Source organism: Shewanella sp. Isolate11 (assembly GCF_022398315.1).
Classification (GTDB): Bacteria; Pseudomonadota; Gammaproteobacteria; order Enterobacterales; family Shewanellaceae; genus Shewanella.
In genome coordinates this window covers 230,687-692,059 of the sequence record NZ_JAKEVF010000001.1, presented here as the reverse complement: position 1 = coordinate 692,059, position 461,373 = coordinate 230,687, and the positions used below count along the sequence as shown (strand labels likewise).

Annotated in this window: 386 protein-coding genes, 3 tRNA genes and 1 pseudogene (1 of these 390 running past the window's edge); 205 read left to right on the top strand and 185 right to left on the bottom strand. The window is 45.6% G+C overall.

What is annotated here, in order from left to right; genetic code table 11:
• The 3 genes from oxyR to L1D21_RS02995 all read right to left on the bottom strand — a co-directional run.
• Positions 1-238 carry the beginning of a hydrogen peroxide-inducible genes transcriptional activator OxyR gene (gene oxyR, locus L1D21_RS03005; RefSeq protein ID WP_239843742.1) on the bottom strand. It extends 674 nt beyond the left edge of the window, so 238 of the gene's 912 nt are visible here — the first part of the coding sequence; the start codon lies at positions 236-238; the stop codon falls past the left edge of the window.
• 308 nt (positions 239-546) lie between these two features.
• A complete protein-coding gene (locus L1D21_RS03000; protein ID WP_239843741.1) occupies positions 547-912 on the bottom strand; it encodes an Hpt domain-containing protein in 366 nt (121 codons plus the stop codon).
• A gap of 191 nt (positions 913-1,103) precedes the next feature.
• Positions 1,104-2,024, bottom strand: a complete 921-nt coding sequence (locus L1D21_RS02995) for a TIGR01212 family radical SAM protein (RefSeq protein WP_239843740.1) — start codon at positions 2,022-2,024, stop codon at positions 1,104-1,106.
• Between the two features lie 475 nt (positions 2,025-2,499).
• Between L1D21_RS02995 and gltB the strand changes: the two genes are divergently transcribed.
• From gltB to L1D21_RS02975, 4 genes are all read left to right on the top strand, one after another.
• Complete coding sequence (gene gltB, locus L1D21_RS02990) at positions 2,500-6,948, top strand: glutamate synthase large subunit (RefSeq protein ID WP_239843739.1); 4,449 nt, start codon at positions 2,500-2,502, stop codon at positions 6,946-6,948.
• Positions 6,949-6,954: 6 nt separating this feature from the next.
• Positions 6,955-8,364, top strand: a complete 1,410-nt coding sequence (locus L1D21_RS02985) for an FAD-dependent oxidoreductase (protein ID WP_239843738.1) — start codon at positions 6,955-6,957, stop codon at positions 8,362-8,364.
• Positions 8,365-8,602: 238 nt separating this feature from the next.
• A complete protein-coding gene (locus tag L1D21_RS02980) occupies positions 8,603-9,535 on the top strand; it encodes an alpha/beta fold hydrolase (RefSeq protein ID WP_239843737.1) in 933 nt (310 codons plus the stop codon).
• A gap of 19 nt (positions 9,536-9,554) precedes the next feature.
• Complete coding sequence (locus tag L1D21_RS02975) at positions 9,555-10,307, top strand: platelet-activating factor acetylhydrolase IB subunit (protein WP_239843736.1); 753 nt, start codon at positions 9,555-9,557, stop codon at positions 10,305-10,307.
• Positions 10,308-10,369: 62 nt separating this feature from the next.
• Here the strand turns inward: L1D21_RS02975 and L1D21_RS02970 are convergent, their stop codons facing one another.
• The 3 genes from L1D21_RS02970 to L1D21_RS02960 form a co-directional block, all read right to left on the bottom strand.
• Positions 10,370-10,618, bottom strand: coding sequence for a hypothetical protein (locus L1D21_RS02970; protein WP_239843735.1), 249 nt, complete (start codon positions 10,616-10,618; stop codon positions 10,370-10,372).
• 236 nt (positions 10,619-10,854) lie between these two features.
• Positions 10,855-12,552, bottom strand: a complete 1,698-nt coding sequence (locus L1D21_RS02965) for a tyrosine-protein phosphatase (RefSeq protein ID WP_239843734.1) — start codon at positions 12,550-12,552, stop codon at positions 10,855-10,857.
• 292 nt (positions 12,553-12,844) lie between these two features.
• Positions 12,845-13,138, bottom strand: a complete 294-nt coding sequence (locus L1D21_RS02960; protein WP_239843733.1) for a hypothetical protein — start codon at positions 13,136-13,138, stop codon at positions 12,845-12,847.
• A 44-nt stretch (positions 13,139-13,182) separates the two neighbouring features.
• Here L1D21_RS02960 and mtnN point away from each other — a divergent pair, with 44 nt between their 5' ends.
• The 5 genes from mtnN (at position 13,183) to L1D21_RS02935 (ending at position 16,526) form a co-directional block, all read left to right on the top strand.
• Entirely contained in the window at positions 13,183-13,875 is a 693-nt protein-coding gene (gene mtnN, locus L1D21_RS02955) for a 5'-methylthioadenosine/S-adenosylhomocysteine nucleosidase (protein ID WP_239843732.1), read from the top strand.
• Positions 13,876-13,902: 27 nt separating this feature from the next.
• Positions 13,903-14,907, top strand: a complete 1,005-nt coding sequence (locus L1D21_RS02950) for a cobalamin biosynthesis protein (protein WP_239843731.1) — start codon at positions 13,903-13,905, stop codon at positions 14,905-14,907.
• A 130-nt stretch (positions 14,908-15,037) separates the two neighbouring features.
• On the top strand, positions 15,038-15,427 hold the full coding sequence (locus L1D21_RS02945) for a DUF2721 domain-containing protein (RefSeq protein ID WP_239843730.1): 390 nt from the start codon (positions 15,038-15,040) through the stop codon (positions 15,425-15,427).
• The gene (locus L1D21_RS02940) at positions 15,424-16,044 is read left to right on the top strand and encodes a trimeric intracellular cation channel family protein (protein WP_239843729.1); all 621 of its coding nucleotides are present in this window, start codon (positions 15,424-15,426) and stop codon (positions 16,042-16,044) included. The genes L1D21_RS02945 and L1D21_RS02940 overlap by 4 nt, the downstream gene beginning before the upstream one ends.
• 2 nt (positions 16,045-16,046) lie before the next feature.
• The gene (locus L1D21_RS02935; RefSeq protein WP_239843728.1) at positions 16,047-16,526 is read left to right on the top strand and encodes a nuclear transport factor 2 family protein; all 480 of its coding nucleotides are present in this window, start codon (positions 16,047-16,049) and stop codon (positions 16,524-16,526) included.
• An 82-nt stretch (positions 16,527-16,608) separates the two neighbouring features.
• Here L1D21_RS02935 and tyrS read toward each other — a convergent pair whose 3' ends face one another.
• Positions 16,609-17,805 (bottom strand): tyrosine--tRNA ligase, encoded by a 1,197-nt coding sequence (tyrS, locus tag L1D21_RS02930; RefSeq protein ID WP_239843727.1) that lies wholly within the window; start codon positions 17,803-17,805, stop codon positions 16,609-16,611.
• A gap of 126 nt (positions 17,806-17,931) precedes the next feature.
• On the opposite strand from tyrS, the gene L1D21_RS02925 reads away from it, so the two are divergent.
• The 5 genes from L1D21_RS02925 (at position 17,932) to L1D21_RS02905 (ending at position 22,349) form a co-directional block, all read left to right on the top strand.
• A complete protein-coding gene (locus L1D21_RS02925) occupies positions 17,932-19,350 on the top strand; it encodes a peptidoglycan DD-metalloendopeptidase family protein (protein ID WP_239843726.1) in 1,419 nt (472 codons plus the stop codon).
• 9 nt (positions 19,351-19,359) lie between these two features.
• The gene (locus L1D21_RS02920) at positions 19,360-20,469 is read left to right on the top strand and encodes an anhydro-N-acetylmuramic acid kinase (protein WP_239843725.1); all 1,110 of its coding nucleotides are present in this window, start codon (positions 19,360-19,362) and stop codon (positions 20,467-20,469) included.
• A 185-nt stretch (positions 20,470-20,654) separates the two neighbouring features.
• Complete coding sequence (gene aqpZ / locus L1D21_RS02915; protein ID WP_239843724.1) at positions 20,655-21,350, top strand: aquaporin Z; 696 nt, start codon at positions 20,655-20,657, stop codon at positions 21,348-21,350.
• A gap of 145 nt (positions 21,351-21,495) precedes the next feature.
• A complete protein-coding gene (locus L1D21_RS02910) occupies positions 21,496-21,867 on the top strand; it encodes a DUF2750 domain-containing protein (protein ID WP_239843723.1) in 372 nt (123 codons plus the stop codon).
• A 32-nt stretch (positions 21,868-21,899) separates the two neighbouring features.
• Positions 21,900-22,349, top strand: coding sequence for a hypothetical protein (locus L1D21_RS02905; protein ID WP_239843722.1), 450 nt, complete (start codon positions 21,900-21,902; stop codon positions 22,347-22,349).
• 146 nt (positions 22,350-22,495) lie between these two features.
• Here the strand turns inward: L1D21_RS02905 and erpA are convergent, their stop codons facing one another.
• Positions 22,496-22,846 carry an iron-sulfur cluster insertion protein ErpA gene (gene erpA / locus L1D21_RS02900; RefSeq protein WP_220068873.1) on the bottom strand — a complete coding sequence of 117 codons (351 nt, stop codon included), beginning with the start codon at positions 22,844-22,846 and terminating at the stop codon, positions 22,496-22,498.
• Positions 22,839-23,720: a DUF6776 family protein gene (locus L1D21_RS02895; RefSeq protein ID WP_239843721.1), complete on the bottom strand. Its 882-nt coding sequence runs from the start codon at positions 23,718-23,720 to the stop codon at positions 22,839-22,841. The genes erpA and L1D21_RS02895 overlap by 8 nt, the downstream gene beginning before the upstream one ends.
• Positions 23,721-23,794: 74 nt before the next feature.
• Here L1D21_RS02895 and L1D21_RS02890 point away from each other — a divergent pair, with 74 nt between their 5' ends.
• The 4 genes from L1D21_RS02890 (at position 23,795) to nhaD (ending at position 29,731) form a co-directional block, all read left to right on the top strand.
• Positions 23,795-25,504 (top strand): chloride channel protein, encoded by a 1,710-nt coding sequence (locus L1D21_RS02890; RefSeq protein WP_239843720.1) that lies wholly within the window; start codon positions 23,795-23,797, stop codon positions 25,502-25,504.
• Between the two features lie 198 nt (positions 25,505-25,702).
• Positions 25,703-26,722 (top strand): aspartate carbamoyltransferase, encoded by a 1,020-nt coding sequence (locus L1D21_RS02885; RefSeq protein ID WP_239843719.1) that lies wholly within the window; start codon positions 25,703-25,705, stop codon positions 26,720-26,722.
• Positions 26,723-26,749: 27 nt separating this feature from the next.
• A complete protein-coding gene (gene hemL, locus L1D21_RS02880; protein WP_239843718.1) occupies positions 26,750-28,036 on the top strand; it encodes a glutamate-1-semialdehyde 2,1-aminomutase in 1,287 nt (428 codons plus the stop codon).
• A gap of 447 nt (positions 28,037-28,483) precedes the next feature.
• A complete protein-coding gene (gene nhaD / locus L1D21_RS02875) occupies positions 28,484-29,731 on the top strand; it encodes a sodium:proton antiporter NhaD (protein WP_239843717.1) in 1,248 nt (415 codons plus the stop codon).
• Between the two features lie 121 nt (positions 29,732-29,852).
• Here nhaD and L1D21_RS02870 read toward each other — a convergent pair whose 3' ends face one another.
• Positions 29,853-30,866: a general secretion pathway protein GspB gene (locus tag L1D21_RS02870; protein ID WP_239843716.1), complete on the bottom strand. Its 1,014-nt coding sequence runs from the start codon at positions 30,864-30,866 to the stop codon at positions 29,853-29,855.
• A complete protein-coding gene (locus L1D21_RS02865) occupies positions 30,866-32,497 on the bottom strand; it encodes an ExeA family protein (RefSeq protein ID WP_239844177.1) in 1,632 nt (543 codons plus the stop codon). Before L1D21_RS02865 ends, L1D21_RS02870 begins: the two co-directional genes overlap by 1 nt.
• A gap of 175 nt (positions 32,498-32,672) precedes the next feature.
• Between L1D21_RS02865 and L1D21_RS02860 the strand changes: the two genes are divergently transcribed.
• Together L1D21_RS02860 and L1D21_RS02855 are read left to right on the top strand one after the other, a co-directional pair.
• Positions 32,673-33,899: a multifunctional CCA addition/repair protein gene (locus L1D21_RS02860; protein ID WP_239843715.1), complete on the top strand. Its 1,227-nt coding sequence runs from the start codon at positions 32,673-32,675 to the stop codon at positions 33,897-33,899.
• A gap of 218 nt (positions 33,900-34,117) precedes the next feature.
• The gene (locus tag L1D21_RS02855; RefSeq protein WP_239843714.1) at positions 34,118-34,384 is read left to right on the top strand and encodes an Lpp/OprI family alanine-zipper lipoprotein; all 267 of its coding nucleotides are present in this window, start codon (positions 34,118-34,120) and stop codon (positions 34,382-34,384) included.
• A 320-nt stretch (positions 34,385-34,704) separates the two neighbouring features.
• Here the strand turns inward: L1D21_RS02855 and L1D21_RS02850 are convergent, their stop codons facing one another.
• From L1D21_RS02850 to folB, 5 genes are all read right to left on the bottom strand, one after another.
• The gene (locus L1D21_RS02850) at positions 34,705-35,646 is read right to left on the bottom strand and encodes a L,D-transpeptidase family protein (protein ID WP_239843713.1); all 942 of its coding nucleotides are present in this window, start codon (positions 35,644-35,646) and stop codon (positions 34,705-34,707) included.
• Between the two features lie 76 nt (positions 35,647-35,722).
• A complete protein-coding gene (locus L1D21_RS02845; RefSeq protein ID WP_239843712.1) occupies positions 35,723-36,580 on the bottom strand; it encodes a methyltransferase domain-containing protein in 858 nt (285 codons plus the stop codon).
• A 52-nt stretch (positions 36,581-36,632) separates the two neighbouring features.
• On the bottom strand, positions 36,633-37,433 hold the full coding sequence (locus L1D21_RS02840; protein WP_239843711.1) for an undecaprenyl-diphosphate phosphatase: 801 nt from the start codon (positions 37,431-37,433) through the stop codon (positions 36,633-36,635).
• A gap of 22 nt (positions 37,434-37,455) precedes the next feature.
• Positions 37,456-37,947 carry a 2-amino-4-hydroxy-6-hydroxymethyldihydropteridine diphosphokinase gene (gene folK, locus L1D21_RS02835; RefSeq protein ID WP_239844176.1) on the bottom strand — a complete coding sequence of 164 codons (492 nt, stop codon included), beginning with the start codon at positions 37,945-37,947 and terminating at the stop codon, positions 37,456-37,458.
• 4 nt (positions 37,948-37,951) lie between these two features.
• Positions 37,952-38,305: a dihydroneopterin aldolase gene (folB, locus tag L1D21_RS02830; protein ID WP_239843710.1), complete on the bottom strand. Its 354-nt coding sequence runs from the start codon at positions 38,303-38,305 to the stop codon at positions 37,952-37,954.
• Positions 38,306-38,603: 298 nt separating this feature from the next.
• Here folB and plsY point away from each other — a divergent pair, with 298 nt between their 5' ends.
• The gene (gene plsY / locus L1D21_RS02825; RefSeq protein ID WP_275658882.1) at positions 38,604-39,212 is read left to right on the top strand and encodes a glycerol-3-phosphate 1-O-acyltransferase PlsY; all 609 of its coding nucleotides are present in this window, start codon (positions 38,604-38,606) and stop codon (positions 39,210-39,212) included.
• A 56-nt stretch (positions 39,213-39,268) separates the two neighbouring features.
• On the opposite strand, the gene tsaD is transcribed toward plsY, so the two are convergent.
• Positions 39,269-40,282, bottom strand: a complete 1,014-nt coding sequence (gene tsaD / locus L1D21_RS02820) for a tRNA (adenosine(37)-N6)-threonylcarbamoyltransferase complex transferase subunit TsaD (RefSeq protein WP_239843709.1) — start codon at positions 40,280-40,282, stop codon at positions 39,269-39,271.
• Between the two features lie 314 nt (positions 40,283-40,596).
• Here tsaD and rpsU point away from each other — a divergent pair, with 314 nt between their 5' ends.
• The 7 genes from rpsU to L1D21_RS02785 all read left to right on the top strand — a co-directional run bounded on the left by rpsU (position 40,597) and on the right by L1D21_RS02785 (position 48,207).
• Entirely contained in the window at positions 40,597-40,812 is a 216-nt protein-coding gene (gene rpsU, locus L1D21_RS02815) for a 30S ribosomal protein S21 (protein ID WP_006080725.1), read from the top strand.
• Between the two features lie 6 nt (positions 40,813-40,818).
• On the top strand, positions 40,819-41,262 hold the full coding sequence (locus L1D21_RS02810) for a GatB/YqeY domain-containing protein (protein WP_239843708.1): 444 nt from the start codon (positions 40,819-40,821) through the stop codon (positions 41,260-41,262).
• A 97-nt stretch (positions 41,263-41,359) separates the two neighbouring features.
• Complete coding sequence (gene dnaG / locus L1D21_RS02805; protein WP_239843707.1) at positions 41,360-43,087, top strand: DNA primase; 1,728 nt, start codon at positions 41,360-41,362, stop codon at positions 43,085-43,087.
• Positions 43,088-43,213: 126 nt separating this feature from the next.
• Positions 43,214-45,052 (top strand): RNA polymerase sigma factor RpoD, encoded by a 1,839-nt coding sequence (rpoD, locus tag L1D21_RS02800; RefSeq protein WP_239843706.1) that lies wholly within the window; start codon positions 43,214-43,216, stop codon positions 45,050-45,052.
• 192 nt (positions 45,053-45,244) lie between these two features.
• Positions 45,245-45,321 (top strand) — tRNA-Ile (locus L1D21_RS02795).
• Between the two features lie 1,108 nt (positions 45,322-46,429).
• On the top strand, positions 46,430-46,993 hold the full coding sequence (locus L1D21_RS02790) for a hypothetical protein (protein WP_239843705.1): 564 nt from the start codon (positions 46,430-46,432) through the stop codon (positions 46,991-46,993).
• Positions 46,994-47,004: 11 nt separating this feature from the next.
• Positions 47,005-48,207 (top strand): S8 family peptidase, encoded by a 1,203-nt coding sequence (locus tag L1D21_RS02785; RefSeq protein WP_239843704.1) that lies wholly within the window; start codon positions 47,005-47,007, stop codon positions 48,205-48,207.
• Positions 48,208-48,276: 69 nt separating this feature from the next.
• Here the strand turns inward: L1D21_RS02785 and L1D21_RS02780 are convergent, their stop codons facing one another.
• The 10 genes from L1D21_RS02780 to L1D21_RS02735 all read right to left on the bottom strand — a co-directional run bounded on the left by L1D21_RS02780 (position 48,277) and on the right by L1D21_RS02735 (position 61,575).
• Positions 48,277-48,894, bottom strand: coding sequence for a response regulator transcription factor (locus L1D21_RS02780; RefSeq protein WP_239843703.1), 618 nt, complete (start codon positions 48,892-48,894; stop codon positions 48,277-48,279).
• A complete protein-coding gene (locus tag L1D21_RS02775; protein WP_239843702.1) occupies positions 48,891-52,424 on the bottom strand; it encodes an ATP-binding protein in 3,534 nt (1,177 codons plus the stop codon). Before L1D21_RS02775 ends, L1D21_RS02780 begins: the two co-directional genes overlap by 4 nt.
• Before the next feature lie 186 nt (positions 52,425-52,610).
• The gene (locus L1D21_RS02770) at positions 52,611-53,897 is read right to left on the bottom strand and encodes an FAD-binding oxidoreductase (protein ID WP_239843701.1); all 1,287 of its coding nucleotides are present in this window, start codon (positions 53,895-53,897) and stop codon (positions 52,611-52,613) included.
• A 99-nt stretch (positions 53,898-53,996) separates the two neighbouring features.
• Positions 53,997-54,824, bottom strand: coding sequence for an ABC transporter permease subunit (locus L1D21_RS02765; protein WP_239843700.1), 828 nt, complete (start codon positions 54,822-54,824; stop codon positions 53,997-53,999).
• Positions 54,821-55,729, bottom strand: a complete 909-nt coding sequence (locus L1D21_RS02760; RefSeq protein WP_239843699.1) for an ABC transporter permease subunit — start codon at positions 55,727-55,729, stop codon at positions 54,821-54,823. The genes L1D21_RS02765 and L1D21_RS02760 overlap by 4 nt, the downstream gene beginning before the upstream one ends.
• An 11-nt stretch (positions 55,730-55,740) precedes the next feature.
• The gene (potA, locus tag L1D21_RS02755) at positions 55,741-56,877 is read right to left on the bottom strand and encodes a polyamine ABC transporter ATP-binding protein (protein ID WP_239843698.1); all 1,137 of its coding nucleotides are present in this window, start codon (positions 56,875-56,877) and stop codon (positions 55,741-55,743) included.
• A gap of 99 nt (positions 56,878-56,976) precedes the next feature.
• Positions 56,977-58,077 carry a polyamine ABC transporter substrate-binding protein gene (locus tag L1D21_RS02750; protein ID WP_275658881.1) on the bottom strand — a complete coding sequence of 367 codons (1,101 nt, stop codon included), beginning with the start codon at positions 58,075-58,077 and terminating at the stop codon, positions 56,977-56,979.
• A gap of 415 nt (positions 58,078-58,492) precedes the next feature.
• Positions 58,493-59,842 (bottom strand): glutamine synthetase family protein, encoded by a 1,350-nt coding sequence (locus L1D21_RS02745; protein ID WP_239843697.1) that lies wholly within the window; start codon positions 59,840-59,842, stop codon positions 58,493-58,495.
• 5 nt (positions 59,843-59,847) lie between these two features.
• The gene (locus L1D21_RS02740) at positions 59,848-60,609 is read right to left on the bottom strand and encodes a gamma-glutamyl-gamma-aminobutyrate hydrolase family protein (protein WP_239843696.1); all 762 of its coding nucleotides are present in this window, start codon (positions 60,607-60,609) and stop codon (positions 59,848-59,850) included.
• Positions 60,610-61,026: 417 nt separating this feature from the next.
• Entirely contained in the window at positions 61,027-61,575 is a 549-nt protein-coding gene (locus L1D21_RS02735; protein ID WP_239843695.1) for a cupin domain-containing protein, read from the bottom strand.
• A 179-nt stretch (positions 61,576-61,754) separates the two neighbouring features.
• On the opposite strand from L1D21_RS02735, the gene L1D21_RS02730 reads away from it, so the two are divergent.
• Complete coding sequence (locus tag L1D21_RS02730; protein ID WP_239843694.1) at positions 61,755-63,062, top strand: FAD-binding oxidoreductase; 1,308 nt, start codon at positions 61,755-61,757, stop codon at positions 63,060-63,062.
• A 61-nt stretch (positions 63,063-63,123) separates the two neighbouring features.
• Here the strand turns inward: L1D21_RS02730 and L1D21_RS02725 are convergent, their stop codons facing one another.
• On the bottom strand, positions 63,124-63,966 hold the full coding sequence (locus L1D21_RS02725; protein ID WP_239843693.1) for a sulfurtransferase: 843 nt from the start codon (positions 63,964-63,966) through the stop codon (positions 63,124-63,126).
• A 350-nt stretch (positions 63,967-64,316) separates the two neighbouring features.
• On the bottom strand, positions 64,317-65,813 hold the full coding sequence (locus L1D21_RS02720; RefSeq protein ID WP_239843692.1) for an aldehyde dehydrogenase: 1,497 nt from the start codon (positions 65,811-65,813) through the stop codon (positions 64,317-64,319).
• 269 nt (positions 65,814-66,082) lie between these two features.
• Here L1D21_RS02720 and L1D21_RS02715 point away from each other — a divergent pair, with 269 nt between their 5' ends.
• From L1D21_RS02715 to L1D21_RS02695, 5 genes are all read left to right on the top strand, one after another.
• Entirely contained in the window at positions 66,083-67,417 is a 1,335-nt protein-coding gene (locus L1D21_RS02715; RefSeq protein ID WP_239843691.1) for an aspartate aminotransferase family protein, read from the top strand.
• 56 nt (positions 67,418-67,473) lie between these two features.
• The gene (locus tag L1D21_RS02710) at positions 67,474-68,964 is read left to right on the top strand and encodes a CoA-acylating methylmalonate-semialdehyde dehydrogenase (protein ID WP_239843690.1); all 1,491 of its coding nucleotides are present in this window, start codon (positions 67,474-67,476) and stop codon (positions 68,962-68,964) included.
• A gap of 12 nt (positions 68,965-68,976) precedes the next feature.
• Complete coding sequence (locus L1D21_RS02705) at positions 68,977-69,342, top strand: cupin domain-containing protein (RefSeq protein WP_239843689.1); 366 nt, start codon at positions 68,977-68,979, stop codon at positions 69,340-69,342.
• A gap of 133 nt (positions 69,343-69,475) precedes the next feature.
• A complete protein-coding gene (locus L1D21_RS02700) occupies positions 69,476-70,195 on the top strand; it encodes a TorF family putative porin (RefSeq protein ID WP_239843688.1) in 720 nt (239 codons plus the stop codon).
• 157 nt (positions 70,196-70,352) lie between these two features.
• A complete protein-coding gene (locus tag L1D21_RS02695) occupies positions 70,353-70,697 on the top strand; it encodes a DUF3634 family protein (protein ID WP_239843687.1) in 345 nt (114 codons plus the stop codon).
• Between the two features lie 20 nt (positions 70,698-70,717).
• On the opposite strand, the gene L1D21_RS02690 is transcribed toward L1D21_RS02695, so the two are convergent.
• Together L1D21_RS02690 and L1D21_RS02685 are read right to left on the bottom strand one after the other, a co-directional pair.
• A complete protein-coding gene (locus tag L1D21_RS02690; protein WP_239843686.1) occupies positions 70,718-70,897 on the bottom strand; it encodes a hypothetical protein in 180 nt (59 codons plus the stop codon).
• A complete protein-coding gene (locus tag L1D21_RS02685) occupies positions 70,890-71,816 on the bottom strand; it encodes a DUF368 domain-containing protein (protein ID WP_239843685.1) in 927 nt (308 codons plus the stop codon). Before L1D21_RS02685 ends, L1D21_RS02690 begins: the two co-directional genes overlap by 8 nt.
• A gap of 314 nt (positions 71,817-72,130) precedes the next feature.
• Here L1D21_RS02685 and L1D21_RS02680 point away from each other — a divergent pair, with 314 nt between their 5' ends.
• From L1D21_RS02680 to L1D21_RS02655, 6 genes are all read left to right on the top strand, one after another.
• On the top strand, positions 72,131-72,610 hold the full coding sequence (locus tag L1D21_RS02680; RefSeq protein WP_239843684.1) for a hotdog fold domain-containing protein: 480 nt from the start codon (positions 72,131-72,133) through the stop codon (positions 72,608-72,610).
• 114 nt (positions 72,611-72,724) lie between these two features.
• Positions 72,725-73,138: a DUF1294 domain-containing protein gene (locus tag L1D21_RS02675; RefSeq protein WP_239843683.1), complete on the top strand. Its 414-nt coding sequence runs from the start codon at positions 72,725-72,727 to the stop codon at positions 73,136-73,138.
• Positions 73,139-73,295: 157 nt separating this feature from the next.
• Complete coding sequence (locus L1D21_RS02670; RefSeq protein ID WP_239843682.1) at positions 73,296-73,769, top strand: FKBP-type peptidyl-prolyl cis-trans isomerase; 474 nt, start codon at positions 73,296-73,298, stop codon at positions 73,767-73,769.
• A gap of 305 nt (positions 73,770-74,074) precedes the next feature.
• Positions 74,075-75,862 carry an aminopeptidase P family protein gene (locus L1D21_RS02665; RefSeq protein ID WP_239843681.1) on the top strand — a complete coding sequence of 596 codons (1,788 nt, stop codon included), beginning with the start codon at positions 74,075-74,077 and terminating at the stop codon, positions 75,860-75,862.
• Positions 75,863-76,160: 298 nt separating this feature from the next.
• Positions 76,161-77,459, top strand: coding sequence for a DEAD/DEAH box helicase (locus L1D21_RS02660; RefSeq protein ID WP_239843680.1), 1,299 nt, complete (start codon positions 76,161-76,163; stop codon positions 77,457-77,459).
• Between the two features lie 39 nt (positions 77,460-77,498).
• Positions 77,499-78,146: a DUF2913 family protein gene (locus L1D21_RS02655; protein WP_239843679.1), complete on the top strand. Its 648-nt coding sequence runs from the start codon at positions 77,499-77,501 to the stop codon at positions 78,144-78,146.
• 294 nt (positions 78,147-78,440) lie between these two features.
• Here the strand turns inward: L1D21_RS02655 and L1D21_RS02650 are convergent, their stop codons facing one another.
• Together L1D21_RS02650 and L1D21_RS02645 are read right to left on the bottom strand one after the other, a co-directional pair.
• Complete coding sequence (locus L1D21_RS02650; RefSeq protein WP_239843678.1) at positions 78,441-81,416, bottom strand: ImpA family metalloprotease; 2,976 nt, start codon at positions 81,414-81,416, stop codon at positions 78,441-78,443.
• 61 nt (positions 81,417-81,477) lie between these two features.
• The gene (locus L1D21_RS02645; RefSeq protein WP_239844173.1) at positions 81,478-82,035 is read right to left on the bottom strand and encodes a DsrE family protein; all 558 of its coding nucleotides are present in this window, start codon (positions 82,033-82,035) and stop codon (positions 81,478-81,480) included.
• Between the two features lie 291 nt (positions 82,036-82,326).
• Here L1D21_RS02645 and L1D21_RS02640 point away from each other — a divergent pair, with 291 nt between their 5' ends.
• The 4 genes from L1D21_RS02640 to L1D21_RS02625 all read left to right on the top strand — a co-directional run bounded on the left by L1D21_RS02640 (position 82,327) and on the right by L1D21_RS02625 (position 85,233).
• Positions 82,327-83,814, top strand: coding sequence for a carboxypeptidase M32 (locus tag L1D21_RS02640; RefSeq protein ID WP_239843677.1), 1,488 nt, complete (start codon positions 82,327-82,329; stop codon positions 83,812-83,814).
• Between the two features lie 80 nt (positions 83,815-83,894).
• On the top strand, positions 83,895-84,380 hold the full coding sequence (locus L1D21_RS02635) for a GNAT family N-acetyltransferase (protein WP_239843676.1): 486 nt from the start codon (positions 83,895-83,897) through the stop codon (positions 84,378-84,380).
• A gap of 35 nt (positions 84,381-84,415) precedes the next feature.
• Positions 84,416-84,664, top strand: a complete 249-nt coding sequence (locus L1D21_RS02630) for a DUF2960 domain-containing protein (RefSeq protein WP_239843675.1) — start codon at positions 84,416-84,418, stop codon at positions 84,662-84,664.
• A gap of 59 nt (positions 84,665-84,723) precedes the next feature.
• Positions 84,724-85,233, top strand: a complete 510-nt coding sequence (locus L1D21_RS02625; protein WP_239843674.1) for an RDD family protein — start codon at positions 84,724-84,726, stop codon at positions 85,231-85,233.
• A gap of 89 nt (positions 85,234-85,322) precedes the next feature.
• Here the strand turns inward: L1D21_RS02625 and lptG are convergent, their stop codons facing one another.
• Positions 85,323-86,381, bottom strand: a complete 1,059-nt coding sequence (gene lptG, locus L1D21_RS02620; RefSeq protein WP_239843673.1) for an LPS export ABC transporter permease LptG — start codon at positions 86,379-86,381, stop codon at positions 85,323-85,325.
• The gene (lptF, locus tag L1D21_RS02615; RefSeq protein WP_239843672.1) at positions 86,378-87,490 is read right to left on the bottom strand and encodes an LPS export ABC transporter permease LptF; all 1,113 of its coding nucleotides are present in this window, start codon (positions 87,488-87,490) and stop codon (positions 86,378-86,380) included. Before lptF ends, lptG begins: the two co-directional genes overlap by 4 nt.
• Before the next feature lie 223 nt (positions 87,491-87,713).
• Between lptF and pepA the strand changes: the two genes are divergently transcribed.
• Both pepA and L1D21_RS02605 read left to right on the top strand, forming a co-directional pair.
• Positions 87,714-89,222, top strand: coding sequence for a leucyl aminopeptidase (gene pepA, locus L1D21_RS02610; RefSeq protein WP_239843671.1), 1,509 nt, complete (start codon positions 87,714-87,716; stop codon positions 89,220-89,222).
• Positions 89,223-89,436: 214 nt separating this feature from the next.
• Positions 89,437-90,345, top strand: coding sequence for a tetratricopeptide repeat protein (locus tag L1D21_RS02605; RefSeq protein ID WP_239843670.1), 909 nt, complete (start codon positions 89,437-89,439; stop codon positions 90,343-90,345).
• Positions 90,346-91,107: 762 nt separating this feature from the next.
• Here L1D21_RS02605 and L1D21_RS02600 read toward each other — a convergent pair.
• Positions 91,108-91,413 (bottom strand): hypothetical protein, encoded by a 306-nt coding sequence (locus tag L1D21_RS02600; RefSeq protein WP_239843669.1) that lies wholly within the window; start codon positions 91,411-91,413, stop codon positions 91,108-91,110.
• 202 nt (positions 91,414-91,615) lie between these two features.
• Between L1D21_RS02600 and L1D21_RS02595 the strand changes: the two genes are divergently transcribed.
• From L1D21_RS02595 to L1D21_RS02575, 5 genes are all read left to right on the top strand, one after another.
• Complete coding sequence (locus tag L1D21_RS02595; RefSeq protein WP_239843668.1) at positions 91,616-92,314, top strand: LapA family protein; 699 nt, start codon at positions 91,616-91,618, stop codon at positions 92,312-92,314.
• A gap of 533 nt (positions 92,315-92,847) precedes the next feature.
• Complete coding sequence (locus L1D21_RS02590; protein WP_239843667.1) at positions 92,848-93,306, top strand: DNA polymerase III subunit chi; 459 nt, start codon at positions 92,848-92,850, stop codon at positions 93,304-93,306.
• A 37-nt stretch (positions 93,307-93,343) separates the two neighbouring features.
• Positions 93,344-96,238 (top strand): valine--tRNA ligase, encoded by a 2,895-nt coding sequence (locus L1D21_RS02585; protein ID WP_239843666.1) that lies wholly within the window; start codon positions 93,344-93,346, stop codon positions 96,236-96,238.
• A gap of 265 nt (positions 96,239-96,503) precedes the next feature.
• On the top strand, positions 96,504-96,842 hold the full coding sequence (locus tag L1D21_RS02580; protein ID WP_239843665.1) for a PBPRA1643 family SWIM/SEC-C metal-binding motif protein: 339 nt from the start codon (positions 96,504-96,506) through the stop codon (positions 96,840-96,842).
• 160 nt (positions 96,843-97,002) lie between these two features.
• Positions 97,003-98,541, top strand: a complete 1,539-nt coding sequence (locus L1D21_RS02575) for an MFS transporter (protein WP_239843664.1) — start codon at positions 97,003-97,005, stop codon at positions 98,539-98,541.
• A gap of 474 nt (positions 98,542-99,015) precedes the next feature.
• Here the strand turns inward: L1D21_RS02575 and L1D21_RS02570 are convergent, their stop codons facing one another.
• From L1D21_RS02570 to L1D21_RS02555, 4 genes are all read right to left on the bottom strand, one after another.
• Positions 99,016-101,271 carry an OmcA/MtrC family decaheme c-type cytochrome gene (locus L1D21_RS02570; protein ID WP_239843663.1) on the bottom strand — a complete coding sequence of 752 codons (2,256 nt, stop codon included), beginning with the start codon at positions 101,269-101,271 and terminating at the stop codon, positions 99,016-99,018.
• A 157-nt stretch (positions 101,272-101,428) separates the two neighbouring features.
• Positions 101,429-102,343 carry a LysR family transcriptional regulator gene (locus tag L1D21_RS02565; RefSeq protein WP_239843662.1) on the bottom strand — a complete coding sequence of 305 codons (915 nt, stop codon included), beginning with the start codon at positions 102,341-102,343 and terminating at the stop codon, positions 101,429-101,431.
• 214 nt (positions 102,344-102,557) lie between these two features.
• A complete protein-coding gene (locus L1D21_RS02560) occupies positions 102,558-103,259 on the bottom strand; it encodes a 16S rRNA pseudouridine(516) synthase (protein ID WP_239843661.1) in 702 nt (233 codons plus the stop codon).
• An 8-nt stretch (positions 103,260-103,267) separates the two neighbouring features.
• Complete coding sequence (locus tag L1D21_RS02555; protein WP_239843660.1) at positions 103,268-103,888, bottom strand: HTH domain-containing protein; 621 nt, start codon at positions 103,886-103,888, stop codon at positions 103,268-103,270.
• Between the two features lie 158 nt (positions 103,889-104,046).
• Between L1D21_RS02555 and L1D21_RS02550 the strand changes: the two genes are divergently transcribed.
• The 8 genes from L1D21_RS02550 (at position 104,047) to L1D21_RS02515 (ending at position 109,950) form a co-directional block, all read left to right on the top strand.
• Positions 104,047-104,652 carry an NAD(P)H-dependent oxidoreductase gene (locus L1D21_RS02550; RefSeq protein ID WP_239843659.1) on the top strand — a complete coding sequence of 202 codons (606 nt, stop codon included), beginning with the start codon at positions 104,047-104,049 and terminating at the stop codon, positions 104,650-104,652.
• A gap of 28 nt (positions 104,653-104,680) precedes the next feature.
• Complete coding sequence (locus tag L1D21_RS02545) at positions 104,681-105,106, top strand: VOC family protein (protein ID WP_239843658.1); 426 nt, start codon at positions 104,681-104,683, stop codon at positions 105,104-105,106.
• Positions 105,107-105,286: 180 nt separating this feature from the next.
• Positions 105,287-105,775 carry a YcxB family protein gene (locus L1D21_RS02540; RefSeq protein ID WP_345773501.1) on the top strand — a complete coding sequence of 163 codons (489 nt, stop codon included), beginning with the start codon at positions 105,287-105,289 and terminating at the stop codon, positions 105,773-105,775.
• A gap of 191 nt (positions 105,776-105,966) precedes the next feature.
• Positions 105,967-106,638 (top strand): OmpA family protein, encoded by a 672-nt coding sequence (locus L1D21_RS02535; RefSeq protein WP_239843657.1) that lies wholly within the window; start codon positions 105,967-105,969, stop codon positions 106,636-106,638.
• 404 nt (positions 106,639-107,042) lie between these two features.
• Positions 107,043-107,408, top strand: coding sequence for a hypothetical protein (locus L1D21_RS02530; protein ID WP_239843656.1), 366 nt, complete (start codon positions 107,043-107,045; stop codon positions 107,406-107,408).
• Positions 107,409-107,524: 116 nt separating this feature from the next.
• A complete protein-coding gene (locus L1D21_RS02525; RefSeq protein WP_345773500.1) occupies positions 107,525-107,941 on the top strand; it encodes a DUF3019 domain-containing protein in 417 nt (138 codons plus the stop codon).
• The gene (locus L1D21_RS02520) at positions 107,941-108,654 is read left to right on the top strand and encodes a winged helix-turn-helix domain-containing protein (protein WP_239843654.1); all 714 of its coding nucleotides are present in this window, start codon (positions 107,941-107,943) and stop codon (positions 108,652-108,654) included. The genes L1D21_RS02525 and L1D21_RS02520 overlap by 1 nt, the downstream gene beginning before the upstream one ends.
• 9 nt (positions 108,655-108,663) lie before the next feature.
• On the top strand, positions 108,664-109,950 hold the full coding sequence (locus L1D21_RS02515) for an ATP-binding protein (protein WP_239843653.1): 1,287 nt from the start codon (positions 108,664-108,666) through the stop codon (positions 109,948-109,950).
• Here the strand turns inward: L1D21_RS02515 and L1D21_RS02510 are convergent.
• On the bottom strand, positions 109,947-110,216 hold the full coding sequence (locus L1D21_RS02510) for a DUF1289 domain-containing protein (protein ID WP_239844171.1): 270 nt from the start codon (positions 110,214-110,216) through the stop codon (positions 109,947-109,949). The two genes, L1D21_RS02515 and L1D21_RS02510, sit on opposite strands and share 4 nt — an antisense overlap.
• A 225-nt stretch (positions 110,217-110,441) precedes the next feature.
• Here L1D21_RS02510 and L1D21_RS02505 point away from each other — a divergent pair, with 225 nt between their 5' ends.
• A complete protein-coding gene (locus L1D21_RS02505; protein WP_239843652.1) occupies positions 110,442-110,978 on the top strand; it encodes a DUF4136 domain-containing protein in 537 nt (178 codons plus the stop codon).
• A gap of 95 nt (positions 110,979-111,073) precedes the next feature.
• Here L1D21_RS02505 and L1D21_RS02500 read toward each other — a convergent pair whose 3' ends face one another.
• A complete protein-coding gene (locus L1D21_RS02500) occupies positions 111,074-112,210 on the bottom strand; it encodes an HlyD family secretion protein (RefSeq protein WP_239843651.1) in 1,137 nt (378 codons plus the stop codon).
• A 206-nt stretch (positions 112,211-112,416) separates the two neighbouring features.
• Positions 112,417-112,704 (bottom strand): annotated as a pseudogene (locus tag L1D21_RS02495) (DUF3302 domain-containing protein); the annotation flags it as partial.
• 284 nt (positions 112,705-112,988) lie between these two features.
• Between L1D21_RS02495 and purT the strand changes: the two are divergent.
• Positions 112,989-114,164: a formate-dependent phosphoribosylglycinamide formyltransferase gene (gene purT / locus L1D21_RS02490; RefSeq protein ID WP_239843650.1), complete on the top strand. Its 1,176-nt coding sequence runs from the start codon at positions 112,989-112,991 to the stop codon at positions 114,162-114,164.
• A 101-nt stretch (positions 114,165-114,265) separates the two neighbouring features.
• Here the strand turns inward: purT and L1D21_RS02485 are convergent, their stop codons facing one another.
• From L1D21_RS02485 to L1D21_RS02465, 5 genes are all read right to left on the bottom strand, one after another.
• Complete coding sequence (locus L1D21_RS02485) at positions 114,266-115,219, bottom strand: D-2-hydroxyacid dehydrogenase (RefSeq protein WP_239843649.1); 954 nt, start codon at positions 115,217-115,219, stop codon at positions 114,266-114,268.
• 10 nt (positions 115,220-115,229) lie between these two features.
• Positions 115,230-115,856, bottom strand: a complete 627-nt coding sequence (locus L1D21_RS02480) for an outer membrane beta-barrel protein (protein ID WP_239843648.1) — start codon at positions 115,854-115,856, stop codon at positions 115,230-115,232.
• Positions 115,857-115,949: 93 nt separating this feature from the next.
• Complete coding sequence (djlA, locus tag L1D21_RS02475; protein WP_239843647.1) at positions 115,950-116,729, bottom strand: co-chaperone DjlA; 780 nt, start codon at positions 116,727-116,729, stop codon at positions 115,950-115,952.
• Positions 116,730-116,781: 52 nt separating this feature from the next.
• Positions 116,782-117,495 (bottom strand): N-acetylmuramate alpha-1-phosphate uridylyltransferase MurU, encoded by a 714-nt coding sequence (murU, locus tag L1D21_RS02470; protein WP_239843646.1) that lies wholly within the window; start codon positions 117,493-117,495, stop codon positions 116,782-116,784.
• Positions 117,492-118,508: a phosphotransferase gene (locus L1D21_RS02465; protein WP_239843645.1), complete on the bottom strand. Its 1,017-nt coding sequence runs from the start codon at positions 118,506-118,508 to the stop codon at positions 117,492-117,494. Before L1D21_RS02465 ends, murU begins: the two co-directional genes overlap by 4 nt.
• Positions 118,509-118,664: 156 nt before the next feature.
• On the opposite strand from L1D21_RS02465, the gene lptD reads away from it, so the two are divergent.
• The 7 genes from lptD (at position 118,665) to L1D21_RS02430 (ending at position 127,660) form a co-directional block, all read left to right on the top strand.
• Positions 118,665-120,992, top strand: coding sequence for an LPS assembly protein LptD (lptD, locus tag L1D21_RS02460; RefSeq protein ID WP_239843644.1), 2,328 nt, complete (start codon positions 118,665-118,667; stop codon positions 120,990-120,992).
• A gap of 142 nt (positions 120,993-121,134) precedes the next feature.
• A complete protein-coding gene (surA, locus tag L1D21_RS02455; protein WP_239843643.1) occupies positions 121,135-122,436 on the top strand; it encodes a peptidylprolyl isomerase SurA in 1,302 nt (433 codons plus the stop codon).
• 5 nt (positions 122,437-122,441) lie between these two features.
• Positions 122,442-123,452 carry a 4-hydroxythreonine-4-phosphate dehydrogenase PdxA gene (pdxA, locus tag L1D21_RS02450; RefSeq protein ID WP_239843642.1) on the top strand — a complete coding sequence of 337 codons (1,011 nt, stop codon included), beginning with the start codon at positions 122,442-122,444 and terminating at the stop codon, positions 123,450-123,452.
• Positions 123,442-124,251, top strand: coding sequence for a 16S rRNA (adenine(1518)-N(6)/adenine(1519)-N(6))-dimethyltransferase RsmA (gene rsmA, locus L1D21_RS02445; RefSeq protein ID WP_239843641.1), 810 nt, complete (start codon positions 123,442-123,444; stop codon positions 124,249-124,251). Before pdxA ends, rsmA begins: the two co-directional genes overlap by 11 nt.
• Before the next feature lie 47 nt (positions 124,252-124,298).
• On the top strand, positions 124,299-124,679 hold the full coding sequence (apaG, locus tag L1D21_RS02440) for a Co2+/Mg2+ efflux protein ApaG (RefSeq protein WP_239843640.1): 381 nt from the start codon (positions 124,299-124,301) through the stop codon (positions 124,677-124,679).
• Positions 124,680-124,719: 40 nt separating this feature from the next.
• Positions 124,720-125,544, top strand: a complete 825-nt coding sequence (locus tag L1D21_RS02435) for a symmetrical bis(5'-nucleosyl)-tetraphosphatase (protein ID WP_239843639.1) — start codon at positions 124,720-124,722, stop codon at positions 125,542-125,544.
• Positions 125,545-125,635: 91 nt separating this feature from the next.
• Positions 125,636-127,660 (top strand): methyl-accepting chemotaxis protein, encoded by a 2,025-nt coding sequence (locus L1D21_RS02430; protein ID WP_239843638.1) that lies wholly within the window; start codon positions 125,636-125,638, stop codon positions 127,658-127,660.
• A 491-nt stretch (positions 127,661-128,151) separates the two neighbouring features.
• Here the strand turns inward: L1D21_RS02430 and L1D21_RS02425 are convergent, their stop codons facing one another.
• From L1D21_RS02425 to rplU, 7 genes are all read right to left on the bottom strand, one after another.
• A complete protein-coding gene (locus L1D21_RS02425) occupies positions 128,152-128,535 on the bottom strand; it encodes a DUF3718 domain-containing protein (RefSeq protein ID WP_239843637.1) in 384 nt (127 codons plus the stop codon).
• 85 nt (positions 128,536-128,620) lie between these two features.
• Entirely contained in the window at positions 128,621-129,103 is a 483-nt protein-coding gene (folA, locus tag L1D21_RS02420; protein ID WP_239843636.1) for a type 3 dihydrofolate reductase, read from the bottom strand.
• 37 nt (positions 129,104-129,140) lie between these two features.
• Entirely contained in the window at positions 129,141-129,611 is a 471-nt protein-coding gene (locus L1D21_RS02415; protein WP_239843635.1) for a threonine/serine exporter family protein, read from the bottom strand.
• Positions 129,608-130,369 (bottom strand): threonine/serine exporter family protein, encoded by a 762-nt coding sequence (locus L1D21_RS02410; RefSeq protein WP_239843634.1) that lies wholly within the window; start codon positions 130,367-130,369, stop codon positions 129,608-129,610. The genes L1D21_RS02415 and L1D21_RS02410 overlap by 4 nt, the downstream gene beginning before the upstream one ends.
• 36 nt (positions 130,370-130,405) lie before the next feature.
• Positions 130,406-131,569, bottom strand: a complete 1,164-nt coding sequence (gene cgtA, locus L1D21_RS02405) for an Obg family GTPase CgtA (RefSeq protein WP_239843633.1) — start codon at positions 131,567-131,569, stop codon at positions 130,406-130,408.
• Positions 131,570-131,788: 219 nt separating this feature from the next.
• Positions 131,789-132,043, bottom strand: coding sequence for a 50S ribosomal protein L27 (gene rpmA / locus L1D21_RS02400; protein ID WP_007650346.1), 255 nt, complete (start codon positions 132,041-132,043; stop codon positions 131,789-131,791).
• A 15-nt stretch (positions 132,044-132,058) separates the two neighbouring features.
• Positions 132,059-132,370 (bottom strand): 50S ribosomal protein L21, encoded by a 312-nt coding sequence (gene rplU, locus L1D21_RS02395; RefSeq protein WP_239843632.1) that lies wholly within the window; start codon positions 132,368-132,370, stop codon positions 132,059-132,061.
• 285 nt (positions 132,371-132,655) lie between these two features.
• On the opposite strand from rplU, the gene ispB reads away from it, so the two are divergent.
• A complete protein-coding gene (gene ispB, locus L1D21_RS02390) occupies positions 132,656-133,627 on the top strand; it encodes an octaprenyl diphosphate synthase (RefSeq protein WP_239843631.1) in 972 nt (323 codons plus the stop codon).
• Between the two features lie 68 nt (positions 133,628-133,695).
• Here the strand turns inward: ispB and mdh are convergent, their stop codons facing one another.
• On the bottom strand, positions 133,696-134,631 hold the full coding sequence (gene mdh / locus L1D21_RS02385) for a malate dehydrogenase (protein WP_239843630.1): 936 nt from the start codon (positions 134,629-134,631) through the stop codon (positions 133,696-133,698).
• Between the two features lie 310 nt (positions 134,632-134,941).
• On the opposite strand from mdh, the gene argR reads away from it, so the two are divergent.
• Entirely contained in the window at positions 134,942-135,412 is a 471-nt protein-coding gene (gene argR, locus L1D21_RS02380; RefSeq protein WP_239843629.1) for a transcriptional regulator ArgR, read from the top strand.
• A gap of 64 nt (positions 135,413-135,476) precedes the next feature.
• Here argR and L1D21_RS02375 read toward each other — a convergent pair whose 3' ends face one another.
• The 4 genes from L1D21_RS02375 to L1D21_RS02360 form a co-directional block, all read right to left on the bottom strand.
• Complete coding sequence (locus L1D21_RS02375; RefSeq protein WP_239843628.1) at positions 135,477-136,412, bottom strand: Dyp-type peroxidase; 936 nt, start codon at positions 136,410-136,412, stop codon at positions 135,477-135,479.
• 166 nt (positions 136,413-136,578) lie between these two features.
• Positions 136,579-137,613: an ABC transporter ATP-binding protein gene (locus tag L1D21_RS02370; protein ID WP_239843627.1), complete on the bottom strand. Its 1,035-nt coding sequence runs from the start codon at positions 137,611-137,613 to the stop codon at positions 136,579-136,581.
• Complete coding sequence (locus L1D21_RS02365) at positions 137,614-139,245, bottom strand: iron ABC transporter permease (protein ID WP_239843626.1); 1,632 nt, start codon at positions 139,243-139,245, stop codon at positions 137,614-137,616.
• A gap of 174 nt (positions 139,246-139,419) precedes the next feature.
• Entirely contained in the window at positions 139,420-140,427 is a 1,008-nt protein-coding gene (locus L1D21_RS02360; RefSeq protein WP_239843625.1) for an extracellular solute-binding protein, read from the bottom strand.
• A 166-nt stretch (positions 140,428-140,593) separates the two neighbouring features.
• On the opposite strand from L1D21_RS02360, the gene L1D21_RS02355 reads away from it, so the two are divergent.
• Positions 140,594-141,052: a hypothetical protein gene (locus L1D21_RS02355; RefSeq protein ID WP_239843624.1), complete on the top strand. Its 459-nt coding sequence runs from the start codon at positions 140,594-140,596 to the stop codon at positions 141,050-141,052.
• Positions 141,053-141,091: 39 nt separating this feature from the next.
• Here the strand turns inward: L1D21_RS02355 and L1D21_RS02350 are convergent, their stop codons facing one another.
• The gene (locus L1D21_RS02350) at positions 141,092-141,832 is read right to left on the bottom strand and encodes a ferredoxin--NADP reductase (protein WP_239843623.1); all 741 of its coding nucleotides are present in this window, start codon (positions 141,830-141,832) and stop codon (positions 141,092-141,094) included.
• A gap of 200 nt (positions 141,833-142,032) precedes the next feature.
• Between L1D21_RS02350 and L1D21_RS02345 the strand changes: the two genes are divergently transcribed.
• Complete coding sequence (locus tag L1D21_RS02345; protein ID WP_239843622.1) at positions 142,033-142,584, top strand: phosphoglycerate mutase family protein; 552 nt, start codon at positions 142,033-142,035, stop codon at positions 142,582-142,584.
• 107 nt (positions 142,585-142,691) lie between these two features.
• Complete coding sequence (locus tag L1D21_RS02340; protein ID WP_239843621.1) at positions 142,692-142,901, top strand: hypothetical protein; 210 nt, start codon at positions 142,692-142,694, stop codon at positions 142,899-142,901.
• Between the two features lie 107 nt (positions 142,902-143,008).
• On the opposite strand, the gene L1D21_RS02335 is transcribed toward L1D21_RS02340, so the two are convergent.
• Positions 143,009-144,784 carry an ABC transporter ATP-binding protein/permease gene (locus L1D21_RS02335; RefSeq protein WP_239843620.1) on the bottom strand — a complete coding sequence of 592 codons (1,776 nt, stop codon included), beginning with the start codon at positions 144,782-144,784 and terminating at the stop codon, positions 143,009-143,011.
• A gap of 389 nt (positions 144,785-145,173) precedes the next feature.
• Between L1D21_RS02335 and L1D21_RS02330 the strand changes: the two genes are divergently transcribed.
• On the top strand, positions 145,174-145,359 hold the full coding sequence (locus L1D21_RS02330) for a hypothetical protein (RefSeq protein WP_239843619.1): 186 nt from the start codon (positions 145,174-145,176) through the stop codon (positions 145,357-145,359).
• A 44-nt stretch (positions 145,360-145,403) separates the two neighbouring features.
• On the opposite strand, the gene aroG is transcribed toward L1D21_RS02330, so the two are convergent.
• From aroG to L1D21_RS02305, 5 genes are all read right to left on the bottom strand, one after another.
• On the bottom strand, positions 145,404-146,459 hold the full coding sequence (gene aroG / locus L1D21_RS02325) for a 3-deoxy-7-phosphoheptulonate synthase AroG (RefSeq protein WP_239843618.1): 1,056 nt from the start codon (positions 146,457-146,459) through the stop codon (positions 145,404-145,406).
• A gap of 301 nt (positions 146,460-146,760) precedes the next feature.
• Positions 146,761-147,915, bottom strand: coding sequence for a hypothetical protein (locus L1D21_RS02320; RefSeq protein WP_239843617.1), 1,155 nt, complete (start codon positions 147,913-147,915; stop codon positions 146,761-146,763).
• Between the two features lie 85 nt (positions 147,916-148,000).
• Positions 148,001-148,327: a hypothetical protein gene (locus tag L1D21_RS02315; RefSeq protein ID WP_239843616.1), complete on the bottom strand. Its 327-nt coding sequence runs from the start codon at positions 148,325-148,327 to the stop codon at positions 148,001-148,003.
• 127 nt (positions 148,328-148,454) lie between these two features.
• Positions 148,455-149,705, bottom strand: coding sequence for an ammonium transporter (locus L1D21_RS02310; RefSeq protein WP_239843615.1), 1,251 nt, complete (start codon positions 149,703-149,705; stop codon positions 148,455-148,457).
• 12 nt (positions 149,706-149,717) lie between these two features.
• On the bottom strand, positions 149,718-150,056 hold the full coding sequence (locus tag L1D21_RS02305) for a P-II family nitrogen regulator (protein ID WP_239843614.1): 339 nt from the start codon (positions 150,054-150,056) through the stop codon (positions 149,718-149,720).
• Between the two features lie 248 nt (positions 150,057-150,304).
• Between L1D21_RS02305 and L1D21_RS02300 the strand changes: the two genes are divergently transcribed.
• Positions 150,305-150,847: a hydrolase gene (locus tag L1D21_RS02300; protein WP_239843613.1), complete on the top strand. Its 543-nt coding sequence runs from the start codon at positions 150,305-150,307 to the stop codon at positions 150,845-150,847.
• A gap of 120 nt (positions 150,848-150,967) precedes the next feature.
• Here L1D21_RS02300 and nrfA read toward each other — a convergent pair whose 3' ends face one another.
• Positions 150,968-152,368 carry an ammonia-forming nitrite reductase cytochrome c552 subunit gene (nrfA, locus tag L1D21_RS02295; protein WP_239843612.1) on the bottom strand — a complete coding sequence of 467 codons (1,401 nt, stop codon included), beginning with the start codon at positions 152,366-152,368 and terminating at the stop codon, positions 150,968-150,970.
• 246 nt (positions 152,369-152,614) lie between these two features.
• Between nrfA and narQ the strand changes: the two genes are divergently transcribed.
• Together narQ and L1D21_RS02285 are read left to right on the top strand one after the other, a co-directional pair.
• Entirely contained in the window at positions 152,615-154,318 is a 1,704-nt protein-coding gene (narQ, locus tag L1D21_RS02290; protein ID WP_239843611.1) for a nitrate/nitrite two-component system sensor histidine kinase NarQ, read from the top strand.
• Positions 154,319-154,366: 48 nt separating this feature from the next.
• Positions 154,367-154,996 (top strand): response regulator, encoded by a 630-nt coding sequence (locus L1D21_RS02285; protein WP_239843610.1) that lies wholly within the window; start codon positions 154,367-154,369, stop codon positions 154,994-154,996.
• A gap of 42 nt (positions 154,997-155,038) precedes the next feature.
• Here L1D21_RS02285 and L1D21_RS02280 read toward each other — a convergent pair whose 3' ends face one another.
• Together L1D21_RS02280 and fkpA are read right to left on the bottom strand one after the other, a co-directional pair.
• On the bottom strand, positions 155,039-155,413 hold the full coding sequence (locus tag L1D21_RS02280; RefSeq protein ID WP_239843609.1) for a YacL family protein: 375 nt from the start codon (positions 155,411-155,413) through the stop codon (positions 155,039-155,041).
• A 324-nt stretch (positions 155,414-155,737) separates the two neighbouring features.
• The gene (gene fkpA, locus L1D21_RS02275; protein WP_239843608.1) at positions 155,738-156,502 is read right to left on the bottom strand and encodes an FKBP-type peptidyl-prolyl cis-trans isomerase; all 765 of its coding nucleotides are present in this window, start codon (positions 156,500-156,502) and stop codon (positions 155,738-155,740) included.
• 381 nt (positions 156,503-156,883) lie between these two features.
• Here fkpA and L1D21_RS02270 point away from each other — a divergent pair, with 381 nt between their 5' ends.
• From L1D21_RS02270 to pepN, 4 genes are all read left to right on the top strand, one after another.
• On the top strand, positions 156,884-157,096 hold the full coding sequence (locus L1D21_RS02270; RefSeq protein WP_239843607.1) for a SlyX family protein: 213 nt from the start codon (positions 156,884-156,886) through the stop codon (positions 157,094-157,096).
• Between the two features lie 104 nt (positions 157,097-157,200).
• Positions 157,201-158,571, top strand: a complete 1,371-nt coding sequence (locus L1D21_RS02265) for a hypothetical protein (protein WP_239843606.1) — start codon at positions 157,201-157,203, stop codon at positions 158,569-158,571.
• Between the two features lie 25 nt (positions 158,572-158,596).
• Positions 158,597-159,190, top strand: a complete 594-nt coding sequence (lpoB, locus tag L1D21_RS02260; RefSeq protein WP_239843605.1) for a penicillin-binding protein activator LpoB — start codon at positions 158,597-158,599, stop codon at positions 159,188-159,190.
• A 95-nt stretch (positions 159,191-159,285) separates the two neighbouring features.
• Positions 159,286-161,895 (top strand): aminopeptidase N, encoded by a 2,610-nt coding sequence (pepN, locus tag L1D21_RS02255; RefSeq protein ID WP_239843604.1) that lies wholly within the window; start codon positions 159,286-159,288, stop codon positions 161,893-161,895.
• A 76-nt stretch (positions 161,896-161,971) separates the two neighbouring features.
• Here the strand turns inward: pepN and L1D21_RS02250 are convergent, their stop codons facing one another.
• The 3 genes from L1D21_RS02250 to L1D21_RS02240 all read right to left on the bottom strand — a co-directional run bounded on the left by L1D21_RS02250 (position 161,972) and on the right by L1D21_RS02240 (position 163,931).
• Positions 161,972-162,532, bottom strand: a complete 561-nt coding sequence (locus L1D21_RS02250) for a phosphoribosyltransferase family protein (RefSeq protein ID WP_239843603.1) — start codon at positions 162,530-162,532, stop codon at positions 161,972-161,974.
• Positions 162,533-162,775: 243 nt separating this feature from the next.
• The gene (locus L1D21_RS02245; RefSeq protein ID WP_239843602.1) at positions 162,776-163,492 is read right to left on the bottom strand and encodes an LrgB family protein; all 717 of its coding nucleotides are present in this window, start codon (positions 163,490-163,492) and stop codon (positions 162,776-162,778) included.
• A 1-nt stretch (position 163,493) separates the two neighbouring features.
• Positions 163,494-163,931, bottom strand: coding sequence for a CidA/LrgA family protein (locus L1D21_RS02240; RefSeq protein ID WP_239843601.1), 438 nt, complete (start codon positions 163,929-163,931; stop codon positions 163,494-163,496).
• Positions 163,932-164,051: 120 nt separating this feature from the next.
• Here L1D21_RS02240 and L1D21_RS02235 point away from each other — a divergent pair, with 120 nt between their 5' ends.
• Positions 164,052-164,945, top strand: a complete 894-nt coding sequence (locus L1D21_RS02235) for a LysR substrate-binding domain-containing protein (protein ID WP_239843600.1) — start codon at positions 164,052-164,054, stop codon at positions 164,943-164,945.
• Positions 164,946-164,961: 16 nt separating this feature from the next.
• Here L1D21_RS02235 and L1D21_RS02230 read toward each other — a convergent pair whose 3' ends face one another.
• Complete coding sequence (locus tag L1D21_RS02230; RefSeq protein ID WP_239843599.1) at positions 164,962-165,891, bottom strand: DUF808 domain-containing protein; 930 nt, start codon at positions 165,889-165,891, stop codon at positions 164,962-164,964.
• A gap of 187 nt (positions 165,892-166,078) precedes the next feature.
• Here L1D21_RS02230 and rpiA point away from each other — a divergent pair, with 187 nt between their 5' ends.
• Positions 166,079-166,735 (top strand): ribose-5-phosphate isomerase RpiA, encoded by a 657-nt coding sequence (rpiA, locus tag L1D21_RS02225; RefSeq protein ID WP_239843598.1) that lies wholly within the window; start codon positions 166,079-166,081, stop codon positions 166,733-166,735.
• A 179-nt stretch (positions 166,736-166,914) separates the two neighbouring features.
• Here the strand turns inward: rpiA and L1D21_RS02220 are convergent, their stop codons facing one another.
• The 4 genes from L1D21_RS02220 to L1D21_RS02205 form a co-directional block, all read right to left on the bottom strand.
• Positions 166,915-168,843 carry a U32 family peptidase gene (locus L1D21_RS02220; RefSeq protein ID WP_239843597.1) on the bottom strand — a complete coding sequence of 643 codons (1,929 nt, stop codon included), beginning with the start codon at positions 168,841-168,843 and terminating at the stop codon, positions 166,915-166,917.
• 211 nt (positions 168,844-169,054) lie between these two features.
• Positions 169,055-169,591, bottom strand: coding sequence for an SRPBCC family protein (locus L1D21_RS02215; RefSeq protein WP_239843596.1), 537 nt, complete (start codon positions 169,589-169,591; stop codon positions 169,055-169,057).
• 221 nt (positions 169,592-169,812) lie between these two features.
• On the bottom strand, positions 169,813-170,604 hold the full coding sequence (gene nagB / locus L1D21_RS02210; RefSeq protein WP_239843595.1) for a glucosamine-6-phosphate deaminase: 792 nt from the start codon (positions 170,602-170,604) through the stop codon (positions 169,813-169,815).
• A 295-nt stretch (positions 170,605-170,899) separates the two neighbouring features.
• Positions 170,900-171,514 (bottom strand): LysE family translocator, encoded by a 615-nt coding sequence (locus L1D21_RS02205; RefSeq protein WP_239843594.1) that lies wholly within the window; start codon positions 171,512-171,514, stop codon positions 170,900-170,902.
• A 493-nt stretch (positions 171,515-172,007) separates the two neighbouring features.
• Between L1D21_RS02205 and L1D21_RS02200 the strand changes: the two genes are divergently transcribed.
• On the top strand, positions 172,008-173,606 hold the full coding sequence (locus tag L1D21_RS02200; RefSeq protein WP_239843593.1) for an AMP-binding protein: 1,599 nt from the start codon (positions 172,008-172,010) through the stop codon (positions 173,604-173,606).
• 7 nt (positions 173,607-173,613) lie between these two features.
• On the opposite strand, the gene L1D21_RS02195 is transcribed toward L1D21_RS02200, so the two are convergent.
• On the bottom strand, positions 173,614-175,506 hold the full coding sequence (locus L1D21_RS02195; RefSeq protein ID WP_239843592.1) for an ABC transporter transmembrane domain-containing protein: 1,893 nt from the start codon (positions 175,504-175,506) through the stop codon (positions 173,614-173,616).
• 155 nt (positions 175,507-175,661) lie between these two features.
• Between L1D21_RS02195 and L1D21_RS02190 the strand changes: the two genes are divergently transcribed.
• From L1D21_RS02190 to L1D21_RS02180, 3 genes are all read left to right on the top strand, one after another.
• Positions 175,662-175,985 (top strand): DUF2956 domain-containing protein, encoded by a 324-nt coding sequence (locus L1D21_RS02190; protein WP_239843591.1) that lies wholly within the window; start codon positions 175,662-175,664, stop codon positions 175,983-175,985.
• A gap of 47 nt (positions 175,986-176,032) precedes the next feature.
• A complete protein-coding gene (locus L1D21_RS02185) occupies positions 176,033-176,227 on the top strand; it encodes a hypothetical protein (protein ID WP_239843590.1) in 195 nt (64 codons plus the stop codon).
• Positions 176,228-176,351: 124 nt separating this feature from the next.
• Positions 176,352-176,672, top strand: a complete 321-nt coding sequence (locus L1D21_RS02180; RefSeq protein WP_239843589.1) for a helix-hairpin-helix domain-containing protein — start codon at positions 176,352-176,354, stop codon at positions 176,670-176,672.
• Positions 176,673-177,140: 468 nt separating this feature from the next.
• Here L1D21_RS02180 and L1D21_RS02175 read toward each other — a convergent pair whose 3' ends face one another.
• Together L1D21_RS02175 and L1D21_RS02170 are read right to left on the bottom strand one after the other, a co-directional pair.
• Positions 177,141-178,070 carry an NAD-dependent epimerase/dehydratase family protein gene (locus L1D21_RS02175; protein WP_239843588.1) on the bottom strand — a complete coding sequence of 310 codons (930 nt, stop codon included), beginning with the start codon at positions 178,068-178,070 and terminating at the stop codon, positions 177,141-177,143.
• Between the two features lie 186 nt (positions 178,071-178,256).
• Positions 178,257-178,697, bottom strand: a complete 441-nt coding sequence (locus tag L1D21_RS02170; protein WP_239843587.1) for a MerR family transcriptional regulator — start codon at positions 178,695-178,697, stop codon at positions 178,257-178,259.
• A gap of 554 nt (positions 178,698-179,251) precedes the next feature.
• Between L1D21_RS02170 and L1D21_RS02165 the strand changes: the two genes are divergently transcribed.
• Positions 179,252-179,962 carry a hypothetical protein gene (locus L1D21_RS02165; protein ID WP_239843586.1) on the top strand — a complete coding sequence of 237 codons (711 nt, stop codon included), beginning with the start codon at positions 179,252-179,254 and terminating at the stop codon, positions 179,960-179,962.
• 178 nt (positions 179,963-180,140) lie between these two features.
• Here L1D21_RS02165 and L1D21_RS02160 read toward each other — a convergent pair whose 3' ends face one another.
• A complete protein-coding gene (locus tag L1D21_RS02160) occupies positions 180,141-181,565 on the bottom strand; it encodes an FAD-dependent oxidoreductase (protein WP_239843585.1) in 1,425 nt (474 codons plus the stop codon).
• Complete coding sequence (locus tag L1D21_RS02155; RefSeq protein ID WP_239843584.1) at positions 181,562-181,858, bottom strand: winged helix-turn-helix domain-containing protein; 297 nt, start codon at positions 181,856-181,858, stop codon at positions 181,562-181,564. The genes L1D21_RS02160 and L1D21_RS02155 overlap by 4 nt, the downstream gene beginning before the upstream one ends.
• Before the next feature lie 151 nt (positions 181,859-182,009).
• Between L1D21_RS02155 and L1D21_RS02150 the strand changes: the two genes are divergently transcribed.
• From L1D21_RS02150 to L1D21_RS02135, 4 genes are read left to right on the top strand one after another with little or no spacing between them, the layout of a single operon-like run.
• Positions 182,010-182,600, top strand: coding sequence for a PH domain-containing protein (locus L1D21_RS02150; protein ID WP_239843583.1), 591 nt, complete (start codon positions 182,010-182,012; stop codon positions 182,598-182,600).
• Positions 182,593-184,149 (top strand): PH domain-containing protein, encoded by a 1,557-nt coding sequence (locus L1D21_RS02145; RefSeq protein ID WP_239843582.1) that lies wholly within the window; start codon positions 182,593-182,595, stop codon positions 184,147-184,149. Before L1D21_RS02150 ends, L1D21_RS02145 begins: the two co-directional genes overlap by 8 nt.
• A gap of 9 nt (positions 184,150-184,158) precedes the next feature.
• Positions 184,159-184,713 carry a DUF924 family protein gene (locus tag L1D21_RS02140; protein ID WP_239843581.1) on the top strand — a complete coding sequence of 185 codons (555 nt, stop codon included), beginning with the start codon at positions 184,159-184,161 and terminating at the stop codon, positions 184,711-184,713.
• A gap of 23 nt (positions 184,714-184,736) precedes the next feature.
• Complete coding sequence (locus tag L1D21_RS02135; protein ID WP_239843580.1) at positions 184,737-185,495, top strand: sulfite exporter TauE/SafE family protein; 759 nt, start codon at positions 184,737-184,739, stop codon at positions 185,493-185,495.
• Positions 185,496-185,587: 92 nt separating this feature from the next.
• Here the strand turns inward: L1D21_RS02135 and L1D21_RS02130 are convergent, their stop codons facing one another.
• On the bottom strand, positions 185,588-186,628 hold the full coding sequence (locus L1D21_RS02130; protein ID WP_239843579.1) for an alkene reductase: 1,041 nt from the start codon (positions 186,626-186,628) through the stop codon (positions 185,588-185,590).
• Positions 186,629-186,812: 184 nt separating this feature from the next.
• Between L1D21_RS02130 and L1D21_RS02125 the strand changes: the two genes are divergently transcribed.
• Positions 186,813-187,403, top strand: a complete 591-nt coding sequence (locus L1D21_RS02125; protein WP_239843578.1) for a TetR/AcrR family transcriptional regulator — start codon at positions 186,813-186,815, stop codon at positions 187,401-187,403.
• Between the two features lie 75 nt (positions 187,404-187,478).
• Here the strand turns inward: L1D21_RS02125 and L1D21_RS02120 are convergent, their stop codons facing one another.
• The 3 genes from L1D21_RS02120 to L1D21_RS02110 all read right to left on the bottom strand — a co-directional run bounded on the left by L1D21_RS02120 (position 187,479) and on the right by L1D21_RS02110 (position 188,956).
• On the bottom strand, positions 187,479-187,922 hold the full coding sequence (locus L1D21_RS02120; protein ID WP_239843577.1) for a universal stress protein: 444 nt from the start codon (positions 187,920-187,922) through the stop codon (positions 187,479-187,481).
• Between the two features lie 92 nt (positions 187,923-188,014).
• Positions 188,015-188,446: a universal stress protein gene (locus L1D21_RS02115; RefSeq protein WP_239843576.1), complete on the bottom strand. Its 432-nt coding sequence runs from the start codon at positions 188,444-188,446 to the stop codon at positions 188,015-188,017.
• A gap of 132 nt (positions 188,447-188,578) precedes the next feature.
• A complete protein-coding gene (locus tag L1D21_RS02110) occupies positions 188,579-188,956 on the bottom strand; it encodes an STAS/SEC14 domain-containing protein (protein WP_239843575.1) in 378 nt (125 codons plus the stop codon).
• Between the two features lie 246 nt (positions 188,957-189,202).
• On the opposite strand from L1D21_RS02110, the gene L1D21_RS02105 reads away from it, so the two are divergent.
• From L1D21_RS02105 to L1D21_RS02095, 3 genes are read left to right on the top strand one after another with little or no spacing between them, the layout of a single operon-like run.
• Positions 189,203-190,621 carry a coniferyl aldehyde dehydrogenase gene (locus tag L1D21_RS02105; protein WP_239843574.1) on the top strand — a complete coding sequence of 473 codons (1,419 nt, stop codon included), beginning with the start codon at positions 189,203-189,205 and terminating at the stop codon, positions 190,619-190,621.
• Positions 190,622-190,634: 13 nt separating this feature from the next.
• A complete protein-coding gene (locus tag L1D21_RS02100; RefSeq protein WP_239843573.1) occupies positions 190,635-191,207 on the top strand; it encodes a TetR/AcrR family transcriptional regulator in 573 nt (190 codons plus the stop codon).
• 44 nt (positions 191,208-191,251) lie between these two features.
• Positions 191,252-192,406 (top strand): membrane dipeptidase, encoded by a 1,155-nt coding sequence (locus L1D21_RS02095; protein WP_239843572.1) that lies wholly within the window; start codon positions 191,252-191,254, stop codon positions 192,404-192,406.
• A 120-nt stretch (positions 192,407-192,526) separates the two neighbouring features.
• Here the strand turns inward: L1D21_RS02095 and L1D21_RS02090 are convergent, their stop codons facing one another.
• The 7 genes from L1D21_RS02090 to brnQ all read right to left on the bottom strand — a co-directional run bounded on the left by L1D21_RS02090 (position 192,527) and on the right by brnQ (position 199,877).
• Positions 192,527-192,709, bottom strand: a complete 183-nt coding sequence (locus L1D21_RS02090; RefSeq protein WP_239843571.1) for a hypothetical protein — start codon at positions 192,707-192,709, stop codon at positions 192,527-192,529.
• 237 nt (positions 192,710-192,946) lie between these two features.
• Positions 192,947-193,540 carry a hypothetical protein gene (locus L1D21_RS02085; RefSeq protein ID WP_239843570.1) on the bottom strand — a complete coding sequence of 198 codons (594 nt, stop codon included), beginning with the start codon at positions 193,538-193,540 and terminating at the stop codon, positions 192,947-192,949.
• A gap of 182 nt (positions 193,541-193,722) precedes the next feature.
• Positions 193,723-194,205, bottom strand: coding sequence for a hypothetical protein (locus tag L1D21_RS02080; RefSeq protein WP_239843569.1), 483 nt, complete (start codon positions 194,203-194,205; stop codon positions 193,723-193,725).
• 531 nt (positions 194,206-194,736) lie between these two features.
• Complete coding sequence (recJ, locus tag L1D21_RS02075) at positions 194,737-196,461, bottom strand: single-stranded-DNA-specific exonuclease RecJ (RefSeq protein ID WP_239843568.1); 1,725 nt, start codon at positions 196,459-196,461, stop codon at positions 194,737-194,739.
• Between the two features lie 216 nt (positions 196,462-196,677).
• Positions 196,678-197,409, bottom strand: coding sequence for a bifunctional protein-disulfide isomerase/oxidoreductase DsbC (gene dsbC / locus L1D21_RS02070; protein WP_239843567.1), 732 nt, complete (start codon positions 197,407-197,409; stop codon positions 196,678-196,680).
• Positions 197,410-197,579: 170 nt separating this feature from the next.
• Positions 197,580-198,503 carry a site-specific tyrosine recombinase XerD gene (xerD, locus tag L1D21_RS02065; protein ID WP_239843566.1) on the bottom strand — a complete coding sequence of 308 codons (924 nt, stop codon included), beginning with the start codon at positions 198,501-198,503 and terminating at the stop codon, positions 197,580-197,582.
• 57 nt (positions 198,504-198,560) lie between these two features.
• Positions 198,561-199,877 (bottom strand): branched-chain amino acid transport system II carrier protein, encoded by a 1,317-nt coding sequence (gene brnQ / locus L1D21_RS02060; RefSeq protein ID WP_239843565.1) that lies wholly within the window; start codon positions 199,875-199,877, stop codon positions 198,561-198,563.
• A gap of 466 nt (positions 199,878-200,343) precedes the next feature.
• Between brnQ and L1D21_RS02055 the strand changes: the two genes are divergently transcribed.
• From L1D21_RS02055 to L1D21_RS02030, 6 genes are all read left to right on the top strand, one after another.
• On the top strand, positions 200,344-201,069 hold the full coding sequence (locus tag L1D21_RS02055) for a methyltransferase (RefSeq protein ID WP_239844170.1): 726 nt from the start codon (positions 200,344-200,346) through the stop codon (positions 201,067-201,069).
• 94 nt (positions 201,070-201,163) lie between these two features.
• Positions 201,164-202,393 carry an ATP-dependent RNA helicase SrmB gene (srmB, locus tag L1D21_RS02050; RefSeq protein ID WP_239843564.1) on the top strand — a complete coding sequence of 410 codons (1,230 nt, stop codon included), beginning with the start codon at positions 201,164-201,166 and terminating at the stop codon, positions 202,391-202,393.
• A gap of 227 nt (positions 202,394-202,620) precedes the next feature.
• The gene (locus L1D21_RS02045) at positions 202,621-203,835 is read left to right on the top strand and encodes an efflux RND transporter periplasmic adaptor subunit (RefSeq protein ID WP_239843563.1); all 1,215 of its coding nucleotides are present in this window, start codon (positions 202,621-202,623) and stop codon (positions 203,833-203,835) included.
• Positions 203,835-206,969, top strand: coding sequence for an efflux RND transporter permease subunit (locus tag L1D21_RS02040; RefSeq protein WP_239843562.1), 3,135 nt, complete (start codon positions 203,835-203,837; stop codon positions 206,967-206,969). Before L1D21_RS02045 ends, L1D21_RS02040 begins: the two co-directional genes overlap by 1 nt.
• Before the next feature lie 151 nt (positions 206,970-207,120).
• On the top strand, positions 207,121-207,723 hold the full coding sequence (locus L1D21_RS02035) for a TatD family nuclease-associated radical SAM protein (protein WP_239843561.1): 603 nt from the start codon (positions 207,121-207,123) through the stop codon (positions 207,721-207,723).
• Between the two features lie 95 nt (positions 207,724-207,818).
• Entirely contained in the window at positions 207,819-210,035 is a 2,217-nt protein-coding gene (locus tag L1D21_RS02030) for a PAS domain-containing protein (protein ID WP_239843560.1), read from the top strand.
• 136 nt (positions 210,036-210,171) lie between these two features.
• Here L1D21_RS02030 and L1D21_RS02025 read toward each other — a convergent pair whose 3' ends face one another.
• From L1D21_RS02025 to L1D21_RS02015, 3 genes are read right to left on the bottom strand one after another with little or no spacing between them, the layout of a single operon-like run.
• Complete coding sequence (locus L1D21_RS02025) at positions 210,172-211,581, bottom strand: hypothetical protein (RefSeq protein WP_239843559.1); 1,410 nt, start codon at positions 211,579-211,581, stop codon at positions 210,172-210,174.
• 56 nt (positions 211,582-211,637) lie between these two features.
• Complete coding sequence (locus L1D21_RS02020) at positions 211,638-212,159, bottom strand: hypothetical protein (RefSeq protein WP_239843558.1); 522 nt, start codon at positions 212,157-212,159, stop codon at positions 211,638-211,640.
• Entirely contained in the window at positions 212,152-212,952 is an 801-nt protein-coding gene (locus L1D21_RS02015) for a helix-turn-helix domain-containing protein (RefSeq protein ID WP_239843557.1), read from the bottom strand. Before L1D21_RS02015 ends, L1D21_RS02020 begins: the two co-directional genes overlap by 8 nt.
• A 458-nt stretch (positions 212,953-213,410) precedes the next feature.
• On the opposite strand from L1D21_RS02015, the gene L1D21_RS02010 reads away from it, so the two are divergent.
• Together L1D21_RS02010 and L1D21_RS02005 are read left to right on the top strand one after the other, a co-directional pair.
• A complete protein-coding gene (locus L1D21_RS02010) occupies positions 213,411-214,232 on the top strand; it encodes a cytochrome c3 family protein (RefSeq protein WP_239843556.1) in 822 nt (273 codons plus the stop codon).
• Between the two features lie 9 nt (positions 214,233-214,241).
• On the top strand, positions 214,242-214,763 hold the full coding sequence (locus L1D21_RS02005) for a hypothetical protein (protein ID WP_239843555.1): 522 nt from the start codon (positions 214,242-214,244) through the stop codon (positions 214,761-214,763).
• 210 nt (positions 214,764-214,973) lie between these two features.
• Here the strand turns inward: L1D21_RS02005 and L1D21_RS02000 are convergent, their stop codons facing one another.
• From L1D21_RS02000 to tkt, 7 genes are all read right to left on the bottom strand, one after another.
• Positions 214,974-215,489, bottom strand: a complete 516-nt coding sequence (locus L1D21_RS02000; RefSeq protein ID WP_239843554.1) for a hypothetical protein — start codon at positions 215,487-215,489, stop codon at positions 214,974-214,976.
• Positions 215,489-216,226, bottom strand: coding sequence for a helix-turn-helix domain-containing protein (locus tag L1D21_RS01995; protein WP_239843553.1), 738 nt, complete (start codon positions 216,224-216,226; stop codon positions 215,489-215,491). Before L1D21_RS01995 ends, L1D21_RS02000 begins: the two co-directional genes overlap by 1 nt.
• Before the next feature lie 250 nt (positions 216,227-216,476).
• Positions 216,477-217,217, bottom strand: a complete 741-nt coding sequence (locus tag L1D21_RS01990; protein WP_239843552.1) for a DUF481 domain-containing protein — start codon at positions 217,215-217,217, stop codon at positions 216,477-216,479.
• A gap of 202 nt (positions 217,218-217,419) precedes the next feature.
• Positions 217,420-218,484 (bottom strand): class II fructose-bisphosphate aldolase, encoded by a 1,065-nt coding sequence (fba, locus tag L1D21_RS01985; RefSeq protein WP_239843551.1) that lies wholly within the window; start codon positions 218,482-218,484, stop codon positions 217,420-217,422.
• Positions 218,485-218,649: 165 nt separating this feature from the next.
• A complete protein-coding gene (locus L1D21_RS01980; RefSeq protein WP_239843550.1) occupies positions 218,650-219,825 on the bottom strand; it encodes a phosphoglycerate kinase in 1,176 nt (391 codons plus the stop codon).
• A gap of 119 nt (positions 219,826-219,944) precedes the next feature.
• A complete protein-coding gene (gene epd / locus L1D21_RS01975; RefSeq protein ID WP_239843549.1) occupies positions 219,945-220,964 on the bottom strand; it encodes an erythrose-4-phosphate dehydrogenase in 1,020 nt (339 codons plus the stop codon).
• 140 nt (positions 220,965-221,104) lie between these two features.
• On the bottom strand, positions 221,105-223,099 hold the full coding sequence (gene tkt, locus L1D21_RS01970) for a transketolase (RefSeq protein WP_239843548.1): 1,995 nt from the start codon (positions 223,097-223,099) through the stop codon (positions 221,105-221,107).
• 853 nt (positions 223,100-223,952) lie between these two features.
• Here tkt and metK point away from each other — a divergent pair.
• Positions 223,953-225,107 (top strand): methionine adenosyltransferase, encoded by a 1,155-nt coding sequence (gene metK / locus L1D21_RS01965; protein ID WP_239843547.1) that lies wholly within the window; start codon positions 223,953-223,955, stop codon positions 225,105-225,107.
• A gap of 128 nt (positions 225,108-225,235) precedes the next feature.
• On the opposite strand, the gene L1D21_RS01960 is transcribed toward metK, so the two are convergent.
• On the bottom strand, positions 225,236-225,583 hold the full coding sequence (locus tag L1D21_RS01960) for a hypothetical protein (RefSeq protein ID WP_239843546.1): 348 nt from the start codon (positions 225,581-225,583) through the stop codon (positions 225,236-225,238).
• 10 nt (positions 225,584-225,593) lie between these two features.
• Positions 225,594-226,118, bottom strand: coding sequence for a GNAT family N-acetyltransferase (locus tag L1D21_RS01955; protein ID WP_239844169.1), 525 nt, complete (start codon positions 226,116-226,118; stop codon positions 225,594-225,596).
• Between the two features lie 136 nt (positions 226,119-226,254).
• Between L1D21_RS01955 and L1D21_RS01950 the strand changes: the two genes are divergently transcribed.
• Complete coding sequence (locus tag L1D21_RS01950; protein ID WP_239843545.1) at positions 226,255-227,226, top strand: GGDEF domain-containing protein; 972 nt, start codon at positions 226,255-226,257, stop codon at positions 227,224-227,226.
• Between the two features lie 198 nt (positions 227,227-227,424).
• The gene (locus tag L1D21_RS01945; RefSeq protein WP_239843544.1) at positions 227,425-228,363 is read left to right on the top strand and encodes a GGDEF domain-containing protein; all 939 of its coding nucleotides are present in this window, start codon (positions 227,425-227,427) and stop codon (positions 228,361-228,363) included.
• A 64-nt stretch (positions 228,364-228,427) separates the two neighbouring features.
• On the opposite strand, the gene L1D21_RS01940 is transcribed toward L1D21_RS01945, so the two are convergent.
• Positions 228,428-228,649: a hypothetical protein gene (locus L1D21_RS01940; RefSeq protein ID WP_239843543.1), complete on the bottom strand. Its 222-nt coding sequence runs from the start codon at positions 228,647-228,649 to the stop codon at positions 228,428-228,430.
• Positions 228,650-228,813: 164 nt separating this feature from the next.
• Between L1D21_RS01940 and L1D21_RS01935 the strand changes: the two genes are divergently transcribed.
• Entirely contained in the window at positions 228,814-229,221 is a 408-nt protein-coding gene (locus L1D21_RS01935) for an META domain-containing protein (protein WP_239843542.1), read from the top strand.
• An 81-nt stretch (positions 229,222-229,302) separates the two neighbouring features.
• Here L1D21_RS01935 and L1D21_RS01930 read toward each other — a convergent pair whose 3' ends face one another.
• A complete protein-coding gene (locus L1D21_RS01930) occupies positions 229,303-230,604 on the bottom strand; it encodes a dicarboxylate/amino acid:cation symporter (RefSeq protein ID WP_239843541.1) in 1,302 nt (433 codons plus the stop codon).
• A gap of 217 nt (positions 230,605-230,821) precedes the next feature.
• Positions 230,822-231,160 carry a hypothetical protein gene (locus L1D21_RS01925; RefSeq protein ID WP_239843540.1) on the bottom strand — a complete coding sequence of 113 codons (339 nt, stop codon included), beginning with the start codon at positions 231,158-231,160 and terminating at the stop codon, positions 230,822-230,824.
• 142 nt (positions 231,161-231,302) lie between these two features.
• Between L1D21_RS01925 and L1D21_RS01920 the strand changes: the two genes are divergently transcribed.
• From L1D21_RS01920 to L1D21_RS01890, 7 genes are all read left to right on the top strand, one after another.
• A complete protein-coding gene (locus L1D21_RS01920; protein WP_239843539.1) occupies positions 231,303-231,746 on the top strand; it encodes a GNAT family N-acetyltransferase in 444 nt (147 codons plus the stop codon).
• Positions 231,747-231,750: 4 nt separating this feature from the next.
• Positions 231,751-232,323 carry an inosine/xanthosine triphosphatase gene (gene yjjX, locus L1D21_RS01915; protein ID WP_239843538.1) on the top strand — a complete coding sequence of 191 codons (573 nt, stop codon included), beginning with the start codon at positions 231,751-231,753 and terminating at the stop codon, positions 232,321-232,323.
• Between the two features lie 147 nt (positions 232,324-232,470).
• Positions 232,471-233,439: a bifunctional helix-turn-helix transcriptional regulator/GNAT family N-acetyltransferase gene (locus L1D21_RS01910; protein WP_239843537.1), complete on the top strand. Its 969-nt coding sequence runs from the start codon at positions 232,471-232,473 to the stop codon at positions 233,437-233,439.
• Positions 233,440-233,561: 122 nt separating this feature from the next.
• Positions 233,562-234,602, top strand: coding sequence for an NADP(H)-dependent aldo-keto reductase (locus tag L1D21_RS01905; protein ID WP_239843536.1), 1,041 nt, complete (start codon positions 233,562-233,564; stop codon positions 234,600-234,602).
• Between the two features lie 127 nt (positions 234,603-234,729).
• The gene (locus tag L1D21_RS01900; protein ID WP_239843535.1) at positions 234,730-235,941 is read left to right on the top strand and encodes a cysteine desulfurase; all 1,212 of its coding nucleotides are present in this window, start codon (positions 234,730-234,732) and stop codon (positions 235,939-235,941) included.
• Positions 235,942-235,982: 41 nt separating this feature from the next.
• Positions 235,983-236,432 carry a SufE family protein gene (locus tag L1D21_RS01895; protein WP_239843534.1) on the top strand — a complete coding sequence of 150 codons (450 nt, stop codon included), beginning with the start codon at positions 235,983-235,985 and terminating at the stop codon, positions 236,430-236,432.
• A gap of 184 nt (positions 236,433-236,616) precedes the next feature.
• Positions 236,617-237,378, top strand: coding sequence for a phosphatase PAP2 family protein (locus L1D21_RS01890; protein ID WP_239843533.1), 762 nt, complete (start codon positions 236,617-236,619; stop codon positions 237,376-237,378).
• Between the two features lie 119 nt (positions 237,379-237,497).
• Here the strand turns inward: L1D21_RS01890 and L1D21_RS01885 are convergent, their stop codons facing one another.
• From L1D21_RS01885 to L1D21_RS01875, 3 genes are read right to left on the bottom strand one after another with little or no spacing between them, the layout of a single operon-like run.
• A complete protein-coding gene (locus tag L1D21_RS01885; RefSeq protein ID WP_239843532.1) occupies positions 237,498-237,971 on the bottom strand; it encodes a DUF6691 family protein in 474 nt (157 codons plus the stop codon).
• A 9-nt stretch (positions 237,972-237,980) separates the two neighbouring features.
• Positions 237,981-238,421: a YeeE/YedE family protein gene (locus tag L1D21_RS01880; protein WP_239843531.1), complete on the bottom strand. Its 441-nt coding sequence runs from the start codon at positions 238,419-238,421 to the stop codon at positions 237,981-237,983.
• A 45-nt stretch (positions 238,422-238,466) separates the two neighbouring features.
• Entirely contained in the window at positions 238,467-240,119 is a 1,653-nt protein-coding gene (locus tag L1D21_RS01875; RefSeq protein WP_239843530.1) for an FAD-dependent oxidoreductase, read from the bottom strand.
• Between the two features lie 269 nt (positions 240,120-240,388).
• On the opposite strand from L1D21_RS01875, the gene pyrC reads away from it, so the two are divergent.
• Complete coding sequence (pyrC, locus tag L1D21_RS01870; RefSeq protein ID WP_239843529.1) at positions 240,389-241,417, top strand: dihydroorotase; 1,029 nt, start codon at positions 240,389-240,391, stop codon at positions 241,415-241,417.
• Positions 241,418-241,471: 54 nt separating this feature from the next.
• Here the strand turns inward: pyrC and L1D21_RS01865 are convergent, their stop codons facing one another.
• From L1D21_RS01865 to hrpB, 10 genes are all read right to left on the bottom strand, one after another.
• Complete coding sequence (locus tag L1D21_RS01865; protein ID WP_239843528.1) at positions 241,472-242,824, bottom strand: ATP-binding protein; 1,353 nt, start codon at positions 242,822-242,824, stop codon at positions 241,472-241,474.
• Positions 242,821-244,227 carry a sigma-54 dependent transcriptional regulator gene (locus L1D21_RS01860; protein WP_239843527.1) on the bottom strand — a complete coding sequence of 469 codons (1,407 nt, stop codon included), beginning with the start codon at positions 244,225-244,227 and terminating at the stop codon, positions 242,821-242,823. The genes L1D21_RS01865 and L1D21_RS01860 overlap by 4 nt, the downstream gene beginning before the upstream one ends.
• Positions 244,228-244,314: 87 nt before the next feature.
• Positions 244,315-245,514, bottom strand: coding sequence for an FtsX-like permease family protein (locus tag L1D21_RS01855; RefSeq protein ID WP_239843526.1), 1,200 nt, complete (start codon positions 245,512-245,514; stop codon positions 244,315-244,317).
• An 11-nt stretch (positions 245,515-245,525) separates the two neighbouring features.
• Positions 245,526-246,836, bottom strand: a complete 1,311-nt coding sequence (locus L1D21_RS01850; RefSeq protein WP_239843525.1) for an ABC transporter permease — start codon at positions 246,834-246,836, stop codon at positions 245,526-245,528.
• Positions 246,837-246,847: 11 nt separating this feature from the next.
• Entirely contained in the window at positions 246,848-247,570 is a 723-nt protein-coding gene (locus L1D21_RS01845; protein ID WP_239843524.1) for an ABC transporter ATP-binding protein, read from the bottom strand.
• Positions 247,571-247,606: 36 nt separating this feature from the next.
• Entirely contained in the window at positions 247,607-247,864 is a 258-nt protein-coding gene (locus tag L1D21_RS01840) for a hypothetical protein (protein WP_239843523.1), read from the bottom strand.
• A gap of 9 nt (positions 247,865-247,873) precedes the next feature.
• The gene (locus tag L1D21_RS01835) at positions 247,874-249,136 is read right to left on the bottom strand and encodes an HlyD family efflux transporter periplasmic adaptor subunit (protein WP_239843522.1); all 1,263 of its coding nucleotides are present in this window, start codon (positions 249,134-249,136) and stop codon (positions 247,874-247,876) included.
• A gap of 411 nt (positions 249,137-249,547) precedes the next feature.
• Positions 249,548-250,258, bottom strand: a complete 711-nt coding sequence (locus L1D21_RS01830) for a DUF3581 domain-containing protein (RefSeq protein WP_239843521.1) — start codon at positions 250,256-250,258, stop codon at positions 249,548-249,550.
• A gap of 81 nt (positions 250,259-250,339) precedes the next feature.
• Positions 250,340-252,658, bottom strand: a complete 2,319-nt coding sequence (gene mrcB / locus L1D21_RS01825; protein ID WP_239843520.1) for a penicillin-binding protein 1B — start codon at positions 252,656-252,658, stop codon at positions 250,340-250,342.
• 27 nt (positions 252,659-252,685) lie between these two features.
• Positions 252,686-255,169: an ATP-dependent helicase HrpB gene (gene hrpB, locus L1D21_RS01820; protein ID WP_239843519.1), complete on the bottom strand. Its 2,484-nt coding sequence runs from the start codon at positions 255,167-255,169 to the stop codon at positions 252,686-252,688.
• Positions 255,170-255,423: 254 nt separating this feature from the next.
• Between hrpB and L1D21_RS01815 the strand changes: the two genes are divergently transcribed.
• Positions 255,424-256,020, top strand: a complete 597-nt coding sequence (locus L1D21_RS01815) for a 2'-5' RNA ligase family protein (protein WP_239843518.1) — start codon at positions 255,424-255,426, stop codon at positions 256,018-256,020.
• Positions 256,021-256,117: 97 nt separating this feature from the next.
• On the opposite strand, the gene pepB is transcribed toward L1D21_RS01815, so the two are convergent.
• Entirely contained in the window at positions 256,118-257,395 is a 1,278-nt protein-coding gene (gene pepB, locus L1D21_RS01810) for an aminopeptidase PepB (RefSeq protein WP_239843517.1), read from the bottom strand.
• Between the two features lie 169 nt (positions 257,396-257,564).
• Here pepB and sfsA point away from each other — a divergent pair, with 169 nt between their 5' ends.
• The 12 genes from sfsA to L1D21_RS01750 all read left to right on the top strand — a co-directional run bounded on the left by sfsA (position 257,565) and on the right by L1D21_RS01750 (position 270,873).
• Positions 257,565-258,269, top strand: coding sequence for a DNA/RNA nuclease SfsA (gene sfsA / locus L1D21_RS01805; RefSeq protein ID WP_239843516.1), 705 nt, complete (start codon positions 257,565-257,567; stop codon positions 258,267-258,269).
• Between the two features lie 158 nt (positions 258,270-258,427).
• Entirely contained in the window at positions 258,428-258,871 is a 444-nt protein-coding gene (gene dksA / locus L1D21_RS01800) for an RNA polymerase-binding protein DksA (protein WP_239843515.1), read from the top strand.
• 82 nt (positions 258,872-258,953) lie between these two features.
• Positions 258,954-259,820, top strand: a complete 867-nt coding sequence (gluQRS, locus tag L1D21_RS01795) for a tRNA glutamyl-Q(34) synthetase GluQRS (protein WP_239843514.1) — start codon at positions 258,954-258,956, stop codon at positions 259,818-259,820.
• Positions 259,821-260,064: 244 nt separating this feature from the next.
• Positions 260,065-261,495 carry a polynucleotide adenylyltransferase PcnB gene (pcnB, locus tag L1D21_RS01790; protein WP_239844168.1) on the top strand — a complete coding sequence of 477 codons (1,431 nt, stop codon included), beginning with the start codon at positions 260,065-260,067 and terminating at the stop codon, positions 261,493-261,495.
• On the top strand, positions 261,495-261,983 hold the full coding sequence (gene folK, locus L1D21_RS01785) for a 2-amino-4-hydroxy-6-hydroxymethyldihydropteridine diphosphokinase (protein ID WP_239843513.1): 489 nt from the start codon (positions 261,495-261,497) through the stop codon (positions 261,981-261,983). The genes pcnB and folK (L1D21_RS01785) overlap by 1 nt, the downstream gene beginning before the upstream one ends.
• 76 nt (positions 261,984-262,059) lie before the next feature.
• Positions 262,060-262,854 (top strand): 3-methyl-2-oxobutanoate hydroxymethyltransferase, encoded by a 795-nt coding sequence (gene panB / locus L1D21_RS01780; RefSeq protein WP_239843512.1) that lies wholly within the window; start codon positions 262,060-262,062, stop codon positions 262,852-262,854.
• A 60-nt stretch (positions 262,855-262,914) separates the two neighbouring features.
• Complete coding sequence (gene panC / locus L1D21_RS01775) at positions 262,915-263,760, top strand: pantoate--beta-alanine ligase (protein WP_239843511.1); 846 nt, start codon at positions 262,915-262,917, stop codon at positions 263,758-263,760.
• A 766-nt stretch (positions 263,761-264,526) separates the two neighbouring features.
• Positions 264,527-266,170 (top strand): L-lactate permease, encoded by a 1,644-nt coding sequence (locus tag L1D21_RS01770; RefSeq protein WP_239843510.1) that lies wholly within the window; start codon positions 264,527-264,529, stop codon positions 266,168-266,170.
• A 73-nt stretch (positions 266,171-266,243) separates the two neighbouring features.
• Positions 266,244-269,048 carry an FAD-binding and (Fe-S)-binding domain-containing protein gene (locus L1D21_RS01765; protein ID WP_239843509.1) on the top strand — a complete coding sequence of 935 codons (2,805 nt, stop codon included), beginning with the start codon at positions 266,244-266,246 and terminating at the stop codon, positions 269,046-269,048.
• A gap of 531 nt (positions 269,049-269,579) precedes the next feature.
• Complete coding sequence (locus tag L1D21_RS01760) at positions 269,580-270,113, top strand: DUF4124 domain-containing protein (RefSeq protein ID WP_239843508.1); 534 nt, start codon at positions 269,580-269,582, stop codon at positions 270,111-270,113.
• A 32-nt stretch (positions 270,114-270,145) separates the two neighbouring features.
• Positions 270,146-270,565 carry a hypothetical protein gene (locus tag L1D21_RS01755; protein WP_239843507.1) on the top strand — a complete coding sequence of 140 codons (420 nt, stop codon included), beginning with the start codon at positions 270,146-270,148 and terminating at the stop codon, positions 270,563-270,565.
• Positions 270,565-270,873 carry a DUF4144 domain-containing protein gene (locus L1D21_RS01750; protein ID WP_239843506.1) on the top strand — a complete coding sequence of 103 codons (309 nt, stop codon included), beginning with the start codon at positions 270,565-270,567 and terminating at the stop codon, positions 270,871-270,873. The genes L1D21_RS01755 and L1D21_RS01750 overlap by 1 nt, the downstream gene beginning before the upstream one ends.
• 106 nt (positions 270,874-270,979) lie before the next feature.
• Here L1D21_RS01750 and L1D21_RS01745 read toward each other — a convergent pair whose 3' ends face one another.
• The 5 genes from L1D21_RS01745 to mpl form a co-directional block, all read right to left on the bottom strand.
• Positions 270,980-271,750, bottom strand: a complete 771-nt coding sequence (locus L1D21_RS01745) for an ABC transporter permease (RefSeq protein WP_239844167.1) — start codon at positions 271,748-271,750, stop codon at positions 270,980-270,982.
• Between the two features lie 8 nt (positions 271,751-271,758).
• Entirely contained in the window at positions 271,759-272,697 is a 939-nt protein-coding gene (locus L1D21_RS01740; protein WP_239843505.1) for an ABC transporter ATP-binding protein, read from the bottom strand.
• An 80-nt stretch (positions 272,698-272,777) separates the two neighbouring features.
• Positions 272,778-273,308, bottom strand: a complete 531-nt coding sequence (hpt, locus tag L1D21_RS01735) for a hypoxanthine phosphoribosyltransferase (protein ID WP_239843504.1) — start codon at positions 273,306-273,308, stop codon at positions 272,778-272,780.
• Positions 273,309-273,393: 85 nt separating this feature from the next.
• The gene (locus tag L1D21_RS01730; RefSeq protein ID WP_239843503.1) at positions 273,394-274,029 is read right to left on the bottom strand and encodes a flavin prenyltransferase UbiX; all 636 of its coding nucleotides are present in this window, start codon (positions 274,027-274,029) and stop codon (positions 273,394-273,396) included.
• A gap of 59 nt (positions 274,030-274,088) precedes the next feature.
• Positions 274,089-275,459 carry a UDP-N-acetylmuramate:L-alanyl-gamma-D-glutamyl-meso-diaminopimelate ligase gene (mpl, locus tag L1D21_RS01725; RefSeq protein ID WP_239843502.1) on the bottom strand — a complete coding sequence of 457 codons (1,371 nt, stop codon included), beginning with the start codon at positions 275,457-275,459 and terminating at the stop codon, positions 274,089-274,091.
• A gap of 425 nt (positions 275,460-275,884) precedes the next feature.
• Between mpl and L1D21_RS01720 the strand changes: the two genes are divergently transcribed.
• A complete protein-coding gene (locus L1D21_RS01720; RefSeq protein ID WP_239843501.1) occupies positions 275,885-276,841 on the top strand; it encodes a murein transglycosylase domain-containing protein in 957 nt (318 codons plus the stop codon).
• Between the two features lie 98 nt (positions 276,842-276,939).
• On the opposite strand, the gene L1D21_RS01715 is transcribed toward L1D21_RS01720, so the two are convergent.
• Complete coding sequence (locus L1D21_RS01715) at positions 276,940-281,907, bottom strand: S8 family serine peptidase (RefSeq protein WP_239843500.1); 4,968 nt, start codon at positions 281,905-281,907, stop codon at positions 276,940-276,942.
• A 386-nt stretch (positions 281,908-282,293) separates the two neighbouring features.
• Here L1D21_RS01715 and L1D21_RS01710 point away from each other — a divergent pair, with 386 nt between their 5' ends.
• The gene (locus L1D21_RS01710; protein ID WP_239843499.1) at positions 282,294-283,304 is read left to right on the top strand and encodes a LysR family transcriptional regulator; all 1,011 of its coding nucleotides are present in this window, start codon (positions 282,294-282,296) and stop codon (positions 283,302-283,304) included.
• Here L1D21_RS01710 and L1D21_RS01705 read toward each other — a convergent pair.
• Positions 283,252-284,250 (bottom strand): LysR family transcriptional regulator, encoded by a 999-nt coding sequence (locus L1D21_RS01705; protein ID WP_239843498.1) that lies wholly within the window; start codon positions 284,248-284,250, stop codon positions 283,252-283,254. The two genes, L1D21_RS01710 and L1D21_RS01705, sit on opposite strands and share 53 nt — an antisense overlap.
• A 363-nt stretch (positions 284,251-284,613) precedes the next feature.
• Here L1D21_RS01705 and L1D21_RS01700 point away from each other — a divergent pair, with 363 nt between their 5' ends.
• The 8 genes from L1D21_RS01700 (at position 284,614) to L1D21_RS01665 (ending at position 291,514) form a co-directional block, all read left to right on the top strand.
• On the top strand, positions 284,614-285,123 hold the full coding sequence (locus L1D21_RS01700) for a DUF2726 domain-containing protein (protein ID WP_239843497.1): 510 nt from the start codon (positions 284,614-284,616) through the stop codon (positions 285,121-285,123).
• Between the two features lie 84 nt (positions 285,124-285,207).
• Positions 285,208-285,690, top strand: a complete 483-nt coding sequence (locus tag L1D21_RS01695; RefSeq protein WP_239843496.1) for a cytochrome c3 family protein — start codon at positions 285,208-285,210, stop codon at positions 285,688-285,690.
• Between the two features lie 10 nt (positions 285,691-285,700).
• Complete coding sequence (locus tag L1D21_RS01690) at positions 285,701-286,399, top strand: 4Fe-4S dicluster domain-containing protein (protein WP_239843495.1); 699 nt, start codon at positions 285,701-285,703, stop codon at positions 286,397-286,399.
• Positions 286,396-287,337: a cytochrome c nitrite reductase subunit NrfD gene (gene nrfD, locus L1D21_RS01685; RefSeq protein WP_239843494.1), complete on the top strand. Its 942-nt coding sequence runs from the start codon at positions 286,396-286,398 to the stop codon at positions 287,335-287,337. Before L1D21_RS01690 ends, nrfD begins: the two co-directional genes overlap by 4 nt.
• 169 nt (positions 287,338-287,506) lie before the next feature.
• Entirely contained in the window at positions 287,507-288,517 is a 1,011-nt protein-coding gene (locus L1D21_RS01680) for a sensor domain-containing diguanylate cyclase (protein ID WP_239843493.1), read from the top strand.
• Positions 288,518-288,651: 134 nt separating this feature from the next.
• Entirely contained in the window at positions 288,652-289,557 is a 906-nt protein-coding gene (rluF, locus tag L1D21_RS01675) for a 23S rRNA pseudouridine(2604) synthase RluF (protein ID WP_239843492.1), read from the top strand.
• Positions 289,558-290,135: 578 nt separating this feature from the next.
• A complete protein-coding gene (locus L1D21_RS01670; RefSeq protein WP_239843491.1) occupies positions 290,136-290,366 on the top strand; it encodes a transposase in 231 nt (76 codons plus the stop codon).
• A 383-nt stretch (positions 290,367-290,749) separates the two neighbouring features.
• The gene (locus L1D21_RS01665) at positions 290,750-291,514 is read left to right on the top strand and encodes an oxidative stress defense protein (RefSeq protein ID WP_239843490.1); all 765 of its coding nucleotides are present in this window, start codon (positions 290,750-290,752) and stop codon (positions 291,512-291,514) included.
• 176 nt (positions 291,515-291,690) lie between these two features.
• On the opposite strand, the gene lgt is transcribed toward L1D21_RS01665, so the two are convergent.
• The 3 genes from lgt to L1D21_RS01650 form a co-directional block, all read right to left on the bottom strand.
• Positions 291,691-292,470, bottom strand: coding sequence for a prolipoprotein diacylglyceryl transferase (gene lgt / locus L1D21_RS01660; RefSeq protein ID WP_239843489.1), 780 nt, complete (start codon positions 292,468-292,470; stop codon positions 291,691-291,693).
• Positions 292,471-292,688: 218 nt separating this feature from the next.
• Positions 292,689-293,972 carry a 4-aminobutyrate--2-oxoglutarate transaminase gene (gene gabT, locus L1D21_RS01655; protein WP_239843488.1) on the bottom strand — a complete coding sequence of 428 codons (1,284 nt, stop codon included), beginning with the start codon at positions 293,970-293,972 and terminating at the stop codon, positions 292,689-292,691.
• 25 nt (positions 293,973-293,997) lie between these two features.
• Positions 293,998-295,455, bottom strand: a complete 1,458-nt coding sequence (locus L1D21_RS01650) for an NAD-dependent succinate-semialdehyde dehydrogenase (RefSeq protein WP_239843487.1) — start codon at positions 295,453-295,455, stop codon at positions 293,998-294,000.
• Between the two features lie 116 nt (positions 295,456-295,571).
• Between L1D21_RS01650 and L1D21_RS01645 the strand changes: the two genes are divergently transcribed.
• Positions 295,572-296,501 (top strand): LysR family transcriptional regulator, encoded by a 930-nt coding sequence (locus L1D21_RS01645; protein WP_239843486.1) that lies wholly within the window; start codon positions 295,572-295,574, stop codon positions 296,499-296,501.
• Between the two features lie 90 nt (positions 296,502-296,591).
• On the opposite strand, the gene L1D21_RS01640 is transcribed toward L1D21_RS01645, so the two are convergent.
• The gene (locus L1D21_RS01640) at positions 296,592-297,836 is read right to left on the bottom strand and encodes an OprD family outer membrane porin (RefSeq protein ID WP_239843485.1); all 1,245 of its coding nucleotides are present in this window, start codon (positions 297,834-297,836) and stop codon (positions 296,592-296,594) included.
• A 416-nt stretch (positions 297,837-298,252) separates the two neighbouring features.
• Between L1D21_RS01640 and L1D21_RS01635 the strand changes: the two genes are divergently transcribed.
• A complete protein-coding gene (locus L1D21_RS01635) occupies positions 298,253-298,975 on the top strand; it encodes a FadR/GntR family transcriptional regulator (RefSeq protein WP_239843484.1) in 723 nt (240 codons plus the stop codon).
• Between the two features lie 12 nt (positions 298,976-298,987).
• Here L1D21_RS01635 and L1D21_RS01630 read toward each other — a convergent pair whose 3' ends face one another.
• Positions 298,988-299,512: a DUF3087 family protein gene (locus L1D21_RS01630; protein ID WP_239843483.1), complete on the bottom strand. Its 525-nt coding sequence runs from the start codon at positions 299,510-299,512 to the stop codon at positions 298,988-298,990.
• A 379-nt stretch (positions 299,513-299,891) separates the two neighbouring features.
• Here L1D21_RS01630 and L1D21_RS01625 point away from each other — a divergent pair, with 379 nt between their 5' ends.
• The 5 genes from L1D21_RS01625 (at position 299,892) to L1D21_RS01605 (ending at position 305,562) form a co-directional block, all read left to right on the top strand.
• The gene (locus L1D21_RS01625; RefSeq protein WP_239843482.1) at positions 299,892-301,235 is read left to right on the top strand and encodes a Na+/H+ antiporter NhaC family protein; all 1,344 of its coding nucleotides are present in this window, start codon (positions 299,892-299,894) and stop codon (positions 301,233-301,235) included.
• A 263-nt stretch (positions 301,236-301,498) separates the two neighbouring features.
• Entirely contained in the window at positions 301,499-302,200 is a 702-nt protein-coding gene (locus L1D21_RS01620; RefSeq protein ID WP_239843481.1) for a DUF998 domain-containing protein, read from the top strand.
• Positions 302,201-302,203: 3 nt separating this feature from the next.
• Complete coding sequence (locus L1D21_RS01615; RefSeq protein ID WP_239843480.1) at positions 302,204-302,932, top strand: pseudouridine synthase; 729 nt, start codon at positions 302,204-302,206, stop codon at positions 302,930-302,932.
• A gap of 535 nt (positions 302,933-303,467) precedes the next feature.
• Positions 303,468-305,135, top strand: coding sequence for an FAD-binding protein (locus L1D21_RS01610; RefSeq protein ID WP_239843479.1), 1,668 nt, complete (start codon positions 303,468-303,470; stop codon positions 305,133-305,135).
• Positions 305,136-305,211: 76 nt separating this feature from the next.
• The gene (locus tag L1D21_RS01605) at positions 305,212-305,562 is read left to right on the top strand and encodes a cytochrome c3 family protein (RefSeq protein ID WP_239843478.1); all 351 of its coding nucleotides are present in this window, start codon (positions 305,212-305,214) and stop codon (positions 305,560-305,562) included.
• 295 nt (positions 305,563-305,857) lie between these two features.
• Here L1D21_RS01605 and L1D21_RS01600 read toward each other — a convergent pair whose 3' ends face one another.
• Positions 305,858-308,014, bottom strand: coding sequence for a S46 family peptidase (locus L1D21_RS01600; RefSeq protein WP_239843477.1), 2,157 nt, complete (start codon positions 308,012-308,014; stop codon positions 305,858-305,860).
• Between the two features lie 290 nt (positions 308,015-308,304).
• Positions 308,305-309,504 carry an aromatic amino acid transport family protein gene (locus L1D21_RS01595; protein ID WP_239843476.1) on the bottom strand — a complete coding sequence of 400 codons (1,200 nt, stop codon included), beginning with the start codon at positions 309,502-309,504 and terminating at the stop codon, positions 308,305-308,307.
• A gap of 570 nt (positions 309,505-310,074) precedes the next feature.
• On the opposite strand from L1D21_RS01595, the gene L1D21_RS01590 reads away from it, so the two are divergent.
• Positions 310,075-310,629, top strand: coding sequence for a TMEM165/GDT1 family protein (locus L1D21_RS01590; RefSeq protein ID WP_239843475.1), 555 nt, complete (start codon positions 310,075-310,077; stop codon positions 310,627-310,629).
• A gap of 288 nt (positions 310,630-310,917) precedes the next feature.
• Here the strand turns inward: L1D21_RS01590 and katB are convergent, their stop codons facing one another.
• From katB to L1D21_RS01575, 3 genes are all read right to left on the bottom strand, one after another.
• On the bottom strand, positions 310,918-312,387 hold the full coding sequence (gene katB, locus L1D21_RS01585) for a catalase KatB (protein ID WP_239843474.1): 1,470 nt from the start codon (positions 312,385-312,387) through the stop codon (positions 310,918-310,920).
• Between the two features lie 313 nt (positions 312,388-312,700).
• Positions 312,701-314,536, bottom strand: coding sequence for a phytase (locus tag L1D21_RS01580; RefSeq protein WP_239843473.1), 1,836 nt, complete (start codon positions 314,534-314,536; stop codon positions 312,701-312,703).
• Positions 314,537-314,547: 11 nt separating this feature from the next.
• Positions 314,548-317,244, bottom strand: a complete 2,697-nt coding sequence (locus L1D21_RS01575) for a TonB-dependent receptor (protein WP_239843472.1) — start codon at positions 317,242-317,244, stop codon at positions 314,548-314,550.
• A 420-nt stretch (positions 317,245-317,664) separates the two neighbouring features.
• Here L1D21_RS01575 and L1D21_RS01570 point away from each other — a divergent pair, with 420 nt between their 5' ends.
• Together L1D21_RS01570 and L1D21_RS01565 are read left to right on the top strand one after the other, a co-directional pair.
• Positions 317,665-318,543, top strand: a complete 879-nt coding sequence (locus L1D21_RS01570) for a GGDEF domain-containing protein (protein WP_239843471.1) — start codon at positions 317,665-317,667, stop codon at positions 318,541-318,543.
• A gap of 2 nt (positions 318,544-318,545) precedes the next feature.
• Positions 318,546-319,571 carry an AraC family transcriptional regulator gene (locus L1D21_RS01565; protein ID WP_239843470.1) on the top strand — a complete coding sequence of 342 codons (1,026 nt, stop codon included), beginning with the start codon at positions 318,546-318,548 and terminating at the stop codon, positions 319,569-319,571.
• Positions 319,572-319,620: 49 nt separating this feature from the next.
• Here L1D21_RS01565 and L1D21_RS01560 read toward each other — a convergent pair whose 3' ends face one another.
• From L1D21_RS01560 to L1D21_RS01545, 4 genes are all read right to left on the bottom strand, one after another.
• Positions 319,621-319,866: a hypothetical protein gene (locus tag L1D21_RS01560; RefSeq protein ID WP_239843469.1), complete on the bottom strand. Its 246-nt coding sequence runs from the start codon at positions 319,864-319,866 to the stop codon at positions 319,621-319,623.
• 223 nt (positions 319,867-320,089) lie between these two features.
• Positions 320,090-320,527, bottom strand: a complete 438-nt coding sequence (locus L1D21_RS01555) for a PaaI family thioesterase (RefSeq protein WP_239843468.1) — start codon at positions 320,525-320,527, stop codon at positions 320,090-320,092.
• 243 nt (positions 320,528-320,770) lie between these two features.
• Positions 320,771-321,424, bottom strand: a complete 654-nt coding sequence (locus L1D21_RS01550) for a response regulator transcription factor (protein ID WP_239843467.1) — start codon at positions 321,422-321,424, stop codon at positions 320,771-320,773.
• Between the two features lie 224 nt (positions 321,425-321,648).
• Positions 321,649-322,269, bottom strand: coding sequence for a DUF2238 domain-containing protein (locus L1D21_RS01545; protein ID WP_239843466.1), 621 nt, complete (start codon positions 322,267-322,269; stop codon positions 321,649-321,651).
• A 166-nt stretch (positions 322,270-322,435) separates the two neighbouring features.
• Here L1D21_RS01545 and serA point away from each other — a divergent pair, with 166 nt between their 5' ends.
• The 3 genes from serA (at position 322,436) to ygfZ (ending at position 325,454) form a co-directional block, all read left to right on the top strand.
• Complete coding sequence (serA, locus tag L1D21_RS01540) at positions 322,436-323,665, top strand: phosphoglycerate dehydrogenase (protein ID WP_239844166.1); 1,230 nt, start codon at positions 322,436-322,438, stop codon at positions 323,663-323,665.
• Between the two features lie 340 nt (positions 323,666-324,005).
• Positions 324,006-324,377, top strand: coding sequence for a DUF3224 domain-containing protein (locus tag L1D21_RS01535; protein ID WP_239843465.1), 372 nt, complete (start codon positions 324,006-324,008; stop codon positions 324,375-324,377).
• A gap of 105 nt (positions 324,378-324,482) precedes the next feature.
• A complete protein-coding gene (ygfZ, locus tag L1D21_RS01530; protein ID WP_239843464.1) occupies positions 324,483-325,454 on the top strand; it encodes a tRNA-modifying protein YgfZ in 972 nt (323 codons plus the stop codon).
• 131 nt (positions 325,455-325,585) lie between these two features.
• On the opposite strand, the gene L1D21_RS01525 is transcribed toward ygfZ, so the two are convergent.
• Entirely contained in the window at positions 325,586-326,605 is a 1,020-nt protein-coding gene (locus L1D21_RS01525) for an HD domain-containing phosphohydrolase (protein ID WP_239843463.1), read from the bottom strand.
• Positions 326,606-326,699: 94 nt separating this feature from the next.
• Positions 326,700-331,988 (bottom strand): PAS domain S-box protein, encoded by a 5,289-nt coding sequence (locus L1D21_RS01520; RefSeq protein WP_239843462.1) that lies wholly within the window; start codon positions 331,986-331,988, stop codon positions 326,700-326,702.
• A gap of 318 nt (positions 331,989-332,306) precedes the next feature.
• Here L1D21_RS01520 and L1D21_RS01515 point away from each other — a divergent pair, with 318 nt between their 5' ends.
• From L1D21_RS01515 to L1D21_RS01490, 6 genes are all read left to right on the top strand, one after another.
• On the top strand, positions 332,307-332,975 hold the full coding sequence (locus L1D21_RS01515; protein WP_239843461.1) for an ABC transporter ATP-binding protein: 669 nt from the start codon (positions 332,307-332,309) through the stop codon (positions 332,973-332,975).
• Positions 332,968-335,550 (top strand): ABC transporter permease, encoded by a 2,583-nt coding sequence (locus L1D21_RS01510; protein WP_239843460.1) that lies wholly within the window; start codon positions 332,968-332,970, stop codon positions 335,548-335,550. Before L1D21_RS01515 ends, L1D21_RS01510 begins: the two co-directional genes overlap by 8 nt.
• An 83-nt stretch (positions 335,551-335,633) precedes the next feature.
• On the top strand, positions 335,634-336,659 hold the full coding sequence (locus tag L1D21_RS01505; RefSeq protein WP_345773499.1) for a lipocalin-like domain-containing protein: 1,026 nt from the start codon (positions 335,634-335,636) through the stop codon (positions 336,657-336,659).
• Between the two features lie 234 nt (positions 336,660-336,893).
• Positions 336,894-337,163: a chaperone NapD gene (locus L1D21_RS01500; protein ID WP_239843458.1), complete on the top strand. Its 270-nt coding sequence runs from the start codon at positions 336,894-336,896 to the stop codon at positions 337,161-337,163.
• Positions 337,160-339,643, top strand: a complete 2,484-nt coding sequence (napA, locus tag L1D21_RS01495) for a nitrate reductase catalytic subunit NapA (RefSeq protein WP_239843457.1) — start codon at positions 337,160-337,162, stop codon at positions 339,641-339,643. The genes L1D21_RS01500 and napA overlap by 4 nt, the downstream gene beginning before the upstream one ends.
• A gap of 30 nt (positions 339,644-339,673) precedes the next feature.
• Positions 339,674-340,093 carry a nitrate reductase cytochrome c-type subunit gene (locus L1D21_RS01490; protein WP_239843456.1) on the top strand — a complete coding sequence of 140 codons (420 nt, stop codon included), beginning with the start codon at positions 339,674-339,676 and terminating at the stop codon, positions 340,091-340,093.
• A 93-nt stretch (positions 340,094-340,186) separates the two neighbouring features.
• On the opposite strand, the gene L1D21_RS01485 is transcribed toward L1D21_RS01490, so the two are convergent.
• Entirely contained in the window at positions 340,187-340,594 is a 408-nt protein-coding gene (locus tag L1D21_RS01485; protein WP_239843455.1) for a VOC family protein, read from the bottom strand.
• Between the two features lie 306 nt (positions 340,595-340,900).
• Between L1D21_RS01485 and L1D21_RS01480 the strand changes: the two genes are divergently transcribed.
• Positions 340,901-341,161, top strand: a complete 261-nt coding sequence (locus tag L1D21_RS01480; protein WP_239843454.1) for a DUF5062 family protein — start codon at positions 340,901-340,903, stop codon at positions 341,159-341,161.
• Between the two features lie 127 nt (positions 341,162-341,288).
• On the opposite strand, the gene L1D21_RS01475 is transcribed toward L1D21_RS01480, so the two are convergent.
• Positions 341,289-345,839: a biotin carboxylase N-terminal domain-containing protein gene (locus tag L1D21_RS01475; protein WP_239843453.1), complete on the bottom strand. Its 4,551-nt coding sequence runs from the start codon at positions 345,837-345,839 to the stop codon at positions 341,289-341,291.
• A gap of 122 nt (positions 345,840-345,961) precedes the next feature.
• Here L1D21_RS01475 and L1D21_RS01470 point away from each other — a divergent pair, with 122 nt between their 5' ends.
• The 7 genes from L1D21_RS01470 (at position 345,962) to L1D21_RS01440 (ending at position 353,137) form a co-directional block, all read left to right on the top strand.
• Positions 345,962-346,873, top strand: coding sequence for a LysR family transcriptional regulator (locus tag L1D21_RS01470; protein ID WP_239843452.1), 912 nt, complete (start codon positions 345,962-345,964; stop codon positions 346,871-346,873).
• Between the two features lie 261 nt (positions 346,874-347,134).
• The gene (locus L1D21_RS01465; RefSeq protein ID WP_239843451.1) at positions 347,135-348,286 is read left to right on the top strand and encodes a hypothetical protein; all 1,152 of its coding nucleotides are present in this window, start codon (positions 347,135-347,137) and stop codon (positions 348,284-348,286) included.
• Between the two features lie 86 nt (positions 348,287-348,372).
• Positions 348,373-348,954, top strand: coding sequence for a SprT family zinc-dependent metalloprotease (locus tag L1D21_RS01460; protein WP_239843450.1), 582 nt, complete (start codon positions 348,373-348,375; stop codon positions 348,952-348,954).
• Between the two features lie 204 nt (positions 348,955-349,158).
• Positions 349,159-349,860 (top strand): endonuclease, encoded by a 702-nt coding sequence (locus L1D21_RS01455; protein WP_239844165.1) that lies wholly within the window; start codon positions 349,159-349,161, stop codon positions 349,858-349,860.
• A 3-nt stretch (positions 349,861-349,863) separates the two neighbouring features.
• A complete protein-coding gene (rsmE, locus tag L1D21_RS01450) occupies positions 349,864-350,595 on the top strand; it encodes a 16S rRNA (uracil(1498)-N(3))-methyltransferase (protein WP_239843449.1) in 732 nt (243 codons plus the stop codon).
• Positions 350,596-350,638: 43 nt separating this feature from the next.
• On the top strand, positions 350,639-351,586 hold the full coding sequence (gshB, locus tag L1D21_RS01445) for a glutathione synthase (RefSeq protein ID WP_239843448.1): 948 nt from the start codon (positions 350,639-350,641) through the stop codon (positions 351,584-351,586).
• Between the two features lie 93 nt (positions 351,587-351,679).
• Complete coding sequence (locus L1D21_RS01440; protein WP_239844164.1) at positions 351,680-353,137, top strand: alkaline phosphatase; 1,458 nt, start codon at positions 351,680-351,682, stop codon at positions 353,135-353,137.
• A gap of 32 nt (positions 353,138-353,169) precedes the next feature.
• Here L1D21_RS01440 and L1D21_RS01435 read toward each other — a convergent pair whose 3' ends face one another.
• Both L1D21_RS01435 and L1D21_RS01430 read right to left on the bottom strand, forming a co-directional pair.
• Positions 353,170-354,825 (bottom strand): GGDEF domain-containing protein, encoded by a 1,656-nt coding sequence (locus L1D21_RS01435; RefSeq protein ID WP_239843447.1) that lies wholly within the window; start codon positions 354,823-354,825, stop codon positions 353,170-353,172.
• A 4-nt stretch (positions 354,826-354,829) separates the two neighbouring features.
• Positions 354,830-355,252, bottom strand: a complete 423-nt coding sequence (locus tag L1D21_RS01430) for a hypothetical protein (protein ID WP_239843446.1) — start codon at positions 355,250-355,252, stop codon at positions 354,830-354,832.
• 184 nt (positions 355,253-355,436) lie between these two features.
• On the opposite strand from L1D21_RS01430, the gene L1D21_RS01425 reads away from it, so the two are divergent.
• From L1D21_RS01425 to L1D21_RS01415, 3 genes are all read left to right on the top strand, one after another.
• Positions 355,437-356,459: a methyltransferase gene (locus tag L1D21_RS01425; protein WP_239843445.1), complete on the top strand. Its 1,023-nt coding sequence runs from the start codon at positions 355,437-355,439 to the stop codon at positions 356,457-356,459.
• A gap of 195 nt (positions 356,460-356,654) precedes the next feature.
• The gene (locus L1D21_RS01420; RefSeq protein WP_239843444.1) at positions 356,655-358,325 is read left to right on the top strand and encodes a FapA family protein; all 1,671 of its coding nucleotides are present in this window, start codon (positions 356,655-356,657) and stop codon (positions 358,323-358,325) included.
• A gap of 196 nt (positions 358,326-358,521) precedes the next feature.
• A complete protein-coding gene (locus L1D21_RS01415) occupies positions 358,522-359,640 on the top strand; it encodes a site-2 protease family protein (RefSeq protein WP_239843443.1) in 1,119 nt (372 codons plus the stop codon).
• A 194-nt stretch (positions 359,641-359,834) separates the two neighbouring features.
• Here L1D21_RS01415 and L1D21_RS01410 read toward each other — a convergent pair.
• A tRNA-Leu gene (locus L1D21_RS01410) sits at positions 359,835-359,921 on the bottom strand.
• Between the two features lie 72 nt (positions 359,922-359,993).
• A tRNA-Leu gene (locus L1D21_RS01405) sits at positions 359,994-360,078 on the bottom strand.
• Positions 360,079-360,385: 307 nt separating this feature from the next.
• Between L1D21_RS01405 and L1D21_RS01400 the strand changes: the two genes are divergently transcribed.
• Positions 360,386-360,514: a DUF3149 domain-containing protein gene (locus L1D21_RS01400; RefSeq protein WP_239843442.1), complete on the top strand. Its 129-nt coding sequence runs from the start codon at positions 360,386-360,388 to the stop codon at positions 360,512-360,514.
• A 90-nt stretch (positions 360,515-360,604) separates the two neighbouring features.
• Here the strand turns inward: L1D21_RS01400 and L1D21_RS01395 are convergent, their stop codons facing one another.
• Both L1D21_RS01395 and tcdA read right to left on the bottom strand, forming a co-directional pair.
• Complete coding sequence (locus L1D21_RS01395) at positions 360,605-361,216, bottom strand: superinfection exclusion B family protein (protein ID WP_239843441.1); 612 nt, start codon at positions 361,214-361,216, stop codon at positions 360,605-360,607.
• A gap of 390 nt (positions 361,217-361,606) precedes the next feature.
• Positions 361,607-362,419 (bottom strand): tRNA cyclic N6-threonylcarbamoyladenosine(37) synthase TcdA, encoded by an 813-nt coding sequence (tcdA, locus tag L1D21_RS01390; protein ID WP_239843440.1) that lies wholly within the window; start codon positions 362,417-362,419, stop codon positions 361,607-361,609.
• Between the two features lie 1,091 nt (positions 362,420-363,510).
• Between tcdA and L1D21_RS01385 the strand changes: the two genes are divergently transcribed.
• Complete coding sequence (locus L1D21_RS01385; RefSeq protein ID WP_239843439.1) at positions 363,511-364,527, top strand: porin; 1,017 nt, start codon at positions 363,511-363,513, stop codon at positions 364,525-364,527.
• 178 nt (positions 364,528-364,705) lie between these two features.
• Here the strand turns inward: L1D21_RS01385 and L1D21_RS01380 are convergent, their stop codons facing one another.
• Together L1D21_RS01380 and L1D21_RS01375 are read right to left on the bottom strand one after the other, a co-directional pair.
• Positions 364,706-365,365 (bottom strand): thiopurine S-methyltransferase, encoded by a 660-nt coding sequence (locus L1D21_RS01380; protein WP_239843438.1) that lies wholly within the window; start codon positions 365,363-365,365, stop codon positions 364,706-364,708.
• 93 nt (positions 365,366-365,458) lie between these two features.
• The gene (locus tag L1D21_RS01375; RefSeq protein WP_239843437.1) at positions 365,459-365,803 is read right to left on the bottom strand and encodes a hypothetical protein; all 345 of its coding nucleotides are present in this window, start codon (positions 365,801-365,803) and stop codon (positions 365,459-365,461) included.
• A gap of 199 nt (positions 365,804-366,002) precedes the next feature.
• On the opposite strand from L1D21_RS01375, the gene L1D21_RS01370 reads away from it, so the two are divergent.
• Entirely contained in the window at positions 366,003-367,832 is a 1,830-nt protein-coding gene (locus tag L1D21_RS01370; protein WP_239843436.1) for a protein kinase, read from the top strand.
• Between the two features lie 15 nt (positions 367,833-367,847).
• On the opposite strand, the gene L1D21_RS01365 is transcribed toward L1D21_RS01370, so the two are convergent.
• Complete coding sequence (locus L1D21_RS01365) at positions 367,848-368,390, bottom strand: FxsA family protein (protein WP_239843435.1); 543 nt, start codon at positions 368,388-368,390, stop codon at positions 367,848-367,850.
• A 306-nt stretch (positions 368,391-368,696) separates the two neighbouring features.
• Between L1D21_RS01365 and cutA the strand changes: the two genes are divergently transcribed.
• From cutA to galK, 4 genes are all read left to right on the top strand, one after another.
• Positions 368,697-369,038 carry a divalent-cation tolerance protein CutA gene (cutA, locus tag L1D21_RS01360; protein WP_239843434.1) on the top strand — a complete coding sequence of 114 codons (342 nt, stop codon included), beginning with the start codon at positions 368,697-368,699 and terminating at the stop codon, positions 369,036-369,038.
• Positions 369,035-370,843: a protein-disulfide reductase DsbD gene (locus tag L1D21_RS01355; protein WP_239843433.1), complete on the top strand. Its 1,809-nt coding sequence runs from the start codon at positions 369,035-369,037 to the stop codon at positions 370,841-370,843. The genes cutA and L1D21_RS01355 overlap by 4 nt, the downstream gene beginning before the upstream one ends.
• Before the next feature lie 182 nt (positions 370,844-371,025).
• Positions 371,026-372,654, top strand: a complete 1,629-nt coding sequence (locus L1D21_RS01350) for a cation:proton antiporter family protein (protein WP_239843432.1) — start codon at positions 371,026-371,028, stop codon at positions 372,652-372,654.
• 280 nt (positions 372,655-372,934) lie between these two features.
• Positions 372,935-374,110: a galactokinase gene (gene galK, locus L1D21_RS01345; RefSeq protein WP_239843431.1), complete on the top strand. Its 1,176-nt coding sequence runs from the start codon at positions 372,935-372,937 to the stop codon at positions 374,108-374,110.
• A 132-nt stretch (positions 374,111-374,242) separates the two neighbouring features.
• Here the strand turns inward: galK and L1D21_RS01340 are convergent, their stop codons facing one another.
• Positions 374,243-374,668 (bottom strand): hypothetical protein, encoded by a 426-nt coding sequence (locus tag L1D21_RS01340; RefSeq protein ID WP_239843430.1) that lies wholly within the window; start codon positions 374,666-374,668, stop codon positions 374,243-374,245.
• 288 nt (positions 374,669-374,956) lie between these two features.
• The gene (locus L1D21_RS01335; protein ID WP_239843429.1) at positions 374,957-375,964 is read right to left on the bottom strand and encodes an NAD(P)H-quinone oxidoreductase; all 1,008 of its coding nucleotides are present in this window, start codon (positions 375,962-375,964) and stop codon (positions 374,957-374,959) included.
• A 252-nt stretch (positions 375,965-376,216) separates the two neighbouring features.
• Between L1D21_RS01335 and L1D21_RS01330 the strand changes: the two genes are divergently transcribed.
• Entirely contained in the window at positions 376,217-376,984 is a 768-nt protein-coding gene (locus L1D21_RS01330; RefSeq protein WP_239843428.1) for a CPBP family glutamic-type intramembrane protease, read from the top strand.
• A gap of 79 nt (positions 376,985-377,063) precedes the next feature.
• On the opposite strand, the gene L1D21_RS01325 is transcribed toward L1D21_RS01330, so the two are convergent.
• Positions 377,064-377,711 (bottom strand): single-stranded DNA-binding protein, encoded by a 648-nt coding sequence (locus L1D21_RS01325; RefSeq protein ID WP_239843427.1) that lies wholly within the window; start codon positions 377,709-377,711, stop codon positions 377,064-377,066.
• Positions 377,712-377,790: 79 nt separating this feature from the next.
• Positions 377,791-379,158, bottom strand: coding sequence for an MFS transporter (locus tag L1D21_RS01320; protein WP_239843426.1), 1,368 nt, complete (start codon positions 379,156-379,158; stop codon positions 377,791-377,793).
• Positions 379,159-379,387: 229 nt separating this feature from the next.
• Between L1D21_RS01320 and uvrA the strand changes: the two genes are divergently transcribed.
• The 3 genes from uvrA to L1D21_RS01305 all read left to right on the top strand — a co-directional run bounded on the left by uvrA (position 379,388) and on the right by L1D21_RS01305 (position 385,418).
• Entirely contained in the window at positions 379,388-382,207 is a 2,820-nt protein-coding gene (uvrA, locus tag L1D21_RS01315; RefSeq protein WP_239843425.1) for an excinuclease ABC subunit UvrA, read from the top strand.
• 150 nt (positions 382,208-382,357) lie between these two features.
• The gene (locus L1D21_RS01310) at positions 382,358-383,350 is read left to right on the top strand and encodes a M28 family peptidase (RefSeq protein ID WP_239843424.1); all 993 of its coding nucleotides are present in this window, start codon (positions 382,358-382,360) and stop codon (positions 383,348-383,350) included.
• Between the two features lie 244 nt (positions 383,351-383,594).
• Positions 383,595-385,418 (top strand): DEAD/DEAH box helicase, encoded by a 1,824-nt coding sequence (locus L1D21_RS01305; protein WP_239843423.1) that lies wholly within the window; start codon positions 383,595-383,597, stop codon positions 385,416-385,418.
• A 167-nt stretch (positions 385,419-385,585) separates the two neighbouring features.
• Here the strand turns inward: L1D21_RS01305 and katG are convergent, their stop codons facing one another.
• The gene (gene katG / locus L1D21_RS01300) at positions 385,586-387,799 is read right to left on the bottom strand and encodes a catalase/peroxidase HPI (RefSeq protein ID WP_239843422.1); all 2,214 of its coding nucleotides are present in this window, start codon (positions 387,797-387,799) and stop codon (positions 385,586-385,588) included.
• Between the two features lie 296 nt (positions 387,800-388,095).
• Here katG and L1D21_RS01295 point away from each other — a divergent pair, with 296 nt between their 5' ends.
• Positions 388,096-389,004 (top strand): hydrogen peroxide-inducible genes activator, encoded by a 909-nt coding sequence (locus tag L1D21_RS01295; protein ID WP_239843421.1) that lies wholly within the window; start codon positions 388,096-388,098, stop codon positions 389,002-389,004.
• 197 nt (positions 389,005-389,201) lie between these two features.
• Entirely contained in the window at positions 389,202-390,023 is an 822-nt protein-coding gene (locus L1D21_RS01290; protein ID WP_239843420.1) for a tetratricopeptide repeat protein, read from the top strand.
• An 83-nt stretch (positions 390,024-390,106) separates the two neighbouring features.
• Here the strand turns inward: L1D21_RS01290 and L1D21_RS01285 are convergent, their stop codons facing one another.
• From L1D21_RS01285 to metB, 7 genes are all read right to left on the bottom strand, one after another.
• Positions 390,107-390,499: a hypothetical protein gene (locus L1D21_RS01285; RefSeq protein WP_239843419.1), complete on the bottom strand. Its 393-nt coding sequence runs from the start codon at positions 390,497-390,499 to the stop codon at positions 390,107-390,109.
• A 19-nt stretch (positions 390,500-390,518) separates the two neighbouring features.
• Positions 390,519-390,737, bottom strand: coding sequence for a cysteine-rich CWC family protein (locus L1D21_RS01280; RefSeq protein ID WP_239843418.1), 219 nt, complete (start codon positions 390,735-390,737; stop codon positions 390,519-390,521).
• 73 nt (positions 390,738-390,810) lie between these two features.
• Positions 390,811-391,896, bottom strand: coding sequence for a c-type cytochrome (locus L1D21_RS01275; RefSeq protein WP_239843417.1), 1,086 nt, complete (start codon positions 391,894-391,896; stop codon positions 390,811-390,813).
• A gap of 12 nt (positions 391,897-391,908) precedes the next feature.
• Positions 391,909-392,460: a c-type cytochrome gene (locus L1D21_RS01270; protein ID WP_239844163.1), complete on the bottom strand. Its 552-nt coding sequence runs from the start codon at positions 392,458-392,460 to the stop codon at positions 391,909-391,911.
• 462 nt (positions 392,461-392,922) lie between these two features.
• On the bottom strand, positions 392,923-393,813 hold the full coding sequence (gene metF, locus L1D21_RS01265; protein WP_239843416.1) for a methylenetetrahydrofolate reductase: 891 nt from the start codon (positions 393,811-393,813) through the stop codon (positions 392,923-392,925).
• 251 nt (positions 393,814-394,064) lie between these two features.
• On the bottom strand, positions 394,065-396,458 hold the full coding sequence (locus L1D21_RS01260) for a bifunctional aspartate kinase/homoserine dehydrogenase II (protein WP_239843415.1): 2,394 nt from the start codon (positions 396,456-396,458) through the stop codon (positions 394,065-394,067).
• Positions 396,459-396,477: 19 nt separating this feature from the next.
• Positions 396,478-397,644 (bottom strand): cystathionine gamma-synthase, encoded by a 1,167-nt coding sequence (metB, locus tag L1D21_RS01255; RefSeq protein ID WP_239843414.1) that lies wholly within the window; start codon positions 397,642-397,644, stop codon positions 396,478-396,480.
• A gap of 225 nt (positions 397,645-397,869) precedes the next feature.
• Between metB and metJ the strand changes: the two genes are divergently transcribed.
• The gene (metJ, locus tag L1D21_RS01250) at positions 397,870-398,184 is read left to right on the top strand and encodes a met regulon transcriptional regulator MetJ (protein WP_220062133.1); all 315 of its coding nucleotides are present in this window, start codon (positions 397,870-397,872) and stop codon (positions 398,182-398,184) included.
• Between the two features lie 104 nt (positions 398,185-398,288).
• On the top strand, positions 398,289-399,032 hold the full coding sequence (locus tag L1D21_RS01245) for a sulfite exporter TauE/SafE family protein (RefSeq protein WP_239843413.1): 744 nt from the start codon (positions 398,289-398,291) through the stop codon (positions 399,030-399,032).
• A gap of 33 nt (positions 399,033-399,065) precedes the next feature.
• Here L1D21_RS01245 and traF read toward each other — a convergent pair whose 3' ends face one another.
• Entirely contained in the window at positions 399,066-400,265 is a 1,200-nt protein-coding gene (gene traF / locus L1D21_RS01240) for a conjugal transfer protein TraF (protein WP_239843412.1), read from the bottom strand.
• A 472-nt stretch (positions 400,266-400,737) separates the two neighbouring features.
• Here traF and L1D21_RS01235 point away from each other — a divergent pair, with 472 nt between their 5' ends.
• The 12 genes from L1D21_RS01235 (at position 400,738) to L1D21_RS01180 (ending at position 430,136) form a co-directional block, all read left to right on the top strand.
• A complete protein-coding gene (locus L1D21_RS01235) occupies positions 400,738-401,067 on the top strand; it encodes a cytochrome c (RefSeq protein WP_239843411.1) in 330 nt (109 codons plus the stop codon).
• Between the two features lie 47 nt (positions 401,068-401,114).
• Entirely contained in the window at positions 401,115-402,827 is a 1,713-nt protein-coding gene (locus tag L1D21_RS01230) for a DUF3373 family protein (RefSeq protein ID WP_239843410.1), read from the top strand.
• A 69-nt stretch (positions 402,828-402,896) separates the two neighbouring features.
• Positions 402,897-404,276 (top strand): tetrathionate reductase family octaheme c-type cytochrome, encoded by a 1,380-nt coding sequence (locus L1D21_RS01225; RefSeq protein ID WP_239844162.1) that lies wholly within the window; start codon positions 402,897-402,899, stop codon positions 404,274-404,276.
• Between the two features lie 619 nt (positions 404,277-404,895).
• Positions 404,896-406,554 carry an ABC transporter transmembrane domain-containing protein gene (locus L1D21_RS01220; RefSeq protein WP_239843409.1) on the top strand — a complete coding sequence of 553 codons (1,659 nt, stop codon included), beginning with the start codon at positions 404,896-404,898 and terminating at the stop codon, positions 406,552-406,554.
• The gene (locus L1D21_RS01215; RefSeq protein ID WP_239843408.1) at positions 406,547-408,637 is read left to right on the top strand and encodes an ATP-binding cassette domain-containing protein; all 2,091 of its coding nucleotides are present in this window, start codon (positions 406,547-406,549) and stop codon (positions 408,635-408,637) included. The genes L1D21_RS01220 and L1D21_RS01215 overlap by 8 nt, the downstream gene beginning before the upstream one ends.
• The gene (locus tag L1D21_RS01210) at positions 408,634-409,959 is read left to right on the top strand and encodes an HlyD family type I secretion periplasmic adaptor subunit (RefSeq protein WP_239843407.1); all 1,326 of its coding nucleotides are present in this window, start codon (positions 408,634-408,636) and stop codon (positions 409,957-409,959) included. The genes L1D21_RS01215 and L1D21_RS01210 overlap by 4 nt, the downstream gene beginning before the upstream one ends.
• Positions 409,960-409,970: 11 nt before the next feature.
• The gene (locus tag L1D21_RS01205) at positions 409,971-412,199 is read left to right on the top strand and encodes a VCBS domain-containing protein (RefSeq protein ID WP_239843406.1); all 2,229 of its coding nucleotides are present in this window, start codon (positions 409,971-409,973) and stop codon (positions 412,197-412,199) included.
• On the top strand, positions 412,144-414,519 hold the full coding sequence (locus L1D21_RS01200) for a VCBS domain-containing protein (protein ID WP_345773504.1): 2,376 nt from the start codon (positions 412,144-412,146) through the stop codon (positions 414,517-414,519). Before L1D21_RS01205 ends, L1D21_RS01200 begins: the two co-directional genes overlap by 56 nt.
• Positions 414,444-425,474: a VCBS domain-containing protein gene (locus tag L1D21_RS16555; RefSeq protein WP_239843405.1), complete on the top strand. Its 11,031-nt coding sequence runs from the start codon at positions 414,444-414,446 to the stop codon at positions 425,472-425,474. The genes L1D21_RS01200 and L1D21_RS16555 overlap by 76 nt, the downstream gene beginning before the upstream one ends.
• Before the next feature lie 200 nt (positions 425,475-425,674).
• The gene (locus L1D21_RS01190; RefSeq protein ID WP_239843404.1) at positions 425,675-426,832 is read left to right on the top strand and encodes a putative sulfate/molybdate transporter; all 1,158 of its coding nucleotides are present in this window, start codon (positions 425,675-425,677) and stop codon (positions 426,830-426,832) included.
• A gap of 266 nt (positions 426,833-427,098) precedes the next feature.
• On the top strand, positions 427,099-428,685 hold the full coding sequence (locus L1D21_RS01185; protein ID WP_239843403.1) for an arylsulfatase: 1,587 nt from the start codon (positions 427,099-427,101) through the stop codon (positions 428,683-428,685).
• A 137-nt stretch (positions 428,686-428,822) separates the two neighbouring features.
• Positions 428,823-430,136 (top strand): anaerobic sulfatase maturase, encoded by a 1,314-nt coding sequence (locus tag L1D21_RS01180; RefSeq protein ID WP_239843402.1) that lies wholly within the window; start codon positions 428,823-428,825, stop codon positions 430,134-430,136.
• Positions 430,137-430,234: 98 nt separating this feature from the next.
• Here L1D21_RS01180 and L1D21_RS01175 read toward each other — a convergent pair whose 3' ends face one another.
• Entirely contained in the window at positions 430,235-431,125 is an 891-nt protein-coding gene (locus L1D21_RS01175) for a glucosaminidase domain-containing protein (RefSeq protein ID WP_239843401.1), read from the bottom strand.
• Positions 431,126-431,449: 324 nt separating this feature from the next.
• On the opposite strand from L1D21_RS01175, the gene L1D21_RS01170 reads away from it, so the two are divergent.
• Positions 431,450-432,079, top strand: a complete 630-nt coding sequence (locus L1D21_RS01170; RefSeq protein ID WP_239843400.1) for a flavin reductase family protein — start codon at positions 431,450-431,452, stop codon at positions 432,077-432,079.
• A 93-nt stretch (positions 432,080-432,172) separates the two neighbouring features.
• On the opposite strand, the gene L1D21_RS01165 is transcribed toward L1D21_RS01170, so the two are convergent.
• From L1D21_RS01165 to L1D21_RS01150, 4 genes are all read right to left on the bottom strand, one after another.
• Positions 432,173-433,486, bottom strand: a complete 1,314-nt coding sequence (locus L1D21_RS01165; RefSeq protein WP_239844160.1) for an ammonia-forming cytochrome c nitrite reductase subunit c552 — start codon at positions 433,484-433,486, stop codon at positions 432,173-432,175.
• Positions 433,487-433,592: 106 nt separating this feature from the next.
• Positions 433,593-434,804 carry an NnrS family protein gene (locus L1D21_RS01160; RefSeq protein WP_239844159.1) on the bottom strand — a complete coding sequence of 404 codons (1,212 nt, stop codon included), beginning with the start codon at positions 434,802-434,804 and terminating at the stop codon, positions 433,593-433,595.
• 249 nt (positions 434,805-435,053) lie between these two features.
• Positions 435,054-436,388, bottom strand: a complete 1,335-nt coding sequence (locus tag L1D21_RS01155; RefSeq protein ID WP_239843399.1) for a M24 family metallopeptidase — start codon at positions 436,386-436,388, stop codon at positions 435,054-435,056.
• A gap of 204 nt (positions 436,389-436,592) precedes the next feature.
• Positions 436,593-438,062, bottom strand: coding sequence for a carbon starvation CstA family protein (locus tag L1D21_RS01150; protein ID WP_239843398.1), 1,470 nt, complete (start codon positions 438,060-438,062; stop codon positions 436,593-436,595).
• A 359-nt stretch (positions 438,063-438,421) separates the two neighbouring features.
• Here L1D21_RS01150 and L1D21_RS01145 point away from each other — a divergent pair, with 359 nt between their 5' ends.
• Entirely contained in the window at positions 438,422-439,162 is a 741-nt protein-coding gene (locus tag L1D21_RS01145; RefSeq protein ID WP_239843397.1) for a sulfite exporter TauE/SafE family protein, read from the top strand.
• On the opposite strand, the gene L1D21_RS01140 is transcribed toward L1D21_RS01145, so the two are convergent.
• Complete coding sequence (locus L1D21_RS01140) at positions 439,159-440,397, bottom strand: MFS transporter (RefSeq protein WP_239843396.1); 1,239 nt, start codon at positions 440,395-440,397, stop codon at positions 439,159-439,161. The genes L1D21_RS01145 and L1D21_RS01140 overlap by 4 nt on opposite strands.
• Before the next feature lie 254 nt (positions 440,398-440,651).
• Here L1D21_RS01140 and L1D21_RS01135 point away from each other — a divergent pair, with 254 nt between their 5' ends.
• Positions 440,652-440,903 carry a DUF2999 family protein gene (locus tag L1D21_RS01135; protein ID WP_239843395.1) on the top strand — a complete coding sequence of 84 codons (252 nt, stop codon included), beginning with the start codon at positions 440,652-440,654 and terminating at the stop codon, positions 440,901-440,903.
• 145 nt (positions 440,904-441,048) lie between these two features.
• Here L1D21_RS01135 and L1D21_RS01130 read toward each other — a convergent pair whose 3' ends face one another.
• Positions 441,049-441,432: a hypothetical protein gene (locus L1D21_RS01130; protein WP_239843394.1), complete on the bottom strand. Its 384-nt coding sequence runs from the start codon at positions 441,430-441,432 to the stop codon at positions 441,049-441,051.
• A gap of 589 nt (positions 441,433-442,021) precedes the next feature.
• Here L1D21_RS01130 and L1D21_RS01125 point away from each other — a divergent pair.
• Positions 442,022-444,328 (top strand): hypothetical protein, encoded by a 2,307-nt coding sequence (locus tag L1D21_RS01125; RefSeq protein ID WP_239843393.1) that lies wholly within the window; start codon positions 442,022-442,024, stop codon positions 444,326-444,328.
• Positions 444,329-444,574: 246 nt separating this feature from the next.
• Here the strand turns inward: L1D21_RS01125 and L1D21_RS01120 are convergent, their stop codons facing one another.
• Positions 444,575-444,979, bottom strand: a complete 405-nt coding sequence (locus L1D21_RS01120; RefSeq protein WP_239843392.1) for a hypothetical protein — start codon at positions 444,977-444,979, stop codon at positions 444,575-444,577.
• Positions 444,980-445,205: 226 nt separating this feature from the next.
• Between L1D21_RS01120 and L1D21_RS01115 the strand changes: the two genes are divergently transcribed.
• A complete protein-coding gene (locus tag L1D21_RS01115; RefSeq protein WP_239843391.1) occupies positions 445,206-446,210 on the top strand; it encodes a nuclease-related domain-containing protein in 1,005 nt (334 codons plus the stop codon).
• A gap of 19 nt (positions 446,211-446,229) precedes the next feature.
• Positions 446,230-446,796, top strand: a complete 567-nt coding sequence (locus L1D21_RS01110) for an excalibur calcium-binding domain-containing protein (RefSeq protein WP_239844158.1) — start codon at positions 446,230-446,232, stop codon at positions 446,794-446,796.
• A gap of 150 nt (positions 446,797-446,946) precedes the next feature.
• Here L1D21_RS01110 and L1D21_RS01105 read toward each other — a convergent pair whose 3' ends face one another.
• The 3 genes from L1D21_RS01105 to L1D21_RS01095 all read right to left on the bottom strand — a co-directional run bounded on the left by L1D21_RS01105 (position 446,947) and on the right by L1D21_RS01095 (position 449,795).
• A complete protein-coding gene (locus L1D21_RS01105; RefSeq protein WP_239843390.1) occupies positions 446,947-447,459 on the bottom strand; it encodes an Sbal_3080 family lipoprotein in 513 nt (170 codons plus the stop codon).
• Between the two features lie 342 nt (positions 447,460-447,801).
• Entirely contained in the window at positions 447,802-449,451 is a 1,650-nt protein-coding gene (groL, locus tag L1D21_RS01100; RefSeq protein ID WP_239843389.1) for a chaperonin GroEL, read from the bottom strand.
• Positions 449,452-449,504: 53 nt separating this feature from the next.
• Positions 449,505-449,795, bottom strand: coding sequence for a co-chaperone GroES (locus L1D21_RS01095; RefSeq protein WP_239843388.1), 291 nt, complete (start codon positions 449,793-449,795; stop codon positions 449,505-449,507).
• Between the two features lie 223 nt (positions 449,796-450,018).
• On the opposite strand from L1D21_RS01095, the gene L1D21_RS01090 reads away from it, so the two are divergent.
• The 3 genes from L1D21_RS01090 (at position 450,019) to L1D21_RS01080 (ending at position 452,499) form a co-directional block, all read left to right on the top strand.
• Positions 450,019-451,386 (top strand): MATE family efflux transporter, encoded by a 1,368-nt coding sequence (locus L1D21_RS01090; protein ID WP_239843387.1) that lies wholly within the window; start codon positions 450,019-450,021, stop codon positions 451,384-451,386.
• Positions 451,383-452,042 carry a Qnr family pentapeptide repeat protein gene (locus L1D21_RS01085; RefSeq protein WP_239843386.1) on the top strand — a complete coding sequence of 220 codons (660 nt, stop codon included), beginning with the start codon at positions 451,383-451,385 and terminating at the stop codon, positions 452,040-452,042. Before L1D21_RS01090 ends, L1D21_RS01085 begins: the two co-directional genes overlap by 4 nt.
• Before the next feature lie 112 nt (positions 452,043-452,154).
• Positions 452,155-452,499, top strand: coding sequence for a hypothetical protein (locus L1D21_RS01080; RefSeq protein ID WP_239843385.1), 345 nt, complete (start codon positions 452,155-452,157; stop codon positions 452,497-452,499).
• A 334-nt stretch (positions 452,500-452,833) separates the two neighbouring features.
• On the opposite strand, the gene L1D21_RS01075 is transcribed toward L1D21_RS01080, so the two are convergent.
• The 4 genes from L1D21_RS01075 to L1D21_RS01060 all read right to left on the bottom strand — a co-directional run bounded on the left by L1D21_RS01075 (position 452,834) and on the right by L1D21_RS01060 (position 461,320).
• The gene (locus L1D21_RS01075; RefSeq protein WP_239843384.1) at positions 452,834-453,139 is read right to left on the bottom strand and encodes a hypothetical protein; all 306 of its coding nucleotides are present in this window, start codon (positions 453,137-453,139) and stop codon (positions 452,834-452,836) included.
• A 303-nt stretch (positions 453,140-453,442) separates the two neighbouring features.
• Entirely contained in the window at positions 453,443-455,845 is a 2,403-nt protein-coding gene (locus tag L1D21_RS01070) for a zinc-dependent metalloprotease (RefSeq protein WP_239843383.1), read from the bottom strand.
• 160 nt (positions 455,846-456,005) lie between these two features.
• Complete coding sequence (locus tag L1D21_RS01065) at positions 456,006-459,701, bottom strand: response regulator (RefSeq protein WP_239843382.1); 3,696 nt, start codon at positions 459,699-459,701, stop codon at positions 456,006-456,008.
• A gap of 224 nt (positions 459,702-459,925) precedes the next feature.
• A complete protein-coding gene (locus L1D21_RS01060) occupies positions 459,926-461,320 on the bottom strand; it encodes a PhoH family protein (protein WP_239843381.1) in 1,395 nt (464 codons plus the stop codon).
• Positions 461,321-461,373 lie beyond the last annotated feature (53 nt).

Sequence of the window (461,373 nt, the reverse complement as noted above, 5' to 3'; positions counted from 1 at the left end):
CCACATCGGTTAATAATTTGCGTGAGCGTTGCACCACTTCTTCACCAATAGCGGTGAAAATAAAGGATTTATGATCTCGTTCAATCAACTGGTGACCCAATTGCTCTTCTAAATTTTGAATACCACTGGATAGTGTCGACTGACTCACGTGGCACAATTTAGCCGCGCGATTAAAATTCTGCTCTTGATAGAGGTTCACCAGATAAAACAGGTTCTTCAAACTGGGCAAATGTTTCATAAAATCGATTACCAACAAGTTTTTATATTCAAATATTCAATCTAACTTTAGCACACCAAGTCGTATCTATCCCTCTGTTTAAAAGCTGTTTTGTGACTCAGAGCTAAAATCTAGCCAGACTCAAGGACACGCTCAACCGCTTTAAGCCTACACATTTCACCTAAGCCGATATAACAGACAACTCAATCATCCGCACAGCCGTCAGTTACTGTTGTAATACCAATCAGGCTAGTCATCAGCAAGACCACAAAAAAAACCCTCGATGATTGCTCATTGAGGGTTTTAACCGTTAGGCGTATCTGCGTAACTTAAGCTTTTGATTCTAAATACTGCTTAAGCTCACTTAAATCTTTGCTGGCGTTATCAACAATCACTTGTAACCAAGCTTCATGTCCTTCTGCCCATTCAGGGGCTTCACCGTGTTGCAGTAATTGAGCATATTGCTGGATACGTTTTAAACCAACCGAACCCGCAGCACCTTTGAATTTATGCGCTTCTGAACACAAGGTTTCTTTATCTTGTGCTTCTTTTGCGTTAACTAGGTTGCCGACATACTCAGGCATAAGCTGCTCAAACAAGACGACACTTTTAAGCAAGGTACCAGCACCGATTGCACTGCAGTATTGCTCAAGTGTGTTGAGATCCAATATTGATTCTAACTCAGCTGTTGCCATATCAAGGCACCCCTCAAAATAATGCTTTACTGTATGAAAATAAATTCACCACATAATACCGTCTATAATTGCGGGTGCAACTAATTGCAGGTATATGGAGGTAAAAACCTTTGTTATTTAACTAATTTTTAACCTTTCGTTAATCAAACAATCAAAACTTGGCTTACTTTGTAATATCAATCAACCAATGATTAATAGCTCAATGTCCCTAAATAGTGTCCCTGCCCCCCATGTGCCTCTAGGTCATTTACAATGGCCACTAAGCCCTCCCAACGAAAAGCACACCAATCGGGAGCCAGTAACATTGGCTTCTTCGCATAAGCAGTAACACGATGAAAAACAATATCTTTAGGCGTATAGCGGATCAACTCAGAAACACTATAGGCGTATTGTTCTAAGGTCAATAACTCGAGACGGTCAGCACGCCAAGCCTTAGCCAGTGTGCTTCCTTCTACAATATGCAGAGGGTGTAATTTTAGTCCATCGACACCACAATCGATAACCGCCTTATGGGTCGCCAGATAATCACTATGAGTTTCACCAGGTAACCCCAAAATTAAATGGGTACACACCTTAATTCCTGCTCGGCGAGCCCTAATCACGGTATCTCGATATTCATCGAAACCATGACCACGGTTGATTCGTTTTAAGGTATCAGGATTGGCGGTTTGCAGCCCTAACTCCAACCAAACCTCGATCCCCTTTTGCTGGTAACTCGCCAAGAGATCGATCACTGCTTGTGGCACACAATCCGGACGGGTTCCCACGCACAAACCGACGATGTCAGAGTCTTGTATCGCTTCATCGTATTTCAGTTTCAGCACTTGGTATTCATCATAAGTACTGGTATACGCCTGAAAATAAGCGATAAATTTGGAGCTTTTACCTTTACTACGTTCGCGGCCTTTGGCGAGTTGCTCGGCGATAGAATCTAATGTGCCATGTTCATGACTAAAGGATTCAACATTACAGAAGGTACAACCTCCCCTTCCTAAGGTACCGTCACGGTTTGGGCAGGTAAACTTAGCATCTATAGTTAATTTTTTAAGCCGTTCACCATACTTTTGTCGGCATTGAACCCCAAAAGTATTTACATGACTATCTAAACCCACTTATTACACTCAACTATTTCTACGGCCGCGTATTCTACCTAATGCTAAACAAGCAAACTTTGGTCTAACTCAAACAACCCAGTAAAAATTGAGGGATAAATCACAATAACGACAAATGCAGTTATTGCCCTCACCTAGCCCTCAGCTAAAACGTGAATCCATTCACTGTATCTGCAAAAAAAATCACTTTTCAAAAAAAGTGAACAATTGAAAACATTGTTAAGCAAAAGTAAACAACAAACATCGAAATAATCAAAATTCTTTTTATTCATAAGGTTATACAAACAAAAATACAGTTAACGTTAACGTAAGGTTAAAACGTCAGTAATTCAAAACACTTATAAATAGCAATATTTTATGCATAAATTTGGATTGACCTTTGACTGGGCAAAAGTTAATTTGGTTGGTTCGGGTGCATATCGTTAGCAGCAATTTTCCCCGACGTAGTATTGGTTAGTATTAGGGAGTTTTAATAATGAGCTTGTATCACCCCAGTTTTGAACGGGATAACTGTGGCTTTGGCTTGATAGCCCAGATGGATGGCGAAGCCAGCCATAGAATTGTGCGTACTGCGATCCACGGTCTCGACCGTATGAAGCATCGTGGTGGCATCGCCGCAGATGGCCGTACTGGTGACGGTTGCGGTTTGCTTATGCAACTCCCAATCAAATTTTTCGAGGCTGTTGCCGCCGAAAATGACTGGCATCTTAGCCGTAAGTTTGCCGTTGGTATGTTGTTTCTCAGTCAAGATGACCAAATTGCTAACCAAACCAAACACCTGCTTGAGCGCGAATTAGAAAAGGAAACCTTAAGCGTTGCTGGCTGGCGTGAGGTTCCAATTAATCCAGATGTACTTGGTCCTATCGGCCAAGCCAGCCAACCTCAAATTTGGCAAGTGCTGATCAATGCCCCTGTGGGTTGGCGTGAAAAAGATTTAGAACGTCGCCTCTATATGGCACGCCGTCGTCTTGAGCAGCAAATGACAGATTGCGAAGATTTTTATGTTGCCAGCCTTTCAGGCCAAGTGATCGTTTATAAAGGCTTAATGATGCCTGCTGATCTACCGGCTTTCTATCCCGATCTTGCCGATATTCGCCTGCAAAGTGCTATCTGTTTATTCCACCAGCGTTTCTCAACCAATACTTCACCTAAATGGCCCCTCGCCCAGCCCTTTAGATATCTGGCACACAATGGTGAGATCAACACCATTACCGGTAACCGCCAATGGGCACGTGCTCGTGCATATAAATTCAATGCACCTCTGTTACCGGATCTCCAGCAAGCAGCGCCTTTTGTTAACGAAACCGGCTCAGATTCATCCTCTTTAGACAACATGCTAGAGATGTTGCTTGCCGGTGGTATGGATCTCTACCGTGCAATGCGTCTGTTGATTCCGCCCGCATGGCAAAGTAATCCAGAGATGGATGATGAGCTAAAAGCCTTCTATGACTTCAACTCCATGCATATGGAGCCTTGGGATGGTCCAGCTGGCATTGTAATGACCAATGGCCGTCATGCAGCCTGTGCGGTTGACCGTAACGGCCTGCGTCCATCACGTTATGTGATCACCAAAGATCGCATCTTAACCCTAGCGTCAGAAATTGGCATCTGGGATTACGCCCCAGACGAAGTGGTCGAAAAAGGCCGTGTTGGTCCAGGTGAACTTTTGGTGCTCGATACCTTAAATGGTCAACTCTATTCTTCGTTTGAGATCGATAACGATCTTAAACGTCGTCACCCCTATAAAGAGTGGATGGCGAAAAACAGCCAAACCTTGATCCCTGCCGAGCAGATGCCAAACGAGGCTCAAGGGGTATGCGAATTCTCAAACGACACTTTATTGCAGTATCAAAAGCAATTTGGTTACTCTCGCGAAGAGCTAGAACAAGTAATTTGGGTGCTTGCCGAAAAAGGGGAAGAAGCGATCGGCTCTATGGGCGACGACACACCGATGGCAGTGCTATCGAAAAAGTCTCGAACCCTGTATGACTACTTCCGTCAGAAGTTTGCCCAGGTTACCAACCCTCCTATCGATCCATTACGTGAAAAACACGTGATGTCGTTAGCCACCTGTATTGGCCGCGAGCAAAACCTGTTTAACGAAACCACAGGTCACGCTTATCGCGTCATGTTTAACTCGCCTGTATTGCTTTACAGTGACTTCAGCCAGCTTATGGCACTGGACGCCACTTATTATCGCGCCAACAAGGTTGACCTTAACTATGACCTTAGCGAAGGTCTAGAAGCCGCTGTTAAGCGCATCTGTGATGAAGCAGAACGCCTAGCGCGCACAGGCACTACATTGCTCATCTTGTCTGACAGAGCCACCGATAAGAGTAAGCAAGTCGTACCTGCTGCAATGGCGGTAGGCGCGGTACAACGTGTCTTGGTAGATAAGAGTCTGCGCTGCGACACCAACATCATAGTTGAAACTGCATCGGCGCGTGATCCGCACCACTTTGCAGTATTACTCGGCTTCGGTGCTACAGCCATTTACCCTTATTTAGCCTATGAGAGCATCTCGGCCTTAGCGGTTAACCGTGGGGTCAATGAGACCCAACAGTTAATGCTCAATTTCCGTTACGGTATCGACAAGGGTCTGCGCAAGATCATGTCGAAGATGGGCATCAGTACCGTCGCCTCTTACCGTTGTAGCCAACAGTTTGAAGCTATTGGTCTAGCATCCGATGTGGTTGAACTCTGCTTTAAAGGTGTGATCAGCCGTATCGAAGGTGCTAGTTTCGATCTGCTCGAACAAGATCAACAGAAATTACAGAAGCTAGCTTTCCAAAAACATCAGCCACTGCCACAAGGCGGTTTGCTGAAATATGTCGACGGCGGCGAATACCACTGTTTCAACCCTGATGTTGTCAACACACTTCAAAGCAGCTTGCGTGATCAAAACTACGGAGAGTACAAACGTTTTACCGAACTAGTAGATGATCGTCCTGTTGCTACGCTTCGCGACCTGTTTGAGGTGAAAAGCGATCAGGCAGCAATTGAAGTGGATAATGTCGAGCAACCACAGAGTTTATACCCAAGATTCGATAGCGCAGCCATGAGTATCGGCGCATTAAGCCCTGAGGCACATGAAGCCCTCGCGGTGGCGATGAACCGTCTTGGCGGTCGTTCAAACTCAGGGGAAGGCGGAGAAGATCCTCGTCGCTTTAACTCCGAGCGTAACTCGGCAATTAAACAGGTCGCCTCAGGTCGTTTTGGTGTTACCGCCCATTATCTGGTCAATGCCGAAGTGCTACAGATTAAAGTCGCACAAGGGGCAAAACCCGGTGAAGGGGGTCAGCTACCGGGCCATAAGGTGAGTGTCGAGATTGCAGCACTGCGTAATGCGCGTCCTGGCGTCACACTGATCTCGCCGCCACCGCATCATGATATCTATTCGATTGAAGATTTAGCTCAGCTGATCTTCGATCTAAAACAGATCAATCCTAAAGCGATGATCTCGGTGAAACTGGTTTCAGAGCCAGGTGTCGGAACCATTGCAACCGGTGTTGCTAAAGCTTATGCCGATATGATCACCATCTCAGGTTATGACGGCGGTACGGGCGCAAGTCCTATCACTTCGGTGAAATATGCCGGTAGCCCATGGGAACTTGGCTTAGCCGAAGTACACCAATCTCTGGTCGAAAACGGTCTGCGTCATAAGATCCGTCTGCAAGTGGATGGCGGCTTAAAAACCGGCACCGATGTCATTAAGGCGGCACTTTTAGGTGCTGAGTCTTTTGGTTTCGGTACCGTGCCGATGATCGCGCTGGGCTGTAAATACCTACGTATTTGTCACCTAAACAACTGTGCTACAGGTGTGGCAACTCAGAATCAACAACTGCGTGATAAGCACTACCACGGCTTACCAGAACGTGTCATGACTTATTTTGAGTTTATGGCGCAAGAGATCCGTGAATGGATGGCGGCCTTGGGTGTCAGCGAATTTGAGCAGTTAGTTGGCCGTAGCGATTGGCTACATGCCCTCGAAGGTGATACCGCCAAACAGCAACAACTGGATCTGTCGGCCATCTTGTACAAGCCAAGCGTACCTGCAGGTTGCGCCCTAACTTGGCAAGAAACCAACCCAACATCGGATAAAGGTGCACTAAACCAAACTATCTTAATCGCAGCGAAAGAAGCGGTTGAGCAAGGTGCCCCTTTCGAAAGCCGTTTTGAGATCAACAACACAGATCGCTCTGTTGGCGCCGCACTTTCAGGACATATTGCAACCCATGTTGGACGTGAAGGTGCAAAAGCCCCTGTGCAATTGAACTTCAGCGGTAGTGCCGGCCAAAGCTTCGGTGTATGGAATGCGCCGGGTCTATCACTTAATCTATGTGGCGATGCCAACGATTACGTAGGTAAAGGCATGTCAGGCGGTAAGATCACCATCTACCCAGCCGTAGGCAGCATGTTCCAAAGCGAAAAGAGCGTGATTGTCGGCAACACCTGTCTTTATGGCGCGAGCGGCGGCAAGCTGTTTGCTGCAGGTCAAGCCGGTGAGCGTTTTGCGGTACGTAACTCGGGGGCCATCGCCGTAGTAGAAGGTCTAGGCGATAACGGCTGTGAATATATGACAGGCGGTATCGTTGTGGTCTTAGGTAAAACAGGGGTTAACTTCGGCGCGGGTATGACAGGCGGATTCGCCTATGTGTTTGACCGTTTCGGCCACTTTAATCGCCGTGTAAACCCAGACATGGTTGATACCCATAAGGTTGACTCTGTTATCCAACAGCAGCACCTAAAAGGGCTTATCGAGGAACATCTCGCCGAAACCGGCAGCGAGCACGCCAAGATGTTGTTAAATGATTTTGAAAACTGGATCGATTGCTTCGTATTGGTCAAGCCTAAGAATGTCGCGATTGGCGATCTCTTACGACTCGAACAATCAGAACCAGAACTGTCAGTAGTAGCGGGGTAACTTCAAATGAGCAATGATTTTCAATTTATTGAAGTGGGCCGCAAAGATCCTACTAAACATCAGGCTGAAAAACGGGCAACACAATTTATCGAAATTTACCAGCCCTTCGCTCAGCCTCAAGTAACCGAGCAAGCCGACCGCTGTCTCGACTGTGGTAACCCCTATTGTGAGTGGAAGTGTCCGCTGCACAACTACATCCCTAACTGGCTGAAACTGGCCCAGCAAGGACGTATTTTAGAGGCGGCAGACTTGGTTCACGAGACCAACACCCTTCCTGAAATTTGTGGCCGCGTGTGCCCACAAGACAGATTGTGTGAAGGCGCTTGTACCCTTAATGATGAGTTTGGCGCTGTGACTATTGGTAATGTCGAAAAATACATTACCGATACCGCTATCGAACAAGGCTGGCGCCCAGATATGAGCAAAGTAACTGCTCGTAGCGAGCGCGTAGCTATCATTGGTGCGGGCCCTGCGGGCCTTGGCTGTGCCGATATCTTAGCTCGCAATGGTGTTAAAGCCGTGGTTTATGACAAGAACCCACAAATTGGTGGCCTACTCACCTACGGTATTCCGTCATTTAAGCTCGATAAAGCCGTGATGGCGACCCGTCGCTCGGTACTCGAAGGCATGGGCATCGAATTTAAACTCGGCATCACCGTCGGTGAAGATGTCAGTTTCGATAGCTTACTCGAGCAGTACGATGCCATTTTCTTGGGCATGGGAACCTACACCGCCATGAAGGCTGGGCTAGAAAATGAAGATGCCACAGGCGTCTATCAAGCGCTGCCTTATCTGATTGGTAACACCCATCACATCATGGGCACCGAATCGAGCGAAGCGCCTTACTTAAGTCTTGCTGGACAAAAAGTCGTGGTATTGGGTGGTGGTGATACAGCCATGGACTGTGTACGCACCGCTATCCGTCAAGGGGCTAGCGAAGTGACTTGTGTGTATCGCCGAGACGAAGAAAACATGCCCGGTTCTCGCCGTGAAGTACAAAATGCACGTGAAGAGGGAATTAACTTCCTGTTCAACCGCCAACCCACAGCAATCAAAACCGAAAATGGCAAAGTTGTCGGTATTGAGTGTGTCGAAACCGCACTTGGCGAAGCCGATGAATCGGGTCGTCGTCGTCCACAGCCTATCGAAGGCAGTGGGCAACTTATCGATGCCGATGCCATCATCATCGCCTTTGGTTTCCAACCTAGCCCAGCTAAGTGGTTAAGCCAACACAGTGTAGAACTCGATCAATGGGGACTGGTTGTTGCGCCTAAAGTGGCTGACAATCCATTCCAAACCAGCAACCCTAAAGTCTTTGCTGGCGGCGATATGGTTCGCGGTTCAGATCTCGTGGTGACCGCTATTGCTGAAGGTCGTGACGCTGCCATGGGGATCTTAAACAGCTTTGAAGCTTAACTCGAAAAGCTTTGAAGCTAAATGTACTCAGGCGCTTACCTAAGCGCCAAAGGTTTCTCCCTAACCTTTTTGCTTGTGATTTTGGCGCTTTAACTTTGAAAGAAGTTAAAGCGTTTTTTTTAACCCGAACAAGGTAGCTGTATGTCGTGAGCACCCTTGTGTTTGGATCTGGCATTTTTTGAGAAATGTCCGTATAACAATTCACTAGGCTATGGATTCAACAACAATAAGGAACATTATGAAGTTACTCATCACATCACTTTTGTTACTGACTAGCTTTAATCTCTTCGCCACCCCGACCACAGAAATTGTCAGTATTGAAACGGGCAGCGGAAGATTAGAAGGCACCCTGCTCAGCGATGACTTAAACAACGCAAAAGCCGTGGCATTAATTATCGCAGGTTCGGGGCCAACCGACAGAGATGGCAATAATCCAGCAATGAAAAATAACTCATTAAAAATGCTGGCTGATGAACTGCTAAAAGTCGGAATTTCATCATTAAGATATGACAAAAGAGGCATTGGCCATAGCAAAGATGCGGGGCTAAATGAGATTGACCTGCGTTTTGAAAATTATATTGATGATGCAAAAAGTTGGATTGAATACCTGCATAATTTGGATCGCTTTAAGCAGATAGTGGTCATTGGCCATAGCGAAGGCTCATTAATCGGCATGGTTGCCGCTCAGCAAAAGAATGTCGATAAATTTGTTTCTATCGCCGGCGCAGGGCAGCCGATAGATCAAATCTTACGTGAGCAGTTAAAAGCGCAGCCGCCTGTTGTGTTAGAGCAATCAACACCCATTCTAGATAAACTCTTACAAGGCCAAACCGTTGAAAATGTGCCGCCATTTTTGAATGGCTTATTTCGTCCAAGCGTACAGCCTTATATGATTTCTTGGTTTAAATACGACCCACAAAAAGAGATATCTAAACTGCAGAAACCCGTGTTAATTGTCCAAGGTACTAGCGATATTCAAGTGAGCTTAGCCGATGCAGACAAGCTGGCAGCAGCAAATCAGCGAGCTAAAAAAGTGGTCATTGAAAATATGAATCACATCTTCAAACCATCGCCCCTAGATAAGCAAGCTAACGTGAGTACTTACAATCAACCTGACTTACCGATAAAACCTGAGCTAATTAGTGCAGTTAGCGAATTTATACAAAATTAAATCTAAAAAAGGATTACTAATGAAAACAAAAATCCACAGCAGCATTGTCACCTTTTTCGGGCTAATGATTTTGGGATGCACCTATGTGTCGGCGGCAGAAACAAGTGCAGTGAATCCAGCCATCACACCAATCGATAGAAACGAGCTTCAGTGGTGGAAAGAGCGTCACGCAGCTAAGCTCGCCGAAGTTAAACAAAAGGCCGACAACGTCGAGCTGCTGATGATCGGCGACTCAATTACCCATTGGTGGGAAGAAGACCAAGGCAGCCCAGTTTGGAACAAGTATTACGCGAGCCGTAAGCCATTCAATATCGGTTACGCCGGAGATCGCACCGAACACGTACTTTGGCGACTCGATCATGGCGAAATCGATGGCATTAATCCCAAACTGTCAGTCATGATGATAGGCACCAACAATATCGGCCACGGTTCCAGCACGCCTGAGCAGACCGTTGAAGGTGTGAAGATGATTCTTGCCAGACTCGAGCAAAAACTGCCCGAAACCAAAGTGCTGCTACTGTCAGTATTCCCACGTGGCACAGATGAACATGATGACCTGCGTAAAAAGGTTAACCAGATCAACCTAGGATTACCCGCCTTGGCCGACGGTAAACAGGTGTACTACCTCGACATCGGCTCGAAGTTTGTTGACGAGAACAAGGTACTTCCTAAATCAATAATGCCCGACCTACTGCACCCGAATACCAAAGGCTATGAAATTTGGGCGGAAGCAATAGAACCGAGTGTAGCCAAGTTACTGGAAGATAAGTGAGCTGAACACTCATCAGGGATCTAATTGTTCTTTGCAGTTGTCACTTCAATGTCACTTCAATGTCATTTCTGTAGTGGCATAGTGGATTGGCCTTGGAATGAAGGTTTGGCATTTTTGTTATTTGCTAAGTCGCGGTTGGCGCAGCCTTTTTTGGAAAGGGTGTTTGAAAGTGTGCCTTCATGGCAATCTATCACCTGCGGTGAGCGAGTGTGCAAACACGCTTTTGGCACGCCGCAAGCACGTCCATGTGGGCTCTGCGAAATCATCTGACCTACAAGGAAGTTGGGAATGCCGAAAGATGTCAGGAACATTTTCGGCCATGATTTCGAAGGCCATAAGCGCGTTTACACTGAGTTATTTCATTTCTTCGATTTGACTTCATTTGGTGCGAGTCGCTAATTCAAAAGCTAACTTGGTTTTGCCCCAAACCTACTTAAAGTAGTTACTCTAAGCATTTCTCCAATAGTCCATTTGAACAAGTTTTTCTAATAAATATAAAGGGAGCAAAGTTGCTCCCTTTATTTAATCGGACGATTCTTTAACAGTACTACTTTGCTAAATAATGCTCTTGCATCGCATCAAGATCAACGTCTAGTGTCGCTAAGAAATTATCAATGCCACCGTAGTTTTGATCGATATCCTTAAAGAAAGCTTCAATGTATTCTTGCTTGATTAGCATCGCTTCTGTCATTGCTTCTACACTTGAACTTTCTGGTGACCCCGCCTGTTCGTACATGTATTCAGCCGTGAGAGCTTTATCTTCATACGTGTACTCATTCGACTTCAGGTAATCTTTAATAATGACATCACGTGGCACTCCGAGTGAAGCAAGAACAAGAGCTGATGTCATACCTGCACGGTCTTGACCTGCTGTACAGTGCCAGATTGCGCCAGTCCCCTGTTCAAGTAAATCAAAGGTTTTAGTCCATTGCTGAACTTTATAATCATCGACAACGTAGGCAGAAAGCATGAACTCTGATACGTCACCTGCTAATAAGGCAGCAAAGTATTGTTCCATCATCTCTTCAGCATCCATACCCGCTTGAGCGGCGCCACTGGTTTCATCCATTAATGGGTAGTGGAATGAAGTGATGGTCACTGGTATCGCATCCGGATGGCTTTCGATTTCAGAGCTAGAACGTAGGTCGATAAGATTCAGAATACTTAAGCTTTGTAAAACACCTTGGTCGTCCTCTGTTAACTCGGCTAGTTCGCCAGAACGGAACAACTTTCCTTCTAGTACACGCTTATTATCAGCACCGACATAACCGCCTAAATCACGGAAATTATCTTCACCATTAAGTACAATATGATGCTCATCTGAATAAACGACGTTCGCAGTAGTACCTCCACCGATCAAATAATGCTCTTGCATCGCAGCAAGATCGACGTCTAGTGTAGCTAAGAAATTATCGATGCCACCGTAGTTTTGGTCGATGTCCGCAAAGAAAGCTTCAATGTACTCTTGCTTGATCAGCATCGCTTCTGTCATTGCTTCTACACTAGAACTTTCTGGTGACCCCGCCTGTTCGTACATATATTCAGCCGTGTGCGCTTTATCTTCATACGTGTACTCATTCGACTTCAGGTAATCTTTAATAATGACATCTCGTGACACACCGAGTGATGCAAGAACAAGAGCAGATGTCATACCTGCACGATCCTGACCCGCGGTACAGTGCCAGATTGCGCCAGTCCCCTGTTCAAGTAAATCAAAGATTTCAGTCCATTGTTGAACCTTATAATCATCGACAACGTAGGCAGAAAGCATGAAATCTGAGACATCACCTGCCACCAATGCAGCAAAGTATTGCTCCATCATCTCATCGGCATCCATACCCGCTTGAGCAGCGCCGCTGGTGTCATCCATTAATGGGTAATGGAATGAAGTGATGGTCGCTGGAATCGCATCCGGATCGCTTTCAATCTCAGAGCTAGAACGTAGGTCGATAAGGTTATGAATATTTAAGCTTTGCAAAACATCTTGGTCGTCTTCTGTAAGCTCTGCTAGCTCACCTGAACGAAATAATTTGCCAGAAGCAATGCGTTTGTTATCTGCTCCAACATAGCCACCTAAATCGCGGAAGTTATCTTCACCCGCTAATACAATGTGATGCTCGTCAGAGTAAGAGGCACTCGCTGCTACGATGTCATTTTCTTGTGTGTCGTTATTGCCGTTACATGCAGTCAAAGCCGCAACTGCGGCGCTAATAGTCAGTATTCTGAATTTATTCTGTAAGTTCATTATTTTCCCTAATAACTAACCTAGGTTAGGTAAATCGTATTATTGAATGAGTCGCCATATAGCTTGGCTATTGAAGACGTAGGGCGTAACTTACATTGGGAATGTGACATGTATATGACTGTTTTATTGCGAATATTTCATAATTGACTTTTTATTGTAAAGAGGCCAAATGCTCGGAACGGTATGGTGAGCTGAGAATTGAATGAGTAAACATTTCCCCATTTAAGAACTGCAATGCACTTTTTTCCAATAACAACTTAGGTTTTGACTGTCCGTCCCCACAACATTAAGGTCAAATCGAAGAGATAGATAACTCGGTGTAAACGCGCTTTTGGCCTTCGAAATCATGGATGATTTCGCAGAGCATCCAAGGATGGACTTGCAGCGAGCCAAAAGCGTGTTTGCACAAAAAAACCTGCTGTAGGCAATTCAAAGAAATAAAGGCCAACGTGGCCACCAGCGAATATAAAGCCATGAAGCTTGCCCTGCCAACAAAGAAACTTCTCAACTTGTTTTCCAACAAGCCATCAAGCTTGAGACCCACGATCTCGCCAGCGAACCACTTGTTTGCTATATTAGCGCCCATCTAGCACGAGCATCGTGCCTTCCAACATTACAACAAAGGTCACTATGAAAATCGGTATTATTGGCGCCATGGAGCCAGAAGTTGCTCACCTAATCGCTTCAATGACAAATTCTGAATCGCAAACCATCGCGGGTATCGAGTTTGTTGCCGGACAACTTGAAGGCAAAGAGGTAATTGTCACGCGCTCGGGCATAGGAAAAGTGACCGCTAGCGTAGCAACCACATTACTTATCGAAAAGTATGCCCCCGATTACGTGGTTAACACAGGCTCGGCTGGCGGCTTCGTCGACAGTTTAGCCATTGGCGATATCGTGATTTCATCTGAAGTGCGTCATCACGATGTCGATGTGACCGCTTTTGGCTATGAGATTGGCCAGATGGCACAGCAGCCAGCGGCGTTTATTCCCGATGCCACATTGGTCTCTGCAGCACAAAAAGCCGTGGCCAGCTTAGGCGAAGTGAAAGCCATCGAAGGGCTGATTTGTACTGGCGACAGCTTTATCTGCGACCCTGCCCGTACTCAAACCATGTTAGCGAACTTCCCGACCATGGCCGCCTGTGAAATGGAAGGTGCCGCGATCGCTCAAGTTTGTCATCAGTTTAAGGTGCCTTTCGTGGTGATCCGCTCGCTGTCTGACAACGCCAATAACGACTCGCCAGTTGACTTTGACAGCTATATCGTTAAAGCCGGACACCATTCGGCAATGATGGTCATGGCGCTGCTACAACAGCTTTAATCGTCAGCTAAATATCGCAAAACACAGATGCCAGAGTTTACTGAGCTATTTTTACAAGACAGCCCCCTGTATCAAGGGGCGCTGATCTTGCTTGGGGCAATCGGGCTGGCAAAACTGGCACCACTCCCCAGGCATTTACAGCCTTTTTACTGGTATCAGCAACTGGCGCTCAGCCTAGCAGCCAAGGTCAATCACCCTTCCCGAGCGAATTCACAACAGACAACGGCAGGGTTTCTGTCGATATTATTAATCCTGGTGCCCTTCTGGCTTATCTTAGTGTTTATGCTGCAACTGGCGGCATATCCTTGGTTTTTTGAATTTGCCATTGTCTATTTTTGTCTTGGTGATGACAGCTTTGCCAAAGAGGCCGAGCACTATTCAGCCAGCTTACAACAGGGCAACAAGACGAAAGTACGATTGCAACTTGCCCCTTGGGTTGCAAGAAACACCACAAATTTGTCTGAAGTGGGTCTAAATAAAACTATTATCGAGAAACTGGTTTCAACACCTGTGTATGGCCTAGTTGCTGCTGTGTTGTTTTTTACCCTTGGCGGCGCAGCCCTGCTGTTAGGCGCAAGAATGATTAAACAACTGCAACTGAGCTGGCCATCGACCAATCCTCAGTACGCCTACTTTGGTAAACCTGCATATTATCTGAGTTACGCCCTGTACCTGTTTCCCATGGTGCTGTGGAACTTCACTTTGGCGCTACAAGCTGGGCCTAAAACATTGGCGCGCATGCTTAGACCTACAGTCAGTCCTTCGCCCATAAACCATGTACTGCCCAGCTACGATGTTGCCGCTCACGCACTCAATATCGAGTTAGGTGGCCCGCTGCAATTTGCCAATGGTAAACAGCAGGTTACCGACAAAGTGATGCGCCCTAAGGTCGGCACGCGTCAGGCTCCTGCAGCGACAGACATTTTATCGGCGCTCAAGTTAACTCAGCATGCCAGCCTGATTTGGATAATGGCGGTGATCATTATCCCCACACTCTGGGCAGTTCTGCGTTATCTGCACCATACAATGTAATATTGACCACACTTTAGACAAAACGCATATAGCATGACTAGACAAGCCATATTGGCTTGGTATGATGCCAAGTTATACTGATAACCCTGATGGGTAATTGCATCATTCACCCCACATAGGCGCGACGACTTTGTTTGATAATCTTCATATATCGCTAACGACACCAGCGCTGTTATTCCCCGCAATATCATTGTTACTGCTAGCCTATACCAATCGATTTTTCTCTCTGGCGGCACTTATCCGCAACTTAAGCAGTGACGGCACTCCGGTTCACAGTGGTCAGTTGAAGAATTTACGCCAGCGTATTGTCATCATTCGTCGTATGCAGGAAGCCGGGGTACTCAGCTTTGCCCTTTGTGTCTTGTGTATGATTTTTATCTATATTGGTTTTAATAAAACTGGCTCGCTCATCTTCGGTTCAAGCCTGTTACTGCTGCTCTACTCCCTACTGTTATCAGTGATTGAAATTCGTATTTCGGTCGATGCACTTAATTATCATCTGGAAGAGTTGGATCAATGAGCCAGTGGATCTACTTCTTTGACTTATGTGGCACCGCCGTTTTTGCTCTTTCGGGCGCGTTAGCGGCAGGCCGTCATCGCATGGATCCCTTTGGGGTGATCGTGCTGGCTTCGGTTACGGCCGTAGGCGGCGGTAGTATTCGTGATGCCTTATTAGGTACCACGCCCGTGTTTTGGATCCGCGACCCTAATTACATCATAGTGATCTTAGCGACAGTGCTACTGACATTGATATTTATCCGCAAGCCTAAGAAGGTAAATCAGTACACCTTACCGGTTGCCGATGCGCTAGGTTTAGCACTGTTTACCGTCATTGGTGCAGAAAAAGCCTTAAATCTTGGCCTAAGTGGTATGATTGCTGTGGTTATGGGCTTGATTACTGGTGTCGGAGGCGGCATTATTCGAGACCTGCTCTGTCGTCAGGTCCCAATGATTTTACGTACTGAAATCTACGCTACTGCTTCGATTTTTGGTGGGATTAGTTACACGGTTGCACAGACATTAGGCACGGCAAATAAAGTCTCACTGGCTATAGGTATGGTTAGCGCACTGGTGATTAGGTTAGCTGCCATTAAATGGCATTTGAAACTTCCGGCATTTGATTTAAAGAAAACATAATAATGATTAAGTATTTCCTATTTATTTTCTTCGCCCTTATTCCCGTTACCGCTAAGGCTAACCCCGGTGATATGCCTGCCGAACAACAGATGGCAATCCAATATATTCAGGCTATCACCGACCATGATTACCGCACTCTGGCCTCTTTCTATAATCGCGACAGCGTGTTTGTCGACCGTACGGCCAGCAAAGAATACAAAGGCAGACGCGATATTCTCGAATTCTTCGAACGTGCCCATCGTGGCGTATTAGAATACGATTTTAATATTGAGCACATGTATAACTCGGGTTCATTAGTGGTGATGATAGGCAATTATCATTATCGTGGCCCAGGCAGCCTATTTGGCAAACCAGGTAAGGTGATTGAACTTGCTATTCCTGGAGTGACAACGGTGCAATTAGATCTGGCCAATCACAGGGTCAAAGAGCATGAAGATTTAATGGATTATCAAACCATGCAAGATCAGCTCGCCACTCAATAGCGAGAAAATTTGAACAGAAAAAAGACCTGTTATTTCAGGCCTTTTTTATCTGGTATGACTAAACAAAGATTTACATCAAGGCTTATACCAAGGTGATTTTAGCGAACTTGCGCTTACCCACTTGAAACACCCCAGATTCACCCGCAGTAAGCTGTAGACGAGAATCTTCAATCTTAACGCCATCACGCTTAGCGGCGCCTTGCTTGATCATGCGCATCGCATCAGAGGTTGAATTGACTAAACCAGCTTCTTTAAGCACGTTAGCAATACCAATGCCTTCGCCCGCGTTGATCTCAACCTCTTCGATATCTTCAGGGATAGCTCCCTTTTGGAAACGATTAATAAACTCTTGATGAGCCGCTTCGGCTGCTGCTTCATCGTGGAAGCGAGCAATGATCTCTTTTGCCAATAAGATTTTCACATCTCTTGGGTTTGTCCCTTGCTCGACGTCAGCCCTCAGCTGAGCAATTTCCGTTAATGGACGGAATGACAATAAGTCAAAGTAACGCCACATTAAATCATCAGAAATCGACATGATTTTGCCAAACATCTCACCGGCTGGCTCACTCACACCAATATAGTTGTGCGCCGACTTAGACATCTTCTTTACGCCGTCTAAGCCTTCAAGCAGTGGCATCATGATCACGGTTTGTGGTTTCTGACCTTCGGCTTTTTGTAGCTCTCGGCCCATCAGCAGGTTGAACTTCTGATCGGTACCACCCAACTCAACATCGGCTTTAAGCGCAACAGAGTCATAGCCTTGTAGCAGAGGATACATAAACTCGTGGATCGCAATCGACTGACCCGAAGCATAACGCTTCTTAAAGTCGTCACGTTCCATCATACGTGCCACGGTTTGCTGCGAGGCTAAACGGATCATACCCGCGGCCCCTAATGGTTCTAACCAGCTAGAGTTAAATTCGATACGGGTCTTGGCCGGATCAAGAATTTTATACACCTGCTCTTTATAGGTTTCAGCGTTGGCCAATACCTGTTCGCGTGTCAAAGGCGGACGAGTACTGTTTTTACCACTTGGGTCACCCACCATGCCGGTGAAGTCGCCAATCAAGAAGATCACTTCATGACCTAACTCTTGAAAAGTACGCATCTTATTAAGAATAACGGTATGGCCAAGATGGATATCGGGAGCGGTTGGGTCAGCACCCAACTTAATGCGCAGAGGACGGCCCTCTTTCAGTTTCTCAACTAGGTCCGTTTCGAGTAATATCTCGTCAGTTCCACGTTTAATTTCTGCTAATGCTTGGTCTAAATCAGCCATCTTGGCAGCTACTCCTAACAGCCTATAGGTAAATAATGGGAACCAATGTTACTTGTTAGCCAGCACAAATGAAAGAGTGTACACTAACAGGATCGCCTTAAGTGTTAGAAATTGGTATCGGAGTCAATGGCAAAGGTAATTACACTATTAAAATTGTTACCCAGATTTCATCAGATCCTGTTGAGTATCTTGGTAGTGATCACTTTAGCAGTACTGCTTATGCCCACCGACAATGCTCAAGCATCTCGTGCTACTAACCATTCACTTTCAGGCACAGTATCTCTTGCGGATTCAGGCTCAAATTCAAACAGCACCGAAAACGCCAATGTCTATCCGGTGCCTCTCGCCTTTAGAAAACCCCTTGCCCCCAGCTCAGAAGCCATAGCACAAAGTGTTAATGCCCCTAGCGGACAAACATTGTCTCACAGCACTATCGACACCGTAGCAACACCGGCAGAGCCCGTTGAGATCAGCAAGCAGTTTACCGTTCGAAAAGGAGACACCCTAGCGGCACTCTTTAAGCGCGCAGGGCTTAGCGCCCGTGACGTGTATGAAATTACTCAATTACCCAAAGCCAAAAAGAACTTACTTAAAATCCTTCCCGGCGAAGAAATAGAGATAGTGAAAACCCAAGCTGGAGAATTAAGTAAAGTTCGCTACCACCTTAACCCTATCTCAACCTTAGAGATCAACAAACAAGACTCAGGTTACAGCGAGCAAGTGGTCGATAAACAAGTAGAAAGTCGCACTAAATTTGCCAATGCGACTATCAGCAGTAATTTCTGGAATGCCGGCGTCAATGCGGGGTTAACCCCAAATCAAATCATGCAGTTGGCCACTATATTCGGCTGGGATATCGATTTCGCGTTGGATATCAGGCAAGGGGATAATTTCGCCATTCTGTTCGAAGAAGAATACGCCGATGGTCAATTCCTGCAAAACGGTAATATTCTTGCCGCCGAGTTTGTTAACCAAGGCGATAAATATACTGCTGTGCGTTACACCGACGGTAACTACTACTCTGCCGAAGGGCGCAGCATGCGTAAGGCCTTTTTACGCTCACCGGTCGACTTTAAATATGTCAGCTCTAGCTTTAATCCTCGTCGATTACATCCGGTAACAGGTCAGGTTAAAGCCCACCGCGGCGTCGATTATGTGGCTGCGGTTGGCACGCCGATTAAGGCGGCGGGTAAAGGCAGAGTGATTAAGTCTAGCTATAACCAGTACAATGGTAATTATGTGTTTATTAAGCACAATGAAACCTATACCACTAAATATCTGCACCTGAAAAAACGCAACGTAAAGCAGGGACAGACGGTGAAACAGGGACAGATCATCGGCACCTTAGGCTCCACTGGCCGAGTCACCGGCGCCCATCTGCACTACGAGTTTATTGTTAACGGCGTCCACCGTAATCCACGTACGGTGAAATTACCGCAATCACTTCCTATCGCTCAAAAAGAGAAGACTCAGTTCCTCGCTCTTAGCCAGCAATTAATGGCTAAACTGGAACAGAACAAACAGGTTCAGCTTGCCGCTCAATAGGACTCAATAATGACCCAGCAATACTATATCGGCCTCATGTCTGGCACCAGCATGGATGGCGTTGACGCCGTGCTTGTGGATTTCAGTGACAGCAAAGTCACGCTAGTAGAAACTCACACCGTCGAACTTCCCAGCCACCTGTTAAGCGGATTACAACGTCTTTGTCAGTCTGGCAGCGATGAAATTAACCGTATGGGAACCTTAGACAGAGGTGTAGCTAAGCTGTTTGCTCAAGCCGTTAATGAGCTAGTTGCTAAGGCAAACATTGATAAGCAGCAGATCATTGCTATTGGTAGCCACGGCCAAACCATACGCCACATGCCCAATCTAGAGATGGGCTTTACCTTACAAATTGGCGATCCCAATACCATTGCGGCACTGACAGGCATAGATGTTGTTGCCGATTTTAGACGTAAAGATATCGCCTTAGGCGGCCAAGGCGCACCGCTAGTTCCGGCATTCCACCAGCAGCGATTTGCTAAAGTGGGCAGCAAGCGGATGATCTTAAATATCGGTGGGATCTCGAACATCACCTATCTTCCCGGCGATGCCAGCCAAGTGGTCGGTTTTGATAATGGCCCAGGCAATACCTTAATCGACTCTTGGATCAAACAGATCAAAGGCGAGTCTTTTGACGATAATGGCCAGTGGGCCGCAAGCGGTAACACTGATGAAAAGCTACTTGGTCATATGTTGTCGCATTCTTATTTCTCATTAAGCGCGCCCAAAAGCACAGGCCGAGAGCTGTTTAACCAAGCTTGGCTCGAGCAGCAAACTGCCGACTTTGGCTATCTGGATGAAGCCGATATTCAGTCGACGTTACTGGACTTAACCTGCCACAGCATTGCCAATGATTGCTTAAAGCTGACCGACAATGCCGAGCTGTATGTCTGTGGTGGCGGCGCTTTCAACGGTGAGCTATTACGACGCCTTGCTGTGCTACTGCCTAATTACAGAGTCACCACTTCAGCCGATTTAGGTATCGACCCCAAATGGGTAGAAGCCATCGCTTTTGCCTGGCTAGCCAAGCGCCATAAACGTGGCTTATCGGGTAACCTTCCTGCGGTAACCGGTGCCAGTCGTGAAGCTGTTTTAGGTGGACTATTTCCCGCAGCGTGATAGTCATCATCAGCTAAAAACCTATGACAAGGCGACATCGTCTTGTCATACCTTGCGTTTAAACTCTTCCTTGTTATTGAAAACATGAAAATTTCGCTGTCTATTTGCGTATTTAGCGCTAAAGTAGAAGTGATGTTTATTCAAACAGTTCTGTCACAATACTCAGTAATACAAGGAAAGGTTATATGAATATGACGCAAAAAATGACCGCCGAGTTTTTAGGTACACTCTGGTTGGTATTAGGCGGCTGTGGTAGTGCGGTACTTGCTGCGGCATTTCCCGATGTAGGGATTGGCTTACTTGGTGTCTCCTTGGCTTTCGGTTTAACCGTGTTAACCATGGCCTATGCAGTGGGACACATTTCTGGTTGCCACCTCAACCCTGCCGTCTCTTTTGGTCTGTGGGCTGGCGGACGTTTTCCTGCCAATGAACTACTACCTTATATTATCGCTCAGGTCGCAGGAGGCATTACCGGTGCAGGGATTTTATATCTTATCGCGTCAGGTAACGCCGACTTTAGCCTCGCCGATGGGTTAGCTTCTAATGGTTATGGTCAGCACTCTCCCGGCGGCTATACGTTAACGGCAGCCTTGGTCTGTGAAGTGGTGATGACGCTGTTTTTCTTGTTGATCATCTTAGGGGCAACCGATGAACGCGCACCTCAAGGTTTCGCCCCTATCGCCATCGGCCTAGGGTTAACCTTGATTCACCTAATCAGTATTCCGGTGACAAATACGTCAGTAAATCCAGCTCGTAGTACTGGTCCTGCGCTGTTTGTCGGTGACTGGGCAGTGTCACAACTATGGCTATTCTGGGTTGCTCCGATTGCCGGCGCCATTATTGCGGGTGTGATTTACAAGTTCTTTAAACCGCAACAGTAGCGTAAATCCTCTTGATGCAAATAAACGCCAACCTAGCAACAGGTTGGCGTTTTGTTATTTTATCCGCTGAAAATTTTTTATACTCAGAGTCAACAGGTGTTATTATGACGCCCAATCGGCTAAGCCATTTAATAAAGAGTACACCATGACCAAAAGCGCAAAAGATGCCAGCAATATGACTCCTGAAGCCCGTTACGATTATTTAGTCGAGCAGGCAAAGGCTGAAAAGACTTTGTGGACACTTCAAGATAGTGATGGCTGCGTTATGCTGACCACAGACGAAGAAGATTGCATTCCTATGTGGCCATGCGAACAAACGGCAAAAATGTGGGCTGTCGACGACTGGGCCGATTGTGTCCCATTAGCTATCCCGCTAAACGAGTGGTTAGAGCGCTGGGTATTGGGCATGCAAGATGACGATCTATTTGTGGCAGTTTTCCCAGTTGAAGATGACTTAGGTGTCGTGATACCACCTTATGAGCTTGAACAGCGTCTGACACCAAAGCAACGTCATTAATGTGAGTGTTGAATAACCTGAGTTAGGGAGAGATGTCGTTGCAACCTTCGATACCCTCGGCTGATAAGGCCAATACACAACAACGAACCAAGTTACCTAAACGCTTAATAGCATTAATGTTATTTTTAAGCATCGCGTCTATCAGTGGCTTAATGGCCAACCAAGGCGTGCTGCTTTGTGTTTTAACCTTGTTGATGGTGATTGCAGTATTAGGGCGCCAACGTGCGGGGTTGTACTTGTTGCGGGGCTATACCATAGCGCAACTGGGGCTGATCAGCTTATTACCGGTTATTTTGTATGACCCAGATAATTTAGTGGCGGGCCCTTCCAGCTATCACTTGGGTCAATGGCAAGCCAAAATCCCAGACTCCTTAGTTTTTGCAGTACTGATTATTATCGCTATGGTGCAAGTGTGGATAGCATTTACCGCTAAGGTGAGTGCCTACTGCGATACTAAAAATAACATGAATATCATGCGTTAATCTGGATCAATGCTCCATTACGCCCTGATTAGCTATTCTTAGTCACTGGGGATAATTCAGTTAAGAGGAGAACCTCTTAACTGAATGGTGTTATGCAGATGCTAACTTTTTATAGATATGTTTTGCTTCAATCTTTGAACAAAGAATTAAACAGAGAAGCTGGCACCACAGCCACAAGTCGTAGTGGCATTCGGGTTCTTCACAAAGAAACGAGACCCTTCTAATCCTGAGGTATAGTCCACCTCGCCGCCTACAAGGTATTGTAAGCTCATTGGGTCAACGACTAGCTGAACCCCTTGTTTCTCAACAGTGAAGTCACCCTCATTCACCTTCTCATCGAAAGTAAAGCCGTACTGAAAGCCTGAGCAGCCACCACCGGTAACGTATACACGCAGTTTTAGCGCGTCATTTTGCTCTTCATCCAACAAGGTTTTTACCTTTGAAGCTGCCGCGTCGGTAAAACGGATTGGCATTGTATCTTCAGCTTGTTCAGTCATTACTACCTCTTACATCGGTTTGCTGAGCGGAATTATCCGATACCTGACCATTTTGTTCAAGTAATAGTCGAGGTTCTGGTGAAATCGTTTCATTGTTGTTATTCGTATTGTCATCACTCGCGTCATTTTGAGCATCACTGCTGCTAGGCACATCAGAAGTTGTATTAAACAGTTCCTGCGCGCTAAAGCTCTGTTCGACGCTAGCCCCTTTATTCCAACGGCTAGAAGGCACTGTGACTTTCACCTCAATACGTGACAGTTCAAAATCGGCGGGTAGAATAAGCTCAGTCTCTAATACTTGGAAATAACGAAAACTAAACTCTAATTTATCTTCGACCAAAGAAGCTAAGGTCAATTGGCTTACCTTACCTTGCTGCAGGCCAACGAAAGTCAATTCGGCATGCCCTTTTAACGCCTGCTTGCGTTTTTGCAGCTGAGTGAGGATTAACTTAATTCGATATTGGTTGCTTAGCAGACTCGGCGTCATCTCTAAGCCATGAATGGCCACGCCATCGGCTTGATACTCAGGTGCCATAACGCTGCGATAAAAAGCGAGTTCGCGCTCAAGCTCTTTCTGCTTTTGGTGCTGAACCGCAAACATTTGCTGCATATTATTGTTAGCTTCACGTTCAACCGATAACTCAAGATTACGCGCGGCTAACACTTCGGCTTGAGCCGTTAATGCCTTGCTGAGTTCGACTTCTCGCTTCGACCCTGTCTCTTGATACAGAGGATATTGAGATGACCATAGATCCCAAGTCAGTACGCCAATTAAAAAGGCGACAATGCTCAATGACAACAGATAAACACTCGATGGGCGAATTTTTCGCTCAATCACTTGCATGCGATCGACCCAGCGATGATAATTTAGCATTAACTATTAGCCTCTTATAAAAAATTCGACACTCACGCTATCACGTACAACTCAGGTTTGCCCGGAAGGTTACTTTGCAGCTAACAATAAATAGTGTCATTAAGCAATGCCAGAAATACCTCAATACCGACCTAAAAGATAAGCTGTCGCAGGCCAAAATCAGCGTACAACTTTGCGGGCTGGCGTTAACCTTTGCCTTGGTCGCTTCCGTAGTGATTATACTATTCCGTCTGTTGCTGCACTGGTTGAACGCATTAACGCAAACACAAGAGTGGGATTTTACTGGTAACTTTGGTGACTGGCGAGTGCTAATGCCACTTTTCGGGGCATTGTTAATCTGGTTAGTGGCCATTCTGGGATCTAAACGCTACAAACGTATGGGGATTGCCTATGTGATGCATCGCATGAAGCTGCATTACGGCAAAATTCCTCTGCAATCGGCACCGGGACAGTTTTTTCAGGCTTTATTTGCTCTCGCCACCAACTTCTCGGTAGGAAGAGAAGGCCCTGCGATTCATTTAGGGGCTGTCAGCGCTAGCTTCATCGCCGAAAAATTTAAACTACCTGATAATAGCGTGCGCATCATGTGCGCCAGTGGTATTGCCGCAGGAATTGCCGCAACCTTTAACGCTCCGCTTGCGGCGGTGATTTTCGTATTTGAAGTGGTACTGCGGGAATACAAGGTACATTACTTCTTTCCCATTATGCTCTCGGCCATTTGTGGTGCTTTTACCAGCCGATTGGTGTTTGGTAATGTGCATGAATATGAGCAGATAGGAATTATCCATATTCCCTTATCTCAATATCCTATTCTGGCCTTGAGTGGTTTAATTCTGGGGTGTCTGGCGGCGTTATTTAACCATACTTTGCTGCAAGTCACCGCTAGAGGCCAACAATGGCCGTTAATCTACCGTTTATTATTAGCGGGAGTGATCACCACTATCGTAGGGTTACTGATCCCACAAGCGCTGGGTAGCGGTGATATGGCGATTAACCATGCTATTAGCGAACATCCGAGTTTGCTGCTGTTGTTTGGCCTATTAATTGGCAAGATGGTGGCCACTATCGCGGCCATTGGTCTGGGTATCCCCGGAGGGATTATCGGTCCTTTGTTTGGCATCGGGGCGGTCATTGGCGCCATTTTAGCGGCGATTAGCGCCTTCTTGTTTCCGGCGATCGCGCCTTATGTTGGTTTGTATACCATTATGGGAATGACTGCCATGATGGGCGTTTGCCTTAGCGCTCCATTAGCGGCGTTAGTGGCATTATTAGAACTGACCAATAACGCCTCGATCATTTTACCCTCGATGTTCGTCACTATTCCGGCATTCCTCATTGCGCACCAAGCCTTTAATACTAAATCACTATTCTACCGGCAGCTGGATATCATGGGGCTAGATTATAAAATTTCATCCCTGCAACTTGGACTACAAAAACTAGGCGTGCGTGCGATCATGGACAGACGCTTTGTTATCGTTAAAGACAATAATGAACTGCTGCTAGAGGTGCTTAAACGCGCCGAAGGACGTTCGGTGTTGGTGCAAAATAGCCTAGGCGAAATGGAGATGTTGCAGCTCGAACTGCAGTCGACTGCAGATGCCAGCACCCTCACTCGTCATCCAATTCAAGGTTTACCCGATACCAGTACCCTACTGGAAGTGTATGAGATTTTATCTAAAGATCGCCGCGGAGAAGTATTCATCTATCAAGATAGTATCGAGAAGGTTATCGGCGTGATTAGCTGGACCATGCTGTATAAAGAGATCACTTCCGGACAGATTTAACCGATTTCTCTAGCACGTTTTTTCTTGAAAACGCAGTGAGAGCCAGTACACAAATACTCGCTAAATTAGTGCTACAACGATTCCACTAGGGTAGGAGAACTGATATAGTATCGCCTCAGCCACCCTACGATAACTTTAGGGCCAAATGACCTTGCTCACTGAGGTTATAGAAGCCCAACAAACTGGAAATAAAGGCTGATGACTCAGTTTCAAGGTTCACACATCCTCTCGGTAAACCAGCTTAATCTCGAAGCTATACAAGATATTTTTGCTGTTGCCACCCGCATGACCCCATACGCCCTAAGACAGAAACGCACTACAGTATTAGACGGCGCCATTTTAGGTAATCTGTTTTTTGAACCCAGTACCCGTACTCGGATCAGCTTTGGTTGTGCCTTTAGCCTGCTAGGCGGTAAGGTCAATGAAACTGTGGGCATGGAAACATCTTCGCTATCTAAAGGCGAGTCACTCTATGACACCGCCCGCGTGCTATCGAGTTATTCTGACGTTATCGCGATGCGCCACCCACAAGCTTTTTCAGTTAAAGAGTTTGCCGAAGGCAGTCGTGTTCCTGTGATTAACGGTGGTGACGGCTCTAACGAGCACCCAACTCAGGCACTGCTTGATCTGTTCACCATCCAAAAAGAATTAGCTTCACGTGGCCAAGATATTAGCGGCATGCATATCGCTATGGTAGGTGACTTGAAGTATGGCCGTACGGTACATTCGTTATCGCGCTTGTTATGTATGTATAAGGACGTGACTTTTACCCTTATCTCCCCTACTGAGTTAGCAATGCCCGACTATGTGATCGATGACATTGAAAATGCTGGGCATAAGATCACAATAACAGACCAACTTGAAGGCAATTTAGTTCAGGCTGATATACTCTACCTGACGCGTATTCAAGAAGAGCGTTTTCCATCGCAGGAAGAGGCAAATAAATACCGTGGTAAGTTCCGCTTAAACCACAATATTTATACAAAAAATTGTAAATCAAACACTGTGATCATGCATCCGCTGCCACGGGACTCTAGAGAACAAGCAAACGAGTTAGACAATGACTTAAACAGTCATCCTAATTTAGCCATCTTTAGACAGGCAGATAACGGACTCTTAATTCGCATGGCACTGTTTGCACTGACATTGGGTGTTGATTCACTACTTGAACAACATGAATGTCCAGTTAATTGGTATTCACAAAAAGCCAGCATCTAAGCTGGCAATTGACGTTAAGGATCTCGCATGACCCGTTCTGAAACCCTATTTGAGCAGGCTAAAAAAACTATCCCTGGTGGTGTTAACTCTCCAGTTCGCGCCTTCAATGGTGTCGGTGGCTCACCACGCTTTATCGAAAAAGCGGACGGTGCTTATATCTATGATGCCGATGGTAAAGCCTATATCGATTACGTCGGCTCTTGGGGGCCAATGATTTTGGGTCATAACCACCCTAAAATCCGTGCCGCTGTATTAGCAGCGGTAGAGAACGGCTTGTCATTTGGTGCGCCAACAGAGCTTGAAGTTCAAATGGCTGAGAAAGTGATCGAAATGGTGCCATCTATGGAGCAAGTCCGTATGGTGAGCTCTGGTACCGAAGCGACCATGAGTGCCATTCGTTTGGCTCGTGGTTTCACTAATCGTGACAAGATCCTGAAGTTTGAAGGTTGTTACCACGGCCATGCTGACTGCTTGTTAGTTAAAGCAGGTTCTGGCGCATTAACACTTGGTCAACCAAGTTCTCCAGGTATTCCTGAAGATTTCGCAAAGCACACCTTAACTGCTGTGTATAACGAACTTGAGTCGGTGAAAACCATCTTCGAACAGTACCCAGAAGAGATCGCCTGTATCATCCTTGAGCCTGTTGCAGGCAACATGAACTGTATTCCTCCAATCCCTGGTTTCTTAGAAGGTCTTCGTGCCCTTTGTGACCAATACGGTGCGCTGCTGATCATCGACGAAGTCATGACAGGTTTCCGCGTATCGAAGAGCGGTGCTCAAGGTCATTATGGCATCACGCCAGACTTGACGACCTTAGGTAAAGTGATTGGTGGTGGTATGCCTGTGGGTGCATTCGGTGGTCGTAAAGACGTGATGCAATTTATCGCGCCAACGGGACCTGTTTACCAAGCCGGTACACTGTCAGGTAACCCTATAGCAATGTCTGCGGGTTTAGCTCAGATGGACGCCCTTTGTGAAGAAGGCCTATACGAAGAACTCGCGGCGAAAACGAAACGTATCGCCGAAGGCTTTAAAGCTGCTGCGAACAAGCACGGTATTCCACTTAGCATCAACTATGTAGGTGGCATGTTCGGTTTCTTCTTTACTGAGTTAGAGCAAGTCACCCGTTTCGACCAAGTGACTCAGTGTGATGCCGAAGCATTCCGCGCCTTCTATCACGGCATGTTGGACGAAGGCGTTTACCTAGCACCAAGTTCTTATGAAGCCGGTTTCCTTTCTATGGCTCATGGCGAGAAAGAACTTGAAGCCACATTAGCCGCTGCCGATCGCGTATTTGCCTCAATGGTTGGATAACTCTTAGCTTGGCTAGCACATAAAAAGGACGCATCGAGCGTCCTTTTTTATTTTCAGAAACTGTCTTCTACAATCCACTGACGTCATATAACCAAAGACCTTCCCAAGGATAGTCATAAAAACTGGTATAAATCGATTTATCAAAATGAAATATGATAAATAATTTATAATTGGTATAAATCTCTAAGCAAACCTGTAAATCCGCATTAATCTAGTGATATTGACCACGGATAAAACCTTTGGCAAAAGATAACCCTGAATCACAAGCTTCAATAGCGCGCCAGCTCTCACTTTCGTCAAAATTCAGATCTAGATAACACTTGCCTATTTAACCATCCTATGGTCAGATCCTCGCGTACCATACCAACCTTAACTAAACCTTGATAGAACTCACATCATTCTAAAGCCATTTAGATGCAGATGTTAGTCGGCTGTAGGAACCAATGTATGCTCGACATTTTCCTGATATCTCTTGCTGTACTTGCGCTACTAAGCATTGTTTTTGAAGAAGTTACTCATCTAAATAAAGCTAAAACCACACTGTTTTTCGGCTGTATTGCCTGGGTGACTTTGTTCGTTGCAGCTGAAGATCCACAACATCAGAAATTGATCGCCGGTGAGTTAAATGAAAACTTACTTGAAATTGCGACCCTGTGGCTATTCCTCATGTCGACCATGACCTTTGTGGCTTATCTCAACGCCAAAGGAATGATCCAGGTTGTGGTACAAAAACTCTTCCCACAAAAAGTCTCGGTAAGAATATTGATGATTCAGGTTGCCCTGTTTTCTCTATTCCTCTCCGCTATTTGTGATAACGTCACCGCAACGCTAGTTTCTCTGGGACTACTGACGACCTTTCAACTCGAAAGTCAGATGAAACGCCGCATGGCTGTGCTTATCATCTTCGCAGTGAACTCAGGCGGCGTGGCATTGATCACCGGGGATGTCACCACCTTGATGATCTTCCTTGAAGGCCACGTACATATTTCTCAGCTGTTAATCTTATTTATCCCAGCGGCAATCAGCGTCACCCTGCTGGCGACGCTATTTTCACTGAAAGCCGAAGGCCATGTCAGCACCACGCCGATTAAACGCCAATACAATTCGGTTGACGTCCTTATTGCAGTGATATTTCTCATCACGATTGTCATGACCATGGTGCTGAATATCTTCTTCGGAATTCCTCCGGTATTGACCTTCTTATCGGGTCTATCGATCATGTTTTTAGTGGGCACCACTTCGCGCAGTAACAAGGAAGAGTTACAAATCCTTGAATATATCCGTCAAGTTGAGTTCGATACTCTGCTCTTCTTCCTCGGTATTTTATTACTTGTGGGCATGCTTAAAGAGATTGGCACCCTGCACCTTCTTACAGAGGTTTACACCAAGTTTGATCCCCATGTGTCTAACTTCGTCACAGGTATTGGTTCAGCGATCCTCGATAACGTGCCGCTAACCGCAGCGCTGCTTAAAGCTGATCCCGTGTTAACGACGCCAGAATGGCTCGGTTTAACTTATTCAGTGGGTGTGGGTGGTTCACTGTTAGTTATCGGTAGTGCAGCGGGTATTATCGCTATGAGCAAGGTGAAGGAGCTGACTTTTGTCTCTTACCTAAAATATGTACCGGCTCTGCTTCTGTGCTACTCGGTGGGATATGGCTTAACCCTATTCTTAGCAATTGAGATATTTAGCTAACCGGCTTAACGAGCCCTTAAAAATAAAGGCGATGAAATAATTCATCGCCTTTATTATTGGTCTTGTCCCTTCCTGAAATACATTGACATAGAGAGGACTTCTTTATGACAACAAACGCAGCCTAGATAGCCGGTACTTTAAATTGAGTCCCTGATACTTCGAGCACCACATCCCTAGGTCTTATCTCGATAATTTTCAGTTTACCACCAATGCTATCGCCTTCTTGTAGCTCAGCGCCATCAACATTGAGCCAGCGGTTATTCGCATTACTCGAGTAAACATGGGCCATGATATTAAATTCTGGTACCTGTAACTGCACTCCAGCCGGCAACTGACCATAGGAGGGAATATCATCGGCTTTGGTCTCAGGAATAGGATCTAACTCAGGCTCAGTAACCGGTTTTGCAATGGCATTTTGTTTCTCAACCTCAGCTAACGCTGCCTGAAATGCCGCCACTAAATTATCTGATGGCTCAGTCAGTTGTGTGGATTGAGCTTGTTCTGCTTGTCTAGCTTCAACTGGAGCGCCTTGTTCTAACCCTACTTCGTTAGCAGCTTCATCGACCTGAGCTTGCAGTGAGTTAAGTAAATCTTGTCCCCGTTGATTACTATTGGCTCCCAAGATAATGGGCTCTGAATCAAGCTCTTCAGCAGCAGTCGCCATTGCGATGGTATTTGAACCTTTAGCTAAATTCATCTGAGCCGCTTGCGGTTGAACGCTTGGCTGGTAATAGCTTGTAGTCACAGGACGCTCAACCGCCACAGGTAAAGCCACTTTTCCAGCCAATTTCACCGATGCATTGGGGTTATCGACTTGCGCAGCAGAGACAGTTGTGGAAGCTAATTGGGTTGCTGATGGCTTTTGATTCTGTCTTTCAAGCTCAGGCTGAGCAGCCGTTTGTGAGATGGGCTGCGTTGACGAACTATTATCGCTATTTTTGCCTAACGGGCTCACAGGGCTGAGCAACCAAGCAATCAACACCATCAATGCTATTAACCCCAATAGCAGGGCTAACTTCACACCTAAATGCAGCCCTTGATTCATCTGTTGGTACTGAGCTCTTGGGGTGATCACCGGGTCAATCATTTGATCTTGCTGCTTAGCCCGAGTCACCGCATCGAGTAATATCGACATTAAGAGCGCCCTCCGCTCTCTAGCAAGCGTGGGCCTTGGTCACTCAAATACAAGTTTAACTGGACCAACGTTTGATGACCTGCAATCGCGTCCGCTCGTAATCCATGCTGGCGCTGGAAGCTTTTCAACTCTTGCTCCAATTGATCATCAAATGAACTGACTAATCGAGGCGATTTTTTCTGAATATGTGCCAGAGCATTTTCTAACCACTGTATTTGCGAAACTGGCGCACTACGACCAATCTCCTTGGGTTGATAATCGGGTGTCTGCCACAGCAACTCAAACGTGCCAGCAAAGTGGCGATTGAACCACTCTCTATCGACCCATAGCTGTTGCTCTGACAACTGCATTAATAATTGGTCGCCTTGTCGAGAAACAACAGTGCCATAGAAAGCTTGTTGATTTTCATCCTGTAAATAGACAACCGCCGGATAGTTTAACCTGACTAGCGAGTTCCAGTTTCCCTGCTGCTGGAAGCAATCTAACCCTTGCTGCTGCGCCGATTGGCAAACTGTCATGCCAACATAAGGAACCTTGCCCCACACGCCCAAGATGGCAGCATAAGCGCTGTCAATATTGCGACTTTGAGCGATAGCGTTACGTAACACTTGCTGGCTGGACGACAAGGTTTCAGGCTGTTTTTGCGCTTCTATCGGCTGTGCCATCTGCGGTTCAGCTCGCGCTTGTTGTATTACCGAGGGTGACTCTTGTTCCTGAGGCGTCAAAACCGAAGTTTGGTTAAACAGATACCAAGCGCCGACAAAGGTGACACTGGCAGCGACAACCGCAATACTTGGCCACCATAGATTGGAGCTAGGTTTAATCTCTTCACCAAACACCTCGGCCGCAGCAGTACGAACCATATTGGCATCAATCGGCACTTTAGACTGAGCATAGCCGGCCATTAGCGCACGCTCACATAACAGGTTTATCAGACGAGGAATACCACCACTGTATTTATGCAGTGCCTTAATCGCACCACGATGAAATAGAGGCTCATGACGACCAGCTACTTGCAGTCGATGTTGCACATAGAGTGCGATTTCCGCTTCGGTTAAAGGCAACAGATGATAACGAGCAGTGATCCGCTGGGCTAACTGACGCAGTTCCTGGCGTTTTAACAACTGTTGCAACTCAGGCTGACCAATTAAAATCACCTGCAATAGCTTCTTGGTGTCGGTCTCAAGATTGGTTAATAATCGCAGCTGTTCTAACACTTCAGCGCGCAGGTGCTGCGCCTCATCGATAATCAAAACCGTATTACGGCCCTTATTATGATTAGCGAGCAAGAATTGACTGAGCTGATCGGTCAGCTGTTTTAGGGTTGGTGACTCACCATAGTGAATATCTAACTCATCACATAGGGTTGCGAGTAGCTCTAACTCAGTAAGCGATGGATTAAGAATAAATGCCGTATCGGTATTCTCAGGAAGCTGATTCAGCAAGCTGCGAGAAACTGTGGTTTTTCCGGTACCCACTTCCCCCGTCAGCAGCACAAAGCCACCGGTTTCACCTAATCCATAGGTTAAATGCGCCAATGCCTCACGATGTCTATCGCTAAGAAAAAGATAATGCGGATTCGGAGCAATCGAAAATGGGTTATCGTTAAGTCCATAAAACGCTTTGTACATGCCAACTTGAGTCCCAAGAGATAAATAACGATTCAAATTAATCCTTGAGGCTAACATTGTCAAAACTTCCCCCTAAATACTTGCTCAGCATCGTGGCAGAAACGATACGAATAATCCGCTTAGCCATGATAAGCTAGTGTTAGTTAAGGCGTTCATTGATAAACGAGACAATACAGTGAAGATCTATTTAGTGGGCGGCGCCGTCCGAGACCAATTATTGCAGATACCGATTAAAGATCGCGATTATATGGTGGTCGGAGCCACGCCAGAGCTGATGTTTAATCTAGGATACAGCCAAGTTGGTAAAGACTTCCCGGTATTTCTGCACCCAAAAACGGGGCAAGAGTACGCCCTCGCCCGCACCGAACGTAAAACCGCTCAAGGCTACCAAGGCTTCAGCTGCTATGCCGCCCCCGATGTTACCGTGGAGGATGATCTTCTCAGGCGTGATCTCACTATCAATGCTATTGCACAAGATGAAGATGGTAGCTTAATAGACCCTTATGGCGGTCAACAAGATATTGAAAATCGTCTCTTACGCCATGTCTCCGATGCCTTTATTGAAGATCCATTAAGGGTACTTCGAGTCGCACGCTTCGCTGCGCGTTTTCATCACCTCGGCTTTAGTGTGGCGCCTGAAACGCTGGCATTAATGCAACGGATCGCCGCCAGTGGAGAACTCGATACACTGACTCCTGAGCGAGTATTTATCGAGCTCGATAAGGCCCTATCAACAAAATCGCCGCAGATTTTTTTCGAAGTACTTAGGCAGAGCAACAGCCTACACAGTTTATTTCCTGAGATTGAAGCTTTATTCGGGGTACCACAACCAGAAAAATGGCACCCTGAAGTCGATACCGGCATCCATACCTTAATGGTGGTCGAGCAAGCTGCCTTGTTGTCTGATGATAATGCCGTGCGATTTGCCGCCTTAGTTCATGATTTAGGTAAAGCCCTGTCACCGAAACAGTATTGGCCAAAGCATCATGGACATGGACAAAAAGGGCTCGTTCTGATCAAAGCATTATGTGAGCGGCTACGAGTACCAAACGAATACCGAGACTTGGCACTACTGGTGAGCGATCAACATCAGAATATTCACCAAGCCTTCGAGCTCAAACCGCAAACCTTAATCAAACTATTTGATAAAGCCGATTTATGGCGCAAGCCACATCGACTTTCACAGCTTTTACTTGCCTGTGAGGCAGACATGAAAGGCAGAACCGGGTTTGAGCAATCTGAATATCCACAGGCAGATTATCTACGACAAGCATTTCAACTCGTCAGCAGTGTCGCCACTAAGCCCATTGTCGAAGCAGGATTCAAAGGAGCCGAGATAAAGGCTGAATTAATGCGTCAACGTATTGAAATACTGTCAAATTACAGACAGTTAGCCCATTAAAGTTTACCAAATATCGTCAAATGTGAAATTTTAGTGATATATAGACAAAAAAATCAGCAAAAAGCGCAGAGAAACTTGCTTTTAGCCATTCTTAAGATATTGTATAAAGACCCGTTTGTGAAAATTCATAGCAAAATAAAATAGCTATGACATAATTAACAACGTTGCAGTTGTGATCAGCTGCTCCATTCAAACCAACTATTTAAAGGGACTGCCCCATGAACAAAAAAGTACTGATGATTGCTGGTATAGCTATGACAGCCCTTCTTGGTGGTTGTGCAAACAACACTGAGATGGAAGAAAGCGTTGCTAACCTAAGCAACAAAGTTGATCAGTTATCTGCTGAAGTAAGCTCTCTTAAATCAGAGCAAGGTGCACTAGCTGCTGACGTTAAAGACGCAAAAGCTGCAGCTATGGATGCACAAGCTGAAGCTAAGCGTGCAAATGACCGTATCGACAACGTTGCTTCTTCTTACAAGAAGTAAATAGTACCCGTTAATTTTTTAATAAATTAGCTTAAAAGGCTTGGGGTTTACCAAGCCTTTTTTATATCCCCACTTTAATAAAATAACCTTAACATCTGCCAATCTCTTGCCACCCTTACCTTAAAAAATCCACTCCAAATAATCCGATTCAAAAAGTCTTGCTAAACATTACCTATTCTTGCTCACAGGCTAATACGTTTGTCGATTAACCATAACAAACACATTATGTGATACCCGATAACCTAGTGTTGATTGTTATGCCAAAAACAAAAAAGCGCCCATCTAGGACGCTTTATTGAGACACAGCTGTAATAAGCTTTTTATTCGCCAGAGGCGATAAACTCATGGGGAACTAATTCGTCTTGATTGAGTACCATAGGAATACCATTTTGAGTTAGCAGCGCATCATTCGCTTTGGTATTATCCACGCCGTCTTGGCTGATAAACTTCACTACTTTAGTACTCAGGCTAATCACCTTGTCGCTTGAGTCTAATTCAGAGTCCGACAACGGGGAATGGACTTCGATAATCTGACGTCCGTCTGGCTCAGATGAGAACTTAACCGTTTGGTTAATGATTCGAACTGGATCACCATATTTACTCTGATTAAACAACCACTCGATATCATCTGGATTTAAACGAATACAACCTGCACTCACCCGCATACCAATACCAAAATCTTTATTGGTTCCATGGATTAAATAACTGCCATCACCATAGGATAACTGCATCGCATACTTGCCAAGAGGGTTGTCAGGACCGGCGAGAACGACTCTAGGTAATTCTTCTCCTTTCTCACGTAAATGCTCCGCACGAAGGCTTGCTGGCGGCGTCCAACTAGGATTGGGAATACGCGCCTTAATTTTAGTTACCATCTCTGGAGTCGCACGACCAACACGACCTATGCCGACAGGAAATACGTGCACTTCATGGCCATTTTTAGGGAAGTAGTAAAGCCGTAACTCTGCCAAATTAATCACTATGCCTTTACGAGGAACATCAGGCAGTAACATCTGAGTTGGGATGGTTAATTTAGTGCCAGGTGTAGGCAGAAATGGATCGACACCAGGATTGGTCGCCATCAGCTCAAGAATGCCAATATTGTAACGATCGGCGATAGTCTTAAAGTAATCACCTTTTTGCACTTCATGAATCTGTAACTCACCAATTAAACGCCCACCATTAGCGGGTAAAGAATACACATTGGCTAACAGCTGCAACGGAGACAGGCATAAGATGAACAACAGCAATTTACGCATCATCACTAATCACTTCCACACTCAACATAATTTAAAGGCCAAAGAGTAACCCGAGCCATTTCTATTTTCTAGTATTCAATTATAAGCTAAATCTAGATGCCTTTGTCATTACAGGCTTTTTCTCGCCGATGCTAAGGTAAAAATCAACTTCAAGTTGACTAAAGTCCCCCGCTAGCATCTGCTTCTTAATCTTATCACTCGCCCGCCACGCAAACGGTGTCATCTCCAATAACGTTAGCGCATCTTCGGCGCTGATATCCAAGGTAAAACTCAGACGCTGCTGAGACAATAAGGTTAACGACTTGTCTAAGGTTAACTCTAGCTTCTTCTCTGTCAGCTCAGGATACAGAAATTGCTTTATTTGCCACAAATGGCGAGAAGCCGGAGAGACCTGGACAAACAAACCACCGGGTTTTAACACTCTGAGTAGTTCTTTTCCTTTAAGTGGTTTATCAATCAGAGTAACGAGGTCAAAACTATCATTCGCGAAAGGAAGCTGCTTTAACTGACTGACAATATAGGTGGCATCTGCATAACTTTTTGCCGCTGCAAACAACGCATTTTCAGCTTCGCTGATCCCAGTTTGAGTCAGCTCTGGGCTCGCGGCCTGCAAACTTGACGTTAAGCTACGTAGATAAAATCCTTCACCGCAATCAAAGTCTAGATGAGCAATAGCTTGCGAACGCTCGGCCAGCACAGGTTGAAGTTGTTGCAGCAACGCTTCAACCATGGGATTAAATACACCAGATTCAAGTAAAAACCGCTTAGCTCGCATTAACTGGCGCGAATCGATCTGCGGCTTCTTCGCCTGACTAAACAGAAAATACCCCTGCTCATGCTTGTCGATATGATGCTTGTTATCGCAATAAAGCCCCTTTGACGCTTCATGTATAAACATTGGCGCCTGACACACAGGACATAGGTAGTGACTGTTCATGAATATCCTCGTTGCCCAATTCGAGCAAACTGTCGATTAAGCAAATTGGCACTTACAGAAAAAGAACGCCACATAACACGGCACCCAAGGCTAAACGGTAGATAACAAAAGGTGTCATCCCCATGCGGCTAATGATCTTCAAGAAATAATGAATACACAGATAAGCCGAAACAAATGAGATAACGGTTCCTAAGGCTAACGCATGCATATCGATACTTTGGCCGCTCTCGACTAAATCTTTAACCACCAAAATCGCCGCGCCGAGACTAACTGGAACCGACATCAAGAAAGAGAAACGTGCCGCAGCTTCGCGGCTAAGGCCTAACATCAGCGCGGCAGTGATTGTCGCACCTGAACGCGAAGTTCCGGGTATCAGCGCCATCGCCTGCGCCACACCGATAACTAAGGCTTTCTTCCAGCCAACCTGAAATTCAGTAAAACCTTCACGGGTCATTTTATCGGCCCACCATAACAGTAAACCAAACACTATGGTGGTGAAGGCTATCACCTCAATATTACGTAAATGAGTTTCGATAAATCCTTTTGCAGTAAAGCCCACGACGACAGCAGGTATCGTCGCGAGGATGATCCACCACGCCAACTTGCTTTCCTGCGTTTGCTTACGAGTCGCCACACTGCCAGTCCAAGCGGTAAACATCGACCATAATTCATGGCGAAAATAGATCACCACAGCCAACAAACTACCGGTATTTACCGCCACATCGAAAGTTAGTCCTTGGTCTTGCCAATCGAGTAACTGTGCAGGAAGAATAAGATGCGCTGAGCTAGAAATAGGTAAAAATTCAGTGAGGCCTTGGATTAGAGCCAGTACAACGACCTGAAAAGTGTCCATGTAAATCCTTGACTAAAAAAGTTTAAAACGACCAGTTAAATTCGATAGGCCAAAGTTTTTGCTGTGACTTATCATACTCACCCCAAAGGGTTTGGTAATCTTGTTGCTTGATGGGATGTTGCAATTCTGGGGCAATTTCAGCGAGAGGCCATAATACAAATGCGTTTGTGGTGATCTCAGCACGCGGCAATTCCACAGGTTCAGTGACAACCCAATCATCGTACAGTAGCAGGTCGAGATCTAAGGTGCGCGGACTAAACTTTTTGGCTCCCACTTGGCGGCCGTTATCTAGCTCGATACGCTTAAATAAACCAACCACTTGATCAATATCCAATTCAGTATCGGCGGCAACCACCATGTTCAAAAAATTACTGCCATTAAACCCAACTGCTTCACTTTCAAACACCGAAGACAAGGTTAAATTAGAAAAATGGAAATTAATGGCCGCCAGCGCAGAATTAAAATAACGTTCTGCTTCAATATTACTACCAATACTTATATAAATACGTGCCATGAAGTTATAGATGACCTCGTTGAATTTCGACACCGACGGCTTGCGCAGAAGGCACTGCACCAGGCTTCATCACTTTAACTTTCACCCAAGGCACATCGAACTCAGTCATAACACAGGTGGCACACATCTCAGCGATCGTCTCAATGAGGCCAATAGGTTTTTCGGTGATCAACGCCGTTAAGCGATTCGATACCGTTTCATAGCAGAGCGCATATTGATAATCATCACTACTTGCGGCCTGACGATTATCCCAAGCCATTTCGAGATCAATAAGCAAGGTCTGATGAATTTGCTTTTCCCACTCATAAATACCAATGACGGTTTCCACTTTAAGTTGTGAAATTAGCACCTTGTCCATAATGTCTCCCTATAGGCCGTGTTAATGTGGTTCAAAAGAGGTCTAATAAGCTAATATGCGCAAGCTTGATATAATCGCAAAATGGCGAAGATAACTGCGATTTCCCCTTCCGTACAGCGGCAAAGCCAAGTAGGATAAGCTGCTGTAATGGCAATGAAACAGGGGTAGTGAGCACCCATAATAAGATCCCAGCACTCATTACAATTGCTTCATTCACTAATGCAATAAAATACTAGGTTTAAACGACGGCCTCAATGCTAGGTCGCGATAATACCTTAAGAAGGATAAGGAAACCAATTTGAGCTTAACACTGCTGACTCTAGCGATGGTCTTGACTGCCTATTTGGCCGGGTCAATTTCAAGCGCTGTGCTAGTGTGTCGCCTACGTGGATTACCCGATCCTCGCAGCCAAGGCTCTGGTAATCCAGGAGCCACTAACGTGTTGCGCATTGGTGGTGCAAGTTCTGCGGCTATGGTGCTGCTATTTGATATGCTCAAAGGCGCAATTCCCGCCTACGTGGCTTTCCGGTTAGGCGTAGATGCCGTGGCGCTTGGCGTTATCGCTATTGCAGCCTGTTTGGGTCACATATTTCCCATTTTCTTCAAGTTTAAAGGCGGCAAAGGTGTCGCCACCGCCTTTGGTGCCATGGCGCCCATTGGTGCCGATCTATCCTTATCACTTATGGCTACATGGGTAGTACTAGTATTAATCTGCCGCTACTCTTCATTGGCAGCGATAATCACAGCACTGCTTGCACCGCTCTACACTTGGTATTTTGACGAACGCTTCACCTTGCCAGTCGCCATGCTTTCTCTGCTAATCGTTATCAGACACAGAGAAAACATTCACCGACTACGTCGAGGAGAAGAGTCGAAAGTCTCTAGAAAGAAACACGACAAAGGTTGACCACATCACTGTTTCAAAACTGCTCTAGCAACATCATTCTACAGAACGAAATAAGCTTAGACCGCAGGCAACGAATCCAGTGGCCAACGTGGCATACCTTTTACTGCTAAATCTTCTATTTGCCCCGCTTTAAGTCGCTGCATTCCCGCATAGGCAATCATGGCACCATTATCGGTACAGAATTCACCTCGAGGATAATAGACTTGGCCACCGAGGTTTTGCATCATTTCAGCTAAAGAGGCTCTTAAGCGGCTATTTGCACTCACACCGCCAGCAATAACTAAACGATGATAACCCGTTTGCTTTAAGGCTCTTTTACACTTAATCGCTAAGGTGTCCACAACCGCCTCTTCAAAGGCGCGAGCAATGTTAGCGCGAGTCTGCTGGTCATCCGGCTCACTGGCAATGGTATTGGCAGCAAAGGTTTTAAGGCCCGAAAAACTAAAGTCCAAGCCGGGACGGTCAGTCATAGGTCTTGGAAAACGATAGCAATCGGGCTCACCTTGAGCCGCCAATTTAGATAATCTTGGGCCACCAGGATAATCCAGCCCCATCAATTTAGCAGTTTTATCGAAAGCCTCACCGGCGGCATCATCCACCGATTCTCCCAGCACTTCGTAACGACCAATCCCTTCAACAGCCACCATCATTGAGTGACCACCAGAGACAAGCAGGGCTAAAAATGGAAACTCAGGCACATCATCTTCGAGCATTGGCGCCAACAAATGACCTTCCATATGATGCACACCAACAGCCGGTTTCCCCCAAGCAAAAGCAAGTGAACGACCTACGCACGCCCCCACTAATAAGGCTCCAACCAATCCAGGCCCTTTGGTATACGCTATGCCGTCGATATCATCTTGAGTACAGTTAGCGTCTTTCAACGCTTGCTTTATTAAAGGCACGATTTTACGAACATGATCGCGAGACGCCAATTCGGGCACCACTCCGCCATAATCGGCGTGTAATTTTACTTGGCTGTAAAGCGTATGTGATAACAAACCTTGCTCATCATCATAAACGGCAATGCCTGTTTCATCGCAAGATGTCTCTATACCTATAACTCGCATTGGATCCTGTCTACTCAAATAATGTGGCGGCCAATTTTACCTGTTCAATCGAAATTATACCAACCTGTTCAATAGGGTTCTCAGTAAATAGCCGTTAAAACTGCTTCGCTTCGCCTAAAGACCTGACAGTGAACACGCCGATAAAGACGAAAAATGCTAAACTTATCCCTATGTGTCGGAAAAGATCGCTAATAGGATCGCTATAAAGGGGTTTACAAAGGGTAAGCTGTCGGTATAGAATTCCGCACCATTTTTAAATTAACTTGGGTTAAGCAATTAACTCAATACAACCTACACCTAAGGGGTGATGGCGTATGCCAATTATTAAAGTACGTGAAAATGAACCATTTGACGTAGCTTTACGTCGTTTCAAGCGCTCTTGTGAAAAAGCTGGTATCTTAGCCGACGTTCGTGCTCGTGAATTTTACGAGAAGCCAACTACTGCACGTAAGCGCGCTAAAGCCGCTGCAGTTAAGCGTCTTGCTAAGAAGCTTTCTCGTGAAAATGCGCGTCGCGTACGTTTATACTAATCTCTTATGAGCCTAGTTGATCAGCTAAAAGACCAAATGAAAGATGCTATGCGTGCCAAAGATAAGGTACGCTTAGGTACAATTCGTATGGCATTGGCTGCCGTTAAACAGATTGAAGTGGATAACCGCGAAACTCTGACTGACGATCAAGCCATAGCTGTCTTAACCAAAATGGTTAAACAGCGTCGCGATTCGATTGCTCAATATGAAGCAGCCGGACGTGACGAGCTAGCCCAAGCAGAGGCAAGTGAGATTCAAGTTCTTGAAACTTTCCTGCCAAAACCGCTTTCACAAGAAGAGGTCGCTGAGCTAGTCAATGCAACTATCAAACAGGTAGGAGCATCATCCATGGCGGATATGGGCAAAGTAATGGGAGCATTAAAACCTAAGGTACAAGGACGAGCTGACATGGCGGCAATTGGCGCTATGATCAAGGCAAATCTGCAGTAATTTAGTTTCTAATGTATGAATAAGCCGTGCTTTAGCGCGGCTTGTTTGTTTATACTATTTTGTTTTGTTTCGCGAAAAAGGCGGCATTTATATAGCAATGGCGATACCTCGTGATTTTATCAATGAGCTTGTAGCTCGCACCGATATTGTCGATCTTATCGATGCTAAGGTCCCCCTTAAAAAGGCGGGCAAAAATCATTCTGCCTGTTGCCCTTTCCATAGCGAAAAATCGCCCTCGTTTACCGTAAGTCGAGATAAACAGTTTTACCATTGCTTCGGCTGTGGCGCCCATGGCAATGCTATCGATTTCGTCATGGAATATGACCGACTCGATTTTGTTGATGCCATTGAAGAACTCGCCGGTCAGCTTGGCCTTGAAGTACCACGCGAACAAGGTACAGGTAAGCGCCGAGACGAAGGCTTAAGCCGTGATCTCTATCAATTGATGGAAGAAGCAAGCCTGTTCTATCAAAGCCAACTACGACAGCATACAGACAAACAAAAAGTCCTCGATTATTTAAGTCATCGTGGACTATCAGATGAAGTGATTAAGCACTTCAATATTGGTTTTGCTCCCGATGGTTGGGATGGACTACTAAGTCGTTATCGCCAAAACCAAGATTCACAAGACAAGCTGCTCACGGCAGGCATGGTGATCGAAAATGACTCAGGCAAACGCTACGACCGTTTTCGTGACCGACTCATGTTCCCTATCCGTGACAGACGTGGCCGAGTTATCGGTTTTGGTGGACGCGTTCTCGGGGACGGCACGCCAAAATACTTGAATTCGCCAGAAACGCCCATATTTCATAAAGGCTATGAACTTTATGGTTTGTATGAGCTAAAACAGCGTCACCGGGACCCTAATCAGATATTAATTGTCGAAGGGTATATGGACGTGGTCGCTTTGGCCCAGTTTGATGTGGATTACGCCGTTGCTTCATTAGGCACATCGACCACCGCCGATCAATTCCAGCTATTATTACGTAGCGCTAAAGAAGTGATCTGTTGCTATGACGGTGACAAAGCGGGAACCGAAGCCGCATGGCGCGCACTAGAAACCGCCCTGCCACTGTTAAAACCCGGCGATCAGGTTAAGTTTATTTTCTTACCTGAAGGCGAAGATCCTGATTCATTGATCAGGCAAATTGGTAAGCCAGCTTTTGAAACATTAATTAGCCAGGCCAAACTGTTACCTGAATTTTTATTCGATACTTTAGCCAGTCGATATGGTGCCGATAAAGGCACATTAGCTAAACAAGCCATGGCATTGATCGAAAAAGTACAAGATACCGTTCTTCAAAGTTTATTGCTGGATAATCTGGCTTATAAATTGGGAATGAACAGTGCAGAAGAACTGCAGCGAAAACTCGGCTTTAAAGCTAAAAAACAGAGTCAACCGCTACAGAATAAAGCGCTGAAAGGACGTGGAACCCCATTGCGATTAGCCATCGCTCTGTTGGTTCAACATCCACACTTAGGTTTTGAATTACCTGAGCAACCTGCGCTAAAACATATCAAGATGGCAGGCATAGATTTGCTGACCCTCTTATTAGATAGAACTCGAGCGAGCAAGCAAAACAGCGCACAACTACTTGAACAGTTCAGAGGTGACGAACAGATAAACACCCTGAAAAAACTAACCCAATGGGAACATCAAGTGGCGGATGAAAATTTGCAGCAAGAGTTCAAAAAAGCCCTGATTTGGTTGAACAACCAATATATTGAGCAACGATATCAGGAGCTGAGCTTAAAACAGCAGCATACTAAAGAAGAAAGAATGCAGCTGAAAAAGCTCATCGCTGTGATGCAAGGCCAAACTTAAAGAGTGAAATTTGTCTCAATAAGTAATGACTTGGACTAGCACAGCCATACACACACGGCTATAATTGACGATTTGCGCGGCACTCGGTGTCCGTCGTTTAACAGTTACCCAACTTGGATGATATCTATGGAGCATACTCCGCAGTCGCAACTTAAATTGTTGCTTGCCAAAGGTAAAGAGCAAGGTTATTTAACCTATGCAGAAGTGAACGATCACTTACCTGCAGATATGGTCGATTCTGACCAAATCGAAGATATTATCCAGATGATTAATGACATGGGTATTCGCGTCTACGAGCAGGCGCCGGATGCCGATGAGATCATGATGTCTGAAGACAGCACCGATGAGGATGCTGCAGAAGAAGCTGCCGCTGCACTAGCAACGGTAGAAGCTGAGCTTGGACGAACCACTGACCCTGTACGTATGTATATGCGTGAAATGGGTACGGTTGAACTTCTGACCCGTGAAGGCGAGATTGTTATCGCTAAACGTATCGAAGAAGGGATTAATACAGTTCAAGCCTCAGTAGCCGAATATCCACAAGCGATCGCCATGATCCTTGAGCAATACGACCGCTACGAAGCAGAAGAAGTCAGACTATCAGACATTATCTCTGGATTTGTTGATCCTAACGCCGAAGACGTTGCCCCAACAGCAACTCATATTGGCTCTGAATTATCAGATGACGACCTCGACGATGAAGATGACGAGGACGAAGATGATGACGAAGAGGAAGAAGATGATACGCCTAAAGGTCCAGACCCAGAAGAAGCGCGTGAGCGTTTCACTCAACTGCGTGATGCCCACGAGCGTACGCTAAAAATCATCGCAGACAAGGGCCGTTCACATCCTCAAGCAACGGCTTCACTGTTTGAAATCGGTGAGATTTTTAAAGAGTTCCGTCTGGTACCAAAACAGTTCGATCGCCTTGTGAAAAACATGCGTGAAATGATGGATAAAGTGCGTGTACAAGAGCGCCTCATCATGAAGCTTTGTGTTGAACAAGCTAAGATGCCAAAGAAAAACTTCGTTAAGGTTTACACCTCAAACGAAAGCAGCATCGAATGGTTTAACGAAGAACTTGCAGCTAAGAAACCTTATGCTGAAGGCCTTGAGATGGTTGCGGATGACGTACAACGTTGTCGTGCCAAGCTTGATGCTATCGAAAATGAAACCGGTTTAGCCATTGCCGCGATCAAAGATATCAACCGTCGTATGTCTATCGGTGAAGCTAAGGCTCGCCGTGCCAAGAAAGAGATGGTTGAAGCCAACTTACGTCTGGTTATCTCGATTGCTAAAAAGTACACCAACCGTGGCTTACAGTTCCTGGATCTGATCCAAGAAGGTAACATCGGTCTGATGAAAGCGGTAGATAAGTTCGAATATCGTCGTGGTTATAAGTTCTCGACTTATGCAACTTGGTGGATCCGTCAGGCGATCACTCGCTCGATCGCAGACCAAGCCAGAACTATCCGTATTCCGGTGCACATGATCGAAACCATCAACAAGCTCAACCGTATCTCTCGTCAAATGCTACAAGAGATGGGACGCGAGCCTTCACCAGAAGAGCTAGCTGAGCGCATGTTGATGCCAGAAGATAAGATCCGTAAGGTACTTAAGATCGCTAAAGAGCCTATCTCAATGGAAACCCCTATCGGCGATGATGAAGATTCGCATTTAGGTGATTTTATCGAGGATACCACCCTCGAATTACCATTAGATTCGGCCACTGGCGAAAGCTTAAAGAACGCAACACACGAAGTACTTGCAGGCCTAACTGCCCGTGAAGCAAAAGTACTGCGTATGCGTTTTGGTATCGACATGAATACTGACCATACCCTCGAAGAAGTGGGCAAACAGTTTGACGTAACCCGCGAGCGTATTCGTCAGATTGAAGCTAAAGCGCTGCGTAAACTGCGTCACCCTTCTCGCTCTGAGATCTTAAAGTCGTTCCTCGATGAGTAACACTTGTAAGTAATCTATTCAAAGCCCAGCTCACGCTGGGCTTTTTTGTTTTCAATCACAGCAAAATTCAGATTGATTAACAGATAACCAATTGAATTAAAACTGAGGCTTTGCGCAATATTCTGGGGTGACAAGCACAAACAAACCTCGTATACTCTTTTGCGCTTTCGATAGTGACGACTATCAAAAGTCGGCCCCTTAGCTCAGTTGGTTAGAGCACACGACTCATAATCGTTAGGTCCACAGTTCAAGTCTGTGAGGGGCCACCAATTCAGATAAGGCGTAGTAGGTTAATACCTACTACGCCTTTTTCGTTTTATGAGATACCGGGTGCTCTAATGGGAGCTGTAGTGCTCAAAGTCGCATTAAAAAACATCGTATCCCTCCATCTATAAATCTTTCATCGACTGAATTAGTCCTCAAAATAAGCACTTAATTACTTGAGCACTACAACTTGGGCAAGTTGACCTTTCAAGTTTGCTTTTTCAGCGGTTTGTTGGGTATTGATAAAATACATCACTTTTGATGTGTGGTTATTCCAAATGACAACAGTGCTAACGCACTAAAATGACAACAAACGCTGCCTAATAGGTTCGGTTAAAAGTATTTTACTCTTTATTATGAGCTGAGTTGCTTAGATGACTAGGCATCACACCTCATGCCACAATTAAAACACTTTGGCCGCGAACAAAAACTAAACAGCAAAGATCAACACGCCCGGATAGGAATATTTTAGATAAATACGAACTCAAGCATTCCCTAACCTAACACTGATAACCCTATCATCAACGTCGAAAAACTTTTGGCTAAATAAAATTTTCATCAATACATAAATCAACATCACTGTATTAATTGCACTGAAAATGACCTTTTTCTTGGCAGTTCGGTGCAATTAATACTCACTCTTGTCGAATAAAAAACGCTTATTTTCCCGACAATCCCAGCCCCAAACGCACATATATTGTCTATAAACTCGACAAACAAAATTATTTCAACTGTAAACAAAAAGTAACACAAAACTATGGAATGACCTTAGATCAGCAAGTTAAATGTACGCATCAAATAACACATAGGACATTTACCCTAGCATGTACGCCATCAGTCCTATTTTAGTATTTTTTTAACAGCCCTAGACTCGATTCAACAGGTTATCAGTTTGTTAACAACCTCTAGAGTTAGAGCAAATTCAAACCGTCCAACTTGTATTAAGCTCTATTCGATTATCGATATTGTTGTGACAGAAATGGGAAGGTTCTACAGGCAGGCTCCCATTACTAGGATTAAAAAAGCGCGACTTTTAATCAGTTCAGCAATATCAGGATACGGCATCTGAATAAATCGAGTAGCACAATAATAAAATATGTGGGAGAGGAAGTAATGTTCCAAAAAAAATTAACAGTTTTAGCCATGATGGCTCTTGCAGGCACAGCATTAACTGGTTGTGAACTTATTGGTGATGCTAAATTCACTGGTGGTGGAACCCTGAACTCTGCCGGCGGTGCAGACAAAGCAGTACTGACTTTTAAAGCAGAAAAATGTGACGGGGAAGTCTCTGGTCAAATGAACTTTCACGACAAAAGCGCTATCGACTTTGAAGATATCGGCGGCGTGAAATTAAAAGCCGAAATCACTAACGTTGGATTCTGTGCAATGACAATGAATGCCGATATGGATCCAGCAGACGAGTGTAGCTGCGAGAACCAATACGAAGCGCATTTCACTTACTCTTCAACTAACCCTGCTGCTCCAGGTGAAGGTACAGGTAAAGCTTGTTTCTTTGATACCGGCGAAGGTAAAGGTAACTTCCATGGCGCTATCACATTATTAGCGTTGAGCACCGGTCCTTACCAAACTTACATAAATGGAGGCACTGTGAGCGGCAATATCCAAGAACATGCTTGCCCAGGTAAAGCAGAAACCTCAACTAGCACAGAAGAATAAGGAGCAGTCAAATGTTAAAGAAATCATTAATATCGCTAATGATCACGGGCGCATTTGCAGCTCACGCAGAAGCTAAAGATATTCGCCTAGTATTTGAATACAACAATGGCAACAAGCAAGCATTAATGAATGAAGTCAAAAATGCTGGTGGTAACATCAAAGTTGAGCTCGACCAAGACAACGCTTTTGCAGCCGTTGTAAGCTATGAAGGCTTTGCCCAAATTAAAAATAGCAAAGTGGTAAAATCGATTGAAATTGATGCGCCACGTAAAGCAGTTCCTTTAGATGTTAAGTACAGTGGTTTTAGCGATTACACCCCTTATGGCCTACCAATGGTACAAGCAGATCAGCTTGAGTTCATGGGCGGCAAAAAAGTATGTATCATGGATACCGGTTACTATCTAGGTCACCCAGATTTACCTCAAGGTGATGTAGATGGTACTGACGAAGGAGCTGGCTCTTGGTATCAAGACGGCAATGGCCATGGAACTCACGTAGCCGGTACTATCGCCGCGGTCGATGGTAATGGTGGCGTTGCTGGTGTACTTGGGTCAAATGAGGCGTCACTTTACATCGTGCGCGTATTTAACGATGAAGGTGGTTGGTCATACGCTTCGGATATTGCTGGTGCAGCTTATGCTTGTGCCGATGGTGGTGCCGATGTGATCAACATGAGTCTAGGTAGCGCATTTGAAACCAAAGTTGAACAACGTGCATTCGACCGAATTGAGCGCATGGGCATTCTATCTATTGCCGCTGCAGGTAATGATGAAGCAGCAACTCATAACTATCCAGCTTCTTATGACTCAGTGATGTCAGTTGCTGCGGTTGATGACGCGGAAGAGTGGGCTTATTTCTCTCAACGCACAGCTAAGGTTGAACTTGCAGCACCGGGGGTAGATGTTGCCTCAACCTATATAAAAGTTGGCATTTATGATGAAGATGAAAATCTCATCGGTGAAGAAGCTGGTCCAGGACATGTTTTTATGTCAGGTACCTCAATGGCTTCACCACATGTAGCGGGTGTAGCTGCGCTGGTATGGAGCCACTTCCCACAGTGTAACAACTTCGAGATCCGTAATGCGCTTACCGCTTCGGCGAAAGACTTAGGTGAGCCAGGCCGTGATTACAAATATGGTTATGGTTTAGTACAAGCGAAAGCGGCTTACGATTACCTAATGACCAACACTTGTAATGGTAAAGGCGTTAAATAACTTTTCTCCTTTAGCTTACTAACAAAAAAAGGAGCCATTTGGCTCCTTTTTTATTTATTGATTCTAAATTTAAATACTTACAGTTTTATACTTTATAGCCGCTTGAGTGCGGTTCTCAACACCAAGTTGTTTATAAATCGCTGATGCATGAATACGTACCGTCTTCTCTGATATTTTCAAGTCTCTCGCGATTAACTTATTACTCAGGCCATTTGATAACAACGCCAGTACTTTTTTCTGACTCGGTGTAAGGTTCATCTTAGCAATATCACTTTCAATGGAAGAAGTATTATCTTCCACCTCTTGAAACTCTTCAGTGATCATATTACACACTGACTCAATGAGCGTAGTTTCACACTCACTCTTAGAAACAAACTCACTAGCGCCTGCATCTAAACAACTTTGGCGAGTGGAAAAGTCATCGTGGCCACTGACCACTAGGATCGGAACGGAAGGATATGTCTCACTGATATAGCGAATACCTTGCAGCCCTTCAGAGCCAGGCATGGATAAATCCACAATCACTAGATCTAAACTCTGCTCGGCGCGTTGAACGATACGAAACAACTCTTGATAATTGCGAGCTTCTTCTAGGGTAATGGATTTAATTGTTTTTTTGAGTTTTTCTTTAATAGCGTAAACAAATAACGGGTGATCATCAGCTAAAGCAATATGTATCTGAGTCAATTTTTAATACCTTGTTTTAACAAATTAAACAGCTTAAGTAGCTTCAAGGGTTTAGGTAGAAAATACACTCTACTTTGCCCATCGATGCGACTCCTAGCCGCTAAATGACCTGAGATGTATATAACAAGCCCCTTATCTTGCATTCGCTTCCGATAAAGAGGCAAAGCTTCAATACCATCGATGTCATCTTCTAAATCTATATCAGACAAAATCGCGGCATAATCTTGTGATTTAGCCAGTTCAAATGCTTTTATACTGGCAAAACTGTCAACCTGATATCCATGATTATTCAGTTTCTGCTCAAGCCATAATCTTTGCTGTGGATCGTCTTCGATCAACGCAATGATATGAGCTTTATGCAGTGCATTAGATTCGCATAATTTTTGTTCACGTGGAAGTTTGAGAATAAAGCAGGCGCCTTGATGATGTTCATCTAACTTTACACTTATACTAAGTAGTTGAGCTATCTTAGAAACGACAAATAAACCAAGGCCACTACCCGAGTATTGGTCCGTGCCACGCCAAAAAGGAACTGGCCAAGTTTGCTTTATTTCTGCAGGTAAACCGGTACCATTATCTCTGACTTTAATAATGCAATCTGAGTTTTGAGCACTAGCCGCTAACACAATTTCACTGCCTGACGGTAAATTTTTAATCGCATTATCGATGAGATTATGCAAAATGCGCGCGAGTAAATGAGGGTCAGTTTTAACAAACAGCTGTGGCTCACACGTCAGTTCAAACTGTATCTCTTTTGCCTGGCAAGCCGGTGAAAATTGCCGCTGAATGCTATTCAATAATGGGGCTAGCTCCACAACAACCATCACCGGAGAAATAGCCCCTGCATCCATCTTAGACAATTGGGTGATATTTTCGGTTAAATCAGACAGGGTTTCAGTCACATTGTCTAAAGCCTGATACTCGAACTCCTGCTTGTCTTTCAGACTGGCAAGGTTAAGCCGCAATAAGCCCACTAAATTCTTCAAATCGTGACTAGCACCAATAATAAAACTGGCTTTATCCCTTTGTAATTTCAACGCTTCTTTTTGTTTTAATTTCAATTCTTCGGTGCGCTGTTTTACCTGAGACTCCAATTCTTTAGTGTAATTATCCTGCAGCAGCTTTTGCGCCTCAAGCAACACCACTCGCTCTTTTTGTGCCTGCCAACGCAGATGAAAAATCCAGTTGATAATCAACAGCCCAATAACCACATACAGTACTAAAGCAAAATTTTGCTTCCATATTGGTGGGCTAATTTTAAAGGGGACACTCAAGGTATTAGTAAAACTGCCATTATACAGTTTGCCGCGGATCTCAAGGTGATAATCACCTGACGCCAAATAGGACAAACTTAAAAGCGTATCGTCTAACGGCCGCCAGGATGTCTCACTATTGGCAAATCGATACTGAAAATCAGTATGGGCATTCAGCGGTAATGGCCCTACAGCAAACCTAAAATTCAGCTGATCAGGTGCAATAAAATTATGCCTAGTGTAATTCATCGGTATAGGTTCACCATCAACCCAAGCCCCTAACCAACTTAATTTAGCCTGCTCTTTAATGGCGATAGCCTTGTGAAAAATGGTCATGCCTCGTAACCCTACTGCCACCGCTTTGTTATTGAAGCTGGTACAAGCAAACTGGACATTCTCTCTGTGACTTAATCCATCATTGATGGTGAGGATTTGTTGCAAATTAAGCTGTTCATCGTAAATCACCACGCCATTATTGGTCGTCACTAACCAGCCATTATTCTCAGCGTAAGGCGTCATACACAAAATGGTAGCATTTAATAAACGGCTGTTACTTTCCAGTGGCGTAGCTTGCCAGCCCTCGGGAGTATTGTTGAGCCTCCAGATACCGTCACCAACCGTCATCGCAATCAGTTCATTAGCAGTCTGCTTTAAGTCCGCCAACATGACATCTTGCATCAATGACTGCCAGTTTTCAGGTGGCTGCATTTTATCGGTCCATGGTGCTACCATGAGTCCATCTTCCAAGGTGGCAATCAGCAACTGCTGATGCTGGTACTCGATATCGTAGGCAATGTCAGTATTTAATCCAACCCGCCAGCGGATGTTATATTTACCATCCGAAGGCGTTATCAGTATCAGCTCACTGGTAAACAACAATAATCGCTCGCCCGTGGCTAACTCCAATACATCGGTAAGAATATTAGTATTGCCCAATAATTCTGGAACCATTTGTTCCAACGGCAGCCAACCTTGAGCAGTCAATAACAATGAACCTGAACGAAACGAACTCAGATATCTATGTTCACCGGCCTCGATAAAAGTAAACGGCTCAAAATCTTTTGGATAAGCAAGCCGCTTTAATACCTCCAAACGGCCTAAATCCTCTTTTAAAAGAATTAGTTCTCTAGTGCCAGTAACCGCCAGTGCTTCTCCCTCTTCGGTGTTAAATGTCGATACGCCAACTAACTCTTGATCAAAAATTTCATCGGTATCGACTGCACCAGATAAGTGGCTAAAGTTAGATGACAGAAAATACAACCCTCCCATGGTACCAACAAAAATATCTTGCTCGGCTGTCACCAGTAGTACATGGTGAAAAGGCCGCTCTGAAAACACCCTCCACTGATGACCTGTCTGCAATAAGCTGACATGACTTAATTGGGCGTCGAGAATAAACAGCCCCAAGTTACTCACCAAATACATGGTGCCTTGCTGAAAAAGCAAACTACCTACCGTTGCATCGTTACCTTCACCATCGCTAAATTGCAGTTTCTGACAACGGTCTGCTGCATCGCATCGATGCACGACCCCCTCGGTTGTCACTAGCCATAAATCGCCGCGTTCGTCGAGAGTAAAATTAATCACCTCATCTGATAATACTGGCGAAATCTGTCGTGCAGTTAACGTCAATGTTTGCGGATCTAGTAATGAAAACCCAGTATCATGCTGAAGAATTAAGCTACCATCGACTAAAACCAGTGACTTAATATCAGGTGTGGTGACAGGCACCTTAGTGATGGCAAAACTATGGATATTGATGGTGTAGAGTTCTGTCCCGAGCAAGAATCCAACATGCTGCTCATCCCAACGAAAAAGCTGATCAAAAGCGCCTTTGCCGGCAAAATGCTGAGCGTGTTGAACAATTTGATAATTATGTGTATCTATCCTATCTATACCACCATTAGATGCGACCCACATGCCTCCTGCAGCATCAGAATAAATATCATTGATAAAGCTATTAGATAAGCCCGAATGAGCTTGGCCACTGTTAAATACTTTGATTTTATTAGCATCGAATAAGTTAACTCCATCTTGGGTCGCTACCCATAACCGCTGATATTCATCTCTGGCGAGATCTTCTACTGCGTTTTCAGACAGGCCATTGCGTACATCTGTAGACAGAGCTGTCATACGATGAAAATAATCAGGTTTGATTACTTGTGGGGATGATGCCTGCACCAGTATCGGATAAAAGCAGCAACACAGTAAGATAGCTGACAGCAACAAAGGCCGCTTGGCATGATGCAGAGGACTGATAAAGATAAGATGGAACACTACTGAATCAACTCGCCGTGATGGATATTACATCACAGTCTAACAAACTAGCTGCTGCAACAAACATTTTTTTAACAAGTGCATCTTTAGCTATGATTTACAGATTAATTGATACCTATGCGACTGTTTTAAGACCGATAAGAAAAAGCCCGCAATAAACGGGCTGTTGTCGATATGATAGGGTTATTAGATACCCAATTTATCCCGTAAGCTGTAATACCAAGCCCCTATCGCTGAGAATGGTACTTGCAGCATATGTCCACCAGGGAAAGGGTAATGTGGCAGGCTAGCAAAAGCATCGAAACGTTTGGCTTGTCCATTAATGGTCTCTGCGAGAATTTGCCCCGCCAAGTGAGTATAAGTAACACCGTGACCACTACAACCTTGTGAATAGTATATATTACTGCCAATACGCCCAACCTGTGGCAAGCGCGACAAAGTCAGTAGAAAATTACCTGTCCAAGTAAAATCAATTTTCACATCTTTAAGTTGTGGGAACGTCTCCAACATCTTAGGACGAATAATCGCTTCGATATCGGCAGGATCGCGCGCACCATAAACGACACCACCACCGTAAATAAGGCGCTTATCACCTGAGAGGCGGAAGTAATCCAATAGGTAATTACAATCCTCAACACAGTAATCTTGTGGCAAAAGTGATTGCGCCAGCGCTTCATCCAGTGGCTCAGTGGTGATCACCTGGGTACCACAAGGCATTGACTTTGCCTGTAGCTCAGGCATTAGCCCGTTGAGATAAGCATTACCGGCAACGATAACAAACTTACACTTTACCGAACCTTCAGCGGTATGAACCACAGGGCTTTCACCTTGGTCGACTTTAATCACCGCAGAATCTTCAAAGATCTGTCCACCTAAAGACTCCACCGCATCGGCTTCACCTAAAGCAAGGTTCAATGGGTGAATATGACCACCGCTCTTATCGAGTAAACCACCAATATAGCGTTCACTGTCAACCACTCCACGAATGCCTGAAGCATCGAGCAATTCAAGATGACCTAGATGCCCATGCTTCTCCCACAGGGCTTTTTGTGACTCAAGATGGCCCATTTGCTTATTATTTAGCGCAGCGAATACACCGCCGTCTTTAAGGTCACATTGGATATTATATTTAGCCACCAAATGCTTGATGATACGGCCTCCCTCAAAAGCCATTTCACCAAACAATTTCCCCTGCTCAACACCCACGGTTTTTTCTATGGTGTCGATATCACGACTAAAGCTATTTACGATTTGCCCACCATTACGACCTGAAGCTCCAAAACCGACTCGAGCGGCCTCGAGCACGGTAACCTTAAATCCCGCTTCAAGAAGATGAATTGCCGACGATAAACCTGTGTATCCAGCACCAATGATACAAACATCGGTTTCAATATTATCGGCCAATTTTGCCCGTAACTGCTTGTTGTTAGCAGACGCGGCGTAATAGGAGTTAGCGTGCGGTGTACAGTTCATATCAACCACCTAAATCTTTATTTTTGTTATGCTGGATTCGACAGATTGCAGCAGTTATTACTGCAATCTGTCAGAGTTGTTTATAGACAATATCGGCCGTTATTCACTTGCCACTCTACTGCGCTTGTCGGCACGTCTTGCGAAATACCACGAGATGAAAGCAATGAGCGATACCATCAAGATGATCAGCGTTGCCAAGGCATTAATCTTAGGTGAAACCCCCATTCTCACAGAGGAGAACACCACCATAGGCAAGGTTGTTGCACCAGGGCCCGATGCAAAGCTGGCAATCACTAAATCATCCAGCGATAAACTAAATGACAATAACCAGCCAGCAATGAGTGCAGGAGAGATCATCGGCACAGTGATCGCAAAGAAGGTTTTTAGCGGTGTCGCCCCTAAATCTTGGGCCGCTTCTTCTATCGACATATCCAGTTCGCGCAACCGTGACGACACCACTACGGCTACATAGGCTGCACAGAAAGTCGAGTGTGCAATCCACACCGTTAGTAAGCCTCGCTCTGCAGGCCAACCGAGCAGATCTGCCATGTGAACAAACAGCAACAACAATGACAAACCTGTGATCACTTCAGGCATAACCAGAGGTGCAGTGATCATATTCGACAAGGTCATCTTGCCCCAAGAGCGAGCAAATCGCGTCATTACGAAAGCGGCCATAGTGCCGAGAATAACCGCCATACTGGAGGAGAAAAATGCCACCTTTAAGCTGGTCCATACCGCATCTAAAATCTGTTCATCTCTAAACAGCTCGCCATACCATTTGGTTGAAAAGCCTCCCCAAACTGTCACTAGCTTTGACTCGTTGAAGGAGTAGAACACCAAAATAAACATTGGCGCGTACAGAAAGAACATCCCAGCCCAAAGCATAATGGTAGAAAAACTAAATTTTCTTAGTCTGTTACTCATACCGTTTTCTCCATACTTCTCGACTGGTAACGATGGAATAGCGTAATAGGAACAATCAACAGTGCCAGCATCACAATGGCAAGCGCCGAGGCCACAGGCCAATCACGGTTATTAAAGAACTCTTGCCATAGCACCTTACCTATCATCAAGGAATCGGGGCCGCCCAATAGCTCAGGAATAACAAACTCACCCACAACAGGAATAAAGACCAACATCGACCCGGCGATAATTCCACCTTTTGACAAAGGTAGCGTCACTTTCCAGAAGGTATTTAAACTACGCGAACCTAAGTCGGCAGCGGCCTCAAGCAGGCTGCCATCAAGCTGAGATAAGTTGGCGTACAGAGGCAAAATCATAAAGGGAAGATAGGTATAAATAATACCGATATACACCGCAAAGTTGGTGTTGAGCATCTGAATAGGTTCAGAGATAACACCTAACCACATCAATACATTATTAATCACGCCATTGTTGCTCAAAATCCCCATCCAAGCATATACACGGATAAGAAATGAGGTCCAAGAAGGCAACATAACCAACAAGATCAACACGGTTTGATGTTGCTTTGGTGCTCGTGCAATAGCATAAGCCATTGGATAACCAATCAACAAACAGCCTAAGGTGGTAAAACACGCCATCTTAAGCGAGCCAAGGTAAGCATTAACATACAAGGAGTCCTCAAACACCAAGATGTAATTGCCCAGATTAAGCATGATCTGCAATGACTCATCCGCATATTGATATAGAGCTTCATAGGGCGGAATAGCAATCGCTGGAACCGATAAACTGAGCTTGAGTACGATGGCAAACGGCAACGCAAAAAACATCAACAACCACAGGTAAGGTACGCCTATGGTCCAGCATTGCCCTTTGGGCAACCTGAATTTTAATGGCTTTTTCTTCATGCTAGCCCCACTCATGATCTCAATACCACACCACTATCGGCTTCCCAACTAACATACACTTGCTCTTCCCAGGTAGGCGCATCTGAGCGGCGATCGCTGTTAGTCATCATTGATTGCACTAATTGCTTGTTACTCAGGCGAATATAGTAAACAGAGATGCCGCCTAAATATGCGATATCTTCTACCTGTCCCTGACACCAGTTGTAATTTTCTGCGGGTTGCTCACGACTAACATGGGTCTTTTCAGGACGTACGGCTAACCAGACTTTAGTGCTGTCTACACTGGTTGAAACACCATAACCCACATAGAAACGTTGAGGAATATTAGGAGACTGAATCACTAAGTGATCCACTTCATCTTCGACAATATCGCCTTCAAACAGGTTCACGCTGCCAATAAACTCTGCCACCATTCGGTTAACCGGGCTTTCATAGATATCTATTGGCGAGCCAGTTTGTACAATCCAACCATCACTCATGATGGCGATGCGTTCGGCCATGGTCATGGCTTCTTCTTGATCATGGGTCACCATGACACAGGTCACGCCAACCGACTCAAGAATATCAACCACTTCTAATTGCATTTGGGTACGTAATTTTTTATCCAATGCGCCCATTGGCTCATCAAGCAGCAACAGTTTGGGACGCTTAGCCAGTGATCGAGCAAGCGCCACACGTTGGCGTTGGCCACCCGATAATTGATTGGGTTTACGCTTAGCGTAGGCTTCCATATGAACCAGCTTGAGCATCTCCTGCACACGCTGCTCAATTTCGGCTTTGGCCATCTTGTCTTGCTTAAGACCAAAAGCGATATTTTGTGCCACTGTCATGTGGGGAAACAGTGCATAGGATTGGAACATCATATTGATAGGACGCTCATAGGGTGGCATATCTGTGATATCCACACCATCTAAGTAGATACGTCCCTCAGAAGGCTTTTCAAAACCAGCTAACATACGCAACAGGGTCGACTTACCTGAGCCAGAACCACCGAGTAACGCAAAAATTTCCCCGCGATTAATGTTCAAAGATACATCATCCACGGCGCGTACATCATCAAATAGCTTGCTGACTCTTTCTATCTTCAGCAACACTTCTCCTTGCGTCTTTGTTGTCGGTTTATTGTTGACGCCCGAATTGTTAGCCATATAACTTCTCCACAAAAAATGCCGTGTCGGCACCTACTGCAATATTTCAAATAAAAGAGGGTGAAAAGGGCAAGTTGCCTTGCCCTTTTATTGGGTGAATTACATACCCGATTTGACTTTAGTCCATACGCGTGTCAATGCGCGTTGTGCTTTCATTGGACGCACATCGGCTACATAAAGACGCGCTAACACTTCTGGTGTTGGATAAATAGATGGATCGTTTAGGATCTCTTTATCAACAAACTCTTGTGCTGGTACGTTAGGATTAGCGTAGGCTACATAGTTAGTGATAGGTGCAATAACATCTGGACGAAGCAAATAGTTAATGAACGCATGAGCGTTCTTAGTGTTCTTCGCATCGGCAGGGATAGCTAGCATATCGAACCACAAGTTAGCGCCTTCTTTTGGAATGCTATAAGCGATCTCTTGGCCGTTTTCAGCTTCTTCAGCACGCGCCGCAGCTTGGAAAACATCACCTGAATAACCAAATGCTACACAGATATCACCGTTAGCTAAGTCAGAGATGTACTTAGATGAATGGAAATACGTGATGTAAGGGCGTACTTTCTCCATGACTTCACCAGCTTTAGCAAAATCATCGCTACTGGTACTGTTGGGATCAAGTCCTAAATAAACCAATGCCATAGGTAGCATTTCATCGGCAGAATCAAGGAACGACATGCCACACTTGCTCACCTTTTCAGCATACTTAGGGTTAAACAGTAACTCTAAAGAATCCACTGGTGCATCTTCACCGAGCACTTCTTTCACTTTAGCAACGTTATAACCAATACCTGTGGTACCCCATAAATAAGGTACTGCATGTTCATTGTTTGGGTCTGCCGCCTCAAGTTGATGCATCAACTTAGGGTTAAGATTTTTATAGTTAGTTAACTGACTACGATCTAATTTTTGGAATGCACCCGCTTTAATTTGCTTAGCAAGGAAGTTGTTTGAAGGAACGACGATGTCATATCCTGAACGACCCGATAACAACTTAGCTTCAACAACTTCATTGCTGTCAAACACATCGTAAATAACACGAATGCCGGTCTCTTTTTGGAAGTTTTCCAAGGTGTCTTCGGCAATATAATCAGACCAGTTATATACGTGAACAACCTCTTCGGCGCTGGTAACTGAGCTGGCAAAAAGCCCTGTCGTTACTAAAGCTAAAGTTGTCATTTTCTTTAAAAGCTTCATGCTATCTCCTTTTTAGCTAGCCAGTACTGTATCTACAGACTGTCATTGCATGTGCCGTCGTTGCGGCTTTCATTTTTATGGTTATCCAATGCTACAGCTAGTAAAACGCATCGGCAGATTGCTTAACATTTCACTATCCAAACTGCGCTCGATATCAAATTGATAAACAGCACAGTCGAATCTTTTAATGACCAGATTTCAACTACTTCATTCCAAACTGGCGGTTCAAATCATTCATCCCACTACGGGAGGCGATAATCTACAACCGAGTAATTTTATGTTCAATATAAAGATCAGCGATAGTGAAATTTTTCCCTCGCCATGCTTAAAACAGTGCTCAAATGGACGCAAAAAAAATACGCCCCAAATTGATTCAACCCATTTCAGCTTGCACTAATTTAGTGCATCAATAAAATTACACAGTTAACAACAAAAACTCTCGTTCCCAAGAACTAATCACGCGACGATAGTTTTCTAGGTCAGCTTGCTTCACCGCAATATAACCATCGGTAAAGGTCTCGCCTAAATACTCACGTACCGCAGAACTTTCAGACATAACAGCCAAAGCTTCTTCCAGGGTCAATGGTAAGCTATTGCCTTGACGATTTTCATTGGCTCGGCCTTGTACTGGAGTCGATGGCTTCACATCTTCAACCATGCCCATGTATCCGCACAGTAACGTCGCAGCGATAGCCAAGTAACTATTGGCATCTGCACCAGCGATACGGTTTTCAATACGGCGGTTTTGAGGTGATGACTCAGGAATGCGTAATCCACAGGTACGGTTCTCATCACCCCACTCCAAGTTAACCGGTGCAGACGTGCCGGGCAGGAAGCGTCTGAAAGAGTTAACGTTCGGCGCCATCAAAGGCAATAACTCTGGAATATACTTTTGTAAGCCACCGATATAACTCAAGAATCTAGCACTCTTTGTGCCATCTTCATTAGTAAATACGTTTTTACCGGTTTTAACATCGACTACGCTCTGGTGAATATGCATCGCACTACCTGGCTCATCAGTCACAGGTTTAGCCATGAAGGTGGCGCAGACATTATGTTTCAGCGCGGCCTCACGAAGGGTACGTTTAAACACAAACACCTGATCTGCAAGCGATAACGCATCACCATGACTGAAGTTAATCTCCATCTGGGCGGTGCCCTCTTCATGGATCAAGGTGTCGATATCCAAACCTTGCGCTTCACACCAGTCATACATATCTTCAAATAGCGGATCATATTCGTTAGCTGCATCGATAGAAAATGACTGACGTCCCGACTCTCGACGACCACTACGACCAACCGGAGGGCTTAAAGGAATATCCGGGTCTTCGTTCATCTTAGTCAGATAAAACTCCATCTCAGGTGCAACCACAGGCTTCCAGCCTTTATCTTCATACAATTTCAATACTTTCTTAAGTAAGTTACGTGGCGATAATTCGATCGGGTTGCCCATTTTATCGTAGGTGTCGTGGATCACTTGCGCAGTAGCTTCGACACACCAAGGCAGCATGTAAACTGCGTTCTCATCAGGAACACAAACAAAATCGATATCCGCCTTATCGAGTAATTCGTCATAAACATCACCATCGACATAATCACCTGTCACAGTTTGCAACAACACACTCTCAGGTAAACGCATGCCTTTTTCATCGATAAACTTGTCTACTGGCGCAATTTTACCCCGAGCAATCCCTGTCATATCGCTGATAACACACTCTACTTCGGTGATCTTATTCTCTTTCAAATAACTGATTAGCTTCTTCATTTGGATTATCTCGTTCTTTGGGCTGCGCGTTGTTGGCAGGCTTGATTAAATGCGGCGAAAATCGAGCGATAAAATGGCTGGTCTAGCACTTTCCACTCTGGGTGAAACTGCACTCCTACGGCGAAACTTTTCGCATCAATCACCGAAAAGGCTTCGACTAAACCATCAGGTGCACAGGCTTCCACTTTGAGTCCGCTACCAAGACGGTCAACACCTTGAGTATGGACAGAATTGACTTCGGCTAATGTGCTTCCCCATGCCTGATATAACACACCATCGGGTTCAATTTGCAGTTCATGAGCAAGACCGTACTGAACTTCAACTCCAGTTTCAGGATCTTCGCGGTGTTCAATATAACCGCCCACTTCATGCAATTTCTGATGCAGACTGCCGCCATATACGACATTCATCTCTTGGAATCCGCGACAGATAGCTAACACAGGAATACCCGCATCTATCGCGGCTTTTAACAGAGGTAAAGTGGTGGCGTCACGTTTAGGATCATGGTGAGTGCCTTCGGCACTGGGTTCACCTTGATAATGATGAGGTTCGATATTGGATGGCGATCCGGTAAACAAAATACCATCCAGTCGAGCAAGAATCGCCTCTGGAGGACATTGACCCAATGAGGGGATCACCAGCGGCCAAGCCTCCGTAGCATCAACGATGCTCATGAGGTACTTCTCACCGACAATATTAAAAGGATGTAAACCTAATTGTTGATTACACGCTGTGACGCCGATAACAGCCAGTCCTTGTGCGGACATATTTCACCTATACAGTCTTGATGTTCTTATATCGTTATTAATGATGAACACTGACTAACTTAATGTTCATTTTTTCACACACTACACTGAAAAATATCACTAGGCAATAGGTCTTAATAAACAAAATAGTAACAAGCCTACTTCTGAGCATAAAAGTCAATTAAAACAATGAGCAAATAATGAATAGCATTTATTATCACTCAGCTACTTAGCGCAAGTTTTAAAAATAATTGTGAACTAGAGAGGTCAATAACAGCGGAGGCTTTTTGGCGTATAAAGCGGCTTTATGGGTAAAATTATTTACACTTAAATAATATATGTATCAAAAATCAAACCTGATGATTTATCGAAAAAAAGCAAGTAAATCCAATCACTAGGCGCACTATTGCACCTAGAAAACGAAAGGAAGATAACCAATTAGAAATTAGCTGGAGTGGTCGCGCTAACGATGCGGCAAGGGGTGTCATAAGGATTACGAAAACGGTGTGGCAACTCGCTGTTGAAGTAATAACTATCGCCTTCACCCAACACAAAAACTTCATCACCAACGGTAATTTCTATTTTACCTTCGATGACCATTGCCGCTTCTTCACCTTCATGTTGCAGCATCTCTTCACCGGTATCAGCACCAGGAGGATAGACTTCATTCATTACCGACATCGAACGATTAGGATAATCACGGCCTATCAATTTATATTCAAGATTACCGTCACCAATATCTAACAGTTCCCCGGCTCGATAAACCACCTTCTGTTCAGATGGTAAACTTTCTTCTATAGAGAAAAAGTCTACCAAAGACATAGGTAATCCAGACAAGACTTTTTTCAATGAGCTCACTGAGGGACTGACACTGTTTTTCTCTATCATAGAGATAGTACTGTTAGTCACACCCGCTCGTTTGGCCAACTCTCGTTGTGATAAGCCTTTCATTTTACGAACAGCTTTGAGATTCGCGCCTATATCCAAAAAACGTCTCCTATCAACGAATTGAAGATGAAATAATTCCCATACTAGTTTGTCTCAAACAAAAAAGCATGTTAAATATAATCAACAAGCGTGAATTATAACCAACTCAAAGGCCAAAAGTATACTGACTCAGGCCAATTTAGTCGAAAAACAACAATAAAAACGATTTCGGAGACAGCATGTCTAGTAAAGCCCCAGTTCATAGTGATAATTATCCCGACTCTTACTATTTCGCCACCGCAAATGCACTGGAACCTCAGCCACAGCTTAGCGAACATATCAGTGTCGACGTGTGTATCATCGGCGGCGGCTTCAGTGGCATCAATACCTCAATCGAGCTGGCACAAAAGGGTTTTAGCGTAGCGTTACTGGAAGCTAAACGCATCGGCTGGGGAGCATCAGGCCGTAATGGCGGTGAACTCATTCGTGGGATTGGTCATAATGTTGAACAGTTTCGCAATGAAATTGGTAGTGAAGGCGTACAAGCTATCCACGAGATGGGTTTTGAAGCGGTTGAGATTGTAAGGCAACGTGTAAAACAACATCAGATCGACTGTAACCTGCAAATGGGCTATTGCGATCTGGCCACCAAACCACGCCACATGACCGAACTCAGTGCCGACTATCAAGCCATGTGCGATGAAGGTCGAGGCGACGGTTTTAAGCTTCTACAACAAGATGAAATCAGCCAAGTCATTGGCTCAGAAATCTATCAAGGCGCCTTGGTCGATATGAACAGTGGCCACCTACATCCACTCAATTTAGCTTTAGGCGAGGCTCGTGTAGCCCGAAGCCTTGGTGTACAAATGTTTGAAAACAGTGCGGCGACACAAATCATCAAAGGCGATAAACCTAAAGTGCTCACCGAACACGGCCAAGTCGATTGTCAATATCTAGTGCTCGCGGGTAATGCCTATATTGGCCATAAGCTCGACAGCCATGTCGGTGGAAAAGTGCTGCCTGCGGGCAGCTACTTATTGGCAACCGAACCATTAAGCCAAGCCATGTGTGATGAGATTATTCCGCAAAATATGGCCTTTGCCGATATGCGTATCGATTTGGATTACTTCCACCTTTCACAAGATAATCGCTTACTGTTTGGTGGTTTATGTACCTATTCAGGCAATGATCCAAGAGATATCAATAAAGCGTTAAGGCCTAACCTTGAAAAAGTTTTCCCCCAGCTAAAAGGGGTGAAAATCGATTATGAATGGGGCGGCATGATAGGTATTGGCGCTAATCGGTTGCCGCAAATTGGTCGTCTAGACGATTGCCCAAACATCTTTTATGCCCAAGCTTATGCTGGTCATGGTGTCAACGCGACCCATATGGCAGCTAAATTAATAGCAGAAGCACTGACTCAGCAAGCTGAGCGGTTCGATATCTTTAACAAAGTGAAGCACATGACTTTCCCCGGCGGGCCAACATTCCGCTCTCCCATGCTGGCAGCAGGCATGCTGTATCACAGATTCAAAGACCTGTTTTGATCTTATAATGACTAATAATGAAAAAGGAGCCTATGGCTCCTTTTTCATTATAAATCAAATATTAACAACAACTGATTGGCACTTGTGGATTACTGCCCCAATCGGCCCAAGAACCATCATAAAGCACAGTATTTTGATGACCTGCCGCTACCGCCGCCAAGATTAAAATACACGCAGTGATCCCAGAGCCACAACTAAAGATACGTTCCCGAATATCTTCACCAGGAGATTCAAACAGCGCCTGCAGTGTTTCAACATCTTTAATCTTATAGCCATCGAGCACCTGAGCAAAAGGCACATTAATTGAGCCAGGAATATGGCCACTGCGCATATTTTCTCTGGGTTCCGGCGCTTGACCGCAGAACCGAGCTTCACCTCTGGCATCGAAGACTTGCACACTTTCGGCATCAAAGCGCGCTAATACATGGGGCAAGTCACAAATTAAATTGGCTTGATAATCGGCGACAAAGTCTCCTTGAGGCACGAAATCCAATGACTGATATTCATCTACCGTCATCCGCTCTTCACTCAACCATTGAGGCAAGCCTCCATCGAGTACAAATACCCTATCGAAGCCCATCAGCTTAAACATCCACCAAGCTCGTGGTGATGAGTAGATACCTTGATCATCATAAATAACCACTTGGCTGTCGCTATTTAGCCCAAGATGAGCAATACCTTGCATGAACTGTTCAGGGGTGGGCATCGCATGAATTTGTGAGGAGTTCTTATCGACAAAGACGGTTTCAAGATCGAACTTTTCAGCTCTGGGAATGGCAGTGAATTGCGGATAAACAATCGGCTCTTTGCCAATTACAGATGCCATGCTGGCATCTAAAACCACGACATTACTGTCAAACAGGTTAGCTTCTAACCACGCTGTACTTACCAGTGGATATTGCATAATCGCTCCAAATTGGCCGCAGCCAATCGCTCATCCAAACAGATATCCGTAACAAAAAAGCTGAAAACCAATCCCAACAAATACAGGTCAACTGTTTGACTTAATTATAATTATTAATTTTTAAAGCTGTATTCAAAACCTGACTATTATTGACTATCAATCCCCAAAATAGCACTCGATGAATATCAACCTTTTGCAACATATACGAATATTCTCACCAAGGACAAGTAAAAATTTATTCACATGAGTGCTGGATCTAAAAAATGCACCGAATGATTTGCAGCAAAAAAAAATCCCGCAGCTAAGATCTGCAGATCTTAGCTACGGGATTTAATAAAAAAGTACTTAGATTACAGTACTATCCAAGTCGCTTTAATTTCTGTGTATTTTTCAAAGGCATGTAGCGACTTATCACGGCCATTACCCGACTGTTTATAGCCACCAAATGGTGCGGTCATATCTCCGCCATCATAATGATTAATCCAAACCATGCCACTGCGTAAGGCTTTCGCCGTTTTGTGTGCTTTACTGATATCGGCAGTCCACACTCCGGCGGCCAAACCATAAATAGTATCGTTGGCAATACTGATCGCCTCATCCATACCGTCAAAGGTGATCACCGACAGTACAGGACCAAAAATCTCCTCTTTGGCGATCGTCATCTGGTTATTAACTCCAGAGAAAATCGTCGGCTCAACATAGACTCCACCCGATTGTGCCATCACCTGCTGACCACCTTGAACCAAGTTAGCGCCTTCATCGATTCCCGAACGAATGTAACGCAGTACATTATCCAGCTGTTGCTTATCGACTACGGCACCGCAAGTGGTATTTGGATCTAACGGATGACCCGGTTGCCATGCCTGCATCTCTTCGGCGATAAGTTTAATCAGCTCGTCTTTCACCCCGGCTTCCACCAGCAAACGGGAACCAGCGGTACACACTTCCCCTTGGTTAAAGGCAATTGCCGAAGCGGCGGCACTGGCAGCTTGTTTGAGATCCGGCGCATCATTAAACACGATATTCGGGCTCTTGCCACCCGCCTCTAACCAAACGCGTTTCATGTTCGATTCACCAGCATAAACCATCAATTGCTTGGCAATTTTGGTCGAACCTGTAAATACCAAGGTATCCACATCCATATGTAAACCTAGCGCCTTGCCCACAGTGTGACCAAAACCAGGCAACACGTTAAGCACACCTTTAGGAATACCTGCTTCGATCGCTAACGCGGCAATGCGGATCGCGGTTAATGGCGATTTTTCTGATGGTTTTAGCACTACACTATTACCCGTAGCCAAGGCTGGGCCTAATTTCCAGCACGCCATGAGCAAAGGGAAGTTCCAAGGCACAATAGCAGCAACCACCCCCACGGCTTCACGGGTGATCATACCGATCTCATTGTGAGCCGTTGGTGCAATTTCATCATAAATTTTATCGATAGCTTCACCAGACCAGCGCAAGGCTCGCGCCGCACCAGCGACATCGACACTCTGAGAGTGAGCAATCGGTTTACCCATATCTAAGGTTTCAAGCAGGGCTAACTCTTGTTGATTTTGCTCAAGTAGCTCGGCAAAACGAATCATGACTTGCTTACGTTTTACTGGCGCCATTTGTGCCCAATCACCACGCTCAAAGACTTCACGGGCGTTCGCCACCGCTATATCGGCATCGGCGAGATCACAACTGGCCACCTGAACCAAGACCTTACCGTCGATAGGACTGATGCAATCAAAACTATCTCCAGAGACTGCACTACAATATTCGCCATCAATAAAAGCCTGACCGTTAATGGATAACGCATCGGCCATCTGTTGCCACTGTTCACGACTTTGGGGAGTACTCATTCTGACCTCTTAACGGGTGATAACGCATCACTCAAATCTATTAATATTCAACCTAGCTTTCGCTTGCCCTTAGCAAGTTAAAGCAAATCTTGCCCTAGATTACGCTTTTCATCAGTTTAATTTCAATATTTTTTACAAAAAGTTATTTTTTGCTATAAATAATGAACAAATTACTTTCATGTTCATTATTTCTGACATAGCATAGCGAAATATCGAGCACTCTAAATAACAACGCTAATTAACACAATGACCTAATCAGGGTAGATGATATGGAAGACTTTAAGAAGGCGGGACACACAGGTTCATTAGAACACTATTGGATGCCATTTACTGCTAACAGGCAGTTTAAACAAAGCCCGAGACTGCTAGCACAGGCTGAGGGAATGTATTACAAAGATGTAGACGGTCGCCCTGTTCTAGATGCAACCGCAGGTCTTTGGTGTTGTAACGCTGGCCATGGCCGTAAAGCTATTTCAGAAGCCGTCAGCAAACAGATCCATGAGATGGATTACGCCCCCTCTTTCCAGATGGGACACCCACTGGCATTTGAACTTGCCGAACGTCTGGCCGCTATTGCTCCTGAAGGTATTAATAAGGTCTTTTTTACTAACTCAGGTTCTGAGTCGGTAGATACCGCACTAAAAATTGCCCTCAACTATCACCGTGCTCGCGGTGAAGCCACACGAACTCGTTTTATCGGTCGAGAACTGGGTTATCACGGCGTTGGCTTCGGTGGCATTTCTGTCGGTGGCATTGGCGGTAACCGCCGCACCTTCAGCCAGCAGTTACTTCAAGGTGTCGATCACCTCCCCCACACCTTAGATATCGCCACTAATGCCTTCTGCAAGGGATTGCCTGAAACAGGCGCAGAAAAAGCGCAGGTGTTAGAGCAACTTATCGCCCTGCACGGCGCAGAAAATATTGCCGCCGTCATAGTCGAACCTATGTCGGGTTCTGCCGGGGTCATTTTGCCACCACAAGGCTATCTCAAGCAATTACGTGAGATCACCCAAAAACACGGCATTCTATTGATTTTCGATGAAGTGATCACAGGTTTTGGTCGTGTCGGTGACGCCTTCGCTAGCCAGCGCTGGAATGTTAAACCCGATATGATCACCACAGCTAAAGCCCTCAATAATGGCACCATCCCCATGGGCGCGGTGTTAATCGATGATGCGATCTATGATGCCAGTATGGATGCGCCCGAAGGCGCCATCGAACTCTTCCATGGTTACACTTATTCGGGACACCCTGTTGCCGCAGCAGCCGCATTAGCAACCTTAGATATTTATCATCAAGAACAGCTATTTGAGCGCAGTAAATCTCTTGAATCATATTTCGAACAGGCGGTACACAGCCTCAAAGGCTTACCAAACCTGATTGATATTCGTAACACAGGACTGGTTGCAGGGATTCAATTTAATCCGAGTGAAAAAGGCATAGGTAAACGTGGGTTTGGCATTTTCGAGACTTGCTTTAAAAACGGCACCTTAGTCAGAGCTACCGCCGATACCATCGCCCTGTCTCCACCGCTCATTGTTGAGAAAGAGCAGATAGATCAGATGGTCAATACCCTTAGTGATGCCATTAAATCTGTGGGCTAAACAGCCCACTTCACCTTTATATTCATTTTTTAAAAGAGTGCAGGAATAATAGTGTTATGCAGCAGATAAACCATTATATCAACGGACGACACACAGAGCAGAGCGAGCGTTATAGCGCCGTATATGAGCCCGCGACAGGCGATCATAAAGCCAATGTTTCTCTTGCCAGCGCAGCCGAAGTTGCCGGAGCTATTGAGCTGGCAAAGAAAGCCCACGGCCCTTGGTCGCAAATGACACCGCTGAATCGTTCACGCATTCTTTTTAAATTCAAGGCGCTAGTAGAGGCCAACATGGATGAACTGGCAGCGATGATCACCCGCGAACACGGTAAAGTCCTCGACGATGCCAAAGGCGAGATCATCCGCGGCCTAGAAGTGGTCGAGTTTGCTTGTGGTATCCCACACTTACTCAAAGGCGAGCACACTGAACAAGTCGGCGGCGGCGTCGATGCCTGGACCTTAAATCAGTCTTTAGGTGTAGTGGCCGGTATTGCGCCATTTAACTTCCCAGTGATGGTGCCTATGTGGATGTTCCCCATCGCAATTGCCGCAGGCAACACCTTTATCATGAAACCTTCAGAGAAAGACCCAACCTCGGTAATGCGAATGGCTGAGCTGCTAACCCAAGCCGGTCTTCCAGAAGGCGTGTTTAATGTGGTCAACGGTGACAAAGAGGCTGTTGATACCCTACTGAGTCATCAAGATATTCAAGCGGTCAGCTTTGTTGGCTCAACCCCGATTGCACAATATATCTATGAAACCGCTTCTAAACATGGCAAGCGAGTTCAAGCTTTAGGCGGTGCTAAGAATCACATGTTGTTAATGCCAGATGCCGATCTCGATCAAGCCGTTGGCGCATTAATGGGCGCCGCTTACGGTTCGGCTGGTGAGCGCTGCATGGCGATATCTGTAGTACTTGCCGTTGGTGATGTTGGCGACAAATTGATTGATAAACTTTTACCCCAAATTCAAGCGCTGCGTGTCGGTAACGGACTCGAAGCTGATATGGATATGGGGCCACTGGTGTCGCAGCAGCACCTTGCTAAAGTTCGTGACTATGTGGATATCGGCGTTGCCGAAGGCGCTACTTTGCTTGCCGATGGACGCCAATTAAGTGTCACAGATCATCAACAGGGTTACTTCTTAGGCGGCTGCCTATTCGATAATGTCACCCCAGAGATGACCATCTATAAAGAGGAGATCTTCGGCCCGGTGTTAGCGATAGTTCGAGTAGAAGATTACGCTCAGGCCCTACAGCTCATTAACGACCATGAATTTGGTAACGGTACCGCCATCTTTACTCAAAGCGGTGAAGCGGCGCGCCACTTCTGTCATCACGTTCAAGTGGGTATGGTGGGGGTTAACGTGCCAATCCCTGTACCAATGGCGTTCCACAGTTTTGGTGGATGGAAGCGCTCACTATTTGGTCCACTTCATATGCATGGCCCAGATGGGGTTCGTTTTTACATCAAGCGCAAGGCGATCACAGCTCGCTGGCCTAAAGCATCATCGGCTCAGGCAGAGTTTGTTATGCCAACCATGAAATAAGCGGGGCCTTTAATGAGCATAAATATCGACGCCATCATTAACTTCAGCCAACAGCAAACGGAAACCGAGTATTATGATGTAGCGAAAGAAAAAGTGATTTCAGGCGACCCCAAGCAGCAACTGAACAACCATTACTCTAGCCCCTGCGAGCAATTTCATGCAGGAGTCTGGCAAGGTGAAAAGGGGAGCTGGAAGGTCAATTATACCGAGTATGAATATTGCGAAATTTTGCAAGGCTGTAGCGAAATCACAGATAACTCAGGCAAAAGCATCACAGTCACTAAAGGGGATCGTTTCGTGATCCCCGCAGGCTTTAGTGGCGTGTGGAAAGTCATAGATACCTGTAGAAAAATTTACGTCATTTTTGAACAGAAATAACCTGGTTCGATAGTGAGTAATCGCCATGCGGTCTCAGCTATTAGGCTGATGTTTGGCTAAATTTAGTCTGTTAAGACGCTGATTTACTAGTTAAAGCAGATTGATGTCAACAAAGTGAAATGGAGAAACCACAGTGTATAAAAAATTTAATAATAAACGGATTGCCCAAGTAACTGGATTAGTCTTGGCAACGGCGCTAATTACCCCATTTGCCCAAGCTGAAGTTTCTGGCGAAGTGAGTGTTACCAACGATTACCGCTTCCGTGGTGTATCACAGACTGCCGGCGACTTTGCAGTACAAGGCAGTCTCGACTACAGCATGGACAACGGCATCTTCTTAGGTGCCTGGGCCAGTAATGTCGATGATGACAGTTACGATGCCGATGTCGAAGTGGATTTATATGCAGGTTATGCCGGTGCTTTTGGTGCCGACGACGCCATTGAATACGATGTCACCTTGACCTATTACACCTACCCTGGCCAAGACGATAGCAGCCGTTACCTAGAAGCTAATATTGGTTTCTATTATGAAGGTTTTCATTTCGCTCAGTGGTATACCAACAACTATGCAAATGCCGATGTGGATCTTCATTACAGTGAGCTAAATTACTCTTATGAAATTGCCGAAAACTGGAGCATCGACGCTCATGTGGGTTACAGCTATGGTGATGGCGCTGACTTAGATTGGGGTGAAAACTATATCGATTACTCTATCGGAGTTTCTACCGAAGTTGCAGGCTTTGGTCTATCTCTGGCTTGGTTAGACACAAATCTGAGCAGCGACAATGAGATCAGCGATGGTCCATGGAAAAACAGCGGCACGGTATTAGCCTCTGCTAGCTACGCCTTCTAAAACTGGCTTTATCTTGAATAATGAAAAACCGCCAATGGGCGGTTTTTTATTACTTAAATTTCATACCCTCAGTATTACCGCAAAACATGATCTAAGCCACTAGGCAAAATGGCTGACTGGGAGTATCTTCAAAGATAAAATATTGTGAGGATTTTCCATGACAGACACCCTATTTAAAATCGGTTTTATTGTTATTGGTCTAGTGGTTATTTATAAGCTTATTTTTAGTGGCAAGAAGGGATTAACCCTATTTGAAATGCACTTTAAACAAGGAAGAATGACCAGCCATAAAGGTAAGATCCCAGAGAAGTTTGAGCGCGAGTGCCGTGGTATAGCCAAGTCCGAAAAGCTAACTTGTGTGGTGCGTGCCGAGAAAGCGGGTAGCGTACGCCTACATGTTTCCGCCAATGTCGGTGATGCTATTACCCAGCGTATTCGTAACCAATTCCCATTCGACTATTACGACAAGAAGAGTGTCGATAATTCACGTCAGGCAGGATAATAAAGCACGATAAACCAGCGTTAAAATCCAGTGTCTAAACGCCCATCATCACGGGCTTGCTCAATAATTCGTTCATTATCCTGAGACATAGGATCCTTTACCTCTAAAGGATCCTCTTCTGGTGGTTGCTCTATGGTAAAACTAAAGTCATTAGCACAACCACCAACAGCTAGGAGCGCTAAAAAAAGCCATTTATTCATTCGGTGATTTACTCCCAGCAAAACGCTCTAACCCCCAAACCAGTGCAATACCAAATACCATAGCAATAACAGCCCACAGAATATAAGCGGGTTGCCCAGTGACTGCCTCAAATTGTAATGGAGACAAATTTTGCTCAAGTAATGGCACCATCTTACCATGAGAGTTTTCTCGCCAAGTCAGTACCTCTTTCCATGGCCATATTTTGCCTAAGGTGCCTAACATCAAGCCTGTCAGAAACATAATTGTGGCATCATGATATTTACGTAATAACGCCGATAACAGATGGCTAAAAGACAATAAGCCACAAACACAACCCAAGCCAAACATGGCTAAAATCGTAATATCGAAGCTCTTAGCGGCGTGTAAAACCGAAGTGTACAGTCCCAATAACAACAAGATAAAACTGCCTGAAATGCCCGGAAGTAACATGGCGCAAATGGCGATACTGCCGCCGAGAAAGACGTTAAGATAATTCACCTCGAGAGTGACAGGGTTCAGCATAGTAATGCCCCAGGCCAGCGCAGCCCCAATTGCGAATAGCAGCAATCTTGCCAGCGAAAAACCGCTGACCTGTTTTAGCATGTGCACCACAGAGATAATGATCAGTCCAAAAAAGAATGACCATACCGGAATGGGATGAGTCTCTAACAAATAGGAGATTAACTTCGCAAAGGTAAAGATGCTGGTTAATATGCCGCCAAATACTGCAATAAGAAAAGGACCATTGATATGAATAAATGCCGCTTTTATACCCTGAGCGCGGATCACCTTGATCAAGCTAGGATTGATTCGACGTATGCTATCTAACAGGGTATCTAAAATCCCTGTAATAAATGCAATCGTGCCTCCCGAAACCCCAGGAACCACATCCGCAGCGCCCATCGCCATTCCCTTCAAATACGTCAGCAAGTATTTCACTAATAATCCTTATAATTATGCCAATCACAGTCATCTTTTAATTATCTTAATGACTTCAATAGCAATAATGCTCAGCCTGTGCTGAATAAAATCGTTAGCGCGATTATACGCGCTGTACCCTCTCAAGGGAAAATGAAGTTTTGTTCAGTTAAATTTTTCTACTTACTCCTCAACTGCATATACGCTAGGGAGTTGGCGCAATAAAACAAACACCTTCAATTTACCCCCAAAGCTAGCATCATGCCGCTGTTGTTAACGGCTTAAGGTTAAGCTAACCTAGCAACTCATCTGACCAGACAGGAACGTCATTCAATATGAACTCAAAGCCCACCAAAGTGATGGCGCTATATCACAAGCTCACAAAACTCCCCTTCGGCCATAAACTGTTCTCTATTATGGTTGCCCGCATGGCACCCTACTTTGGCAGTATCAAACCCTTAATCACCGAGCTAAAGCCTCATTATTGTCAGTGTCTGATTAAGAAACGCAACTCGGTGCATAACCATATAAAAACCGTACATGTAATCGCCATCTGTAATGGTTTAGAGATGGCTATGGGCGTAATGGCCGAAGCTTCTATTCCGCGACATTTACGTTGGATCCCTAAAGGCATGAGTGTCGATTACACCGCTAAGGCGGCCAGTGATATTCGTTGTATCGCCGAAGTCACACCTGAGCAGTGGCAAGAGGGTGATATGCTGGTAAAAGTTACCGCCATAGATGACAATGATGTGGTCGTGGTTCAAGGACATATCAAGCTATGGATCTCGGCAAAACCGAATTCCGCTTTATAAAAAATAAGCCGCTTCCACAGAAAAACAACTTATTTTACAGTCGGTAACGATAACAAGCTGCGGCTTTTACAATCAGCATCAGCGACATTGGCAAACCATATATTAGGGATAATAATGGCCAGAAATTCAAACAAGGCTAGCTCAGTTAAAAGTGAATACTTGGGACTAAAGTTACTGCTGATCGCAGCGCTATTTATCGGTATTTTTATTGCCAGTTTACAACAGCGCTTGCCGCTGTTTTTCATTCTCTATTACTTACTCATCAGTCTTATCACCTATATCGCCTTCGCCCTCGATAAACGTGCTGCGCGTCGGGGACGCTGGCGAACCTCCGAACAAACTCTGCAGCTATTGTCCCTGCTCGGTGGTTGGCCAGGTGCGTTAATGGGGCAATACCATTTAAGACACAAATCTCAAAAGCTAAGCTTTCGACTCGGACTGTGGTCGATGATTTGCGCAAATAGTGCATTATTGACTTGGCTGGCCACCAGCCAAAAATTGCAATCGATACAGGCATGGTTCACTTGAAATACTGAGCACCCAAAATAACTGGCCTGCTCGTCGGCGGTATAGTGCCCCAATCAATTTAAACTCAATAGATTCCGGCGGCGCCTATGTGTGCTGAGTATATTTCCCCCCTGAGATTAGTTATCATCACGGACAAATTAAACTGGAAGCCTTAATAATGAAAATGATATTAGCGGTAGTGGTGATTGCTGGAATAATTTTTTATTTCTTCACCAGCATGAATAACCAAAAAGTGGCCAAAGAAAATATTGCTAAAGGTCAGCAGTTTCTCGAACAAAACAAAAGCCAACCTGGCGTAGTCGAAACCCATTCGGGCTTGCAATATCTAGTGCTGAATAAGGGCGATGGTAGCGTTCATCCCAAAGCTAGTGATACGGTCACCGTGCACTATCACGGTACACTTATCGATGGCAGTATCTTCGATAGCTCAGTTGAGCGCGGCCAGCCTATCGCCTTCCCGCTCAATCAGGTGATCAAAGGTTGGACCGAAGGTGTGCAGCTGATGGTCACTGGTGAAAAAGCCCGTTTCTTTATCCCAAGTAATTTAGCCTATGGCAACCGCAGCGCAGGGAAAATTCCCGGTGGCTCGGTGCTGATTTTCGACGTGGAGTTGATCAGCATAGATAACTAAAGCGTGTTTATTTTGGCTATTTTGTTCGATGCAAAAGCATTTTAATCGAACCTTTTAAGCAAGACTCTCCATTAAAAAACGCGCCATTAGGCGCGTTTTTTATTTATCACATAACTCTCGAAAACCATTTCCCCTTCTTTACCACAAAGGGTTGCCGCAAAAATTGCCACAAATTATTGCCACGAATAAGCCTTCGCCATGGTGCTCCCCCTTCCAACCTAAGCGCGCACCTGAGATAATCGCGATAAATACAACCCCATTTGATTAAGCCCGCTGCTACTTTGGTAGCTATAACAGGAGCCAACATGACGACCTCTTCTCTCGATCGCCTCAGCCTCGTACGCCAGGAACTCAATTCAGCTAACCTCGACGCTTTTATTGTGCCACGCGCCGATGAATACCTTGGTGAATATGTTCCTGAATGTAATGAACGCCTACACTGGCTAACTGATTTTACAGGTTCTGCTGGCATGGCCATCGTCTTGAAGCAAACCGCGGCGATTTTTATCGATGGTCGTTATACCGTACAAGTTAAACAACAAGTGGATGGCAACCTTTATCAATATCTCAGCCTGACTGATACACCACAAATTCCTTGGCTGATCGAGCAGCTTGAGTCTGGAGCTCGAGTCGGTGTCGATCCTCGTCTACATCCATTGAGTTGGTTACAAACGGCCCAAGCCCAACTACAAAGAGCCGACATTGAGCTGGTATCTGTGACTGACAACCCTATCGATCTGCATTGGCAAGATCGCCCAGCCGCGCCAACTGCACCCATCATCTTATTTGATCAAGTCAGTGCCGGTGTTTCCAGCAGCGAAAAACGCGCCCAAATTGGCGTAAAAATCAAACAAGCGGGTGCCAACTGCGCACTTATCTCGGCGTTAGATTCTTTCTGTTGGTTGCTTAACATTCGAGGTAGCGATGTCCCCCGTCTGCCTGTGGTGTTGGGAACCGCCCTGCTACACAGTAATGGCGACATGGTGTTATTTACCGACCTCAACAAGCTGCCACAAGGCATAGAACAACATGTTGGTGCGGGCGTGAGTTTCAAAGCTGAAACCGAATTGGCCACGGCTTTAGCCGATCTCAATGGCATTAAGCTACTTGCCGATCCCGACAACGCTAATGCTTGGATGCAAGTCACCGCTCAACAAGGCGGTGCAAAGCTCATCAGCGGCCAAGATCCTGTTGCCTTACCTAAAGCGCAAAAAAATGCTGCCGAGTTAGCAGGCATGCGTGCCAGCCATATTCGCGATGGCGTGGCAGTGAGTCGTTTCCTCGCTTGGTTAGACGCCGAAGTCGCTATGGGCCATCTGTATGATGAAGCCGTACTGGCCGATAAACTGGAAAGCTTCCGTCTCGAAGATGACCTATACAAAGAGCCGAGTTTCGATACCATTTCGGCGACTGGTGCTAACGCGGCTATGTGTCATTACAACCATAACAATGGCACACCTGCGACCATGACCATGAACAGCATCTATCTGGTTGACTCAGGTGCTCAGTATCTGGACGGCACCACGGATGTCACTCGTACTATCGCCATCGGCGAAGTCACCGATGAGCAACGTAAAATGGTGACCTTAGTGCTAAAAGGCCATATCGCACTCGACCAAGCGCGTTTTCCGAAAGGCACGACAGGTCAACAGTTGGATGCTTTTGCCCGCCAGTACCTATGGCAACATGGCTTCGATTATGACCATGGTACAGGCCACGGTGTCGGTCACTTCCTCAGCGTACATGAAGGCCCACAGCGTATCGGTAAAAACGTAAACAATGTAGCGATACTGCCAGGCATGGTGCTGTCGAATGAACCTGGTTACTACCGCGCAGACGCCTTCGGTATCCGTATCGAGAACCTAGTCGAAGTGCGTCACTGCGAAGCCTTACAAGGCGCCGAGCGCGAAAGCTATGAATTTAACGCGCTTACTTTAATCCCTATCGATGCCAGACTGATCGATAAGCAGTTATTAACTCAAGCCGAAGTGACTTGGTTCAATGAGTATCACCAAAGAGTACGTGAAACCCTTGCGCCATTGATGCAAGGCGATGAGCTAAACTGGTTGTTACGCGTGACAGAAGCGATTTAAGCACGTTCCTAGCTAAATCAACTTGGGTAAATAGCCAAGACTTATCACCATATTAAACAGCACCTTCGGGTGCTGTTTTTGTCTCTAAACCGATAAGTCGCTCAATCGACTACAATAATGACGAGTTAACACAGTAAACATCACCGATAAAACTGATGAGATAATCAACAAATTAATCTGATAAAATACAGGCTTTAAGACAAAATTTTGCTATACTCCGCGGCCGCTATTTAGGCTTGCGCTGTTTAGTGCGAATGATGTTAGTTTGTTTAAAGATAGGTAATAACAGGATATCCCAATGAGATTTGAATCTTTTAGTTTTGCGCCAGAGATAGTTCGTGCGATCTCAGACTGCGGTTATCAAAAAATGACGCCTATCCAGCAGCAAGCCATTCCAGCCATTCGTCGTGGCCAAGATGTACTGGCGAGTGCTCAAACCGGTACCGGTAAAACCGCGGCCTTCGCGCTGCCTATTTTGCAGAAAATGGTTGATACGCCAAGTGAGACTCAGCGTTCTAATGCCCGCGCACTGATTTTAGCACCTACCCGCGAACTAGCTGCTCAAGTTGCCGATAACATCAAAGAATACAGCCGCTATCTTCCCATCTCGGTACTGACCATCTATGGCGGCGTGAAGATGGATACCCAAGCTCAAAAACTTAAAAAAGGCGCCGATATTATTGTCGCTACGCCCGGTCGTCTACTAGAGCATATCCAAGCCTGTAACCTAAGCCTGTCGAACGTAGACTTCTTAGTCCTCGATGAAGCCGACCGTATGCTCGACATGGGCTTTATCAGCGACATTCAAAAGATTCTGCAAGCGGTGAACAGCAAGCGTCAAAACCTGCTGTTTTCGGCCACTTTCTCTAATGCGGTTAAGCAACTGGCCAATGAGATGTTGGTTAAACCTAAACTTATCAGCGTCGATAAACAAAACACCACGGCAGTAACTGTTAGCCAAGTGGTGTATCCGGTAGAACAGCGCCGTAAGCGCGAGCTGTTATCAGAGCTCATCGGTAAGAAAAACTGGCAACAAGTCTTAGTATTTACTGCCACACGTGAAGCTGCCGACACCTTAGTTAAAGAACTTAATCTCGATGGTATTCCGGCAGCGGTTGTTCATAGCGAGAAAGCCCAAGGCAATCGTCGCCGCGCCCTACGCGAATTTAAAGAGGGCAAGGTTCGCGCGTTAGTGGCAACCGAAGTTGCTGCCCGAGGCTTAGATATCCCAGCGTTGGAATATGTCGTCAATTACGATCTCCCCTTCCTTGCCGAAGATTATGTTCACCGTATTGGCCGTACCGGCCGAGCCGGTCGCAGCGGTGTGGCAATTTCATTAGTCAGCCGTGAAGAGGAGCGCACCTTAGCCGATATCGAAAAACTGATCGGTAATAAGATCCGCCGTATTACTATCCCAGGTTATGAAGTAGGCAGCCGCGAGCTACTGATTAAACAGTTACAGAAACGTCGTAGTTTCGCCAAGAAACAGCAGCGGAGCGACAATGTTGGTGCTCAGGTGATAGCCGAAAAGAATTTGGGTTCGCGTCGAGTCAAAGTGAAAAACTCTTCTAACGCCAAGATTAAGAAATCAAAATAATCACAGACAACTTGGCCGTAAAAGCGATTCGGAGCAGCAATGACACAACAAACCTATAACAAAGCCCTGCTTGAATTGGCTCAAGCAGGACTCGAAGCCGTTAAACAGCGTGATGAGAGCAGCACTGCGATGAAAACACCGGCGGCAGAGAGTCACTTTATCTGCAGCTGGATGGTGCAATCACTCAAGGAGCGCCGCTTTTCAAAATTGGTTGCCGATGATTTAACCCAGTGGATCCGCCAAGGGCGCAGCATGGGCGCAGGAGCTAATCTTAAAGGCCTACTGATGAGTATCACCAACCAGTATCAACAAGTTAAAGATACCAGCGACAAGTTAGGCGACAAGCTAGCTCTATTATTATCCGAGCTTGAACAGCAAGATTGGTTGATATTCACCGATAGCGAAGTGGATACCAAGCTTAAACTCGACAGTGATGGCCAAGCCAGTTTAATCATTTCCGCTCCCGAGTATGAGCAGCATATTGTGCAAGGCGAAATGATTAAACCCATCAATATGTATGTCCGTGGCGACGAGCAACAGTTAGCTAAATTAGCCTTACAACAGGGTCTATTAATCAGCCAAGGCAACAAGAAAACCGCCTTAGTAAAGCATCATAAGACCTATCGACTCTATCCTAAAAATCAGCAGCCCGCATTAGCCCTGTTGGTTGATAGTCAAGACAAGTGAACGCTCCAATCAGCACAAGTCGCTATTTAACCTGAACTCGGGATAACGAGTGTCGGAAAGTCTAAATTTAACAAGCTAATTCAATGCTATAAAGGATTAGTTCGAAAAGGAAAGTCTATTTCCTGACTAAATGCGCAGATTTTTGGGCATATCAAGGCGCTCTGTCGTACACCATAGCGAGCTATGGTTAGGCAGAGCTCAGGTTATTTATAATCCATAAAAAATCGCCCTTATTGATAATCACAATAAGGGCGATTTTGTTTACTGATGGCCGATTTTTAGACCAAGGCTAGGTCAATAGAGATTATTAACATAATTGCCATTAGCATCGCAGCTAAATCCATCTCTGGCATGGCCAGTATTGAGCGGCCACGGCGTGGTGCCATCGATAGCTAAAGCTTTCGAGGACGCAAGACCCATTTCGGTCCAGACATCTTTATCGAAATAGTAATATTCCAATGGAGCACTGGCATAACCTAGCGCAGTTACTTGCTGCTTAGCCACATCGGAAATCACTATGCCCCACGCATCAAAATAAGCGTTCATGTTTTGCTTAAACAACATAGAACTGATGATCAGCAGATAATCATTGCTACTGATAGTATCGGCCGCACCTATGCTATAAAGGCTCAAACCCAGCTTATCTAGCGCCGCTTTATCGCCATCTTCAAGCGCCTGACTCAGTAAGCGTTCATGCTTATAAATTAAGGTGATAATATCCCAGCCGCTAAAGCCTAACTGAGTTTGCTCTCTATCGGCCTTCATCACTAACTGGCCATAGAAATTGAGGCGTTCTGCCGCATTAGTGTAGGTCCCCGTTGGCTCCCACAATACGGCTTGCATGGTATCAAGTACACTAGTGCCACGCTGGGCACATTGCAGCATCAAGAAGGAGTTACGGGCGCGGATCATATTGATGCCCACATCTTCGGCTCCTGGCTTGCCTTGATAATATTGCCATGCTTTGTAGCGCTCAAACAGCAAGTTAGAAGTCTCGCCAGTGGTTCTTGTGCCACTACGATTAAGAATGTGCATTCTGCTGCGCTGCAATCCATGACCGAGTTCATGACTCTCTAGTCGGCCGATTGGATCAAGTCCGGTAACATCGAACGGATTACCCGAACAGGCGGCACCACAACGAGGATTGTAATCGACATTAATTCGCTGCAATTTGGGCTTACGATGGATCTCTTCATCACTACAGTCCCACCCCATCGACTGGCAAGTAGCAGTGACTCCGGCAGTTTGCACTAACCCCGAGGCACTATCGACAAAACCCGCCAGTTCATAGGCTCCCTTAATGAGATAACGCCAGATATCTTGCATGTACAGCTGCACATCACCTCTATAGCTAGCATTGGTAATGGTGTCTTCGATCCTGTCTTTCGGCGCATTGATTTCGACGAAATCACTCTTAATGCCTAACCATTTAATCGGGCTGCTGGCTAAGCTATCGACAAAATTATCTATCTGTTGTTGGTCATTAAAATCATCTAAGAAGGTATAGGGATACACACCTTCAATGGCCACCGAAATATCCCCAGAGCCCATAGGCTGCTCAATTAACAAGCTGCCGCCATAAGGGGTGGATAACACCACCTCTTCTCCAACAGGCAATAAAAATGACGGTGACTGCAGATAAATGGGACGTTGGTAATCACTTACACCCTGATTACTGACATGATACTCATGAGTGTTACCTCGAGCCTGAGCATTGATAAGCGCATAAACTTCACCACTGTTACTGTCGGTGCGTTTCAGGGTAATGCTACTGCCCGGCAGTAGGTAGTAGCCAGTAAGCCGAGTAAGCTCGTTATCGCTATTTAACTGACTCACATAGTTAGTATCGAGCACTTTATCTGACAATTGATCGACAATGCTCTGCGAGCTCACCTTACTTAAAGCATCATGCTGATAGCTAAAATCACCTAAATCAGGCTGCATCGGCGTCACTTGACGACGATAGAAGTTAAGATGATCTGCTAGATAGGCTCTGGCAAAAACTTGTAAATCGGCGTGAGGGTCGACGGGATATTGGATCTCTTGTCGTAACAAATCCCCCAACAGCACTTGCAGCTTAACCATATCCAAATCTGGTTGGCTAAACAGTTCACCACTAGTGACATCTACGGCATCTAAACTGACTTTCCACCAATCACTTAATCTGAGTAACTCTTGTGTTAATCGTTCAGATTGTGGGCACTTATAATCACCACACACAGACAAGTCGACTTGGGTAAAACTGCCATCGCGTAAATGCTCAAGCAGTGCAATTTCAGCTTGAAATGCACCACTTTCACTCAGCGGAGTCGACGCCATTGTCAAAGCATCCCAGTAATTGCCAGCCTGATAAGGAAAAGCAATGCCAAATATTGGCGCTAATGCAATAGTGAAATCGGTTCTGTGTTCGTAATTGTTTTGCTCCATATAAACACTGCTACCGGAGGCTAACTGAGCTTGAACGGCCGCGGCAATATCATCAAAGCTCATCAGCCTTTCGATATCATTATCGGGAGACTTACCGACAAACAGTAAATCGGCGGTCTCGATGCAAGTTTTAAACTCATCGAGATTGCTAAACTCAGTTCCCAAACGACAGCGAGCAATGTTGGCTTGAGGAAACTTATCTTTAAACCAAGCTCGGGCATATCCGCCATTATCTTCAAAAGCAAAAACAAGGGTCGGCGCATCATTATTTTCGGGGAGTAGAGATTGCATCAGATGAGTCATCGGCGTATCAAAAGGCTGATAATCAATCTCATCCTTACCGGGGAAAGTACCGCTAATACTCTTTTGCTGCCAAATTTTTTGTATTAAGCCAGTCGCAAAATAAGCATATTGCCCCTGTTCTAATGTGCCGTAAACGGCAAAGGCAGGACCAGGCATAAGATCAGGCGAAGCCTTTGAATACAACAGAGGAACGGTTCTAGATGAAGTTATCGCCACCAATTGACTGCGATGATAGGGATCATAACTGATAGGTTGAGTCGCATCGGCAAACATCTTCGACATCACCTGTTGCTGAACTTCCTGTCCTTGTTGATAGCGAGACAACAAGACTTTAATCACGTCATTGGCTCTAAGGCTAGTGTCTAGCTTGCCGGTTTTTAGCGCATCTTCCACCAATGCTTGACGATTAACCGTACCGCCACTGGCACTTTCGCCAATCACGACCTCTTCAACACTGGTTTCTTCGCTATCACCTCCTTGGCAAGCCGACAGCAACACGCTAAAAATCAAAACACTCGATAATCGAATCAATAACGTCATAGGCATCCTTATCTGTTTTAATATTGAAGGTTATTGCTCCATATAGGTTTAACCCATGCCACTAAAATGGATTTAAACTGTAGCCTTGTTGCGCCAAAATCGCATGAGCCGTCATCGCTGAAAGCGCCATCTTCACGCCAGGTAATAAATCGCTATTTTGAATATCAAAATAGGCCGCAGTTTGACCACAGACATACAGCTGAACCCCCTGCTCAGTTAACGCTTTAACCAAGGGAAGATTGCCGTTTACCGCACCTTTATTAATCTCTACATACTTTGGATTGTTCACCAAATCCGTAGCCGCCTTGCCGTGCACAACCAAAGCGACTTCAATATCTTCTCGCTTAACTCCTGCTGCCACATGCATATTAATAAAGCGCGCCAGGCTGTCCAGATGGCGATTAACTTCACCGGGCTTAGCCGCATTGCTAGTATCAAACACCACTTTAAATTTCATCTGCTTAGGGATAGGCAGCTGATTATCTACCTTAGCAATATGACCAAACGCTTTAAATACTGGACCGGGTTGAAATGCCTCTGGCCCCGCAACCGCTGTGGTCGATAACAAAGCAAAACCGCATCCCAAGATCAAAAGCGGCTTAGCAGCGGCAAGTTTCATGGACTTCAACAAGGGTAAAGAAGTTCGCAATAACATGGTAAATTCCTACATTATGATAATTAACATTGACATAAGCTGAACAAAAACAGGAACAATACCATCAAGCATTGCAGATACTCCTCCGTCCAATCCCATAAAATAAACTCAATTCAGCCAAGATTTGCCCTGTGACAAGCCGTAGCATTTTAGCTAACATCCAGATTACTTAACTCTGTTACAAATTGGTATCCCCAACTCATTTTGTAGAGATTGACCAACAGAAATTCATTTTATTAATTGCAAAGGAAACCTATGTCAAAGTCCCTCCGCAGGCATTACGATGCACTTTGTCAGCATTTTCAAACCATCTCTCATTTCGAGCATTTTAGTATTCTGGGAGATTGGGATCAGGCGACCATGATGCCAAAAGGCGGCAGTGAACCCCGTAGTGATGCCATGGCGACTCTGGCAAAACATATCCACCAGCTTAAAACTCAGCCCGATCTGGCCGAGCATTTAGCCGCCGCGGCCCAGGCCCCACTCTCGGCTATCGAGCAGGCAAATGTGCGTGAAATGAATTACCAATACCATCAAGCCAATGTCGTTCCGGCACAGTTAGTCGAAGCACAAACCAAAACAGGTTATCGCTGTGAAAACGCCTGGCGCGAACAACGAAAAAACAACGATTGGCAAGGCTTTAAACCGAATTTAGAAGCGGTTATTGCCCTCACCCGAGAAGAAGCCCAAATTCGAAGTGAAGCGCTGGGCGTTTCGCCTTACGATGCCTTGCTGGATAAGTTTGAACCGGGAATGACCAGCGAAAAACTAGAATCCACTTTCGGACAATTAAAAACTTGGCTGCCACAATTAATTACGCAAGTGGTCGACAAGCAAGCCAGTGAAGCTAAAGTCACGATCCAAGGGCCTTTTCCCATTGAAGGACAACAAGCACTAAGTCGAGAACTGATGCAACTGCTGGGATTTGATTTTGACTCTGGCCGCCTCGACTGCAGTAGCCACCCTTTTAGCAGCGGTGTTCCCGGCGATCTTCGTATCACTACCCGCTATGATGAACAGGACTTTACCAGCGCCGTCATGGGCACTATCCACGAAACGGGCCACGCCTGTTACGAACAGGGTTTACCCAAAACTTGGCGTGGACAGCCTGTGGGATTAGCTAGGTCGATGGGGATCCACGAAAGCCAGAGCTTGTTCTTTGAGATGCAACTAGGTCGTGGGCAGGGATTTCTCAAGCAGTTGTTACCGCGATTAAACCAGCAACTCAACACCCATTATACTCAAGCACAACTGGCTAATATTTACAGCCGAGTCAACCCGGGGAAAATCCGTGTCGATGCTGACGAAGTCACCTACCCTTGCCATATTTTGCTGCGCTTCGAGGCCGAAAAAGCCCTGATTGATGGCTCGCTAGCGGTTGCCGACTTACCCGATTTTTGGTCTAGCCAAATGCAATCTTTATTGGGTATCAACACCGATGGCGATTATCAAAATGGTTGCATGCAAGATATTCACTGGACCTTAGGCGAGCTAGGTTACTTCCCCAGTTATACGCTGGGCGCCATGTATGCAGCGCAGTTCAAGGCTAAGATGGAAAGCCAAATAGGCGATATAGACAGCTTAGTGGCCGACAATCAGCTGACTAAAATTATTCAATGGTTAGAGGACAACATCTGGTCGCAAGGCTCTATATTGACCACTGATGAACTGGTGATCCAGGCTACCGGCGAGGCACTCAATCCGATTCATTTTCAGCAACATTTAAGCGGCAGATATCTATAATCAACCCATTCACGCCTTAGATTGTTATAGCAAGCTAAGGCAATGACTCGATTTTTTACAGCATGGTAGTCGATAACTAAATGATTATTCGTCATATTCAACCTAATGATTGGCCGGCAATCTTATCTATTCAGCAGGAATGTTATCCAGAGATCGCCCATGAAACTCAGGCCGCATTAGAAAGTAAGGTTAAGGTCTCCGCCGATTCCTGTTACGTGGTCGAAGTGAATGCACAAGTAGTGGGCTACTGTTTGGCACATCCTTGGGTCATTAACCAGCCTCCCAGCCTTGAGCAGCAGATAGATGCTATGAATTCTCCCGATACCCTTTATCTACATGATATCGCCTTGTCGGCTAAGGCGCGTGGACTTAAAGCTGGAGAGAAAATATTTAATTTGCTGAAACAAAAGACAAAACAATTCAATTTTGACTCAATATCGCTAGTGGCAGTAGAAGGAGCTGACACTTATTGGCAACGTTTAGGTTTTAAATCGCGTATAATCGACAAATCCCTCGACAACTATCCAGCTGACGCCTGCTACATGGTGTATCAGCTAGGACAATAGCCCGAGGCTAAACCCAATTAGATTAAGAGATAAATATGGCCCGTAGAGTCGGTTATACCTTTAAAAAGCAATATAAAGAGATCAACTTTGTTTACGATAAATATAACGATATGTATGAAGCTGTCGCCGCCGCCGAAGGTGTCGATCTGACGCGTTATCATGCGATGGAAGCCCAGGTCGCCATGACCTCAAAAGGCTCACAAGCCGTTAAAGATTATCGACTAAAAGAATTCGAGCGTTTTGGATTCAGCAATATTCACTTCATTCGAGATGAAATCGAGTAATCACACAATCAAGATTGCTCTCGATTCGCTCAAACAAACCACTCTATGTAGGAACCAAGATGTCCAATAGTGAACACGCCAACTTTCCCAGAGCCGGATTTATTCGTCGTCTCGGCGCCATCGTTTATGATCTGTTACTCGCAGTGGCTGTCTATATGGTCGCAGGTGCCATCGGCTTCGGAATTTTTACCGCACTCACAGCCTCAGGCCTAGTTGCGATGCAAGATTATCAGCATATTTCAGATTTAATTAACGGCGTGCCGTTTTACAAAGGGCTTTATCAGCTGTGGATCGCCATCTGCGTTGGTCTGTTTTATGTGCTGTTTTGGAGCTACGGCGGCCAGACTTTAGGTATGAGAGCCTGGCGTTTGAAGATCCAACATCCCAATGGACAGAGCCTCAGCATGATCACCGCAACGGCTCGTTTAGTCTGGTCACTGCTGGGCATAGGTAATCTGTGGATTTTAATCAATGGCGATAAACTTGCCCTACAAGATATGATGACTCGCTCAGAAGTCGTGGTTCTGTCAAAAGAAGCCAACCAATTGCGCAATTGGCGTGGCGTCTAAGCCACATTTTATTCGCTCAATAAAAAGCCCCTTATGTCAGCATAAGGGGCTTTTTTGTCAGATGAAAAGATAAATCGCTTACGAATATATCACTTACGAATATAGTACACCGCAATCGTGCTGAATATCATGGGCGGCAACATAGCGCCCACATAAGCAGGAATGCCATAGACCAAGGTCATAGGACCGAAAATCTCATTACAAATATAGAAACTAAAACCGGCGACGACCCCAAGTAACACTCTTCCACCCATGGTCACAGTACGCAGCGGACCAAAGACAAACGACAGTGCTACTAACATCATCACCGCCACAGTGATCGGCTGCATCACCTTGCGCCACAAGGCCAGCTCGTATCGACCAGAGTCTTGATTGTTAATTTTGAGATACTCGAGGTAATCCACCAAGCCTTCAATAGACAGAGACTCAGGCTTCACCGACACCACATTTAATTTATCCGGAGTCAGTGTCGACTCCCAACGATAAAGGGTCAGATCCGTCATACTCACTTTGTCATCACTAATATGTGTTTGCCGAACATCTAACAGCCGCCAATGGTCCTTGGAATACAGGCCACGTTTAGCCTCAATGGTACTGATAAGACGCAGCTGATCATCAAACTCATATAGGGTAACGTTACGTAGCTTATCGATATCTTCCACTTCGCCAATATTAACGAAAAGGTCACCATCTTTAGCCCAAATACCTCGGCTTGACTGGATCAGACTACCGCCTGATAACTTCACCGCTTTTAGCTCTTTAGCATGACGCTCGGCAATCGGCGCGCCCCACTCACCCAGCGCCATCACCATGATCATTAACGGCACCGCCGTTTTCATCGCCGATAGCGTAATTTGAAAGCGTGATAACCCAGAAGATTGCATCACCACTAACTCGGAATTAGAAGCTAGCATCCCCATGCCAATCAGTGCTCCTAACAATACCGCCATGGGGAAAAACATCTCCACATCACGAGGCACCAAGAACAACACGTACAAGCCAGCATCGAGCATGCTATAGGTACCACGCCCCACTAATCGCAGCTGATCGACCCACTTAATAATGCCTGATAGCCCAGTTAAAATAAGCAGGCACAGCGCCGAAGTGCTTAATAATACTCGTGCAATATAAAAGTCTAAGATTCTCATGTAGCCGCCTTCTTACGTTTTAGCAGCCCTTTGAGCCTCACCCCAGTCGGTCGTTCCTTACCCAACAATAATACCCCTAGAATAAATGCCGACAGATGGATCCACCACATGCCCAAATAGGCGGGAACCACCTCATCTTCGAGGGCTTTTCGCCCCGCGATCATCAAACCAAAATAGCCAAGATAGAGCAAAATAGCCGGGAACATCTTAGCAAACTTACCTTGGCGCACATTCACACGCGACATAGGAACTGCAATCATGGTCATAAACAGGATCGCGATCGGAATCGCTAAACGCCAATGAAACTCTGCCACCGCGCCAGGGCCTTCTGTTGCTAACAATTGATCGATTGGCAGCGCCGACAACTTACGTCGGCGTTGGTCGACCTCTTGCTCTTTAATTTGCATCTCGTAGCCACCAAAGTCAGCCACCTGATAATCGAGACTCTTAGCCGTACTCTGATACTGAATACCATCATTGAGTTTTAATCTTTGAGCCCCGCTGCTGTCTTCGACAACACTACCACCTTGAGCGACAACGATATTGACTTGCCCTAAGGCATCGGTGGGTTCGGGTAATTGAGCAACAAACACTTTATCTAAACGATTGTCACGGCCGATACGCTCGACAAACAATACCGCACGACCATTGGGGCTAGTTTGAAAGCGTCCTTGAGTTAATGCGGCTAAGCCCGCTTCTGATTGGGCTTTCTCTAACACACGGTTTTGCGTCTCTTCGGCCCAAGGGGTAACGTAAATCGACAGAAAACCGGTAAACAGCATGTTGAATACCGCAAGCAGTAAAGTGACTCGAGTAATATACCATTCGCTGATCCCCACGCCATGGAAGACCACCATCTCGCTTTCGGCATACATACGCCCATGGGCGACCAAAATACCTAAGAATAGGCTCAGAGGTACCACTAATACGGCAAGGTAAGGTAAATTTAACCCCAACAGGGTCATCACCAGAGAAGCTGGAAACTCACCATCTGACGCGTCAGCGAGCACCCGCACAAAATGTTGGCTGATAAAAATAGCTAATAATACTAAAAGCACCGCCATTTGCGCTTTTAAAACTTCTCGAATCAAGTATCTAAATACAATCACAGGCAGGATCCAGTCCCTAAACTTATATTTATGCTGGTATCAGCCCACTTTTCATGTAGACTGTCTACTTTTGGTAGTTTTGTGACCAACCATTAACCTAATAAATGGCAAAAAAACACCGGAAAAATCAACTTTGATGTACCAATTTTAGGTCCAATTTGGACACAAGCAGACATTATCTAATAAATAATAAAATTTGTCTTTAAATAATCTAGGAGAGCTCATGGAGTTTAGCGTTAAGAGCGGCAGCCCGGAAAAACAACGTTCGGCCTGTATTGTCGTTGGTGTCTATGAACCTAGACGCCTCTCTGGTATTGCTGAGCAACTGGATAAAATCAGTGAAGGCTACATAAGCAACCTGCTTCGCCGTGGCGATTTAGAAGGTAAACCTGGCCAGATGCTATTACTGCATCATGTTCCTAATGTGCTCAGCGAGCGAGTTCTACTGGTTGGCTGTGGTAAAGAGCGCGAGCTAGACGAGCGTCAGTACAAGCAAATCATCAAGAAAACCATCAACACCTTAAATGACACAGGCTCTATGGAAGCGGTATGTTTCCTAACCGAACTGCATGTGAAGGGGCGTGACACCTACTGGAAAGTACGTGAAGCAGTTGAAACCACACAAAACAGCCTATATAGCTTCGACGCATTAAAAACCCGCAAAGGCGAGACTCGTCGACCACTTCGCAAGTTAGTGTTTAATGTATCGACTCGTCGTGATCTAACTGTAGGTGAGCGCGCAATCGAGCACGGTATGGCAATCTCTTCTGGTACGCACCTATGTCGTGACGTTGCCAACATGCCACCTAACATCTGTAACCCAGCTTATTTGGCTTCACAAGCGCGCCAAATTGCCGAACATCATGACACTCTTACCGTCACCACTGTTGGCGAAGAGCAGATGGCTAAACTGGGCATGAACTCTTACCTTGCCGTTGGCCGTGGTAGCCATAACGAATCAGTTATGACGGTTATGGAATACAAAGGCGCAGTAGACAGCACTGAAAAACCTATCGTTCTGGTGGGTAAAGGTCTGACATTCGACTCCGGCGGGATCTCACTCAAACCTGGCGAAGCTATGGATGAGATGAAATATGACATGGGCGGTGCCGCTGGTGTAATTGGTGCAATGAAAGCCCTATGTGAGCTTAAGTTGCCAATCAATGTGGTCGGTATTCTTGCAGGCTGCGAAAACATGCCATCGAGTAATGCTTATCGTCCTGGTGACATCTTAACCACTATGTCGGGTCAAACCGTTGAAGTGCTTAATACCGATGCCGAAGGGCGTTTGGTATTGTGTGATGTGCTGACCTATGTTGAGCGTTTCGACCCAGAATTGGTTGTCGATACCGCGACCTTAACTGGTGCCTGTGTGATTGCCCTAGGTAAACACGCTTCAGGTCTGTTCTCGTCACACAACCCATTAGCACACGAGCTATTAAACGCTGGTGAGCAAAGTGGTGACCGCGCATGGCGCATGCCATTATGGGATGAGTATCAAGAACACTTGGAAAGCCCATTTGCTGACATGACCAACTTAGGCGGCCGTCCAGCAGGTGCGATTACTGCGGCTTGCTTCTTGTCTCGCTTTGCTAAGAAGTACAACTGGGCACATCTCGATGTTGCTGGTACAGCTTGGAACAGCGGTGCTAATAAAGGCTCAACAGGTCGTCCTGTGCCACTATTGACTCAATTTTTGATCAATCGTGCAGGGGTTGAACAAGGCGAATAATCTCGCTTTGTCACTCAAGCTCAAATCAAAGGTGGCATCTACGGATGTCACCTTTTTTATTTACTCCATACACTAAACTAACATCATGCTGCAGAACTGCGATAACCGCAGCGATTTCAACCTAATTTATTGGCATCATTAGGTGTATCTTGCTAGGGTGTACACAAATTTATTTGTCTGCTGACAGATGCGCCTAATCGAAAAAGGAACTCCAATGTCACGACTCTTTGTTGCTCTTATCACCCTGCTGCTGATAAGTGTTCATCTGAACGTTGCTGCCGCAACTCCAACCAATAACGCCGACATAGGCGATGTTCAAACACCGCAGCAAACCAAGCCACAAGCTCACTCTGAACTCAATATCCTCGACAGACCACTGATCGAGCGTTACATACTGGATGAACTCAAGTCTCTGCGCATGGATCAGCAAGATTTAGAGCGTCGTCTCACCATAGAGATCACCGACCGTGAGCTGGCTGTTGCCGACAAATCGCTCAACTATGCCAATGTCACCGTGACTTATTTCTTCTACATCATCGCCGGTGTGGCATCCTTGATCGCCTTTATCGGCTGGCAATCACTGCGAGAGATTAAAACCAACACCGCAAAGCTGGCCGCCGAACAGCTACAGAGCATCACCGAACATTACGAAGAAAAGTTTAAGGAGCTGGAACACGACCTTAAACGTAAGAGCCGTATCATCACCAAGAACAACCGTGAGATCGAAATCATCAACGAGATCCACACCTTATGGCTACATGCTCAAAGCGCACAAACCCCTGAGCAGAAGATTGCCGTCTACAACGAGATCTTAAACATCCGTCCTGGCGATTTAGAAGCCATGACCTACAAGGCCGATGCGGCCATGGAAATGCGCGAGTTCAACTGGGCGCTCAGCCTGTGTAATCGCGTCTTAGAAGTTGATAACAATAATGCCCAAGCCCTCTACCAACGTGCCTGTGCTTATTCCTGTTTAGGTCAGGTTGACCAAGCCCTATTCGATTTAGAGCAAGCCATTGAAAACAGTGTCTCCTTAAAAGAAGTGGCTACCAACGAGGCTGACTTCGCCAACCTCAGAGAAAACCCCAAGTTTGATATTTTGATTTCGACAACAGAAATCTAGTTTAAGAAAGCCTTCGAATGAAGGCTTTTTTGTTATTTGCTGAGTAGCGTTTGGCTGAGTTCTTTTTGGAAAGTGTGTTTGAAAGTGTGCCTTCATGGCAATCTATCACCTGCGGTGAGCGAATGTGCAAACACGCTTTTGGCACACCGCAAGCACGTCCATGTGGGCTCTGCGAAATCATCTGACCTACAAGGAAGTTGGGAATGCCGAAAGATGTCAGGAACATTTTCGGCCATGATTTCGAAGGCCAGAACCGCGTTTACACAGGGTTATTTAATCTCTTCGATTTGACTTCTTCTGGTGCAAGTTGCTAGTTCAAAAGCTAACTTGGTTTTGCCCCAAAATGGGTTGGCCTTGGAATGAAGGTATGGCATTTTTGTTATTTGCTGTGTAGCGGTTGGCTGAGTTCTTTTTGGAAAGTGTGTTTGAAGGTCTACCTTGATGGCAATCTATCACCTGCGGTGAGCGAATGTGCAAACACGCTTTTGGCACGGTGAGTGAAGCGTAGCTTCGAGCTCACGAACGAGAGGCAGGGATTGCCGAACTGGCTTTTAGATAGGGATATCGTTGTGAGTCGTCCATGTGGGCTCTGCGAAATCATCCATGATTTCGAAGGCCAAAACCGCGTTTGCACAGGGTTATTAACTCTCTTCGATTTTACTTCATCTGATGTGAGTCGCTAATTCAAAAGCTAACTTGGTTTTGCCTCAAAGTTTGTTAACGTAATTACTCTAAGGATGGCTTTGAGCGAGTAACGGACACTTACCCTTTAGCTAATCTTGGAAGTGCTTTTCTAATGCCTGCAAGAAAGTTGCTCCACCCAATACGTTCTTTCCAAAGCTTGCCATCGACTATTACTCTGTAGCAGTCAATACGATTGGTTTTATATAACTCTAACGTGTGCGTAGTTGGCACTCCATTGTCGTAATCTGTAATTTCAATCACTCTTCGAAGCTCAGGAATACATTGCACAGATACATCACCTTGTTCGTATTGTTCTGAAGCAGAATTTACTTTACTGTATGATTTACGATAATTTTTTTGAGTCTTACTAGTGTGTCTATACATGCTNTCTTCGAAGCTCAGGAATACATTGCACAGATACATCACCTTGTTCGTATTGTTCTGAAGCAGAATTTACTTTACTGTATGATTTACGATAATTTTTTTGAGTCTTACTAGTGTGTCTATACATGCTTGGCCTCCTACCTTACAAGGTAGTGTACCTTGCAAGGTCGCGCTAATAAGCTGTTAGCTGCTAAGGAATATTTTGGAGTCTCCAATCGAAATTATAATAGGGATTGTTCTTGGTGCCGTTGGTGGTTTTTTGGCTACGTACTTAAAAAAGAAAGCACAAAATCGTGCACTATTAGAAGATATAAAGCGACTCGAAGAAGAAAAAAGAGCTGTTGAAAAGAAATTCGTAGTAGAAATAGAGCAAGTAAAAAAAGAACACAATTTAGAAATTGAACACCGAAAATATCAATACGAATATAAAAGAAAAGTATATTCTGATTTTTGTAATGACCTAGATAAATACCAGAGCCAAGGGCAAGTCATCTTTAAAGAAAGAATGATGCCAATGATGACTAGGTTATTTTCTTCAATAGAGAATGGCGATGGTTCTGCTGAAACACTTGAATTTTCATTCGCTGAATATTTTTCAGAAATGCTTTTGTTATGTAACGACTTGAATCTAGCTTTTGTAGAAGTTAAAAATCAAACTAATAAATTACGATTGATAACTTCTGACGAAGCTGAAAACTTGTTAAATGAATTACTTGTCAATCTAGAGCAAACTAAAAATTTATCTAATGAGTTTATGCAATATCTTGCAACCCCCGCGGGGATGCAAGATAAAGAGAATCAAGCTAATTTGACAACAGTTCTAACTGATCTTGGGCAACAAAACGAAGTTATAAGAACAAGTTTAATTAAACAAATGAAAACTGAACTTCAGAGTATATAGCAGCTAACAAGCTGTTTAAGCGGGACTTCTAATAGTTGGCTCAGTTCCACTTCGCTTCACATTTTAGCCAACTATTATAAGCCCCTTAACAGGGCGTTAGCCCATAGAAATATTAATCTGAAACTCTCATCTATAGAGCTAAAGTTCTAACTCACAAATGTCCAGGAATGAGTTAACTTGTGATTGCCCAAGTGGTCCCCACAAGGCTAAATCGAAGAGATAGATAACTCGGTGTAGGTGCGGCTGTGACCTTCCGTGACAAGGATGTCACGGCAGAGCCTACAGGGATTGTACTTGCGGCGTGTCACAGAAGTACCTGCACGAAAGGCCTGCGGCAAGCAATTCAAAACAATGCGGCATTGGCCTCCAGCAATCAAAATTTAATCCCAAAAGGCCTTGGCCTACAAAACCCCAATATTCCCCAATTTGTTATTCAACAAATTCCCTCCCCTCTGGTTTAACACCCACGTTTTAGTGTAAAATCTCCTGTTCCGTCAACCTTCAAGCCAGATGCAGCGAGATAGAACCAGATAATGCCTAACGCCCTGTTTTACCTGATGCAAACAGCTGATACTCATACTGCGCCAACGGCGGATGCCAGCCAAGATGCGGTCTACTATTTGGCTTGTCAGATCGCTCAGCAAGCATTTACGGGTCACCAACTGGTCTATATTCATTGCCAAGATCAGCAACAGGCTTATGCGATTGATGAAATTTTATGGCAATTTGAGCCGACGGCATTCGTGCCCCATAACCTTAAAGGTGAAGGGCCAATCGGAGGGGCGCCTGTAGAAATAGGCTTTGATAAGCTCGGCCCCAACAAAAATAGACAGCTACTGATCAATCTTGCAGACCAAGCGCCGCAATTTGCGGTAAACTTTGGCCAGATTATCGACTTCGTTGCTAACGATGCGGCTAAAAAAGCGATCGCTCGTGATCGTTATCGCCAATATCGGGATTTAGGGATCGCACTGACGACCCAGAATGCGTAACACAACCAATTAATTAGTTTGAGAAGCACACGCTCCTATGGAAAAGACATATAACCCGCAGTCAATCGAACAGTCTCTATACCAAAACTGGGAAGAGAAAGGTTACTTTAAGCCCCACGGCGATGAGTCAAAAGGCAACTATTGCATCATGATCCCGCCACCAAATGTGACCGGTAGTCTGCACATGGGTCATGCCTTCCAAGATACCATTATGGATACCCTCACCCGCTATCAACGTATGAAGGGCAAAAATACCCTTTGGCAAGTGGGTACCGACCACGCAGGTATCGCTACCCAGATGTTGGTTGAGCGTAAAGTTGAAGCCGAAGAAGGCAAGAGTCGTCACGACCTTGGCCGTGAAACCTTTATCGACCGTATTTGGGATTGGAAAAACCAGTCTGGCGGCACCATCACTAAACAGTTACGTCGCCTTGGAGCATCGGTAGACTGGGATCGTGAACGCTTCACTATGGATGAAGGTATGTCTGAAGCGGTACAAGAGGTGTTTGTTCGTCTGTATGACGATGAGCTCATCTACCGTGGTAAGCGTCTAGTGAACTGGGATCCTAAACTGCACACTGCGATTTCCGATCTCGAAGTTGAGAACAAAGAAAAACAAGGCAGTATGTGGCATTTCCGCTACCCGCTAGCCAATGGCGCGCTAACCGCTGACGGTAAAGACTACCTCGAAGTGGCCACTACGCGTCCTGAAACCATGTTAGGTGACAGCGCGGTTGCCGTTCATCCAGATGATGAACGTTATCAATCGCTAATTGGCAAATTTATCCTGCTGCCTATTGTTAACCGTCTTATTCCTATCGTCGCTGACGATTACGTCGACATGGAGTTTGGTACTGGCTGTGTGAAAATCACCCCTGCCCACGACTTCAACGACTATGAAGTAGGTAAACGTCACGCTCTGCCGATGTACAACATCTTAACCATAGATGCAGCCATTCGCTCACAAGCCGAAGTGGTCAACACTGATGGCACAGCGAACAACGAACTGGATAACAGCCTACCCGAGCGTTACGCCGGACTAGACCGTTTCAAGGCACGTACAGCCATTGTCGAAGAGTTTGAAACCTTAGGTCTGCTGGGCAAAATTGATCCACACGCTTTAAAAGTACCTTATGGCGACCGCTCAGGTGTGGTCATTGAGCCACTACTGACAGACCAATGGTATGTCGCAGTGGCGCCTATGGCGAAGACTGCGATGGAAGCCGTTGAAAACGGTGATATCAAGTTCGTGCCACAGCAGTACGAAAACATGTACAACTCTTGGATGCGTGACATTCAAGACTGGTGTATCTCGCGCCAGCTATGGTGGGGTCACCGTATTCCAGCTTGGTATGACGAAGCCGGTAAAGTCTATGTCGGCCGCGATGAAGCCGAAGTTCGAGCTAAGCATGGCCTCGCCGATTCAGTGGTACTTCGCCAAGATCCAGATGTATTAGATACCTGGTTCAGCTCAGCATTATGGACCTTCTCAACTTTAGGTTGGCCAGAAGACACTGACGCATTAAAAACCTTCCATCCAACCGATGTGCTGGTTACCGGTTTCGACATCATCTTCTTCTGGGTGGCGCGCATGATCATGATGACCATGCACTTCATCAAAGATGAAAATGGCAAACCACAAGTGCCATTTAAGACTGTCTATGTAACTGGCCTTATTCGTGATGAGTCAGGCAACAAGATGTCAAAGTCTAAGGGTAACGTGCTCGATCCACTGGATATGATTGACGGTATCGATCTTGAAGCCTTAGTCGAAAAACGCACCGGCAACATGATGCAGCCACAGCTGGCCGCAAAGATTGAAAAGAGCACTCGTAAAGAATTTAGCGATGGCATCGAAGCCCACGGTACCGACGCCCTGCGTTTCACTTTGGCATCAATGGCTTCTACTGGCCGTGATATCAACTGGGACATGAAGCGTCTCGACGGTTACCGCAGCTTCTGTAACAAGATCTGGAACGCATCACGCTACGTGTTGATGAACACAGAAGTACAGTCTGATGCTGACAGCGATGTGGCTGGCGAGCCGTTAGATTGCGGCCAGCATGGCGGTGAAATGGAGCTGTCGTTAGCCGATCGCTGGATTATCGGTCTGTTTAACCAAACCGTTAAAACTTACGATGAGCACATGGAAAACTACCGCTTCGACTTGGCGGCCAACACCATCTATGAGTTCACTTGGAACCAATTCTGTGACTGGTATTTAGAGCTTACTAAGCCTGTGATGCAAAACGGCACTGAAGCACAGCTTCGTGGTACGCGTCATACCTTGGTAACGATTCTTGAAGCGATGCAGCGCCTAATGCACCCCATGATGCCTTACCTGACTGAGACCATTTGGCAGCGCGTTAAACCGCTGGCAGGCGTTGAAGGCGACACCTTGATGTTGGCACCGTTCCCTGAGTATCAGGCAGACAAAGTCGATGCCACCGCGATGGAAGACCTTGAGTGGGTGAAGCAAGTGATCACTGCGGTACGTAACATTCGAGCCGAGCTAAACATAGCCCCAAGTAAGCCGCTTAATGCACTGCTGCGTGGCGTGAGCGAACGCGACAAGGCGCGTATCGAGACCAACCAGGCCTTCTTTAAGACCTTGGCAAAACTTGAAAGCATGACCATTCTTGGCGACGACACCGCACCTATGTCAACCACGCAGTTGATTGGCGACATGGAGCTATTGATCCCAATGGCGGGTCTTATCGATGTGGCGGCCGAGATGGCGCGTATCGACAAGCAGCTTGAGAAACTGGCTGGTGAGTTTAAACGTATCGAAGGCAAGCTCTCAAACCAGGGCTTTGTCGCCAAAGCGCCAGCAGCTGTGATTGAGAAAGAGCGTGCTAAGCAGGCAGAATACCAGCGTGATATGGACAAGCTAACCGAGCAAAAAGCCGAGCTAGCAAAATTAGAAGCTTAATTGAGTCACAACAAGCGTTAAGCTTCTGGTGAGAAAAGGCAGTCAATTGACTGCCTTTTCTATTTTTACTCTACTCTCGCTGAGCGACCACATCTTTATACTGATTGGTATAAATTTATTTTTCGTCAGTGATATCTCAAAAGCGGTTTTTACTGTATAAGCTCAGATAATTTCCACATGAACGACTTAGGCTCATTGGCACGCTAGGTTTCAGCATTCAGCTTTAGAACCTAAGCTTTAGAACCTAAGCGATTAAGGCACAGACATGTCTGATAAATTTTTCTTTAAAGGCCGTAGAACGCCAAAACCCGCCTATGGCGAAAGCGGTTACAACACTAAACGTGCCGCAAAACTAGGCACAGCTGCATCACCGTTACAATTAACGGTACAAGATGAAGCGCGCAAAGCAGAAGTTCAAGCTATGGTCGATGAGCAGCAGCTTGTAGCGACGATTACCGTAGACAGTCAGCTTGAAGAAAACATCAAGGCGCTAACGGGTCTGCTCAATAAGCCTAAAACCACGACTTTTGAGGCAAAACCCAATCGTAACGATCCCTGTCCTTGTGGCAGCGGCGCCAAGTATAAGAAGTGTTGCGGCGCATAAACTCGATTATTTAACCGAGAAAAATACCCAAATGCCGACAGGATATGCGTTCTGTCGGCATTTTTTATGCGCAATTTTGGTCTTTCTGGTGGAATTTAGGTAAAGTGTGCTGTCGAAATTTAAAGTGAATAAAACAACAATAAATAAGTAAAGGAAGAGTATGAGCGACTCCAATGAAGCTTACGCAGGCAATGACCTGCGAGAAGTTAAACAGCTGGGAATGTGGGCCTCCATCGCCAGCTTAAGTTACATTTTCTGGATCGTCGGCGGCATGGAGCTGGTCGAGCGAATCGCCTACTACGGCGTGAAAGCCAGTGCGGGCTTATATGCCAAAGCCCCGGTATCTGAAGGTGGCTTGGGGATCAGCCTACATGACTATGGTGTGATCATCTCCATTTGGGCGTTAATGCAAACCTTCATCCCAGTATTTACTGGCGGTATTTCCGATCGTGTTGGTTATAAAGAGACCATTTTCGCTTCGACCCTGATTAAAATCTCAGGCTATTTAGTGATGGCCTTCTTCCCTAATTTCTGGGGTTTCTTATTCGGTGCTATCTTGCTTGCAGGGGGAACCGGGATATTTAAACCTGGTATTCAGGGCACTTTAGTACTGTCCACTGGCAGACAAAATACCTCGATGGCTTGGGGTATCTTCTATCAAGTGGTCAACATAGGTGGCTTCCTCGGGCCGCTAGTTGCGGTGCATATGCGTCAGCTGTCTTGGGATAATGTGTTTTATGCCTGTGCGGCCATTATCTCGCTTAACTTCCTATTCTTACTTGCCTATAAAGAGCCTGGTAAAGAGGAACGTTTAGAGCGTAACCGTAAGATTAAAAGTGGTGAAATCAAGCAAGAAGCCTTATGGAGAGATGCCTGGCATGAGCTTAAAAAGCCAGTGGTGATCTACTACATGTTGGTGTTTGCGGGTTTCTGGTTCCTGTTCAATTCGTTATTCGATGTACTGCCAATCCATATTGCCGAATGGGTCGATACCAGTGTGATTGTCACCAGTCTGTTTGGCGCTGAAGGGACTTCAAATGGCATCTTACAGTTCTGGCTTGGGTTAGATAACAGCGGCACCAAGGTGATGCCAGAAGGCATGCTTAACCTTAATGCCGGTATGATCATGACCAGCTGTTTCTTAGTCGCTGCGCTAACCGCAAAATACCGTATCACCACGGCAATGTTAGGCGGCTGTTTGCTGAGTATCCTGGCTTTCGTGTTCATCGGTGCCACCAATGCGGCATGGATGATTGTCCTGGCCATTGCCATGTTCTCATTCGGTGAGATGATGATCAGCCCGAAGAAAAATGAGTTTATGGGTAACATCGCACCTGAAGGCAAGAAAGCCATGTACCTAGGTTTTGTTATGCTGCCTCAAGGGATCGGCTGGGGTCTGGAAGGTTATTTCGGACCGAAACTGTATGAGATGTATGCCTCAAAAGAGATTTTCTCAAGAGAGCTATTAAGTCAGCGTGGCATGGAAGCAACTGATGTTGTGGCTATTCCACAAGGTGAAGCCTTTAAGACCTTAGTCAGCTACACAGGTGAAAGCCCAGAGGCGTTAACGACGTTGTTGTATAACACCCATAATATCGGCATGGCTTGGTATATCATTGCCGCAATTGGCACCATCTCAGCCGTGGGTATTTTTATCTATGGTAAGTGGTTACTGAAACTGCAACGCGCACAAGCTTAATAAATCGTAATAAATCTAAAGTCACGGGTCATGAGCGTTAGGCTCGTGGCTCGTGGCTCGTGGCTCGTGGCTCTTGGCTCTTGGCTCTTGGCTCTTGGCTCTTGGCTCTTGGCTCTTGGCTCTTGGCTCTTGGCTTTAAGTTTTAAGAATAAGCTTTAGGAATAAGCTTTAAGAATAAGCCCTCAGTCATAAGCGGGCAGCTTTAAGCCTCCAGTGTTAAGCCCTCTGTTTTAAGCCCTCGCTATCGGGTTTTCAACTTACAGCAACCTGTTCTATCCCTCTATTTTCACACCCTTACTTAATGCTTAAATAGTCGCGCTTCGGCTTAGCTAATACCAGTCTCTTATCTATCACGAAAAGTAGATAAAAAAAGGGGCCTATATAGGCCCCAAAAGTGTGGTTTCAGTAAACTCGTAGCAGGGATAAGCTTACTGCATCGGATCGATTCTTATTATAACTCGTATCGAGTAGGTACTAGTGTGAACCACCAGCGTGAACTACATCAACACCGTATGTCTTACCTTCAGCGTGACAAGTTGCACAAGACTCAACTGGGAGGTCGGCTGTAGTATCAGGCATGCCTTCAACTGTTGCGCCATTACTCTTGAAGTGAGCTAATGCAGACTCGCTGATATGACAAGTGCGACAAGTTTCAGCTACTGGAGAGATATACCCACCAGGAACTTCAATTGAACTCTTACCTGAAGTCAAGCCACCGTCTGGAGCGAAGAACTCGGCACCATCTTTGTGACAAGCCTGACAATCAGTGGCTAATGCAGGGTAACCAACGGTTTCTAGATCTTCATTTAAGTAGATACCACCACCGAATGAACCTGAGTGGAAACGGTGAGCTACAGTCATCAAATCACGGTTACTGAAGGTCACACCATCTAGAGTTTCGAACACCTTATCACCGTTCGCATCAACTGTTCCTGTATCATATTCAACAGCACCATGGTAAGAACCAGGGTAACGGTTGTTGTGACAGTCCATACATTGGGTGATCTCGCTAACACCATGATGAGCTTCCTTAACGTGAGTTAAGTTTTCATGACATGCATTACACTTATCAGTTGTAATTGTAATACGGTCTGGATCCACAAAGCGTGGCTCATCTGCTGCTGCAGTTGGGTCATCTAAGTTGAAGTACTTAACAGGAGCGCTTGCAGACACTGTAGAAGGTCGAGTAACACTAGCACACTCAACAGCCTCACCATCTTCAGCACATACCAGCATATCGGCAGTCACATAGATAGAACCAGTCATACGAGATGTATCAGCATCAGATTTTGTAGTAGTTAATACTCCACCTGTAATTGCTACACCACTAACTGACATTCCCAATCCGCGAATAGGGGTTCCATCACTATCGATATTACCGATTAACAAGCTTCCAGCCATGCTGATATATGGATCTAGTACAGTTCCGTCAGCAGGTACTGCACCATTGATAGTCACATTAGTGGTTACAGTCAATGTGCTAGTACCGTCGCCATTGTCAACCACTGCTACGTCTTGGAAATCAAGCACAACTTGTTCTTGCTCAATCGCACGATTACCCACTTTATGAGCAATAATAGGACTCAAGCTACCCGCACCATGACACCCCACACAAGCAGTATCGTCGGCAGGAATAATGCCTGCATGACCTGTACCCGTAGTTAAATCAACCGTCAAGTGACAACCGATACACGCTTCTGCGTAGACATTGTCATTCCACTGAGTACCATTGTCGTGACAGACAGTACATTCATTCAATTCGGCAGGGTAGTTCACTTCACCAAACTCTTCAAGCGCTTCACCTTGAACCCAACCGTAATCTTTTACATGACCCGCCACGTGAATGGTATGGATCATGGCATTGAAGTTAGCGTTCCAGCCCTTCGCAGGATCGGTTTGGTCTGTTGCATAGGCAGGGTTATGACAAGCAACACAGTTTTCAACTTTTTGATAGTTGTGGTGGGCACCGATATTAGCGATGCGATCATCTCCAGCTTCATAGCCATCCATCGAACTGTGACACTTAGCACAAGCGGCACTTGAAACAGAATCTTTTTCAGATACGGCTAAAGCACCAGTGGCTGGAATAAAGTCAACAGGAGTTGAAAGCAGTTTATCGCCAATAGCTACACCTGAGCTATCAGTCACATCATAAGTACGAACCATCACACGGAATAAGGTATTAGGATCGCCGTCGGCACTGACTACAGGTGCATTGCCGTCGTGTTCCCAAGTACCTGTATAAGTGCCTGGATTTTCTTCATCTTCAACTAATGTACAAGCATCAACTTCTGCACCACCACGAGCTTCAGCTTTACCCGTTGGCGTACAGTACATGCTTGAACCAAAGTTATTTGCAATGGCATTGTTTGACCACACCATAGGTGCACCTGTACCAGTGTCATTAGGCATTTGGTTCGTCACATACAATGCTACTTTTTCTAGACCAGTAAATGGAACATCGTCCCCTTTACTGTCTTTACCCGTCGCGGTAAACGTAATAGTGAAGTCATCAGCTCCAACTACTACCGTTGCGGCAGGATCAACGGTTAAAATAAAATCTGCGGCAGTACTTACAGTATCAACAGTTACAGTAGAAGTGCCATTAGAGCCATGTGAGCCATCAGCACCATCAGCACCATCTTTACCGTCGTCACCATCACTACACGCGCTCACACCTATGGCACACATCAGTGCCATGGCTAGTAATGTTCTATTATTTTTTTTCATCATCTATCCCTTACTAGGTATTCCTGCTATTGCAGTACCCCAAATATAAATAAATGACACAGGATTGTTAGTTAATTGAGTCTAAGTTGTGACTGTAATTTAAAGATTCATTAACGGAAAATTCAAAATGTAAAATAGTTAATTTCAGAAATTGAAACTAACTCGCGCTGAGTAGCTGCTTGATTAGTTGGATAATTAATTCGCGCTGCTCGACTGAGTAACGGCGATGTTCTTGCTGAGTTTCAATCAACATAAATTCCGGCGCCATGCTGTCGCCATGTAGTCGAGCGACTTCATCATCACACAAACGCTCGACTCGCACTCCAGGTAGATGATGGCCAATTCCAGCCTCAGAACAGGGCAAAAATGACACAGTTCCCATCGTTAACAGATGGCTATACCACTCATCACGCGTATTAACTCGGGAAACATCGAGAATATTGCCACCCGACTGACGAGCAAATACTTCTAAGGGATCTATTTTGTCATTAAAGCCGACGCTATCTAAACATAAGAAGGGATAGTGACAAATATTTTCTAAGCTAATACCCGACTCACTCTTCCATATTGGATGCATCTCTTCTGCTGCCAAGCAGACTTTCGACAAGCCGCCTAAGGATTCAACGGATAAAGGGTGCTCACTTGAGCCATCGAAGGAGATCCCCATATCAATCTCACCATTATGGATAAGGTCGGCCGAATTATCATCCCAAGTCACAAACTGCACAGCGCCGATCAGCGGACGATACTCGCTGCGGGAAAATGCTAGCGACAGGCTGGCCATAATGCACGAGGTGACAGCAATTTTTAGGATGGATGGGCAGTCTTCACCAGGCTTGTCGGTGAGTGATTGTTCAATTTTCGATACTGCATCGCAAAACTGACAGATAGGCTCATAGAGAAATTCAGCCACAGGAGTGGGTTTTAAGCCTAACTGACGACGATAAAACAGCTCGTCATCAAAGGTGGCACGCAGCATATTCAAACAACGACTAATTTTAGGCGCCGACACATTAAGCTGCTTAGCCGCAATGTTAGCGTGACCTGTTTGAAAAATAACTTTAAAAACCATTAAGCAGAAAACATCCAGCTCGCAGATCTTTTTGGCGTGATGATTACCCATGACACATTATTTTAGCTAAATCGTATCAACTGTATAACATGGCAAACTAAAACAGGACTACCGAAGACGATCACACTCTGGACTTTTACTTTATTAATTGAAGCTTAAATCTTTAAAATCAGACTTAGATCAACATTTACTAATGCACAAATATCGCTCAACTTCAGATTGAGCTCACTTCATCGACAGTCAATAAACGACTTTCACCTACTGCCAAATCATCTAAAGAGAGATTCCCCACAGACTGACGATGTAGGGCGATAACCGGATTACGAAAACGGCCAAACATGCGCTTTATTTGATGATAACGTCCCTCTTGTAGCGTCACTCGAGCATGATGGCTATCTATAATCTCAAGCTTGGCCGGCAAGGTGGTAATATCTTCATATTCAAAATAAAAGCCTCTGGCAAAAGCCGTTATATAGCTGTCATCCAAAGGATTTTGTAACCCAACCAGATAGGTTTTATTCACCTTATACTGCGGTGACATGATGCGTTTTGACCACTGGCCATCGTTGGTGAGCAGCACTAGACCTGAAGTATTCAAATCTAAACGGCCAACAATATGCAGGTCGTCATTGACATATTCCGGCAGCAGATCGATAACGGTTTGATGTTTATCATCTTTTGTTGCACACACCACACCCAACGGCTTATGTAACATAAGGTAGCGAGCTTGACGTTGCTGTAATAGCTGACCATCTAAGCTGATAGTGGTGAATTGATCGATTTGGCGATCCATATCTCGCACTATTTCGTCATCGACCGATACCCGTCCTTGAGCCAGCAGTAAACGCACCTGCTTTTTGGGTAACTGCTTATGCTGACAGATAAAGCGGTCTAATCGTGAACGCTTAGATTGCATAACAAAACCTAGACAAGCGGCACCACTTTATAGGCACAACGGCGTGCGCCTTCGATAATATGCTCCTCTCGGCTAATATCGGCGGAATCGGCAAATAGCCATTGAAATAGCTGTAATTCAGATCGACAAAAATTAGCACAGCTACTCGCTGCGGCGCAGATAGGACAATGGTTTTCTAGCAGCCAAAAATGATCTTGTTCAGCTTCAACCTTTGCCACATAACCTTCCTGGCTTCTTAAGTCGGCTAAGGTTTGTAATTTGGCTAGTATCCCCTGCTTATCGGCTAATGCCTGCTGGTAAACCTGCTTGCTTGAGGTTTCGCGATGAGCGATCAATTGTTCCAAACCGCTATCGCCAAACACCACCTTCACCGATTCAATGAGCTGAGCCGTTAGCTCATCATGCTTATTGGGAAACAGTTGATTACTTTTTGGGGTAAGTGACCAATAACGTGTTGGTCTTCCACGAGCGGCTTTTCGGTCTTCAAATGTCAGCATGCCCTCGTCTTCCAGGGCCTGCAGATGCTGGCGAACCCCCATAGTGGTCAGTGAAAATTGCTCAGCCAACACCTTGGCCGTTGAAGGCCCTTGCTGTTTAAGGTAATCGACTATTTTATCGCTGGTTTTCATATACTCACCACACTCCTACTCCCGTATTACCGCTTCATTATTACCTATCATCGAGCTCAACCCAAGAGTTAAATAAAGTTTTTTGTTTATTTATTATTTACAATATTAAATAAAGCATTTACATTACTAAATATTAAGTAAACAAAAAGGTTTATATTATGAAGTTACTTATCATTAGTTCCAGCCAGCGCAGTCCCTCCCAAAGCGCGAATGTCGGCCGTTATATTGCTGAAAATAGCCAGCAGTTTTCTTCAATCGCCCATCTTGAACTTTGCCAGTATCGGCTGCCATTTTGGGATGGTGATCGGCAAAGTGAACAGCTACTCGACAGCGATTGGCCACAGATAAGTCAGCAAGTAGCAGCCGCCGATGCGTTGGTGCTAATCACCCCAGAATGGGGCGGTATGGCTTCACCATTATTAAAAAACTTTCTCTTACTGTGTGATAACCAACACACAGCCCACAAGCCGACATTATTAGTCGCGGTTTCCAGTGGTATTAGTGGTGCTTATCCCATTGCTGAATTGAAAATGAATGCTTTAAAGAACAATAAATTAGTCGCAATACCCGATCATTTAATTATTCGAAACAGCAACAAAGTACTGCAACAAGGCGGCCATGATCCTCGAGATGCCGACCTCAAACAGCGCATCGGCTACAGCTTGCATATGCTGCATCAATACAGCACGGCATTGAGTACGATCCGTAATAACCATCAAGACAGACCTTACCCGAAACAACAAGAGTACAGCTACGGCATGTAGCATTTACTAATCGACAAGGAGAGTACTGATGATCCATTTAGAACATATCAACCTCGTGGTACGCGATATCGACACTAGCCTAAGTTTTTACCGTGCTGCATTTCCTCATTGGCAGATCCGCGGTGGCGGCAATGGCACTTGGTACGGTAAGCCAAGACAGTGGGTACATTTTGGAGATGACTACCAGTATTTGGCTTTCAACAATGATGGTGAGCAAGCGGCAAGAGATCTGCAGGGCCATCAAGTGGGGCTGGCACACTTTGCCTTTGTCACTCACGATCTCGATAAGTTGATCGCACGTCTTGAAGACGCAGGTTTCACTATTGATAAACCCGGAAGTGATGATGTATTTCGCCGTAATGTGTACTTCATTGACCCCGATGGTATTGAGGTTGAATTTGTGCAATACCACAGTGATATTCCCAGCGAGCGCAATGGTTATGAAAACGCCTAATTAGCCATGCTAGACTGCAAGCCAGATAAAACTTCACTGCAGTGATCTGTTAAAAGATGAGTTCAGATTAGCTGTGTTGCAGTAATAAGCGGTGGAATCGTCGACCCAGTTAACGATTCTACCGAGTAAACTCAGGCAAGCATTGCACAAAACTGGTGAAACATTACACTAGAGCAAATTTTGTTAGCTTTGATCTCAATGACTGCACCTTTTAGCTACACCAGCACATTTACCTTAGATAAGAGTTATTACAGCGAATGCTTTGATGAATCGGTCAATCAGGTTCACTCGATAAAAACCTACACTAAAGCCATCTTGTTTGGGCTAGCTGGTTGTGCACTGTTATTAACCGCAGCCAACAATTATGCTTCTTGGTTTATTATCGCCCTCGGTGTACTTGAAGCCTTGAGCATCAAATTTAAACGCCCTTGGTGGCTTCTGCGCCAGATGTGGAGTCGTGCAGCAGGTAATGATGTCACTCTCACTATTGATGACACCGGCATTCATACTCAATCAGACTACATCAACACCCTTATTGAGTGGCAGCAAGTCTATCGCATTAACGAAACCGATAAGGGTTTCTTAATCATTGTCGCCAAAGGTAAAAACTATCTATCTAAACGTTACTTAGACGACAGCGCCACAGACTTTATCCGCAGCAAGATATAATCTGAACAAGCTACTGTTAACGCTAATGTTCTCCAGCCGTTAGCGTTAACTGAATAATATTACAGCAGTCAGCTCAGGTTCAGCATATACCACTTAATCCCTCATCACAGAAGTGCGACAATCGAATGCAACAAACCCTATGATATAAGCATGCCCTGCGCTTTGCTGCGGCGGCATCATTTGGAGCTATCATGTTTAACAAACTCTCATTCACCGCGCTAGCGTTAAGTTCTAGCTTGCTGTTGTCTGCTTGCCAAACCACCAATCCATATACCAACGAATCGCAAAATGCTAAAGCAACTAACGGTGCAATCATTGGTGCCATTGCTGGCGCGGCGATTGGTGTCGCCTCATCGAGCAAAAACGATCGTGGTAAAGGCGCATTAATTGGTGCCGCTTCAGGAGCGGCTGTGGGTGGCGGTATCGGTTATTATATGGATGTCCAAGAAGCCGAACTACGTAAGCAGCTACAATCGACTGGCGTCAGCGTGACCCGAAGTGGCGATAGTATTATCTTAAATATGCCTAACGACATTACCTTTGGCATTGATCAATCTAATCTAAGTCAACGCGCTAAACAGGTACTAGGCAGTGTGGCGTTAGTGGCTGACGAATATGATGAAACTCGTTTAAATATCCTTGGATATACCGATAGCACTGGTAGCGAAGCTTACAACCTTCGTCTTTCTCAGGTGCGAGCTTCTGAAGTGGCCAACTACTTGATGACCCAAAATGTCGCTAACCAGCGGATCAGCTCTCAGGGCTTAGGGGAGTCTCGCCCTATAGCGAGTAACAGTAACGAGCAAGGCCGTGCCCAAAACCGCCGGGTTGAAATTATTTTAACGCCATTGAATCCAAGTTAAACTTCTGATTGTCATACTGAAATAATAAAAGGCTGCCGATTTGTAGCCTTTTATTATTACCATATATACCTTTATCGACAACACAGACAAACCTCACTTTAATTGACACATCTTTACTTAAGCCCCTACATCTGTATCAATTTGCAACACTTATCATTAAGCCACTGCTTATACAGCCCTTTAATGCTAACCTACCGAAAAATGTAATCAAATTAATGGCTGTGTCATTCGAGCTGATAACCCAAATCTCGGTTAAGTGACTCATAGAGTCAATCCCTTGACAGGCTCCTAGCCTAATAAAGTCAATGGCTGTAGCCGATGTCCCAGCTTTGATGAAACAGCATTTGATTTAGCATCCTTAAGAGTTTTCAGACGGTTATAGACATTTTGCGAATGATGTTTTCATGCAAGCTTGTTCTGTTTTTTTATGCAGTTTAACAACGCCGTTTGACTCACTTGCACATAGAAACTTTACACTTCTTGGCGATGCTGAAGCGTTTGTTTACATTAATGTCGGTATAATCATCTTCTCAATAGTGCTCAATCCATTTATTGTGCACTCAGGCACCAAAGCAAAATTAAAATGGCTTTACAATCAGGCCGTGGAAATTAGCAGTTTTAATCGCATTAACCGCAGATGGAATCGCGACCAAAAGGTTAATAATTACCACGACAAAAATTTGAGTGAAATGATCACTGTAGTAAGCATGACACTACCAGCTCAGTTATCAATAAAAGCAGGAATGCCCCTCACAAACATAAATTCGTGATGGCAAAATTCCGACCTTGTTCACTCTTCATATTTAGACAACGGAATTGTCGCAAACCAATTGGTGATTAAAAAATACACCAATATGGTATTTGTCGGCACGGCTTATTAGGTTTTATGTCAGTGCAAACTTTAATGAATAGACTATTACAAACAGCGTTAGTGTTTATCACACTGGTCAGTAGCGCTTTCGCATCGAACGACCTTGTCAATGCGACGCTCTCTTTATCGCCGCAATTTTGTATAACAACACAGCCAGATCAGAGTTGTGAAGTGGAACTTGAGCTTAAATGGCAAACACAAACGTCACAGACTGTTTGTCTTATGTCGGATCATCAGTCCCTCACACACTGGTGTGCACCGTCAGAAGAGATCCACTCTTATGCAGTGAATGTCTCAACTAATCGCGACATTCAATTCATGTTGATCGATAAAGAAACCAACCAAACTTTGGCTACAAAAAAACTAAAAATAACCCCTACGGCCGAACCCAAGTATCGCAGCCGCTACCAAAAACCATGGAGCCTTTTCTAATGACCGAACCTCAATCGACACACAGAGTATTACTGGTCGAAGACGATATTCGTCTCGCTAATTTGATTGTGGATTATTTGAAGTCACATGGTATGCATGTAGAAGTTGAGCGTCGTGGCGACACGGTAATGACCCGCCTGATTAACTATAAACCTGATATCATCTTGCTTGATATCATGTTGCCCGGTATCGATGGTCTTTCTCTATGTGAAAAACTGCCAGATTATTTTGCCGGCCCCATCTTATTAATGAGCGCTTTGGGCTCAAATGAAGATCAAATTAAAGGCTTCGAATTGGGCGCTGACGATTACGTGGTGAAGCCGGTCGACCCTGCGCTGTTAGTTGCCAGAATCAATAATTTATTACGCCGCAACGCCAAACCACAACAGGCCGAATCACATTGTCTTATCTTCGGTAAACTAAGTATCGATCCTCACACCCAAACCATTCGTTTAGGCGAGAAGGAAGTAGACCTCACCAGCCATGAGTTTGAACTGTTATGGCTACTGGCCTCACAGGCGGGACAAGTGTTAAGCCGCCAGTACATCTATCAATACCTGCTCAATATCGACTTTGATGGTAAAGACCGAAAAATCGATGTGCGTATTTCTCGGCTGCGTAAAAAGCTCGGCGATAACATTGAAACGCCCTTCAGAATCAAGACGGTTTGGGGTCAAGGTTACCTGTTTGCCCCTGAAGCCTGGAATAACTAAGGTGATTCGGTGAAGCGGCTTTTTATCAGCCTATATCTACTACTAAGCTTAAGTATGCTAGGCATAGGCTGGACACTCGATAGTCTGTGGCAAAAAAATTTCGCCGATAATAGTGAGATTAATGCTCCATTGATCGTACTTGCTCAAATGCTGGCGCAAATATCCCCCCAGCAGCGCCAGAGTTATCTTGATAAACTAGAACATATACCCAATTACCCTCTGCGGTTATTAAATAGTAACAAAATTGCCTTAGCTGACGGCGAACAACTTGCCCATAATCAAGTCTTAGTTGCCGAGCGAGGTGAAGAACACGAACTGCATTTTATTAAAATTGATGATCAGCAAGTGTTGATGGCAGGCCCCATCGAGATTGACTCTCGCGAGCGTTTAAGAGGCCTGTTCACCCTCTTTTTCTATCTTTCTTTAGCCTTAGTGGCACTCATCTGGGTATGGCCGTTATCACGGGATCTAAAGACCCTTAAACGCGCCACAGAAGAGTTTGGTCAATCCAATTGGGACACCCAAATTACCTTACCGCCCAGTTCACAAGTACAACCATTAGCGACCACCTTTAACGAGATGGCTAAGCATATTCGTGAGCTTATTGAAAACCAAAAGCACCTTTCCAATGCAGTATCCCATGAGATCCGCACTCCGCTGGCTCGACTCAAATTTGCCATGGCGCTGATCCCTCAGTATTGCTTACCAGAGTCAGATCCTCAGCGAAGAGACGCATTCCTAGAAGAGATGAAACTCGATATCAAGGAGATGGAAAATCTGCTGCAAGAACTTCTCACTTATGCCAGCTTAGAATCTCAACGCAAATCCATTCAAATTGAACGCTGCGATCTCACCAAGATCACACGGCAAACCATTTTACGGCTGCAAAAGCTAAATCCGACACCCATTACCTTTGATACTCAGGCCAAACAATTACAAGTTATGGGCGATGCGGCCTTAATAGAAAGGGCGCTACAAAATCTGATCATCAATGCTCAACGCTTTGCGGCAACGACTATTCGCGTGCAACTCAACTCGCAGAATAAGCTAATAGAATTAAGTGTCATCGATGATGGACCGGGAATTAATAGCGAAGATCAACAGCAGATTTTTGAGCCTTTTTATCGCAGTAAATCGGTGCAAAACGGCAATAAAGGGCATGGATTAGGACTGGCTATTATCAAACGCATTATGGAACGTCATTACGGCAAAGTAACACTGTTTAGCCAAGATGGCGTGACACGCTTTACCTTAAGTTGGCCACAAATTAAGCATAGTCCTGCGACAAAAAGTTAATCCTCGGTATCGAAATCAAGACTCGAGGTTGCCGCCGCTCGTTGCTGTAACACCTCAATTTTTTTGGCTTTTAACAGTGCTAGCTGACGTCTGCGCTTACGCTGTTTGCATAAGCGAATCACATCATATTTTTGCGCATCGGAAAAATGCAGCCAATTAAAGCGCTCATCTCGATTGCGTAAACACCCTTTGCAATAGCCTCTGGCATCGGTCTGACAAACACCAATACAAGGGCTGGGTATTTCAAAAAACTCTAACTGTTCCATAACCATTAAAGTAAAAGACCTGTCTTAAAATCCTAGTTGATCGCGACTCTATCGCCAGTATTTCCCCTAGGGTTAGGAAATGAAATACCTTCGAATTAGCTAAAACATAACCGATTTAGTGTCGGTAGGCTAAACTTTATTCATTAAAATCAATTTAAAAAAACCTTGCATAAATAAACTGATAGCTGCACATTGATGAAAATAAGTTCAGATAGGTAGTGAATAATGAAGCTCAAAAAAACGCTTATATTGTTGGTCTCTTGCATTACACTCGCAGCCTGTTCAGCAAAACCCAAACAGGATTACGATGTCGATTATAATTTTAGCCAGTTGAAACAATTCACCATTCAATCTCCACAAGCCCTTGCTGACCCATTAAGTGGTGGACGTATTGAGAAAGCCATCGATATCGCCTTAACCTCACAGGGCTATAGCAAGTCAGATGAAGCTGCTCAGTTTGCGGTTACTTACGCATTAAATGTTGCCGACAAGCCTAAAAGCTCAGGACTTTCTATCGGTATAGGTGGTGGTTCTTGGGGAAAATCTAGCGGTGTAGGTGTCGGTACGAGTGTCGGCGTTCCTCTGGGAAGCGGATCAACCAAAATTGAGACCATTCAAATCGATATTATCGATATGGCCAGCAACAAATTAATTTGGCGCGGCAGTGATAAATTTGAATTTGATGATGGCGGTGAAGAAAAAGCCAATGACACTCAGGCTACTGTCAGTAAAATTTTGGCCGAGTTTCCGCCTAAACCTTAAAAGACTTAGCCGGTTAAAAAAGCTTTAGCGTCATCAAAAAGCCCCTTACTAGAAAATAGTGAGGGGCTTTTTATTAGATTAATTTTCGATTCAAACTAATGGAACAGGTAATTGAGCCAACCTTGCATTCGCAATAACACCTTTCTCATTACAGCAACATGATGAAAATGTTCGGTATAAATGGCAATTTGGCCAGCAGCACCCGCCGGGAAACCATGCTTAATGGCATCGTCATCCACTTTAATCAGCACCACGACACGCCCAGGCTGCATTAACATACTGGAAGGAATTAAACTGCCAGTTGATTGAATCTCCCCTTCTGCCATCGCGGGTAGCACTTTTGCTACCTTACCTTTAAACACTTGCCCTGGGGCGCCATCCAAGATCACTTCAGCTTCATCGCCCGCTTCTAGACGCAATAGCGAGTTTTGTCGAAATGCTCCCGCCATATAACGCTCTTCATCGGGAATAAAACTCATTAAAGATCGGAGCGGCATTGGCACGGCAATAATCCCTGGACGCAGCGCCATCTGAGTCACCATGCCATCACTGGGCGCCAATACCACCGTTTGTTCAAGATCAAATAGCGCTTTATCCAGTTCAGCCTGAATACCGGCAACCTTGGTATTAACCCCATCGACATTAGATTCATAAGCCAGTCGAAAGCGACGTTCTTCAGACTCCGCAGCAGTTAACTGAGCCTGTGCCGAAATATAAAGCTGACGTCGATTATCTAACTCAAGCTCAGAGAATGGAGAATTAACACCGCCACGTTTGCGCCCCTCTTCATAGCGTTCATAAGCTGATTTAGTACGGTCTCGATTGGATTTTGCTTGCCGCATCGTGGCCTGCGCCGTTTTCCATGATGCTTCTAATTGGGGAACTTCCATTTCAGCCGCAGCCAATGCCGCACGCTTTTGCATCACAACCGCTTCAAAGGGCGTTGGATTAATTTTAAACAATACATCGCCTTTCTTTACAGGAACATTTGGCTTTACATTCACCTCTTTAACAACGCCGCGCACCGCAGGATTAATCGGCACCGAGATAAAGACCTCTTTAGCAAATGGGCTGTATGGATGGTTGTAGTTCATCAATAGCACTAAGGTGCCCACCAGCACCACACCACCTAAAATGGCCGTGGGTACTGTCCATTTATTTAACGGGATTTTAAAAATCTTAAAAATGGCAATGCAGATCGACGCGTAGGTAAGAATTAATAAAAGATCCATCTTTATGCGTCCTTATCAGAAGTAGGTTTTGCTTCACTTACTTGAGTTGCTTGAGTTGCTTGAGAAGGTTTTGTTGCTGCCAACGTCGTTTCGCCAACCTCTGCACTAACCCCAGTGTTAGCCGCATCTGTTGACACAGTCGCTGTAGACAAATGCTTATCTGTATTTTCTACCACCGCAAGGCGCTGGCTGAGTTCCGATAGCTGTTGTTTCAGCTGCTTGACTTCATCTTCGAGTGCCAGTTCACGCTCGACAACTTTGGTAAAGCCCCACCCCCGATCTTCACGATACAAGGTCGCCCAAATCCATAAGAATGGCCACAGGGCATGCAAGGTAAATAAACTCACCCAACCCGCAACATGCAAGGCATCTTGCTGAGGATGATTACGCTTCTTTGCTATTTCGTAGGGAATATCATGAATGACAATAATGCCGTAAAAGATAAATACGACGACGAAAACAATCACGCCTAACGCGAAGTAATCCAAAAACACGGCTCTCTCCTTAACATCTTCAGCGTGAAGTAAAACCTCACTTCAATGAGCTTAAATCCTTTAATGTTCAGCCAACTGCAAACACTCAGCTCTCTTTTTGTTTTGACCGATGACAGATATATTGCTTGGTATTATTGCTTTATTCCCGACAAAATTTGGTGATCGAGTACACACTTGTTTGGGGAAAAGCGCTTATATTGCCTTCAAGAAGGTAAGATATATTAGAATAATAGTAAACAATTGGCGCACTTACAGACCAATCATCCATATAAGGTACCCACAAAATGATAGGCACACCACATTCTAATGGCGCGATAAGAGCCATGTTGCTCGGCTGCGGAGAACTCGGCAAAGAAGTTGCGATTGAACTACAACGTATGGGCGTTGAAGTGATTGGCGTCGACCGCTATCCTAATGCCCCAGCTATGCAGGTTGCACACCGCTTTCATGTGATCAATATGCTCGATGCAGACGCCCTAAGAGCCATTATCACCGAAGAAAAACCGCATCTGGTGATCCCCGAAATTGAAGCTATTGCCACGCAGACCTTAGTTGAAATGGAAGCAGAAGGCGTTAACGTCATCCCCACTGCTAAAGCGACTCAGCTCACCATGGACAGAGAAGGTATTCGTCGCCTTGCCGCAGAAACCTTAGGTTTACCTACCTCACCTTATTTCTTCTGCGATACCCAATCTGAGTTTGAACAAGCAGTTGCCGAAATTGGTTTACCTTGTGTGGTAAAACCTGTTATGAGTTCATCGGGTAAAGGGCAAAGCGTTATCCGTCAAGCGGAACAAATTGTCACCGCATGGCAATACGCCCAAGAAGGGGGCCGAGCCGGTGGTGGCCGAGTCATAGTCGAAGGTTTTGTTCCCTTCGACTATGAGATCACCCTGCTCACCATTAGCGCCGTTAACGGTATCCATTTCTGCGCGCCTATCGGCCACAGACAAGAAGATGGTGATTACCGTGAATCTTGGCAGCCACAGCAAATGTCTGACACTGTGTTAGCTAAGTCACAAGAGATTGGCCGTAAAGTGGTTGAAGCCTTAGGTGGATATGGCCTGTTTGGTGTAGAGCTGTTTATTAAAGGTGATGAAGTCTATTTCTCTGAAGTATCACCTCGCCCACATGACACAGGCTTAGTCACCCTCATTAGCCAAGATTTGTCAGAGTTTGCCCTGCATGTGCGCGCTATCTTAGGTCTGCCTATTGCCAATATTGCTCAACACGGCCCATCGGCATCAGCGGTGATTTTAGCTGAAGGCACCTCTAGCGATATCCGTTATCAAGGCATGGCTAGCGCCTTGGCCGAACCTGATACCCAATTGCGCTTATTTGCTAAGCCAACAATCGACGGTCGTAGACGTTTAGGTGTTGGATTAGCTCGCGGTGAATCCATTGATAATGCTATTGAAAAAGCGCTCAATGTTGCCAGCAAGGTTGAAGTGATTTTCTAAGCATAGCGTTTAATACCAATCTGTATAAGAAAACAAAAAAGGCGCATAAAGCGCCTTTTTTATTGGGGTTGACCCGTCCTAAATAGCGTTTCCGAACCGAGTTAACTCACTCTATTTAGCGATTCCCCCGCTAAATACGCGTTAAGATTCTGCAGCGCAATGGCCATCAAGTTTTTTCTGGCTTCGCGTGTCGCCCAAGCATTATGAGGACTGATACTGATATTTTTAGCCTGCAGCAGCGGGTTGTTCGCCAGTGGAGGCTCGGTCGATAATACATCGACACCGGCGGCGGCAATCACGCCGCGCTCCAGTGCATCGGCCAGCGCCGCCTCATCAATCAAGCCGCCACGAGCGGTATTGATCAGCAATGCAGTGCCCTTCATTTGCGCTAAGGACTGGTGATTAATCATCTTGCCGGTTTCTGTGGTTAACGGACAATGCAATGAAATAATATCCGCTTGTTGGTAAAGCCTTGCTAGCTCGCACCAAGTTACCCCTTCAGGTAAGTCGGTTTTAGGTCTATGACTGTTAACCAATACCTGCATCTGAAAGGCTCGAGCAATATTCGCCACTTGCTGACCTATATCACCATAACCCACTAAGCCTAAGGTTTTACCTTTAAGGGATTGCAGTGGCGACAGCGTAAAACAAAAATCTGAATTATTAACCCACTGGCCAGCAACAACCGCCTGATGGTGAGCTGCAACGCCTTGGGTATGATGTAAAATATGAGCAAACACCATCTGCGCTACGGCATCAGGGCCATATCCCGGTACATTGGTAACCACCACATCAGCGGCTTTGGCGGCATCGATATCCACCACATTGGTACCAGTGGCTAGAACACCGATATATTTCAACTGTGGTAACTGCGCAATCGCCTCAGCATCGATGGAGGTTTTGTTGGTTAGCAATATTTCAGCGCCGTTAGCGCGTTCGAGTAACAAATTCGCAGGTGTGCGATCGAAGCAGCTAAAATCTGCCTGTTCGCTAAATCCTTGCCAATCTAAATCACCGGGATTTAGGGTGTATCCATCCAGTACAACTATTTTCATATCAACTTCTCTAGAATGAAATTTTAAGTCCCGCGTTCACCTGAGCTTGCCACATCATATCGGCGTCAATATGCCAGACACATTTGTTAGATTGGCAGAATAGATCGTTATCGCTACTAAGAAAGGTACTATAACCTCGCGCATCAACAAACAAGGCAATACTTTGATTAAATTGATACTCAACCCCAGCACCAAACCCCATAGAAAAACGAGTCTCATTACTGTAATCGCTTGATGGACGCATCTGAGTAAAACCTATACTCACGGTAACATAAGGACGTAAATTGCCAGTTGGGAAATATAAAGAGCCTCCAACATGCATATAATCTAGGTCAAGCTCGCTTAAAACCGTCGAACTCATAAAGTTTTCAGCAAGCCGTAGTTCACTGGATTGGTGGCTGTATAGCAGATAAATATCCCCCGGCTCTCGAGTCTTCACACCTATGACGACTCCAACATGCTCACCATCGGCCACCTTGACCTGAGAGTCCAGGTTAATATTTGAATTGCTAGCTTCGAACTGGTTAGTACCGAAGTCATAGCCAGCGAACGGCGCGATAAACCAAGTTTCCCGCGCCTGTAGCTGAGTAGTAAAGCCGACGGCCAATATGCCCAGCAATATCCCTGCTCTCGTCAATATCCTTGTCGGCAATCTTCTGATCCACAAATAGCGCTGAAATGGCCTCATCGTTATCTCCTTATATCGGCTCGTTTAAGTAACAAAACGCCGTTATTTCATACCTCTATCTTGTTTGACTCTATCGTACGCCGCCTGAATATCCTGTGCTTTATTCTTGGCCAGCTCCATCATTTCAGGCGGTAATCCTTTTGCCACCAATTTATCAGGATGATGTTCATTCATTAGTTTGCGATAAGCGCGTTTAATCTGTTGATCTGCCGCAGACTCATCAACACCTAAAAGTGCATAAGCATCTTCCAGTGAAGTTTGTTGATTACGACCACCGCTATGGAAATTAAACTCGGCTTGCCAGCGTTTTAATAACTCATCGAGTTGTAACTGGCTATAGCCCAGCTCTTTGGCAATGGTGAGCAAAATGGCATGCTCTTTAGCATCGAGTTTAGCATCTGTCAGTGCCGTTTGAATTTGGATCTCAAGGAACATCTGTAGCAGTTCCCTGCGCCCCATAGAGATCAATCGAAAGGTTTTTAAGCAGGCTGTTAAATCAAAATCACTGGCTTTACCCTGATTAAAAGCCGCTTGTGCATCACGACGAGCCTGTCCCTGCAACTGCATCTGATCCATCAAGGTGGTCGCCATGCGAATGTCATCTTGAGTGACTTGCCCAGACGCTTTGGCTACGTGGCCCATCACGGCAAATGTGGTATTAAAAAACAGCGACTGGCGATCTGTGCCTTTGCCTACAATCGCGCTGAGTTCGGCGCGCTTTTTATCATAAAGGTGTCCCAGCCACAGACCGATGATTCCACCTATAATACGGCCAAACATAAAGCCGATGGCGAAGCCGAAAAACTTACCCCAAATTCTCATTTCATAACCTGCTCAGTTACTTGTTTAATTCGATAACGGTTCAATTAAATGACTATCCGTTAGCGTCACTCTGACGCTGATTTAACGTCGCTAATCTGTCTAATGTGCCGACATCACACCAATATTTCGAGTAATACTCCCCTGCGACTAAGCCTTGGCTCATATAAGTTTTGAGCAAGGGCGCCAATCCAAATCGCCCTTCTGGCGTATCATCGAATAACTGAGGACGATACACCCCAATGCCCGAGAAGGTCAGCTTATTCTGGCTAACATGGTTGTCGGCGGTATCGTTCACCAAACCTTTGTTTAAGTAAAAATCGCCATCGGGATGTTGCGGTGGATTGTCAACCAGCCACAAGTAAGCCTGACAAGCTTGCAGCTTCGCTTCTATGGATTCAAGGGATAAGGGTAAACCGTCCAAGGTCGGCAGCGTATCAATAAACACATCACCATTAACGACAAAAAATGGGTCATCACCCAGCAACGGCAAGGCTTTTTTAATTCCACCACCAGTTTCTAACGCTTGAGTTTCTGCACTGTATTGTAAGTTGACATTCCAGCGACTGCCATCGCCCAAGGCTTGCTCTATCTTACTCCCCAGCCAAGCATGGTTAATCACAATCTGTTTTACGCCTAACGCTGCAAGTCGCTCTATGTGGTAAACAATCAGCGGCTTACCCGCCACTTCCACCAAGGGCTTAGGAACAGTATCGGTGAGGGGCCGCAAGCGCTCGCCTCGCCCTGCGGCCAAAATCATTGCTTTCAAGATATCGACTCCATAGGGACAATCACCTTTGTATCTAACCAGTTAGCAAACTCGATTAACTCATCATAGCCCTGAGCAACATCGCGAACATAGCGCAAAGTTAATGGAATATCTTTCATATATCCCGGTTTAGCGTCACGATAATTTAACCGACAAAAAATACCCGCCGCTTTTAAGTGGCGCTGTAATCCTGTCAGATCAAACCAACGTCGGTACTGATTGATACTCACTGTTGGCGACAACAAACCAATTTGCTGCATCTGCTGATAATGTACTTGCATCAAAGCCTCGACCTTATCTGCCGGCCAGCGAACATAACAATCTCTGAGCAGCGAGACCGCATCATAGGTAATGGGGCCTAATACACTATCTTGAAAATCAATAACCGCTAATTGGTCATCGCACAGCATTAGGTTACGGCTATGATAATCTCGGTGCATTCCCACCTTAGGTTGATCAGCTACGTTGTCGACCAATAGCTGAAACACTTGCTTCAACATGTGTTGCTCTGCATCTGTAATAGCCAAACCTAAATGATGCTGCAGCAGCCACTCGGTAAAAATACCCAATTCACGTAGCACGAACTCGTCATCATAAATCGGCAACGGCTCGCATGCCGAAGTGGTGATATTGGCGATGGTGTTGAGTAATTGCAATGCCTGTTGATAATAATCGCTGACGTTATCTTGATTGAGCACGCTGAGCAGTTGGGTATCGCCAAGATCGCTTAACAGCAAAAAGCCTTGCTCTGGGTTCTGATTAATCACTTGCGGCGCGAGAATGCCGTGATGATGATATTCATTGGCGAGAGAGATAAAGGGGACTACATCGATCAACTGCGGTGGAGAATCCATCACGATATAAGATAAGCTCTGATTGTCGCCAAAATGGGTTACACGGAAGTAACGTCTAAAACTCGCATCTCCTGAAATGAGCAGTATCTGAGCATCTGTGCCTAAAGTTCGCGCAATCCACGCTTGAAGGTCAATAAATCTTAGATCTGACAAGGGCACCTCATGGCTCTTATGTGAAAATTGCTTTATTATAAAGCAAAATGGAATCAGCAATTAAGATGATTTTGTCTTAGCTGCAAAGTTGCTTACGCGTATGGATGCAACTATTCTCTCCGATAACTTGTCTAGACTAAGAAATCACAAAAACGATAAAAGATGCAAATCCGATACCTATTGGCTTTAGTCCTGCTTCCGCACCTAGTCTTGGCAGACGAATCAACAACATCCATTGATGCTAGCGCACAATGCCTTGTTGAGCCTCCAATCCCTGCGCCAACAGCAACGGATCCCACCCAAGTTGATCAAGCTCAGCAACAAGAGATCAAAATCATCTCAGATCGCTCATCGGCCAAGATGGGAGATAAAGCCAAGTTTGAAGGTGATGTCAGTTTTAGCCAAGGCGGCCGCCACATTTATGCCGACAGCGCCACGCTAGATCAAGCCAATGAACGCTTCGATGCTAACGGCAACTTAGTGTTTCAGCACGATATGTTCACAGTCACCGCAGATTCATTGAGCGCTGAGATGCAAAATAATCGCGCTGAACTGAATCAGGCTCAGTACTGGCTACATGGACAACAGATCCATGGCGAGGCGCAGAAACTAGAGATAACACAAAACAACAACCTGCATCTGACTAATACCAACTTCACCACTTGTCCCCCTGGAGATAGTTCCTGGTTACTGGAAGCCGAGACCATCAAAATAGACAGTGAAGAGGAATGGGGCGAACTGTGGAACGCTAAGCTCAGAGTGGCGGATATTCCGGTGTTTTATCTGCCTTACATGACAATACCTGTGTCAGAAAAACGCAAAACGGGCTTTTTGTTTCCGATGTTCAGCACCAGCACCACCAATGGTGTAGAAGTAGCAACGCCCTATTATTGGAATATCGCACCAGAATATGACTTAACCTTCACGCCTCATTACATGTCGGAGCGGGGCTTATTCTTAAAAAATGAGTTTCGTTATCTTGCCGGTGATGATCAGCATGGTCAGCTTAATGCCGAGTACTTGGCTAATGATGACTTAATGCCCAATCACGATGACCGCTACCTGTATCACTGGCAACACCAGGGCAAGCTCGATAAAAACTGGCGCGTGCTGGCAAACTACACAGATGTGTCTGATAACAACTATTTTAACGATTTAAAATCTGACGTATTACGCGCCACAGATAACCAAATTTCTCGAGTTGGCGAGATAGCTTATTTCGAAAGAAATTGGGACATCACCGCCCGAGTGCAAGATATCAAGGTATTGGGTGAAGATGAATCACCCTATCAGGTGATGCCACAGGTCGGCTTTAACTATCGCTCGCCTTCCTTATGGCAAGGTTTGGACTTTGACCTATTAGGTGAAGCCACCAGTTTCCGCCATAAGGATGACCAATACGCCAGTGCCAACCGAGTTCATATAGAACCTAGCATCTCACTGCCACTGCATGGCCCAGCGGGTTCATTGACCAGTGAACTTAAATTAATGCAAACCAACTATTGGCAAGATGTTGAAAACACCAATATCGCCAACAATCTCGATACCAACGTCAGCCGTACTATTCCACAGGTGCGTATCCACGGCCAGATCAACTTTGAACGTTATACCGATTATTTTAACGACAACTATCGCCAGACTTTAGAGCCACAATTCCAATACTTGTATGTGGGTTATGAAGACCAAACTAATATCGGCCTGTATGACACCGCACGCCTACAAGATGACTACTATGGCTTATTTAGGGATCGTCGTTTCTCTGGTTTAGATCGGATCTCCGATGCCAACCAGATGACCCTAGGTTTGACCACTCGACTGTTTGACGAACATAACTTAGAAAGCTTTAAGTTTAGTATCGGTCAAATCTTCTATTTTGAAGACAGTCGTGTCGGCCTTATCGACCCTTCACAACCGAACCAGATCTTACAGCAGCAAAACACCTCTAACTCGGTATTAGCAGCAGAACTCAATACTAAGATCTACAACCATTGGTTTATGAGTGGTGCCATTCAATACGACACTAAAAACCAAGATAATAAAAAAAGTGAAGTCACCTTAGACTTTAGACCCGAAGCAAATAAATTATTACAACTCAGCTACCGCTATGTACCGGATTTAATTAACAGCAACACCAACCAATCGGTTAATGTATCGCAAACCGGTTTACGCACCGCTTGGCCAATCAGCGACAACTGGTATATTGTGGGCAACTGGTATTATGATCTCAACGAAAGCCGAACTGTCGAGACCTACACTGGACTTCAATACGAATCGTGTTGCTGGGCGGTGCGCTTCGGTTATCATTACCGCATTAAAACTAACTATGAAGATGACTTAGATCCTAACTTTACCGATAGAGAACTATTCGAACATGGTTACTTTCTCAACTTTGTTATCAAAGGCTTAGGCGGTTCGGGTCCACTTGGAGTAACCGACATGCTTAACGACGGCTTATTTAACTATCGTAAGCCTTTGTATTTGAAGAACTAGAAAATAACTAAACCAGCGAGTGATATTTAATTAACATTTCGCTGAACCTAGGTACGGACTTGTAGTCCAACCCAAATAATAGAATTAAGTGGTCGGTCAAATAACGACAAAACGACCTCAATATGCCAAGGATTTTTTGTTAATGACACCCTTTAAAAAACTGATTACTGCTTTGTTAACATTGACCCTGTGTCACGGCGTCGCGACCGCTAAACCTTTAGATAGAGTTGCAGTGCAAATAAACGAAGGCATAGTGTTAGAAAGCGAAATCAACAACATGCTCAAAACCGTTAAAGCCAATGCTCAAGCGGCTGGCCAAGCACTGCCTTCTGATAAAGCCCTTCGCACTCAGGTTATTGAGCGTCTTATTATGACTCGTCTGCAGCTACAAATGGCAGAACGAATCGGCTTACATATTGGTGATTTACAGCTAGATCAAACCATAGATAACATCGCAAAAGAACAGAACATGACACCTGAAGCGATGCGCGAAAAAGTTGAAGCCAGTGGCAGTAGTTGGAGTCAATATCGCGAACAATTGCGTGAAGAGATCACCCTAGGTGAAATCCAACGTATTCAAGTACAAAGACGTATTCAAGTCTCTCCACAAGAGATCAACAGTTTAGTGAAGTTGATTGAAGAACAAGGCATGCAGCAGGTGGAATATAAAATTGGCCACATCCTGATTGAAGTGCCAAATACGCCAACCAGCGAACAACTTGAAAGCGCCAAAAAACGAGCCGATGCAGTATTAAATCGTTTACAAGAAGGTGGCGACTTTAAACAAACTGCCATCGCTTCGTCTGCAGGTCCTAAAGCCCTTGAAGGTGGTATTTGGGATTATATGAACATCAATGAAATGCCAACCCTGTTTGCCGAGTTACTCACAGGTGCGAAGACTAACGACATTATCGGCCCTGTACGTAGTGGTGCTGGTTTCCACATCATTAAGGTAATGGATGCTCGCGGCCTACAAACGAAAGAGATTGATGAAGTGCGTTCACGCCACATTCTGATCAAGCCTTCGCCAATTCTATCTGAAGAGCGCGCCAAGGCCATGCTAGATAAGTTCGTCAAAGAAGTCCGTGAAGGTAAGGCAAAATTTGCTGACTTAGCACGCCAATACAGTGAAGATCCAGGTTCTGCCGCTAAAGGCGGAGAATTAGGTTGGGCCGATCCTTCAGTTTATGTTCCAGCCTTTGCACAAACCCTAAAATCACTTAAAATCGATGAGATCAGTGACCCCTTCCGCTCTAGCCACGGTTGGCATATTGTCCAACTCGAAGAGAAGCGTAAAACCGATGCCACCGAACAGTTTAACACTAACCGTGCTCATCAGCTGATCTTCCGCCGCAAATTTAACGAAGAGTTACAAAACTGGTTAGACGAAATGCGTGCCGAGGCTTACATTGAAGTGTTCGATGCCGATTACAATCGAGGTTAATCATAGTGACGACTAAACGTATCGCCATCACACCGGGAGAACCTGCCGGTGTGGGGCCAGATTTAGCGATTCAACTTGCTCAGCGTGCTTGGCCCGCTGAGCTTGTTGTTTGTGCCGATCCGGCTTTATTAAAAGCCAGAGCCAAGAAAATTGGTCTGCCGATCCAACTGCGTCCTTATCAACCCAATCAACCTCCAAAACCGCAAGAAGCGGGAACACTGACGATTGTCCCCTTCCCGTTAGCCTGTGAGTCACATTGTGGTGTACTCGATGAGCGTAACAGTGCTTATGTTATCGAAACCTTAAGCTATGCTGGCGAGAAAAACATGAGCGGTGAGTTTGACGCAGTGGTCACAGGTCCAGTACATAAAGGTATTATTAACCAAGCCTGTATTCCCTTTAGTGGCCATACCGAGTTTTTTGCTCACCAAGCCGGTTGTCAAGATGTGGTCATGTTGCTGGCAGCACCAGGGTTGCAAGTTGCCTTAGTGACGACCCATATTCCGCTGGCTTATGTGTCTAAAGCCATCACCCGTGATCGCCTACATCAAATCATTAAGATTTTACATGGGGATTTAGTCGAAAAGTTCGGTATCGAAAACCCTAAAATTTATGTTTGTGGCTTAAATCCACATGCCGGTGAAGATGGCCATTTAGGTCGAGAAGAGATCGATGTTATCATTCCCGCCCTGAACGAGCTGCGTGAGTTAAATATGGACATCGTTGGCCCATTACCCGCAGATACTTTGTTCCAACCTAAATACCTTGAAGATGCCGATGTCGTACTGGCTATGTATCACGATCAAGGTTTACCCGTACTGAAGTCACAAGGTTTTGGTAGCTCAGTTAATATTACATTAGGCCTGCCCTATATCCGCACTTCTGTGGATCACGGCACCGCACTAGACCTTGCCGGAACGGGCAAGGCTGAAATTGGTAGCTTTGTCTGCGCGCTCAATAAGGCGATTGAACTGGCTAACAATAATGAGTCAAATAAGAGAAGTAATGAGCAATAAAGTACATTTAGGTCACACCGCACGAAAACGTTTCGGACAAAACTTTTTGACCGACACCAATGTAATTAATCGTATTGTCGGCGCAATTTCACCCGACAACGACCATGTGATGGTAGAAATTGGTCCCGGCCTTGCCGCGCTGACCGAACCCGTAGCGGAAAGCATCGACAAGCTAACTGTTGTCGAGCTTGATAAAGATTTGGTAGAACGCCTTAAAACCCATCCGTTCCTAAAAGATAAGCTAGAGATCCATCAAGGTGATGCCTTGAAATTCGACTTTAACCAACTGGTCGAAGAAGGTAAGCAGATGAAGGTATTTGGTAACTTACCTTATAACATCTCTACACCACTGATGTTCCACCTTTTTGAATTTGCAGAGCATATTGAAAACATGCACTTTATGCTGCAAAAAGAGGTGGTGCTGCGTCTATCTGCCGCTCCAGGTACCAAAGCCTATGGCCGCTTAACTGTAATGGCACAATACTTCTGTCAGGTGATGCCCGTACTCGAAGTGCCACCAGGTTGCTTTACTCCACCACCAAAAGTTGAATCTGCCGTAGTAAGACTGGTACCTTACAAGACTAAACCTTGGCCTTGTCAGGATGTCGACCTGCTGCGTAATCTGTGTACTACCGCATTTAATATGCGTCGTAAAACACTGCGAAATAACCTAAAGCAGATGTTATCAGACGATGATTTTGCCACGCTCAATATTGATGCAACTAAGCGTCCAGAGCAGATCACGGTTGAGCAATATGTTGCCATGGCTAACTTGGTCGCCAGCAGGAAAAACAGCTAAACAATTTGGGGCATAAAGCCCCACTCTCTGTGCATTTAGGACATTCAATGAAGGAACTTGAATCCTCAATTAAAATTGAGGTTAAAACTGAATATATTGAAGAGCAGTCATCTCCTGAAGAGGAGCGTTACCTGTTTAGTTACACCATCACCATCATCAACCTCGGTGATAAAGCGGCCACCCTAAAAAGCCGCATGTGGTCTATCACTGACGCCAATGGCCATCACAGCGAAGTTCAGGGCGCAGGTGTTGTCGGTGAAACCCCAACCATCAAACCCGATACCGCATACCGTTACACCAGTGGAACCGTCTGTGAAACGCCATTTGCAGTTATGCAGGGTTTTTATGTCATGGTCAGCGAAGACGGCACCGAGTTTAAGGCGCCAATCGCGCCCTTTAGATTAGCCGCCCCAGGACTAATCCACTAGTGAGTTCACCAGCCCTCCACCCACAACGGAATAAGTGACCATGGCCACCTATTTTATCGGTGATATTCAAGGTTGTTTTGATGAACTACAAGCCATCTTAGCTAAGGTCGAATTCAATCCCTCAAAGGATGAACTGTGGATTGTCGGCGATATGGTCGCCAGAGGTGATAAGTCACTTGAAACGTTAAGGTATATCAAGTCGCTCGATGATGCCGCTAAGCCTGTATTGGGCAACCATGACCTGCACCTGCTGGCACTGCACAATAAGATCAAGCGAGTCAATCCAAGCGATAAACTCGGCGAATTACTCAACGCTCCCGATTGCCCGCAGCTCATCGACTGGCTCAGAACCCAGCCTTTAATAAGACAGCATCCTAAACAGCAAATAGTCATGACACATGCGGGTATTCCGCCGCAATGGAACATTAACACAGCTACAACACAAGCCGCAGCCGTAGAGCAAGTCTTGCGAAGCGACAACTATCTCAGCCAATTAATCGCTCAAATGTACACTAATGACATCGATAGTTGGTCAGCAGAGATGCCTGAGACTGAGCAGTTAGTCTATTGTGTCAACGCATTAACCAGAATGCGTTATCTCTATGCCGATGGCAGACTGGATTTCGACTGCAAACAGCCCCCTGAAAGCAATACTAATCCACTCATAAAGCCTTGGTTTCTATATCCACGAGCAGATAATAATCAGTCTATTATGGTCTTTGGCCACTGGGCAGCATTAATGGGACAAGTCGATTCTCCACAGTTTAAGGCCTTAGATACTGGCTGCTGTTGGGGAGAGCACCTAACCCTCTGGCACCTCGAAACAAATCAGAAAATTACTCAAAATAAGTTAAAAAAGAGTTAAACTTCACCACCAACTAGCCGATAAAGAGCTAGATAAAGCCTCACCCCCAACGGTTATTGAGTTGAGGGATATAACAACAAGCGGAGTACCCATGAAATTAAATGTAGCCACTCGAGTGATCGGTGGATTTAGCGTTGTGACGTTTTTGCTAATCGCCCTTGGCATTGCATCGCTATTTACCAACGACAGCATCAAAAACAGCACTCAAGTACTGCAAGAGTTGAGTATTCCCGCCTTAGAAAGCAGTAACCATTTAACCCAAAGCTTGGCACTGCAAGAGAAACAGCTATTGGTGGCATATCACAGTGACCACTCATCTCAAATGCCAGCAGTTCAAAAGGCGTTCAGTGATTTCTCTAAAAGCTTTATGGCTGAAATTAGGGCATTAGAAACGCTAATTAAAGGACAGGACAAAGACTTAGAAGGCCATATCCAAACACTGGAGAGTAAATACTCGCTTTTCAAAAATAACAGTTTAAAGATGATCACTGCGCGTGAGCAATCGCTGAAAACCCAAGAAAGTTTGCTTAACCAAGTTGACGATCTTGAACTGGCTATCGATGACACAGCTTCATTGTTAATCGATCTTATCGACTATGAAACCAGTAGCGATCCAACTGAAAAAGAGATTGCCGCCACCGCCAGCAATATAGATAACAGCTTTAGCACCTTAGTAACTAGCAGTGTGGATCTTGTCAAAGCGACTGACAAATCAAAATATGAAACTATCTCGAAAGAGCTAGAATACATAATCAGTGATATCACCAACAAACTTGAGTATATAGGCCGTCATTGGGAAGGTGTGATAGCTCAAGACACCTTAGATGAGATCAATAGCGAAGCACAAAAAGCCCTTAAAATGCTAAACGGCCCGAATTCGATTCAGGTAAGTAAAGGGAAGCAGATCGATTTCGATTTATCAGCGAAATCTTTACTCAGTCAAGTTGAAGTTAACGTTGCGGCCGTTAACAAAAGCATGAATAACCTAAACAAGCAGATAGAAACTATCTCCCGCGATATCAGTAATGAGGCCATTGATAGCATCGATAGCGCTAGTTACAAAACATTGGCATTGATGCTAATTGCCATTGCCGTCGCCATCGCTGTCAGCATTGCGGTTATACGCCCACTAAAAAGCTCACTGGATAAGATTAATAACGCGCTACATGTGTTGGCATCGGGCAACCTCACTCACAAACTCGACGATTCAGGCCACGATGAGTTTGCCGAGCTTTCACGCAACTGTAATCGCCTTATCGACAGTTTACGCGCCTTGATCCAAGGGATCTTAGATCGCTCAAATCAATTAGCTGCAGCGGCAGAAGAAACCTCAGCAATTACCGCGCAAACAACCGCTGGCATCCAAGAGCAAAAAAATCAGGTTGACCAAGTGGCTGCAGCGACGACGGAACTAAGTTCTAGCGCTACTCAAGTAAACCACAGTGCAGATGAAGCCCTAAGTCAAATTAAACAGGCCGATGAAGAAGCGCTGCACATGCGTACGATTGCCGATGAAAACAAGCGCACGATTCTTTCCCTTGCCGATGAAGTTGCCAAAGCCTCGACCGTAATTAACAAAGTCCATGCCGACAGCGCTTCTATTGGCTCTATTTTGGATGTTATTCGCGGTATTGCAGAGCAGACCAACCTACTGGCACTTAACGCTGCCATCGAAGCGGCACGTGCAGGTGAACAGGGGCGAGGCTTTGCGGTAGTCGCCGATGAAGTACGTAGCCTTGCATCACGTACCCAAGACTCGACTCAAGAGATCCAGCAGATGATCGAAGTCTTGCAACAAGGGACACAAGAAGCGGTATCGGTAATGGAACTAGGACGAACTCAAGCCAATAGCTGTGTTGAAAAAACGGAGCAAGCCAATATCGCACTTGAGAGCATCAGTGAAGCGGTACATAACGCCCACGATGCCGGAACTCATATTGCCAATGCTGCTCAAGAGCAAAACATTGTCAGCCAACAGGTTTCTGAGAAGCTCGAGCATATTGCCGCTATTTCGGAAGAGACCGCAACGGGCGCAGATCAAACGGCGCAATCGAGTCATCAAGTGGCTCAATTAGCGGAAGAACTGCAAAACTCAGTAGGTGAGTTTAAGATCTAACCTTAAATTTACAGCAACAATCAGGCCCGAGCAGTTCAGAACTTCTCGGGCCTTTTTCTACCTTATACCAATCAAAGTAAATTAGTGAGCAGCCCGTTTGTAACAGAAAAGGGCGCAGGAAAAATTGTCGAGAACAAGGCGTAAATTGCAATCACTAGTTATTCTAATAACAAAATTTACAACACGGTTATCGGCGATTTTAACTAGCAAGAATGATCAGATAATTACTGCGATTGGTATTACTATTAATCCAGTAGCCCCTGAAAACTAATTCGCTTTATCGACAGATTTAGCCTCTCTCTAGCCATATAAATTTGTTGGTTATATGAAAAAAGTGATATCCCACGATGTAAGCATTTGATCAGTTCACCGCCATTAATAAAACCCAATAAAAAAGCCACCTCGAGGGTGACTTTCTATACACTTATTTGCTATTTAAGCTAAAAGTGTTGTTAAGCTGTAGTGACCTTAGCCACTAGCGGCATGACTGATTAACCGCCAACTCGCTCTTGGATAGCCGCAGTAATTTCACTACCACCATGTCCATTAGCTTGAGCCCACTCCAGAACCGTCTTACCATCAGCTTCTTTAGCTGATAGCTCATCCGTTGATAGACGTTTAGCCATAAATGAGCCAACATCATTTGCACCACTTTTCATTGCAAAGCGAAGCAAACTCTCGCCATCACAAGCAATACCGGTATAGACATTACGTAATTTAACGCGAGTCTCTTTTAGTTTGCTACGTAAACGGTTTTTATCATCGGCTTGAACATAGTTGCAAATATTAGCTACTAACTGATCATTCGCTTTCACTGGTACTGAGTAAGCTGAAGCAGCAATGACTACAGCAATCGTCATGGGTAACAGACGCATCGGGTACTCCTATAATATTTTTTATTTTGCAGCAGAATGACCTTTGACACATCATTCTAAAGACGACCTAAAACAACACCTTAATTTAACATTTCTTTGACAAATTAATAAAGGCATAACGCAAACCTTTATCATTTGTATGCGCTTCGCTATGTTCAATTAGCCAGCTGCCATCATCCCAAAATGGAAAATAGGTATCACCTTCAACATCTAAGTCAATTTCGGTGATATAGAGTTTATCGGCACGAGGAAGTAAAGCTTGATACAATTGTCCACCACCAATGATAACTAATTCATCACATTCACCTACAAGGGCAATGGCTTCATCAAAAGAGGTTACACAACTCACCCCTTCAATGGTTAAATCAGCTTGTCGACTAATGACAATATTGTGTCTTCCTGGTAAAGGTTTACCTATAGATTCAAAGGTTTTTCTGCCCATCACCACAGGTTTACCCAGGGTCATCGCTTTAAAATGGCGTAAATCTTCAGGAAGATGCCAGGGCATCTGGTTATCCTTACCTATCACACGCTTATTAGCCATTGCGGCAATCATTGCTATTTTCATGGCAGCTCCAGCGGTCTTCTGCCGCTTCAGTAGAAAGTTAAATTACAGGACGAGTACGATAATAGAGTAAGCTTGGCATAGCCAATCCAACAGAAAGTGCTCCCAAGATAAACACGGTTTTTAAACCATTGTTAATGACTTCTGAAGTCAGTTCAGGACTGATGTCAGACTGAGCCGTTAATTGCACCAAAGCAATCACGGTGTTATACGCATATGTTCCTGGGATCATCGGGATAATCGCTGCCACTGCATACATTAACGGCGGCGCTAGATGGCGTTTTGCAAAGCCAATTGTCAGCACACCTACCACGGCTGCAGCAACAAAAGTGGCCCATTCAATAGGCATATTAAAGTGCATTAATAGCGTTCTGAGACTATGGCCCACAGCACCTGCGAGTGCACAGTAGGGTAAAAATCGTTTAGGTACATTAAATACCATAGCAAAACCAATTGCTGGCACTGCTGAAAACAGCGCGTCATTTACAATGTTGAGTAGCAGTTCCATCATAGGAATAAGCCCCCCAGCTGCATTGCTATGGTAATGCCTATTACAGATGATACCGTCAGTAAAGTCGCGTGTCCCCAACGAGAAATACCGACATTTAAGTGACCTTTGACCATGTCAGAAATTGAGTTAATCATTGGAAAGCCCGGCACTAACATCAGCACGCTTGCCGCCATAGGTAATTTCGGTGTAGCAGTGAGATCTAACTGATATCCAAGCTGAGCCACTAAGGTTGTAACGAATGCTGTGATGGCAAAATTAATCAGCAGGTTAAAATGACGCTTAGCAATCGCAAGGCGAATAAACATACCAATTGAGGAAGCAATAAAAGTGATTAGCATAGCCATGCTATCGCCACCAAATAGATGACAAAAACTCGCACATGACAAGCCTATCATAGGCACAAGATAGCGCTTCGGGTAAGCCCTTGGCTCAATACGCGATACACGTTTACGCACCTCATTCAGGCCATAGATCCCCTTTTCTGTCAGTAAACAGACTCGCTGCAGTTCACAAACAATAGCCATATTAATGCCATGCTCGCGGATACGGCGAGTGGTCGTAATACAGCGTCCATGAACCAAACTAGTTAAAACGAGGGAGTTAGAGGAAATTGAAATTTCGACGCTAGCCAGACCTAACGCAAAACCAAGGCGCTGACTGATCTCTTCGACGAGTTCAGATTCAGCACCATAGGCTAGAAGTAATTGTGCAACCCGGACAACTTGCCGAGTAATATCATTTTGAGTATCTGCGTACACGTTATTCTTATTGTGAAGCTAGAGACCTAGCCAAGATTACCTTTGATAGATGATCTCAACATCATAATCATCATCGTCGAAGTCATCATCAAAATCATCGTCGTAGTCTTCATTAACTACCTCTTGATTTTGCTGATGGTAGTTATCCCACTTAAACTCAACTTCGGCATCAGGATCTTGCTCTTCTTCTGCAGGTAATGACTCAATAAAGTCCATTAACTTTAGCGATAGGGCTTCAGTCCCCTCACGATTATAAGCAGAAATGGTGAACACCTCACCTTGCCAATCAAGCTCTTTTACAATGCGATCGACACGCTCTTGTAGCTCTTCTTCCAGCAATAGATCGGTTTTGTTAAAAACTAACCAACGCGGTTTACTTGCCAACATGGGCGAATGCTTTTCTAACTCTCCGACAATCGCGCGAGCAGACTCAACAGGATCGCTACCGTCAATTGGTTCTATATCTAGGATATGCAATAACACTCGGCAACGTTCAAGGTGCTTAAGAAAGCGTATACCTAAACCGGCACCTTCTGCAGCACCTTCAATCAAACCTGGAATATCAGCGATAACAAAGCTTTGACCATGACGTGGATTCACTACCCCAAGGTTTGGCACCAAGGTCGTAAATGGATAGTCGGCGACTTTAGGCTTAGCACGAGAAACTGAACGAATGAAGGTCGACTTACCCGCATTAGGCATACCAAGTAAGCCCACATCGGCAAGTAACATCAACTCAAGGCGCAGACTTCTTACTTCACCTGGAGTACCTAAAGTTTTCTGTCTTGGTGCACGGTTGGTGCTGCTCTTGAAACGCGTATTACCTAAACCGTGGAAACCGCCTTTAGCCACTAATAGCTTTTGATCATGTACTTTCAAGTCACCCAATGACTCTTGGGTTTCTTCGTCCACCGCACGAGTACCCACAGGCACTTTAAGAATTAAGTCTTGACCGCCGTGACCGGTACAATCACGACCACGACCATTTTTGCCTCGCTCAGCAAAATGAAAACGCTCGAAACGGTAATCGATCAGAGTATTGAGGTTTTCATCCGCTTGTAGGTATACGCTGCCACCATCGCCACCGTCACCACCATCTGGGCCACCATCTGGCACATATTTCTCGCGTCGAAAACTGACACAACCACTACCACCATCACCAGCTTCAACTCTGATCACAGCTTCATCAACAAACTTCATACCTACTCCAAGCGTCACGCAATAGACCGATTATACTGCCTATCTGATCGTACCGCCAAAAAACAATTTCTGTATCGCGTCAACCACTTTTGCTTCCACTGTGTTGACCCGATGCTCTACTGGCGCTGGAGCATGGTATAAGCTCACTTCACCAGACTATACAAACAATAAAGCCCTACCAGAGGCAGGGCTTTATGACTATCTTAGGTGTACTAAGAATTAAGCTTCGATGCTAATGAACTTACGGTTATTAGGACCTTTAACTTCAAACTTAACTTTACCGTCAGTTAGTGCGAATAGAGTATGGTCACGACCGATACCTACGTTAACACCTGCGTGGAATTTAGTACCACGTTGACGAACGATGATGTTACCAGCAAGAACTGATTCACCACCGAAACGCTTTACACCAAGACGTTTGCTTTCTGAATCGCGGCCGTTACGAGTAGAACCGCCAGCTTTTTTATGTGCCATTAGTCAGACTCCTTATTAAGCGTTGATAGCTTTGATTTTAACTTCGGTGAACCACTGACGGTGGCCCATCTTCTTGTCGTGGTGCTTACGACGACGGAACTTAACGATAGTTACTTTCTCGCCACGGCCATGGCTGATAACTTCAGCAACAACCTTACCACCTTCAACTAAAGGTGCACCAACATGAACAGTCTCACCATCTGCAACCAAAAGAACTTGGTCAAATTCGATAGTTTCGCCTGTTGCGACTTCTAATTTTTCTAGACGTACAGTATGGCCTTCAGCAACACGGTGCTGCTTACCACCACTTTGAAAAACAGCGTACATAGCTATTTTACTCCGATATTTCTAGCACGCAGACCGTTTAAGTTTGGCTGGGCGCTATAAAAGCTTTAATGACAATGGTCGCGGAGTTTACGCTAACTTCACTAAGCTGACAAGTGTTAATTTGCTTTGATCAAAAAAAGATCGGAATTACTCTCACATTGCCCGACTAACTACTGTCTTACGTTCTATTTTTAGGTAGAATCTAAACATTATAACATTTTCGCCTTAATTCGGGCTGTTAATACTACCGATTTTTAGTTAACAACCCTAAAGTAGAGCTTATATATGGATTTAAACGCCATTCGTCAGTTGGCTGACGCCGATATGGAAGCCGTCAACCAACTTATTTATAAACAGTTGGAATCTGATGTTGCCCTGATTAATCAGCTAGGGTTTTACATCATCAATGGCGGCGGTAAAAGACTACGGCCATTGCTTTCTGTCTTAGCCGCCCGATCAATTGACTATCAAGGTGAGGCTCATCATAAGCTTGCCGCGATTGTCGAGTTTATTCATACAGCCTCTCTGCTTCACGATGATGTTGTCGATGAGTCAATGCTGCGACGTGGTAGAGAAACAGCTAATGCCCTCTTTGGTAACAGTGCTAGCGTATTAGTCGGTGACTTTCTCTACACTCGTTCATTTCAGATGATGACCGAACTGGGTAGCATGCAAGTGTTAGAAGTGCTTGCCGATGCAACTAACATTCTCGCCGAAGGTGAAGTGCTGCAATTAATGAACTGCAACGACCCTGACACCACAGAAGAAAGCTATATGCGAGTCATCTATTGCAAAACAGCCAAACTGTTTGAAGCAGCTACTCGCTTAGCTGGTGTGTTAGCCGACAGTAGTATAGATGTGCAAAATGCGCTGGCGGATTACGGTAAATATTTAGGAACGGCTTTCCAATTAACTGACGATCTCCTCGATTACACAGCCGAAACCGAAGAGTTAGGTAAGAACATCGGTGATGATCTAGCTGAAGGTAAACCTACCCTGCCACTTATCTATGCGATTGCTAATGGTACAGAGGAAGAACAGGCGTTAATTCGTAGTGCAATCGAACAAGGTGATGGAACAGGGCATATCGAAACCATTTTAAATGCTCTCAATCACTGTGGAGCACTAAAATACACGGCTACAAGGGCTCAGGAAGAAGCAGAGAAGGCTGTAAATGCATTAGCAATACTACCAGATACCCAATACAAGCAAGCGTTAATTTCGCTGGCACGTCTGGCCGTAGACCGCACTTACTAATCTCAATAAGTTTGTATAAAAAATGGAGCCCGTTGGCTCCATTTTTTTATGCTGTTTTTAGTTAGCGATTACTTAACGAATTCTACGCCAAGTGTAATATCAGCTTTTAAAGTATCTAGCATAGAATCGCGAGCGTTAGCTTCGAACTCGCTTACGTCACCATAAGCTAGCACTTGTTCAACACCGTTCTTACCTAGTACAACAGGTTGCGCGAAGAACTCTGCGTGTTCGCTGCCACCATCAACATAAGCACATTCAATCACATTAGCTTCGCCCTGCAGGCCACGAACTAATGATAGACCGAAACGACAAGCCGCTTGACCCATAGAAAGTGTCGCGCTACCGCCACCGGCTTTCGCTTCAACAACTTCAGTACCCGCATTCTGGATACGTGTCGTTAATGCTGCCACTTCTTCATCTGTGAAGCTTACGCCTTCGATTTGTGAAAGTAGTGGAAGAATCGTCACACCACTGTGGCCACCGATCACGTTAACTTTAACATCGGCAACATCCAAACCTTTTGCTTCAGCAACAAAAGTCTCTGAACGAATAACGTCTAGTGTTGTTACACCAAATAGACGGTTCTTATCGTAAACACCTGCCGCTTTTAATACTTCAGCAGCAATCGCTACTGTCGTGTTAACTGGGTTAGTGATGATTCCAATCAGTGCTTTTGGACAAGTCGCCGCACATTTTTCTACCAAGTTTCTTACGATACCCGCATTGATGTTGAATAGATCTGAACGATCCATACCAGGCTTACGCGCAACACCAGCAGAGATAAGAACCACATCAGCGCCTTCTAATGCAGGGCTTGGATCTTCACCAGCAAAACCTTTAACTTCAACTGCTGTTGGGATATGACTTAAGTCAACCGCAACACCAGGCGTAACAGGTGCAATATCATAAAGGGATAGTTTTGAGCCAGCAGGTAGTTGAGTTTTAAGCAATAAAGCTAGAGCCTGGCCAATACCACCAGCGGCACCAAGTACAGCAACTTTCATAGTTATCTCCGTCAATTCTTGGGTATTATGTGATATAGATCTTCTTTTAGGATGGCGCAACATTACTGCAATCACAGCAAGAATTCAATTATCCGTTAGTCCACTAGGCAACTATTTTCCGCCGACCGTTATTTGCTATTTCGCTTATATACTCGTATAGTGCATCGCAGCAAGCCCCTCCTAGTTAAACTTACTGCATTAACCACGCCTCCAGCTTGAATTTTTATTCAAAAAAACCGAATAACACTTGACTGCAGCTGCTAGTTTATTCAAAATAGAGCAGATTTTTTGAATAAAGAATAATAAAATTATGCAAGCAAATAAAAATCAAGACGACCTAGTAAAAACCTTTAAAGCTATTTTGAAAGAGGAGCGATTCGGCTCTCAAAGCGAAATAGTTAATGCACTTCAATCAGAAGGGTATAACAATATTAACCAATCTAAAGTCTCAAGGATGTTGAGTAAGTTCGGTGCGGTTCGTACTCGAAATGCTAAACAAGAGATGGTTTATTGTCTCCCAGCTGAATTAGGTGTACCGACGGCAGGAAGCCCACTGAAAAACTTGGTGTTAGATGTGGATCACAATCAATCAATGATTGTCGTTAGAACCAGCCCAGGTGCCGCACAGCTTATTGCCCGACTATTAGACTCCATTGGTAAACCGGAAGGGATTTTAGGTACCATTGCTGGGGATGATACGATTTTCATCTGTCCATCGAATATCCAACAGGTCGACAAGACACTCGAAACGGTTAAATCCCTGTTTAATTACACCGAATAATCTCGGCCTTAAACACAAAAAAACACACCATTCGGTGTGTTTTTTATTTTCAGCAAGCCAAGGGTTACTCGGCTGCTTTTTCCATAAAGTCTAATGAAGGCGCAAAAAAGGCAGAGCCAGTAACCGCTTGAGTAAAATGCATCAAATGGTCATGATTTCCTTCACCGTCGCCGTGGATCATGCTGTGCAGCATTTTCTCAAAGTTAACCGAGTTACGGCAATTAGAGATAAACATCAGTCCTTGCTGTTTCATCGAACCAAAAGGCATGCTCTGTCTTAGAATTTCCATCGAGTTACCATCGCTGTCTTTAAGGTTCACCCGCTTGATATGACTCGTCAGCGGCTTATCTTCAGAAGCATATTCGATGTTATCGATCTTAGTGCGACCAACAATATCTTCCTGCTTCTTCTGAGGCAAACGATTCCACTTACTCAGGTTATGGGCAAACTTTTGCACATGAATATAGCTGCCCGCACGGAACTCGTTATCTTCCTCACCCACTAATGCTACTTGCTGACGATTACGACCTTTAGGATTTTCAGTGCCGTCAACAAAGCCTGTTAAATCACGGCAATCCATAAATTGGAAGCCACGCTCTTCATCAACCAGCTCAACCAAGTCTTCAAACATTTGGCACACTTCATTGGCCACTAAATGCAGGATGTCATAACGATCGCAACGAAGATGAACAAACAGATCGTATTCATGTGCCGGAGCATCACGATTGTCGGCACTCATTGCTGGAAATGGTTTAAGCTCTGCAGGTCGTGCATCTGGATACAAGCTGTCCCAGTAATTGGCACCAATGGCGACAAAACCATTGAAAGCGCTGTCGGCATATTGATCAGATAACTCATAGATATACTGAGCCACATTAGCCACACACGGACGTAATTGGTCTTCAACACCATCGTTGGCATTGAGCATCAAATAGACACTATGTAAATTACCTTCTGCACACACACCCAATTGTTCACGTGGCATAACCTGACTATCCATATAAACCCACCTTTGTCAGTTTCAATTTTCGGCCATATTATCCGAAACTTTAACGTTAATTAGTATTACACAGCCCACAAAGCGTTAAAATGAAACCCTTTAACATGCTAGATTACTGTGTTTTTTATACAACAACCACCTAAGAGTTGTAAAAATGTTAACAAGCTCAGTCATCAAGCAATACTAGGCTATGGGGCGTTACCTTTAGCGCCACACTTTGGCCAATTTGATAAGCGGTTTCAGCGCTGCTTACTTCAAAAATATCCGTATCCACCGCAACCCGATAGCGACAAACATTACCTAAAAAACGTCGCTCGGTAATCACACCAATACCTTGCTCATCCGCTGACAGTAAAATCTGCTCAGGTCTTAATAGTAACGCCTGCGTGACTTTATTCGAATGAGATAGTTTTTTATTGCTGCTTACTCTACCTAAACTGGTTAACACTTCATTCTCGTCGAGTATTTTAGCCGTAACAAAATTGGCCTCACCTAAAAACTCGGCAACATATTTATCGGTTGGCTCATGATATAAACACTCGGCTGTGCCATATTGCACAATCCTACCTCGATTAAACAAGGCAAGCTTATCGGCAAATACAAAGGCCTCATCCTTACTATGAGTGACAAAGATAGCACTCACATTACGTAGTTTAAGAATATTACGGATTTCAAGCATCATCTCATGGCGAACTTTGGCATCGATATTTGAAAAAGGTTCATCCAGCAAAAGTAGTTCTGGCTCGTAGGCCAAGGCGCGAGCAATAGAAACCCTTTGCTGTTGTCCACCAGAAAGCTCATGGGGATAACGACTACCTAGACCTGCTAATTTTACTAACGCCAGCATCTCATCGAGTCGCGCCTGACGTTCCGATTTCGATAATCCTTTGACGCCAAATAACACATTTTCCGCCACCGTCAGATGTGGAAATAAAGCATAATCTTGAAATATCATGCCCACTTCCCGTTCTTCACTGGGAACAAAACAACCATCACCCGACAATAGACGCTTATTTATGCTGATGCGACCTTGCGAAATGGCTTGCAAGCCCGCAATCGCGCGCAGCAAAGTAGTTTTACCGCAGCCACTGGGCCCAAGCAATGCCACTATCTCACCCTGTTCGAGATTCAGGTTTAGGCCTTTAAGGATAACTTGATCTTGATATCCGCTGTGGACGTTTTCGATACTCAAGGTCGACATTTAATTCACTTGCTCCAATGAACGATTTAGATAAATCAGCGGTACTAAGCCCACCAGCACAATAACAATCGCAGCTAATGCGCCATGTTCCAGCTGTTCATCTGAAACGAACTGAAAAACATAAGTTGCAAGATTTTCAAACCCCACGGGCCTGAGTAAGAGTGCGGCAGGAAGTTCTTTCATACACTCGATAAACACTAACAGTAATCCGGCAAAAACACCTTTGCGCAACAAAGGTAGATGAACTCGCCATAGCAATAACTTGGGTTTTAATCCCATGGTAATTGATGCCATGTCTAATGTGGGACTAATACGCTTGTAACTGTTCTCGACACTGCCAATCGCGATAGCGGCAAAGCGCACGGCGAAGGCAAACAGCAATACAAAAATGCTACCACTGAGTAATAATCCAGGGCCGCGTAACTCAAAGAAGCCATAAACATCGTTAATGGCGAAATCCAAATAAGTTAACGGGACTAATACACCAATAGCTAAGACTGTGCCCGGTAACGCATAACCAGTCGAGGCTAAGCGCGATGGCAATAGATCCAACTTACGAGGGCTAGCGCGACGGATAAACATCAGCACTATTGCCACAACAACGGTTATCACGCTGACAATCGCCGAGATATAAAGACTGTTAATACTGTACTGGATGAATTCATCATTCCAACTCACAGCAAAATAATGCCAGCCGTAATCGAGCAGAATAATGAAAGGCAATAAGAAGGCAAAAAACAACAATCCTAAGCAATAACCTGTCGCGGCGAGTTGCTTGCTAACTGATAACTTGTATCTATCTTGTTCGCTCAGCTGTGTCTGCTTTTGAAATAGCTTTTGTTTTCTTCTGCCGAAACGTTCAACACCGATAAGACAAAACACCACCAGAAGCATGATTGCCGATAACTTTGCCGCTGCTGATAAACTACCGTACCCCAACCAAGTATCATACACAGCGGTGGTTAACGTCGGCACAGCAAAATAGCTCACGGTAGCAAAATCAGCTGCGGTTTCCATCGCCACTAAAGCGGCGCCAACAGCTAATGCGGGACGAGTCATTGGTAAGCTTAAACGCCAAAAACTTCGCCAAGGACTACAGCCCATCACCCGCGCAGCATGCTGTAAACTTGAAGACTGCTCCATAAACGCCGTTCGCGCTAACAGATAAATATAGGGGAAAAGCACTAGCGACAGCATGATGGCTGCCCCAGCTAACGTGCGAACATCAGGGAAAAAATAATCTTGCGGTGACTGCCAGCCAAAATATTGCCGCAACCCCATTTGAACCGGTCCAGCATAGTCAAGCAGATCGGTATAAACATAGGCAACGACATAAGCAGGCATGGCTAACGGCAGCAGCAAGCTCCATTGAAACAGTTTTCTGCCGGGAAATTCACAGCGAGCCACTAACCACGCGGCTGGAATCGCAAGCAATAAAGCCCCCAGACAAACTGAAACCATTAACAACAAGGTGTTCGCGATATAAGTAGGTAACACAGTGTTAAGCAGGTGAGAAAATATCGACTCATCCGGCACTGCCGATTGCACTAAAATCGCAACTAAGGGAAGTGTAAACAATATCGCTATCACATAGCTAAACGCAGACCAACTTTTAGAAAAACCTAAGATCATCCATCTTCTCTATTATTTGAGTCCGGTTATTATCCACTAACAACATAAAATCAAGCTTAAACAAGCAGATCGATAACTCACTCTATCAGCACTTGCTGACGATAAAAACTAAAATAGCCTTCTCGGAAGAAGGCTATTTATCTATCAAGTTACACCAAGTCGCTTAATGCCCAATCACAGATCAAACTTCACTTCATCTAACAACTTAACTGCTGCCTGATGAAATTCAGCCAACTTGTAAATAGGCAATTCATCTGCTTTGTAATCTCCCCAAGAAGCAACCAATTGCGAAGGAGAGACTACTGGGTTAACCGGATATTCCATATTGACCTCAGCATAAGACTGCTGTGCCTTTTCACCTGAAAGGTATTCCATCAACTTAATGGCGTTGTCTTTATGAGGAGCATATTTTGCCAACGCCATTCCTGAAACATTGATGTGGGAACCACGATTAGCCTGGTTTGGGAAGTTGATATTAACTGCTTCAGCCCAAGACACTTGCTGCGGGTCTTGTAACATCTTACCTAAGTAGTAGCTGTTACCAATGGCGATATCACACAAGCCCTCTTTCACTGCTTTCACTTGAGCGCGGTCGTTACCCTGAGGCTTACGGGCTAAGTTATCCTTGACGCCCAAGAGCCAGGTTTTAGCCTCTTGTTCACCGTGATGGGCAATCATCGATGCCACCAAAGACACATTGTAAGGGTGCTTACCACTACGAGTACAAATTTTACCTTTGTATTTAGGCAAAGCCAGATCTTCATAGTCGATATCCAGCGCGCCGAGTCTTTCTTTAGATGAATAGACGTTTCTTACTCGTTTAGTCAGAGCATACCAATCATTATTGGGTGAACGATAAACCGCGGGAATATTCTTGGCTAATTGCTCACTTTCAGCCGGTGCCACTAAGCCCTTATCAGCCAGCTCTATTAAACGAGAAAAATCTGAAGTTAACACCAAGTCCGCTGGCGATAGACGTCCCTCACGAGCCATGCGTTCTGCGATACCATTTTTAGAAAAAACCACCTCAACTTTGACACCGGTTTGTTTGGTGAAATCTTCCAAAATAGGATCTATCAAGAATGCTTGTCGATATGAATAAACCGTTAACGTTTCTGCCGCATTAGCCATAGAACTCATCCATGCTAATCCTAAAATAGCTATGCTTGTTGCAAGTCTCATCTACCCTCTCCATAACAATGCTAATGATAATAATTATCACTTCCAGGCAGATATTAATCAATCGCGCACTAAACGGCAAGTCGAATTAGTGATCCCTAATCGGTGTGTTTTGACCAACAAGCAGACACTAACTAAACTTGAGTAACCTTTATCGGATAGGAATAAGATGTTGGTGGAGATTTTTACTTTATTATTAGCCATTGCATTACTGCTATTTATGTTCAAGCATAGGCTGGTTCAGTTTCGTATTAAACCTGCACAAAAAAACACGACTTTGCAGCGAAAACCTGTACCTATCACCGACAAGCCCCCTGTGGCTCAGCCGGTAAACTTATCGAGTACTCATCCCTACCATAGCGTCGAAATTGTCGATGACACAGGCAAGTGCAAAAATGCCCTTACCTTAAAAGGCAAGCGCTATCTATCTCAAGAAGCTCCCACGTTACCCCTTTTTGGATGCAAAAATAGTGACTGTCGTTGCCACTATATTCATTTTGAAGATCGTAGAAATGATAATAAAGGGCGACGCGTTGACTATGGTGTCACCCATGAGTTATATGGCGTATTTGGAGAAAAGAACCGCCGTGGCATTAAGGCTGGCGGTCGTCGTATTACTGATACATAACAAGGCTTGCTTAACGAAACCAAAGACTGACAAGCGTTTTTACCAATATTTTTCTACCGTGATCTGCCCTGGCGCACGCCTTAAATTCTTTACTAAGCCCCGCTCTTTTAATAACTCATTCAAATCGGTGATCATCTGAGGGTGACCACAAATCATCACTTGAGCATCTTCAGCGGTTATCTTAACTCCTAGTTGATCCTCGATCTCCCCAGATTCAATGGCATCGGTAATGCGTTTATTCAATGAACCGTCACAGGATTCTCGAGTCACCGAAGTCACTAGTTCAAATTGCTGTGGATATTTTTGCTTAAATGATTTTAGCTCGTCGATATAGGCAAGGTCTTCGGCATATCTCACTCCATAAACCAAGATCACTTTGTCGAAACGATGCCAAGGTTGTTCAGTTCGCATCATAGAGATAAACGGGCCAACCGCGGTTCCTGTAGCAAAAAACCATAAATGTCGTCCGTCATGTGGCAGCTCATCTAAAGTCATAAAGCCAGCCGCTTTAGTGGAAATATCGATACTATCGCCTATTTTAAGCGCTTGCAGGTTTGGCGATAACAGACCATCTTCGACGCTTACCGCCAATACCTCAACAAAGTCATCCCCAGGGGCATTAACTAACGAATAGGCTCTAGCGATACGCTTTTCCCCCACATGCTGAGACAGTTTAATAAATTGCCCAGCAATAAAATCTCCGATGTCGGCCTCTAATTTCAAACTAAATAATTTATCAGTCCAATCAATGCGTTCGATAACTTTCGCCTCGCCCCACATAGTGCCTCCATCTAATGATGTTACTTAAGGTTTACCCTCATCATTGTGGTTATTGTCGCTATAGTCAAGGAGGCTCATCAATGACAAACCTAAATGAAAATGGCATCTAACGAAGCCTTAAAAGCACCTCGGACTTTTAATCAGATTAAGGTAAGCTCTCTTGAGTTCGATAAATCCAGTTCGATAAAAATGGGGGTGATATGAAATCTTGGATAACCTTGGCGATCGCCTGTAGCCTGAGTCTTTATACTTTAATCGGCATAAATGCTACTGCAGAAGAGGCGTCATCACGAACAATCATCTTAGTCAGACATGCTGAAAAGCTGTCGGATACCGATGATCCAGGTTTAACTGTACAAGGGCAACAACGAGCAAAGGCATTAGTCGAAGTGCTCAACAAGACCCCGCTTTCTCTGGCCATCACCACCCAATTTGCTCGCACCCGAGAAACACTAGCTCCTCTTATCAAGGCCCGTGAACTGCCACATATCATGGTCGCTGCCAGTAGAAATATAACGGCTCATATCGCTGAGATAAAACAGACCATTAATCAGCACAGCGGTAATATTATTATTGCGGGTCACTCCAATACCGTGCCATTAATTATCCAAGCACTAGGAGGCCCAAAACTTCCCTCGCTAAAAGAGGAACAGTATGACCAACTATTCATTCTATCCATTCCAGACAAGGGAGCCGTAAGTCTCATCCAAACCCAATATGGTATCGATAAGCTTGAATCAGCGGGTAACTAAGTACTGAACCTAGATAAGCCTAGATTTATCCGCTAGACTTAAGTACATTAGTAATACATAAAGCAGTATTAGCTAGTCAGCAAGTGTATTACCAAGGAGGATTACTGATGGGCGATTCATTTTTTGGTTCAGGCAGTAAATGCAAACCACTGTCGGTCAGCTGCCAAAGTTGCGAACGATTAACGGTTATTGAAGGTGAAACTATCTGCTTCAAGGGCGGAGAGATCATTCGACTGACACCTTACGCACAAGAAAGTAATAAACTCTCTTTACTGTGTGACAGCTGGAAGACCGTTAACAGCTCTAAAACAGCCTAACTCCAGCACTTCAAATAACGGGAAAGACTCCCGCAAACTTCTCAGTAAATCCCGACTATTCCACTGACTACATCACCAATCCTATTTCAAATGGTGATATTGATGATTTAATGCTGATGCTGCACTGTCCATAGCTTATGATACAAACCTTTAGCCTCTAACAAGGCTTGATGGTCGCCTCGTTCGACAACTCGGCCTTGACTCAATACTAAGATCATATCGGCATCGACCACAGTGGAAAGTCTATGGGCTATCACTAAACTTGTATGCCCTTTCTCCATCTCTTTTAACGCAGTCAAAATTGCCTGCTCTGAGTGACTATCTAATGATGAGGTCGCCTCGTCGAACACCAATAACGGTGAATCTTTCAAAATGGCTCTGGCGATGGCAACTCTTTGTTTCTCTCCACCAGAAAGCTTAAGTCCACGCTCGCCCACTTTGGTATGCCAACCATCGTTTAATTTCTCAACAAACCCACTCAGATGAGCCATCTTTATCGCCTGTTTCACCTGTTCATCGCTGGCATGGGGCGAACCATAACGGATGTTTTCTAACAAAGTATCATTAAACAACACGGTATCTTGAGGCACGATAGCGATCGCCTGACGAAGCGCATCTTGGGTTAAAGAGGTAATGTCATGATCATCGATAAAAATTTTCCCCTGTTGCGCCTCATAAAAGCGGAACAGTAACTTCACTATGGTCGATTTACCTGCTCCGCTATCACCGACAATCGCAACCTTTTTGCCTGGCAATAGCTCGAAACTAACATCATTCAGAATAGCGCGACCATCATAATTGAAGTGCACATTTTCAAAGCGTAATCCACCTCGATTAATCACAGGCCTCAATGCGCCTTGCTTATCTTGAATCTTGGGTACTCTTTCTAGCAAAGAGAACATACGTTCAATGTTGGCTAAGGCACCGCGGATCTCTCTATATACAAAACCTAAAAAGTTAAGTGGCATAAAAAGTTGCATCATAAAGGCGTTGATCAACACAAAGTCACCGATGGTCATCACGCCTTGACTCACATGCTGAGCCGCAAAAGCCAGCATCAGAGTCATAGCCACCGAGATGATCAATGCCTGTCCAGCATTTAAGGCAAACAAAGACAGACGATTTTTACGCTTAGCGGTTTCCCATTGAGTCAATGCTTCGTCGTACTTCTCAGATTCATAGCCTTCATTATTGAAATATTTAACCGTTTCATAATTCAGCAAACTATCAATAGCCCGGGTATTAGACTGTGAGTCGGCTTTTGCAGCCTCGCGAACGAATCCGGTACGCCACTCCGTCGCCATCACGGAAAACAGAATATACGTGGTTACCGCACTTAAGGTGATCAAGGCGTAAAGCCAACCATAGTTATAAAATAAAATTCCAACCACTAAAGCGATTTCAAGCAAAGTCGGTACGATATTGAACACCATAAAGCGCATCAAAAAGCTGACACCGCTAGTGCCTCTTTCAATATCACGCGACAAACCGCCCGTACGGCGCTCTAGATGAAATGCTAAGTCTAAGTTATGTAGATGTTCAAAAACCGATAAGCCCAAGCGCCGAATAGCACGTTCAGTCACTCGCCCAAAAAGGGTATCGCGTACCTCTGAAATAACCGTGTTCAGTAAGCGCATTGCCCCATAAGCTACCACCAACGCAATAGGTACACTGATCATCTGCTCGGTAGAGGCGCTACTTAAGGTATCAACCAGTGATTTCAGAACGAATGGTAGTCCGACACTCGCCATTTTTGCGACCACTAAACACAGCAATGCCAGTGCAATTCGTCCCTTAAATTCAAGGAGATATGGCCATAGCTTTTTAAGCACTTTCCAATTTAACTGATCGATTGGACCATCAAAATACAGCGTAGGACGCATATCAACTCCATTGAATAACAGGCTCATGCTGTAAGTACATAAGCCCAAAAAATTACTATCGATTTACTGATATCATATCTGCTTGCTCAACAGATGAATGTGATATGAAACAGACACTAAGGAAGCCATAGCCATCATAACGAACCGTACTCGCGACAGCTAATAAAAGTTTATATCCCTAAAAAATCAGTCTTTGGCGCTATTATCGGGCGAAAAGTTAGTAAAAAAGTATTAGACTAAGCTAAATTTTTTGCTAGAAAATATGTAATAAGAGTAGTTATTATTATCTCTCAATCCATATTTTGATAATCTCAGTGATCTGTTAAGACCAACAAAGCTTAACTCACAAACGCTGGAAATAGTCACCAATATTGTTAAAGGAAGCCGATATGCCACAATCATCTGAAGCTCAATACCCTCCACTACCGTTAATACAGACTTGGGTATGGATGATGACCGAATCGAATAGCCCAGAGATCCAACAAAAAGGGCAAAGTAATTTGATATCGTCTTTTGGTAGCTTAGCAAAAGCACATGAGTATTTAGTACAGAAACTTTCGACCCAATCTGCTTAATGTCAGCATAAAAAAAGGAAGCATATAGCTTCCTTTTTCATGCCCTAAACTGAGCGCCGCTCGATAACACTCTGGTTTAACGTAGCTAATAGGCTCTCGGTATCGTCCCAACCAATACAAGCATCGGTTATGCTTTGGCCATAGCATAATGGCTGACCTTCTACATAATCTTGACGACCTTCCACTAGGTGACTCTCCACCATGACCCCAAAAAGCGCACGCTCACCGGCACTGATCTGCGACGCCACATCTTCGGCAACCACCATCTGACGTTTAAACTGCTTACTGCTATTGGCATGGCTAAAGTCGACCATGATGTTGGCAGGTAACTCAGCCTTAATCAGTTGCTGTTTAATGGCTTGTACATCTTCAGCACTGTAATTTGGTGCTTTACCACCGCGCAAAATAATATGGCAATCGGGATTGCCCTTAGTCGACACGATTGCTGAATGGCCAAACTTAGTTACAGAGAGAAAGTGATGTGGTGCACTTGCTGCACCGATAGCGTCAATTGCAACCTTAATAGTGCCATCAGTGCCATTTTTAAAGCCGACAGGACAAGACAGGCCCGAAGCCAGTTCGCGATGTACCTGTGATTCTGTAGTACGAGCACCAATCGCCCCCCAGCACATTAAGTCGGCCACATATTGCGGTGTGATCATATCTAAAAACTCACCAGCCGTTGGAATACCGATATCATTCAAATCCAACAATAATTTACGCGCGGTGCGTAATCCATCATTCAATTTAAAGCTGTTATCCATATAAGGATCATTAATCAGGCCTTTCCAACCCACCGTCGTACGAGGCTTTTCAAAATAAACTCGCATCACGATCTCAAGTTGATCTTTATATTGCTCACGCAACTTGACTAAACGCTGACCATACTCGAGCGCCGCTTTTGGATCATGAATAGAACAAGGACCAATAACCACAAGTAGCCGATCATCACCTTGCTTCAAAATTTCATGAATATTTTGACGTGCATTAAAAACGGTAGATGATGCATTTTCTGTAGCCGGAAATCGCTCGAGAATCGCGATAGGAGGTAATAACTCTTTAATTTGATTGATGCGTACATCGTCATTCTGATAATACATGATAACTTTTAATACTCCGGCTAACGTTTAAATAACTATCTCACTATTGCAATACTTCTTTCAATTTAGCCAGTATTAACTACCAATGCAACCAAACCTTGTCACATTTAAAACTTCAAAATTAACTATATGTTATAACTATATTTTTAATATCGAGAATATAAGTAAACTCAGCACTTAACTGTTGAAAATGCCGAATTTAAACAAAACAAATAATTAACATTTCAATCAATATCTTCCTAAGCCTAACTGTAACAAATTATCCAATGCTGTTGACCATGACTAGAGTGAAATTTAAAGGTTAATGATTTTTGAATGCTTGCAGTTTTGCCTGGTATCGACGCTTATTCATTTCATCGGTACTCAGTGCCAAGGCTTTCTCAAGATTCGACTGCGCCCTATCTTCATCTCCTGTGGCCAGATAGGCACGGGATAAACCAAAATAAAACTCATGACGGTAATTGGCTTTTTCAACCGCACGTTTATACCAAGTCAATGCCGTTTGATACTCATGGTCAAAATAGGCTTGCTGCGCCATGTCGTAGTAATAATAAGGGTTGCGAATACGTGCTAGTTCAAGGGTTTTATGAACTTCTGCCCATTCATTCAATCTATCTTGGCTGGATAATAATAAGGCATAGTTATACAGCGCATTCAAATCCTCTCCATCTTGCGACAATGCCAATTTATACAAGGTTTCCGCTGCGTCATTGAGCCCTTTATAACGATACAATATAGCGAGCGTATTTAAAGCTGGGCCAAAGTTAGGCTTGGTAAGCAGGCTTTTTTTAATATAACCATAGGCCATATCATAACGACCAAAAATTAACGATTCAGCGGCGATATTATTATAGAACATTGCTATAACAGTCTGTTTATCTATGCGTTTTTTTGCATAACCTCGCATAGTTTTTTCGGGAATAAAATCCACTAAAATAGCACTCTTACTCACCAAATAGGTGTCATGTGACTCTCTTGGGATTAAGCGAATATTAATGTGGCCATTGACCAGATAAAAGTCCCCTTGCCTGTCCCACACTGGCGGAATTTCAATCTCTTGAAATTCAACATCGACCCCTAAGGCATCTGCAATGGCTGCTGATACCAGTACCAAAGACAAACAGTTACCGGTTCTTTCCTCGAAGGTCTTTTGCGCAACCCGAGTGACATTGTCTTGATATTCAAAACCACCATTACTGGCGTTAATGTAATTGGCTAACCATTGATTAGCCATGGTGGTGTCTCTCGCCATACGAGCGCGACTAAACTCTTGCTTTAATGCTTGAGTTGATGCTTTAGATAGTGCAAATAATTGCTCAGGTTCAATGAGATCATCTACTGCAACAAATTGATCATCTTTGAAATATTGCTCAATATGTTCAACCTTGGGTTTTGCCGAGGAAGTACAACCAATAAGCAGTATCAGTACAAAGCTTAGGCATAATATTCTTCTCATCTACTTAACCTATAATTATCAGGTCTTAGGTTAAGCATAAAAGATAGTGCTATCTTTGCCCTGTCAAAGGGTTACAAAATATGAATTATTTCGGTGGATCGATCTGGATATACACTTTTTTTGAGCCGTTATTAGCTCCCTTATAATTATAAGGCCGATAGAATTGCTGACCACAATGGAAATACGGCCGATGACCTTGCGTCATCACACACCCTGACGGCAACGCCTGCAAAATATTAATTTGTTGCTGCATGCGCAGTGCTTGCTGCCATTGAGCATCTTTAAGCACCTGATCTCTGACAGCAAAAGCATCGAATGGTTTACTAGACTTAGTCACCACGATTTCGCCACTGAAGGCCAATGTACTCAAAAGCAAACTCAACAAAATACACAGTGTCAGTTTTAGCCGCATTTCAATACCTCAACAACAATGACTGTTAAATACACTTAAACAACAATAGCTATATTAAACAAGCATAAATAATAAAAGGCCTCTACGCGAATCGTAGAGGCCTTTTTATAACAGCTAAGTTAATTGATTAACTTGCGCTTTTTAATGATACAAACTCAGGGTAAGCATCAATACCACAATCAGAAGCGTCCATACCGTTGTACTCTTCTTCTTCAGTAACACGGATACCCATAGTCACTTTCAGGATGTACCAAACAACGAATGATGCGCTGAATACCCAAGCAAAAATCACAGCCGCACCGTAAAGCTGACCAACAAGGGTCGCATCGGCATTTGAAAGTGGCACAAGTACCAAACCAAATAGACCTGCAACACCGTGAACAGAGATTGCCCCCACTGGGTCATCAATCTTGATACGGTCAAACATAACAATTGAGAATACTACGATACCACCCGCCACTAGACCGATAACACCCGCTAAAGGCAATGAAGGTGATAGTGGGTCTGCAGTAATAGCGACTAAACCAGCCAATGCACCATTTAAGATCATCGTCAGATCTGCCTTACCCCAAACCATCTTACAAACAATCAGAGCAGAAACTGCACCAAAAGCCGCCGCAGAGTTAGTGTTAACGAAAATCTTAGCAACTGCAGATGCATTTTCAGCATCTGATACTAGTAGCTGAGAACCACCGTTGAAACCAAACCAGCCCATCCACAGAATGAACATACCTAGCGTCGCCATAGGTAGGTTAGAACCAGGAATTGGGTTTACTTGACCATCGGCACTGTATTTACCTTTACGCGCACCCAATAACAATACACCTGAAATCGCTGCCGCTGCACCAGCCATGTGCACAATCCCGCTACCTGCGAAATCAACAAAGCCGGCTTCAGATAGGAATCCACCTCCCCAAGTCCAGTAGCCCTCAACAGGATAGATAACAGCTGTCATGAATACCGAGAAGACTAAGAATGCCCAAAGCTTCATACGCTCAGCAACTGCACCTGAAACAATCGACATCGCCGTTGCAACAAACACCACTTGGAAGAAGAAGTCTGATTCTAACGCATGATCAGCATCACCCGCTTGCGAACCAATCAGGCTGCCTAATGAAGGTAACCAACCCGCTTCAACATTATCAACATACATAATGTTGTAACCCACAATCAGATACATGATGCATGCAATCGCATATAGGCAAACGTTTTTAGTTAGAATTTCTGTCGTGTTTTTAGAGCGAACTAAGCCAGCTTCCAGCATGGCGAAACCCGCCGCCATCCACATGACTAATGCACCGGAAATAAGAAAGTAGAATGTATCCAATGCGAATCGCAACTCAGTCACCGTTGCGCCTAATGCCTTTAACTCTTCCATTATCTTATCCCCTTAAAGTGCTTCGTTATCGAGTTCGCCAGTACGAATTCGAATCACCTGATCCAGATCCGTCACGAAAATTTTGCCATCACCAATCTTGCCCGTACGAGCCGCTGAAACGATAGATTCGATTAAGTGATCAACATTTTCAGCTTTAGTAGCAATGTCCAATTTGACCTTAGGTAAGAAATCAACTTGGTACTCTGCACCTCGGTATAATTCGGTATGGCCCTTCTGACGACCAAAACCCTTAACTTCAGTGACTGTCATACCTTCGATACCCAGCCCAGCAATTGCCTCTCGCACATCATCCAATTTAAATGGTTTGATTATTGCGCTGATTAATTTCATTCCAGCCTCCGACTCGTCGTTGTAATTTGTTATGCAACAAAGCAATTCAAGCATTAGGCCAAAAATATAAAACCTTTAAATACAATGAATTAACAAAAACAGATGTTATAAAAATGTATCTTTATGCACCAACAAGGTGCACAGGAGCAGCTCACGCACAAAAAATGGGCAACCCAATATTCGACCTATGACGAATGGGTCAAAATATAATCTTAGGTATGATGATGAGATAACCACTGGAGGTAAGCATGTTAAAAGCTGAACAATGTGTACTTGTACTCGTCGATGTACAGGGAAAACTGGCACAGGTCGTCCACCAAAGTGATGTTCTTATAGAAAAATTAGCCACTTTGATAACTGCGGCAGAGCTGTTTGAGATCCCGATCCTTTGGCTGGAACAACTGCCAGACAAACTCGGAACCACTACGCCCAGACTCCAGGAGTTACTGAGCCCTAAGCAACAGCCGATCACCAAAGCCCATTTTAGTGCATGGCAAGCCGAAGATTTTCGTGAATCACTCATAAAACATGACAGAAAGCAGATACTCATCACTGGGATTGAAACCCATATCTGTGTTTACCAAACCTGTAGAGATTTGCTGGACAACGACTTCTGCGTACATATCGTCTCTGACGGCGTGTCTTCGCGAACCTTAGAAAATAAACAGTTGGGAATAGATATGATGACCCAATATGGCGCGCTACTCACCAATTGTGAATCTCTGCTATTTGAATTGCAGCATCAAGCTCAAGGAGAACGTTTTAAGCAACTGCTAAAGATGATTAAGTAGCCGAATGCACTCTCGAAGCCATGGATTTCTGATAGAAAAGGAATAAAAACAAAAAGGCCTTGGTGGATACCAAGGCCTTTTTCATACTATCCAGTCGCTAATCTAAATTAGCGCTATTAATTAGTAAGTCGCTTCACGCTTCTTAGCTTCAGCGTCCCACTTAGGAAGCACAGTCTTCTTGAACTCTTCCTTATCGGCATTCATCTTCTTCATGTCCATACCTAGGGCTGCTTGTGCTTTCGCCTTAGTTGAAACATCTGGGAAGCTGATTGGCTGCTTAACACCTTTGCTTGCTAGTAGCTGTGCTAACTTCACTCGTGCATCGGCAGCTTTATCTACTGCAGTACCTAGCACACGTAGTGCTTCATCAGGAGCATGAGATGCGACACCGTGAGAGGCGATAGCATAATCCCAACGCCACTGTGCATGACGAATATCCATTAGAATTGGCTTCATTTCAGCTTCAGTAGCACCCGCTTCCCAAGCAGCGCCCGCTTCGAAGTGTGCCTTAACAAGTTGATTTTCAGCTTTAAGCTGGATCTGCTTAACCTTAGCTTTACGCTCTTTATCTAGGTTAACCATGAACTCTTTGCTTTGCTCATGGCAAGTACCACAAGTTTCTTCAAAGCGGTCAAATGGATTACCCACTTTGTGGTCGGTAAACTTACGACCCTCTGGGCTAGTCACGCGTGGCATATGGCAATCAGTACAGCTGACATTGTTCTTGCCGTGCATACCTAGCTGCCAAGTTTCATAACCTGGATGTTGTGCTTTAAGCATTGGGGTCTTAGAAACCGCATGAGTCCAATCAGCAAATTCTAAGTTATCGTAGTAGACTTCCATCTGCTCAACAGTTGTCCCCATATCCCATGGGAATTTAACAAAACCTTTGTGCTCTTTGGTCTTTTCGAAGTAGTACTCAACGTGACACTGACCACACACCATAGATTGCTTGTCTTTGCGAGAAGCTTTATCGAATGGTGTACCTAACGCTTCCATACCGCGCTCAGCAAATGGACGTGAAATGCGCAGTTTTGGTGAGCCCTTTTCATGACAATCGCTACAACCGATAGTGTTAACGATTTCAGCACCACCTTTAGCCCACTTACCAGTGAAGTAACCGTCTTCACCCTGCTCTTCGATAACGCGAGGTACGTCAGGGCTCTTACAAGACCAACATGCCATTGGCATAGGACCATCTTCGGCTGACTTTGGTGCACCGGTACGCAGTGTATTACGTAGGTCTGTCACCGCATACATGTGACCACGAGCCTTGTTATAATCTTTAGCAAAACCATAACCCGCCCATAAGATCACAAGATTAGGATCGGCTTCTAACGCATCGATCACTTCTTTGCTTTCAGCAGTATCGTGCCAGCTAGCATATTGATTAGAAAATTTATCTTTATAGACTTCATTACGAGGTTCTGTCTTATCGCTTGCCATCACACCGCTGGTCATTAAGCCTGCAGCGACCAATGCACTCAGTGCCCAGGTTTTCGTCGTTAATCTTCTCACCATCTCATCTCCGTGTTACTTTTTATAGTAGTTTAGACAACCACATCATCTCCGGGAATAAAATTAGTGCCATATAGGGGGTAAAGACATACCCCTTAGGAGGTATCCGAGATAAAACTTGAGACAGATCATAATGTTTACGTGTTCTAGATCACGTTTTTACAAAGATGTTAATTTGTTCAGCAAACGCTAAACATAAAGTCAGCTCAAATTGGCTTGTATCGCCCATTATTTAACGAGTTCTAATACATGAAGAAAGGCAGTTTAACCGCCACCATTTTTGGGTTAATGTTAACCTTTATTTTACTTTCAAGCGGATTAGCCACCTTTGCTATAGCAAACTTGGCATACAGTTTAGGCGATGCCAGAGCCATTAACGCTTCTGGCTCTTTGCGTATGCAAAGCTACCGTTTGATGTTCTATGCTAATTCAGGCAGTAATGAAGCCGATGACAAAATAGAAGAATTTGAAGCTACTCTCTATTCTGATGCCCTCAAACGCTCCTTAGATTGGATGTCTCCCGATCCTTTGGTTTCGCAGTATTTACTGGTTATTCAGAAATGGAAAACCATGAAGCAATATATTGAGGCCGAAAACTCCCGCGATTACGCCGCATCACTGAAAGACTTTGTCGATACCATAGACCTGCTAGTGCTACGCACCGAAGAATTTGCCGCTTTTAAGCTCAGGCTGCTAACCGCAAGTCAAATTATCGGTTTAATCATCATGTTAATTCTCGCCTTCTTTGCTGTGCGCTATACCAAACGCAAGGTCGTGACCCCCATTAATCAGCTAATGCAATCGGCCAATACTATCTCTAAAGGCCAGTTTGATGTCGACGTTCCCCACAGCGACTTTCTCGAATTAAACGCGCTAAGTAATGCGCTCGCCAGTACCGCAAAAGAACTTTCCACCCTCTATGGCAACTTGGAAAATCAGGTCAAACAAAAAACCTTAGCCCTAACTCGCGCCAATAACGAACTCAAGTTGCTGTACGATAACTTAGTCATGCTGCATTCGAGCCAGCTAGATAAGAGCACGATTAAAAAAGCCCTAGATCAATTAAAAAAACATGAAGCTAACAGTTTTATCCGTTTGGTTATCTGCCAACAAGAGCAGGAACCGCTTCAGATAGACGCCGAAGGTGGCTGGCCAATAGAGCCTCTGACACACATTCGCTTTGCGCTGGTTTTTGATGATAAAACTTTAGGCTATTTAGAAGTGTGTTCAGCCGATGAAATTAACCACGCCTTATTTGATAACTTTGCCATCATGCTTGCTCGCTCTATGGTGCTTTATCAGGCGGGAGAACAAAGGCAACAATTGGCATTAATGGAAGAGCGTGGGGTGATTGCTAGGGAGCTACATGACTCTCTGGGTCAACTACTGGCATTCTTGAAAATTCAAGTCAATCTGCTATCCAAGCAACTAAAAAAACAAGCCAGCGATCCGCAAATTGAGCAACAACTCAGTGAAATCAATGAAGGGGTAAACACCGCATACGTTCAGCTTAGGGAACTGCTATCAACCTTCCGGTTAACCATTAATGATCCCAATCTAAACCATGCTATCGAAGTCATGGTCGATCAGCTACGTCATCAAACCGATGCCAGCCTTAACCTCGACTATAAATTACCCTCGCAGCTTTTAGGAGCACATCAACACGTACATGTACTGCAGCTCACCAGAGAAGCAGCACTAAATGCCATCAAACATGCCGATGCCAGCGAGATCAACATCAGCTGTACCACAGATGGAGAAATCGTGCAGATTGCAATCAGTGATAACGGTGTCGGTGTCGATAAACTGCAAGAGCGAGATCAACATTTTGGCATTGGGATCATGCATGAACGCGCCAGTCGACTTTCGGGTGTGGTAAGCTTCAGTGGTAACCCTCAGGGCGGCACAACTGTAACCTTGGTGTTTCCACCGGAAAAAGAACCGCTTCAATAGCGGTAATAACCCTATTATTTACAACATATTCTCAGCAGGAGGCTAAACATGGGTAAGCCCTATTCGATACTCGTTGTCGATGATCATCCACTACTACGCCGAGGGATCTGCCAATTGATCACCTCAGACAGTGACTTCACCCTTTTTGGTGAAGCCGGCAGCGGTTTAGATGCGCTTTCTGCTATCGATGAGAATGAACCCGATATCGTATTACTCGATCTGAATATGAAAGGTATGACAGGACTAGATACCCTCAATGCCATGCGTCAGGAAGGAGTCACCAGTCGTATCGTAATTTTAACCGTCTCCGATGCAAAACAAGATGTCACCCGCCTGATCCGCGCCGGCGCCGACGGCTATCTACTTAAAGATACCGAGCCCGATCTGCTGCTTAATCAGCTTAAAGAGGCAATGCAAGGTCAGCGAGTGATCTCTGAAGCGGTCGAAGCATTTCTGGCAGAGGCCAGCGATGGTGAAGATGAACAAGTTTGGATTGCCAGCCTGACGCCCAGAGAACTCCAAATAATGGAACAATTGGCCGAGGGTAAGAGTAACCGGATGATCTCTGAGTTATTGCATATCAGTGAAGGCACAGTAAAAGTGCATGTGAAGAACTTACTTCGTAAGGCTAATGCCAAGTCTCGCACCGAAATGGCAGTGCGTTACCTTAATCAATAACGCTGATGCTGGAAGATCATGGGATAACAGCGACCGTCGCTGTTATCTCGATTCAGCCAGAAATTGTTGCCAGCTAAGCAGTGCAGCCTCAAAGTCTTCTAAACCGCAAAAAGCTTCTGACTCGCCATTATAGAGTGACATAGATTCATCTAACTCCAGCTCGTCATCCATTTCCAGAACATTAGCAAACACCCTTACTTGCTCGTTATCCAGATCCAGCGAAATAGCTTTGCCAACACGTCGCAGAGCACTAATACTCCCTTGTTGTAACTTAGCGATATCCTCAACCAACTGCGTGTATAAAGCCGCATCTTCACCTAGTTCTTCGGTAAACCATAAGCCTAGGATCTCATGATCCATTGTAAAATTAGCGATGAGAGTGCCGGTCATTGTGTTACGGCGAAATTCATATTCCATGGTGTGCTATCCAAACTTATCCTCGGCAAATGGTAACTCAAACCCAAGTCATCCTCAGCAAATTTTACCCAAAGCGCCCCTTATTTGTTGCTATTAACAGCATAGTGTTAAACAAGTCGCTCGGCTGCATTGTTAATCTAGACCAATTTCCCCAATCTAGCCTCATCGCCCCGAAGTGATGACGCTCTCATTAGAAGCGCAACATAAACCATTAAGTATTAATTTAGCTCGCTCGATACTTAGTTCGATACTGAACTCGACAAATGCAGCCAAGAAAAAAGGGCGCTAAGCGCCCTTTTTTATATCTCAAAATATCGCAAACGATTATTTTGCTGCAGCTTCTTCAGTTGCTGGCGTTGCTGCTTTTTCAATTGAAAGCAATTCAACTTCGAACACTAGTGTTGAGTTAGCTGGGATGCTACCAGTGTCGCGGTTGCCGTAAGCAAGCTCTGCAGGGATAACAAACTTATACTTTGAACCCACTGACATCAGCTGTACGCCTTCTGTCCAACCTGGGATAACACGATTTAATGGGAACTTAGCAGGCTCACCACGATCGATTGAACTATCGAACTTGGTACCATCGATAAGGGTACCGACATAGTGAACTTCTACCGTATCTTCAGCCGAAGGTTTTTCACCTTCACCTTGTTGTAATACTTCATATTGTAGACCAGAATCGGTAGTCACTACACCTTCTTTAGCCTTGTTAGCTTCTAAGAACGCCTTGCCTTCAGCATTAGCTTTATCGGCTAATTCTGCAGCGTGCTCTTCACGCTTTTGCTTTAGGGTTTCATCTAAGCTTTGTAATACAGTTTGCATCTCTTCTTGGCTTAATTTAAGCGTGTCGTTCAGACCGTTATCAAAACCTTGGACAACGAGACTACGGTCGATTGGCAGACCTAGCTCTTCTTGCTCGTTGATGTGGTCAGCAATGTACTTACCAAGAGAAGCACCAACACTATAAGATTGTTTTTGCGCTGTAGTTTCTAGTTTTACTTCTGGCGCTGTTGTTTTTTCTTCTTGATTACAAGCAGTTAAACCCACTACTGCAAGTGCGACCAGAGAGATTTTGTAAATCGACTTCATTAAAGCTTCCTTAGCGTATTCTTGTGGTTACAGTAACCTTATTTCTTTAAGACGAACCACTTTATACTAGTTATTTGACAGATACCAATTACATTATCGAAGTTTAATCAACACAGAACTTAGCTAAGCTGAAAACATCAAACATCGCATAACACTTGAACTACAGACAATCGCTAAGCTAACTAGTTCGCTGGCTTGTCACAGTTTGCTGTTAATTTAAACAACGGCAAACCGCTGTGGCTTAATTAAGCTAACAGTAGATCCCCAAATGGACTAAGCCGTTGTATACTCTGTCGATAACAGCCAAAATTCAAAGGCTCAACAATCTAGACTAACTGCGACGTGAAAAGCCAATATCGTCCCAGTCCTATAGAGGTAAACTTGGTGCAATTAGAGCAACGAATTGAAGAACTTGAAATGAAACTCGCTTTTCAGGAAAGTACCATAGAGGCACTCGACCAACAGGTGATAAAACTGCATCATGTGGTCGTAGAGCAGCAAGAAAAGCTGCGGGTGCTCATCAGTAAAATACAACAAGTCGAGCCAAGTAATATCGCCAGCCAGGCAGAAGAAACGCCGCCACCGCATTATTAAAGCGACAATGAAACTCCTGCCAGTTGTAGAACCAAGGACAATGTAGAAGGATCAGATATGGATATGCTGACACCACACACTTTACTGACTAATAAGGCCACAAGATGATATTACGTCTGGTTATCTTCACCTTATTAGTCTTGAGTATGTCGGGTTGTGCCTTTAACAGCATATTCATTAACTACCCCTCACAGATCGCCCCACTAAAAGCTCAGTTAAACCAGCAAACAACGCCAGCGCTTTATCAACAGCTGGAAGACAAAATTAGCGGAAACGATGGTCTGTTATACGCACAAGAAGCGGGAAGATTAGCCCAGATCAGCGGCGATTTAGACGCCAGTAAAAGCTACTATCAACAAGCAGAAGCTGCCTATAAAAAATTCGATGACAAGGCATTATTGAGTGTCAGCGATGTAAGTGCCAGCGCCAGTAGTCTGTTCGTCAACGATAACGTGATCCCCTATCGCGGCCCTGGTTATGAACGCATCATGTTACACCAATACCAAGCGTTAAATTATCTATTTAGCGGTGATAGTCAGGGCGCATTGGTGGAAGTCCGTCGCAGTAATGAGCTGCAAAGCATAGAACAAGAACGCTATCAGAAATCGAATAAGTCGGTGCAATCCATGGCCAACGGAACTATCGATGCTGAAATGGACAAGTTAGCCAGTGCCGCAGGTTCGACAACCAGTTCCTTCTTAAATGCCTATAGTTATTACACAACGGGGCTACTGTATGAATTATTCGGCCAAGCCAACGATGCCTTTATCGATTACCGTAAAGCCGCTCAAATTGCGCCGAATAATCCATACTTACAACAAGATTTAGTACGCATAGCTAAGCAATTAGCCATGCCTCAATATGAAGAGTTTAAACGTCGCTGGGGCGAAGCGGTATTGCCAAAACCCACTCAAGGTCAGGTTGTGCTGCTGTTAGAAAGAGGCTTCGTACCAGAGAAACAAAGTTTTACTGTGCCTTTTCGAATTAATGGCAATTGGCAAACAGCCTCGCTAGCAACTTACTATCCCAGTAGAGCCAGCGTGTCAGCGGGACAAATAACCGGCTTAGGCACAGTATTAAAAGCCGCGCCACTGGCCAATATCGATGCGCTGGCGATTACCGCGCTAAAGGAGGAGTTACCTGCGGCACTGTTTCGTCAGGCGGCGCGCATATATGCCAAAGCCGAAATGGCCCAAAGCGTTCGAAGCGAAACCAAACGCCGCCATGATCAAATTGATGCCGCGGCCATTGCGATGCAGATTTACAACATTGTTAGTGAGCAAGCAGATAGACGCAGCTGGCTGACACTGCCTAAACAGGCACAGTTGGCGCGCCAATATGTCAATGAAGGGCAATATGCCATTAGCCTCGACAACGGTGCGTCACAAGCAGTTGAAGTACAACGAGGAAAAACAACATTAATTTGGATAATAGATACTGGCAATTACCGCCGTTTTTATTCCATAATCATTTAACTACTTACTAGGAATCGGTATTTTTATGAAAAAATTCAACCTCATTTTTATTATTGCAGTGGCAATCGGCTTGGTGGGCTGTCAATCTAAAGTTGAGTACGGTGATGCAACTGAAGTAGAAACCGTCAATGAAAACTTCGGTTCTACCGATCTACAAGCTATTGCCGCTAAAATGGTCGATAGCATGTTAACTTTCCCGCCTGTGGTCGCCATGACTGCCAACGACAGACCTATCATCTTCGTCGACAGCATTAAAAACAAAACTTCAGAGCATATAGACACAGAATCGGTAACCGACTCTATCAGCAACAAGTTACTGCGCTCAGGTAAGTTCCGTTTTATCGACATGACAAAAGTTGATTCTGTGCGTAAGCAATTAGATTACCAAAACAACTCAGGCATGGTTGACCCTTCAACCGCTATCAATTTTGGTCGCCAAATCGGTGCTCAGTTTATGCTTTACGGCAACCTGTCTAGCATAGTTAAGCAAGATGGCAGCACCAAAGATGTATACTACAAGATGACCATGCGTCTGATGGATCTGGAAACCGGCCTTATCGAATGGTCTGATGAAAAAGAGATCCGCAAAGTCAAATCAAAATCACTCTTTGGCATGTAAAAAGCCAAGCATGTTAAAAAACCAGCAAAAGTGCTGGTTTTTTTATGTCATCGAGTTAAGAATAGCCACCTCTATTAACTCATTGAGGACCCATTTTGAAACTGCTTCAGCTTTGTATTATTGGTATTGTGGTGCTCGTCGGCAGCGCTTGCCAAAGCCCACAACAACCTAAGTTCAACAAGCAGCTTCAGTATGGAAACGCCGTCAGTGAACAACTGGCGCAACAACGCTCGCAACGTGTGAGTCAGGTTAGTTATCGGGTCGAGTTAGATCTTACTCAAGCGAGTAGCTTTAGCGGTAAAGCCGATATTCAATTTTATCTGAGCGACAAGAGTCAAGCCTTAGTTCTAGATCTTAATCAAGCCAGAATCAGCCAGTTCAGCATTAACGGCAGCAAAATTTATCCTAATTACAATGGCAAGAGTCTGATCATCTCTCAAGCCTTGCTCAGCAGTGGCAGTAATCAGGTCAGCGTGCAATACACTAAGCCTTATAGTCAAAGCGATGAAGGTTTGATTCGCTACACAGACCCCAGCGATGGCCAAGCGTATATTTACTCGCACTTTTTGCCTTCGAGCGCCCAGATGATGATGCCACTTTTCGATCAACCGGATCTCAAAGCAGCATTCTCCTTGAGTGTCTCGGCACCCAAGGATTGGCAAGTGATCAGTGCCAGTACCAGCAAAGCACTCGTCCCTGGAGAAGCCAGCACTCTTTGGCAATTTGCCACCACTAACAGTATCAGTCCACACAGTTTCTCGCTTCATGCCGGGCCCTATAAGCATTGGCAAACTACAGTAGAGAAATTACCGCTTAACTTATATGCTCGCCAATCCATCGCCACCAATATCGACGGCCAGCAATGGCTACAGCAAACCACTGAGGCTATTCTCTTCTACCAGCAGCAGTTTGGCGTCATATTTCCATTTAATAAATACGACCAACTGATCGTGCCTAAATTGCCGATTAAAGCCATGTCCAATGCCGCGGTATCGACCTTCGATGAGAGTTTACTGGAGACTGAGGCGTTACAACTCAATCAACTCAGCACCTTAGCCGAACAGTGGGTCAGTAACACTATCAGTTTACCTTGGTGGGACGAGCTCTGGCTAAGCCAAAGTCTGGCACGTTTTATGGCGAAAAAGGCACGAGTGGGTACACTTGAGATCCCGGCTTGGTATCAAGACAAACACAACGTCTACCAAGTCGATGATAGACGTAACAGTCGCCCCATCGAAGCCGCGGTGGTATCGAGTCTAGAAGTGGAAGATGGCCTTAACCAAGACAAAATTGACAAAGGTATTGCCCTGCTGACACAGCTTAACTTTCTGTTGGGAGAGAAAGCCTTTAACCAAGGGTTAAAGCGGTATCTTGAACAACACCGCTTTGGTACTGCCAGCGTCGATGATTTTATCGTAAGCCTTAGCCACGCGGCCAAACGTCCTTTGGATGAATGGAGCAAGAATTGGTTATATCAAAGCGGGGTTAATAGCATCAGAGCCGTATATCAATGCAGCAATGACCGCATCAGCCAGTTTAGCTTGCAGCAAACGGCGATTAAAGAGCACCCAGTGCTGAGAGAGCAGAAAGTCAAAGTCGGTCTTTTTACTCTGGGTAGACAAGGGCTGTATCGCAACCAAAGTATTGCGGTGACCTATAAAGGTGCCAACACAGAAGTGAAGCGTTTACACGGTAGCCGCTGTCCAGACCTCGTCTTTCCCAACTATCAAGATTGGGGCTACGTTAAAGTCGAACTCGACCCTAACTCCTTAGAAACTACGCTGATGAACCTGAGCAAAATTGAGGATCCCCAGTTTAGGATCATGCTGTGGCAAACCTTATGGGACAGTGTGCTTAGCGGTGACATTTCGCTAAAGCGCTTTATCGGCAGTGTGATGATTAATGCGCCCCAAGAACAAGATCCACAAGTATTGCCTCACTTGCTTAATAAACTAAGGCAAACCAAAGCATTACTCGAACAGATAAGCCCAAATCAGCGCAGCTATAGCCAACGTGCCCTAAAGGCAATGGAACAGATGAGCCTGCGCCTCACCATGAGTTCAACACCAGAAAGCCCTTTGCAAACATTGTGGTTTGATAATTATGTACAATTTGCCACTAGCTTTCAGGCAAAACAGCACCTCGCCGCACTGCTCGAAGGTACAGAGCAACTGCCTGGTATCGAACTCAACCAAGCCCGTCGCTGGGCAATGATAATCCATCTGAATCGTTATGATTATCTTGCTGCTAATCGTCTGGTTATACAGGAAAAACAGCAGGACAGTTCCTCTAATGGCCAAATGCTTGCGATCGATGCCGAAGTCTCTCAACCTAGGGCGAATCAAAAACGTCAATGGTTTGAGCGAGTACAACAACATACGTCTGATGGCGATAGTATCAATTTGCCTAAGTTAATTGGCGTGATGCAGCACTTGTATCCTAGCGAGCAAAAAGCCCTGAGTATGGCGACGGCTGAGCAACGACTTGCACAACTTGCCGAGCTAGATAAAAACAATAGTAGCGAGTTTATGCGTATCTACAGCCAATATATGTTGCCGATGGACTGCTCCTATTCGGGAGTATCGCGACTAATGCGATTACAGACTTCAGAGCAAGATTTTAGCCCCACGACTCAACAAGGCATAGCAAAGGCAATACAAAATGAGCAGCGCTGCGTGATGATTAAAGAGCAACTTGACCGATAATTGAGTCATAAAAAAACCACCGTTAATGGTGGTTTTTTGTGGCTAATTAAAAGCTAATACCAAATCAGTATAAAGCTTAGATAAACAGCTCTTTAATATTTTTCAAATCGCCTTTACCTTCGGCCAGCTCTTCAGGTGATAAACCTGACACTTCATGCGGGAACACCAACCACTCTTCTGACTCATGAATAAAATAGTCAGGTTTCATCTCAACAGCCGTGTTCTTCGGCTTATAGTAAGGACAAGCAATACGTACATCTGTAGGCATATTGAGTCGCATCAACTCTTGTAGCTTGTTGATCAAGGCATCGATACTACGACCAGAGTCAAACACGTCATCGACAATTAACAAACCATCGCCAGCATTGGCATTTTCGACGATGTAATGCAGTCCATGAACCTTAATCTTCTTACTCTGTTGGTTAATACCGTAATAGGAAGAAGTACGCACGGCAATATGATCGGTCTCGACCTTTTTGAAATCGAAATACTCTTGTACCGCAATACCAATAGGTGCGCCGCCACGCCATATCCCAACAATAAACTGAGGTCTAAAGCCACTTTCATAAACTTGCGCCGCTAAACGAAAAGAATCTTCCAGCAGCTCTTGTGCGGTAATAAAGCGTTTCTCAGACATCTGACTGTCTCCACCTTGTTATATTTAGCATCACCTATGGGAAAGCAAATCTCCACCGATTTATCTTACCCAAACTCAACGTAGCACAAATCAACCGAAAGGGTTCGGTGAACAGTTCAACTTCTTGCTACGGGATTTTGGGGCAGAATTCTATACTAAAATGGATTGGGCTGCTGAATTAAATCATTAAAATTGGCGTTAGGTTTCACTTTTACAAAGTCATCATGACTTTACAGGCATGCATCACACCAAATAACCCGCAAACAGCGGCGCGGCAAGCACCATAGTAATCCCGGTAAATATCATTGTCAGGCTGGCAACAACCCCCTCTTCTTGACCAATTTCGGCGGCTTTAGCAGCTCCGGCACCATGAGCCGATGCGCCTAATGCGGCGCCCTTAGCCAATGCGCTTCTAATCTTGGCAAGCTTAAATACTGGGCCACAAAGCAACATGCCGATGACGCCAGTAAACAACACCAACATGGCAGTAAGATCCGGTACTCCACCAAAAGCTGTGGTTGCTTCAATGGCAAATGGGGTCGATACCGAACGCACCAGCAAGCTATGAGAAAGCTCAGGTGGCAAGTCGATAAATCGCACTAATAACCATGAGGAAAACAACCCCGCAATCAAGCCAGTAAATACCCCAACACTGATAGTTAATGGATAGCGAGTAATCAAACGTCGTTCACGATAGATCGGCAAAGCAAACGCTATGGTTGCCGGCGCTAACATAGCCGTAAGGTAGTGGTTATATTCAAAATAGGTGGGTAACGGAATGGTAAACAACACCACAAACATCAACAGGCTGATAGGCGTGATGATCATCGGAGAGAGCCACCAATAACCGCAGTAACGATACAGGGCCTTACTGCAAAAATATCCCAGCAGGGTCACCAACAAACACAAGATGGCTAATGGCTGAGAGCTAAGTAGCGCAGACGATAACATCGGCTCCATATCACCCCCTAACTAACTGAGCCGACTTCAGTGCTAACTGCCGCTTGGCGCGGTTACGTCGACGTTCAAATCTGAACACCCTATCGATAACGAAACCTGTGATCAGCAATACACTAGTGCTACCCAATACCAGCGTCAGTAATAAATTAACGCCATATTGCTCCAATATGGGGGCATAATGTACCGAGGCGACGACGGGTGGAATGAAAAACAGCAGTAACTCACTTAATAACCAAGTTGCCCCTAAGGCGACAAAACGCTCAGGCAACCAGTTCAAACCCAACAGCAATAGCAGACAGGCAAGGCCTAACACGCCAGCAGGGATCGGCAGCGAAAACCACTCGACCAGGAATTGGGCTAAATAGGCTAATAAGCACAGCGAACCCACCTGTATCAAGGCTTGCACAATATGTTTAAGGTTGGCGACTCGGCTTTTCATCGGAATAATTACAGATGGCTGATTTATTGAAATATTTATTTTACGCTGGTATTTTTAATAAAAAAAATGAATATTATTTATAAACTTCATTACCAAAATGAATCATAAAAGGTATCGATTATGGATCTCAAAGCCCTGCACTATTTCGTTGAAATCGTTAATTGCGGCGGTTTTAATCGCGCAGCAGCCAAGGTGCATATTAGCCAGCCAGCATTATCGAAATCCTTAAATCAATTAGAAGCCGAGCTTGAACTGCCTTTACTGACTCGTGGTAAAAGAGGTACCAGCGTCACCCTCACCACTCATGGCGAGTTGGTTTACCAATACGCACAAAAACTCCTAGAGACCAAACAGGCACTGTTTGACGAACTCGACCAACTCAAGGGCTTAAATCAAGGTGTGTTAAAACTGGGGCTTGCGCCACTGGGCAGCGCCGAACTGTTTGCGCCTATTATTGCCAAATATCGACGCCGTTTTCCCAATATCAAGACACAATTATTAGTGCGTGGCGGTGTGCAGCAGACCTTTGCATTACAACAAGGCGAAATTGAGCTAGCCACAGGGATCATCGATCTTAAGCAGGAGTTTGATGGCATTGCGATCCACAGCGAACCTATGGTGGTGGTATTACCCAGTCGCCATCCACTGGCAGCTTTGGAGCAGATCCCCATCGGTCAGCTTAATGGCTACGCTCAAATCCTGTTCGAGCCTGAATTTACCCTGCACAAGATGATTATCGATGCCTGTGACAACGCAGGAGTGACGATAGATAATCCCACCCACGTTAATCAGCCAGACTTTGGTATCGCCCTAGTGGCCGCCGATATTGGCGTAATGATATTGCCGAAATTTATCGCCATGCGTTATCAGTTAGAAGGTGTGGTTAGCCGCGATCTGGTGGATACCGACCTTTGCTGGCGTATGAGCCTGTTTTGGCCCAAAGATAGGCCGCTCTCATTTGCCGCCAATGCCATGATAGAACTGCTACAGCAACATCTGGCCGAAAAACAGTAACCCGCGCCAACAACCACTATTGGCGCAACTTACTCACGCCAGAGATAACCAATAAGGTTATCGCACCGGCTAACACCCCAAACAGTGAATTAAGCACACTTGGGGTCAACATTGACAATAGCGGTCCCACAACTTGCCACTGAGCCACTAGGCTAGCCCAATATTCAAATTGATGACTAATCATATGCAAACCATGGGTTAAAATGCCGCCGCCCACCATAAACATGGCAATTGTGCCAACCACGGTTAAGCCACGCATTAAATAGGGCGCGGCATTGACTAAACCACCACCGAACCAGCGGCCAATACGAGTCAACACACCCTCACCTTGGCGTCGGCTTAGATAAAGCCCCGCATCATCGAGTTTGACGATCCCTGCAACCAAGCCATAAACTCCGATAGTCATCACCAATGCGATAATGCTCAAGGTCACTACTTGGGTCATAAAGCTGCTGTCAGAAACCACGCCGAGAGTAATGGCGATGATCTCCGCCGATAATACAAAATCGGTGCGGATCGCGCCTTTAATCTTATTGGTTTCATAGGCTTTAAGGTCGCCCCCAACCTGGCTTAATTCCTGCTCTAGATCATCTTGATCCGCCGCTTTATCTTGGGTCACCGAATGATACAGTTTTTCAAAACCTTCATAGCAGAGGAATAACCCACCAAGCATCAATAGCGGCGTCACCGCCCAGGGGATAAAAGCACTGATCAACAGCGCCGCAGGAACCAAAATGCATTTGTTACGCAGCGAACCTTTCGCCACTGCCCACACCACAGGTAACTCACGGTCGGCATTAACGCCACTGACCTGCTGAGCATTAAGGGCTAAATCATCCCCCAATACACCGGCGGTCTTACGGGCAGCCACCTTACTCATTAAAGCCACATCATCCAAAATTGCTGCGATATCATCGAGCAAAGTTAATAAACTCGCGCCAGCCATTGGCTCTCCTTGAGCGATAAATTAAATCATTACCTGCAATAAATTACGCGCATAACCATTTGAATACTAGGGCTATACAGACAAAAACACCTAGCGACTAAACAAAATTACCCATTTCTCATCCCGACAAGGATAACAAGAGGTATAATGCCTGCAACTGATCTATTTTTCCTAATAGGAACCTGTGATGACTCAAGATGAAATGAAAAAAGCCGCTGGCTGGGCCGCTTTAGAATACGTTGAAAAAGATAGTATTGTCGGTGTGGGAACCGGTTCTACTGTTAACTACTTTATTGATGCTTTAGGCAGTATCAAAGGCGATATTGAAGGTGCGGTTTCTAGCTCTGAAGCCTCAACTGAAAAGCTAAAAGCCTTGGGCATTCCCGTATTTGAACTCAATTCTGTCAATGAGTTATCGGTTTACGTCGATGGTGCCGACGAGATCAATCCACACATGGATATGATCAAAGGTGGCGGCGCGGCGCTGACCCGCGAGAAAATTGTTTCAGCGGTAGCCGAAAAGTTTATCTGTATCGTAGACAATACTAAGGAAGTGGACATACTTGGCGAGTTTCCACTGCCGGTTGAAGTGATCCCAATGGCGCGCTCTTATGTTGCACGTCAATTGGTAAAACTAGGTGGTGACCCAGTTTACCGTGAAGGTGTGGTGACCGATAACGGCAACATCATTCTCGATGTCTACAACATGAAGATCCTTAATCCGAAAGAGATGGAAGAAAAGATCAATCAAATCGTTGGTGTTGTCACTAACGGCCTGTTCGCTAAGCGCGGTGCCGATGTCTTACTTGTCGGAACCCCTGACGGAGTGAAAACCGTAAAATAGCTGGCAAAACAGCGCTGATATTAAAGCCGTTTAACTAGGGTGTTTATCTTTGCTTTTTGATTTTTGTTCGAAATGAACTTGAAAGGTAAGCACACCCTAAAAAGCCTAAGCAATTGCTTAGGCTTTTTTAATGCAACCTATCTTACCTATTTTTAGGCGAGATACATACACCAGCAGGTCTATACCTGACGGTTGGCTCCCACCACCATCATCTCACACTTAGGGCAGTCAAATACCAGCTTTAACACATCCTTTCCTATCTCTAGCACCATAGGCTCAGCCTTGATTCCAGGCACTTCTTTAGGGCACAAGTTAAAGTTAAATCGCAGGCAATGCTTAGTTACCATTAATGGCGCATCTTCGGTAATGCCATTTTTCTCGTAAGTATCTTCAATCTCAATAACGCCATGGCGAGTGTAGAAGGCTTTGGCTTTCTCGTTAGCCACATTGCCCAAGAAGCTTAAATGTTTCACCGGATAAACCGCTTCTTGGTTATATTGCCAAGCCTTAGGACGCTCATAGCCGGCAACACGCGCAAGTTCTAGTGCCGCCACAGTGTCACGGCGCAAGCCATTTAATACCGAAGCGGGCACAAACCAAGGCTGAGCCGTTTCAATATTGATCGCTCGAGCACTAAAGTCTGTGCTACCTAATTTACTTAATTGCTTACGCAGATTTTGCAGTGCTTTATCGCTATCGCTAGCTGCAACTTTATCCATCACTAGCTCAGTGGTCGCAGCTAAACCATATTGATCTGTCATGGTTAAGGCGATGCCATCAACGGTATCGCTAAGGCACATATCCACATTGATAATCCGCTTAGACGACTCTTTGGCCAGCAAAGCCTCGAAAGCCTGATCATGGTTGCGATAAAGAGTCGCGCCCACTTTTAGATCTCCCGGCACGGCAATTACGTGTAGCTTATCGCCATCGGCACGGTTTACTCGCAACCCTTGCAGTTTGTCGTCCGACTGCTTGGCTTTCTCATAGTTAGGCGGGAAATAACATAAGCCGTCACCGTTATTAAAGCGTTCGCTGGAGTTGACCTGAATATAATCTTTACCCAGCGCCTTAACGGTTCCCACTTCTTCACCAATATATTTTGGCGAGCGGAAGTCACTCACACCTTGATTACGGTCATTAACGAAATAGTCGGTGCGACCACGGTTAAAGGTTTTCTCGGTATTAGGGGTAAAACTGTGCTCACAGCGACCATGGCTCGATGCCACAAACTCAGGCCGACGGGCTAAGATCTTGTCTAACTCTTGACGATAATGCGCAGTAACGTTTTTAACATAGCTTAAATCTTTCAGGCGGCCTTCAATCTTGAATGAGCGTACACCGGCGTCAATCAACGCCTCTAAGTTGTCAGTCTGGTTATTGTCTTTAAGGGACAGTAAGTGCTCATTTTGAGCTAAGACTTCACCTTGACGTGTCTTAAGATCCCCTGGCAAACGACACATCTGTGAACATTCACCACGGTTGGCACTGCGATTACTAAAGGCATGACTTAAATTACACAAGCCACTATAGGCCACGCATAAAGCGCCATGAATAAAGAACTCCAGCTGCATATTGGTATGCTTAGCCACTTCACGAATTTGGCTCAACCCTAACTCGCGAGCCAGTACTACTTGTGAGAACCCCACCTGCTCTAAAAACGCCACCTTCTCTGGATTACGGTTATCCATTTGGGTACTGGCATGCAAAGCGATAGGCGGAATATTGAGTTGTAAAATCCCCATATCTTGCACAATTAAGGCATCGGCGCCCGCTTCATACACTTGCCAAATCAGCTTCTCGGCGGCCTCAAGTTCATCGTCCATCAAAATAGTATTAATGGCGACAAACACCTGTGCATGATATCGATGAGCAAACTCACACAGACGAGCAATATCTTCGACACTATTACCCGCCGTAGCACGGGCTCCAAAGGCCGGTCCACCGATATACACAGCATCGGCACCGTGACGAATCGCTTCAATACCATAATCGGCATTTTTCGCTGGCGCCAACAGCTCTAAGCGGTTTGAGACATGCTCTACCGGCTTAGCAGGCTCTGTTGCAACAGATACAGGTTCAGGACGAAAAATCTCTGGCTTATCCATGGGACGTTACTCAATCAACTCACAGCACATAAAAATAGGCGGCGATTATAACAGACACGGCTAACATAGCACGGGGATGATTGATAAATTGTAGCCATTTCCCGCCAGTATTGCGTTGTTGCAGTTAACAAGTGATCACGGCCCATGTTATTGGCCAATAAAAAAGGCGCTAAATGCGCCTTTTAAACTTGATGCCGCTAGATGATGTAGGCTATTGGCTTTCGAGTATTTGTTTTAAGTTTTCCAAGCCTTGCTGTAGATCTTGTGCAATGACCTGATCGACCTTCATCAAGGGTAATAGAATATTCATCGGATAATCCATGTGTCCACTAAAGCCCCAATGCACCTCTGTTTGACCTTCCGATATTGCCGATGTGGTCAAATAGGCGGGAGATACCGCCTCAAAAGGGGAGATAAAACGCAGATCATAATCGATACGTTTACCAGGCACTATCGCCATGATCTCCTGTTCACCTTGGCCAACATCTGGATTGTCACTCTTCCATGCCGACACAAACCCCACGCTGCCATCGACCCCTTTATAGGTTTTGACCATTGCAGTATCCATCGAAGACCAAACACTGAAGTTATCCTGATTTTTCAGTAAACGAACATAGTCGAATACCTGCTCCACTGGCTTATTGATAGTCACTTGGGTATCGACGGCGTAATCCTGTTCGATAAACAACGCGGCAATAAAGGGGCTGGCAATCAGCACCAACAGCACGATTAATATTTTTTTTAGCATATTCGTTCCTTAATCCAGCTAACAGTCGACATAAATCAAAGTGTCATATATGACCTAAACCTAGATAACATCGATTAATCTACGGTGAATTGCAATCTTGCCAACAATTGATATGCAAAAAAGGCGCTAAATGCGCCTTTTAATAATATGCAAAGCTTTTCGGCTATAGCCCAATCATTATCACTTTAACTAATTTTTACTTAGCTAATCTTAATTGATTATCACTTAGCCAGTTGCTGTCTTAACTTTTGGTTTTCAGCTTCGATATGCTTATAAAACTCACAATCGCTCAATTGCGATGCTGCAGCTTCATCCAATACTAATACCGCGTCACGATGTAGTTGCAGCGCCGATGCCGGACAAGAAGCACTTAATGCTCCTTCGACCGTCGCCTTAATTGCCTCAGCCTTATTTTCGCCTGTGGCTAATAACACCACTTTCTTGGCATCAAGAATCGTCCCAATCCCCATGGTAATTGACAGATGGGGTTGGAATTCATCGGCGGCAAAAAAGCGCGCATTATCTTCGATGGTGGCTTTAGTCAGAGTTTTCACTCGTGTACGAGACATCAAACCCGAAGAGGGTTCGTTAAAACCAATATGACCATTACGGCCAATGCCCAACAATTGAATATCTATCCCACCCGCTGCCGCAATCTGCTGCTCATAACCTTCACAAGCCTCGATAGGATCGGCGGCATCACCCGGTGGCACATGGGTATTAGCCTTGTCGATATCTATAGCATCGAACAACTGCTGGTTCATAAAGTAACGATAACTCTGCTTATGGCTGCCATCGAGACCTAAGTATTCGTCTAGGTTAAAGCTGGTTACTTGCTTAAATGACACCTCGCCCGCTTGATTAGCGGCAATCAAACGCTGATATAGAGAAACCGGTGTCGAACCCGTTGCCAAACCTAAGACAGAGTCAGGCTTCTTTTGAAGCTGTTTAACAAAGATATTCGCGCCATACTCGGCTACTGCTGCGCTGTCTTTTAAAATTACAATTTGCATAATTTGACTCATTTTGCCTTAGGTGGAGAAACAAACGGTTTCCATCAAACCCAGCAGAATCAACACTTGGCGCACGACTAATCGAGCTAATAATAGCGAATGTTATCTGCAACTCCAGATTTGATAACATTACTATAACCACAAATGACAGCGTTGTCATTAACAATATCATCAAGCCAATGACTAAAGTTTGGACTAAGAATATGAACTAAGATATGAGCAGAGCTATCGACGATAGTTTGAGCTAAAGTTCAACTCTAAGCTCATGAAAAGGTTTGATAATAATGTCGTTAACTTAGATAGTGATCAACACTCTAACAGCAAGCAATATCAACACCACACCTGATAACTTATCGATCAAGGCGGCTTTCTCCCGCAGCTTAGGCAATACCGCTTGATGAGACAAAAGCAGCGCGATAATGGTGTACCACAGGCCATCGACAACCAAGGGAGTAAACACGATTAAAGACTTACCCCACACATCGTCAGCCACCATGACAAACTGACTAAATAGTGCCAAGAAAAACAACATGATTTTAGGATTAAACAGAGAGATTGCTATGCCATCACGCGCCGCCGTTAATGCGCTGGTAGGCTCGCCCGCCGCCAGCTTTTGCGACATGCCACCTTTAGAGCGCAGTGCCTGAACGCCCATATAAGCCAAGTACAAGGCACCCGCAATAGCGATTCCATTAAAGATCAACGGTGCTTGTTTCAATAACACGGCTAAGCCCAGCAGAGTCACTAGGGCATAAACCCCAATTCCGATAGAATGCGCCCACGCACAGACAATACCTTTAGCACGGCCACCACCTAAGGTGTGGCGCACCACCATGGCCAAACTTGGCCCCGGCGACATGGCGCCCAAACAGCAAATAGCCAACAAACCTAACCAGGTACTAAAACTCATCTTTAAATCCCACCAGCCTATTTATTGATTTTAATTAAATGCTTCTATGCGTCACGCCGCGCAGCTTACAAATATTTCATCGACAAGGCAAAATATCCACTTACCTCTTCGGACTCAAGCTCCTTCTCTAGCTGCAAATACGCTGTCTGATTCAACCTAGCATATCGGCCAATTTGCTACAGTAAATCGCTACCCAATAAGACACTAGCAACAGCAATGGTCAGACCACACAGAAATTACATGAATAACAACAACCTAGTGTTACATCTCTTTAACACCTCTTATCGCTTGGCTCGCTAAATCGGCTTCACAGTTGATCTTAAAGTCGTTTTAGCACAATCTAAACACCTGTTTGATTTTTATTGAATCCATTGATTCGATAACAACACCTGTTTAAATAGCGGCTGTTCACCTTGCAAGTGATTTTCGTCATACAAGGTCAACAGACCCTAACAATTAAAACAAAAATTAAAATAAAATTTAGAGGCTCACTATGGCTTACGATGTTGATACCCACGTCGATCTCACCCTGTATGATTCGTTAATCGATCTGATCGAAACATCCGCTGCACGCTATGGCGATAAAACGGCCTATGTTTGCTTGGGCAAATCCAGTAGCTTTAACGATATTGAACGTGATTCACGTTACTTTGCCGCCTATCTTCAAAGACACACCTCATTGCAACCGGGCGACAGAATTGCCATTCAATTGCCTAACATCACTCAATTTGTAATTGCAGCCTACGGTGCAATTCGTGCAGGTTTAGTACTGGTCAACACCAATCCGCTATACACAGAGCGCGAACTAATCCACCAATATAATGATTCAGGCGCCAAAGCTTTAGTGGTGCTCAGTGATCTGTTACCCACCTTGAGCAAAGTGGTTCCGGTAACCGCAATCGAAACCATTATTTCAACCCACGCACTGGATCTAATCGCGCCGCAAGAACATGGCGAAACTGAGCTCAATACCGTCAGTTTCAATCAGGTACTCGAACTCGGTAGCAAGCAAGACTTTACTCCGGTCAGCGCCAACCTCAATGACTTAGCGGCACTGCAATACACTGGCGGTACCACGGGGCTGTCTAAAGGTGCGATGCTGAGCCATAAAAACCTCATAGCCAATGCGCTACAGATTAAATCTCGTTTAGGCGCAAAATTAGTCCAAGGGGAAGAGATCTTTGTTGCGCCACTGCCCATCTACCATATTTACGCCTTTATGGTGAATCTGGTGGTCTATTTTGAGCGCGGCGGTTGCTCGGTGTTGATCCCCAATCCACGGGATATTGCATCGCTAATTAAGACCCTATCACAGCATCCATTTACTGCATTTGCCGGACTCAACACCTTGTTTGTCGGCTTATGTCATCAAAAAGAATTTCAGGCGCTCGATTTTAGTCATCTAAAAATCACGATTTCAGGGGGAACGGCGCTAACTCAGGCCGCGGCTAACGTGTGGCAAGCGACAACAGGCTGTACCATTTCTGAAGGCTATGGCTTATCGGAAACCTCGCCACTGGTATCAATCAACGCACCCGGCCTTGAAAAACTCGGCACCATAGGTAAGCCTGCTATCGATACCCAAGTGAAAATCCTCGATTTAGATGATAAGGAAGTGCCACTAGGCGAACCCGGTGAGCTGGCAGTGAAGGGACCTCAAGTGATGAGCGGCTACTGGAATAAACCAGAAGAAACTGCCAAGGTAATGACCCAAGATGGTTTCTTTAAGACTGGCGATATTGCTGTCGCCACTCCTGATGGCATGCACAAAATCGTCGATCGTAAGAAAGATATGATCATCGTCTCTGGCTTCAACGTTTACCCCAACGAGGTTGAAGATGTACTCGCCAGCCACGATGCCGTAATGGAATGTGCCGTAATTGGTGTCGAAGATAATCACAGCGGTGAAGCGGTCAAAGCCGTTATCGTACTCAAAGATCAAACCCAAGATACCGAAACCGCCAAGGCCGCTATCATCGAACATTGCCGTACACAGCTGACCGCGTATAAAGTACCGAAAATTATCGAGTTTATGCCAACTTTACCTAAATCCACCGTAGGTAAAATCTTGCGCCGCGAACTTCGCGCATAAGGGTTACTTACTGGCTAACAGGTTTGTCAGTCTCGCTCGCTTCACTTTGACTCTCGTCGGTGAGCAGTTGCAGACTGGCAAACTCGCGATAAAGATCGCTGCTTTGCATCAACTCACTGTGGCGACCAATCGCCACAATTTGTCCCTTTTGCATCACCACAATCCTATCGGCATTCAATACCGTTGCCAGACGATGAGCAATGATTAATGTGGTTCTGCCCTGCATTAACACATCTAATGCTTGTTTCACTTTCTGCTCGCTCACCGCATCGAGGGCGCTGGTTGCTTCATCGAGTAACAATACGGGACGCTCGGCCAGAATCGCTCTGGCGATAGCAATTCGCTGCTTCTGACCACCCGATAAACGCACGCCGCGCTCACCTAAATAGGTTTGATAGCCGCTAGGAAAATCGCTTATAAACTCGTGGGCACGCGCCGCAATACAAGCATCTATCACCTGCTGCTCGGTAGCTTCGGGACGACCATAACGTACGTTTTCAAGTACGCTGCTGGCGAAGATCACCGACTCCTGCGGTACTAAGGCATATTGCTGACGTAGCTCATGGGGGGCTAGCTGGGCAATATCGACACCATCGAGCATTATCTTGCCACCGTTGAGCACATAAAAGCGTTGTAGCAGTTCAAACAAGGTGCTCTTGCCTGCACCGCTTTCACCCACTAACGCCACTCGCTCACCGGGTTGAATATGCAAATTCAGCCCGCGGATCACTTCGCTGTCGCTGCTGGCATCTTCGCCCTGTACCACGTTTTCAATGGAGTGGTACGCAAAACGTACATCTTGTAGTTGCAGCTCTCCGCGCACCTTGGCTGGCAAAGATTGTGGTTTACTTGGCAATGGAATATCGATTGGCGTTTCCACCAACTCAATTAAGCGTTCGGTCGCTCCGGCGGCACGCTGGATCTCACCAATCACCTCACTAATGGTCGCAACCCCTCCGGCAACCATCACCGCATAAAACATAAATGCCGACAGCTCACCACCGCTGATAAGACCTTGCATCACATCTTTGGCCCCTACCCATGTAACTAAGGCGATAGCCAAAATGCTGAGAAACATCACTAATGAAATCAATATCGAGCGGTATTTAATCCGGCCACTGGCCGCCGTCATTACCGCCTCGACTCGCTGATTAAACAGTTTACGGTCTCGGTCTTCATGACAGTAGGCCTGCACGGTATGGATCTCGTGCAGGGTTTCATCCACATACGCCCCTAAATCGCCGACTCTATCCTGACTCTTGCGCGATAAGTCTCGTACTCTGCGACCTAAAATAAAAATAGGCACCAACACCATAGGCACCGCAAGTAACACTAAGGCAGTGAGTTTCAAGCTGGTGATCGCCATCATCACTATGCCGCCAATCACAGTCACGCCAGAACGCAGTGCCATCGACAGGCTGGAACCCACCACAGATTGCAGCAAGGTAGAGTCGGCAGTGAAACGAGAAATCACCTCGCCGGTTCTCAGCTTGGCGTAAAAATTGGGAGACAACTTAAGTAGGTGATCGTAGACCTTTAATCGAATATCGGCGCTTACCCGTTCCCCCAGCCAAGTCATTAAATAGAAACGACAAAAAATCGCAGAGCTACTCAGCGCCGTGATACCAATCACCAATAAGATGATCTCATTTAGGCGCTCGCTATTATCTTGCAAGAAGCCCTCATCCACCATCAGGCGCACGCCTTGCCCCAGAGATAACCAGGCCAATGAACCAATAAACAGAAATACAATAGCGGCGATCACTTTTACCCGGTAGGGGCGTAAAAAAGTGCCAATCCAAGGCAATACCGCATGTTTGGCCTCACTCGGTTTTGCGCTGCAGTCTTTGGCGCGAGTCTGCGGGCTTGGTTTGGGCTTAAGGGATGTGGCTTGACTCATATAAGGTTGACTTCAATTACTTGAACGAGATAGTCGATGAGATAAGAGTAACAAAAACTACCGCCTGAGATTGATCAATTTTGTATAATCCGAGCGCATTTTCCACTGCAATCTTTGTGATATAGTTTGGCCATCACTTTGTTATGCCAGTCGTTATGAATAAGAACATCTCCAGCGAAACCAAAAATGAAGCCCTAAAAGTGGCCAAAGCCACGCAGAAGCCTGGGCAGACTAAAGAGCAAACTAAGCTTATCGCTCTAGGTATCGAAAAAGGCATCGCCGAATACAAAAAACAGCAAAAGAGTAAAGCTCGTCAAAAAGATAAAGCCCGCAAGCAAGAGCTTAAAGCCAAACAGCGTAGCGAAACCGAATCGCCAATCGAAACTGAGCACAAGGATCAGCCTAGCTCAGCTAAACTGCCATGGATTTTATTACTACTATCTTGGATTGGTTTTGCAGGATATTTATTGCTGGCATAAGCTTTAAACACCCTCGCCCTGTTCGCTAATTTGCAAATGGAGTTCAAATGGATAACGGCAACAAAAATAGTCGCGCTAAAAACAATCCTGTCGCCTTTGGTCTTGGAATAGGCATAGCAATCGGTTCAGGTGTTGGTGTCGCGCTGGGCAATATTGCGCTCGGTATTGGGCTGGGCATTGCAATCGGTGCCGCTATCGCCCTAGAACAAAAGAAAAAACAACAAAAAGATGACAAGCAATAGCGTTTCCAACCGTGACTAACAACCCGATCCAACTTCACCCTTTCAAGGCTAATCTCTCAAAAGCCGGTCACTCAAAAGCTACTCCCAGTAAAGCTTGGTCAAGCATCATCGCCGTGAGGTCATTATGAACCCGGCCAAAGTCGATCGCAGTAACATCAAGCAACTCACCGACCTGCCGAATATAGGCAAGGCGAGTTCTGTCGATCTTCAATTGTTGGGTATCCATAGCCCCAAGGATCTCGTCGGGCGCGATCCTTACCAGATGTTCGACCAACTCTGTACTCTCACAGGCCAAAAACACGACCCTTGTGTGATCGATGTGTTCATCTCAATTACTCGTTTCATCAAGGGTGAAGAACCTAAATCTTGGTGGGCTTATACCCCTGAGCGTAAAAAGACACTGGCCACAAAAAAGTGTATTGAAGGCCAACCTTCACGGTTTTGAATAGCCTAGGTTAGGCGTAAAGCATGCTGGTTTTGAATCACCTGAGGTAAGCGAATGTGCAAACACGCTTTTGGCACGTGAGTGAAGCGTAGCTTCGAGCTCACGAACAAGAGACAGGGATTGCCGAACTGGCTTTTAGATAGGGATATCGTTGTGCGTCGTCCATGTGGGCTCTGCAAAATCATCTGACCTACAAGGAAGTTGGGAATGCCGAAAGATGTCAGGAACATTTTCGGCCATGATTTCGAAGGCCAAAACCGCGTTTACACAGGGTTATTAACTCTCTTCGATTTGACTTCATCTGGTGTAAGTCGCTAGTTCAAAAGCTAACTTTGTTTTGCCCTTTCGGTGTTACGGACTGAGGGAGCCTGAACAGTTTAATCAATTCTGTGGCCAAATTTTAGTAATGTGACCATGTGCCTATAGGTGCAGTGGCTATTCAATGCCAGCCCGAGGGCTGGCTTATCGCTATTGCTGCCTTTCATTCCAAATTGCTTGCAGTCCCTTTTTGAAGGTTGTGACTTTAAACTCCGGGAAACGAGTCTTAAATTTGTCAGAGACAAAAATATTTTCAGTTTCGTAACGAGGAAGGAGTTCTGCCGCATCACGAACGGTCTGACTCACTTTACCTGCAAGCCATAATTGCCAGCATTTAAGCACGTGATATTTGGGTTGAACGTGAAATACCTCTGCGGCTAGCTCGATAAACTGGCGGTAATTAAGCCTGTTGTCATCACATGGCAAGTGCCAGGTCTGTCCGTACGTATCCGGACTGTTACCGATAAGAGCCATTGCCCGGCTAGCATCTGGCGTATAAATGAGGCTACGTTTTACATCATCACGCAAAAAGACTTTAGCACTTTTACCTGCAACAAGAGCGTCGATAATGGTCGAGTTCGTAATGCTTTGCGTCTTGCCGGGACCATAGAATTCAGGAGCACGACAAATAACAGCTTCGATTGAACCTTGTTTCATCGCATCAAGTAACATGCAAGTGATCTGAGCACGAACTCGTCCTTTATCACCATTAGGTGCAAAAGGTGCATTCTCTGATTGTGGTGTATCGGTTTGTGGATACATATAGGTATTGTCGAAATAGACCAGCTTAGCGCCGTGCGTTTCACATGCCGCGATGACATTTCGCATAAATGTTGGCCACTGTTCAACCCATAACTTGGTATCCATCGGTAACCCTGCCGTTAGGTAAACTATTTCTGATCCCTGTACGGCATCTAAAGTTTGCTGTGGATCGAGAAGATCTGCCTGGAATAACTCATCAGTGTTGTTTACTTGTTGAGGACGACGGCTGACCAAGCGAATGTTGCTGGTATAGTTTTGTTTGAGGCTGATCGCTAGCTCCCGACCAATCTGCCCATTGGCACCCAGTATTGTTTGCATAGATTACTTCTCCAGACTTTCGCTTCTCTCTATGAAACATCCTAAGATTAAAGTTAGGTTTAAGGTCAATAAGAAATTGTACTACATTGATTGGTGGAATATTGTTGGTGGAAGTAATCGTCTTTGAACTGACCTCTCAAGACGACCGCTAGAAATCGTTCTAAGTTGTTAAGTGAGGGTTTAACCTTACTGATCTTCTTTCGTAGCGGATTTGTGAGGCAAAATATCCCAGCCAAATTGAGACATAACCCGTTCGGCATTGGTCGCGCAGTCCATATTTTCTGGTTTTGCTTCAACTTCACTCAGAAGCTCTAGTAGCCGAGCTTTATTACTCGCGATTCTACGTTCAATCTCTTCCAAATCCTCAACCTTTTGTTTTAGCGCTTTTAACAAATGATCATGATTCCATTGAGAAAAATCAGCAGGAAGCAATGAACCTAACTCATCGAGACTGAATCCTGCCCGCTGCCCTGCGGTAATCATTTCTAATACCGCTACTGTTTCCGGTGGATAGGTACGATAACCGTTAGCTTTGCGCTTGACAGTTTTTAACAAACCAACCTTTTCATAAAATCGGATCTTAGAAGGAGCTAAGCCGGTTTTTCTTGCTAATTCACCAATATTCATAGTTCTAATAATGGAGTGAAAACATATTTAAAAACTACCACACTTTCTATTGATGTTGTGGCCAATAAAGATTGAGCAAAGGTTTAGAGCCATTTCATACTTTTTCGAATCTGAAACCAGCCATTTTTATGCCGACTCGTAACAGCCCCATTTCTTGTTACTCATTACCTAACAAATCCTGTGCGCTACTAGCCATTTTACCAAAATTTAGTAATGCTTAAATGTTGCGTGAATAACTGTGGCTATGACTAGTCACAGATTTAGTTTAGCCATATAAGAAATAAAATTATCTCACCATGAAAATGCAAACGGCTAGTGACTCTTAATAATTACATATTGAACACTCTATATTTTCCCGCTTTATCGGTTCAGAAGTTAATTAAATATGTGGATGCAAATTAACAATTATCTTTGTACTGTCGCCTAGTGGACGATAAGCGTATTTACTCCTTTCGTTAATATAAATGCAATGATATATTAACAATTTATTCACAAAATGTGTAGAATGTATCGAACGGGATTAGGCTTGTTCTCCCACAAATACAGGAGGTTATATGATAGAAAGAAAGGCTATAGTGTTCTTGTGTGTTTTGCTCTCAGCATGTGGTTCTGATAATGAAAAGCAGTCCGAGTATTTCGAATATGAATTTATAGATTCCAATGTTGGGTTTGAGTTTGGCACGACTAATCATGATGTAACCCATGAATTGAATAATACAATAAAATCTAACCTAGCAAAGCTTCCGTCTCCATATGAGTATAGAGAAGGTGTATTATTTGAGTGGGATAATTATTCTTCAAGTATACAAGGTTTTATGAAAACCAAAATCAAGGGCCTGCATCCTAACAAAAAATTTTCTGCTGAATTTAATGTAGATGTATTAACTTCTGCATCATTAAATTGTGTAGGGGTTGGTGGTGTCCCAGGTTTTTCTGAAAAGGTTAAGGCTGGTTTTTTTAATATTGAACCCAAAAAAATCATTTACACAAAGCATATAAATGGAGTTGATGTCAGTCATTACGAAATAAATATAGAAAATAGTCTTGTTGAGGGAAGTACGGCTGATTTAGGGCACCTAGGATTGGACGTAGAATGCAAAGATGAACGACCATGGGAGTTGAAATCGCTGTCGAATGATGAGTTATATACCTTCAAATCTGATGAAAACGGAGAAGCTTGGTTGTATATCGAAATTAAATCAGGTTTTGCTGGTTTTTCATCATATTATGTGTTGAGCGCTGAGGCGATGATTACGCAATTATAATTGTTTATATACAGGGAGAAAGTAATGATGTTGTGGCCAATAAAGATTGAGCAAAGGTTTAGAGCCATTTCATACTTTTTCGAATCTGAAACCAGCCATTTTTATGCCGACTCGTAAAGCAAAAATGTCCAAAAGCTTCTAAGAGAGTCGGAGATAATTTGATGTAGGTAAGCTCCCCTTAATGCATCAAAGCCTCAAGCCGCTTTGCCAGCGCTGTGGCTACGCACTTTTGCAAACTTGAGCCGCTTGCTTGTTGGCAGAGGCGTTCTTCCCAACTAAAGACGCGGTTGATCAACTGATAACTGAGCCAACGAAAAGGTTCTGGCTCCCAAGGTTTAAGCACAGCTTTAACTTCACTAACATGTGCCCAAGGCGAGCGTGCCAGTTGACTGTCTCGTTCTAAGATTAAATCACTTAACGTGCGACCAAACAGATTAGAGGCACCGACACCTTCGCCGCCGTAGCCTCCGGCCAGTGCTATGCCGTTGCGTTTATCAAATATGGCGTGAGGCGCAAAGCGTCTGGCCATGGCTAATGTGCCGCCCCAGCCGTGGGTAATTTGTATCGATTTAAGGCTGGGAAACAAGTCCACTAACAAGTCACTGCGCCAGCGAAAGGCTTCACTGTTTGGCTCGAACGCTGTCTGCGTCTTACCGCCATAACGATAACCACCGCGAGCGCCAAAGACTAAGCGACCATCAAGGGTGCGTTGACCATAAGTGACCTGACGGGCAGCGTCGCTGAAAGTGGCGCGGTGACTCAGTCCTATCAGTTGCCACTGACTGTCATCTAATGGCTCGGTTGCGATCAACAGACTTTGCACTGGTAAGGTGTATCGTCCTAGGCTACTGACTTCACCTTGTCCATGGACTTCCCCTTGATAGCCTTCAAGGGCTGGCACTATGATATCGGCTCGAATCGATGCGTTTTCACAACGAACTAAGCCGTCGCCAAACCCGACCACTTTGGTGTTGTCATACAAGCCTACTCCCATAGATTCGACGATGTTCGCCAGTCCTCGCACCAGTTTTAACGGATGAATCGTGGCGCAGTGTGGCGTGTAGATTGCGCCCTGGCCTGCACGCATTTTGATTGATGCCGCTAATTCATCGCCCTGAATAAAGCGAAAATCGGTTTCATCATAGCCTTGGGCATAGAGGTCGTTAAATTCTTGTCGCAGCGCGGCTAGTTGCTCAGGGTATCGCGCTGCGACGCGCAAGTTACCGCTATGCACAAAGTCGCAATCGAGTTGATGACGGGAGAGAATATTTTCGACTTCGGCGATCGGACTTTGGATCAACTGCTTGGTCTGTTGAAATGCTTCACCGCTCTGCCCTGCAAGGTAATGACTGTCGCCGACAAAACTGCCCATCAACCAGCCACCATTTCGACCCGAAGCGCCCTCACCTGCACATTGTGCATCGACGATTACAATATTCAGCTGTGGGGCTTTTTGCTTTAGATAATAAGCCGTCCATAGCCCGGTATATCCGGCGCCGATAATGGCAACGTCGGCATTAATGTCTTGGTTGAGGCTTGCGCGATAGGTCAGAGGTTCGCCTAAGGTGTCGAACCACAGGCTTTGATGTAACGAGGCGCTCATTCGATGTTGAGTTGTTTAACGATATCATCGAGATGAGTACAAACCCAGCTACTGCTGATAGGCCCCCATGTTTCGATATGATAATAACCGGCATTATTACGCTCGCCATCTTGGACAAACTGGCACTCGATGCCTAAGTCCACCAACGCGGCTAAGGCGTCTTGTAGAGTGCGTCTTGGCATGCCGGTTTCTTTATTGAGAGACAATAGGTTATGTCGCTGATTATCAATAAGATGAGCTAGATAGAGCTTTCTTAGAAACGCCTTTTTCTGTTTCGAAATCACATCACTCACTCAAGCACCTCACGGGATTGGCATCGTTATTATCAGTAACATATCAGAGCCTGGAAACGAATAGAAATCAATTATCTCTTAGGCTAGTGAATTGCTGCAAGATGCTGATATAGTGACCAATAACAAAAAATAATCAAAGTTAGGATAACAAATGGAAGATGTTACCCCAGCGCCATCACAGCAGCCGCAACCACGCCACATTCAAGCACCCTCAGCCTGGCTGAGCTTCGATCAACTGGAACTGACACCGGTCGATCCCCGCTACATCAACCAAGTCATGACGGAAAATCTATTGGTATTTGTACCCACACTGATAGCAGTTCCCATCATAGGCATATTGGCTAACCTGCCAATGTTAATCTTATTACTGCTGGTAACCGGAGTGTTGATTCTGGCTGGCATAGTTAGCTTTGGCCGCTATCGTTTCGCACAATCCTTGGCTTATGGGGTGTTTGAACATGAACTATTGATGCAACAAGGCCTGATTTGGCATAAGAAAATAGCCTTACCCTATAGCCGACTTCAGCATGTCACCCTGTCTCAAGGGCCGTTAGAACGCTACTTTCAACATCATACTCTCAAGTGTTTTAGTGCCGGCAGCGGTAATGCTGAAATCAGCTTGCCAGGGATCCCAAGCGATATCGCCGAACCTTTACGTCACCACCTACTCAACAAAGCGGCGGCGCTGCGCGAAACCGCTAAGCAGTCTCAAACGCCAACTCAGGAACTTACTGATGAGTAAGCGTTTCACCGATTGGGTGAGCCTCTCTCCTTGGTCGATTATCAGCTTTAGTCTGCACAGCCTAAAAAGCTTATTCAGCAATGGTTATGCGCTGATCCCTGTGGTGTATACCGGTTGGCAAAAAGGCTTTAGTTCTCCTTGGGTGATCTTAGTTGCAATCGGTGTGGTGCTGGCGATTTTAAGCTTCGGCATTATTCAATGGAGCCAATATCGTTACCGTTTAAGCCAAGGCAAACTGGGCATAAACCAAGGGCTGTTTTTCAAACACGCCCATGAAATCCCCTTGAACAAGATCCAGAACGTCAGGCTGGAACAACCCTTCTATTTTCGCCCGCTGAACCTGTATAGCTTGGTGGTGGAAACCGCGGGCTCAAAAAAGGATGAAGCCATACTGTCTGCAGTGAACTATCGTCAGGCGCTGCAACTTAAAAAGCAGTTAATGCTGCAAAAAAATGATGCCAATATCGCTTCAAACAGTGAGTTTAAACAAGACGCTGTTAACCCTAGTGCCTTTGAGTCATCCGCCACTAATACCAGCAGCACTAAAACCGCAACCAGTAAAACGCTTGTGGTGAGTAAAAGCCTCAAAGACTTAGTATTATTTGGCCTTTATCAAAACAACCTGTTTTGGTTGTCTGTGGTATCGGGCTCGATTTTAGGCCAAGTAGATTGGGACGACATTGAAAGTAATGCCTTGATTCAACTGCTAGTACAGTGGTATCAACAGGATATTGCCAGCAGCGATCTTAATAAACTGTTGTTTGCCGTGATAGCCATCACCTTGCTGGTGTTGCTGCTATCTTTGCTGTCGGTGACTTCGGCGATACTGAAATATCACCCTTATCAACTCAGCCTACATCAACATACTCTGCATCGAACTGGCGGCATTATTGCCAAGCAGCAAGATGCCTTGGCGTTATCTCGGGTGCAACTACTGCGCTTTAATCAGCCGATCATTGGCAGACTTCTTGGCCTATGGACGGCGAACTTTTTGCAGGTCAAAGGCAACGAAGTGGAGTCGATGACTAAACGCTATATGTTAATCCCCAGCATGACCCAAACTCAGATTGCATCGACACTAACGCAGCTTACGGGCTTATCTAGCCAAGCCAAGCAACTCCCCGAGCAATATCAGCGGATTAATATCGGCTGGTTTTGGCGCCGCGCCTTTCTACCACTGCTTGTACCTGTGCCTGCGACGTTCATTTTAGGGGTTAATCCCGTCAGCGAACTGATGTGGCTCGCGGCACTGTTGGTTATGGCTGGCATCTACCTTACATATCGCCAATGGGGATATCATGTTCAAGGCAACGATCTGTGGATCCACACCGGCGTCTTGGGTCAAAGCTGGCACTTATTTGCGCTGAACAAGGTGCAGCATGTGATTATTTGCCAAACCGCAAGCCAGAAGCGAAAGCAACTGGCGACTTTACATATTGGACTCGCCAGTGGTGAACAAAAGCTGCCTTACATCCCTGTAGAAGTGGCTAGAACCATTGCCGAAAGCGCGTTAAATTTAACCAAACACGATCATAGTAATTGGATATAAGGAGCCATTATGCCCAGCATAACGCACACGCCTGATGAGGTTATCCAGTTCTGGTTTAGCGAGATAGAGCCTAAAGCTTGGTTTAACAAAGATGCTGAGTTTGACGTCATGCTAAGCCAGCGTTTCCAAGGCTTACTTGAGCAGGCCAAACGCGGTGAACTCTACACATGGAGAACTAGCCCTAAAGGCCGATTAGCAGAAATTATCGTATTAGATCAATTTAGCCGTAATATCTATCGTGACCAAGCAGCGTCTTTTGCTGCCGACACCATTGCCTTAGTCCTCGCCCAAGAAGCAGTTGCCTGCGGCGTCGACAAACAACTGCCAGATGAACAATTGGCTTTTCTATACATGCCTTACATGCACAGCGAATCGGCGGTGATCCACGCGATCGCCATCAAACTGTTTAATCAGCCTGCGACCCAAAGCAACTTAGAGTTTGAACGTCGCCATAAAGCGATCATCGACAGATTTGGTCGTTATCCTCACCGCAATGCCATTCTAGGTCGGCAGTCCAGCAAGGATGAATTAGCCTTCTTACAACAACCGGGTTCCCATTTTTAAGTCGTATATATTCAGGAGTTCACATGGATGTCAGCCTAAGCCAAGCGTTATTGCTGTTATTTACAGGATTATTGGCTGGAGTGATCAACACCTTAGCCGGTGGCGGTTCTAACCTGACCCTGCCCGCCTTAATGGTGATGGGAATGCCCGCCGAAGTCGCCAATGCGACAAACCGTGTTGGGGTTACGGTGCAATCGATCACCGCCCTTATCGGCTTTAACAAACATGGTCGACTCGATAGTACAGACAAAGCGCCCATTTTATTACCCACCATCCTCGGCGGCTTTATTGGCGCAGGTGCGGCGGCTTATGCACCCGCAGGCATCATCAAGCCCCTGTTGTTAGGCACCATGTTGGCAATGGCGCTAATTATCCTCATCAAGCCCAGCATGATCGCCCCCGAAGAAGGCACGCCGATAAATAAGGTCAGTGAAACGCCGAGTTCGTGGTTGTGGCTGCTTGTCGCGGGGATCTATGGCGGCTTCGTTCAAGCGGGAGTGGGGTTTGTGTTACTGGCCGCCTTAGCAGGCAGTTTACGTTACGACTTAGTCAGAGCTAACGCCCTAAAAGTCATGTGTACGCTGTTTTTCACCTTAGCGTCACTGGTGATCTTTATCGCCGAAGATCTTATCCTCTGGCTGCCGGGACTCATCTTGGCCGTGGGCACTTTAGTGGGGGCTCATTTCGCCGTCAAACTGGCCATCAAGGTGAGTAGCAAAACCCTAAAATGGTTTCTGTTTATCATGACCCTATGTGGCTGTATCGCCGCCATGATGAACTAATCGGTTGCACTCAAACGCATAAAAAAAACAGCCATAACCCATAGATTGAATATCAGGGTTATGGCTGCATATCTGTCACGCTTAGATGGCTATTACACTAGGCTTGCAAGCATCTCATCTGAATAAGCCACTAATGGCTGATTGTCACGAACACGCTCAACATAATCAGGGTTGGCAATGAAAGGACGACCGATGGCCAGTAGGTCGAACTGGTTATTCTCAATTGCTGCTGCACCACTTTCTGCGCTGTAACTGCCGACACCCACTAAGGTTTTATTGTAATGCGCGCGGGTATAGCTAGATGCAGTACCATCAAGATAATCAAACTCTAACGCATCATCAAAAATGCCAATATGCAGATAAGCCAAGTCACGAAGCTCAAGCTGCTTTAAGAAGTAATCAAACACTTGGCGGTCACGACTATCGCCCTTCATGTTGACGTAAGCACCTGGAGACACGCGTAGCGCAGTGCGCTCGTTACCGATGCGCTCACAGATGGCATCGACTACCGCCAGTGGGAAACGCGCCATATTTTCAGGCGTCTGGCCATATTCGTCGCTGCGACGGTTACTGTCATGGTGTAAGAACTGGTCGATTAGATACGCATTAGCACCATGAATTTCAACGCCATCGAAGCCTGCGTCAATCGCATTAGCAGCGGCTTGAGAATAATCTTTTACCAGCTGAGCAATCTCTTCAACACTCACTGCCTTTGGCGTTTCATAAGCTAGTTCACGCATTCTTGGCACTGTACCTTCAATCGCTACCGCTGATGGTGCAATGATTTCGCCGCCGAAGAAATGCGAATGAGCCACACGGCCAGTGTGCCAAAGCTGAGCAAAAATTTTACCGCCTTTAGCATGTACCGCATCATTCACTTTACGCCAGCCATCGATCTGCGCTGGGGTAAAAAGGCCTGGGGTATTAGGATAACCTTGGCCGTCAGGGCGAATGATCACCGCCTCAGAAATAATCAAACCGGCTTCAGCGCGACGTGCATAGTATTCCGCCATAGCCGCCGTTGGCACTAAATCGTCATCGGCCATACAACGTGTCAGTGGCGCCATCAAAATCTTATTGTTGAGGGTAATGCTGTCGTTGAGTTTATAAGGAGTAAAAAGCTTGGCAGTCATAATCTATTTCTCTATCGGTTCAGTTGTCGTGACTCAGCATCTGTGAAACATGCGTATCTTGACATGTATATCTTGAATGTACGTTCAAGATACCCCTTGTTGAATGAACGTTCAAGATCTTTTTTGAACAAACATTCAAAGTTGAGTACACTAGGTGACAATCCAACTCTGATAGATAGACCCCATGAGAAACGCCGAATTTGATCGTCAACAAGTGCTCAGGCAGGCCATGACCGCCTTTATGGCTAAAGGCTACGCCAAAACCAGCATGCAAGATTTAACCAAGGCTACCGGTTTACATCCGGGATCTATCTATTGCGCGTTCGACAATAAACGCGGTCTATTGTTGGCGGCACTTGAGCAATATGTGAATGATCGCGATACACAGATTAGCGCCTGTTTCGGGCAACAAATCAGCTTTGCTCTCAGGCTCAAAAACTATTTAGATCAGATAGTCGTTGAATGTGTTAGTTGTGACTCAGCCAGGGCCTGTCTATTGACCAAGGCACTGAATGAATTAGCGGAACAAGATGAAGAAGTCAGAGATATTATTAATCAATATCTACAGAACTGGCATCAAATTTTGGCAGATAATTATCAACAGGCTATCGATAATGGCGAGATAAAAACCGACAGAAGTAGCTTAGATTTAGCACGCTACTTTGTGATGGGCATATATGGTTTGCGCACCTTTGCACATAGTCACCCTGAGCCAGAAGTGCTTAATAATCTGGCTCAGCAACTCTATCAAGACACCTGCCTGTCATTAACTTAAACTTTGCCCTACGCTTTTTTTGACGGGCACGTTCGACAGGCACGGATTAATCGATTAAAAAGACGAAAGCAGGCGCTATTTAACCACTAAAACCGGACACTTGGCTTTATTGGCGACCGCCTCGGCTACATTCGAATTTAACAGGTGTGATAACCCTGTATGGCCGTGACTGGCAATCACTATCATACCCACTTTGCAGCTCTCGGCATCAATTAAGATCTGCCCCAGCACACCGCCAACCCGAATTTGGCTTTCTACTTTCAAACCCGGATTCAACTTAGACAGCGCCTCTTGCATCATCTTATCTAACCTGCCATGGGCATAGGCAAACATCTTATCTTCTATTTCATGATCGCTATGAACCGAAATACCATAGTTATGAGTACCGTAGGGTTCACTCGCTACATGGAGTATTCGCAAATTAACTCCATAGAGATTTGCCATTTCAATGGCATAAGTGAGTGCATGTGAAGCCGTCTCCGAGAAGTCGGTTGGACATAATATTTGCTGTGTTCGCATAATCCCTTTTCCTTATTTATTGGCTATATGCCTTATTAGAGGATAAAGAACCTTTCCAATTTACAGATGAGATTGCCTGGTGAATGACAGGTTTATTTCACCACGAGTACCGGACACTTGGCTTTATTGGCAACGGCTTCCGCCACATTAGTATGCAGAAAATGGGAAATTCCACTACGACCATGGCTGGCGATAACTATCATACCTACCTTGCTCTCTTCTGCTTCAGACAATATCTCGGTAACCGCATCGCCACGGCGTATCATGGTTTCAACGGGTAATTTGCTATCAAGCTGCGCCAGTAAAGAGCGCATCTTATTGGCAGCGGCCTCTTCCATCGACTGCGCCAGCTCTTCTGGCGTAATGGCTAAAATTTGAAAGCTTTCATCACCTATCGGTGGCTCAACCACATGTAGCAAGCGAAAACCGACTTGGTACAAATTGGCCATTTCGACCGCATAAGAGAGGGCATGCGATGCCGTTTCAGAAAAATCTGTTGGACACAAAATTTGACCTTTTCTCATCTTATACTCCTTAGCTGGTGTGCAAGGTTATTAGCATAGTCGATAACATCCAGCTTATCGTCATCATCAATAGGATAAATTACGCCAATGATGTTGCAGGTAAGCCTCTGATATTGGTTGGCTTAAATAACCCTAAGCCAACCAGCTAACCGCTTTTTGCTTGTCATCGAAGAATTTACATTCTCCAGAGGTAAACCAATTGCCAACGCGAGTCATCCAATGTTGGAATTCCCCCTTACCCACTATGGCAATTTTTTTAAACTCACGACCATGCTTAATCCCCAGTTTCAGATCGTCCCATGCTGCATGCAGAGACATACCTTCTAACTGACGAATATCCACTAATGCCAAAATTTCAGCTTGCTCAACCCCTTCCAATGCAGATTCGAGCATTGGGGTCATGGTCTGATAATCACTATGGGATAAACGACCCGAAACATTAAGCACCAAAAACAACCGGTTATCATTGCGCTCTATGCCTATTGAGAGTCCATGAGTGAGCTTTTCCATTTCAACCTCCCCAGCAATAAAATCAACCTCAGCAGATACTTTAAGTGTAGTGCTAGGAAGTGGCTAAATGTTGATCAAGATCACATCAAAGTGGAAAAAGTGGCTTTTATTTGACCTCAATCAAGATACGATTTAATATCAGACCGACTAATCAGTCGGTTTTGTTTTAAGCAGATTAAACACCTTAAAATAACCACCGCAAACTCGCATCAAAACCCTGATGCAAAAACGAGATAGGAAACCAAAATGTCAGTTGCCATCGATATCGCTACCGAATTAAATCAGCGCTTAAAACAGCAAAAAGCCTTTTATCAACAACAGCCTGTACCGAGCTTGGCAACACGAGAGGCCAACTTGCACAAACTAAAGACTGCACTGCTAGCCAACCAGCAAGCGTTACTCGAAGCGTTATCGAAAGATTATGGCCATCGTAGCCCTGACGATAGTTTGATTTCCGATATCATGCCCTGTATCAACAACATCAATTACACCCTGAAAAACCTCAAAAAGTGGCTTAAGCCCAGCCACAGACACGCGGGATTGTTACTGGCACCAGCCAAAGTGTCGGTGCATTATCAGCCATTAGGTGTCATTGGCATTATTGTGCCGTGGAACTTTCCGGTGATGTTATCGATTGGTCCTTTAATCACCGCACTGGCCGCGGGTAACTGCGCCATGTTAAAGCTGTCGGAATTCACCCCGAATACTAATCAGGTGTTAAAACAGCTTTTAGCTAGTCAGTTTGAAGCCGAACAAGTCATGGTGATTGAAGGCGAAGCCGATGTCGCCGCGGCCTTCTCAGCCCTCGCCTTTGACCATCTGCTGTTTACTGGTTCAACCCAAGTAGGACGTTTGGTGATGCGCGCCGCAGCCGACAATCTCACGCCTGTGACCTTAGAATTAGGCGGTAAATCGCCCGTCATTATTGCTCCAGATATGGACCTAGATATTGCGGTTGAGCGAATGATTTATGGCAAGTGCCTCAACGCAGGACAGATCTGCGTTGCACCAGATTATGTATTGCTGCCTAAAGGCAAACTAGCCCAGTTTAAGCAGGCATTTGAGCGCAAATTTACCCAGTTATACGGCAGCTTTGCCGATAATCCAGACTATGGCGCCATCATCAATCAAAGCCAGTTTGATCGCTTACTTAATGTGCTCGATGATGCCAAACAAAAAGGCGCAACTATCCATTCAGTCAACAACTTAGCCATAGATAGTCTGCAACGTAAAATGCCGACTCAGCTGGTCACTAATGTGTCGGATGAAATGTTGATCATGCAGCAGGAGATATTTGGTCCACTGCTGCCCGTACTCGAATATGACAAGCTGAGTGAAGCCATAGATTACATCAACCAAAGACCACGTCCGCTGGCCTTGTATATCATGAGTTTCGATAATGCCGCCGTGGAGCAAGTTCTCAATCAAACCCACTCTGGTGGCGTGTGTGTTAACGAAACGGTATTTCATGTGGCCGCCGATGACGCACCGTTTGGCGGCATTGGTCCATCTGGGATGGGGCATTATCATGGCAAGGAAGGTTTCTTAACCATGAGCCATGCCAAAACCGTCTTTAGCCGTGGCAAGCTCAATACCGGTAAGCTGGTGCACCCACCGTATGGCAAAGGCATCCAGAAATTCCTGATGAAGCTATTTCTACGCTAGGTGAGACAAAGCAATGAAGATCACCGATAAGAAAAAAGCCATCTTAGATACCGCATTAACCCTGTTTGTAGAGCAAGGTTTTCATGCCACCAGCACCGCAGCCATAGCTCGCGGCGCCGGGGTTGCCACTGGTACGCTATTTCATCACTTCCCGTCGAAAGAAGCCTTGATGGAATACCTGTTTTTGAACATCAAACAGGAGTTTGCCGATGCAATTAAAAGCAGTATGAATCCTGATGATGGACTGAAAGCCAATGCCAGAAATTTATGGTTTAGCGCATTAGAATGGGCGGCGAATAATCCCGTAAAACAACATTTCTTCCAGCTTTATTCGCTTTCCCCAACCATAGCCACAGAGCTGCGCGAGCAAGCGATGAACAGTATTTTAGGCTTTATCACCGACTTAATAAAACAGGGACAGGCTAAGGCAATGATTGCCGATTACCCTATTAAGCTGATGCAAGACAATTGCCACGGCCAGTTCCTTGCGGCGACCCGTTACTTCAGCGACAATCCCGATTACTGGCACATAGATAGTCATAAACAAGCCAGCTTTAAACTATTTTGGCATGCCATCGCGAGCTGAGTTTATCAGCCATTTTTTATCCGCCACACCATTAGAGGCAATTTATGGCCATCGAAGTTAACCGACGCCAACTGATTAAAAGTTTAGCCGCAGCGGGCCTACTGTCACAACTCCCCCCCATCACAGCCTGGGCACAATCTGATAAGCCTTTGTATATCGATGGCCTGTCGTTTCTTCCTGATGATTTAGCCGATCTTGGCGCATCTAAGCTCGATGCCTATCTGTGTGATATCTCTGCCATCGAAGCCATCAAACAAAGCGATGGCACCACCAATTACAAGCGCACCTATAACGCCTGTGTAAAAAGTATCAGCGATGCCTTAGCCAGAGTGAATCAACATCCAGATAAACTACTGCTGGGTCAATCATCCCAAGATATTAAACGTGCTCACAGCAGTGGCCGCACCGCAGTGTTCTTCCAAATTCAAGGAGCCGATTGCGTCGAAGACAGTATCGACCAAGGCTTAAACCAAGTGGATGAGTTTTATCAACGCGGTCTCAGAGTGCTGCAACTGACTCATCACTATGGCAACAAATTCAGCGGTGGCGCATTAGATAACGATGGCAAACAAGGGCTCAATTTGCCTCTGACAGCTGCGGGTCATCAGTTAATCGACAAGCTCAATAGCCACAAGATGCTTATCGATGTCAGCCATTCCAGCCCACAGTCGGCATTAGACAGCGCCAAAGCCAGCCGTGCGCCCATAGTACAGAGTCACGGTGCCGTAAGGGCGCTGGTTAATCACGCCCGCTGCTCACCGGATGAGGTGATCAAAGCCATTGCCGATACCGGCGGTTTGTTCGGCGTGTTTATGATGAGCTTCTGGCTCACCAACGACAAGGTTCCCACCACTGAACATTATGTAGCTCAGTTAAAGCATGTGGCCAATATTGGCGGCATCAATGCCGTCGCCATTGCCAACGACTACCCACTTCGCGGACAAAAGAATCTGCTCAAACTCAATAATGATAACGCCGAAGGGGTGAAACAATATGTAGAGTGGTGGCACAGCTTACGCGCCCGTGGCGTTTTAGGGTTTGATGTCGAACCAGAGCATGTGGTGATACCAGAGCTTAACCATATTCAGCGCATGGAGCGCATCGATAATGCCCTGTCTCAAGCAGGATTCAGTAGCAGTCAGCGCGCTAAGATCATGGGCGAAAACTGGCAACGGGTGTTGGGTGATGTATTAGGGTAACAGGCTAATAGTGGGCTGATTAGCATTCAGCCCCTCGGTTGCTTCATGAGGTTGGTTGATTGCTTGCCTTAGATACAGGCAGCTTAGTATCCCTGATCATTAAGCTGTATTCACTTAACTTTAGCGTTTGGCTTTATGGTTTTGAATTGCTTGCAGCAGGCTATGTGTAGGTACTTCTGCTACACGCCACGAGTACATCCCTGTAGGCTCGACGATGGCATCCATGCCATCAACGTCCGCAGCCGCACCTACACTGGGATATTCAGTCTCTTCGATTTGACCGTATGAGAAAGTTTTGGACAAAGCGAGTTAGATTATTAGATTTAACACACTTAGTTTGGAGTAATATTGATATTGGTAACACCTAATTAAGAGGCAAATAATAGTTGATTAAAGTAAGCGAGGAGGTGTAAAAACCAACTGTTTTTTCCTTTTGAAATACTTGTTATAAGCCATTTACCCTGATGTTATGTAAGATACCGTTGTCTGCACTATAGCTACTATTATTAATACAATTGTTAGCCATTTCATTGATTTAGATTATGCTAAATTTTGATTGTGCTTTTTCAATTCATCTTCATAATCAGAAATTGTATTCAATGCTTTAGCTGAAAGTTTGTATTCATAGCGCTCTTGTATTAATTCACCACTTTCAACTAGAGACTCCAATAATAATTTTCCGTAACTCAGCTGACGCTCTTTATCTGGATGAAAGACCCACTTTTGTGTATGGAGCAAGGTAGCTAACGAAGACTCATTAAGTTTAAAATTTTTATTCTCGATTGTTTTCTCTAAAATAAGTTTCAGAGTATCCATACGTTCAGATCTAATTAATCCTTTTCTGTTAAAAAGAAATTGATCTAATTTACCTAACCAGATTTTACACCTATTAACGGGTATTACACCTGATAAAAAATAATTGGTTAGGGATTTATATTTAAGATCATAAGATCCAAAAAAGTGGGTGATATCTAACTTTTCACCTTTCAGTAAAGAAAAAGGAATGCATACGTCAGAATGCTCCTTTACACCACTCCAGAACTTACCTTCAAATCCTTTTTTGTGCACATTTTTAACGAGTAAAGTCCAACTATCATCTATTGCTCTTACATAAATAACGACACAGTCAACCAAGTGAGCAGCATCGCCTGAACGTGATATTGTATCTGGTGCAGGTTTTTGGTTTAGCTTTCTAAGAAGCCATAATTGGATAAAATTGATGCCGAACTCCTTTTGGCTTATAACTCCCTAACAATGGACAGTAACGCAAGCATGAAACTCCGGAGTGGAGATCCGAGCCAGCTTTCTGGCGTTGATTAGATTTTCTCATAGACTTGATTAATAAAGACTAAATCATCATTTGTAAACTCAGTAAATGCGCCACAATTTTTGGAAAATACGCCTTTCTCGACAATCCCCATAGTTAAGTCTTTAAGTTTTAGCACACACTCTTCTTTAGTTTCACAGTCTAGATTGAACATGCTCATAAGATCTGTAGTGAATGCTAAAGAGACTTGACCACCTGAATCGTACTTATCTTTTATGGCTACTCTAGCAATCGACTCAATTTCTTTAATAGATGCAACTGGCTCCTTTATTTTTCCACACCACCGAACTTCGCAATAATATCCAGGAACAGGATTGCTGATAATATTTTCGAAAATTTCATCAATGAGATTTTTGGCAGATTTTTCCTTGGTTTTTAATGCAATGGCTCCAACTAAAAATGGAAAGCTTATTCCATACTGGCCTCTGCCACTTTTAACCCACTTGTCTATAAGATCAAACCAAAAATGCATACGATTCTAATCCCTTGCCTTTACACATAACAGCTTTTAGTGCGCATGCGCATTTGATAAACCTATTATTTATGACATAACAAATCAAAACTATTGATTAATAAGCACTCTATCAGAGTAATGCTTAAAGAACGAGCACTCTTAATCGGAAGTTCGCATTGATACAAAGGTCTTACTGAAAGCCGTCGGTTAGTGCCTTTTATGGATGAGGAACGTGGGACAAGTAATTTTGTAGCAAAACTAAGTTAGCTTTAGATTTTTCGGTTAGCAGTAAATACCGTTAAATCGAAGAGATAGAATGACCAAGTGTAGATGCGGCTGAGGGTATCGAAAACAGGGATGTTTTCGTTAAGCGGCCATGGATGGCGTAAAGCGTCCCGAAGTAGCATCTGCACATTCGCCCACCGCAGGTGATTGAAAACCAGAATGCTTAACACCTAACCGCAGGCAATTCAATACATTGAAGCTCAATGTTACAACCCAAGCCCCAAAGGGGAATCTTTCCCCCTCCCCATAGGGATATGGGAGCAACTATCTTGGCTCTATCTGCTCCACCATCAACTGCAAGGTTTCATTGCCTCTGAACTCGTTGATGTCGAGTTTATAAACCACTTGCGCGAACTGAATGGTGGCATCGGGCCAAGTCTTTAAATCGACATTAAAGGCGATGGCATCCACCATGGTTTGACCGCACTCTGTTTCCAGCACCAGTTTAAGATGACGTTCGCCCACGATTCGCTGCTGAACAATCCTGAAATAGCCATCGAACAAGGGCTCTGGGAAATTCTGTCCCCAAGGGCCTGCATCACGCAGCGTTCTGGCAAGATCCATATTCATCTGCTGCGGTAACAGTTCACCATCGCTAAGCAACTCGCCGGTAAGTTGCTCAGGGGCTAACAGTTCACGTACAGCCAGATCGTAGGCTTGATTGAATCGGTCAAACTCGCCGGCTTTCAAGGAGAGTCCGGCCGCCATTGCATGACCGCCAAACTTAATGATCATTCCGGGATTTCGCGCATTGATCAGCTCAAGCAAGTCACGCATATGCAAGCCTTTGATTGAGCGCGCCGACCCTTTGATCTCTTCATTATTGGCCTTAGCAAAGGCGATCACAGGACGGTGATATCTGTCTTTAATACGCGAGGCTAAAATTCCGATAACCCCTTGATGCCAATCACTCTGATACAGGGCGATGCCCCAAGGCAGGTCGGCCTCATTGAGCGACAAGGCTTCGAGACTTTTTAATGCCTCTTGCTGCATATCCGACTCTAAGTCGCGCCTTTCGGCATTGAGACTGTCAAGTTCACTGGCCATGCGCCGAGCCAACATGATGTCATCGCAGAGTAAGGTTTCGACCCCAAGCGCCATTTCATCGAGTCGCCCTGCGGCATTTAGTCTCGGCCCGACGGCAAAACCAAAATCTGAGGCTACGATACGATGTGTATTACGTTTAGCTACCTCTAGCAAGGCGGTGATCCCAGGTCGACAACGTCCGGCACGCACCCTTTTAAGGCCGGCATCGACCAAGATGCGGTTATTAGTATCAAGGGACACCACGTCTGCAACTGTGCCCAGAGCCACGATATCCAGCAGCGTGGCGAGATTCGGCTCACCGATAGCTAAACGCTGAAACCAGTTACGCTGTCTAAGTTCGGCTCGCAGGGTGGTCATCAAATAGAAAGCCACTCCCACCCCTGCAATAGACTTACTGGCAAACTGACAATCCACTTGGTTGGGATTAACAATGGCATCGGCGTCGGGCACTTGGTTACCGGGTAAGTGATGGTCGGTAATGACCACTTGCATGCCGAGGGCTTTGGCGGCGGCCACCCCTTCGATAGAAGAGATGCCATTGTCGACGGTGATCAACAGCTCGGCACCTTTCTCGTAAGCTACGGCGACGATTTCGGGGCTGAGGCCATAGCCATAATCGAAACGATTGGGAATGAGATAATCGACCTGGGCAGCACCCATCATGCGTAGAGCGAGTAGACACACACTGGTTGAGGTTGCGCCATCGGCATCGAAATCGCCCATGATCAAAATCTTGCGGTTATCGGCCAGCGCATCGGCAATCAAACTCGCCGCCTGTTCAACGCCTTTCATGGTATTGGGTCTTAGCAGGTTAGCCAGCGCTAACTCGCAATCGCTGTCACTGCATCCCCGGCTGGCATAGATCTGTTTTAAGATGGGAGAAAGGTGGGCGGGAAGATGACTATCATCCACTTTAGGGCGACGAACTATCTTATGGATCACAATAAACACAGCCTGAGAAAACGATGGCTCTAGCTTAACAAAGCCTGTGCAATAACACACCGCAAAACTTGGGCCTGTTGAGCTTTGCTGTTTAGTATTTGTCCAAGGTAAAAGCCTTTGTTGCCATTTCTACTGCGTTAGCACTTTTTCATGTGGAATAAAAAAGGTGAGCCTTGGCTCACCTTTTACCTATCGTATGTTACATATCGAATGGGATTATTGTGTTGCTTCTAGCGCTTTAAACAGCTCTTTAGGTGGCTGATAGCCTGGGACCATGCTGCCATCTTCAAGCACGATAGCTGGCGTACCGTTAACGCCTAAGCTTTGACCTAAATTATATTGCTCGGCAATTTTCGCATCACATTTCTTAGCGTTAGCAACCGGCTTGCCCGCCTTGGCATCGTCCATCGCTTTTAACGGATCGGCGGAACACCAAACCGCGGCCATATCGCTGGCATTTTTAGACGCCGCGCCCTGACGAGGGAAAGCTAGGTAACGCACAGTAATGCCTAAATCATTGTATTCAGCCATCTGGTTATGCAGCTTACGGCAATACCCACAAGTGATATCGGTAAATACTGTCACCACATGCTTTTCGTTATCCGCTTTGTAAACCAGCATGTTTTTTTCAAATGGCTTAATTTGCGCTAAGCGAGGGCCGGCAAGAGCGGCTTCGGTCAGGTTTTTCATGCCTTGATTTAGATCGTAGATATTACCGTGAAGCAGTTTTGAACCATCTTCAGAGATATACAGCACACCACGGTTAGTGATGGCTTCATAAAGCCCTGGGATTGGCGAAGCATTTAAGCTTTGAACATCTACGTTCAAAGTGTCCGCCAATTTTTGTTTTAATTGCTCGGTATCATCTGCCGTGTTATTCGATGCCGCCATCGAAAAAGGCACCACCAGCATGGCACAGACTAAGGTTAGGGCTCGAGTAAACTTCATGAAAAATCCTGTACAGTATTTGCGTAAATAAAATCACTATGGGGTCATCACAATTAGACCCGACTAAGGGCTGAAAAGTTACATGGTCGCTGCATTGAAAGCAAATTATTCCCTGCTTTAGCGACCTAGAGTCAGTAATTTAAATGTTACAAAAATTAAGCAGCCTAGATTTAGCCTCTAGGATGATGCTGCTTATGAAGCTGGGACAGTCTGGCTTTCGCCACATGGGTGTAGATTTGGGTGGTCGATAAGTCACTGTGCCCCAACAGTAATTGCACTACCCGCAGATCGGCGCCGTGATTTAATAGGTGGGTGGCAAAAGCATGCCTGAGAGTATGCGGTGACAGGTGCACACTGATCCCCGCTCGCAGCGCATAAAGCTTGATGCGATGCCAGAAGGTTTGTCTGGTCATCATGGTGCCACGCTTGGAGGGAAACACCACGTCGCTACTGTGCCCTTTTAATAACTCAAAACGCGCCGAGGCCAAATAGGCTTCAATTTCATTGACCGCCATTTCTCCTAATGGCACCAGACGCTCTTTACTGCCTTTACCGATAATCCGTACCACGCCTTGGCGCAGACTCATCTGATCCATGGTTAAACTCACCAATTCTGTCACCCGCAGACCACTGGCATACAGCAGTTCTAACATGGCACGGTCGCGACACTCGACGGCATCTTCGACATTGGGTTCACTTAATAACCGGTCGACATCGGCCTCGCTGAGTGAGTCGGGTAACTTTCGTGCCAGTTTTGGCGGCTTTATCATGGCCACAGGGTCGACAGCCAACTGCTTTTTCAGCAGCAAATATTTATAGAAGGCCCGCAAGCTGCTAAGCACTCTGGCACTGCTGGTTTTAGCAAAGCCTTTATCGAACCGAACACTGAGGTAATCGCGGATCAACTGCTGATCGGCATCTAGCAAACGGCGCTTTTTAGTCTGCACAAACTTATCAAAATGACACAAGTCACTGCGATATGCCTGCAAGGTGTTGTCACTCAGCCCCTTGCGAGACCACAAGTCATCGAGAAAAGGCTCGATTAACTCATCCATTTGATAGTGTTTCTGGCTATTTGCCACGGGATCCCCCATAAAAAAACGGTGCTAACAAGTTAACACCGTTATATTACGCGACAAAATAAGTGACGATCAATTTACGGCAGTCTGTTGCGTCGATCCTTTAATAAATAAACAAACCACAATGGCCACCGCAGTTGGTAATAACCATGCCATACCTTCGGCAAATAATGGCATACCACTAAACAGGCTCATATCGAAACCCGCGGCACTTAAACCATCAATGATGCCAAAGAACAGCGCCACACTCAGTACCGCACGATGGGCCAATTCCGGCTTAGCAAAACGTTCGGTTAAGTAGGTCACAGCGACCAAGGCAATCGCCACAGGATAAATGGTCACTAACACTGGAATGCTAATTTTAATTAGCTCGGCTAGACCCACATTGGCCACGATCGCACAGCTCACGCTCATCACCACAGCCAATAAGCGATAGGAAAGCTTAGGCATCAACTCATTAAAGTATTCGGCGCAGGCAGACACTAAACCTACGACAGTGGTTAAACAAGCTAAGGTCACGACAGCGGCCAATAATATTTGTCCTAACTCACCAAACTGGCTATTAACGTAGTTCGTTAGAATCACGCCACCATTGTCGGCACCTGCGGCTAATTCACCGGCACTGGCACCTAAGAAAAACAATGAGATATAAACAAAAGCCAAACCTGCAGCGGCAATTAAGGCTGCACGGATAAGATACTTAGTCTGCTCTTTGGGTTCGTCGACCCCTTTCTTGCGTAAAATATCGATAATCAACATACCGAAAATCAGCGAAGCCAAGGCATCCATGGTGTTATAACCATCGAGTATTCCTTTCACCAAGGCGTGCGATTGATATTCACCTACGGCTTGTCCCACGTCAGAGCCAGGTAAAATTAGCACCGAAAGTGCCAAGCCAACCAATAACACGATCATAATGGGGGTAAGGACTTTACCAACGCTATCAAGTAACTTGCCGGGAAACAGAGACAACATCATGGCGATACCGAAAAAAACTAAGGTATAAAGCAACTGTGAGCTATTGAAAACGATACCCGCCAAGGTGAAGGTCTGTTCGCTATTTTCAATAAACGGCTTGAAGCCCATTTCATAAGCCACTAAGCCCGCACGCGGCGCCGCAAAAGCTGGACCGATAATAATATAGATGGCGATTGCAAACGCGGTTGCCGCAAATGCAGGTAATAAGCCCATCACTTTACCCTGAGCTTTCGCCACGGCAATCAAGGTGATCAGAGGTAAACTAACGGCGGTAAGTAAGAAGCCAATCATCGCCAGCGGCATATTTTCACCGGCTAAGAATCCTGCCAATGGGGGAAAAATCAGGTTACCTGCACCTAAGAAAAAGGCAAAGGTCATAAACCCCAAACCCAGTGTATCGGTCAAACTCATTTTACTCTTGTGCACAAAAAGGCCTCGTTAATCTGCTTTTATAATTATATTAATAACTTACATATTGGAAGGTGATATGCTCCCAATCAAATTCAGTGTAAAAATTTAATTACACCACTTAATGGTAAATCTAATCCAGATTGGATTACTTTTTGAACAACAGCAGGATTAACTGACGCTAACAATGCATTCAAACTCGATTACCTAGCTTAATTTACGGCTTCTGGCCTTAAATTAAGGCCATACTATTAGCAAACTCTCTGTAGATTAACAAGCAAACGGTCTGGGTTTAGGCCAATTAACAGCAAGAATTTAACAACTAAGCCGCCTGCCGATCACAGCTATTACAACTGGGCGTACATCCCCTTAGAGAATCTGACTAACACTAGTGACACTCATCGATCTGCTGTTTAGTCGCGCGCCGATGTCGTACAATGACGAGTCGTTTCACTCATATCCGATCACCATGCCTTTCAGTTTTAAACAATTCCATATAGATGATTCGCGCTGCGGCATGGCTGTCAGCACTGATGGCGTCGTTTTAGGGGCTTGGGCACCACTGGCTCAGGCTAAAAGGATTGTCGATATCGGTGCCGGTAGCGGCTTATTATCCCTAATGGCTGCTCAGCGCAGTCAGGCCAAGATCACTGCCGTCGAGATAGATAACGACGCCGCGTTAGATTGCCAAAGCAATATCGACGCCAGCCCTTGGGCCCATCGAATTGAGTTACAACATCAGAGCGTATTGCATTGGGCCAGTACCGCAGAACATAGCTTTGATCACATTGTGTGTAATCCGCCCTACTTCGCCAATGGGCCACAGTCGGAAGATCAGCGCCGCGCCACCGCCAGACACACCGACAGCTTAGACTTCGATTCGTTACTTGGAGTGATAGGCCAGATCATGAGTGAACAGGGACAAGCGAGCCTGATTTTACCTTCGGCTAGCCTGAGTGCCTTTATCTCCTTGTTGAATCAGCATCGGCTGGCACTACTGACTCGGGTCGATGTTATCAGCGTAGAAGGAAAAACGCCCCATAGACACTTATTGCTCCTGGGACATCAAGCGCAACTTGATGATCAACGACAGGCAAACGAGCCGCAGATACACAGCTTAACTATTCGCACTCCTTGTGGTCGTTATAGCCCTGAAATGGTTGCGCTTACACAGGCATTTTATTTAAAGCTGTAGCAAAAACTCCCCTCTGAACTAAACTTCGAGCTCCTCGCACTTGGCACGGTTTTAGTTGTATAATGCCGCGCTATTATTTATTGAGACGCTGCGCATGCAATTTGAAGATTTTCACCTTGATGAAACCTTACTCAACTCACTCAAGGCTATGGGGCACAATACCCCAACGACGATTCAGCAACAGACCATTCCCCTCGGGCTAGAGCAGCAAGATATTCTTGCGCGCGCGCCTACAGGAACGGGAAAAACTGCAAGTTTCTTGCTGCCAGCACTGCAACACCTGATCGACTTTCCACGCCGCTTTTCTGGCAATGCGCGAGTATTAATCCTGACGCCAACTCGTGAATTAGCCAGCCAGGTCCACCGATATGCATGCCATTTAGCCACAGGTCTCGATTTGGATATCGCCATTGTTACTGGCGGTGTACCTTATGCACCACAAGAAAAAGCGCTCAAAGAAAATATCGATATCTTAGTCGCCACTCCTGGTCGTCTGATGGAGTATTTGGATAAAGAGCTATTCGAACCCCAAGATATCGAAACCTTAATCATCGACGAAGCCGATCGTATGTTGGATATGGGCTTTAGCTCAGTAGTACAATCTATCGCTATTGCGGCTCAAGGCCGTAAGCAAAATATGTTGTTCTCAGCCACTTTAGAGGGCGGTGGAGTCAGTCGTTTTGCTCAAGGCTTGTTGAACAATCCGGTGACCATAGAAACTAAGCCTCCTCGTAGCGAGAAAGCCAAGATCCACCAATGGATCCATTTGGCCGATAATCGCGAACATAAGTTTGCACTGCTATGCAACATCCTTAACCGTGAAGAAGTTACACGCGCCATCGTGTTCGTTAAAACCCGAGAAGTGGTTGCTAGTCTTGAAGGACAACTGCGCCAAGTCGGTATCGACTGCGCCTTTATGCGCGGCGATATGGAACAAAAAGCGCGCTTCCAAGCATTAGGTCGTTTCACCAAGGGCGAAGTTAATGTGTTACTGGCGACCGATGTGGCCGCTCGTGGTATCGACGTGGATGATATTACCCATGTGATTAACTTCGACATGCCACGCTCTGCCGACACTTATGTTCACCGTATCGGTCGTACCGGCCGTGCGGGTAACAAGGGCACAGCAATTTCACTGGCCGAAGCCCATGATATGCGTGTGGTCGCCAAAATTGAGCGCTATATCGAGCAACCGTTAAAACGTCGTATTATCGAAGAGCTACGTCCTAAACATAAAGAGGCTCGTCCACCTTCGAAAAAGAAAACCAAGGCTAAAGAGAAAAGCGTCAGCAAAAAACAAAAAGCACTAAAGAAGAAAAAATAACCAAGCTGATATTAAGCAATTTAAAAACGCCTTTTTTAAGGCGTTTTTTTTTGAATAAATGTAACAACCTGCTTCAATGTTGTTGAAGCCATCTTCAATATCAATACCTTATACCATCTCTCAGCACACAAACTTGTCACACTTTAATTACAAAAATCCTTTTGCCCCAAGGGCAGACTCTGGTAGTTTATAAGGCAAGCAATTCAGCATGGAATAGCACTAAGTCAATGATTAAAATAATTATACGAAGAAGCCTGCCTCTTATTATCCTAGTTGTATTTATTGGGCTAGCTCTATTATTGATGAGCACCAAACAAGCACCGGAACAAAAAGAGGATGAAATCCCCGTACCTATCGTCGATGTATACGATGTGAAACAAGAAACGGTCTCGCTCAATCTCCCCTCTTATGGGGTCGTCACGCCGAAATACAAGACCTTCTTGGTGACTGAGGTACAAGGACGTTTACTACATATCTCTGATAAGTTCGTTGCTGGCGGAGTAGTCAAACGCGGCGATACCTTAGCCGAAATTGAACCGTCAGATTACCAAGCCGATCTAATGCAGGCTCAAGCCAGTTTGGCTCAAGCCAGAGCGCAGCTTGATGAAGAGATAGCCCTGGGTGAAGTCGCGAAAAAAGATTGGGAAGATTACCAAAAAGGTCCAGCGCCAGAATTGGGGTTACGTATTCCTCAGTTGAAGCAAGAACAAGCCAACGTCAAATTTGCCGAAGCCGCACTAGAGAGAGCACAGCGTAACTTAAAGCGTACCGTGATCCGTGCCCCCTTCGACGGCATTATCAAGGCGCGTTCGGTGGACCTTGGCCAATATGTCACCATAGGAACCACCTTAGGTGAACTGTATGACACCGCAACTGCAGAAGTTAGACTGCCCATTGCGAACAACGAATTAGCTTATCTGGAATCGATTGATAATCCCGATACCGAAGTGACCCTCAGCACTGAGCTAGCCGAGCGACAAGTCACCTGGAAAGGTAAAATCATTCGTAGCGAAGGGGTTATCGACGCTGAAAACCGTATGGTCTATCTGGTTGCCGAAGTTAAAGATCCATATTTGAGAGACAACAAGGCTCCCGGCCAGTTACCACTGAAATACGGCAGTTTCGTCACCGCAGTGATCAAGGGCCGAACCGTAGATGGTATCGTTAAACTGCCTCGCCACGTTGTGAGAAAAGATCGCGTTGCCGTGGTAAAAGATGACAATACCCTAGAAATTCGTCAGGTAAACATTGTTCGTTCTGATATCGACTCTGTGTATATCAAAGGCAGCCTGCAAGATGGCGAGCGGATCTCGCTGACCAATGTCAACAATATGGCCACTGGCCAGCTTGTTAAAGTGATTGGCGAGCAAAAAAACAGCTCTGACATTGATGACTCTGAGGGCGCATCGAATGACACCTTAATGGCAGCGGGCGATAAATAATGGACACAAACAAAGGCGTAATTGCTTGGTTTGCCCGCAATAGTGTTGCAGCAAACTTGCTGATGATCATCTTGCTGGTCGGTGGTCTGTTTAGCACCATTATGATCAATAAAGAGATTTTCCCCTCTTTCGAACTCAACTACCTGCAAATTTCAGTTGCCTACCCCGGCGCTGCACCGCAGGAAATTGAGGAAGGGATTAACATCAAAATTGAGGAAGCACTGCAAGATATTACTGGCATCAAGAAGATCACCTCTGTCGCCAGTGAAGGCTCCGGCAGTGTCAGTATCGAAGTTGAAGATGGCTACGACCCGCAAGAGATCCTCGACGAGGCAAAACTGCGCATCGATGCCATCGCGACTTTCCCTGAGAATATCGAAAAACCTAATATCTACCGTATAAAACCAGAAAATAATGTCATTTGGGTCTCTGTCTATGGCGACATGGATCTGCATGAAATGAAAGAACTGGCGAAAACGGTTCGTGAAGAGATCACTAACCTACCTGCGGTCACTCGTGCCCAAGTAACTGGGGTTAGAGATTATGAAATTAGTATCGAGCTTTCGGAAAACAAGCTACGTGAATATAGCCTAAGTTTTGCCGACGTCGCCCTAGCAGTACGCAACTCTTCGCTGGATCTTCCAGGTGGTTCAATTAAAGCCGAAGATGGCGATATTCTGCTACGTACCAAAGGCCAAGCCTATAATGCCGATGACTTTTCGCAAATTGTGGTTAGCACTCGTCCCGATGGCAGCCGTATCATGCTGCCTCAGGTCGCCACCATTCAAGATGGCTTTGAAGAGCGCTTAGATTACACCCGTTTCGATGGTAAGCCAGCGGCGATTATTGAAGTGCTCAGCGTCGACAAACAAAACGCATTGGATATCTCTGCGCAAGTCAAAGATTACATAGAAAAGCGCCGCGCGACCCTACCGGCTAATGTGCAATTAGACACTTGGGGCGACTTAACCCATTATCTAAAAGGTCGCCTAAACATGATGTTATCTAACATGTTTTATGGTGCCTTGCTGGTCTTCATTATCTTAGCCTTGTTCCTCGATTTGAGACTGGCGTTCTGGGTAATGATGGGACTACCTGTGTGTTTCCTTGGTGCTATGTTCCTTATGCCACTGGAACCTTTCTCCATGTCAATCAACATGCTGACCCTATTTGCCTTTATTCTGGTGCTGGGGATAGTGGTCGATGACGCCATTGTCATTGGGGAAAGCGCCTATACCGAAATAGAAAACCACGGTCACTCCCTCGATAATGTGGTCAAAGGCGCATTAAAAGTCGCCATGCCCGCAACCTTCGGGGTACTGACTACCATCGCCGCCTTTATGCCAATGTTGATGGTTTCTGGCCCGATGGCGATTATATGGAAATCCATCGGTTTGGTGGTGATCCTCTGTCTGGCTTTCTCACTCGTCGAGTCAAAGTTAATTTTACCGGCTCACTTAGCTCATTTAAAACCAAGAAAACCCAATCCTAAACCTAATGTTTTTGTGCGATTTAAGACTGAGCTTAACAACAAGGTGCAGCACTTTATTCACCATAACTATCGCTCGTTTATCGGCAAATGTATTCGCCAGCGTTATAGCGTAGTCGCCACCTTTATCGGTGTACTCATCTTGTCTATAGCCTTGGTCGCCAGTGGTAAAGTACGTTGGGTATTCTTCCCAGATATCCCATCTGACTTTATCCAAGTTCATCTGGATATGGATGTGGGTAGCTCTGAAGCCAATACCTTAAAGGTGGTAAAAGAGATTGAAGATGCACTCTACACCATGAATGATGAGATGCAGGAAAAGTATGGCTACCCTGTTGTTAATCATAGTTTTATCAGCATGAATTCACGTACATCTGCATTTATCTTTGCCGAGCTGACCAAAGGGGAAGATCGCGATGTCGATGGTGTCACCATTGCTGCTGCATGGCGTCAAGCCTTGCCTGAACTGATCTCGGTTAAAAAGCTCAATATCAATGCCAGCACTAACGAAGGCGGTGGGGACATCTCCTTTAGGTTGACCTCGAGCGATCTAAGCCAATTATCGTTAGCGGCTGATGAACTAAAACAGAAGCTGAGAACCTATGAAGGGGTTTATGACATCTTCGATAACTACTCCTCTGGTAGCCACGAGATCCGCTTAGCCATTACTCCTGAGGCTGAAGCATTAGGTTTAACCTTGTCGGATCTAGCGAGCCAAGTACGCTATGGATTCTATGGTTTCGAAGCTCAGCGTATCTTGCGCAACAAAGAAGAAGTCAAAGTCATGGTGCGATATCCATTGGATCAGCGACGCACCGTCGGCGACTTAGAAAATATGATGATCCGTACGCCTCAAGGCACTTTGATGCCATTCTCGTCGGTTGCCAAGATAGAGTTAGGTGATTCCTACTCTTCTATCACCCGTGTCGATGGACGTCGTGCGATCACCATTGTTGCCAGTGCCAATAAAAATGTGGTCGAGCCCTCTAAAGTGGTTGGCGAAATCCAAAAAGATTTCTTCCCCTATCTTCAGGCTAAATATCCTCATATTTCGACCGATTTAGACGGTGGGAGTGCCGATGAGCAAAGCGCGATGGTTGGGCTACTGCAAGGTTTCTTCTTCGCCATGTTTACCATCTACGCCTTAATGGCCATTCCACTGAAATCTTATAGTCAGCCGCTGATCATCATGTCAGTAATTCCCTTCGGTATTATTGGTGCCCTGTTTGGTCACTTTATTCTTGGGTTATCCATGAGTGTGTTGAGCTTGTGTGGCATAGTGGCATTAGCAGGGGTGGTGGTGAATGACTCCTTGATTTTGGTTGATTTCGTTAACCGCGCCAGAGAACAGGGATTGGGACTGGTGGAGTCAGCCATTGACGCCGGCTGTTATCGCTTCAGGGCGATTATCTTAACCTCTATGACCACCTTTGTGGGTCTGGTTCCTATCATTATGGAGAAGAGCCTGCAGGCACAAATCGTGATTCCGATGGCAGCTTCATTAGCCTTCGGTATTTTGTTCTCCACTGTGGTGACCTTAATTCTGGTACCTGTGTTATACATTATTTTGAATGATTTTAGTGTTAACCTACGCCGCTTCTACCATTGGTGGTGGCGTCCGAAACAACAAGAAGCCAACCACTAAAATTTATTATAAATCAGGTGTACCGACACCAAATTTACAGAATTAGGTTGATTGAAGAAGGGAGGCATTGCCTCCCTTTTTGATCTAAGCAACATTTTATATTAGCCAAGCCCGTTACACTGTACTCATTGTTCACCGTGAAAATTCAACCATGAGCCAATCCACTCTCGTTTATGATATTCGTAACAGCCGCTACCTTAATATCACTGGTCGCTGCACGCTTCGTTGCCAATTTTGCCCTAAACATAATGGCAGCAAACAAGTGCATGAATATCAACTGGATCTAGACCACCAGCCCACAGCCCAAGAGCTTATTCCATTGCTTGGTGATGTCAGCCAGTTTGATGAATATGTGTTTTGTGGATACGGTGAGCCCACTTTAAATCTAGCCACTTTGATAGCCGTTGCCAGCGAGATAAAACGTTTAGGCGGCCAAGTCAGAGTAAATACCGACGGCCTAGGTAACCTGTTTCATCGACGTAATATACTCCCCGAACTTGCTCCAGTGGTTGATGCTCTGTCTATCTCACTGAATGCCGATAACGAAACGGCATATGTGCAACATTGTCAGCCGAAACTAAAGGACTCTTATGCCGCAGTCAGAGCATTTATTCGACAAGCTCCAAACTACATCAATAAGGTACAAGTCTCAGCCATTGAGGGGCTTGAAGGGGTGAATATAGAACGTTGCCGTGACTTTGTTGAATCAGCAAATGCCGAATTTAAACATCGTCATTTAGGCATAGTAGGATAAGGTAAATCTAGCTTCATCGCCCTTGTATCTGACTGTAACAAGCCGCTAGAATCGTGCTAACATAAGCGCAAAATCACTTGGAATAATCTCTCTCAATGCTGAAGCAAAAAACTCAACTGCTGCTCGCCGGCCAAGGGCTTCATTGGTCAACCCAACGTATTGTTTCAGTGGCGACCCAGATTACTATTTTGCTGATTAGCATGGTGTTGCTCACCAAGGTCATTATCACCATTGGTGAGCGTCGCCTTCAGGAAGATTGGGCGGCACAGCGTTATAGTGAACTGCAGACCGTCGGCACCCTGCTAGCCGACAGGGTTTCCTTTCAGCAATTTAGAACCCAAATGTTTGCCAGCTCCGAGTTACTTAAACGCTACCTAACGATTCCCAGTGAAGAAAGGCAGAAAAAGTTACAGCAAAACTGGACAGGTATGACGGGCAATACTCCGGAATTGTTAGATATCGCCCTGTTCGATGCTCAAGGAGAATTTAAATTTTCCACCACTAACTTATTTAGCCGCCAACCTTTACCCGCCTCATTACTGGGTGGCGCTCGCAATATGGGCGGCTCTGAAATCTATACCTCGCCACTAGAGTTTATCCCAATCAATGGCAAACTTGAGCCCTACATGTATCAGCTGGCGTGGCTGGAAAATCCCGATCAGACGATTCGCGGTTACCTAGTGACCTATCAGTCCATGAGCCGCATGTTGAAAAGTATTAAGCCAGGATACTCGGCACTTGAAGCGCCGCTGTTGATGTTAGATACCCAAGGGCTTATCTATGCTGGTGTCGATAAGAAGCTTAACGTTAATCGTATTCCTGACATAATGGGCGGTAGCCTACGCCAAAGCTACCCGGCTTTGTGGCGCAAAATGGCTAATACCAACTTTGGTCAGTTTCATGGTGACGACGCCACTTTCGTATATTTAAAAATTGAGTTAACCACGCAATATGAGACTCGCCGCGAATACTATCTAGCTTCTTATGTGCGTAACAGTGAGATTGCGGAAAACTTTTCCGACTGGAGCAATGTGCTGATTGTGGGTGCCATAGTGATGACCTTACTCGGGATCCTGTTGATCTTCCTCAGCCATGCTTATCGCATTGGTCAACGTTCAAGAGAATTTAGCATCGAGCTAGCCAATAGGTTATTTAGCAGCGATATCGGCTGCATTATCGTCAATGAAAACAACCGTGTGGTTACAGCGAATGAAAAAGCCGCAAAGCTGCTGAGCATGCCTTTAGATGAACTTTCCGATCGGAATTTACAGCGCATTTTGCAACTGGAAAATGATCAATACGGCGAGATCATCGAGCAACTCCAAAAGAATAATAAATGGCATAGTGTTATCGATTTTGAAGAGCAATATGGTTGTAGTCTGTCGGTTACCGTCAGCCAATCTAAGCGCCGTAATAAGAAAGGCAGCTATTTGGTGGTCACCTTCGAAGATATTTCTCAGCTAAAGCAAGTGCAACAACAGGCTCATTTGAGTCAATTACTCAACGACAACGCCGTAGCCAGCGCCTTGTTGCAAGCCAATGGTGATTTGCTATTAAGCAACGACGAATTTTTACAGCTGTTTGCAATTCATGATGTCAGCGATAAAAAACTCACTCAACTGCTCAACAATGACATCGAAACCCAATGGTCGCGAATTGTTCAACAGCTGCAATTACAAGGCACCTGGAAGGGGCAAGTGCTTTGCAATCCTGACAGTAAAGAAAACAACAGCCTGCAGGCGACACTTAAAGGCCATTTAGATCAAGCCGGTGAAGTGGAATATATTGTGTGTACATTAGAGTCCTGCTCCCAGAATTACCTTGATCAGCACCGCGGTGAGTTTATGCCACATCGCAGTACCATCTTGATTAATCACAAAGATCTGGAAGATTATTTCAGCGGTCTGGACAAGGCCAGCCGTGAAGACTCCAGCCTGTTGTTATTAGACATTACTGCAGAAAGCATGCTCAGCCACATGAGCGATATTGGCCAGTTAGAAAGCCGTCAGCGTGAAGTGGAGATCCACATTCTAAAATCGTTGCCATCAGGCTATCAAATGTCCCACTGGCAGCTGGGTAAGCTAATTGTCATCATGCCGAATACTCATTCCGATGAAGCACACCACTTCGCCTTGAGCACCCTTGATAGTCTAAACGAAATAGGTTTAGGCGCGGGTATATGTATGGGGATCGCCAGTTATCAGCCAGAGCAAACCTTAGAGCAATACATCAACAATGCCGAAGTGGCACTTAAGCGGGCTAAACAGATTGGTGAGAAAAACATCTGTCAGGCCTTTACCCGCCAGTCCTAAGCTGCCATTTTGAAACTAAAAAGGCACTTATCGATTAAGTGCCTTTTCTTTTGAGCCGAACTTTCCGTCACTATACCAATCAGTATAAAGAGGAGATCGCTCTGCGAGAATTTAGTGCTTCTGATACCGATTGGTATTACTTTGTCTCTTCAGTAAGTTCGCTGCCAATAGGCTCAACACCATCGGGCAATTTACTCTCGGTAATTTCGATAATACTCGAACGATTCATAATGATCTTATAGCGGGCAAACTGTGGATTTTCTCGTCCTTCTGTCAGTCTTAACACTAAATACACTTGGTAACGTCGCTCCACCGAATCACTGCTTATCTTCCCATCGGCTTCTTTATATATCTTTGCCTTGCCCCGCTCAAGATAGCGAGCAAAGGGCACTAAGCTAAAGTTGACCTGCTCTTGTATGGTCGAATAGCCCGCCAAGAAACCTTTTTGCGATATTCGTGAGCTGATACCGTAATGCAAAATATCGGCATCCACCTTATTCTGGCTATGACGTTGATTGAGGATCTCATCAATCTCACTAGGAAGATCTTTACGCTTGATAAAATCGATCCACACCAGCTGGCGACCGATCACCGCCTGACTTGTGGTATCTCTTAATATCCTGCTCCAGCGAGGTCGCCCTTTTTGGATCATGCGCCATAAAGCGTTGCGGATATCCTCTTTAAATATTTCACGAAAGCCATAAATCACCGCAAGCGTCAGCACCAACGACAGTGTCAGGCCACTAAACACCCCTTGTGCCTTAATGATCAACGCCGACACCACTAACATTACAAAGCCGGTTGCGATACCTGTGGTGAGTTTTTTCAGCCCCACGCCTAAGGTCTTTAACTCCTCTTTGAGTACTACCCCTTGCTGGATCAAACGGCGTAGTAGCAACATTTTATTGGAGATACGGTTAGGGTCGTCTTTGGTTTGTGATGAGTTGTAATCTTTAGATTCACGATAGCTGCGCTCATTACGACACAGGGTTAACACCTCTTCAATGATGTCACTATAATCGCTGCTACGTGGCGCATGAGCCATGAGTTTCAACAACTGTTGTTCACAAAACCAAGATAAGTAATTATCTGAATTCTCGAAATAATGCTTCCATTTAGGCTCACTTGGTTCATTACGACGAAACTTCTTCAGCAACTGAGTCACAATTTCACTGAGATCTTTAAGCGCACTATAAAACTGAGCGACATCGTCGATTTGTGACAGCTCTTTACGATCAGTCTCAATGGCGACTGCAAATTGATAGGCAAACAGGTTGAGATAGAGTCGAAACTCTTCCACGGTACGCTTATTCTGGCTGATAAATCGCCCTTGCACTAAGGGGAGGTGTAAGCCAGATGAGTAGTAAGAACGACGCCCAACAATGGCTGAGTGGTAATATTCCTCTTCGTCTAGGCTTTGTGGGTTAATCCCCATCTCGGTAGGCAGAAAAAAATACAGATCTAAGCGTCGATGATCCCCCTCTTCCATCTGGTGGGTAAATTTTATCGACAGCGACTCTTCACGCTTTACATTGACCTTAGACACAAAACCTCAAATAACCAGAGTAATAGATTGATAGACTCGTTATCTAGTTGAGGAAATTAATGCACTAGACGGCAACCACATACGGTATTGCTGGGTTGAAACAGCACCACGGCGTAATCTCGATGTTGGTCGAAATCTAATAACTCGATAGACAAGTTATGCATGCCTTTGCTGTCTAAGTTGAAGGAACTGATATAAGACAGGTATTGCATATGCCGTGGCATCTCCTCTACCTGATTATGATCACTCTCCTCTTTAGTGTAAACAGAGAAATTAAAACGTTCAGCTTGTTCATCATAATCAAGCAGTTTGCCCTGCATACGAATGGTACCTGCCGAGCTACCATCGAGATTAAAATAGCGGTAATTAATCTGTGCCTGCTGAGATTTCGCCATGATATCCACCAACAAATAGTGGCGACCGTCATCGCTTTTCACATAAGGGGTATCGAATAGCTCAGAGCTACAACTGAGCATTAATGATTTAGAGGGAAATAGATAGCGATAACTAACGGTAATGCTTACCAGCAATAGCAGTAATACAACTAGGTTAATACTCCACAATACTCTTCTATTCACAGAGCGATACCTCATCGAACCACAGCTTAGAAATAAAGGATTTTTGCTGGCGGTAATCCGTTAACTTCAGGTTTCTCACTAAAGATAAGCCCATCTTCTCGCCACGCATGGTGATATTAAAAACCTGCTTATCATGAGATAAAGACAAGTAGATCTGACGCCAAGGCGTGTTATGGCACAAGGCAAAATCTTGCGATAGGCGTTCAGATAAGTCGATTAAAGAACGGTTATTGGTATTCGACTTTGAATAGCTAATGATTTCGATTTGCTGCCCAGAATCTAAGGTGATCACCTGGCGAGAAAAAGGCTGAGTATGCAGGGGTTTCTGATGATCAGCATAATACCATTGCAGTGCAACGCCCACAGCCAATAGTAGAACCAACACGCCTACCCAAGCTTTAAACTTGCGATGATATTTACCGAATAACCAGGTAATGCAAGCCTGATAGTATCTATCGACTTTATGGCCAATCAGTCTGGAAGTCGAAACGTTGAGACGTTTATCTATCTTTAAACGATAGCCTTTCCCCTTTACGGTTTCGATCATATGCTCATGCATCGGCCCTAAAAAAGAGCGCAGCATAAATACGGCACGCGTTACCGATGAATCACTTAATGCAGGATGATCTTCATCGCCAACACCAAGCTTCTCCTTGGAGACAATTTTATTCTTATTGGCAACAAGTAAACTTAACACCTGTAATTCGGCACGAGGTAAATGCCACACATCACCATTCAGTTGATTGGTCAGCAGCCCTCTTTGGCTATCAAATAGGCAATCACCTAATTGCATTGCTATCTACCCTGTCATCAGTAACCCAGACAGCTTATTTAAACTGGCCAAAAAATTCTGTGATCGCCTCTATTTCCTTAGAATTGTTATGGTATTCAAATAAAATTAAGCATTAGATTTTTCACATATGAGATCGATATCACACTCTTCATGGCAATAATTTACAGTTAACGACATGGCTTAATATTGATGAATTAACATGAATGAGCCAAATAAGGTGACCCCTGTCACACCACAAGCGTTTTTACAGTGTAGATGTGGCTCGATTAATCTACCAAACCGATACAGAACCCAATCAAAAAACTCATAATTCATTGGCAAGCTTCATTAGCTTGCCATCACACTATTTGCAGTTCTCACCTCCCACAATGGCTCCAACCTTCTAGGTGCAAACATTTTTCATCAACATTTTTTATCAAATAATTATTAAATAACACTATCCATGTGAGGACACTTTCATGACAATAAATAGACGCCAAGCACTCACCAAAATTATTGGTATCAGCACAGCGGCTGCCGGTGCAACATTAATGGGAACCTCTGCCTTTGCAGGAACGGATGCGCAAGGAAACTTTCGCTTAGAATTGGGCGACAAATTAAAGTATGTACCGCTGGATGCTATGGCTACAGCTAAGCTGGCTTATGAAACAGGCGGCGGATGTATGCATCAGGTATTCCACGCTTTAGTAACTATGCTGGCTAATTCTTCCAGTGCCGATGCGGCAAAATTCGCCACTATCCCAACGGCCATTGCAGGCTATGGCGCAGCGGGTATTGCTGCTCAAGGTACTGTATGTGGCAACATTAACGCCACAGGTATGTTAGTCAATATTCTCGATGACCTAAACGGTCAAAACTCAGCCGTGATCGGCGCAACTTTCCGTTACTATGAAAATGAAGAGCTGCCTTTTTCAAGTGATGAGTTTGTTGCAGGCATAGGCTCTACCGCAGAAAAAACAGCGCTTGTAGGTGCTTCCTCTATCGCCAACAGCGTACTTTGCCACTCTTCAATCAGTAACTGGTCTAAAGCTTCAGGGTTAACTTTTGCTGAAAAAGGCGAGCGTTGTAAGCGTCTATCAGCTTCTATAGCCTATCACTTAGTCGAGCTACTCAACCGTGCTTACAATGGTGAAGATATTGCCGCGCTATCCGAATCTAAACCTTCAGCGGATGCACAAAACTGTCAGAGCTGTCATGGTGTTGACTCAACAATGGGCAGTGCTGCCAGCGTTAAAACTGATATGGAATGTACCACATGCCATACCGGACACTTTAACTAAGGAGTCCTCATGAATAACAAACTGATAACCGGCCTATTGGGCTCTTTATTAATATGTACAGGCTGTGGTAGCGACGATGCAGATGAAGAAGTCGTTGTCACCCCCCCACCCGTAGAAGTCACAGATAGTGTTGATATTAAAGATGCGACTTCGATAAACCTTGAGTTAGTGAGTTTCGATGGTGTTAGTGGAGCTTTAAGCTTCAACTTAAGCGACGCAGATGCGGTAGCCATTACTAATGCACAAGATTATCACATTACCTACTTCGGCTTTCCTGATGACAGCAGTTCGTCAACAAAAGCCAAAGCATGGAAGCGCTGGCATGTTACCACCAGCTACGATTGCGACACTGCCGCAGCCAATTGTGAAGGCATATTGCAAGAAACTGAACAAGGCAGTTACACCTTCGATGCTACGGGTCTAAATTGGGATGAAAATACCGCTGCAGGCTCAGTGAAAAAATATAAAGTCGCCATTCAAATTAAAGGCGCGCAAGCAGACAACGATTTGATTTTACAGCCAGCAATGTAAATCACTGCACCATTTGGAGAGCGTAAGCTCTCCTTTTTTTATCCCAGCACTGGTCATCACCACAAGGAAACACAACCTAGGTTCATCATTAACAATAACGGGATAAGCAAAGACTGAATTGCTAAACAAATAAGACAAAGCCACTAAATCTGTGTTACCCGATTCAGTGGCTACAGAAAGATTAAGCGTTAGATTAGAATAAACGAGGCGTTATAGCTCACAGATCCACAAAGAGTTACCAGGACAGAATTGCAATACGGCGTAACCTTTTTCAATCTCCATCACGACCACTCTGACATCGAATAATACCGACTCGCCAAGCTCTATCGTTTCTTGAGCGAAATTAATAATATCGGCGATATCTTGTAGCTGCCAATCATCGTTATCACCGGTATCAATTTCGGCGCTATCCACTTGCAGTCGATAATCTAAGTTGGTGACATCCAGCTCTTTAAAGCTGCCCGACAAGCTTGCTCGACTCGCGACCTCACCGTCATCGAGAAATTCATAATTGAAGGTCACCAATTGCCCCATAGTCTCGATATTTAGCAAGACTTCCGAGCGTAAATCCCCACCTGCCTCAAAGGATTTAGAAAAACAAGAAAAATTAAGGTGTTTAGGTTCACTCTTAAATGATTGCCAGGTCGATAACCCTGCTCCCACAATAATAAATAAGCCAAACCAAGACAGCAGTTTTACTCGCTGACTGACAAAACGTTTAATCATTAGATACATATCTCCATTGATTTCAGCCAAGGCTGATCAATAAATTTGAAGTCATTTTCGGGTGCGATGGCTTTAACATTCTTGATAGCCAGTCCCTGCTGGTCGTAACGCTTCAATGCGATATTGAGTACCCTTTCGTCTTTTGAAAGCGAATAAAACATTTTCTCCCAATCCAAGTGATCACAACCTTGTAGTTCGGCTAAAAAATGATTCACATTGGGATTGGCATCTTGTGCCACTTCATCAGAAGAGAACACCGAGTAATAACCTAAGCTGCCATTTTGAGTTATCAGGCTTTGCTCTTTAAAAAAGAATAAGTTTTTAGTGGGCTCAAAAAAGGCGTACAACAAGATAAACAGCAACAACACTTGTGAAATAATCAACATGGTATTTTTGTAGGTCACATCATTACCAGGGAGATCCATAAATGAACGTGAGGTACGTTTCACTTTTTGATGTAATACATAGCCTTGATTGTCGATAGCTTCAAATAATGTGGCATTGGTGTTGCCGACAAACAATCGAATACGGTAGAGTGTTTCTTCAAAACTAGCCGAAGCCGTTGTCCCTTGGTTTACACAGTCTTGAAGCTGTTGTTTAGATAGCACTTGGCCGCGATGCTTAACCATAAGTTTAAGCACCTGAAAGTCAGCCTCAGGCATCTGCCAACTGGTGTCATTTTCATGATTAACCAGTTCTGCCTTAGCAATATCAAACCAACAACTACCAATTTGCATAATAAGCCTTTTCCGAAAGAATATGCGGGGATTATACCCTTCCAGAGCTCATTAAACTGTGATAGACGTTACGCTCAATTGTGTATTTGTTGCTTTCGTGAAGCGTTCCACATAACAAAATTATTTTGGTAACGAGCTGATTTATTAAGACATATTTAAGATTTTATATTTATCATTTCAGCGAACAGTAACTGATATGTACAAAAAAAGCGCCCATCAAAGGCGCTTTTTTTATTGCTAACAAATTGACTTAAAAAGAGTAAAGCAAAGTCATATTTGTTTCGGTATCTGTACTCTTGGTGTCTTCTAATGGATCACCGTTGTAACGCACAATCACTGCAAACTTCATCGCGAGCGAACCTGCGATGTTGGCCGTAATTGATGTTTCTGAACGACCTTCTATGCTTTTACCTACGTCGGCAATAAACATCTGCTTGAACTTAGAGCTTTCACTGATTTTGGTCTCGAAGTTCATCACACCATGACCAATCCAGCCACTTTCTGTGTCATAACCAGCATCGAACGCACTTTCTTCATCAAGACGCTTATAACGGTAACCAGGACCGACTTCAATCGCGAAAAGTGTGGTTTCTGAGTTAATGAACTTATGACCATAACCCGATGAAGCTGTAGTTGTTGATTCATAACCCGTAAAAGGGTCAATTTCGTGATTCGCATTTGCGAACAGGTAGTTTTTTTCGTTGATCAAATAATCGGCTTGAATTAAACCGTAGTAACGCTTACCGGTTTCTTCGCCATCATCTTCTTTATACAAAGTTTCAATCAGGTATTGGTTTTCCCAATTCCCTAGCTCATGTTTCATATCAAGACGGGCTTTAACCGAAGTTGACTCGGTGTTACCTGTCGTCACTGTTGCACCTAGCTCTGCATCAGCAGCAAAGATCTTATCCCCTTCGACGAAATCTGCCCCCGCATGGGCAGTAAACGGCACGACGAGCAGAATCGCCGTAGCTGTTAGCAATTTTTTCATTGTTATCTTACCTGTGATTAAAGTCCCTTAAAAACTGGCGCAATATTACCATTTGAAGCACAAAAATGAAAATTGTGCTGGCAAAATCTCACTTTTAGACTATTAGTCATAAATTATATGATTTACTCACTTCACAAAATAAAATGCCAGTCGGATTAACGACTGGCATTAAAATTAGAAGCTTATTGCGATGTAGTAGTATTTAGTTCACTTGTGGGTCAAGCTCACCAGACTGATAAGCTTTATACATAGCTTGTAGTGACTTAGGCTTGATTTTTGACCCCATACCCGCACAACCGAAGGCTTCATAACGTGTAGTACAGATATCTGCCATCGCTTCCATAGATGCTTTCAGGAATTTACGTGGGTCAAACTCTGCTGGGTTTTCAGCTAAGAATTTACGCACTGCACCGGTAGAAGCTAGACGCAAGTCGGTATCAATATTGACTTTACGCACACCGTGCTTAATCCCTTCTACGATCTCCTCAAGCGGTACACCGTAAGTTTCAGGAATTGCGCCGCCATATTGATTTATCACTTTTAACCACTCTTGTGGTACTGAAGAAGAACCATGCATCACAAGGTGGGTGTTAGGAATACGCGCGTGGATCTCTTTGATACGGTCGATACGCAATACGTCGCCGGTAGGCTTACGGCTAAACTTATAAGCACCGTGACTGGTACCAATCGCGATAGCCAAGGCATCGACATGGGTATCACGCACAAATTGCGCGGCTTCTTCAGGCGAGGTCAATAGCTGATCGTGGCTCAATACGCCTTCGGCGCCGACACCATCTTCTTCACCCGCCATGCCCGTTTCTAGACTACCTAAACAACCGATCTCACCTTCAACAGACACACCACAGGCGTGAGCAAAAGCCACAGTTTTACGCGTCACATCGACGTTATATTCATAAGATGCAGGCGTCTTACCGTCTGCCATCAAAGAGCCATCCATCATGACTGATGACATGCCTAACTGAATCGAACGCTGACAAATATCAGGGTCGGTACCGTGATCTTGGTGAATACACACAGGAATATCAGGATACTGCTCTAAAGCTGCAGCCATCAAATATTTCAAAAACTGAGGGCGAGCATACTTACGCGCACCTGCCGATGCTTGTACGATAACAGGGCTATCCGTAGCTTCAGCCGCTTGCATAATTGCACGCATTTGCTCCAAGTTATTTACGTTAAAAGCAGGTACACCATAGCCATGTTCTGCTGCATGATCCAGCATTTGACGTAGGGATATTAAGGCCATTTTTTTACTCCAATAAATAGGGTGATAAGCCATTATTTTTAGCTTAGTCACCTAGGTCACTATCGTTTGGACGGATTTTAATGCTGACGCTCAGGTTCGTCCTAAGTTGAACCTGATTGCCAGCGGTTTTTTTTAAATTATTTTTCTAGTTTTTATTAATTTTTATTAGTTGCCGCGGCTTTCCAACATAGCCACAGCGGGTAGTTCTTTACCTTCTAAAAACTCTAAGAAGGCACCACCACCGGTTGAGATGTACGACACTTTATCAGCGATCTCATATTTATCAACGGCTGCTAAGGTATCTCCACCACCGGCAATCGAAAAAGCTGAAGACTCGGCGATAGCTTGTGCGATTCGTTTGGTACCTTCACCAAACTGATCAAACTCAAACACACCAACAGGACCGTTCCAGACAATAGTGCCTGCATTTTTTAAGATCTCAGCCAGCGCTTCAGCACTATCTGGGCCGATATCGAAGATCATATCATCACTGCTAACTTCGCTCACCTGTTTCAAGGTTGCCGCTGCCGTTGGGCTGAACTCGCCAGCAACAACCACATCGGTTGGCACAGGAATATCACCGCCGCGGCTTTGTGCATTGGCTACTAAGCGCTTAGCTTCCTCGATTAAATCGGCTTCATAGAGTGACTTACCCACTTCATGGCCTGCGGCAGCAATAAAGGTATTGGCAATACCGCCGCCGACAACTAACTGGTCGACGATGCCCGATAAGCTTTCCAGTACGGTTAGCTTAGTCGATACTTTAGAACCACCTACAATCGCCACAAGTGGACGAGCAGGGTTGTCCATCGCTTTACCTAGCGCTTCTAATTCACCGGCTAATAGCGGACCAGCGCAAGCGATAGGCGCATGTAAACCCACGCCATGAGTCGATGCTTGAGCGCGATGAGCAGTGCCGAACGCATCCATGACATAAACGTCACACAGTGCGGCTAACTTCTTGGCTAGTGCTTCATCGTTTTTCTTCTCGCCCACATTGAAGCGCACGTTTTCGAACACAACAACTTCACCCACATTCGCTTCGACACCGTCAAGATAATCGCTAGCAAGACGTACAGGACAATCAAGAGCATTAGCAAGATAATCAACGACTGGTTGTAATGAAAACTCGCTATTGAATTCACCTTCCGTTGGTCGCCCTAAGTGAGACATCACCATGACTGCAGCGCCTTTTTCTAACGCCAGCTTAATGGTCGGTAATGAAGCTCGCAGACGTGCATCACTGGTTACCACACCTTCGCTTACTGGTACGTTCAAATCTTCACGAATAAGCACACGCTTACCTTGAAGATCTAAGGCTGACATATTAATAATCGCCATTATCGGTTTCCTTTAAAGTTAAAAATAAAACATAAAAGTGCAAAAATTCGGTTCTAAATCAATATGTATGGGTCATCACACCATTACATCTACTGGCGGCTTTGCCACCAGCATTATTACTATTCAGCCCTAACGGCTTTAATCATCTCTAAACTGGTATCGAGCATGCGATTGGCAAAGCCCCATTCGTTATCACACCATAATAATAGCTTCACCAGATGGCCATCGCTGACACGCGTCTGGGTGCCATCGACAATGCTCGAGCGGGGATCATGGTTAAAGTCACACGATACCAAGGGCGCATTAGTATAGCCTACCACGCCACTATATAAGCCATCGGCGGCTTGGGATAAAACTTGGTTCACAGTGTCAATATCGACGCGTTTATCTAAGGTGACCGACAAGTCGATTGCGGTCACATTGATGGTTGGCACGCGTACCGAGATCGCCTCAAACTTATCTTTCATCTCAGGCAAAATGCGCTCAATACCTCGGGCAAGTTTAGTATCTACCGGAATAATCGATTGTCCGGCGGCGCGGGTTCTACGAAGATCATCATGATATGCGTCGATCACTTGCTGATCGTTCATCGCAGAGTGAATCGTAGTAATGGCACCGCTCTTTACTTTGAAGGCGCGATCCAGCACCTGAATGATCGGCACTAAGCAATTGGTGGTGCAGGAAGCATTTGAAACTATGGTGTGCTCAGCCTTTAACTCCTCATGATTAACGCCATAAACAATGGTCGCGTCAACATCGCTAGAAGAGGGGTTACTTATCAATACTTGTTTTGCACCGGCTTTGATATGGGCTTCACAGGCTTGTCGATCGGTTAATGCGCCAGTGGCTTCGAAGACGATATCGATATCCATCTCAGCCCAAGGCAGATTCTCTGGCTCGCTTTCATGCAGTAATGCAATGCGATCATCACCGACTGTCAGGTAATTATCGACTAATGAGGTCGGCGATTGGAAACGCCCATGAGTAGTATCGTACTGAGTCAGATGAAGCATAGCTTCGGGTTTGGCAAGCTCATTGATAGCCACGATCTGAATACGATCTCGCTTACCCGATTCATAAAGCGCACGGAGAATTGAACGGCCAATACGGCCATAACCATTAATAGCAACTTTGATCATTAAGCCCGTTAGCTCCTTACATCTTTTCTGCAGGGTCAAACTATCAATGCAACAACGGCTTATCCAGTATTGCTACCGGATAAGCCGCCTAATGAGCATTAGTCGGCAAGACAACTAATACTTAATATAACGTTTCAGCCTTAAGCTAGAGCGTTAACTGTTGCAACTACGTTTTCAACAGTGAAGCCAAAGTACTTCAGCAATTCACCGCCTGGCGCTGACTCACCGAAGGTGGCCATACCGACAACGCCACCGTCGAAACCAACATACTTATGCCAGAAATCAACGTGAGCCGCTTCGATAGCGACACGCTTAGTTACCGCTCTAGGCAATACAGACTCTTTGTATTCAGCATCTTGTGCATCAAACGCATTAGTCGATGGCATAGAAACTACGCGAACTTGCTTGCCTTGCTCAGCCAGTGCCGCTGCAGAATCAAGGGCTAGCTGTACTTCACTACCAGTTGCAATAAGAATCACATCTGGTGTGCCAGCACAGTCACTCAGGACGTAACCACCTTTAGCAACATCAGCTAATTGCGCTTCACTACGACTTTGAGCAGGTAAGCCTTGACGGCTGAAGATCAATGACGTTGGTGCATCACGACGCTCGATAGCCGACTTCCAAGCCACTGCTGTTTCAGCAGCATCACAAGGGCGCCATACCATCATGTTAGGTGTCATACGTAAGTTAGCTAACTGCTCAACAGGTTGGTGAGTTGGACCATCTTCACCTTGACCGATTGAATCATGGGTATAAACGAAGATGTTTTGAATACCCATAAGTGCTGACATACGTACCGCATTACGTGCGTATTCCATGAACATCATGAAAGTCGCGCCATAATTGATGAAGCCACCGTGTAATGAGATACCGTTCATGATACCGCTCATACCGAATTCACGTACACCATAGTAAATGTAGTTACCAGCTGGATCTTCTTGGATACCTTTTGAACCAGACCATAGCGTCAGGTTAGAACCAGCTAAATCAGCACTACCACCAAGTAGTTCAGGAAGTAACGCACCGAATGCACCGATAGCATTTTGTGATGCTTTACGGCTAGCAATGCTTTCGCCTTTCTCTTGACACTCTTTGATGAAAGCTTGTGCTTTAGCTTCGAAATCGGCTGGTAATTCACCATCGATAACGCGACGCTTATATTCCGCTGCCAATTCTGGGTGAGCAGCTTCATAAGCGGCTAGTTTTTCGTTCCAAGCCGACTCATTGCTTGCGCCAACTTCTTTGGCATCCCAGCCTGCGTATACGTCTTCTGGAATTTCAAATGCACCGTGTTCCCAACCTAGGAATTCACGTGCTGCTGCAATTTCAGCATCCCCCAGTGGTGCACCGTGACAGTCATGGCTACCAGACTTGTTTGGCGAACCGAAGCCAATAATGGTTTTACAGCAGATCATTGTTGGCTTGTCGGTAACAGATTTTGCCTCGGCGATTGCGGCACTGATCGCTTGTGGATCGTGACCATCAACACCGGCAATGACATGCCAGCCGTAAGATTCGAAACGCTTAGCGGTATCGTCAGTAAACCAACCTTCAACGTGACCATCGATAGAAATACCGTTGTCATCCCAGAATGCGATCAGTTTGCCGAGGCCTAAAGTACCCGCTAATGAACAAGCTTCATGAGAGATACCTTCCATCAAACAGCCATCACCTAAGAAACAGTAAGTGAAGTGATCAACGATATCATGGCCTGGACGGTTAAATTGTGCAGCTAATGTCTTTTCAGCAATCGCCATACCAACCGCATTACTGATACCAGCGCCTAGTGGGCCAGTGGTCGTTTCAACACCTGGAGTGTAACCATATTCTGGGTGACCCGGCGTTTTAGAGTGCAGTTGACGGAAATTCTTAATCTCTTCGATAGGTAGAGCGTAGCCACTCAGGTGTAACAAAGAGTAGATCAGCATTGAGCCATGGCCATTTGAAAGGACGAAACGGTCACGATCAGCCCACTGTGGATTAGTTGGGTTATGCTTTAGGAAGTCATTCCAAAGGACTTCAGCGATATCCGCCATTCCCATTGGAGCACCTGGGTGACCAGAGTTGGCTTTCTGAACGGCATCCATACTTAATACGCGGATAGCGTTTGCGAGTTCTTTACGAGATGACATGCTCTCTCCTGCTGATTTTTAGGGATTATGTAAGGTATTAATGGGGACACATTTTCCCCTACTAGGCGGTGGGACGCAAATAAAAATCGTTCTGTAATAGAGATAATCTACATATAGGCCATGAGATGGGCAAAATAACCAAAATTCAATGGCGGCACAGATAAGGGGAATCGATTTTAAAACAGTGTATTACCCTGTGCGCGTTGATCTTTGCTGTTTCGTTTTTGGTCTAAGTAACCTGAGCTCTGAATAAGCAGAGCCGCTGAATAGGCATCTTTGCGTGCCTCTCTGCGTTGCTCTGCCTAACCATAGCTCGCTATGGTGTACGACAGAGCGCATTGATATGCTCAAAAATCTGCGCATTCAGTCAAAAATAAACTTTCCTTTTCAAACTAATCCTTTATAGCATTGAATTAGCTGGTTAAATTTAGATTTTCCGACACTCGTTATCCCGAGTTCAGGTTAAGTAAAAGTGTTTTAATCCTGGCATAAGGTGTGATGCCTAATCAGCTAAGCAAATCAGCTCATCACAAAGAGAAAAGGTTTTTAACCAAGCGTCTAGGCAGCGTTTGTTGTCATTTATACTGCGTTAGTACTTTTTCACGTGAAATAACACACATCAACAGCGCTGCCTTAATATTAATATCCAACAAATCGCTGCAAAAACAGACTTTAAAGATCAACACGCCCTAATATTAATCGCTGCAAAATCAGCTCCTAAAAAATATTTACTGCGTTATACAGCACAATTTTTGCTGAAAGGGGTGTTATCCAAATCAATTTCCACTAAAATAGACGTCTAGATGTAGATACTTCTACACATTCAAATTGATTAAAGACGAGATTTTCCAATATGGCAAAGCACTTGTTTACCTCTGAGTCGGTCTCAGAAGGTCATCCAGATAAAATCGCCGATCAAATTTCTGATGCGGTACTTGACGCAATCTTAGAGCAAGATCCTAAGGCGCGTGTTGCGTGTGAAACTTACGTAAAAACCGGTATGGTGATGGTAGGCGGCGAAGTCACTACTTCAGCATGGGTAGATATCGAAGAGATCACCCGTAAGACGGTACGCGATATCGGATATACCCATTCAGACATGGGCTTCGATGCCGATTCATGTGCGGTTTTAAATGCCATTGGTAAACAGTCTCCAGATATTAACCAAGGTGTTGACCGCGCGGATCCTAAAGAGCAAGGCGCTGGTGACCAAGGCTTAATGTTCGGTTATGCCAACAATGAGACTGATGTGTTGATGCCAGCACCTATCACTTATTCCCATAAGTTGGTGAAGCGTCAATCTGAAGTTCGTAAGAATGAAATTTTGCCTTGGTTACGTCCAGATGCAAAAAGTCAGGTCACGTTTGCATATAACAGTGACGGTAGCATCGCTGGTATCGACGCCGTAGTGTTATCGACTCAACACTGCGACAGCGTTAGCCAAGCTGATCTGATTGAAGGCGTGATGGAAACTATTATCAAGCCTGTACTGCCAGAGCAATGGTTAACTAAAGACACTAAATACTTCATTAACCCGACCGGTCGCTTCGTGATTGGTGGTCCAGTGGGTGACTGTGGTCTAACGGGTCGTAAGATCATCGTTGATACCTACGGCGGCATGGCTCGTCACGGTGGCGGTGCATTCTCTGGTAAAGATCCTTCAAAAGTAGACCGTAGTGCCGCTTATGCTGCTCGTTATGTCGCTAAGAATATCGTTGCTGCGGGTCTAGCCGATCGCTGTGAGATCCAAGTGTCTTACGCCATTGGTGTAGCTGAACCAACATCTATCAGTGTAGAAACATTTGGCACGGGTAAAGTGTCTGAAGAAGTATTGATCAAGCTAGTACGTCAACACTTCGACTTACGTCCTTATGGCCTAACTGAAATGCTAGATCTGGCTCGTCCTATCTATCAAGCGACTGCTGCTTATGGGCACTTTGGCCGCAACGAATTCCCATGGGAACGTACCGATAAAGCTGAGGTTTTACGCGCTGACGCTAAGCTTTAGTCTTGGCCTGTCATTGACTCGACAGTCCGCTAAATATCAAAAAACCGCCTTCATGGCGGTTTTTTATTAATGAGTTTTAATACCCATCAATAGTAAGAAGGTGATCTTCCCAACATATTTAGCTTCAATCAACAGTGATCGAAATGGCTGTACTGCATGCACATAAAACTCAACTGTTGCAGTGTTAATAACGGGACTTCAACCTCTTTAGCCTGACTCACTTGCAACTCGCTCGGAGCATCCATGGTTGAAAAACTGGCGCTATAGTCATTACTCCAACCGCAATCAATCCAAGTTTGTTGCCACTCAATACAATAATAACCTCGGGATTGCTGCTCATATTGCCTTTGTAACTCAAAGCACTGGCAAGGCTGTTGTTGCTCAGCAAGTAGGCCTTTTAATAACTTCATATTATCGAAGGCACTCAAGTTGAGTTGACGATATGGCGCTAATAATTGCTCAATCAGAGTCGGCATAATTCCCCCCTTATGACGTAGCTGTCGCTAATAAGTAATAATCACGGCCATCAAAGTCGAAAAAATCTACCACCTGCATTGCCGCTTTTTGAGTATGGGCGGCAAATGAGCGATCATTATCTTCGGCGATGAAAGTCAACATAAAGGGGTATCGTACTTTGACTTGGGATTTAAGTTCACTGACCAAAGCTTCAAAGATGCCTTTACCTCGGTGAGCAGGGCTGATCCAAATTGGGCCATATTGGCAGCAATTAGTCTGAGTTAACCCTTGCTGCTCGATCGAGTGCTGATGTATCCGGCTCAACAGTCGACGATAAATGGGCCAATTTTCGAAGAAAGACCAGCTTCCTGCAATCACATACCCCACTATCTCGCCATCGGACTCTGCCACCACAATCCAGTGCTGTTTAACAAGGATAGAAAGTTCATCCTGACTAAACGCTTGCCCTTGCATTACGCCGCCTCTCTGACTTGCGGCCAATTCTGCTTCGAGTTGGCTATGTTCCAGAAAAAAAAGTGCTTGAACATCATTAATTTGGGCTAATCTTATTAACACGGTGAACTCATCTATAATTCATCAAAAAGCAAATAGATTCATCACACTGAACCTATTTGCAAAACAGCCAACTCACAACCACAATTAATAAAGTTGACAAGGACTTGGAACATATATGCTGCCAGAAAATATAAAACCCGGTATCAGTATACTGGAAAACGATAACGCGCAGATTAACTTAGTCAGATGGATGCATCAATGTGAATTGATGAAACGCTATTATCAGGCTGATGTAGCCTTGGTTTTACAAAAAACTGACCTAGGATATGAAGTCATTGTCAGTTCAATTAACGACTCACGCAAATACCTGTCGGGTACGGTTTACAGTGAAAATACTGAACTGTTTCACCGCTTCACGACCTCGCAACCAGAAGGGATTAGCATCAATCTCTCCAGCGTCGCCTTCCCCCTACCCGACGACTTTAGCGCCGAAAGCAATATTCTCTCCAGGCCCATTCTCTGGCCTGACGGTAGTCCTTTTGGTTGTCTGTGTGTGCTCAATAGCAAGGTTGATGAGCAGGGCGAAAATAGCTCATTTATGCTCGAGCCATTCCAAATTTTACTGCAACAAGACTTGGCACTGCTCTGTCAAAATCAACGGATTGAATCGCTGTCGATGCGCGACCGTGATACCGGAATGCTCAATCATTATGGTTTTATTATGATGGCACCGAGACAACTTAACCTTGGCCGTCGCTTCGGAGCTCATGCCGCAGTGCTATTTTTCGAGTTGTATCCCAATGCACCTAGACTAGAAACCTTAGAAGATAAACATATCAGGTTACTGGGTCGTATCATTCAAGACACCATACGAACTGCCGATATTGCCGCCCACTACCAAAAAGCCCAATTCGTGGTCTTGGTGTTTATCGATTCTGAGCGGGATATTCCGCATATTATTAGACGGGTCGAAAAGCTATTAATACAGCAAAGTGACCAACTTCATCTCGATTCGGCTTATTCGTTTTTCTCTCCTGAGTCCAGCGTCAAATTAGCGCCCATGATAGAAAAAGCTAAATCCCAACTGCGTTCGCAGCAAGCTAATCAGCCAACTGATAGCGACGGCGGCGGCATGAAACTGTTATAAAACATGACAATAACAACATATAAAAAATCAATAAAATCATTATGTAAAATCAATCTGCATCACGGAGTTGATATGAAATAGAGAGCTAATTCACTATAAATAACATTCTCTCAACAAAGCAGATTCGATTGTGATATAAATATGATTTAGTACAAAATTCACTCGCTTAAACTAATAAAAATAATAAGAGAGCAATCAATGTTACTTCAATCAGCCGAAAAAACTTCTTGGCTTCGCGAGCGCGATCACCCGGCAATTACGCTGCCAAGATGGCAACAGCAAGTCGATTTACTGAGTGACTGTTATCAAGCAGATGCCTGTCTCATCTTGCAATATCACCAAGATGAGTTTCAGGTAGTTTGTAGTCGCCAAGCCACGAATCTAGGTCTGTACGCTGGAACTCAATTTAGCGACCCCTGGCTTGCAAAAGAGCTGTTTAGTTACACAGGTTATGATCTACTGGTGTTCAACCAAACCGGCTGTAAGCATCTCGCACAATTTCACCAACTCAGTGCCCTGCCTCTGTATTGGTCCGATGGACAAGTTTTTGGTGCTATCCTGATCTGTAATAGCAAACGTAAGGCGCAATTCGATCGACTCCATCCGCTCTTGGAAACTAGCAAGGCTTTAATTCAGGCAGAACTCAAACATCTCTTTTTAATGCAACAAGTACAGATGATGTCATTACAAGATGAACTGACTTGTATGCTCAATCCCTACGGCTTCAATCTGATGGCACCTAGACAGCTCAGTTTAAGCCGACGTTTTGGATCTAACGCCGCAGTGGTGCTGCTGGAGGATCTCAACAGCTATCCAGATAAACTTTCACAAACACAAGCATTAAGAAAATTGGCCAGAGTGATCCATCACAATATGCGGGACGCCGACGTCTCGGCTAGAGTAGAAGATCGCTTATTTGCCATTCTGGCATTCGTTGATAGCCAAGCAAACTTAGATGCCTTGACTCGACGCTTAAGAAAGCAGCTCGCTAAAGAAGACATTCAACATAGTATCGCTATCGGCAGTAGCTTCTTTTCTCCCCGCTCTCACTTAGCCATTGAGCCTATGGTCGAGGTGGCAAAACAGAATTTACTAACCAGTAGAGTTGAGGTTCAAAGCAAGATAACCCCACGCTAAATGAGAACCTAAACAGCCACCTTGAGGCGGCTGTTTAGCTAACTTAACCTCATATCTGTTTACCTTAATTATCACAATCTTTCTTGGAATCATCTTGTGCTTTAGCCCATTGGATAAATAATACGATAGGAAAAGGTGACATCATCACTAAACCAAAACCAATAAGACTAGCTACTAACACCATTCCGGCTATTTTGTGAGTGACTTCAGTTAATCCATAAAGAGTCAAACCGGCGATCAGCAACAATAAGCCTATCCAATGCACTACTTTTAACAGTGTCATCATCTCGTTTAAAGCCCCTTAGATATGACTATTGCCTCTTAGTTTGCCATTGAGTAGTCAATATAACTCTAAAAAAGTTAAGAAATTTCTGAAAAAATGCCAAAATGCTTTTTAAATCGGACTATCATTGTCAAAATAGTCATTCTTACTCTTTTTCGGATCATCTCATGTCAAAGCAATTTCTTTTAGCCGCCTGTGCATTATTAAGTTTAGCGGCCTGTCAAACTACCTCGACCACCCCAACTAATATCGCCATTGCCGGCACCTGGCACATAGAGTCAGTTCAAGGCCGCCCCGTGATAGACTATAGCCCTGCCCAGCTGACCTTCGGTGAAGATAATCAATTGAGCGGTAATAACAGCTGCAACCAATTTTTTGGTCAATACCAATTAAATGGTGAACAACTTAGCCTATCGCCAACGGGCAACACAATGAAAGCTTGTGTCGATGCTTTAATGGATCAAGAGCAGCGCGTCATGCAAGCCATGCCGTTAGTTAACCAAGCCACACTGGCCAAAGGTAAACTATTACTTAAAGATACCAAGGGCAAAACCTTACTGGTCTTAAGCCAGTAAAATCTTTACGCTAATAAAAAGCCGCCACAGGTATACTCCAGGGCGGCTTAAACGATATTTGTAGAAGATTTAAATCAATAATTAAACTTGATCTAGCTTCTCAGCCAGTAGCAGGCTCTGCTGCTCATCGGCATTGTAATGCTCAATATCTAACTCATCTTCAGACTTAGCAATAATCGTGGTTGCGACTAAGTCTCCAGCCACATTCACCACAGTACGCGCCATATCGAGTACACGATCTATACCGGCAATAATTGCTACACCTTCAAGGGGTAAACCCACTGTGGTTAGCACGAGTGTCAACATCACTAAACCTGCCCCTGGAACACCTGCTGTTCCGATGGAAGCTAATGTCGCAGTAAGAATAATGGTGATGTAATCAACCCAGGTCAGATCGATACCAAATGCCTGAGCAACAAATAAGGCTGTCACCCCTTGGTATAGCGCCGTACCATCCATATTAATTGTGGTACCTAAAGGTAATACGAAGCTAGAAATCTTCTTGTTAACCCCTAGTGATTCATTGGCACATTTCATACTCACAGGCAGAGTTCCTGCCGAACTAGATGTGGTATAAGCCACGGCTAATGCACTACGAATTCCTTTGAAAAATTGCAGCGGATTAAGTTTAGCCACTGTACTAAGTAGTAAGCTATAGAAGCCCAGTATATGTAGTAAGCAACCCAGATAGACGGCAATAATCACCTTTATCAGCGGCGCTAACATATCGATCCCATAAGCGCCAGCAACCCAAGCCATCAAGCCGAATACCCCGTAAGGCGCTAACTTCATGACCATGTCGGTGAGCTTGAACATGGCCTCAGCCAGGCTTTCAAACATCTTAATTGCTGGTTTGCCACGCTCACCAATCAATACCAAGGCAATCCCTAAAGCAACCGCAAAAACGATCACTTGTAATATCTGTCCATTTGCCAATGCAGCAACAGGGTTAGTCGGTACAATATTAATTAAGGTTTCCATTACAGAGGGTGCAGCTTTAGCAGCAGCCGTGCCGGCATCGGGTGTCATATTCAGCCCTACCCCAGGTGCAAGTAGATGCCCAACCCCTAGACCCAGTGTAATTGCAATTGAAGTAGTACCGAGATAGAAAACAAAAGATTTAAAACCGATGCGGCCCATCTTAGCCGTGTCTTGCATTGAGGTGACACCGACAATTAAAGAACAGAACACCAGAGGGACAATGAGCATCTTAATGGTATTCACAAACAGCGTACCTATGGGTTTAAGCAGTACAGCTTGCTCACCAAGAGCGATACCCGCAATGATACCCAGCATCATACCCATTAGAATTTGTAACCATAATGGTACAGACATCCAGCCAGACCAAGCCTTACCCAGTACAGACGAGGATTGTTGAGACATGTTTTTTAGCCCTGAAAATAAGAAGTAATCTAACCTAGCATGGGCTTAACGATCCCAACAAGCACCGAATAAGTATGCAGGTTTAACCAAGATATGCAGTCTAGCATGTGCTTAAAGCCCATGATGTGATTCATGTCTGTTTATAAGTAGCGCAGAAAGTGAATAACAATTCAATAAAACGGATTAATCATAAAGATAAATATACAGTAACTAAAATTCACGCATCAAACTGCGCCGAGCGCTGCTTAGCATCGAATTGAATGGTATACAGGGCTGCTGGAGGTTGTTCTCGCTCGATCAAATGGCTCCAGTAGGCGTCGTCGAAACCATCGAAAAACTGAGAGTCTTCTCCTTGGGATTTAATAATTATGCGCCACCACACTATGCCCCACAGGCCAAAAGTTAACAAGGTTAAGCTAAAATGCCACAGGTGATGCACTTCCTCTGAGTGAGGAATAGCGTGGACTAACTGAATGGTATTGTTACTCTTATTTGATGATTGGGATACTGTTTCCTCAATGCCATTTCGAGGTTTCTGTGGCTGGCGACACGTCATATTTTCATCCTTAGATATATCGAAAACAATATGATAAAAGCTTAGCAGAGTTAGACTTTAGTCGTATAAGAAATTGCGAAAAATCTGCCAAACCCAAAAACCAATTCATGGTAAAGTAGCGCGCTTATCCGAGGAGAAAATGATGCAAATAAGAAAAGGCCAACAATCAGATCTGAGCGCATTAGTGCAATTTAATCAGGCGATGGCTGAAGAAACCGAAGGACTACAACTGGATAATGAAACACTCTCAGTTGGGGTTAAAACCTTACTCGATAATCCACAAAAAGGCTTTTATCTGGTGGCCGAACTTGATGGTGACATTGTGGGTTCACTTATGGTGACCTTTGAATGGAGCGATTGGCGAGCTAAAGATTATTACTGGATCCAAAGCGTCTATATTCGTCCAGAAAATCGTCGCCAAGGCATCTACAGCAAACTATACCAAGCGGTAAAAACCATCGCAGAAGCAAATGGTGGCGCTGCCAGTTTCAGACTTTACGTCGAACAAGAAAACACTAAGGCGCAGCAAACCTACCAAGCACTAGGCATGGATGAAAGTTACTACTTGATGTACGAAGAGAAATAACTCAATGAACACAGGTCTCAGCAGCGCGACAAAGATTCGAATTACCGTAGGTTCAAATAATCCGGTGAAAATTAGTGCCGCTCACCATGCTGTCGCCATGTTATTTCCCGATGCGGAAATACTTAGCCAAGGTATGCATGCTCCCTCAGGCGTTGCCGATCAACCGATGACAGATGATGAAACCAAACTGGGCGCCATAAACCGCGCCCGTTTTTGCCAGCAGCAAGCCAAACTCGAAAACCAACTCGAAGCCGATTTATATATTGCAATGGAAGGTGGAGTGGATTGTTTCGAACATGGCGCAGCCACTTTCGCCTACATGGCTATCATCTATCAAGATAAATTATCTATAGGCCGCAGCGCGCAACTGCCTCTGCCAAATCATGTTTATCAAGCACTTAAAGCGGGACAAGAGCTTGGCGATGTGATGGACACCCTATTTAACACGGTCAACATCAAGCAAAAAGGCGGTGCCATTAGCCTGTTTACTGCAGGCAAAGCCAGTCGTGAAAGCGTCTATACTCAGGCCTTAGTGCTGGCTATGGCTCCCTTTGTTAATCCACAACAATTTGATTAGAAGTTGATGAAATATAGTGACTTGGCACTTAGATTAAGTTGCTATATCGACTAAACGCTATTCTATATTAGTAAGTCCTTGCATTTGCAGATCAAGCCCACTAAGTTAGATGTAAACCGCAACTAACTTGGCTTTTATTTTTCGCTAATGACACACTATTGCCCCAATCCTATTAATGATGCCGTAGACTCACAAGAGTCAGTACTGCCACAAACCTGTACTTCCTTGCGAAGCCTCTCCAGATCATTAGCTAAGCAGTTAGGCCTACTCGATTCAGTATATGGTGATTTGCCACTCTCCCCAGTTCAGGCTCACGCCATCATAGAAATGGATACGCAAGCACTATCAATCAAACAACTGGCAAGCTGTTTAAACATAGATAAGTCCAATGCCAGCCGCGCTGTCAGCCAGCTGTGTGAAAAAGGCTATGCGACGACTCGCAATAATCCCCGAGATAGCCGCAGTTCTTTATGCCAACTCACCCCTCAGGGTAAACGTCAGTTAAAGGCATTAAATGATCAGCAAAACCAAGTTTTTGAGCAGATTTTAGCGCAATTATCTCAAGCGCAAATAGACCAACTCACCAGCTCATTAACCCAATATAGTCGCGCCATAGAGCAAGCCAAGATGCAGCAAGGATTCACCATCCGCAGTATAACAACCGAAGATAACCCACATATTGCTCGGGTGATCCGTCAAGTGTCAGCCGAATATGGACTGACGCCAGATAAAGGCTATGGCGTTGCCGATCCCACCCTAGATAATTTATATCAAGTCTATCAGGCTGCCGATGCCCATTACTGGATCATAGAAGCTAAAAACAGAGTCTACGGCGGCGCGGGGATCGCTCCACTGGCGGGAAATCCGGGAGTCTGCGAACTACAAAAAATGTATTTTGACAGCAACATCCGCGGTAAAGGTTTTGCCAAACGTCTGGCACTACAAGCATTAACCTTCGCCCGAGCTCAAGGCTATAGTCACTGCTATTTAGAAACTACCGCCTGTTTACAAGAAGCGATAAAACTCTATGAAAAACTGGGATTTGAATACCTGCAACAGCCCTTGGGAAACACGGGGCACGATGCCTGTGAACTGCCAATGATGCTCAAACTTTAACCAATAAATCATATTGAAATCAATTAGCTAATATAGTTATTAATCACCACTGAATTTAGCTAGTGTTTCATATCAAAGCTTGCTAGCCTCAGTGATAACAGTTGCTCATTCTGGAGATTCGAATGGACTATAAACGACTTCCACATTCCAGCCTTGAAGTTAGTAAAATCTGCCTCGGCACTATGACTTGGGGCGAACAAAATACCCAAAGCGAAGCCTTTGAACAGCTCGATTATGCTATCGGTGCAGGAATTAACTTCATCGACACCGCCGAGCTCTATCCCGTACCGCCTAAAGCTGAAACCCAAGGTGAAACGGAGCGGATTCTCGGTAATTATCTTAAGGCTCGTGGTAACCGTGACAACTTGGTCATCGCCACAAAAGTCGCTGGACCGGGTGACAAAAGTGATGGCATTCGCCCAAATATGGCGCTGGATTGGAGCAACATACATCAAGCGGTTGATGATTCACTTTCTCGTCTGCAAATAGACACCATCGACCTATACCAGTTGCATTGGCCCAATCGTAATACCAACTTTTTCGGTGATCTGTTTTACGAGCAGCAAGATAACGAAAAAAACACCCCGATTCTCGAAACCTTAGAAGCCTTAGCGGCTCTGGTTAAAGCCGGAAAAATTCGTTATATAGGTGTATCTAATGAGACCCCTTGGGGGATCATGAAATACCTACAGCTTGCTGAAAAACACGACTTACCGCGTATTATCAGTATTCAAAATCCCTACAACCTGCTTAATCGTAGTTTCGAAGTAGGTATGGCTGAAATTGCTCATCGTGAAGAGTTACCCTTACTAGCCTATTCGCCTCTGGCCTTCGGTGCCCTAAGCGGTAAATATGTCAATGACCAATGGCCTGAAGGTGCTCGTCTCACTCTGTTTAAGCGTTTTGCCCGTTACACTAATTCACAGATGGCATTAGATGCAACTAAAGCTTATGTGGATCTGGCACGGGAGTTCCAATTAAGCCCGGCGCAGATGGCATTGGCGTTCGTTAATAGCCGTCAGTTTGTCGGTTCCAACATTATTGGCGCTACCAATGTAAGCCAATTAAAAGAAAACATCGACAGTATTAATGTCAGCCTTAGCGAGCCATTATTAGCTCGACTCGACGAGCTGTCAGCCCTGTACCGTATTCCTTGCCCTTAATGGCTCAGCTTAATCATTGAGTCCTGTGTGTAACACTGAATCGATTAAGCTAAATTCCCGCTTGCAATAGGCGCTAAGATCTCCCAAGATCTTAGCGCCTTTTTACTTTATCTACCTTGGAACTTAGATGGACGTGAATCTACTGCGTAAGCAGTTTCCCGCTCTCGCTCAAACACTTGGGGATCACCCTTTGTGTTACCTCGATACGGCGGCCACCAGCCAAAAGCCTCTGCGAGTGATCGAAGCCATTGATAGTTATTACCAGAATGATAATGCCAACGTTCATCGCGCGGCTCACCAACTCTCCAGTCGTGCCACCAACCGTTATGAAGCAGTGCGTGACAGCGTGCAGCAGTTTATCGGCGCGCAACGGCGCGAAGAGATAATCTTCACCCATGGCACAACCGAAGGCATAAACCTCATCGCCCATGGACTGAGTTCTCAAATTAAAGCCGGCTCGTTGATCTTAATTGATACCGCCGCACACCATGCCAATCTGGTGCCTTGGCAGATGCTGGCTCAACGAACCGGAGCCACTATTGAGGCCATCGCGCTGAATGAAACCTGCCGTATCGATCAGGCAAAATTTAGCGCACAGTTACAACGGCGTCCGGCATTAGTCGCCTTAAGCCATGTATCGAATGTACTGGGTACGGTTAACCCCATTAAGCAGATGGCGGCTCAAGCAAAGGCCGTTGACGCAATAACTATTGTTGATGGCGCTCAGGCTATTGCCCATATGGATATCGACGTTCAAGATCTTGGTTGTGACTTTTATCTATTCTCAGGCCATAAAATGTATGGCCCTACTGGAGTGGGTATCCTCTACGGACAATTTGATCGCCTCGACAGCCTAACGCCACTGCTGACGGGTGGCGAAATGATAAAAAGCGTTAGCTTTGACAACACCGAATTTGCCATTTTGCCTAATCGCTTAGAAGCAGGCACTCCGCCCATCAGTGCGGTTATCGGTCTAGGAGAAGCCATCAATTTTCTCCAGTCTTTGCCTCAACCACAGACAAGACAACATGAAGCTGAGCTGCTGCACTACTTACAACAGTCGTTGTTAGCACTAGGAGATATCACTCTCTATGGCGCACATGCAGATAACTTAGGGGCGGTGGCATTTAATCTGGCCAATGAACATCATCAAGATGTCGGGATTTTGCTCGACCAACAAGGCATAGCAGTACGTTGCGGCCATCACTGTGCTATGCCATTGATGCAAGCACTGCAATTAAAAGGCTGCTGCCGTGCCTCTATCGGCGTGTATACTAGCACTGAAGATATCGACCGCTTTATCGCCGCACTGGGCTCAGTTAAAGACTTATTGCTTTAACACAACCCCATTTATCACCTTAAGCAAATTCAAGGAACTGCATGATTTCGACAGCCCAAAACCTTCCCAATATCGATGCCTTCTTAGCACAAGAGTTAGATGGCAAGACGATTTTACAACGCTTTAAACAAGCGGGAGATTGGCAGGCTCGTTATCGTGAAATCATGTTATTGGGTAAATCCATACCTGCCCTAGATGACAGCTTTCGAGTAGAACAAGCCCAAGTGAGAGGCTGTGAGAGCAATGCTTGGCTTTATCATCGCTGTATCGACAACAAGCATTATTTTCTTGCCGACAGCGATGCGCGAATCGTCAAAGGCCTAATAGCGCTGTTACTGGCTGCGACTCATGGCAAAGACGCACAAACTATAGCGGCACTGAATATCGAAAAGTATTTCAATGATTTAGGCCTTAGTGGTCAATTAAGTCCGTCTCGCACCAACGGACTTTTTGCCTTGGCCATGGCAATCAAACTTGCCGCCAGCCAATAGCTCATTTTTCACACCTATATTGCTATCCATTTAACAATGTAATCTAATGTAAATGATGCATTGCATGCAAAAATAATAATAAAGCGAACTCTTATAAATATTCGATGTCTGAGTACTAAAGTATTAAACCAATCAGTATTAGATATCGAATTTAGCGGTTAGCACTTGGAAAGCAATAATAATTATGACTCAAGATCCCAATACTTTTACGCCACCAGATTATGTTCGTAATCACGTGGTACTGCCTGCATTGGCTTTTATCATCTGTATATTCATTATTGAGTGGTTTCACATCGACGTACATTTAAGTCAGTGGCTCTTTCACCTCGAAGGTGGCGTTGACCATTGGCCGTTACGTCAATATTGGCTAACCGAAAACGTGTTCCATGTCGGAGGCCGATTCTTTATCATATTGCTGGGGGTGATCATCATTGGTTTTATCATCGCTAGCTTTAAGCAGCCCAAGCTTAAACCCTACCGAAAAGGCTTAATATTCCTGCTATTGAGCATCGCGACCAGTTTAATTTTAGTTAGATTAGGCAAGACATTTATCCATATTGACTGTCCTTGGGATCTGAAGATGTTTGGCGGAAAAGCGGAATATTTTAGCCTGTTTTCAGAGCAGCCAACCACACCATCGACAGGACAATGCTTTCCTGCCGGACACTCCAGCTCAGGGTATGCTTGGGTAGCTCTGTATTTTCTGGCACTAGCATATAAACGAGAGTATCGCTGGATGGGATTGGCCTTTGGAATAACATTAGGACTCGCTTTTGGCATAGCGCAACAACTACGCGGAGCGCACTTCCTGTCGCACGATGTTTGGAGTTTAACCCTCTCTTGGTTCAGCGCGGCAAGTTTGCACTACTTCATGTTCTTTCGTAGCTCCACCAGTATAGGAGTTGAAAGTGCTGTTGATTACCCCGAGTTCAGGTCAAATAGTTAAACCTTACACTAGCTTATAAAATTTAATTAAATCCAATGGCTTGCCTAGTAGCAATCAGTAAAATAACGACTTTACTCATAGCACTAAACCTTAGAGCAAAATAGGCAAGCCAACCTTCACTATAAGTCTTCCGCTACCGAGGTTTTTAACAACAATCTTGAAGCATGTAGTTTATGTGCAATAAAGCTGCCCACTAACATGGCTAGAACGAATATACCTATCTGCCAATCCCCGTGAGATAGGTTGACAATAGCTGGCCCTGGACAGATACCGACTAACCCCCAACCTAAACCAAATAGTGCCGCACCTAACAACAAAGGCGCATCAATCAATTTTTTAGTCGGTAGATGATAATGACTTGCAAATGCTGGTGCTAAGTTAGCTTTGGCTCTGGGTTTGACGATAAACCAGTAAAAAGGCAAATAGATCCCAATAGCTCCTAACATTACCAAGATCAATGAAGGATCCCACTCACCGGTTTGTAACAAGCTAAGATTCAAAAAGCTCAACACTTTTGCAGGATCGGCAAGACCCGACATCAGTAGCCCAGTACCAAATAACACGCCACATAAGAGCGCAATAAACTTACTCATAAACGCTCCTTAATGCAGTAAAGTAGCGACAATAAATGCCACCAACATGAAGACACAGGTTGCCACAATCGAGCGTAGTGACAAACGGCCGATCCCACATACACCATGACCACTAGTACAGCCGTTACCTAAACTACAGCCTAAGCCGACAAATAAACCCGATAGCACTAATATCGGTGTCGAAATCGTAAAACTCGCTGGGTCGATAGGCATAATATCTAATAGCGACTGTAATGGTGCCGCTAGCAGTAGTCCGCTGATTATCATGCCGCCTAAAAAATACCATTGCCAGCTAACGCCTTTCACGTTCTTTTGTTCGGCGTTAGGCCACAAGGCTGCCGACAAAATACCGCTGACCCCAGCAATACGGCCATTGCACAGCATCAATAAAATCGCCGCCAGACCAATTAACACCCCGCCACCCAGCGAGATGAGATAAGAAGAAACCATGCTAAACCTCTTTACAAAATAGCAATTTCAGGTGTTTCAATAAGATTAGTAACGCGCCTTAACCATCTGGTATGTCTTGATACCACCAGTGAGGTTTTTCGCTTTAAAACCTGAATTAACCAGCATACGATAGGCTACATGACCCCGTAAACCCACATAACAGAAAACCAAAATTTCTTTATCTTTGGGTAACTCATCGAGTCTGTCACGCAGCTGATCCAGTGGAATATTCACCGCACCTTCTATGGCGCCCATCTTGGATAACTCACCCGGATTACGCACATCCAGCAGTAACTGATGTTCGGTGGCCGCATCGATCTCATTGGTATGACATAAACGGCTCATACCATTTAACACATTCGATGCTACAAAACCCGCTTGGTTCAATACATCTTTAGCCGAGCCAAAAGGCGGCGCATAAGTCAGTTCCATCTCTTGCATGTCATACACTGTCATGCCACCTCGGATCGCAACGGCTAACACATCGATACGCTTATCGATACCATCTCGACCCACGGCTTGTGCACCCAAAATCTGTCCAGTGTCTGTGTTATACAACAGCTTTAACGAAACCGGATGCGCGCCAGGGAAATAACTCGCATGGCTTGCACCATGCACATAAACCTTGTCATAAGGAATCGATAATTTCTGCAACCGTTTTTCATTTAATCCTGTGCTTGCCACAGCTAAATCGAATACGCGACAAATCGCCGTACCTTGGGTCTTGTTGTAACCTTCGTTCATGCCGAAGATATTATTAGCCGCAATGCGACCTTGACGATTAGCCGGTCCCGCCAACGGGATCAACGCCTTCTCGCCAGTGAGTAAATCTGTTTCTTCCACCGCATCACCAACGGCAAAAATCGCCGCATCACTGGTTCGCATCTGCTCATCGACTAAAATACCGCCCAGCTCACCAATGGCTAGTCCGGCGTCGAGAGCCAAACGGATCTCAGGTTTCACGCCAATCGCACTGATCAGTAGCTCAGTTTCCAGACTTTCACCCGTACTCAGAGATAAGCTCAAACCTGATGCTTTATGCTCAACCGCTTGCAGGCCACAATTTAATTTAAGATCCACCCCTTTCGCTACTAACTCTTGATGCAGCATATTGGCCATTTCAAGATCCACTGGCATCATCACCTGATTCGACAGCTCAAGCAGGGTCACTTCAATACCGAGATGACGTAAGGCTTCGACCATCTCAAGGCCAATAAAACCACCGCCAACTACCGTCGCATGAGTCGGTTTGGTCTGTTTTAATCTGTCGAGAATACGGTCCATATCGGGTAAATTACGCAAAGAGAACGTCAACGGGTTAATCAAACCAGGAATGGGCGGCACCACAGGCGCAGCACCGGGTGACAAGACTAAAGCATCATAATCCTCTTGATAGACTTCACCACTGAGCAGGTTTTTAACCGACACGGTTTTAGCAGCGGCATCGATAGAAACCACTTCATGCTGAACTCGTACATCGACATTAAAGCGCGCCTTAAAACTCTGTGGCGTTTGTAGCACTAAGGCACTACGTTGATCGATTTCCCCACTGATGTGATAAGGCAAACCACAGTTGGCAAAAGAGACATACTCCCCCCGCTCAAACATGATGATCTCAGCATCTTCACTGAGTCTACGTGCTCTTGCTGCCGCCGATGCACCACCTGCTACACCACCAATAATGAGTAATTTTTTCATCTAATGCCTCAATTCGTCTCTCGATTAATACGCCCTGCCACGCCCTAAACTCGCATCAATCTACCGCCAAAATATGCGCGTCAGTCTATTACATTTAACAGTTCATGCAAATTTTATTTATTATAAAACTCTAATGAATTAATGAAATTTTGATCGGCCTCAACAAGCAACAGGGTTTGGTTAAATCTAACCCAATCTCAGTTTGCCCTTTACAGCGCTGGCTTGGCCACATAAGATCCAGCCACTCTACGCTGAACAAAGAGATTTCGATGACCACACTAACGATTACTCGCCCCGATGACTGGCATATCCACCTACGCGATGGTGACGTTCTTGCCGATACCGTTAAAGATGCTGGCCGCTACATGGGACGCGCCATCATCATGCCTAACCTAGTGCCACCAGCAACAAATGTTGATAGCGCACTGGCTTATTACGAGCGCATTAAATCTGTATCGACGACCCAGTTTGAACCCTTGATGGTGCTATATCTCACCGACAATACAACGGCTGAAGATATTCGAGCGGCAAAAGCCTCAGGTAAAGTAGTGGCCGCGAAACTCTATCCTGCGGGCGCGACAACTAACTCAGATTCTGGCGTCACCGACGTAAGCAATATCTACCCGGTACTCGAAGCGATGCAGGAAGTGGGTATGCTGTTTTTGGTTCACGGTGAAGTCACCGACTCAGCCATAGACATCTTCGACAGAGAAGCGGTGTTTATCGAAAATACCCTAAAAAAAGTGGTGCACGATTTTCCAAAATTGAAGATAGTGCTGGAACATATTACCACTAAAGATGCGGTCGATTTCGTCACCTGTGCGGGCGACAATGTTGCAGCAACCATTACAGCCCATCACCTGTTGTATAACCGTAATCACATGCTGGCTGGCGGTATTCGTCCACACTTCTATTGTTTACCTATCCTGAAGCGAAATATTCACCAGCAAGCTTTACTTGCAGCTGCGGCCAGCGGTAATAAGAAGTTTTTCCTCGGTACAGATTCAGCGCCGCACACTAAAGATCGCAAAGAAGCCGCTTGTGGCTGTGCGGGTTCATATACTGCGCATGCGGCCATCGAGTTATATGCCGAAGCCTTCGAGTCAGTGAACGCGCTAGACAAATTAGAAGCCTTCGCTAGCTTTAACGGCCCTGACTTCTACGGCCTGCCACGCAATAGCGATACCATCACCTTAGTGAAACGTCCATGGCAAGTTCCAGCGACTTATCCATTAGGTGATTCAGGTGTCGTGCCGATTCGTGCTGGTGAGAGCATTGACTGGCAGGTTGAAGCTTAACGTCACAACTAGCGATACTAACTCTATAAAAACACCGCCTGTTAGCGGTGTTTTTTATAACTCACTATTAGGTAACCAGATCCGTACCAGCAATCCTTTCGGCTCACAGTTATGTAGACTGATCCGGCCATCATGAGCCTCGATGATCTCTCGACATAAAGGTAAACCTAAGCCTGTACCCGATTGTTTGGTGGAGTAAAAAGGCAACAGAGCCTGTGGCAGTACTTCTGGCGGCATCCCAGTGCCCGCATCTTTAACTTCTATTGATACCCCTGACACACCATCCGCTAACAAATGGCTGTAAATATGCAGGGAAACATCCTCGGGGGCTGAGCCAGATTCATGGGCATTTTTCAGCAGATTCAGTAGCACTTGTTCAAGCTGGATCAGGTCGAAATAACCGGATTGCTGAGGAAGCTCACCAATCAGTTTAAAGTCAAAATGTTGAGCTAACTGCGCAGTAAACTTAACCCAATCAACCGCACTCTTTTTCGGTAGGGGCAGCTTAGCGAAACGGGCATAATTAAAGATAAACTGGCTAAGATGATGGGTTCTATCCTCAATAGTGTCGAAGATCAGTTGTAGTTTCTCATCTTCAAGGTGGGCAGTTATTTTTCGTCCAGATTTAACCATAGAGGCAATGGGCGCCACCGAATTATTCAGTTCATGACTGATAATGCGGATCACCTTTTTCCATACCGCAACTTCCTGACGATTAAGCTCTCGGGTCATCTGCTTTAGCAGGATCAAATGATGATACTGACCATTGAGCAAGAAGCGTCCTCGCGACAGATGCCAAGTCTCATCTTCGCCCTCTTCCTCCTGACTTGGCAAAGTAAACAATCCGCCTTTAGGATTGCTCAGGGCGCAGACCAGCTCTTCACTCTTGCCTTCTAGCAGGTCTGGCAGAAGTCCCCCTTCGATGCGAGTTCCCTGAGCAAACAGGTGACGAGCGGCATCGTTGGCATAGATCACCCGTTGGCGATCATCGAGCAATAACATCACATTAGGAGAGCTTTGAATTACCTTATCGAGCAAGAGTTCGCGCTGATAAATATATTGACGTTCCCGGCGCAATACCGCGGCAGACTCGTTAAACAGACTAGCCAATGACTTTAGCTGACTGTCTCCTTGAATAGGAATATGGACACTGAAATCATTATCTTTGAAATTAAGCAGGCCAACTTCAAGCGCCTTCAATCCCTTATTTAGCGAGCGAGTCATGAAGTGACTCACGCCCCAAGAGAGCAAGATTCCAAACAACAGACAGGCTGCAATTACCAGCCCACTCAACTCAGCAAACAACTGAGGCTTAACGCTGGCCAGCAGCCATAAGATACAGCTCATGCCTAAGAGAGTGGCAACGAGATTACCTAAGATAAGCTTACTGGTTAAAGACAAGTTCATCTGTCGATCCCAAACTTATCCATGCGCCGATACAGTGCCTGACGGCTAAGACCGAGCGACTTCGCTACTCTGGCAATCACCCCATTATGCTGTGCCAAAGCCTGTTCGATATCGGCTTTTTCTGGCTCACTTTTGGCCACTGGCTCATGCTGACTTTCAAGCGCACTTGACGACGCACCTGATGCGTCACCCAGCATATCTTGTGCATGATGTAGCGTTTGCGCTGCTACTAGCGGCCTGAGTCCGAAGTCTGCCAGCTTTAGCGCTGGACTACTGGCTAAGATCACCGCTCGTTTACAGGCATTTTCCAGCTCACGAACATTGCCCGGCCAAGGATAATCAAGCAAGGCTTGTCGCGTCGGCTTAGGCAACGAAAAGTCTCTACCTATAAAATGACTCACTAGGGGTAAAATATCGTCTTGGCGTTGATTAAGCGGCGGTAAAGCCAGCTCAATCACATTAAGACGATAGAAGAGATCTTCACGAAAACGACCACTAGCAATATCATCGGCTAAGTCGGCATTCGTGGCGCTGATCACTCTTACCTTGACCTTGCGGGTTTGGTGACTGCCCAAGCGTTCAAACTCACCGGTTTGCAACACCCGCAGCAACTTAACCTGCCCTGACAGGGGTAAGTTTCCTATTTCATCTAAAAATAGCGTACCACCATCGGCCGCTTCGAAACGGCCGATACGGGTCTTATTGGCACCGGTAAAGGCTCCCGCCTCGGCACCAAACAACTCGGCCTCTAGCAGTTCCATCGGCAGTGCGCCAATATTGACCTTGATAAAAGGCTTGTCTTTCAGCGGCGAGTTGGCGTGGATAATGTCCGCCAACTTATCTTTACCGGCTCCGTTAGGCCCAGTGACCAACACAGACACATCAGACTTTGCAATTTGCAGCGCCAAATCAATACAACGCTGCATGGCACCACTACCAAAAACGATCCCACAAAGATCGGCGTCTTTTATCGCCGACATACGTTGGTTTTCCGAGCGACTGAGTTGATTGTTTTGCTGTGACAAGGCATGCAGAGAGATAAGATTATTCACGCTATTGAGTAGCTTATCGTCGTCCCAAGGCTTACCCATGTAATCGGCACTGCCTTCTTTCACCAGCTCCACCGCCAGCTCTAACTGAGTCCAGGCGGTCAACAGGATAATAGGCAGCTGCGGCGATTGCTGACGAATGTCATAAAACAGCCGCTTCCCCTCTTCACCAGAAGTCGTGTCCTGGGTAAAGTTCATATCCTGGATCACCAGTGACACTTCCTGCTCAGCCAACATGCTGAGCGCCGCTTCTGGGGAAAAACAGCTAAGCGTCTTAAATCCTTGTAATTCGAGCATCAGAGCCAGAGCACTACAAACGGCCTGATTGTCGTCGACGATGAGAATCGTATCCATATATTCTAATTAAGTTTTTAACAGCTAGAGCCACAAAACTAACCGAAAGCGCCTGCAATTAAAACACTCTCGGTTAATTACTCGAAACTAAACGCTACGGGTCGCCATTGCCGGCGATATATTGGCCGCCTTACGCGCCGGTAATACCACAGCCACCGTCGTCACCAGCAGCATGCCTATAACTGTCATCACGGGATAGACAAGATCCAGCTGTGGCAGAGCATAATGTTTCATCAACTGCTGACCCAGTAACACTGCTAAGCTGCCACCCAATAAACCGCCAACGACACAAATGATGTAGTTTTCGGTTAAGAACAGGCTGAGGATATCGTGTTTTGTGGCACCTAATGCGCGACGAGTACCAATCTGCTTGGTACGGCGCTGAATATTAAACATCACCATTCCCGTAAGCCCTAAGCTGGTGATCAACAGCAGTAACACCACCATCATAGATAACACAGTGACCATCAACTCATGATCACGATAAGAGTTTGTCTTCACCTCGGCGATAGATCGGAAGTCATCAATCACTCTATTTGGGTTCTCTTTCATTAAGGCCGCAATCACCGCCTCTTGCACCCTTGCCTGATACTCTGGCGCCACACGCAACATATATGAGCGTCCAGCATAATCGACATTTTGGATAATACTGTATTCAAGATCATTTGAATCGACCCAAGCCCCTTGCATCTTGTCGACAACGCCGATAATAGTCACTTGTTCATCAGCGCCCACCCACAAGTTTTTACCCACAGCAGAATCGTTTGGCCAAACTTCATCGGCCAATGCCTTACTAATGATCAACAGCTTATCTGGGCTGTTCACATCGTCACTGATCTCATCGGGATAGAAGTTACGCCCCTCGATAAGCTTAAGCCCTAAGGTCTCAATGGTATGCTCTGTCCCCAGATACATGGCCAGTTGCGGCGTGCTCTTTGCCGTCTCTGGATCGGGGCCTAAATTCAGCGTGCTGGACCAACCGCTGCCGCTCAGGGGTAACATATTGGTCGAGGTTGCCGCCTCGACATGAGGGATACTGCGTAAAATACGCTGATCGACCTTATTCTGTAGCGTCTCGTCAATACTCGGATCAAAGTTATACAGATTGAAAGTTAGCACCTGCTTCTCGAGTATCCCCGAATCACGCTGCATCATGCTTAAACGTTCGTGGATAATAAAACTGGCATTGGCAACGATAGCAACAGATAAAATAATCTGCATTAACAATAATATCGGGCCGCTCTTACTGCGCAGCAAGCTGCTAAAAACTGGTTTAATATGAAGCATGTTTTAACCCCTTACTGGCTTTTTAAATAAACGCTAGGCTTGGTTCTACATACAACCCAAGCAGGATAGAGACCCGCGAGCATCGCTGTACCCACTGCAATGGCTGGCGTAACAAACCACATGCTCAAGGACAAATGGGTTAACCCTTCGACCACGCCAAAGCGTGCCGAAAGGCCATAGAGTGCACCCCATGCCCAAGCCAGTCCTAACAGACCACCAAACAGTCCAATCACTCCAACTTCAACCATATATTGCGAGAAGATTTGTGCACGGCTGGCACCGATAGCACGTCTCACCCCAACCTCGGGAGCGCGCTTGAGGAACTTGGTCAACATTAAGCCCAAGATATTAACCAGACACACACTTAGAAAGAGCACACTCAGGCCAACCAGAATCTTGTTGTCTTCTGGCACGACATGATTTCGCTCAAGCCAGGCATCCACATCGGATAGCTGCGCCGATTCGGCTGCCGACTTATTATCGGCAAAACGTCCTAACTCCTTCTGCTGTTCGACATATTGACTTAGGTAGTTTTGATATGCCTGACGATCTTCTGCCGTCGGTAAATCGACCCAATACTCAAGCCACACTTTCTCCGAAGTTAGCCGCTCCTGATAATTGTTGATACGTTCGTACTTCCAGCCAGACATATTGCCCCAAATCGCAAACTCTTCATTCGCGGCTAGAGAAAAAGGAATATAAATCTGTTCCGCTGGGGAAAAAGCACCACTGGTGGGATCGTAGTATTTAGGCTGAGGACTCCAATCATCGATCACGCCGACAACTTGATAGGGCTTACGATCAAGATAAAGCGTCTTACCTATGCTATTTTCGCCACCAAACAGTTTCTGATTTAGCTTCTTGCCTATCACAGCCTGAAAAGCAGCTTGATTATCCACCGATTTATCCCAGCGTTGACCGAAGATGAAGGGCACCTCAAACAGCGAGAAAAAATCACCATCGGTAACACGAACGCCATAGAGTGAGGGTAAAACCTCAGGATCATCAGTCTGGACCGCCATTCCACTGCGAAACATCGCTGCTTGCTGTTTCGCCAGCTTGCTATTACGCAGGTTCATCACGTCCTGATAAGTCACCAGCGAATGGAAGTCATCCCAAGAGTCAACCCCTTGAGTCCACAGCTGCACCGTGTTTAGCTGCTCGGCGCGCTCCCCTGCGGGATTAAATGACATCATCTTGTATACATTTAATGTGGTAATGGTGATCCCTATACCTACTGAGATGGCAAGCACCATCAGCAGGGATAAGATCGGCGTCTTCTTAATGCTGCGCCAGGCAAGGTCAACATAATATAAAAACATGTTTGTGCTCCTTAGCTCGCCGCTTTTTCTGTCGCTTCCAGCGTCTCTGCCTGTCCGCCCTGATATAGGGTAAAGTCACACACTTGACCATCGACAATCTGAATATTGCGCTGAGCACGACGGGCTAATTCGGGATCATGAGTCACCATGATGATGGTGGTCCCCGCCTTGTTGATCTCTTCTAAAAGCTCCATCACCTGACGAGCCATCAGGCTGTCCAAGTTACCTGTTGGCTCATCGGCGAGGAGAAATCTTGGTTCGCCAGCTAGCGCACGGGCGATTGCCACACGCTGCTGCTGACCACCTGAAAGTTGTGAGGGAAGATGCTTCATACGCGCACCTAGACCCACTTGCTCTAACGCAGCTTGTACACGACGTTGGCGCTCCTTGGCACTAAAGCCACGATAGCGCAAAGGCACTTCGACGTTTTCAGCCAAATTCAGATCGGGAATCAAGTTAAAACCCTGAAATATAAAACCTATTTTTTCATTTCGAATTGCCGCAGCCTTGTTGTCACTCAGATTAGAGATGTTGACATCATCCAAGTGATATTCGCCATTAGTAAAGCCCTCTAGCAAACCTGCGATATTAAGAAACGTCGTCTTACCCGAGCCAGAAGGGCCTGTCACGGCAACAAACTCACCCTCTTGTACCGATAAATTAAAATCCCGTAACGCATGGGTTTCTACTAAATCCGTTTTGAACACCTTGTTGATATTTTTCATGATTAACATGGTTTAATTCCTTCAATTTTTGCGTTATTCAATAAGTTATTTCAAAAATGCTTGCAGTAGCCTCAGGCTATCTAACACGCATTGAGTGATATCGCCGCCCATATTGGCAACGTCGGGAAGTCGGGGGATTTCTCTGCTGATTTGGTACATATCGGCCATTTCACTAATATGCAGTCCAAACAAAAACCAGCTTGAGACATTTTGAGTAAATACTTGAGTCGCCACCAACAGCAGTAATAGCGCGAGAATGGCAACCAAACTCTCTGAGGTCATGATAGAAATACGCTTTCTCATCGTAGCTCCTTAGCGAACCAAAACTTGTTCGGCATTTTTAAATAGGTCGATGTTAGAGATCACCCATTGATCTCCAGCCTCACCACCTTCTAATACTTCAATCTGGCTCATGCTACGTGCGCCGAGCTGGATCTCGGTACGCTCGGCAATGTCACCTTGAATGCGATACACTACTCGACCGCCGCCACTGGTCACGAAAGCACCACGCTTCACCATCAGCACGTCGGGACGATTTTCTAATAACACTCGGGCTGAAAGACGTTGATTCTGGCGTAGATGTAACTCAGGATTTTGTTCAAATCTGACTCGAGTCGCGACCTCACGATTACGGACTTCAGGTGAAATAGAAGAAAGTTTACCCATCACCATCACGCCACCGAAATTAAGCTCCACCTCCATCCCTAAGCCCAGCTCATCGGCATAACTCTCTGGCACAGCTAACTCGGCCTCAAAGGCACTCAAATCAACGACGGTTAAAATGGGCTGGCTTTGGCCGATTTGCGCTTTCTGCTCAATTAACCAGTTACCTATGATGCCGCCAACTGGCGCGATAATGTTTAATGCGGCAACTTGACGCTCTAACTCAGTCACGACCAACGCCTGACGATCTACCTCGGCAGCCTTATTCTTCAGTTCAAAAGCCAAGGTATCTTTCATCAGATCGGCCTCTTGCTTGGTATGCGCAAACAATAACTTGGCCTTATGCAGATCATCCTTGTTCTTTTCAAAATCAATTCGAGAAATCAGATCATTTTCAATCAATTGATCGCCGCGGCGGCTCTCGCGTTCTGCTGCTTCTAAATCGACCTTAGCCATATCGATAGCTTGCAGGGCCTTAAGTTGTTGACGACGAGCATCGAGACGGGTTCGCTCCAAAGCGCTTTTCATCCCTTCGAGAACGGCTTGTTGTTGTTTGAGGCTATTGGTCAAACTATGACTTTCAATCGTGGCGACCACTTGTCCTTGCTCGACTCGATCGCCGGGGTTGGATATCAAGGTCACAGTGCCTTTTTCTGGGCTATAAAGGATTGGGGCATTAGCAGCGACTATCTTACCTGTAGTAGCAATATCACGGGTTAAAGTGCCACGCACTAAAGTGGCAAACTTTAACTCGCTTCCATCGATTGACTCACTAACATGACTTCCACTCACACTGGCCCAAATCAAGCCTGATACCAATAATACTGAGCCACCTAAGATAACGGGCCACTTAAAACGGCTAGCTAAACTTGGCGCTACGACTTTATCCTGTCCGCTAGTATCTTTGATCATCCTGGGTTCCTAAAGGTGTCCGTTATGGTAAAAATCTTGTGTTATAGGGTATATAAACAATTACTGTGCCAAAAAATTAATTTTCATCAAAATCAAAAAGATACTTTTATATACTATTTTATTTAAAGCCAGAAAGTGTCCGCGGACACAATTTAACTGTCCGATCAGAGTAAAGGGTGTCCGCAGATGGGGATATAGAGTTAAGGAGGCTTGAGAATTAAAGATTTGCAGCTCGAACGGCCAGAGATAAGAAATAGGAGAGCTGAGATTTAACAAGCTTTGACTGTTATACCAATCAGTATAAGGCTGTCATCCTTATTACTAGCGAAAAAAAGCCCGTAAGATACGGGCTTTTTCGAAAACTGACTGATTAACCGATTAATTAGCAGCCTTACATTTAGTCGCCTTTAATTAGGCACCTTGGAAGTCTATTCGACGCGCTTCATAGCGATCGACCATATCGGTCAAGCTTTCTTCCTCTAGAGGACGTAAGCCACTCAAGACTAAGGTTTTACGACCCGTACCCACTAACTTGTCTCCACAGTGTAATTCAAAACTTAGGGTCACATCACCACGTTTACCGTCAATCACTAAATCTTGTTCGACTAAAACCAGTTCGATGTTATCAAAATCCAGCGTTTGTAGATCAAATGACATGCTTTCATATATCACCAATGGACGTGCGGGGTTAATCATCATGCCGTGCTTACGCATCATAGGCACTAGTATGTGGGTGAAGTTCAGGCCAGAGAAAGCCACGTAGCTGCGAATAAACGACTCGGTTTGTACATCACAGATAGTGTTATCACCACTGCGCTCAACGCTGAGATAAGGCTTATCTTTATCGTCAACAATGGTAAAGCTATCGCCAACCTGCTCAGGGAATACCAACTGCACCCCATCACCCACCATGCCTTCGAAGCTGAAGCTCATCTGCTGACTTAGACCATATTGTCCTAATACCAAGGCGAACAACAAATCCCCTGGCACACAGAAACGTTTTGCAGCCACATCATGGATCGGATTGAAATCTTGTGCGACGCCTTTGGCAAAGTCACTGGCTTGTTGTTGTGTAACAGCAACAAGCTGCATATCTTTTTTATAATAAGGACTTAGAAACATACTGGCTCTATTAATCAGAAAATGGTCAAAATTAAGGATGCACAGTTTATAACAAAAATGTTAAAGCACACACCCGATGACTTAACCGCCCGTCAATTTCTGCCACCAAGACAGAGGTTGACCACAGTTTTTAGCCGGATGATAGCTGTCGACCAAGGTAGGCAAGGCAGTCACATTATCGCAGCCACGCTCCTTGGCCACCCCTTTATTATCGAAGTAACCTTGTACCACACCATTCACTGGCGTGCGTCTGAGGCTAATGGGCGATCGATTTTTCAAGAAGCTCTGATATACCGCCATGGCTCCGCTGCTGCCATACAGGCTGGTCTTGCCATTATCATCTAATCCCACCCAAATGGCGGCGACATTACGCTCATCAAAACCCGCAAACCACGAATCGCGAGAATCATTACTGGTTCCCGTCTTACCCGCTAATGTCACCTCAGGAAATGCCTGCCCCAAGCGTTTAGCCGTACCCGAGCGAACCACTTCGGTCATCGCATGCTGCACTAAAAAGTCACTGCCCGCAGGTATCGCTTGTGCAGAAGCAATACCACTACCGCTTAAGGGTTGATTATTGACATCCAATACATGAGTCACGGCGCTGAGCTGGCGATAGCGGCCATTGTCCGCCAATGTCTGATACACCTGCGCGACCATCAAGGGAGAACCGTTAATCGCACCTAATAGCATGGAAGGATATTCAGGGATCCTGTCGTGCCATCCCGCCTTGTCTAAAGTAGTGGCAACGGTATCGGTACCGATTGCCATGCCTAGGTTTACCGTCGGCACGTTCATCGAGTTTTTCATCGCCGTGAGTAACGACACCTCACCTGAAAACTGCTTATCAAAATTCTGCGGTGACCAAGTTTTACCTTGTTCATTCTTCAAGGTAATGGGTTGATCTTGCAGCGGTGTGGCTAAGTTAAAACGTTTTGGTTGCTCAAGCGCACTGACATAGACAAAAGGTTTGATCAGTGAGCCGATAGGACGGCGGATCTCAACCGCACGGTTAAAGCCTTGATAGCTAGGAACCTTATCCCCCACCATCGCGGCAATACCCGCCGAATATTTGTCGGTCACCACCATACCTACTTGAAGATCTTTATTACGCTCATCTAGGCGCTTCATGGTCGACTCTACGGCTTTTTCGGCCGCTTCCTGCGCCATAGGATCTAAAGTGGTATACACCTTGATGCCCGACTGTTGCAACAACGCATCACCGAAGCGGCGATTAAGTTCGTTTTTCACCACAGCAAAGAAGGCGGGTAACTTCTGATGCACCGACTTTTCAAACTTACGTAGCCCCAAAGGCGAACTCGCTGCCGCTTTATATTGCGCCACTGAGATTTTTTCCGACTCCATCAAAAGGCGCAGCACTAAATCACGCCGCTCTTGGGCGCGCTCAGGATAACGCCAAGGATTGTAATAAGAAGGTCCCTTGATCGCCGCGACTAAGAAAGCCTGCTGATCGAGAGTAAGTTCAGCAATCGGACGGCCAAAATAGAATTGTGAGGCCAGTCCCATACCATGAACTGCGCGAGACTTATCTTGCCCCATATACACTTCGTTTAGGTAAGCTTCTAAGATCTCATCCTTGTCATAGCGAAAATCGATGATGATCGCCATTAACGCTTCCCTGAGTTTACGGGACAGAGAACGTTCACTCGAAAGAAAGAAGTTTTTCGCTAACTGCTGGGTTAGCGTCGAGCCACCTTGCACGGTACGCCCAGCGCTGAGGTTGACTAAAGCCGCACGAATAATCGCAAAAGGATTGACACCGTAATGATCATAGAAGGTGCGATCTTCCACCAATAATAATGCCTGAACAATGGCTGGCGGCATCTTATCTGTAGCCACAAACAGGCGATCTTCACCATCTCCGGCAATCATTCTATCCAACAATACCGGTTCTAAATGAAATACCGCCAACTGACGTTGATCGCTCTGACGCGCCACCGAGGATACACCTTGGCTATCGAAACTGATCATCACTCTCTGCTCGACTTGTGACCCTTGAGGATGCAAGAAAGGACGACGCCACAAATCGACTTTAGTTCTGGAGGCTGAGAACTCACCCACTTGGCGCGGATTAGCCACTTTGCGATACCCTAACAGTTTAAGTTCGGCGATCAGTTGTTCATGACTCACTGCCGCGCCGGGATACAGTGCCATCGAGCGACTAAACACCTGCGCGGGCAGGTGCCATTTTTGCCCCTCAAATTTACGGGCAATGACTTGATCCAGATAGATACAATAGATAGTTAACCCTGCGATAAGGACCAAGCCCAACTTCCAACTGAGCGACCATACTTTAGCGCCCCAACCTGGAGATGCCTTGCGACGTGATTTAGACGTTTTTTTTGCGGCTCTTTTCTTCGGCGTTTGTTTGCTTGTCATCGGTATTCCATTAACGGCATAACGGCACTACTGGCCGCTATTTAATGTTCTTTTCTTAGTAAATTTAGTCGGCAAGGTATTGGCAGGATCATCAGGCCAAAGATGCTTTGGATAACGACCTTTCATCTCTTTTTGCACTTCTTTATAAGGCCCTTGCCAGAAATTTGCCAAATCGGCAGTTAAGGCCAATGGCCTTTGTGCTGGAGATAATAACTCCATGGTCACCACCAGTTTGCCTTGGGCTAGCGTTGGGCTTTGTGCCATCCCCAAGGCTTCTTGTAATCGTATGCTGAGCAAGGCTCTATCGATGCCCTCATAGCGGATCTGCGCTCGGGTGCCGGTTTTCATCGGCCAATGGGTCGGCAAATGCTCATTTAATAGCTGCTGCAGATCCCACGGCAGTAAATTTGTCAGCAGACTATAAAAATCCAGTGAGGTTAATTGATTGAGACGACGCACATTATCCAAATAGGGCGCTAGCCAATGCTCTAAGCCTTGCAATAACGCCTTATCATCCATCTGCGGCCACTCACCGGGCAATTGATAATGCCGCGCCAATGCGACCCGCTGCCTCAGCTGGCTTACCTTATCATCAAAAGCCAGTACCGCTAAACCTTTGCTACGGATCAAGCCCAAGATGGCCTGCTGGATCAGCTCTGCATCCAATTGTTCTATAGAACGTTTATCCAGCACTATCGCGCCGACACGTCGTTGCTCTTGAGCAAAGAAACGCTGCTTGTCATCATCCCAGCCACAGACCAGTTGTTGGCTAACACAATGTTTTAAGCTGTGGTTAAACGCCTCAGGATTAAAACCCACCGCCAGATGAATTCTGCCGCTACTCTGCCCTTGGGATTCTTGAAAATCGGCCACCACTAACCAGTCTTTGCCCGTTAAGCTGTCATCTTGACCTAAGCTTACACCCGCTCCACCAGCCAGTTGATAGCCGCTATGGCCTCTGGCTTTAGCGATGCGATCGGGAAAAGCCAAGGCCAACAACATAGCGATATCGTCAGCCGTAGCATGAGTGATCGCGGTTTCAAGCTCGCCCTTGGCCTTAATCCTCTGCAGATAACTGCGCGCCAGCTGCGCCGTTTCACCGCTTTTAGCATCAGCCAGATAATGCATAATATCGGCGCCGCGTCGTTGTCGGCTACGAGATTCTAATACACCGGCCAATACAGCGGCTAAGCTGACTAACGATGGCTCTTGGCTTTGCTTAGCCGTGAGTAACATATGCGCCAAGCGCGGATGGCAACCCAGTTGATAGGCCGCTCGGCCATGGGGTGTAATGCGCCGCGTTTCGTCCACCAGCGCCAACTGAGTCAATAGCTGCCAAGCCACTGTTTCATTGGCAATTGAAGCGGGGCTGATCAAGGGTAATTGCTCAAGTGCTGTAACGCCCCAGTAGGCCGCATCGAGTACCACACTGGTTAAGTCGCTGTGTAAAATTTCCGCCTCATCGGCCTGCAACAATCTTCCCTGCTCCTCTTGTCCCCAGAGACGAATACAATGCCCGGCAGATAAGCGTCCAGCTCGACCGGCACGCTGCGCCGCCGATGACTGACTAATACGCTTTAAGGACAAACGGCTTACCGCCGTCTTAGGATTAAAACTCGCTTGGCGTTTATAACCCGAGTCCACCACTATGGTGATACCTTCGATGGTTAAACTGGACTCGGCCACATTGGTCGATAACACCACTTTGCGCAGTCCATCGGGCGCGGGGGCAATAGCGCTGTCTTGGGCCTTAGCTGGTAGGCTGCCATATAAAGGCGCAATCAAAAACGCTTGTGGATCGAGTCGTGCTCGTAAACGCTCGGCCAAACGGGTGATCTCTCGCTGCCCGGGCAAGAAAGCCAGTAGTGAGCCCTTGCCATTTTCAGCTAGGGCTTCAACAATCACCTTTGCCATATGGTCAAGCCAATCCACCGAGCCGCTTGGGGCGCAATAATCGATACTGACAGGGAAACTGCGACCTTCACTTTCTAAAAACTGCGCGTCTGGCATTAATTCAGCCAAGGGCAAACCGCTGAGGGTTGCCGACATGGCTAAAATTATCAGGTCTTCTCGGAATGAACCTTGTAACTCCAACGCTAAGGCTAAACCCAAATCTGTAGTCAAATGACGCTCATGGATCTCATCGAAGATCACCAGAGCATAACCCGTGAGTTCTGGGTCTTGCTGGATCATTCGTGTCAGCACCCCTTCGGTCACCACCTCTAATCGAGTCTGAGCACTGACTTTCGACTCACCGCGTACCCGAAAACCGACACTCTGACCTATGGGCTCGCCGCGCTGCTTAGCAATAAATTGCGCCACATTTCGCGCCGCCATCCGCCGAGGCTCCAACATTAAAATTTTGCCGTCAATCTCAGGCCAATCCAGCATGGCAAGGGGCAAGGCCGTTGATTTACCTGCACCTGTGGGCGCCTGCAAAATCAGCTGAGTTGATTCCGACAAGGCCACCTTAATGGCTGGTAAAATGTCATGGATGGGTAGTTGCAGCAAAAGTCATTATCGATTGGAAAAAACAGCCTTGAGTGTACAAGGTCTATAGTAAAAATTAAATGCTGTGAACCGCGCTTCAGCGGTTTCGAAGCATAAAACAGCAGCCAAACTGTGCTATCGTCAATTGAGTCGCCATGAGTCTGACTGTTCAGGCTCTATGTCAGGGCATTCGTGCAATGAAGGCTAAAGCTAATTCAGGTAAATAAACCCCTAAAGTAAAACAAATAACTAATCACAAATAAGTCATGAGTGTCATGAGCAAAAGAATGTTTCTCGGCGTCAGTCCCACAGCAGCGCAAACCCAAACACTGCTATCCTTGCAGCAAGCGATAAAGACCGATGGCAGGCCAGTGCCTGCAGACAACTTTCACATGACCCTGAGTTTTCTTGGACAGTTAACCTCAACTCAAGAGCAGGCTTTAATCCACGCCTTAGATAAGTTAAGCCGGCAGCAGAAACTGGCCACCTTTAACGTCTGCCTCAATCGCCTGCATCACTGGCCTAAACCTAAGGTACTATGTATTAAAGCCGACCTGATTGAGGAGCTTAATAAAGAAAAAGAGATAAAAACAGGGAAAGAGATAGATAAAGCTAACAGCAGCGCGTTAATTTCACTGCATCAACAGTGCCAAAGGCTGTGTGACAAGCTCGATATCTCCTGTGGTGATAATCCATTGACGCCACATATCACCCTCTTCCGTAAGGCGCGCCATTATCATGCGGTTGAGCAGCAAAGCCTGCCAGTATCGTTAATTCATCTACAGGCTCGCACACTTCATCTGTATCAATCGCTCAGCACTGATAACGGGGTACGCTACCCCATTGTCCACTCTTGGCCACTCACAAACTAGCCATAAAAAACGTCCTAAGCAATTCATAGCATAAAGCTAATTCATCACTTAGGACGCATTCGGTCGCTAACGCAGTAGAAGTGACAACAAACGCTGCCTAGTCTTGTAATAAACTCGAAATAGTCAGCACACCATGAGTCGTCGCTCCAGCAGCCCATAAGGCATTCGCGCTATCACTGAAAGCCCCCGCTAAATCCACATGCAACCACTGCGCCTGTGGAGAAACAAAGCGCCATAGGAAACCTGCAGCATTTGAGGCTCCACCCGCTCCGCCCCCCTTCATTGGGCGACTGTTCGCTGTATCAGCATAAGCGGATGGGCACATATCTTTATGCCAAGGATCTAAAGGTAGAGGCCACACTCGCTCGGCCACTTCTACCGCTTTGCTTTGGGTCTTAACTAACAGCTCAGCATTAGGCGAGAAGATAGCGTTATAATTTCCACCCACAGCCATAACGGCCGCGCCCGTTAATGTTGCGGCATCGATAATCACAGGAGCGCCGGTTTCAGAGGCCGCTTGTAAACCATCGGCCAATACCAAACGCCCTTCGGCATCGGTGTTAACCACTTCTACCGACACACCATTTTTATAGGTAATGATATCGCCCAGTTTATAAGCACGACCACTGATCAAGTTCTCCGCACAGCAAAGGAACAACTTCACTCGCTTGTTCAGACCTGAGCGCATTGCCAAGCCTAGCGCCGCTGTGACGGTTGCAGCTCCGCCCATGTCGCACTTCATACCTAACATGCCTTCTGAGGCCTTGATGCTATAACCACCAGAATCGAAAGTGATCCCTTTACCCACTAAGGCAACCGATACCGGTGCATCTTCACCTAATGGATTAAAGTCCAACTCTAATAATGCAGGTGGACGCTCGCTACCACGGCCGACGGCGTGAATACCAAACCATTTGTTTTCCAGTAGGGCTTCACCTTCGATGATGCGATAGCTCACTTTGTCGCCACCGATTTGCGTCAGCCACAAGGCTGCCTGACTAGCGAGTTTCACTGGAGAGAGGTTTTCTGGGGTTTCATTAATCAATAAACGGGCAAAATTAGCACTTTCTAGGCGATGTTCGAGCGCCTGTTGTGTTTGCTCATCACCACACCAATGAATCTTACCTTCACTTTTTGCCGTGGCAAAACCTAAGGCAAATGCCCACTGCTGATTTACCTGCCAACCTTCGCCGCTCAATTCGACTTCTGACAAACCTTGGCTACGCAGCTTACGTCCTGCTTGCTGGATCTGTAACAAGGCATCACCCTCTTGCAGGTGGATGTTCGCTTGGCCTTGGGTAAATGTCACCTCGGCACTACCCCAATGGGCAGCGGGGGCGTCGTTGGTCAGATAAATCTTCATCGCGTCGCTCATATTGATTCCTTGTTATGTACAGCTGGATGCATTGCAGGGTTATACCTGCGTCATATTGCGCAAGTATAACCACAAATGCTATCGAGTATAACACCCAAAATGAGCACAATTAGTCACACCCACTCCTTTCTGATAACCTGACTTCACCCAAGAGAAAACCTGACAAGCTATGCTTTTTGAACCACAATTTAAACAAGGTACGCTGATCAAGCGTTACAAACGTTTTTTGGCCGATATCGAACTGAGCGACGGTTCGCAAATCACCATTCACTGTCCTAATACTGGCTCGATGCGCAACTGTTTGTTCCCCGGCGAAGCGGTGTGGTATTCCACTTCTGATAATCCCAAACGCAAATATCCAAATACTTGGGAGCAACACCAAACCGATGCAGGCCATATTATTGGCATTAATACAGGGCGCGCCAACGAGCTGGCCGCCGAAGCCATCAAGGAGCAGGTGATTAGCGAATTAAGTGGCTATCAAACCCAGCGCCGTGAAGTGAAATATGGCAGCGAAAACAGCCGAATCGATCTGCTGCTGGAAGATCCACAACGTGGCCTCTGCTATATAGAAGTCAAAAGCTGTACTTTATTAGAGCAGGGACAAGGTTATTTCCCCGATGCGGTAACCTCTCGTGGACAGAAACATCTGCGAGAATTGATGGAAATGGTGAGCTTAGGCCACCGTGCTGTATTGTTATTTGTGGTGCAACACACAGGTATTAATTGTGTCAGCGCAGCCAGCCATATCGATCCCGACTACAGCAGGTTATTAAAGCAGGCATATCAGGCAGGAGTTGAAATTTTAGCCTACAGTACCGAGCTTTCACCCGCAGGCGCAAAGTTGACTAAATCCTGCCCTGTCAAACTATAAATAGACGTTTTAGGTTGAATCTGTGCAAAATAGAGGACATAGTCAAAAGATAGTCAAATGCTGCATAAAAAATTTGCGTGGTATATAAGTTTCTGATATAGATATCGGCCTTTAATGAAAGCCGCTCTACAACGCAAATGATCAACAGGAGATGCGTTATGCCTGAAGGCACTAAAAAACTTGGCGTACTCGCTATCGCAGGAGTAGATCCTTACCAGGAAACCCCGGGTGAGGAGTACATGAATGGCGCTCAACTGAATCACTTTAAAAAAATTCTTGATGCATGGCGTAGCCAACTTCGTGAAGAAGTCGACCGCACTTTGAGCCACATGCAGGATGAAGCAGCAAACTTCCCTGATCCTGTGGATCGTGCTGCACAAGAAGAGGAGTTCAGCTTAGAACTTCGTGCGCGTGACAGAGAACGTAAGCTGATTAAGAAGATTGAGAAGACACTGCAAAAGATCGAAGATGATGATTTCGGTTTCTGCGACTCTTGCGGTATCGAAATCGGTATTCGCCGTCTCGAAGCCCGTCCTACAGCAGACCAATGTATCGACTGTAAGACACTAGCCGAGATCAAAGAAAAACAGATGGCTGGCTAAGCAAGCATCAATAAAGCGGGGATTGCCCCGCTTTTTGTTATCCTTCATTTATTACTTTTATCAATATTGCCAAGGCTGCTCTGTGCAAGGTCAAGCATATATAGGTCGATTCGCCCCCTCTCCTTCAGGTCCTCTCCATTTTGGTTCCCTTATTGCCGCACTCGGCAGTTATCTGCGAGCGCGGTCACAGCAGGGAAAATGGTTAGTGCGTATTGAAGATATCGATCCCCCCAGAGAAGTTGCTGGCGCCAGCACGCTGATCCTCTCAACTTTAGAAGCCTATGGTCTTTATTGGGATGACACCGAGCTCTATCAAAGCACTCGTCTCAATGTCTACGAAGCCAAACTGCAACAATTATTAGCCGACGAACAAGCCTATTTCTGCCAATGTACTCGTAAACAAATTCAAGCAATGCCAGACAGTTACGACGGGCGCTGCGCTAGACTTCATCCGCCTTTAACCCATGGAGCGATTCGTATAAAAAACACCGCTGCAATAGCTCAGTTTCACGATCAGCTCATGGGCAACGTCAGCGTCGACAAGGCATTTGCCGAAGAAGATTTCATTATTAAGCGCCGTGATGGCTTGTACGCCTATCAACTTGCAGTGGTGATGGATGATGCTTTTCAAGGGATCACTGAAGTGGTTCGAGGGAGCGATTTGCTGACTTCAAGTGCCAGACAAATTAGCCTATTTCAACAATTTCACGCCCCCGTTCCTGAATGGTTACACCTGCCACTGGCCTGCGATGCTCCGGGACATAAATTATCCAAACAAAATCATGCTCAAGCCATAGATAACAAAGCACCGCAGCAGAGTATTCAAGCGGCACTGGGTTTTCTGGGTCAAGCTAAAGTCGATATCGACGCCCCGGAAATCATGCTCAAACAGGCTGTCGAACAGTTTGATTTGGCCGCGATTCCTCAGCAGCAAGAGATCTTGCTATAACCAAGTAGTAAAACGCTAACGCCATCACGAAAGCCAAATTTGCTCGCCCCCCATGGGTATACTCTTTAACCCATATTTGGGTTATGATAGCGACCTTATTTTAACCCTTATATCAATCACGCGAGTTAAGCGGTCGAAAAATCCGTTGAGAAGCCAAGGATTTTTCGTTAAATAGTTATTTTGCAAGATAATTCGCTAGCATCAGATGAAGAGGTGTTAGCCGAACAAAATTGGCAGATAACCCATAAGATTGATATTTAGTTATGATCCATGTTCGAGGTGTCCTATTTTTCGCCGTATTAGTCAATTCTGTAAGCAGCTGTTTGACGACAATCAAAACACCACAGAAACCACACAAGCGGGACTAAGCTTGGAGATCGTTGCGAGAAAACATCATGCAATCTCTCGCAAGCAGATTAGCGAAAACGCTATAAAAGTGCTCTACCGACTACACAAAGCCGGCTTTAAAGCTTACTTAGTGGGTGGTGGTGTACGTGACATTTTACTCGGCCTCGAACCGAAAGATTTTGATGTGGTCACCAACGCCACACCAGAAGAGATCAAAAAGCTATTTCGTAACTGCCGTCTAGTCGGGCGTAGATTCCGTCTGGCGCACATCGTCTTTGGCCGTGATGTTATCGAAGTCGCGACCCTTCGTGGTCATCACGTCGACAGCGGTGAGAAGATCTCTAAGGTCAATGCCGAAGGTCGCCTACTAAGAGACAATGTTTACGGCACAATCGATGAAGATGCCGAGCGCCGTGACTTTACCGTCAACGCGCTCTACTACGATATCAGCGACTTCTCGATTCATAGTTATGGCGGAGGACTGCAAGATCTGAACTCTCGCACTCTGCGTCTGATTGGCGATCCACAAAAGCGTTACCGCGAAGACCCTGTTCGTATGCTCAGAGCCGTGCGTTTCGCCACTAAGCTGGATATGCAAATCGACACCGCTGCCGCCGAGCCAATTTATGAGCTCGCTCCGCTATTAAAAGATATTCCTGCTGCCCGTATGTATGAAGAAGTGCTTAAACTCTTCTTTAATGGTGAAGCGCAAACCAACTATCAGATGATGCGTGACTTTGGCCTGTTCGAGCCACTGTTCCCATTAGTTGAAACCATTCTTGCCGATGATCCTAAAGGACCCGCGGCCAAGATGATCAACGCCATCATGCGCAATACCGATCTGCGTGTCGAAGCGGGCAAAACCATCACCCCAGCCTTCTTCTACGCCGCGATTCTATGGTATCCATTGAGTCAACGCGCTGACGATATCGCGTTAGAAAGTGGTCTAAAACCCTATGATGCTTTCTATGCGGCCATGGGTGATGTGATGGAACAGCAATGTCGCTCTATCAGTATTCCACGTCGCTTTAGCACTCCTGCTAAGGACATTTGGCAACTGCAATTGCGTTTCGAACGCAACCAAGGCACACGCGCCTTCAAGTTTATCGAACATCCTAAATTCCGCGCCGCCTATGATTTACTCTTACTGCGCGCCGAAGCTGAAGGTGGAAACTTAGCAAAATCGGCAGCCTGGTGGACCAGTTTCGTCGAAGGCAGTGAAGAGCAACGCAGTGTTATCGCTCGCAGTGCTGCTAAGGGCACTCGTAACCGCAGTACCACTCGTCGTCGCCGCAAGCCTAAAAGCAGCACAAAACCCGCTGAATAATGGCTAAGGTCTATATTGCATTGGGAGCTAACCTTAGCTCCCCTGTCGCACAGCTCAATGACGCGGTAATCGCCCTGAGCCAGTTAGCCGACGATAAGCAAGTTACCGTCTCACCCTATTATCGCAGCGCCCCTATGGGCGATGTCGAGCAGCCCGACTATGTTAATGCAGTAGCCAGTTTTCGCACTCAGCTTAACCCCATCGCACTGTTAGATGCCTTACAAGCCATCGAACAACAACAGGGACGGGTACGAGAAGTGCGCTGGGGCGCACGAACCCTAGATCTTGATATACTGTTATATGACCAACAGCAGATAAATCTGCCGCGACTAACTGTGCCGCACTACGGCATGAAACAGCGTAGTTTTGTGTTGGTGCCTTTGCAAGACATAGCGCCTGAACTTGTCTTACCCTGTGGCACAAGTTTAGTCAGTTTAATCGATGAAAATTGCTTAGCCGAAGTGCAACAACTCGGCCTAGATCATTGAACTTAATAGCCAGTTAGCATATAAAGCAGACTACTGTGGCTAGCGAACTTTTTTAAATCAAATTAAGACCATCATTATGTCTAAGATAACCAGTTCAACCCTGCTTAAGTTTAAACATGAAGGAAAGAAATTCACGTCACTCACTGCCTATGACGCCAGCTTTGCAGGTGCGTTCGACAGCGAAGGGGTCGATGTCCTACTTGTCGGTGATTCTTTAGGGATGGTACTCCAAGGCCATGATGACACCTTACCTGTCACCATTGATGATATTGCTTACCATACTCGTTGTGTTCGTCGCGGTATCAAGCGCGCCTTATTAATGGCTGATATGCCATTTATGACCTATTCAAATCCAGAGCAAGCTATGTTGAATGCCACTAAGCTGATGCAGGCAGGGGCTAACATGGTCAAAGTTGAAGGCGGTCACTGGTTACTTGAAACCGTGACTAAGCTAACTGAGCGCGGTATTCCTGTGTGTGCCCACCTAGGGCTAACACCTCAATCGGTACATGTCTTTGGTGGTTTTAAGGTTCAGGGTCGCGACGCCGACAACGCTCAACGTATCTTAGATGAAGCTAAGGCACTCGAAGCCGCAGGCGCCCAATTACTTGTGGTTGAATGTATTCCAGCCGCGCTGGCTAAAACCATTACCGAAGCACTGACAATTCCGGTTATCGGTATTGGTGCTGGTGCTGACACAGATGGTCAAATTCTAGTAATGCATGACGTACTTGGGATCTCTAGCGGCTATATTCCGCGCTTCTCGAAAAACTATCTGGCCCAAACGGGTGAAATCCGTAGTGCCATCCGCGCCTACATAGAAGAAGTCGGGCAAGGTGTGTTCCCTAGTGACGAACACACCTTCAATTAAGTCCCATAAAAAATATCACGCAAAAGATAAATCAGATCAGAGCCAAAGGTCACAGCTAAGATGTTAACTTGCCAGAATATTGCACAAGTAAGAGCCCAAGTCAGCCAATGGAAACGCCAAGGAGAAACCGTGGCGTTTATTCCCACTATGGGGAATCTGCACTTAGGTCATATCACCTTAGTCAAAGAAGCGATTAAACGTGCCGATCATGTGGTGGTCTCCATCTTTGTTAATCCAATGCAGTTTGGTAAAAATGAAGATCTCGATGCCTATCCGCGTACCCTAGAAGCCGACAAAGCCGCCTTAGTTGATGCCGGTGCCGAGCTGCTGTTTACCCCCACACCCGAGCTCATCTACCCCAAGGGTATGGATAAACAAACTTTTGTTGAAGTGCCTGCGATCTCTGATGAATTGTGTGGCGCCAGTCGTCCAGGACATTTCCGCGGGGTTGCAACCATTGTCTGTAAACTGCTCAATATCGTGCAACCCGATATCGCTCTTTTCGGCAAGAAAGATTTTCAACAGCTCATGGTGATCACCACTATGGTGGAAGATCTGTCTATGCCAGTAGAAATCGTCGGCGTAGATACCATTCGAGAAGACTCAGGCTTAGCCATGAGTTCACGTAATGGCTACCTCAGTGAGCAGCAAAAACAGCAGGCCGCCGCCCTAAAACAGGCGATGGATACTATGGCTAACGATATAAAGCAGGGCCAATCGATAGCACAAGTTATTGCTCAGGCAGAGCAGCAGCTGATACAAGCCGGCTTTAAGCTCGACTATTTATCGGTAAGAAATGCCAATAACCTCTATCAGGCCACCGCTGAAGACAAAGAACTAGTGATTCTAGCCGCAGCCTTTATGGGTAAAACTCGGCTGATCGATAACTTGGTTTTTAGCCGCTAACCCTTTTCATTAATAAGCTAGCTGAATGCCTTGAGGGGATTTATCCCAAAGCCATCGCTATCGCCAATAAATGCAATAACAACAAAAAAGTCCATCATGGGCTTTTTTGTTATTCACTATTTATCCCAAGTTCAGATTAATTAGCACTCAACTAAAGACTCTCTCAAGCAAGTAACGATTGAAATGGAATTACAATAAAGGGATTAATCTAAAGATATTAACTGCCTAGCTTAAGTTTCCCCTAGGTCAAACCACAATGTCTCCCCACCAACAAAAACAATAAAACCATTTAAAATCAAAAAGATGGCTTTGATAATTTGATTGTATTGTTTTAATTAAGAGAAATAAGGTGATCTGCATCACAATCACTCATCATCGAGGTATGTCTGATTGATTCCTTATTTGAAATTATTGGATCAGATATTTGCAAAAATGAGAACAAATTCCGCCTACTTATTGGCTATAACAGGTAAAAACAACTTAAAAAATGAATAATTAGTCGATTTTGATATATAAACCCCCACCAACAGGTGACCAAGTTCACACTTCAACAAACCGTAACAAGATAGAGCTCACACCTAGTTCACCTTCTCTCACATAATCTCTACAGACTGATCTAGATCAATTGTCATTGGATTGATTTAGCGTTTAGTACATGTCTAGCTCAACGGACCTATCGCTGAGTGAATAAAACAAGCAGTGCTGAGTCCATTGAACCAGCCCTCATAAAAATTAAAACCCTGTGTAAACGGATAAAGAGGCAATCATGACCTTACTTCAACTCATCGCCAGTCTAACGCCTGTAATAAGCGTTATGCTGTTCCTGGTATTGTTAAAAATGCCAGCATCACGCGCCATGCCCATCTCCATGGTAATGACGGGTCTCGCGGCCATCTTTATCTGGCAGATGGACACGACTATTTTAAGTGCCTCAGTGGTGGAAGGCTTGCTCGCTGCCTTGACCCCGTTAAGTATTATCTTCGGTGCGGTATTCCTGCTTAATACCCTGAAATATTCTGGCGCAATGGATACCATACGGGCAGGTTTCACCAATATCAGTGGTGATGCTCGCGTGCAGGTGATTATCATCTGTTGGTTATTCGGTTCGTTCATTGAAGGTTCTGCAGGCTTTGGGACGCCAGCAGCTATCGGTGCTCCACTGCTGGTATTACTCGGCGTGCCACCAATTGCCGCCGCCGTAGTTGCCCTAATTGCTGACTCAACCAGCGTATCATTCGGTGCTATCGGCTTACCCGTCCTCTTCGGTATGGAACAAGGCTTGACCGAAGGTGGCGTCAGTATGGCTGCGGAGCATATTGCTCACCACGGCGGTACCTTCGCCGACTATGCTCAGTTTATTGCCATGCACATGATCACTATCGATCTGATCACAGGTACTTTAATTCCACTGGTACTGGTCTGTGTACTCACCGGCTTCTTTGGCCGTAATAAGTCATTCAAAGAAGGCTTCGCCATCTGGAAGTTTGCCCTGTTCGCAGGTCTTGCTTTCACGGTTCCAGCCTGGATCATCAACTATGTCGCTGGCCCTGAATTCCCATCGGTGATCGGTGCGCTTGTTGGCATGGCGCTGGTTATTCCTGTGGCACGTAAAGGTTGGTTACTACCTGAGACGCCATGGAACGATTTCGCCGAAAATGACAATCAAGCACAATCAAATCTTGAAACCAAGGCAAAGTTCTCACAAGTTGCCGCTTGGACACCTTATATCATCATGGCAGCACTACTGGTACTTTCTCGTACCGTGGCGCCACTCAAAGCTTGGTTAACCAGCTTTAACATCAGTTGGACAGGTTTATTAGGTACCGAACTCAAAGCCGGCTTTGCCACGCTTTACGCGCCGGGCGCCTTCTTCGTTATCGTGTGTATCTTAGGCTTTTTCCTATTTAAGATGAAATCGCCAGCGATCAAAGAGTCGTTCACGGTATCCTGTAAATCTATGCTGCCTACCATCATCTCATTAGGCGCCTCAGTACCTATGGTGAAAATTTTCCTTAACTCAGGCGCTAACGAATCAGGTTTAGCCTCTATGCCTGTAGCCCTAGCCGATATGCTAGCTGGTTCTATGGGTGCAGTTTGGGCTTGGATGTCTCCGATTGTGGGGATCTTTGGTGCCTTCCTATCTGGCTCGGCAACCTTCTCCAACATGATGTTCTCGGGACTACAATATAGTGTGGCCGACAATATTGGCATGAATCACGCGATTGTGTTGGCCCTGCAAGGCATTGGTGCGAACGCCGGTAATATGATGTGTGTCATGAACGTCGTTGCCGCTGCGACCGTTGTGGGAATGGCCGGACGTGAATCAGAAATCATTCGTAAGACCATGCCCATTGCAATCGGTTACGCCTTAGTTGCAGGTACTATTGCCACACTCTGGGGTGGATTCTAAGCTCGTCACAAAAGTTCACTGGTGAGCGAGCAGATAACTGCTCGCTCTTTAGCCGCAAAAATAGAGTAATCTTATGTCTATTAACTATTCAGCTGTTGTTGCAGATCTTAAAGCACAACTTGGCCAAGATGCCGTCACCGATGATGCAGTACGTCGTTTCGCGTGGTCAACCGATGCCAGTTATTTCCGTATTGTTCCTGAAGTTGTAGTCCACGCCGAAACCTTAGAGCAGGCTAAGCAAACCTTGGCTGTAGCACGCCAACATAATGCTCCGGTCACCTTTCGTGCGGCGGGCACCAGTTTATCGGGTCAAGCAATTGGTGAAGGCATCTTGTTGATCTTAGGTCACGACGGTTTTAGAAAAATCGATATCAGTGAAGATCATCAAAAAGTCTCGCTTGGGGTTGCGGTGATCGGTGCCGACGCCAATATGGCACTAAAGCCTTTCAATAAGAAGATTGGTCCAGACCCGGCAACATTAGCTTCGGCAATGGTGGGCGGAATTGTGTCTAACAACGCATCAGGCATGTGTTGTGGTACGGCACAAAACAGCTACCAGACTATCTCGTCAGCCAAGCTGTTATTTGCAGATGGCACCGAACTCGATACCGGCTGTGAACAGTCAAAAGCCGCCTTCGCCGAAAGTAATAAGGCGCTACTGGCCGAGTTAACCGAACTGAGCCAACTCACCCGAAATAATGAGGTGTTGGCAAACCGTATTCGTAAAAAGTTTTCTATCAAAAACACCACAGGTTATAGCATCAATGCCTTGGTCGATTTCGAAGATCCTTTCGATTTGATCAATCACCTGATTGTGGGTGCAGAAGGCACACTGGCTTTCGTTGAAGAGGTCACTTACAACACAGTCGATGAAGCTAAATTTAAAGCCTCAGCCATGGCAGTATTTTACAACATGGTTGATGCCGCGCGTGCGATTCCACCTATCAAATGTGACAGTGTCGCCGCCGCAGAGTTATTAGACTGGGCATCGATCAAGTCGGTTACTGGCAAAAATGGGATGCCAGAATGGTTAAGCGAGTTACCTGAAGGCGCGGCGATTTTGCTTATCGAGTCTCGCGCTAATGATGAAGCGACCCTCAACCAATATACCCAAGATGTGATTGCCAAACTGGCACATATTGAAACCGAACGCCCAATCACTTTCAGTAGCGATCCTGCCGTTTATGGCGAATATTGGGCGATGCGCTCAGGCCTGTTCCCTATCATTGGTGGTGAACGTCCAAAAGGCACTTCGGTGATCATCGAAGATGTGGCATTCGAGTTAGAGCACTTAGCTAATGCCGCCAGTGATCTAACCGATCTATTCCATAAACATGGATATCCTGAAGGGGTAATTTATGGTCACGCCTTAGCGGGTAACTTCCACTTTATCATCACGCCAACTTTCGGTTCTCAAGCGGATATCGACCGCTTCCACGGCTTTATGCAAGATGTGGCCGAGATGGTGATCGACAAATACGATGGCTCGATGAAAGCCGAGCACGGTACAGGCCGTGCGGTCGCTCCGTTCGTCGAGATGGAATGGGGCGCAGATGCTTACACCTTGATGAAACGCATCAAGCAAATCTTCGATCCACAAGGCCTACTGAATCCTGGGGTGATCCTCAATGATGATGCCAAGGTACATGTGAAAAACATCAAGCCTTGCCCCGTAGTCGATGATTTTGTCGATAAGTGTATCGAGTGTGGCTTCTGTGAAAAAACCTGCCCCACTTCGGCGCTTAACTTTACTCCGCGTCAGCGTATCGCAACCCTGCGTGAAATCGCACGCTTAGATGCCTCTGGCGATAAACAAGCCGCCGATGAGATGCGTGCTGCGGCGAAATATGATGTGATAGATACCTGCGCCGCCTGTCAGCTATGCACCATTTCTTGTCCTGTCGATAACAGCATGGGACAACTGGTACGTAAGCTTCGCACGCCTTATATCACTACGACAGAACAGAAAGTGCTCGATTTCCAGGCCAAGCATTTTGGCGCGGTAAACCAAGTGATCAGCACAGGTTTCGATGTGTTGAATATCATCCACAAAGTAACAGGTGACAGCGTTACTAACGGTCTGATGAAAGTGGGGCGCATGGTGTCAAAAGAGGTGCCTTATTGGAACCCTGACTTCGCAAAAGGCGGTAATTTACCTAAACCTGCGCCAGCGTCACCAGACAAAGAGACTGTGGTCTACTTCCCGGCGTGTGGCGGTCGAACTTTTGGCCCAACACCCAAAGATCCAGATAATCGCACTCTGCCCGACGTGGTCGTAACTTTGCTTGAACGCGCCGGTTACAACGTAGTGACACCCGAGAATACTCGTCACCTGTGCTGCGGCCAGATGTGGGAATCTAAGGGTGACTTTAAGAACGCCGATGCCAAGCGTGAAGAGCTTATCGATGCACTAAGCAAATTAAGCGAAAACGGCAAAGTGCCTGTTGTGGTCGATGCACTGTCTTGTACTTATCGCGCCTTAACTGGTAATCCTAAGGTTGAGATCACCGACTTAGTCGAGTTTATGCACGATAAACTGCTGCCTAAACTGACATTAACTAAAAAGGCTAATGTTGCGCTGCATTTAGGTTGTAGTGCTCGTAAGATGAAACTAGAGCCTAAGATGCAAGCGATCGCCGATGCCTGTAGTGGCAGCGTTAAATTGCCTGAAGGGATCACTTGTTGTGGTTACGCCGGTGAGAAAGGGTTATATAAACCCGAGATCAACGCCAGCGCACTGCGCAATATCAAGAAGCTCATTCCGGTAGAGATCAAAGAGGGTTACTACGCTAACCGTATGTGTGAAGTAGGTTTAACCCAGCACAGCGGGATCTCATATCGTCACTTGGCTTACTTGCTCGAAGAGTGCAGTCGCTAAACAATTCAATATGTTTAGTCGCTAACAGTCACTTAAAAAGATAAAACGCCGCGATAGATACTCACCTAGCGCGGCGTTTTTTGTGTCTGCAAAGGCCAAAAACATCAACATCACCCCCCTAATACCAAACAGTATAAAATTTAAAACTATGCGACCTATTACTGATATTGGCCCATTTTATATAGTGCTAAATATCTATTTTAATGAAGAAAAACTGGTTTTTATCACCAAGTTACGCCATAGTAAACAAGTTTGATGAGGTAACATGGATGTACGGTATTGCCGATTAAGTTTTCTCATCTGAAGTTTTAGTTACACTAATACTTTATACCCATTAAAGTAATTAGCTATGAGAGTTTGCGCTGGGACAATGGTTGAGAACAAGGTGAAGATTTTCGTTAAGTGGGTAAGTCTACATACAAACTGATTTTGTAAACGAAAAAGCAACCCAGTTATCGACCTTTTTAACCAGCAAGAATGCTCAGATAGTTGCTACAATTGGTATTAGGCAGATAGAGGAAATATCGCCCAATGGCAAAGTTTTTAATAGCACTCACCTTATTAGTGCTCCCACTCACCGCACAGGCAAATAATATCTATAAGTGCATCAAAGATGACAAGATCATCTTCAGTCAGACTTCCTGCCCCAAAGAGTTCCGCCAACACGAAATCACATATCAACTCGGTATCGCCACCGAAATCGACAGTGATGAGCAGCAAAAAATTATCGACCCGTTACAGAGTTTACTCAGCAAAGAAGCAGTCTCACAAGAAAAGTTACTGCAGTTAATTGGCAGCGAAATTTACCGTCTCAAGCAAGAAAACAGTTACTACGACATTTTACGTGCCAGCGAGAAACAAAAGATCGATCGTAAGCGCTATTGGCAGAAGAAACCTAAAGATGACCCTGAGTTTTTATCGCAACTGGAAGAGATGAACCTCTATTTCGATGGCTTAATTAAGTTAAATCTCGACTCTATCGAACTGTTAAAACAGCACAGAGTACAGATCCAAGCCGAATCCATCAGTGACGAAGTTGCCAAACCTGCGGATAAGGTCCAATAATTTAGTTACTGCTCAACTTGAGGAGAGGCAAGATGCATCGACTCACTAGCTTCACTCTGCTGATCATCGGTGTATTATTGGGTGCGCTGCTCAGCCATCTTGTCGCCTTAAAAATGCTGCCCAAGCCTCAAGTTGTCCCTAGTGATCCTTATGTCTTTATGCGCCACGCTCAGCACTTACTGCAACGAAGCGAGATTATTCAACCACTGCTGTGCGCTAAACTCGCCTCAGATTTAGATATCGAGATTGACTATCCACAACTACATCTGCAGTTAGAACAGCAACTAACGCCATTTAATCAAGGACAACAACAGGCGCGAGATCTGTTAATCTATCTCAAAGGCTATGCCTTTGGCTTAGTCCACGGTATCGATGACAAGCAAGCAACTTTCGATGCGTTAGCCTGCCAACAATGGTTGCAACCCATCACCAAAACCCAAGAGATCATTTAATGCTGCAATGGCCAGTCATGATAAAACACACCGATGATGATTTGCTGCAACTGCTAGACAGCCCTGAGCAATGGCGACAAGAGTATGAGCAACTGCAGGCCAATAGCCTGACCATCATAGATGCAGAGGGTCTATGTTATCACTGGCAGCAAGGTGAATTTGTTGCAGCGCCGCGTATCCCTCTTGAGCAACTTATCGCTTGGCTCAGAGTCCATGCTAGCCTCAATGGCCACTGCTGTACCGCCAAATTAGGGGCGAATAACATAAAGCAAGTGTTCGAGATTCTGCGTTATTTAGAACAAGAGTAATGCCAATCTGTATAAACCTGACTGAACCAGCAACAAAAACGGCAGTGAGCCAAGCTCAACTGCCGTTTTGGTTTCAACTTCTTTAACCATCACAGGTTAGCGTTTACTAGGTTCTCAAGCCGATACCACGACTAATCAAGTAATAAGCAACAGCCCAGAATGCCACGCAGAAGCCCACAATAACGGCCATCGACACTGGAATACTGATATCGGCATAGCCAAGGAAACCGTAGCGAAACACGTTGATCATATAGACCACAGGATTCAGCTGCGACACCCCTTGCCAGAAGCCAGGCAACAAGCTTAATGAGTAAAACACCCCGCCCAAATACGTTAGTGGCGTTAGTACGAAGGTCGGCACGATACTGATATCATCGTAACTCTTTGCAAATACCGCATTAATCAAACCGCCCAAGGCGAACAAAATCGACGTCAGCAGCACAGTAATCGCCACTAATCCAGCATGATGCAGGCTAATATCGACAAAGAACATTGCCACTACTGTCACTATGGTACCTACGCACAAGCCCCGAGCAACACCGCCGCCCACATAGCCGGCAATCATCACATAATGAGGCACTGGTGCGACAATCAACTCTTCGAGGTTACGCTGAAACTTAGCACTGAAAAACGAAGAAGCTACATTGGAATAAGAGGCTGTGATCACCGCCATCATGATCAGACCCGGCGCAATAAACTCCATATAGCTTACGCCACCCATCTCACCAATACGCTTACCGACCAAGTTACCGAAAATAAGGAAATACAGGGTCATGGAGATCGCTGGCGGCACCAGCGTTTGTACCCAAATACGGGTAAAACGGGTGATCTCTTTAATTAAAATACTTTTAAATGCAGTGAAGTAAACCTGCTTCATGCTCATACTCATGCTTGAGCCCCCTTGCCTTGTTCCACTAACTCGACAAACAACTCTTCGAGGCGGTTGGCCTTGTTGCGCATCGATAATACTTCAATTCCCTGCTCGCTCAGCTGAGCAAATACACTGTTGATGCTGTGCTCCTTGGCCACATCCACCTCTAAAGTATGTGGGTCGCTCAAACGACACGTGATGCCTTTAAGCTGTGGCAAGCTGCTAAGATCACTTTTCAGATCGAATACAAAGGTTTCAATATTCAGGCGGCTTAACAACGACTTCATGCTGGTGCACTCAACCAAAACCCCTTTATCGATAATGCCGATATTACGACACAGCATCTCGGCTTCTTCCAGATAATGAGTCGTCAGGATAATAGTGACACCTTGCTGATTTAGCTCGGTTAAGAAGGTCCACATCGAACGTCGCAGCTCGATATCCACACCCGCTGTTGGTTCATCGAGGATCAATAACTTGGGCTCATGCATCAAGGCTCGGGCGATCATCAAGCGACGCTTCATACCACCAGACAGAGCTCGGGCTGGGCTATTACGCTTTTCCCAGAGATCTAACTGCGACAGATATTTCTTGGCGCGCTCCAAGGCAAGCTCACGGTCAACACCAAAGTAACCTGCCTGATTAACCACAATCTGCTGTACGGTTTCAAACTGGTTAAAGTTAAATTCCTGTGGCACCAGGCCAATCGACATTTTAGCCAACTCAAGATCGGTATCGATATCGTGTTCAAAAACACTCACCTTACCTGCCGACTTTTGAACGAGTGAGCAGATCACCCCAATAGTGGTCGACTTACCCGCACCGTTCGGGCCTAGCAGGGCAAAAAAATCCCCCGCCTTGACCTTAAGGCTAATTCCTTTTACTGCTTCAACACCGCCCTTGTAGGTTTTTCTGAGCGAGTCGATAACTAAAGCGTATGGCTCGTTGGTCATTACTTACTTCCGTTATTTGGTTATTCAGGAACAAAAACTCCCGCACAAAGCAGGAGTTTTAAACTAACTGTTTCAATACCTTAATCGAGTGGCACAACTTTAGCGATATAAGGTAAGTTACGATACTGCTCGGCGTAATCGATACCGTAACCCACAATAAATTCATCAGGGATAGTGAAACCGATAAAATCCACAGGAACATTAACTTCACGGCGCTCTGGCTTATCCAGCAGCGTACATAAGGCTAAGCTTTTTGGCTCACGCAGTAACAGCATATCGCGCACTTTATTTAAGGTATTACCCGAGTCGATAAGATCTTCGACGATCAGTACGTCACGACCTTCGATATCGGATTGTACATCTTTAAGAATCTTCACATCCCGTGAACTGGTCATCGCATTTCCGTAGCTTGAAACCGACATAAAATCGATCTCCACATGACCCTTAATTCGGCGACATAAATCGGCCATAAAGACCACTGAACCTTTAAGCAAACCCACCATTAATAGGCGTTCGCTATTGGCATAATGAGCATTAATTTGCTCAGCTAAAATGTCCAGTTGTTGCTCAATCTCATCGGCCGAGATCATCACTTCGGTGGTGTGTTTCATAAACTTCTCAAAACTTGTGTGAATTGTTGCGACTACATCTCGCTCTGCAGGGAACGCCTTATTGGATAAACGCTATTTGCTATATCTACTTACTATATCCCCAGCGCTGAGTGAGTGTGTGCTCAACACCCAGATGGTCTAAAATCCGGGCGACCATGAAGTCTATCAGATCTTCAATTGATTTGGGATCATGATAAAACCCCGGCGCGGCAGGCATGATGGTCGCTCCTAACTTAGATAACGACAACATATGCTCTAAGTGTATGCTGTTAAAGGGGGTTTCTCTTGGCACTAAGATTAATTGCCCACGCTCTTTTATTACCACGTCAGCTGCACGTTCTAATAAACTGTTACTCATTCCGGTTGCAACTGCCGCTAGGGTTCCGGTGCTACAGGGGCAGATCACCATCTGTTTTGGTGCTGCCGAACCTGAAGCTGGCGGTGAAAACCACTCCTCTTTCCCTAAGACAAACAGCTCACCGGCTAGCTCGGCATCATTGGCGGCAAACAACTCACGTAACTGCGCCTTGGCTTTATCACCATTACTGCTTAATTGCAGGCCATGTTCGGTAGCCAATACGACGCGAGCGGCACTAGAGATCATTAAAAACACTTGGTAATCGGCGCGCAGCAAACACTCAAGCAGCTTTAGACCATAGGGAGCACCCGATGCCCCGGTCCAGGCTAAACTGATCGACTTGGCCTTTCTTGGATAATTCATATCAATCTCTTTAAACGCGCTAAGCGCTATATTTGAATCTGTAATTGCTCGGCAGCGTTTTAGCCCGCCAGCCTTTCAAGCAGCTTGCCATGCAAACCGCCAAAACCACCATTACTCATCACAATAATGGTATCGCCGCTGTGCGCCTGACTGGCAACGACTTCAACTAATTCATCAATTTGGTATAGCACAGTTACTGGCAACTCAGCAGACGCCATCGCCGCCTCAACGTCCCAATCGATATTATCTGCTTGATACAAATAAGCCGCATCGGCCAATGCCATTGAGCCTGCCAAAGTATCTTTATGAACGCCTCGCTTCATGGTGTTCGAGCGGGGTTCAAGCACCACAATGATCCGTCCTTCACCCACTTTGGCACGGCAGCCTTGTAGGGTCGTAGCTATTGCGGTGGGATGATGCGCAAAGTCATCATATACATCTATGCCTTTTACCGACCCAATAAGTTCCATCCGGCGCTTAGGCGGAGCAAACTTAGCCAAAGAGGCAATCGCCATTTGCGGCAACACACCCACATGACGCGCCGCTGCAATCGCCATAGTGGCATTTTCTACATTGTGCTGACCAATCAACTGCCAGTCTAAAACCCCTTGAGACTCGCCATTAAATAGTAATTCAAACTTATGACCATCCTCGCTAAGCAGCTGCGTATGCCATCCTTGGGTTCCTTCGGCACCATAGGTTTCCTGCTCACTCCAGCAGCCCATGTCGATCACCTTACGCACAGCATCACTCTGTGCAGGCCAGATAATCTTGCCTTGCCCCGGCACAGTACGAATCACATGATTAAACTGGCGTTGAATCGCTTTTAAATCATCAAAAATATCGGCGTGATCGAATTCGAGGTTATTGATCACTAAAGTACGTGGCTGGTAATGCACAAACTTAGAGCGCTTATCGAAAAATGCGCTGTCGTATTCATCGGCTTCCACCACGAAAAATGGCGAATTACCCAGACGCGCCGACACACCGAAGTTTTGCGGCACGCCGCCAATTAAGAAACCCGGCTCATAGCCACAATCTTCTAAAATCCAAGCTAACATGCTCGAAGTCGAGGTTTTTCCATGAGTGCCGGAAACCGCTAAAACCCAACGATTTGGCAAAATATGCTCCGCCAAGAATTGCGGTCCAGAGGTGTATTTTAGGCCCCGATTGAGCACAGCCTCAACACAAGGATTGCCTCGACTCATGGCATTACCTATGACCACTAAATCTGGCGCATCATCTTCAGTTCCCCCCAATTGACTAGGATCGAAACCTTGGATCAACTCGATCCCTTGCTGTTCTAACTGGGTACTCATTGGCGGATAAACGTTAGCATCGCTGCCCGTCACCTTGTGACCATTGGCTCTAGCTAAAAGGGCAAGACCACCCATAAAGGTGCCACAGATGCCTAAGATATGTACATGCATGGGGTTGGCTCAGATGAGGAATAATCTGCTGACATTCTAACGATTTGGGATGCCATTGTCAGTTAACAATGGTTTAAATAACTTTTTTCGTGGCTAACGCTATAAGGACATGTTTTCAAATTGCGTTTGAATGGCTGACACCCAAAGTGCAATCGCTGACCTAATCAACAGAGAAGCCCAGATGAAGTTAATCAATAACCGAACAACAAGCCAACAAATCGAGGTAATAAAACCACTATAGATGTAAGAAATCACCTCATTAATCAAGCATTATGCCATCTCGAGTTCACAAGTTAAAAGCCGCCAATTGCTCCTTGGGGCCCTTATCCATATACTGAAGCCACACATGGTTAACATATTTATAAATGTCTAAATACATTAAATTTTCAGCGTGTGTTTTATTACTTAGCTGCAACGCTTTTGCATTGGACCTCAGTCAATATGAAGACGATGTTGCCGCCTTATTACATGAGTACCAGCAAAACGCTCAACCTCACTCAGCCGAACCTTCACTACTGATCTTTAATCAGGCCGAACAACAAAGCACCTATGTCGATTTTAAGCGTGGGATGATTCTACTCGAAAGCCAGAATAAAGCTCAGTTAAAACAAGCCATAGTACAGGTCTTGCTGACTCAAATTGATCCCACTGTGATCGATGCGAAAACTGCTGCTGATTTCGGATTAATCAACAGCAAACAGAAGCCATTCTTTTGGGGACAAATTCGCGATACAGATGGTCAGCCCATCGAATATCAATGGCGAGCAAGCCGTTATGCCGATTATCTTGTCAGCCAGAGTCTACGGCAAAATAGCCGCTATCAAGTGGCCATAAAAATGGTCAGTAATCACACTCAAATTGCCGGCGATAAATATATTAATTTTGCTCGCCAATCGGCGCAAAAGTTTAGCGTAAAAACCGACTTAATCATGGCGATAATGGAAACCGAAAGCTCGTTTAATCCGCTAGCGCGCTCTCGCTCAAATGCACTTGGATTAATGCAAATTAAGGCCAATACCGCTGGTCGTGACTACTTTTCATTGATTAAGGGATATAAACATACGCCAAGTTCTACTTACCTCTATGATCCACAAAAGAATATTGAGGTCGCAGCGGGTTATCTTCATTTATTATCGAGCCGTTATTTGAAGGGAATTCATGATCCTCAAAAACGCGAATATGCGGTTATTTCAAGCTACAACGGCGGCACAGGAAATTTATTTAAAAGCTTGCATCCCGGCGGCAGTCGCAAACAAGCATTGGCACGGATCAATAAGATGACCATCAGCGAGTTTTATTGGTTTTTAACCCATCGTCACATCAGACAAGAAAGCCGCAACTACCTTAAAAAAGTCACTAAAAGACGGCCTAAATATCTGTGATTCTTCAACATGAAAAAGAGGAGCCGAAGCTCCTCTTTCAACACAGATTAGGCAATTTCAGGCAGGAGCCTAAATCACCTTATATCTCTACTTAGCCATTAATGACGCACAACTTTGTTGCTGCGACGACGTAGGAAGGCTAATGGCAATAGCGTCAGTAAACCAAAGCCTAATGCACCACCTGAACTGTCCTCTGATTCAGGCTCAGCCTCAACCACTTCTTCAGTTTCATCTTCAGCTTCAGAACCTTGAGATTCAGGCCCTTTCCCATCTGACTCTACAATCAGTTTAAAGCTGGTGCTAGCCGCATCGCCACTATGTTCGTTATCTCGAACTGTCACTGTCACTGTTGTCTCACCATTCCAGTTTTTCTTCGGTGTAATAGTAAAGTTATTACCATCTACCTCGGCAGTAATATATTCACCACTAACTTCAACAGTGTTTGGCACCTTGTTAGCATCGATATACATGACACTCAGCTCGAGCGGCGTGTTTTCAGCCACTGTTTGATCAGCAATCTCGGCTAACTTGATGTTACCTTGTACGCTGATCGCATGGCTCATACTGACAGACTCAGCACCTTCTAGATCGTAATCTAAGATCACGTCCATCGTCGTACCTGTAGCTTCAGGCTTAATAACAGCCTTAAAGTTAACTTCGAGACGGCTCTGCTCTGGTCCAACATAGTCATAACAGATTACGAGATCTTCAGAAAGCACCTCATCAAGATTGTCATAACCGAATACGTTGTATAAGGCGCCTTCTTTAGGACCAACATTGTTTGACCAAGCTGAATCAAAGCCTTCAATCATCACCGCACCTTTGGCCACATCAGCACCTAGGTTATCGTAGGCATAGATAATCTCATATTGACCTTGACGATCATCGATACCACTACGTAGGATCACTTCGAAGTCGAATTCTTCTCCCGTCTTAGCATCGGTAATATTATCGAACTCTAAGAACAGTAGATCACCAAGATCTGGACGCTCTTCAGCATATTGTGAAGCAATCGTCAGTCCCCATGGATCTTCATAGTGACGACGATATTTAGCTTCAAAATCACCACGCCAGAACGGTGCCATGGCTTCGGTTAAGAAGCCTGGACCACGATGTAACTTCATGTACCAGTAGGCGGTATTTAACTGTAATGCACCCACGGTGTGCATACGTAAATAACCTGCATTTGGCTGATTATAAAGCTCAAATTTAGCGCCTTCTTTGTAGAACAACCAATCGATAGGCACATCGAAGTTAGCGTTAAAATCACCAACAAACCAATCAGCTAGAGGTTGAAGCTTAAACTCACCGAATAAATCGATATAACCACCGGTTGAATACTCATCAATCAGTGGTGTATGACACATCTTATTGGTGAAGTTAGTACTTACCTTATAATCACGTTGCACATCGCGAGTTGATGGCTGCAAGCCTGACAGAACAAAACCAGTTTCTGTTGCAACCACTGACTCAGTCACAGCTTCTTTATTGGTTTCGATAGTATCTGATGCTAATCGCATTCCTTCTGGTAATTTAAGCTCGAAGTTATAGCTACGATCTTGAGTTTCCAAATTAGGCGCGATACTTAACTTAATATCCAACACATCCATGCTACGAGCGGTATCTTGGCTGACTTCCCAAGTCACAGCATCATCACTGCGATGGATATCCAGAGCCGTAAAACCTAAGGTACCTTCTGCACCCGGCATACTACCCATGTCGAAGCCACCATAGTAAGTATCACCCGCTTGGGTACCTGGAATATTCCAGTTTAGGTCGATGTTATAATTGCCGTTACCATCATGAGATGCAGGACCAGAAATACTTAGTTGGCCGCGATCATCATCTTCCATAATAATGGCATAACCCGTATCGACATTGATTTCACCCGCACCATAGGCCATTGCTGTAGCAATCCAGTAAGTGCCCGGTGTTGGGCTCTCAATGCTACAGTAGTTATGTTCAGCCTGGCTGCTAGATAGACACAAGATCTCTTCGCTATATTCAGCTTTGATCTCTGCACTATCAACAGTGCCATCCGGTACGAAAGTACCGTTACCATTTTCATCACGGCCTATTGCCACAAATGGATGTGGGACATTATATCTTGGGTCTAGGTTCTCTAGCGTAGTAACAGTATGCGCATCTTGTACTTCGACCACTAAACGCTTAGTACCTTCTGGAATAGTAATTGGGCGAATATCCCAGCCTGCTTCGATGTTATCTGGATACAAGAAAGCAGAAACTGCAGTTAAGGTATTGTTATACACCTCAGGTTTGACTGGACCATAGAAGCGGGGCGTGAGTTCGCTGTAAGAGTCGGTATTCACCATCAAGGTTTCAGTACCTTGATCACGGCTAATGTCAAAACGGTGAGATACAGGTAATTGATCAGCAACCGCCGCAACCACGACAGGCATATGCACATCAGGAGCATTACCACTCACTTCCTTCAGGTTAACCTGACCATTAAAGAAAGTATTTTTGTTCAGTATGGTTTTCCATGGAGCACCGGTATCTGCAGGATCAATATTCATTTCGATCATGCTAGGTGTGGTTGCTGTAACTATGAAGCTTTGAGACTCACCCGCTTTCAAAGTAAATTGAGCAGGAGATACAGTAACTTCAAAGCCCTCTTCTTTACCTACACCTTCAATAGTCCAACTACCATCGCGAGTCGCTTTAACGGTACGCATCCAGCTACAAGACTTTTCACATTCCATCTCAACCATAGAAGGAATGTTCAACCAGTTAACTAATCCACCATTGGTTGGATCGGCATTACGGTAATTATCAATAGTTTCATCCATCACTAAACCGCTATCAGCCGCGCGTGCAACATCAATCGCACCGGCTCCAGCCATAAAGTTATAGAAGGGCTCGATCAGCTCATAGCCTGTATTGAGCATGACTGGGCCTGCCGTCATCATCAACGCAGATTGAATCTCAGCAGGCGTCCATTCAGGATGTAGCTGAGTCAACAAGGTCATGGCACCCGTCACATGCGGAGCAGCCATAGAGGTACCGCTCATGAAAGTCCAATCAGACGCTGTTGGCGCAGACGTGAAAGGTTGATCATCGGCGTTAGCCGCATAGATATCGACACCAGGCGCAGTTAAATCAGGAACCAAGGTGTTGTTAGTTGAGCTTGGACCCATAGAGCTGAAAGTCGCTAGGTTATTGCCTAACTCGGCATCGAATGTGTATTCGTTACTGTAATCAGAAATCGTCGCACGCGCCTCGGCACCGTTACGGTTGACCCAGTTACGGATCTTCCAACGTTCGGCAACTTTTACATGGATCCCCGGGATCACATAGCTATCGGCAACGATGTTATCTACCGAGTAGTCGATGTTTTGCAGAATAATCCCACCAGCACCACCAGCGGCAACGTTCTTAGCCTTATCGATACGGGCAATATCACCACGCTCACACACTACGATTTGATCGGCAGTGAAGGTATCAGCAGGGAAAGGCACATTACAGGTAGCCGCTTTGTATTCATCTGTGGTATCTGGGTCGGCAAAGTTATCCGCCAATACCACTTGACCCGTGATGCCACCCGAGAAACTGACCCCTTCGATAGCTGCAGAAGGTGCACCGCTACCTTCAAAGTCACCTAAAGTTTTCACACCCGTGGCAAGTTGGCGATCATGAGTGCTTGCGCCCACAGTGGTCACCCAAGGAGATGAGTGATCAGCTGTCCAGTAAGCCCCGCTGTTACCTGCTGCAACGGCGACAGAAATTCCCGCTTCACGAGCAGCTAAAAAAGCCAGCTCCATTGGATCGGCCCAAGGTAATGACTCGGCGCCACCGATAGAGAAGTTAATCGCATCGACACCATCGGCAATAGCATCTTCGAATGCAGATAGAATCGCTGACTCGGGACAACCCGCATAAGGATCACCACCATTACCAGGCCAACAAACTTGATATGAAATTACATGGGCACGAGGTGCGACACCGCTCACTTTCGGGAAAGTAAATGGCACATCGATACCATCACTGGTCGGCTCACCGTCAAAACTTTGCAGCGGCACATTTTCTAAAGTGTTACCAACAACGGTACTGGCAGTATGTGAACCGTGGCCGTTATAGTCTTCACCATTGGCAGGACGGATCATCTCTTTACGATAAGACGTTTGAAACTCATCAGCCGCATAAATATCGGTGATCTCAGGGTAAGAGTGCATACCCACTAGCTTGTTGTTACACAGCTCTGGAGATTCGACACAATCACCCACAAAGGTACCCTCACCGAATGGGTTTAAACTTGCGTAAGCTTCGTCATCGGCAAAAGCGATATGGTCAGAGTTAATACCAGTATCGATAATACCCACCAACATACCTTCACCTTTGGCATTCAAGCTATTGCTTGAAGTTGCGGTGCCCTGCCAAACTTTATCGGCACCGATAAATTCTGGACCACGGTCGGTACGCAGTTGGAATACACGGTTAAGGCTAATACGCTTAACACCAGACTGATGTGACATCTTGATCGCATCGTCTTGAGTCATCTCAACCACCATAGCATTGCTGGCAACAGTGAACTGCTTATTCACTTTCACCGAAGCACCGGCTTGAGTCACCTTAGAGATAAACTTATCTTGCTGACCTAGCAAATAGCTCTTATAAGACTGTGCTGAAGCGGTATTAACACTAACGCGGCCTTTAGCAATTACTGAGCGATTTTTCGGTGCAGTAGTAGCAGCATAACCAGGGATATCGCCCGCATAGGTTGCTATAGGCTCAGCTTCTAACTGGACAATATAGGTATTAGTGCCAGTAGATTGTTGTTCAGGCTGAAAGATCTCTTCTGGGGTGCGTTTTTTCATCACACGGTTAATCTGGCCTGGGCGACCGAGATAAACATCACCGGATAATTCGAGCTTACGTGCTTCATTCACACGTTTGATATCTTCAGCAGTAAAAGTAGGGGTATAAAAACTGGTACCAGTAACCTTCTCCATGCCAGGAGAGGCTACAGCAACAGAGCAAGCACCACCGATATAGAGAGCGGTGAGGCTCGCTATCGCGCTGTGCTTAAACAATTGTGACGGTAACATTAAATTTCCTTTTTAATCATGTATTTATTATTTTTTACGTATAATTACGCATCTCATATATAACAAATCCATCTAAGGAAAAATGTACCTTTATGTAGCGACCGCAACAAAATTGAAGCATTTTGATAACAAATAAAAACTAACAAAAAGCCTGATATAAAAACGAAAACCCATTGATTTATAACACTTTAAATCTCTTTATGTCGCCTCATGACCATTAAGCCTCTTATTTATTAACCATTAGTAAAATCTGCATCAAGCATGATCTAACTCAAGGCGTTATTGATTCAAAAATGATAAACCGAAAGTACGTGTATATTTTTTATACAAATAAATTGTGCAATCCGATTAGATGAATAACTGACTTATCAATGAAGGTCACCATTATGCTCAAGAAAGCGAGCCGTTTAGACTATTTCACTCTGCATGTATTTATCGGCTTAATCGAACTCAAGAGTGGTAGCGCTGTAGCTGAGAGGCTGCGTACGCCACAGTCTAAGGTGAGTCGAGCCTTAACCTGTATGCGTGAAGTACTCGATAATGAACTATTTATCCGCCATCAATATGGTTTCGAACCCACTCAACTGGCGCTAAAACTCTATCCTATGGTACAGAAGATTCTGGAGCAGTATAGTCAGATCATCGACACCGCATTGAACCGCGCACCTTTGCCATTTCAATTGAGTATCGCCACCTATGAACACTGGTCGCTTATCGTGCTCAATGGCATCAATCAAACCTGTCATTGCATCGAGGGCGGCATCAATATTAATGTACTGCCTTGGACTGAAAATACTCCCTTGAGGTTATCTCAGGGGTTGATCAACTGCTGTATTTCGACTCAGCTCATCGAGCATCCTATGGTGAATAACATTAAGTTGGACGATATCGATCATTTCTTTATTGTCGCCAAGAAAGGCCATCCGATCTTTAACTCACCACAGCCAATGACCGAATTATTTAACTATCCTATTGGTTTGATTAACACTCAGCATAGCGATCATCTTCATCCACTGGAGCATTTCGCCGCTGAGAATAATATTAAGTTTAAAGTCGGCATAAAAAGCCCAAGCTTACGAATGTTGGTTGACCATGCCAGTAAAACAGATGATGTATGCATGCTATGTTCTGTGATGTCATTACCCTATTTCCAACATAGGGAGGATGTGGAATTTATCGATATTTCAGCTTTGTGCCAGCATCACTTAAGCCTGCCTCAAAACAGTTACTATCTGCATTGTCATCAAGGACTCAAAGAGCAGTTAGTCCAGTGCATAGCCGGACTACTGAAAGATAAGATCACCGAGGTAAAGCAGCAATATCAAGCCAGCAAGCAGAGTACCGCTAATGCACGTTCTGTCGAATCAATAACTGCATCTCTTGCAACAACCAGTTAATTTGAGGCCGTTGCTGATGGCGGGCATAGACCAGATATAACTCGGGGTAAGCTTGCTCGCCATAGAGCTGCTCGGTAAGTTGCTCCGACAGATGACAAACATGCAAACCCGGTAACAGCTGGCTCTGTTCATAGACCTTACTGTAAGGCAACAGACTGATAGTATTGTTATCGGCAAGATAGCGATATAACTGATGAAACCCTAGTTCTGGCCCTGCTAGCTCACGCACTACTGGCTGGCAGTCGAGTCTATGTTGCTGGCAATAATACTCAAACGGATCTCGCAGTTGTTTGTCCATTAAATTAAAGGCACTAAGATAGGGATAAGCCGCCAAGCTGGTTAAATTTATCTCGGCTTGCAGCAATGGATGTTGCTCACCACACACCAGATACAACTGACGCAGACTTTTCAGAGCAATAAACTCCAGCTGTGGCCATTGTTGCTCGATTCGCAGCGTCTGATGCTGGCGACTAAGACTCGGCTGAGTGAAGATGGCAATATCCAAAATACCCGCATCAATATCCGCTAAGGGATCGACAGACTCGCTACGTAGCTCATAACTAATAGTCTGATGTTCCTGACAAATGGCACGACTTAATTGCTGAGGAAGATGGGGGATCAATAGATCACTAACGTAGATGATACAGGGCTGATCGTAATCAAGGCCTTTGACTTCATTAAATTGATACAGGTGTTCAGCGCACTGTACTAGCTCTTTTACTATTGGATAAAGTTGCCGAGTAAACTCATTGGGCTCCAAGCCATACTTCTTACGAATAAATAGCGGATTATTAAACATGACTCTGGCATGCTGCAAACAACGGCTTACCTTGGGGGCAGGAATATTCATATTATCGGCAACACTGGTCGCCGAATGCGTTTCATATAAATTAACTAAAATATTAGCGCTGAGCATATCAAGATTATCTAAGTTGACATCTTTCATATTATTCACCCCAACTAATACTTTTAACAGAGTTTAGAATTATAGAATATATTACTCGAAAAACAATATTTATCCACAACAAATAAAAGTTATTATTAAAACAATTTCAACCAAGCCAAGAGGTGACGCAATAACCTGAATTTTAAAACAATAAAATAAATCCAAATTCCGATAAATTAGATTTCTATTTATTTAAAAACATATTTTCAATATATGAAAATACGCAAAATATAAAACAAATAAATAGAAATAAAACCAATACCAAAGTTTTAATAAATTGATTTTTAAATTTATTGCCAAGTTAAACAAATGGGTAATAATACAATAGAGAGTTTAAAGTAAAAGTACGTTTGGAGGTTTATTATGAACACCACAGCAACCGTTATTTTAAGTTATGCGTTTATGTACTTTGTTTTTTTTGTCATTGTACCTCTCGTTATCGTGACTTTCGTGATGACTTGCATCAAGTTCTTTAGATCAAACGACGCTCAAATGGTTGATGCGGCTGTTAGCATCAAACCTCATCTGTTAGATCAAGAGTCAATGAATTTTCTAAAGAGCTTAAAGTCCATCGCTAGCAATCGCTACGATGTGTTGTACGGAGCCTCGTTAATCAATGTGGTCGATATCGATGATTCGATAAAAAACCATGATGAAGTTCAGGACTTTATGGAACATTGCCATCTCGACTATGTTGTCGTGGACAATGAATCCTCTGCGGTCAAATTGGTCGTAAGCAACCCAGAGGAAAGTTCACCAGAGCAGGTCAAGTTTATCCAGAAATGTTTAGACTACGTCGGGGTTCAGTTTATCAAACTGGATAAGCATAAACAGTGTGACCCAACACTAATCCGGACAGCACTCGCTGCCTAACCATTAGCCACTCTCTGAGCGTCAACAAGGTTGACGCTCACTTAAGCTCAACTTCGAAGCCACCACTAGGTGTAAGGATCTCCTATGCGCCAAGTCAATCCCTATCAATCTATCAGTATCATAACGCTGTTATTAGGCGGATTAACTTGCGCCCTGTTTATGCTTCCGGCTCAGGCTGAAAACACAGATAGCAGCAAGGAAAGCAGTCAAATCTGCATTAAATGTCATAAGCGCAATGGTCAGCTGCTGGGTATTCATAGCAGCGAGGGATTAGCAATCTTATGTCAGGATTGCCACGGTGAAAAAGCCACTCACCCTAAAAAAGGCTCCAATATTAATCGCTTTGCTAATGATAGTTCATTGACCAATGCGCAGCAGACCGAGATCTGCCTCCATTGTCATTCTTCTCAGCAGCTTGGCGAACAAGAGTGGACTCATAACGTCCACAGTAACAAGGTCAGTTGTGCTCAGTGTCATCGGCTTCATACCGAGACCGATCCAATGTTATCTCTCAGCAACACCCAGCGCAGCCAATTGTGTGTTAGTTGCCACCAGAAATCACACTAGGAGGCTCAAGATGCAACGCTCAAAACGACAGTTTATTAAAGGATGCGGCGCACTTCTGACTGGAGTATCCATTTACGGCATAACTCAATCTCCCTTAGCCAGCGCGCCACAAGCCAGCAGCCATGACGATCCTTCACAGATCAAATATGCCATGGTGCATGATGAAAATGCCTGTATCGGCTGTAATGCTTGTGCCAACACTTGCCGTGAGACAAATCAGGTGCCCGATAGCGTAAGTCGTATCCATATCGAACGTATCGGTCCATTTGGCGAATATCCCGATCAACGTTATCGCTTTATCCGTCATTCATGTCAGCAATGTGAGTCCGCTCCCTGCGTCAAGGTGTGCCCAACTGGCGCCGCCTACAAGGACAGCAAAACTGGGATTGTCTCCGTTAACGGCGACCGCTGTGTTGGCTGTCAATACTGTGTTGCGGCCTGCCCTTATAAAGTACGCTTTATTAATCCGCAGACCCACAGTGCCGATAAGTGTGACTTTTGCCAACAAACCCAGTTGAAACAAGGAAAACAGCCGGCTTGTGTAGTCGCTTGCCCGACTAAAGCGTTAACTTTCGGCGACTTAAATGATCCTCAGTCTGATGTTGTTCAGCTGCTAAAAAGCCGCCCCACTTATCGCGAAAAGGTCGACCTCGGTACTCGACCTAAATTATTCCATGTGCAAACCATCGATGGGGAGATCATATTATGAGTGCCTTTCACTTCGACGGGCTAGTCTGGCACTGGCCGATTGCGATCTACCTGTTTCTGGCAGGCTTATCTGCTGGGGCGGTATTTTTCGCGATTATGCTCAAACATTTCAAACTGGCCAGTCAGGCCAGCCACTCTCACTTCGTGCAAGCCGCAGCCATTATCGCGCCTATCGCGGTGTTTGGCGGCTTGGGGATCTTGATTTTCGACCTGACCAAACCATTGGAATTTTGGAAAATTTTGGTTTTCTATAACACCACCTCGGTAATGTCCATGGGAGTATTGGTGCTGATGGCTTATCAGTTAGCACTGTTTGCCTGGATATTAGTGGTGTTTCATCAAGCCCTGTTGCAATGGCTCGATGATAGATTGCCACTACTGCAACGACTGACCTTATGGCTGGTTCGCCAAGAAGCGGCGATCACTGGGGTGTTAGTGATCTTATCACTGGCGCTTGGCGCGTATACCGGCTTCTTGTTATCGGCATTGATTGGTTTCCCACTACTGAATAACCCAGTATTACCGCTACTATTTTTAATCTCTGGCCTGAGTTCGGGCGCGGCAGCAACCTTACTCGGTGGCGTGCTGCTCCGAGGCAATCCCAACGGCGTAGAAGTGCGCTTTATTCATAGCATCGAAATCCCCTTGATCCTAATTGAGATCATCTTGATATTCACCTTCTTTGTCGGGCTGATCTTATCCGGTGGCCAAAGTGAAGTGGCGGCATTTAACGCTATTGGCTTCGGTTTTTGGGGTTGGATATTCTGGGCGGGGATCATAGGTGTCGGCCTAACTCTTCCTTTAGCCTTTAACCTTTGGATGAAAGTCTCTGCCGACCGCAAATTTACTTATGTTGCGGTAACCGCAAGTTTCAGTCTTATCGGTGTTTTTTTACTGCGAAACTTTATTCTCTACACAGGACAGATGACCGGAGCCTAAGGCTGATACTGGCTTTATCTCTCTCAATATTTAGGGATATTTTACGGCAAATACCTGCAAAGGATATCCCTAAAACTGCATGCCATCACAGTCGATCATCCTCTGCCAGTTGTGAAATAGGCCAATTATGAGTAAATTTATCTGGTCATATCCAAGGAATACAAAGCTGATGAACTCTGACGAGCAAGCCTTATTTGCTCAAATACAGCAAGAGTTGGCCGAACTTAAGCGCGAAAATGCCAAACTCAAGCTTCTGAACAAACGCGCCGAAGAGAAGCTATTTGCCGCTCTCGATGGTAATCGGCTGTGTTTATGGGAGCAACATATCCCCAGTGGCAATCTAACTATTTTCAATATGCGTTGGGGCGCATTACTGGGTTATAGCCGTGAAGAGTTAGCCGCCCATGTCGATAGCTGGAAACAAAATCTCCACCCCGAAGATAAAGATTGGGTCATCAAGGCATTCGAAGATCACGTCGAAGGTAAGTCGGATTACTATGAAGTCGTGCATCGCATGCTGCACAAAGATGGCTCAATCACTTGGGTGTCTGACCGAGGCCGTATCGTCGAGCGTAAAGCCGATGGTTCTCCATTACGCATGATGGGCTCCCATGTCGATATCACCCAAGAGAAACGCTATGAAGCAGAGTTATCACTGCTTGCCCTCAGCGATCCATTAACCAAGCTGTGTAATCGTCAGGCCATTAGTCAGGCATTTTTCGATTATCAGGCCAGTACCCAGGCTGGCGGCGCACTGTTTTTTATCGACCTCGATGGCTTCAAGCAACTAAATGACAAACTAGGCCATCAATTTGGCGATCAGCTGCTGATTGATGTGGCGAATAACCTTAAAACCTTAGCCTTCGATTCTGCCGAATGTGCTCGCTTTGGTGGTGATGAATTCTTGATCCTATTTCCTGATAATAATCATCAACAACTCAGTCAAATAGCGCAATCTATGCTCGATGCTTATCGACACAGTTTTACACTCGATGGCCAAACAATTAGCCTAGGTTTGAGTATCGGTATCTACTGTTTCACTGCCGATGATGATTTTGCCACCTGCTGTGAACATGCCGACAGTGCAATGTACCAAGTGAAAAACCGTGGCAAACATGACTACTGTTTCTGGCAGCCTCAACCAGAGTCAATTTCGGCGTTACAATCGGCCACAAGATAAGCCACTTTTCCAGCGCTGACCATCTAACGATAAGTGGCAAATTATGTTAGCATTCGCCTCACTCCCTGCCTGTGTTCACTTGTGTATTTTTCAGTTGGACATTGCCGCAACCATTTAGCTCAAAGGAAGCCCTAGTGAACAGTTCTGCCATCCGTCTCAATAAATATATCAGTGAAAGTGGAATCTGCTCTCGCCGTGAAGCCGATCGTTTTATCGAACAAGGCAATGTGTTTATTAATGGCAAACGCGCGCAAATTGGTGACACAGTGAGTCTTGGGGACAAGGTTAAAGTGAATGGTCGCGACATTGAACCTAGAGCCGAAGAGGACTTGGTCTTTATCGCATTAAACAAGCCAGTGGGGATTGTTAGTACTACAGAAAGCAGCGAGCGCGATAATATCGTCGACTTTACCAATCATAGTGAACGCATCTTCCCTATCGGCCGCTTAGATAAAGACTCCCAAGGCTTGATCTTCCTGACCAACAACGGCGATCTGGTCAATAAGATCCTCCGTGCGGGCAATAATCATGAGAAAGAATACCTAGTTACCGTCAACAAACCGATCACCGAGGCGTTCTTAACCGGTATGCGTGCTGGCGTCCCCATGCTGGGGGTGATCACCAAGAAATGTAAGGTCGAACAAGTCTCCACCTTCGTATTTAAAATCGTATTGGTGCAAGGGCTGAATCGTCAAATCCGCCGCATGTGTGAACACTTTAATTTTGAAGTCACTAAGCTTGAACGCCAAAGCATCATGAATGTCAGCCTTAAAGGCTTACCCTTAGGCGAATGGCGTGATCTAGATGATGATGAATTGGCGACCCTGTTTAAACTCATCGAAAACTCGTCATCTGAAGATAAGAAAGCCAGCGCCAAGAAGCCCGCTAAAAAGCCAGCGAAAAAAACCAACCGTGGTGCGCGAGATAAGATTGAAGGACCTGAGCACTTTATGCAGCATCATGGCGGCCAGAAACGTAAAAGCGCCGGCGGTAAAGCTGGCGCTAATAAAGGTAAGGCACCGAGACGACATAAGCGCTAATTTAGGTTAGCGCTTAATCTATCTAGTTACAGCTTGGTTATGATAGTGGCTGAGATCAGCAATATCTAAAACAGAAGTCGCAGTATCTTTGCCAGCAACACAGCAAGCCAACTAAGCCTTCACATATTACAATCAAAAAATAGGCTAGTTTGCTTGCGAACTAGCCTATTTTAGTTACGCTCAATTATTCTCCAGCCCAGTTGCTGTCTACATTTTCACCACGCACCACAGTTAAGCACGGCTTGCTCCAATTTGGTGAGCTATAAGTTTTCGGCAAAAATGTCACAAAAACTAAAAACACATTTATTCAACTTAAAATCAGTGACTTAGCTAAAACTTAAAAAGTTGGCACGGAACTTACATATATCTAAATAGGTAGTTGATAAAAGTTCAACATCTACAAATGAGAAGTGTTGGTTAAGGAGTCAATCATGAAAAATCTTACCCAAATTAGTTTACTGCTTCAGCAACAATGGCAATTTTTCACTCATCTAGGCATTAGCCAATGGGATATGGATTAACCAAGTATATCGCTAACGCAACAACTAAGGTCGATAAGAGTTTTATGAGGTGACAAGATGAGTCAATCAGTTCGTCGATGCATCAGCCCTAAAAAAGCACAACGCATTGTGGATGAGGTGAGAAATAACCAAGTAATGTCGGAAGTCGCAAGCAAGTTTGGCGTTTCAGACAACACGGTTTATCAACTCGTGAAGCAGAGTGAACAACAAGTCTCCCAAGGCAAAATGAGTAAATTGATGCAAGATATTAGTTTACGAGTGTGTAGGTTCAAACTGCTGAAACATTAATACGGTAAAATCGATTAAGTGTTAGAGCTACTCAGATTTAAACCTGCGAAGGTTAACAACAATAACAAGCATTTTTAGGAAGTAAGTGAGCGATTGTTAGAGGGCAGCATACATAATAGCCCATGCCAATAGGCGACATTCGATCATAGCAACCTTTTTTATCGAGATACTTTACAGGTGGTATCTTGAGGCGCACCCCCAAAGGCGCTTTTCGCCTGGTGAATGGCAGGATGCTCATTCATCAGGCTTTTTCTTTTTTTGCACGTCTCTATTTAATCTCACTCAATTTTTCTAACTCTGACAAAATAATTTGCCACCATTTAACCCTTTTTCTCGTTATCGGCGTTTAACCTGTACTAACAATCCATTTTTGGGAGTACACAATGCAGCAATCGATACCAACCAATTTAAATACACAAGCTAGCCTACCCCCTACCAATCGGTTAATTACCAGTGCCTGTGCTGCGGCATTAGCCCTGACAATATTATTTTCAGGCCCCATCAGCGCCAACGAAGTGAATTTTCCCCATATAGAAACCATAGGCAGCAGCGAAATTCAGATTGATGCCGATATGGCAGAAATCAATGTCGAAGTGATGGTGCAGGAACTCACACCTGTGCAGGCCAAAAACCAAGCCGATAAGGCAGTCGCTGATTTTATCGCTCGCCTCATTGACGAGGGGGTGCCTAGAACAGATATTCAAAGTGCCAACCTACAACTGAGTCCAAGGTATGTTTACGACACAGAAACCCGTCGTAATAACAAGGTGGGGTATAAAGCTAATCGCCAACTAACGATCACAGTCAACAAACTCGATATGCTCAACCAGATTTTAGATAACGCCTTAGCCGAAGGGCTCAATCGAGTTAACAATATCGCCTTTAAATCCAGTCAGCAGCAAGCCTTAATCGAAAAGGCACGACTGCTTGCCATTAAGGATGCTCAACAAAAAGCACAATCGCTGGCACAAGGGTTTGGACAACAACTTGGCGGTATTTGGAAAATCCGCTATTACGATCAGCGTCCTATACAATCCGTGATGTACCGTATGGAAGCTGCCCAGAAGGCCGATGTAGCGCAGAGCTATCAGCAGGCGCAGATCAGCATTAGCGATCGGGTTGAGGTCATATACCAACTGTCGCAATAGACTCGATTTATCCCAGCTTAATTATTCTGACTGGGATGATTTATTCAGCGAGGGCTTTTTAGCAAGCGGTTCGATAGCAGCAGCTTTAGCACAATAGAACCCGCACTATAGAAAACAGCACTATAAAAAAGGCTCAACCTAAGTCGAGCCTATTTTTTAATAGCGTCTAAACGAGCTTAACGGCGCTTTAAATAAGGGATTGCCAACAGAGCGATGCCCACCAACAAGAAAGGCACACTCAACATCTGTCCGGTGCTAATCGCCCAATCATGAGCATATTCGGCCTGCTTCTCTTTTATGAGTTCAATCGCGAAACGGGCGCTGAACACCAACACTAAAAACAGGCCAAATATCGCCCCCTGTTTCTGCTTCATCTCGGTGAAACGATAAATCAACCACAGGGTGATAAAAATCCCTAAGTAGGTAAAACCCTCGTATAACTGCGCTGGATGACGCGGCAGCATGTCGATACGCTGGAAGATGATCGCCCAAGGTTTATCACTAGGCACCCCTAGAATTTCTGAATTGGCAAAGTTACCCATTCGCACGAAAAAGCCAAAAATAGCGGTCGCGATGGCAAGGCGATCTAACAAGTACAGAAACGGTAATTGCACCTGTCGACGGTAATAATACAGGGCGACGATGGCACCAAGGCCGCCGCCATGACTGGCCAAGCCCCCTTCCCAAATAGCCAATATCTTCAGCGGATGGGAGAAGTAATAGCTGGGATCGTAAAACACCACATGGGCTAATCGGGCACCGACAACAATACCAATGGCACAATAAATCAATAAATTATCAAGGGAGTCGACATCCAGCCCTTCACGTACATAGATACGCTTCATTACCTGATAACCACTGGCAATCGCCACCGCAAACAACACGCCATACCAATGTATCTTTAACCCCATGAAAGAAACCATCAAGGGATCGATATTCCAGATAATGTGCTCCAAACCTTTTGCTCCATATTGTGCCAGCCATCATCAGTGCGACTCTATCAGCGCTGCAGACAGGCAAAAACTCTCGTATGACAGGCAGTTTTACGCGCTTCCCCAAGATTATTCAAGGGTTTGATGGTGATAAATCGCCATTTCAAGCGTAAATAAAAAGGCTGAGTTACCTTAGGTTACTCAGCCCTAGTATTGAACAATTTTGCAGACTTGAGAGCCGCTTACGCCTCGGCCAGTTGAGTAAACAATTGCGTGAACTTCTGTAAACCTTCCAACATCACCTCGTCGCTTATCGTTAGGGCTGGCAGAAAACGGATCACGTTGCCGTAGAAGCCGCAGGCTAATAGCACCAATCCATGCTCAGCCGCTTGAGCAATAATAGCTTGGGTTAAAGCACTATTTGGCTGATGTGGGTCGCCGTCGACAATCAGCTCCATCGCAATCATCGCCCCTTGATTACGGACTTCGCCAATCAATTGTGGATATTGCTGCTGAAGTGCGGTTAATTGCTCATTGAAAGTGGCGCCAATCTGCACCGCGCGCTGAACTAAGTTTTCCTCAGCCATCACATCCAATACGGCCAATGCGGCAACACAACCTACTGGCGAACCGCCATAAGTCCCACCTAGACCACCGGGTAATGGCGCATCCATGATCTCACTCTTACCGACCACGGCCGCGAGAGGAAAACCACCTGCAATGCCTTTCGCCATAGTGATTAAATCAGGTTCAACTTCAGCATGCATACAGCTAAACATCTTACCGGTACGACCAAAACCGGTTTGGATTTCATCCATGATCAGCACAATACCATGCTGATCACACAGTTGACGCAGCGCCTGTAAAAACTCGGCAGGAGCGGCATAGAAACCACCTTCACCTTGCACAGGCTCAACGATGATCGCCGCCACATCACAAGGCGCAATATCCACCTTAAACAGGTTTTCAATCGCCTTAAGTGAGTCTTTTACGCTGATATCATGCATCGCGATAGGAAATGGTGCGTGATAGATATCGCCAGCAAAGGGCCCAAATTGATGTTTGTAAGGACTGATTTTACCTGTCAAAGCCATGGTTAAATTGGTACGCCCATGGAATCCACCATTAAAAGCGATCACACCACGACGCCCCGTATAAGCACGAGCAATCTTGACGCAGTTCTCTACCGCCTCAGCACCTGTGGTGACAAAAATCGCTTTCTTGTCACTGTCGCCAGGGGCGATATTAGTAAGCTTTTCCGCTAATTCGACCGCCGACTCGTATGGGTTTACCATCACGCAGGTATGGCTGAAATTATCCAACTGTGCCTTAACCGCTTCAACCACTTTTGGGTGACTATGGCCTGTATTACATACCGCGATACCAGTGCCAAAATCGATATATCGCTTGCCTTCCACATCCCAAATTTCGGCGTTTTTCGCACGCTCAACATAAACTGGATAGGCATTACCTTGACCACGGGCAATGGCTTTTACCTTACGCGCTTGTAAATCTGCATTACTCATCTCTGACATCCTTAAAAGTGGCAAATTAGTTATCTAAACCGCCAAGACACAAATACTTAATTTCCAAATAATCATCTAGGCCATATTTAGAGCCTTCACGACCATTACCCGATTGTTTCACCCCGCCAAAAGGTGCGGCAGCGTTAGAAATAATGCCTTCGTTAACTCCAACCATACCGTACTCCAGCGCTTCACCCACACGGAAGATACGACCTATATCACGGGCATAGAAGTAAGCCGCTAAGCCATACTCGGTATCGTTAGCCATCGCAATCGCCTCAGCTTCGGTATCGAAGCTGATAATGGGGGTCACCGGGCCAAAAATTTCATTGCGGGCCAGAGCCATCTCATTGGTGACTCCAGTGACAATCACCGGCTCCAGAAAGCTTTCTCCCAATGGGCTACGTTCACCACCACTGATCACCTGGGCGCCAGCAGCCTTAGTTTCATCCACCAGCTTCAGCACATTGTCGACAGCATTTTTTGAGATCATCGGCCCGACAGTGATTCCATCGCCTAAGCCATCGCCCATCTTCAGGCTCGCCACAGCGGCACTGAACTTTTCGGTGAATTCCACCGCGACTTTGCTTTGAACCAAGATACGATTAGTACAGACACAGGTTTGACCCGCATTACGATATTTAGAGATCAATGCGCCCTGCACCGCTGCATCAATATCGGCATCATCAAACACAATAAAAGGGGCATTACCACCTAGCTCCATCGAGACTTTCTTTACACTGGTCGCACACTGAGCCAGTAAAATCTTGCCGACAGCCGTAGAGCCAGTAAAAGTAAACTTAGCCACATCGGGATGCTGAGTCAGTACCTTGCCCATACCGACGGCGTCTTCACCGACTACGATATTAAATACCCCAGCAGGGATGCCAGCTCGCTCGGCCAGTTCTGCCATTGCTAGCGCCGATAACGGCGTCAATGGCGAAGGACGCGCTACAAAAGTACAACCAGCACCCAAGGCTGCCGCCGCTTTACGGGCAATCATTGCATTAGGGAAATTCCACGGTGTAATTGATGCCACCACCCCAACAGGCTGTTTCAACACTAAGATACGTTTATCACTGGCAGGGGCCGGAATGGTATCGCCGTAGACACGCTTACCCTCTTCGGCAAACCAGTCAATAAAGGCGGCTCCATAGGCAATTTCACCTTTGGCTTCGGCTAGAGGTTTACCTTGTTCTAACGTCAGTAACCGCCCCAAATCCTCTTGATGTTCCATCATGAGGTTGAACCATTTACGCATCAAGGCTGCACGTTCGTTGGCAGACTTCTTTGACCAAGCAGGTAAGGCTCGCTTTGCCGCGATGATCGCCGCCTCAGTTTCATCACAACCGGCATCGGCCACTTGAGCAATCACCTGCTGATTAGCAGGATTAACTACGGCAAACTGTTTACTACTCTCAACCCAGTTACCATCGATATATGAGGTTAACTTGATCAACTGACTGTCTTTAATTCCCTGCATCATCACTCCAGACCCACTAGGGGTACCTTTACTGCTTACTTTTGTCTATTGAATCCTAAAACTATCTCAGGTTAAATACCAAATAATCAACGCAATGTTTTGTCGTGGTAAAACTTATGAGTAAGCAGTCAATTATTCCCAAGCCTGTCACTGAGTATGATCTAAGATTACTACGAATTTTTCGTACTGTAGTCGAAAATGGCGGATTCGCCGCTGCTGAAACCGAATTAGGCGTCACTCGCTCCACTATCAGTGTGCATATGGCTAACTTAGAAAGTCGCATGAAACTCAAGCTATGTAGCCGAGGTCGTGGTGGTTTTGCATTGACGGAAGCGGGGCAGGCTGTGTATCACGCCTGTATCGAACTGTTCGAGTCGCTTAATAATTTTTCTATGTTTGTTAATAACTTAGGTGAGGAATTAATTGGTGAGTTAGTGATCTTATGTGCCGATCAGCTCGATCACACCATGCAACAAAAACTAGCACAGGTGGTCGCCTATATTCATGCTCGCCAACCACAACTGCATCTCATCTTAGATGGAGAGGCCTTACATCATATTGAAAAGTCGCTGTTACAAGATAAAGCTCATATAGGCTTATTACCGAGCTACCAGCAGATCCAAGGTTTACACTATCAAACCTTGTTTAGTGAGCCTATTTATCTGTGTTGTAGCCAAGATCATCCCTATTTTAAACTTGAAGATGAGCAGATCAGCGCCGAAATGCTCGCTAAAACCCCTTCGATTCATCCTGGGATCGATATCGATCCTGAAGGTCGAGAACAATTAAAGCGCTTGAATCTATCGGCCAAAGCCTATCAGTTTGATACTCGTAAAACCTTAATCATGTCTGGCTGCTATCTTGGCTATCTGCCCCTAAGCTATATTCAGCAAGAGCTGCAAGCCAAGCAGATGAAAATCATCCATGGTGATGAAGCTAGTTATCAATTTAATTTGTCTATGGTGGTGAAGCCAAGCGCGCGTGAAAGCGCTAAAGTTGAGTTGCTACTAGCAGCATTTAAAGAGGTATTTGCGCTAGCGGAATAAGTGTTGTTACGGCGAAAAAAAGAAGACTCCACCCCCAATGGAGAGCAGGGAGCATGGGGGAAGAGTCTAAATCAATAAACCTAGTGCGGGTTATAGGCCACTAAGATTAAACTTATATTTCAAGTAGAAACGAGTATCTTGAAGATCTTCGCCCGTATCGAAATCAACGATAGCATGGCGAGCACGTACACTTAATCCTTTAAGTACGTTATCCAAGGCATAGCTTACTGAGAAATCCAGCTCGCTAAAGTCACTACCTGATGCGCTATCAGGAACATCATACTCACCATAGAACACGTAAGCATTTAGCCCCTTAACTCCAACATTGCTGAAGTCATAAGCGACTCGAGCGGCGTTTACTGTTTCTTCGCCCCGAGCCGATTGGTATACCTGCTGGATCACAACCTTGTCATCACCCCAAGGGGTTAAAACAGTGTCATCGCCCGTTTTGGCATACAAATATGTTAAGTTTAAACCTGAAAACATGACACCTAAGTGAGCGCCATATTGATAAGTATCTAGCTCGCCTGCGGTTTCATCACCAGAAGACTGCTGAGTTAAGTAAGATGGATTGAAATAAACATTCACATCACCCAATTGCTTAGAAAGTTCTAACTTTGCATAAGTTTGATTAAACACATCTTCCATGCGGTAATGCCACACGTTAGCCGATGCTTTCACTGCATCAAATGGCAGCTTATATTTAGCACCAAAGGCAATCACTGGATTATCTGCCACATCAGCAATCACACCTGCGCGAGCTAAATCGCCCTCAACCGCTTCTTTTACCGAGACAAAGCTTTCATCAGACCATCCCATTGAATCAGTGATGTACAACGCTGATAGGGTTAGGTTTTCAACGCTATTATTAACGGCAGAGAAGCCACGAAAAGTTCTAGGGATAGCACGAATATCATGTGGGTTCATCATCGGAGTACGTAGCTCTTGAGCACCATACTTCAACTTGGTATCAAACCATTCACCCTGAACAAAATACTCTTGTAGACGGTTGACACTATCATGAGCGCCAGTGCCATCACGACCAACCAAACCATAAACACTGGCTGAGTCGTCAATCCAAATAGGATTAGAAGATGCAAAGCTGGTACCGAAGCTGATGCCATTAACCGCTGCGGTATTGTAATAGAAGAGTCCACCGAAAGAGGTGTCATGTTTTGTGTTAGTTACACCATCGAAGTCACGAGTGAAATCATAAAGACGCATTTCGCCTCTAAGATTGCCTTCACTGAACATCTTATCGATTGTGGTATCAGCGACAGCTGGAATTGAAATAGCTGACATAATGAGAAGCGATATATATTTTTTTTTCATCATCTTATTCCCTTTCTCTCGATAAAGACTCTGAATAAACAGGGTCACGAGATCATCGTATTTTAATTGTTGCGACTTCAATGCTGTGAATATGACTCAGCAGAGTTAACGACAACTTACTTTTCAGAAGCGTTTTTGAAACATAACGCCCAACCATTTAACGTTATACGTCAAATGTACGATGTTTATATTTAACCGTATATTTAATCGACTTAGATCTGAAAAGTCGCTCACGAAAATATTTAAACTGGGGAAAGGATCACTTTTATGATCATTAGATGTTAATAATTGTTATCTTGGCTATTGAATTATTAACACAGACACTGCTAGGGAAACTGTAAGTAAATAATGCTCAATGCTACTCACTCGATTGGTTGCTATGGTATAATTTTGCTTCTCTAATTTATATGGAAATTGTCTTGAATCACTTTCAGCCGATCAAACAAGTTAAAGCCTCTGAAGAAGTCTCTAATCAACTTCACCAAGCCATTTTTCAAGGTCGATATGGTGTAGGTGATAAACTCCCCTCTGAGCGAGAGTTAATCGAAACTTTCCAAGTCAGTCGTACCGTGATTAGAGAAGCAATAAAACGATTAGAGGCAAAAGGGTTAATTGAAATTAAGCAAGGTGCCACTGGCGGCGCTTTCGTTAAAGAGTTCACTTTCGAACGCTTAAGCCGCGAATGTCATGATCTGTTTTTCTTGGGCAAGATGTCTTTTTCTGAGATCTGTCAGGCTCGACTGGCTATCGAACCCATGGTAGCAGGTCTGGCAGCCATTAATGGTACCGACGAGCAAATCCAAGCCCTCATCGAAGCCGACAATAATGAAAACCAAACCATTGAGTACCCAGAAACCGTCCAACTTCGCCAAAAAGTGCATTACCTCTTAGCAGACATGTGTCAGAACCGATTCTTGACGGCTATCGACAAATCATTGATCCAAATTGTCGCTAATATTACTCAAAAATTCCAACCCGATACCAACCTAATACACCCATTGGGAATGCACAAATCCATTATCGATGCGGTAGTCGCAAGAGATCAAGTTCAAGCAGAAATCGCCATGCGCGAACATCTCACTGAATTCATCTCGCGTCTGAAATTCATCGAAGATGAATATCGTCATCAGCATGAAGCTTAACTAGCAAGCGGCTTAAAACGATGCTAATAGTTCCTGGCTAAAGTCTTGTTCATTGACGGTTAAACCTAACGCGGTCAGTTTCTGCTGTATGGCCGCCAGTTCACTTTCGACATGACTTAAAGTCAGGGTATTATCATCTAACTGATACACTAGTTTCAGGCTGGTGTAATAGAAGTTCAATATAATCAACGCATTAATATTATCTTGTTCAGCCGCAGACTTAATTGAAGTCAGTTTGCGGTAAATTCGATTGTGCAGCACCTTTAAACGCGAGACGTAATAGATTTCTTTGAAATAGTCTCGGTGTCGCAACCGATAAACCGTCAGCGCCGAAATCGTAAATCCTAATAGCACGCCTAAGAAGTTGAGTGGCAAATTTCCCGTCGACTCACCCGAAACAATTTCGGTATTGCCAAAAAAGTGGATCAATAGCTGCCCAAACAACAGCGACAAGATAGCCAGGCTGGCAATAAATATACTGATAACGCGACTAAGATGCTGGCGGTAAACCTGCTTATCGATAGCAATTAACTTCATTTTCTCTCATAGAATAGTGCTGCAGCGGATACCTAGATTAGCACGCCACAACTTAAGCCGATGTTAATAGAGCAAACAAATATTTGTTTTCTATACTTAAGTCAATCATAAATTAAGCGAATCATATTTCAGCAACCGCTAAAAAGCGGACTTAGCTCAAAAATCACGAAAAAACATAAATAGAAGTAAAAACATCTAGACGTCTAAATTGACAGATAAATATCAATCCCATATCCTCTAACCTATAAAGATGACCCGTTGGCTTAACGACAAAAATAAGCTAACGAAATATTCCGGCAAGGAGGGCGTGGAAACCAATGGTTATATCGTTTTTACATTACGTGCTCAAAAGAGACGTTTAGCTTAAAGAGAGATCACTTTGACTAATTCAACCAGTGCCCCAACATCTGCAGCGAGTGTGCAACCCTCTTTTGTTGCCCTACTTCCGCTGTTTCTATTTTTAGCACTATTTATTGGTGCTGGCGTCTATTTCCAAAGCCAAGGAGTAGATTTTGCCTTCTATCAACTCCCCAGTGTGATCGCCATTTTACCCGCAATTATTTTGGCACTGATCATCTCTAAACAGAGGCTCAATCAGGGAATTGAAACCTTTATCTCAGGTATTGGTCACTCCAATATCATTGCCATGTGTCTTATCTACCTGCTCGCGGGGGCATTCGCCTCTGTAGCCAAAGCCACTGGCGGCGTTGATGCCACTGTCGCACTTGGTTTGTCTTTGGTTCCATCGAGCTTATTGCTGCCAGGCTTTTTCGTGATTGCCGCCTTTATCGCAACAGCTATGGGGACTTCAATGGGCACCATTGCCGCCGTAGCGCCAATCGCATTAGGTGTTGCCGACCAAGCACAGATCGATCTTGCTTTAATGGCCGGTGCGGTCATTTCGGGCGCCTTATTTGGTGATAACTTATCGATTATTTCCGATACCACCATTGCCTCGACCCGAACTCAAGGCTGTGAGATGAAAGATAAGTTTAGAGAAAACCTGATCTTTGCCATTCCGGCTTCCATTATCACCCTGGTGTTATTTACGCTTGCAGGCCAAGGCCAAGCCGACGTCGCGGCACCCGATATCGATTTTATTAAAGTGATCCCTTATCTCACCATATTAATTTTGGCGGTGGCGGGACTAAATGTCTTTGTAGTGCTGACACTGGGCATAGTGCTAGCCGGCGTGACAGGCCTAGCAACCAGTGATTACGGAGTGATTAAATTTGGCCAAGATATCTATGCTGGTTTTAGCAACATGCAAGAGATCTTTATCCTGTCGATGTTAGTCGGCGGTCTAGCGGCACTAATGCAACAACAAGGTGGATTAGCATTTGTTAGCAAGCAAATTGAAAAATTAATCATGCGCTTTTCAAAAGCCAGAGGCGATGCTTCTCCTCGCGCCGCCGAATTAGGCATGGCTGGCATAGTCGCGTTGACCAACACCTGTGTGGCTAACAATACCGTGTCTATCGTGGTTACCGGTGATATTGCCAAAGAATTAGCGCAAAAACATAAGGTGTCGCCTAAGCGCGCCGCCAGTATTTTAGATATTTTCTCTTGTATTATTCAGGGGTTAATTCCATACGGCGCCCAAGCCCTATTAATCGCATCAACCTTTAGCATCAGCCCTGTCGATGCCATTAGCCACGCTTGGTACTGTTTAGTATTGGCTCTTGTAGCAGTCGTGATAGTGACTCTGCGTAAACGTCACTAACTGTCGAATATCTGAAACAGACGCGCTCTTAGCGCCCTGTTTCATTTGTTAAAAATTTGAGTTTAATAATCGCTAAAATTCACTTAGACTGTAGCCATAGGGATATCACAGATGGCGTGCAGCATTTTGTGTCTATTTGCCTCTCAAAGCGTCTGATATAAATCAATCGACCCTATGAGACGGCCAATAACCCAACGCCAAGCTAAGAAAGGAGTGCGACTGTTCGCGCTCTTTTTTATATAACAATAATAACTGGCGATACTATGTCTACCTATCAACCTATCAATTATGATTTTCACCGCATGGTCATCTTTACCATCTTAGCCGGTGCCGTTATCTCTGCCTTAGGCATTTCCATTACCCTAGCCGCTAAGTACTTACAGTTAGGTTTTTTGGTCTTTAACCAGCGTCCCGATATGTTGGGTAATTATGTTGACTCTCCATTAGCCTACATCTTTAACATGGGGCTGATTTTAGCCGGTGTCTGTACCCTACTTGCTATGTATGGACTACAACAATTACGTTTAGGTTATTTCGGCCGTTACATTTCCTTAGCGGGTTTTGTGGTAGGTGCTACCATCATCTTGATGGGAATCTATCCAATTAATTTCCTTGAAGAACACCGGCTGTTTTCAACCGCTTTCTTACTCGCCACTATATTGTTGTATTTTCTCAGCTTATGCGCACGCATAAACCATAAACCCCTCTGTCCAATGCCACTATTTGTGGTGAGTTTATTGGGACTGATTTGTGCTACAGCATTAGCACTCATGCTGAATTGGAACAACTTTGATTTCGATCCTTGTCTACATGAAGCGAGCAGCATCTGTGCAGTCTCGGTGATCATGTGGTGCCAAACCCACTTTATCATGCTGTGGTGTATTGTATTGGCACTGACCATTAATAAGCTTGCGTTGAAGAGTTATCGAGAGAGCATTTCAACTCAGCTCTCAGCCAGCTATTAACCCATGCGGCTGGCACAATATATTGCCTTAACTGGGTACTGCTCTCGCCGCACAGCCAGTCGATTGATTCGTGATGGCCGAGTTAGAATCGAGCAACGACAAGCCAATCATATTGACCAAATAAATCTAGTTAAGACAGAGCAAGGGCAACAAGCCAGTCAGGCTATTTATATCGACAATCAACCTTTGGGTGTTGTCGAAACTAAACAATACTGGGTCCTCAATAAACAGGTGGGCACCGATTGCCGCCTATTGCCTCAAGACCCCTGCAGCCTATTACACCTGCTACCAAAACAGCCTCGACTGTATCCTGTCGGCCGACTCGATAAAGACTCCCGCGGTTTGTTATTACTCACCAATGATGGCGAGTTAACCCATAAGTTGATGCATCCAGACTTTAGTCATAGCAAGCGTTATCAAGTTCAGTTAAATCGCCCCTATGATGACCACTTTCTACAACAGATGGCCGCTGGCGTCAGTTATAAAAACCTCACCACACTCCCTTGCCAAGTTCAAAGGCTGACTGACGACCGCTTTGAAATCATTCTCACCCAAGGCTTGAATCGACAAATTCGCCGCATGAGCCTCGCCCTCGGTTATAAGGTTATCGATTTAAAACGCTGTAGCATCGAAACATTGCAACTTGGCGATCTTCCTCCCGGCGGGATGCGACCATTAAGCCAAGTCGAAGTAAACACCCTATTAGTGGTGACAAAAAACCCACAAAAGTAAATAACCTGAACTCTGGATAAGCAGAGCCGCTGAATAGATTTCCTGTTCAAGCTAATCATTTATAGCAATGATTTAGCTTATTAAATTTAGATCTTTCGACACTGATTATCCCGAGTTCAAATTAAATAAAACCACCTTTTAGCTCTCTAAATGATTTCATTTCCTAGCCTGACAACGACTGATTTTAAATATTTGTTAAATCTAAACATGCGTTAATTACGCAGCTTTTAATAACTCAAATAGTTTAGATTTCACTGTATTAGACTGTTTTTTAAAGATAATAAAATTTTTCGTATAACAGAGCTCAAAATGACAGCATTTTGTGAAGCACTGCAAAGATGTAACGAATAATACTTTTCGTTAACCATCATATGTCATACATTTAAATCCATGTTGATTGAGTGAGCATTACCCATGTCACTCAGCTACGCCTCGAGAGATTAAAGCAAGTACACAAAATGCGGCTAAGACTGGCTCATCTGTTGTTGTTATCGGCGTCATCCCCTAATACAGCGAGAGCCAAAGGAGAATGAAAATGAGTAAAGACGATTCACAGAAACCGAACGAAATTGATCAATACACTGCCAATGTCCTGAAAAATGGGATTTCACGACGTTCTTTCCTAACTCGCGCAGCGATGGGAACGGGTGGCTTAGCCCTTGCGGGTTTGACAGGTTCTGCTAGCGCGGCACCTGCTTCTACTCAAGAGTATGCTCACATTGGGAATGCTTCTTTAGAGTTTATGCCTAAACCTAAGCCAATTTCTGATGCAGAAATTGCTTCAACACAAACTTTTGATGTTGTTGTCGTTGGTGCAGGTGCTTCAGGTGTTCCAGCTGCACTTTCAGCTAGAGAAAATGGTGCAAGTGTTGCTGTACTACAAAAGCAAGCCATCGTAGTTTCTCAAGGTAACACAGGTTCAGGCCTTGATCTTAAGACGAGTGACAAAGCAGGTATCGAAGCCCTAGTTAACCGTCTAATGGCGGATAACGCTCACCGTAGCCACCCAGAACTGATCAGAAGCTGGGCTTATAACTCAGGTGAAGCGGTAAAATGGGTTCTTGACCGTGCGAACAAAGGTGGTGCTCAAGGTGTTGACCAAGGCACTAAGCCACAACACGGCATTCATGGTATTACAGAATACCCACTTGAGTTCGTCACTTCATACTTCGGTCCTAAGCCATACACGGCTGGCGACGGTATGCGTGCGCTAGCCAAAACCGCTGAGAAAGCGGGTGTTAAATTCTTCTTCAACACCCCTGCACAACAGTTAATCCAAGATGAAACTGGCAAAGTGATCGGTGTTATTGCACAAAACCGTGATGGTAAGTACCACAAGTTCATGGCGAAGAAAGGTGTCATTCTTTCAGCCGGTGACTACCAAAACAACAAAGCGATGTGCGACTTCTTTATCCCTGACTTGAAGAACTTCGAACGCAAGCAGATGGATCGTACCGGTGACGGTTTCGCTATGGCGTACTGGGCTGGCGGTGTTATCGAACCAGCGGGTCACACTAAGATGCTTCACGACTTCGATGCAGGTCCAGCGGCAATGTGTGATATGCCATTCCTAGCTGTTAACGGTAAAGGTGAGCGTTTCGTTAACGAACAGGTAGAAATGTCATTAATGAACAACTACCTACGTGATGAAGTTAACCAAGGTCGTTACAACCAAATCTTCGACTCTAACTACATGGAGCAAGCAAAAGGTTGGCCAGGACGCGCTTACACGCCTGAAGAGATGAAGCACTACATGCCTGAAGTGAAAGGTGAGAAGAAAGGTGTTTACGCATCTCAAATCAATACCTTCGTTGCTGACACCTTAGAAGAGCTGGCAGAAAAACTAGGTTGTGATCCTAAGACTTTTGTTAAAAACGTTAAGCGTTACAACGAACTATGCAAGTCAGGTAGAGATGAAGACTTCGGTAAAGCGCCAAGCAAGATGGCTCCTGTACTGAAAGCACCATTCTACGGTATCCACCGTCGTATGCGTATCTCAGCTATCACTTCAGGTGTACTGGTTGACGCAAATCACCAAGCTCTTGATGCTGACGGTAAGCCAATCGGCGGCTTATTCATCGTCGGTAACATGGGCGGCGGTTTCTACGGTGGCGTTGATTACCCACTAACCGTATTCGGTCTATCTCTAGGCCGTTGTTACACCTTCGGTTACCTGACTGGTAGACACGTAGCCAAGTTATAAGGCGCCGAGTCATCAATGGTGGATGCCTGCCCAAGCAGGCATCCAGTCAAACGAATTGAATAATGGAAATAAGACAATGAAGAAGTTAACCATCGTACTATCTCTTGTACTAAGCGTCTTCGCTGGTAATGCGCTAGCAGCAAAAAGCAGTCCTTTACTTGACCAAACTCACCTTGAAGCGGGCGTAAAATGCGCTAGCTGTCATGGTAAGGCTGAGACTCGTGAAGCTGTGAAAATGACTAAGTGTATTCAGTGCCACAACACTAAAAAGTTAGCGGAAAAAACCAAAAATGTTAAACCGACTAACCCACACAAAAACCGTCACTTTGACACTGAGCTAGATTGTGCTTCATGCCACAACGTACACGAAAAATCTGAAAACTACTGTGGTAGCTGCCACCTACGTTTCGATTTCGTAGTACCTTAGGCCACACAGTTAAATCATCATCCCTGCATTCAAAAACCACCTTTTTAAGGTGGTTTTTTATTGTTAGTGCAACAGCGTTAAATTAGCTTCATTTCATCTGACTAATCCTTTAGTTTAAGGGTTACCATTAAGCTACTGATAGCAATCAGTATAATTAAGCAACTTACCATTAAGCATAGCGGTAAACAAATGCCATTATCGCCCACATATCCATGGCAATAAAAAAGGACGCAGGTTTTCACCTTCGTCCCTTTCAGCTTGTACTAAACAGTATTTGAACTACATGAATCGGCGATTAATGTACGATTTCCATTTCTGCTAGTAGGTTGTCAGCATTATCTAAATACTTCATCACCCACAACATATAACGGCTATCGACTTGGATTGAGCGATTAGTCTCAGGGTCATAACCCCAATCGCCAATAATACTTTCATACACGCCATCAAACAGTAGGCCTACTAATTCGGCACGGCCATTCAAGGTTGGAGAACCTGAGTTGCCCCCAGTGGTATCTAGCGTCGATAGGAAGTTAACTGGCACAGAATCGATGGCTTTCACGTAAAAATCACCATATTGCTTCTGCTTGATTAACTCTAACTGTTTCTGAGGTGCATTAAATGGCTCAACACCCGTGTCTTTAGCCACAATCCCTTCGAGGCGAGTAAATGGCACAGCATGCAAACCATCTTGAGGCGAGTAGCCTTTTACATTACCCACAGTCACACGCAGACTAGAGTTAGCATCGGCATATACCGGCTTACCCTGCGCCTTATTGTAAGCAATGATGGCATCCATATATTGTGGACGCACCTTCATCAACTTACCCGTAAGCTCTTTCTGCTGTTTCTCTTGGGCCATATCGGTATCGTAAAGTGCTACCGCCAACTGGATGAAAGGATCTTTCGATGCTTTGAAATCGCTAACCGATTTATCCATCCATGCCAGACGCACAGCTTTATCACCTAGCTCGGTTTTGGCATACATCTTATCTAAGGTTTTGCTTAGCTTAGCTGCATCAAACTTACTGCCGATCCCGAAGGCTTTATCGAGAGCAGCAATATGATCTTCCTTAGGTAAAGCGGCGTAGCGACTCAATAGTTCTAAAGCAATAGCCTTATCGACACTCGCCGCGTAACGGCGATCGATACGCTCTAGGCCCGACTTAAAGCGAGTCATGTCTCGCTCTTGGTATCCAGGCTCACGTGCCATGTCATCGAGCTGCTTTTCATTCGCCAAACGATAAAGCTGACGCGCTGTAGGTAACATAGTGGTGTAACCTAAGTAACCCATTAATGTCTTGCGCGCCTGATGCTCCTGACTAGTCACAATTAGGCTATCCAACTCGGCTAACGTCTTGCCATATTTGGCTTTACGATCGCTATCTTTATTGATCCAAGCGGTCAACTCAGCTTCTAACGCCTTGCGATCTTCGAGCATGGTCGATTTGCCATAGAACTCGATCATCGAGGTGAAGTTTTTAGCGTAGTTAGCCAAACCAGCGATCAAACTTTCATACTTGATACGCTCATCGCTACCATCTGCAGCAGTTTCTTTAATGATTTCGATAATGCGCTCACGCAACATCTTGCCTTCGGGGTAAGCCCACTCAAACTGGTTTTCTACTTCATTCGCGGTGCGGTAACGGTTGGTGCGTCCGGGATAACCCGCTACCATCACAAAATCACCGTCACTCACGCCTTTAGCAGAAACTTTTAGGAAGCTCTTTGGCTCGTATGGGACGTTGTCTTTGCTAAAGTCTGCAGGCTTACCGTCTTTAGCCACATAGCCACGATAAAAAGAGAAGTCACCGGTATGACGTGGCCACATCCAGTTATCAATATCACCACCATATTTACCCACGCTGGCTGCTGGGTTATACACTAGGCGCACATCGCGGATCTCAAGCTGTTTTACTAGGTAATATTCTAATCCACCATGGAAGCTATACACTTGGCAGCGATAGCCACCTTCGGCTTCACACTGTGCCACTAAAGATTTTTCTTTCGCTTCGATGCCTTGGTAGAACTCGTTACCAACTTTGCTCTCAAGCCCCTGCTTTACTTGATCGGTCACATTGGTCACCGCTTCGGTAACATAGATACGCGAACCCGGTGTCGCCGGTAATTCTTGATCGAGCGACTTGGCTAAGAAGCCATCTTCAAGCAAGTTTTTCTCAGGTGTTGAGTTGTATTGAATCGAGCCATAAGCACAGTGATGATTGGTCACCACCAGACCTTTGGGTGACACAAATGAAGCGGTACAGCCACCTAGGCTAATCACAGCGTTCATTGGAAATTCAGTTAATTTAGAAATCGATTTAGCATCAATTTCTAAGCCTTTTGCTTTTAGCTCATCGGCCATCGCCGGAAGCTGATAAGGCTGCCACATACCTTCATCTGCCTGCGCTGCACATGAAGCCACTAGCGCTGCGGTTAACATCAATTTTTTCATTTTTGCTAAGTCCGTTTTGTAATTGTTATTTCATCGAATACTTGATGATCATCCAATCTCAATCATTAACCGAATATCAAACCAACCCATCAAACTCTGGAATACAAAGTGAAACTCAACCTTAGCCAAAGCATCAAGCCGATATATACCGCTAATGAAAATAGATTTTATTGCCTGACAGACATAAAAAAGTCGGGCTAAGTGCCCGACTTTAACATAAAACGACTAAAACACATTCAATCAGCTGCTCAGCAACAGCATGAAGTTGTAAGCAACTGTAAAATTGGCTATTACAGTGCAATCCACAACTGAGCGGCAATAATCACCAGCCCCAAAATACCCGATAAGGTTAGCGCCGCTTTACCCCCCCTCACTTGATAGCCACCTAACTTCTGTGGACGCTGAACCAGTGCCATGGCTATCGGCAAAAAGACAATCATCACCACCAAAGGAATAGCGGCAAATCCAAGCAATTGAATAAAGCCATCAGGGTAATACAGAGCGCACAATAGCGGTGGAATAAAGGTCACCAACCAAGTCTGCAGCCGCCCAAGCATGTTTTCTTTAGCACGAGTTAACTCAGAAATGTAATCAAATAGACTCATGGTCACCCCAAGGAAGGAGGTGATCAGCGCTAGATTGGCAAATAGGTCGATACACTGTTGTAAAATCGCCGATTGCGCTACGCCTTGTAACGCGGCTACCAACTTAGGTAATGAACCGGAAAAACCATATACTGTCGCACCGCCAACAGTCCCTAAAGTCACCATCAGCCATAAGATGTAGCACACCAAAGGAATGGTCGATCCGATGACTAAGACCTTACGTAATGACACAGCATCACCGTCGAGGTAACGCACAATAGTGGCAATACATACATGAAAACCAAAAGAGGTAAACACCACTGGAATGGCCGCAAGCCAGAGATCACCTAACTCCCCTTTAGAGACTAATTCACTGGCCGACTCGCGTAGCAAATACGTAGGGCTCACTTCGGGTAATAGGAACAACACCACAATCACAAACAAAACAACCATTGCGGTAAACAACACTCGTGAAGCCTTGTCGATCCAAGACACGCCAATGGCAATAAAACCACCGAAGAAAACCGTAAATAGCAATACCGCGACTTCGTGACTCATCGAGATCCCTAGGGGTTCAAAACGTGACTCTAACAGCGAAGACCCGCCTAAGAGATACACCATAGTTAACGCAAAAAGCAGGCTTAAAAATGAACCTCCTTGAATTAATTGCCCCAGCTTACCTAAGGTTTTACCGGTAATCGCATGAACATTTAAACCGACACCAGCGCGTAAATTAATTTCTAACATTAACAAAGAGGTATAAATAGAAATACCCCAAATAACGACCAATAACAGCAGCGCAGGAATGGTGCCTAGCGACGCCGTGGCTAACGGCAAGGCCAACATGCCGCCACCGATGGCAGTCCCCGCAACAATGGCTATTGAGCCAAGCATTTTTAAGTTCACAAAATTGTCCTGTCTTTAATTTATTCTTTATTTTTGGAAGGTCAGATTTAAAACAACTTCGAAGGCGGGATCGAGTGATTAAACACTGCAGATAGTCACTATATCGCATCCTTTCTATATCTGATCCGATGCAGTTTGCTTAACCACTACCTTAACTCTATAAATTTGACTGTCTGGCACATTAACAGAGGCAGCCCCAGCGGGCAAGAGAGCGACTTACAAACAGCCGACAGTTAGCAGATCCAAAACAATTTCACAACCAATTGACTACTGACGCAATACTTTATCCTTGAGCCAGTTTCATTATCTTTACTTAAGCTGCCACTGCGGCCAACTTGCCAACAAAAACTAAAAACGTATAATGGCGGCCTCTGCTTTAGGGGAGTAGCTAACGTGATTGCGCCAGCGTTCACGGGTGGGTATCAACATACTTGGCCACATGCCATGGTATCCACAGCAAATATCTCGGTTGTTAAACCAACATTTGCCCGGCAAGACCTAAGTACAGTTACCGCTTAACGAATGGGGGCGGCGGACTGTGCTTGGATTTTTGCCCCCTTCGGAAATTTTATGGAAGCTCTACTCGCATCAACCGTCACCGTAGCCATTGCCGAAATAGGCGATAAAACCCAGCTATTAGCGCTATTGCTGGCTGCGCGATTTAAAAATAAAACCGCCATTATCTTAGGTATTTTACTGTCGACTCTCGCTAACCATTTTGCCGCCGCCTGGTTTGGCCAATGGGCGATTGATTGGCTCAGCCCCGAAATAGCAACCTATCTGGTAGCAGGTTCGTTTTTTGCTATTGCTCTTTGGGTATTAGTACCAGATAAAGTCGATGCAGAAGAGAATCGCTTTTATAAAATGGGACCTTTTATTGCTACCTTTATCTTGTTCTTTCTGGCGGAAATGGGGGACAAGACACAAGTCGCAACCGTAATTTTGTCGGCTAAATATGATGCCTTAGCCATGGTGGTAATGGGCACCACATTAGGGATGATGATCGCTAATGTGCCGGTAGTGATTGCCGGCCATTTTAGTGCCGAAAAATTACCGCTTAAATGGATCCACCGCGGCTGTGCTCTACTGTTTTTCATGCTCGGCGTCGCGACACTCATACTGTAGATCGAATTAGGCGTGTTTATCTTTGCTATTTGATTTTTGATTTTTGATTTTTGATTTTTGATTTTTGTTCAAAATAAAAGCATTTTAATCGCGGCATAAGCTGTAACGCTTAGTCATCTAAGCAAGTCAGCTCATAACAAAGAGTAAAATACTTTTAGCCGACCCCCTAGGGCAGCATTTAAAAAGCCAGTGATAACTATCACTGGCTTTTGCTTTATCGACTACTACACACTTTACAAAGTTAACACTTACGAAAGCTAACGTTTATAAACTAATATTTCTACCCGATTATAAGCTTAACGCCTGCTTGATACGTTGACCATAATCGCTATCCGCCTGAGTAAAATGCTCAACCATACGTAGCTGTACATCGACACTTACCTGGCTCAATGACCCAGTGATAGTTGCCACTAAGCGTTGTTTTTCCTCTTCAGAGAATAGACGGTACAGGTTACCGGCCTGAGTATAATCATCTTGACCATAACGGCTGTAACGTGCAGCTTCACCATCGAGTCTTAATGGTGGCTCGGCTAAGTTCACTGATTCAACCAATGCTGATTCCGTGGTATTCGGACCATAGTTTGCGCTGTTATCACCACCGGTTTGGCTGCCGCTAAATGGGCATTGAGTTCCCGCCATAGCACCGCCACGCTGATGGTGATTAGCCTGAGTGGCATGTGGGCAGTTAACCGGTAACTGGTTGTAATTCGCCCCAATACGGTAACGCTGTGCATCGGCATAAGCGAACAAGCGCGCCTGAAGCATCTTATCTGGTGAAGCCCCAACACCAGGAACCAAGTTACTTGGTGCTAGTGCCACTTGTTCAACCTCGGCAAAGTAGTTTTGCGGCAAACGATTAAGCTCAAGTACACCAATTTCAATCAGAGGGTAATCGCCATGTGGCCATACCTTGGTCAGATCAAACGGGTTGATATGATAAGTGTTAGCATCGGCTTCTGGCATGATCTGTACGTTCACGGTCCAGCGCGGGAAGTTAGCATCGTTAATCGCCGCAACCATGTCACGCTGCGATGAATCAGGATCGATCCCTTTGAGAATATCGGCCTGCTCGTTAGTTAAGTTGACCACACCTTGCTGTGATTTAAAGTGGAACTTGACCCAGAAACGCTCACCTTTCGCATTCCAGAAAGAAAAAGTGTGCGAACCATAACCGTGCATCTGGCGATAGTTTGCAGGAATACCACGGTCCGACATCAACACTGTCACTTGATGCATCGCTTCTGGATTTAATGACCAGAAGTCCCACATCGCTTGTGGATCTTTAAGGTTTGTCAGTGGATTACGCTTCTGTGTATGGATAAAATCAGGGAACTTAATACCATCACGCAAGAAGAAGGTCGGCGTATTATTACCGACGATATCGTGATTACCGCGAGCAGTGTAAAAACGTAAACCAAAGCCACGAGGGTCGCGTTCAGCATCTGCTGAACCCATCTCACCACCGACGGTAGAGAAGCGAACGAAGGTTTCAGTCTGCTTACCTACACCATTGAAGTGGTCAGCAATAGTGTAGTCACTTAAATCTTTGGTCAGGGTGAAGGTACCATAAACGCCAGTACCTTTGGCGTGCACGATACGCTCAGGAATACGCTCACGGTTGAAGTGAGCTAACTTCTCGATAAGGTGCCAATCTTGTAACAACAGTGGACCACGTTCGCCTGCTGACAATGAGTTTTGATCGTCGCTGATAGGTGCGCCATTTTGGCTGGTCAAGATATTATTTACTTGTGTGTTCATATTCATTTCTCCAATTTCAATTCTGTGTGCGTATCTGTTTAAAACTCGGTTAATGTTGTTCATTAACCCACTGTTCAATCACGTCATAAATTGTGGACATCTGATAACTCCTACATTTAAAAAGTAATCAATTCACTGTCTCGATGGATAAATAGTATTTCAATCGCAAAAATAGATAAATCGATTAAAACAAATTACATCAATAGATTTTTCAGATTAAAATTTAAAATTACAATAAAAAAAGCGATGAACCGGAAACGGCTCATCGCTGCGCTAAAAATGCAAAGGATTAAGATGATGAAATCAAGCTAACTTATTTGGGCAATTCCAAGATGACCTGTATATCACTCCAAGGAATCCACTTGAAGTTCTGATTTTGCTCTGGCAAACGGTTACGGCCATCTTGTACCACCATCATGCCTTGTGCCCATTTTCCAGTACCGACACTAAGAGCTGTAACGTCTAAACCATCGGTTTCGGCGCTGCCATCAAAACCTTTAGTACCGTTAACACCAATGCGAAAACGGGCCACATAGTCATAAGGCGCCTCAGCCTGATACAAGATATAACTGTCGTTGCCTTGGCTAGAAACCACTAAATAATCATCGCCCTTAGCGGGTTGATATAAGGCAACTCCCTCAATATCGGCCACTAATGGGCCACCAGCTTCGATGATCATCTCGCCTTGAGAATGCTGCTTATCGGTTAAGTCAAATAACCAGATACCCTGGTCTTCCTCTCCGGTAAACAGACGCCCTGTGGCATCATCGACAACACAACCTTCAGGCTGGCTCGGCACCTTAAACTGACGCACTTCACGAGCTTGTAAACCTATTCCTTGCCACTCCAGAGCGATTTGATGGATCACACCAGACTTATCATTCACCAAGGCAAACAAGGTATCCTCATTAGGTTGAAATAGGCACAGACCATAGATCTCTGTTAATCCGGTCGACTGCTCAGGCAGTTGCGTCAAAACACCATTTGCATCGATCTCAAACAGGCTCAGGCTGTCACGATCTCGGTTACTGGCAACGGCAATATCTCGTAGCTTACCGCCAAGAAGAACCTGCTGACGAATATCGACATTATTAACACGTCCGACTGGAATCCCCTGTAGCTGCTCACCTTGCATCGAAAAGCTCAATAAGCCCCAACGCTTGTTAGTGCCGATGACGCGGCTTTTCTCCGGCTGAGTAGGATGTACCCAAATGGCGGGGTCATCCATGGTATCACCCGCTCTATCGGCAATATCACTCTCAACCGCGGTAGGGATCTCTTTGATAATTTCCGCTGACTTCATCGCACCGGTTTGCGCCATAGGAGACCAAGCAATACGATAAAACTGATCTTCATCGTCTGAATAGGCAAAAGTGGCATCGGCACTCATATATAGGCTTTCCATCCCACCGACTCCGACAAAAGGTTGGCCTAATGCACGACCCTGGTCATCGTAGACAGTGCCTGACTCATCGAGTAAATACACTTGGCCATCACGCACCACCAACCCTGATAAATTATTATCAGGCATCGAAGCTAATAGCTCTGACTCTGCTGGCATATGCGGCGCGGCCGGATATGCCCACAGCCCTTGATGCTGATCGATGATTAGCAGATTCTCTTCGACGTCCACGGCACATTTTTGTGCCCCCATGGCCACCGATAAACGTCTAACCAATTGTGGCTGCCATTGCTGCTTGCTACTGAGCAACCACTGCTCGGCATGGCCTGCATCATCGCCAATCCAGGCATAGAGATTTTGATCCACCTGACGAGCCTGTAAACAGAGCCACTCTACCTGAAAATCACGCTTTGGCAGCAATGGGAGACGGTAAGTTTTTCCTAAATTCAGATGTATACCTTGTACCTGATCCACCTGAGTATCATAGGTCAGCGCCACATCCTGATAGACGCTCAGATATTCAAATTGACCCGGCATCATCACTTTAAGTTGATCTTTATCTGCCAATATCAAACCTTGCGTTTCACTGACAAACAGTGGCTGCTGTTGCCACAAGGTCATTTCACTGCCAGCTTTAGGACTCAACATCACCTTTGCCTCTAATGCCGGAGAACTAGCCCATACGCTCGGTAACCCCGATATCAATGACAACCAAACCCCAGCGGTCAAGATTAAATGCTTATTCATATTGTTATTCTCTATAGATTGATAAATTGAATGCCTAATTGGAAGGTGCGCCCATATTCCTCATATTGCGCGTTGAAACGCTGCTCACCGGTATAGGCATAAAATGGCTCGTCGGTTAGGTTAATCGCTTTGAAATATACTGTGACCTTGTCAGTAATAAAGCTCTTGGCAACCAAGTCCCATTGGGTATGTGCATCTTGATAAATATCGAACTGAGCATCATCAAGCTCTTGAACTTCTAGCAGATATTTCGATTTATAAGCTGCAGAGAGACGCACGCTAACGTAAGGATTTTCATAACCAAATGAAGCATTAGCCGTGATCTTAGATTGGCTTGGCATAGGAATATCGCGTGACTTTCTCCCGCCATCTAACCAACTGATACTTGCCGTCGAATCACTTAGTGTCAGATTACTGGTGAAAATCAACCCTCGCCAGCCTTCAGGCATAAAACCAAACTCCTGCACATAGGCCAGTTCGAGACCTAAAATCTCTGCATCATCACCGTTAACAAAAGTCTCTGCTTTATCAAAATTACTATATTGGGCATAGCCGCCTAAGTCGGCTTCATATACAAAGTTACTGATATCTTTATAGAAACCACTAGCGGAAACCACACCTAGGCCGCCCATGTAATGTTCTAAACTAATATCCCAGTTGGTCGATGTCAGCGCTTCTAATTCTGGATTACCGAAACTAGCTTCAAGCTCTTGTCCATCTTGCTCGATCAGATAACCCGGAGCTAATTGACCAAATGTCGGTCTGACTATGGTGTTATTCCAAGAGGCACGAACCACAGTGTTTTCACCCCATTTGTAGTTTAGGTGAACGCCGGGTAACCAATGCTGGTAATCAGTATCGATCCGATTATCGATAAAGGCATCTAAACTCTCGTCATAACCTGTGCCTTGAGCCTTCATAGCGGTATGCTCGTAGCGCACCCCAGCCAAAATACGCAGGTTGTCGATATCGATATGCCCCATCAAGTAAGCCGCCGCAATATCTTCATCGATATCGAAATCATTAATGCGTGATTCAATATCATCGAGGGCAGCATCTTTATCCAGCGGCCTAATTAGCTGCCAAATCGCTTTATCATCTATCGTTGGGCCAAAGCGTCCCAAGTTGTAATCTGGCTCACTGCCAGCATAACCTGTTAACAACAAGCCATCACCAGTAACGCCCTGCTGATCGAAATCTTCATAGATCCAGATATCTTCACGGTACTCTTTACTACGACGGCTGTACTTGCCACCAAACTTCACCGCCACAGGAAATTCGCCAACAAACCCATCACGAGTGAAATCCATTTTGGCCGCCATCATGGTATCGACGGCATGAGTGTCACCAATTTCGACACTGTCGAGCTCATATTCATCAGCCTGATAAAATGCCTCTGGCGCCGTAATGATTGGTGTTTTTGAATCTTGATAACTGACATCATCAAACTCGGCTTTAAACTCAGCGGCGGCAATATGATCTGGCTTATCAGCGTTAGCGCGGCTCCAACTGGTTTGATAATCCACAATCCACTTATCCAAGCGCGATTCGCCACCTAAAACCAATGAGATAATGGCTTGATCTTCTTCGCGTGACTTTAATGAACGCTTCGCCTCTGCGCTGCCAAGCACCTTCTCTTCGATACCATCTTCCCACTCAATTTCGTTGCCATTACGCGATTCAGTATCGATAAAGCGGCTATATAAGCTGCGAAGATACACGTCATGATTATCATTAGGGCGAAAATCCAAGTTAACCCCAAGGCCAACACGTTCACGATTAATCAGATAATCGCGCTGCTCGGCTGTTTCCAATAATGGCTCATTATCAAAGTTCCATTTACCACCGGACTCGACGTTGTCTGAGCCAAAGTCACGGTTATACCAACTGGCGGCGATGGCTAAACCCAGCTTTTCGCCGAAAATATCGCTATAGCTAGCGGCGAGTTTAGGGTTGGTGCTTTCCGTCATTTCATCGAAACTCCCTTCAGCGCTCAGATTGAAATAGGTATCGTCACGATCAAAAGCCGACAAACTCTTAACTTCAATCGCGCCACCTAACGAGTCGCCATCCATATCGGGAGTGACAGTCTTGGTTACTGACACAGATTGCAGCAAGTCGGCGGGTACAACATCTAGCGCCACCGCTCGGCGATCACTGTCTGGTGAAGGTAAGCGAGTACCGTTCATCGACACTGAGTTATAGTCTGGCGCCATCCCCCTAACCCGCACAAAGCGGCCTTCACCTTGATCGCGCTCAACCGATACTCCCGGTACACGCTGCAGCGCCTCACTAATGTTGGTATCAGGAAAATTACCTAAAGCATCGGCGCTCAAGACGCTAATCAAATTATCCGCTGCACGCTGACGGTTCAGAGACTTACTCAAGGCACCACGTTGTCCGACAACTTGAAGGTGCTCAATGCCTTCGCCACTGAGCTTAATCTCGGTATTGGTGACACTGGTTTGTCCTACTTCAATTGTTTGTCTATAGGTTTCACCACCTATGTATTGTGCGATTAATGTATATTGGCCCTGGGGAATATCATGGAAAAAGAAACGACCATCACGGTTAGACTCTTGCTTGAGCTTCAACTCTTCGATACTAATTAACGCCCCTTCCAGCGGCGTTTGGGTATGACTATCTTTAATGGCACCTTCGACTCGTCCAGCTAAAGCTTGGGAGGAAAAGCACAGGCTTGATGTCATTAATGCTAGATAAAGTGGCGAAAGCCTTTTCGGGAACCTCATGGTTACAATCCTATTGTCGGTTAGCGATATTGGCTGCAAACCTAAAATAGATAGATGACATTTCCGTGACAGCTGATGCGGTAACAAGGGTTTTAGGACCTAATTCAGCCACATTCAAGCCTGAGTGAGCTAATTTGCCTGTGAAAAAAACGATAAAATAGTGATAGAGGCTCTATGTCTAAAAAGCACAAATAAAAAATAAGCATCTGATAAATAACAATTTAATATCAAACAAATTTCAGGATAGGCATATAAAATAGATTTTTTGAATTCCTAGCTCACATCCACTGAGCTAATTTACCCCCCTCCTTAACGTCACACAAACGTCATATAGCTCGGCTAAGGTGATCTCATTTATCGCTTAAATTAGTCACGCTTATGATCCCCCTCACCAAGATGCGTATTATGCTCAGCATCCTTTTTATTGGCTCTCTCATCCTGCTTTTATGCGGCCTACAGGCGCAAACAAAACCCTTTGCGATTATCGATTGGTTTGATGTAACAACCGAAGGAGCCCTGTTAATTCTGGGGTTAAGTTGGCTATGGCTCATGTTACAGGCACGCCCAGAAGGCCGAGTGACTTATCTATTAATCTTGGGATTACAAGGTTATTGTTTAGGATGTTACATGGATCTGCTGGATGAATTTTTTCTCCACAGCAGTTTACCCACTTGGTTTGCAATCTTAGAGAAACTGCCGACGCCCATAGGTTTAATAACACTCACTTACGGCTTATGGCTATGGCGTGAAGAGCAGCTGACGATCAATGAGCAACTGCGAACCCGTGAACAGTTTTATCGCCAACATCAGTTGGTCGATCGCCTGACCAAAATTTATGACGCCCGCTCGATGCGCCACCAAATCAATACCCATCTGTATCGTTACCAGAATATCAGTTTGATCATGCTCGACATCGACGATTTCAGCAGCATAAATCAGCAGTATGGGTTTGACCAAGGTGATCGCTTGTTGAGCGAGATGGCTCAACTACTTACCAGCCAATTGCGATCACAAGATTTGGTTTGTCGTTTTGCCGGCGATCGCTTCATCATTATGCTACCCGATACTTCAGAAATCTTTGCCGATGCGATGGCGCAGCATCTGGTAGAAACTATTGAACGTCATCACTGTCAAATCAGCTATGTGGTTCTCCATTGTGATGATTTAACTAACATAGATAGCGATCAGCTTATCGCTAAGATTAATACTCAAATGACCGAGCTAAAACGGGCTAAGCACTGCGTCAAGGCAAGCTAACCATGCAAAACATTGCTTATGCCCAAGACAAATGTATCGCCAGCCAACTGCTGGTCGCTAACTTGGTTAGCCTGTTTCAACATCGACAGTTGAATGTCGATGACTTACTCAGCAGCACGCAGATCTTCACTCAAGATTTGCAACAGGCACAGCATAAGATCAGCCCACAACAATTGCACAAACTGATCGCTAACGCACTCAGGCTCTGGCCCGGCGACGATTTAGCATTTTTACTCGGTCAACAATGGCTTCCCAGCCAGAGTGGTGATCTCACCAATGGTTTGCTGTGTTGTAAAAACTTACAACAGATGCTGAATCTATGGCAACAGCTACATTGGCAATGCCAACCTTGGCTGCAGGGATGGCGCTGGCAGAGTCAGCAAACTCATCACTTATTACTGCAATTAGATTTAGGTTGCCATCGCCAACAACGCTTCTTTATCGAACTCACTTTGTCCAGTTTAGTCGCTAGCTATAAACGCCTGAGCCGAAACCACTGGATCGGTGAATTTTCCCTGCCTTACCCTAAGCCGGATAACCTCGACCAATATTATAAATATCTGGGTGATCGCCTTAGTTTTGAACAACCGTTATGTGTGATCAGTTACCCGTCAACGCTTAATAAACAGCCTTTTGAACTAGCTAATCAGCAAGGTTATCGGCTCGCGAAACAACAAGCCTTATTACAGATGAACCAATCTAGCTACCGAATTGGGTTACCTGGAAAGATCAGACTCTTACTACTTAGTCCACAGCAAAGTTATTGCTTGCCAAGCATCGCCGAACAGCTTGGCCTCAGTCCAGCCACCTTGAAACGACGCCTAAAGGAATATCATATCAGCTATCAACAACTGCAAGATCAGGTCAACCTGCAGAAAGCCTTGTATATGTTAGCCATCACAGGAGCAAGTAATCCCAATGTTGCCAAGCGGTTGCAGTTTGCCGACAGTAATAATTTCAGACGCTCTTTCAAACGTTGGACAGGACAATTACCCAGCCAGTTTCGTTACTGGCTCGTGCATCGATAATTGAAGTTATGTAATAGCAAGTAAGTTAGCAACGAGACTAAACTGCGAACTAATTGCTAGTGCTCTGGGCCTGCTCTCGGTAAATCTTCACCAAATAATAGGCATCGATGAGTACGATAAAGAAATTAACTAATGCCACTGGATAAGCCGCAATTGCCACACCATAGGCAACAAACAGAGCCGCACCAATCAAGTTCCACCAGCGCAGCTTCTTGATGTTGGCCATCATCAAAGAAATCGCCACCACCACCGAGGCTAAATAGCCCACCCACTCCCAAATATTGACACTATCCATTACTTACACTCAGTAACCTAAAGTCAATCAAGTATGGGCAATGCGGAGAAAAGGTGACAAGTTATTTTCTGCAGTAATAAATAACCTGAATTCGAAATAAGCAGAGCCGCTGAATAAGCATCTTTTCGACACTCGTTATCCCGAGTTCAGGTTAAATAATAAAAAGGCTTCCACCATAGATAGTGAAAGCCTTCAAATCTGAGTTTAAATTGATAAATGTAAACTAGCGCTTAACCACTGCCGCAGTCATCCGTGAAATACAACACAGTTCGCCGGCACTATTATGGATAAGGATTTCCCACACTGAACTGCGTTTACCTAAATGAACAGGCTTAGTGGTGGCGGTCAATACGCCCTTACGTGAGGCTTTGAGATGGTTGGCGTTGATCTCTTGGCCGACACAGTAATATTGCTCAAAATCCACTGCAAAATTAGCCGCATAGCTGGCAACAGTTTCTGCTAGGGCAACGTTAGCGCCACCGTGGACAATCCCTAACGGATTATGCACCGCAGGAGAAGCAGGCATGGTTGCTTTCATATAGTCATCGCCAATCTCAACAATTTCAATGCCTAAAGTCTGCATTAAAGTTCCTAGACCGCTAATGCCCTGCTCCATTTTTTTACAGACCTCCAAAGTGACAGGCCTAAACCAAATACTCATCCGTTATTCCATGGTTATCAGAGTTGTGAAAGACCTAGTCTACTGGGTTCACAGCCAAAGTTAAACACCTGTATGAATAATCTGCTGCAATGAATTCTGATACCAATCGGAATAGGAAAGTGATCGACTTAGCGTGTTTTTTGGCAACGTATTCAATGCTGTGGATGATGAGATGGTTATTTCTTTGTTTCCATTCAACGCAGAAGGAGCAATGAATTACATACTAGCTGTAACCATTCTCCACTAGAAATGACAGGCGTTAGCTTGCGACCAACGTAATAACTCAACACGATTTCGAGACTGAGTCTTGCGGAAAATAGAGGAGATATGCGCCTTTACCGTATGTTCACTGATGCAAAGTTCATCGGCTATCTCTTTGTTTCTAGCGCCGCTAGCCACTAATTGAATAATGGTACACTCTCGGCCAGTGAGGGTTTGTAATAACGCCATGGTTTCTTGCGCCAACTCAACACCGCTATCCTGACTGTTAACTAAACGTCTAAAAACTTTAGATATTAAGGGTCTATCATACCAAAGCTCGTCGCCCACCATCTTACGTAGTCCGGTAAGTAATAAGTCCATCCGTTGATCTGAAAATAGTAATCCTCTAACTCCAAGCAACAAAGCCGACTCAGGCTCAAGACTCTCGCGATCGACCAGATATAAAGCAATGGGAACATGAGGTAGTAAACGAGATACGATTAAGGGAACGCCGCTATTGTCTAATGCGGCGCCCTGCTGGGCAATCAGATAGAAGCTATTACGATCGCGCTCGGGATCGAGATCAGCAACCTGCTTAACCACCCGAGTCTTCAACCCTATTGACTCGGCAAGTACCGCTAAATGACAAGGCATAGAGAGTTGGTGCAAAAAAACCAACTCACGAACTTTACTCATCAACTTCTCTCCCTGAAAAGTGTTGAATGATTCAATTAAACGCATAATGACCGCATTTAACATCCAATCCTGCGACTGTATATAATTTACGAGCGTCCAGTATAGACAAACTGTATACGACAATATGCAAAATTTACATTGTCTTCGTAGATTATAAAAGCATCAGTCATACCTTTAGGTGATATTTTTATGAAAATATCAACCAAAATGAGGACATGATTGAGCTATTCATTAGCTTTCGACTCTGATGTTAATTGTGCTAACGAACGGTCATGCCATTTGCTCAACAAAACAATGCAAGCTAGTGCGCCTAACAACGCCATGCCCATATCAGATTGAGTATCCCAAATATAACCTTGAGTGCCTAAAAATGACTCGGCATCTTCACCCACAAGCAGTGCTACCCACCACTCTATCAATTCATAAAACGCGGATAATGCGAGTGCGAAACAGCAGACCATAAAATTACACCAAGCTCGGCTATTAATCCCTACCACTCGAATAAACACTTCCCGTGCTAATAAGGCAGGAATAAAACCTTGAGCGAAATGGCCAACTTTATCGTAGTTATTGCGCGTGCTGCCCATTATCTCCGCCAACCGATCAAATAAAGGTACCTCTGCATATGTGTAATGCCCCCCCACCATTAAAATGATGGCATGAAGTAAAATAAGCCAATAAGCCAATGGCGTCAGCGGGAAGCGTTTACGAGTAAAAAACAGAATGGGTAAGGCAATCAAGGCTGGCGCAACTTCGAGCAACCAAGTAAAACTGTCTTTGGGTTCAATACCTGACCAAATAAGCACGGCAGAAAAGAGTGTGATCCAAACGGTGCTTTTATTCAAAATAGGAACTCCTTAGACGATATTGTTTTAATATCCGAATAATAACTTTAGCCATCTAGCCCTCCACAGTAGCAAAAAAAAATGCTATTTTGTGGAGGAAATAATGCACAATAACCAAAATGCTCATCCCATACTAGCAACAACAGACGAAGAGGGTACTCAAATCATGGCGAAACACTCGCTGGACAAGGATAAAATTAAGATCCTGCTATTGGAAGGCGTCCACCAATCTGCTGTAGATGTGTTTACACGCGCAGGTTATACCAACATTGAATACCACAAAGCATCACTGGGTGAAGAAGAGCTATTGGCTTCAATCAAAGATGCGCATTTTGTAGGGCTTCGCTCGCGAACGCAACTCACCGAATCTGTGCTTAATCACGCCGATAAACTTGTTGCTGTCGGTTGCTTCTGTATCGGTACCAATCAGGTCGATCTTGCTACCGCCGAAAAACTGGGTATCCCTGTTTTCAACGCACCTTTCTCAAACACTCGTAGTGTTGCCGAGTTAGTGCTTGGTGAAATCATCATGTTGTTCCGTGGTATTCCACAACGCAATGCGATCGCTCATCGTGGTGGCTGGTTAAAGAGCGCAGCTGGTAGCTTCGAAGCCCGTGGTAAAACCTTAGGTCTTATTGGTTACGGCCACATTGGTACTCAATTGGGGATCTTGGCAGAAACCTTAGGTATGCGTGTAGTATTTTACGATATTGAAGACAAACTTCCCCTGGGTAATGCAATGCAGATTCACTCGCTTGAGCAACTGCTTTCTCAAGCCGACGTGGTCAGTTTGCACGTGCCTGAAACAGCGCAAACTAAAGAGATGCTAGGAAGAGCAGAACTGGCTTGCTTGAAGCCAGGCGGTATTCTCATCAATGCATCTCGTGGTACTGTGGTTGACATCGACGCCCTAGCAGAAGCAATCCGTGAACAGCGTATTGCGGGGGCAGCTATCGACGTTTTCCCTGTCGAACCGAAATCAAATGATGATGAATTTGTCTCACCACTGCGTGGATTAGACAATGTGATCTTGACGCCGCACATCGGTGGTAGCACTCAAGAAGCGCAGGAAAACATCGGTATCGAAGTGGCAGGCAAACTCGCGAAATACTCAGATAACGGTTCAACCATGACCGCAGTTAACTTCCCAGAAGTATCACTTGCACAGCATAAAGATGCTTCTCGTCTACTGCACATTCACCATAACCGCCCAGGTATCTTGATTAAGATTAACCAAGCGTTTGCAGAGAAAGGCATCAACATCGCCGCACAGTATCTACAAACAACAGCGGAAATCGGTTATGTGGTAATGGAAGTCGACTCAGACCAGGCCGAAGAAGCATTGGAAGAGTTGAAGGCCATCGACGGCACCATCAGAACTCGCCTGTTGTTCTAATTATCTAACAGCGAAAAAGATACCTTCAAACACAAAACCGCTTACTATATTAAGCGGTTTTTTTATGGCTGTTTGAGAACATGAATGAACAAGCGATTAACCTGTTGATTGGCTCGTTTTGCCAAGCCCTATCAATGATAGGAGTATTTTTGATAACTACCTGACAATATTTGAAAAAATACTATCGAACACTAAGCTGGCCTCTAGTTGAGTAAATATTATGTTATGTTCTCAGGGAAGCAATGCAATGCTGAAAATAGTTTCTAGCTTATTCATCATGATTTTATTTGTGTACTCAGGTTCCACATATGCACAACAAGTTAACCATAAGGAAGCGAATATGACAGCAACAGGAAGTTTTGAAGTTAACATAGAACCTCAGCGAGATACCGAAGCGCCAGCCGGTAGAATGATTCTGCATAAAACTTATAGCGGCGACCTTGTCGGCTCAGGCATTGGACAAATGCTCAGTAAGCGAGTAGAAGGCGGCGCGGCGGCCTATGCTGCAATAGAAGAGTTTTCCGGTTCTGTGTCAGGTAAACAGGGAACCTTTACCCTTATTCATAGCGGTTTTATGTCACCACAAGAGCAAACATTAACGATTTACGTGCTTCCCGGTTCAGGTACTGGCGAACTTGCAGGACTCTCTGGAACGCTCGATATTATCCAAGAAGATGGTAAGCATAATTACGTTTTCCACTTCGAATTATAAACCTAAAGCTAGACGCTTAAGAGGGATCACAACATGCCCTCTTTGCGCTGCAATTGATTAGCGTTACAATCGCTACTCTACTTCGTTTACTCCTTGGACTCATTCATGACAGTGTCGACCTCTCAGCCTACTTGGCCCCTAAACGGACAACAACCGCAACTGCTTTTCTCATCAATTACTCATCTTGGATTAATTGCTGTCACAGGTGAACAGGGACGCAGCTTTATTCATGGGCAAGTCACCACAGACATCACCTCATTAGCCCAAGACCAGTGGCGCTGGGGGGCTCATTGTGATCCTAAAGGTAAGATGCTTGCCAGCTTTAGAACCTTTGCTAAAGATGATGCCTTGATGCTGCTCATGCCAAAAGACACCTTGGCCGTAGATCTCCCCCAGCTGCAAAAATATGCGGTGTTTAGCAAAGTCGAGCTTAGCGATGTCAGCCAAGACTGGTTGTTATTAGGCGTAGCGGGTGAGCAAGCTAACGCATGGTTAACCGCACAGTTCGGCGACATCGGCAATGAACTGACGCTAATAGAGCATGGTTTTGTATTGCACGATGCCGGTCGTTATATCCTCGGATTAACCAAAGATATTGGCGCGGTTTTATTAGCCAACCTTGAACCGACTATTTATGATGCCAGCGCATGGCAAGAACTGGAAATCACCGCGGGTTATCCAAACCTAGGTGCAGGCCATTCGGGTCAGTTTGTGCCACAGATGTGTAATGTCCAGGCCATTAATGGTATCAGCTTCAATAAAGGCTGCTACATGGGTCAAGAGACGGTTGCCAGAATGAAATATCGTGGCGGCAACAAGCGTGCACTGTATATTGTCACGGGTAATGTGACTGCGCCCATCACTGATGAGAGCCAACTGGAAATCGCCCAAGAAGACGGTGAAGGTTATCGCCGAGGTGGCAGTATTATCGAAGCGGTACAAAGAGACGGACACGTGCTGTTAACCGCGGTGCTAGCTAACGACACACCAATGGATGCGAAATTACGTATCTCTGGTGATGAAGCCTCAAGCTTAAGCCTATTGCCTCTGCCTTATTCGCTGGATGAGGAAGCTTAACTTTATCAGTTGTGTAAGCTTTCGATACAAAAATGAAAAAGGCGCTATTAGCGCCTTTTTTGTTACGATTTTAATCTTATACCCATCAATATAAGACAGTGCTCTACTCAGCACCTTTATACTGATGGGTATTACTCTGTCTCATGATGCGTATCGCGGATCTTAATCGCTTCATCCAAGATCTGTTTAAAATGTTCGACCAATTCTGGGTCAAACTGCGTACCCGCCTCATCTTCGATTAACTTCATCGTATCTTCGACACTCCAGGCTTTCTTGTATGGACGAATCGACGTTAATGCATCGAACACATCGGCAATGGCCACGATACGTCCTTCGATAGGAATATCTGTGCCGGACAATCCATTAGGGTAACCACTACCATCCCATTTTTCATGGTGAGTCAATGCAATACGACGTGCCATTGCTAACAGAGGATCCTTATGTTCACCGATAATTTCGGCGCCAATTTCCGCATGACGCTGCATCTCAAGCCACTCAGCATCATCTAGCTTTGCCGGCTTCTTAAGGATCGAGTCAGGGGTACCAATTTTACCAATATCATGCATAGGAGCAGCGTTATAAATCAGCTCACAATACTTGTCGGGCAATCCGGCTTGCTTGGCTAATAACCTAGCATAATGACTCATGCGAATAACGTGCAAACCCGTTTCATTGTCTTTATATTCGGCGGCACGACCAAGGCGACGAATGATCTCAAATCGTGTTTCCTCCAACTCCTTGGTACGAACTTTAACTTCTTCTTCTAGCAAGCGTTTTTGATCATATAAAGCTAAATGGGTTTTCACTCTAGCCTTCACAACAGGCGCACTGACAGGCTTAGTAATATAGTCCACCGCCCCAAGCTCGAATCCTTGAGTCTCGTCAGAAACATCTGCGAGCGCAGTGACAAAAATAATCGGAATATGGCTGGTTAACGGATCTTGCTTTAAGCGTTTGCATACCTCATAACCGTTCATGCCCGGCATCATCACATCCAATAAAATAATATCCGGTGCACTCTTTGCCGCTAAAGCCAATGCCTTAGGTCCATCGATAGCCACTTTAACCTTATATTCACCGCCTAAGATCCCCACCAGAATATCAATATTCTCTGGTGTATCATCTACGACAAGCACAGTGGCATTATCCATAACACTCCTTCTCCTCTCACTTTCATCACAAAATGCTGAGCTGATTTTAGTATAGCCAGCATTAATAGGCCCTTTGGCAAAATTTCAGTTTCATTTATTTACTTGAAAAATACTCTTCAATCAATTCGCTGGCTTCATCGAACTGATAACTATTGACCATAGACACTGCGGGACTAATTTTTTGCCACAACTCAGCAGGAATACGATCTTTCATCTCATTCATCTTGTCGACGGCACCAGAATCGGCATCTTCTAACATCTGTAACAAGACTTTGATCGCCTCTTCTAACTCAGCGTCAGATAAGAGTGGTTGGCTTTGTGACTGTGCCGATTTTTCATCGAATTGAGTGTGAGTCATCCAATCAGAAATGGCCTCACAAATCGATGTTACCAATCGGTTTAACTGCTGCAGCTCTTCACTAATATCGGCCTTTTCAGATTCCATCAATTTATTTTCGACATTTTTCGCCAGCTCTACCAAACGCGGCGAGCTTAAATTGCCCGAAACCCCTTTTAAGGTGTGAGCACAGCGAATGGCATCATCAACCTTACCTTGTGACAAGGCTAATTCAATTTGCTCAGTAGCATGCATCTGTCCAGTATAGAAACGCTCAAAGATGCGGCGATAGAGACGCGCCGAGTTTTGTACTAGCTGCAAGCCCTTATCGATATCAAGATCTTCATGTTGCGGCCAGAACATATCTGTCTCTTCATGCTCATCCTGCCCTTGCTGTTTAGTGTCAGTCTTCAAGGCTTTAGTGCCTAAATATTCCAACAAGGTTTGGTACAGTACCGACACTTCAATGGGTTTAGCGATATGATCATTCATTCCCGCACGCAAACACATCTCTTTATCGCCCGCCATGGCATTGGCGGTCATGGCGATCACAGGTAAAGACTTCAGCTCTGGAATTTTTCGAATGGCTTCAGTGGCTTGATAACCATCCATAACCGGCATCTGACAATCCATTAAGACCAGATCAAACTTCTGCGTCGCTAACTTCTCCAACGCCACTTGGCCGTTATCGGCAATCGATAAAATCACCCCCACTTGTTCAAGGAACTCGGTTGCAACCTCTTGGTTCATTTCGTTATCTTCAACCACTAAGATGCGCTTGCCCTTAAGCTGTTTAAGTACCTCTTTATTGATACCTATGCCTTTACGGCGTACCGGCATACCGCCTTGCTTACCGAATGCCGACATGATGCCATCAAGCAAACGCGAAGCACTCACCGGCTTAGTGATGTAACCCGAAATCCCCGTACTGTCGATTTTATCCATAAAATCGGCATTCGCATGAGCAGAAACGATCAACATTTTCGGAGGGGTTCCCCCTAAAGCAAGGATCTTCTCAGCGGTTTCTAGCCCGTCCATCTCTGGCATACGCCAGTCGATGAGTGCGATAGGATAAGCGTTTTGTTCACAGCGACTAATGGCTTCGGCGCCACTTTTGACGGTATCGACACTAAAACCCATGCTTTCCAACGTAGTACGCAGAATATCTCTTGCGGTCGAGTTATCATCGACCACTAAGATATGCATGCCTTCTAGTTCTTGCTCAACCTTAAGCAGCTGACTATCTGCCACTTTGAAGCGCACCGAGAAGTAGAAGGTGCTACCATTACCAAACTGGCTATCGACGCCAATTTCGCCGCCCATGAGCTCCACCAGCTGCTTACAGATAGCTAATCCAAGCCCTGTGCCGCCATATTTACGCGTCGTTGATGTGTCGGCCTGACTGAATGATTTAAACAGCTTACTACGCTGTTCTTCGGTTAAACCAATGCCGTTATCGCGTACGCTAAAGCGCAGCATAATATCGTCTTCGACTCGTTCAAGCTGGCTAATCGAGAGTAAGACTTCGCCTTGTTCGGTAAACTTGATGGCATTATTCATCAGGTTGATCAGCACTTGACTCAGACGCAGCGGATCGCCCTCGAGATGGCTAGGAATATTGGGTGCGACAGAAAACAGCAACTCCAACTGTTTGTCGGCCGCCTTAACCGAGAACATATCGCTAAGATCTTCGAGCATAGTATCGAGCTGGAATGGCACACATTCAATATCTAACTTACCGGCCTCAATCTTGGAAAAATCGAGAATATCGTTGATGATCCCAAGTAGTGACTTAGAGGCGCGGTCAATCTTTTGCACATAATTGGTCTGCTGCTTATCCAGCTCAGTTTGTAGACACAACTGTGACATACCGATAATGGCATTCATGGGCGTGCGAATTTCATGGGACATGTTAGCGAGGAAATCACTCTTAGCCTTACTGGCCGCATCGGCGATATCTTTTGCCTTGATCAACTCTTGAGAAAGCTGTTTTAGTGAGGTGATATTCGCCATCGACAACACCGCCGAGGTGAGATTACCTTGTTTGTCAAGCAGGCGAGTCAAGGTAACGTCCATCCACATCCGCTCACCATGACGACTGACAATACGCAGCTCTTCCCTATTACTACCACCTTGCTCATCAACCTGAGCATCCATCATGGCTTTGGCTTTTTCACGATCTTGCTCATCTTGGAAATCGTAAAAAGAGTTCCCCTTTAGCTCTGACACAGGTAACTGCATATACTGACTAAACTGCTCATTACAATCGAGAATAGTGCCACGCCCATCGACGTTAACTATGCCGATCCCCGCATTGTCAAACAATGCACGGAAATGCGCCTCGCGGTTTTCTAACTCTTTATCCAGCAGCTTACGCTCGGTTACATCCATCAGATAGCCGTTCCACAATATGCTGCCATCTTCTTGATAGCTGCCGTGAGCTCCGGCTTGCAACCAACGGATATCGCCCGTTGGGTGGCGATACTTAAACTCTTCTATCCACTTCAGCTCTGTGAGCCCTTTACCTGACAATAATTGTACGATTCGCGGACGCTCTTGTTCACCGATACAATCGGCGACTAAGTCGAAGTTTTTAAGGGCTTGGTCACGATGAAAACCTAAAGTGCTTATACAAGCACTAGAGAGAAAGGTGAAATTACGATCTTCACCTGAGACCCAACGTAATTGATATACCGTGCTCGGAATAGACTCGGTGATCGTCTCCAATTGCTGTTGAGACTGAGCAATTTTTTCATGAGCCAGCTTGCTACTAGTTATGTCATTAATACTGCCGTCAAACCATAATGCCACACCATCATCATCGTAAATGGCATTGCCTTTCTCTTGCACCCAATGCAGACTGCCATCGCGATGCTTGATGCGATATTGCACCTCGAATCCACTTCTGGAGGTCAAGCCTTGCTTGATGACGTTGCGCACCAGTTGCACATCTTCAGGCAGAATTAATTCGGCATAATCACGTTTGTTCTCCCCCATAAAATCGCTGGCAAGATAACCTGTGATCTCACTGATATTGTCACTGACGTATTCTATCTCCCAGGTTTCGCCTATCTTCATCCGATAAACCGCGCCTGGAATATTTGTCACCAAACCACGGAAACGGTTTTCACTGTCACGAATACGCTTCGCCGTAGCCAACTCTTCGGTCATATCACGCACTGAGGCAGCCACTTGACGCCCGCCCTCGGCATCAAGGGGTAAAACACCTAGGCTGATCTCAACCGGAAACTGACTGCCATCGGCTCTAACGGCCATCAACTCAGCACCAGAGTCATAACCCATTTTTCTGTCTTGACCAGCAGCGATAAACTTAGCCCTAAGCTCAGGGTGCTGCGATCGGATTCTGTCCGGTACCAGTTGATCTACTGACATCCCCAACATCTGCTTATCTTCATAACCAAACAGGATATGACAGCGGGTATTAGTAAACACAATTGTGCCAGCTTCATCGACGATCAACATGGCTTCCGGCGCCGATTCCAACACCGCATTCGACCACGCTGCAGCCGAAAACTGCTCGGTCACGTCGTTAAACAGCATCTCAATCGACAGCAACTCTTTACTGTCTGAAAGCAGCGGCTGCATAAACAGATCTAACCGGCGTAACTTCCCTTGGCTATCAAGCATCTCAACTTGATGCGGCGGTACGTTTTCCCCTTGCATCGCCAGATCCATATATTGCCAGTTTTGCTCATTCAGCGGATTATCTGAGAACATACGCTGATACTTGCGCTTCAATAGGTCTGGCGAAACCCCTAACACTTTTTCGACCCCAGCACTCACTTGCGCTATTTGACCATCAGGCTCTACTGAGCAATAAAAAGACTTATCACTCATGCCGTCGATAAGCTTGGCAAAGCGGTTACCGCGAGAGTCGAGTAAGGCCTGCTCTCTCTCCTCTAACACTCTGGCCATATCATTAAACTTGTCAGTTAAAGTGACGATTTCACTCACCGCGCCATAAGGCTTATCAATACGCTTAGTTTTCCCCTCAGCAAACTCGACTATGCCTTGCTCCAATTCTTCGATAGGACGGGTGAGTCGTTTGGCAGTAAGAAAACCGGTTAGCAAGAGCACGAAGGAAATCAACATCAACTTGAGGGTGAGCGATGAAGAATCATAGTAGAACTTATCAAACAGCTGCTCTTCTGGCGTCATCACAACCACGCGCCAATTCAGCTTAGGCACGACACCAATACTGGCGAGGTAAGTGTTATTTTTCCTGTCTTGGATCAGGCTGCTACCCTTGCTACTGCCATTGAGCAACTGGATAAACTTTTGATTGGTTTTATTGCTCTCTAACCAATTGTCGATGCCATTAGTGAGTAGCAGATCGGAATTTGGATGATATATCAGCCTGTCTTGAGCATCGAAAACGACAATACGACTGGACTCTACTCGGGCAATTTTTGGAATAGCGTCTAAAGCTAAATCAACGGTTAACACACCATCATATGGGGAATTATGACCAAAGGGTTGCGAGAAAGTGATCATTAAAATATTACCCGCGCCTTCATCGAAATAGGGGACGGTCCAATGGCCTTGACGATTATCTATCGCCTCCGTCCACCAATCCCACTGACCATCGGTATAGTCATAGCCATCGACGCCAATATCGATAATCTCGATATGCTCAGCACCACGATAAGCATAAGGCGAGTAGAGCTCTCTTCCTTCGATAGTATTTCTTTGAAAGGCAATGGCAGTGCCATAAAAACCGCTGTGTCGTTCGAGACGACGAGTCAATAACAAACGCAGCTGGGCATCGTTGTTATAAAGCTTGTTGTTTTCGACTTCACCCAACATTTCGGCAATCGTTTGGGTATCTTTTTCAGCAGAGGAAAAAAACACCTGTAATCGACGAGCAACGCTTTCTGTCTGATGCCCTAAGTCATCGTAGATATATTGTTCTTCTGCCTGATAATTGTACCAAGCGCTAACGCCATAAACGATAGCCATGATCCCAATCAGCGGCAGCGCAATTTGAGAAAGAATTCTGCTACGAAAACTACGAAGTTTGTCCATGTCCCTATAATCCATAATACCAAAGGTACAGCATGTAGCTTCAGTGTAGACAAACCTGAAGCATTACGAGATCGATCCTTGTGCGCCCCATTTTCGTATAGATAAATATGTCACACAAAATGACCACGCAAGCTATTCATTTAAGCAGCTTGACAGCGAGCTTTCAACAATAAAATCAAACTGTTTTATTCATTTACAAACAGCTTATGTCATACTCAACTAGTCAAAAATGAGTGGCGAAAACCTAATTAAAAACAGCAATGATGAGCGCAAGCGAATAGTTCACTGAGTCGTTAACGCAAAACCCGAGGAGTCGTAATGGATAACAGCGTGATCACCTTAGACCATATCAGCAAAGGCTTTGCCGATGGTGATAAGTTTCATCTGGTGCTCAATCAGTTGTCATTACAGTTACATCAGTCTGAAACCGTGGCACTAACCGGCCCCAGTGGTAGCGGTAAGAGTACCCTGCTCAATATCATTGCGGGATTTGAGCCTCCCATTTCAGGTAACTTAAGTCTACTGGGAGAGAATACTCAATCATGGAAAGATCGCCGCTGGAGCCAATTTAGACAACAGCAATTGGGTATGGTATTCCAACAATTTAATCTGCTCACGCCACTCAATGTCGAAGATAATATCGCCTTTCCTTTGCACTTGAATCACCAACGTTGGGATAACTGGTGCGATCATCTTGTCGATAGTTTAGGCCTAAGACCAATATTAAAACGCCATATCGAGGCTCTTTCTGGCGGCCAACAACAACGCGTTGCCATCGCCAGAGCACTGGCGCATAAGCCCGCACTGCTACTTGCCGATGAACCCACGGGTAATTTAGATCAAAGCAACAGCCTTGAGGTCATGCAGCTGATTTGCCAACTGGCTGGCGAGCATCACACCAGCATACTCATGGTGACCCATAGCCAAGAGTGCGCCGAATTTATGCAAACACGCTGGCACCTTGACAGCGGTAAGATCAATGAATAAGCCAAAGAAGCTTCCCTCAGAACTAAGTATCCTTCGAGGCACTCAGTTAACCCTCAAGGTATTTTGGGCTCATTATCACCAAGCACCGCTACAAGCTGGGGCGATTATTATCGGTATCATTCTGGCCGTCAGCTTGCTAATTGGGGTTAGAGCCACCAATGAAAACGCCATCAACAGTTACAGCAATGCCAGCGAATTACTCAGTCAACAGGCTAAATGGTTAATCACAGCTAATCGCACCACATACTTAGATCAGCAACGTTATTTTGAGCTTAAACAGCTGGGTATTCACCAAAGTCTGGCAGTATTGCAGGGCTGGCTGAGCGATGACAAACAACAGCGCTGGCAAATCAGTGGCAGCGATTTAATCGCCGCAATGAGTACCGTTTCTAACAGCTCAGATAATTCCTCAGCGAAAAATACAAGCCAAACAAAAAACACACCTAGTTTCCAGCATATCGACATCCCTCTTGGCGATATGCTGGCTGGTAAACCTCTTGTGTTAATGAGCCGTTCACAGGCACAACAACTGACGGGCAACAGCCTGACTCTGGCGGGCCAGAAACTTGAGGTTATCGCCGTCGATGATAGTTATCAGCAGGGGGATAGACTGCTGATGGATATTTCTTTGGCGCAGCAGCTGTTAGCCAAACCCCAGCAGCTAAGTTACATCGCCATCTTTAGCGATATCGGCGATCGAAAATCACAACTCGAGACTTGGTTGGCAGACCGCGCGCAGTTAAGCCAAAACGATCAGGGCGCAAGCATGAAAGCTCTGACTAACAGCTTTCATCTCAACTTAACCGCCATGAGTCTGCTGGCGTTTATTGTCGGTCTGTTTATCGCCTATAACGGCGTACGTTACAGTTTGCTCAAGCGTAAGCGTTTACTAACCCAGCTGCAGCAACAAGGAATAATGAAGCCATCTCTGATGCTCGCCCTCGCCGCCGAATTACTGCTATTGGTATTGCTAGGATCGCTGCTGGGATTCATCTTAGGGCTTGAGCTGAGTTATTGGCTACAGCCTATGGTTTCGGTGACACTGGAGCAGCTTTATGGCGCACAAATTTTTGCAGGCCATTGGCGCTGGCAGTGGTTAGCCCAAGCCACACTGCTAACATTTGTCGCCGCGTTATTAGCCTGTAGCTCACTGTTTATCGAATTATTGCGCCAACCCCTCGCCCAAAGTAGCGACCAATTTAGTCAGCAACGACACGCGCTTTTTATTCAGCAATGGCAGATAAGAGTCGCGATAGCACTGGCGTTAATCGCATCGATTGTGATTGCGCTCAGCCAAAATTACACCGTCACCATGGCGATGCTAGGGCTGGTGATCTTATCTTTCCCTCTCGCTCTACCTTGGTTACTGCAGCGCTTAGTCGGTTTGTTCGAAAAGCTGACTATACGAACAAAAATACATAAGGGATTAATCGGTTACCTGCTGGGCGAGACCAGAGAATTAATTCCGCCATTGTCCTTAGCCATGATGGCCATGTTATTAGCACTCACTGCCAATATCTCCATGAACAGTCTGGTGGGAAGTTTCGAGATCACCCTAAAGCAATGGCTGGATTCGCGCTTACATGCCGACCTTTATCTTAGGCCGAGTCAAAATAAGATGGCTGACATTGAAGCCTATCTGCAGCAAGACTCACAAGTGAAGGCTATCTACAAGCAGTGGCAGACCACAACCCACTTCAAAAATGCACCCACTCATTTATTGACCCGAGATCCGCAATCAATTCAACGAACCAGCATCATCAAACAGGCGCAAGATCAACTCTGGCCGCGATTTTTCGCAGCTAATGCCAACGGCGAACCCAGCAGACTGGTGTTAGTCAGTGAACCCTTTGCCATCAAACATAACCTCAAGCTGGGAGACAATATCAAGCTCGCACCACTGGATGAGCAGCCGCTAACCATCGCCGCAATTTACTACGACTATGGTAATCCCTATGGCGAGGTTTTAATTCCGCTGAGCTTATGGCAACAAGCAGGGCTAGGCAAGCAACCTCTGAGTCTGGCTATAGGTTATGGCGGTAACCTGACAGAACAACAGCTGGATAGATTGAGCCAGCAGCTACAGCAAAAATTTGCATTACCCGAAGCCTTAATTTATAGCCAAGCCAAGATTAAAGCTCAGGCGATTGCCATGTTTAAGCGCACCTTTTCCATTACCCAAGTGCTGAATAGCTTAACCTTACTGGTTGCTGCCATTGGCCTCTTCAGTGCCTGTTACCTACTGACACAGGCGCGACTGGCACCGATCGCACGGCTTTACACCTTAGGGGTTAATCGCCGCCAGCTAGGCTTGATGGTCGTCAGCCAAATGCTATTTATGGTACTGCTGACCTGCTTAGTAGCCTTACCCATGGGCGCCATTCTCGGTTACCTGTTAATCAACAAAGTCACCCTACAAGCTTTCGGCTGGAGCATAGCCATGGTGTGGGATTGGCTAGCCTATTTTGAAGTCGTATTGCTGGCCATTGTCACTAGCGCCATTGCAGTGGCATTTCCGCTATACCAACAAACCAAGCGGCCGCTGATCAGCAGCTTGCAGCGAGAAGTATTATGATCAGAAAAAGGTTAATTTTATTATCACTCATCAGCTTCATTCTCTGCGGATGCGAACAGCCATCTGCTGACAGAGTAATGCCCATGGACAGAGTGACGCCCATGAGCAGCATTATGGGACAAAGCAGCGAAGGCTTCTCCAAGGTGATCCCAGGTAAACAATTTAACTTTCCGGCAGACCATCTGGCTCATGATCAATTTAGGCAGGAATGGTGGTATCTCACCGCCAATCTCACCAATGAACAGGGCGAACCATTAGGCCTGCAATGGACCCAGTTTCGCATCGCCTTATCACCTAATGCTCCCAGTAAAACAGGCTCAAGCTGGGCGACGAATCAACTATATATGGCCCATAGCGGACTAACGACATCAGAGCAACATTGGGCCAATGAGCGCTGGTCCCGAGGTCAGCCACAACTTGCGGGCGTCACGCCATCGCCACTGAACATTAAGCTAGAAGACTGGATTTGGCAGAGCCAAGGCGATAACTTGTTTCCGGCGCAGCTCAATGTACAGACGGCAGAGTATCACTATTCATTACAACTTGACTCGACCGCTCCCTTTCAACTGCAAGGCGAAAAGGGCTACAGCATCAAGAGTAAAGATGGCAGCGTTGCATCCTATTACTATAGCCAGCCTTTTATCCAAGTCAGCGGTGAAATAACCCTGCATGGCAAACGTCAAAAAGTCTCCGGTCAGGCTTGGCTCGACCGAGAGTGGAGCTCACAGTTTCTCAATAAACATCAACAGGGTTGGGATTGGTTTGCCATTCATCTCGATGACGGCTCCGCGCTGATGTTGTTCCAGTTAAGAACCAGTGAAACCGCTGGCGGTCACTTCTACAGCGCTAGACGTATGTTTAGCGACGGCACAGGCGTACAGATTCCTAATGAGGAGATCCAGCTTAGTGCCACCAAATGGCAGCAGATGGATTCAGTGACTCGCCCCATTGCCTGGCAGGTGAAAATCGCCAGCCAACAAATAGATATTGAACTCTCTGCACTCAACCCTAACGCAGTCATGTCGCTGTCAGTTAACTATTGGGAAGGCCCTATTAGCGTAAAAGGGTCGCATCAAGGTGTTGGCTACATGGAGTTAACCGGTTATTAAGGCTGCTGCATCAAGACTCTGGCTCAATCTCGACTTTAACCACGTCCCTTAGCGTCGAATTTGTGAACTTAATCAACAGAAAAAATTTGATCTCGATCCAGCTCTGCTGTGTTTACCTCCATTGAGGTATAGCCCTACTAAAAGCAAGGTTTAGACTAATTTAATTCTATTAGGGTGACAGCTTCTATACTGGTATAGGTTTAAAGCACTCACTCTCCCGGTAAGGTTACCTAAATGAGTCAGGAATACCATGTCACGAGTTTAGTCGTTCATGCTTCGCCGAATCTCGTGTTGCAAGTAAAAAGCGATATCAGCGCATTAGTTGGCGCAGATATCCATGCCATCACCGACGAAGGTAAATTTATCATTACCTTAGAGGGAGCAACTCAAGCCTCCATACTCGACAACGTCGAAACCATCAACGCCCTTAACGGGGTGTTATCTAGCAGTCTTGTCTATCACCAAGTTGAACCAATAAAAGAAAATAACGAGGAAACACCATGAGCATTAGCCGTCGCGAGTTTCTAAAAGCCAACGCAGCCGTTGCAGCTGCAACTGCGGTTGGCGTAGCACTCCCAGTTAAGGTCGTTGAGGCCGCCGAGCAAAATGACAATATCAAATGGGATAAGGCACCATGCCGTTTTTGTGGCGTGGGTTGTAGCGTCTTAGTCGGCACTCAAAATGGTAAGGTGGTTGCCACTCAAGGTGATCCTGAAAGCCCAGTCAACAAAGGCCTTAACTGTATCAAGGGCTATTTTTTATCTAAGATCATGTACGGCAAAGACCGACTAACTACGCCATTGTTGCGGATGAAGAATGGTCAATACGACAAAGAGGGTGAATTTACCCCTGTCAGCTGGGATCAGGCTTTAGATACCATGGCTGAGAAATGGAAAAACACACTCAAAACCAAAGGCCCTACTGCGGTAGGTATGTTCGGCTCAGGCCAATGGACTGTCTGGGAAGGTTACGCCGCATCTAAGCTACATAAGGCGGGTTTCCTTACCAATAATATCGATCCTAACGCTCGCCACTGTATGGCATCCGCAGTGGGTGGCTTCATGCGTACCTTTGGTATTGATGAACCTATGGGTTGTTATGATGACTTCGAAGCAGCCGATCATTTTGTGCTTTGGGGCGCGAATATGGCAGAGATGCACCCTATTTTATGGGCTCGCCTATCAGATCGCCGCCTCAGTAACCCTAACAGCCAAGTGCATGTGTTATCGACCTTCGAGAACCGTAGTTTCGACTTAGCAGATAATGCCATGGTATTCCGTCCGCAATCAGACTTAGTGATCCTCAACTATATCGCTAACTACATCATCCAAAACGATGCGGTTAACAAAGAGTTCGTAAATAAACACACTAAATTTGCCTTGGGAACCACAGACATTGGTTACGGCTTGCGCCCCGATCATCCATTGGAGAAAAAAGCCAAAAATCCAGGTAATGGTAAATCCACACCGATTAGCTTCGACGAATACGCAAAATTTGTTAGCACTTACACCTTAGAATATGCCGCTAAGATGAGTGGTGTTGAGCCAGAAAAACTCGAACTGATGGCTAAAGCTTACGCCGATCCAAACGTAAAAGTGATGAGCCTGTGGACCATGGGTATCAACCAGCACGTACGTGGTGTTTGGGCTAATAACATGCTGTACAACATCCACTTACTAACGGGGAAAATTGCCACTCCAGGTAACAGTCCGTTCTCACTAACGGGTCAACCTTCGGCCTGTGGTACCGCCCGAGAAGTGGGAACTTTTGCTCACCGCTTACCTGCCGACATGGTGGTCGCTAATCCTAAGCATCGTGATATTACCGAGAAAATGTGGCAGCTGCCTGAAGGCACTATTCCGCCAAAGCCAGGTTATCACGCGGTACTGCAAAGCCGCATGCTAAAAGATGGCAAGCTCAACTGTTACTGGACCATGTGTACCAACAACATGCAGGCTGGCCCGAACATTAACGATGAAATTTATCCCGGTTTCCGTAACCCTGAAAACTTTATCGTGGTATCAGACCCCTACCCAACCGTAACGGCTTTAGCGGCAGACTTAATCTTACCGACGGCAATGTGGGTCGAAAAAGAAGGCGCTTACGGTAATGCCGAGCGTCGTACTCACATGTGGCATCAGCAAGTCAAAGCGCCTGAAGGGGCTAAGTCTGACTTATGGCAGCTAGTCGAATTCTCTAAACGCTTCAAAGTTGCTGAAGTCTGGCCTGCAGAGCTTATTGCCAAGAAACCAGAATACGCAGATAAGACACTTTATGATGTGTTATTTGCTAACGGTGTGGTTGATAAGTACCCAGAATCCGACTGTAAAGGCGAATTGAATGACGAAGCCGATGCGTTTGGCTTCTATCTACAAAAAGGCCTGTTTGAAGAGTACGCCCAATTTGGCCGCGGACACGGCCACGACTTAGCAGATTTCGACACTTACCATGAAAACCGAGGCGCTCGCTGGCCTGTAGTTAAGGGTAAAGAAACCCTACGTCGCTTTGTCGAAGGTAGTGACCCTTATGTTAAAGCGGGTGAAGGTTATAACTTCTACGGTAAGCCAGATGGTAAAGCGGTGATTTTTGCCCTGCCATATGAGCCTGCCGCCGAAGAGCCAAACAGTGAATATGATCTTTGGTTATCCACAGGGCGTGTCCTAGAACACTGGCACACGGGTTCGATGACGGCTCGCGTACCAGAGCTTTACCGCGCCTATCCAGATGCACAGATCTTCTTGCATCCAGAAGACGCAAAAGCCCGTGGTCTTCAGCGAGGTGACGAAGTCATCGTTGCTTCACCGCGTGGTGAAGTCAAAACCCGCGTAGAAACCAAGGGACGTAATAAGCCCCCAAGAGGCGTGGCGTTTATGCCATTTTTCGATGCACGACAGCTGGTCAACAAGTTACTGCTCGATGCGACCGATCCGCTCTCGAAAGAGACGGATTTCAAGAAGTGTCCAGTAAAAGTGACCAAAGCTTAATTCGAATAGCCTAAGGCGGAGAACACAAACATGAAAAAAGTACTCACTTTAGTTGCGCTTATGGCGCTAAGTGCCTGCTCTGGTCAACAAGCAGATACCAGTGCCGAGCCCGTTAATATCAGCTCTCTGGGTAAATCAGAGATAACCGACATTCGTGCGGCAGACGCCATGCCGACTTATCCTAGTCGTGGCAAAGCTATCGAGCGTGACTTTGTGCATCAGCCCCCGCTGATCCCACACAAAGCGGATTATCCTATTACACTGAAGAAAAATGGCTGCATGACTTGCCATGCACCAGCTAAGGCGCAGCGTATGAAGGCCACCGAGATCCATGACTCACATCTGCTGGCAGATACAAAGTTGAATGACCATTATTACAATTGTAATCAATGTCATGTGCCTCAAGCTGACAATAAAACCCAGCTAGTGGATAACAGTTTTAATCAATAGCCACAAACCAGTGTAAAAACCATAAAGCCACTTTGCAGTTCAATGCGAAGTGGCTTTATTTTTATGCTAAAGCGTAACCTGTAGATGTAACGATTAAGACTCAAGAGCGAATTTCAGCTCGACAACATTCCCTTCAGGATCTTCAATGTAAACCGAACGGCCGAAGCCCTCGGCACCGTAGCGCTGAGTAAAACCTTGATGGCTAATATCATTAACCTCAAGGTAATTAAGTAAGGCTTTTTCTTCGCATGGGGCAATTTGCAGACAGATATGATCGACATTACGGCCATCTTGTTGCGGCGGCTTACCGCCTAATTTTCCCAATGGACTATCACAGGTAACAATATCAATTAACGCATTCCCCGCCCGTAACTGAATTAAGCCCTCTGCCAGTAATTGTCGCTCTAACGGACAGTTGAGAATATCCACATAAAAGCTCAGCATATCCTCAAGCGAGGTCGTGCGTAACACCACATGATCTAAACCTTTTACTGTAATCATACTGTTCACCTAACACTATTATGCCGTACTGATTATGTCACTTTAGCTCAAAATCGATCCAAGCCTCAAAATTGTTAATGATACCAATCGCAGTAATTATCTGATCATTCTTGCTCGTTAAAATCGCCGATAACCGTGTTGTAAATTTTGTTATTAGAATAACTAGTGACTGCAATTTACGCCTTGTTCTCGACAATTTTTCCTGCGCAATATTCTGATCACTAATTTACTTTGATTGGTATTACCGATTTTGTGATTTGCCTAAATTAGGGTAGCTTGTGAATATCTGTATAGATGGAGCGTTTTATGAAACAAGGTAAGCACGACGCACAACTGTTAAAACTCGCCCTGGAAATTGGCGTTGGCTACGCAAAAAAACGCGGCTTTGCCGATTTTGATAAGGGAATTTCTCCCAAAGATAAAGTCGAGTGTATCTATCGACTGTTAGTTCAAGACAAATTAATCCAACCGCTGGCCGTCGATAAAGAAGATGGACCCAACATGAAGCACAAATTGATCCTCTGGATCAGCCGACAGCTTCCAGAAAACCATCCCTTAATGAATTAATAGCAAACAATATAAAAAAAGGGTTAACTAAAACCTTTGACAAGATTTGTCACTAACTCATAGCCATCCAAATAAAAAAATACCCATCACTAAGGATGGGTATTTTTATTACATCTTAAAACAGCTATTACACAGGCGATACGACGAACAGCAACTCGCCTTGTGAAACCTGTTGACCATTGCTGTTAAGAATACGCTCAATACGATATTGCTTATCTTCAGGATACAACACGGCATTTTGGCGATTAAAACCGGCAAGAGTCACCTGAGAGAACATCTTCATCGCTTCAGTCAACGCGAGCGTCTGATCTACGGTAACGATATCGCCTTCTTTAACGAAGTCGGCTTCACCTGGTGCTGGAGAGGTATAGAAGATACCAGCACCTTGTGCCAAGACTTTCAGCTCATTACTTTCGCCCACACGTAGTGACTCAGTATCGACACCGACCACTTCTACAGCCGCTTCCATTTCAGCAATCAGCTCAGGAATATCAAGCTCAGCCATGAAGCGTGGTAGATAGTTAGTATCATAAACGCCTTCGTTGAAGGTACCGTCTTTCAGGATGCGAGTTAACAATGGAATGTTAGTCGCAATACCCTTGATAACCACTTCGTTAGCTAAGTAGTCGTGAAGCTTGTTAATCACATCATCACGAGACTCACCACGGCAGATGATCTGTGCTATCAAGCTATCGTAGTAAGGTGAAACTTCTTTACCTTCACCTGCGATAGAGATCACTTCGATGTCATCACGTGCTGGCATCGCATATTCGGTGATTAAACCTGGATGTGGAACCAATTGCAGAATGCCATTGCTATCCAATGCCGCCTTCTCTGCAGTCACACGCACTTCGATTGCATAACCAATATCTTGTGGCTCGAGATCTTCAATCGAACGACCCGCTGCAATATCGAAGCCTGCGCTAACGATATCGATACCAGAAGTCGCTTCGGTCACAGGATGCTCAACCTGCAGACGAGTGTTCATCTCCATGAAGTACACTTCGTTGGCGTCTAGGTTGTAAATAAATTCAACCGTACCTGCGCCCATGTAATCGGTAGCATCACCAAGGGCACGAGTGTAGGCCATCACTTGCTGTTTAAGCTCATCAGGCAACATGGTTGAACCTGACTCTTCAACCACTTTCTGGTTGTTACGTTGAACAGAACAGTCACGTAGACCCAATACTTTGGTATTACCAAACTTATCACGTAATAACTGTACTTCGATGTGACGAAGTGAAGTCACATATTTTTCTAGGTATAGGTCACCGTTACCAAATGCCGCTGCGGCTTCGGTAGAGGTTTTTTGGAACAGAGAGATCATATCTTCTGGACGCTCAACCACTTGGATACCTTTACCGCCACCACCTTGCACCGCTTTAAGCAGTACAGGGTAACCAATTTCATTGGCTACATTCACCGCTTGTTCGGCGTTATTCAAGATACCGTGGCTACCTGGAACAACCGGCACATTTTGCGCCTGTGAAGTCTTAATCGCGTTAGACTTGTTACCCATTGTGGTCATGCTGTGTACGCTTGGGCCAACAAAGTTAACCCCGTTGTTAACACATAACGCAGCAAACTGTGGGCTTTCCGATAGGAAACCGATACCAGGATGAAGCGCATCAACATTCTCATATTCAGCCACTTTAAGAACCGAATAAGCGTTTAGGTAACTTTCATCTGAAGTATTACCACCGATACAAACCAGCTTATCGTTTTCAGTCAGCATATCTGCTGGAACTGAAGTCATATCAGGATCTGATGCAACCAATACCACATTGATGTTGTTGTCATGAGCCTTACGAATAAGTTTCACAGCAGTACAACCACGAGCGTGAACCAATACTTTCTCGATAGGCTTCATCAGTGCACGAGGATCGTCTTGAACAATTTCCTCTTCTGCCACTAACATCTCAGGCACTAAGGTCGATAATGCATTGCCAATTACGTCTTCAACTTTAATGGTTGGCTTAGGCATTAATGGGTCAATGCTGCCAAGCTGATCGTCGATTGTAGTACTAAATGGGTTGCACACTAATGCGTTCATCGCACCCGGTACTTTCGACAAGTAGTTCGATAAGGTCGAAGTAGATGGTAAGTAAGCAGGTACCACCATTTGACCCGCAAACGGCATGTTAGTCCCTGAGAAGTAGTAAGTTTGGACTAATGGATGAGTAACAAAACTCGCCTGTGCACCACCGGTACAGTCACCGAAACCGAACATCAATACTGGCAATTCGTTATCACGAATAAAGCGTGTAATACGGTCGTTAACCACAGCCATAGAGAACAGCGCCGCAGCACCTTCTTTGGTCTGCATACCACCCGAGCTGATAAAGCAGATTACAGGTAGCTTACGCTTAGCACATTCGATCAGTAGCGCACTGAATTTTTCGGCACTGGCCATATCAAACGCACCCGCTTGGAATGCCGTATTCGAAACGGCGACACCCACACGCAGCGTTTGACCATTTTGCTCGAAATCGGCCAGACCAGTGATCAAACCACAAGGGCGAATCCCCTTATCTAGCGCGTCTTCAATCGATAAACGGAAACCAGGGAAATTAAGTAGGTTAGCCGACATTTTATCGCCATTAAGCTCTTCAAATTGAGTGAAGAATTTAGCGATAACATTTTCCCAAGTCATCTTACCGGTACGTTTCTCATCACGAAGAACTTTCTGGATAAGGAGATCTTGGTAACCCATGGTTAAGCGGTTCCAGAAGTCTTTACGACGACCAATACGTACAGGGTTAATCGCACCAGTGTACTCACTGCTCTCTTCTTCGCTAGCGAAATATTCAGGCAATAGACGCTCGAAGAAATAGGTCAAGATAACGAATAAACTGTCGTTAAGCTGCGGGAAACCCACACTCTTCCACTGCTCAGTTTTAGTCAGTAGATCCGCACGGTTTGACTGTGACATAAAGTACTTCAGCCACTTGTAGAACTTGTTCTTATCGCTCGCCGTATCCTGCTTAGAGATAGCACGGTCGATAGAATCGTGAAGCAGATTATCAACCGAAGCACGTGACAGGCTCTTAGCCATCATGGCTTCTTTAGCGATAGAAGCTAAGTTACCCACAACATTGTCATAAAGTGCGTTAAAGATCAGAATGTTATAACATTGCCAAATAAAGTCTTCACGTAGTTCATCGTGAACAATCACGTCGAGTACAGTCAGCTCTTTTAGCTCAGGCCAATCGGCTTGAGTCACTTCATCCGGTAGGCTCTCAAGATATTGAATCAAGCCTTTGAAGTTATTTTCTGCGTTACTCTTCCAGCGGTGATACAGAGACCAACCAATATTGAATAACAACGCCTTACGCGCTTTCTTATAATTCTCCTTGGGCTCACCCAAGATGAAACGAGTCAGCATGTTACGCTCGGTAGAGATATCATCACGCTTGGTGGTGAAATTGCTCCACAGCTTATTTAGCTCTTCATCATAAACCAGCTTATCTGGGCTAGATAACCAAGATTGGAAAACTTTATCCTGCTCTTGCTGAATACGCGCCAATAGGTCGCCTTCAGGAATACTCACCTTTGACAGACGGCCGTATTGTTCTTGCGAAATAGAATGAATACGACTGCGCAGCGTTAAGTAACGCAGGTAACGGTATGAACTACCAAATAAGTTAAGGTGCATCGTTGGGTTGTTAGCCACGGCCAACTCTGCATGGTTCTCAAGCGCTTCAAGATTCTTCGAAGGCTCAAGGAAACGCGCCAAACTACGATCGTAGTGCTCACGTAAGTCTTTTGACTCGCGTACGAATTGCACCGCAGCACGCTCAACAGCTTCAATACTGCTAATGATGGCACGACGTAGGTTGTGCTGGCGCTCATCTTTATCAGATGGTGAGAAATCGATGATGCCATCGATACAACCAGAGGTATAAAGCTCTTCTGGTGACACACCCACAGACTTAGCACACTCTTGCCAAGACAGATTGTACTTACGTGCAATGCTCTGCAAACCTTGTGGCTGAATCGTGTTAAAAATACCGTCACGCAGTGATAATAAGATATTAGCCGCAGCCAGTGGAATCGCACCGCCAGAATAACCGGCACCAATAACGATACCTACGGTGGGTACGTCTACGTTAGCACTCTCTGCGATGGCTTTAGAGATTGTGTGAGCTTGATTTTGGCTGTTAGCCACTTCGCCCGCATCTGCGCCAGGAGTGTCAATAAGGTAAACGATTGGCATAGACAATTCGGCAAAATGACGAATTGCACTACAAGCCGCAAGGTGATGCTCTGGCATCCACGCACCGTTGTTGGTGCCACGGTCTTGGGCAATAAAACCGATACGACGTGTACGAGCACCGAAATTAAGTTCAACTTCAGCACTATAAAAAGAACCGATATGTTTCTCGGCAATCAACTTACCTTTAAGGTCAGCAATAACGCGTTTAGCGCCAGGGCGACTCTTATCCAAGGTAGGCTGAATAACTTTTGCGACATAACCGTCCACATCTAAATGCGCTAACTCTTTTAAGTTAGCCTGGATCGCGTCTTCGCTTAACAGACCATTGATCTGTACTGAAAGGCTCTGCTTACTGTGCTTAGGAAACAGAGAAAAATCTTTTGCCAAATGTTCCGCTTGAAGAAAAAGCGGATCGGCTGTTTGCACCTGAGTCATGTTTGCGGGCTGATTGTTGCTGGTCATTAAATAGATCCTCTGCTTTAGCCTCTAAAATTTTTAGCCAATAAATATAGCTTTGTTATAGGGTCAAATGCTATTAAACTGGGTTAGACGCTTTGTTCCATATTTGAGACAGTGATAAAAAAATGCCAGATTTAAACGGTATGATGCTGTTTGCAGCAGTTGTTAGAGCCAAAGGTTTCTCTCAAGCAGCACGTAATACGGGGATGCCAAAATCCACCATAAGTCGTAAAGTTGCTCAGCTTGAAGAGACCCTCGGCGTCCGTCTTTTGCAACGCGATACTCGTAATTTAAGCCTGACTCAAGTTGGTGCCCTGTTTTATCAACACTGCAATAGTATTAACGACGAAATAGAAGCAGCAAAGGCCACCATTGAAAATACCCATAACGACGTATCGGGTTCATTACGCATTGCCATTCCCGTTTCGTTTAGTCAGGAACTGATCGCCAATCTCTGCAGCAGTTTTTTACGCCTCTACCCCAATGTTGAACTTGATGTTCAATTTACCGATAACGATGTCGGACTTGTCGGTGAAGGTTACGACATTGCCATCAAATATGGTCCACTACAATCATCAGATTTAGTCGCCAAATTATTGATCGAACGACAACCTGTTTTAGTCGCCAGCCCCGCATACCTTAAAGCCAACGGTACTCCGGCTACCCCACAAGAGCTTAGTACACACAGCGGTATCTTACTAGGTACCTCGCGCTCAGCGCCTATTTGGCCTCTGGGCAAAGGGGATCGTAAGACCATGGTGAACTTTAAACGTAAAGTCAGGGTTAATAGTGCCACCATGGTAAAACAGTTGACCCTAGATGACTTTGGCATCGCGATGATCTCTTATTCGGTCTGTAAAAATGAGCTAGCCAGTGGCAGTTTAGTGCCGCTATTACAGGACTGGCCTATCGAGCCATTTAAGGTCTATGGTGTTTATTCCAGTCGTCGACAGTTGGCGACCAATATCAGCGTATTCCTCGACTTCTTTACTAAACGTTTTAGTAGCCACGAATCAATTCAATCCTTAATGATATGATCTTCAGTCTTATCCGCTAAGAATGTCTGCCCCCAACAGGGCCAATCGATGATATATAAGTCCTTTGGCTACGCAACAACAAGCGTCGCCGTCGAGCATTTTATCAAGTCATCTCAAGTCTTTATTTAGACTTAGATGTCGTGCATACTCAGTTGTTGACTATAATAACTTCAAAATAAACACTGCCCTAAGCCGTTTGGTTAATCTGCTGACGCCATATTCGGCACAAACACCAAACGTATTTTGCAAAGGAATCAAGCCATGAGTAAAACCGCCATCGCGCTCGCAATGACCACTCTTCTTAGTAGCACATGTGCATTTGCCAATCTTGACGTCGAAGAACAGCGAATTCCGACGGCAATTCAAGCAATGCCAGAAGTGGTGCAGCGTTATCAGGCCATAGTGGATGATCTTGGCGGGCAGTATCGTCAACAAAAAGATGAGCTGATCATGACCCGTATGGTGGCGCGTCAAGGCGAACGTTTGTGGCAACAAGCAGTGAGAGATGTTCAGTCAGGTGGTAAAGATGACAGATCGCTTTATTGGGGGCGTCTCGAAATGAGAAAGCTGCTCAAACAAAATAAGCCTGCATTTAATATCGCGCCATGGCAACGTGACATCCTACTTAATGCGGTAGAAAAAGCGTCACGTGGTTTTAGTAATGTACAATTCGATGACAGTAGCCAAATTCGCATCTTATTAACTGGCTTCGATCCTTTCTTCCTCGATAAACATATCGACCAGAGTAATCCTTCGGGTTTAGCCGCATTGGCACTCGATGGTTACAAATTCATGGTCAATGGTAAACAGGCACAAATTGAAACCGTGATGATTCCTGTGCGTTTTGCCGATTTCGATCAAGGCATAATTGAATCCCTACTCACACCCATTTATAGAGAAAACAGTGTTAATGGCATTTTTACCGTCAGTATGGGCCGTGATGACTTCGATCTTGAACGTTTTCCAGCACGTAATCGCAGTGCTGCTGCACCGGACAATCTAAATGTATTAACCGGGGCAAGCACCACAGCGCCAAAGCCTCCCATGTTTGACGGCAAGACTTTAAATGGCCCTGAATTTGTCGAGTTCTCTCTTCCTGTGACCGCGATGCAAAGCGTCAACGGCAAGTGGAAAATCAACGATAACCATACTGTCAGCACCTTAGCCAGAGGTGAGTTTGATGCCCAGTCGCTACTGGAATTACAAAGCACCACTTCGGTAGAAGGTTCGGGTGGTGGCTATCTCTCTAACGAAATCTCCTATCGTGCAGTATTACTTGGCAAACAATTTAATAGCTCAATTCCTGTCGGTCATATCCATACTCCGCGTATTCAAGCCTATGATGCACAGACTGAAACTGAGATTGTTGAGCAAATTACTGAGATGGTCATTGCCGCCGCATCGACCTTTTAATCTAAGCTAAAGCTACGCAATCTTAGCTAAATCGTTATATCATGGGCTCACATCGAGCTCATGATATAAACGCTAAAGCCTCACCTATGTATCGCCAACTCAAAGCTATGTTCAGCAGTCATTCTCCTCGTTCGCAAACCCGATCCTCTTCGATTGCGACAGTTCCTGCAACTGACAATCAAAGCGCCGTCATCAAACGGGTAGAGAGCTGTTACCTGCAGGCCGAACAACAACTCAATAGACGTTTTTCTCGACCAGAAGTTAACTTTAAATTACGTGGTAAAAGTGCTGGCACCGCTCATCTTCAACTCAATAAACTGCGTTTTAATGCCACCCTACTCGAAGAAAACCCGCAAGCATTTCTCGACCAAGTGGTTGCCCACGAAATTTGCCACCTGTTGGCCCACCAACTGTTTGGCCGAGTCAAACCTCACGGCAAAGAGTGGCAATCGTTAATGGTGAATATCTTTGGCTTACGTCCCGACACCACCCATAACTTAGATATCAGCTCGGTAGAAGGTAAAACCTTTACCTACTATTGCAACTGTGGCCCCGTGCATCTCACCATTCGCAGACACAACAAGATCCGCCGCCAACAAACTCAATATCGTTGCCGTCGTTGCAAACAAACCCTCACGGCAGCCTCCACAACAACTAGCCAAGCTTAAGCGTCATAAGCCCCCTTGCCTCAACTAGGCCCCATCCCGTAAAATCAACAGCGAGTTACCCATCATTGGGTTTGCAGTCTCAGGTCGCTCCATTACCAGGCCATAAGAGCCAATAGTAAAAAATCCGAGCACCTTTTTTATTTAGGGATTTATACATTGATGATTTCATTTAGTCGGTGCCGATTGGTGCTGGCGACTTTGCTTATGCTCGCGACACTGCCAAGCAGTGTTTGGGCTTCTCACCCCAGCAGTTTTAATCAAGCCAAAAAAGTCGCCCGGCTGATTTATAGTTCTCAAGTTCCCGCCACCAGCTTTTACTGCGGCTGTGATATCAAGATCAAGGGTAAACAATGGCAACCGGACTTCGAAGCCTGCGGCTTTCAAGTGCGCAAACAAGTTAAACGCGCCAACCGCATAGAGTGGGAACATATAGTACCGGCCTGGGAGTTTGGTCATCAGCGCCAGTGCTGGCAGCAAGGTGGACGCAAAAATTGCGGTAAAAGCGATCAACAATTTAAAAAGATGGAAAGCGATCTACACAACTTGGTTCCCGCCATCGGAGAAGTCAATGGCGACCGCAGTAATTACCGTTTCAGCCAGTGGAATGCGACCCCGATCCAATATGGTCAATGCGCCATGACGGTCGATTTTAAAGACCGAAAAGTAGAGCCTCCAGCCTATACTCGCGGTCAGATCGCCAGAACCTATCTGTATATGCAGCAGGCTTACGGCTTAAAAATCGCAAAAAGTCAGTTAAAACTGTTTCAAGCATGGGATAAAAGCTATCCAGTTGATACTATTGAATGCCAACGGGATAATGCCATTGCAGAGCATCAGGGCAATCACAATCCCTTCGTACAAGAGCAGTGTCAAAAGCGGACACAAGTAAAACAAGTTGCGGAGTAAAGGATGCGAGTACCGAGAATTTATCAATCCAGTGCTTTAGCACAAGGTCAAAACATCATGCTCGACAGCGAAGCTGCTGGTCATGTCGGCCGCGTACTTCGTATGTCCGCCGGCGAGCAAATCGAATTATTCAACGGTGATGGCAACAACTACTTGAGTGAGATCGTCGCCGCCAGCAAGAAAAACGTCGAAGTGACCACCATCAGCCAGAGTGCAAATCCCAGTGAGTCGCCCCTCAATTTACACCTCGGGCAGGTGATCTCCCGCGGCGATAGAATGGACTTCACCATTCAGAAATCGGTTGAGCTTGGGGTCAACACCATAACACCACTGTTTTCCGAGCGCTGCGGCGTCAAGCTCAGTGGCGAGCGTCTGGACAAAAAGATTCAGCAATGGCAAAAAATTGTCATCAGCGCCTGTGAGCAATGTGGTCGCAGTGTGGTTCCCGAAGTGCGACCTGCAATGACGCTTGAGCTCTGGTGTGCTGAAAACAGTGATGCTTTGAAACTCAACTTGCATCCCAGAGCCTCACACGGTATCAATGGCTTAGCATTAGACACTCAGCGTGTGCGGCTGCTAATCGGCCCAGAAGGTGGATTATCAGCAACCGAGATAGCCATGACAGAGCAGCATCACTTTACCGATGTGCTACTTGGCCCCCGAGTATTGCGCACCGAAACGGCGGCATTAACAACCATAAGCGCCCTACAACTTAGATTTGGCGACTTAGGCTAAATAAGTCCAAATCAAAACACAGAGATCGAATAAGGAAAACCAGATGATTAAGCTTGGCATTGTGATGGATCCCATCAGTGAGATTAACATCAAGAAAGATTCGAGTTTCGCCATGCTGTTGGCTGCTCAAGCGCGTGGCTATCAGTTGTTTTATATGGAAATGAAAGACCTAGCAATGGTCAATGGCGTGGCGATGGCAACCATGACCCCATTAACAGTGCAAGATGACCCTCTCAGTTGGTATCAGCTTGGTGAGACAAGCGATACACCTTTAGCCGATCTAGACGTTATTTTGATGCGTAAAGATCCGCCATTTGATACTGAGTTTGTTTACGCCACTTACATGCTTGAGCGCGCCGAAGAACAAGGCACCTTAATCGTCAACAAGCCTCAGAGTCTGCGCGACGCCAACGAAAAACTGTTTACCGCGTGGTTTAGCGAATTTACTCCTGAAACCCTGGTTACTCGTGATGCCACACGTATTCGTGCTTTCTATCAAGAGAAAGGTGACATTATCCTTAAGCCCCTCGATGGTATGGGTGGCAGTTCTATTTTCCGCGTTAAACCGCAAGATCCTAATCTGGGTGTGATCATCGAGACATTGACCAATCACGGTCAAGAATACGCCATGGCACAAGCCTTCATTCCCGATATCACTTCAGGCGATAAACGTATTTTAGTGGTCGATGGTGTTCCCGTACCCTATAGCTTGGCGCGTATTCCACAGAAAGGCGAAACTCGCGGTAATTTAGCCGCAGGTGGACGCGGTGTGGCGCAGCCATTGTCTGACAGCGATTGGGCAATTGCTAACGCCATTGGACCTGAACTAAAAAAACGCGGCCTCATTTTTGTCGGCCTGGACGTTATCGGCGACAAGCTCACCGAGATCAATGTCACCAGCCCAACCTGTATTAAAGAGATCCAAGCTGCCTTCGATGTGGACATCACAGGTATGCTAATGGATGCCATCGAACAGCGTATTAATTCATAGACCGGAGTCATGATGAAGCTCAATCAGCTTATCGCAACACTTACTATTGCCACGACGCTACTAGGAAGCGGCGTCGTTTATGGCGAAAACCTAATGCCAGAAAATGCCCCTAGCCGCCCCAAGAATATTGTCATCATGGTTGGCGATGGTATGGGGCCAGCCTACACCAGTGCCTATCGTTACTATCAAGATAATCCAGATACTCAAGAGATAGAACAAACCGTATTTGACCGCCTCTTAGTGGGCAACGCCAGCACCTATCCTGCGACCATTAGCGGCACAGTGACAGACTCGGCCGCTGCGGCAACGGCATTGGCCACCGGCATTAAAAGTTACAATGGTGCGATTTCGGTTGATGTGAACAAACACCCTATAGCCACCATTATGGAGCTAGCTAAAAAACGCGGCTTAAGTACAGGTGTAGCGGTAACCTCGCAAATTAACCATGCTACTCCGGCAGCCTTTCTAAGCCATAATGAGAGCCGTCGCAACTATGATGAACTCGCTCAAAGTTACCTCAATACCGATGCCGATGTTTTACTTGGTGGCGGGCAGAAATACTTTCCAGCGCCATTAATAAAACAGTTTGAAGCTAAGGGATATCAATATCTCAGCGACTTTTCTCAACTCGATAGTTTAACCCAACCAAAGGTCATCGGTTTGTTCGCCGATATACAGCTGCCATGGGCAATCAATGAGCCAGAGGCAAATCGCCTTAGCAAGATGACCCAAAAAGCATTAGAGCTACTGTCACAAAATGACAAAGGCTTTGTATTGTTAGTGGAAGGCAGCCTGATTGACTGGGCGGGTCACGACAATGACATTGCTTCGGCGATGGCTGAGATGAATGAGTTTGCTAATGCCCTCGAGGTAGTAGAGCAATACATTCGTAGCCACAACGACACACTAATGGTGGTCACAGCCGATCATAATACCGGCGGTTTATCTATCGGTAGTAATGATCAATATCGCTGGGATGGACAAGTGCTACGCAGCATTAAAAATAGCCCAGAGGTGATCGCTAAAGACGCAATAGCTATCGATGACTGGCAAGCGCTCATCGCCTCACGTCTTGGATCACAGCTAAGCCCAGAAGAACAGCAACTTCTCGCCACGGCGCGAATGCAAGGTCAGAAAGTGTTGCATCAAACCTTAAAACAAGTGATCGATACCCGTTCAAACACAGGATGGACAACCCATGGTCACACAGGAGTCGATGTGCAAGTATTTGCATCTGGCCCTGCATCAACATTGTTTTATGGCCATCAAGACAATACCGATATAGCGAATAAGCTGATCAGTCTACTGCCTAAGATCAAGGCCGTAGCCGCCAGTGAAGTTAAGCCCGCACAAACGAGTTCATCGCTACCGAGTGTGGTGAGCTTAGAGACCAGTACCATGGTAAAGGCACCTGCAATGCCTGAAGATGCAATATCTGAAAAAGCTAGGTCTGAAAAAGCTAGGTCTGAAGCAAAACCTGCCGTTGAGCCTGCGGCCTCGTCCATTGATGACAGCGTAGCCGAGCTTTTAGAAGCACCAAAGCAGCCATAAGGTTCGCTTTATTGCCAAGGCAATTTTTGAGTTCAGCTCCCCAGTTTGGCAACGCCAATCTCATGGTCAAACACTCGAAAATTGCTGCGCCCGGCTCGCTTAGCTTGATACATAGCCAGCCCCGCATATTGGATCAAGGTTTCTGCAGCTAAGGTTGGCTCATCACAATAAGCAACGCCAATACTGGTGGTCACAATTAACTTATGGCTTCCCAGTACAACGGGATATTGTAGCGATGCAAAAATACGGTGGATCAGGGTGCGCACCTCATGCTCTTCCTGCACCTGCCGTAGTAAAATTAAAAACTCATCGCCGCCTTGTCGAAATACCGTATCCACCTCACGCACACTGTTATTTAATCGAGCCGAGATAATTTTCAGCAGTTCATCCCCTTGTATATGCCCTAAGGTATCGTTGATACGTTTAAACTCATCGAGATTGAGAAATAGCAGGACGAGCTTTTCTTTGGTGACACCGATACAAGCAATGGCTTTTTGAACTTCACTAACCAGCATGGATTTGTTGGGCAATCCGGTTAGCGGATCTAACATCGCCTGTCGCTGTAGCTCCTGAGTAAACTGATCCGCATCATTTTCCAGTCCTTCCATTTTAAGGGCTAATTTATGGGTCGCCTGATGGATCAAATCAATTTCATCGGGGATAAACCCTTTCGTTTGTGGAGTATCTGCACGCACGGCATCGAAATCATGTTCAGCCAGTAGAGGCAGCAAATTGGCATGTTTGGCAAGGCGCCGTACCGGTCGCCACACCATCAACAAGATAAAACCGCTTGCCAGCAACAGCCCTAATAGCAAGGTACCCAACATCCCTTGCTGGAAGGCCTCGAGCATCAGCTGCCACTGTTCCAAGCCGACTAACACCACCATCTCAGGAGAGTTATCAGCCTTATCCAGAGGAAAAGCCCAAACTGCCCAACGGAGTTCATTGAATTCAAAGATGGTATCGGCCGAGATCACCTGCGGCCAATCGTAGTGATCCGCCATATAACGCAGCACACTATAATTACTTGGGTGATTGCTAATACTGTATAAGTTTCGTTGCCAAAATTGCTCCTGGCTCTCAGGCTGCACCCTCTTTCCCAACACGGCCAATTCGATATTGCTATCAATTGGAAAATGTCTCAGAACTTCGGATAGAGTTGATTCAAATAGAAACAGGTGCGGTTTGCTATTAACCAATGTTGGGATCAACATCTGGATAACACAACTTTCCACACAGATCACCCGAGAAGTGGATTCATAGGACGCCTCAGAAGACAATATCCAAGCCAGATCATTCTCTGTGAGCGGCTGACCGGCATGGGCTAGCTCTATGCCATCAAGACTGTAGAGACTAAACGACCTTAATCCCCAATACAGCTGAATATCAAGCCAATCTTGCTGCAACATGTTCCGATACGCTTCAGCACCTTGAGCATTATTATGATTGGCAACAAATGCCAGCTGCATTGCCGCTTGAAATGAATGCTCAATCGCCGTGTTTATTGATGAGCTCAGTCCCAAAGCCAATTGATCTCGCTGAGATTCAAGTAACACCTTTTGCTGACCCAGCAGTTGATAATAAGCAAAGCCCGCCATTAATCCACCAACGAGAGTCAAAATGGAAACAACCCCCAGCAGTAATTTCCATTTAATGCTTAAAAATTGTGGTAACAAGGCTATCGGCATGAGCTCACCACTGCAACTTGTAAGACGGTTCAACAACCAGTAACGCCCTCGGCTGTTGCTGCGCTATCGCGTTTAGATTGACCAATGGTTGTTCCCGTAAGGTATTGGTAACTTGATCATATTCGATAACGACACCTGAAAACGCTGATGTTTCCCATCTAGATTGCAATACACCTGATGGTAATAAATGAGCCGTCAAGCTCAATTGTTGACCATAAGGCTGTCGGTGAATCGATGAATTAGAAGGCAAAACTAGCACATGGAGCTTGTGACCACCTTCCTCATACGGTTGCGGCTTGTAACGGCTAAACCTTAAATGCTGTAGCAGTTGTTGAGAATCAACAGAGGGATGAATGAGAACCGGCACTGCCATAACCGGACAGCAACAGAAAATCAGTAAGAACATCCATGTCCACAAACGCTGCATTTCACCGTCCTAGTTAATTGTTTAAGCATTCCATTTGTTTAAAACCTCTTTAATTTCTAAGAGGATATACAGCTCAACAATACAGCTTAGACAAAAATGCATAAAATCACATAATAAAATAATTACTTAAGATATGTGTAGGGGATATAATTAAGCCAAATTTCCTCTCAGATATTGGTTTTCCGTGCTATCTAATCCTTCACAAATTATTTTAAGAAACAGTGAGCTTTTTGAATCAAAAAACGTTTTACTGATAAATTTTGAAAGTGACCAGTTAGCTAAGGATCTGCTAGCCAATGCCGCGAATGTGACCGCTTTAGCCTTAGACTTTAATCATTATCAACAGCTCGAATCCCAGCAATCTTCACGTTTACAAGTTCACTTTGGTCATCAACTGCCAAATGAGCAATTATTTGATTGTGTCGTGGTCTTCTATCCAAAATCTAAAAGCTTAGCTCCCTATCTAATCAATCTCGCTGCTTGCCATTTAAAACAAGCTGGCGAACTTTATATTGTCGGTGAGAATAAGGGGGGAGTTCGCTCTATTCCTAAGCAGCTTCCAGCCTATTTCGATAGTGCCACCAAACTGGATAATGCACGTCATTGCCTGCTGTTTAGCAGCGAACTTATTGCATCGGCGCCAGCCATCAAGCTGCAAGACTGGACGAGTCAATACTCACTCAACACGCCACAAGGCGACATTACCATCTGTAATTTAGTCGGTGTATTCAGTGAAAAACGTCTCGATGAAGGCACCAAGCTGTTACTCGAACACTTGCCATCGCTCCAAGGGCGAGTACTGGATTTTGGCTGTGGCGCAGGGGTTATCACTGCAGCCCTGCTCAAGGCTTGCCCACAACTTGAAGTCGAGAGTGTCGATATTAATGCCATGGCACTGGCAGCATGTGAGTTAACTCTAGCGGCTAATGGTATGCAGGCCAAAGTCTATCCTTCTGACGGACTCAACCAAGCTCAAGGCACATTCGATGCCATTATCTCTAATCCACCTTTTCATGATGGCTTAAACAGCACGACGAATATTGCGGCTCAATTTGTACAAGATAGCGCCGCAAAGCTCAAAGCTCATGGTCAATGGCGCATCGTCGCCAACCGCCACCTGCCCTACAGTGATGTGATTGCCCAATATTTTAATAGCGTCAATGTCACCGCTGAAAACAATCGTTATAAAGTTTATTCCAATCGTTAGGCTCAGATGTTGAGCTGGTAAATCACTTTTGCTGGCTCAAATATCAGTGATTTTATCTGACAATAATAGCAAAATGAGATCATCGTCTGATACAGTTCAAATTGTTCATAAATAAAGACTTCATAGGTCAAACTTTATGCTGTTATACTCGGGACACATGCACTAATAACAAAAATAAAACATCGGAATCAACCTATGCTGGCTCCAGGGCTTATACAACTTAGCAGTGACAAACGTACCGCCGAATTAAGAGTCATCCCCAACACTCACGGCGAGGTGACTTTAGATGCGATTAATGAACTGCTTGGCCTCCCTGAATTTTCATCCCTAAAACCTAAAACTCAGGTCATTGAGCAAGCCGTCACTCAAATCAATCAACTAGTGAATCAAGACGCTGGAAAATCAGAGCTGATTTATGAGATTGCCGAACAGCAAGATGGCAAAATTGAAATCCTAATCAGTGAAGATGCCATGCAAGCGGAAATGACCTTATTCGCCGCTTGGGGTGGCCACGAAATCACCCTGCCAGACATACTTAACAGTTTGAAACAACACAAGATCAAGTTAGGCCTGAGCAAGCAGAAAATCCAATCGTTATTAAAACAACTCAGCCAGCTTGAACCCGGACTAAGCTGCAGCGACATCATTGCTACAGGCAAAGCACCTATTCAAGGAAAAAATGCCAAAGTTGAACGTAAGGTGCCTCTCGCAAGGGAAAGGCTATTGCAACCCCAAGAGCGCGAAGACGGCACGGTCGATATGCGCAACTTGGGTGAAGTGATCATGGTAAAAGCCAACGATATCTTGATGGTTAAAACCCCTGCCACAGAGGGCAGCCCTGGTTACAATGTCAAAGGTGAAACCCTACTTGCTACCCCGGGTAAAGATACCAACATGCTACCGGGAACCGGAAGCCGACTGCTCGAATCTGATCCCAACGTATTAATCGCCTCGGTTGCAGGCCAGCCGGTTGAAACCCAAACGGGTATGCAGGTTGATAACGTTTTACAGATCAAAGATGTCGATATCGGTTTCGGTAATGTCGATTTCGAAGGCAGTATTTTAGTCAGCGGTGATGTCCACGAAGGCATGGTAGTAAAAAGCACAGGCGATATTACCGTCATGGGATTTGTCGACTCGGCCCAGTTAATTGCTGAGGGCGATATCACCGTCAGTAAAGGTGTGATAGGCAGACAGCTTAAAGATGATCAGCTATCGACTAAACTCCATGCCAAGGGGCAAATTTCGGCCCAATTTGTTCAATACTCAGAACTCAAGGCTGAAGGTGACATCTTAGTCACCAAACAGTTACTCCACAGTCATACTGCAACCTCAAAAACCTTAACTGTCAGTGACTCCAGCGAACGCCGTGGTGATCTGGTTGGCGGTATCGTGGAGGCGAATAAAGGGGTGAAGGCGGTGATCATAGGCGCCACAGCGGGTACCAAAACTGAAATTTATTGCGCTATGCATCAAAGTGAACTCAAAGAGTCACTCAAACATTTCGATCACCGTCTGAAACAGATGACGGTTGCCAGACTGAATATTGAAGCCAGCCTAAATAAATTGCCGCCGAAGGCTCAGTGGCAGGATGATGAGTTAATGGTGGAGCAAGTCAAAGGCATGCTCCAAGAAAAACGTCGCATTCAGGCCGATGCAGCCAAAGAAGAAGCGGAATATCGTTCAGTCGAACAAGAAATTGAGCACTATTACCGCCATTACCGTATTCAGGCCAGTAAACATATTTTTGCCAACGTCGAATTGCATATTGGCCCCGCTTTTAACCGGACTCAGCGTGAGCATGGTCCTTGTATCGTGGTAAACGAAAATCAAGAGATCCATTTCGATCACAGTAGCCGTAGCTAATATCGTCATACCTACCATTGTCTGGCGTAGTCGAGACCTCACTCTCACTACGCCATTTATTTCATCGCCTTTTATACCAATCAGTAGGGCCTTGCCTCTGAAACGCTAAATTCTCGCGAGCAATCACATCTTTATACTCATTGGTATTACAGGCATAATTTGCCACTATAACGCGACATTAATTAAGAGATATTACGTGGAACTGCTCAGAATAGACTGTTTAGGAAAAGAGCTGCGCTTAGAAGGCTCATTAGCGGGTTGGCAACAACTCTATTGGGACAATCAGTTGGTTTCGGTCAAACAAGCTTCAGCCCAAAATGATGGCCTGAGCAATCATGAATTCGAGCTAAAACAACAGTCACAAGCTACCACTGCAGAAGGTGAACCCAACACCATTAACAGCATCAAAATCACTTTAGAAGTCGATCTGCTCTGGCAACCTTTTAAACTCGACTATCGCCTGCTGACCGAAGATGAAGTGCTCGAGCAAGGCAGCCGTAACAGTAAAGATATCGAACGCCAAACGCCGGTTCAGCCCATTAAAGTCAAAAAACAACTCAGCGTCGTTGGCTTAGTATCATTGGGCTTCAAGCTGCTGAAAAGTGCCAAGATGATAAAAGTAGTACTTGCAGGTGCCAGTATTGCCGCCTACTCATGGCTATTTTCGTTTCAGTTTGCCTTAGCGCTTATCGCCTGCTTGATGTTTCACGAGTATGGTCACATTCGGGCAATGAAATATTTCGGCATGAAAACCAAAGGTATTTATCTTATCCCCTTTATGGGCGGCCTAGCGCTTAGTGATGAGAAAATTAACACCCGTTGGCAAGATGTGGTGATATCCATCATGGGACCCACCTTTGGCTTGTTTATGTCGATCGCTTCGCTGATCGCTTATTGGATCACGGGTAATATCTTCTTTGCAGGCCTTGCCACCTTTAATGCCCTACTGAATCTGTTTAACCTGTTGCCTATTCTGCCACTGGACGGTGGCCACATACTAAAAAGCATTAGCTTCTCGATGAACAGCATTATCGGCTTAATCGCTTGTATTTCTGGCGCAGCTATCGGGGTATTTATCAGTTACAGCCTTGGGCTAGCCTTATTAGGTTTTTTACTGCTGATCGGCAGTTTGGAAATAGGCTTCGAGTGGAAGGCCCGCCATCAAAGCCATCTGCTACCGCTAGACAGGTACGGCCAAGTGTTCTCGGCAATTTGGTATCTACTCACCGTTGGCGCCCTGATCGGCATCATCTGGTATTTTGCCGGAACGGGCGATGACATGCTTGGCCTGCCACTGAAAATTTTGCAGAGCTAGCATTGCTATGATGATTAAATAGAGCATCACCTAAAGCGCTAAAAGGGAAGCCATCGGCTTCCCTTATGATTTTACTAAGACTAAACCCCAAAAATGTAGTGCAACCATATATCGAGTTGCATGACTAAGGGAAGTACAGTGACACACTATATTTCAGGCATAAAAAAACCTTGCATAAGCAAGGTTCTAAAATTTGGTACAGATGGCGAGACTTGAACTCGCACGGCCGTTAAGCCACTAGCACCTGAAGCTAGCGTGTCTACCAATTCCACCACATCTGCATTGAAAATCAGCCATAAAAAAACCTGCTCTCTAAGCAGGTTTTAATCTCTGTAAAGAGAGCTTTTTGATAATGGTACCGAAGGACGGACTTGAACCGTCACTCCCGAAGGAAACGGATTTTGAATCCGTCGTGTCTACCAATTCCACCACTCCGGCATTATCAAATAGACTGTACTAAAAGGTTTGCTTTCAGCAAGTGAACGGAATTATACCTTTGCTTTAGCTAATGGCAAGTCTTTTGACGACAGCAATTTATCGAATGAGCAAAATTCAGCCTTCAAGCCACTTTCTTGCACTTTTATTGCCCCAATACCCAATGTGACCTAGCGCAGGTTTAACATTAACGATGCCAAAAATGATCATTTTGATAGCAAATTATTGTCCAAGATCAAAAACCGTTAGTTTATATCGCGCTAATTTAGACATGACATCAATATAAACATTGCGAAAGAGGATTTCTCAAATGGCATTTTGGTTAGATTTAATGTTTGGTCACCCCATAGGCTTTATGTCTATGATCGTTATTTTCGCAACCATAGGTATCATGTCATACCTCACTTGGATGTTTATATCGAAGTCAAAACCACAATAAAGGTCTCATAACTGACTTTCAACGCACTTTTCAGATACATTTTGGGGGCATTTAAGCCCCCATTTTTTATGTCAAATTCAGATTTATCTTTTAGGCCGCATGTTTACGATTGGATACCATGCTATGGACGAAATGAGGTCGCGCCTTCAGCAATAATTGCATTTGCTCTTGGTTTGGCTCTCCTACCGGCAAACGTAATACCTGACGATTAAGATAACTTCGTGCTAGCATCGCAATCTTATAATCGGCTGTAGGTCCTTGGATCGCGTAATGCTTTTGATTACCTAACGACTGCAATATATTGCTTTCGAGTAAGCTTTTTACCGCTGCTTCATTTTCTGGCAAGGTTAATACCGTCACGCCTTGTAAGAAAAACTCACGTAATAAGGCACGCTCAGTAGGGTCGAGTAGTAACACCTTTTGCTCAATCAGTTCGATGGTGCGTTTATTGCGAAGATGCCTAATAGCTTCGTCGAGACCATAATTAGCCAGTTTCATCAAAAGATAAGCGCTGCCGGCAATCAAACCCAAGCCAATATATTGTGCGTATTGAGTGACGATACCCTCTAACTGCAAGCTACTGAGCAATGTTGCTGGCGCAAAAAGTAACGCGGCACTGACCAAGGTCAACCACAAGATCGAATTGAAGATCACTTGTTTTGGCATTATGTGTTTAAACAACAAACGATTGAGCTTGTCCATCCCGATACCTAGTGTCAAAAAAACTGTATAGACACTAGCTAAAGCAAATATAGTGCCAAGCTCTGCAGTCAATAAACCGATTACCTAATACCAATCTGTATAAGGAAGTGCTCTACTCAGTGTGTTTTTTGGCAACTCATCAAGGTAAATGGATGATGGAATAGTTATTTCCTTGTGAAGCCATTCAATATAGAAGTCGCAAGCCAAAAACACGCCTAACAGGCGAGTTTTAGCACTGCTGATGCTGTGTTAACGAGTTTGACCGGAGAGTAACGATACTCTTTACTCATTGCAATCAACTGGGATGTTTTGAATGCCCTTAATGCAGGAGCATGCCTCTGAAGCGCTAAGCTCTCACTGAGCGGTCACATCTTTTACTGATCGGTTTAGTTAGCTTTTGGCCGCAATTTTACTTAGCACTCGGCTCACCGCCACAAAACCAAAAGTTCCCGTCACCACGGTTACTGCACCAAACCCTGAAGCACAATCCATACGCATGCTTCCCTCAGCTGTGGCTTTAGTATTACAAACTCTGCCATCGGCTTGAGGATAAACAAGTTGTTCGGTAGAGAATACCGCTTCAATACCAAATCGACGCTGCACATTTTTAGAAAAATGGTATTCGCGTCTTAATAGATTTCTGACTTTTGCCAATAAAGGATCTTGATAAGTCTTAGCTAGATCAGCCACTTGAACTTGCGTCGGATCGGTTTGCCCACCCGCACCACCAACAGTCACTATGGGTAGTTTTTGCCTTTTACACCAAGCAATTAAAGCGGCTTTAGGCTTTACCGCATCGATACAATCAACCACGTAATCTAGGCTGCCCCCCACTTTCTTACCGTTAAAGTAGTCGTTAAGATTATCTGTAGTAATAAAGTCTTCCACTTCATTTACTTTACATTCGGGATTGATCGCCCTCAGCCGTTCGGCCATCACTTCGACTTTAGAACTGCCAATGGTCTGCTTGAGGGCATGTAACTGCCTATTGGTATTAGTGACGCAGATATCGTCAAGATCGATAAGGGTAATTTCACCTATACCACTACGAACTAATGACTCAGCAACCCAGGTACCGACGCCGCCTATACCTACAACAGCAACATGTGATTGAGAGAATTGTTGTAATGCTGAAACGCCATAGAGTCGTCCGATCCCGGCAAAACGATTGAGGTAAGCATCGGTTAATATAGGTTGACTCAAAGTGTGCTCCACAAGCAAATAACATTAGCCGTGGATTTTATCCTAATACCAATCAAAGTAAATTAGTGATCAGCCCGTTTGTAACAGAAAAGGGCACAGGAAAAATTGTCGAGAAAAGGCGTAAATTGCAGTAACCAGTTATTCTAATTACAAAATGTACAACTGGATTATCGGCGATTTTAACTAGCAAGAATGATCTGATAATTACTGCGATTGGTATAATACCTCGCCGAGCGACAATCAAAGAAGCTATCACAGCAAACCAAACCGAGAACAGTCACCAAGATTAATCTGATTCCTAAAGATTAAACTCCGAGCAATTTCCACTGACAACAAATGCCATATTTAACCTGAACTCGGGATAACGAGTGTCGGAAAATCTAAATTTAACAAGCAAATTCAATGCTATAAAGGATTAGTTCGAAAAGGAAAGTCTATTTCCTGACTGAATGCGCAGATTTTTGGGCATATCAAGGCGCTCTGTCGTACACCATAGCGAGCTATTGTTAGGCAGAGCAACGCAGAAAGGCACGCAAAGATGCCTATTCAGCGGCTCTGCTTATCCAGAGCTCAGGTTATTTAAACCCAAATACGAATGTAACGCCGATTTGTCACCCATTATCACTCATAACAAATTCGAAACACTGAGATGGATAATGTAGCTCAGCGGTTTACTGCAGCCGCTATTTTGGTGATCAAGATCACACAATTAAAGTGTCATCCGCATAAAAGGTACATTTTTTAAACATTTAGGCGCATTTGTTAGCAAAACACCTACAATTTTAGCGTTCACTTATGAAGTTACAGTTAAATTAACGCAATATTTTTGACTACTCCTTTATAAGTAGGCTAAATCGCTGTGTTTTTACAAACACAGTACAAATTATGTACAAAATAGACCAAACACTCACAAATTAGTTTGAAAGCTAAGGTGAAAGGACAAAAGTTTGATCTAGGCCACAACCTTAATGACATAAAACTGTAAACTCAGCCCAGATTTGTTGCAGGATTGGACGCTTGGAACAAAAAATAAAGAAAATGTTAATAACCATTACAAAAATGGAAAGAACTTAGTTCTTGGGAGCACACACATGAAAAAATCTCTAATCTCTGCATCTGTTGCATCAGTTTTAACTCTTGCTTCATTCGGTGCGTTAGCAGACGGTCCTAACTTCTATGGCCGCCTAGACCTGTCTTTAACTAACTCAGACACAGGCGTTACCACTCAAGAAGGTAAAGAAGGCACTGTAATTGAGAATAACTTCTCAAACGTAGGTGTGAAGGGTTCAGAAACTATTTCTGATGGCCTTGATATTGTTTACCAAATGGAATTCCAAGTAGAAAACACGTCTTCTAGCGGTGATGTTTTCAAAGCTCGTAACACTTTCCTAGGTATTAAGAGCGCAGCAGGTACTGTACTTGTTGGTCGTAACGATACCGTATTTAAGCAATCTGAAGGCGGCATCGACCTATTCGGTAACTCTAACGCCGATATCGACCGTTTAGTGGGTGCACAAACTCGTAGTGCAGATGGTATCTGGTACTACTCTCCAAAAATTGCTGACCTAGTAACAATCAACGCCACTTACTTGATGACAGATAACAATCAAGCAGGTGTTGCCGATGCTGATGACCAGTACGCACTAAGTGCAACTCTAGGTGATAAAGGCTTCAAGGCGCAAAACTACTATGTTGCTGTAGCTTACAACAAAGGTATTGCTGGTATCGACGCATACCGTGGTGTTGCTCAAGTTAAACTTGGCGACTTCAAAATTGGTGGCCTATTCCAAAACTCAGAAAGCATTGTTGACGGTTCTGATGACAACAACACTTACTTCGTTAACGTGGCTTACAACTTAAACGGTATTAACCTAAAAGCTGAGTACGGTATTGATGAAGCAGGCTTCGGTAAATACTCTAAGCAAGCTGCAGCTGGTACAGACATCAACGTACAACAGATCACTGTTGGTGCTGACTACCGTGTAGCTAAGTCAACGCTAGTATATGGCCACTATGCTATGTACGAAGGTGACTACAAAGTTGGCGGTCTAAAAATGGACCTAGAAGATGATAACGTATTCACTGTTGGTGTTCGTTACGACTTCTAAATCATCTGAGCAACAGGCTCAAATATGATAAAAAAGGCGACCGATGTCGCCTTTTTGTTTTACGCTTTACCGTGTTTCAGATTCTGTGGCGCAGCGCTCACATCTCAAGCCCGTATTTCAAGCTCAGTCATTCAAGCTAAGTAACTCAAGCTAAGAAACTCAGATTGTGCAGCTACAACTAGCCTCTTTTCCTCAAAAGATATACCGACTCAGTTAGCCAAGGAACCTGCTTTTTAATAAATCTTGGGTTATCTGCCAGTACATCAAGACAACTTAAGCGTTCAATCTCGAAATCTGCGCTCATGTTAGTCATCACCCAATCATCGGATACCGCAAAGGGTGGGCCACTGAGGGCCTGCTGAGGGTAGTCTAAGGTGATGAGTAAACCGACACTGCTAGCCGGAATAAGCCGAGCAAGCTGCTTGGCATATTGCAGGCGCATCTCTTCTGGCCAGGCTATCAGCGCTGCTCGATCATAGAATGCGGAAACATGCTCAAGATATTGAGCGGGTAAACTGAAGATATCACCTTGATAGAGGGTGACCTGCTCCGTTTGATAACACTGATGCTCATCCAAAGTTTTGTGCTGTACACTGAGCTGATTTTCACTAAAGAACTGTTCTACGGCGCTTTGGTTAAGCTCACAACCGATAACATCGAGTCCCTGCTCGGCCAAAAAGCACATATCCAAACTCTTGCCACACAGAGGAACAAACACCTGTTCACCAGCGGCAACGCCTAACTGCTGCCAATAGTTAATCAGTAATGGATTTACTTCTCCCAGGTGAAAACCGATCTGCTGCGATGCCCATTTATCATGCCAAAAACTTGGTTGCATACCATCTCTATCCGTATAGAAAGCCAATAATGCCAGCTACTCTAATACCAACTCCAAACAGATGCAAAACGAGCCTAGTGCTCAGGCATGTGGCTAAGGTAGATCTAACACCTTCTGTACCTTTCGCAGCCAGACACAATTTTCACATTCGCAATTACGCCGAGAAAGGTGGTGTGGCGTCAGGCTTGAATCGATAAAATCCACAGCGATTAACAACTGCTGCTTCAACTCCTGCACCGATTTACGCTCCACCGCGACCAACTCATCATTATGATTCATCCAAGTACACTCCATGCCTTGATGGCAATGAATGCACTGAGGATCGGTGCTATTAAAAAAACCAGCATGAGGGCAATATCTCAACTCCATCGATTGCACGATCCGTCTTCTGGGATAAGCGAGTAATTCAATTAACAGGGCTTTATCTGGTTCCTTCATAACCCTCTCCTTCTTCAAATTTAAGAGGCTTAATTTATGTTAGTTTCAGATTACCCTTATGCCTATTTAGCAAGATTGATATAGGTCAACATCGGCGCCGAAAAAATGCGTTAGGAATCACAGAGCCAGCAAATCTAGCTATTGTGCATTAGGCGCCGTTCTTGCTATAAAACAATATCCCCTTGAAAATATGCCAATGATGCCTAACTCAAGCACGCCAACACCACAACTCCAGCACTTTTATATTTCAGAAGAGCAATCTGTTTATCTGCTCAAAGCCGATGATGCCCGTAAACATCGCGCCTGGATCCGCCTGTGTAAACAGCAACTGAGTAAGCTGGGTTATCACGATATCGAACTGGTGGGTAAAGGCGCCTATGGCTTTGTTTTTGCGGGCATAGATAAATATCATCATGCCCATGTTTTTAAATTTTCGCGCCTCACCTTGCCGCAGCATATTCAAGATCGCCTTGAGGAAGAGGCTTTTATGTTGTCGCAGGTCAAGCACCCTAATGTGCCACCTGTCATTAAATTTGAACATGTCGGTAAACAGGGCATCTTAGTGATGGCTAGAGCGCCCGGTGAGGATCTCGATAAACTCTGTCTACGCTTAGGGGCGCTGCCAGTGCCGATCATCATGAGCATTGCTAGGCAACTCGCGCATATTTTGCAGTATTTACATCACGGTCGCCCTTTAGTGCATGGCGATATTAAACCCTCAAATTTAGTGTATGACTTACAGACCCATCATCTCTCTTTAATCGATTGGGGCTCGGCAGTATTTGCCCAACGTGACGGCAACGGCGACCCTGTCAACGGTAATGTAATGGATCTACTCTCTAGTGATCAGCAACATACCAATGCGCGCATGGGCGATGTGTACTTTATTGGTGAAGAGCAACTTAACGGTGCCCTATCCAGCCCGAGATTCGACGAGCAAGGTGTGGCTGCCACCTTGTATGCACTGGCATCGGGACAATCGAGCCGCTTTGGCAGCAAGGTGATTCCCGCCACCAGCATAGGATTACCCATTGAGCTTGCCAGAACCTTAGACGGCATGCTCAGTGATGATCCCGCTACGCGCAATAAAGCCGGAGATTACTTTCTTAAAAGCATGAATCAGAGTCACAGACTGCTGCTTCCTGAGCTACCTAAGCCACCTTTGACAGCCGAGATCCCAGTGTGGGAGCTGGCACGTAATAAAGACGTCGAAACCGTCACCTATAGCTCACGTAAATCTTTTCTGAAAGAACATAATGTCGACGATCCCATCGCCAAAATGGATGATCTGCAACTGGAAAAATATTACCGCAACTTTATGGCTGGCATGGGCGATACCGAGAAGGGCTTTATCGCCGCAGTAAGCCGCATCGGCCAATACTCTATTGTGGGTGGATTAGCGATCCACTGGCAAGAATCTGGGGTGTTTATCGACTCCAACTTGGCGATCTATAACGGTGAAGAGAAAGCCGCCTTAGTTTTAGCGGTAAATAATATGGTGACCTTAGCCAGAGGTATTCGCCGTATCGGGGTATTTAAAGCCTGCTTCTTTAATGCCCGCGACACATTGCATTTAGAGCGTGAAGATACCACACAGCCCTTTATTCCCAATCCAGAGTTGCAATTGCCTTTTGAAGTGGGTGATGTGCCATCGCTAGAAGATAAATCAAGATTACATTCTTACTTCGAAGATGGTCGAGATCCCGACGAAAATCTGGAGCTGCCTGCGGAGATCATGGCTGAGCTTGGCCGTATCAACCAAATTCACCATACCGGTTGTATCATCTTCGAGGCATTACCCAATCACATGAAAATTCACAGCTACTTGAGACTGCTCAATCCGCGCAAGCAAGCGGCATTTCGTGCCAGCCTCGACCGCATTTTAAGTCATGTCGATAAGATTCAGGGCAAAGGGGTGTCAGGCTTTATGAAGCTACCCTATAAAAACACTCGCCGCTTTACCCATATTGATAGCAAACCCGATCACTTCTACCCTAAAAACCCTAAGGCAATTACCGCCGAAGGTTAATCACTGATTAACCGATTAACTTTTAGGGTCATTTTTATCATCGAGTTGATGGGATTCATCTTTTTTATCAGTAGGGTCACTCTTGCGCTCGAAATCACCATCGAAAGTATTACCTTCATCTTGTTGATCGCCAAAAGGTGATCGGCCAGCCCCAAAACCACCAGGGCCAAAGCCTGCCTGGAATCCACCTTTACCCACTACTTTTAACTGCATACGTTTATACAACACAGCCGCAATAGGTGAACGAGTCACAGGTGTCAATAATAGCAAGCCTATAAAATCGGTGACAAAACCAGGGATTAACAAGAGTAATCCCGCCATGGCCAACATCATTCCCTCAACGATTTCTTTGCCTGGAGCCTCACCTCGCGCCAATTTTTGTTGCACCTGCATCAAGGTATTGATGCCTTGGCTTCTGACCAAAGAGACGCCGACCACAGCAGTAAATAGCACTAAACCCACGGTAGTCCAACTGCCCAATGCTTCTCCAACACGGATCAGTACATTCAACTCAATAACTGGCACCAGCACAAAAATAATCAATAGAATGAAAAACACACTGACCTCACAGAAGAAAATTTTTTCTTATCCAATGAAAACTAAATGGGGACGAACGGGTCTACTTTCAAGCAAATAGTGTAAACAGCTACGGGCTAGGACTAAGTCTACCCATGGGTTACAACAGCCGTTATAACCCTAGCAAACTTGGATAAGCTCACTATTTTAGCAATAGCTTAATGCAAGATGATGTTAAAACACGTAAAGTATCAGCCATTACGCTCGGCCCCAAAGTCTATAGATGTCAGTGTAACTCTTTTGACTTAAAACAGCTTTAAAACCCAATAAGAGAAGGCTTACACTGCCATGAATAGCAGCGAAACCGTTAACGATAGTTACTTGTTGGTCATGACAACTTGTCCTGACCAACAATCCGCCAGCAAGCTAGCTCGAGCATTAGTCGATGCTAAATTGGCTGCCTGTGTACAGGTATCATCAGCGGTAACTTCGGTCTATCAATGGCAAGGCGAAGTCTGTGAAGAGCAAGAGTTTGCGTTACAGATAAAATGCCATCAACAGCGTTATGATGAGTTAGCTGAGATGATCAATCGTTTACATCCCTATGAGGTACCTGAGCTCATCGCGACACAAATTGTCTCTGGCTCGACGGCTTATTTAGATTGGATAAAAGAAACCACACAACTATGAAAAAAATACTGTTCCTTTTACTTTCATCGCTACTCGTTCTCGCTCCAGCAGTTCACAGCGAAAATATCTTTAGCAGCAACAAATTTGGCTTCTTAAAAGACGAGCCGAAACTAATGCCCGTAGAACAGGCATTTGTATTCGATTTTCAGCAGCAAGGTGAAATCATCAAGCTGAGCTGGGTGATTGCCGACGGCTACTACATGTATCGCGACAAGCTCGTGTTTGAAGCCGATGGCGCCAGCTTAGGTGAAATCCAACTACCTCAAGGCAAGCCTCATACCGATGAATACTTTGGTGAACAGCAGGTTTATTACAGCTATGTCGAAGTCCCTATTGCCATTAAACAAGCCGCTCAAGACAGTCAATTAACCGTAACCTTTATGGGCTGTGCCGAAGGTAAACTGTGTTATCCGCCAACCAAACGCAATGCCAATCTGCAAGCTGTGGCTGCCAACGATGGCGTATTACCTCAGTCTGATACTGTCGCCGCTGCAGCCCCAACGCAAACTCAGCCCGCAGCCGTTACACAACAAGATTCATTAACCCAGATGTTATCCGGCGACAGCCTACTTTGGACCTTAGTGGTGTTCTTTTGTTTAGGTATTGGCTTGGCGCTAACCCCGTGTGTATTCCCTATGTATCCGATTTTGTCGGGTATTATTGTCGGACAAGGTGAAAAGCTGTCTACAGCCAAAGCCTTTAGTCTGTCGATGGTTTACGTTCAAGGCATGGCAATCACTTACTCGATTTTGGGTCTAGTGGTAGCCTCGGCGGGAATGAAATATCAAGCGGCCCTACAACACCCAGCTGTGTTAGTTGGATTAGCGATTCTGTTCTTTGTGCTCAGTTTGTCGATGTTCGGCTTGTACGACATTAAACTGCCATCGAGCTGGCAAGAGAAGATGAACAAGTTCTCCAATAACCAGAAAGGCGGTAACGTCGCTGGAGTATTTATTATGGGGATCATCTCAGGTTTAGTCGCCTCGCCTTGCACCACTGCACCTCTGTCTGGCGCGCTAGTCTATGTGGCTTCTACTGGCGACTTACTACAAGGTTTCCTCGCTCTTTATGTACTCAGCATGGGTATGGGTGTGCCGTTACTGATCATAGGTTCTTCTGGCGGTAAATTGCTTCCAAGAGCAGGTGCGTGGATGGATGTCATCAAGACCATCTTCGGCTTCCTGTTAATCTTAGTTTCAATCGTGATGCTTGGCCGAATATGGACAGGTCTAGTCTCAGACCTACTTTGGGCAATTTGGGGGATCACGCTTGCAGGTTACTTAATGCACCAGAATAAGCAGAGTGAATTTAACTGGAAACAATCAACACGCTCTGTTTTATTGCTACTGCTATTACTTGCTAGCTTCTCTTACGGCTTCCAGTCGGTAATGAATGGCTTAGGTTTTCAGTCACATAACCTCAGCAACAACACTCAAGCGGCTAGCCATAAAACCATTAAGTCATTAGCAGAACTCGAAACCGAAGTGGCCAACGCCAAGGCTCAAGGTAAAGCTGTGATGCTAGATCTGTACGCCGACTGGTGTGTGGCTTGTAAGGAGTTTGAAAACATCACTTTCAAAGATCCTGCGGTGCAGCAACGTCTGTCACAAATGGTATTTTTACAGGCCGATGTCACCAAAAACGATGCTATCGATATCGAACTACTCGAACATTACAGCGTACTGGGCTTACCTACACTGTTAATGTTCGATGACCAAGGCGAACTTCGCGATGACCTGCGCGTCACCGGCTTTATGAAACCAGAAGCCTTTGCTGCTCATCTGGATTTATTACTCGCTAAATAGGCTAGACTTCGATGAAAAAGCCTCTTTATGAGGCTTTTTTATTATCTAACCTAGGATAATCACTCATTAAGCCATAACGATAACATTCTGCAAAACCAGTAATTTTCATTTAAAGTTCACGCTATTCTTATACAATAGAGAAGCGTTAGATTCAGGGACATTTCCCATTTCCAAGGAGCAACATGGAACCGGCCATTCTTATCATTACCCTCGCCTGCGGCATCTTTGTCAGTCGCATCGGCCTCCCCCCTTTAATTGGCTACTTGGTCGCAGGTTTTGCGCTATATCTGTTTGGCATTGATGAATCAAGCCTGCCGCTACTTGAGCAATTCGCCAATTTAGGTGTCACCCTGCTGTTGTTCGCCATTGGCCTAAAGCTGGATATCCGTAGTCTATTTAAGGCCGAAGTGTGGGCAGGCTCTAGTCTTCATTTATTAGGCTCGATTATTTTCTTGGTTCCGCTGCTAAAACTGCTGGGCTTACTCGGCTTGGAGCAGCTCAGTGGACTCGAACTCAACCAGCTGGCGTTATTAGCTTTTGCCTTAAGTTTTTCTAGCACCATTTTTGCCGTTAAAGTACTGGAAGACAAAGGTGATATGCAGTCGCTCTATGGCCGCGTCGCCATCGGTATCTTGATCATGCAAGATATCTTCGCCGTGCTGTTTCTTACTATCTCTAAAGGCGATATCCCCTCGGTATGGGCATTTGGCTTATTGTTACTACCACTGGCCAAGCCGCTTATTTATAAGGCCTTCGATCGCGTCGGCCATGGAGAATTATTAGTACTATTTGGCTTAGTCATGGCGCTGGTTGTCGGTGCAGGACTGTTTGAACTTGTGGGATTAAAGCCCGACCTTGGCGCCTTGATCATAGGTATTTTACTGGCGGGACACGCAAAATCTTCCGAGCTGGCAAAATCGCTGTTTTACTTTAAAGAGCTATTCTTGGTCGCCTTCTTCCTCACCGTCGGCTTAAACGGCTTGCCGAGTTTTTCCGACATAGGTCTAGCGGTGCTGTTGGTGCTTATCGTACCGATTAAAATCATCCTGTTTTTATACTTATTGACCTATTTCAAACTCAGATCTCGTACTTCGCTAATGACTTCATTTAGCTTAGGTAACTATAGCGAATTCGGGCTTATCGTCGCAGCTGTTGCCACCAATAAAGGCTGGTTGCCAGCGCAGTGGATGATCATCCTTGCGGTCGCCTTAAGCTTAAGTTTCCTGTTTGCGGCGCCACTGAATAATATTTCCAACCGCTTCTATCAACGTTACCAAGCAAGACTTCAAAAACTAGAGCGTCATCCACTGCATCCAGAAGATCGTCCGATCCGAGTTGGTAATCCACGTTTTCTGATCTTAGGTATGGGTCGTATTGGTGGTGGTGCCTACGATGAACTGGCTAACCGGTTCCAAGGTGAGATCTTAGGTATCGAACATAAACAAGAATTGGTGGATTTTCATAAAAGCAAAGGCCGCAACGTAGTACAAGGAGATGCGGGTGATACCGATTTTTGGGAAAAACTGGATCGCGCCCCCAACCTAGAGCTAGTGCTACTGGCAATGCCACATCACTCGGGTAATCTGTTTGCGGTTGAGCAACTTAAGCGCCTTAATTATCAAGGCCAACTCAGCGCCATAGTCCAGTACAGTGAAGATGCCGCCTCGCTGAAGGAATCTGGCGTCCATAGTGTATTTAACCTCTACGAAGCCGCCGGTGCCGGTTTTGTTGACCATGTGATCCAAGAGCTAAAGTCAGGGCAACAACACGAAGCCGACATTGCCGTTGATACGCAAAACAGTACAGGTTAAATAGCAGTAGCGGTTAAATATTTCACCATTTAGGTGCACTATTTCCCCATAATCATTTAAAGCCGAGTGCAATACTTGGCTTTACTATTTCCTGCGGTTTTTTTCATTTCTAGATAATCAGAACAACATAATCGGCTAAATCGATAATAAAAACGCTGTTATACCTAAGCTGAGTCGTGATATAAAAATGATAAGGAACGAGTCACAACCCTGTTGTGAATATGACTGCGACCAAAAATGGTGCAGAGAGTGATTATCTTTTTTTGAGAAGTGTGAAAGCATGTCGAATCCCGCACAGCGCGCTAATAAACTTTTTGTGCAGACTTTTGGTACCAATGCAGATGATCTCTACCTCGCTCCAGGCAGAGTTAACTTAATCGGTGAACACACAGATTATAACGACGGTTTTGTGCTCCCCGCCGCGATAAATTTCCATACTATTATTGCCGTAAAACGCCGTGACGATGGGTTATTTCGTGCCGTCTCGGATGCCTACCCCGGTCAATTAAATAGTTGGCATTTCGGTCAGGAAGGCTCGATGAACCCAAATGATTCCTGGGTCAACTATCTTAAAGGCTTTACCGCTGCTATGGCAGCCTCTGGTTTACCCGCCAAAGGCATGGATATTGCCGTAGTGGGTAATGTACCTGTTGGCGCTGGATTGGCATCGTCATCGGCACTGGAAATCGCATTTGGCACCGCCATCAACGACAGTTGCCAGCTGCGACTATCTCCGCTGGCCGTCGCCCAATTAGCCCAACGCGGTGAAAGCCAATATGTTGGTTTTGCCTGCGGCATCATGGATCACATCATCAGTGCCCAGGGAAAACAAGACCATGCGTTATTGATCGACTGTGAAGATCTCGACAGTGAGCCCGTCCCTATTCCAGAAAGTCTTAGCCTTATCATAGTCAACTCCAATGTGAAGCTTGATGAAGCCGCTGAGGCCTACCGAGTACGCCAGCTACAATGTGAACAGGTTGCCGAACATTTTGGCATTGAGAGTCTGCGTCACCTGGAACTCGCAAACTTAGAAGCCGAGCAACCGCGATTATCTGACATTCATTATCGCCGTGCCCGTCATGTGATTACCGAAAACCGCCGCACACAGAACGCAGCCCATGCGTTACAAGATGGCAATATCAGTAAACTTAGCGAACTGATGGCTCAGTCTCACACCTCGATGCGAGACGATTTTGAAATCACCACACCTGAAATAGATACCTTGGTCGATATCGTTGCCAAGGTAATTGGTGAACGTGGAGGAGTACGCATGACAGGTGGTGGATTTGGTGGCTGTGTGGTGGCACTAGTAGATCATGAGTTGACCGATGCGGTAGTTGATGCCATCGAAAGCCAATATCAGCAGCAAACGGGGATCGAAGCGACAGTGTATCTTTGTTCGGCCAGCGATGGGGCAACCCGCATCGATGATGAGATTTATGATCTGTTGTAACAAAAGGCAATAAAGTCTCGCCGATAAAGCGCGAGAAAATCTTTCGGGGTTATCAAGCAGTAATAAGCGATCATTTAATAAATTAAAAAGGTATGAGGCAGTAGAAATATGCCTCATACTCATGTTTAGCGTTTAAGAATCATCGTCATCTGACCAATCATCATAATCATCATCTAAGCTATCGACTTCGAGTTCGACATCATCGTCGTCTTCATCGCTATCTTTCGCTTCGGGTCGCGGCTTTTTCGGCGCCGGAGCAGGCTTAGCATGAATGGCTTCAATCCAACCCGAATGTTGCTGCATAAATGCCGAACGTGCCGCCTGCCAGTTGGCATCGTATTCAGATTTAGCAGCTTTCAACTCTTCATCTGTCAGCTCATGCAGATTCACTTTTACGATATCAACTGCATACTCAATAACAGCATTTCTTATTGTGTTATAAAGATAAACACGTCCCGCAGTTGCCTCGGGAAAATCCTTATCATGGATGAGAACGGTGTTACCTCGAGCCGTTCTTAGCTCACCATACCAAACAGGTTCTTTAGAAGTGTCATACATATATGCTAATACCCTTAAATCAACACATACCAATTATTTAAACAATTAAGCCCACTAGGCCCAATGATTGTCACCGCACTGAATCAGACAACTGCGATAATGGCCACATTCTTATTAAATATCGACAGAAATCAATAGCCAAATCGATCTATTTTATTCAATTGCTATCAATTTGTGCGCTCTGTAGATACTAGTAACGAATTTAGCCGATCGAATCAGTTATTCAAGTTTTTTCTACAGGGTAAATGACCTCTATTTAAATTTAATTACGATTGCGAAATAAACCGCTTAGAGCGCATCTTCTGCAACCTTTAATACCAATTTCCCTCTGTGCTGTCCAGACTCCATTAAGCGATGTGCCTGCGCCGCATCAGCAAGCAAAAACTCGGCAAATAACGTAGGCGTAATCGACTGACCTGCTGTAGTAGCAAAAAGCGGCCACACCTGCTGTTTGAGGCCCTTGGCAATCAATGCCTTGGTCTCTACAGATTGCGGTCTCAAGGTCGCTCCAGTCCAAGTAATGCGTTTGGCCATCAACCTAAACACATCAACATTCGCGGTCGCCCCACGCAGCAAGGCGATAGTCACTAATCTGCCCTCTTCTGCCAAGGCTTTAAGGTTGAGATTAATCATATCTCCGGAAGCCATATCCAGCACAATATCGACCCCTTCAGGGGCAACGGCTAAGACTTGCTGTAACCAATCAGTGTGATAATCAAACGCATAATCTGCGCCAAGCGCTAAACAGTAAGCGCATTTTTGTTGACTGCCACTGGTGACAATCACAGTGACACCAAACTGCTTAGCCAGCACGATTGCCGCCGAACCAATACCACCAGAGCCACCATGCAGTAACAAGGTATCGCCCGCGCTTAATCCTCCACGCATAAACAGATGCCCCCACAGAGTAAAAAAAGTCTCTGGTAATGCCGCAGCTTGTGCAAGAGATAGCCCTGTGGGGATAGGCAGGCAATGTTCAGCCCAGGTCATGACGTATTCACTGTAACCACCTCCGGGCACTAGAGCACAAACCGTATCGCCCACCTGCCACTGGGCCACAGATTCACCCACAGCAACAATGGTCCCCGATACTTCCAAACCTAGAATTGCACTGGCTCCTGGTGGGGGTGGGTAGAGGCCTTTTCGTTGAGCTAAATCGGGGCCATTCACTCCGGCATAACTGACTTTAATCATCACTTGCTGAGGTGCCGGTGCAGGGATTTCCCCCTCCGCCAAGTAAAGCACATCAGGCCCACCAGCATGGTCGAAATGGATCTGTTGACATCGGATATTCATATTTTTCCTCAACTCGATAGAGGGGCAGTGACTACATTGAAATGGTTTATAACATGCTATCTAGCAGGCATGTCTGTTTTTGCTGAGATTTATCAGTGTTAATGATGGTAATCACCATGAGACTGCTTTATTGCTATATCCTATGGATTTTCAATATAAGGCCAAATTCATTTTTGCGATCAACACCGATAGTTGTAATGAAAATAGTAGTGCTAAAGTATAAATATTAAGCAGATACTTTATAGGGTGAAGATGAATACAAAAAATCAATTAACTGCTCAAGCTAAAATGCTCTGGATTGAACGCGGCAGTAGCGACTTCCCCTATTATCAGGGCGATCCTATTTTACTCAATGGTAAAAGCTGGCTTATCGCAATCGCCAGCACCTTATTGGCCTTTGCTATTTTATTAATCCCAAGCATAAACGGTTATTTAGGCTTTTTGAAATCGATTACCTTTGTGGTTTTGCCCTTGGTGACATTGAACTGGGTTAGTAAAGGCCATTGGCAAGCCATTTTTAAGCCGATTAAGTTCAAAGATATTTTATGGATGATTTTCTTCGGGCTGTTAACTTTAACTCTGACTGTAGCTTTGGGTTACTTGGTCAGCCAATTTTTTGAAACTGCGAAAAATCCAATCATTAAGATGCTGGCAGAAAAACAAACCAGCGAGTTGGTGCTACTGCTTATATCCACCCTTCCTCAACTGGTAGGTGAAGAGCTGATCACCATCTTTCCATTTTTAGCCATGATGTACCTGTTTGTCGAGCGACTAAAATGGTCTCGTACTCAGGCGCTCTTGTGTTCTTGGCTACTCAGCTCGCTCTACTTCGGTGCGCTACATCTGCACACCTATGATTGGAACCTGGCTCAATGTTTGATACTTATAGGTACGGCCCGGCTCATACTGACGCTAGCTTATCTCAAAACCAAAAATCTTCTCGTCTGTTCCGGTGCCCATATTATTAATGACTGGACCATCTTCTTCATTGCACTTATAGCAGCAAAAGCCGCCGGCTAACATTACCGCTAAACCAATAACAAAAAACCCAGCATAAATGCTGGGTTTTTATTAATACACGCTTTAAAAGCAGCCGGTTTTAGAACGGGATATCATCATCCCAACCATCATCCAAATCTGGAGTATAGTTTTGCTGTGGCTGAGCTTGAGGCTGTGGCGCTGGGCGCTGCTGTGGAGCCTGTTGCTGAGGCGCTGATTGTTGCGCTTGAGGCTTAGGCGCGTAAGCTGGAGCAGCTTGCTGTGGTGCTGGCGCATAACTACCTTGCTGCTGCGGCGCTGCAGGAGCTTGACGCTGAGCGGGTGCTTGCTGCGGCGCATATTGGTTTTGCTGTGGTGCATAACCACCGGCGCTTTGACCCATACCACCTTGTTGCTGACCACCTTGACCACGGCTGTCTAGCATCTGCATTTCACTGGCGTTAATTTCGGTCTTATAACGATCTTGGCCAGTTTGCTGATCTTGCCACTTACTGGTCTGCAATTTACCTTCTAAGTAAACTTTTGACCCTTTTTTAAGGTATTCGCCGGCCACTTCGGCTAAACGACGATACATCACAATATTGTGCCACTCAGTACGCTCTTGCACTTGACCTTGTTGGTCTTTCCAAGACTCACTGGTTGCCACTGTAAAGTTGGCTACGGCATTGCCATTAGGCATGTAGCGTACTTCAGGGTCTTTCCCTAAGTTACCGACCAAAATTACTTTATTGACACCACGACTGGCCATTGAGATCTCCTGAGATATTCTTACAAACTTAAGTTATAAATACTGCTTAACTAGCGAGCAAAACTCAAGTCTTAAACAGTTAGTTGACAGAGCCTAACACAGCTCGCGCTTGTCTCAAATCGAAATGCTCATCAACTTTTAAATAAGCCACTTTCTCTTCAACAACAACGATGGCTTCTGCGACACCTGTCAACTCTGACAGCTTAGTGGCCATGGCTCGAGCTTGCTCTTTACCTTGCACATCAGCCTCTAAGGTGTAGCTTTTTAATAGCACTGGATTTTTCATTCCCAGTGTCAGTAATAGCCAGATGGCCATCAAGCCAAGACCCACGGCAAAGACACCTGCCGCACCGACTAATTGATAAGCTCCACCGCCTAAAAGACCACCACAAAACGCACCTAAAAACTGACTGGTGGAATACACGCCCATGGCAGAGCCTTTATCGCCAACCGGACAGAATTTAGCAATTAAGCTGGGTAATGAAGCTTCGAGGTAATTAAAGCCAGTAAAGAACAGTACCACTGCGATACTGAGCACCACTAAACTGTTAGCAAATAGCGCCATCGCACCTAACGCGGCCATCATAATAAGCAGCGCGACTTGGAAGGTCGCTTTGGTATTTTTCTTTTTCACGCCAATGATGATCAGCGGCACCATAAGGAAGAATGCGCCCACAAATGCCGGGAAATACAGCATCCAGTGCTTTTCTTTCACCAGTCCGGCATCGACAAGATCTAACGGTAGAGCAACGAACACCGCAGTCAGTACTAAGTGCAGGATAAAAATCCCCGCATCGAGCCTGAATAGTTGAGGGTCGGTGAGCATAGCTTTAAGTTTGGCTGGCGCGGCAACGGTATCGCCCTTAGGCGCTTGTGCAATCGGGTTAGGTACTAATAACTGCACGATAACCATGCCTAAAAGTGCTAAACCTGCGGTCATGCCAAACAGGCCGGATAAACCGAGATGCTGAGCCACAATCGGACCAAATAGCAGAGAGAGCGCAAAGGATGAACCGATACACATACCGATTATCGCCATCACTTTGGTACGCTGTTCATCTCGAGTTAAATCGGCCGCAAGTGCAAGAACGGCGGCGGCAATCGCGCCCATGCCTTGCATCGCACGACCAGCAACCACTCCATAGATGGTATCTGACATCGCCGCGACAACACTACCTATAGCAAATAAAACTAAGCCAATAAGAATGATAGGCTTACGGCCATATTTGTCAGATAAAATCCCCATTGGGATCTGCAAAACCGCTTGAGTTAAGCCGTAAGCACCAATGGCAACCCCCACCCATAATGGCGAGAATCCCTCTAAGTGTTGCCCATAAAGCGCAAACACAGGCATGATCATAAACAAGCCCATCATGCGCAAACCAAATACACTGGCTAACGAGAACGCGACTCTTTGCTCAGTCTTAGACAGTCCATTTTTGGCCATTATTCGCCCTGATCTGAATTCATAAATAAGAAGCGCATGTTATCACGAAGGATCGATTTAGCTCAAAAGGAAAAAAATGAAACATAATCCATCTGTGACTAATTTCGATATTAAATTTCGCACAGGGATCCAAACAGGATAGTCAAGATTTTAGGCGTCGCTTTTCTATGACCTAGTTCAATTTTATGCGATAATCAGTCTCTTTTTTATCGGCCAATCAGAGAGACAGATGGACAAGATTGAAGTTCGTGGTGCCCGTACCCACAATCTAAAAAACATCAACCTGACAATTCCCAGAGATAAGCTGATTGTTGTTACGGGCTTATCCGGATCCGGCAAATCATCATTAGCGTTCGATACCTTATATGCCGAAGGTCAACGACGTTATGTGGAGTCACTCTCCGCCTATGCTCGCCAATTTTTAAGCCTGATGGAAAAACCCGATGTCGATCATATCGAAGGCTTGAGTCCGGCTATCTCTATTGAGCAAAAGTCCACCTCTCACAACCCACGCTCGACCGTGGGTACTATTACCGAAATTTACGATTACTTAAGACTCCTATTCGCCCGAGTGGGTGAACCCAGATGTCCAACCCATAATCAACCGCTGGCGGCACAAACTATCAGCCAGATGGTCGATAAAGTCTTAGAGCAACCTGAAGGTAGCCGACTCATGTTGTTGGCTCCAGTGATCAACAACCGTAAAGGTGAGCACGTTAAGCTGCTTGATAGTTTGTCGGCGCAGGGCTTTATTCGTGCCCGTATCGACGGTGAAGTCTGTGACCTGTCCGATCCACCAACCCTCGAACTGCATGTGAAACACACCATCGAAGTGGTCGTCGATCGTTTCAAGGTGCGTGACGACATTCAGCAGCGTTTAGCCGAATCGTTCGAAACGGCCCTCGAGCTTTCGGGCGGTGTTGCTACGGTTGCCTCTATGGATGACAACAAAGAAGAACTGCTGTTTTCGGCTAACTTCGCTTGTCCCCATTGTGGCTACTCGATGACCGAACTCGAACCTCGCATCTTCTCGTTTAACAATCCGGCCGGAGCCTGTCCGACTTGTGATGGCTTGGGCGTACAGCAGTTTTTCGATGCCGACAGAGTGATCACAAATACCGAGCTATCTCTGGCAGGCGGAGCTATTCGAGGTTGGGATAGACGCAATTTCTACTACTTCCAGATGCTCAGTTCATTAGCCGAACATTATAAATTTGATGTCGAGCAGCCTTATCAGCAACTCAGTGACAAGATCCAACAAATCGTGTTGCATGGCTCAGGCAAAGAAAGCATTGCCTTTAAGTACATCAATGATCGCGGCGATGTGGTGGTGCGTAACCACCCCTTCGAAGGGATCTTAAATAACATGGATCGCCGTTATCGCGAGACCGAATCAAACTCGGTACGTGAAGAGCTGGCTAAATACATTAATACTCAGGCCTGTAAAAGCTGTGGCGGTTCGCGTTTACGAGAAGAAGCACGAAACGTCTTTATTGCCGACCTTAACTTACCCACATTGACCCATTGGTCGATTGGCGAAGCGATGGAATATTTTGAGCAGCTATCCTTAAGCGGTCAGCGTGCACAAATCGCCGAGAAAATTTTAAAAGAGGTACGTGATCGCTTAGGTTTCTTGGTCAATGTCGGCCTAAATTATTTAAGCCTATCCCGCTCTGCTGATACCTTATCTGGCGGCGAAGCCCAACGTATCCGTCTGGCAAGTCAGATCGGCGCAGGATTAGTCGGCGTAATGTATGTTTTGGATGAGCCCTCTATCGGTTTGCATCAGCGCGATAACGAACGTCTGCTCAAGACTCTGATCCACCTAAGGGACTTGGGCAATACGGTTATCGTGGTCGAACACGATGAAGATGCCATTCGCATGGCAGACCATATTATCGACATCGGCCCTGGCGCTGGTGTTCATGGCGGCGAAGTGATTTGTGATGGTAGCCTCGATGACATCATCAAGTGTAAAGAGTCGGTCACTGGCCAATATATTTCAGGCACCAAGCAGATCCAAATCAGTGAAAGCCGCGCCGAATATGACCCTAACAAGGTCATCGAACTGTTTGGCGCAACGGGCAATAACCTTAAAAATGTCGACTTAACCATTCCTGCGGGTCTATTTACCTGCGTAACAGGGGTTTCAGGCTCGGGTAAATCGACGCTGATCAATGATACTTTCTACAAGATAGCCCATCGTGAACTCAATGGCGCCACGGTCGATGAACCTGCACCTTATGCTTCGGTCAAGGGTATGGATCATTGTGACAAGGTAGTCGATATCGATCAGAGTCCTATCGGTCGAACGCCGCGTTCAAATCCGGCAACCTATACCGGCATTTTCACCCCAATCCGTGAACTGTTTGCCGCCACCCAAGAATCGAGAAGTCGCGGTTACAAGCCGGGGCGTTTCTCCTTTAACGTTAAAGGCGGTCGCTGTGAGGCTTGCCAAGGCGATGGTTTAATCAAGGTTGAAATGCACTTCCTACCCGATGTGTATGTGCCTTGTGATAGCTGTAAAAGTAAGCGTTATAACCGCGAAACTCTCGAAGTACGCTACAAAGGCAAGAATATTCACGAAGTGCTGGAGATGACAGTCGAAGAGGCGCGAGAATTTTTCGATGCGGTACCTGCCATTGCGCGTAAACTGCAAACCTTAATGGAAGTGGGCTTGTCTTATATTGGCTTAGGTCAAAGTGCGACGACGCTTTCCGGCGGTGAAGCTCAGCGGGTTAAACTGGCCAAAGAGTTATCCAAACGCGATACTGGCAAAACCTTATATATCTTGGATGAACCTACTACAGGGTTACATTTTGCCGATATTCAGTTGCTACTGGATGTCTTGCATCGCCTCAAGGCTCATGGCAATACCATAGTGGTGATTGAGCATAATCTGGACGTGATAAAAACGGCCGATTGGATTATCGACCTTGGCCCAGAGGGTGGCTCAGGTGGTGGTACTATTCTGGTCAGCGGTACCCCAGAACAAGTGGCCGAACACGCAAGCTCTCACACCGCACGCTTCTTAAAACCTTTACTATAAGCCGGTGCTGTAAACTTAAGCCGAGCAAAATCTAAATAGAGTCTAACACCAGCATGATCATCACTATCATGCTGGTTGTTATTTTTCGCTTTATTTCTGCTGCTATAAACGCTAGTTTAAAAATTCAACTTATCTAACGACTCGTTTTAAATGGAATTTATCGATTTTCGTCACTCGGTCCAATCTAAGTTTTTCATACTGGTAAGCCTATTACTTGCCGCGCTAATTTCAGGTTGTTCGAGTAACCCTGTCGATTGCCATTCACCTTATCAATTGAGTTGGAGCAACCAACGTCAACTCGCCAAAGATATTAAGACGCTCAGTTCAGCGCAATTTCAAGGACGCAAAACTAACACCCAAGGGGCGGCACTGGCACGTGAATACCTTATGGTGCGCATGTTACAAACCGGCATGGAGCCTTGGAAAAATGGCTTCGAGCAGGAGTTTGAGTACGACTATCAGTTCGGTAAACGTCGAGGCATTAACCTCGTTGGCATGCAAATGGCTGACACCCCTACCAATAAATGGCGTATCGTCATCGCACATTATGATCATTTAGGACAGAAAGGTTCAAAACTCTACCCTGGCGCCGATGATAACGCGTCAGGCATTGCAGCAATGCTCGCCTTATCGACTCAAGCTTCAACCCAAGTCATGCCGACGAACCTGTTGTTTATCGCCACCGACGCCGAAGAACCAGGATTATTTGGTAGTAGTGCATTTATAGAGCAACTGACTCAATTTGACAGTGTGCCGCGCCAATCACAAATCGAACTAGTGGTGAATCTAGATATGGTGGGACGTCCAGGTAGAAACCAAAAAATATATCTGGAAGGCCGCCGTAACTTTAGCCAATTTGAACAACTCAAGAGCTTACTGCAAAACAAGGTCGGTTTATGTATTCAAGCCAATCAACCTCCTGAAGCCGGTAAATCTATTCAACGCGTCGATTGGCTACGCGCTTCAGATCACTACCCTTTCCATAAAGCCGGGGTTCCTTGGCTCTACTTCGGTGTACCACCACATGAGGATTACCATCAATCTACCGATGTCGTATCTAAGATAGATATGAATTTTTTAGCCGCTGTAACAGAAACAGCCTACCAACTGCTAGTTATTGATAGTTATCTTTTAAAAAAGTAGCTTGATCAAACGACAATTTTTTATTTTCTATTTTTATAACTRATTGTTAAATATAGATATTAAACTATAACACTCTGATTAACTGCTAAAGATCTACCATGATATAGCCAACAACTTGAGATACTGCTATAATAATCGGCTTACTGATTCGTTTTGGTACGGGAAGTCGACACGGGGTTGATTTTCTGTCTATAAAATCTTAGGTGCATTCCATGCACTTTGTTACACCACAAGGCTACAACCCATGTCATCCAGTGAAAAAACTTTCCGTGAACTCGGCCTTGCCGAGCCTTTGTTGCGTGCTCTTGACGAGCTAGGTTACGAAAAACCAACGCCAATCCAGTCTGCCAGTATCGAGCCATTAATGGCCGGTAAAGACATTTTAGGTCAAGCACAAACAGGTACCGGCAAAACCGGCGCATTCGCGCTACCGCTACTTAATGCCATTGATCCAACTGCCAATATTCCACAAATTTTAGTATTAGCACCGACCCGTGAACTTGCTGTGCAAGTTGCCGAAGCGTTTGCTAGCTACTCTAAATTTATGAAAGGCCTACACGTATTACCTATCTACGGTGGCCAAAGCATGCATCAGCAGCTTAATGCCCTACGTCGTGGTCCACAAATCATCGTTGGTACACCAGGTCGTGTGATGGATCATATGCGTCGCGGTACCCTTAAGCTTGATAGCTTGAAGGCCATGGTATTAGATGAAGCCGATGAAATGTTAAAAATGGGCTTCATCGATGATATCGAATGGATCCTTGAGCACACGCCAAAAAGTCGCCAATTGGCACTCTTCTCAGCCACCATGCCTGAGCAAATTAAGCGTGTTGCCAACAAATATTTAGAAGCCCCAACACACATTAGTATCGCTGCAAGCCATACTACGGTTGAGTCAATCGAACAGCGCTTCGTTCAAGTGTCACAACACAACAAACTTGAAGCCTTAGTGCGCGTATTAGAAGTTGAAAATACCGAAGGTATTATCATCTTCGTTCGTACCCGTAACAGCTGTGTCGAACTGGCCGAGAAACTCGAAGCCCGTGGTTATGCTTCATCGCCCCTGCATGGTGATATGAATCAGCAAGCCCGTGAGCGTGCCGTTGACCAACTTAAGCGTGGCAAATTAGATATCCTCATTGCCACCGACGTTGCGGCTCGTGGTCTTGACGTTGAGCGTATTGGTCATGTAATTAACTACGATATTCCTTACGATACTGAAGCTTACGTTCACCGTATCGGCCGTACAGGTCGCGCTGGTCGTACTGGTATGGCTATTCTATTCGTGACACACAGAGAGATGCGTATGCTACGCACCATCGAACGTGCCACGAAGAGCCGTATCTCGCCAATGAACGTGCCTAGCCCAGAAACAGTAACTGAGCGTCGTCTTTCTCGTTTAGGTGAGCAAGTGGCGAACAGTATCCAAAATGATTCTTTAGATTTCATGGAAGGCGCTGTCGCTCAACTATGTCAACAACTGGAAGTCGATACCGATATCCTAGCCGCTGCACTGTTGAATATCGTTCAGAAAGAGCGTCCACTACAGTTACCTTCTATTCAAGAGCGTCAACGCGATAGCCGTGATGAGCGTAACTCTCGTGATCGTGGTGAGCGTGGTGAGCGTGGTGAGCGAGGTTCTCGTGAACGTGGTCGTCGTGATTCACGTCCAACACCGACTAACCTAGGTCAAGCCGATACTCTTAAAGATCATCCAGATGTGAAGATGTGTCGTTACGTGCTTGATGTGGGTCGTGACCATGGTGTCGGTGTGGGTAACATCGTTGGTGCCGTAGCAAACGAAGCCAACATCGACAGCCGTTACATTGGTCAAATCCAGTTATTCGACCAAATCACTGCTATCGATTTACCAGACGGTATGCCGAAAGATGTACTGCAACACCTTAAGAAAGTACGTGTTTGTGGCAAGCCTCTAAATATCCGTGAAGCGGGTACTGAAATGGCTAAAGGTGGTGCGAGTGCTGACACTGGTCGTCCACCACGTCGTCGTAAGCCTGCTGGTGATCGTAAACCACACCGCAAAGGTGGTAAAGATAACGCTTAATTGCGGATCGTAAATGCAAAAAAGGAGCCTAATGGCTCCTTTTTATTGGGTTAAATTTCACATCTTTATACTGATTGGTAAAAACCATTAAAAAAACGGCTATCACCTAAGGCGATAGCCGTTTTTATTTCGGTTAACTAGGCTTAACAAGTCAACACATAGTTAGTTTATTTCAGGTCGAAGCGATCTAGCTGCATCACTTTCACCCAAGCCGATACGAAATCATCAACAAACTTGTTATCAGCATCGTCCGATGCATACACTTCAGCAATTGCTCTTAACTCTGAGCTAGAACCGAAGATAAGGTCAACTGGCGTCGCTTGCCACTTCAACTTACCTGATGCACGGTCATGACCAAGATAGATACCTTCTTGCTTACCATCTTTGGTCCACACTGTAGACATGTCGAGTAAGTTAACGAAGAAGTCATTGCTTAGTTGGCCAGGCTTATCGGTAAATACACCGTAAGATGAGCCATCATAGTTCGCATTAAGACTACGTAAACCACCAACCAATACTGTCATTTCAGGTACATTCAAACCCAGTAAGTTTGCCTTATCAACCAACATCTCTGTTGGTGACATGTAGCTCTCGGTAGAGTAGTAGTTACGGAAACCATCAGCATCAGGCTTAAGGTAGTTGAATGATTTCACGTCGGTTTGTGCTTGCGTTGCATCTACACGACCAGGGCTAAATGGCACAGTCACCTTATGACCCGCTTGCTTAGCCGCATCTTCAATCGCTGCTGCACCACCAAGAACAATCACGTCAGCCAAAGATACTTTGCTAGATGACTTCTTGTTGAACTTAGATTGTACCGATTCAAGCTTAGCCAGTACTTTGCTCAACGTTTTAGGGTTGTTTACTTCCCATTGATTTTGAGGCTCAAGATTGATACGAGCACCATTAGCACCGCCACGCATATCGGTTACACGGTGGCTAGATGCCGCCGCCCATGCGGTACGAATAAGATCCGCGTTACTTAGGCCAGAATCTAACAACTGCTTCTTCAGGCTAGCAACATCGCTAGCAGAGATAGTCTTACCTTCAGCCTTTGGTAATGGATCTTGCCATAACAAGACTTCGCTTGGCACTTCACTACCTACGTAACGAGCACGTGGGCCCATATCACGGTGAGTCAGCTTGAACCACGCCTTAGCAAAGGCCTTATCGAACTCAGTTGGATCTTTTCTGAAACGTTCCACAATCTTACGGAAGCTAGGATCTTCTTTCAGTGCCAAGTCAGTGGTGAACATGATAGGTGCGTGGCGCTTATTAGGAATATGCGCATCAGGCACTAAAGTCGCTGCCGCAGCATTATCTGGGACCCATTGTGTCGCACCAGCAGGACTCTTAGTTTGTACCCAGTTAAAGTTCATCAAGTTATCTAAGTAATTTGATGACCATTGTGTTGGGGTTACAGTCCAAGCACCTTCTAGGCCACTAGTAGTGGTATCGGCACCCACACCTGAACCACACTTGTTCTTCCAACCTAAACCTTGATCTTCAATCGCCGCAGCGGCAGGCTCTTTACCGATACAATCTTTAGGCTTTTTAGCACCGTGGGCCTTACCTAAGGTGTGACCACCCGCGATAAGCGCAACGATCTCTTCGTCGTTCATCGCCATACGACCGAAAGCCATTCTGATATCTTCAGCGGCTAATAGTGGATCAGGCTTACCATGAGGACCTTCTGGGTTAACGTAGATTAAGCCCATTTCAACCGCGGCTAACGGCCCTTTTAACTTACCTTTTTTATCACGACGCTCATCTTTCAGCATCGCAGTTTCTGGCCCCCAGTAAACTAAATCTGGTTCCCAATCATCGGTACGGCCGCCAGCAAAACCAAAGGTCTTAAAGCCCATAGATTCAAGTGCAACGTTACCCGACAGCACCATCAAGTCAGCCCAAGATATCTTACGACCATACTTTTGCTTGACTGGCCAAAGTAGACGACGAGCTTTATCTAGGTTGGCATTATCTGGCCAGCTGTTGAGTGGGTCGAAACGTTGTTGACCACCAGAAGCACCACCACGACCATCGTTGACACGATAAACACCGGCACTGTGCCATGCCATACGGATCATTAATGGGCCATAATGCCCCCAATCTGCAGGCCACCAGGCTTTAGAGTCGGTCAATGTGGTTTGAATGTCTTTTTTCAGTTGAGCAAGATCGATCGTCGAGAATTCTTTTGCATAATCAAAATCTTCCCCATAAGGATTTGACTCTGCACCATGTTGACGTAATGGGCTTAAATTCAGTTGATCAGGCCACCAAAATTGATTGGTTTTAGCCTCTGCTGCTACAGGTGTTGATAAGGTGGCCGTCGACAATGCAACTGAAAGTGCTGCAGCAACGGGGAGCATCCTTTTAATCATAATAATTCCTCACTTTAGAATGTGCTCATAAATAAACTTCCTATTTAGAATAGAAATGAGAATTATTTTTGACTAATTGATTAGATTGAAGATAATGTTCAATAAATTCAATCGTTATCAAAATGACAAACAAATATCATTTAAAACAATGAATTAAAATGAAAAAAGCGAATATTCACTCGTTACAGAAAGGCCGGGGTGATAAAAATAAAACTGCATTTATGTTAATGTACTAATCTATTGAATTAGATTGATTTTTTAACTTATCACTGCCGTGATATACATTTGGTAACCTAATGATCTCAATAAAACAGCTCTGTTATGCGTTGGCACTGGAAAAGACCCTGCACTTTAAAAAAGCCGCCGATGCCTGCAACGTGTCACAGTCAACTTTAAGTACGGCCATAAACGAGCTTGAAAAGCAGTTAGGACTGATGATCTTTGAGCGTAATAACAAACAAGTATTGGTTACCCACGAAGGTCAAATTATCTTGGCTAAAGCCAAGAAAGTGAAGCTGGAAATGGATGAGTTATTACAACTGTCACGCACCAACAAACAACCGTTTAGCAGTCAAATGACCCTAGGAGTGATCCCTACAATTGGCCCCTATTTACTGCCAAAAGTCCTACCCGAATTAAGAAAGCAGTACCCCGAATTCAAGCTTAAGATCATCGAAGATCAATCACAGAACCTAGTGGATATGCTTAGAGATGGTGAAATCGATGCCGCGGTATTAGCCTTGCCTTTTCCCATCGACGGATTAATGAGTTTCGATTTTTGGCAGGAAGATTTTTACTGGGTTAGCCATAAAGACGAATGCTCAAGCCAGATGCAAGAGATCACCAGTGAAGAGTTAGAAATCAAAAAACTTATGCTGCTCAAAGATGGTCACTGCCTGAAAGAGCATGCCCTTGCAGCCTGTAGTCTACAAAAACAGAATCAAGAGTCAGAGTTTGACTCGGCAAGTTTACATACTTTGATCCAGATGGTCGCAGGCAAACTGGGCAGCACATTAGTCCCACAGATGGCCTTAGATCAGCTTATCTATAACGAGTCTGAGCTACGCGCTATTCACTTGAACGAACCTGGTCCGCACCGCACCATTTCATTAGTGATCAGACCCAATTATGTTAGAACCAATGAAATCACCCTGCTAAAACGCCTATTCAATAATCAGCTCACCCAAAAATGCGCTCAGGATTAAGCTAGCAAAGCTTTATCAATCAGCAAACTCAGTAACAGCACTTTAGTATTATGGTCTTGCGTATAAGTTATTGTTAATAATAACTACTCACGATAAAACAGGCACAGCTAAAACTGCCTGCCGAACAACTTCGTTTTGTATCTCCAGTTGTGGCAAAACAAGGTAAATCTATTTATTCAATTATATAGGGATAAAAAATGACAAGGATGATCCTCGCACTGACACTACTGTCTATCACTAGCTTTAGCTACGCTTCCAGTCTGCCTGAATGTGACACCTCTGAGTGCAAAGAGTATTTCAAGGCCTATAAAATCTTAACTAAGCGCGGCCACTCCGATGCTATGGCTACCCTTGGAGAGCTTTACTACGCTGGATATGGCACAGAAAAAGACCCAGAACAGGCACTAAAATGGTTTAGGCGCGCGGCAAAATTCGGCAATACCACAGCACAATACAAAGCCGGTGTCATGTATTTACAAGATACTGACGAGCAAGATATCGATAAAGGCATCACACTGCTAAAACGCAGCACTAAAGTCGACTTTTCACCCAGCGCATTCGTGTTAGGTAAAGTCTACCTGAGTAATGACTTGGGCAAACAAGACTTAGCAGAAGCAGATCATTGGCTGGCGAAGGCTTATGAACTAGACAACAAACAAGCACAATATTTCTCAAAAAAACTCAAAAGCTCACCTCAAGGTGAAACCTTAGCTTTGCCCGCACTCTACGCCTTAATCGATGCCGATAAATCGGTGCCAAGCGGAAGCCCGGCTCCTGTGGGAGAGATGGAAACCATTACTGTTACCGCGCCTGACTATAATCGCTATTTCAATGATGAAATTGCCCGCCTAAATAACAGTCGCCCCGATACCGAAACGGGCACAGGCTCAAATATTGCGGGCCGCACCTGTGCTGAGATGTGGGGTTGTAGCTCTGAAGCTGATAGCTTACGAATCCGTGATGTGATGCTATCGGATTGGGGACTTGAAACCCTGTCATTTAGGATCGATGAACGTTAATTATCGAATATTGCAGACATAAAAAATCCAAAAGAGGCTGTTTCGCCTCTTTTTATATTCTACTCGACTTATATTCTTCTCGACTACAGACGATCAAAGTCAACCTTGTAAGCAAGCGCATCGCAGCGTAAAAATGCTTCGCACGAGTCATTAAGCTGATGATCGACACATTCCATCATGACTATGCCATTAGCCCCGAGGCGCTGCGCTTTGTATTTCAAGTTACCCATGAGCATAGACTCACTCGGTTCAGGCTGATGAGTTCGCCTACGGCAATAAGAAGAAGTTACTTTGCCTAATGGCTCCGCCTTATAGCGGGTTATCTCGGTTAAAGAGTATTCTTCAACCTTATAGGTCTTCAATGCCTCCTCGGGAGATGGATTAACACTGGCATTGATACGCATCGTCGAACATCCCGACAAAAAGGCAATACCGAGAAAAACAATCGCCAAATTACTCCATTTATCATCATCCATAAATTCACTTATCCTTTTATCAATCGATACGACGGATCCCCTTACTAGCCTCTTCAGATAACGCTTTGGCACATTTCTGACAGATGCAAACTGTTGACGGAATGTTTTTGGAATCTACCACCGTTTTCGGCGCAAAAACCTGAAAATGACACCAACAATCTTCTGCCGTTGCCCCATCGGCGACAGCACAGCCATTAAGACCGCTACACAAAGGACAATACTTATCTTGCTCTGGCATAGTTAATATAAAAAATGAGTGTCAGTTTTTTACGCTAACACTCAGTTTATGAAACAACAAATACTTTAATAAGCTACTGTTTCACTGGGTTAATCGGGAAAGCTTTGCTACCTAATACTGCACTGCCACTAAGGCTCTCACCATAGTAGCCCTGATGCTTATGGTATTTCTGTTGTAGGGCCTGGATATCACCTTTATATCTAGGATCTTGTGGCCGCTCATGAGACACCACAAAGGCTGCTACATCCCACGCCTGCTGGTTAGTTAGCTGAATACTCTTACCTAACGGCATATTTTCATAGATAAAATTAGCCGCCGTATTCACTCTATGCATACCCGCACCCCAGTTGAAACTATTGACTCCCCACAAAGGTGGCAGACTATAAACCCCAGCAATCTCTAACCCTTGCCCTTGATCGCCATGACAAGACTGACAATGCGCCTGATACACTTCGGCCCCCCGCTCTGGCGAGTATGCAAGTTCTGGCTTAGGGATCGCAGGAAAACCTCGACCCGGCAATTTAGCCCGCTCGTCCACCGTCATCGCACTGGCAATCACTTCCGGTAAGACAAAATCGTCTCGCTTTCCGCCTTTGAGCAATTCGGCATCGGATAATTCAGGAACCTTGCCGGCCACTTTGTACTTGTCCATTAAACCGCTCATGGCCAACCAATAAGAATAAGCAGATAAAGCAACTAACTCTTCACTGCCCGCTTGCGGAGCCTTGCCATTCATCGAATAAGTAAAGCAGCCTTGGATCCGCTCTTGGTAACTATTCACTTTATCGTTTTTCTTGCGATAAGCAGGATAAGCTAAATAGGCGGCCCACAAAGGCGAAGCATTGGCTTTACGCCCGGCATCCATGTGGCAATTTGAACAGTTCAGTTCATTGCCAACGTATTTACCTCTAAGCTGCTGGGTATCGACAAATAAGCGATAACCCAATCTCACTTTATCTCCAAACGCGCCTTGAGGAATATCTACCAATTCGTCGGGCTGCAGGTAATCAGTACTCGCTACGGGGGCGAGTTTTAATTCGGCTTGCTTATCGGGCAACGCAGTTTGATTAGTCTCAGCGGCACTCGGGTTCGACACCGTCACTAGGCTAAGTCCCGCTAACCCAAGGGTTAAGCTCAGCAGTGAGTTAAATTGATTCATTGTTGGCTCCCCTTATTTAATTTCAGCAAAATATTTGGCTAATTCATCAATCTCTTTAACCGTGAGTTTTTTAGCAATATTGCCCATCATATTATCGGCATCACCGCTTCGAGTTTCCGCCTGCCAAGCGAGCAACTGAGTTTTAATGTAACTGGCTTGCTGCCCTGCTAAACGTGGAAACTGACCGCCACCCAGCCCAGAGGGACCATGACAAGTCACACAAGCGGGAATCAATCTGTCCCAATCACCTTGATATACGAGCTTGATTGTTGGATTGGCATACACTGCCGACTCGCCACGTAGATGTGGCGTCACTAAAGCCACCTCTTGAGATGAAAAATACTGAGCAACTTGTTCTATCGCATCGCCCTGTAACGTCATCGACATGGGTGCCATTGTGGCATTTTGGCGCTTACCGGTTTGAAACAACTTAATTTGCTGACTGATATATTCTGCCGATAATCCAGCGAGTCGAGGCCCTAAAGGTTCAACCCCCTGACCGGTTGGGCCATGACAACTACCACACAGCTGCGCCGATGGCGGCATCGCCACAGGCTCGGCCATCAGTGGCAGCGAGAAAAAGAGTAAAACCGAACTGATTATAAATGCTCTCATGTAAACCTCCTTATTTAGGTCTCTTGAGCTTTTTTGTTGTTATACGTTCGCAGGTTCAGCCACTTGACGCTGTGCCGAAACAAGGCAAAAAATTAACCATGCAATTATTCTACATTAGATTTTTTTAATGCAATAGTCGTAGGCGATATTTTCTGAACATACAATGGACTTTTACTCTGCCAACCTATCACCGTTAAAAACCAAATAGGCTTAGGAATGAATAAGCTAAAACCCTCGGAGCCTAGCTACATTTAACAAATTAAATCGCTCAGATAATCATAGAAGGGATATGGTAATAAGATAATTGAATGAGCGAGAAAACCAGCTTATTTTGATTAAGATCAGCCGCTACAAACAACAACGCCCCAGCAGCAAGCTGAGGCGTTAAATTATGCTAATAATGCGGCTGACTTATTTTCCAGGTCTGACGCCTAATGTATGGCAAATCGCATAGGTTAACTCGGCACGGTTTAAGGTGTAGAAATGGAAATCCTTCACCCCTTCACGAGACAATACTTTCACCATATCAATAGCTACGTTAGCCCCCACCAATTGACGGGTCGAAGGGTCGTCATCTAAGCCTTCAAACTGCTTATGTAACCACGTCGGAATCGACACATTGGTCATACCGGCGAAACGTTTTAACTGCTTGAAATTAGTCACAGGCAAGATTCCTGGTACGATTTCAACATCGATACCTGCCGCCACACAACGGTCACGAAAACGCAGGTAAGACTCTACATCAAAGAAAAATTGCGTGATCGCGCGGTTAGCACCGGCATCGATCTTCTTCTTCAAATTGATTAAATCTGCCTGAGCATTGGTAGCATCTGGGTGTCCTTCAGGATATGCCGCCACCGAAATATCGAAGTCGGCTACCGAACGCAACAAGCGTACTAAGTCATTGGCAAAACGAGTGGGCTTTGGACTGCCTTCAGGTAAATCTCCACGTAGCGCAACGATATCGCGAATGCCAGAATTCCAATAATGCTTAGCCAAGTTAACCAACTCTTCATCGCTTGCATCGACTAAGGTCAAGTGAGGTGCTGCAACCAAGTCGGTTTCTTTTTGAATGCGCTCGATAACGCTATGAGTACGGTCACGTACACCCGAGTTTGCCCCATAGGTGACCGAAACAAACTTAGGGTTGAGTGGTGCAAGGCGTCTGATCGAATTCCATAAGATGGTTTCCATCTCTGGAGATGAAGGCGGGAAAAATTCAAATGACACGTTGATATCACCATTGAGCTCAGACAAGCTTTGGTTCAACGAGTTTGCATGTTGCGCGTGGTGAAAAGCCATCTCTATTTTCCTCAGACGTTCGATAAAATTATTAAATGGACGTTTGGACGTCTATATGTCCATATAATAGAGAAGCTCTGGATGAAGTCAAGCCTAAAAATTGACTCAAATATAAATTCTCTGTTTATAAGATAGACCTAAGGGTTGATCGCGCCATGATCTTTGGTAATTGTCGCTAAACAGCGCAGCCATAAATACAAAAAAGCCCCACCTCTGGGGTAACCAAAGGCGGGGCTTTCAGTTAAAGCGTTTTATTCTTGTAACAGATCGCGACAGATCTGTACCAGATCCGATTGCACTGCTGCTGCGGTCACTTCACGACCCGCGCCAGGACCACGAATGATCAAAGGGTTGGTCTGATAAAAATCACTGGTGATCACAAACACGTTATCCCCAGGCGTTAAGTTAGCGTAAGGATGTACGCTATCCACCCACTCAATACCTACCTGCGCCTTCAACTCGCCATCGAGACAGTCGAGCGAAGCCACATAACGCAGTACCTTATTTTGCTCGGCAGCAGCCTGATATTGCCTAAACATCTCATCATCGAGTTCAGGCATCCGTTGCATAAATTCACTTAACTTAATATCAGCCAAATGACCCGGCACTAAGGATTGCAATTCAATATTATCGAGCTCGATGTCATAGCCAATCTCACGAGCCAGAATCAATAATTTACGCTGCATATCGCGGCCAGAAAGATCATCACGCGGATCAGGTTCGGTGATCCCCAAGCCTTTGGCTTCTAACACCAATTCTGAAAACGGTTTCTTGGCATCATAATTTTCAAACAGCCAACATAAAGTCCCAGAAAAAATCCCACCAACGGCCTTGATACCATCGCCACTGTTATGCAAGTCGTTTAGCACATGTTGTACTGGCAAACCCGCACCACAACTGGCGTTGTAACGCCAAAATAGACGGCGGTTACCCAACTGCTGCTTGAGTTCTTGATAGAAAGCCAATGGCCCAGAACCGGCTAATTTATTGGCGCTGACAATATGTATACCACGAGCAAAAAACTCAGGATATTGCAGGGTCAAATCGGCACTAGCACTGATATCCAGAGCGATAATCTCATCACAATCAAGATTCTGTAACTGTTCAAACAGATGATTATATTGCCAAAGAGTCGCACCCTGCTCGAACTGTTGTTTCCAGTTATTAATGTCAATATCGGTTTCACTTAACAGGGCTTTCTTAGAACTCAACAAACCGACCAATTCGACACTGACTTCCAGCTCACGATTAAGCGAAGGACGTGCACGCTTAAATAGTTCAATCCAAGCTTCGCCGATATTGCCAATCCCCAGTACCAATACGCCAATACGTTTGCGCGGGCCGGCACAGCGACGATGAACTTTTTGAGTCAGTAAATTCACCTGAGACTTAGGCACTAAAGTCACTAAACTCAAACCATCATTACATAATGGATGGGCATCACGGCTCAGTAATCGAGCAAAACCACGACGATATAAATTGGCATCGGCGCTAACTAAGGCCACCAGACCAAGGTCATCTCGTGCTTGTATCTCTTCGATGCCGAGCAGTTGTTGATGGGCATTAAATATTGCCAATGCTTGCTTTTGGTTTTCATGGGTGAAAGCCAGTTCGACACGGCCATTAGCCAGCGACCAATATGCCAAGGGCGTTAATCCCGCTTCAGCAAAACAATTAAGCAGCTGCGGCAAATCGGCAGTTAAACTCAGACTAAACAGTGACACACTCGGCAAGCTAGTGACCACAGGCGCGCTCGCCTGAGAGCTTTTAGGTGCTATCAAAGTAAAGTCGGTGTGCGGAGCGTAACTCGAACGCACCGCTAGACTCACTTGAGTATCAAACAACGGCTGCAAGGTACGGTTATGCAACACTGGAGAGCCAAGGTGCGCAAGACGATTAGCCTCTGTCAACGACATGCTTTTAAGCAGCTTAGCGTCATTAATGCGATTCGGATCGGCATTAAATACCCCTTCGACATCGGTCCAAATCGTAACCCGTTCAATATTGGCTAAACTGGCAAATAACGTGGCGCTAAAGTCAGAACCATTACGACCGAGCAGTAAGGTGTCTCCTTTATCGTTGGCACAGATAAAGCCAGTGATCACCAAACGCTCATTAGGGTGCGCTTCAAGTAAGCTGTGCACTTTCTGCTTAGATTGCTCAATACGGATCTGTGGTACGGCGCCTTCGTCGGCCACCAATAAGGTGCGAGCATCGACATCAGAAGCAGCAACGCCGGACTCCCGCAACAGAGCAGCGAGTAATCTTGATGACCAACGCTCACCAAAACTCACCACCTGATTACGTTGATAATCGTTAAGCTCGTTAATTGAAAGCAAGCTGCCAAGCTGAGCTTTATCGGTAGATAAACGCTCGCGTAAACTACGCGCCTGTTCATTTGAAAGCAGTTGCTCAATCAGGTTTTGCTGATAATTAATCAGCACTTGCAGCTCTTCTTGCCATAGCTGTTTGCTATCGCTCAGCTCCAGTAGTTTATATAAGAAGTTGGTACTTTTACCTGCAGCAGATACCACAATAAGATCGTCGCTATGACCATGAGTCAGTAATATATGAGCGACTCGGCGGTAACAATCTGCATCCGCTAAACTCGATCCACCAAATTTATGCAAATGACAACGTGTCATTTTGTGCTCCCTAATACCTTTAACAACTGACTGCATGAGCAGCATCGAGTCCCGCTTGAATATCTGCCACCAGATCTTCACCATCTTCGATACCCACTGACAAGCGGATCAGCGTATCTTTTACACCCGCTTCGAGACGAGCTTCTCTTTCCATGGCTCTGTGAGTCATAGTAGCAGGAACCGCCACTAAGCTCTCCACTCCACCGAGACTTTCTGCCACAGAAAAACAACTTAATTTATCTAAAAATGCCACTAATTGATCTTCACTACCTTTGAGCTCAAAACTCAGCATGGCGCCGAAGCCTTTTTGTTGCTTAGCGGCAATCTCATGACCTGGATGATCCTTAAGGCCTGGGTAATACACTTTTTCGACCGCTTCATGACGGGTCAGCAGCGCCAACACTTTTTCCGCATTCGCCTGGTGCTCTCGAATTCGCAGCGCTAAGGTACGCAAGCCACGCAAGGTTAAATAACTATCGAACGCTGAGCCAGTTAAACCTAATGTGTTCGACCACCAATGCAACAGCTCACCCACTTCGGCGTCTTTAGCCACAACTGCACCACCAACCACATCACTGTGACCATTAATATATTTGGTTGTGGAATGAATCACGATATCGGCACCCAATAATAAGGGTTGCTGCAAGATAGGCGACAAGAAGGTGTTATCGACCACCACTTGCGCACCCACCTTATGGCTGGCCTCGGCAATGGCGGCTATATCGACAACACGCAATAACGGATTCGATGGCGTTTCTAGCCACACCATTTTCGGCTGCTGAGCAATGGCATCGGCTAAAGCCTGACTGTCGGTTTGATCCACCACAATCAGTTTAAATGCCCCTTTCTTGGCCAAATTGGTAAATAAGCGATAGCTGCCACCGTAGCAATCGTGGGGCACAATCAGCAGATCTTCAGGCGTTAATAGACTGGTTACCAGAGTGATCGCCGCCATTCCGGTACAAGTGATCACGCCTGTCGCACCTTGTTCTAATTCGGCAATGGCATCACCTAAAATCGAGCGAGTCGGATTTCCTGAGCGACTATAATCGAAATCACGGGGATTTTTATGACCGTCGAAGGAGTAATTGGTGGATAGATAGATAGGCGGAACCACAGCACCGTGTTGAGTATCTGACTCAATTCCCCTGCGAACCGCTGCGGTAGCTAATTTACGCTCTGTCATCTTACTACTCCTAAAATCGAAACTCGGTCAATCTTTATTCAAAAAGAGATGTCTGGACGTCTAAATGTACCTAAGCCAAGCATGAGCGTCAACATATTTAGACGTGTAGACGTCCACACATTTAGAAATCTATTTGCATTTGTCAAAAATTAAAGGCAATAATTTGACTGTAATTTGTAAGGGTATAAAATCTGCCCCGAATTTTTAGAATTTACAGGTGAGTCAATGACTGAGTGGAATGGCGATTACATCAGCCCTTATGCTGAACATGGTAAGAAGAATGAACAGGTAAAAAAAATTACCGTTTCAATTCCTCTAAAAGTGCTGAAGGTATTAACCGACGAACGCACTCGTCGTCAGGTGAATAACTTACGCCACGCCACTAACAGTGAATTACTCTGCGAAGCCTTTTTACATGCTTACACGGGTCAACCGCTACCTCACGATGATGACTTATCTAAAGATAAGCCAGACAGCATTCCAGCGGAAGTAAAAAAACTCATGACCGAAATGGGCATCGAATGGGAAGAACTGGAGTAATCCAGAAACTCACCAATGTGCTAACGTTAAAAGGGATCATCACTGATCCCTTTTTTGTTTCAACAATCCACTTTAAATAGTAATAATCCATTAAGGAAGTGACGATGGCCGATCTGGTTTTTGATCCTAGCATCATAGCACTGGCCTCTTTTATCATATTCCTCGGAGCTTTGACCCAAAGCCTTATCGGTTTTGGCTTAGCCGTGGTCGCATCACCGTTACTCTATCTTGTCGAGCCTGAGCTGGTTCCCGTGCCCATCATCGTCATGGGTTTTTCAATTTCACTACTTACCCTATTTAGAGAACGCGGTGGACTTGAATTTAACGGTCTTCAATATGCTCTGCTAGGCCGATTACCTGGCGGAATTCTCGGTGCCGCCTTACTGGTACTGGCACCACAAGCTATTTTAGGGTTGGCTATCGCCAGCATCGTTGCCCTTGCAGTGATATTAAGCATCTTCAAATTTACCGCGCCCATCACCCGCACCAGCCTGTTTACCGCTGGGTTTCTCTCAGGCGTCTTTGGCACTATCGCAGCCATAGGTGGACCTCCATTGGCTATCTTACTGGCAGGTAAAGATGCAAAACAGTTTCGAGCCGCGCTATCAGCCTTTTTCATCTTTAGCTCAACCATCGCCTTGATCATCTTAAGCTTCGCTGGACTGGTGACCATTCATCATTTCTTTTTATCGGCCTTGTTACTACCCTCGGTGATATTGGGCTATCTGGTCGCTAACCGCTTGGTCGGCCGAGTCGATAAACAGAAAATTAAAATACTCACCTTATTTCTCTGTAGCTTGAGTGCAATTTTGTTAGCCAGTAAGTCGATTGTCGCACTGGCTAACTAAACCTGTCTTGAATTATTGCAGCAGAATGAGCGGCTAAAAATGGTAAGAAGTTTGAATCACGCCACCTAAGGTATCTTCACTTCCCACTAAGCCACTCAGATCAAAATTGAAGGTATTACCGATAGAAAAACCGGTACCGAATGAGTAAACATCTTCAGAAGCATCTTTTAAATCATGACGATAGCCTAAACGCAAAGCGATCCACCCCATAGGTCTAAGTTCACCACCCACACGCCAATATTGAGTATCAGTCTCGTTACTGAAACGCTTATTACTGTTGAGGTCTAAATCAGTGGTCAAGGTATAACTGTTGCCTTCATAGGCAACCCCTGCGGTATAAAGTGGTTCAACGTGATAGGTAAATTCACGATTAAAGTTATTAACGGTATCAACATTATTACTAATCATATTGCGGCCAGACAAACCCACAATAATGTTTTCACTCGGCTGCATGGCGACACCTAAATCGAGGTTTAAACTGGTATCGTCATCGTGATATTTTTCATTATCAAAATCCCCAGAATCAAAATTATTGGCGTTCACCGCATAATTGTAGGTATCGACACGCTGAAACTTAGGTGATATCCCCACCGCGATTGGCATATTCACTATCGACAGCGGAAAACTCAGTGCGACACCTAACTCAGACACACCAGCAGCGACGACAATCCCTTCAGAATCGAGATCCGGGATGGTTCGGGTACTAGTGGAAAGATTTTGTAATGTATCGATATCAGATTGAGCGATATCGGTCATGCCTATAGCATCGATATAGGTCTTATAAAATATCGCCATTGGCATCTTTTCAGTGGGAATAACGATAGACATGCCCAAACCAGCACCAACGATGCCCATTTCACCATCCAATCCCTGCAAGTCATCGATTAAGCTCGCGCGGTAGCGATCAATTGCCGCCGAATCATTAGCACTTATGGCGTCATCTAGTCTATCGTAAGAGTCTTGAAGATCATCGAATTTATCATTGAAACTATTAAGGTTTGTCGCTTCTGCGGCAATCATCGGCAACATCATCAGTCCGCTTGAACTGTCATATTGCGGTGCATGCACGGCCAATAATGCCGGATTAATAAAAGCCGCACCTTCCCGATTCGAGGCAGCTACAGCCGAGCCGCCCATTGCGACGCTACGAGCTTCATAATATTGCTGACCAGCCGATGAAGTGACAGAAAAAACACACAATAGCAATGCGAATAATGCAGTAAAGAGCTTCATTCTATATTCCCTAATCGTTATTGTTTTAATGATCGTGCAGCGAGATTTAAAAATAGTCCATTATGAGCAACTTTGGAGTTCTCAAACTTAAAAAATCACAAAATTATTCTAACAAAATCTGATTACAGTTTGATAACAATCCGTCACAACCTCTCCCACCATAATAAACAATCTGCATTACCCCGCCTTAATTTAGTGCCTGCTAAACTAATAATCTGTGAACTAAATCATCGTGATTTTTGCACCTCACTCCTCTACCCACTATAAAAATGAAATTAAAAAATAAATATAAACATACACTTAAATAATATCAATTAGATTTTTATTAATGATATTTTTATCAATTAGATTTTTTTAATGAAAGTGATCAACCTCAAATTAACATCTAAATCCTTTTGATAAATTTTCCAACAAGAAACAAACATCTTGTTTCATATCAAATAGGCCATTTCCAGAAATGGCTAAGGAAAAGATGATGAATAACCTGCTTAAACTGACAACCTGCTTAATGCTCACTCTCTCACTCGGCGCGCAAGTCTACGCCGCCGATGGCGGAAACCCTAAAAAAGGAAAACACCTCTACAAAAAACAATGCAAAGTCTGTCACAGCGAAGGTGACACCGCTGGAGAACTCACCCCCATGAGCAAAACCATGAGCCAATGGGATCGCTTCTTCGAACGAGATATGCATAAAAAAGATCCACAAGTATTTGAAAAAATATCGGAAAAAGATCGCTTAGATATTCAACAGTTCCTTTATGACCATGCGGCCGACTCAGATCAGCCTCAAACCTGTGGTTAACCAAAGCGCCCTCATTTAATGCATCTTGATCCATAGGGAGAGATCCAATGCGTACTCTACTTTCACTATTAATTGCCAATGCGTTAGCGTTTTCTGGCAGCGTTTATAGCGCAGAGCAAGAACAACAAAAAATCGACCAACTCAAACAACAACTGGCAGAATTATCTGAAGAAATCGAAGATCTAAATAGCCGTGTAGATAAAAACGAACGTCACACTTCCCTCGATAGACTCGAAATCACCGGTGATTTTCGAACAAAAGCCCATTCACTCCATTACCGCAATGTCACCTGGAATCCAGCGATCAAAGTCGACTTCAACGACTTTGGCCAAAAAGCTATGTCGGGTGCCTTTGGTATGCCCAGCGATCCAGACTCACCATTAGGACAGATGTTAGCCGCAAATCCATCGCTGGCTAGCGCATTTCAAAGTGGCATGTTGCAAGGTGTAATGCCTTACGTCCTAGCCCCAAGTAACACCCAAGATATCGACAACGATATTTTGTATACCACTCGTTTGCGCCTAAACCTCAAAGCTAAGGTTTGGGACAATGTTGGATTTGCCGGGCGACTCAGTATGTATAAAAACTGGGGCGACTCAACAGGCACCCAAGTGTTTGATTCTTGGCGTTCATTTACTATGGACGGCACCAGCAGCGGCAACACTAGCGGCGATTGGCTCAGAGTCGAACGCGCCTATTTCGACTGGAAAAACATCGGTGGATCAAATACCTACTTATCTATCGGTCGTCGCCCCTCGACTTACGGCCCACCATCCCACTATAGAGAAAACGAAAAACGCGGCGGTACACCTTCAGGCCATTTAGTGAACTTCAATTTCGACGGTGCCACCCTTGGCTATAACTTGGGCGATATCACAGGTATCGAAGGCCAAGTAGTGCGCTTCTGCTATGGCCAAGGTTTCGAGTCCCAATGGGGTAATGGTGAAATGTTTGGTGACATAGTCACTAAAGATACTCACCTTGGTGGTTTTAATATTGATGCCATCAATGATGGTAATCACTTCCTGCAATTCACCCTGTTTGGCGCCAAAGACATCAACGATGGCTTTAAAGGCACCATGGCATTTCCAACTCAATTGGCGGGAATTTTTGCTCCCACCATGTATCAAGACTTACAAAAGTTCAGCAACTTCAACTTCCAAACCCGAGTTCAGCCTAGCGGTGTCATTGGCGATATGTACTTAGGTGGCGTTGGCTATGCCTATGAAAGTGATGAAGAGATGAAGTTCTTCGCCTCTCTAGGTTGGACGCGCGCCGAAGGTAACGGCAATGCCGGTATGTTTGGCGGCATGTTAAGTGATGCCATATTCGAAGCACAGCTGAATGCCGATGGCAGTGAAATAATCATGATGCCAAGTGCGGCCGACAGTGACGATAGCAAAGATGGTTATGGGGTTTATGTGGGTATTCAAATCCCAGCCCCGTACGGTAAATTCGGCTTGGAATATAACTATGGCTCCAAGTATTGGACACCTTTTACACAAGCTCAAGATGACCCAATTGGCAGTAAATTAGCTACCCGTGGTCACGTCGCAGAAGCCTACTATATGTTTGATATCAACCCTCGAATGTTCATCAAACTCGCAGGACTCTATTACGACTATGAGTACACAGGTAGTGGGACACCTGTGGGGGCTCCGCAGAAGATAGATGATGTCATTCAAGGCACCGCTTATTCCATGCTGCCTGTTGTCGATACTGCCTACGATGTTAACGCATCGCTAGTGGTTAATTTCTAAATCTACACTCCCTCGGCTTCGGCCGAGGATAGGGACTATTCGATGAAAACACGACTCTATTTTGTTTCGATGATTACCGCAGTGGGTTTAGCCGTCGCCAGCTTTAATTCCGCCGCCGAAAATCCACACAAGCAAGTGCTACAGGGGCCATTTACTCAAGGTTCGCAAGTAACACAGCAATGTATTAGCTGTCATGAAGAACATGCTAAAGACTTTATGAAATCCTCCCACTGGACCTGGGAACTTGAACAGGAATTACCCGGAAGAACCGTTAAACGCGGCAAGAAAAATGCCATCAATAACTTCTGTACGTCTATTTCAGGAAATGAACCAAGATGTACCAGTTGTCATGCTGGCTATGGTTGGAAAGACAATGACTTCGACTTTACCGATATGACCAAGGTCGATTGCCTTGTGTGTCATGACACCACAGGAACTTATGTCAAAGATCCCGCCGGTGCAGGCGAAGTCTTGGCTAAAGTAAACTTGGAACGTGTGGCGCAAAATGTGGGGACTCCGGTACGAGATAACTGCGGAACCTGCCACTTTTATGGTGGCGGCGGTGATGCGGTTAAACATGGTGATTTAGACTCATCTATGGCCTACCCTGACAAGACAACCGACGTTCACATGGATAGCGACGGTAATGACTTCCAATGTCAAACCTGTCATGCCACCGAGAAACACCAAATCAGTGGTAATGCCATGGGTGTCTCGCCAGGTGGCACTAACGATATTGGCTGTGAAAACTGTCATGATAGCGCGCCGCACAGTAACAAACGTCTCAACACCCATACTGCCAGCGTGGCTTGTCAGACTTGCCATATTCCTTTCTTCGCTCGTAACGAGCCCACTAAGATGAGCTGGGATTGGTCAACAGCAGGCAGTGATCAGCCAGAAACCGTAGACGAATACGGCAAGCATACCTTTATGAAAAAGAAAGGCAGTTTCGTTTGGCAAAAGATGGTTCAACCAGAATACGCTTGGTATAACGGCAAGGCCGATGCCTACATGGCGGGTGACAAGATGGATCCAAGCAAGGTGACCAAACTCAGTACACCACTGGGCGACATCCAAGATCCTAAGGCCAAGATCTACCCCTTTAAAGTACATAGAGGCAAGCAGATTTATGACAAGAAACTAAACATTTTTGTCACTGCCAAGGTCTATGGTAAAGGCGGTTACTGGAAAGACTTTGACTGGGATAAAGCCGCAAAACTAGGTATGGAAGCAAACCAAGCCCTCGCCGAAAAAGGCATAAGCTACAGTGGTGAACATGGTTTTGCTGCAACCGAAATGTGGTGGCGAATCAACCATATGGTTTCACCTAAAGATCAAGCGTTGCAATGTAACGACTGCCACAACAAAGGCACTCGTATGGATTGGCAGGCGCTAGGTTACCAAGCTGACCCAATGAAACACAAACAAGGACAGCGTCACGCTAAATAAGCGTTCAACTTCACGTGACTCTGATAATCACTATGGCTCTGACACTCGCCAGAGCCATATTATGCCAATCCGTATAATCCCTTTGATACCATAGAAATCTTCAGTGATCCCCCCTCTCAGGAGTCTTAACTGAACTCTCAATTCGCCTTTTATTACCGACAAACCAACTGGGTAGTTATGCAGTTAATATAAATTATAAATCAACACATTTCGCAACCTATCAGAAACAGATGCAGCATAAATACTAAGCAATTGTATTAACTGTATAAACTAATAATAATTTGAAAACAGTTTGTTAATACATAAGCGATCGCTAATGATATTTAAAACAACCCACTACAGGGACATCAAACATATTTTTCAAAGCATTTACATTTAGCTTGATTATTAAAAAATCGTCATCGATTTGCCATGTAAATAGTGATCTAAAACACATCTAAAACTGTACAATCTTTGCATGATAACAAAAGGAGGTAGGGATGATTAAAATCCGATTTTTATATATAAATTAGAATGATTTGTCAGATTTACACACCTTTTTGTTAATGGTAATGTTAACGAATGAAAATTTGTATAAATAGGTAATTTAGGCTGATATGTTGTCCTGGGCCCAAAAATAATGACTCAATCGTTTCGTCTTTTATTTAAAAATAAGTCGTTTACCGAGCTCTTTCTGTCGTCGACACTGATTAATTTGTTGTCGCTAGCGCTGCCTTTTACGATTTTACAAATCTATGATCGTATCCTTCCCAATGAAGGTTATGGTACGGCAACGGTATTAGTTATCGGCGTGAGTTTGGCGATTTTGCTCGAACTTTTATTACGTTACACTCGCAGCTGGCTGTTGGGTGCATCGGCGGCTAACTTCGAATTGCAATCGACTAAGAAGCTGGTTGAGCGCTTACTGAAAGCCGATTATCACCATATCGAGTCATTAGGCACAGGTAAGGTTTTCCACGGCCTCAACAGTATTAGTTCCATGAGAGAAATCTACTCAGGCCAAGCGGCTGTAGCCTTGATGGACTTTCCTTTCGTGCTCATTTTCCTCGCGCTCGTTGCCTATATCGGCGGCCCGCTAGTGTTTATTCCGATATTAGTGTGGTTAATTGCAGGGTTTAGAGTGTGGAAAATCAGCCAAAAACTCACCGTAGCCACTAAAGAACTCAACATCAGCGAAAACGAGTTTACGCGTTTACTAATGCTAGTGTTATCTGGGCTAAGCACCACCAAGGCGATGGCGCTAGAGTCACGTATTACTTACACCTATAAAGAGCTCAATCATAAACGTCTTGCACAACAGGCCGAAGTAGATTGGCTTTCTTCACATCTGCAAGAAACTATTCAAGGTGCGTCTCAGGCCACTACATTAGCTTTAGTGTTGATCGGTTGTTTTGAAGTGTTAAATGGCGACCTCACCACGGGTGGATTAGCCGCCTGTTCGATTCTCGCGGGCCGTGCCGTCGCGCCTCTAAGTGCCATAGGCAGTCTGCGAGCCAAATTTATCTCGGCTCAAAGTGCCATGGATGAGGTCAACCAATTGGTTGCTGCGCCGCAAGAATCTTTTAATGGTAAAACCCAATACCAACAAAAATTACCCCATGGCCCCATCAGCTTCAGCCAAGTAAGTATCCAACAGCCGAATAAACAACTGACAGATATTAATCTTGAGATCCCTGCCGGAACTATGGTGACACTCAGATCTAACCCGCTTACTAATGCCAGTTTATTGCTTAGCACAATTGGCGCTTATCAGCAGGTAGAACAAGGTGAAATCACCATTGCAGGTGTTGCACAAAAAGATCATGACGCTAATGAATATCGCCAATCTATCTGTTATGTCGCACCTTGGGCCACACTATTTAATGGTTCGATTCTTGATAATTTGACCCTATTCAGGCATGAAAGAAACACCTACGCCATGGAGTTAGCACACCAATTAGGTTTGTCAGAAGTCATAGCACAACTGCCTTCTGGCTATCAAACCATTGTCGGTGGTAACAATAATCAGCTGCTCAATAAGGGAACCGTGAAATTAATAGCTATGGTAAGAGCCCTTTCACAATCACCCTCTATACTGCTACTCGACGAGCCTATGGTGTCGCTCGATGTTGAGTCTCAAGCACGTTTATTGTCACTACTGCAGCAACAGAAAGGTGAAATGACCATTCTTATCAGCTCTTACTTTACTGAGATAGCCAACGTCAGCGACTTCATCATCGATATCTCGCAATCAGGTCACGCCAAGATGACCGCCAACAAGGGGGCAATTAATGGATAGCGCATTAAACCAAAGCCACTGCCCCAAATCGTTACTGGTTAACCTATTCAAACAGTTAGGCTTAAGCGTACAGGCGAGCAATATTGAGAGCGGAGATTTAAAAGAGAGCCTTTCGCATCTCGAAATCTACATCTTGTTGAAAAAACATCATGTAGCAATCAATGTGCACACTTTAGATAAAAACCTGCTGATACATACTGTGTATCCTTTTATCTTATTGCCTGAAACGGGCGAGCCTTGTGTGGCACGTCGCAGCGAACAAAAGTTTCAATATTTAGCCGAAAACGGCAAATGGGAAGCCTTAGAGACACTACCAACCGACGGGCGTGTGTTTATCATCGAAAGTCTGCCTTCGGCTGATAAAAAAGTCAGTTTATTTACTTCCCATTTAAAGAAACGGAAAAAATGGTTTAAACCAATTTTCTGGTTAAGTTTATTGTCTAGCGTGACCGGATTGGCCATTCCAATATTTACTATGGTGGTCTATGACCGTGTTATCGGTGGACAAGCGCCGAATATTCTGCCCGAAATCGCCTTGGGTGCGATATTAGCGCTGGCTATCTTTATCTCAAGCCGGCTAATAAGAGCATATATGGTGTCGGTGGCCAGTAACCGTTTTGCACGAGATCTCTCAGGCATCACCTTTAACCGCCTACTCAGTATGCCGCTGACCATTCTGTCTCGGGTCGGTGTCTATAACCATCTGTCGCGTCTACGTAATGCAGAGAAAGTCCGTACCCTAATTTCAGGGCCTGGCGGCGCGGGATTAATCGACCTGCCATTTACCCTAATCGCGTTAATTACCATAGCGGCATTAAGTGGTTGGTTAGTCTTGGTTCCTCTGGTGATGTTGCTGTTGTTCTACCTGATAATGAAAGGGCTAAATAAGTTTACTCAATCAGCCGCACCTAAGATCGGTACTGAGTATCAAAACAGCTTGAGCGAACTTTCACGTAATCTATTAGATCTGAAAAAAGCCGGTGATACCGAAGGCTGGTATACCCAGTTCCTGCGCCGTACCAAAGAAAATAGTCGACAAAATTTCTTGTACGCGCAGCGTAGCGGCTTACAGCAAGCCGTAGCTCATGCTATGGGCCTATTAACTGCCCTAGCAACGGTATTCTCGGGCATCTTCTTAGTGCTTAATCAGACAATTTCATCAGGGGCTTTAATTGCTTGTGTGATGCTGATTTGGCGCATTACTGGCCCAGCGCAGATGGCGTTCTCTTCACGCCAAAAACTCTCCATGATGGATAACTCGGTGAAGCAATTTGACCGTTTTATGGAAGTGACGACTGAGTTTAATGATCTTAGATTAGATATCCCAAACATGGATAAAGCCCCTGCTATCTCGGTCAAACACCTCACGCTTCGTTACAGCGCAGATACTGAGTCAGCCTTATCAGGGGTGAGTTTTGATGTTGAGCCTGGCGAAATTGTGGCCATTATTGGCCCCAATGGTTGTGGTAAAACCTCATTATTACTATCGACTATCGGGCTCATCGATGCCCAAGCGGGCTATGTGACCATTAACGGCAAAAACCTCAAACAATATGACCCAGAAGCATTTCGTCAATGGGTAGGCTATGGCTCAGACGCCAGTGAACTCTTACCCGGCACCATAGCGGATAACTTACGTTTGGCTAAACCCAATGCCACCGATAAAGAGTTACGCCAAGCCATTATTGATGCCGGTGGTGAACACTTCTTACAGACTCTAGATAACGATATCGATACTGAAGTCTTATCCAATAAGGACAATATGTTTTCTGGCATCGAAGGCGGCTATCGAGGTTATCTCAGCTTAACCAGAGCCTTGTTAAAACAATCCAAACTTTTGGTCATCGATGAACCGATTGCTAACCGTAACCCCAGCTCTAAAAAAGCGTTCATAGAGACCCTTAAAAAACTCAAAGGCAACACCACAATTTTATTTACCAGCCATGATCAAGAGCTTATACAACAGGCTGATAAAGTAGTTATTTTAGATAAAGGCGCAGTGGTCTATGCAGGCCCAATTCCTAATCAAGAAGCAGAGAATGCTGACGTGCCTGCAACATCGATTCCGGAGACTTCAAAATGAATGATCGCCAACTAACACACCGTTCATGGCCAGAACATGAATTTACCGAAGCCATTGAAGCGCCAGCTGAAAAAAAGGCGATTAAACAAATCACCCTGTTTACCGCCAGTGTCGTTCTGATCATGTTTATTTGGTCTGTATTTACCAATATCGAAGAGATCGCTGTAGCGCCAGGACAAGTGGTGCCTTTGGGCCATAGACAAGTGATCCAAAGCCAAGTGGGCGGCACTATCGCCTCGATTGAGGTTGCCGAAGGCGACTTAGTTAAAAAAGGCGATGTGGTGGCTAACTTTGTAGCCACAGACAGCCAAGCCGTAGCCGAAGAGTTACTCAGTAAACAAGCCAACTTAGAGCTAAAAATAGAGCGATATAACGCCTTCATCGAACAGCGAGATGCCAAGTTCGACGCATACCTGATTGACTACCCAACACTGGTTAACGAGCATCGACAAAGCTTGATCAGAATGAACGAAGAGCGACAAGCTATCATTGAGCTTTCGTTATCAGATATCGCCAAGTCTAAAGCGGAATTAAACAGCCTTGAGCAAGAATTGCCTTCACTAAAAAACCAGATTAAGTCGGCTAACCAAACCTTAGACATGATGAATTCGGTTAAAGAAGCTCAGGCAGTTTCTAAATTAACCATGCTAGAGTCGCAACAAAAACTAGACTCTTACGTTCGCGAGCTAAAAACCCTGGAAGGTAAAGAAGCTGTTCTCAATCGTAATATTGAGAACTTACAAAAGCAGCTCGAACAAAAACAAGCCACATTACGGAAAGAGGTTGTTGAAAAACGTACCGAGGCTCAGGCCGAATTACTGGGTGTTATCGCACGCTTAAAATCGTCCGATTCACAGGTACAACAGACCACAGTGATCTCACCCGTCGATGGCATAATTCAATCTATCCCCACAAACTCTTCCGGCAGTGTTATCCAGCCCGGAGGTACAGTTGCGGTTATTGTCCCCACCACACCTACCGCCTTACTCGAAGCCAAATTGTCACCTAGAGACATTGGTTTTGTGACCGTAGGGCAGAAAGCCAGAATCAAAATTGATGCTTTCGATTACAGCCGCTATGGCGCCATTGATGGTGTTGTAGAGCGGATCTCACCCAGTACCGACTCCGATGAAAAGGGTGGCGTATACTATAAGGTGAAGATAGCCATCGAAAAGCCCTATTTTGGTGACGAACCAGGCAAATTGATGCTCATCCCCGGGATGACAGGCGAAGCCGACATCGTCACAGGTGACAAAACTGTATTCCAATACTTGTGGAAACCCGTATTTACCAACGTCACAGAAGCCTTTGGTGAGCGTTAGGAGCAAGATCTATGAGTCAAAAGCAAAATCCAACAGCTGAAGAGTTGGCAAAACAAGCCGATTTAAAAGCCAAAGCTGAAGCCAAAAAAAATGACGAAAAGTCAAAGCGCAAGGCTAAACAACTCGATAAAGATGTCGAGAGTTTAAAAACAAAAGAACTGCAAAGCTCAAAAATTAAAAGCAATTTTAATCAAGATCTTGTTGCCAATAAATCTTGGCAAACGACTCATGGTGCAACCGCAGCCAAACAAGATGAGCTGATTACTCCAGAGCTTGACGATGATACAGCAACGCAAATCGCCAGTAGCGAAGCTGAAAAAACGCCTAGCGAAACTGAAGTAGCAGCGGCTGCAGAATCCCCCACAGCCGATGAAACCGAATTAGCAAAACAACAGATCATTGAAGAAGAAGGTTCAACTGAAACTACCGGAATACAGCATTTTTCAGGTTTTAGATCTAATGCACCGTTAACACCAGCGCTAACACCCACATTAACGCCTATTGCACATTCGCTAAGCTCAGATCAGGTGGCGTTTACTATCACTATGGTGGCAGATCAAGCTGTTAGCAGTATTACGCCATTACCTAACCCAGCCATGAAACCCGGTGCGATTCAAGCCAGTAGCACCAATAAGCCACAACTACAGGTCGATGCTCAACCAAGCCAAGATGTCACCGAAGATGCCGCCATCGATACCGTTAGCGGCCACCTAATCGCGCGTGGTTTAAAAAGTGCAACAGTGATCTGGTCATCTGATCATACTCAAGGCCAATTTGGTGAACTTGTATTAGATCAAAACAGCGGTCAATGGCAATACCAGTTAGACAATAGTGCCACGGCAACCAATGCCTTAGCCGCAGGTGAGCAACATACAGAGCAATTTATCATCACAGCAACCAACAGTATTGGCGATCAAGTTAATACGGTTATAGATGTTGTGGTAAATGGCAGCAATGACCTGCCGCAGATAAGCGGCGTGCATAATGCCAGCCTAAATGAGCAAGGAAGTATTGATACGGTTTCAGGCATATTAGTCGCAACCGATCCAGATAATGGCGATAGTATTCAATGGGCAGTGGATCAATCTGCAGGGCTCTATGGTCAACTATCTATCGATGCAAACGGCCAATGGCAGTATTTGTTAGACAACAACTCGGCCAACACCCAAGGACTCAATGCAGGCGATATTGCCAGTGACATCTTCACGGTAACGGCAACCGACAGTTCAGGCCAACCCGTTAGCCAAACCGTCACCATTGATGTGCATGGTACCGATCAAACTGCCACCATCAACGGCATTTTCAGCTCCTCTTTAGTGGAAGGTCAGAACCTCATAGCTGGCAACCTGCATACCGATGGTCAGCTTAGCATCACAGATCCTGATAGTGGCCAAAGCTATTTCGTCGCCGAAACCATCCAAGGACAATTAGGTAGTTTAGCTATCGATGCAACAGGTTACTGGACATACACTGCCGATAACTCAAACTCGATCATTCAAGCTCTCGGTGTTGGTGAATCCTTTACCGATATTTTAGTGGTGCAATCAGCCGACGGCACCCAGCAGCAGATCAGTATTACCATCGCAGGAAGCAACAATGCGCCCAGCGTTACCGCCGTTTTACAAAGCCAAATTACCGACGAAGATGCTGCGTTCAGCTTTGCTGTACCCAGTGGCACCTTCGCCGATGTCGATACCAGCGACACACTAACGCTATCCGCCAGTGGCTTACCTGCTTGGCTCAACTTTGACGCTAACACAGGCTTATTTAGCGGTACGCCAACCAACAGCGATGTGGGCGTCACAGCGATTACCGTCACCGCTACCGACAGCCAAGGTGCGTCCGTTACCAGTACCTTCGACTTGGTGGTCAACAACATCAACGACGCGCCGGTGCTCGATCCGATCAGTAGCGTTTCAGCGGTAGAAGACGGTTCTCTTGTCAGCGGTCAAATTACCTCAACCGATATCGATGTTGGCGATACTGCTACTTACAGCACCACCGCAACAATTGCAGGTTTTGTGCTCAATGCTGATGGCAGCTACAGCTTTGATCCGAGTGATGCGGCCTATCAAAGTTTGGCGGATGGTCAGGCGCAGACGCTAACCATTCCGGTGACAGTTACTGATGGTTCAGGTGCTACCGATACGCAAAACCTCGTGATCACTATTACCGGCACCAACGATAGATGCAACCATTATCGGCGGCACCATCACCGGCAGCGACATCGATACCGGTGACCAAATTACTTATTCAGTTGCTACCCCTGTAGACGGTTTAACCGTGAATACCGATGGCTCTTGGTCATTCGATCCGAGTAATCAGGCCTACCAAAGTCTGGCCGATGGCCAACAGCAAACGATCACGGTTACCGTGACTGGCAAGGATCAAACCGGTGCCACCGATACCCAGGATCTGGTCATCAACCTGACCGGGACCAACGATGCACCGACGGTCAGCACGGCCTTAACCGGCCAGGCGGCCACCGAAGATGCCGCGTTTACCTTTACTGTTCCCACCGGCACCTTTGGTGATGTGGATGCCACAGATACCCTAAGTCTGTCCGCTTCAAACTTACCTGGCTGGCTCAGCTTCGATGACACAACCGGCGAGTTTACGGGCACGCCGACCAACAGTGATGTCGGCACGACACAAGTCACCGTTACGGCGACAGATTCACAAGGCGCTCAAGTTACCACCACCTTCGACCTGACTGTGAACAATACCAATGACGCCCCGGTACTTGACCCTATCAGCAGCGTCACTGCTATCGAAGACGGTGCGGTAGTGAGCGGCACCATCACATCACAAGATGTTGATGCGGGTGATACCGCGACGTACTCAATGGCAGGCACGGTGGCGGGCTTTACCTTAAATGCGGACGGCAGCTACAGCTTTGATCCGAGTGATGCGGCCTATCAAAGTTTGGCGGATGGTCAGGCGCAGACGCTAACCATTCCGGTGACAGTTACTGATGGTTCAGGTGCTACCGATACGCAAAACCTCGTGATCACTATTACCGGCACCAACGATGGCAGCTACAGCTTTGATCCGAGTGATGCGGCCTATCAAAGTTTGGCGGATGGTCAGGCGCAGACGCTAACCATTCCGGTGACAGTTACTGATGGTTCAGGTGCTACCGATACGCAAAACCTCGTGATCACTATTACCGGCACCAACGATGATCCGGTGCTCAACAGCATCGCTGCGCAGTCCGTCAAAGAAGATGCAACCATTATCGGCGGCACCATCACCGGCAGCGACATCGATACCGGTGACCAAATTACTTATTCAGTTGCTACCCCTGTAGACGGTTTAACCGTGAATACCGATGGCTCTTGGTCATTCGATCCGAGTAATCAGGCCTACCAAANAGATGCAACCATTATCGGCGGCACCATCACCGGCAGCGACATCGATACCGGTGACCAAATTACTTATTCAGTTGCTACCCCTGTAGACGGTTTAACCGTGAATACCGATGGCTCTTGGTCATTCGATCCGAGTAATCAGGCCTACCAAARTCTGGCCGATGGCCAACAGCAAACGATCACGGTTACCGTGACTGGCAAGGATCAAACCGGTGCCACCGATACCCAGGATCTGGTCATCAACCTGACCGGGACCAACGATGCACCGACGGTCACGGCCATCAGTGCGCAAGCAGTGGATGAAGACGCCGCCTTTAGCTTCGGTATTCCAGCCGGCACCTTCGCCGATATCGACACGGGCGATACCTTAACGCTCAGTACCTCAACACTGCCTGCATGGCTCAGCTTCGATGCCAGCACCGGCACCTTTACTGGCACCCCGACCAACGGCGATGTGGGTACCACGCAGGTTACAGTTACCGCCACCGACTCACAGAGTACAATGGTGAGTACCACCTTCGATCTCACAGTCAACAACACCAACGATGCGCCGGTGCTGGATCCGATTGCGCAAGTGACTACCGTCGAAGACGGTAATGTGACTAGCGGTAACATCACTTCGACAGATATCGATACCGGTGATACCGCTACGTACAGCACCACTGCAACCGTGGCCGGCTTCGTACTCAATAGTAACGGCTCGTATACCTTCGACCCAACAGACGCGGCCTATCAGTCGATGGGCAAAGGTGACACTCAGACCTTGACCATTCCGGTCACAGTCACCGATACCGCGGGCGATAGCGATACCCAGGATTTGGTGATTAACCTCACCGGCACCAACGACACGCCGGTGCTCAACAGCATCGCGGCACGGTCGGTGAAAGAAGATGCGCCAAGTATTACCGGACAGGTGACCGGCACCGACATCGATACCGGCGACTCAATCACCTACAGCATYGCCAACCCGGTGGACGGCCTGACGGTGAACACCGACGGCAGCTGGAGTTTTGATCCGAGCCACGCAGCCTATCAGTCGCTGGCGGAAGGCGCGCAGCAAACCCTGACGGTGACTGTCACCGGCACCGACTCGCAGGGCGCGACCGACACCCGGTGGATGAAGACGCAGCCTTCAGCTTTGGCGTGCCTGCGGGCACCTTTGCGGATATTGATACGGGTGATACATTAACTTTCTCAACCAGTAGCCTACCCGGCTGGCTGAGTTTTGATGCTGCTACCCAGACCTTCAGTGGTACACCGGCTAACGGTGATGTTGGCACAACGCAAGTGACGGTGACGGCGACCGATAGCCAAGGCGCAACGGTAAGCACCACCTTCGATCTGACGGTCAACAACACCAACGATGCACCGGTGCTGGCTCCGATCAGCAGCGTTACTGCCAATGAAGACGGCAACATCGTCAACGGCACGATCACCTCTCAAGATCCGGATGTCGGCGACAGCGCGAGCTACAGCACCAGTGCGACAGTGGCAGGCTTTAACCTGAACAGCGATGGCAGTTACAGCTTCGATCCTAGTCATGCCGCATATCAAAGTTTGGCGGACGGTCAGGCGCAGACGTTAACCATTCCAGTGACCGTCACCGATGCGGCGGGGGCCACAGATACTCAGGATCTGGAGATCACCATCACCGGCACCAACGATGTACCGGTAATGAACAGCATCGCGGCTCAGTCCGTAAAAGAAGATGCCGCTGCGATTACGGGTCAGGTGACCGGCACCGACATCGATACCGGCGACTCAATCACCTACAGCATTGCCAACCCGGTGGACGGCCTGACGGTGAACACCGACGGCAGCTGGAGTTTTGATCCGAGCCACGCAGCCTATCAGTCGCTGGCGGAAGGCGCGCAGCAAACCCTGACGGTGACTGTCACCGGCACCGACTCGCAGGGCGCGACCGACACNGCCAACCCGGTGGACGGCCTGACGGTGAACACCGACGGCAGCTGGAGTTTTGATCCGAGCCACGCAGCCTATCAGTCGCTGGCGGAAGGCGCGCAGCAAACCCTGACGGTGACTGTCACCGGCACCGACTCGCAGGGCGCGACCGACACCCAGGATCTGGTGATCAACCTCATCGGTACCAATGACGCACCGACRGCCACGGCCATCAGTGCGCAAGCSGTGGATGAAGACGCAGCCTTCAGCTTTGGCGTGCCTGCGGGCACCTTTGCGGATATTGATACGGGTGATACATTAACTTTCTCAACCAGTAGCCTACCCGGCTGGCTGAGTTTTGATGCTGCTACCCAGACCTTCAGTGGTACACCGNCGGTGGATGAAGACGCAGCCTTCAGCTTTGGCGTGCCTGCGGGCACCTTTGCGGATATTGATACGGGTGATACATTAACTTTCTCAACCAGTAGCCTACCCGGCTGGCTGAGTTTTGATGCTGCTACCCAGACCTTCAGTGGTACACCGACCAACAGCGATGTCGGTACCACGCAAGTCACCGTGACGGCCACCGACAGCCAAAGCGCGAGTGTATCGACCACCTTTAATTTAAATGTGGCGAACACCAACGACGCGCCGGTGCTTGACCCGATTTCAACAGTATATGTAACTGAAGATGGCAAGAGTGCTTCAGGGGTCATCACTTCCACCGATGTGGATGCAGGCGACAGTGCAAAGTACAGCATTGCGTCGTCAGTGGATGGGCTGACCTTTAACAGCGACGGCAGTTGGTCATTCGACCCGTCGGATGCGGCGTATCAATCCCTTCCGGATGGACAGGGTCAGACCTTAACGATACCAGTGACAGTGACCGACAGCGCGGGCGCGACCGACACAACCAATCTCACCATAAAAATCACGGGCAGCAATGACGTCCCGAGCATTGGGGGTGTCAGTACCGGTTCCGTCACCGAAGACACATCACTTTCAGCGTCCGGTCAGTTAACGATTGCCGATGTCGATAAGGGCGAGTCGAGCTTTGCAGCACAAACCGGTACTGCGGCGAGTTACGGCAGTTTCTCGATTGATGCAAGCGGTGGCTGGACTTACGATTTAGATAACACCAATCCAGCGGTGCAACAGCTCGGCGCCAATAGCCCGGGGCTGACCGACACGATCACGGTCACCAGCAGCGATGGCACCGCCACTGAGACCATCACCGTCACCATCACCGGCACCAATGATGTGCCTGTTGTCAGTGGTGATCTCGCGGGTGTGGTTACTGAAGATAAGAAGACCCAAGCTACTGGTGTGATGACCATTGCGGATGCTGATGCGGGTCAGTCAGAGTTTCAGCCTGATACGCTAAAGGGGCTCTATGGTTCTCTTAGCATCGATGCTACAGGTAGCTGGACCTATGACTTAGATAACAGTGCGGATGTAATCCAAAATCTAGGCGCTGGTGACAAATTAACTGATGTTGTTACCGTGCAGACTGCCGATGGCACGACCCAAGATATTACTATTCAGATCAACGGGACTAATGACAAGCCATTCGTAGATCATGCCTTAGGTGACCAGAGCGCTACGCAAGATGCAGCGAAAAGCTTTACACTTCCTTCCGATACTTTTGGTGATATTGATACTAGAGATACGCAATCCATCACTGTTTCAGGTTTGCCTTCGTGGCTAACCTTCGACTCGTCAACCGGCACATTTTCCGGCACACCGGCAAACAATGATGTGGGCACAACCCAAATCACTGTCACCGATACCGATACACAAGGTTCGACTGTATCAACCACCTTCGACTTGACCGTCAACAACGTCAACGATGCACCTGTGTTAGGTCCAATCAACACCGTATCGGTCGATGAAGATGGCCAGCTGGCCAAAGGCCAGCTCACCGCTACCGATCCGGATACCGGCGATACGCTGACCTACAGTGGTGGCTCCGGAAACGCTGGATTTGATCTGCAACCCGATGGCAGCTGGACATTTGATCCGGCCGACACCACCTACCAATCGCTTGGCGATGGCGTACTGCAAACCCTGACCATTCCGGTTACGGTAACAGATGCAGCAGGGGCCACGGACACCCGGGACCTCATTATTGAAATTACCGGCACCAATGACAGCGCTACGATTTCGGGTGTATCCAGCGGATTGGTTAAAGAAGATACAGCAGTAACTCAGGGCCAAATATCTGTAGAGGGTCAGCTGCAGGTAACAGATGTCGATCAGGGCGAAGCCTCGTTCCAGTTTTTCACTGGACAGGGAAGTGCCGGTCTCGGCTCCTTTATGTTGTTGGCTGATGGGGCCTGGAAATATGTTGTGGATAACAATTCACCAGCTGTACAGGCTTTGGGTGAAGGGGCAACTCCTTTAACGGATAGCGTAACCGTCACCAGTATTGATGGCACCGCTCACACTATCACTGTCACCATCGAAGGCACCAATGATGCAGCTGTTATCACTGGTAACGACCAGATGACAGTGACGGAAGATCAGGGCCTGACGAATACGGGTTACCTCAGTGCTTCGGGACAATTGCAGGTGACAGACATCGACGCGGGCGAGGCATCTTTCCAAGTAGTGTCCGGCGCAGCAGGCCATGGTCAGTACGGTGAGTTTTCAGTTACTCCTGCAGGAGGCTGGAATTACGTTGCCGATAATGCCAATCCGGCGATTCAAGCACTGGCAGAAAATCAGCAAGTAACCGATTCAATCATCGTTCAGAGTATCGATGGGACTAAACATACAATTACCGTCACCCTGAAAGGTACTAACGACGACCCGGTATTGAGTTTTTCACAAACCTCAAACGTGGCGGGCAGCCTCACCGAAACCGATGTCGATACCACTGATACCCACACCTACAGTGTGACTCAAAGTACCGGGAATTTTGGCAGCCTCAGTGTTGATGCGGGTACTGGCGATTATGTCTATACGCTAAACCCGAATGCGGTCGGTATGACCTTTGATACTACCACTGGCGTTTACCAAGGGACTGACGTTTTCGAAGTGACTGTCTCTGACGGTCACGGTGGCACAAATACTAAGTACCTAACCTTCAATCCAACGGCTAATGTGGTAGCACCAACGGTCACAGGTGGAGCGCCAACAGTGACCATTACAGTCAATGCCACTCCCACCCTGACAACGACACCACCCGGCGTCGGTAGTACACCGAGCACACCTCAGCCAAATGATGTGACATTGGATTTGGCGGCCAGTAGTGACTCTGGTATCTCCTCAACGGACGACGAAACAAACATAAATACTCCCGAATTGACTGGTTCAACCCGTATTCCGTTCTCGCTGGTTGAAATTTCTGAAGGCGGTCAGGTGATTACCAGCACCTACTCCGATGCACAGGGTTTATTCAGTGTGGTGACGCCGACGCTTAGCGATGGTTTCCACACCTTTACCGCTCATGCAACGGGTCCTGCAGACTCCGTCGCCTCGGATTCGCAACCCTTGGCTATTGGGGTGGACGCTACCGCGCCAAGCACGACGCTGACGATTGATGCAGTCACCGCTGATGACACTCTGAGCGCCAGCGAAAGCGGCGCTAATGTGGCAGTCACGGGTATGGTTGGCGGTGAGTTCAGTGCTGGTGATGTTGTTGAACTGACGGTTAACGGCAAAACCTTTAGCGGCTCCGCTGATGCCAGTGGGCATTTCAGCATCGACGTGCCGGGTGCCGATCTGGCTGCAGATGCTACTACCATCATTCAAGGCAGTGTTACCACCGAGGACAACGCCGGTAATCAGACCACGGTTACGACACTGCATGATTACGGTGTTGAGGCTGTGATTAGTGGGCAGGATTCCGGAGCGTTGACAGAAGACATTAATGTTTCGAGCAGCAATACCCTTTCAACCTCAGGCATGCTGAATATCGTCGACCTTGATGCTGGCGAAGCTCAGCTGGTATCACAGGTTGGTGCAGTGGGCTCTGGTGGCTACGGGGAATTCCAGGTCTCGCCTGCCGGTGGCTGGATTTACACGGCGGATAACAGCAATACGGCCATTCAAACGCTGGCCAAGGGGGATTTGCTAACGGATACGCTGACCGTGCATTCGGTTGACGGTACAGCCCATGATATTACGGTCACCATCGAAGGCACCAACGATGCAGCCAAGATCTCTGGTGTCAGTGTTGGAATTGTTGTTGAAGATAACGTGTTATCTGCAACGGGTCAGCTGCAGGTGTCAGATGTTGATGCCGGTGAGGCGGCGTTTACTGCAGGAACGATTCCGGGCGCTTTTGGTTCATTGGATATCGACTCAACAGGCGGATGGACCTACACCAGTTATAATGCAGATACCGCAATCCAGCAGTTAGGTGAAGGCGAAAAGCTTACTGATTCTATTACGGTACAAAGTATTGATGGTACGTCTCAGACTATCCACCTGATAATAACCGGATCTAATGACGCGCCGACGGTTAATGCCCAAGTCCATGATTTTGGCAGCATGTATGATACTCAAATCATCAGCTTCTTGGATAATGATTTGCTCAGCAAAATTGGCGCAGCCGACGTTGATGTTAACGACCAACTGTCCATTACCTCTGTCGATATCGATCCCGCTTATGGTTCGTTTTCTGTTGATCAAAATGGTTATTGGACCTTAACCACAGTGCCGGGCGTTACTCAGGATGATGTACCTATCACTATTCAAGTCAGTGATGGTATAACCCAAACCACTGCCAATGCGATTATTGATATCCAGCCAACGCCGATGATCACCATCGAAAGTGTCGACAATGCGCTAACCGATCAAATGGTTACCACTGGCGGACATCCACAGCATGGTAGTCATTTCCCTGGTCACAGCGCTAACTGGCAAACCAGTTCCTATCAAATCTCCAGTGGTGAGATCACCGTTGTAGGTTCGGTAGTTGGGGTTGCTGATGGTGAACAGATCACAATCAATATTCAGGATGCACTCAATCCGGGGACAACAAGCGCCTTAAACACAACGGTTTCGGGTGGCAAATGGTCATTAACGATTGACCATAACGATCTGCATTTCACACCTGGGGCTCATAATTGGCAGGTAGATGCAATCACTCACGATCAATCAGGTAACAGCTTATCGACAAGTACTCAGTTAACGGCAACAGCCGGATTAACGGAAACCGTCGACGAAGGAAGTTCACAGGTAATCGATCTAATAGCTGGAACCGCCGGTCTTGTTGCTGGCGGCCTCAGCTATTCACTTGACGGCACGCATTTTAGCAGCCAGGCACCCAATGGATTTGTATTGAGCGCCGATGGTAAAACATTGTTAGTGGATGCGGATAGCCCGCAGTTTAATCAGCTCGCAGTGGGTGATAGCCAACAGATATTCTTAAGGTATGACGTCAATGGTGTTGCCAATGGCCAGCTCGAAAGTATGGAGCGTACTGCTGAAATAACCATTACAGGGACTAACGATGCGCCAGTCATAAGTGGTCTGCGTAGCCGATCGACTCAGGAAGATGGCAAAATCCTCACAGGACAGATTAATGCTACCGATCCTGATGGCGACAGAGTCACACTTATTGCATCTAAGGTCGACGGTTTTACGCTTCATCCCGATGGCTCTTGGAGTTTTGACCCTTCACATGCAACATATCAGAGTCTGCCAGAAGGAACGCCATTACCCATCACGGTTACAATTACAGCGACAGACAGTCATGGTGACTCGACCACCCAAAATTTAGATATCAATTTAACCGGTACCAATGATGCAGCGGTGATCGGTGGTGTCTCCACTGCAAATGTCACAGAAGACACCAAGTCAATCACATTTGGTAATTTATCCATTACCGATGCTGATACGGGTGAATCGCAATTTAAGGCTGAAGCATATCAAACCAGTTTAGGTGGTTTTGGTGAGTTTGAAGTGATGTCGAGTGGTTTCTGGATATACACCTTAGACAATACTAATCCAGCAATTCAGGCATTAGCCGAGGGTGAAACCTTAATCGACACATTTGAAGCAACCGCACTCGATGGCACCAAGCAACTGCTTGAAGTCACCATTACCGGCACCAACGATGCGCCAACGGTGTCGCATGCTCTGACGGATCAGACTATCGACGAAGACAGCGCATTCAGTTTCACAGTGCCTGCCGATACGTTTGCGGATTTAGACACCAGCGATAGCCTGACTCTCACTGCGACAGGTTTGCCTGCTTGGCTTTCATTTGATCAGAAAACAGGTACCTTCAGCGGTACACCGGATAACGCCGATGTCGGTACAACGGCTATCAGAGTCACTGCCACTGACGGTCAGGGCGCTCTGGTTTCTAGTACCTTTAATCTGGTGGTGAACAATGTCAATGATGCTCCGGTGTTAAACCCGATCAGCCAGGTCACTGTGACCGAGGATGGGCAACACGCCACCGGTACCATTACCGCCACCGATGCGGATACGGGCGATGTTTTAACTTATGCCATTGCCAACCCGGTTGCTGGCCTGACCTTCAACGCCGATGGCAACTGGATGTTTGACCCGTCAGATGCCGCCTACCAATCGCTGCCCGATGGCCAAACACAAACTCTGACCATCCCAGTAACTGTGACCGATTCGGGTAACCTAACTGCTCAGCAAGATTTGGTCATCAACCTGACGGGCACCAACGATGTAGCAAAGATTGCCGGTGTCGATGTGGGATCTGTTAAGGAGGAAGGGCCTCTGGAAGCCTCAGGCACCTTGACCGTCAGCGATCTTGATTCAGGCGAGAATCGTTTCATTTCAAACACTGTCTTGGGAGCTCACGGCACACTCACTATTAATGGTGCGGGTTCCTGGCGTTACTCGATTAACAATGCCGATACAGATGTCCAGCAACTTGGTGAAGGCGACTCGCTCACTGATACACTGACAGTAAAATCGGTAGATGGAACAACCCATGACATTACCATCACCATTGAAGGCACCAACGATGCGCCAACGGTGTCGCATGCTCTGACAGTTAAGACTATCGACGAAGACACAAGTTTCAGTTTCACAGTGCCTGCCGATACGTTTGCGGATTTAGATGCCAGCGACAGCCTGACATTGAGTGTGACAAGCGCACCTACTTGGGTCAATTTTGACGCCAGTACCAGTACCTTAAGCGGTACACCGCCTAAGGACTACGTGGGAACGGAAACCATCACAGTCACTGCCAGTGACGGGCACGGGGGAACAACCTTTAGTACCTTTAATCTGGTGGTTAACAATGTCAACGATGCTCCTGTGCTTGACCCTATTAATAGTGTCAGCGCGGTAGAAGATGGCGGTCTACTCTCGGGCGATATCAAAGCAACCGACGTGGACGATGCTAGCAGTACATTACTCTATAGTGGTGGTTCAAATGGAGGTTTAGTTATTGGAGGATTTAGCATTGATCAAAACGGTCACTGGACTTTCGATCCCTCTCATTCTGACTACCAATACTTAAAAGATGGCGAGCTCCTGCCATTATCCATACCGATAACAGTGACTGATCCAACAGGTGATACTGATACACAAATGCTTGTTATAAACCTCACAGGTACTAACGATGCACCTGTGATCACAGGTCTTGACCAAGTCTTACTGATTGAAGATACAAAGATTGTTAATCCTGACCTTCTTGTCACAGCAGGACGTTTAGCCATTACTGATGAGGATAAAGGCGAGGCATTATTCAAGGCAGTACCTGATACCACGAGTGATAAAGGATATGGCACATTCTCTGTTAAAGACAGTGGTGATTGGTGGTATGCCGCAGATAATGCTAACCCCGCCATTCAAGCTTTAGCGGCTGGTAAAACATTAACTGACAGTTTCACCATGACCAGTGCCGACGGCACGCAGCACACCATCACCATCACTATTGAAGGCACCAACGATAAAGCTCAAATTAGTGGAACTGATACAGGCACGGTCACTGAAGACAGTGGTGTTTCCGGTACAGGCAAGCTCACCACCTCCGGAGACCTGAGCATCATTGATGTCGATAAAGGTGAGGCGCAATTGATGTCACAAATTGATGCCGCCGGTTCCGGTGGTTATGGCTTGTTTCAAATATCACCGGCTGGTCACTGGAGCTACAGCGCCGATAACAGCAACCCAACAATTCAGGCTTTAAATACGGGTGAGTCGCTCACTGATACACTGACAGTAAAATCGGTAGATGGAACAACCCACGACATTACGGTCACCATACAAGGTACCGATGACGGCGTGCCAGCTGTGATTGGCGGGGATACCTCAGCTGATGTCACCGAAGATACTAATCCATTAGGCAGCGATATGCTGGAGGTTACTGGCCAGCTTACAATCACAGACCCTAACCCGGGTGAAGATAAATTTATTGCTCACTTGGGGGCTAATGCGCTGCAAGGAAAGTTTGGCAGTTTGGAAATCCATGAAGATGGTAACTGGACTTACTCCGCAGACAATACCCAGACTGCCATTCAGGATATGGATAAAGGCGCTGCTTCACATGAATACTTCACCGTTAAAAGTGTCGACGGCACCACTCAAGTGATCAAAATTGATATTTTAGGTGTCGATGAAATTTATGCACGGCCACAGATTCAAATTGATGTTGATTTGGCAAATCCTTTAGTAGTGCAAAACCACAATGTGCCAACCAAACAGGAGTTGTTAACAAACTATCTTGATACGCTGCTCGCGCCTGCTACTGCTACTGCTACTGCTACTGCTCAGACATTAGTAGGTGGTGCTTCAGATAATGCAGAAACACTTCACTATACCTCTCTCACTAGCGATCTCGATCTTAAAAGAGGCGATGATCAGCTGCTTATTGATGGCAATATTGAAAGCGATCTCAAAACCGGTGAAGGCCATGATATTGTCGTCATTAAGGGCGATGTTCTGTCGAAAACCCAACTTGAAAATGACGATGATGTCATGGTCGTTGGGCAAATTCAGAGTAATCCATCAGGACCAGTCATCGGTCAAATTTCAGCCCAGATAGACGGCGGCGGCGGCACTGATGTGGTGATCCTGCAAGGTTTTACCAAAGCTGAATTCATGAGCCAGCCAGGTATCACCATAGATGGCCATGGTGAGGTTAAACTCAATGGAAACAGTATTATCAAGGACGTCGAAAGCATAGTTGGCAGCGATGGCCAGATGATCTTTGGTCCTGAGCCTGCCTGGCTACAATCGCCTCCAGTGGTCACTGAATACCATTATGCGATGCATTGGGATACAACCATTAACGATCCCAACGAACATCTAAAATCAATTAAATTTGATACAATGGTAACGGGCATGACCTTAAAGGACCACAACGGTAATGTCATCCCGCAAGATCCTGATGGTAATTGGTATGTACCTTTAAATGGCGACGGAACTGCCGATGCCGTTGTAGTCTCAAATACACCTATAATGTTTAGTATTAATAGTCTCGTTGAATTCTACAACCAACACACTGGTGTCACTACCAATACCGCTTTTTTACAAGATAATAGTGAGTACTATTGCTCACAAACTGATGCATCTGGCGTGACAAATGTGATTATAAATAATCCTTCAGGACTGCCACCAGCACCACCTGTGCAACACGATATGCCTGATGAAAATGTGGTAGATGAAGTCAGCTTGATTGCACAAGATGATGCTCCGGCCGATACTGCTGACAGCGAACAAGCTGTCGCTCAAGCGGATGATCAGGCTGTTGCTCAAGCCGATGATCAGTTTGTCCCCCAAGCGGATGATCAAGCTAATGCTCAATCAGACGCTCAAGCTGTTGCTCAAGCGGATGATCAAGCTAATGCTCAATCAGACGCTCAGGCTGTCGCTCAAGCCGATGCTCAGGCTGATACTGCTGACAGCGAACAAGCTGTTGCTCAAGCGGATGATCAAGCCGCCGATGTGGTTAGCACTGCGGTGAGTGATCCGCAGGCGGATCAAGTAGCGAGTTCGCCTGTGGATCATTATCTACAGATGGTGGGCTTAACGCCGCAGCAAGTGGGCAGTACCGATACCGGCTCAAGTGCTGCGGATCTGCCAGAGGTGCAAACCAGTGCCAGTAATGATGTCGATGCCGATATGCTGGACGTGAGCCAAGTCGATCACTTCGATAATCCATTAACTGACGATGACGATAAGACTGATGCGGTTGATGATTTAGCCCATATCGATGACGCGGCGGATAACTTGGATACTGGCCTCAACGACGATGACCTGCTGCATAACGCCCTAAACGATATGCATAATCAGGTTTAGCCACAAGGCACTTTTAGCAGCTCTGAGTTTCAGCAGCACTGAAAATGGTCAATTCGATACAGTTTTGTATTCGGATTGGCCATTTTGTCTTATGTGGTTGCTAATTTAAGCTATTTATCGGCTTTTTATAGCCCAAATAGCGTGAAAAAATGGCACTAAAATTGCGGTGTTAGCTCTGACTATTTCCCACGGCAAGCCATATGAGATGCAAGACTAAACCGATTGACCACCTTAACCGATACACTGGCGAAGTCAGTGGTGCCTTTGCCGACTTAGGCACATTTCTGCCATTAGTCCTTGGCCTGATTGCGATAAACCACTTCTCTCCCCAAGGCATTTTTGTCGGCTTTGGCCTGTTTGCTCTATTTACCGCTTTCTATTACCGCAGACCCATCCCGGTTCAACCGATGAAAGTGATCGCCGCATTGGTGATCGCCCAAGGCTTAACGCCAGGAATGTTACAAGCCAGCGGCATTATGATGGGCGCCATATTACTGCTACTAGCCTATAGTGGCGCCATTACCTGGATGGCCAAACAACTCTCCCCCGCCATCAGCATTGGTATTCAGCTAGCCATTGGTTTACAGCTTATTTGGATGGGGGGCCAGATGATGACCGACACTTGGCTTGTCGGCGCAATCGCGTTTGCGGCGCTGTTTCTAAGCCGCTTTCTCCCTTTGCCCTATTTGATTATGCCCTTGGTGTTAGTGATAGGTATTTTGTGGCAATACTCCCACGGTTTTGCGCCCAGTTTTCAACTGTCGGCCAGCAGCCATTGGCAGTTAGGGTTACCCACGCTAGAAGAATGGACCTCGGCAGCGGGCTTGTTAGTTTTACCACAACTGGCATTAACGCTGACCAATGCGGTTATTGCCACCTCGGCCATGGCCAGCGATAAATTTACCGACGTCGATGAAGTCAAACAGCAACGTTTTTCGCCTAAGCGATTAGCCACCAGCTCAGGTTGGGCGAACTTATTACTCGCTCCTTGGGGCGCTACCGCCATGTGTCATGGTGCAGGCGGGCTGGCAGTACAACATCATTTTGGCGCCAGAACCTGGTTAGCGCCGATCATTTTTGGGATCAGTTGTTTACTGATCGCCTTGTGCTGGGGTGACACGGTTGCCGGTTTATTATCATTAATCCCACTGGCAGTCTTAGGCAGTTTATTAGCCATCGCCGGATTGCAGTTGGCTTGGTCGAAACGCTTTACCGACGGCAAACCTTTTTGCATGCTCGTCATACTCACCACCGCTGGCGTGTGTTTATGGGTCAATACCGCCGCCGGACTTGCAGCTGGCGTATTGATTGAAATGGGTCGTCGTCAATGGCTGCTGTATAACGATCTACGCCCTTAATTTAGACTGTGCGTCCAACCCAAACATCATAAGCGAACACGGATACAAATTGCATTTAGCTTTGTAGCCAGTAACTTAGATGGATTGCAGTCACAGGCCAAAACTAACAGCCAGTATAAAATACTAAAACTGTTACGCTTGTTAATTTATGATTTTGATTTTTTTAGCTAAAACAGCGTAATTCAATGTAAAATTGATTGTTTGTTGTTCTACACTATATTAGTGTTACAGGCTTGATCGGCGTCTTTATAACAGGGATTTGAGTTATGAAAATAGGTACGATAGGTAAAACATGTTTAGCTTCCACCATAGGTGCGGCCTTCACGGCCAGCGCACTTGCCCAAGATAAACCCAACATTGTTGTCATCTTTGGTGATGATATTGGCTGGCAAAACGTCAGCGCCTACGGCATGGGTACCATGGGTTACACCACCCCCAACATTGACCGTATCGCCAATGAAGGGGTTAAGTTCACCGACCACTATGCTCAGCCAAGTTCAACGGCAGGACGTGCGGCGTTTATCACCGGCCAATATCCGATACGTTCGGGTATGACCACGGTAGCCATGCCGGGTGGTGAGTTAGGGCTCAAAAAAGAGTCACCCACCTTAGCCGAAGAACTGAAAAAGATTGGCTATGCCACAGGTCAGTTCGGTAAAAACCATTTGGGCGACCACAACTTTGCCCTGCCGACTGTGCATGGTTTCGATGAGTTTTTTGGTAATTTATATCACCTTAATACTCAGGAAGAACATGAGCAGCGCGATTACCAAAACTTCGCTAAGGCTTACTCTGGCTCATTAGAAGCCTACCAGAAGAAATTTGGTACCCGCGGCGTATTACATTGTTATGCCACAGATAAGGCTGACACCACTAACGACCCGCGTTTTGGTGTGGTCGGCAAGCAAAAATGTACCGATACTGGCCCGCTAGGCGGCGAGCGAATGAAAGACTTTGACCGCGCAGAGATGCTGCCTGCGGCGCTGAAGTTTATCGACAAGTCGCTTAAAGAGGATAAGCCCTTCTTTACCTGGATCAACACCAGCCGTATGCACCTATATACTCGTCTTAACGACAAGTGGCGCTATGCTGCTGAAAAGTACACCAGTGAATACGATCTTCACGGTAGCGGCATGATGCAGCACGATGCTGATATCGGTTACTTACTGAGTGAACTTAAGAAGCGTAACCTAGATAAAAATACCATTATTCTGTACACCACAGATAATGGCCCTGAACACTCTTCTTGGCCCCATGGCGCAACCACGCCTTTCAGAGGCGAGAAGATGACCACCTATGAAGGCGGTGTTCGTGTGCCTATGATGGTACGCTGGCCAGATCATATTCCGGCAGGCAGAACCCTCAATGGCATCCAAAGCCACCAAGATTTGTTCACCACCTTAGCCGCTGCGGCGGGCATTAAAGATGTGAACAAGAAGGTGATGGATGAGAAGAAGCAATATATCGACGGGGTGAATAACTTAGCTTATTGGGAAGGCAAATCAGATGTCTCAGAACGCCAGTCGATGTTCTATTACTTTGAGGGGCAACTCTCTGCAATCCGAATGGGGCCTTGGAAGTTCCACTTCGCTATTGCCGAGCATTACTACGATAACCTGTTGCCATTGGCCAAACCTAAAGTCTATAACCTAAGAGCCGACCCCTTTGAGAGCTATGACTCAATTGATGCTAATGGCCATTTGGTACAGAAAGTCTCCTGGTTATTGGCCCCTGTAAGTGAGATGGTGACAGAGCATGTTAAGAGCTTGGTCGAGTATCCGCCGGTTCAAGGTGGTAGTAGCTTCGACATGACTAAAACCATTGAAGATGCGATGAAGAAAACACAGCAATAAGCAACCTAAATCGATGGCCCCTCTCATGGGGTCATCGTCTTTTTGGCGACATTTACCCGTCGATGGTTTTTACAAGCTCGCCGCAATATGACAGAGTTTATTATTGACTCCTTTTTGGCATGGAATCCGCTTTTTATATGAGACGCACTCAAACCAGCGACACAACACATCTTCCGGTTGTACCGCTTAAAACCGCAGTAAAAGACAACAGTGATGAAGTTAAATACCATAGACAGTTTCATGTGATGGCTAAGCCCGGTGGTGCCAAATGCAATATCGACTGCCAATACTGTTTTTACCTGCATAAAGAGGGCTTATTGCATCAGCCCAAGCAACCCAAGATGGACGACGAAACCTTAGAGCGGTTCATCAAAAGCTATATTGAAAGCCAAGATGGCGAACAGATCACCTTCTCTTGGCAAGGAGGAGAGCCAACGCTACTGGGGCTGGATTACTATAAGAAAGTGGTTGCGCTACAGAAGCGTTATCAACCCGAGGGGGTTCAGATTAATAACGATCTGCAAACCAATGGCCTACTGCTTAACGATGCTTGGTGCGCCTTCTTAAAAGAACATCAATTCTTAGTCGGTTTGTCTATTGATGGGCCGCGCGAGTTACACGATAAATACCGCGTCACCAATAGCGGTAAACCCACCTTCGATTTAGTGATGAAAGCGGCGCAAAATCTACGCAAACACCAAGTCCCTTTTAATGCTCTGACAGTGGTTAATCGCCTAAACGCCAAACATCCGCTGGAAGTGTATCGCTTTTTAACCCAAGAACTGGGCGCCAGTTATATTCAGTTCACTCCCTGTGTCGAAGCCAAAGACTTTAAGTCCACGGCACCGCAGTTTTGGAACGAGAGTATGCGCCCCAAATTGGGCAGCGAGCTCAGTAAACCTGGCCATCCGATGTCGGTGGTGACCGATTGGTCGGTAGACCCAGATGATTGGGGCAATTTCCTTAAAGTGGTGTTTGAAGAGTGGATCAATAATGATCTGGGCAAAGTGTTGGTTAATCTGTTCGAAACCGCGCTCGCTCAAACCATGGGCATGCCGTCACAGCTATGTGTCACCGCCGAGTTTTGCGGTAAAGCCTTGGCAATTGAGCACGATGGCTCGGTTTATTCTTGCGATCACTTTGTTTATCCCGAATATAAAATCGGTAATATTAACGATAAGCAGCTTAATAATATGGCGTTTTCTATTCGCCAAGAAGCTTTCGGCATGTCGAAACGCGATAGCCTGCCCGATTACTGCTTGGAGTGTAAACACCTTAAATTATGCTGGGGTGAATGCCCTAAAAACCGCATTATCAAAACCCCGTCCGGTGACATTGGGCTAAATTATCTCTGCTCTGGCTTACAAGACTTTTTCGATTATGCTTCGCCTATCTTGGTGGGATTAGCCAAAGTGATAGAACAAAATCAGTCGGCACCTACAAAAAGATAATCCTTATGCTGCTTGGTATTAATTTATGCAGCAAAAAGCCCAATTAATATTGGGCTTTTGATAGGAGATCTAACCAGTTTTTTTTAATCTATGATTTTTTAATCGATGCTTTCGATATGAAACACGGTCGTTTGTCCCTCTTGCAGCCGCGTCGGATCTAACTCATGTAGATCACGGTGACGAATAATACTTCTCAAGTCATCGACATAAAGCATGCCTCGTTCGCTGTAATGTTGTAGCGCCTCGGCTAATTCGATGCCATTTAATTCCCGCTCAATTTCTCGGGCATCATGTCGCATCTCTCTTAGGTGATGATAAGCATGGTTAGTATTGAGATTATGCAGATACTCCATGCAGGTTTCTAAGATGGTATCGAATGCCGCCAGCTTCACATCGGCGCCTTTAGCTTGCACATACTTTTTCGACTTGGAATGGGGCGGTAAATGTTCACCAAACAACGCATTACCTTCTACGGCAAAATGCGATGTACCCCAAGCACTTTCATCAATCGCTTGCGCCAAGGCTAACGAGACCGGAATAGTATCGACCCGCTTACGTAACTCCTCATAACTTGGCGCCTGCTCGAAGCCATAACGGTGAGATAAGTCTTCAACCCACTTGGCCTCTTCTCCGTCAAGATGATTGTCGGCATAAGCTGCATGCAGTGCGGCTCGGTCTTGCAGAATATAATCATTAGCCTGCAAAATGTTGGTGAGGATCATACGTATGAAAGTACGGGTTTTCTGATCGACACTTAGCTCGGCGAGATCCTTGGGCACATGACTGACAAACACCCGAGGCACTTGCCTTTCACTGCGAGCCGACAGCAGTTGTAACCCCGAGTTATCTAAATGATGTGAAAGCTCTGATGCACTTTTAAAAGCCACTTGTTTTTCTGGCGAGCCGTAAACCTCGATCCCCGCCAAACTGCTACATGAATATAAAGCCGATAACACACAGATATACTTAATGTGCTTAAACATTGTCATTTTGCTACTCCAGCATTAACCCTTTCCATTTAACTTAATTGTGACAACCATCAGCAAATGCTGAGCTACAAATAAGTAACCCTATTAGAATTAAATTTAGCACTGTTTGAAGCACTGTGCATTAGCAACAGATTATCAAACCAGACTAAATAACCTGAGCTCTGGATAAGCAGAGCCGCTGAATAGGCTTGTTAAATTTAGATTTTCCGACACTGGTTATCCCAAGTTCAGGTTAAATAGAATACGCCGGTTGAAAACCACAGTAATGAAGCGTTTAATAACTCGATAACTATCCCCGCTATAGCGATATGATAAGGAGCCACAATGACTCAGCCAGAGACCTATTTTTACAGGCCAAGTGAAGGACATGGATTACCTCATGATCCCTTAAATGCCATCGTAGGCCCTAGACCCATAGGCTGGATCGCTTCACGTAATAAACAGGGGCAAAGAAATCTGGCTCCCTATAGTTTTTTCAACTGCTTCAATTATCATCCGCCCATTATTGGCTTTGCCAGTGTCGGCTATAAAGACAGTGTGGCCAATATTGTCGAAACCGGAGAGTTTGTTTGGAATCTCGCCACGCGCCCTTTAGCCGAGCAGATGAACCAAACCTCGGCGGCGCTACCCCATGGGCAAGATGAGTTTGAATTTGCCGGTTTAACGGCCGTGGCAGGCAATGTGGTGGGGGCAGACCGAGTGCTGGAAAGCCCGGTGAACTTCGAGTGTAAGTTAACTCAATGTATTCAATTGCAAGCTGCTAACGGTGAAGCCATCGACACTTGGTTAGTCTTGGGTGAAGTGGTGGTGGTACATATTGCCGAACGCCTGCTCGATGCCACGGGTATTTACCAAACCGCACTGGCCGACCCCATACTGCGTGCAGGCGGGCCGAGCGCCTACTATGGCATTTCAGAAGAGCATAGATTTGACCTCTCTAGGCCACAGCTTTAGGTCATGGTAGATAAAACTCTGCACCTAAATAAAACGCCAGCATAGCTTTGGCCATGCTGGCGTTATTTCAGTTGTTAACTGTATCACTGCGACTTAATAGCCGTGACGGCTGACCTCAGGCCAATGCTTATCTACCTCTTGTTCGATAAAGGCCTTTTTCTCTGCGGTTAATTTATCCAGTTCGATACCCACAGCTTTTTGCGCCGAGGCTTTCGTCGAAATATCGGGATAATTCACCTTGGCGACTTTTAACATGCTTAAAATTTCAGACAGCGCATTGCGTGCATGGGTGGCATGCTCAATCGCCGCATCGAGTAACGCCATCCCCTCTTGAGGGTTATGGGCATACAAACCGTGTGATGACATGGCGAAATCCCAGCGCCACTGGGCGTGACGAATGGCCATAATGGCATCATTCATAATTGGCCAACTTGCACCGGCATCCCACGCAGCGCCCGCCTCATAATGAGCCTTAACTAATAGTTGCTCTACTTCGCGCGCCTTGGCTTCTATCTGTGCCTTGTTAGTTTCTAGCTTGCTGACGAGCTTAGTTTTATTGCTATGACAGGCCTGACAAACTTGCTCATAATTGGGTAGCGCCTGACCAATTTGATGATTGGTAAATGACTTGCCATTGCTGTCAACCGACTCTGGCATGTGGCAGCTGATACAGCTGACTCCCGCCTTAGCGTGTTCGCTGCGACTCCAGTGTTCAAACTCAGGATGACGCGCCTTAACGATTGGGGTTCTAGAGATCGGATGGATCCACTCGTAGAAACGGCGAGTATCATAATATTTCTCAATCAAGTCGGCGGTACTGCCGAAAATCCACGGAATATTAACTCGATTGCTACGCTCAGGCTGAAAATAGTAAGTCACATGACATTGGCCACAAACTTGAGATCCCTGCATATTGGCGTTCTGCTGTTCAAATGGCAGCTGCACCTTAGCCATGGCTTCTTGCGCATGGGGTCTAGGTAACGCAAGCTCAGCCGAACCTTTGACATGACAGTCGGTACAATACACTACACTCTGCATCTCTTTACCGAGATCGGTGAAGTTTTTGCCCGAGAAGCCTTCGACGCCAAGTTCACCAATTAAACGTGGCACGTCCGGAGACTTACAAGTCCAGCAACTGGCCGATAAACCTTTTTCACCTTTGGCGGGGGCAACACCGGTTCTCAATGTGTGAGTGACATCGGCAACAGCAAAATGATGTCCTCGCGGACTGTGGTATTCCTTGGCATAGGAGGAACCCGCCCAGAGCACGATAGCTGCCGGATAGTTGGCCAGCATATCTTGTCGCTGTGACTGCTCAGCCGTTGCCGCCCAGCTTTGGTACTGATTAGGGAATTTGGCTTGCATCGCCTCGGCGCTGACATCTTCGGCATTTGCCACCGCCCCCATTAATAAGGAACTGCTGGTGATCGAGAGAATTAAATAACGTCTTAATCTATTCATTTTAAACTCATTTATATCTAATTTATTTGCTTTACTGCCGAGACGACAATCATTAACCCGGTCTGCCATCGACTCTAGGGCGTAACAAGATCGGCGCATAACAAAATACAAACCAACCAAAACCTAAGCTCCAACACGTGCCAGCCAGCCAGAGCCAAAGTTCGGCATGTTGTGGAAACCACAGCGGCATTAAGGCACGAAACATGGCCGCTAAAGCGACAGACAAAAATGCCCAAGACATCTTGGGCCCTTGATAGATGTTGCGACTGGTGTGCCCAAGCGATACCCGAGAAATCATCGATAAACACAGGCCAGCCATAGTGCCAATGGCAAACAGATGCAGTAAGTGACGATAGGCATTTTCATTATCAATATTGTAGGCCAGCGCTGCCAAAGTGATAGGTAAACAGACATAAGCCAGATGCAACGACCACAACATGGGTTCGCCAAGGGTTTTATGAGGATACCAACGTAACCAGCGCAGCAGATGCAACAGCGCCGCAGCCGCCAGCAAGAGTTGCTCGACCGCGATAGGTAAAAACTTAGTCACTCCCTGTACAATCAGCAGTAACATTAGGCCGATCAGGCTAAAGTCCAGTAACTTAATCGGCTCAGGTTTAGGTTGCTGAATTTTTACGGCGGTAAAAAAGGGGATCACGCGGCCAGCGACTATGGTAATAATCACCCCAAGCCACCAAAGCATGCCCTGCCAGAGTTGATTACTGCTGATAAAATCCCGCTGCATTAGGCAGTAATAGCTATAGAGATTTATCAAGGCAGCCAGCAGCAACATGATAGGAAAACCGATATTACGCCACTGTTTAACCCGGTAAATACAAGACCACAATTTAGCGGCGCACAGCAATAAGAACAGGCTATCGAAAATCGCAGGCAACCAGATAGGTAAGTCCATTGGCAGCAACAACAGCACCCGCGCCAGCAACCAACAAGCAAAAGTCAGCGCCAACGGCCAGCCTTTTAAACTGGGTTGATTAGTCCAAGTTTGTACCGACGTCAGTAAGAAACCACAGGCAATTGCCATGGCAAAGCCAAATAACATCTCATGGGGATGCCACCATAGAGGCACGACTTTAACCCAAAAGCTCTCTCGCATCAGGCTAAATTCAGGGATATACCAAGTCACCAGCCACAGCGGAATATACAGGCAAGCTAACAAGGCGCCACCGAGAAAGAACGGCCTAAAACCCAAACGCCATATCGCGGGTGTTTTGTCAATTTCGCGGGGATCATCAATATTAAGCATCACGTCTTATCTCTAATCGATTAGCAAATGGAATCGGTAGCAAATAACAAACATATAAAATACATCTTTAATATGTGGCCATATTAACCACAGCGATAACGACGAACAATCAATAATCGATGCAGTTTAGATAAGTGTGATCTATAGCGGATAAATTCGCTATGATATTGAATTTAAATACCTCTTTATAGGCATGCCGGACTCTTGAAGTGCTAAACAGTTTTACCCAGCTAGTCAGTGAACGCTACTTTATTCTGGTTTGATTAAGATAAGCGCCTGCTGGCGACCGTTGAGATACCAGACTCCACTTGCATCAAACATGGCATCTTCTTCCAGCATGATGCGGATCTCTCGTTGCCATTCGGGGATAAACACCGCATTGTTTAGCTCGATAGAATAAGCGGTATTGAGGTGCAGCGGATAATCCCCCGAACCTGCGACCCCTTGCTGGGCGTCCCACATACCTAAAGTCGTGCCAGCCCCATGACCGTGATAGCCAATAGGATGAGAGTAAATCGTCGGCTTAAGTCCGGCAGCAATGGCCTGCTCGCGCGCAGCCTTGAGCACCTCGTTGCCCGTTCGGTCCTTTGCAAACTGAGCGGTCAATATATCTTGCAGTTGATTACCGCTGTTAAACGCCTTCACCAAATAGTCTGGCGCTTGGGTTTCTAAGGGCTGTAACACATAAGCGAGTTGCTGAGTATCAGTGTTCAACCTCAGGTAAGTAATGCCAAAATCAACATGCAGAAGATCCCCCGGCATAATCACAGTATCACCTGAAAGATCCTCCTGATTAGCCCTCTGTATGGTGACACTGGGCTGAAACCAGGTTTGCAATTTCAGCTCCCGAACCCGTTCTCTAAACCACCACACTAGATCTTCGCTGGTTGTCTGGCCAACTTGTATCACCTCATTAGAAAACCCCTGAGCAATGATCTCGTGAGCCATCTTGACCAGACTCGGATAAAGGGCGATCTCCTCTGGGATGCGACGCTCCAACCAGCCAATGGCCAGCGGCTCAGCAGACACCAGAGTCTGTCGATAACCTTCGGGGAGATGATTCAAGAGTCGCTGCTCGTCACCCGACACTAGACCGTCGGCATGAGCCCAACTCGTTGAGCGGTTAACGCCGATACGTTTTGGCTGATAACGCTCCACCAAAGCATTTAGCGCCTGCCACTGACTGGGATGCTTCTCCTTATCCCAAGCCTTAGTGAACAGTTTGCCAACACTGTAGGGCGCGATAGCATAGGCGTTCACCTTGCCCTGCTTATCACGGGCAAACACCAATATAGTGGTACGCCGCGCCGACAGCCAAGTGGCGGGTAACATAGTTTTAAGCACAGGGTCTTCGTTGTATTCGCGGCTAATCAGCAGCCACATATCGATATCGCTCTCGCGCATCAACTCAGGCAACAACTGCTGAACACGTTTATGGGTCAAATTGTCGATCAATGCCGCGCGCTCACGCAGGGGCAAAATCTCATCGGTAGCAGCGCCTAGGCAGATCTGAGGCAGCAAGGTCAAACACAGCAGCCAGAGAATAGAATAGCGGCTCAAGTTATTATTCTTATTAGCAAGCATTTGTTCTCTCATCTGTTACATAGTGAACGTTTAGGTTATACCAATCAGTATAAGAAAGTGAGCTACTCAGCGTGTTTTTTGGCAACTGTTTTAAGTCAAGCTGCTGCAAAAATAACGAGCAATAAAAAACCGCCCAATGTTGCCATTGGACGGTTAATCTATAACTGATCCAATTAATGGATGAGTTCAGTCAATGCAGTTTAATTAAACGGCAACCGCACGATCACGGCGCTTCTTATCAGCGAAGATAAGCGCGATTAGACAGATAATACCTGTGGCAATACCAATAGGATCGCTTAGTGATTGCTCAAGGCCTAAACCAATACCCGCTGTTGCGATATAAGAGACAGTTACAGCGGTACCTATGATTGCCGGCAGACTCACAATCCAATGGATGGTGCCACGGTCAAACAGATACTTAGTCGCTAGCCAAAGCACGCTGGTTGATAGCAGCATGTTTGAGAACGCAAAGTAACGCCATACCAAGGAGAAGTTAATCATGGTCATGAAGTAAGCAATCACCAAGATAGGCACAGCAACCAGCAGACGGTTGCGAATGCTTTGTGGGATCTTGAATGCATCGATAATGGTCAGACGCAATGAGCGGAAAGCCGTATCACCAGAGGTGATTGGGAAAATCGCTACCGCGATAATCGCCATAATACCACCAGCAACACCAAGGTAAGAGGTCGCTACCTGGTTAACCACAAGACCTGGACCACCTGCATCTAACACGCTCTTCAGTTCAGCATAACCACCTGGGAATGCGGCAATACCCGCCAATGCCCATACACATGCCACGATACCTTCAGACATCATTGCACCGTAGTACACAGGACGAACATATTTTTCGTTAGTGAGACAGCGCGCCATGATTGGAGCCTGTGTCGAGTGGAAACCACTGATCGCACCACAAGTAATGGTCACGAATAATAGCGGCCATACAGGTAATCCATCAGGATTAGGGGTTAATAAGGCTTCGTGTGCACCGTGATCGAAATAAGCGAAGATGTCATCTGCAACCGGAAGGTGCGGTGCATTGATTAACAAAGCAACACCGATTGAGACTGTCATGGTGATCATCAACAGACCAAACGCAGGGTAAAGTTTAGTGATGATTTTATCGATAGGTAGCAAGGTCGCTAGGAAGTAGTAACCTAAAATCACCAATACCCAGAATGTATTGCTGGCCATAATCGTGCCTTCAAACATATCTAGGTGGCTCAGCAAACCTGCTGGGCTCATGATGAATACCACACCCACAAAGAACAATAGCATGGCGGTAAAAATCAGCATTAAGCCTTTGAAATAAATATTAAAGTAGTGACCGGCGATTTCAGGCAGACTCTTACCATCTTCTTTGATACTTAAAACGCCAGAGAAGTAATCGTGTACTGCACCACCAATAATGTTACCTAGTACAATCCAAACCAGAGCAACTGGGCCATACAGGGCACCCAAAATTGGACCAAAGATAGGACCTACACCAGCTACGTTAAGGAACTGAATTAAGTAGGCTTTGACTGGATGAACCGCGACATAATCGACGCCGTCATCAAATCGTGCTTGTGGGGTTTTTGCGCTAGGGTCAATACCAGCCTGACGTTCTACAAAAGGACTGTAGAATTTAAAGGCTAATATTAGTAACGCAATACAAATAAAAAATATTAGCATTGTTATCACCATCCATTGTTTTGTAAGTTTTTTTTAAACAACCAATTTTCTTTAGCTCAAGTCAAACGGTCAATCAACAATTGGTCGTATTGCAAAGAGGTGGCTTTGCCTGTTAAGTTTATCAATCAATCCCAAAAAGCCTAGGGATTGCCGCAACTGAACAACGCCTCAGCCTACTACAGTTAATCTCGAAAGCAATATTAGTTTTAGCTATATTGTGTAAGCCTAAATTATAGCTATTATCACTATTGCTGACATTATAGGCAGTAGATTAATTTGAGAAGTTGTAGCAGCTTAATAAGTTTAAGCATTTTATAATCTCCCCACCGCTATTGGACTTTTTTGTAATTGGAGCTGCTGTGTTAACGGATCCCCTATTTTGGCTGGTCGCCATACCTGCAGTCCTGATCACCGGCATCTCAAAGTCAGGCTTTGCGGGCGGCGCCGGAGGATTAACGGTTCCCTTGCTGGCATTAGCGGTCAGCCCAACTACTGCAGCGGCGCTGATGTTACCGCTACTTATCTATATGGACATACTGAGTGTGCGTTCGTGGTGGGGACAGCAAAACAATCGCCATCTACTGATTTTACTGCCTGCTGCGGTATTGGGAATTGCGGTGGGTTATCTACTATTTGATCGACTCAACGAAACCTATCTAAAGGCGATTCTAGGTGCTATTGCTCTGCTATTTGGCCTGTATGGATTACTGCTCAGTGGCCGCTTTAGCAAAACGCCTTCACCACTATTTGGCCGTTTGTGCGGCGCGCTGGCAGGCTTTACCAGCTTTGTCGCTCACGCCGGAGGCCCGCCACTGAACACTTATTTGCTACCGCTGAGATTAATCAAAAGCGAATACTTGGCGACGGCAGTGATGTTTTTTGCCGTGGTGAACGCGGTCAAGCTGATCCCTTATAGTCTGCTGGGTCAGGTTAACCTGAATAATTTGTTGGTGTCTTTAATGCTTGCTCCCATCGCCTACATAGGCGTGCGATTAGGGCTAGCGATCCAAGACAAGCTCAGCGAATCCCTATTTAAGCAGATCATCTTTGGATTGATGATAGTGGTCGGTATTCGCTTGCTTTGGGGTGTCTTAGGTTAGTTCGCTTGTGATAATTTGCTAGTGTTCGCCACAGCTTGTCCGTAAACGATTTGTGTACGTAATGCCTGCTGACGAGTTAGCCACCACATCACTAATCCACCGAGCGACAATAATGCTGCGGCATAACCTGTCATCTCGATACCGTAACCAGACAAAATGACTAAACTGCCCACCCAAGGGCCAATCGCGTTAGCCATATTAAAGGCACATTGGGCTAAGGCTTGAGTCATTGCCTGCCCTTCTGGGGCAACATCGAGCAATCTTGACTGTAAAMCCCCCGCCAATCCGATGCCACAACCGATAAAAAACACCACAGGCACCAGAGCCCAATAGGAGTGAGCCACAGAGGGATACAGTGCCAAAACCAAAGTGGATAAACAGAGTGACCAAAATGCCACATTCATTGCCGCCTTATCGGCGAGGGATCCACATACTAAGGTGCCTGCGGTTGCTCCGACACCAAACACCGCCATCATAATAGGAATATATAAACCTTGAACCTGGGTGACATTAATTAAGGTTTCGGCCAAGTAGGTATACACACAAAACACACCGCCGAAACCGATCACCGCAATACCAAGAATTAACCACACTTCTTTGTTCTTCAGGCTTTGCAACTCTTTCTTGAGACTCACATTAGCATCTACGGCAATATTCGGGGCTTTGAGAAAGATCAGCAGCGCCGCTGTCGTGGCGATAATCGACACCAAAATAAAGCCCGCACGCCAGCCAATAACCTGCCCAATCCAAGTTGCTAAAGGCACACCGACAATCGTTGCCAGCGTCAGGCCGATGATCACGCGCGACAGAGCACGGGCTTTTTTATCTGGCGGAACTAACGATGCCGCCAACAGCATAGCGAAACCAAAGTAAGCACCATGAGGCAACCCGCTAAGAAAGCGGAAAAACACCAACCAAGAGAGCGAAGGCGCCAGCGCGCTCAAACCATTGGCAATAGCCATGGTCGAAGCCAAGGCGATCAGTAAGGTACGGCGTCGAACCTTCACCCCAAATACCATGATGATCGGCGATCCCACCACGACCCCGAGCGCATAGGCGCTGATGGCATAACTCACTTGCGCCACATCCACACCTAAATCCCTTGCGATATAAGGCACTAAGGTCATCGAGGCAAATTCAGTCGTTCCCAATGCAAAGGTTCCCAGCGCAAGGGCAAAGATAACCCAAAACGGACTCGACGAATGCGACGATCTAGACTGCGGTGAATGACTCACTTTTTACAACTCCAACAACAAAATAGGATAGGTAATACAGGTAGGAAAACAGAGTCTGTTTGCGACTCAATTCTAATAGATGTTTATGGTGACTTTATATCACTAGCCTCTTAAGTCATACAAATGACAAATTTTCATTATCTTCATAACTTCTGGCTATACAGATGATATTTTACATAACTTACGCTCGTATCAGAAAGCCATATAGATGTGCTAAAATCGCCGCCAATTATAGTCACCAGCAAGGTAAAGCAATGAATCCGATTATTGCCATCTTAAAAGAACATAACGTCAGCGACGAAAAAATTAACCAGCTATTTCAAGCCCTCACCGACAACCCATTGATGGCAATGGGCATTGTAGGGCAACTGGGAATTCCGCAAGAAAAGTTACAGCAGCTGATGGCTTTGGTGATGCAAAATCCTGCGTTGATCAAAGAAGCGGTGTTAGAGCTAGGCTTGGACTTTTCTAAGGTTGAAGCCGCCAAAGCACAATTGCAAAAATAACGGTTTAATCGCCAAAATTTTTAATGCTAGCAAGGTGTATGCTCAAAAGCCCAAGTCTCAACTTGGGCTTTTTTAGTGCTAAATGTTCAATGTGATTACTGGAATATGATGAGATTTGAATAGGGTAGATGAGATAAGTGAAGTGCTAGAAACGAAAATTAACATCTAAGCCAACATAGCTGCCACCCACCTCGGGCTTAACCACTGGCGTTAAGATATAGCTATCGGTTAAATAGGCACCAATTGCCGCACCGATAACATGGGCTCCAGCATCCAGCAACGCTTCCTCGGCAGTATTGGTGGACTTATCATATTCATGATATTGAATTAACACACCAAAGGCTGAGCTAACCCCGAATCCCATCCAAAATCTGTCTTGCTCTGGAAAAAATTTATCGGTGCCCCAAGTCACTGTCCCAGCAATTAAGGCTCCACCAATGGCATGGCTGGTTTCACTGTAGACGCCGTTATCAGCCATCACAGGACTACACAGACCACTCAACAAAACTAAAGATAATAAGCGCTTCATCCCTTCTCCTTGGATATTTTATAAAACTCATTTTATGCCAATCATTATTACATCAATAGGTTAACTCACCCGATTTGAGTGTAGTCGCTGTTTTTTCATCTGTCCTGATCTTGCTTGAATCTTCAATTAAAAGCAGTCGCTAACCCAAAAACAAACTTATGACGTTTGTAAAAGTTTGCCTAACGAACGAGTTTTAGCACTTCTGATGCTGTGTTAACGCCTTTGACCGTTGAACTACAGCACATAACATATTGAATTAAGCTGCTGAACAAGAAGGGGCTATAGACAAATACACTAAAGTGTCTCAAAAATGAGACACTGTGTGTCAACCAATAAACCCTAAATATTCAATTAGATAAAGGATTTTACTTACCTTTAACATTCAGGAATGAATTTACGGCTCAGAGGCAAAATTTTTATCTCTATAAATCAACCCCTTAATTTTGTGGCATAGTTAATGCCTTTAAAAGGTGGCAACAAACATAATTCGACCGCTCATTTAGTTCGTCCTTTGTGCATCATGATGAACCTTAAATAAGCGGCTTAATTAACCTTTAAGTGGTTAATTCTGATGATGTTGGAGGTCACCATGAGTAAATCACCAAAATTGAAACTTACGCCATTGTTAACCAGTAGCTTATCTCTGCTGGCAGCGGTGCCGTTTTTCGTAAGTGCATTATCAGGTGCCATTTTTACCACAACAGAAGATGGCGCAATCGTAAATGAAAACGTGAGGTATCAAGATAAATTAGATGTCTATTTAGATGGTGGGCCAAGAATGAATGCCCCTGCATCCGCAGCGTCGCTCCCTGACGGTGACTATTATTTTCAGGTGACCGACCCAAGTGGTAAAGATCTGCTTTCGAGTGACCATATCAGTTGTCGTAAAATCACCATCAACAATGGCGTAATAACCGAGTACCATGGCGCCGATGGTCACAATTACAGTTATAAAAATGGTCAAAATGGTGGCTGGATTGAAGAGGAATGTACTGGTCACGCCTTTAATACTGATGTCGATCATGGCGGCGATCCCCTTTATGCCATGGTTATTCAGCTTTACCCTTATGACGACACACCTAACAGCGGCGGTGTCTACAAAGTCTGGATCACCCCAGTTGACAACTATGACCCTGTTAATGAATTGGATTTAGATGGCAATAAGCATCAAGCCGTCAATCAAGAGGGTTACCAAGCCGGTAACTTCCATGGGTTTATCCCACGTTTTTCTAAAACCGATAATTACAAGGTAAAACAAAAACGTAGACAGGAATATGGGATTATTGCCCTACGTAACTACCATGATGCCAACCTCAACTGTCGTTTAGACCCAGGCGAGAAATTTATTTGGGGCTGGGAATATGGGATTGATGATGGTTTAGGCGTGCGTAATACCGGTGTTACCCAAGATGAGTCAGGTGGTGATCCCAGCACTATTTTAATGCAAGAGGCGCTCGGTAAATTAGATGATTTATGGAACTTAGACCATTATCGTTGGACCGAAGATGAGGATAAAAACCTCAACAGTCAATACTTCACAACTTCTGGTTACGCCCATGCTTACCAAGCATTCACCTCGACCAACACCGGGCCAGAGGATCCCGCACTGTGGGACGAGCCCAGCGATTACCTAGAGCGATTCCTGATGGAAATGGTCTGTTTAGATGCTGTGGACTCCGGTGATGGACCACAAACTGCCAATGAGTTTACTGGATTTACCCCATCAGCACTGGGTGTAGTGCCCGAAATTAACAATGAGGATCCACAAATTACCCTCACCTTAGGTCAGGTGGGTTTCGCCAATATGAAAGTCACCAAAATATTCGACACCAACGGTAACGGCGTTGCCGATGATGGAGAGATGGGGATTCCTAACTGGCCGGTACGTATTAAATACGCCCCCAGCCTATTACAGTCCAGTGGTGGTCCAGTACCTGACACCATCAGTCCCACCGAAAACGCCGATCTTTACGATGAAATCATTGCTCGTTTCCAGCCAAATGTTGAACCGGGTGAAGCCTTGCTCGTCAATGGTATCGCGACTCGTATGACAGATTCCAACGGTGAGCACACCTTTAAACTCTTGCTACCTAATGGCTATGGCGATGCACCATTCACGCTGCATCCGTCTGACTACTATCAAGTAGAAGAAGCTAGTGCCCAGGGTTGGCAGGCAAGTTCAAATATGGCGATGAACTTCGACGTACGTTCAGAGGCCAGTGGTGTAGAAGGCAGATTAACCCCGATTATGGGTAAAACCTATATGGACGATAGCGATACCGGACTAGAGGAAATTGTGTTTACGAATCTGTGCTTTAATGAAGTCAGCTTCGGCACGAAAGGTTATTGGCATAACAAAAATGGCCTAGGTGAAATGGAAGAGTCATTTGTTACTAGCTACATCAACACCCTAGATCCTTACGATAGCGAAACCAGCTATTTTGGTGCCGGTGATGAGCCCTTCGACGGCAAATATTCTGATAATACAAATGTCGATGCAGCCTTCAATAATGACGATATAAACGATGCATTATCGGCTCAGGCAGGAACGGTAAAAGCAGAGGTTTCACACTTCTTAGTCGACAGTAATGGCGGTGGCGATCCAAGAGAGCAGCTTGCTCAGCAATTACTGGCCTTCCTATTTAATGTCGAATACCGCCTCGGTGGCGACGCTCAATTAATACTTTCTGGAGGAGGCACTATTTCGGCACAAACATTAATTGATGAAGCCATAGCCGCTTGGCAAGGCACAGATGCAACCAGCCAAAACGAGTATAAAACACAGCTCGATGACTTTAATAATATGAAGGTAGGTGAAGAAGGTGGTGGGGTGCAATTTATCCCTAGCGATCCTGCGAACTGCCCACCATTGCCAAGCGGGTTTGAAGCACAATAATTTATAGCAAATTGGAGTTCCACTTAAATCAGGCATCCCTTGCAATAAGGGATGCCTATTTTAATCCAAATAATACCACTCTGTATAAGAAGGTTTTTGAGGCATCAACCCCTACAGCGTTATGACCAAACAAGCGCTAGTACTAGCCTTTAGAGGCGACGAGGACAACCTAGAATAAATCAGCACCCTCAGACAGCGGCTCGCCGCTCAACAACAGAATTATAACTCAGCCCACTCTATGATTGGTTATCGCACCCAGCGCATCAGCTGGTTAGCATCTTTTACCGCAAACTGCCTTTTGATCAACTTGCCAGCGCCATCAAACAGCAAGAGTTCAGAAGCTCCGGCACGGTGTTTAGCAATCAATTGGTCGCCTTCTGGCGTACCAACCCTAGCAAGCAGGAAATGGACATTATCCCCCAAATGCTCACGCGCCTCATTCATCTGTTCAGTCTGACTATTACTCGATGCATAATTGGGATCGTAAACAAAAACGACCGCTGGCTTGCCGGTACCAATTTGCTCATGAGTCGCCTTAAAGCCTTTAGGCATCATCATTAACAACAGTCCTATTAAGGCCACTACTGAAAGCGAAACCCCAACCGCCACCCACGGCCCACGTTTAACTCCATTTAAATGTCGATTTCCCACAATGATAATCCCTCACTCACTTATTCAAACCAGACTCGAAAAAAAATTAATCGGAGATTGTAACCAAGCAACCTGAGGCAGAGATTAAAAATAGCTAGATAAGATAAACAAAAATGCCTGAATCTCGCCGCAGTAACGCTTTACCTGAACTGTATAAGATGTGTACTATTAAATTGATTTTTATCAAGTTGCTCATGATTGAGCAATGAATGGATGCGATTGATAAATGATTCTAAAAGCCAAATCACCACAAGCAGTAACATCACCTCAAGCCTGTGCAGGACAGAAGCAGGAACAAGACGTCGCCTTTTTTCTGCGTCGTGCCTACAAAGAACATAAACAAGTGCTGGTCATCAACGACTTCAAGTTCCGCTTTAACGACGAAACAGCACAAATCGACCACCTCATCATATATCCCTATGGGTTCGTATTAATTGAATCGAAAAGCATCAAAGGTCGAATTCAAGTAAATCAACAACAAGAATGGACGCGCAGTTACCAAAACCGCTGGTTTGGGATGCCATCTCCGATTAAGCAAATCGAACTACAGCAAGCACTACTTCTCGATCTGTTAACGCATCATCGAACCGACATTCTAGGCAAGTTACTTGGGATAAAACAACAGGGCTTCAGACTGCGTTGCTGGGATCACCTCTGTGCTGTTTCAAGCGATGCGGTGATCAACCGTGATACTATGCCAAAGGCTATTTCAGACAAACTGGTAAAAACTGAATTCCTTGTCGATAAACTTAATCAAGTAATGAACTTAAAAAATAAGTTTATTCGCACAGTAAACTTCACCGATACCCGCCCCGACTTTAACCAAACCGAACTCGACTCTATCGCAAATTTCTTAATTGACCAGCACCTCGGGGAGTTTCAAAAAACAAGCAACAGCGTCGAGATGCAAACGTCAGAAACCCAGCTTACAGAAATAGAACAACTGCCGATAAATCAAATTCGGCAACCAACACCTGTAACTTACCAAACACAACACCCAACCGCAGGCAGCTCCATCAAATTAAGTTGTAAACATTGTGGTGAATCAAGTGATTACACGCCAATGTATGGCAAGTTCGGCTATTACATTCACTGTACTCCGTGCACTAAAAACACGCCGATGAAACAAGCCTGTCCACATTGTCAAAGCAAGAATACTAAAGTACAAAAACGTAGAGAGACCTACACGCTACACTGCCAAGAATGCAGCTTCAGCCAGCAGATAATCTAAGGAACAGAACTTGAATAGCATGGAGAAAGGAACTCTCGTTCGCTGGAACAGTGAAAAAGGCTTCGGGTTTATCAAGCCAGATACAGCCAATGCTCAAGATGTGTTTATTCATATCTCGGCATTAAAGCAGATGGCGAGAAAGCCCGTTGTTGGCGACCAAATCAACTATTTCTCTGAGTTGCAGAGTGACGGCAAGATCAAGGCAATAAAAGCCAATATTGAAGGTGTGGCAATTATTGCTGCCAGTTCAAACCGCCGCGATAACAAATATAATGGCCAACACAATGGCCAGTACAAACGTAAATCATTAAGCGGATTACTGCTGCCACTTTTAGTCGTACTCGGCCTTGGCATATTTGGCTTTAAAAAATACGAAGAGCTGACCTCAACGCCAGTGCTCACCAACCAAGATGTCGAACAGATGCAGTTTAACCCAGTGCAGAACTTTAGCTGCGAAGCAGGCAAAACCCACTGTAGCCAGATGCGCTCCTGTGCTGAAGCTAAGTATTACAACCGCTATTGCCCAGATACAAAAATGGACGGCGATGGTGACGGAATCCCCTGCGAAAGGCAGTTATGTAACTAATATCTATCACAAATGAAAGCCATAAAAAAACCGATACTAAAAACAGTATCGGTTTTTTATTAACTTGGTTTTAGGCTTTTAAGCTTCAGACCAGCACTGTTTCTAGCGCAGGAAAAATCGTTTTAGAAAGAGACCTTAACCATAACTTAGTTAGCAGTCATAAGCACAGGTAGGTCCAGATTTAGTCTTTTTATCTCTCCCATGCTCTAATTGACGTTCAGCATCTTGTACAGAAATCTTTTGGAAAAACACTTCCATAATTAGATTTAATCTTTCTTCTGCGTCTCCAAACTTGTCCATGCCTCCATACCTTACGGAGTCAAAATCAAGTTCTGCTAGCTTCATTCCTTTATTATCAGTTACATCTAAGTTTACGTAACGCATATAAGTAGCCACGTCCCACCACCAGTTAGCATTAAATTCAAACATGACTTGATCATCGTTTAACTCAGCATTGGGACTTGCAGTTGTTTTAGATACTTTGTAACCATTATCAACCATCCAGTTGGTCACAATGCCCCTAACTTTTGCGGTTTGATTTGGATCGTTTGTCATCACGATTTCTTTATCAAAGTTTGAATCCATTGGCTTCAGCGTTGTTAGCCCATTGCTTGAACAGCCTGTAATCGCTATTAAAAACAAACCGAATATTATCTTTCTCATTTTAATGTCCCTTTAGTTATATGGGGCTTTACGCCACCAAATATATAATTTCCATTTTTTAAATAGTGATAATAATCAACTAACTACACAATGTACATATTGATTGAAATCAATGTTCTAGCTTACAACAGCCAACAAGAGGTAAGATAATCCAGTTACAAAAAGCCCCGATGTCGTTAGACATCGGGGCTTTCATGTTTACGTTATAAGCTTTGAACTTAAGACCAGCAGAGCATTTTACGTGGTATAAATCTTGTTAGAGCAAGGCGCTTTACCGCGACGTTTAGTACACTAAATGAGTGGTGAAGCAACGCAGCTATCACAGATTTAGGCCCGTAAAAATTACATCATGCCGCCCATACCGCCCATACCACCCATTCCGCCCATGCCACCCATATCAGGTGCAGCAGCGTCTTGTGGAACCTCACCAACCATAGCTTCGGTAGTGATCATCAGGCCAGCAATTGAAGAGGCAAACTGTAGCGCGCTACGAGTCACTTTAGTTGGGTCAAGAATACCCATCTCTAGCATGTCACCGTATACGTCGCTACCTGCGTTGTAACCGTAGTTACCAGTACCGTTCTTAACGTTGTTAGCCACAACTGACGCTTCTTCACCAGCGTTGGTCGCGATTTGACGTAGAGGCGCTTCCATTGCACGTAGTGCGATAACCACACCGTGTTTTTGGTCTTCGTTAGCGACTTCAACTTCACCAATTTTGCTTGCTACGCGGATGAGTGCAACACCACCACCAGCAACCACACCTTCTTCAACAGCGGCGCGAGTCGCGTGTAGTGCATCTTCTACGCGAGCTTTTTTCTCTTTCATTTCAACTTCTGTGGCTGCGCCCACTTTGATCACTGCAACACCGCCAGCTAGTTTAGCCATACGCTCTTGTAGTTTCTCTTTGTCGTAGTCAGAAGTTGATTCTTCAGCTTGTACTTTAATCTGGGTAACGCGAGCTTGGATCTGCTCTTGTTCACCGTTACCGTCGATAATGGTGGTGTCATCTTTAGTGATAACAACGCGCTTAGCCGTACCTAGGTCTTCTAGGGTCGCTTTTTCAAGCTCTAGGCCGATCTCTTCAGCGATAACAGTACCGCCAGTGAGGATAGCGATATCTTGTAGCATCGCCTTACGACGGTCGCCAAAGCCTGGTGCTTTAACCGCAGCCACTTTAACGATGCCGCGCATGTTGTTTACAACCAATGTTGCTAGTGCTTCACCTTCAACGTCTTCTGCAACGATAAGCAGTGGCTTACCTGTTTTCGCTAGACCTTCAAGGATTGGCAGTAGCTCACGGATGTTAGAGATTTTCTTGTCAACCAATAGGATGTATGGGTTTTCAAGTTCAACACTGCCAGTTTCTGGCTTGTTGATGAAGTATGGAGATAGGTAACCACGGTCGAACTGCATACCTTCAACAACGTCGAGTTCGTTTTCTAGTGCTTGACCTTCTTCAACTGTAATCACGCCTTCTTTACCGACGCGTTCCATCGCTGTTGCGATGATTTCACCGATTGATTCGTCAGAGTTTGCAGAGATAGTACCTACCTGAGCAATCGCTTTAGTGTCTGCACACTCTTGAGATAGGGCTTTAAGCTCAGCAACGGCTGCAACAACGGCTTTGTCGATACCACGCTTAAGATCCATTGGGTTCATGCCCGCTGCAACGGCTTTTAGGCCTTCAGTTACGATAGCTTGCGCTAGTACAGTTGCAGTGGTGGTACCGTCACCGGCGGCATCGTTGGCTTTAGAAGCAACTTCTTTCACCATTTGCGCGCCCATGTTTTCGAACTTATCTTCTAGTTCGATCTCTTTTGCTACTGACACACCGTCTTTAGTGATAAGTGGTGCACCAAAGCTTTTGTCTAATACGACGTTACGACCTTTAGGGCCTAAAGTCACTTTCACTGCGTTAGCTAGTACGTTTACGCCCGCTAGCATTTTTACGCGTGCGTCATTACCAAATAATACTTCTTTAGCTGCCATGTTCTGTATCCTTTAAGAAAATCGGGTTAACTGGAGAAAACTAACTTAGTGGATTATTCCACTACAGCTACAAGGTCGGCTTCAGATAGGATCAATACTTCTTCACCATCGATCTTCTCTTTCTTCACGCCATAACCTTCGTTGAAGATAACAATGTCACCGACTTTAACGTCGAGAGGCTGTACTGTGCCGTTTTCAAGAATTCGGCCATTGCCTACAGCAAGTACTTCACCGCGAGTTGATTGCTCAGCGGCACTGCCTGTCAATACGATGCCACCGGCTGATTTTGATTCAACTTCAGAACGCTTAACGATGACGCGGTCATGTAATGGACGAATATTCATCTATGGACTCTCCTAATGATTCTTTTGCCCAACAAACGTTGGCGGTTTATCAAAGTAATTCGACATATACCTTATGCCGACTGATGTTTGCTATATGGGGGTCACTATTGTCAGATCCAAGGGCTTTACAAAAAAAATCTCAAATTTTTAACTGGGTTTTATTAAAGCCTGAGCAATCCTGTTAGAATTGCCCTCCTTCTCTGATTAGGGTCATCCAGATTTAATGAAAGACAGACACGGGATCTTAAGCCAACCCATCGGCCAAGTGCTGCTAAAACTGAGCCTGCCAAATCTGGTTGGTATCTTGACCGTGCTCGGCTTTAGTCTGGTGGATACCTTTTTTATCAGCCAGCTCGGCACTGAATCTCTGGCGGCTATCAGCTTTACCTTCCCGGTGACCTTGATCATATCCAGCCTGGCTATCGGTATCGGCGCTGGGGTTTCGACCAATCTTGCTAGGCTGATAGGCAGTGGTCATAGCGCCAAGGCCAAAGTATTTTTACACGATGCACTGCTGCTCACCGTCAGTTTAATTACGGCGCTATCAATTATAGGCAGCTTATTTATTGCGCCGCTGTTTAGTTTACTCGGCGCCAACGATTTAAGTCTGCCCTTGATCCAAGAGTACATGACCCTCTGGTATATCGGCGCGCCAATATTAGTGCTGTTAATGGTGGGCAACCAAGGGCTTAGAGCCACTGGCGATACCCGTTCTCCGGCCAAAATTATGGCATTGGCATCCTTGATAAATTTAATCCTCGACCCCTTGCTGATCTTCGGTATCGGACCTTTCCCGCGCTTAGAAATCCAAGGTGCTGCGATTGCCTCGCTGATCTCTTGGGCGCTGGCACTCTCCCTGTCGGGTTACCTGTTGATCATCAAACGTAAACTGGTACATTTTGCCGGACTGAATATCGACCGAATGCGTTGTAACTGGAAGCAACTGGCGCACATTGCCCAGCCTGCGGCCTTGATGAATCTACTTAATCCGCTAGCCAATGCGGCAATGATGGCAATGCTGGCGCGTATCGATCACAGCGCGGTGGCGGCATTCGGTGCCGGAACGCGATTAGAGTCGGTGTTACTGATAGTGGTAATGGCATTGGCCTCAAGCCTAGTGCCCTTTGTGGCGCAAAACTTAGGTGCTGGCCAAACTGAGCGCGCTCACCATGCCTTGATGTTATCGCTACGATTTGTGTTGCTATTTCAAACCTTGCTCTATCTTCCTTTATTGCTGTGTGCCGAGCCCATAGCTCAGTTATTCAGTAATGATGCTCAGGTGATTGAGTGGCTCAGTTTCTATATTATCGCCCTGCCTGCAGCTTATGGACCGCTGGGCATAGTGATCATCATGGCGATGACACTGAACGCCTATCATAGACCTATGAGCTCTTTAGTGCTTAACCTGTGTCGACTGTTTTTAATCTTACTGCCTTTAGCGGCACTGGGGTCGTATTTGGGTGGCGTTAAGGGGTTATTGCTGGCCTTGCCTATCACAAACACCATTATGGGCATTGCCTGTTATATCTTGGCCAGTCGTATCAGTGAAGGTGAGAAAGCCGCCCGCCATGCCGAGATGATTCGCAAATGATCACCGTACAAGCCGTGCATTACGTCGACCATGACTTTAGCGGTGAAGATCTGCAAGACCATCACTTCATCAATTGCCATTTTTACCGTTGCAACTTTAATCATAGCGACCTGAGCGATAGCCAATTTGAAGCCTGCCAATTCTTAGAAAGTGGCGACCTTATTGGCTGTGATTTCAGTTACGCCACCTTGACTAGTTGCCAGTTTAATCAATGCAATTTGAGCCTGAGTCAGTTTAAAGGCAGCCATTGTTTCGGCGCCGAATTTAACGCCTCAAACCTCAAGGGCGCAGACTTTCATCGTGCTAGTTTTACCAATTACATTACTCAAAAAAGTTATTTTTGCAGTGGGAAAATCACCGAATCTAACCTGGCCTATGCCAACTTGGATGGGGTATTACTGGAAGAGTGTGAACTCACAGATAATCGCTGGCTGGGTGCTAATCTCAACGGCGCATCGATGCGCGGTGCTGACCTCAGCGGCGGCGAGTTTTCTCCTGAGCAGTGGGGCTGTTTTGATCTGCGCGGCGCCAATCTCACTCGCGTTGAACTGCATGGCCTCGACCCCAGAACAGTGTCACTCGACGGGGTGATCATTAGCGGTTGGCAGCAAAGCCAATTGTTAGCGCCGCTTGGTCTTATCATTCAAGCTGATTAACAATTATCGTCCCGACAAATTAAACAAGCTTCACTTGCTTAGCCTTGCCGACTGAGTGAAGATATCAGGCTAAAGCTAATCGATTTTAGTCTGCTATGGTGATGAGAAACCTATGAGTAAAGCCGTTACTGCCGCCCTGTTATCCGCTTTTATCTGCCCCGGCAGTGGCCATTTCTACCTTAAGCGACACAATACGGGCACTCTGCTGTCTTGCATCAGTTTAACTGGTTTGGTTTATTTGCTTTATTATGCGGTGCAGCAGGCACAATCGGTTGCCGATCGTATTCTATCGGGTGAACTACCACTGGATATGGATTTAATTTATCAACAGGTAACCCAAACACCAGCGGGCAGCAGCGCACTATGGATTAACATCGCCACCTATGCCTTTGTGATCAGCTGGATTGTCGGCATTGTCGATGCCTATCGAATTGGTAAGCAACAAGCCGAAAATTAACAATCGATTTAAGTCAGATTTAAAAACAGATTTTGAAATATAGGCTGTTTGTTGAAATAAAAAGGAGCCATTTGGCTCCTTTTTAAGTTTTACTGATTAACTAACCTGAGCTCTGGATAAGCAGAGCCGCTGAATAGGCACCTTTGCGTGCCTCTCTGCGTTGCTCTGCCTAACCATAGCACGCTATGGTGTACGACAGAGCGCCTTGATATGCCCAAAAATCTGCACATTCAGTCAGGAAATAGACTTTCCTTTTCGAACTAATCCTTTATAGCATTGAATTAGCTTGTTAAATTTAGATTTTCCGACACTCGTTATCCCGAGTTCAGGTTAACTAACTTGCCGTTCTTACCGCTTTTGTTTTAGAGAAGTCATGTTGACTCGAAAAAGTCGGATTCAAACAATGGCTGCTGGCAGGGTTATCACTAAAGCTGTACTGACTATTAGCCGCCGTTGTCTTAGAGAAGTCATGGCGAGTCGAGCGTTTCAACTGATAACTATGATTTACCGATGGGTTATCGGCAAAATGATAATCAGATTGAGCCGCTGCGGTTTTTGAGAAGTCAGGCCTTTCGGCTAATGCAGGGATAGACACTACCAAAGAGGTTAATACTAGGGTCGCGCTGGCTAACACTTTCATATGTACTCCAATCTTTTTGACCACAAATTTTGATTATTAATCACTCAGGCATCTTAACCCAAAACGGACAAAGTGTGAACCAGATCTCACTTTTATAGGGTTTATACCAATCGGTCTAAGGAAGTGCGCTTCACTCGAATCAACAGGGATGCTGTTAATGCCCTTAATGCAGGCACAATTAATGGCCTTACCTCCTAATTAAACAACAAAGATAAACACGCCCTAAGATTGCAGAGGTCATCCTAATGATACTGGGATAAAAAAGCCCCTTAAAAAGAGGCTTTAGAGAGATCTATTTATCCCTTAGATAGGTGAGCCAGGGGGCATTTTTAGTGGCTTAGCAATAATTTTGACTTGCGGATCATCCAAGCCTTTTTGCAATACTCGCTCCAACCATTCAAAGTGTGCCGCTTCATAAGCACTGCTGCGTTTCGCTTTACGACTCAATTGCTTAAGCACATAATCTAAACGCGCACCAATATGGGCTTTCACCTCTGGTGAACTGACCTCGCTGTGATAGCTTGCCAATAACTGTTCAAGCACCACGCTATTGACTCGCATCCATACCCCTAAGCTTTCACCCTTAGGTGATTCGTTGTAAAGGGTGGTGGCCAGTAAACGGTCTACTATCGTTGTGACTGACAATTGCTCTTTATCGGCTAAGTACTCCTGTTCAACCCGATTTAAGCGCGTTGGATTAAGCAGCTGCTGACACACATGGCGGCTCAACACTTCAGCCATGCCGATAGCATCGATGACCACTCCCGTCGCACTATCAAAACTTTCGCGGGTTGGCTGATAATTGCCAGATTTTGGCACTAAGGCTCGTTCTAATTCGGCCGGTATCGTCAATGACTCTGGTGCTAGGCTTGCCAGCAGAATCTCTAGGGCATTTTTTTGCAACTCTGGTGCAATATAGTGCCACTCTTTACCGCTAGATGCCGTGGAATAGCTGTAATCGGTACCACCAATAAATTTAGCGGCGGCGGTAATTTGATAACGGGTCAGCAGATACACAGGCACTAAGGCATCACGCAATTCACCATAGGGCTGACCATCGAGTAAAGCCGAGTCTGAGAACTGCATTAAAGCTTGCTGACGCACGGCGCTAAGACGCTCCAGCTCGGCGACAGGATCATTACCGTTATCCCAAAGACTAGCGTAGGCGTTACTGGATCCGGCGCGGCGCGAATCCGCCTCACCGATATAACGCAAACCTTTTTGCTCAACATCCGTCATCAGCTTAGCCAACTTGCCAGCTTGAGTTGCCTTGCTGAACTGGCCATAACCATAGGCGATAGTAAATTTATCCCAAGGTCCTACACCCACGTCATAAGGTTTTGAGATGTCTATACTATGGCCATTGAGGCTGACGTAGGGATGGGGATAGTCCATCACAGATGCATTATCGTTACTTGAGGCAGCAAAGTTATGATCTAAGCCTAAGGTATGTCCTACTTCATGGGCTGCAAGCTGACGAATCCGCGCTAATGACAATGCGGTTGCCGCATCTTCGGCCTTATTGCGGTCGGCCCACCCCGCAGTTAAACCACGAGCAATAAGGTGATCTTGCCGCACACGTTGACTACCTAACGTCACATGGCCTTTGATAATTTCACCGGTGCGAGGGTCGGTGACAGCACTACCATATGACCAGCCGCGCGTCGCACGATGTACCCATTGGATCACGTTGTAACGAATATCTTGTGGGTCAGCATCTTCCGGTAATAGCTCTACTTTGAAACCATCGATAAAGCCCGCCTCAGTAAAGGCAGCTTCCCACCAGCGTGCGCCATCGAGTAAGGCGCTGCGGATGGGCTCAGGTACACCGGGGTCAAGATAATAAACGATAGGCTTGACCACTTTTGACGGCGCATCACCGGGAGTCACCTTAGTTAAACGGTGGCGTAGGAGGTGACGCTTAACGATATCGTGATTGAGCTGCGTACCATAATCAAAATACTCATCGGATAGATAACCACTATTTGGGTGATAGTCACGCGGCTGATAGTTATCATCGGGCAATTCAATAAACGAGTAACGCATACGCACTGACATCTGCTTAGCCTCTGGCGTGACTTGCGCCACCTGTTCGCCCGGCTTATTGCTATTAAACGTCAGTAACACATCCACATCGCTGTTACGCTTAAATGACTTAACCCCTTTCGGTAAAATCAGCGAATGTTCTTTATCGAGACGATAGTTACCCTGCTTGGTCTGCTCTAACACATCGGTAATGCCATGCAGATCATTAATCACTAAATCATTGATGGCAACTAGGGTACGTTTACCTTCAACCACTTTACCGCGCCACAATACCGACTCGGCAAAGGCTTCTTTGACTGCTCTTTGTTCGGCGGCGTTATCGGTTTCGGCGCGATAATAGGTATTGAGTTGCTTGAGAATTAAATAGGGGCCATGACGCTCAAACTGCACCATACGCGTGCGGCCTAGCTGACCACGGTCAAGCCCAATGTCATTAGACCCTACCCCGTGAGGCAAACTGGTTAACAATAAAAATGGCTGATTAACGCGATTGGCTTCTAAATAAAGATCGCCCGAGTCTTTTTCATAAAAGAGGTTGATAAACCCGCTAGCCGCTTGGCTAGATTGAATGAGTTTAGCGCTGCTATCAGCTGCAGCAAAGGCATTGGCGGCGGGGAAGATCGCTAACGCGACGGCCAACGCGAGTGTAGAGGGTTTCATCGTGACTCCTATACTTGGCAACTTGTTATTTTTCTATACCAATCGCATGTCATACATACATAAAACCCTAGCTTAACAGGTATTTTTCAAGCCTCAAGCGCTAATCTACGGCGGCAAAAAATAAGGCAGCCGAAGCTGCCTTATTGTCGATATTATTGGACTACATCTTTTTATTAATCCACTCGTTTAAGGTGTCAAACAGCTCATTGAGCACTATGGGTTTAGTAATATGGGCGTTCATGCCTGCAGCCAAACTCTTCTCCCTATCACCTGACATAGCATGTGCCGTCATCGCAATCACTGGCAACTCTTGCTGCGTGTATTTCTTACGTAGCTCTTTGGTGGCCGTAAGGCCATCCATCACAGGCATTTGAATATCCATCAACACCGCATCGTAAGATTTACTGTCAACCATATCTAAGGCTATCTGACCATTTTCTGCCACATCCACTTCATAACCAGCACTCTTTAGCAGTTCAGTCGCGACCTGCTGGTTAATAAAGTTATCTTCAACCAATAAAACCAAACCCGATACCTGTAAATCGCGCTCTTTCACTTTCTCGCTTACCGGCTTAATTGTCGGTTTATCCACAAAGGCGGAAATGATTTCATCGAACAAGGACGAGGCCTTAAAGGGCTTTTGCAGCATGGCCGCAATTTCGAGGTCGCTCAAATCTTCCTTCAGCGGCTCAGAGGCGTAAGCGGTCATCATGATGATCACCGGACGTTTCTCTAAACGGCCATCGGCAACCATGGCATCGATCTCTTTGATCACCTCAACCCCATCCATCTCGGGCATCATCCAGTCAATCAACAGTAAGTCTACGGGGCGACGGACCAGCTTATATAAACCTTCGGTGCCGCTGGCTGCGGTTTCAACATCAAAATGGAAATCGCGCATGGCACTGGAATAGATCTGCAGTGCGGTCGGGTTATCATCCACCACTAAGGTTTTAAGGTTGCCTAAAATTTCTGGCACCACCAGCGGCTTCACTTCGGCTTCTTCGGCAATTTCAAAGCTAATGGTGAAGCTAAAGGTACTACCGACACCCAGCTCACTTTCCACCTGCATGGTACCGCCCATCATGGAAACCAAGTGTTTACTGATCGATAAGCCCAGCCCGGTACCGCCATATTTGCGGGTCGTCGAACCATCGGCCTGAGCAAAGGCATCGAACAGGCTCTCTTGCTGCTCTTTGCTGATCCCGATACCCGTATCGCGTACCCAGAATTTCAGCGTGATACGATGATCGCGCTCGCCAACATCTTCACAGCCCAGTTCAATTTCACCATTTTGGGTAAACTTCACCGCGTTACTGAGCATGTTAATCAACACTTGTCCTAGACGCAGTGGATCGCCTTCGAGGATCAGTCCCGCCGTCACCGGCGCGTAGAGTAGCAGTTCGACTCCTTTCTCTTGCGCTTTTAGGGCGTTGAGATCCAACGCATGATCCAGCACTTTGTCCAGTGGGAAAGAGACTCGCTCCAGCTCTAACTTACCGGCTTCAATCTTAGAAAAGTCGAGAATATCGTTGATGATCCGCAGCAATGACTGCGCCGAGAATCCAGCTTTATCGAGATAATCTGCCTGTTGTTGCGTCAGCGAAGTACGGCTAGCTAGCTGTAACATACCGATAATGGCATTCATCGGTGTACGAATTTCATGACTCATGTTGGCCAGAAACTCACTCTTATAAAGGTTAGCCGATTCGGCATCTTGCTTTGCTTCGAGCAGGGCTACTTCGTTGCTCTTATGACGAGTAATATCTTTATGGGTACCCACCATACGTTTTGGCTGATTGTCAGAGGTAAACTCGACCACTCGACCACGACTCAGCACCCAGTGGTACATGCCGCTCTTACCGCGCATCCTGAACTCAATATCATAAGCGCCAACCGGATCGGCAAGATATTGCTGACGATACTCTTCGACGCGGATCTGATCATCTGGGTGAATTAACTCATCAATCGCCGACACTAACGCAGGAAATTCATTGGTTTCATAGCCCAGCATTGAGTAATAAGCTGGGTTGCAGATGATCTGTTCTGAGTCGAGATACCAATCCCACAAACCATCTTCTACCGCATCCATCGCCAAGTGATACCGCTCCTCTGACAAACGCAACTGTTCTGCCGATTCATATTCACGGGTGACATCACGCCATACCGCAATCAAACCCAATAACTCGCCACGGCGGTTATAGAAAGGAATCTTCAGGGTATCAAGCAACACAGGCTTACCGGACAACTCGACTTTTTCTTGATAACGCAGCGGAGTTCGTTCGGCAAGCACCCGCTCATCTTCGGCGCGGATTCGCACCGACTGTTCGTTAGAGGTCATGGAGATAGAATCTTGACCGATGATCTCACTTTCGGTGTAACCCAACATGCGCTCGGCCGACTTGTTACAACCGAGGTATTTCCCCTCTTTATCTTTAAATACAATCGCTTCAGGAATAGAGTCCAACAAGGAACGTAGCAAGGCATATTCACGCTCGCGCCGCTCAGTGGTCTCTTTTAAGCGTTCGGTACGCCGCGCAACCAGATTATCCAAACGACGATTCTGCTCCGCCAGATGGCGAGTATATTGCTGGTTTTCTTCGAAAATACGACTGACCAGCTGGAACCAAGGCTCCCAACCTTGGGTAATCTTCTTAGGCGGTTTACGTGGCTCCTGCGAACAGCCCTCTAGGTGAGTCAGCAGCCGCGAAGCTGGGCTCACAAAGGAGCGGCGTGTCTGCCAATGAACAATAGTCACCAACACTGACAGTGCAATCACCACTAATAAGAAGGTCAGCTCGAGCTTTTCCCAGGAGTCTTTAAACAGTTCGTTTTCGTTTTGCAGATACAGCAATCGCCAAGGTGCATTTTGCAGCGCAACCGAGTGAATATAATAGCCATTACGCATGATGCCTTCGTGGGCATCGAACAGCTCTGACTCTGACACCGAATGTAGCGCTGAAGGGATCTTCTGACTGATGTGATACACCCGATTAATATCGGCAGTGTCAATATCGCTATGGGACAGAATATTGTTTTGCTGATCGAGCAAAATCACCGTACCTGGCATCTTAAAATAGAGGCGGATCTGTTTCGCCAACGATGACAGCGTTAAGTCGAGGTTGATTGAGCCAATAAATTCATCTTCCAAATAGATGGGCACACCTAAGGTAGTCAGCAGACCTTTACCATTTGGCTCGACATAGGCAGGACTCCAGAACACGCTACGCTGGGGGTTCATCGCTGGGGTAGCCAGTTGGAATTGGTTCTTGTTGAGTAACTCTTCTCTAAAGCGTTGCTCGTCCGATGGCCACGGATAGTAGGACATCATCTTGTGCTTAGAGATGTAGTAAATCGATGAGGCTTTTGGCGCCGCCTCTGTCGCTACTGGAAAAGAGAGCGATAGCTCAAACAGCATCTCAAGTTCTTGATAAAACTTGTCGGTGCGGCCATTGAGGGAACCTGCGCCGGTGATCCGTCCCATATTGGTAAAAGGCTCACCGCTGGTAGCGTAATTGGGCTCTAGAGTAAAATATTGCCCACTCTCGTTGAATTTTTCATATTTAGGCAGGCGATCGGTACGCACTAATTCGCCAAGTTTTAAGTGGTCCACCGCCACGTTTCTCAGGCTTTTTACCGCTCGAATACTCGACTCCAACAATAAGTCGATTTGCAATACGTGACGCTCAACCAATTCTTCTCGTTGCGTCATCATCTGCGCTTTCTGGCGCTCGAAGAAAAACCACGCCGTTAACAAAGCCATAATGATCACACCAATATAGGTATAAAATACAGCGCGGTTGTAGTTTTTTTGGATCGGTGACTTAAGCTGTAAGTCAGGCTCTGTCGATTTCATTCATTACCTTTGAGAACAAACTCCTACCACCAAGCATCCCTTTGGTGGTTTTCAATACTCATCATATAGTATCAGGAAGCTAGGGCATTGGAATACTTAGCATAATAGACTTAGGTCAAAGTAAATAAGATTTATGTCCATTTGATGCAAAAAGACTCCACATTGTGAAGTCTTTGTAGGTTAGCCTATTGCTGGCTAACTAGGTCAGATTAGCGAACTTGAGCTTACAAATTCTCCTCGGCAAATTCTGCCAGACGCGAACGTACCACGCCGTTTAGGTAAACATTGGCACTGCCTTCAAAGTTCTTAAAACGTTCGACTATATATGTCAGGCCCGATGTCACTGGGGTTAAGTAGTTAGAATCGATCTGCGCTAAGTTGCCGCTACAGATAAGTTTAGTGCCCTCACCCATACGGGTGATCATGGTCTTAATTTGCGATGCGGTCAGGTTTTGACACTCATCGAGTAACACCACTGAATTTTGAATTGAGCGACCACGCATAAAGTTAATCGACTTAAACTGAATGTTGGCCTTGTCCATGATGTAGTTCATGCTACCGCTAGGGTTAACATCGTTCTTATGAAGCACTTCCAAGGTATCCGTGATTGCCGCCAGCCAAGGCGCCATTTTTTCCTCTTCGGTACCGGGTAAGAAGCCGATAGATTCGGCAATTTCTGGGGTATTACGAGTAACGATCACTTTCTCGTATAGGCCACGTTCAACCACCATCTCCAGTGCGGCAGCCATTGCCAGCAAGGTTTTACCACAGCCAGCTGGGCCAGTAAGGATAACCAAGTCGATATCGGGATCCAGCAGCGCCTGCATCGCCATGCCCTGATAAATGTTTTTCGGCTTGATGCCCCAGGCATCGAGATGCATCATGCGATCTCGTCCCAAGTCTAAAATCTCAAGCTCTTGATCGGTATTACTCAGTACGCGGCCACAAAAATTAGACTCTTGGTCAATCAGATATTGGTTGGTGTAGTAGTTCTCTTCCCCCACTTCAGCCACAGGCACTCGGTGCACCGTATGACGCCCCTGACCTTCGGTAACAACATGTTCTTTGCGCGCCCAAAAATCCCCTTCGAATTGGTGAAAACCTTTAGTTAAGAAGCGAATATCGTCAATCAGCTGATCGGTACGGTAATCTTCAACCAGTTCAATCCCTGCGCCCTTAGCCTTGAGACGCATATTGATATCTTTGGTAACCAGTACCACTTTACGAGGATGATGCAGATGTTGTAGATGCAGTGCGGTGTTGATAATACGATTATCATTGTTATCGCCAGGTAGCGATGCTTGAGTAAATTCCAATTGATGGTCGGGGAAGATGGAAAGATGTCCAACGGCGTCACCATGGCCTTCACGTAAGGGTAATTGCACTCCTTTAACAATTTGCTCTGGAGTGGTTTCTCCACCGAGGATGTCTTCTAATGCTCTGATTGCGACTCGTGCGTCTCGGCTTACGTCTCTTTTTCTATCTTTGATCTGATCCAGTTCTTCCAGAACAGTCATGGGGACAACTACGTCATGCTCTTTAAACGAATAGATAGCTAAAGGTTCATGCAGTAACACATTGGTATCCAGTACAAACAACTTTTTGTCGTCTTGCTCCATGGCGCCTCCAATTTGTGCGTAGGGATAAATTTTTAATTAGATAGAACTGCGAT

Excerpts from the sequence above, each read along its gene's own strand:
- L1D21_RS03000 (WP_239843741.1), bottom strand. The coding sequence starts at position 912 with ATGGCAACAGCTGAGTTAGAATCAATATTGGATCTCAACACACTTGAG.
- gltB (WP_239843739.1), top strand. The coding sequence starts at position 2,500 with ATGAGCTTGTATCACCCCAGTTTTGAACGGGATAACTGTGGCTTTGGC.
- L1D21_RS02985 (WP_239843738.1), top strand. The coding sequence starts at position 6,955 with ATGAGCAATGATTTTCAATTTATTGAAGTGGGCCGCAAAGATCCTACT.
- L1D21_RS02980 (WP_239843737.1), top strand. The coding sequence starts at position 8,603 with ATGAAGTTACTCATCACATCACTTTTGTTACTGACTAGCTTTAATCTC.
- L1D21_RS02975 (WP_239843736.1), top strand. The coding sequence starts at position 9,555 with ATGAAAACAAAAATCCACAGCAGCATTGTCACCTTTTTCGGGCTAATG.
- L1D21_RS02970 (WP_239843735.1), bottom strand. The coding sequence starts at position 10,618 with ATGTTCCTGACATCTTTCGGCATTCCCAACTTCCTTGTAGGTCAGATG.
- L1D21_RS02965 (WP_239843734.1), bottom strand. The coding sequence starts at position 12,552 with ATGAACTTACAGAATAAATTCAGAATACTGACTATTAGCGCCGCAGTT.
- L1D21_RS02960 (WP_239843733.1), bottom strand. The coding sequence starts at position 13,138 with ATGGGCGCTAATATAGCAAACAAGTGGTTCGCTGGCGAGATCGTGGGT.
- mtnN (WP_239843732.1), top strand. The coding sequence starts at position 13,183 with ATGAAAATCGGTATTATTGGCGCCATGGAGCCAGAAGTTGCTCACCTA.
- L1D21_RS02950 (WP_239843731.1), top strand. The coding sequence starts at position 13,903 with ATGCCAGAGTTTACTGAGCTATTTTTACAAGACAGCCCCCTGTATCAA.
- L1D21_RS02940 (WP_239843729.1), top strand. The coding sequence starts at position 15,424 with ATGAGCCAGTGGATCTACTTCTTTGACTTATGTGGCACCGCCGTTTTT.
- L1D21_RS02935 (WP_239843728.1), top strand. The coding sequence starts at position 16,047 with ATGATTAAGTATTTCCTATTTATTTTCTTCGCCCTTATTCCCGTTACC.
- tyrS (WP_239843727.1), bottom strand. The coding sequence starts at position 17,805 with ATGGCTGATTTAGACCAAGCATTAGCAGAAATTAAACGTGGAACTGAC.
- L1D21_RS02925 (WP_239843726.1), top strand. The coding sequence starts at position 17,932 with ATGGCAAAGGTAATTACACTATTAAAATTGTTACCCAGATTTCATCAG.
- L1D21_RS02920 (WP_239843725.1), top strand. The coding sequence starts at position 19,360 with ATGACCCAGCAATACTATATCGGCCTCATGTCTGGCACCAGCATGGAT.
- aqpZ (WP_239843724.1), top strand. The coding sequence starts at position 20,655 with ATGAATATGACGCAAAAAATGACCGCCGAGTTTTTAGGTACACTCTGG.
- L1D21_RS02910 (WP_239843723.1), top strand. The coding sequence starts at position 21,496 with ATGACCAAAAGCGCAAAAGATGCCAGCAATATGACTCCTGAAGCCCGT.
- L1D21_RS02905 (WP_239843722.1), top strand. The coding sequence starts at position 21,900 with ATGTCGTTGCAACCTTCGATACCCTCGGCTGATAAGGCCAATACACAA.
- erpA (WP_220068873.1), bottom strand. The coding sequence starts at position 22,846 with ATGACTGAACAAGCTGAAGATACAATGCCAATCCGTTTTACCGACGCG.
- L1D21_RS02895 (WP_239843721.1), bottom strand. The coding sequence starts at position 23,720 with ATGCTAAATTATCATCGCTGGGTCGATCGCATGCAAGTGATTGAGCGA.
- L1D21_RS02885 (WP_239843719.1), top strand. The coding sequence starts at position 25,703 with ATGACTCAGTTTCAAGGTTCACACATCCTCTCGGTAAACCAGCTTAAT.
- hemL (WP_239843718.1), top strand. The coding sequence starts at position 26,750 with ATGACCCGTTCTGAAACCCTATTTGAGCAGGCTAAAAAAACTATCCCT.
- nhaD (WP_239843717.1), top strand. The coding sequence starts at position 28,484 with ATGCTCGACATTTTCCTGATATCTCTTGCTGTACTTGCGCTACTAAGC.
- L1D21_RS02870 (WP_239843716.1), bottom strand. The coding sequence starts at position 30,866 with ATGTCGATATTACTCGATGCGGTGACTCGGGCTAAGCAGCAAGATCAA.
- L1D21_RS02865 (WP_239844177.1), bottom strand. The coding sequence starts at position 32,497 with ATGTACAAAGCGTTTTATGGACTTAACGATAACCCATTTTCGATTGCT.
- L1D21_RS02855 (WP_239843714.1), top strand. The coding sequence starts at position 34,118 with ATGAACAAAAAAGTACTGATGATTGCTGGTATAGCTATGACAGCCCTT.
- L1D21_RS02850 (WP_239843713.1), bottom strand. The coding sequence starts at position 35,646 with ATGATGCGTAAATTGCTGTTGTTCATCTTATGCCTGTCTCCGTTGCAG.
- L1D21_RS02845 (WP_239843712.1), bottom strand. The coding sequence starts at position 36,580 with ATGAACAGTCACTACCTATGTCCTGTGTGTCAGGCGCCAATGTTTATA.
- L1D21_RS02840 (WP_239843711.1), bottom strand. The coding sequence starts at position 37,433 with ATGGACACTTTTCAGGTCGTTGTACTGGCTCTAATCCAAGGCCTCACT.
- folK (WP_239844176.1), bottom strand. The coding sequence starts at position 37,947 with ATGGCACGTATTTATATAAGTATTGGTAGTAATATTGAAGCAGAACGT.
- folB (WP_239843710.1), bottom strand. The coding sequence starts at position 38,305 with ATGGACAAGGTGCTAATTTCACAACTTAAAGTGGAAACCGTCATTGGT.
- tsaD (WP_239843709.1), bottom strand. The coding sequence starts at position 40,282 with ATGCGAGTTATAGGTATAGAGACATCTTGCGATGAAACAGGCATTGCC.
- rpsU (WP_006080725.1), top strand. The coding sequence starts at position 40,597 with ATGCCAATTATTAAAGTACGTGAAAATGAACCATTTGACGTAGCTTTA.
- L1D21_RS02810 (WP_239843708.1), top strand. The coding sequence starts at position 40,819 with ATGAGCCTAGTTGATCAGCTAAAAGACCAAATGAAAGATGCTATGCGT.
- dnaG (WP_239843707.1), top strand. The coding sequence starts at position 41,360 with ATGGCGATACCTCGTGATTTTATCAATGAGCTTGTAGCTCGCACCGAT.
- rpoD (WP_239843706.1), top strand. The coding sequence starts at position 43,214 with ATGGAGCATACTCCGCAGTCGCAACTTAAATTGTTGCTTGCCAAAGGT.
- L1D21_RS02790 (WP_239843705.1), top strand. The coding sequence starts at position 46,430 with ATGTTCCAAAAAAAATTAACAGTTTTAGCCATGATGGCTCTTGCAGGC.
- L1D21_RS02785 (WP_239843704.1), top strand. The coding sequence starts at position 47,005 with ATGTTAAAGAAATCATTAATATCGCTAATGATCACGGGCGCATTTGCA.
- L1D21_RS02770 (WP_239843701.1), bottom strand. The coding sequence starts at position 53,897 with ATGAACTGTACACCGCACGCTAACTCCTATTACGCCGCGTCTGCTAAC.
- L1D21_RS02765 (WP_239843700.1), bottom strand. The coding sequence starts at position 54,824 with ATGAGTAACAGACTAAGAAAATTTAGTTTTTCTACCATTATGCTTTGG.
- L1D21_RS02760 (WP_239843699.1), bottom strand. The coding sequence starts at position 55,729 with ATGAAGAAAAAGCCATTAAAATTCAGGTTGCCCAAAGGGCAATGCTGG.
- potA (WP_239843698.1), bottom strand. The coding sequence starts at position 56,877 with ATGGCTAACAATTCGGGCGTCAACAATAAACCGACAACAAAGACGCAA.
- L1D21_RS02750 (WP_275658881.1), bottom strand. The coding sequence starts at position 58,077 with ATGAAGCTTTTAAAGAAAATGACAACTTTAGCTTTAGTAACGACAGGG.
- L1D21_RS02745 (WP_239843697.1), bottom strand. The coding sequence starts at position 59,842 with ATGAAGAAGCTAATCAGTTATTTGAAAGAGAATAAGATCACCGAAGTA.
- L1D21_RS02740 (WP_239843696.1), bottom strand. The coding sequence starts at position 60,609 with ATGTCCGCACAAGGACTGGCTGTTATCGGCGTCACAGCGTGTAATCAA.
- L1D21_RS02730 (WP_239843694.1), top strand. The coding sequence starts at position 61,755 with ATGTCTAGTAAAGCCCCAGTTCATAGTGATAATTATCCCGACTCTTAC.
- L1D21_RS02725 (WP_239843693.1), bottom strand. The coding sequence starts at position 63,966 with ATGCAATATCCACTGGTAAGTACAGCGTGGTTAGAAGCTAACCTGTTT.
- L1D21_RS02720 (WP_239843692.1), bottom strand. The coding sequence starts at position 65,813 with ATGAGTACTCCCCAAAGTCGTGAACAGTGGCAACAGATGGCCGATGCG.
- L1D21_RS02715 (WP_239843691.1), top strand. The coding sequence starts at position 66,083 with ATGGAAGACTTTAAGAAGGCGGGACACACAGGTTCATTAGAACACTAT.
- L1D21_RS02710 (WP_239843690.1), top strand. The coding sequence starts at position 67,474 with ATGCAGCAGATAAACCATTATATCAACGGACGACACACAGAGCAGAGC.
- L1D21_RS02705 (WP_239843689.1), top strand. The coding sequence starts at position 68,977 with ATGAGCATAAATATCGACGCCATCATTAACTTCAGCCAACAGCAAACG.
- L1D21_RS02695 (WP_239843687.1), top strand. The coding sequence starts at position 70,353 with ATGACAGACACCCTATTTAAAATCGGTTTTATTGTTATTGGTCTAGTG.
- L1D21_RS02690 (WP_239843686.1), bottom strand. The coding sequence starts at position 70,897 with ATGAATAAATGGCTTTTTTTAGCGCTCCTAGCTGTTGGTGGTTGTGCT.
- L1D21_RS02680 (WP_239843684.1), top strand. The coding sequence starts at position 72,131 with ATGAACTCAAAGCCCACCAAAGTGATGGCGCTATATCACAAGCTCACA.
- L1D21_RS02675 (WP_239843683.1), top strand. The coding sequence starts at position 72,725 with ATGGCCAGAAATTCAAACAAGGCTAGCTCAGTTAAAAGTGAATACTTG.
- L1D21_RS02670 (WP_239843682.1), top strand. The coding sequence starts at position 73,296 with ATGAAAATGATATTAGCGGTAGTGGTGATTGCTGGAATAATTTTTTAT.
- L1D21_RS02665 (WP_239843681.1), top strand. The coding sequence starts at position 74,075 with ATGACGACCTCTTCTCTCGATCGCCTCAGCCTCGTACGCCAGGAACTC.
- L1D21_RS02660 (WP_239843680.1), top strand. The coding sequence starts at position 76,161 with ATGAGATTTGAATCTTTTAGTTTTGCGCCAGAGATAGTTCGTGCGATC.
- L1D21_RS02655 (WP_239843679.1), top strand. The coding sequence starts at position 77,499 with ATGACACAACAAACCTATAACAAAGCCCTGCTTGAATTGGCTCAAGCA.
- L1D21_RS02650 (WP_239843678.1), bottom strand. The coding sequence starts at position 81,416 with ATGACGTTATTGATTCGATTATCGAGTGTTTTGATTTTTAGCGTGTTG.
- L1D21_RS02645 (WP_239844173.1), bottom strand. The coding sequence starts at position 82,035 with ATGAAACTTGCCGCTGCTAAGCCGCTTTTGATCTTGGGATGCGGTTTT.
- L1D21_RS02640 (WP_239843677.1), top strand. The coding sequence starts at position 82,327 with ATGTCAAAGTCCCTCCGCAGGCATTACGATGCACTTTGTCAGCATTTT.
- L1D21_RS02635 (WP_239843676.1), top strand. The coding sequence starts at position 83,895 with ATGATTATTCGTCATATTCAACCTAATGATTGGCCGGCAATCTTATCT.
- L1D21_RS02630 (WP_239843675.1), top strand. The coding sequence starts at position 84,416 with ATGGCCCGTAGAGTCGGTTATACCTTTAAAAAGCAATATAAAGAGATC.
- L1D21_RS02625 (WP_239843674.1), top strand. The coding sequence starts at position 84,724 with ATGTCCAATAGTGAACACGCCAACTTTCCCAGAGCCGGATTTATTCGT.
- lptG (WP_239843673.1), bottom strand. The coding sequence starts at position 86,381 with ATGAGAATCTTAGACTTTTATATTGCACGAGTATTATTAAGCACTTCG.
- pepA (WP_239843671.1), top strand. The coding sequence starts at position 87,714 with ATGGAGTTTAGCGTTAAGAGCGGCAGCCCGGAAAAACAACGTTCGGCC.
- L1D21_RS02605 (WP_239843670.1), top strand. The coding sequence starts at position 89,437 with ATGTCACGACTCTTTGTTGCTCTTATCACCCTGCTGCTGATAAGTGTT.
- L1D21_RS02600 (WP_239843669.1), bottom strand. The coding sequence starts at position 91,413 with ATGTATAGACACACTAGTAAGACTCAAAAAAATTATCGTAAATCATAC.
- L1D21_RS02590 (WP_239843667.1), top strand. The coding sequence starts at position 92,848 with ATGCCTAACGCCCTGTTTTACCTGATGCAAACAGCTGATACTCATACT.
- L1D21_RS02585 (WP_239843666.1), top strand. The coding sequence starts at position 93,344 with ATGGAAAAGACATATAACCCGCAGTCAATCGAACAGTCTCTATACCAA.
- L1D21_RS02580 (WP_239843665.1), top strand. The coding sequence starts at position 96,504 with ATGTCTGATAAATTTTTCTTTAAAGGCCGTAGAACGCCAAAACCCGCC.
- L1D21_RS02575 (WP_239843664.1), top strand. The coding sequence starts at position 97,003 with ATGAGCGACTCCAATGAAGCTTACGCAGGCAATGACCTGCGAGAAGTT.
- L1D21_RS02570 (WP_239843663.1), bottom strand. The coding sequence starts at position 101,271 with ATGAAAAAAAATAATAGAACATTACTAGCCATGGCACTGATGTGTGCC.
- L1D21_RS02565 (WP_239843662.1), bottom strand. The coding sequence starts at position 102,343 with ATGGTTTTTAAAGTTATTTTTCAAACAGGTCACGCTAACATTGCGGCT.
- L1D21_RS02560 (WP_239843661.1), bottom strand. The coding sequence starts at position 103,259 with ATGCAATCTAAGCGTTCACGATTAGACCGCTTTATCTGTCAGCATAAG.
- L1D21_RS02555 (WP_239843660.1), bottom strand. The coding sequence starts at position 103,888 with ATGAAAACCAGCGATAAAATAGTCGATTACCTTAAACAGCAAGGGCCT.
- L1D21_RS02550 (WP_239843659.1), top strand. The coding sequence starts at position 104,047 with ATGAAGTTACTTATCATTAGTTCCAGCCAGCGCAGTCCCTCCCAAAGC.
- L1D21_RS02545 (WP_239843658.1), top strand. The coding sequence starts at position 104,681 with ATGATCCATTTAGAACATATCAACCTCGTGGTACGCGATATCGACACT.
- L1D21_RS02535 (WP_239843657.1), top strand. The coding sequence starts at position 105,967 with ATGTTTAACAAACTCTCATTCACCGCGCTAGCGTTAAGTTCTAGCTTG.
- L1D21_RS02530 (WP_239843656.1), top strand. The coding sequence starts at position 107,043 with ATGCAAGCTTGTTCTGTTTTTTTATGCAGTTTAACAACGCCGTTTGAC.
- L1D21_RS02525 (WP_345773500.1), top strand. The coding sequence starts at position 107,525 with ATGTCAGTGCAAACTTTAATGAATAGACTATTACAAACAGCGTTAGTG.
- L1D21_RS02520 (WP_239843654.1), top strand. The coding sequence starts at position 107,941 with ATGACCGAACCTCAATCGACACACAGAGTATTACTGGTCGAAGACGAT.
- L1D21_RS02510 (WP_239844171.1), bottom strand. The coding sequence starts at position 110,216 with ATGGAACAGTTAGAGTTTTTTGAAATACCCAGCCCTTGTATTGGTGTT.
- L1D21_RS02505 (WP_239843652.1), top strand. The coding sequence starts at position 110,442 with ATGAAGCTCAAAAAAACGCTTATATTGTTGGTCTCTTGCATTACACTC.
- L1D21_RS02500 (WP_239843651.1), bottom strand. The coding sequence starts at position 112,210 with ATGGATCTTTTATTAATTCTTACCTACGCGTCGATCTGCATTGCCATT.
- purT (WP_239843650.1), top strand. The coding sequence starts at position 112,989 with ATGATAGGCACACCACATTCTAATGGCGCGATAAGAGCCATGTTGCTC.
- L1D21_RS02485 (WP_239843649.1), bottom strand. The coding sequence starts at position 115,219 with ATGAAAATAGTTGTACTGGATGGATACACCCTAAATCCCGGTGATTTA.
- djlA (WP_239843647.1), bottom strand. The coding sequence starts at position 116,729 with ATGAGAATTTGGGGTAAGTTTTTCGGCTTCGCCATCGGCTTTATGTTT.
- lptD (WP_239843644.1), top strand. The coding sequence starts at position 118,665 with ATGCAAATCCGATACCTATTGGCTTTAGTCCTGCTTCCGCACCTAGTC.
- surA (WP_239843643.1), top strand. The coding sequence starts at position 121,135 with ATGACACCCTTTAAAAAACTGATTACTGCTTTGTTAACATTGACCCTG.
- rsmA (WP_239843641.1), top strand. The coding sequence starts at position 123,442 with ATGAGCAATAAAGTACATTTAGGTCACACCGCACGAAAACGTTTCGGA.
- apaG (WP_239843640.1), top strand. The coding sequence starts at position 124,299 with ATGAAGGAACTTGAATCCTCAATTAAAATTGAGGTTAAAACTGAATAT.
- L1D21_RS02435 (WP_239843639.1), top strand. The coding sequence starts at position 124,720 with ATGGCCACCTATTTTATCGGTGATATTCAAGGTTGTTTTGATGAACTA.
- L1D21_RS02430 (WP_239843638.1), top strand. The coding sequence starts at position 125,636 with ATGAAATTAAATGTAGCCACTCGAGTGATCGGTGGATTTAGCGTTGTG.
- L1D21_RS02425 (WP_239843637.1), bottom strand. The coding sequence starts at position 128,535 with ATGCGTCTGTTACCCATGACGATTGCTGTAGTCATTGCTGCTTCAGCT.
- folA (WP_239843636.1), bottom strand. The coding sequence starts at position 129,103 with ATGAAAATAGCAATGATTGCCGCAATGGCTAATAAGCGTGTGATAGGT.
- L1D21_RS02415 (WP_239843635.1), bottom strand. The coding sequence starts at position 129,611 with ATGATGGAACTGCTACTCAACATTGTAAATGACGCGCTGTTTTCAGCA.
- cgtA (WP_239843633.1), bottom strand. The coding sequence starts at position 131,569 with ATGAAGTTTGTTGATGAAGCTGTGATCAGAGTTGAAGCTGGTGATGGT.
- rpmA (WP_007650346.1), bottom strand. The coding sequence starts at position 132,043 with ATGGCACATAAAAAAGCTGGCGGTTCTACTCGTAACGGCCGCGATTCA.
- rplU (WP_239843632.1), bottom strand. The coding sequence starts at position 132,370 with ATGTACGCTGTTTTTCAAAGTGGTGGTAAGCAGCACCGTGTTGCTGAA.
- ispB (WP_239843631.1), top strand. The coding sequence starts at position 132,656 with ATGGATTTAAACGCCATTCGTCAGTTGGCTGACGCCGATATGGAAGCC.
- mdh (WP_239843630.1), bottom strand. The coding sequence starts at position 134,631 with ATGAAAGTTGCTGTACTTGGTGCCGCTGGTGGTATTGGCCAGGCTCTA.
- argR (WP_239843629.1), top strand. The coding sequence starts at position 134,942 with ATGCAAGCAAATAAAAATCAAGACGACCTAGTAAAAACCTTTAAAGCT.
- L1D21_RS02375 (WP_239843628.1), bottom strand. The coding sequence starts at position 136,412 with ATGGATAGTCAGGTTATGCCACGTGAACAATTGGGTGTGTGTGCAGAA.
- L1D21_RS02370 (WP_239843627.1), bottom strand. The coding sequence starts at position 137,613 with ATGTCGACCTTGAGTATCGAAAACGTCCACAGCGGATATCAAGATCAA.
- L1D21_RS02365 (WP_239843626.1), bottom strand. The coding sequence starts at position 139,245 with ATGATCTTAGGTTTTTCTAAAAGTTGGTCTGCGTTTAGCTATGTGATA.
- L1D21_RS02360 (WP_239843625.1), bottom strand. The coding sequence starts at position 140,427 with ATGAGACTTGCAACAAGCATAGCTATTTTAGGATTAGCATGGATGAGT.
- L1D21_RS02355 (WP_239843624.1), top strand. The coding sequence starts at position 140,594 with ATGTTGGTGGAGATTTTTACTTTATTATTAGCCATTGCATTACTGCTA.
- L1D21_RS02350 (WP_239843623.1), bottom strand. The coding sequence starts at position 141,832 with ATGTGGGGCGAGGCGAAAGTTATCGAACGCATTGATTGGACTGATAAA.
- L1D21_RS02345 (WP_239843622.1), top strand. The coding sequence starts at position 142,033 with ATGAAATCTTGGATAACCTTGGCGATCGCCTGTAGCCTGAGTCTTTAT.
- L1D21_RS02340 (WP_239843621.1), top strand. The coding sequence starts at position 142,692 with ATGGGCGATTCATTTTTTGGTTCAGGCAGTAAATGCAAACCACTGTCG.
- L1D21_RS02335 (WP_239843620.1), bottom strand. The coding sequence starts at position 144,784 with ATGCGTCCTACGCTGTATTTTGATGGTCCAATCGATCAGTTAAATTGG.
- L1D21_RS02330 (WP_239843619.1), top strand. The coding sequence starts at position 145,174 with ATGCCACAATCATCTGAAGCTCAATACCCTCCACTACCGTTAATACAG.
- aroG (WP_239843618.1), bottom strand. The coding sequence starts at position 146,459 with ATGTATTATCAGAATGACGATGTACGCATCAATCAAATTAAAGAGTTA.
- L1D21_RS02320 (WP_239843617.1), bottom strand. The coding sequence starts at position 147,915 with ATGAGAAGAATATTATGCCTAAGCTTTGTACTGATACTGCTTATTGGT.
- L1D21_RS02315 (WP_239843616.1), bottom strand. The coding sequence starts at position 148,327 with ATGCGGCTAAAACTGACACTGTGTATTTTGTTGAGTTTGCTTTTGAGT.
- L1D21_RS02310 (WP_239843615.1), bottom strand. The coding sequence starts at position 149,705 with ATGGAAGAGTTAAAGGCATTAGGCGCAACGGTGACTGAGTTGCGATTC.
- L1D21_RS02305 (WP_239843614.1), bottom strand. The coding sequence starts at position 150,056 with ATGAAATTAATCAGCGCAATAATCAAACCATTTAAATTGGATGATGTG.
- L1D21_RS02300 (WP_239843613.1), top strand. The coding sequence starts at position 150,305 with ATGTTAAAAGCTGAACAATGTGTACTTGTACTCGTCGATGTACAGGGA.
- nrfA (WP_239843612.1), bottom strand. The coding sequence starts at position 152,368 with ATGGTGAGAAGATTAACGACGAAAACCTGGGCACTGAGTGCATTGGTC.
- narQ (WP_239843611.1), top strand. The coding sequence starts at position 152,615 with ATGAAGAAAGGCAGTTTAACCGCCACCATTTTTGGGTTAATGTTAACC.
- L1D21_RS02285 (WP_239843610.1), top strand. The coding sequence starts at position 154,367 with ATGGGTAAGCCCTATTCGATACTCGTTGTCGATGATCATCCACTACTA.
- L1D21_RS02280 (WP_239843609.1), bottom strand. The coding sequence starts at position 155,413 with ATGGAATATGAATTTCGCCGTAACACAATGACCGGCACTCTCATCGCT.
- fkpA (WP_239843608.1), bottom strand. The coding sequence starts at position 156,502 with ATGAAGTCGATTTACAAAATCTCTCTGGTCGCACTTGCAGTAGTGGGT.
- L1D21_RS02265 (WP_239843606.1), top strand. The coding sequence starts at position 157,201 with ATGATATTACGTCTGGTTATCTTCACCTTATTAGTCTTGAGTATGTCG.
- lpoB (WP_239843605.1), top strand. The coding sequence starts at position 158,597 with ATGAAAAAATTCAACCTCATTTTTATTATTGCAGTGGCAATCGGCTTG.
- L1D21_RS02250 (WP_239843603.1), bottom strand. The coding sequence starts at position 162,532 with ATGTCTGAGAAACGCTTTATTACCGCACAAGAGCTGCTGGAAGATTCT.
- L1D21_RS02245 (WP_239843602.1), bottom strand. The coding sequence starts at position 163,492 with ATGGAGCCGATGTTATCGTCTGCGCTACTTAGCTCTCAGCCATTAGCC.
- L1D21_RS02240 (WP_239843601.1), bottom strand. The coding sequence starts at position 163,931 with ATGAAAAGCCGAGTCGCCAACCTTAAACATATTGTGCAAGCCTTGATA.
- L1D21_RS02235 (WP_239843600.1), top strand. The coding sequence starts at position 164,052 with ATGGATCTCAAAGCCCTGCACTATTTCGTTGAAATCGTTAATTGCGGC.
- L1D21_RS02230 (WP_239843599.1), bottom strand. The coding sequence starts at position 165,891 with ATGGCTGGCGCGAGTTTATTAACTTTGCTCGATGATATCGCAGCAATT.
- rpiA (WP_239843598.1), top strand. The coding sequence starts at position 166,079 with ATGACTCAAGATGAAATGAAAAAAGCCGCTGGCTGGGCCGCTTTAGAA.
- L1D21_RS02220 (WP_239843597.1), bottom strand. The coding sequence starts at position 168,843 with ATGGATAAGCCAGAGATTTTTCGTCCTGAACCTGTATCTGTTGCAACA.
- L1D21_RS02215 (WP_239843596.1), bottom strand. The coding sequence starts at position 169,591 with ATGCTAAAAAAAATATTAATCGTGCTGTTGGTGCTGATTGCCAGCCCC.
- nagB (WP_239843595.1), bottom strand. The coding sequence starts at position 170,604 with ATGCAAATTGTAATTTTAAAAGACAGCGCAGCAGTAGCCGAGTATGGC.
- L1D21_RS02205 (WP_239843594.1), bottom strand. The coding sequence starts at position 171,514 with ATGAGTTTTAGTACCTGGTTAGGTTTGTTGGCTATTTGCTGTTTGGGC.
- L1D21_RS02200 (WP_239843593.1), top strand. The coding sequence starts at position 172,008 with ATGGCTTACGATGTTGATACCCACGTCGATCTCACCCTGTATGATTCG.
- L1D21_RS02195 (WP_239843592.1), bottom strand. The coding sequence starts at position 175,506 with ATGAGTCAAGCCACATCCCTTAAGCCCAAACCAAGCCCGCAGACTCGC.
- L1D21_RS02190 (WP_239843591.1), top strand. The coding sequence starts at position 175,662 with ATGAATAAGAACATCTCCAGCGAAACCAAAAATGAAGCCCTAAAAGTG.
- L1D21_RS02185 (WP_239843590.1), top strand. The coding sequence starts at position 176,033 with ATGGATAACGGCAACAAAAATAGTCGCGCTAAAAACAATCCTGTCGCC.
- L1D21_RS02180 (WP_239843589.1), top strand. The coding sequence starts at position 176,352 with ATGAACCCGGCCAAAGTCGATCGCAGTAACATCAAGCAACTCACCGAC.
- L1D21_RS02175 (WP_239843588.1), bottom strand. The coding sequence starts at position 178,070 with ATGCAAACAATACTGGGTGCCAATGGGCAGATTGGTCGGGAGCTAGCG.
- L1D21_RS02170 (WP_239843587.1), bottom strand. The coding sequence starts at position 178,697 with ATGAATATTGGTGAATTAGCAAGAAAAACCGGCTTAGCTCCTTCTAAG.
- L1D21_RS02165 (WP_239843586.1), top strand. The coding sequence starts at position 179,252 with ATGATAGAAAGAAAGGCTATAGTGTTCTTGTGTGTTTTGCTCTCAGCA.
- L1D21_RS02160 (WP_239843585.1), bottom strand. The coding sequence starts at position 181,565 with ATGAGCGCCTCGTTACATCAAAGCCTGTGGTTCGACACCTTAGGCGAA.
- L1D21_RS02150 (WP_239843583.1), top strand. The coding sequence starts at position 182,010 with ATGGAAGATGTTACCCCAGCGCCATCACAGCAGCCGCAACCACGCCAC.
- L1D21_RS02145 (WP_239843582.1), top strand. The coding sequence starts at position 182,593 with ATGAGTAAGCGTTTCACCGATTGGGTGAGCCTCTCTCCTTGGTCGATT.
- L1D21_RS02140 (WP_239843581.1), top strand. The coding sequence starts at position 184,159 with ATGCCCAGCATAACGCACACGCCTGATGAGGTTATCCAGTTCTGGTTT.
- L1D21_RS02135 (WP_239843580.1), top strand. The coding sequence starts at position 184,737 with ATGGATGTCAGCCTAAGCCAAGCGTTATTGCTGTTATTTACAGGATTA.
- L1D21_RS02130 (WP_239843579.1), bottom strand. The coding sequence starts at position 186,628 with ATGACTGCCAAGCTTTTTACTCCTTATAAACTCAACGACAGCATTACC.
- L1D21_RS02125 (WP_239843578.1), top strand. The coding sequence starts at position 186,813 with ATGAGAAACGCCGAATTTGATCGTCAACAAGTGCTCAGGCAGGCCATG.
- L1D21_RS02120 (WP_239843577.1), bottom strand. The coding sequence starts at position 187,922 with ATGCGAACACAGCAAATATTATGTCCAACCGACTTCTCGGAGACGGCT.
- L1D21_RS02115 (WP_239843576.1), bottom strand. The coding sequence starts at position 188,446 with ATGAGAAAAGGTCAAATTTTGTGTCCAACAGATTTTTCTGAAACGGCA.
- L1D21_RS02110 (WP_239843575.1), bottom strand. The coding sequence starts at position 188,956 with ATGGAAAAGCTCACTCATGGACTCTCAATAGGCATAGAGCGCAATGAT.
- L1D21_RS02105 (WP_239843574.1), top strand. The coding sequence starts at position 189,203 with ATGTCAGTTGCCATCGATATCGCTACCGAATTAAATCAGCGCTTAAAA.
- L1D21_RS02100 (WP_239843573.1), top strand. The coding sequence starts at position 190,635 with ATGAAGATCACCGATAAGAAAAAAGCCATCTTAGATACCGCATTAACC.
- L1D21_RS02095 (WP_239843572.1), top strand. The coding sequence starts at position 191,252 with ATGGCCATCGAAGTTAACCGACGCCAACTGATTAAAAGTTTAGCCGCA.
- L1D21_RS02080 (WP_239843569.1), bottom strand. The coding sequence starts at position 194,205 with ATGCATTTTTGGTTTGATCTTATAGACAAGTGGGTTAAAAGTGGCAGA.
- dsbC (WP_239843567.1), bottom strand. The coding sequence starts at position 197,409 with ATGAAGTTTACTCGAGCCCTAACCTTAGTCTGTGCCATGCTGGTGGTG.
- xerD (WP_239843566.1), bottom strand. The coding sequence starts at position 198,503 with ATGGGGGATCCCGTGGCAAATAGCCAGAAACACTATCAAATGGATGAG.
- brnQ (WP_239843565.1), bottom strand. The coding sequence starts at position 199,877 with ATGAGTTTGACCGATACACTGGGTTTGGGGTTTATGACCTTTGCCTTT.
- L1D21_RS02055 (WP_239844170.1), top strand. The coding sequence starts at position 200,344 with ATGCCTTTCAGTTTTAAACAATTCCATATAGATGATTCGCGCTGCGGC.
- srmB (WP_239843564.1), top strand. The coding sequence starts at position 201,164 with ATGCAATTTGAAGATTTTCACCTTGATGAAACCTTACTCAACTCACTC.
- L1D21_RS02045 (WP_239843563.1), top strand. The coding sequence starts at position 202,621 with ATGATTAAAATAATTATACGAAGAAGCCTGCCTCTTATTATCCTAGTT.
- L1D21_RS02040 (WP_239843562.1), top strand. The coding sequence starts at position 203,835 with ATGGACACAAACAAAGGCGTAATTGCTTGGTTTGCCCGCAATAGTGTT.
- L1D21_RS02035 (WP_239843561.1), top strand. The coding sequence starts at position 207,121 with ATGAGCCAATCCACTCTCGTTTATGATATTCGTAACAGCCGCTACCTT.
- L1D21_RS02030 (WP_239843560.1), top strand. The coding sequence starts at position 207,819 with ATGCTGAAGCAAAAAACTCAACTGCTGCTCGCCGGCCAAGGGCTTCAT.
- L1D21_RS02015 (WP_239843557.1), bottom strand. The coding sequence starts at position 212,952 with ATGCAATTAGGTGATTGCCTATTTGATAGCCAAAGAGGGCTGCTGACC.
- L1D21_RS02010 (WP_239843556.1), top strand. The coding sequence starts at position 213,411 with ATGACAATAAATAGACGCCAAGCACTCACCAAAATTATTGGTATCAGC.
- L1D21_RS02005 (WP_239843555.1), top strand. The coding sequence starts at position 214,242 with ATGAATAACAAACTGATAACCGGCCTATTGGGCTCTTTATTAATATGT.
- L1D21_RS02000 (WP_239843554.1), bottom strand. The coding sequence starts at position 215,489 with ATGATTAAACGTTTTGTCAGTCAGCGAGTAAAACTGCTGTCTTGGTTT.
- L1D21_RS01995 (WP_239843553.1), bottom strand. The coding sequence starts at position 216,226 with ATGCAAATTGGTAGTTGTTGGTTTGATATTGCTAAGGCAGAACTGGTT.
- L1D21_RS01990 (WP_239843552.1), bottom strand. The coding sequence starts at position 217,217 with ATGAAAAAATTGCTAACAGCTACGGCGATTCTGCTCGTCGTGCCGTTT.
- fba (WP_239843551.1), bottom strand. The coding sequence starts at position 218,484 with ATGGCCTTAATATCCCTACGTCAAATGCTGGATCATGCAGCAGAACAT.
- L1D21_RS01980 (WP_239843550.1), bottom strand. The coding sequence starts at position 219,825 with ATGGCGATTATTAATATGTCAGCCTTAGATCTTCAAGGTAAGCGTGTG.
- epd (WP_239843549.1), bottom strand. The coding sequence starts at position 220,964 with ATGATCAAAGTTGCTATTAATGGTTATGGCCGTATTGGCCGTTCAATT.
- tkt (WP_239843548.1), bottom strand. The coding sequence starts at position 223,099 with ATGTCATCTCGTAAAGAACTCGCAAACGCTATCCGCGTATTAAGTATG.
- metK (WP_239843547.1), top strand. The coding sequence starts at position 223,953 with ATGGCAAAGCACTTGTTTACCTCTGAGTCGGTCTCAGAAGGTCATCCA.
- L1D21_RS01960 (WP_239843546.1), bottom strand. The coding sequence starts at position 225,583 with ATGCCGACTCTGATTGAGCAATTATTAGCGCCATATCGTCAACTCAAC.
- L1D21_RS01950 (WP_239843545.1), top strand. The coding sequence starts at position 226,255 with ATGCTGCCAGAAAATATAAAACCCGGTATCAGTATACTGGAAAACGAT.
- L1D21_RS01945 (WP_239843544.1), top strand. The coding sequence starts at position 227,425 with ATGTTACTTCAATCAGCCGAAAAAACTTCTTGGCTTCGCGAGCGCGAT.
- L1D21_RS01940 (WP_239843543.1), bottom strand. The coding sequence starts at position 228,649 with ATGATGACACTGTTAAAAGTAGTGCATTGGATAGGCTTATTGTTGCTG.
- L1D21_RS01935 (WP_239843542.1), top strand. The coding sequence starts at position 228,814 with ATGTCAAAGCAATTTCTTTTAGCCGCCTGTGCATTATTAAGTTTAGCG.
- L1D21_RS01930 (WP_239843541.1), bottom strand. The coding sequence starts at position 230,604 with ATGTCTCAACAATCCTCGTCTGTACTGGGTAAGGCTTGGTCTGGCTGG.
- L1D21_RS01925 (WP_239843540.1), bottom strand. The coding sequence starts at position 231,160 with ATGACGTGTCGCCAGCCACAGAAACCTCGAAATGGCATTGAGGAAACA.
- L1D21_RS01920 (WP_239843539.1), top strand. The coding sequence starts at position 231,303 with ATGCAAATAAGAAAAGGCCAACAATCAGATCTGAGCGCATTAGTGCAA.
- yjjX (WP_239843538.1), top strand. The coding sequence starts at position 231,751 with ATGAACACAGGTCTCAGCAGCGCGACAAAGATTCGAATTACCGTAGGT.
- L1D21_RS01910 (WP_239843537.1), top strand. The coding sequence starts at position 232,471 with ATGACACACTATTGCCCCAATCCTATTAATGATGCCGTAGACTCACAA.
- L1D21_RS01905 (WP_239843536.1), top strand. The coding sequence starts at position 233,562 with ATGGACTATAAACGACTTCCACATTCCAGCCTTGAAGTTAGTAAAATC.
- L1D21_RS01900 (WP_239843535.1), top strand. The coding sequence starts at position 234,730 with ATGGACGTGAATCTACTGCGTAAGCAGTTTCCCGCTCTCGCTCAAACA.
- L1D21_RS01895 (WP_239843534.1), top strand. The coding sequence starts at position 235,983 with ATGATTTCGACAGCCCAAAACCTTCCCAATATCGATGCCTTCTTAGCA.
- L1D21_RS01890 (WP_239843533.1), top strand. The coding sequence starts at position 236,617 with ATGACTCAAGATCCCAATACTTTTACGCCACCAGATTATGTTCGTAAT.
- L1D21_RS01885 (WP_239843532.1), bottom strand. The coding sequence starts at position 237,971 with ATGAGTAAGTTTATTGCGCTCTTATGTGGCGTGTTATTTGGTACTGGG.
- L1D21_RS01880 (WP_239843531.1), bottom strand. The coding sequence starts at position 238,421 with ATGGTTTCTTCTTATCTCATCTCGCTGGGTGGCGGGGTGTTAATTGGT.
- L1D21_RS01875 (WP_239843530.1), bottom strand. The coding sequence starts at position 240,119 with ATGAAAAAATTACTCATTATTGGTGGTGTAGCAGGTGGTGCATCGGCG.
- pyrC (WP_239843529.1), top strand. The coding sequence starts at position 240,389 with ATGACCACACTAACGATTACTCGCCCCGATGACTGGCATATCCACCTA.
- L1D21_RS01865 (WP_239843528.1), bottom strand. The coding sequence starts at position 242,824 with ATGAACTTGTCTTTAACCAGTAAGCTTATCTTAGGTAATCTCGTTGCC.
- L1D21_RS01860 (WP_239843527.1), bottom strand. The coding sequence starts at position 244,227 with ATGGATACGATTCTCATCGTCGACGACAATCAGGCCGTTTGTAGTGCT.
- L1D21_RS01855 (WP_239843526.1), bottom strand. The coding sequence starts at position 245,514 with ATGCTTCATATTAAACCAGTTTTTAGCAGCTTGCTGCGCAGTAAGAGC.
- L1D21_RS01850 (WP_239843525.1), bottom strand. The coding sequence starts at position 246,836 with ATGTTTTTATATTATGTTGACCTTGCCTGGCGCAGCATTAAGAAGACG.
- L1D21_RS01845 (WP_239843524.1), bottom strand. The coding sequence starts at position 247,570 with ATGTTAATCATGAAAAATATCAACAAGGTGTTCAAAACGGATTTAGTA.
- L1D21_RS01840 (WP_239843523.1), bottom strand. The coding sequence starts at position 247,864 with ATGAGAAAGCGTATTTCTATCATGACCTCAGAGAGTTTGGTTGCCATT.
- L1D21_RS01835 (WP_239843522.1), bottom strand. The coding sequence starts at position 249,136 with ATGATCAAAGATACTAGCGGACAGGATAAAGTCGTAGCGCCAAGTTTA.
- L1D21_RS01830 (WP_239843521.1), bottom strand. The coding sequence starts at position 250,258 with ATGTTTCTAAGTCCTTATTATAAAAAAGATATGCAGCTTGTTGCTGTT.
- mrcB (WP_239843520.1), bottom strand. The coding sequence starts at position 252,658 with ATGACAAGCAAACAAACGCCGAAGAAAAGAGCCGCAAAAAAAACGTCT.
- L1D21_RS01815 (WP_239843518.1), top strand. The coding sequence starts at position 255,424 with ATGAGCAAAAGAATGTTTCTCGGCGTCAGTCCCACAGCAGCGCAAACC.
- pepB (WP_239843517.1), bottom strand. The coding sequence starts at position 257,395 with ATGAGCGACGCGATGAAGATTTATCTGACCAACGACGCCCCCGCTGCC.
- sfsA (WP_239843516.1), top strand. The coding sequence starts at position 257,565 with ATGCTTTTTGAACCACAATTTAAACAAGGTACGCTGATCAAGCGTTAC.
- dksA (WP_239843515.1), top strand. The coding sequence starts at position 258,428 with ATGCCTGAAGGCACTAAAAAACTTGGCGTACTCGCTATCGCAGGAGTA.
- folK (WP_239843513.1), top strand. The coding sequence starts at position 261,495 with ATGGCTAAGGTCTATATTGCATTGGGAGCTAACCTTAGCTCCCCTGTC.
- panB (WP_239843512.1), top strand. The coding sequence starts at position 262,060 with ATGTCTAAGATAACCAGTTCAACCCTGCTTAAGTTTAAACATGAAGGA.
- panC (WP_239843511.1), top strand. The coding sequence starts at position 262,915 with ATGTTAACTTGCCAGAATATTGCACAAGTAAGAGCCCAAGTCAGCCAA.
- L1D21_RS01770 (WP_239843510.1), top strand. The coding sequence starts at position 264,527 with ATGACCTTACTTCAACTCATCGCCAGTCTAACGCCTGTAATAAGCGTT.
- L1D21_RS01765 (WP_239843509.1), top strand. The coding sequence starts at position 266,244 with ATGTCTATTAACTATTCAGCTGTTGTTGCAGATCTTAAAGCACAACTT.
- L1D21_RS01760 (WP_239843508.1), top strand. The coding sequence starts at position 269,580 with ATGGCAAAGTTTTTAATAGCACTCACCTTATTAGTGCTCCCACTCACC.
- L1D21_RS01755 (WP_239843507.1), top strand. The coding sequence starts at position 270,146 with ATGCATCGACTCACTAGCTTCACTCTGCTGATCATCGGTGTATTATTG.
- L1D21_RS01750 (WP_239843506.1), top strand. The coding sequence starts at position 270,565 with ATGCTGCAATGGCCAGTCATGATAAAACACACCGATGATGATTTGCTG.
- L1D21_RS01745 (WP_239844167.1), bottom strand. The coding sequence starts at position 271,750 with ATGAAGCAGGTTTACTTCACTGCATTTAAAAGTATTTTAATTAAAGAG.
- L1D21_RS01740 (WP_239843505.1), bottom strand. The coding sequence starts at position 272,697 with ATGACCAACGAGCCATACGCTTTAGTTATCGACTCGCTCAGAAAAACC.
- hpt (WP_239843504.1), bottom strand. The coding sequence starts at position 273,308 with ATGAAACACACCACCGAAGTGATGATCTCGGCCGATGAGATTGAGCAA.
- L1D21_RS01730 (WP_239843503.1), bottom strand. The coding sequence starts at position 274,029 with ATGAATTATCCAAGAAAGGCCAAGTCGATCAGTTTAGCCTGGACCGGG.
- mpl (WP_239843502.1), bottom strand. The coding sequence starts at position 275,459 with ATGCATGTACATATCTTAGGCATCTGTGGCACCTTTATGGGTGGTCTT.
- L1D21_RS01715 (WP_239843500.1), bottom strand. The coding sequence starts at position 281,907 with ATGTTACCGTCACAATTGTTTAAGCACAGCGCGATAGCGAGCCTCACC.
- L1D21_RS01710 (WP_239843499.1), top strand. The coding sequence starts at position 282,294 with ATGCTCAAGAAAGCGAGCCGTTTAGACTATTTCACTCTGCATGTATTT.
- L1D21_RS01705 (WP_239843498.1), bottom strand. The coding sequence starts at position 284,250 with ATGAAAGATGTCAACTTAGATAATCTTGATATGCTCAGCGCTAATATT.
- L1D21_RS01700 (WP_239843497.1), top strand. The coding sequence starts at position 284,614 with ATGAACACCACAGCAACCGTTATTTTAAGTTATGCGTTTATGTACTTT.
- L1D21_RS01695 (WP_239843496.1), top strand. The coding sequence starts at position 285,208 with ATGCGCCAAGTCAATCCCTATCAATCTATCAGTATCATAACGCTGTTA.
- L1D21_RS01690 (WP_239843495.1), top strand. The coding sequence starts at position 285,701 with ATGCAACGCTCAAAACGACAGTTTATTAAAGGATGCGGCGCACTTCTG.
- nrfD (WP_239843494.1), top strand. The coding sequence starts at position 286,396 with ATGAGTGCCTTTCACTTCGACGGGCTAGTCTGGCACTGGCCGATTGCG.
- L1D21_RS01680 (WP_239843493.1), top strand. The coding sequence starts at position 287,507 with ATGAACTCTGACGAGCAAGCCTTATTTGCTCAAATACAGCAAGAGTTG.
- L1D21_RS01670 (WP_239843491.1), top strand. The coding sequence starts at position 290,136 with ATGAGTCAATCAGTTCGTCGATGCATCAGCCCTAAAAAAGCACAACGC.
- L1D21_RS01665 (WP_239843490.1), top strand. The coding sequence starts at position 290,750 with ATGCAGCAATCGATACCAACCAATTTAAATACACAAGCTAGCCTACCC.
- gabT (WP_239843488.1), bottom strand. The coding sequence starts at position 293,972 with ATGAGTAATGCAGATTTACAAGCGCGTAAGGTAAAAGCCATTGCCCGT.
- L1D21_RS01650 (WP_239843487.1), bottom strand. The coding sequence starts at position 295,455 with ATGCAGGGAATTAAAGACAGTCAGTTGATCAAGTTAACCTCATATATC.
- L1D21_RS01645 (WP_239843486.1), top strand. The coding sequence starts at position 295,572 with ATGAGTAAGCAGTCAATTATTCCCAAGCCTGTCACTGAGTATGATCTA.
- L1D21_RS01640 (WP_239843485.1), bottom strand. The coding sequence starts at position 297,836 with ATGATGAAAAAAAAATATATATCGCTTCTCATTATGTCAGCTATTTCA.
- L1D21_RS01630 (WP_239843483.1), bottom strand. The coding sequence starts at position 299,512 with ATGAAGTTAATTGCTATCGATAAGCAGGTTTACCGCCAGCATCTTAGT.
- L1D21_RS01620 (WP_239843481.1), top strand. The coding sequence starts at position 301,499 with ATGTCTACCTATCAACCTATCAATTATGATTTTCACCGCATGGTCATC.
- L1D21_RS01615 (WP_239843480.1), top strand. The coding sequence starts at position 302,204 with ATGCGGCTGGCACAATATATTGCCTTAACTGGGTACTGCTCTCGCCGC.
- L1D21_RS01610 (WP_239843479.1), top strand. The coding sequence starts at position 303,468 with ATGAGTAAAGACGATTCACAGAAACCGAACGAAATTGATCAATACACT.
- L1D21_RS01605 (WP_239843478.1), top strand. The coding sequence starts at position 305,212 with ATGAAGAAGTTAACCATCGTACTATCTCTTGTACTAAGCGTCTTCGCT.
- L1D21_RS01600 (WP_239843477.1), bottom strand. The coding sequence starts at position 308,014 with ATGAAAAAATTGATGTTAACCGCAGCGCTAGTGGCTTCATGTGCAGCG.
- L1D21_RS01590 (WP_239843475.1), top strand. The coding sequence starts at position 310,075 with ATGGAAGCTCTACTCGCATCAACCGTCACCGTAGCCATTGCCGAAATA.
- katB (WP_239843474.1), bottom strand. The coding sequence starts at position 312,387 with ATGAACACACAAGTAAATAATATCTTGACCAGCCAAAATGGCGCACCT.
- L1D21_RS01580 (WP_239843473.1), bottom strand. The coding sequence starts at position 314,536 with ATGAATAAGCATTTAATCTTGACCGCTGGGGTTTGGTTGTCATTGATA.
- L1D21_RS01575 (WP_239843472.1), bottom strand. The coding sequence starts at position 317,244 with ATGACATCAAGCCTGTGCTTTTCCTCCCAAGCTTTAGCTGGACGAGTC.
- L1D21_RS01570 (WP_239843471.1), top strand. The coding sequence starts at position 317,665 with ATGATCCCCCTCACCAAGATGCGTATTATGCTCAGCATCCTTTTTATT.
- L1D21_RS01565 (WP_239843470.1), top strand. The coding sequence starts at position 318,546 with ATGCAAAACATTGCTTATGCCCAAGACAAATGTATCGCCAGCCAACTG.
- L1D21_RS01560 (WP_239843469.1), bottom strand. The coding sequence starts at position 319,866 with ATGGATAGTGTCAATATTTGGGAGTGGGTGGGCTATTTAGCCTCGGTG.
- L1D21_RS01555 (WP_239843468.1), bottom strand. The coding sequence starts at position 320,527 with ATGAGTATTTGGTTTAGGCCTGTCACTTTGGAGGTCTGTAAAAAAATG.
- L1D21_RS01550 (WP_239843467.1), bottom strand. The coding sequence starts at position 321,424 with ATGAGTAAAGTTCGTGAGTTGGTTTTTTTGCACCAACTCTCTATGCCT.
- serA (WP_239844166.1), top strand. The coding sequence starts at position 322,436 with ATGGCGAAACACTCGCTGGACAAGGATAAAATTAAGATCCTGCTATTG.
- L1D21_RS01535 (WP_239843465.1), top strand. The coding sequence starts at position 324,006 with ATGACAGCAACAGGAAGTTTTGAAGTTAACATAGAACCTCAGCGAGAT.
- ygfZ (WP_239843464.1), top strand. The coding sequence starts at position 324,483 with ATGACAGTGTCGACCTCTCAGCCTACTTGGCCCCTAAACGGACAACAA.
- L1D21_RS01525 (WP_239843463.1), bottom strand. The coding sequence starts at position 326,605 with ATGGATAATGCCACTGTGCTTGTCGTAGATGATACACCAGAGAATATT.
- L1D21_RS01520 (WP_239843462.1), bottom strand. The coding sequence starts at position 331,988 with ATGGACAAACTTCGTAGTTTTCGTAGCAGAATTCTTTCTCAAATTGCG.
- L1D21_RS01515 (WP_239843461.1), top strand. The coding sequence starts at position 332,307 with ATGGATAACAGCGTGATCACCTTAGACCATATCAGCAAAGGCTTTGCC.
- L1D21_RS01510 (WP_239843460.1), top strand. The coding sequence starts at position 332,968 with ATGAATAAGCCAAAGAAGCTTCCCTCAGAACTAAGTATCCTTCGAGGC.
- L1D21_RS01505 (WP_345773499.1), top strand. The coding sequence starts at position 335,634 with ATGGACAGAGTGACGCCCATGAGCAGCATTATGGGACAAAGCAGCGAA.
- L1D21_RS01500 (WP_239843458.1), top strand. The coding sequence starts at position 336,894 with ATGAGTCAGGAATACCATGTCACGAGTTTAGTCGTTCATGCTTCGCCG.
- napA (WP_239843457.1), top strand. The coding sequence starts at position 337,160 with ATGAGCATTAGCCGTCGCGAGTTTCTAAAAGCCAACGCAGCCGTTGCA.
- L1D21_RS01490 (WP_239843456.1), top strand. The coding sequence starts at position 339,674 with ATGAAAAAAGTACTCACTTTAGTTGCGCTTATGGCGCTAAGTGCCTGC.
- L1D21_RS01485 (WP_239843455.1), bottom strand. The coding sequence starts at position 340,594 with ATGATTACAGTAAAAGGTTTAGATCATGTGGTGTTACGCACGACCTCG.
- L1D21_RS01480 (WP_239843454.1), top strand. The coding sequence starts at position 340,901 with ATGAAACAAGGTAAGCACGACGCACAACTGTTAAAACTCGCCCTGGAA.
- L1D21_RS01475 (WP_239843453.1), bottom strand. The coding sequence starts at position 345,839 with ATGACCAGCAACAATCAGCCCGCAAACATGACTCAGGTGCAAACAGCC.
- L1D21_RS01470 (WP_239843452.1), top strand. The coding sequence starts at position 345,962 with ATGCCAGATTTAAACGGTATGATGCTGTTTGCAGCAGTTGTTAGAGCC.
- L1D21_RS01465 (WP_239843451.1), top strand. The coding sequence starts at position 347,135 with ATGAGTAAAACCGCCATCGCGCTCGCAATGACCACTCTTCTTAGTAGC.
- L1D21_RS01460 (WP_239843450.1), top strand. The coding sequence starts at position 348,373 with ATGTATCGCCAACTCAAAGCTATGTTCAGCAGTCATTCTCCTCGTTCG.
- L1D21_RS01455 (WP_239844165.1), top strand. The coding sequence starts at position 349,159 with ATGCTCGCGACACTGCCAAGCAGTGTTTGGGCTTCTCACCCCAGCAGT.
- rsmE (WP_239843449.1), top strand. The coding sequence starts at position 349,864 with ATGCGAGTACCGAGAATTTATCAATCCAGTGCTTTAGCACAAGGTCAA.
- gshB (WP_239843448.1), top strand. The coding sequence starts at position 350,639 with ATGATTAAGCTTGGCATTGTGATGGATCCCATCAGTGAGATTAACATC.
- L1D21_RS01440 (WP_239844164.1), top strand. The coding sequence starts at position 351,680 with ATGCCAGAAAATGCCCCTAGCCGCCCCAAGAATATTGTCATCATGGTT.
- L1D21_RS01435 (WP_239843447.1), bottom strand. The coding sequence starts at position 354,825 with ATGCCGATAGCCTTGTTACCACAATTTTTAAGCATTAAATGGAAATTA.
- L1D21_RS01430 (WP_239843446.1), bottom strand. The coding sequence starts at position 355,252 with ATGCAGCGTTTGTGGACATGGATGTTCTTACTGATTTTCTGTTGCTGT.
- L1D21_RS01420 (WP_239843444.1), top strand. The coding sequence starts at position 356,655 with ATGCTGGCTCCAGGGCTTATACAACTTAGCAGTGACAAACGTACCGCC.
- L1D21_RS01400 (WP_239843442.1), top strand. The coding sequence starts at position 360,386 with ATGGCATTTTGGTTAGATTTAATGTTTGGTCACCCCATAGGCTTTATG.
- L1D21_RS01395 (WP_239843441.1), bottom strand. The coding sequence starts at position 361,216 with ATGGACAAGCTCAATCGTTTGTTGTTTAAACACATAATGCCAAAACAA.
- L1D21_RS01385 (WP_239843439.1), top strand. The coding sequence starts at position 363,511 with ATGAAAAAATCTCTAATCTCTGCATCTGTTGCATCAGTTTTAACTCTT.
- L1D21_RS01380 (WP_239843438.1), bottom strand. The coding sequence starts at position 365,365 with ATGCAACCAAGTTTTTGGCATGATAAATGGGCATCGCAGCAGATCGGT.
- L1D21_RS01375 (WP_239843437.1), bottom strand. The coding sequence starts at position 365,803 with ATGAAGGAACCAGATAAAGCCCTGTTAATTGAATTACTCGCTTATCCC.
- L1D21_RS01370 (WP_239843436.1), top strand. The coding sequence starts at position 366,003 with ATGCCTAACTCAAGCACGCCAACACCACAACTCCAGCACTTTTATATT.
- cutA (WP_239843434.1), top strand. The coding sequence starts at position 368,697 with ATGAATAGCAGCGAAACCGTTAACGATAGTTACTTGTTGGTCATGACA.
- L1D21_RS01355 (WP_239843433.1), top strand. The coding sequence starts at position 369,035 with ATGAAAAAAATACTGTTCCTTTTACTTTCATCGCTACTCGTTCTCGCT.
- L1D21_RS01350 (WP_239843432.1), top strand. The coding sequence starts at position 371,026 with ATGGAACCGGCCATTCTTATCATTACCCTCGCCTGCGGCATCTTTGTC.
- galK (WP_239843431.1), top strand. The coding sequence starts at position 372,935 with ATGTCGAATCCCGCACAGCGCGCTAATAAACTTTTTGTGCAGACTTTT.
- L1D21_RS01340 (WP_239843430.1), bottom strand. The coding sequence starts at position 374,668 with ATGTATGACACTTCTAAAGAACCTGTTTGGTATGGTGAGCTAAGAACG.
- L1D21_RS01335 (WP_239843429.1), bottom strand. The coding sequence starts at position 375,964 with ATGAATATCCGATGTCAACAGATCCATTTCGACCATGCTGGTGGGCCT.
- L1D21_RS01330 (WP_239843428.1), top strand. The coding sequence starts at position 376,217 with ATGAATACAAAAAATCAATTAACTGCTCAAGCTAAAATGCTCTGGATT.
- L1D21_RS01325 (WP_239843427.1), bottom strand. The coding sequence starts at position 377,711 with ATGGCCAGTCGTGGTGTCAATAAAGTAATTTTGGTCGGTAACTTAGGG.
- L1D21_RS01320 (WP_239843426.1), bottom strand. The coding sequence starts at position 379,158 with ATGGCCAAAAATGGACTGTCTAAGACTGAGCAAAGAGTCGCGTTCTCG.
- uvrA (WP_239843425.1), top strand. The coding sequence starts at position 379,388 with ATGGACAAGATTGAAGTTCGTGGTGCCCGTACCCACAATCTAAAAAAC.
- L1D21_RS01310 (WP_239843424.1), top strand. The coding sequence starts at position 382,358 with ATGGAATTTATCGATTTTCGTCACTCGGTCCAATCTAAGTTTTTCATA.
- L1D21_RS01305 (WP_239843423.1), top strand. The coding sequence starts at position 383,595 with ATGTCATCCAGTGAAAAAACTTTCCGTGAACTCGGCCTTGCCGAGCCT.
- katG (WP_239843422.1), bottom strand. The coding sequence starts at position 387,799 with ATGATTAAAAGGATGCTCCCCGTTGCTGCAGCACTTTCAGTTGCATTG.
- L1D21_RS01295 (WP_239843421.1), top strand. The coding sequence starts at position 388,096 with ATGATCTCAATAAAACAGCTCTGTTATGCGTTGGCACTGGAAAAGACC.
- L1D21_RS01290 (WP_239843420.1), top strand. The coding sequence starts at position 389,202 with ATGACAAGGATGATCCTCGCACTGACACTACTGTCTATCACTAGCTTT.
- L1D21_RS01285 (WP_239843419.1), bottom strand. The coding sequence starts at position 390,499 with ATGGATGATGATAAATGGAGTAATTTGGCGATTGTTTTTCTCGGTATT.
- L1D21_RS01280 (WP_239843418.1), bottom strand. The coding sequence starts at position 390,737 with ATGCCAGAGCAAGATAAGTATTGTCCTTTGTGTAGCGGTCTTAATGGC.
- L1D21_RS01275 (WP_239843417.1), bottom strand. The coding sequence starts at position 391,896 with ATGAATCAATTTAACTCACTGCTGAGCTTAACCCTTGGGTTAGCGGGA.
- L1D21_RS01270 (WP_239844163.1), bottom strand. The coding sequence starts at position 392,460 with ATGGCCGAGCCTGTGGCGATGCCGCCATCGGCGCAGCTGTGTGGTAGT.
- metF (WP_239843416.1), bottom strand. The coding sequence starts at position 393,813 with ATGGCTTTTCACCACGCGCAACATGCAAACTCGTTGAACCAAAGCTTG.
- L1D21_RS01260 (WP_239843415.1), bottom strand. The coding sequence starts at position 396,458 with ATGACACGTTGTCATTTGCATAAATTTGGTGGATCGAGTTTAGCGGAT.
- metB (WP_239843414.1), bottom strand. The coding sequence starts at position 397,644 with ATGACAGAGCGTAAATTAGCTACCGCAGCGGTTCGCAGGGGAATTGAG.
- metJ (WP_220062133.1), top strand. The coding sequence starts at position 397,870 with ATGACTGAGTGGAATGGCGATTACATCAGCCCTTATGCTGAACATGGT.
- L1D21_RS01245 (WP_239843413.1), top strand. The coding sequence starts at position 398,289 with ATGGCCGATCTGGTTTTTGATCCTAGCATCATAGCACTGGCCTCTTTT.
- traF (WP_239843412.1), bottom strand. The coding sequence starts at position 400,265 with ATGAAGCTCTTTACTGCATTATTCGCATTGCTATTGTGTGTTTTTTCT.
- L1D21_RS01235 (WP_239843411.1), top strand. The coding sequence starts at position 400,738 with ATGATGAATAACCTGCTTAAACTGACAACCTGCTTAATGCTCACTCTC.
- L1D21_RS01230 (WP_239843410.1), top strand. The coding sequence starts at position 401,115 with ATGCGTACTCTACTTTCACTATTAATTGCCAATGCGTTAGCGTTTTCT.
- L1D21_RS01225 (WP_239844162.1), top strand. The coding sequence starts at position 402,897 with ATGATTACCGCAGTGGGTTTAGCCGTCGCCAGCTTTAATTCCGCCGCC.
- L1D21_RS01220 (WP_239843409.1), top strand. The coding sequence starts at position 404,896 with ATGACTCAATCGTTTCGTCTTTTATTTAAAAATAAGTCGTTTACCGAG.
- L1D21_RS01215 (WP_239843408.1), top strand. The coding sequence starts at position 406,547 with ATGGATAGCGCATTAAACCAAAGCCACTGCCCCAAATCGTTACTGGTT.
- L1D21_RS01210 (WP_239843407.1), top strand. The coding sequence starts at position 408,634 with ATGAATGATCGCCAACTAACACACCGTTCATGGCCAGAACATGAATTT.
- L1D21_RS01205 (WP_239843406.1), top strand. The coding sequence starts at position 409,971 with ATGAGTCAAAAGCAAAATCCAACAGCTGAAGAGTTGGCAAAACAAGCC.
- L1D21_RS01190 (WP_239843404.1), top strand. The coding sequence starts at position 425,675 with ATGAGATGCAAGACTAAACCGATTGACCACCTTAACCGATACACTGGC.
- L1D21_RS01185 (WP_239843403.1), top strand. The coding sequence starts at position 427,099 with ATGAAAATAGGTACGATAGGTAAAACATGTTTAGCTTCCACCATAGGT.
- L1D21_RS01180 (WP_239843402.1), top strand. The coding sequence starts at position 428,823 with ATGAGACGCACTCAAACCAGCGACACAACACATCTTCCGGTTGTACCG.
- L1D21_RS01175 (WP_239843401.1), bottom strand. The coding sequence starts at position 431,125 with ATGACAATGTTTAAGCACATTAAGTATATCTGTGTGTTATCGGCTTTA.
- L1D21_RS01170 (WP_239843400.1), top strand. The coding sequence starts at position 431,450 with ATGACTCAGCCAGAGACCTATTTTTACAGGCCAAGTGAAGGACATGGA.
- L1D21_RS01165 (WP_239844160.1), bottom strand. The coding sequence starts at position 433,486 with ATGGGGGCGGTGGCAAATGCCGAAGATGTCAGCGCCGAGGCGATGCAA.
- L1D21_RS01160 (WP_239844159.1), bottom strand. The coding sequence starts at position 434,804 with ATGCTTAATATTGATGATCCCCGCGAAATTGACAAAACACCCGCGATA.
- L1D21_RS01155 (WP_239843399.1), bottom strand. The coding sequence starts at position 436,388 with ATGCTTGCTAATAAGAATAATAACTTGAGCCGCTATTCTATTCTCTGG.
- L1D21_RS01150 (WP_239843398.1), bottom strand. The coding sequence starts at position 438,062 with ATGCTAATATTTTTTATTTGTATTGCGTTACTAATATTAGCCTTTAAA.
- L1D21_RS01135 (WP_239843395.1), top strand. The coding sequence starts at position 440,652 with ATGAATCCGATTATTGCCATCTTAAAAGAACATAACGTCAGCGACGAA.
- L1D21_RS01130 (WP_239843394.1), bottom strand. The coding sequence starts at position 441,432 with ATGAAGCGCTTATTATCTTTAGTTTTGTTGAGTGGTCTGTGTAGTCCT.
- L1D21_RS01125 (WP_239843393.1), top strand. The coding sequence starts at position 442,022 with ATGAGTAAATCACCAAAATTGAAACTTACGCCATTGTTAACCAGTAGC.
- L1D21_RS01115 (WP_239843391.1), top strand. The coding sequence starts at position 445,206 with ATGATTCTAAAAGCCAAATCACCACAAGCAGTAACATCACCTCAAGCC.
- L1D21_RS01110 (WP_239844158.1), top strand. The coding sequence starts at position 446,230 with ATGGAGAAAGGAACTCTCGTTCGCTGGAACAGTGAAAAAGGCTTCGGG.
- L1D21_RS01105 (WP_239843390.1), bottom strand. The coding sequence starts at position 447,459 with ATGAGAAAGATAATATTCGGTTTGTTTTTAATAGCGATTACAGGCTGT.
- groL (WP_239843389.1), bottom strand. The coding sequence starts at position 449,451 with ATGGCAGCTAAAGAAGTATTATTTGGTAATGACGCACGCGTAAAAATG.
- L1D21_RS01095 (WP_239843388.1), bottom strand. The coding sequence starts at position 449,795 with ATGAATATTCGTCCATTACATGACCGCGTCATCGTTAAGCGTTCTGAA.
- L1D21_RS01090 (WP_239843387.1), top strand. The coding sequence starts at position 450,019 with ATGAAAGACAGACACGGGATCTTAAGCCAACCCATCGGCCAAGTGCTG.
- L1D21_RS01085 (WP_239843386.1), top strand. The coding sequence starts at position 451,383 with ATGATCACCGTACAAGCCGTGCATTACGTCGACCATGACTTTAGCGGT.
- L1D21_RS01080 (WP_239843385.1), top strand. The coding sequence starts at position 452,155 with ATGAGTAAAGCCGTTACTGCCGCCCTGTTATCCGCTTTTATCTGCCCC.
- L1D21_RS01075 (WP_239843384.1), bottom strand. The coding sequence starts at position 453,139 with ATGAAAGTGTTAGCCAGCGCGACCCTAGTATTAACCTCTTTGGTAGTG.
- L1D21_RS01070 (WP_239843383.1), bottom strand. The coding sequence starts at position 455,845 with ATGAAACCCTCTACACTCGCGTTGGCCGTCGCGTTAGCGATCTTCCCC.
- L1D21_RS01065 (WP_239843382.1), bottom strand. The coding sequence starts at position 459,701 with ATGAAATCGACAGAGCCTGACTTACAGCTTAAGTCACCGATCCAAAAA.
- L1D21_RS01060 (WP_239843381.1), bottom strand. The coding sequence starts at position 461,320 with ATGGAGCAAGACGACAAAAAGTTGTTTGTACTGGATACCAATGTGTTA.